439 protein-coding genes, 3 tRNA genes, 18 pseudogenes, 2 riboswitches and 6 other annotated features (2 of these 468 running past the window's edge) are annotated in these 461373 nt (G+C 37.0%); of the genes and pseudogenes, 342 read left to right on the top strand and 118 right to left on the bottom strand.

All coding sequences use genetic code 11. The features are described 5' to 3' along the window. The 4 genes from PYW42_RS01970 to PYW42_RS01985 form a co-directional block, all read right to left on the bottom strand. Positions 1-455, bottom strand: the 5' end (the start) of a protein-coding gene (locus tag PYW42_RS01970) for an FAD-dependent oxidoreductase (protein WP_002355383.1). 895 nt of this gene lie to the left of the window's left edge; only the first 455 of its 1350 coding nucleotides appear in the window; its start codon is at positions 453-455; its stop codon lies beyond the left edge, outside the window. 137 nt (positions 456-592) lie between these two features. After that, entirely contained in the window at positions 593-1216 is a 624-nt protein-coding gene (locus tag PYW42_RS01975) for a cysteine hydrolase family protein (RefSeq protein WP_002355386.1), read from the bottom strand. 26 nt (positions 1217-1242) lie between these two features. Beyond that, positions 1243-1407, bottom strand: coding sequence for a hypothetical protein (locus PYW42_RS01980; RefSeq protein ID WP_002384811.1), 165 nt, complete (start codon positions 1405-1407; stop codon positions 1243-1245). Positions 1408-1480: 73 nt separating this feature from the next. Continuing rightward, the gene (locus PYW42_RS01985; RefSeq protein WP_002355388.1) at positions 1481-2071 is read right to left on the bottom strand and encodes a TetR/AcrR family transcriptional regulator; all 591 of its coding nucleotides are present in this window, start codon (positions 2069-2071) and stop codon (positions 1481-1483) included. 339 nt (positions 2072-2410) lie between these two features. Here PYW42_RS01985 and PYW42_RS01990 point away from each other — a divergent pair, with 339 nt between their 5' ends. Continuing rightward, a complete protein-coding gene (locus tag PYW42_RS01990; RefSeq protein ID WP_042341262.1) occupies positions 2411-2671 on the top strand; it encodes a DUF3102 domain-containing protein in 261 nt (86 codons plus the stop codon). 149 nt (positions 2672-2820) lie between these two features. Continuing rightward, positions 2821-3699: pseudogene (locus PYW42_RS01995) on the top strand (ISL3 family transposase). A 115-nt stretch (positions 3700-3814) separates the two neighbouring features. Here PYW42_RS01995 and PYW42_RS02000 read toward each other — a convergent pair. Next, the gene (locus PYW42_RS02000) at positions 3815-4096 is read right to left on the bottom strand and encodes a hypothetical protein (protein ID WP_010708995.1); all 282 of its coding nucleotides are present in this window, start codon (positions 4094-4096) and stop codon (positions 3815-3817) included. 178 nt (positions 4097-4274) lie between these two features. On the opposite strand from PYW42_RS02000, the gene PYW42_RS02005 reads away from it, so the two are divergent. Next, entirely contained in the window at positions 4275-5216 is a 942-nt protein-coding gene (locus tag PYW42_RS02005; protein WP_002355392.1) for an alpha/beta fold hydrolase, read from the top strand. Between the two features lie 44 nt (positions 5217-5260). On the opposite strand, the gene PYW42_RS02010 is transcribed toward PYW42_RS02005, so the two are convergent. Continuing rightward, the gene (locus tag PYW42_RS02010) at positions 5261-6520 is read right to left on the bottom strand and encodes an IS256-like element ISLgar5 family transposase (RefSeq protein WP_010816089.1); all 1260 of its coding nucleotides are present in this window, start codon (positions 6518-6520) and stop codon (positions 5261-5263) included. A gap of 202 nt (positions 6521-6722) precedes the next feature. After that, positions 6723-7112, bottom strand: a pseudogene (locus PYW42_RS02015) (LexA family protein); the annotation flags it as partial. Between PYW42_RS02015 and PYW42_RS02020 the strand changes: the two are divergent. Beyond that, positions 7075-7311 (top strand): helix-turn-helix transcriptional regulator, encoded by a 237-nt coding sequence (locus tag PYW42_RS02020; RefSeq protein ID WP_002355395.1) that lies wholly within the window; start codon positions 7075-7077, stop codon positions 7309-7311. The pseudogene PYW42_RS02015 and the gene PYW42_RS02020 overlap by 38 nt on opposite strands. 418 nt (positions 7312-7729) lie before the next feature. Continuing rightward, positions 7730-9844 (top strand): ATP-dependent protease ClpL, encoded by a 2115-nt coding sequence (gene clpL / locus PYW42_RS02025; RefSeq protein ID WP_002355397.1) that lies wholly within the window; start codon positions 7730-7732, stop codon positions 9842-9844. Positions 9845-10024: 180 nt separating this feature from the next. On the opposite strand, the pseudogene PYW42_RS02030 reads toward clpL, so the two are convergent. From PYW42_RS02030 to PYW42_RS02040, 3 genes and pseudogenes are all read right to left on the bottom strand, one after another. Continuing rightward, positions 10025-11200: pseudogene (locus PYW42_RS02030) on the bottom strand (IS256 family transposase). Between the two features lie 160 nt (positions 11201-11360). Continuing rightward, complete coding sequence (locus PYW42_RS02035) at positions 11361-12320, bottom strand: IS30-like element IS6770 family transposase (protein WP_000221326.1); 960 nt, start codon at positions 12318-12320, stop codon at positions 11361-11363. A gap of 107 nt (positions 12321-12427) precedes the next feature. After that, entirely contained in the window at positions 12428-13156 is a 729-nt protein-coding gene (locus tag PYW42_RS02040) for a GntR family transcriptional regulator (protein WP_002355404.1), read from the bottom strand. Positions 13157-13332: 176 nt separating this feature from the next. Between PYW42_RS02040 and PYW42_RS02045 the strand changes: the two genes are divergently transcribed. The 7 genes and pseudogenes from PYW42_RS02045 to PYW42_RS02075 form a co-directional block, all read left to right on the top strand. Next, positions 13333-14259, top strand: coding sequence for a DUF7916 family protein (locus PYW42_RS02045; protein ID WP_002355406.1), 927 nt, complete (start codon positions 13333-13335; stop codon positions 14257-14259). A gap of 16 nt (positions 14260-14275) precedes the next feature. Next, complete coding sequence (locus PYW42_RS02050; RefSeq protein ID WP_002363033.1) at positions 14276-15559, top strand: PTS sugar transporter subunit IIC; 1284 nt, start codon at positions 14276-14278, stop codon at positions 15557-15559. Between the two features lie 191 nt (positions 15560-15750). Next, positions 15751-15873 (top strand): annotated as a pseudogene (locus PYW42_RS02055) (topoisomerase); the annotation flags it as partial. A gap of 74 nt (positions 15874-15947) precedes the next feature. Next, complete coding sequence (locus PYW42_RS02060; protein ID WP_002363034.1) at positions 15948-16844, top strand: ParA family protein; 897 nt, start codon at positions 15948-15950, stop codon at positions 16842-16844. 76 nt (positions 16845-16920) lie between these two features. Next, positions 16921-17130, top strand: coding sequence for a peptide-binding protein (locus PYW42_RS02065; protein ID WP_002363035.1), 210 nt, complete (start codon positions 16921-16923; stop codon positions 17128-17130). A gap of 16 nt (positions 17131-17146) precedes the next feature. Next, on the top strand, positions 17147-17419 hold the full coding sequence (locus tag PYW42_RS02070; protein WP_002326825.1) for an antitoxin: 273 nt from the start codon (positions 17147-17149) through the stop codon (positions 17417-17419). A gap of 1 nt (position 17420) precedes the next feature. Next, positions 17421-17720 (top strand): annotated as a pseudogene (locus PYW42_RS02075) (zeta toxin family protein); the annotation flags it as partial. An 88-nt stretch (positions 17721-17808) separates the two neighbouring features. Here the strand turns inward: PYW42_RS02075 and PYW42_RS02080 are convergent. The 3 genes from PYW42_RS02080 to PYW42_RS02090 are packed head-to-tail and all read right to left on the bottom strand — an operon-like array spanning position 17809 to position 19555. Then, entirely contained in the window at positions 17809-18237 is a 429-nt protein-coding gene (locus PYW42_RS02080; RefSeq protein ID WP_071623404.1) for a tyrosine-type recombinase/integrase, read from the bottom strand. A 45-nt stretch (positions 18238-18282) separates the two neighbouring features. Next, complete coding sequence (locus tag PYW42_RS02085) at positions 18283-18783, bottom strand: HAD family hydrolase (RefSeq protein WP_002363039.1); 501 nt, start codon at positions 18781-18783, stop codon at positions 18283-18285. Positions 18784-18787: 4 nt separating this feature from the next. Beyond that, positions 18788-19555 (bottom strand): DeoR/GlpR family DNA-binding transcription regulator, encoded by a 768-nt coding sequence (locus tag PYW42_RS02090; RefSeq protein WP_002355416.1) that lies wholly within the window; start codon positions 19553-19555, stop codon positions 18788-18790. 486 nt (positions 19556-20041) lie between these two features. On the opposite strand from PYW42_RS02090, the gene lacA reads away from it, so the two are divergent. The 10 genes and pseudogenes from lacA to PYW42_RS02140 all read left to right on the top strand — a co-directional run. Further along, complete coding sequence (gene lacA / locus PYW42_RS02095) at positions 20042-20467, top strand: galactose-6-phosphate isomerase subunit LacA (protein ID WP_002355418.1); 426 nt, start codon at positions 20042-20044, stop codon at positions 20465-20467. Positions 20468-20483: 16 nt separating this feature from the next. Continuing rightward, on the top strand, positions 20484-20999 hold the full coding sequence (gene lacB / locus PYW42_RS02100) for a galactose-6-phosphate isomerase subunit LacB (protein ID WP_002345825.1): 516 nt from the start codon (positions 20484-20486) through the stop codon (positions 20997-20999). 10 nt (positions 21000-21009) lie between these two features. Beyond that, entirely contained in the window at positions 21010-21942 is a 933-nt protein-coding gene (gene lacC, locus PYW42_RS02105) for a tagatose-6-phosphate kinase (protein ID WP_002363040.1), read from the top strand. A 2-nt stretch (positions 21943-21944) separates the two neighbouring features. Next, positions 21945-22925 carry a tagatose-bisphosphate aldolase gene (gene lacD, locus PYW42_RS02110; RefSeq protein WP_002355420.1) on the top strand — a complete coding sequence of 327 codons (981 nt, stop codon included), beginning with the start codon at positions 21945-21947 and terminating at the stop codon, positions 22923-22925. Positions 22926-22952: 27 nt separating this feature from the next. After that, positions 22953-23270 carry a PTS lactose/cellobiose transporter subunit IIA gene (locus PYW42_RS02115; RefSeq protein WP_002290550.1) on the top strand — a complete coding sequence of 106 codons (318 nt, stop codon included), beginning with the start codon at positions 22953-22955 and terminating at the stop codon, positions 23268-23270. Continuing rightward, positions 23270-24976 (top strand): lactose-specific PTS transporter subunit EIIC, encoded by a 1707-nt coding sequence (locus PYW42_RS02120; RefSeq protein WP_002343085.1) that lies wholly within the window; start codon positions 23270-23272, stop codon positions 24974-24976. Before PYW42_RS02115 ends, PYW42_RS02120 begins: the two co-directional genes overlap by 1 nt. Positions 24977-25122: 146 nt before the next feature. Then, positions 25123-26529 (top strand): 6-phospho-beta-galactosidase, encoded by a 1407-nt coding sequence (lacG, locus tag PYW42_RS02125; protein ID WP_002290548.1) that lies wholly within the window; start codon positions 25123-25125, stop codon positions 26527-26529. A 22-nt stretch (positions 26530-26551) separates the two neighbouring features. Further along, the gene (locus PYW42_RS02130) at positions 26552-26824 is read left to right on the top strand and encodes a DUF3884 family protein (RefSeq protein WP_002381203.1); all 273 of its coding nucleotides are present in this window, start codon (positions 26552-26554) and stop codon (positions 26822-26824) included. A gap of 20 nt (positions 26825-26844) precedes the next feature. Then, entirely contained in the window at positions 26845-27744 is a 900-nt protein-coding gene (locus tag PYW42_RS02135) for an aldose 1-epimerase family protein (protein WP_002355424.1), read from the top strand. A 385-nt stretch (positions 27745-28129) separates the two neighbouring features. Beyond that, positions 28130-28675 (top strand): annotated as a pseudogene (locus tag PYW42_RS02140) (zeta toxin family protein); the annotation flags it as partial. A 61-nt stretch (positions 28676-28736) separates the two neighbouring features. On the opposite strand, the gene PYW42_RS02145 reads toward PYW42_RS02140, so the two are convergent. Further along, entirely contained in the window at positions 28737-29006 is a 270-nt protein-coding gene (locus PYW42_RS02145) for a helix-turn-helix domain-containing protein (protein WP_350028757.1), read from the bottom strand. Further along, positions 28980-29323, bottom strand: a pseudogene (locus tag PYW42_RS02150) (recombinase family protein); the annotation flags it as partial. The pseudogene PYW42_RS02150 and the gene PYW42_RS02145, both read right to left, overlap by 27 nt. 182 nt (positions 29324-29505) lie before the next feature. Between PYW42_RS02150 and PYW42_RS14165 the strand changes: the two are divergent. From PYW42_RS14165 to PYW42_RS02225, 12 genes and pseudogenes are all read left to right on the top strand, one after another. Continuing rightward, positions 29506-32477 (top strand): annotated as a pseudogene (locus tag PYW42_RS14165) (Tn3 family transposase). 463 nt (positions 32478-32940) lie between these two features. Next, on the top strand, positions 32941-33915 hold the full coding sequence (gene bsh / locus PYW42_RS02170; RefSeq protein ID WP_002355428.1) for a choloylglycine hydrolase: 975 nt from the start codon (positions 32941-32943) through the stop codon (positions 33913-33915). A gap of 444 nt (positions 33916-34359) precedes the next feature. Beyond that, a complete protein-coding gene (locus PYW42_RS02175; RefSeq protein WP_002364917.1) occupies positions 34360-34665 on the top strand; it encodes a hypothetical protein in 306 nt (101 codons plus the stop codon). Continuing rightward, complete coding sequence (locus PYW42_RS02180; RefSeq protein ID WP_002363048.1) at positions 34659-35186, top strand: hypothetical protein; 528 nt, start codon at positions 34659-34661, stop codon at positions 35184-35186. Before PYW42_RS02175 ends, PYW42_RS02180 begins: the two co-directional genes overlap by 7 nt. A 251-nt stretch (positions 35187-35437) precedes the next feature. After that, positions 35438-35694: pseudogene (locus tag PYW42_RS02185) on the top strand (TfoX/Sxy family DNA transformation protein). Positions 35695-35780: 86 nt separating this feature from the next. Continuing rightward, positions 35781-36023, top strand: a complete 243-nt coding sequence (locus PYW42_RS02195; RefSeq protein ID WP_002363049.1) for a hypothetical protein — start codon at positions 35781-35783, stop codon at positions 36021-36023. A 382-nt stretch (positions 36024-36405) separates the two neighbouring features. Next, positions 36406-37272: a hypothetical protein gene (locus tag PYW42_RS02200; RefSeq protein ID WP_010711377.1), complete on the top strand. Its 867-nt coding sequence runs from the start codon at positions 36406-36408 to the stop codon at positions 37270-37272. Positions 37273-37410: 138 nt separating this feature from the next. Next, on the top strand, positions 37411-38007 hold the full coding sequence (locus PYW42_RS02205; RefSeq protein ID WP_010729897.1) for a recombinase family protein: 597 nt from the start codon (positions 37411-37413) through the stop codon (positions 38005-38007). Between the two features lie 16 nt (positions 38008-38023). Continuing rightward, positions 38024-38310 (top strand): annotated as a pseudogene (locus PYW42_RS02210) (hypothetical protein). Continuing rightward, positions 38304-38528, top strand: a complete 225-nt coding sequence (gene uvrC / locus PYW42_RS02215) for an ultraviolet resistance protein UvrA repressor UvrC (protein WP_002363053.1) — start codon at positions 38304-38306, stop codon at positions 38526-38528. The pseudogene PYW42_RS02210 and the gene uvrC overlap by 7 nt, the downstream one beginning before the upstream one ends. Before the next feature lie 59 nt (positions 38529-38587). Beyond that, positions 38588-38797 carry a hypothetical protein gene (locus tag PYW42_RS02220; RefSeq protein WP_002363054.1) on the top strand — a complete coding sequence of 70 codons (210 nt, stop codon included), beginning with the start codon at positions 38588-38590 and terminating at the stop codon, positions 38795-38797. A gap of 341 nt (positions 38798-39138) precedes the next feature. After that, positions 39139-39411, top strand: a complete 273-nt coding sequence (locus PYW42_RS02225; RefSeq protein WP_002363055.1) for a hypothetical protein — start codon at positions 39139-39141, stop codon at positions 39409-39411. 32 nt (positions 39412-39443) lie between these two features. On the opposite strand, the gene PYW42_RS02230 is transcribed toward PYW42_RS02225, so the two are convergent. Continuing rightward, positions 39444-39881: a hypothetical protein gene (locus PYW42_RS02230; RefSeq protein WP_010729899.1), complete on the bottom strand. Its 438-nt coding sequence runs from the start codon at positions 39879-39881 to the stop codon at positions 39444-39446. Positions 39882-40044: 163 nt separating this feature from the next. Here PYW42_RS02230 and PYW42_RS02235 point away from each other — a divergent pair, with 163 nt between their 5' ends. From PYW42_RS02235 to PYW42_RS02275, 9 genes are all read left to right on the top strand, one after another. Further along, complete coding sequence (locus PYW42_RS02235) at positions 40045-41004, top strand: IS30-like element IS6770 family transposase (protein WP_000221326.1); 960 nt, start codon at positions 40045-40047, stop codon at positions 41002-41004. Between the two features lie 490 nt (positions 41005-41494). Then, positions 41495-41812 (top strand): hypothetical protein, encoded by a 318-nt coding sequence (locus PYW42_RS02240; RefSeq protein ID WP_002411208.1) that lies wholly within the window; start codon positions 41495-41497, stop codon positions 41810-41812. A gap of 77 nt (positions 41813-41889) precedes the next feature. Then, positions 41890-42771 carry a S41 family peptidase gene (locus tag PYW42_RS02245; protein ID WP_002363057.1) on the top strand — a complete coding sequence of 294 codons (882 nt, stop codon included), beginning with the start codon at positions 41890-41892 and terminating at the stop codon, positions 42769-42771. 269 nt (positions 42772-43040) lie between these two features. Beyond that, positions 43041-43607 (top strand): alkaline shock response membrane anchor protein AmaP, encoded by a 567-nt coding sequence (amaP, locus tag PYW42_RS02250; RefSeq protein ID WP_010717288.1) that lies wholly within the window; start codon positions 43041-43043, stop codon positions 43605-43607. A 16-nt stretch (positions 43608-43623) separates the two neighbouring features. Continuing rightward, positions 43624-43815, top strand: coding sequence for a DUF2273 domain-containing protein (locus PYW42_RS02255; protein WP_002358517.1), 192 nt, complete (start codon positions 43624-43626; stop codon positions 43813-43815). 28 nt (positions 43816-43843) lie between these two features. After that, the gene (locus PYW42_RS02260; protein ID WP_002364907.1) at positions 43844-44380 is read left to right on the top strand and encodes an Asp23/Gls24 family envelope stress response protein; all 537 of its coding nucleotides are present in this window, start codon (positions 43844-43846) and stop codon (positions 44378-44380) included. A gap of 274 nt (positions 44381-44654) precedes the next feature. Next, on the top strand, positions 44655-49772 hold the full coding sequence (locus tag PYW42_RS02265) for a Rib/alpha-like domain-containing protein (protein ID WP_111997010.1): 5118 nt from the start codon (positions 44655-44657) through the stop codon (positions 49770-49772). 199 nt (positions 49773-49971) lie between these two features. Continuing rightward, positions 49972-51180, top strand: a complete 1209-nt coding sequence (locus tag PYW42_RS02270) for a YSIRK-targeted surface antigen transcriptional regulator (RefSeq protein WP_002411461.1) — start codon at positions 49972-49974, stop codon at positions 51178-51180. 129 nt (positions 51181-51309) lie between these two features. After that, positions 51310-51726, top strand: a complete 417-nt coding sequence (locus tag PYW42_RS02275) for a hypothetical protein (protein ID WP_002358522.1) — start codon at positions 51310-51312, stop codon at positions 51724-51726. Positions 51727-51861: 135 nt separating this feature from the next. Here the strand turns inward: PYW42_RS02275 and PYW42_RS02280 are convergent. After that, positions 51862-51963: pseudogene (locus PYW42_RS02280) on the bottom strand (IS30-like element ISEnfa364 family transposase); the annotation flags it as partial. Here PYW42_RS02280 and PYW42_RS02285 point away from each other — a divergent pair. Continuing rightward, positions 51951-52688: a hypothetical protein gene (locus PYW42_RS02285; RefSeq protein WP_002384835.1), complete on the top strand. Its 738-nt coding sequence runs from the start codon at positions 51951-51953 to the stop codon at positions 52686-52688. The pseudogene PYW42_RS02280 and the gene PYW42_RS02285 sit on opposite strands and share 13 nt — an antisense overlap. A gap of 45 nt (positions 52689-52733) precedes the next feature. Here PYW42_RS02285 and PYW42_RS02290 read toward each other — a convergent pair whose 3' ends face one another. Then, positions 52734-53225 carry a recombinase family protein gene (locus tag PYW42_RS02290; RefSeq protein WP_033591396.1) on the bottom strand — a complete coding sequence of 164 codons (492 nt, stop codon included), beginning with the start codon at positions 53223-53225 and terminating at the stop codon, positions 52734-52736. Between the two features lie 183 nt (positions 53226-53408). Between PYW42_RS02290 and PYW42_RS02295 the strand changes: the two are divergent. Continuing rightward, positions 53409-53845, top strand: a pseudogene (locus PYW42_RS02295) (recombinase family protein); the annotation flags it as partial. 88 nt (positions 53846-53933) lie between these two features. Here the strand turns inward: PYW42_RS02295 and PYW42_RS02300 are convergent. Then, positions 53934-54752 (bottom strand): MurR/RpiR family transcriptional regulator, encoded by an 819-nt coding sequence (locus PYW42_RS02300; protein ID WP_002363071.1) that lies wholly within the window; start codon positions 54750-54752, stop codon positions 53934-53936. Positions 54753-54907: 155 nt separating this feature from the next. Between PYW42_RS02300 and PYW42_RS02305 the strand changes: the two genes are divergently transcribed. The 3 genes from PYW42_RS02305 to PYW42_RS02315 are packed head-to-tail and all read left to right on the top strand — an operon-like array spanning position 54908 to position 57603. Next, positions 54908-55615 carry an N-acetylmannosamine-6-phosphate 2-epimerase gene (locus tag PYW42_RS02305; RefSeq protein ID WP_002363072.1) on the top strand — a complete coding sequence of 236 codons (708 nt, stop codon included), beginning with the start codon at positions 54908-54910 and terminating at the stop codon, positions 55613-55615. Next, positions 55608-57110: a PTS transporter subunit EIIC gene (locus PYW42_RS02310; RefSeq protein WP_002363073.1), complete on the top strand. Its 1503-nt coding sequence runs from the start codon at positions 55608-55610 to the stop codon at positions 57108-57110. Before PYW42_RS02305 ends, PYW42_RS02310 begins: the two co-directional genes overlap by 8 nt. Positions 57111-57120: 10 nt before the next feature. Beyond that, the gene (locus tag PYW42_RS02315; RefSeq protein ID WP_002358535.1) at positions 57121-57603 is read left to right on the top strand and encodes a PTS sugar transporter subunit IIA; all 483 of its coding nucleotides are present in this window, start codon (positions 57121-57123) and stop codon (positions 57601-57603) included. 632 nt (positions 57604-58235) lie between these two features. On the opposite strand, the gene PYW42_RS02320 is transcribed toward PYW42_RS02315, so the two are convergent. Both PYW42_RS02320 and PYW42_RS02325 read right to left on the bottom strand, forming a co-directional pair. Next, positions 58236-59000 (bottom strand): YibE/F family protein, encoded by a 765-nt coding sequence (locus PYW42_RS02320; RefSeq protein WP_002358536.1) that lies wholly within the window; start codon positions 58998-59000, stop codon positions 58236-58238. Further along, entirely contained in the window at positions 58987-60051 is a 1065-nt protein-coding gene (locus PYW42_RS02325) for a YibE/F family protein (protein ID WP_002363074.1), read from the bottom strand. The genes PYW42_RS02320 and PYW42_RS02325 overlap by 14 nt, the downstream gene beginning before the upstream one ends. Before the next feature lie 338 nt (positions 60052-60389). On the opposite strand from PYW42_RS02325, the gene rpmF reads away from it, so the two are divergent. From rpmF to PYW42_RS02350, 5 genes are all read left to right on the top strand, one after another. Continuing rightward, positions 60390-60563, top strand: a complete 174-nt coding sequence (gene rpmF, locus PYW42_RS02330) for a 50S ribosomal protein L32 (RefSeq protein WP_002411201.1) — start codon at positions 60390-60392, stop codon at positions 60561-60563. Between the two features lie 21 nt (positions 60564-60584). Beyond that, a complete protein-coding gene (locus PYW42_RS02335) occupies positions 60585-60962 on the top strand; it encodes a hypothetical protein (protein WP_002382844.1) in 378 nt (125 codons plus the stop codon). Positions 60963-61013: 51 nt separating this feature from the next. Beyond that, positions 61014-61418, top strand: a complete 405-nt coding sequence (locus PYW42_RS02340) for a NusG domain II-containing protein (RefSeq protein ID WP_002363076.1) — start codon at positions 61014-61016, stop codon at positions 61416-61418. 193 nt (positions 61419-61611) lie between these two features. Further along, a complete protein-coding gene (locus PYW42_RS02345) occupies positions 61612-62682 on the top strand; it encodes an ammonium transporter (protein ID WP_002363077.1) in 1071 nt (356 codons plus the stop codon). A gap of 102 nt (positions 62683-62784) precedes the next feature. Further along, entirely contained in the window at positions 62785-63918 is a 1134-nt protein-coding gene (locus PYW42_RS02350) for an NAD(P)/FAD-dependent oxidoreductase (RefSeq protein WP_010784140.1), read from the top strand. A 208-nt stretch (positions 63919-64126) separates the two neighbouring features. Here PYW42_RS02350 and PYW42_RS02355 read toward each other — a convergent pair whose 3' ends face one another. After that, the gene (locus PYW42_RS02355) at positions 64127-65086 is read right to left on the bottom strand and encodes an IS30-like element IS1062 family transposase (RefSeq protein WP_002364892.1); all 960 of its coding nucleotides are present in this window, start codon (positions 65084-65086) and stop codon (positions 64127-64129) included. Positions 65087-65275: 189 nt separating this feature from the next. On the opposite strand from PYW42_RS02355, the gene PYW42_RS02360 reads away from it, so the two are divergent. The 3 genes and pseudogenes from PYW42_RS02360 to PYW42_RS02370 all read left to right on the top strand — a co-directional run. Next, positions 65276-65740: a PTS sugar transporter subunit IIA gene (locus PYW42_RS02360; protein WP_002411203.1), complete on the top strand. Its 465-nt coding sequence runs from the start codon at positions 65276-65278 to the stop codon at positions 65738-65740. Further along, on the top strand, positions 65733-66029 hold the full coding sequence (locus PYW42_RS02365; RefSeq protein ID WP_002307675.1) for a PTS sugar transporter subunit IIB: 297 nt from the start codon (positions 65733-65735) through the stop codon (positions 66027-66029). The genes PYW42_RS02360 and PYW42_RS02365 overlap by 8 nt, the downstream gene beginning before the upstream one ends. 19 nt (positions 66030-66048) lie before the next feature. After that, positions 66049-66665, top strand: a pseudogene (locus PYW42_RS02370) (PTS transporter subunit IIC); the annotation flags it as partial. Here the strand turns inward: PYW42_RS02370 and PYW42_RS02375 are convergent. Then, a pseudogene (locus PYW42_RS02375) lies at positions 66659-67520 on the bottom strand (MATE family efflux transporter); the annotation flags it as partial. The pseudogenes PYW42_RS02370 and PYW42_RS02375 overlap by 7 nt on opposite strands. 281 nt (positions 67521-67801) lie before the next feature. Here PYW42_RS02375 and PYW42_RS02380 point away from each other — a divergent pair. The 4 genes from PYW42_RS02380 to PYW42_RS02395 all read left to right on the top strand — a co-directional run bounded on the left by PYW42_RS02380 (position 67802) and on the right by PYW42_RS02395 (position 70728). Next, positions 67802-68470: a 2,3-bisphosphoglycerate-dependent phosphoglycerate mutase gene (locus tag PYW42_RS02380; RefSeq protein ID WP_002334632.1), complete on the top strand. Its 669-nt coding sequence runs from the start codon at positions 67802-67804 to the stop codon at positions 68468-68470. A 102-nt stretch (positions 68471-68572) separates the two neighbouring features. Then, positions 68573-68839 (top strand): ACT domain-containing protein, encoded by a 267-nt coding sequence (locus tag PYW42_RS02385; RefSeq protein WP_002355434.1) that lies wholly within the window; start codon positions 68573-68575, stop codon positions 68837-68839. Between the two features lie 14 nt (positions 68840-68853). Next, positions 68854-70197 carry a PFL family protein gene (locus PYW42_RS02390; RefSeq protein WP_002384854.1) on the top strand — a complete coding sequence of 448 codons (1344 nt, stop codon included), beginning with the start codon at positions 68854-68856 and terminating at the stop codon, positions 70195-70197. Between the two features lie 18 nt (positions 70198-70215). Next, positions 70216-70728 (top strand): HAD hydrolase-like protein, encoded by a 513-nt coding sequence (locus PYW42_RS02395; protein WP_002411204.1) that lies wholly within the window; start codon positions 70216-70218, stop codon positions 70726-70728. A 370-nt stretch (positions 70729-71098) separates the two neighbouring features. On the opposite strand, the gene PYW42_RS02400 is transcribed toward PYW42_RS02395, so the two are convergent. Continuing rightward, complete coding sequence (locus PYW42_RS02400; protein ID WP_002331389.1) at positions 71099-71548, bottom strand: DIP1984 family protein; 450 nt, start codon at positions 71546-71548, stop codon at positions 71099-71101. Positions 71549-72038: 490 nt separating this feature from the next. On the opposite strand from PYW42_RS02400, the pseudogene PYW42_RS02405 reads away from it, so the two are divergent. After that, positions 72039-72920, top strand: a pseudogene (locus PYW42_RS02405) (ABC transporter substrate-binding protein); the annotation flags it as partial. Between the two features lie 8 nt (positions 72921-72928). On the opposite strand, the gene PYW42_RS02415 reads toward PYW42_RS02405, so the two are convergent. Beyond that, on the bottom strand, positions 72929-73888 hold the full coding sequence (locus tag PYW42_RS02415; protein WP_002392347.1) for an IS30-like element IS6770 family transposase: 960 nt from the start codon (positions 73886-73888) through the stop codon (positions 72929-72931). A gap of 672 nt (positions 73889-74560) precedes the next feature. On the opposite strand from PYW42_RS02415, the gene PYW42_RS02420 reads away from it, so the two are divergent. The 8 genes from PYW42_RS02420 to PYW42_RS02455 all read left to right on the top strand — a co-directional run bounded on the left by PYW42_RS02420 (position 74561) and on the right by PYW42_RS02455 (position 86092). Next, positions 74561-75436: an aldo/keto reductase gene (locus PYW42_RS02420; protein ID WP_002384874.1), complete on the top strand. Its 876-nt coding sequence runs from the start codon at positions 74561-74563 to the stop codon at positions 75434-75436. A 22-nt stretch (positions 75437-75458) separates the two neighbouring features. Beyond that, positions 75459-75941, top strand: coding sequence for a VOC family protein (locus PYW42_RS02425; protein ID WP_002355441.1), 483 nt, complete (start codon positions 75459-75461; stop codon positions 75939-75941). Between the two features lie 165 nt (positions 75942-76106). Continuing rightward, the gene (gene cls / locus PYW42_RS02430; protein ID WP_002361214.1) at positions 76107-77552 is read left to right on the top strand and encodes a cardiolipin synthase; all 1446 of its coding nucleotides are present in this window, start codon (positions 76107-76109) and stop codon (positions 77550-77552) included. Positions 77553-77843: 291 nt separating this feature from the next. Next, positions 77844-78058: a binding site (T-box leader), on the top strand. Between the two features lie 191 nt (positions 78059-78249). Further along, positions 78250-79506: a tyrosine--tRNA ligase gene (tyrS, locus tag PYW42_RS02435; RefSeq protein ID WP_002355444.1), complete on the top strand. Its 1257-nt coding sequence runs from the start codon at positions 78250-78252 to the stop codon at positions 79504-79506. A gap of 298 nt (positions 79507-79804) precedes the next feature. Beyond that, positions 79805-81667 carry a tyrosine decarboxylase gene (gene tdc / locus PYW42_RS02440; RefSeq protein WP_002355450.1) on the top strand — a complete coding sequence of 621 codons (1863 nt, stop codon included), beginning with the start codon at positions 79805-79807 and terminating at the stop codon, positions 81665-81667. 202 nt (positions 81668-81869) lie between these two features. Beyond that, a complete protein-coding gene (tyrP, locus tag PYW42_RS02445) occupies positions 81870-83288 on the top strand; it encodes a tyrosine-tyramine antiporter (RefSeq protein WP_002355453.1) in 1419 nt (472 codons plus the stop codon). A 124-nt stretch (positions 83289-83412) separates the two neighbouring features. Continuing rightward, positions 83413-84819, top strand: a complete 1407-nt coding sequence (nhaC, locus tag PYW42_RS02450; RefSeq protein WP_002363118.1) for a Na+/H+ antiporter NhaC — start codon at positions 83413-83415, stop codon at positions 84817-84819. Between the two features lie 355 nt (positions 84820-85174). Beyond that, positions 85175-86092: a hypothetical protein gene (locus PYW42_RS02455; protein ID WP_002379086.1), complete on the top strand. Its 918-nt coding sequence runs from the start codon at positions 85175-85177 to the stop codon at positions 86090-86092. Between the two features lie 51 nt (positions 86093-86143). On the opposite strand, the gene PYW42_RS02460 is transcribed toward PYW42_RS02455, so the two are convergent. The 3 genes from PYW42_RS02460 to PYW42_RS02470 all read right to left on the bottom strand — a co-directional run bounded on the left by PYW42_RS02460 (position 86144) and on the right by PYW42_RS02470 (position 88323). Further along, entirely contained in the window at positions 86144-86593 is a 450-nt protein-coding gene (locus tag PYW42_RS02460) for a YehR family lipoprotein (RefSeq protein WP_002355456.1), read from the bottom strand. Positions 86594-86731: 138 nt separating this feature from the next. Continuing rightward, positions 86732-87238 carry a phosphatidylglycerophosphatase A family protein gene (locus PYW42_RS02465; protein ID WP_002355457.1) on the bottom strand — a complete coding sequence of 169 codons (507 nt, stop codon included), beginning with the start codon at positions 87236-87238 and terminating at the stop codon, positions 86732-86734. A gap of 131 nt (positions 87239-87369) precedes the next feature. After that, positions 87370-88323 (bottom strand): L-lactate dehydrogenase, encoded by a 954-nt coding sequence (locus tag PYW42_RS02470; RefSeq protein WP_002358635.1) that lies wholly within the window; start codon positions 88321-88323, stop codon positions 87370-87372. A 167-nt stretch (positions 88324-88490) separates the two neighbouring features. On the opposite strand from PYW42_RS02470, the gene PYW42_RS02475 reads away from it, so the two are divergent. Beyond that, complete coding sequence (locus tag PYW42_RS02475; RefSeq protein WP_002364850.1) at positions 88491-88853, top strand: DUF4809 family protein; 363 nt, start codon at positions 88491-88493, stop codon at positions 88851-88853. 15 nt (positions 88854-88868) lie between these two features. Next, positions 88869-89279 carry a DUF4809 family protein gene (locus tag PYW42_RS02480; RefSeq protein WP_002367972.1) on the top strand — a complete coding sequence of 137 codons (411 nt, stop codon included), beginning with the start codon at positions 88869-88871 and terminating at the stop codon, positions 89277-89279. 46 nt (positions 89280-89325) lie between these two features. Here the strand turns inward: PYW42_RS02480 and PYW42_RS02485 are convergent, their stop codons facing one another. Continuing rightward, positions 89326-90153 carry a LysR family transcriptional regulator gene (locus tag PYW42_RS02485; RefSeq protein ID WP_002358639.1) on the bottom strand — a complete coding sequence of 276 codons (828 nt, stop codon included), beginning with the start codon at positions 90151-90153 and terminating at the stop codon, positions 89326-89328. A gap of 141 nt (positions 90154-90294) precedes the next feature. Here PYW42_RS02485 and PYW42_RS02490 point away from each other — a divergent pair, with 141 nt between their 5' ends. Then, the gene (locus PYW42_RS02490; RefSeq protein ID WP_002364849.1) at positions 90295-91263 is read left to right on the top strand and encodes a TDT family transporter; all 969 of its coding nucleotides are present in this window, start codon (positions 90295-90297) and stop codon (positions 91261-91263) included. Between the two features lie 22 nt (positions 91264-91285). Continuing rightward, on the top strand, positions 91286-92245 hold the full coding sequence (locus PYW42_RS02495; protein WP_002389617.1) for a GDP-mannose 4,6-dehydratase: 960 nt from the start codon (positions 91286-91288) through the stop codon (positions 92243-92245). Between the two features lie 13 nt (positions 92246-92258). Here the strand turns inward: PYW42_RS02495 and PYW42_RS02500 are convergent, their stop codons facing one another. Then, positions 92259-92606: a winged helix-turn-helix transcriptional regulator gene (locus tag PYW42_RS02500; RefSeq protein ID WP_002355464.1), complete on the bottom strand. Its 348-nt coding sequence runs from the start codon at positions 92604-92606 to the stop codon at positions 92259-92261. Positions 92607-92717: 111 nt separating this feature from the next. On the opposite strand from PYW42_RS02500, the gene PYW42_RS02505 reads away from it, so the two are divergent. Next, positions 92718-93335, top strand: a complete 618-nt coding sequence (locus PYW42_RS02505; protein WP_002355466.1) for a nitroreductase family protein — start codon at positions 92718-92720, stop codon at positions 93333-93335. A 186-nt stretch (positions 93336-93521) separates the two neighbouring features. Beyond that, on the top strand, positions 93522-94535 hold the full coding sequence (locus PYW42_RS02510) for a lipoate--protein ligase (protein ID WP_002389569.1): 1014 nt from the start codon (positions 93522-93524) through the stop codon (positions 94533-94535). Between the two features lie 70 nt (positions 94536-94605). Here PYW42_RS02510 and PYW42_RS02515 read toward each other — a convergent pair whose 3' ends face one another. Together PYW42_RS02515 and PYW42_RS02520 are read right to left on the bottom strand one after the other, a co-directional pair. Beyond that, entirely contained in the window at positions 94606-95460 is an 855-nt protein-coding gene (locus tag PYW42_RS02515) for a M48 family metallopeptidase (protein ID WP_002411173.1), read from the bottom strand. Between the two features lie 182 nt (positions 95461-95642). Continuing rightward, a complete protein-coding gene (locus tag PYW42_RS02520; protein ID WP_025189130.1) occupies positions 95643-95978 on the bottom strand; it encodes a hypothetical protein in 336 nt (111 codons plus the stop codon). Between the two features lie 114 nt (positions 95979-96092). Between PYW42_RS02520 and PYW42_RS02525 the strand changes: the two genes are divergently transcribed. The 8 genes from PYW42_RS02525 to PYW42_RS02560 all read left to right on the top strand — a co-directional run bounded on the left by PYW42_RS02525 (position 96093) and on the right by PYW42_RS02560 (position 103524). Then, a complete protein-coding gene (locus PYW42_RS02525; protein WP_002364844.1) occupies positions 96093-96377 on the top strand; it encodes a hypothetical protein in 285 nt (94 codons plus the stop codon). A gap of 4 nt (positions 96378-96381) precedes the next feature. Continuing rightward, positions 96382-97317: a LacI family DNA-binding transcriptional regulator gene (locus PYW42_RS02530; protein ID WP_002389685.1), complete on the top strand. Its 936-nt coding sequence runs from the start codon at positions 96382-96384 to the stop codon at positions 97315-97317. Positions 97318-97487: 170 nt separating this feature from the next. Beyond that, on the top strand, positions 97488-98084 hold the full coding sequence (locus PYW42_RS02535) for a nitroreductase family protein (RefSeq protein WP_010816092.1): 597 nt from the start codon (positions 97488-97490) through the stop codon (positions 98082-98084). Between the two features lie 42 nt (positions 98085-98126). Then, complete coding sequence (locus tag PYW42_RS02540) at positions 98127-98972, top strand: VOC family protein (protein WP_002389584.1); 846 nt, start codon at positions 98127-98129, stop codon at positions 98970-98972. Positions 98973-99102: 130 nt separating this feature from the next. After that, a complete protein-coding gene (locus PYW42_RS02545) occupies positions 99103-99864 on the top strand; it encodes a DeoR/GlpR family DNA-binding transcription regulator (RefSeq protein WP_002375902.1) in 762 nt (253 codons plus the stop codon). A 12-nt stretch (positions 99865-99876) separates the two neighbouring features. Next, positions 99877-101277 (top strand): M24 family metallopeptidase, encoded by a 1401-nt coding sequence (locus PYW42_RS02550; protein WP_002389549.1) that lies wholly within the window; start codon positions 99877-99879, stop codon positions 101275-101277. 87 nt (positions 101278-101364) lie between these two features. Beyond that, entirely contained in the window at positions 101365-102015 is a 651-nt protein-coding gene (locus PYW42_RS02555; protein WP_002355481.1) for a uracil-DNA glycosylase, read from the top strand. A 174-nt stretch (positions 102016-102189) separates the two neighbouring features. Then, positions 102190-103524 (top strand): MATE family efflux transporter, encoded by a 1335-nt coding sequence (locus PYW42_RS02560; RefSeq protein ID WP_010709008.1) that lies wholly within the window; start codon positions 102190-102192, stop codon positions 103522-103524. A 29-nt stretch (positions 103525-103553) separates the two neighbouring features. Here PYW42_RS02560 and PYW42_RS02565 read toward each other — a convergent pair whose 3' ends face one another. Then, positions 103554-105380 carry a M3 family oligoendopeptidase gene (locus PYW42_RS02565; RefSeq protein WP_002399760.1) on the bottom strand — a complete coding sequence of 609 codons (1827 nt, stop codon included), beginning with the start codon at positions 105378-105380 and terminating at the stop codon, positions 103554-103556. A gap of 127 nt (positions 105381-105507) precedes the next feature. Here PYW42_RS02565 and PYW42_RS02570 point away from each other — a divergent pair, with 127 nt between their 5' ends. From PYW42_RS02570 to PYW42_RS02580, 3 genes are all read left to right on the top strand, one after another. Next, positions 105508-106017: a VanZ family protein gene (locus tag PYW42_RS02570; protein WP_002366143.1), complete on the top strand. Its 510-nt coding sequence runs from the start codon at positions 105508-105510 to the stop codon at positions 106015-106017. Between the two features lie 130 nt (positions 106018-106147). Next, positions 106148-106876: a YebC/PmpR family DNA-binding transcriptional regulator gene (locus tag PYW42_RS02575; RefSeq protein ID WP_002389653.1), complete on the top strand. Its 729-nt coding sequence runs from the start codon at positions 106148-106150 to the stop codon at positions 106874-106876. A gap of 52 nt (positions 106877-106928) precedes the next feature. Next, positions 106929-107399, top strand: a complete 471-nt coding sequence (locus tag PYW42_RS02580) for a C-GCAxxG-C-C family protein (protein ID WP_002384891.1) — start codon at positions 106929-106931, stop codon at positions 107397-107399. Between the two features lie 75 nt (positions 107400-107474). On the opposite strand, the gene PYW42_RS02585 is transcribed toward PYW42_RS02580, so the two are convergent. Together PYW42_RS02585 and PYW42_RS02590 are read right to left on the bottom strand one after the other, a co-directional pair. After that, positions 107475-107648, bottom strand: a complete 174-nt coding sequence (locus PYW42_RS02585; RefSeq protein WP_002355495.1) for a hypothetical protein — start codon at positions 107646-107648, stop codon at positions 107475-107477. Positions 107649-107760: 112 nt separating this feature from the next. Further along, on the bottom strand, positions 107761-108735 hold the full coding sequence (locus PYW42_RS02590; RefSeq protein WP_002361234.1) for a ring-cleaving dioxygenase: 975 nt from the start codon (positions 108733-108735) through the stop codon (positions 107761-107763). A 30-nt stretch (positions 108736-108765) separates the two neighbouring features. Here PYW42_RS02590 and PYW42_RS02595 point away from each other — a divergent pair, with 30 nt between their 5' ends. Next, positions 108766-109338 carry an alpha/beta hydrolase gene (locus PYW42_RS02595; RefSeq protein ID WP_002358653.1) on the top strand — a complete coding sequence of 191 codons (573 nt, stop codon included), beginning with the start codon at positions 108766-108768 and terminating at the stop codon, positions 109336-109338. A gap of 141 nt (positions 109339-109479) precedes the next feature. Here the strand turns inward: PYW42_RS02595 and PYW42_RS02600 are convergent, their stop codons facing one another. Both PYW42_RS02600 and PYW42_RS02605 read right to left on the bottom strand, forming a co-directional pair. Beyond that, on the bottom strand, positions 109480-109902 hold the full coding sequence (locus tag PYW42_RS02600; protein ID WP_002364839.1) for a cytidine deaminase family protein: 423 nt from the start codon (positions 109900-109902) through the stop codon (positions 109480-109482). A gap of 128 nt (positions 109903-110030) precedes the next feature. Continuing rightward, complete coding sequence (locus PYW42_RS02605) at positions 110031-111551, bottom strand: UDP-N-acetylmuramoyl-L-alanyl-D-glutamate--L-lysine ligase (RefSeq protein WP_002389726.1); 1521 nt, start codon at positions 111549-111551, stop codon at positions 110031-110033. A gap of 203 nt (positions 111552-111754) precedes the next feature. Between PYW42_RS02605 and PYW42_RS02610 the strand changes: the two genes are divergently transcribed. The 4 genes from PYW42_RS02610 to PYW42_RS02625 all read left to right on the top strand — a co-directional run bounded on the left by PYW42_RS02610 (position 111755) and on the right by PYW42_RS02625 (position 116173). Next, a complete protein-coding gene (locus tag PYW42_RS02610) occupies positions 111755-113404 on the top strand; it encodes a putative polysaccharide biosynthesis protein (protein ID WP_002364837.1) in 1650 nt (549 codons plus the stop codon). Between the two features lie 108 nt (positions 113405-113512). Continuing rightward, positions 113513-114247: a pseudouridine synthase gene (locus PYW42_RS02615; protein ID WP_002381239.1), complete on the top strand. Its 735-nt coding sequence runs from the start codon at positions 113513-113515 to the stop codon at positions 114245-114247. Positions 114248-114380: 133 nt separating this feature from the next. Then, complete coding sequence (pepV, locus tag PYW42_RS02620) at positions 114381-115796, top strand: dipeptidase PepV (protein ID WP_002358655.1); 1416 nt, start codon at positions 114381-114383, stop codon at positions 115794-115796. 143 nt (positions 115797-115939) lie between these two features. Continuing rightward, entirely contained in the window at positions 115940-116173 is a 234-nt protein-coding gene (locus PYW42_RS02625; protein WP_002355504.1) for a hypothetical protein, read from the top strand. A gap of 181 nt (positions 116174-116354) precedes the next feature. On the opposite strand, the gene PYW42_RS02630 is transcribed toward PYW42_RS02625, so the two are convergent. Next, a complete protein-coding gene (locus PYW42_RS02630) occupies positions 116355-117374 on the bottom strand; it encodes an acyltransferase family protein (RefSeq protein WP_010816093.1) in 1020 nt (339 codons plus the stop codon). Between the two features lie 236 nt (positions 117375-117610). On the opposite strand from PYW42_RS02630, the gene PYW42_RS02635 reads away from it, so the two are divergent. The 5 genes from PYW42_RS02635 to PYW42_RS02655 all read left to right on the top strand — a co-directional run bounded on the left by PYW42_RS02635 (position 117611) and on the right by PYW42_RS02655 (position 122799). Beyond that, a complete protein-coding gene (locus tag PYW42_RS02635) occupies positions 117611-118564 on the top strand; it encodes an ABC transporter ATP-binding protein (RefSeq protein WP_002363150.1) in 954 nt (317 codons plus the stop codon). Next, complete coding sequence (locus PYW42_RS02640) at positions 118565-120082, top strand: ABC transporter permease/substrate-binding protein (protein ID WP_002355507.1); 1518 nt, start codon at positions 118565-118567, stop codon at positions 120080-120082. It abuts the gene before it with no gap. Between the two features lie 141 nt (positions 120083-120223). Then, positions 120224-120679: an arginine repressor gene (gene argR, locus PYW42_RS02645; RefSeq protein ID WP_002371463.1), complete on the top strand. Its 456-nt coding sequence runs from the start codon at positions 120224-120226 to the stop codon at positions 120677-120679. 33 nt (positions 120680-120712) lie between these two features. Beyond that, a complete protein-coding gene (locus PYW42_RS02650) occupies positions 120713-122221 on the top strand; it encodes a phosphohexomutase domain-containing protein (protein ID WP_002411177.1) in 1509 nt (502 codons plus the stop codon). A 23-nt stretch (positions 122222-122244) separates the two neighbouring features. Then, positions 122245-122799: a GNAT family N-acetyltransferase gene (locus PYW42_RS02655; protein ID WP_002389600.1), complete on the top strand. Its 555-nt coding sequence runs from the start codon at positions 122245-122247 to the stop codon at positions 122797-122799. A gap of 123 nt (positions 122800-122922) precedes the next feature. Here the strand turns inward: PYW42_RS02655 and PYW42_RS02660 are convergent, their stop codons facing one another. Then, on the bottom strand, positions 122923-123786 hold the full coding sequence (locus PYW42_RS02660; RefSeq protein ID WP_010707825.1) for an RluA family pseudouridine synthase: 864 nt from the start codon (positions 123784-123786) through the stop codon (positions 122923-122925). 342 nt (positions 123787-124128) lie between these two features. Between PYW42_RS02660 and PYW42_RS02665 the strand changes: the two genes are divergently transcribed. The 5 genes from PYW42_RS02665 (at position 124129) to PYW42_RS02685 (ending at position 131759) form a co-directional block, all read left to right on the top strand. Then, the gene (locus tag PYW42_RS02665) at positions 124129-126315 is read left to right on the top strand and encodes a PBP1A family penicillin-binding protein (protein ID WP_002355517.1); all 2187 of its coding nucleotides are present in this window, start codon (positions 124129-124131) and stop codon (positions 126313-126315) included. Positions 126316-126377: 62 nt separating this feature from the next. After that, positions 126378-126719, top strand: coding sequence for a YlbF/YmcA family competence regulator (locus PYW42_RS02670; RefSeq protein WP_002355518.1), 342 nt, complete (start codon positions 126378-126380; stop codon positions 126717-126719). A 155-nt stretch (positions 126720-126874) separates the two neighbouring features. Next, positions 126875-128110, top strand: coding sequence for a DNA repair exonuclease (locus PYW42_RS02675; RefSeq protein ID WP_002389594.1), 1236 nt, complete (start codon positions 126875-126877; stop codon positions 128108-128110). Further along, positions 128107-130818, top strand: a complete 2712-nt coding sequence (locus tag PYW42_RS02680) for an ATP-binding protein (RefSeq protein ID WP_002389605.1) — start codon at positions 128107-128109, stop codon at positions 130816-130818. Before PYW42_RS02675 ends, PYW42_RS02680 begins: the two co-directional genes overlap by 4 nt. After that, complete coding sequence (locus PYW42_RS02685) at positions 130815-131759, top strand: 3'-5' exoribonuclease YhaM family protein (RefSeq protein WP_002411179.1); 945 nt, start codon at positions 130815-130817, stop codon at positions 131757-131759. The genes PYW42_RS02680 and PYW42_RS02685 overlap by 4 nt, the downstream gene beginning before the upstream one ends. Before the next feature lie 39 nt (positions 131760-131798). Here the strand turns inward: PYW42_RS02685 and PYW42_RS02690 are convergent, their stop codons facing one another. The 3 genes from PYW42_RS02690 to PYW42_RS02700 all read right to left on the bottom strand — a co-directional run bounded on the left by PYW42_RS02690 (position 131799) and on the right by PYW42_RS02700 (position 133761). Then, on the bottom strand, positions 131799-132827 hold the full coding sequence (locus PYW42_RS02690; RefSeq protein WP_002355524.1) for a peptidylprolyl isomerase: 1029 nt from the start codon (positions 132825-132827) through the stop codon (positions 131799-131801). A gap of 163 nt (positions 132828-132990) precedes the next feature. Beyond that, the gene (locus PYW42_RS02695) at positions 132991-133335 is read right to left on the bottom strand and encodes a YtxH domain-containing protein (protein ID WP_002355526.1); all 345 of its coding nucleotides are present in this window, start codon (positions 133333-133335) and stop codon (positions 132991-132993) included. Further along, positions 133336-133761, bottom strand: coding sequence for an HIT family protein (locus PYW42_RS02700; protein WP_002355527.1), 426 nt, complete (start codon positions 133759-133761; stop codon positions 133336-133338). A gap of 215 nt (positions 133762-133976) precedes the next feature. On the opposite strand from PYW42_RS02700, the gene PYW42_RS02705 reads away from it, so the two are divergent. The 4 genes from PYW42_RS02705 (at position 133977) to trmB (ending at position 137552) form a co-directional block, all read left to right on the top strand. Beyond that, positions 133977-134714 carry an ABC transporter ATP-binding protein gene (locus tag PYW42_RS02705; protein WP_002363160.1) on the top strand — a complete coding sequence of 246 codons (738 nt, stop codon included), beginning with the start codon at positions 133977-133979 and terminating at the stop codon, positions 134712-134714. Position 134715: 1 nt separating this feature from the next. Continuing rightward, entirely contained in the window at positions 134716-135927 is a 1212-nt protein-coding gene (locus PYW42_RS02710) for an ABC transporter permease (RefSeq protein ID WP_002389662.1), read from the top strand. Between the two features lie 128 nt (positions 135928-136055). Then, on the top strand, positions 136056-136835 hold the full coding sequence (locus PYW42_RS02715; RefSeq protein WP_002355531.1) for a phosphotransferase family protein: 780 nt from the start codon (positions 136056-136058) through the stop codon (positions 136833-136835). Between the two features lie 72 nt (positions 136836-136907). Next, entirely contained in the window at positions 136908-137552 is a 645-nt protein-coding gene (gene trmB / locus PYW42_RS02720) for a tRNA (guanosine(46)-N7)-methyltransferase TrmB (protein WP_002355532.1), read from the top strand. Between the two features lie 59 nt (positions 137553-137611). On the opposite strand, the gene PYW42_RS02725 is transcribed toward trmB, so the two are convergent. Next, the gene (locus PYW42_RS02725; protein WP_002363162.1) at positions 137612-138358 is read right to left on the bottom strand and encodes a MurR/RpiR family transcriptional regulator; all 747 of its coding nucleotides are present in this window, start codon (positions 138356-138358) and stop codon (positions 137612-137614) included. 178 nt (positions 138359-138536) lie between these two features. Here PYW42_RS02725 and pfkB (PYW42_RS02730) point away from each other — a divergent pair, with 178 nt between their 5' ends. From pfkB (PYW42_RS02730) to bph, 5 genes are all read left to right on the top strand, one after another. Next, positions 138537-139463 (top strand): 1-phosphofructokinase, encoded by a 927-nt coding sequence (gene pfkB, locus PYW42_RS02730; RefSeq protein ID WP_002355534.1) that lies wholly within the window; start codon positions 138537-138539, stop codon positions 139461-139463. A gap of 4 nt (positions 139464-139467) precedes the next feature. Next, complete coding sequence (locus tag PYW42_RS02735; RefSeq protein WP_002355535.1) at positions 139468-140886, top strand: PTS fructose transporter subunit IIC; 1419 nt, start codon at positions 139468-139470, stop codon at positions 140884-140886. Positions 140887-140912: 26 nt separating this feature from the next. Next, the gene (locus tag PYW42_RS02740; RefSeq protein WP_002358680.1) at positions 140913-141374 is read left to right on the top strand and encodes a fructose PTS transporter subunit IIA; all 462 of its coding nucleotides are present in this window, start codon (positions 140913-140915) and stop codon (positions 141372-141374) included. Beyond that, entirely contained in the window at positions 141371-142348 is a 978-nt protein-coding gene (gene lacD / locus PYW42_RS02745) for a tagatose-bisphosphate aldolase (protein ID WP_002389709.1), read from the top strand. The genes PYW42_RS02740 and lacD (PYW42_RS02745) overlap by 4 nt, the downstream gene beginning before the upstream one ends. Positions 142349-142536: 188 nt before the next feature. Continuing rightward, on the top strand, positions 142537-143070 hold the full coding sequence (gene bph / locus PYW42_RS02750; protein WP_002355538.1) for a biofilm phosphatase Bph: 534 nt from the start codon (positions 142537-142539) through the stop codon (positions 143068-143070). A gap of 86 nt (positions 143071-143156) precedes the next feature. Here the strand turns inward: bph and PYW42_RS02755 are convergent, their stop codons facing one another. Beyond that, the gene (locus PYW42_RS02755; protein WP_002358682.1) at positions 143157-143588 is read right to left on the bottom strand and encodes a GNAT family N-acetyltransferase; all 432 of its coding nucleotides are present in this window, start codon (positions 143586-143588) and stop codon (positions 143157-143159) included. Between the two features lie 75 nt (positions 143589-143663). On the opposite strand from PYW42_RS02755, the gene PYW42_RS02760 reads away from it, so the two are divergent. The 6 genes from PYW42_RS02760 to PYW42_RS02785 all read left to right on the top strand — a co-directional run bounded on the left by PYW42_RS02760 (position 143664) and on the right by PYW42_RS02785 (position 150597). Further along, on the top strand, positions 143664-144878 hold the full coding sequence (locus PYW42_RS02760) for an AI-2E family transporter (RefSeq protein WP_002384914.1): 1215 nt from the start codon (positions 143664-143666) through the stop codon (positions 144876-144878). Positions 144879-145052: 174 nt separating this feature from the next. After that, complete coding sequence (locus PYW42_RS02765) at positions 145053-146432, top strand: hemolysin family protein (protein ID WP_002363168.1); 1380 nt, start codon at positions 145053-145055, stop codon at positions 146430-146432. Between the two features lie 173 nt (positions 146433-146605). Further along, positions 146606-148180, top strand: a complete 1575-nt coding sequence (locus PYW42_RS02770) for a peptide chain release factor 3 (protein ID WP_002355543.1) — start codon at positions 146606-146608, stop codon at positions 148178-148180. A 173-nt stretch (positions 148181-148353) separates the two neighbouring features. After that, positions 148354-148797, top strand: a complete 444-nt coding sequence (locus tag PYW42_RS02775; protein WP_002355544.1) for a DUF3290 domain-containing protein — start codon at positions 148354-148356, stop codon at positions 148795-148797. A gap of 15 nt (positions 148798-148812) precedes the next feature. Next, a complete protein-coding gene (locus PYW42_RS02780) occupies positions 148813-149460 on the top strand; it encodes a DUF421 domain-containing protein (RefSeq protein ID WP_002355545.1) in 648 nt (215 codons plus the stop codon). A 66-nt stretch (positions 149461-149526) separates the two neighbouring features. Beyond that, positions 149527-150597, top strand: a complete 1071-nt coding sequence (locus PYW42_RS02785) for a hypothetical protein (protein ID WP_002389651.1) — start codon at positions 149527-149529, stop codon at positions 150595-150597. A gap of 42 nt (positions 150598-150639) precedes the next feature. On the opposite strand, the gene PYW42_RS02790 is transcribed toward PYW42_RS02785, so the two are convergent. Then, entirely contained in the window at positions 150640-150954 is a 315-nt protein-coding gene (locus PYW42_RS02790) for a DUF1827 family protein (protein ID WP_002355547.1), read from the bottom strand. A gap of 194 nt (positions 150955-151148) precedes the next feature. Further along, a complete protein-coding gene (locus PYW42_RS02795) occupies positions 151149-153389 on the bottom strand; it encodes an ATP-dependent Clp protease ATP-binding subunit (protein WP_002386935.1) in 2241 nt (746 codons plus the stop codon). Between the two features lie 301 nt (positions 153390-153690). Here PYW42_RS02795 and PYW42_RS02800 point away from each other — a divergent pair, with 301 nt between their 5' ends. The 3 genes from PYW42_RS02800 to ptsP all read left to right on the top strand — a co-directional run bounded on the left by PYW42_RS02800 (position 153691) and on the right by ptsP (position 156046). Next, positions 153691-153882 (top strand): hypothetical protein, encoded by a 192-nt coding sequence (locus PYW42_RS02800; RefSeq protein ID WP_002366170.1) that lies wholly within the window; start codon positions 153691-153693, stop codon positions 153880-153882. Between the two features lie 170 nt (positions 153883-154052). Then, on the top strand, positions 154053-154319 hold the full coding sequence (locus tag PYW42_RS02805; protein WP_002355551.1) for a phosphocarrier protein HPr: 267 nt from the start codon (positions 154053-154055) through the stop codon (positions 154317-154319). Beyond that, the gene (gene ptsP, locus PYW42_RS02810; RefSeq protein ID WP_002361251.1) at positions 154319-156046 is read left to right on the top strand and encodes a phosphoenolpyruvate--protein phosphotransferase; all 1728 of its coding nucleotides are present in this window, start codon (positions 154319-154321) and stop codon (positions 156044-156046) included. Before PYW42_RS02805 ends, ptsP begins: the two co-directional genes overlap by 1 nt. 44 nt (positions 156047-156090) lie before the next feature. On the opposite strand, the gene PYW42_RS02815 is transcribed toward ptsP, so the two are convergent. From PYW42_RS02815 to PYW42_RS02825, 3 genes are read right to left on the bottom strand one after another with little or no spacing between them, the layout of a single operon-like run. Next, positions 156091-157170, bottom strand: coding sequence for a DUF916 and DUF3324 domain-containing protein (locus PYW42_RS02815; protein WP_002411027.1), 1080 nt, complete (start codon positions 157168-157170; stop codon positions 156091-156093). Between the two features lie 35 nt (positions 157171-157205). Further along, a complete protein-coding gene (locus tag PYW42_RS02820) occupies positions 157206-157943 on the bottom strand; it encodes a WxL domain-containing protein (RefSeq protein WP_002358689.1) in 738 nt (245 codons plus the stop codon). A gap of 54 nt (positions 157944-157997) precedes the next feature. Continuing rightward, a complete protein-coding gene (locus PYW42_RS02825; protein WP_002411029.1) occupies positions 157998-160373 on the bottom strand; it encodes a hypothetical protein in 2376 nt (791 codons plus the stop codon). Between the two features lie 263 nt (positions 160374-160636). Here PYW42_RS02825 and tig point away from each other — a divergent pair, with 263 nt between their 5' ends. Further along, positions 160637-161920 (top strand): trigger factor, encoded by a 1284-nt coding sequence (gene tig / locus PYW42_RS02830; protein WP_002355556.1) that lies wholly within the window; start codon positions 160637-160639, stop codon positions 161918-161920. 111 nt (positions 161921-162031) lie between these two features. Next, positions 162032-162694 (top strand): hypothetical protein, encoded by a 663-nt coding sequence (locus PYW42_RS02835; protein WP_002411030.1) that lies wholly within the window; start codon positions 162032-162034, stop codon positions 162692-162694. Positions 162695-162740: 46 nt separating this feature from the next. Here PYW42_RS02835 and PYW42_RS02840 read toward each other — a convergent pair whose 3' ends face one another. The 4 genes from PYW42_RS02840 to PYW42_RS02855 form a co-directional block, all read right to left on the bottom strand. Further along, positions 162741-164663 carry a PTS fructose transporter subunit IIABC gene (locus PYW42_RS02840; RefSeq protein ID WP_002389671.1) on the bottom strand — a complete coding sequence of 641 codons (1923 nt, stop codon included), beginning with the start codon at positions 164661-164663 and terminating at the stop codon, positions 162741-162743. A 23-nt stretch (positions 164664-164686) separates the two neighbouring features. Beyond that, positions 164687-165604: a 1-phosphofructokinase gene (gene pfkB / locus PYW42_RS02845; RefSeq protein ID WP_002355559.1), complete on the bottom strand. Its 918-nt coding sequence runs from the start codon at positions 165602-165604 to the stop codon at positions 164687-164689. Further along, on the bottom strand, positions 165601-166353 hold the full coding sequence (locus tag PYW42_RS02850) for a DeoR/GlpR family DNA-binding transcription regulator (RefSeq protein WP_002389626.1): 753 nt from the start codon (positions 166351-166353) through the stop codon (positions 165601-165603). The genes pfkB (PYW42_RS02845) and PYW42_RS02850 overlap by 4 nt, the downstream gene beginning before the upstream one ends. Before the next feature lie 135 nt (positions 166354-166488). Then, positions 166489-168048: a ClC family H(+)/Cl(-) exchange transporter gene (locus PYW42_RS02855; RefSeq protein ID WP_002389664.1), complete on the bottom strand. Its 1560-nt coding sequence runs from the start codon at positions 168046-168048 to the stop codon at positions 166489-166491. Between the two features lie 164 nt (positions 168049-168212). Here PYW42_RS02855 and pcrA point away from each other — a divergent pair, with 164 nt between their 5' ends. Together pcrA and ligA are read left to right on the top strand one after the other, a co-directional pair. Further along, a complete protein-coding gene (gene pcrA, locus PYW42_RS02860; RefSeq protein WP_002363179.1) occupies positions 168213-170471 on the top strand; it encodes a DNA helicase PcrA in 2259 nt (752 codons plus the stop codon). A 125-nt stretch (positions 170472-170596) separates the two neighbouring features. After that, on the top strand, positions 170597-172627 hold the full coding sequence (gene ligA, locus PYW42_RS02865; RefSeq protein ID WP_002389576.1) for an NAD-dependent DNA ligase LigA: 2031 nt from the start codon (positions 170597-170599) through the stop codon (positions 172625-172627). Here the strand turns inward: ligA and PYW42_RS14130 are convergent. Then, positions 172624-172839, bottom strand: coding sequence for a hypothetical protein (locus PYW42_RS14130; protein ID WP_002409587.1), 216 nt, complete (start codon positions 172837-172839; stop codon positions 172624-172626). The genes ligA and PYW42_RS14130 overlap by 4 nt on opposite strands. On the opposite strand from PYW42_RS14130, the gene PYW42_RS02870 reads away from it, so the two are divergent. The 8 genes from PYW42_RS02870 to PYW42_RS02905 all read left to right on the top strand — a co-directional run bounded on the left by PYW42_RS02870 (position 172805) and on the right by PYW42_RS02905 (position 179679). Further along, positions 172805-172891: a hypothetical protein gene (locus PYW42_RS02870; protein ID WP_306294811.1), complete on the top strand. Its 87-nt coding sequence runs from the start codon at positions 172805-172807 to the stop codon at positions 172889-172891. The two genes, PYW42_RS14130 and PYW42_RS02870, sit on opposite strands and share 35 nt — an antisense overlap. A 317-nt stretch (positions 172892-173208) precedes the next feature. Next, a complete protein-coding gene (gene gatC, locus PYW42_RS02875) occupies positions 173209-173514 on the top strand; it encodes an Asp-tRNA(Asn)/Glu-tRNA(Gln) amidotransferase subunit GatC (protein WP_002355569.1) in 306 nt (101 codons plus the stop codon). Beyond that, positions 173514-174983: an Asp-tRNA(Asn)/Glu-tRNA(Gln) amidotransferase subunit GatA gene (gene gatA, locus PYW42_RS02880; RefSeq protein WP_002368026.1), complete on the top strand. Its 1470-nt coding sequence runs from the start codon at positions 173514-173516 to the stop codon at positions 174981-174983. Before gatC ends, gatA begins: the two co-directional genes overlap by 1 nt. After that, positions 174983-176413 carry an Asp-tRNA(Asn)/Glu-tRNA(Gln) amidotransferase subunit GatB gene (gatB, locus tag PYW42_RS02885; protein ID WP_002358703.1) on the top strand — a complete coding sequence of 477 codons (1431 nt, stop codon included), beginning with the start codon at positions 174983-174985 and terminating at the stop codon, positions 176411-176413. Before gatA ends, gatB begins: the two co-directional genes overlap by 1 nt. 18 nt (positions 176414-176431) lie before the next feature. Next, positions 176432-177520: a diacylglycerol kinase gene (locus PYW42_RS02890; RefSeq protein ID WP_002355572.1), complete on the top strand. Its 1089-nt coding sequence runs from the start codon at positions 176432-176434 to the stop codon at positions 177518-177520. A 199-nt stretch (positions 177521-177719) separates the two neighbouring features. After that, entirely contained in the window at positions 177720-179093 is a 1374-nt protein-coding gene (gene rlmD, locus PYW42_RS02895) for a 23S rRNA (uracil(1939)-C(5))-methyltransferase RlmD (RefSeq protein WP_002389529.1), read from the top strand. Next, positions 179094-179222 carry a hypothetical protein gene (locus tag PYW42_RS02900; protein ID WP_002355577.1) on the top strand — a complete coding sequence of 43 codons (129 nt, stop codon included), beginning with the start codon at positions 179094-179096 and terminating at the stop codon, positions 179220-179222. Between the two features lie 139 nt (positions 179223-179361). Beyond that, the gene (locus tag PYW42_RS02905; RefSeq protein ID WP_002355583.1) at positions 179362-179679 is read left to right on the top strand and encodes a thioredoxin family protein; all 318 of its coding nucleotides are present in this window, start codon (positions 179362-179364) and stop codon (positions 179677-179679) included. Positions 179680-179721: 42 nt separating this feature from the next. On the opposite strand, the gene PYW42_RS02910 is transcribed toward PYW42_RS02905, so the two are convergent. Continuing rightward, positions 179722-180567, bottom strand: coding sequence for a helix-turn-helix domain-containing protein (locus tag PYW42_RS02910; RefSeq protein ID WP_002409589.1), 846 nt, complete (start codon positions 180565-180567; stop codon positions 179722-179724). A gap of 398 nt (positions 180568-180965) precedes the next feature. On the opposite strand from PYW42_RS02910, the gene ptcA reads away from it, so the two are divergent. From ptcA to PYW42_RS02955, 9 genes are all read left to right on the top strand, one after another. After that, the gene (gene ptcA, locus PYW42_RS02915; protein ID WP_010816094.1) at positions 180966-181985 is read left to right on the top strand and encodes a putrescine carbamoyltransferase; all 1020 of its coding nucleotides are present in this window, start codon (positions 180966-180968) and stop codon (positions 181983-181985) included. Positions 181986-182051: 66 nt separating this feature from the next. Next, complete coding sequence (locus PYW42_RS02920) at positions 182052-183428, top strand: APC family permease (protein ID WP_002355588.1); 1377 nt, start codon at positions 182052-182054, stop codon at positions 183426-183428. Further along, positions 183421-184518: an agmatine deiminase gene (gene aguA / locus PYW42_RS02925; RefSeq protein ID WP_002389693.1), complete on the top strand. Its 1098-nt coding sequence runs from the start codon at positions 183421-183423 to the stop codon at positions 184516-184518. Before PYW42_RS02920 ends, aguA begins: the two co-directional genes overlap by 8 nt. 11 nt (positions 184519-184529) lie before the next feature. Then, positions 184530-185459, top strand: coding sequence for a carbamate kinase (gene arcC, locus PYW42_RS02930; protein WP_002389597.1), 930 nt, complete (start codon positions 184530-184532; stop codon positions 185457-185459). A gap of 196 nt (positions 185460-185655) precedes the next feature. Continuing rightward, on the top strand, positions 185656-187242 hold the full coding sequence (locus PYW42_RS02935) for an amidase family protein (RefSeq protein ID WP_002409591.1): 1587 nt from the start codon (positions 185656-185658) through the stop codon (positions 187240-187242). A 554-nt stretch (positions 187243-187796) separates the two neighbouring features. Then, a complete protein-coding gene (pnuC, locus tag PYW42_RS02940) occupies positions 187797-188495 on the top strand; it encodes a nicotinamide riboside transporter PnuC (protein ID WP_002364798.1) in 699 nt (232 codons plus the stop codon). A gap of 8 nt (positions 188496-188503) precedes the next feature. Further along, positions 188504-189148 carry a deoxynucleoside kinase gene (locus PYW42_RS02945; RefSeq protein ID WP_002355594.1) on the top strand — a complete coding sequence of 215 codons (645 nt, stop codon included), beginning with the start codon at positions 188504-188506 and terminating at the stop codon, positions 189146-189148. A 349-nt stretch (positions 189149-189497) separates the two neighbouring features. Beyond that, complete coding sequence (locus PYW42_RS02950) at positions 189498-189929, top strand: hypothetical protein (RefSeq protein WP_002409592.1); 432 nt, start codon at positions 189498-189500, stop codon at positions 189927-189929. A gap of 112 nt (positions 189930-190041) precedes the next feature. After that, positions 190042-190428, top strand: a complete 387-nt coding sequence (locus PYW42_RS02955) for a DUF1149 family protein (protein ID WP_002358717.1) — start codon at positions 190042-190044, stop codon at positions 190426-190428. 46 nt (positions 190429-190474) lie between these two features. Here the strand turns inward: PYW42_RS02955 and PYW42_RS02960 are convergent, their stop codons facing one another. Then, on the bottom strand, positions 190475-190810 hold the full coding sequence (locus PYW42_RS02960) for a hypothetical protein (protein ID WP_002389613.1): 336 nt from the start codon (positions 190808-190810) through the stop codon (positions 190475-190477). A gap of 297 nt (positions 190811-191107) precedes the next feature. Between PYW42_RS02960 and PYW42_RS02965 the strand changes: the two genes are divergently transcribed. The 15 genes from PYW42_RS02965 (at position 191108) to PYW42_RS03035 (ending at position 207465) form a co-directional block, all read left to right on the top strand. Beyond that, positions 191108-192499, top strand: a complete 1392-nt coding sequence (locus PYW42_RS02965) for an L-cystine transporter (RefSeq protein WP_002355598.1) — start codon at positions 191108-191110, stop codon at positions 192497-192499. 132 nt (positions 192500-192631) lie between these two features. Beyond that, complete coding sequence (locus PYW42_RS02970; RefSeq protein ID WP_002358720.1) at positions 192632-193012, top strand: VOC family protein; 381 nt, start codon at positions 192632-192634, stop codon at positions 193010-193012. A gap of 152 nt (positions 193013-193164) precedes the next feature. Then, positions 193165-194331, top strand: coding sequence for a serine hydrolase domain-containing protein (locus PYW42_RS02975; RefSeq protein ID WP_002355600.1), 1167 nt, complete (start codon positions 193165-193167; stop codon positions 194329-194331). A 98-nt stretch (positions 194332-194429) separates the two neighbouring features. After that, on the top strand, positions 194430-195140 hold the full coding sequence (locus PYW42_RS02980; RefSeq protein ID WP_002355601.1) for a DUF1003 domain-containing protein: 711 nt from the start codon (positions 194430-194432) through the stop codon (positions 195138-195140). A gap of 361 nt (positions 195141-195501) precedes the next feature. Beyond that, positions 195502-196452, top strand: a complete 951-nt coding sequence (trhO, locus tag PYW42_RS02985) for an oxygen-dependent tRNA uridine(34) hydroxylase TrhO (RefSeq protein ID WP_002358723.1) — start codon at positions 195502-195504, stop codon at positions 196450-196452. Between the two features lie 178 nt (positions 196453-196630). Then, positions 196631-197014, top strand: coding sequence for an LPXTG cell wall anchor domain-containing protein (locus PYW42_RS02990; RefSeq protein WP_002355604.1), 384 nt, complete (start codon positions 196631-196633; stop codon positions 197012-197014). After that, entirely contained in the window at positions 197014-197745 is a 732-nt protein-coding gene (locus tag PYW42_RS02995) for a WxL domain-containing protein (RefSeq protein ID WP_002358725.1), read from the top strand. The genes PYW42_RS02990 and PYW42_RS02995 overlap by 1 nt, the downstream gene beginning before the upstream one ends. 16 nt (positions 197746-197761) lie before the next feature. Beyond that, positions 197762-198541, top strand: a complete 780-nt coding sequence (locus PYW42_RS03000; protein ID WP_002389729.1) for a WxL domain-containing protein — start codon at positions 197762-197764, stop codon at positions 198539-198541. A 19-nt stretch (positions 198542-198560) separates the two neighbouring features. Continuing rightward, entirely contained in the window at positions 198561-200660 is a 2100-nt protein-coding gene (locus PYW42_RS03005; protein WP_002389680.1) for a lectin-like domain-containing protein, read from the top strand. 22 nt (positions 200661-200682) lie between these two features. Then, positions 200683-201423, top strand: coding sequence for a WxL domain-containing protein (locus tag PYW42_RS03010; RefSeq protein ID WP_002355609.1), 741 nt, complete (start codon positions 200683-200685; stop codon positions 201421-201423). A gap of 75 nt (positions 201424-201498) precedes the next feature. Further along, complete coding sequence (locus PYW42_RS03015) at positions 201499-202593, top strand: DUF916 and DUF3324 domain-containing protein (protein ID WP_002361272.1); 1095 nt, start codon at positions 201499-201501, stop codon at positions 202591-202593. A gap of 201 nt (positions 202594-202794) precedes the next feature. Beyond that, a complete protein-coding gene (locus PYW42_RS03020; RefSeq protein WP_002381257.1) occupies positions 202795-203244 on the top strand; it encodes a hypothetical protein in 450 nt (149 codons plus the stop codon). A 3-nt stretch (positions 203245-203247) separates the two neighbouring features. Further along, positions 203248-204696, top strand: a complete 1449-nt coding sequence (locus PYW42_RS03025) for a helix-turn-helix domain-containing protein (protein WP_002386152.1) — start codon at positions 203248-203250, stop codon at positions 204694-204696. Between the two features lie 109 nt (positions 204697-204805). Continuing rightward, the gene (locus PYW42_RS03030) at positions 204806-206710 is read left to right on the top strand and encodes a heavy metal translocating P-type ATPase (RefSeq protein ID WP_002389705.1); all 1905 of its coding nucleotides are present in this window, start codon (positions 204806-204808) and stop codon (positions 206708-206710) included. Between the two features lie 35 nt (positions 206711-206745). Then, on the top strand, positions 206746-207465 hold the full coding sequence (locus tag PYW42_RS03035) for an MgtC/SapB family protein (RefSeq protein WP_002361276.1): 720 nt from the start codon (positions 206746-206748) through the stop codon (positions 207463-207465). A gap of 47 nt (positions 207466-207512) precedes the next feature. Here PYW42_RS03035 and PYW42_RS03040 read toward each other — a convergent pair whose 3' ends face one another. Continuing rightward, a complete protein-coding gene (locus tag PYW42_RS03040; protein WP_002355616.1) occupies positions 207513-208250 on the bottom strand; it encodes an amino acid ABC transporter ATP-binding protein in 738 nt (245 codons plus the stop codon). A 1-nt stretch (position 208251) separates the two neighbouring features. Next, entirely contained in the window at positions 208252-210420 is a 2169-nt protein-coding gene (locus PYW42_RS03045; RefSeq protein ID WP_002355617.1) for an amino acid ABC transporter substrate-binding protein/permease, read from the bottom strand. Positions 210421-210698: 278 nt separating this feature from the next. Between PYW42_RS03045 and uvrB the strand changes: the two genes are divergently transcribed. From uvrB to PYW42_RS03085, 8 genes are all read left to right on the top strand, one after another. Further along, positions 210699-212696: an excinuclease ABC subunit UvrB gene (gene uvrB, locus PYW42_RS03050; RefSeq protein ID WP_002389731.1), complete on the top strand. Its 1998-nt coding sequence runs from the start codon at positions 210699-210701 to the stop codon at positions 212694-212696. A 117-nt stretch (positions 212697-212813) separates the two neighbouring features. Further along, the gene (gene uvrA, locus PYW42_RS03055; protein ID WP_002361280.1) at positions 212814-215633 is read left to right on the top strand and encodes an excinuclease ABC subunit UvrA; all 2820 of its coding nucleotides are present in this window, start codon (positions 212814-212816) and stop codon (positions 215631-215633) included. A gap of 171 nt (positions 215634-215804) precedes the next feature. Further along, the gene (locus PYW42_RS03060) at positions 215805-216599 is read left to right on the top strand and encodes a YusW family protein (RefSeq protein WP_002389562.1); all 795 of its coding nucleotides are present in this window, start codon (positions 215805-215807) and stop codon (positions 216597-216599) included. 165 nt (positions 216600-216764) lie between these two features. Continuing rightward, positions 216765-217652: an RNase adapter RapZ gene (gene rapZ / locus PYW42_RS03065; RefSeq protein ID WP_002355625.1), complete on the top strand. Its 888-nt coding sequence runs from the start codon at positions 216765-216767 to the stop codon at positions 217650-217652. Then, a complete protein-coding gene (locus PYW42_RS03070) occupies positions 217652-218647 on the top strand; it encodes a gluconeogenesis factor YvcK family protein (RefSeq protein ID WP_002389640.1) in 996 nt (331 codons plus the stop codon). Before rapZ ends, PYW42_RS03070 begins: the two co-directional genes overlap by 1 nt. A 33-nt stretch (positions 218648-218680) precedes the next feature. Further along, positions 218681-219616: a DNA-binding protein WhiA gene (whiA, locus tag PYW42_RS03075; RefSeq protein ID WP_002358736.1), complete on the top strand. Its 936-nt coding sequence runs from the start codon at positions 218681-218683 to the stop codon at positions 219614-219616. 233 nt (positions 219617-219849) lie between these two features. Next, complete coding sequence (locus tag PYW42_RS03080; protein WP_002358737.1) at positions 219850-220773, top strand: DUF7916 family protein; 924 nt, start codon at positions 219850-219852, stop codon at positions 220771-220773. 113 nt (positions 220774-220886) lie between these two features. Further along, entirely contained in the window at positions 220887-221405 is a 519-nt protein-coding gene (locus PYW42_RS03085; RefSeq protein ID WP_002389615.1) for a DsbA family protein, read from the top strand. A gap of 44 nt (positions 221406-221449) precedes the next feature. Here PYW42_RS03085 and clpP read toward each other — a convergent pair whose 3' ends face one another. Continuing rightward, complete coding sequence (gene clpP, locus PYW42_RS03090; RefSeq protein ID WP_002355633.1) at positions 221450-222043, bottom strand: ATP-dependent Clp endopeptidase proteolytic subunit ClpP; 594 nt, start codon at positions 222041-222043, stop codon at positions 221450-221452. A gap of 195 nt (positions 222044-222238) precedes the next feature. Here clpP and PYW42_RS03095 point away from each other — a divergent pair, with 195 nt between their 5' ends. Next, positions 222239-222757: a hypothetical protein gene (locus tag PYW42_RS03095; protein ID WP_002355635.1), complete on the top strand. Its 519-nt coding sequence runs from the start codon at positions 222239-222241 to the stop codon at positions 222755-222757. Positions 222758-222776: 19 nt separating this feature from the next. On the opposite strand, the gene PYW42_RS03100 is transcribed toward PYW42_RS03095, so the two are convergent. Next, entirely contained in the window at positions 222777-223181 is a 405-nt protein-coding gene (locus tag PYW42_RS03100) for a DUF1622 domain-containing protein (RefSeq protein ID WP_002386155.1), read from the bottom strand. 464 nt (positions 223182-223645) lie between these two features. Here PYW42_RS03100 and PYW42_RS03105 point away from each other — a divergent pair, with 464 nt between their 5' ends. From PYW42_RS03105 to PYW42_RS03130, 6 genes are all read left to right on the top strand, one after another. Next, entirely contained in the window at positions 223646-225619 is a 1974-nt protein-coding gene (locus PYW42_RS03105) for an isopeptide-forming domain-containing fimbrial protein (protein WP_002388785.1), read from the top strand. Between the two features lie 24 nt (positions 225620-225643). Next, the gene (locus tag PYW42_RS03110) at positions 225644-226027 is read left to right on the top strand and encodes a bacteriocin (RefSeq protein WP_002388795.1); all 384 of its coding nucleotides are present in this window, start codon (positions 225644-225646) and stop codon (positions 226025-226027) included. Between the two features lie 173 nt (positions 226028-226200). Further along, the gene (locus PYW42_RS03115) at positions 226201-226710 is read left to right on the top strand and encodes an SA1002 family membrane protein (RefSeq protein ID WP_002388860.1); all 510 of its coding nucleotides are present in this window, start codon (positions 226201-226203) and stop codon (positions 226708-226710) included. Between the two features lie 29 nt (positions 226711-226739). Continuing rightward, complete coding sequence (locus tag PYW42_RS03120; RefSeq protein WP_010816095.1) at positions 226740-228527, top strand: glycerophosphoryl diester phosphodiesterase membrane domain-containing protein; 1788 nt, start codon at positions 226740-226742, stop codon at positions 228525-228527. Positions 228528-228552: 25 nt separating this feature from the next. After that, positions 228553-228960: an NUDIX hydrolase gene (locus PYW42_RS03125; RefSeq protein WP_002355645.1), complete on the top strand. Its 408-nt coding sequence runs from the start codon at positions 228553-228555 to the stop codon at positions 228958-228960. A gap of 233 nt (positions 228961-229193) precedes the next feature. Further along, a complete protein-coding gene (locus tag PYW42_RS03130) occupies positions 229194-229394 on the top strand; it encodes a cold-shock protein (RefSeq protein ID WP_002355647.1) in 201 nt (66 codons plus the stop codon). A gap of 655 nt (positions 229395-230049) precedes the next feature. Here PYW42_RS03130 and PYW42_RS03135 read toward each other — a convergent pair. Then, positions 230050-230121 (bottom strand) — tRNA-Arg (locus tag PYW42_RS03135). 58 nt (positions 230122-230179) lie between these two features. On the opposite strand from PYW42_RS03135, the gene rpoN reads away from it, so the two are divergent. The 5 genes from rpoN to PYW42_RS03160 all read left to right on the top strand — a co-directional run bounded on the left by rpoN (position 230180) and on the right by PYW42_RS03160 (position 237456). After that, entirely contained in the window at positions 230180-231511 is a 1332-nt protein-coding gene (gene rpoN / locus PYW42_RS03140; protein WP_002361288.1) for an RNA polymerase factor sigma-54, read from the top strand. Between the two features lie 200 nt (positions 231512-231711). After that, positions 231712-233589, top strand: a complete 1878-nt coding sequence (locus PYW42_RS03145) for an acyltransferase family protein (protein ID WP_002388972.1) — start codon at positions 231712-231714, stop codon at positions 233587-233589. A 122-nt stretch (positions 233590-233711) separates the two neighbouring features. Further along, a riboswitch (SMK box riboswitch) is annotated at positions 233712-233807 on the top strand. Continuing rightward, a complete protein-coding gene (gene metK, locus PYW42_RS03150) occupies positions 233805-234989 on the top strand; it encodes a methionine adenosyltransferase (protein ID WP_002388893.1) in 1185 nt (394 codons plus the stop codon). It overlaps the preceding riboswitch by 3 nt. 170 nt (positions 234990-235159) lie before the next feature. Next, positions 235160-236626 carry an MDR family MFS transporter gene (locus tag PYW42_RS03155; RefSeq protein ID WP_002364774.1) on the top strand — a complete coding sequence of 489 codons (1467 nt, stop codon included), beginning with the start codon at positions 235160-235162 and terminating at the stop codon, positions 236624-236626. A 38-nt stretch (positions 236627-236664) separates the two neighbouring features. Further along, positions 236665-237456, top strand: a complete 792-nt coding sequence (locus PYW42_RS03160) for an alpha/beta hydrolase (protein ID WP_002355660.1) — start codon at positions 236665-236667, stop codon at positions 237454-237456. Between the two features lie 80 nt (positions 237457-237536). Here the strand turns inward: PYW42_RS03160 and PYW42_RS03165 are convergent, their stop codons facing one another. Next, positions 237537-238199: a TetR/AcrR family transcriptional regulator gene (locus PYW42_RS03165; protein WP_002358755.1), complete on the bottom strand. Its 663-nt coding sequence runs from the start codon at positions 238197-238199 to the stop codon at positions 237537-237539. Positions 238200-238452: 253 nt separating this feature from the next. Between PYW42_RS03165 and erfC the strand changes: the two genes are divergently transcribed. The 5 genes from erfC to PYW42_RS03190 all read left to right on the top strand — a co-directional run bounded on the left by erfC (position 238453) and on the right by PYW42_RS03190 (position 244843). Beyond that, positions 238453-240168, top strand: coding sequence for a multidrug ABC transporter ATP-binding protein/permease ErfC (gene erfC, locus PYW42_RS03170; protein WP_002355662.1), 1716 nt, complete (start codon positions 238453-238455; stop codon positions 240166-240168). Beyond that, positions 240168-241937, top strand: coding sequence for a multidrug ABC transporter ATP-binding protein/permease ErfD (gene erfD, locus PYW42_RS03175; RefSeq protein ID WP_002355663.1), 1770 nt, complete (start codon positions 240168-240170; stop codon positions 241935-241937). The genes erfC and erfD overlap by 1 nt, the downstream gene beginning before the upstream one ends. A 409-nt stretch (positions 241938-242346) precedes the next feature. Continuing rightward, complete coding sequence (locus PYW42_RS03180) at positions 242347-242952, top strand: TetR/AcrR family transcriptional regulator (RefSeq protein WP_002388959.1); 606 nt, start codon at positions 242347-242349, stop codon at positions 242950-242952. A gap of 138 nt (positions 242953-243090) precedes the next feature. Then, complete coding sequence (locus PYW42_RS03185; RefSeq protein ID WP_002355665.1) at positions 243091-244170, top strand: ABC transporter permease; 1080 nt, start codon at positions 243091-243093, stop codon at positions 244168-244170. 4 nt (positions 244171-244174) lie between these two features. Continuing rightward, positions 244175-244843, top strand: a complete 669-nt coding sequence (locus tag PYW42_RS03190; RefSeq protein WP_002363221.1) for an ABC transporter ATP-binding protein — start codon at positions 244175-244177, stop codon at positions 244841-244843. 57 nt (positions 244844-244900) lie between these two features. Here PYW42_RS03190 and mnmM read toward each other — a convergent pair whose 3' ends face one another. The 5 genes from mnmM to PYW42_RS03215 form a co-directional block, all read right to left on the bottom strand. Next, positions 244901-245464, bottom strand: a complete 564-nt coding sequence (gene mnmM / locus PYW42_RS03195) for a tRNA 5-(aminomethyl)-2-thiouridylate-methyltransferase MnmM (protein WP_002368069.1) — start codon at positions 245462-245464, stop codon at positions 244901-244903. Further along, complete coding sequence (mnmL, locus tag PYW42_RS03200) at positions 245464-246432, bottom strand: tRNA modification radical SAM protein MnmL/YtqA (protein ID WP_010816096.1); 969 nt, start codon at positions 246430-246432, stop codon at positions 245464-245466. Before mnmL ends, mnmM begins: the two co-directional genes overlap by 1 nt. A 15-nt stretch (positions 246433-246447) precedes the next feature. After that, entirely contained in the window at positions 246448-247098 is a 651-nt protein-coding gene (locus PYW42_RS03205) for a phosphatase PAP2 family protein (protein WP_002355669.1), read from the bottom strand. 168 nt (positions 247099-247266) lie between these two features. Continuing rightward, complete coding sequence (locus PYW42_RS03210; protein ID WP_002388870.1) at positions 247267-248292, bottom strand: DUF4097 family beta strand repeat-containing protein; 1026 nt, start codon at positions 248290-248292, stop codon at positions 247267-247269. Beyond that, the gene (locus PYW42_RS03215; RefSeq protein WP_002388913.1) at positions 248292-248951 is read right to left on the bottom strand and encodes a DUF1700 domain-containing protein; all 660 of its coding nucleotides are present in this window, start codon (positions 248949-248951) and stop codon (positions 248292-248294) included. The genes PYW42_RS03210 and PYW42_RS03215 overlap by 1 nt, the downstream gene beginning before the upstream one ends. 315 nt (positions 248952-249266) lie before the next feature. On the opposite strand from PYW42_RS03215, the gene PYW42_RS03220 reads away from it, so the two are divergent. Continuing rightward, complete coding sequence (locus tag PYW42_RS03220) at positions 249267-251480, top strand: autolysin (protein WP_002388928.1); 2214 nt, start codon at positions 249267-249269, stop codon at positions 251478-251480. A 50-nt stretch (positions 251481-251530) separates the two neighbouring features. Next, positions 251531-251763: a binding site (T-box leader), on the top strand. 120 nt (positions 251764-251883) lie between these two features. Continuing rightward, positions 251884-254298, top strand: a complete 2415-nt coding sequence (gene leuS / locus PYW42_RS03225) for a leucine--tRNA ligase (protein WP_002364766.1) — start codon at positions 251884-251886, stop codon at positions 254296-254298. Positions 254299-254353: 55 nt separating this feature from the next. On the opposite strand, the gene PYW42_RS03230 is transcribed toward leuS, so the two are convergent. The 5 genes from PYW42_RS03230 to PYW42_RS03250 form a co-directional block, all read right to left on the bottom strand. Continuing rightward, positions 254354-254578, bottom strand: a complete 225-nt coding sequence (locus tag PYW42_RS03230) for a DUF3955 domain-containing protein (protein ID WP_002383054.1) — start codon at positions 254576-254578, stop codon at positions 254354-254356. A gap of 96 nt (positions 254579-254674) precedes the next feature. Next, on the bottom strand, positions 254675-255118 hold the full coding sequence (locus tag PYW42_RS03235) for a hypothetical protein (protein ID WP_002388800.1): 444 nt from the start codon (positions 255116-255118) through the stop codon (positions 254675-254677). Between the two features lie 175 nt (positions 255119-255293). Next, positions 255294-256127 (bottom strand): amino acid ABC transporter substrate-binding protein, encoded by an 834-nt coding sequence (locus PYW42_RS03240; RefSeq protein WP_002409607.1) that lies wholly within the window; start codon positions 256125-256127, stop codon positions 255294-255296. 10 nt (positions 256128-256137) lie between these two features. Then, positions 256138-256773 carry an amino acid ABC transporter ATP-binding protein gene (locus tag PYW42_RS03245; protein ID WP_002358764.1) on the bottom strand — a complete coding sequence of 212 codons (636 nt, stop codon included), beginning with the start codon at positions 256771-256773 and terminating at the stop codon, positions 256138-256140. Positions 256774-256785: 12 nt separating this feature from the next. After that, positions 256786-257430, bottom strand: coding sequence for an amino acid ABC transporter permease (locus PYW42_RS03250; RefSeq protein WP_002383057.1), 645 nt, complete (start codon positions 257428-257430; stop codon positions 256786-256788). Positions 257431-257483: 53 nt separating this feature from the next. After that, positions 257484-257726 (bottom strand) — a binding site (T-box leader). Positions 257727-257881: 155 nt separating this feature from the next. Next, positions 257882-258114 (bottom strand) — a binding site (T-box leader). Between the two features lie 147 nt (positions 258115-258261). On the opposite strand from PYW42_RS03250, the gene PYW42_RS03255 reads away from it, so the two are divergent. Together PYW42_RS03255 and PYW42_RS03260 are read left to right on the top strand one after the other, a co-directional pair. Continuing rightward, positions 258262-259893 carry a peptide ABC transporter substrate-binding protein gene (locus tag PYW42_RS03255; protein ID WP_002388924.1) on the top strand — a complete coding sequence of 544 codons (1632 nt, stop codon included), beginning with the start codon at positions 258262-258264 and terminating at the stop codon, positions 259891-259893. Positions 259894-259999: 106 nt separating this feature from the next. Then, positions 260000-260248, top strand: coding sequence for a GlsB/YeaQ/YmgE family stress response membrane protein (locus tag PYW42_RS03260; RefSeq protein WP_002355684.1), 249 nt, complete (start codon positions 260000-260002; stop codon positions 260246-260248). 65 nt (positions 260249-260313) lie between these two features. Here PYW42_RS03260 and PYW42_RS03265 read toward each other — a convergent pair whose 3' ends face one another. Then, positions 260314-260637, bottom strand: coding sequence for a DUF960 domain-containing protein (locus tag PYW42_RS03265; RefSeq protein WP_002355697.1), 324 nt, complete (start codon positions 260635-260637; stop codon positions 260314-260316). Between the two features lie 251 nt (positions 260638-260888). Further along, a complete protein-coding gene (locus PYW42_RS03270; protein WP_002358773.1) occupies positions 260889-261497 on the bottom strand; it encodes a 50S ribosomal protein L25/general stress protein Ctc in 609 nt (202 codons plus the stop codon). Between the two features lie 330 nt (positions 261498-261827). On the opposite strand from PYW42_RS03270, the gene PYW42_RS03275 reads away from it, so the two are divergent. Next, entirely contained in the window at positions 261828-262610 is a 783-nt protein-coding gene (locus PYW42_RS03275) for a 16S rRNA pseudouridine(516) synthase (protein WP_002358774.1), read from the top strand. Then, positions 262607-263287, top strand: coding sequence for a YjjG family noncanonical pyrimidine nucleotidase (locus tag PYW42_RS03280; RefSeq protein WP_002355700.1), 681 nt, complete (start codon positions 262607-262609; stop codon positions 263285-263287). Before PYW42_RS03275 ends, PYW42_RS03280 begins: the two co-directional genes overlap by 4 nt. A 34-nt stretch (positions 263288-263321) precedes the next feature. On the opposite strand, the gene PYW42_RS03285 is transcribed toward PYW42_RS03280, so the two are convergent. Continuing rightward, complete coding sequence (locus PYW42_RS03285; protein ID WP_002363227.1) at positions 263322-263777, bottom strand: GNAT family N-acetyltransferase; 456 nt, start codon at positions 263775-263777, stop codon at positions 263322-263324. Between the two features lie 174 nt (positions 263778-263951). On the opposite strand from PYW42_RS03285, the gene udk reads away from it, so the two are divergent. From udk to cshA, 21 genes are all read left to right on the top strand, one after another. Further along, positions 263952-264581: a uridine kinase gene (udk, locus tag PYW42_RS03290; RefSeq protein WP_002355702.1), complete on the top strand. Its 630-nt coding sequence runs from the start codon at positions 263952-263954 to the stop codon at positions 264579-264581. Between the two features lie 168 nt (positions 264582-264749). Next, the gene (locus PYW42_RS03295) at positions 264750-265091 is read left to right on the top strand and encodes a type II toxin-antitoxin system PemK/MazF family toxin (protein ID WP_002355703.1); all 342 of its coding nucleotides are present in this window, start codon (positions 264750-264752) and stop codon (positions 265089-265091) included. A gap of 101 nt (positions 265092-265192) precedes the next feature. Further along, on the top strand, positions 265193-266158 hold the full coding sequence (locus PYW42_RS03300) for a Gfo/Idh/MocA family protein (RefSeq protein WP_002388819.1): 966 nt from the start codon (positions 265193-265195) through the stop codon (positions 266156-266158). Positions 266159-266527: 369 nt separating this feature from the next. Beyond that, positions 266528-268447 carry a BglG family transcription antiterminator gene (locus tag PYW42_RS03305; protein ID WP_002388793.1) on the top strand — a complete coding sequence of 640 codons (1920 nt, stop codon included), beginning with the start codon at positions 266528-266530 and terminating at the stop codon, positions 268445-268447. Continuing rightward, complete coding sequence (locus PYW42_RS03310) at positions 268413-268736, top strand: PRD domain-containing protein (RefSeq protein ID WP_002386165.1); 324 nt, start codon at positions 268413-268415, stop codon at positions 268734-268736. Before PYW42_RS03305 ends, PYW42_RS03310 begins: the two co-directional genes overlap by 35 nt. Before the next feature lie 14 nt (positions 268737-268750). Next, positions 268751-269107 (top strand): glycine-rich SFCGS family protein, encoded by a 357-nt coding sequence (locus PYW42_RS03315; protein WP_002355707.1) that lies wholly within the window; start codon positions 268751-268753, stop codon positions 269105-269107. 30 nt (positions 269108-269137) lie between these two features. Beyond that, positions 269138-269494: a DUF4312 family protein gene (locus PYW42_RS03320; protein WP_002355708.1), complete on the top strand. Its 357-nt coding sequence runs from the start codon at positions 269138-269140 to the stop codon at positions 269492-269494. 15 nt (positions 269495-269509) lie between these two features. Then, positions 269510-270289 (top strand): DUF4311 domain-containing protein, encoded by a 780-nt coding sequence (locus tag PYW42_RS03325; RefSeq protein ID WP_002355709.1) that lies wholly within the window; start codon positions 269510-269512, stop codon positions 270287-270289. 19 nt (positions 270290-270308) lie between these two features. Further along, positions 270309-271004, top strand: coding sequence for a DUF4310 family protein (locus PYW42_RS03330; protein WP_002388896.1), 696 nt, complete (start codon positions 270309-270311; stop codon positions 271002-271004). A gap of 130 nt (positions 271005-271134) precedes the next feature. Next, positions 271135-272448 (top strand): PTS sugar transporter subunit IIC, encoded by a 1314-nt coding sequence (locus PYW42_RS03335; RefSeq protein ID WP_002358780.1) that lies wholly within the window; start codon positions 271135-271137, stop codon positions 272446-272448. A gap of 25 nt (positions 272449-272473) precedes the next feature. After that, complete coding sequence (locus tag PYW42_RS03340) at positions 272474-272773, top strand: hypothetical protein (protein WP_002409611.1); 300 nt, start codon at positions 272474-272476, stop codon at positions 272771-272773. 8 nt (positions 272774-272781) lie between these two features. Next, positions 272782-273870, top strand: a complete 1089-nt coding sequence (locus PYW42_RS03345) for a DUF871 domain-containing protein (protein ID WP_002388849.1) — start codon at positions 272782-272784, stop codon at positions 273868-273870. A gap of 8 nt (positions 273871-273878) precedes the next feature. Beyond that, positions 273879-274988, top strand: coding sequence for an amidohydrolase/deacetylase family metallohydrolase (locus PYW42_RS03350; RefSeq protein ID WP_002388962.1), 1110 nt, complete (start codon positions 273879-273881; stop codon positions 274986-274988). Beyond that, positions 274978-276084, top strand: coding sequence for a DgaE family pyridoxal phosphate-dependent ammonia lyase (locus PYW42_RS03355; protein ID WP_010816097.1), 1107 nt, complete (start codon positions 274978-274980; stop codon positions 276082-276084). Before PYW42_RS03350 ends, PYW42_RS03355 begins: the two co-directional genes overlap by 11 nt. A gap of 3 nt (positions 276085-276087) precedes the next feature. Next, positions 276088-276831 (top strand): 2-dehydro-3-deoxy-phosphogluconate aldolase, encoded by a 744-nt coding sequence (dagF, locus tag PYW42_RS03360; protein ID WP_002361094.1) that lies wholly within the window; start codon positions 276088-276090, stop codon positions 276829-276831. A gap of 9 nt (positions 276832-276840) precedes the next feature. Further along, positions 276841-277851 (top strand): sugar kinase, encoded by a 1011-nt coding sequence (locus PYW42_RS03365; RefSeq protein WP_002379155.1) that lies wholly within the window; start codon positions 276841-276843, stop codon positions 277849-277851. A 93-nt stretch (positions 277852-277944) separates the two neighbouring features. Beyond that, on the top strand, positions 277945-278973 hold the full coding sequence (locus PYW42_RS03370; protein ID WP_002363239.1) for a DNA topoisomerase IV subunit B family protein: 1029 nt from the start codon (positions 277945-277947) through the stop codon (positions 278971-278973). Continuing rightward, on the top strand, positions 278970-279416 hold the full coding sequence (locus tag PYW42_RS03375) for a YaiI/YqxD family protein (protein WP_002355720.1): 447 nt from the start codon (positions 278970-278972) through the stop codon (positions 279414-279416). The genes PYW42_RS03370 and PYW42_RS03375 overlap by 4 nt, the downstream gene beginning before the upstream one ends. Before the next feature lie 140 nt (positions 279417-279556). After that, a complete protein-coding gene (locus PYW42_RS03380; RefSeq protein WP_002355721.1) occupies positions 279557-280627 on the top strand; it encodes a D-alanine--D-alanine ligase in 1071 nt (356 codons plus the stop codon). A gap of 78 nt (positions 280628-280705) precedes the next feature. After that, a complete protein-coding gene (locus tag PYW42_RS03385) occupies positions 280706-282079 on the top strand; it encodes a UDP-N-acetylmuramoyl-tripeptide--D-alanyl-D-alanine ligase (protein ID WP_002366255.1) in 1374 nt (457 codons plus the stop codon). A gap of 302 nt (positions 282080-282381) precedes the next feature. After that, positions 282382-283929: a degradosome RNA helicase CshA gene (cshA, locus tag PYW42_RS03390; RefSeq protein WP_002355724.1), complete on the top strand. Its 1548-nt coding sequence runs from the start codon at positions 282382-282384 to the stop codon at positions 283927-283929. Between the two features lie 60 nt (positions 283930-283989). Here the strand turns inward: cshA and PYW42_RS14135 are convergent, their stop codons facing one another. After that, on the bottom strand, positions 283990-284256 hold the full coding sequence (locus PYW42_RS14135; RefSeq protein ID WP_002358791.1) for a hypothetical protein: 267 nt from the start codon (positions 284254-284256) through the stop codon (positions 283990-283992). Between the two features lie 304 nt (positions 284257-284560). On the opposite strand from PYW42_RS14135, the gene acpS reads away from it, so the two are divergent. The 7 genes from acpS (at position 284561) to lepB (ending at position 289900) form a co-directional block, all read left to right on the top strand. Continuing rightward, complete coding sequence (gene acpS / locus PYW42_RS03395; RefSeq protein WP_002355727.1) at positions 284561-284914, top strand: holo-ACP synthase; 354 nt, start codon at positions 284561-284563, stop codon at positions 284912-284914. A 29-nt stretch (positions 284915-284943) separates the two neighbouring features. Next, positions 284944-286059, top strand: coding sequence for an alanine racemase (gene alr, locus PYW42_RS03400; protein WP_002388905.1), 1116 nt, complete (start codon positions 284944-284946; stop codon positions 286057-286059). A gap of 15 nt (positions 286060-286074) precedes the next feature. Then, positions 286075-286452 carry a type II toxin-antitoxin system PemK/MazF family toxin gene (locus PYW42_RS03405; RefSeq protein WP_002355729.1) on the top strand — a complete coding sequence of 126 codons (378 nt, stop codon included), beginning with the start codon at positions 286075-286077 and terminating at the stop codon, positions 286450-286452. 318 nt (positions 286453-286770) lie between these two features. Continuing rightward, a complete protein-coding gene (locus PYW42_RS03410; protein WP_002388963.1) occupies positions 286771-287466 on the top strand; it encodes a hypothetical protein in 696 nt (231 codons plus the stop codon). Positions 287467-287490: 24 nt separating this feature from the next. Beyond that, positions 287491-288786 carry a coiled-coil domain-containing protein gene (locus tag PYW42_RS03415; RefSeq protein WP_002361325.1) on the top strand — a complete coding sequence of 432 codons (1296 nt, stop codon included), beginning with the start codon at positions 287491-287493 and terminating at the stop codon, positions 288784-288786. Beyond that, positions 288767-289093, top strand: a complete 327-nt coding sequence (locus tag PYW42_RS14140) for a hypothetical protein (protein ID WP_002364740.1) — start codon at positions 288767-288769, stop codon at positions 289091-289093. The genes PYW42_RS03415 and PYW42_RS14140 overlap by 20 nt, the downstream gene beginning before the upstream one ends. A gap of 57 nt (positions 289094-289150) precedes the next feature. Then, on the top strand, positions 289151-289900 hold the full coding sequence (gene lepB, locus PYW42_RS03420; RefSeq protein WP_002385011.1) for a signal peptidase I: 750 nt from the start codon (positions 289151-289153) through the stop codon (positions 289898-289900). 54 nt (positions 289901-289954) lie between these two features. Here lepB and PYW42_RS03425 read toward each other — a convergent pair whose 3' ends face one another. Then, a complete protein-coding gene (locus PYW42_RS03425) occupies positions 289955-291433 on the bottom strand; it encodes a helix-turn-helix domain-containing protein (protein WP_002388853.1) in 1479 nt (492 codons plus the stop codon). 173 nt (positions 291434-291606) lie between these two features. On the opposite strand from PYW42_RS03425, the gene PYW42_RS03430 reads away from it, so the two are divergent. From PYW42_RS03430 to PYW42_RS03450, 5 genes are all read left to right on the top strand, one after another. Next, a complete protein-coding gene (locus tag PYW42_RS03430; RefSeq protein WP_002355736.1) occupies positions 291607-292359 on the top strand; it encodes a tyrosine-protein phosphatase in 753 nt (250 codons plus the stop codon). 78 nt (positions 292360-292437) lie between these two features. Beyond that, positions 292438-292668, top strand: coding sequence for a hypothetical protein (locus tag PYW42_RS03435; RefSeq protein WP_002355737.1), 231 nt, complete (start codon positions 292438-292440; stop codon positions 292666-292668). A 120-nt stretch (positions 292669-292788) separates the two neighbouring features. Then, complete coding sequence (locus tag PYW42_RS03440; protein ID WP_010709019.1) at positions 292789-295494, top strand: YhgE/Pip domain-containing protein; 2706 nt, start codon at positions 292789-292791, stop codon at positions 295492-295494. 220 nt (positions 295495-295714) lie between these two features. After that, complete coding sequence (locus PYW42_RS03445) at positions 295715-296884, top strand: cation diffusion facilitator family transporter (RefSeq protein WP_002388960.1); 1170 nt, start codon at positions 295715-295717, stop codon at positions 296882-296884. A gap of 297 nt (positions 296885-297181) precedes the next feature. After that, a complete protein-coding gene (locus PYW42_RS03450; RefSeq protein ID WP_002379167.1) occupies positions 297182-299005 on the top strand; it encodes an APC family permease in 1824 nt (607 codons plus the stop codon). 34 nt (positions 299006-299039) lie between these two features. On the opposite strand, the gene PYW42_RS03455 is transcribed toward PYW42_RS03450, so the two are convergent. The 6 genes from PYW42_RS03455 to PYW42_RS03480 form a co-directional block, all read right to left on the bottom strand. Next, on the bottom strand, positions 299040-299504 hold the full coding sequence (locus PYW42_RS03455; RefSeq protein WP_002355741.1) for a GNAT family N-acetyltransferase: 465 nt from the start codon (positions 299502-299504) through the stop codon (positions 299040-299042). A 71-nt stretch (positions 299505-299575) separates the two neighbouring features. Next, entirely contained in the window at positions 299576-300238 is a 663-nt protein-coding gene (locus tag PYW42_RS03460) for an ABC transporter permease (RefSeq protein ID WP_002363261.1), read from the bottom strand. 3 nt (positions 300239-300241) lie between these two features. Beyond that, positions 300242-301162 carry an osmoprotectant ABC transporter substrate-binding protein gene (locus PYW42_RS03465; protein WP_002355743.1) on the bottom strand — a complete coding sequence of 307 codons (921 nt, stop codon included), beginning with the start codon at positions 301160-301162 and terminating at the stop codon, positions 300242-300244. A gap of 2 nt (positions 301163-301164) precedes the next feature. Beyond that, the gene (locus PYW42_RS03470; protein WP_002355744.1) at positions 301165-301800 is read right to left on the bottom strand and encodes an ABC transporter permease; all 636 of its coding nucleotides are present in this window, start codon (positions 301798-301800) and stop codon (positions 301165-301167) included. A 3-nt stretch (positions 301801-301803) separates the two neighbouring features. Further along, positions 301804-302997 (bottom strand): betaine/proline/choline family ABC transporter ATP-binding protein, encoded by a 1194-nt coding sequence (locus PYW42_RS03475; RefSeq protein WP_002396535.1) that lies wholly within the window; start codon positions 302995-302997, stop codon positions 301804-301806. A gap of 626 nt (positions 302998-303623) precedes the next feature. Further along, complete coding sequence (locus PYW42_RS03480) at positions 303624-304514, bottom strand: ring-cleaving dioxygenase (protein WP_002361334.1); 891 nt, start codon at positions 304512-304514, stop codon at positions 303624-303626. Between the two features lie 165 nt (positions 304515-304679). Between PYW42_RS03480 and queA the strand changes: the two genes are divergently transcribed. Then, positions 304680-305711 (top strand): tRNA preQ1(34) S-adenosylmethionine ribosyltransferase-isomerase QueA, encoded by a 1032-nt coding sequence (queA, locus tag PYW42_RS03485; protein ID WP_002388791.1) that lies wholly within the window; start codon positions 304680-304682, stop codon positions 305709-305711. A 345-nt stretch (positions 305712-306056) separates the two neighbouring features. On the opposite strand, the gene PYW42_RS03490 is transcribed toward queA, so the two are convergent. Then, complete coding sequence (locus PYW42_RS03490; protein WP_002355748.1) at positions 306057-306362, bottom strand: helix-turn-helix transcriptional regulator; 306 nt, start codon at positions 306360-306362, stop codon at positions 306057-306059. A gap of 811 nt (positions 306363-307173) precedes the next feature. Here PYW42_RS03490 and PYW42_RS03495 point away from each other — a divergent pair. Continuing rightward, complete coding sequence (locus PYW42_RS03495) at positions 307174-309819, top strand: calcium-translocating P-type ATPase, PMCA-type (RefSeq protein ID WP_002409319.1); 2646 nt, start codon at positions 307174-307176, stop codon at positions 309817-309819. 333 nt (positions 309820-310152) lie between these two features. Next, entirely contained in the window at positions 310153-312159 is a 2007-nt protein-coding gene (locus PYW42_RS03500; RefSeq protein ID WP_002388974.1) for a KUP/HAK/KT family potassium transporter, read from the top strand. Between the two features lie 69 nt (positions 312160-312228). Here the strand turns inward: PYW42_RS03500 and PYW42_RS03505 are convergent, their stop codons facing one another. Next, on the bottom strand, positions 312229-312927 hold the full coding sequence (locus PYW42_RS03505) for a helix-turn-helix domain-containing protein (protein WP_002388948.1): 699 nt from the start codon (positions 312925-312927) through the stop codon (positions 312229-312231). Between the two features lie 125 nt (positions 312928-313052). On the opposite strand from PYW42_RS03505, the gene PYW42_RS03510 reads away from it, so the two are divergent. From PYW42_RS03510 to PYW42_RS03585, 16 genes and pseudogenes are all read left to right on the top strand, one after another. After that, the gene (locus PYW42_RS03510) at positions 313053-315197 is read left to right on the top strand and encodes a heavy metal translocating P-type ATPase (protein ID WP_002409318.1); all 2145 of its coding nucleotides are present in this window, start codon (positions 313053-313055) and stop codon (positions 315195-315197) included. Between the two features lie 123 nt (positions 315198-315320). Continuing rightward, positions 315321-316744, top strand: a pseudogene (locus PYW42_RS03515) (helix-turn-helix domain-containing protein). 68 nt (positions 316745-316812) lie between these two features. Then, positions 316813-317724, top strand: a complete 912-nt coding sequence (locus PYW42_RS03520) for an aldo/keto reductase (protein ID WP_002355754.1) — start codon at positions 316813-316815, stop codon at positions 317722-317724. Between the two features lie 187 nt (positions 317725-317911). Continuing rightward, positions 317912-320560, top strand: coding sequence for a DNA polymerase I (polA, locus tag PYW42_RS03525; protein ID WP_002355755.1), 2649 nt, complete (start codon positions 317912-317914; stop codon positions 320558-320560). Positions 320561-320659: 99 nt separating this feature from the next. Further along, complete coding sequence (gene mutM / locus PYW42_RS03530; RefSeq protein WP_002355756.1) at positions 320660-321502, top strand: DNA-formamidopyrimidine glycosylase; 843 nt, start codon at positions 320660-320662, stop codon at positions 321500-321502. Then, entirely contained in the window at positions 321499-322098 is a 600-nt protein-coding gene (gene coaE, locus PYW42_RS03535) for a dephospho-CoA kinase (RefSeq protein WP_002358808.1), read from the top strand. The genes mutM and coaE overlap by 4 nt, the downstream gene beginning before the upstream one ends. Before the next feature lie 179 nt (positions 322099-322277). Further along, entirely contained in the window at positions 322278-322760 is a 483-nt protein-coding gene (gene nrdR, locus PYW42_RS03540) for a transcriptional regulator NrdR (RefSeq protein WP_002381296.1), read from the top strand. A gap of 15 nt (positions 322761-322775) precedes the next feature. Then, the gene (locus PYW42_RS03545; RefSeq protein ID WP_002388813.1) at positions 322776-324185 is read left to right on the top strand and encodes a replication initiation and membrane attachment family protein; all 1410 of its coding nucleotides are present in this window, start codon (positions 322776-322778) and stop codon (positions 324183-324185) included. Beyond that, complete coding sequence (gene dnaI, locus PYW42_RS03550) at positions 324185-325114, top strand: primosomal protein DnaI (RefSeq protein WP_002370731.1); 930 nt, start codon at positions 324185-324187, stop codon at positions 325112-325114. Before PYW42_RS03545 ends, dnaI begins: the two co-directional genes overlap by 1 nt. An 81-nt stretch (positions 325115-325195) precedes the next feature. Beyond that, positions 325196-326404 carry a hypothetical protein gene (locus tag PYW42_RS03555; protein WP_002411042.1) on the top strand — a complete coding sequence of 403 codons (1209 nt, stop codon included), beginning with the start codon at positions 325196-325198 and terminating at the stop codon, positions 326402-326404. 13 nt (positions 326405-326417) lie between these two features. After that, positions 326418-327938 carry a glycan biosynthesis hexose transferase WsfD gene (gene wsfD, locus PYW42_RS03560; RefSeq protein WP_002385037.1) on the top strand — a complete coding sequence of 507 codons (1521 nt, stop codon included), beginning with the start codon at positions 326418-326420 and terminating at the stop codon, positions 327936-327938. Next, the gene (locus PYW42_RS03565) at positions 327928-329511 is read left to right on the top strand and encodes a hypothetical protein (RefSeq protein ID WP_002388969.1); all 1584 of its coding nucleotides are present in this window, start codon (positions 327928-327930) and stop codon (positions 329509-329511) included. The genes wsfD and PYW42_RS03565 overlap by 11 nt, the downstream gene beginning before the upstream one ends. Then, complete coding sequence (locus PYW42_RS03570; protein ID WP_002355764.1) at positions 329508-330770, top strand: glycosyltransferase family 2 protein; 1263 nt, start codon at positions 329508-329510, stop codon at positions 330768-330770. The genes PYW42_RS03565 and PYW42_RS03570 overlap by 4 nt, the downstream gene beginning before the upstream one ends. A 14-nt stretch (positions 330771-330784) precedes the next feature. Beyond that, positions 330785-332851, top strand: coding sequence for a cellulose biosynthesis cyclic di-GMP-binding regulatory protein BcsB (locus tag PYW42_RS03575; RefSeq protein ID WP_002409316.1), 2067 nt, complete (start codon positions 330785-330787; stop codon positions 332849-332851). Continuing rightward, complete coding sequence (locus PYW42_RS03580; RefSeq protein ID WP_002385041.1) at positions 332841-333701, top strand: hypothetical protein; 861 nt, start codon at positions 332841-332843, stop codon at positions 333699-333701. The genes PYW42_RS03575 and PYW42_RS03580 overlap by 11 nt, the downstream gene beginning before the upstream one ends. A 15-nt stretch (positions 333702-333716) precedes the next feature. Continuing rightward, positions 333717-334028: a hypothetical protein gene (locus PYW42_RS03585; protein ID WP_002388877.1), complete on the top strand. Its 312-nt coding sequence runs from the start codon at positions 333717-333719 to the stop codon at positions 334026-334028. A 47-nt stretch (positions 334029-334075) separates the two neighbouring features. Here the strand turns inward: PYW42_RS03585 and PYW42_RS03590 are convergent, their stop codons facing one another. Genes PYW42_RS03590 through PYW42_RS03600 form a run of 3 tightly spaced genes read right to left on the bottom strand, consistent with a single transcriptional unit; the run spans position 334076 to position 337424 of the window. Beyond that, positions 334076-335230: a pyridoxal phosphate-dependent aminotransferase gene (locus tag PYW42_RS03590; RefSeq protein WP_002355768.1), complete on the bottom strand. Its 1155-nt coding sequence runs from the start codon at positions 335228-335230 to the stop codon at positions 334076-334078. Between the two features lie 15 nt (positions 335231-335245). Then, complete coding sequence (locus tag PYW42_RS03595) at positions 335246-335968, bottom strand: amino acid ABC transporter ATP-binding protein (protein ID WP_002361352.1); 723 nt, start codon at positions 335966-335968, stop codon at positions 335246-335248. Next, positions 335961-337424, bottom strand: a complete 1464-nt coding sequence (locus PYW42_RS03600) for an ABC transporter substrate-binding protein/permease (protein WP_002355770.1) — start codon at positions 337422-337424, stop codon at positions 335961-335963. Before PYW42_RS03600 ends, PYW42_RS03595 begins: the two co-directional genes overlap by 8 nt. A gap of 188 nt (positions 337425-337612) precedes the next feature. Between PYW42_RS03600 and PYW42_RS03605 the strand changes: the two genes are divergently transcribed. The 5 genes from PYW42_RS03605 to adhE all read left to right on the top strand — a co-directional run bounded on the left by PYW42_RS03605 (position 337613) and on the right by adhE (position 343937). Then, entirely contained in the window at positions 337613-338701 is a 1089-nt protein-coding gene (locus PYW42_RS03605; protein ID WP_002388790.1) for an iron-containing alcohol dehydrogenase family protein, read from the top strand. A 158-nt stretch (positions 338702-338859) separates the two neighbouring features. After that, entirely contained in the window at positions 338860-340005 is a 1146-nt protein-coding gene (gene tgt, locus PYW42_RS03610; RefSeq protein WP_002355772.1) for a tRNA guanosine(34) transglycosylase Tgt, read from the top strand. A 60-nt stretch (positions 340006-340065) separates the two neighbouring features. Then, positions 340066-340464: a preprotein translocase subunit YajC gene (gene yajC / locus PYW42_RS03615; protein ID WP_002383336.1), complete on the top strand. Its 399-nt coding sequence runs from the start codon at positions 340066-340068 to the stop codon at positions 340462-340464. 412 nt (positions 340465-340876) lie between these two features. Then, positions 340877-341182 carry a post-transcriptional regulator gene (locus PYW42_RS03620; RefSeq protein WP_002409315.1) on the top strand — a complete coding sequence of 102 codons (306 nt, stop codon included), beginning with the start codon at positions 340877-340879 and terminating at the stop codon, positions 341180-341182. 157 nt (positions 341183-341339) lie between these two features. Next, positions 341340-343937: a bifunctional acetaldehyde-CoA/alcohol dehydrogenase gene (adhE, locus tag PYW42_RS03625; protein WP_002388933.1), complete on the top strand. Its 2598-nt coding sequence runs from the start codon at positions 341340-341342 to the stop codon at positions 343935-343937. A 44-nt stretch (positions 343938-343981) separates the two neighbouring features. Here the strand turns inward: adhE and fni are convergent, their stop codons facing one another. The 6 genes from fni to PYW42_RS03655 form a co-directional block, all read right to left on the bottom strand. Then, positions 343982-345025, bottom strand: coding sequence for a type 2 isopentenyl-diphosphate Delta-isomerase (fni, locus tag PYW42_RS03630; RefSeq protein ID WP_002409314.1), 1044 nt, complete (start codon positions 345023-345025; stop codon positions 343982-343984). Then, complete coding sequence (locus PYW42_RS03635; protein WP_002355777.1) at positions 345009-346115, bottom strand: phosphomevalonate kinase; 1107 nt, start codon at positions 346113-346115, stop codon at positions 345009-345011. Before PYW42_RS03635 ends, fni begins: the two co-directional genes overlap by 17 nt. A gap of 2 nt (positions 346116-346117) precedes the next feature. Then, positions 346118-347113, bottom strand: a complete 996-nt coding sequence (gene mvaD / locus PYW42_RS03640; RefSeq protein WP_002355778.1) for a diphosphomevalonate decarboxylase — start codon at positions 347111-347113, stop codon at positions 346118-346120. Continuing rightward, the gene (gene mvk / locus PYW42_RS03645) at positions 347113-348057 is read right to left on the bottom strand and encodes a mevalonate kinase (protein ID WP_002355780.1); all 945 of its coding nucleotides are present in this window, start codon (positions 348055-348057) and stop codon (positions 347113-347115) included. The genes mvaD and mvk overlap by 1 nt, the downstream gene beginning before the upstream one ends. A 269-nt stretch (positions 348058-348326) precedes the next feature. Continuing rightward, positions 348327-348962, bottom strand: a complete 636-nt coding sequence (locus tag PYW42_RS03650) for a pentapeptide repeat-containing protein (RefSeq protein WP_002409313.1) — start codon at positions 348960-348962, stop codon at positions 348327-348329. Further along, on the bottom strand, positions 348959-350032 hold the full coding sequence (locus tag PYW42_RS03655; protein ID WP_002355782.1) for an FUSC family protein: 1074 nt from the start codon (positions 350030-350032) through the stop codon (positions 348959-348961). The genes PYW42_RS03650 and PYW42_RS03655 overlap by 4 nt, the downstream gene beginning before the upstream one ends. Positions 350033-350276: 244 nt before the next feature. On the opposite strand from PYW42_RS03655, the gene opp1A reads away from it, so the two are divergent. After that, on the top strand, positions 350277-351947 hold the full coding sequence (opp1A, locus tag PYW42_RS03660) for an oligopeptide ABC transporter substrate-binding protein Opp1A (RefSeq protein ID WP_002381303.1): 1671 nt from the start codon (positions 350277-350279) through the stop codon (positions 351945-351947). 78 nt (positions 351948-352025) lie between these two features. Here the strand turns inward: opp1A and PYW42_RS03665 are convergent, their stop codons facing one another. Beyond that, entirely contained in the window at positions 352026-352376 is a 351-nt protein-coding gene (locus PYW42_RS03665) for a DUF3899 domain-containing protein (protein WP_002355784.1), read from the bottom strand. Positions 352377-352466: 90 nt separating this feature from the next. Here PYW42_RS03665 and opp1B point away from each other — a divergent pair, with 90 nt between their 5' ends. The 8 genes from opp1B (at position 352467) to rplT (ending at position 359249) form a co-directional block, all read left to right on the top strand. Further along, entirely contained in the window at positions 352467-353408 is a 942-nt protein-coding gene (gene opp1B / locus PYW42_RS03670; protein WP_002388864.1) for an oligopeptide ABC transporter permease Opp1B, read from the top strand. Beyond that, positions 353408-354460 carry an oligopeptide ABC transporter permease Opp1C gene (gene opp1C, locus PYW42_RS03675; protein WP_002355787.1) on the top strand — a complete coding sequence of 351 codons (1053 nt, stop codon included), beginning with the start codon at positions 353408-353410 and terminating at the stop codon, positions 354458-354460. Before opp1B ends, opp1C begins: the two co-directional genes overlap by 1 nt. Before the next feature lie 9 nt (positions 354461-354469). Further along, the gene (opp1D, locus tag PYW42_RS03680; RefSeq protein WP_002355794.1) at positions 354470-355528 is read left to right on the top strand and encodes an oligopeptide ABC transporter ATP-binding protein Opp1D; all 1059 of its coding nucleotides are present in this window, start codon (positions 354470-354472) and stop codon (positions 355526-355528) included. Next, positions 355528-356484, top strand: coding sequence for an oligopeptide ABC transporter ATP-binding protein Opp1F (gene opp1F / locus PYW42_RS03685; RefSeq protein ID WP_002361357.1), 957 nt, complete (start codon positions 355528-355530; stop codon positions 356482-356484). Before opp1D ends, opp1F begins: the two co-directional genes overlap by 1 nt. 40 nt (positions 356485-356524) lie before the next feature. Further along, positions 356525-357595, top strand: a complete 1071-nt coding sequence (locus PYW42_RS03690) for an RNA-guided endonuclease TnpB family protein (protein WP_002388929.1) — start codon at positions 356525-356527, stop codon at positions 357593-357595. A 212-nt stretch (positions 357596-357807) separates the two neighbouring features. Continuing rightward, positions 357808-357939, top strand: a sequence feature (ribosomal protein L20 leader region). Positions 357940-357993: 54 nt separating this feature from the next. Next, on the top strand, positions 357994-358515 hold the full coding sequence (infC, locus tag PYW42_RS03695; protein WP_002355797.1) for a translation initiation factor IF-3: 522 nt from the start codon (positions 357994-357996) through the stop codon (positions 358513-358515). 113 nt (positions 358516-358628) lie between these two features. Beyond that, entirely contained in the window at positions 358629-358829 is a 201-nt protein-coding gene (rpmI, locus tag PYW42_RS03700) for a 50S ribosomal protein L35 (RefSeq protein WP_002355798.1), read from the top strand. A 60-nt stretch (positions 358830-358889) separates the two neighbouring features. Further along, positions 358890-359249 carry a 50S ribosomal protein L20 gene (gene rplT / locus PYW42_RS03705; RefSeq protein WP_002355799.1) on the top strand — a complete coding sequence of 120 codons (360 nt, stop codon included), beginning with the start codon at positions 358890-358892 and terminating at the stop codon, positions 359247-359249. 46 nt (positions 359250-359295) lie between these two features. Here the strand turns inward: rplT and PYW42_RS03710 are convergent, their stop codons facing one another. Further along, positions 359296-359676 (bottom strand): MmcQ/YjbR family DNA-binding protein, encoded by a 381-nt coding sequence (locus PYW42_RS03710; protein ID WP_002409311.1) that lies wholly within the window; start codon positions 359674-359676, stop codon positions 359296-359298. Between the two features lie 67 nt (positions 359677-359743). On the opposite strand from PYW42_RS03710, the gene PYW42_RS03715 reads away from it, so the two are divergent. The 3 genes from PYW42_RS03715 to PYW42_RS03725 all read left to right on the top strand — a co-directional run bounded on the left by PYW42_RS03715 (position 359744) and on the right by PYW42_RS03725 (position 361198). After that, a complete protein-coding gene (locus PYW42_RS03715; protein ID WP_002388939.1) occupies positions 359744-360103 on the top strand; it encodes a DUF1304 domain-containing protein in 360 nt (119 codons plus the stop codon). Between the two features lie 67 nt (positions 360104-360170). Continuing rightward, positions 360171-360665 carry a GNAT family N-acetyltransferase gene (locus PYW42_RS03720; RefSeq protein WP_002364710.1) on the top strand — a complete coding sequence of 165 codons (495 nt, stop codon included), beginning with the start codon at positions 360171-360173 and terminating at the stop codon, positions 360663-360665. Between the two features lie 17 nt (positions 360666-360682). Next, the gene (locus PYW42_RS03725) at positions 360683-361198 is read left to right on the top strand and encodes a GrpB family protein (RefSeq protein ID WP_002361365.1); all 516 of its coding nucleotides are present in this window, start codon (positions 360683-360685) and stop codon (positions 361196-361198) included. A gap of 15 nt (positions 361199-361213) precedes the next feature. Here PYW42_RS03725 and PYW42_RS03730 read toward each other — a convergent pair whose 3' ends face one another. Both PYW42_RS03730 and PYW42_RS03735 read right to left on the bottom strand, forming a co-directional pair. After that, positions 361214-362389 (bottom strand): SulP family inorganic anion transporter, encoded by a 1176-nt coding sequence (locus PYW42_RS03730; protein ID WP_002380126.1) that lies wholly within the window; start codon positions 362387-362389, stop codon positions 361214-361216. Positions 362390-362482: 93 nt separating this feature from the next. Beyond that, on the bottom strand, positions 362483-363511 hold the full coding sequence (locus tag PYW42_RS03735) for a YeiH family protein (RefSeq protein WP_002388801.1): 1029 nt from the start codon (positions 363509-363511) through the stop codon (positions 362483-362485). Positions 363512-363623: 112 nt separating this feature from the next. Between PYW42_RS03735 and PYW42_RS03740 the strand changes: the two genes are divergently transcribed. The 9 genes from PYW42_RS03740 (at position 363624) to PYW42_RS03780 (ending at position 372580) form a co-directional block, all read left to right on the top strand. Next, complete coding sequence (locus PYW42_RS03740) at positions 363624-364454, top strand: LysR family transcriptional regulator (RefSeq protein WP_002376106.1); 831 nt, start codon at positions 363624-363626, stop codon at positions 364452-364454. A gap of 64 nt (positions 364455-364518) precedes the next feature. Beyond that, positions 364519-365391 carry a VOC family protein gene (locus tag PYW42_RS03745; RefSeq protein ID WP_002355807.1) on the top strand — a complete coding sequence of 291 codons (873 nt, stop codon included), beginning with the start codon at positions 364519-364521 and terminating at the stop codon, positions 365389-365391. 273 nt (positions 365392-365664) lie between these two features. After that, positions 365665-365889, top strand: a complete 225-nt coding sequence (locus PYW42_RS03750) for a hypothetical protein (protein WP_002355808.1) — start codon at positions 365665-365667, stop codon at positions 365887-365889. An 88-nt stretch (positions 365890-365977) separates the two neighbouring features. Continuing rightward, complete coding sequence (sapR, locus tag PYW42_RS03755; protein WP_002358841.1) at positions 365978-366652, top strand: two-component system response regulator SapR; 675 nt, start codon at positions 365978-365980, stop codon at positions 366650-366652. Positions 366653-366665: 13 nt separating this feature from the next. After that, entirely contained in the window at positions 366666-367691 is a 1026-nt protein-coding gene (gene sapS / locus PYW42_RS03760) for a two-component system sensor histidine kinase SapS (protein ID WP_002388828.1), read from the top strand. 147 nt (positions 367692-367838) lie between these two features. Next, the gene (locus tag PYW42_RS03765; protein ID WP_002409310.1) at positions 367839-368702 is read left to right on the top strand and encodes a GRP family sugar transporter; all 864 of its coding nucleotides are present in this window, start codon (positions 367839-367841) and stop codon (positions 368700-368702) included. Between the two features lie 40 nt (positions 368703-368742). After that, positions 368743-370134 (top strand): amino acid permease, encoded by a 1392-nt coding sequence (locus tag PYW42_RS03770; RefSeq protein WP_002355812.1) that lies wholly within the window; start codon positions 368743-368745, stop codon positions 370132-370134. A gap of 187 nt (positions 370135-370321) precedes the next feature. Continuing rightward, a complete protein-coding gene (gene metG / locus PYW42_RS03775) occupies positions 370322-372331 on the top strand; it encodes a methionine--tRNA ligase (protein ID WP_002355813.1) in 2010 nt (669 codons plus the stop codon). Between the two features lie 99 nt (positions 372332-372430). Next, on the top strand, positions 372431-372580 hold the full coding sequence (locus PYW42_RS03780; RefSeq protein WP_002388946.1) for a hypothetical protein: 150 nt from the start codon (positions 372431-372433) through the stop codon (positions 372578-372580). Between the two features lie 129 nt (positions 372581-372709). Here PYW42_RS03780 and PYW42_RS03785 read toward each other — a convergent pair whose 3' ends face one another. Further along, positions 372710-373315, bottom strand: a complete 606-nt coding sequence (locus PYW42_RS03785; protein ID WP_002383359.1) for a hypothetical protein — start codon at positions 373313-373315, stop codon at positions 372710-372712. A gap of 120 nt (positions 373316-373435) precedes the next feature. Then, complete coding sequence (locus PYW42_RS03790) at positions 373436-375658, bottom strand: HelD family protein (protein WP_002409309.1); 2223 nt, start codon at positions 375656-375658, stop codon at positions 373436-373438. 134 nt (positions 375659-375792) lie between these two features. Between PYW42_RS03790 and PYW42_RS03795 the strand changes: the two genes are divergently transcribed. The 4 genes from PYW42_RS03795 to PYW42_RS03810 all read left to right on the top strand — a co-directional run bounded on the left by PYW42_RS03795 (position 375793) and on the right by PYW42_RS03810 (position 378795). Then, a complete protein-coding gene (locus PYW42_RS03795; protein WP_002358846.1) occupies positions 375793-376563 on the top strand; it encodes a TatD family hydrolase in 771 nt (256 codons plus the stop codon). Continuing rightward, positions 376560-377144 (top strand): ribonuclease M5, encoded by a 585-nt coding sequence (gene rnmV / locus PYW42_RS03800; RefSeq protein ID WP_002358848.1) that lies wholly within the window; start codon positions 376560-376562, stop codon positions 377142-377144. The genes PYW42_RS03795 and rnmV overlap by 4 nt, the downstream gene beginning before the upstream one ends. A gap of 18 nt (positions 377145-377162) precedes the next feature. Then, positions 377163-378050 carry a 16S rRNA (adenine(1518)-N(6)/adenine(1519)-N(6))-dimethyltransferase RsmA gene (rsmA, locus tag PYW42_RS03805; RefSeq protein ID WP_002358849.1) on the top strand — a complete coding sequence of 296 codons (888 nt, stop codon included), beginning with the start codon at positions 377163-377165 and terminating at the stop codon, positions 378048-378050. A 127-nt stretch (positions 378051-378177) separates the two neighbouring features. Further along, on the top strand, positions 378178-378795 hold the full coding sequence (locus tag PYW42_RS03810; RefSeq protein WP_002355821.1) for a hypothetical protein: 618 nt from the start codon (positions 378178-378180) through the stop codon (positions 378793-378795). Between the two features lie 49 nt (positions 378796-378844). Here the strand turns inward: PYW42_RS03810 and PYW42_RS03815 are convergent, their stop codons facing one another. Further along, positions 378845-379948: an ABC transporter ATP-binding protein gene (locus PYW42_RS03815; protein WP_002355822.1), complete on the bottom strand. Its 1104-nt coding sequence runs from the start codon at positions 379946-379948 to the stop codon at positions 378845-378847. Positions 379949-380133: 185 nt separating this feature from the next. On the opposite strand from PYW42_RS03815, the gene mgsA reads away from it, so the two are divergent. Both mgsA and PYW42_RS03825 read left to right on the top strand, forming a co-directional pair. Beyond that, positions 380134-380556 carry a methylglyoxal synthase gene (mgsA, locus tag PYW42_RS03820; protein WP_002355823.1) on the top strand — a complete coding sequence of 141 codons (423 nt, stop codon included), beginning with the start codon at positions 380134-380136 and terminating at the stop codon, positions 380554-380556. 66 nt (positions 380557-380622) lie between these two features. Further along, positions 380623-380790, top strand: a riboswitch (THF riboswitch). Between the two features lie 30 nt (positions 380791-380820). After that, entirely contained in the window at positions 380821-381369 is a 549-nt protein-coding gene (locus PYW42_RS03825) for a folate family ECF transporter S component (protein WP_002385065.1), read from the top strand. 51 nt (positions 381370-381420) lie between these two features. Here the strand turns inward: PYW42_RS03825 and PYW42_RS03830 are convergent, their stop codons facing one another. Together PYW42_RS03830 and PYW42_RS03835 are read right to left on the bottom strand one after the other, a co-directional pair. Next, the gene (locus tag PYW42_RS03830; RefSeq protein ID WP_002361379.1) at positions 381421-383187 is read right to left on the bottom strand and encodes an ABC transporter ATP-binding protein; all 1767 of its coding nucleotides are present in this window, start codon (positions 383185-383187) and stop codon (positions 381421-381423) included. Next, positions 383177-384904 (bottom strand): ABC transporter ATP-binding protein, encoded by a 1728-nt coding sequence (locus tag PYW42_RS03835; RefSeq protein ID WP_002364705.1) that lies wholly within the window; start codon positions 384902-384904, stop codon positions 383177-383179. The genes PYW42_RS03830 and PYW42_RS03835 overlap by 11 nt, the downstream gene beginning before the upstream one ends. A gap of 125 nt (positions 384905-385029) precedes the next feature. Between PYW42_RS03835 and PYW42_RS03840 the strand changes: the two genes are divergently transcribed. The 3 genes from PYW42_RS03840 (at position 385030) to PYW42_RS03850 (ending at position 387926) form a co-directional block, all read left to right on the top strand. After that, positions 385030-385797, top strand: coding sequence for a putative ABC transporter permease (locus PYW42_RS03840; protein ID WP_002388868.1), 768 nt, complete (start codon positions 385030-385032; stop codon positions 385795-385797). A 248-nt stretch (positions 385798-386045) separates the two neighbouring features. Further along, entirely contained in the window at positions 386046-387266 is a 1221-nt protein-coding gene (locus tag PYW42_RS03845) for a 3D domain-containing protein (RefSeq protein WP_002386187.1), read from the top strand. A 96-nt stretch (positions 387267-387362) separates the two neighbouring features. Continuing rightward, on the top strand, positions 387363-387926 hold the full coding sequence (locus PYW42_RS03850) for a GNAT family N-acetyltransferase (protein WP_002388935.1): 564 nt from the start codon (positions 387363-387365) through the stop codon (positions 387924-387926). A 45-nt stretch (positions 387927-387971) separates the two neighbouring features. On the opposite strand, the gene PYW42_RS03855 is transcribed toward PYW42_RS03850, so the two are convergent. Both PYW42_RS03855 and PYW42_RS03860 read right to left on the bottom strand, forming a co-directional pair. Further along, positions 387972-388496, bottom strand: a complete 525-nt coding sequence (locus tag PYW42_RS03855; protein WP_002355833.1) for an LURP-one-related/scramblase family protein — start codon at positions 388494-388496, stop codon at positions 387972-387974. 51 nt (positions 388497-388547) lie between these two features. Continuing rightward, positions 388548-389417, bottom strand: a complete 870-nt coding sequence (locus PYW42_RS03860) for a Cof-type HAD-IIB family hydrolase (protein ID WP_002383369.1) — start codon at positions 389415-389417, stop codon at positions 388548-388550. A 133-nt stretch (positions 389418-389550) separates the two neighbouring features. Between PYW42_RS03860 and PYW42_RS03865 the strand changes: the two genes are divergently transcribed. The 5 genes from PYW42_RS03865 (at position 389551) to PYW42_RS03885 (ending at position 392899) form a co-directional block, all read left to right on the top strand. Next, positions 389551-390231: a uracil-DNA glycosylase gene (locus PYW42_RS03865; protein WP_002363309.1), complete on the top strand. Its 681-nt coding sequence runs from the start codon at positions 389551-389553 to the stop codon at positions 390229-390231. 155 nt (positions 390232-390386) lie between these two features. Then, positions 390387-391370: a phosphate acetyltransferase gene (gene pta / locus PYW42_RS03870; RefSeq protein ID WP_002355836.1), complete on the top strand. Its 984-nt coding sequence runs from the start codon at positions 390387-390389 to the stop codon at positions 391368-391370. Between the two features lie 141 nt (positions 391371-391511). After that, entirely contained in the window at positions 391512-392006 is a 495-nt protein-coding gene (tsaE, locus tag PYW42_RS03875) for a tRNA (adenosine(37)-N6)-threonylcarbamoyltransferase complex ATPase subunit type 1 TsaE (RefSeq protein WP_002409305.1), read from the top strand. Next, entirely contained in the window at positions 391999-392520 is a 522-nt protein-coding gene (locus PYW42_RS03880; protein ID WP_002388894.1) for a GNAT family N-acetyltransferase, read from the top strand. Before tsaE ends, PYW42_RS03880 begins: the two co-directional genes overlap by 8 nt. Positions 392521-392689: 169 nt before the next feature. After that, the gene (locus PYW42_RS03885; RefSeq protein WP_002355840.1) at positions 392690-392899 is read left to right on the top strand and encodes a hypothetical protein; all 210 of its coding nucleotides are present in this window, start codon (positions 392690-392692) and stop codon (positions 392897-392899) included. 73 nt (positions 392900-392972) lie between these two features. Here PYW42_RS03885 and bopD read toward each other — a convergent pair whose 3' ends face one another. Genes bopD through PYW42_RS03905 form a run of 4 tightly spaced genes read right to left on the bottom strand, consistent with a single transcriptional unit; the run spans position 392973 to position 397959 of the window. Continuing rightward, on the bottom strand, positions 392973-393983 hold the full coding sequence (gene bopD, locus PYW42_RS03890; protein ID WP_010816099.1) for a LacI family transcriptional regulator BopD: 1011 nt from the start codon (positions 393981-393983) through the stop codon (positions 392973-392975). A 23-nt stretch (positions 393984-394006) separates the two neighbouring features. Beyond that, positions 394007-395014 carry an aldose epimerase family protein gene (locus PYW42_RS03895; protein WP_002388878.1) on the bottom strand — a complete coding sequence of 336 codons (1008 nt, stop codon included), beginning with the start codon at positions 395012-395014 and terminating at the stop codon, positions 394007-394009. Continuing rightward, positions 395004-395672 (bottom strand): beta-phosphoglucomutase, encoded by a 669-nt coding sequence (gene pgmB / locus PYW42_RS03900; RefSeq protein WP_002411188.1) that lies wholly within the window; start codon positions 395670-395672, stop codon positions 395004-395006. The genes PYW42_RS03895 and pgmB overlap by 11 nt, the downstream gene beginning before the upstream one ends. Then, positions 395665-397959 carry a glycoside hydrolase family 65 protein gene (locus tag PYW42_RS03905; RefSeq protein ID WP_002388931.1) on the bottom strand — a complete coding sequence of 765 codons (2295 nt, stop codon included), beginning with the start codon at positions 397957-397959 and terminating at the stop codon, positions 395665-395667. The genes pgmB and PYW42_RS03905 overlap by 8 nt, the downstream gene beginning before the upstream one ends. Positions 397960-398239: 280 nt before the next feature. Between PYW42_RS03905 and PYW42_RS03910 the strand changes: the two genes are divergently transcribed. Together PYW42_RS03910 and mapP are read left to right on the top strand one after the other, a co-directional pair. Next, positions 398240-400408 (top strand): PTS transporter subunit IIBC, encoded by a 2169-nt coding sequence (locus PYW42_RS03910; protein ID WP_002388966.1) that lies wholly within the window; start codon positions 398240-398242, stop codon positions 400406-400408. Between the two features lie 214 nt (positions 400409-400622). Then, positions 400623-401447 carry a maltose 6'-phosphate phosphatase gene (mapP, locus tag PYW42_RS03915; RefSeq protein WP_002370688.1) on the top strand — a complete coding sequence of 275 codons (825 nt, stop codon included), beginning with the start codon at positions 400623-400625 and terminating at the stop codon, positions 401445-401447. A gap of 59 nt (positions 401448-401506) precedes the next feature. On the opposite strand, the gene proC is transcribed toward mapP, so the two are convergent. Then, on the bottom strand, positions 401507-402322 hold the full coding sequence (gene proC / locus PYW42_RS03920) for a pyrroline-5-carboxylate reductase (RefSeq protein WP_002388904.1): 816 nt from the start codon (positions 402320-402322) through the stop codon (positions 401507-401509). Between the two features lie 126 nt (positions 402323-402448). On the opposite strand from proC, the gene PYW42_RS03925 reads away from it, so the two are divergent. The 12 genes and pseudogenes from PYW42_RS03925 (at position 402449) to PYW42_RS03980 (ending at position 408969) form a co-directional block, all read left to right on the top strand. Beyond that, positions 402449-403411, top strand: coding sequence for a helix-turn-helix domain-containing protein (locus tag PYW42_RS03925; protein WP_002388930.1), 963 nt, complete (start codon positions 402449-402451; stop codon positions 403409-403411). Continuing rightward, positions 403392-403691: a hypothetical protein gene (locus PYW42_RS03930; RefSeq protein ID WP_002358867.1), complete on the top strand. Its 300-nt coding sequence runs from the start codon at positions 403392-403394 to the stop codon at positions 403689-403691. Before PYW42_RS03925 ends, PYW42_RS03930 begins: the two co-directional genes overlap by 20 nt. Further along, the gene (locus tag PYW42_RS03935) at positions 403684-404043 is read left to right on the top strand and encodes a nucleotide pyrophosphohydrolase (protein WP_002409302.1); all 360 of its coding nucleotides are present in this window, start codon (positions 403684-403686) and stop codon (positions 404041-404043) included. Before PYW42_RS03930 ends, PYW42_RS03935 begins: the two co-directional genes overlap by 8 nt. Before the next feature lie 102 nt (positions 404044-404145). After that, positions 404146-404577, top strand: a complete 432-nt coding sequence (locus tag PYW42_RS03940) for a VOC family protein (RefSeq protein WP_002388862.1) — start codon at positions 404146-404148, stop codon at positions 404575-404577. Positions 404578-404883: 306 nt separating this feature from the next. Beyond that, positions 404884-405249: a hypothetical protein gene (locus PYW42_RS03945; RefSeq protein WP_002388829.1), complete on the top strand. Its 366-nt coding sequence runs from the start codon at positions 404884-404886 to the stop codon at positions 405247-405249. A gap of 12 nt (positions 405250-405261) precedes the next feature. Then, positions 405262-405474, top strand: coding sequence for a hypothetical protein (locus tag PYW42_RS03950; protein ID WP_002409301.1), 213 nt, complete (start codon positions 405262-405264; stop codon positions 405472-405474). Between the two features lie 288 nt (positions 405475-405762). Next, entirely contained in the window at positions 405763-406029 is a 267-nt protein-coding gene (locus PYW42_RS14170) for a hypothetical protein (protein ID WP_373466110.1), read from the top strand. Continuing rightward, positions 406026-406302, top strand: a pseudogene (locus PYW42_RS03960) (hypothetical protein); the annotation flags it as partial. The gene PYW42_RS14170 and the pseudogene PYW42_RS03960, both read left to right, overlap by 4 nt. Positions 406303-406373: 71 nt before the next feature. Further along, a pseudogene (locus PYW42_RS03965) lies at positions 406374-406788 on the top strand (hypothetical protein). A 1-nt stretch (position 406789) separates the two neighbouring features. After that, entirely contained in the window at positions 406790-408352 is a 1563-nt protein-coding gene (locus PYW42_RS03970; protein WP_002388965.1) for a cutinase family protein, read from the top strand. 19 nt (positions 408353-408371) lie between these two features. After that, positions 408372-408656 carry a hypothetical protein gene (locus PYW42_RS03975; protein WP_002388899.1) on the top strand — a complete coding sequence of 95 codons (285 nt, stop codon included), beginning with the start codon at positions 408372-408374 and terminating at the stop codon, positions 408654-408656. Positions 408657-408663: 7 nt separating this feature from the next. Further along, complete coding sequence (locus PYW42_RS03980; RefSeq protein ID WP_002388873.1) at positions 408664-408969, top strand: hypothetical protein; 306 nt, start codon at positions 408664-408666, stop codon at positions 408967-408969. Positions 408970-409017: 48 nt separating this feature from the next. Here the strand turns inward: PYW42_RS03980 and PYW42_RS03985 are convergent. After that, positions 409018-409091, bottom strand: a tRNA-Arg gene (locus PYW42_RS03985). Positions 409092-409263: 172 nt separating this feature from the next. Continuing rightward, positions 409264-409339: a sequence feature (ribosomal protein L21 leader region), on the top strand. A 19-nt stretch (positions 409340-409358) separates the two neighbouring features. Between PYW42_RS03985 and rplU the strand changes: the two genes are divergently transcribed. The 4 genes from rplU to psiE all read left to right on the top strand — a co-directional run bounded on the left by rplU (position 409359) and on the right by psiE (position 410996). Then, a complete protein-coding gene (gene rplU / locus PYW42_RS03990) occupies positions 409359-409667 on the top strand; it encodes a 50S ribosomal protein L21 (RefSeq protein WP_002355866.1) in 309 nt (102 codons plus the stop codon). Positions 409668-409699: 32 nt separating this feature from the next. Beyond that, positions 409700-410044 carry a ribosomal-processing cysteine protease Prp gene (locus PYW42_RS03995; RefSeq protein WP_002355867.1) on the top strand — a complete coding sequence of 115 codons (345 nt, stop codon included), beginning with the start codon at positions 409700-409702 and terminating at the stop codon, positions 410042-410044. A gap of 12 nt (positions 410045-410056) precedes the next feature. After that, positions 410057-410344 (top strand): 50S ribosomal protein L27, encoded by a 288-nt coding sequence (gene rpmA, locus PYW42_RS04000; RefSeq protein ID WP_002355868.1) that lies wholly within the window; start codon positions 410057-410059, stop codon positions 410342-410344. A gap of 199 nt (positions 410345-410543) precedes the next feature. Beyond that, on the top strand, positions 410544-410996 hold the full coding sequence (gene psiE, locus PYW42_RS04005; protein WP_002355869.1) for a phosphate-starvation-inducible protein PsiE: 453 nt from the start codon (positions 410544-410546) through the stop codon (positions 410994-410996). 70 nt (positions 410997-411066) lie between these two features. On the opposite strand, the gene PYW42_RS04010 is transcribed toward psiE, so the two are convergent. Next, entirely contained in the window at positions 411067-411882 is an 816-nt protein-coding gene (locus PYW42_RS04010) for a metallophosphoesterase (RefSeq protein WP_002388900.1), read from the bottom strand. Positions 411883-412053: 171 nt separating this feature from the next. Here PYW42_RS04010 and PYW42_RS04015 point away from each other — a divergent pair, with 171 nt between their 5' ends. The 13 genes from PYW42_RS04015 to recN all read left to right on the top strand — a co-directional run bounded on the left by PYW42_RS04015 (position 412054) and on the right by recN (position 422967). After that, on the top strand, positions 412054-413118 hold the full coding sequence (locus PYW42_RS04015; RefSeq protein WP_002391500.1) for a M24 family metallopeptidase: 1065 nt from the start codon (positions 412054-412056) through the stop codon (positions 413116-413118). Positions 413119-413131: 13 nt separating this feature from the next. After that, positions 413132-413452 (top strand): MazG nucleotide pyrophosphohydrolase domain-containing protein, encoded by a 321-nt coding sequence (locus PYW42_RS04020; RefSeq protein WP_002355872.1) that lies wholly within the window; start codon positions 413132-413134, stop codon positions 413450-413452. A gap of 332 nt (positions 413453-413784) precedes the next feature. Beyond that, complete coding sequence (locus PYW42_RS04025) at positions 413785-414216, top strand: Asp23/Gls24 family envelope stress response protein (protein WP_002355874.1); 432 nt, start codon at positions 413785-413787, stop codon at positions 414214-414216. Next, positions 414209-414661, top strand: a complete 453-nt coding sequence (gene nusB, locus PYW42_RS04030) for a transcription antitermination factor NusB (RefSeq protein WP_002355875.1) — start codon at positions 414209-414211, stop codon at positions 414659-414661. Before PYW42_RS04025 ends, nusB begins: the two co-directional genes overlap by 8 nt. 103 nt (positions 414662-414764) lie before the next feature. Next, complete coding sequence (locus PYW42_RS04035) at positions 414765-415610, top strand: bifunctional methylenetetrahydrofolate dehydrogenase/methenyltetrahydrofolate cyclohydrolase (RefSeq protein ID WP_002355876.1); 846 nt, start codon at positions 414765-414767, stop codon at positions 415608-415610. A 9-nt stretch (positions 415611-415619) separates the two neighbouring features. Next, entirely contained in the window at positions 415620-416966 is a 1347-nt protein-coding gene (gene xseA / locus PYW42_RS04040) for an exodeoxyribonuclease VII large subunit (protein WP_002355877.1), read from the top strand. Between the two features lies 1 nt (position 416967). Continuing rightward, a complete protein-coding gene (locus tag PYW42_RS04045) occupies positions 416968-417198 on the top strand; it encodes an exodeoxyribonuclease VII small subunit (RefSeq protein WP_002355878.1) in 231 nt (76 codons plus the stop codon). After that, on the top strand, positions 417198-418079 hold the full coding sequence (locus tag PYW42_RS04050) for a polyprenyl synthetase family protein (protein ID WP_002388850.1): 882 nt from the start codon (positions 417198-417200) through the stop codon (positions 418077-418079). The genes PYW42_RS04045 and PYW42_RS04050 overlap by 1 nt, the downstream gene beginning before the upstream one ends. Positions 418080-418092: 13 nt before the next feature. Further along, complete coding sequence (locus PYW42_RS04055) at positions 418093-418908, top strand: TlyA family rRNA (cytidine-2'-O)-methyltransferase (RefSeq protein ID WP_002364633.1); 816 nt, start codon at positions 418093-418095, stop codon at positions 418906-418908. 365 nt (positions 418909-419273) lie between these two features. Continuing rightward, entirely contained in the window at positions 419274-419831 is a 558-nt protein-coding gene (locus tag PYW42_RS04060; RefSeq protein ID WP_002361405.1) for a matrixin family metalloprotease, read from the top strand. Positions 419832-419894: 63 nt separating this feature from the next. Next, positions 419895-420695 (top strand): hypothetical protein, encoded by an 801-nt coding sequence (locus tag PYW42_RS04065; protein ID WP_002388835.1) that lies wholly within the window; start codon positions 419895-419897, stop codon positions 420693-420695. 131 nt (positions 420696-420826) lie between these two features. Next, entirely contained in the window at positions 420827-421276 is a 450-nt protein-coding gene (locus tag PYW42_RS04070; RefSeq protein WP_002358881.1) for an arginine repressor, read from the top strand. 17 nt (positions 421277-421293) lie between these two features. After that, on the top strand, positions 421294-422967 hold the full coding sequence (gene recN, locus PYW42_RS04075) for a DNA repair protein RecN (RefSeq protein WP_002388906.1): 1674 nt from the start codon (positions 421294-421296) through the stop codon (positions 422965-422967). A gap of 90 nt (positions 422968-423057) precedes the next feature. Here recN and PYW42_RS04080 read toward each other — a convergent pair whose 3' ends face one another. Together PYW42_RS04080 and PYW42_RS04085 are read right to left on the bottom strand one after the other, a co-directional pair. Beyond that, positions 423058-423168, bottom strand: coding sequence for a DUF4044 domain-containing protein (locus tag PYW42_RS04080; protein ID WP_002383399.1), 111 nt, complete (start codon positions 423166-423168; stop codon positions 423058-423060). 67 nt (positions 423169-423235) lie between these two features. Continuing rightward, on the bottom strand, positions 423236-424201 hold the full coding sequence (locus PYW42_RS04085; RefSeq protein ID WP_002411191.1) for a magnesium transporter CorA family protein: 966 nt from the start codon (positions 424199-424201) through the stop codon (positions 423236-423238). Between the two features lie 244 nt (positions 424202-424445). Between PYW42_RS04085 and PYW42_RS04090 the strand changes: the two genes are divergently transcribed. The 17 genes from PYW42_RS04090 to ileS all read left to right on the top strand — a co-directional run bounded on the left by PYW42_RS04090 (position 424446) and on the right by ileS (position 442940). Further along, complete coding sequence (locus tag PYW42_RS04090; protein WP_002383401.1) at positions 424446-424838, top strand: DUF3397 domain-containing protein; 393 nt, start codon at positions 424446-424448, stop codon at positions 424836-424838. Between the two features lie 233 nt (positions 424839-425071). Then, on the top strand, positions 425072-425557 hold the full coding sequence (mraZ, locus tag PYW42_RS04095) for a division/cell wall cluster transcriptional repressor MraZ (RefSeq protein WP_002383402.1): 486 nt from the start codon (positions 425072-425074) through the stop codon (positions 425555-425557). A gap of 14 nt (positions 425558-425571) precedes the next feature. Beyond that, positions 425572-426528, top strand: coding sequence for a 16S rRNA (cytosine(1402)-N(4))-methyltransferase RsmH (rsmH, locus tag PYW42_RS04100; protein ID WP_002355891.1), 957 nt, complete (start codon positions 425572-425574; stop codon positions 426526-426528). Positions 426529-426543: 15 nt separating this feature from the next. Continuing rightward, the gene (gene ftsL, locus PYW42_RS04105) at positions 426544-426951 is read left to right on the top strand and encodes a cell division protein FtsL (RefSeq protein WP_002388968.1); all 408 of its coding nucleotides are present in this window, start codon (positions 426544-426546) and stop codon (positions 426949-426951) included. Beyond that, positions 426951-429179, top strand: a complete 2229-nt coding sequence (locus PYW42_RS04110) for a penicillin-binding protein (RefSeq protein WP_002388856.1) — start codon at positions 426951-426953, stop codon at positions 429177-429179. The genes ftsL and PYW42_RS04110 overlap by 1 nt, the downstream gene beginning before the upstream one ends. Before the next feature lie 27 nt (positions 429180-429206). After that, positions 429207-430172, top strand: coding sequence for a phospho-N-acetylmuramoyl-pentapeptide-transferase (gene mraY / locus PYW42_RS04115; protein ID WP_002355894.1), 966 nt, complete (start codon positions 429207-429209; stop codon positions 430170-430172). Positions 430173-430194: 22 nt separating this feature from the next. Then, positions 430195-431565 carry a UDP-N-acetylmuramoyl-L-alanine--D-glutamate ligase gene (gene murD, locus PYW42_RS04120; protein ID WP_002373622.1) on the top strand — a complete coding sequence of 457 codons (1371 nt, stop codon included), beginning with the start codon at positions 430195-430197 and terminating at the stop codon, positions 431563-431565. A 4-nt stretch (positions 431566-431569) separates the two neighbouring features. Then, a complete protein-coding gene (gene murG / locus PYW42_RS04125) occupies positions 431570-432661 on the top strand; it encodes an undecaprenyldiphospho-muramoylpentapeptide beta-N-acetylglucosaminyltransferase (protein WP_002388880.1) in 1092 nt (363 codons plus the stop codon). 8 nt (positions 432662-432669) lie between these two features. Beyond that, a complete protein-coding gene (locus PYW42_RS04130) occupies positions 432670-433794 on the top strand; it encodes a cell division protein FtsQ/DivIB (RefSeq protein ID WP_002355897.1) in 1125 nt (374 codons plus the stop codon). A gap of 173 nt (positions 433795-433967) precedes the next feature. Then, positions 433968-435290 (top strand): cell division protein FtsA, encoded by a 1323-nt coding sequence (gene ftsA, locus PYW42_RS04135; RefSeq protein WP_002355898.1) that lies wholly within the window; start codon positions 433968-433970, stop codon positions 435288-435290. Positions 435291-435316: 26 nt separating this feature from the next. Next, the gene (gene ftsZ / locus PYW42_RS04140) at positions 435317-436549 is read left to right on the top strand and encodes a cell division protein FtsZ (RefSeq protein WP_002355899.1); all 1233 of its coding nucleotides are present in this window, start codon (positions 435317-435319) and stop codon (positions 436547-436549) included. A 16-nt stretch (positions 436550-436565) separates the two neighbouring features. Beyond that, a complete protein-coding gene (locus PYW42_RS04145; protein WP_002358890.1) occupies positions 436566-437243 on the top strand; it encodes a YggS family pyridoxal phosphate-dependent enzyme in 678 nt (225 codons plus the stop codon). A 13-nt stretch (positions 437244-437256) separates the two neighbouring features. Continuing rightward, positions 437257-437901, top strand: coding sequence for a cell division protein SepF (locus tag PYW42_RS04150; protein WP_010816100.1), 645 nt, complete (start codon positions 437257-437259; stop codon positions 437899-437901). Between the two features lie 28 nt (positions 437902-437929). Then, positions 437930-438187 carry a YggT family protein gene (locus PYW42_RS04155; protein WP_002355902.1) on the top strand — a complete coding sequence of 86 codons (258 nt, stop codon included), beginning with the start codon at positions 437930-437932 and terminating at the stop codon, positions 438185-438187. A gap of 26 nt (positions 438188-438213) precedes the next feature. Then, a complete protein-coding gene (locus tag PYW42_RS04160) occupies positions 438214-438996 on the top strand; it encodes a YlmH family RNA-binding protein (RefSeq protein WP_002388789.1) in 783 nt (260 codons plus the stop codon). Positions 438997-439147: 151 nt separating this feature from the next. Beyond that, complete coding sequence (gene divIVA, locus PYW42_RS04165; protein WP_002355904.1) at positions 439148-439849, top strand: cell division protein DivIVA; 702 nt, start codon at positions 439148-439150, stop codon at positions 439847-439849. Between the two features lie 310 nt (positions 439850-440159). After that, a complete protein-coding gene (ileS, locus tag PYW42_RS04170) occupies positions 440160-442940 on the top strand; it encodes an isoleucine--tRNA ligase (RefSeq protein WP_002387984.1) in 2781 nt (926 codons plus the stop codon). A 51-nt stretch (positions 442941-442991) separates the two neighbouring features. On the opposite strand, the gene zwf is transcribed toward ileS, so the two are convergent. The 3 genes from zwf to PYW42_RS04185 form a co-directional block, all read right to left on the bottom strand. Continuing rightward, entirely contained in the window at positions 442992-444515 is a 1524-nt protein-coding gene (zwf, locus tag PYW42_RS04175) for a glucose-6-phosphate dehydrogenase (protein ID WP_002355906.1), read from the bottom strand. Continuing rightward, the gene (gene efaR / locus PYW42_RS04180) at positions 444515-445183 is read right to left on the bottom strand and encodes a transcriptional regulator EfaR (RefSeq protein WP_002358896.1); all 669 of its coding nucleotides are present in this window, start codon (positions 445181-445183) and stop codon (positions 444515-444517) included. Before efaR ends, zwf begins: the two co-directional genes overlap by 1 nt. 172 nt (positions 445184-445355) lie before the next feature. Further along, entirely contained in the window at positions 445356-445724 is a 369-nt protein-coding gene (locus PYW42_RS04185) for a DUF4828 domain-containing protein (RefSeq protein WP_002355908.1), read from the bottom strand. A gap of 198 nt (positions 445725-445922) precedes the next feature. On the opposite strand from PYW42_RS04185, the gene sfsA reads away from it, so the two are divergent. The 16 genes from sfsA to PYW42_RS04265 all read left to right on the top strand — a co-directional run bounded on the left by sfsA (position 445923) and on the right by PYW42_RS04265 (position 460821). Beyond that, the gene (sfsA, locus tag PYW42_RS04190) at positions 445923-446654 is read left to right on the top strand and encodes a DNA/RNA nuclease SfsA (RefSeq protein WP_002388902.1); all 732 of its coding nucleotides are present in this window, start codon (positions 445923-445925) and stop codon (positions 446652-446654) included. Between the two features lie 105 nt (positions 446655-446759). After that, positions 446760-447758 carry a Gfo/Idh/MocA family protein gene (locus PYW42_RS04195; protein ID WP_002355910.1) on the top strand — a complete coding sequence of 333 codons (999 nt, stop codon included), beginning with the start codon at positions 446760-446762 and terminating at the stop codon, positions 447756-447758. A gap of 26 nt (positions 447759-447784) precedes the next feature. After that, complete coding sequence (locus PYW42_RS04200) at positions 447785-449086, top strand: DEAD/DEAH box helicase (RefSeq protein WP_002366395.1); 1302 nt, start codon at positions 447785-447787, stop codon at positions 449084-449086. Positions 449087-449130: 44 nt separating this feature from the next. Beyond that, the gene (locus PYW42_RS04205; protein ID WP_002355912.1) at positions 449131-451836 is read left to right on the top strand and encodes a sigma 54-interacting transcriptional regulator; all 2706 of its coding nucleotides are present in this window, start codon (positions 449131-449133) and stop codon (positions 451834-451836) included. 228 nt (positions 451837-452064) lie between these two features. Beyond that, positions 452065-452382: a PTS sugar transporter subunit IIB gene (locus PYW42_RS04210; RefSeq protein WP_002355913.1), complete on the top strand. Its 318-nt coding sequence runs from the start codon at positions 452065-452067 to the stop codon at positions 452380-452382. A gap of 141 nt (positions 452383-452523) precedes the next feature. After that, entirely contained in the window at positions 452524-453987 is a 1464-nt protein-coding gene (locus PYW42_RS04215) for a PTS sugar transporter subunit IIC (RefSeq protein WP_002364646.1), read from the top strand. Between the two features lie 43 nt (positions 453988-454030). Beyond that, the gene (locus PYW42_RS04220) at positions 454031-454249 is read left to right on the top strand and encodes a hypothetical protein (protein WP_002355915.1); all 219 of its coding nucleotides are present in this window, start codon (positions 454031-454033) and stop codon (positions 454247-454249) included. A gap of 13 nt (positions 454250-454262) precedes the next feature. Next, the gene (locus PYW42_RS04225; RefSeq protein ID WP_002355916.1) at positions 454263-454463 is read left to right on the top strand and encodes a DUF3188 domain-containing protein; all 201 of its coding nucleotides are present in this window, start codon (positions 454263-454265) and stop codon (positions 454461-454463) included. Then, on the top strand, positions 454463-454873 hold the full coding sequence (locus PYW42_RS04230; RefSeq protein ID WP_002355917.1) for a DUF3284 domain-containing protein: 411 nt from the start codon (positions 454463-454465) through the stop codon (positions 454871-454873). Before PYW42_RS04225 ends, PYW42_RS04230 begins: the two co-directional genes overlap by 1 nt. A 275-nt stretch (positions 454874-455148) precedes the next feature. After that, a complete protein-coding gene (locus tag PYW42_RS04235; RefSeq protein WP_002355918.1) occupies positions 455149-455475 on the top strand; it encodes a PTS sugar transporter subunit IIB in 327 nt (108 codons plus the stop codon). A 22-nt stretch (positions 455476-455497) separates the two neighbouring features. Then, positions 455498-455818: a PTS lactose/cellobiose transporter subunit IIA gene (locus PYW42_RS04240; protein ID WP_002355919.1), complete on the top strand. Its 321-nt coding sequence runs from the start codon at positions 455498-455500 to the stop codon at positions 455816-455818. 65 nt (positions 455819-455883) lie between these two features. Beyond that, the gene (locus tag PYW42_RS04245; RefSeq protein WP_002388817.1) at positions 455884-457161 is read left to right on the top strand and encodes a PTS sugar transporter subunit IIC; all 1278 of its coding nucleotides are present in this window, start codon (positions 455884-455886) and stop codon (positions 457159-457161) included. A gap of 83 nt (positions 457162-457244) precedes the next feature. Continuing rightward, positions 457245-458639 carry a glycoside hydrolase family 1 protein gene (locus tag PYW42_RS04250; RefSeq protein WP_002388834.1) on the top strand — a complete coding sequence of 465 codons (1395 nt, stop codon included), beginning with the start codon at positions 457245-457247 and terminating at the stop codon, positions 458637-458639. Between the two features lie 57 nt (positions 458640-458696). Further along, positions 458697-459890 (top strand): GNAT family N-acetyltransferase, encoded by a 1194-nt coding sequence (locus PYW42_RS04255; RefSeq protein WP_002378142.1) that lies wholly within the window; start codon positions 458697-458699, stop codon positions 459888-459890. A gap of 320 nt (positions 459891-460210) precedes the next feature. Next, positions 460211-460284 (top strand) — tRNA-Arg (locus PYW42_RS04260). A gap of 204 nt (positions 460285-460488) precedes the next feature. Continuing rightward, on the top strand, positions 460489-460821 hold the full coding sequence (locus PYW42_RS04265; RefSeq protein WP_002355924.1) for a putative quinol monooxygenase: 333 nt from the start codon (positions 460489-460491) through the stop codon (positions 460819-460821). Between the two features lie 113 nt (positions 460822-460934). On the opposite strand, the gene ppdK is transcribed toward PYW42_RS04265, so the two are convergent. Further along, positions 460935-461373, bottom strand: partial view of a pyruvate, phosphate dikinase gene (gene ppdK / locus PYW42_RS04270; protein ID WP_002409288.1) — the final stretch only. It continues 2207 nt past the right edge of the window; only the last 439 of its 2646 coding nucleotides appear in the window; its start codon lies off the right edge, out of view; the stop codon is at positions 460935-460937.

Raw genomic sequence — 461373 nt, forward strand, 5'->3', positions numbered from 1 at the left:
GAAGTCACAACATTTCTACTGTCCACAAGTCCGGGAATTGGTGGCAAGACAGGTGTCGCGCCAGTATTGATAAAGATACGTTCGCCAATTAGTTGTGCAATGACTTCACCCTCAGCATCCATCACTTCGATTTCGTGATCAGAGACAAATTTTGCTTTGCCATCAATAACTTCAGCTGTTGCTTCATCTGCAATCATGTGATAATTTTTTAGATTCAAATTACCTGTAAGCATCGCTTTTTTTTCTGCAGCTTCTGTGAATTTCAAACCTTTTTCACCGTTGACAATCAAAAATTTTGATGGAATACAGCCGATGTTGATACAAGTCCCACCATACATTCGAGGTGATTGTTCAATAACGACGACACTTTCTCCTTTTCCAGCAAGGAATTTGGCCAAGGTCTTTCCACCTTTACCAAAACCAACAACGATATTTTTTACGTCTATTTTTTTCATTTAAAAACCTCCAAATTTTAGTTTTGAACTAACTTATTATCCACGATAGATTTACCACAGCACCGAAGCTTTTAATTTTTTCAGTAGCTAGTTCATCAAATATTATTTTCATTTAATTTGCCTGTTTACCTATTGCTTCAAAGCTCTTCAAGAACTTTTGCTGTACTCATGGTGCGATCTGCAACAAATCCAAAATTTGTTATTGCTGCATCATAGGCTTCTTGACCAGGTGCTCCTGTTGCGTCAGCTGCAACGTGAACGTGAAAACCTGATTCTACAAGTTCACGCAAGTGTGAATCCACACAGAGATTTGCGTTCATTCCAGCCAAGATAACAGTATCAATGCCGTTTTTACGGAGTTGAAGCGCCAAGTCATTTGATTCGGGACCGAAGATTTTGTGGGGGCTTGTGATGATAGTATTTTCATCCAAGTAAGGTTTGAGTTCCTCCACGAAGTCTGCTCCTGAACCTTTCACTGTTTCTTGATACTGGTGTTCACGATGGAACATTTTATTATTCAACATCATTTGTTCGCCTTGACCACCAAATTTCCAGTTTTGATCATGGTCGTAAAAGTAATGTGGTGAAATAAAGATTTTATAGCCTTTTGCTTTAGCATGTTTGAAGAGTTCTGTAAGATTCTCAGTGGTATGATATTTTCTGAGGATATCTTTTGTTAGACCATAGCCTGCACCTTTTGGTTTGAGGAATTCGACTTGTGGGTCTGTAACGACGAATGCTGTATTTTTGTTATTGAACATTTTGTTCTCCTTTAAATATAAAATTTTTATGATAATTCTGTAATGAGTTGCTTAAGTATCCCCTTACCAAGAACGTCTATGAATGTTTGACAACTTTGCCATCTTTTTTGAACAATGGCAATGGGATATTCTCTCCGAATCGCATCGGCCTGCAAAATCTTGACTTTTTCTTTAGATTCAACTGCTGACATAAAGATTTACGTCGTATCACAGCAGTAGGCGGGGCAGAACCTGATCCGATAACTATCATATCCATTTTTTTCATTATTTTTCTCCCACTTTTTCAAAACTAGTTTTTAATAAATCAAAATTTGATTCCAGAACATTTAAATCTTGAGTCACTTTCAAGAGTAGAAGACTTCCTTGAATTTGAGCAATAATTGCATGTGCTGCAGGAAGATTTTGTTTCACCAGCAGTCCTGTTAAAGCTGATAGATTTTCCGCAATTTTTTTTTGTAAATCTGAAAATAGTTGTTCAAGAGGTTTTCTAAAATCCTCATCTAGGGCGGAAAGCTCAATAACGAGATTACCTACAGGACAGCCGTAGTATATTTTTTTTTGCGCATGATCACTGTAAATCCAATCCAGCATCTCTTTCAAGTTTGCCAGTGGACTTTCATCTCTCGATAGGATCCCATTTAGCAAATGTTTTTGCCAAATTTTAACATGATTATCGATGACTGCTAGGCTAGCTTCTTTTTTTGAATCAAAGTAATAATAGAATTGCCCTTTGCCTGTCGCAGTTTCATCTAAAATATCATTAATAGAAGTCCCTGTATAACCTTTTTTATATATAAGCTGTTCTGTAGCCGTCAATATCTTTTCTTTCGTATTTCTCAAGTTGTACACCTCCATATTTTTAGAAACAAATGGTTAGATTAGATTGTATCTAACAACATTGTTTTGTACCACTTGGTATAATTATATTAACATCTTTTTTTTAAAAATACAAACATTTTGTACCGAATAGTACAAAACATAACATTAACTGTGTCCTAGTATAAAAAATGATTTTGTTGTTGAACCTTATCATTTTGATAGATTTCAGTTCTTTGCATAGCATCAGAAGCAAAATTTAAAACTGTGCCCGGTTCTGTTGTAAAGTTTTCCAAAAAATCTATTTTAGTGTAAAATTGAGAAAAAAGACAGAGAGGACAGAGTAATGAATCATTTTAAAGGCAATAAATTTGGGAAATTGGTCGCAGGTTAAATCATGTTAAAGAAAATGATTTGGCACATGGTGATTTTATAAATTGGCTCAAAAAAATAAATATTGAAAGAACCGAAGCCCATAGATTTATGAAAGTTGCTAAGGAGCTTCCAAATGTTGACAATTGGCAACATTTAAGTAATAGAGCGCTATATACTTGTCCAATCGTTGGACAACAGTCAAATATGATAACGTTGTCAGATAATAGAAGTCGACTTCCAATTTGTGAACGTACACAAATTTAGTAACGTTTCGAAATATCCAAATGTTTGTACGTACCAACATATCAAAAATAGAATACATACTCTAATTTAAGATAACACCAATATCAACCGACGTCGGTTGATTCTTCGCAAAACGAAGAATCACAAATACAATTTTTTGAATCTCTTCCATGGGTGAAACCTTGGCGCCGGAGCGCCATTATTTGCCCTCACACCTTTGTATTGATGAATTTAAGTCGGTGAAAAATGTGAGCGACGCCATGAGCTTTATTTTTATGAACGCCGTGAACCATGAAGTGATTGATATTGTGGAAAACCGTCAACAGCACTATTTATCTGATTACTTTATGCGTTATTCATTGAACGCACGCCTGCGGGTAAAGACGGTCACGATGGATATGTATTCGCCCTATATCGGGCTGATTAAAGCCTGTTTCCCTAAAGCCGACATTATTATTGATCGCTTCCATATTGTCCAACATCTGAATCGGGCGCTCAATCACGTGCGCATCCAAACAATGAACAGTCTGCGCTATACACGCCCGCGCGATTATCGGAAACTGAAAAAGCAATGGAAATTGGTATTAAAAAACGAAGCAGATTTAAATTTTCATGATTTCTTTACCCATCGTCTCTACACCGGCATGGTGTCAGAGTATGTGATGGCCAATTACTTAGTCGAGTTGAGCCCATAGTTGAGGGACACTTACCAACTCGTCAACCAGCTGAAAGGCGCTCTGCGAACCCGTCGGTTCTCGTTATTTGAATCATTACTACAAGCATCTAAAAAACGCACCTATCCGCGCAAAATGCGAACGGTCCTGCAGACGCTTGAAAAATACATAAACCCGATTCAGAATGCCTTTAAATACACTCTCTCAAACGGTCCGATTGAAGGCGTCAACAATAAAGTGAAAAATATTAAACGCTCCGGTTACGGCTACCGAAATTTTTATCATCTAAGAAGTCGGGTCTTGATCAGTTTTACGCTAACCCGCGAAGCCATCACCGAAAAGCCGCTTTATTTTAAAGAAGATGCCGCTCATTAAATCGCTGGTTTTCTATAAAAAAACCTCCAATGGAGGAAGCCCATTACAACTAGGACTTAATTATAGAAAAAAGAGAATACAGTTGAACTGTATCCTCTTAAACTTCTTATCAACACTATTTGACAAAGAGCCCTTCCAGATTAAAATAATCCTGGATGGTTAGTTCTTTGTATTTTTCATTGGGCGACTCTGCCTCAGATTCGGAAAGATCTTCTTCGGTTGCTGTTTCTGAGTCAGAAGTGTCCGATGTGGATTTGGTAACTGCTGTCGTCTCATCAGGTGAATTTGTTTGGGGCGTTTCTTCAGCAGTTTCAGAACATCCGGCTAAGACAGCGACAGTTAAAAGAGAGATAAATATCATTTTAATTTTATATTGATTCTTTTCTTCGTTCAACATGACCACTCTTTTCAGTATCATATCAACGTTTGGACGTAATTTTAGCAGAAATATTTCCATCGAGTAAGTCAACGAAATACTTTTGACAGTGCTTACATTATAGATTATAATGTGTTTTGGCAATACATGATAAAGGGGATTTATACAACATTCTACAGTTTATAAGGAGGCTGTAAAAATGGCAATTCATGAAGTTGAATTTAAGTCGTTTAATGAGATCGAGACGGTAAAGGGATGGATTTATACTCCCATTCGCGAACCTATAGGGGTCGTTCAAATCGTTCATGGGTATGGTGAACATTCACGCCGATATCTCCATATGATTTTGACGTTGAATGAGGCCGGTTTTGTCGTGGCCGCCGATGACCATGTCGGACATGGAAAGACCGCTTATGATTCCGACAACTGGTCGAATTGGGGAGACAAAGGCTATATGACAATGGCCGAAGATGAACAAAAACTGCGCGAACTAATCAAGGAAGACTACGGTGACCTGCCCTATTTCATGTTTGGCCACAGCATGGGCTCTATGATTGCCCGACTATATGCGACGAAATATGGCGAAGAGCTGGACGGTTTAATCTTGTGCGGGACTTCAGAAATTTTCCCTGAGATGGAAAATATTGTCTCTGAATTAAAGGCTGAAATCGATGCAGGAAACGGCGAACAAGTGGACCCAGACTATCAAAATCGAATGTTTGAATGGATGACGGAGCGAATTGAAAATCCAAACACGCCAAACGACTGGATCAGTAAAGATCCGGACATTGTGGCGGACCACGCCAATGATCCGTTCAACAACTTCACCCCCGTCCCTAATATTCAATCACTTTATCAGTTTGCTCAAATGATTCAACAAATCCTGGGGACGGAATGGTCCGAGAAAGTCCCTACTGATATACCTATCTACAATATCGCCGGTGATGAAGATCCGGTCGGAAGATATGGCGAAGGCGTCTATGCGGTTTCTAATTGGCTGCTGGAAACGGGCCATCAAGTGAAAACAAAACTGTATTCAGGCTACCGCCATGAAATTCACAACCACCGCGAGATTCGCGATGAAGTCGTCGCAGGCATTATCGACTTTATAACGGAGCACGCCAGAGTAAAAGCTAATTAAATTCTCTAGTCGCTCTTTTCTTAATTAAAAACAGTTGGACGAGCTCAAGAATATGGCAGCTGCCATATTCTTGGCTCTCTGTCAAATAGTGTTGATGAGTTAACCGATGGAGAATTAGAAACAATCAGTTGGCTTAGCATTTGTTCAAGTTCGCCTTCGGCCTGTTGAAAGCCTTTATGACTGCGACCTAGGAATTTTTGGTTGTAAGTATCAAAAGACGAGACTAAGAAACGTTCCATCGACTCTTCGTTTTGGAACTGTTCCTTGCGGTGGCTGTATTTCTTGATTTGCTTATTAAAGGATTCAATCAAGTTCGTAGAATAAATACTCTTGCGTATGGCCAAGGGGAAATCATAGAAAGTGAGCAAGTGATCGTTCGAAAGAATCGATTCAACCACTTTTGGATAGCTGGTTTTCCATTTTTCCGCAAAAGCACCACGTGCTTCCAACGCCACCTCTTTAGATGAGGCTTGATACACCATTTTAAAATCATCACAGACTTCCTTACAATCATCGACACGCACTTTGTGACTGATATTACGGGAAACGTGTACACAACAATGTTGAAAACGAGCTTTGGGATAGAACCGACTAATCGCTCCTACCATCCCCTTTAAGCCATCCGTGATGAACAGGAGGACATTTTTCAAACCGCGCTCTTGAAGGTCCAATAAAATTTCCTCCCAAATCGTGATGGATTCAGTCGGTGCAATCGCATAGCTCAATACTTCCTTTGATCCGTCCGGGCGAATGCCAACTGCGATATGAATCGCTTCCTTGGCGACGGTTTTCCGCTTTAACGGAATATACGTTGCGTCCATATAAATAGCAGCATAACGGTCATGAAGCTCCCACCCTTTAAACGCCGTTACCTCTTCTGTAAATGATTTTGTTATATTGGACATGGTTTGGGGCGTGTAGTGATGCCCATACATTTTCTCAATCAAGTCTGCGATTTCCGACATGGTAATACCTTTTCGGAAGAGGTGAATGATGGTCTCCTCTAACGTGTCATTCGTCCGTCTATAAGCAGGAACAGTCTGTTGCTTGAACTCACCATTGCGGTCGCGCGGAATCTGGGGATGAAGTTCCCCATACTCGGTCTTGACCGTACGGTCATAGGAGCCGTTACGAGAATTACCCGTGTTAAAACCAATGCGATCATACTTTTCATAATCTAGGAAGGCCGTTAACTCCGTTTTGAGAAGCGTATTGACTGCTTTCTCCAAATGGACACGGAATAATTCATTCAAATCGCCTTTGTTCGCTAGAGTCTTTAGAATTTCTGTAGTAAAATCGTTCATAGGGAAGTCCTCTCTTCTGTGAATGTGTTGTGGTAACTCTATTCTACAGAAGGGACTTCCTTTTTTCTATTTACACAAAATATTTTACACTCTCCATGAAGCGGTTCATTTGATTTAAGTCATATAAATACAATGATAAATTTTTTAGATCAAATATATTATAAAATAAAGGAACAATAATAATTTTTTAGTTTACATAAAATATAGTTTTAACTCTTTTGAGAGTCGCTTCAGTGTCGCCGTTTACTATAACTGCTGCAATTTCTCCATCTTCCACAACTGGTTGTCTTCGAATCAACACTTAACTATCAGAAGGGATTGTAGGAACCATGCTATTACCTTTGGTTTTTAAATAAAAGACTTCACCAGTGGGCAAGTTTTCGTCTATCTCTTCTCTATATTCTTCAATATATTCTTCAGCTAAAATAGGATCTCCACAAGCAATTTCTCCCAAAACAGGAATCTATCTATATTTTTTAACAGGTATTAAATTTTTAGGTATCTCGCCATACCGCGAATCAATCGTAGACTTCAATATGCCAAAATAATCTGCTATGTCGTTAAAGGCAGCGCGCGCTAATGCTGGATTCACTAGCAAAGAAGCCGCTAAAACTGCTGATGTGCATTTTCAAACGTTGTCCAAATATGAAAAAGATAGTTCTGATATTCCATTTTCTCTTTTAAATGAGCTGTCTAATCTGTATCAAGTTCCTATTAACAATATTTTTTTGGGCGAAGAGTACGATTTAATCCGTATCATAAATAATAAAAGAAATGAGGTAATGAATTGAACGAAGTTTCAAAGGACGTTCTGGCAATCGAAGCCCACGAAAAAGCAAAGTCTTAGTCTGATACGCTTAACACTTCTTTACTATAGATTGCTCTAAGTGTAAACCGTCAGGCTTTTTTACTGTCTATATTTAACTAGCACCACGCGTATGAGTATTAGTCTCTTAAATTAAAATTGGTCTGGAAAGTAACTTGTCAATTCAAGGTCTTTATCAAGGGCTATTAAATAGGGAACCTTGTAGGGAAATCAATTCATTTTATGAAATTGATTTCTCTTTTGTTTAAACAAAATTATCCTAATTGATTCTGTAAGCACTTTACTTAGCGATACATAAAAATTGTGATATAATTCAGTTATAGTTTTAAAGGATATTATGGTCACTAAGTTAAACATATAAATTTTTATGGAGGTGTGGTAATATGGCAAATTTCTACGGAAATGATCCTTTTTTTAACAATGATATGGATGATGTTTTCAATCAATTATTTCGGCGCATGGATAATCAAAATTCGGAGCGTGCACGGTATTTGGTTAATGGACAATCGTTGACACCAGATGAGTTTGCTCAATACCGAGCAACTGGTAAGCTACCCCAAAATAATAAAACAATAGAAGTATCTAAAGATGGTAAACAGGCTGTTAAAAAAGGAGGGATTTTAGAAAAGTTAGGGACTAATTTGACGGAACAGGCTCGTGATGGCTTACTAGATCCAGTGATTGGACGTGAGAATGAGATTCAAGAAACTGCAGAAATTTTGAGTCGTAGAACGAAAAATAATGCAATCTTAGTTGGTGATGCCGGTGTAGGTAAAACTGCAGTCGTCGAAGGTCTGGCTCAAGCAATTGTGGCTGGTAAAGTTCCAGAAACGATTCAAGATAAAGAAATCTATTCGATTGATTTATCGTCTTTGGAAGCGGGAACTCAATATCGCGGTTCTTTTGAAGAAAATATTAAACAGCTGGTAGAGGAAGTTAAAGCAGCTGGTAATATTATTCTATTCTTCGATGAAATTCATCAGATTCTCGGCACAGGTGCCACTGGTGGTGAAGATGGTGGCAAAGGATTGGCTGATATCATTAAACCTGCTTTGTCACGTGGCGAGCTGAGTGTAATCGGGGCTACGACTCAAGATGAATATCGCAATACTATTTTGAAAAATGCGGCTTTGGCACGGCGATTCAATGATGTTGTGATTAATGAACCGACGGCCGCTGACACTTTACGTATATTACAAGGTGTTAAAGAGCTGTACGAAAAACATCATCATGTTGTATTACCAGATGATGTTTTGAAGGCGGCTGTGGATTATTCAATCCAATATATACCACAACGCACTTTGCCAGATAAAGCTATCGATTTGATCGACATGACTGCGGCTCATTTAGCGGCTAAAAATTCGCAAACTGATGTTGAGACATTGGATCAACGCCTTAAAAAATTAGAGGCAGCTAAGGAGGCCGCCATTAAAGCGGAGGACTTTACAAAAGCCGCTGATATCAAGAAGTCGATCGAGGAAACCAAGAAAAAAATTAAAGAAACGGATCAAAAAGAAAAAATCACTGCCACGATTGATGATGTGGCACAATCGGTTGAACGTTTAACTGGTATACCAGTTTCTGATATGGGCGCTAATGATATTGAGCGCTTGAAAAATCTTGATAAGCGTCTGAAAAGTAAGGTAATCGGTCAAGATGAAGCGGTTGAAATGGTAGCAAAAGCAATTCGGCGTAACCGTGCGGGCTTTTCAGAGGGTAATCAGCCGATTGGAAGTTTTCTGTTTGTGGGCCCAACTGGCGTAGGAAAGACTGAATTAGCTAAGCAATTAGCCTTAGATATGTTTGGAAATGAAAATGCGATTATTCGGCTAGATATGAGTGAATATGCTGATCGTACAGCTGTGTCGAAATTAATTGGGACCTCGGCTGGATACGTAGGCTATGAAGATAATGCTAATACTCTAACTGAACGGGTTCGGCGTAATCCATATTCCATTGTATTATTAGATGAAATTGAAAAGGCTGATCCACAAGTATTAACGTTACTGTTACAAGTGATGGATGATGGGCGCTTAACGGATGGACAAGGCAATGTCATTAATTTCAAAAATACGATTATTATTGCTACTTCTAATGCTGGCTTTGGTAATGAAGCATTAAGTGGTGACAAGCAACGAGATCAGTCATTAATGGATAAGTTAGCACCATTTTTCCGCCCAGAATTTCTGAACCGTTTTAATGGAATCGTGGAATTTTCACATCTGACTAAGCAAGACTTAAGTCAAATTGTTGAGTTGATGTTGGCGGATGTACAAAAAACTTTAGCCAAAAAATCCATCAAACTTGAGGTAACTAAAGCGGCCAAAGATTGGCTGATGGAACAAGGCTATGATGAAGCAATGGGTGCGCGGCCATTACGGCGAGTAATTGAACAACAAATTCGTGATAAGGTAACGGATTTTTACCTTGACCACTTAGATGTCAAAAACTTGAAGGCTGATTTAGTGGATGATGAGATTGTGATATCGGCAGCTTAGCTTAAATCAGTGTTCATAAATAACTTTATATAAGAGGAGATTTATTGGGAAGGAGATTGCTTGATAGATCTCCTTTTTTCGTTGATTTTCACCATTTGATATTAATCTATTGAGTAATATGGGTAGCGTCAAGAATCTTGTGTAAATGAAATGCCTCCGTACATATAATATGTAGTTAATTTAAATAAAGGATGATTCCAGGGTGTCCTGAAGTCCTTTGAATCCGCGATGGATTCGCTTCATGGACTTATCGTTGTAGACATTAAACTGAGAGACCAGGAATCGATCCAGTGAATTTTCCGTTGGAAATTGTTCTTTGTGGTTGGTGTTGCGTTTGAGATGCTTGTTAAAGTTCTCAATCAAGTTGGTTGAATACAATGAACCGCGAATAGCTGGTGGGAAATCCAGGAAAGTGAGCAGATTCGGCATTTTAAGCAGATTTTTGATTAACTTGGGATAGGTCTGATGCCAGTTGTTGGCGAAGTCATTCAATTTTAGTTCGGCTTCTTGCCGGTTAGTAGCCCGATGAACTTGTTTAAAGTCATTGATAACGGCCTTACGGTCTTTAACCCGAACCTTGTTTATCAGATTACGCCCAGCATGAACCAGGCACCGTTACCGTTTAGCCTTGGGGAAATGCCCACTTAAGCCCTCATCCAAGCTAACTAACCCATCGGCCACAAACAGCAGGACATCTTTGACACCTTGCTTGATCAAGGTTCCCAACAACTCAGTCCAGGTACCGGTCGATTCTGTCGGCGTCACTTGGTAGTTCAGCACTTCTTTCGTGCCATCTGGACGAATCCCAATCGCAATATGAACGGCTTCTTTTTGGACGGTATCCCGCTTTAACGGCAGGTAGGTAGCGTCTTAGAAAACGGATGCATATTGTGAAGCTAGCCGACGTTGTTGGAACGCTTGAACCTGTTCATCAACAGCTTTAGTCATGTTGGAAACCGTGGATTTGGAGTAGTGGGTACCGTACATTTTCTCAATAAGTTCCGCAATTTCAGCGGTGGTGATTCCCTTGGTATACAGCTGAATAACCGTCGTTTCCAGGCTATCACTGTGCCGACCGTAGGCTGGCAAGGTGTGATTTTCAAAGATGCCGTTGCGATCCCGCGGAATGGTTAAGTTAAGTTGCCCATACTTCGTATCAAATGAGCGCTCATAACTGCCGTTGCGGTTATTGCCGGTGTTAATCCCAGCATAGGAGTAACGTTCGTAGCCTAAAAAAGCTGCCAGTTTCGTTTGAAGCAGCTGGTTAATCGCAATTTCGAGGTGGTGCCGAAAAACTTCGTCTAAATCTTGTTTTTGAACTAGTGTAGCGATAATTTCTGTGGTAAGTTCATTCATGGGGAATGCCTCCTGTGATGTTTTCTGTGGTTACTAAATATCATAAGGGAAGGCATTCACTATTTCTATACAATTTAGAAATCTTTTTATGCGGTTACACAAGATATTTTACGCTCTCTTTTTTTATATAGTCTTAATTATTTCTTTAATTTATGATTTGTCAAATTAAGTTAGAATAAAATGCTTCTTGTACATAGCTCAAAAATATCTCAATTGGTGTTCTGTAATTCAATGATTTTCTTGGAATATGATTACGTTGATTGCTGACACTGGAAATAAATGTCTGATTCACTTCTCTAAAATCCATTGATTTCGGCAGTCCATTACGACGCAGAATCCCGTTAGAATTCTCGTTTAATGGGCGTTGAGAAGGTGTTCCAGGGTCCGCAAAATATATATCAATATCGTGTTGGTTACTAATGGCTTTCCAGTTAGAAAATTCTTTTCCACAGTCAAACGTAATAGATTTAAAGAAGTTTTTAGGGAAGCGAGAAAACCATTGATTAAGGGCGGTTTCAATATCTAATGCCTTACGGCCGTTGGGTTTAATCGTGATAATGACTTTAGATAATCTTTCAACTAAAGTAATGACGGCACTTTTATGATGAATGCCAACGATCGTATCACCTTCAAGGTGACCAAACTCAGAATTGAAATCAGGATAATTATCAGGTCGATCATGGATTGAGCGCTGATATTGTTGTTTTCCCCGTTTTTCCTGATGACCATTGGGTTTTCTTTTACCTTTCATCGGTAGTGTGTCAATATCAAATATCCCTTTAGAAAATAAACGATAAAGTGTTCTCATACCGCATGAAACAGGCCTTTCTTTTCGCCCGATAATGACGTCAGGCGTCCAACCAAGAGTGACTTTCTCTTTAATGTAATCTACTTCATGAGCAGGTAATTGAATGACTTTTCTACCACATTTTTTCTTATTTTCTTTATACTGGTGCCAATAATCAAGAGCAGTCTTGCCTTGCTTGAACTTATTGACTACATTATAAATAGTTTGTATAGCACGACCCATTCGGTTAGCGATTTCAACCGGTTTATTATGTTGAAGATAATATGATTCTATCATTGTCAGTTCGTCTATGGTAAGATGTTTGTAGGTCATTTATGGTTACACTCCTTTGTTTTCTTTCGTCGGAAATACAATTTGAGTGTACCATAAATGCCTTTTTATTTTTCTAACTTAATTTTACAATTCGCGTTATAAAAAAGCTAGTTTTCTTTTTGAATAAAATTTTGGTAAGAAAGTTTACTCGTTAAAATTTTTCTTTCAGAAATAATAATTAATTCGTTATTTGTATTGTAAAGAGACTTAGTTACAACTAAAGCTGCCTCATCTTTGCTTTGCAAAAGATCAATTTCATCAGGATTTAATCTACGAGCTTTGTATTTTTCTTCAACAATTTTTAAAGGGATATCAATCGTATTAATTAACTTATCTACCCCTTCTTCTTTTAACTTAGCTTCATTAATGAAATTAAAATACTGGTTTTTCAAAATAATGGTCTCTAATGCTACAGGTATATCTAACAACTTACGCAATACTTGAATTTTAATAATATTGTGTTCTTGTTGTAAACCCATTTTCTGTCTTAGGCTTAATTGTGCAGCCTCTTTCTTGAAAAAAATTAGTTCACTAGTTAATTCTTCTGAATTCATACCTTCATAATGCGCTCTGAAATCAAGGTCAAAAAAAGAATTAATTGTATTTTTTTTAATGGAAGAAACAAAAGACCCTTTTCCCTGAATACGATAAATATACCCTCTATTTTCCAACTCATTCATGGTTAAACGAACAGTAGTCCGACTAACTGAGTATTCTTCGCAGATTTCTTTTTCTGTAGGAAGTTTATCATTTGGGGACATATCATTTTGAATTTGTTCTAATAGTGTATTAACCAACTGAACGTAAAGTGGTAATTTATTTGTATTATCTAGCATAATATTCTCCTCAATTTGTTATAACATAATTATTATCTAGAAGAGTGTTATAGTCAAGGACTATTTAACAGGACTGTTAACGCTTTAAAAATAGTATTGACAATGTTAAGAAAACGGTTAAAATATAAATTAGATGTAGTGTTGTTATAACAAATTCGAAAGGTGAGGTTAAAAATATGAATCAGAAGAGACTATTAGATTTTTCAGCATCAGACTTTTTATCAGTAAGGCCCATGGAATTAAAACAAGCTATTTTGGCATCAGAAGGAAGAACAGTTATGGCGGAGAATGTTGCGAGCTCATCTAATTTCCTAGCTGGAGTAACCAATGCTGAACTAGAGCGAGCAGCAGGTGCAGATTTGATTTTATTTAACGCATTGGATTTATTTGATCCTCAAATAGTTGGTATTCCTGATAATATCGAAGAAAGTCCTGTTGAGTGGATAAAAAAAGCAATTGGTAGACCAATTGGTGTAAATTTGGAGCCAGTTGATATTAAAGCCAGTATGAATGAAGCGAGATCAGAAATCTCAATTGGTAGAATTGTATCTCCTAAAACATTAAAACAAGCAAATAAGTTAGGTTTTAACTTCATCTGTTTAACAGGTAATCCTGGAACGGGTGTAACGAATGATGCAATTAAACATGCGATTGAACTTTCAAGAGAACATTTTGATGGATTGATTATTGCTGGTAAAATGCACGGTGCAGGGGTAGATGAGCCAGTAATGAACTTAGAAATTGCGAAACAATTTGTAGAAACGGGTATTGATATGCTTTTAGTTCCAGCACCTTATACGGTTCCTTATTTTATGGAGCAAGATTTAAAAGAGATAGCCGATTACGTTAGATCGCATAATAAAGGGAAATCGATTGAGGATAAAGTTTTGCTGCTAACAGCAAATGGAACGAGTCAAGATTCTTCAGATAGTGATACGATTAAAAAAATTGCTCTAGCTTCTAAAGCTTGTGGAGCAGATATTCAACACATCGGAGATTCACTTAACGGTATTTGTTTACCTGAAAACATTTTTGCTCTTGGTCAAGCTATACGTGGATACCGTCATCAAATGGTCATGCTAGGCAAATCTAATTTAAGATAAAAGGAGATTTAAGATTATGATGGATAAAGTTCAAGTCTTTGCTGCGAAGATAAGTAATCAACGTCACTTAATTGCATTGCGTGACGGTATGGCAAGTGTCATGCCGTTAATCATTATTGGTTCGATATTCATGTTAATTGGTAACTTTCCGGTACCAGCTTTTACAGACTGGTTAGATAATATTGGTTTATTACAATTTTTTAATAAAGCATCAGATTCTACATTTGGTATGATCGGATTAGGAGTAACTTTTTCAATTGCTTATAACTTGGCAAAACGTTATAAGGTAGACGCGTTGTCTGCGGGATTAATAGCAATTTCTGCTTTTGTCATACTAACGCCTATTCTTCAATCAGAAGCAGGTAATGGCTTCCCAACAAAATATTTAGGAAGTTCTGGTTTATTTGTAGGGATCATTGTTTCTATTGTTTCGACAGAAATGTTCCAATGGTTTGTCAAACGAAATATAACAATTAAGATGCCAGATACTGTACCGCCAAACGTTAGTCGTGCTTTTACAGCAATTGTTCCAGGTTTCTTTATAATTTTGGCATGGTTCTTTATCTTAATTTTTCTTCATTACACTGGGATAGATGACATACACGCATTAATAGCTAATACAATTGCAAAACCACTTGGATTACTAACAAAAACTTTACCAGGCATTATATTTGTTATTTTTGTACAATGCTTCTTCTGGATGTTTGGGATTCATGGTGCTCAAGTTACCGGACCAATCATTGAGCCACTTTTATTACAAAATTCAGATGCAAATCGGATTGCATATCAAGCTGGCCAAGAACTTCCAAATATTATCACATATGAATTCTTATATAATTTTGTATTTACAGGGGGAGCAGGTTGTGTGATAGCTCTTGCCATACTGATTTTCTTATTCTCGAAAAGTAAGGAAAACAAAACTCTCGGTAAATTATCGATTGCTCCTGTTAGTTTCCAAGTTGCGGAGCCACTTCTATTTGGTTTTCCAACCATATTAAACTTTAAAATGGTTATTCCTTTTGTCACTGCACCAGTTGTTACAACTCTTATAACCTACTATGCTATGAAATTTGGAATTGTTTCCAAACCTATTGGCGCAGTTGTTCCTTGGACTACGCCGCCAATTATTTCAGGATTCTTAGCGACAGGTGGTAAACTAAGTGGAGCGCTCATTCAAATTGTTACAATTGCAGTTAACATGCTGATCTATTATCCATTCTTCAAACTAGATGATAATGAGAAATTGAAAGTTGAAAGAAGTTTGGCAGAACGTAATACTGCATCTTCTGATTTAAATTAATCCAATTTTATCAAAGAGGCTGGGACAAAAAAACCAGTAACTAAAAAAAGAAACCTTTATTACCACTTTTTATGTGAATAAAGGTTTCTTTTTTTATAGTTGGAAATTCTTCTTGTAATAACGAATAGTTCATTATCATTCGTCCCGTTCGCCCGTTTCTACCTGAGAATAGGTGTATTCTTTCAAACTAAGAATTACTGGAGGGAAAAGAAACTCTGGTAAAAGGAATCAAAAACAAAGAGAAAAAGCCCTACAATGCCGTTGTAAAAATTGGGGAAAAGGGATATATTGATTTTATATCTTTCTCAAAATAAACATAAAAGCCCTTTAAATAGGGCTTTTATATATTAATCACAAATCACTTGTGATAAGTGATTTGTGATTCTTAATGATACAATATTACTATACAAAAAAAGAATGGGGCGTAGTTATGGAGAAGGAAGAACTAAAAATACTTGAAGAATTAAGACGTATTTTAAACAGTAAAAATGAAGCAATTGTTATCTTAAACAATTATTTTAAAGGTGGTGTTGGAAAGTCAAAATTATCTACTATGTTTGCTTATTTGACAGATAAATTGAATTTAAAAGTTTTGATGATCGATAAGGACTTACAAGCAACATTGACAAAAGACTTAGCAAAAACATTTAAGGTAGAATTGCCACGTGTCAATTTTTATGAAGGCTTGAAAAATGGAAACTTGACTTCTTCTATTATTCATTTGACTGATAATTTAGACTTGATTCCTGGCACGTTTGATTTGATGTTATTACCAAAATTAACTCGCTCATGGACGTTTGAAAACGAAAGTAGATTGCTTGCTACTCTGTTAGCACCTTTAAAAAGTGACTATGATCTCATTATTATTGATACGGTACCAACGCCAAGCGTTTATACAAATAATGCAATCGTGGCGAGTGATTACGTTATGATCCCTTTACAAGCAGAAGAAGAAAGTACAAATAACATTCAAAACTATATTTCCTATTTGATTGATTTACAAGAACAATTTAACCCTGGACTAGATATGATCGGTTTTGTTCCTTATTTAGTTGATACGGACAGCGCAACGATAAAATCAAACCTGGAAGAACTGTACAAGCAACATAAAGAGGATAACTTGGTTTTCCAAAATATTATCAAGCGAAGTAATAAAGTAAGTACCTGGTCTAAAAACGGAATTACAGAACACAAAGGCTATGACAAAAAAGTTTTATCCATGTATGAGAACGTATTTTTTGAAATGGTTGAGCGAATCATTCAGTTAGAAAATAAAAAAGAATAGAATCACAAATCACTTGTGATTTGTGATTGTTGATGATGAAATAAGAATAAGAAGAAATAGAAAGAAGTGAGCGATTGTGGGAAACTTAGGCGCACAGAAAGCAAAACGAAATGATACGCCAATCAGCGCAAAAAAAGATATAATGGTGGATAAGACGGTTCGTGTTCGTGCTGACTTGCACCATATCATAAAAATCGAAACAGCAAAGAATGGCGGAAACGTAAAAGAAGTTATGGATCAAGACTTAGAAGAATATATACGGAAATATTTACCTGACAAACTTTAAAAGGAGTGAAAATGAAATGGCAGTTACGTATGAAAAAACATTTGAAATTGAAATCATTAATGAGTTATCGGCAAGTGTTTATAATCGGGTATTAAATTATGTTTTGAATCATGAACTAGATACTAAAAATACTCGTTTACTAGAAGTGAATCTTTTAAATCAATTAGAAGTGGCACAAGAAGTTGATTTATTTCAACAACCATTTGAAGAATTACAAGCTATTCATGAGTATTGGCGGTCAATGAATCAATATTCAAAACAAATTTTGACAAAAGAGAAAGTGGCTTAACATGGCGAATATTACTGACTTCACCGAAAAGCAATTTGAAGATCGTTTAGAAAAGAATGTTGAACGACTAACTAAAAATAGACTAGCGGTTGAATCGCCAACCGCTTTTTTACTTGGTGGACAACCAGGATCAGGGAAAACTAGTTTGCGATCGGCAATTTCCGAAGAAACACAAGGAAATGTTGTTATCATTGATAATGATACGTTCAAACAACAGCACCCAAATTTTGACGAATTAGTGAAACTCTATGAAAAAGACGTAGTAAAACATGCAACATCCTATTCTAATCAGCTGGTAAAGCTTAATTAGGTTATATAAGCTTGAAAATAAAGGGTTTGTCCAATATGGACAAGCCTTTTTCTTATGTTTTGCCACAGATTTGCCACACTTATTGTGTAAGAGTATCAAGGATAGGTATAATTTGATCCTTTGTTTTTTTAGTGATGTGCAAATAAATTTCTGTTACACGACTACCTCTAGAATGCCCTACACGGTCTTGAATTGCTTCTAGGGGTATTCCTTGCTCTGCTAAGAAACTAATATGCGTATGACGGAATATATGGGTCGTAATATGTTTATTAAAACTAAGTTTATTATCAATATCAATTCCTGCTCGTTTTGGATTACCTTTTCGATTTAATTTTCCATTTTCAGGTGAGTTGAGGAAATTGTTAAGGACACTATAATGAAGAGGTGTTCCATTATAGTCGGGTTTATGACGACTTTTGGAAGTAAAAATCCGTCCATTATCTTTATAATCAGGATTGAATCTTATATGTTGGTGATTTAACTCAATTTCCTCTTTAAGAATTTCTATAGCCCTTTTAGATAATTGGACATTTCGGTAACTTTGTAAGTTTTTTTACATTACCTTCATAGCTATTTTCTGCAGCTCCTCCGTGAGTGGACTACTAATGATGATATTTTGCTTTTCAAAATATTGATAGGCACCAATATTTTGGAGTTTTCGACTCTGTAAGTCAACAGGGCCATTAGTTAGAATACCTATTGGGATGCGGTTTTTATGTAGAGCCAGCAGTAGTTGATGTATCTCAGGAATCATCGTAATCTGATCGAGTTCATAGTCAGCTTGGAAGTCTAGAGCTTCTGTCCTAGAAATACTATCGATGCCAAATTCTTCCATAGTCTTCTGACAGCGAAAAATTCTAAGCTGCTCAATACTGATGAGTTTTTTCGTGTATTTAGGAAAAGCAACATCAGACCAATATCTGAAACGTTTGTAAATGTTATCTATTTGTTGGATATCAATCGTTGGAAAACATTTCTCAACGCTACGTTTAAAGGGGAGTTGCTGGTCATAAAGAGTGTCATCAAGGTCAAAAACAATATTTTTATAAGTCATAATTCTAGTCCGCTTTTAAAATAGTAGTGTACTGGCTAAATTCCTCTAAGTGTTGAGGGCTAATCTGGTTATCTGTAATGATGGTATCGAGTTGATCTAGATTATAGAAGTTAAAGAAATCGTATCGATCGAATTTAGTACTGTCTACTAATAAGAATTTTTCTACAGCATTGTTTAGGGCAAGTTGTTGAATCACACCTTCCTTGTCACTATATGTAGCAATAGAATTATGGGTAACAGCATTTGCACTAACAAAAGCTTTGGCAAATCTCATTGCTTTTAAATTTGTCGAAGCCATTGAACCTACAAAAGCTCCAGTTATTTCTCTATATTCACCGCCAAGAAGCAATAAATCAATGGTTTCGCTATCATTTAGAATCAAGAACACAGGGAGACTATTTGTAATGACACGAATTTTATAACCTTTACGACCTTTCAATTCTAATGCCAATTGTTCAAGTGTAGTTCCGGGTCCAATAAAAATAGTATCGCCATCTTTGATTAAAGAGCAGGCTTTTTTAGCAATGTCAATTTTTTCTTTTGTATTTAGACTTTTCTTCTCGATATGTGTCTTTTCAAGTGGCTTTTTAGAGGAAAGCAATTGTGCACCACCATGAATACGTGTTAAAAGTCCATCAGCTTCTAGAGCATCAAGGTCTCTACGGGCTGTCATATCGGAAATATCTAGTTCATCTATTATTTCTTTTATGGTTATGGTCCCATCAATCTTTAACATATCTAAAATTTTTTCTAATCGTCGTTTTTTGTTCATATGAAGACTCTTCTTTCATAAAGTGATTTTTTTCCAAAGATAATTCTCTTTTAATTGTATCATAAAAGACAATATTTTCAAGGTAAAACAAACAATTTCAAACAAAAACAAATGTTAGATGATGAAATAAGAACAGAGGGTTGACGTATATTAGCTTAGGTCAGATTTTGTATAAGACGAAAATAAAGTAGGATCTCTTAATCAGTAAGTTATAGAAAGTATAAGACTTTTGTAATACTTGAATAGATATTTCACGTCCATTTTGTGATGGATTAAATGAACAAAAATGAACAATAATTTAACGGTGTTATCTATTTTTAAAAAACAAACAAAAAAACAAAAAAATAAACAAAAAAGCGTTGCTTTTTGTTTGAATGTTTGATATTATATAAACAAAGAAATGATGAAAACGTTTTTTCGAACATTTTGCAAAATGTCTTCTACTTCTACGTAGCATTTCTTTCTAAAATTTAGGAGGTGGTCAAAATGGCTATTGTTGTTGGTGCAGATCTCAAAGGTACGAGATTAAAAGATATTGTGAAAAATTTTCTTGTAGAAGAAGGTTTTGAGGTAATTGATGTGACTAAGGACGGACAAGATTTTGTTGATGTTACCTTGGCAGTTGCCTCTGAAGTAAATAAAGATGAGCAAAACTTAGGTATTGTAATTGATGCTTATGGAGCTGGTTCATTCATGGTAGCAACTAAAATTAAAGGTATGGTTGCAGCAGAAGTTTCAGATGAACGCTCAGCTTATATGACACGTGGACATAACAATTCACGAATGATTACGGTTGGCGCTGAAATCGTCGGTGATGAGCTTGCTAAAAACATCGCTAAAGGTTTCGTCAATGGTAAATATGATGGCGGACGTCATCAAATCCGAGTAGATATGCTTAACAAGATGTGTTAAGAAAAGGAGTTATGGAATGAGAATCGCAATTGGATGTGACCACATTGTCACAGATGAAAAAATGGCAGTATCAGAATTCTTGAAATCAAAAGGGCATGAGGTCCTTGATTTCGGGACATATGACCACGCACGTACTCACTACCCTATCTATGGTAAAAAAGTCGGTGAAGCAGTAGTAAGTGGTCAAGCAGACTTGGGAGTATGTATCTGTGGTACAGGTGTCGGCATTAACAATGCAGTCAATAAAGTTCCAGGTGTTCGCTCAGCGTTGGTTCGTGATATGACATCAGCTATATATGCAAAAGAAGAGTTAAATGCGAATGTTATCGGTTTCGGTGGAATGATTACTGGTGGTCTTCTTATGAATGACATCATTGAAGCTTTCATTGAAGCTGAGTACAAACCAACAGAAGAAAATAAAAAATTGATTGCAAAAATCGAACACGTTGAAACACATAATGCACATCAAGCAGATGAAGATTTCTTTACAGAATTCCTTGAAAGATGGGACCGTGGTGACTACCACGATTAAGGTATAACAAATGATTCTGACAGTCACACTAAATCCTTCAGTAGACATCTCTTATCCTCTAGAAACATTGAAAATTGATACAGTGAATAGGGTGAAAGATGTTAGTAAGACAGCTGGTGGAAAAGGCTTAAATGTTACTAGAGTCTTGTATGAATCTGGTGATAAAGTTACTGCTACAGGTTTCTTAGGTGGTAAAATTGGTGAATTTATTGAAAGCGAATTAGAACAATCTCCTGTTAGTCCAGCTTTTTATAAAATCTCAGGAAACACTAGAAACTGTATTGCTATCTTACACGAGGGTAACCAAACAGAAATTTTGGAACAAGGACCAACAATTTCTCATGAAGAAGCAGAAGGATTTCTTGATCACTATAGCAATCTTATTAAACAATCAGAAGTTGTGACAATTTCAGGAAGTTTACCTTCAAGACTTCCCAACGATTATTATGAAAAACTTATCCAACTTGCTTCGGATGAAGGAGTAGCAGTCGTTTTGGATTGTTCAGGTGCACCTCTTGAAACAGTTCTAAAATCGTCGGCTAAACCTACTGCCATCAAACCTAATAATGAGGAACTTTCACAGTTGCTTGGAAAAGAAGTAACAAAAGATATTGAAGAACTCAAAGACGTTCTTAAAGAGTCACTTTTTAGTGGTATCGAATGGATAGTGGTCTCATTAGGTCGAAACGGTGCCTTTGCAAAACATGGTGATGTTTTCTATAAGGTAGATATTCCTGATATCCCAGTTGTTAATCCAGTCGGATCAGGAGACTCAACGGTAGCTGGTATTGCATCAGCTTTAAATAGTAAAAAAAGTGATGCTGACTTATTAAAACATGCGATGACATTGGGTATGTTAAATGCTCAAGAAACAATGACAGGGCATGTGAATATGACTAATTACGAAACACTAAACTCACAAATTGGAGTAAAAGAGGTATAAAAATGATACTTACAGAACAGAAACGCAAATCTTTGGAAAAAATTTCAGATAAAAACGGTGTTATCTCAGCTTTGGCATTTGACCAACGTGGTGCTTTGAAACGTTTGATGGCACAGTATCAAGATACAGAACCAACTGTAGCTCAAATGGAAGAACTAAAGGTTTTGGTTGCTGAGGAACTTACAAAATACGCTTCTTCAATGTTGCTTGACCCTGAATATGGACTTCCAGCAACAAAAGCATTGGATAAAGAAGCAGGTCTTCTTCTTGCCTATGAAAAAACAGGTTATGATACATCAAGTACAAAACGTTTGCCTGACTGCTTGGATGTTTGGTCTGCAAAACGTATCAAAGAGCAAGGCGCTGATGCCGTTAAGTTCTTGCTTTACTATGATGTAGACAGCTCAGATGAACTTAACCAACAAAAACAAGCTTATATTGAACGTGTTGGTTCTGAATGTGTCGCTGAAGATATTCCTTTCTTCTTGGAAATCCTTGCTTATGATGAAGAAATCTCAGATGCAGGTTCTGTTGAATATGCAAAAGTGAAACCTCGCAAAGTCATTGAAGCGATGAAAGTTTTCTCTGATCCACGCTTTAACATTGATGTTCTTAAAGTAGAAGTACCAGTTAACGTTAAATATGTCGAAGGTTTTGCTGATGGTGAAGTGGTTTACAGTAAAGCTGAAGCTGCTGACTTCTTTAAAGCACAAGAAGAAGCGACTAACCTTCCATACATCTACCTAAGTGCAGGTGTATCTGCTAAATTGTTCCAAGAAACATTGCAATTTGCTCACGACTCAGGTGCCAAGTTTAATGGTGTGCTTTGTGGACGTGCTACTTGGGCAGGATCTGTAGAACCTTACATCAAAGAAGGTGAAAAAGCAGCACGTGAATGGTTGCGTACTACTGGATTCGAAAATATTGATGAACTTAACAAAGTTCTTGTTAAAACAGCTAGTCCATGGACTGATAAAGTATAGTAAAAACATAAAACGGAGGATATTGTTATGAACAGAGAAGAGATGACTCTCTTAGGGTTTGAAATTGTTGCTTATGCTGGAGATGCTCGCTCTAAACTTTTAGAAGCGCTTAAAGCGGCTGAAAATGGTGATTTCGCTAAGGCAGATAGTCTTGTAGTAGAAGCAGGAAGCTGTATTGCAGAGGCTCACAATTCTCAGACAGCTATGTTGGCTCGAGAAGCTTCTGGGGAGGAACTTCCATACAGCGTTACCATGATGCATGGTCAGGACCACTTAATGACTACTGTCTTATTAAAAGATGTGATTCATCACCTCATCGAACTTTATAAAAGAGGAGCAAAATAATGCATAAACTCATTGAACTTATTGAGAAAGGGAAACCGTTCTTTGAGAAAATCTCTCGAAACATCTATCTTCGTGCTATTCGTGATGGATTTATCGCTGGTATGCCAGTCATCCTTTTCTCATCTATCTTTATCCTTATTGCCTATGTCCCAAATGCTTGGGGATTCCACTGGTCAAAAGACATTGAGACCTTCTTGATGACTCCTTATAGCTATTCGATGGGTATCCTAGCATTCTTTGTTGGTGGTACTACCGCTAAAGCTTTGACGGACTCAATGAACCGTGACCTACCTGCGACCAATCAGATTAACTTCTTATCTACGATGCTAGCGTCTATGGTAGGGTTCCTTTTGATGGCAGCTGAGCCTGCAAAAGAAGGAGGCTTCTTGACAGCCTTCACGGGAACAAAAGGTCTTTTGACAGCATTTATTGCAGCCTTTGTGACAGTTAATGTTTACAAGGTCTGTGTGAAAAATAATGTTACTATTCGTATGCCTGAAGAGGTTCCACCAAATATCTCTCAAGTATTTAAAGACTTGATTCCATTCACTGTATCGGTTGTTCTCCTTTATGGATTTGAACTCATTGTTAAGGGAACTCTTGGTGTAACCGTTGCAGAATCAATCGGTACCCTTCTTGCTCCTCTCTTCTCAGCTGCAGATGGTTACCTTGGAATTACACTTATCTTTGGTGCTTATGCCTTCTTCTGGTTTGTTGGTATCCACGGTCCTTCAATTGTCGAACCAGCAATCGCTGCTATCACTTATGCCAATATCGATGCCAACTTGCATCTTATCCAAGCTGGACAACATGCAGATAAAGTTATCACTTCTGGTACTCAAATGTTTATTGTTACCATGGGTGGAACAGGAGCTACATTGATTGTTCCATTCTTGTTCATGTGGATTTGTAAATCAGAACGTAACCGTGCCATCGGACGTGCCTCAGTTGTTCCAACATTCTTTGGGGTTAATGAGCCAATCTTATTTGGTGCACCAATCGTATTGAATCCGATTTTCTTTGTACCGTTCATTTTCGCTCCGATTGTCAACGTTTGGATCTTTAAATTCTTTGTTGACACATTGAACATGAACTCATTCTCTGCCAACCTTCCATGGGTTACTCCTGGTCCGTTGGGAATTGTACTCGGTACTAACTTCCAAGTTCTATCATTTATCTTAGCCGGACTCTTGGTAGTTGTTGATACTATCATTTATTACCCATTTGTTAAGGTATACGATGAACAAATTCTTGAAGAAGAACGTTCTGGTAAAACAAACGATGCTCTTAAAGAAAAAGTAGCTGCAAACTTCAATACTGCTAAAGCAGATGCCGTTCTTGGAAAAGCAGGCGTTGCTAAAGAAGATGTAGCAGCAAACAATAATATCACAAAAGAAACTAATGTCCTTGTTCTTTGTGCAGGTGGAGGTACAAGTGGCTTGCTTGCCAATGCCTTGAACAAAGCAGCAGCAGAATACAATGTTCCAGTCAAAGCGGCAGCGGGTGGTTATGGTGCTCACCGTGAAATGTTGCCAGAGTTTGACTTGGTTATCTTGGCTCCACAGGTCGCTTCAAACTTCGATGATATGAAGGCTGAAACAGATAAATTGGGCATTAAACTTGCAAAAACTGAAGGAGCTCAATATATCAAATTGACACGTGATGGACAAGGTGCTCTTGCATTTGTTCAACAACAGTTTGATTAATAAATTTGTAAAAGTTATTTGAGACGAGATTATTCTTTCAGTTCCTTATAATATTGTTAACCATATCATTGCATTTCATTTCATTTCATTGGTTTCCGGAACTCAGAATATTGTCTCAAATGCTTTTTTTGAAAGGATTTATAGTTATGACTAAAACACTTCCTAAAGATTTTATTTTTGGTGGTGCTACAGCTGCTTATCAAGCAGAAGGTGCGACTCACACGGATGGTAAAGGCCCAGTTGCATGGGATAAGTATCTTGAAGACAATTATTGGTACACAGCAGAGCCTGCAAGTGATTTTTACCATAAATATCCTGTTGATTTAGAATTAGCTGAAAAATATGGCGTTAATGGTATTCGTATTTCAATTGCCTGGTCTCGTATTTTCCCAACTGGCTATGGCGAAGTAAATGAAAAAGGTGTTGAATTCTACCATAATCTTTTTGCTGAGTGCCACAAACGTCATGTTGAGCCATTCGTGACTTTGCACCACTTTGACACACCAGAAGTTCTTCACTCAGATGGAGATTTCTTAAACCGCGAAAATATAGAACACTTTGTAGATTATGCCGCTTTCTGTTTTGAAGAGTTCCCAGAAGTAAACTACTGGACAACTTTCAATGAAATTGGCCCAATTGGAGATGGTCAATACTTGGTTGGTAAATTCCCTCCAGGCATTCAATATGATCTTGCCAAAGTCTTCCAATCACACCACAATATGATGGTTTCTCATGCACGTGCTGTGAAATTGTATAAAGATAAAGGTTATAAAGGCGAAATTGGTGTAGTACATGCGTTGCCAACCAAATACCCTTATGATCCAGAAAATCCAGCAGATGTTCGTGCCGCTGAGTTAGAAGATATCATCCATAACAAATTTATCTTGGATGCAACCTACCTTGGACACTATTCAGATAAAACGATGGAAGGGGTCAACCACATCCTAGCTGAAAATGGTGGAGAACTTGATCTTCGTGATGAAGACTTCCAAGCACTTGAAGCAGCTAAAGATTTGAACGATTTCCTTGGTATCAACTACTACATGAGTGATTGGATGCAAGCCTTTGATGGTGAGACTGAAATCATTCACAATGGTAAGGGTGAAAAAGGAAGTTCTAAGTACCAGATTAAAGGTGTTGGTCGCCGAATCGCACCAGATTATGTGCCTAGAACGGATTGGGACTGGATTATTTATCCTGAAGGCTTGTATGACCAAATCATGCGAGTGAAAAATGATTATCCAAACTACAAGAAGATTTACATCACTGAAAACGGTCTTGGATACAAAGATGAGTTTGTAGATAATACCGTTTATGATGATGGTCGTATTGATTACGTGAAGAAACACTTGGAAGTTTTATCAGACGCAATTGCGGATGGTGCAAATGTTAAAGGTTACTTCATCTGGTCACTTATGGATGTCTTCTCATGGTCAAACGGATACGAAAAACGTTATGGACTATTCTATGTAGACTTTGACACGCAAGAACGCTATCCTAAGAAATCAGCTCATTGGTATAAGAAAGTAGCAGAAACTCAAGTGATAGAGTAATATTACTTGAAAATGTAAAAAATTGTTATCCGATACTTTAGAAAAAGTACAACACTTATTTAGACCAAACTTTGAAAAGGTATATATTGTTAGTTTCGAAGATTGTCCTATGATTCCTGAGCTTGAAGCTAACCCGTTGCTAAAATGTGGTAAATGGTATGTTTCAACTGGAAAAGAGTGGATTTGCCATTCTGATTTAGAGTTATCAGCATTTGAATGGGAATTTTTACAATCACTCGATGTAGAAATACGTGAGACTATTCACTTCGAGGTAAATTATTTGCCTTTCCAATAATAAAAAGAAGGGAATTAGTTGTGACTATCGAATTAAAAAACGAGTATCTTACTGTTCAGTTTAAAACACTTGGTGGTCAACTGACTTCGATTAAAGACAAGGATGGGATAGAGTATCTCTGGCAAGCTGATCCAAATTATTGGAATGGACAGGCGCCTATTCTATTTCCTATCTGTGGTAGTTTACGAAATGATTGGGCTATTTATAGACCTCAAGAAAGACTCTTTTTTACAGGTCTTATTCGTAGACATGGTTTTGTTCGAAAAGAAGAATTTATTCTGGAAGAAGTCAATGATAATAGCGTGACCTTTAGTATTAAACCAAATGCTGAGATGCTTGATAATTACCTATATCAGTTTGAACTGAGAGTTGTTTATACCTTGAATGGTAAATCAATTAGAACCGAATTTCAGGTAACGAACTTGGAAATGGAAAAAACAATGCCTTACTTTATTGGAGCCCATCCAGCATTCAATTGTCCTTTAGTAGAAGGTGAAAACTATGAGGATTATTATATTGAATTTAGTGAGGTTGAGTCTTGCTCGATACCAAAGAGTTTTCCTGAGACAGGATTATTAGATTTGCAAGATCGGACACCTTTTTTGGAAAATCAAAAGATTCTCGATTTGGACTACTCACTTTTTTCCCATGATGCCATTACACTTGACCAGCTCAAGTCTCGTAGCGTAACGCTTCGGTCAAGGAAGTCTGGTAAAGGTCTTCGAGTAGATTTTGATGATTTTCCGAACTTGATTCTGTGGTCTACAACTAATAAAAGTCCATTCATTGCTTTGGAACCTTGGAGTGGTCTCTCCACTTCACTTGAAGAAGGTAATTTCTTAGAAGATAAAAGACAGGTAACGAAAATTTCACCTCAAGAAACTTCTAGAAAAATCTATGATATTACTATCCTTAATTAAAATTTGTTATTATTTGAGTCTTCAATAAGATTTGAATACTCTTACCTTGTGATGATAGATTGGTCTTCTCCGTGCCAGTCTTACATCGCAAGGTTTTTAAGTTTTTTGTGGGTCTATGTCAACTGTAGTGGGTGACGAAAAGCTAATATCTAAAGACAGTCTGGTAGTAAAAAAATAAGATTATTTACTACTTCTTGATTTAAAATAATAGTGGGGCCATTAATTTGTGGCAAATTTAATTTAATATTTTGCCTCAAATTAGCCACACTTTTTATAGAACTAAGAGGAAAAATGAAGTTTTCTTCCTATTAATATAGTTGTTTGAAATCTTAAATATAGCGTTTTACGATGTAATGGGAAGTATGGTGAATAAATCAACTATGTTCGTATGACAGAAGCACTTATTAGCCGTTTAAGCGATTAAGGCTATAATTTAGTGATTGAAGGAACAGGACGAACAACAGACGTTCCTATTCAAACAGCCACAATGCTTGAATCTAAAGGTTATGAAACAAAAATGTACGTCACGGCAGTACCGAAAATTGAATCATACTTAGGAACGATTGAACGATATGAAACTATGTATGCAGATGATCCAATGACAGCTAGGGCAACACCAAAACAAGCGCATGATATTGTTGTCAAAAACTTGCCGATCAACTTAGAAACCCTTCATAAAACGGGCTTATTTAGCGATATAAGGCTTTACAATAGAGAAGGAGTGAAACTCTATTCAAGCTTAGAAACGCCTTCCATTAGTCCGAAAGAGACCTTAGAAAGAAAATTAAATCGTAAAGTATCAGGGAAAGAAATTCAACCGACTTTGGAGAGAATAGAGCAAAAAATGGTTCAAAATCAACACCAAGAAACCCCTGAATTTAAAGCAATTCAACAAAAAATGGAAAGCTTGCAGCCACCTACACCACCAATACGGGGTCACTGGAACATCCATACAGAAAATAGCGGTAGAAAACCGAACAACTACTGGGCAATTAAGTTAGTTGTTCGGTTCTTTTGTTTAGCTTTCTCAATTTTAGTCGATTAATTTCACGATAAAAGGTTCCTGTAGATATCTGATTTGTTTCAATGATTTCTTTGACAGAATAATCGCCACTTTTGTACATTCGAACTGCAATATCTAGTTTCTCTTGTGGAATTTTAGGACGGCCAATCGCTACCCCTCTTTTTTTACTAGCTTCGATTCCTTTACGGACTCGATCAGCCAAAAGATTCCGTTCTAATTCTGCGATCACACTCATCATTTGTAACATGGCCTTCCCGTGGGTGTTGAAGTATTCATATTCTCTTTTAAAGAAACAAATTGAATTTGCTTTTGATCCAATTCCTGAATTAAGTTTAAAATGTCCAAAGTGTTCCTTCCAAGTCTAGAAATACTTTCTACTACAACAATGTCTCCTTTTCGAATCGTTTGAAGAAGCTGCTCAATTCCTGGGCGGTTTCTTTTTGTACCTGTATATTTTTCTTGAATAATCTTCTCTGCGCCAAAATTTTTTAACTGATCAATTTGACGACCTAAATTTTGATCGTCTTTTGATACACGAGCATAGCCAATAATCATTACAAGAACCTCCAGTTTTATTTCTTTTTTATTATGAAGAATGTTCTTTCTTTTGGCAATGGTTTATTATAAACTTTTTTATAATGAGTTTTTGAAAACTTAAAACATTGATAGACAAAGGAGTCAAAAACTAGAAATAAGATTCTAAAAAACTATAGTTTTTGGAAAGTTTGGAGGCTTAAATGAAAAAAGAAAAAATTTTTGGTACGTTTGTGGGTGCTCCTTCGGAAGAACAATTGCAATTATACTTCCAGTTAACTGATTTTGATAAAGAAATTATTAATGAAATGAGATTACCTTCTACTAAACTCGGGTTTGCTGTACAGCTAGGGACAGTACGATTTTTAGGAACTTTTTTTACTGATTTTTCAAAAATACCGTTAGAAGTAATAATATACCTGGCCAATCAATTATCTATTGATCCCCGTGAATTTGATTCTTATTCTAGAAAAATGACAATCAGTCAACATGCACAATTGATCAAAGAGCGCTATTCGTATAGAAATTTTCAAGACTCTGATTGCCAGAAATTTCTATATGATTGGCTTTTATCTCGTGCTTCACATACGACTGAAACAACTGAAATGCTCTCAGATATGCTATTGAAAAAATGTTTAGAAGAAAAAATATTACTTCCAGGTGTATCCATATTTTAACGTTTTATTTCCAAAATTGTTGAACAAGCAGAAGATCAATTGATGAAGCAACTCTCTCTTATACCTTCTGAAGAAGAGTCAGAGAAGTTATTAAATTTACTTAGTCTTATGGGTGTGCCTGTTCAAGGGGCATTCACTAAAATGGATATTTTACGAGCTCCTTTAATTGATGAAGGTAGGAAAGAAATCACTCGTGGTTTTCATCGATTAAAGGAATTCCAGCAGTTTCATACGAGTGAATGGGATTTCTCAACTATCCCTGAAGGAAAAGTAAAGCATTTAGCTACCTACGCTTTTAAAGCCAAATCAAGCCTTATTCAAAGAATGAGTATTCAGAAAAAATTAGCCCTTTTAGTTGCTTTTGTGTATGAGTATGAAAAGATTGCTACAGACGAATTGCTTACAGCTTTAATAAAATATTATGAGTCAATTTTTAGACGAGCAAAAAATAAAGAATCAAAAGAGCGTTTACGAACGTTAAAAGATTTGGATCGTGCAGCATTTACTCTATCTGAAATAGTTGAACTACTTTTAGACGATTCTATTGAAATTGATTGTCTGCGAAGCCGAGTGTTTGACCAATATCCAGCAGAGGATATTGTAAATGCGGTGTTTCAAGTAAAGAAACTTGTTAAAAATGAACAAGAACCTATTGCAATCGCAGAATTAATTCAATCCTATCGTAAAATTCGAAAGTTTATTGCCTTGATTATTGAAACATTAACAATAGAAAATGGACACTATGATGAAGATTGTATGGCAGTGTGGTGCTTAATTCAACGTAGAATCCCCAAACCAATCACCTTTAGACAATTTGAATCTGTTGAAAATCATATACCAAAGAAATGGGCTTATTATATTCACTATAACCCTAATGAAGTCAATCAAAGTATGCTTATTCTAGGTATTGAGTTACTAATCCAAAGCTTGAATAAACATGATATATTTGTACCTAAAAGTGAAAAGTTCATTGATCCAATGAGTTGTTTAATCAGCAAAGAGACGTGGGAACAGCAAAAAGAAAGTTTACTCTCTCAATTGGAATTACCTAGCTCTTCTGTTGAAGCAATAAAGCAATTAGAAGAAGATCTAAGTCTGTCATATAACGAAACAGTAAAAAATGGCCCCATTCTGAAATGGCTAGAATTGAAAAACAGGATAACAAAGATAAAATTATCGTGTCTAAACTCCGAAAAACACGTGAAAATAAGGAAGATAAGCAGTTCAAAAATCGCGTAAAAGCATTAATGCCCAAAATTGATCTTCCAGATTTATTATTGGAGGTAAATCAACAACTTGATTTAACCTCCTGTTTCCACCATATTAATGAATCGAATACGCGTATGGATCACTTAGATATTAGTGTTCTAGCAGTACTTTTAGCAGAAGCCTGTAATATTGGCTTTTCTCCAGTATCTAAAGAAGGAATCGAGAGTTTAAAATATGATCGGCTAATGTACGTCAATCACCAATATGTTCGATTGGATACACTGTCAGCAACAAATAAAAAAATTATTTCTGCATACAAAAAACTTCCTATTTCTCTTGTATGGGGAAATAATCAAATGGCTTCGGCCGACGGTATTCGTTATACCACACCACAACGTTCCCTATATTCTAGAAGTAATCCAAAATATTTTGGCCGCAGTCGTGGAGTCACATTTTACAACTTTGTTTCTGATCAATATATTGGCTTTCATGGAATGGTTGTTCCAGGAACATTGCGTGATTCTTTGTACTTATTGGATGGTTTTTTAAATCAAACAAGTGGCTTAGAACCAAAACAAATCATGACAGATACAGCCGGGTATAGTGATTTGGTATTTGGACTTTTTGGATTGTTAGGCTTCCAATTTAGCCCACGAATTGCAAACAATCACGGAACAAAACTTTGGCGAATAGACTTAACTGCAGACTATAAAATGTTAAATGAAGTTTCTCAAAACAAAATCAACACTACTCGAATAGAAAAAAACTGGGACGAAATACTTCGAGTAGCAGGTTCTTTAAAGTCAGGAAAAGTGAATGCGACAGAGTTAACAAAAGCACTTCAACGAAATGGTCAACCAACAGAGCTAGGGAAAACCATTATTGAATATGGAAAAGTATACAAAACAAAGCACCAATTGCGCTATATTTCTGATGAGATTTATGCAAGACAGATTTTAGAACAGCTGAATAAAGGAGAAGCAAGGCATACATTATGTCGCCACATATTTTATGGGAAAAAGGGCAAACTATATCAAACCTATATTGACGGAATGGAAGAGCAATTGACTGCTCTTAGTATTGTGACAAATGCAATTATTTATTGGAATACGCTCTATTTAGAAAGAGTAATTGACCAAATGCGTGTAGAAGGATTTGATTGTTCAGAAGAGAAAATCAATAAATTATCACCACTTCTCGTTGAGCATATTAACTTTGTTGGTAAATACTCTTTTCGATATGATCCTTCCTTGAAAAATGGACATTTGCGTCCTTTAAATACACAATAAAACTAAAATGTTCGTGTTTTAAATCCTAGCGCTATTTTCTGCACGAATGTTCCAGAAGAATATTTCTGAAGAGAAAAAGAAAAAAACAAGAAACGTTGATTTAACAGCATTTCTTGTTTTTTTTCATGTCTCACTACCGCTATTTTCTGTACGGATGTTCCAGTGACGCCATTTACTAAGTATGTAGTAGGTCATTTAAGTTGAGCATACTTTATTTGTATAAACTTTGAATATGATTAAAGTATTTAGGTTAGTAATTTTTATGTATCAACAGTTCCTGTTATAAAATAAAAATAGCTAGTTTTTTAGTTAATATATCTTTTTATGTCAGTTAGGAACTGTGATATTTAAATTGAATGTTCATATATTGTTTTAGCCATTTTGTGGATAGGTTAAATTTGATAAAAAAGAGTATTGGGTGTACTATTTTAGTGACTGAATTAGTATATAGGAGGAATTGATTATGTGTACAGCAATTACTTATGTATCAAAAGATCATTACTTTGGAAGGAATTTTGATTATGAAATTTCTTATAATGAGGTGGTTACTATTACGCCGAGAAATTATAAGTTTTCATTTCGAGAAGTTGGAAATTTAGATCATCATTTTGCAATAATTGGAATTGCTGCTGGGATTGCTGATTATCCGCTTTATTATGATGCAATAAATGAAAAAGGATTAGGAATGGCTGGATTAAACTTTTCAGGCTATGCAGATTATAAAAAAATTGAAGAAGGAAAAGAAAATGTTTCTCCATTTGAGTTTATTCCTTGGGTATTGGGCCAATGCTCTACTGTAGATGAAGCAAAAAAATTATTGAAGAATCTTAATTTAGTAAATATTAATTTTAGTGATGAACTTCCGTTATCCCCTCTCCATTGGCTGTTGGCTGATAAAGAGCAATCTATTGTGGTTGAAAGCACGAAAGAAGGCTTACGTGTATTTGATAATCCTGTAGGCGTATTAACAAATAACCCAACATTTGATTACCAATTATTTAATTTAAACAATTATCGTGTACTTTCAACTAGAACTCCAAAAAATAATTTTTCAGATCAAATAGAGTTAGATATTTATAGTAGAGGAATGGGTGGTATTGGGTTGCCAGGAGATTTATCATCAGTATCTAGATTTGTAAAAGCAACTTTTACTAAGTTAAATTCTGTATCAAGAAGTTCAGAATATGAAAGTATTAGCCAATTTTTTCATATTTTAAGTTCTGTCGAACAACAAAAAGGATTGTGTGATGTTGGTGATGAAAAATATGAGTATACGATTTATTCTTCATGTTGTAACCTGGAAAAGGGAATTTATTACTATCGTACGTATGACAATAGTCAAATTACTGCTGTGGATATGAATAAGGAAAATTTAGAGAAGGATAGCTTAATTGTTTATCCAATGGTGGAAACACAACAAATTAACTATGCTAATTAATTTGTTGTAATTCTTGTTTTTATAAGTATTTTCGAAATGATTTTAAATAAACGGGAATAATAGAAGAGTAGATTTAAGTTATTGATAACTACTAGGTAATTGATGATAAATTAAACAAATTAGATGCTTTAAGGAAAGATGACAAAAAAAGTACAGTATTACATGAAAAAGTGGATTTTTGAGAAAAAAAGGGTTTAACAATTAATATCAAAAACAACTATTCTTATAAAACGAATAGTTGTTTTTTTGTATTCATATTTTCTATAAAAAAATGAATAGTAAACGCTTGTAATTTTTTTAATAAGAAGGATAGCTTGTTATAAGAGTAACTACGATTGTCCGCATAATTTTTTTGAAGTGTAAAAAAAATATAGAGTTATAAATGTGATAGGTGTATTAGTATTTATTTAAAAGACTAAAAAATGTGAAGGAGTTTGAATCGAAATGAAAAAAGTATGTGCTATTTTAATGATTTCTGCGTCAGTTTTAGGAATGGTGCCCAGTAATGCACCAATTTTTACAGCAGAAATAAATTATGCGCATGAAAATGAATTACAAATGAATCCGTTTGTTATAGCGTTTATCGATAAAGTGAAGCAAAATTTAGTTTTAGATGATAATTATCATACAGTAAAATTAACTGAGGCTGCAACGGATGAGAAGATTCAAAAATTGTACGCAGAAGCTACAGCACTATTGGTAAAACAATCAAGTGTTTTATCGAGTGAAGAGAAACAAATTATTTGTTAAAGGCTATGAGGAATGAATTAAAGAAAGACCAAAATCAAGCGTATGAGGAAGAAAAAATTAAGTATTATCAACAGCAATTTAATGAATTGTTTAATGATTCGAATAATCAAATGTTAAAGGAGACAATTACTGGCTCCCAATTATTAACATTATTTGAAAGTTTTATTGAATATAAATCCGAACGTAGAAATCGGGACGAAAATATCATGAATCGTATTTCGAATTTATTTGAAATTCTAAATGGTGCTATTGTTCTTTGGTCAAATGAGTTGGAAAAGAAAGTTGATGATTTATTTTCAGTTAGGGAGGAAGCATTAAAAGAAACAGTTTCTCAATCAGACATTGAGCAATTGGCAAGTGATGCAGAAGAATTAGATAAGTTGGGTGTATCATATGCTTATGTAGAAAAAATTACACATAAAGTAAAATTGGTAGCAAAAGCTGTTAAATTTATTTATGAAATGCCGCAAGATACACTTGTTCGTGAAATTTCTATAGCATCTACTAAGCAAGAAGAATAATGAAAGTAATTTGTTTGGCTGTTTACATCATAAAAAATGTTATTTTATAAAAGAATTGCTAAAGCTTTGCAATAAAGAATCTATTGATATGATTAGTTTTTTCGTATTTTTTAAAAGAAAAGACTTTTGGAATCTCAACATTTGTTTTAAGTAGGGATCATGAATATAAGTAAATAAGAAAAAATAGTATTAACAAATTATACTGAATAAACAAAAGAAGTAGTAGTTCCATTAATGTCAGGAGAATTGAAATGAGTGATTTAATAAAATTACCGAATATAGGAGTAGTTTTAGAAAAGAAACTACTTTTAGCAGGAATTGAAAACCAAGAAAAGCTAAAAAAATCGGGAGTAAAGAAGCTTTTTTTCGTATACGATTGCAAAGTGACTCAGATGCATGTTTACATATGCTTTATGGGTTGGAAGGAGCAATAGAAGGTGTAAATGATATTTGTTTATCTCAAGAAACAAAAGAAGAATTGAAAGCATATTATAATTCATTAAAATAACTTTACATTATTCCTACTAAAAATAACTAACTAGTTTATATTAGAAGTTCTGTTTATTCAAACATTAAAGGAAGAAAAAGGTTTGTATGCAAATTTATGCTCATGAAAGAGGTAACCCTTATGGATGCACATATTTTATAAGTTTTCATGAAATAGAGTTAGTGATACTGTTAGTGTGGAAAGATAATTTTTTTACTTATAACAAGCAAGAAGTGGAAAATAATTTAAATAAGATGGCCGATGTAAGCACCTCAGCAAAAAGAACAATCTATCAATTCATTGAAAAGACTAATTCTTTGTTGTATCTATCCTATAAAGAATTACATTAGAATAACAAACCAAAAAGCAAGCCCGTAGCGAATAGGCTTGCTTTTTGTGTATCTGTACGTTTTAATATGGGATACTTTTAGTATGTTTTCGTTTCTATATATTTTTTCTATTGTAATAGATATCAAAAAATAAGAAGTAATTCATTGGAAAAGATATTTTGAGTAGTTAAATTATTTTTTTAGTTATGATAAACTATAGCTATAAAAAGTTTTAGAAAAAGAGCAAAAAAAAACACACATTTTTAACCAAAGGGGTTAACAAATGTATGTGATACAGAATCATAGTTTGTTGTCCAAAGGGGACAATCAAATTACACATTCAATATAACATGAATCTGTACATAATGCAATAGTCAAATATAGGATATTGAGGAGAATACTAGTGAAAGAAACAGTATCGGTTTTTATGGATGAAAGTGGCAAAAATAAAAATGAAATTAGTCTGATTGGAAGTGTGGTCGTCCCTAATAATTTTTATTGTTCAAAAAGTGTTATGGAGCTAAATGATAAACTAAAGAGAGAAGAAATAAGTTTCCATTTGACCGATTATAAAAAAAGTCAATTAAAAGATTATTTAAACTTATTTGATTTATTTGTTTCAAATGAAAATTTACTTCGATTCAATGTAGTAGCTTTTAAGCGTGGAAGATTTAGTAATCATATGTTGAAAGGAAAAATTGATGATATGGTATATTCAAAAATACCAGAGCGATCAATCTATGGATCATTGAGAGGGTACAGTTCATTTACTGAGGTTGAAGCAAATATCTATATTGAGTACGCAACAGATTATGAAAAAAGAGGTTTAGATAAGTTAATTAAGAATCAGCTTAATATTCATTCTTTGTATAGATACGATCATTTTAAAGTGGTTAAAGCAAAGCTAATATATAAAAATACTGAAATTGGATTAGAATTTACTGATGCTTGTTTAGGTGTTTTAAGGAATATAATTGAAAATAGAGATGTAAAGACAACAAGTAGTAGTAAAGTTAGTAGGACCTTAATTTACAAAAAGCAGTTGGTTTATGAACTTATTAATAGACATAGAAACTTTTTTGAGCATATTGATTTATTTGAATTAGACGATAAAGGATTACTTGAACGAATTGATATGCGTAAATATATAAATCTTTTCCAATCAAAATATCTAAAAGAGAAGGAGTTATATGGTGAGGTAGCAGAAGTATACGGAGATTCTAAATATCATGTGAAACGAAAACCAAGAAAAATTCCTTATAGACAATGAGGACAAATTTATCATAGTTATTGTTATTAAAAATGTGAGGTCAGAAACTTAAAAAGTTTTTGGCCTCTTTGCTTTTTCGTGCTATACTTGGAATTATCAAGTGTCAAAAACTTATGTTCAGAAAAGGTGAGGAAATTTTTGTCCATTTATGGTTATTCAAGAGTGAGTACTAGTAATCAAGATTACAAAACCCAGATTCAAAAACTAGAACGAGCTGGAGCAGAAAAAATCTTCAGTGAAAAATATACTGGAACAAAAAAAGAAGGAAGGAAAGAATTAGAAGAACTACTTTCTATTGTAAAAACTGGCGATAAAGTTTTAGTGACGAAAATTGATCGGTTGGCTAGAAGTATTGTTGATTTAAATTCAATTATCTCTTCTTTAAACAATTCAGGAGTGACTATCATCTTCTTAGATAATGCCCTAACCTTTGAGCCAAATAAAAGTGATTCTATGCAAACGTTAATGATGAATATGCTGGGTAGCTTTGCGCAATTTGAAAGAGATTTAATCGTGACGAGAACGCAAGAAGGGAAACAGTGGCATCGAGCGAACAATAAAAATTATCGAGAAGGACGTCCGAAAAGAGTACTAAATGATAAATACAAACATGCACTAGAGTTAATGGAAACAAACAGCATGCGAGAAGTGGAAAGGAAAACAGGTATTTCTTTATCTACTCTCAAACGAATCAAGAAACAAGCAAAGGAAGAACAGTTACTTAGTGAGAAATAATTCAGGAGTACTTATAATGGAAAATAGAGAGAAAATTATTCAGTTGTTCAAAAATCCTTTAGTAACAGGTTATGGGATTGAGATAATGTCAAACGGGCGACTTTATTCAGCAAACTTCCAAAGATATAAGAATCGAGTAAAGAAAGAAGAAAACCCATTGATATTTTTGAGAGCATGACAGCAAAGGTTGAGCAGTTATTTTTAGAATTAGCTGAAGAAGTCATACGAACGAACCCTAAAACAAAACAAGAATTCAAGGAAATGATTAAAGAATATAGTTATAAGGAGGATAACAAATGGTAGTTCGAAAAACATATGATCATTGGGGGATCGAAATCAGCACATGGAACAAAAGTAATATAGTTACTTTTATTGATTGTGACTGCGGGCAATTAGCTAAAAGAGAACTAGGAAAGTATAATCAGTTTAAATGTGATAGCTGCAATAAAGAATACAAATTGTATCAAGGCAACTATATCGCAATTGATGAAAAAATAAATGAAGTAGCTCAAAACGATTGAAAAAGTAAAAAGATTTTTAATTGTGTGCTTTCAATAATTTAAAAAAGGTGGAGAGTTTAATGAATTTTGGATATTTGAATTTTGGAACAAAAGACGCTGTTTTAGTGATCGCAATATTTATTATCTTAATTTTGACGGTACTGTTTCGTTGGTCAGCTTTAGAATTTGTCTTTTCTTCAGGTGCAGTAGGAATTGCTTTTTTTGCTGGAAATATGAAACAAGACAAAAGGATATCAGATAGGCAAAACAAAAAGATAGATAAGAGGTAAATGAAATAATAGCGAAAACGATGCACGACTCCAATAGGGATTTTAACTATTTCTTGAAGGTGTACCAGATAAAGAAGTTGAAGAAAAAAAGGTATTAACAGACGAGACGGACTCTTAAAAGGTATCGTCAGCATTACGGAGTTACTGCAGAAAAGAGAAAGAAGAAAAAATAAAGTAGAGAAAAATTCTACTCCATAAAAAAATACTTGTTTGATTCTGTATTACGTTAAACGACAAATTGTTATAATTTGATTAAAATATTAAATATGATATAATTTTTTATAATTTAGTCTGAATTACAATTAGTTGATTAGCATTATTTCTACAGAGGAGATGATAAAATGGGTATATTTACTAATTTTTCTGATTTTTTAGAAGAAAGAAGAAAAAAGAAACATGATAAAATAAGAAAAAAAGCTGAAGCTATGAAGCGTCAAGGTAAAAGCCCAGTAAAGAAGGGCTGGGGAACAATGGTCGATACTGGATCAGGTGGAATAAACAAAAACCCAATTGATAGAGTTTACGATATAGGACAACAACAGAAAAATTTATCTTCTAAAAGTGATGAAAAAAATAAATTTTCAGAATACCAAAAAATAAAGAAAAGAAGTTAAAAATCTTCTTTTCTTTATTTTTTGGAATTAAATTAATTATCTTGCTTGACTAATAAGTCTGTAGCTTTTAAAGATGATGGAATAGGATAAGGTCCTCCTTGAAGATAGAGAGTTCCTGCGTAGGTTCTCCAATTTCCTGGAGCATAGCCTGTAGAAATTAGTGTCAAATATCCGTGGGATCGACGCTCAACTGCTGTATTTTCGACTGAAACATAAATTGTTGCAGGCGGGTATCCAACGTACGAACGGTAAGTTGTGTAATACCAAGTGCTAGGAGCATATGCTGCACGTTGTTGGATAGCGTCGGTAGTAGATAAGTTAGACGATAATTGTTCATTTAAAACATCGTGTGCATAAGATTCTTGTGATGGAGTAACATTTGACTCTTGTGATTCTGCATTTGTCTGTTGGGAAAATCCGAATAGAATGATACTAGCAAGAAATAAAAATAAAACACTTTTAAATTTCATAATTAACTCCATTTTCTATAATTAAATGTTAATTAATATTTAATTATAAGTCAAGAATTTATAAAATCGCGAATTGTAAAATTAAGTTAGAAAAATAAAAAGGCATTTATGGTACACTCAAATTGTATTTCCGACGAAAGAAAACAAAGGAGTGTAACCATAAATGACCTACAAACATCTTACCATAGACGAACTGACAATGATAGAATCATATTATCTTCAACATAATAAACCGGTTGAAATCGCTAACCGAATGGGACGTGCTATACAAACTATTTATAATGTAGTCAATAAGTTCAAGCAAGGCAAGACTGCTCTTGATTATTGGCACCAGTATAAAGAAAATAAGAAAAAATGTGGTAGAAAAGTCATTCAATTACCTGCTCATGAAGTAGATTACATTAAAGAGAAAGTCACTCTTGGTTGGACGCCTGACGTCATTATCGGGCGAAAAGAAAGGCCTGTTTCATGCGGTATGAGAACACTTTATCGTTTATTTTCTAAAGGGATATTTGATATTGACACACTACCGATGAAAGGTAAAAGAAAACCCAATGGCCATCAGGAAAAACGGGGAAAACAACAATATCAGCGCTCAATCCATGATCGACCTGATAATTATCCTGATTTCAATTCTGAGTTTGGTCACCTTGAAGGTGATACGATCGTTGGCATTCATCATAAAAGTGCCGTCATTACTTTAGTTGAAAGATTATCTAAAGTCATTATCACGATTAAACCCAACGGCCGTAAGGCATTAGATATTGAAACCGCCCTTAATCAATGGTTTTCTCGCTTCCCTAAAAACTTCTTTAAATCTATTACGTTTGACTGTGGAAAAGAATTTTCTAACTGGAAAGCCATTAGTAACCAACACGATATTGATATATATTTTGCGGACCCTGGAACACCTTCTCAACGCCCATTAAACGAGAATTCTAACGGGATTCTGCGTCGTAATGGACTGCCGAAATCAATGGATTTTAGAGAAGTGAATCAGACATTTATTTCCAGTGTCAGCAATCAACGTAATCATATTCCAAGAAAATCATTGAATTACAGAACACCAATTGAGATATTTTTGAGCTATGTACAAGAAGCATTTTATTCTAACTTAATTTGACAAATCATATAATAAGAAAATGTATGGAATAAGATATAAGATGGTTGTGTCATTTTTAACTAAAGCAATCAAAGTTAGAAACTTAAAATAAAACTTGATTTAGGACTTTTGTATGATTTATTTTAGCTGTATTTATGATTTAATAAAACTAACTATTATTTCTTATTATAGTTGTCCTTTATGAAAGCGCTGTTTTTCGGTGTGCTTCGTCTATATTAACAACACTAATAAAAAGAGGATTTATTCAAAGTAAATAATAGGGAAAAAGTCGATAGAATAAGCAATAGTAATCGTTAAAAAAGGGAGATGCTAATATGGATATAACGGATAAAGAAAATTTTCAAAAACAGATGGATTTTTTGAAGAGACATAATTTTTACCAATATGTTTATCAATTTCGATGGCTATTTGTGTTTATACCAGTACTTGTTTTTTTGATCTTATTTTTATCGATTTTTCTTGGCTGATAATAGTAAAAGGCATATTATTAATGGGAATATTGATCAGTGAATATTATGTTATGTATCGTTTCTTTAAACCAATTGCTCTTGATGAAAAACAAGATTTCTCTAGTGTTCAGCTATTCCTTAACCTTTTTATATTTAATGCATTATTCATGTTTGTTATGCTAACAAACTTTCATCAAGTTTTTGTAGGAAAAGAATTTATTATTTTTGGTTCATTAATAGGCTCGTTGTTTTTTGGTAGTTTCATGGGTGGAATATTTACGATTTGCTTAAAGGAACAACTAAAAGAATACCAGAAGCTAATGAATCAATTTACAGATATAAAGAAAGAAGTACATTGATGAAAAATAGAATTAGTTAGAACAGCCATGTGTGGTGAAATATTGTAGTATATTACTTGTTAAGGACGATGAACAGGATGAGTATCAAAAAATATTTACTTTTTTATATTATTAGCACATGTGCCATTATTTTTGTTTCTCTTACTTTTTTCTTTTTACCTCTAAAATCGATTGATTCTAGGAGTTATGAAGTACTTCATACGATATCTCAATATGGAGTAATTACTAATAAAGATGAGTGGAGGAATATTTTAGAATTAACAAGATACGGTAGAAAAGTAACTAATGTGGATAATTTAAATACATTAGTATATGTTGTTAACAAACATAGTTCTGTAAAACAAATAAGTAGTGACAAAGATATGGATAATATGGAAACTCTTAAGTTACCAAGTATTTCAAAGTATGAGGATCTTACAATTATTAACATTCCAAGTGTCTATAGCAATGATGATAACTTCTCAATTAAATATGCATCAAAGTTGACAGATTTAATCGAATATACTTCTGGTAACATTGTTTTAAATTTATCAAATAATTATGGCGGTCTGAAAGAACCTATGATTATTGGTGCGAGTTCTTTAATTCCTAATGGAATGCTCTTTAGCAATATTAATAATAAAAAGGAAAAGTATCCTGTTTACTTAAAAAATGGTAAATTATTTGGTGGCATTCCAGGAACGATTAACGAACTGAATCTTTATAAATTATCATTACACAAAAAGAAACTAGGGAAAAAAGTTGCAGTTGTAATAAATAATAACACAGCAAGTGCCGCTGAGAGTTTACTTTTAGCGTTAAAGAATAATCCAAATGTAAAAGTTTTTGGTATGCCTTCTGCAGGATATACTTCGGTTAATTTAGGACGTTTTTTTACTAATCAAAATTCCGATAATTATTGGTGGTTTGTATATACTGTTGGCTATTATGAGACAATAAAGCCCATAAAGGGAAAATGATTGTTTAACAATCAACCTGTCCCGCCAGATTATTATGTAGATTTATCGATGTTAGATAGAAATACTCAAGATATTACACAATTTTCTAATACCAAGAAACTATTCAAAAAAATAAAAAATTGGATTAACTCTGATTGAGTTGAAGGTACATTAAAGTAAATGAATTCTTAATGTATAGTATAACTTGTAAGCATAAAATTTTTATAGGAGAAAGGCTTTTGCTAAAATTATATTGTGGTAAAAGTCACATGAAAGTGGGGGGAGAATCGATGACGAAAGGGAAAAAAATTTTGTTTAGTTTTATTTCTTTAGTTTTTGGAACTTTTTTATTTGCAGTATTTGTTCATTATCAGTTCATGTATTCATTACCTATTTATTTTATTAAGTTTGAAGAGTATCCTTTTATAGAGAATTACATTCAACTATATTTGTACTGGGGTAGTGTTATAGGTATGGTCTTTATCCTTTTATTTATTTTAGGGATTGTTTTAAGTCCAGCAGAAGTAACATCCGTGAAATTAAACGATGACAAAGGAATATTAGAAATCAAAAAAAGTGCTATTGTAGGAATTGTTCAGTCGCAATTAGATCAGTCCAATTTATTAAGGGATTCAAAAGTAAATGTAAAAATGTATAAGAAAAAGATAAAAGTACGTATTACAGGAAATACAAGTGACAATCTAGATATTATAAATCAAACGAATCAATTAGTAAAAAATATTGAGTTATATCTTAAAACTTTTATAGGATTAGATACTTCAATAAAAGCAGAAGTAGTTTTCAAAAATATATCTCGTTCAGGAAAGAGTAAGCAAAAACAAAAACGAGTGATTTAAAGAAAGAGGGGAGAATATGAAAGAATTGTTCCTAGAATATAAGTATCCAATTATTGGAGGACTAATAGGATTGGTATTAGCACTTTTCTTTTTCACTATTGGTTTTTTTAAAACAATTCTCTTATTAGTTATGGTTGGGATTGGTGTATTTATAGGGAGTTATATTAAAAATGAGGATTTATTTGGAAAATTTTTCCAAAATAAATAAAATAAAGAATATTTAGGAGTGGATACAAATGGAGAAAACAAAAGTAAGTGTAAAGGAAGAAACGAAGAAGGAAAATGTACAAGGAAAATTAACGTATGAAGATAAAGTGATTCAAAAAATTATTGGCATTTCTTTAGAAAAAGTAGAAGGATTGCTTACGGTTGATGGTGGATTTTTCTCAAATTTAGCTGGTAAGTTAGTGAATACCGATGATGTTACATCAGGTGTAGTGGTTGAAGTAGGAGAAAAACAGGTAGCAGTAGATTTAGATATTGTTGCAGAATATGGAAAAGATATTTATAAAATTTACAATGAAATGAAAGAAATTATTACAAAAGAAGTAAAAAATATGACTGGGTTAGAAGTTATTGAAGTAAATGTAAATGTTGTTGATATTAAGACAGAAGAACAACATGAAGAAGATTCCGTTAGTTTAAAAGATAAGGTTGGTGAGGCAACAGAATCAGTAAGTAATTTTGCCAGTGAGCAAACAGAGAAAGCAAAAGAGCTAGCTTCTAAAGGAAGTTCTAAAGCAAAAGAATTAACGGAATCTCGTGTTAAGTAATATAGAAAGAAAAATTTTTAATGAGAATAATTGAATAATAAAATAACTAAAAAATGTAGAGTAATAGTGAATCCAGAGGAGAAAATCCTCTGGATTTTTTTTACTTGATTTCTAGGGATGTTCCAGTGACCCCGTAAAGGTCGGTTTTTTTTATAATATTTTATTTTTGATATTTTTTTACAAATATTTGTGATATTTACAAGAATTCCTATTTTGTATTATTTATAATAAAAATGTAATTTTAAATTTAAATAAGGAAGGGAGCAAATTTAGTTTGTTTGGAAAAAACAATAAGCATATGATTTTAAAAAAAGGGAGAAAAAGAGTATTAAAGTATAGCATAAAAAAATTAAGTGTGGGTGTTGCATCAGTATTAGTTGGTGTAGGCCTTGTTTTTGGGGCAACTGGAATAGTTAATGCACAAATGGGTGAAGGAAGATTAGTAAATTATTCTGCTTCAGGAAATACGTTTCAAGAAAATCCGGGATATACGAAGAATTATAATTTCTCGGATTTACAATTCAACCCTAAAGCAATAACTGGTGATGTGTTACAAGGAAATACAATTGATTTTGAGGTTTATGGGAAACATAATATTGCAGCTTCAACTGCAAACTGGGAAATTCGTCTTCAATTAGATGAACGATTGGCCCAGTATGTTGAAAAAATTCAAGTTGATCCGAAGAAGGGCGTAGGAAATAGTAGACGAACTTTTGTAAGAATTAATGATTCGCTTGGCAGACCTACAAACATTTGGAAGGTTAATTACATTCGAGCAAATGATGGACTATTTGCTGGGGCAGAAACAACTGATACACAAACTGCTCCTAACGGTGTGATTACATTTGAAAAAAATTTAGATGAAATTTTTAAAGAAATTGGTGCAGATAATCTTAAAAGCGACCGTTTAATGTATCGTATCTATTTGGTAAGTCATCAAGATGACGATAAAATTGTACCTGGAATAGAAAGCGCTGGTTACTTTTTGACAGATCAAGATGATTTCTATAATAAGTTAGATGTATCCGAAAATAATTCTGATCAATTTAAGCATGGATCGGTAAATACTAAATATGAAGAAGCTAATATCCAAACAAAAGACGGTTCTGGGTCTACTGGTGCTAATGGAGCTATAATTTTAGATCATAAGTTAACGAAAGAAAAGAATTTTTCTTATTCAACTTCTGCAAAGGGAACGCCTTGGTATGCTAACTACAAAATCGATGAACGTTTAGTACCATATGTATCTGGAATACAAATGCATATGGTTCAGGCTGATAAAGTGGCATATAATGTTTCGTTTGAATCAGGAAAAAAAGTGGCTGATTTAGCGATTGAGCGACGTGAAGGTCATGAGAATTATGGTATGGGTTCAATCACTGACAATGATTTAACTAAACTTATTGATTTTGCTAATGCTAGTCCACGACCTATCGTTGTTAGATATGTTTTACAACTGACTAAACCTTTAGATGAAATCTTAGAAGAAATGAAAGCAGCGGATAAAATCGAAGAAAATGCGCCATTTGGTGAAGATTTCATCTTTGATTCTTGGTTGTCGGATACGAATAAAAAATTAATCCAGAATACTTATGGAACAGGTTATTATTATTTGCAAGATATTGATGGTGATGGAAACCCTGACGATAAAGAAGAGAGCGGAGACACGAATCCATATATCGGGAAACCTGAATTAGAAGAAGTATATGATGTTGACACAACAGTTAAGGGGAAAGTATTCATCCACGAGTTAGCGGGAACAGATCACAAAGCGCAACTTGTTGATAAAGAAGGTACTGTATTAGCAGAAAAAACTATCGCTCCAAATGAAAAAGATGGGGCTCCAATTTCAGATACTGTAGAATTTGAATTTACGGGTGTAGATTCAAGTAAACTAATCGCGAAAGATGAATTAAAAATCCAAATCGTTTCTCCAGGTTTTGATAAACCAGAAGAAGGTTCAACCGTTATTAAGGAATCACCAAAAGCGGTTGATAAACAAACCGTGGTAGTTGGATTTAAACCAGATGCTAAAGAATCAATTCGGAATAATAAAAACTTACCTGAAGATGCAGAGTATTCATGGAAAAAAGAGCCTGATACTTCTAACGTTACTGATAGTACGAAAGGTATTGTAACTGTTAAGATAGGAAATCGAACTTTCGACGTGGATGTAGAGTTTGCTGTAAAAGCTTCTCAAGCTATGGAAAATGATGCAACATACGTACCTATAACAACAACCCCAGAAACGACAATTCAAAGTGGTAAACCTACATTTGATAAACCAGATGTTCCTCTAGCTAACGATGCCTTTTCAATTTTAGATGTTTATAATAAGGACTTCGGCAATGCAAGTGTTGACGCAAATACTGGTATTGTTACATTCACTCCAGCTAAAGGTGTAGGAGAATCGGAGCCGATTACTGGAACAATTCCTATTAAAATTGTTTACCAAGATGGTTCTGTAGGCACGACCGATTTAGCAGTAACTGTAAGTAAAAATATTTATGAAAATCCAGGAGAAAACATTCCTGCAGGCTACCACAAAGTAACCTTCACCGCAGGAGAAGGAACAAGTATTGAAAGTGGAACAACAGTCTTTGCAGTGAAAGACGGCGTAAGCTTACCAGAAGATAAACTTCCGGTGTTGAAAGCAAAAGATGGTTATACAGATGCGAAATGGCCAGAAGAAGCAACGCAACCAATTAAAGCAGATGATACAGAATTTGTATCAAGTGCAACAAAATTGGATGATAAATCTGATGCTGACAAATATACTCCTGAAGGTCAAAAAGTGACTACAGAATTGAATAAAGAACCTGACGCATCTGAGGGAATTAAAAATAAGAAAGATTTACCAAAAGATGCTAAGTATACTTGGAAAGAAAAAGTAGATATTAGTACAGCTGGAAATAAAAAAGGTACGGTTGTAGTGACATATTCAGATGGATCATCTGATGAAGTTGAAGTAGATGTCACAGTAACAGACAATCGCTCTGACGCTGATAAATATGAGCCAACAGTAGAAGGTGAAAAAGTAGAAATCGGTGGTAAAGTAGATTTAACAGATAACGTTACTAACTTACCAACGTTACCACAAGGAACAACAATAACAGATGTTACTCCTGGTGGTACAATCGATACTAATACACCAGGTAATTACGAAGGTGTCATTGAAGTAACGTATCCAGATGGTACAAAAGATACAGTAAAAGTTCCAGTAGAAGTAACAGACAATCGCTCTGACGCCGATAAATATGAGCCAACAGTAGAAGGTGAAAAAGTAGAAATCGGTGGTAAAGTGGATTTAACAGATAACGTTACTAACTTACCAACGTTACCACAAGGAACAACAATAACAGATGTTACTCCTGGTGGTACAATCGATACTAATACACCAGGTAATTACGAAGGTGTCATTGAAGTAACGTATCCAGATGGTACAAAAGATACAGTAAAAGTTCCAGTAGAAGTAACAGACAATCGCTCTGACGCTGATAAATATGAGCCAACAGTAGAAGGTGAAAAAGTAGAAATCGGTGGTAAAGTGGATTTAACAGATAACGTTACTAACTTACCAACGTTACCACAAGGAACAACAGTAACAGATGTTACTCCTGGTGGTACAATCGATACTAATACACCAGGTAATTACGAAGGTGTCATTGAAGTAACGTATCCAGATGGTACAAAAGATACAGTAAAAGTTCCAGTAGAAGTAACAGACAATCGCTCTGATGCTGATAAATATACACCAATGGTAGAAGGTGAAAAAGTAGAAATCGGTGGTAAAGTAGATTTAACAGATAACGTTACTAACTTACCAACGTTACCACAAGGAACAACAGTAACAGATGTTACTCCTGGTGGTACAATCGATACTAATACACCAGGTAATTACGAAGGTGTCATTGAAGTAACGTATCCAGATGGTACAAAAGATACAGTAAAAGTTCCAGTAGAAGTAACAGACAATCGCTCTGACGCTGATAAATATGAGCCAACAGTAGAAGGTGAAAAAGTAGAAATCGGTGGTAAAGTGGATTTAACAGATAACGTTACTAACTTACCAACGTTACCACAAGGAACAACAATAACAGATGTTACTCCTGGTGGTACAATCGATACTAATACACCAGGTAATTACGAAGGTGTCATTGAAGTAACGTATCCAGATGGTACAAAAGATACAGTAAAAGTTCCAGTAGAAGTAACAGACAATCGCTCTGACGCTGATAAATATGAGCCAACAGTAGAAGGTGAAAAAGTAGAAATCGGTGGTAAAGTGGATTTAACAGATAACGTTACTAACTTACCAACGTTACCACAAGGAACAACAATAACAGATGTTACTCCTGGTGGTACAATCGATACTAATACACCAGGTAATTACGAAGGTGTCATTGAAGTAACGTATCCAGATGGTACAAAAGATACAGTAAAAGTTCCAGTAGAAGTAACAGACAATCGCTCTGACGCTGATAAATATGAGCCAACAGTAGAAGGTGAAAAAGTAGAAATCGGTGGTAAAGTGGATTTAACAGATAACGTTACTAACTTACCAACGTTACCACAAGGAACAACAATAACAGATGTTACTCCTGGTGGTACAATCGATACTAATGCACCAGGTAATTACGAAGGTGTCATTGAAGTAACGTATCCAGATGGTACAAAAGATACAGTAAAAGTTCCAGTAGAAGTAACAGACAATCGCTCTGACGCTGATAAATATACACCTAAAGGTCAAAAAGTAACTACTGAATTAAATAAAGAACCAGAAGCATCTGATGGAATTAAAAATAAATCGGATCTACCAAAAGGAACTATGTATGTTTGGAAAGAAAAAGTAGATGTGGGTATACCTGGAAATAAAAAAGCTACTGTTATAGTAATATATCCAGATGGATCTAAAGAAGAGGTAGAGGTTGTTATTTCTGTAGTAGATAAAAAAGCGCCGAATAAACCTCAAGTTGATCCTATTACAGATGTTGACAAAATTGTTACTGGTAAAACTGAACCAAATGCAGATGTAACAGTAACGTTACCTGATGGAAGTCAATACCATGGCACAGCTGATAAGAGTGGTTACTTTAAAGTTAACGTTCCTAAATTAGAGGCAGGGACAAAAGTAAAAGTAACTTCAACTGATGAATCTGGCAATACTAGTGAACCTACTGATGTAGTTGTTTCGTCAAATGAATTAAACGGTGGAAAAGGTAATGGAACAGACAGTAAGACTAACAACAATCAAGATAAAAAACAATTCTTGAAAACTTATCCTAAAACAGGAGAGGTTGATAGTAATATTTATACTATTGCTGGTGGTTTAATATTGTTAGGAACTTTAGGGTTATTAGGGTATGAAAAATGGAAAAAAGAGGATGAATAGAAGTTTAAATTATTAAATATTCTCTGAAAAGAGGAAGAAGTCTCTTCCTCTTTTTGTTTTATTGTTGTTTATTTAAATAATATTGTGGATTTTATTATTTTTTATTAAAATAATGTTGATATTAAAATGAGTAAATAATTACTAGATAATATTTATTTACTTATAGTAAAAGTTCATATTTAAGTAAAGGAGTTTTTTTTTGAATACGGATAAAGAAGTTTTATTAAAGTCATTACATGTATGCTTAGGGATACCTATATTAGTATTTAATGAAGATTACACTCTTGTAGAAGAATATAGATCTGATAGGACTATATCATTATTTTATGATTTCCCAACTTTTTTAAAAAAAGTAGTGAAAGACAAGCTTAAATTTGATTATATAACTGGTAATTATAATGAGTTGTTTTTATTGTACACATACAATAAAAAACTGTTTTTGTTTGGTCCATTCAGATGTAATACCATAGAAAAAGATAAATTCTATTCTATGGTTCAATATAAAAGTATAAAGCATTCTGATAAAGAATCCTTATATAAATTATTAAATAAATTACCATTATTTTCATTAGGGGATATTAGAGATATTCTTATCCTTATAAATTATTTTTTTACGGGAAAGATTGAAGACTTATTTCATAAGCCGTTACATGATTATGAGAAAAAATTTTCAGAAGATATCCAAATAGAACGGATAGATATGTTATTATCTCAAAATTATGATCCAGAAATTTATTTATTTTTATATGAAAATAAAATTTTAGAATATGTTGTAAATGGTAATGTACAAGAATTAAGTAATATGATATTTAAACTAAGTAATGGTGTTGTTCCTGTGGTTAGTGGGGATAACGTACGTTCTGAAAAGAATTATTCAATAGTTGTATTTGAGAAGTTAGCACAAGCAGCTATAAATATGGGAATGGACTTAATAAATGCATATCAGAGTCGAGATAGTTTTATAAGGAAAAATGAACTATGTATAAATTTAAAAGAAGTATTAAAAGTTAGAGATACTGCTATAGTATTTTATACCTCTGAAATAGGAAAAGCTAAAGTAAGGAATCTTTCTCCTCAGATATCATCAATTGTTCAGTACATTGGTCTAAATATGTATACAAAGATTACAGTAAGACAGATTGCTCAATATTTTTCAATGAGTGAAGCTAGGTTACGCACAGCTTTTAAAAAAGAATTGAACATTAGTATACATAATTATATTTTAAGAAGAAAAATTTCAGAAGCTAAAGTAATGTTAAAATCTAATTATCCTATTAATGATATTTCACTATTATTAGGTTTTTCAGATACGTCTCACTTCACTAAAGTTTTTAAAAAGATAACAGGGACGACTCCTAAAAAATATCAGATGTCAGTTGATTCTAAATTTACATTAAATTTAGACTAAAAAATGTTTTAGTACGAAACATTTTTTAAATAATTATCTAACTTTTGGAAATGAAATTAATTGTTTAGGTGTTTTATTTTACACTTAAAAGTTCATATCATTAATAGTTATAGAAAGGATAGAGATAATATGAAATTTTATTGGGAAATCAATCCAGAAGATTTATTAAAAAATGGTAATTATGAAAAAAATAATTTATCAGAATGTGCATATAATTTAATGATTATGTATAACAAGTATGCAGAAAAAGGGAAGAAATTACAACAGTCTATTAATTCAAAAAATTTCAAAAAGAATATAGAACAATTATTAGAAATAGAAGCTATTCTTTCTGAAATACAATTTTATTTAGAGGAGATAAATTTAGAATCTGCAGATACAAATAATGTTATTTCACAGATAGAAACTGAGTATTTAGTAGATTATTATTATAAAATTGGAAATGCAGATAAAGAGGGAAATTTTTTTGCTTCATTACTAAGAAATAAGGTATGTAAACAAAAACAACTAAGATTCGGTATTTTTCCAGAAAGAGTTATTATTTAAATGTTTTTAAATAATAACTATGGAGATAAATGGCAGAACGTTTGTTGCTTTTTTTAATTTCGAATTATCAATTAAGTACAACACTTTATCCTGTAAAAACTTCATACGATGTTTTTCATTTTAAGCACTTTTGTGGTCTAGTCTATGCATAAAGGATTGAATATAATTATCTGGAATTAAGATTATATCTTTCCCTTTTGGTAGGTACTCTCTTAATAATCTATTTGTATTTTCATTTAGTCAAAAACTGGGTAAAGGAGTCTACAAAGATAAACCTAAAAAATAATTTTGCACATATGCTTGATGACCTTCCTGGAGTAGCTGATAATGCTAAAAAAATATTGTTTGATATGAGATGTACTACTGTAATAGACGATTGTAATGTTCATTTACGAGATGTACTTAATTTATTAGAAGATGAAATGCACAGCTTTAGATTATCTTCTATTGAAGCTAATGATTTAGATAAACTATATGATACTTTTTATTACTATGGAAAAAAAGAACAATTAATAGAATTTCTGCTTGACCAGATGACTAATGCGATAAATTTTAAACAAGCTGATAAGGATTTTCTTATTTATTCATGGCTTGTAGAAAAACTTACTGAAGAACAAATATGCGAAATGCTCGCGAGAATTAATGAAAATACCCAATACCATTGGAATAACAACCTTAATTCATTTGTTGATGAGTTCGTTGCTTATTATAAAGAAACAAATGGAATTGATCTAAGAATAAATTATTTGGGAGCAATTTATACTAATTTAAAAATTCTCAGCGATGAATATACTCTCTCTATCTCAGATTACGAGCTTATTTTCAAATTTTTTGAGGATATAATAGAGAGTCATAGCGAAACAATATTTGATTTTCAGCGTAAATATAAAAAGGATATTGAAACAAATTTTGGTAATAGTTTGGAAAACTTTCCTAAACTGAATAAGTTATTATTCGAATAGATTTTGAAAAGCTTACAATAAATAAAAGTATTAATTTTTGTTACATCAATTAATCTCTAATTCATGAATTTCTTTTTTGATTCTATATATAGTTAGTCTCGTAATATTGTAATCTTTCGCAATCTTTATCCCTTGTGCTTGGCGTCTTTTAGATTCCGTACGTTCTTGCTCGGCAATCATGGCCAAAATCTGAATGATTAGGTCTTTGATAAATTTATCTAGGAGTGGATTTCCGATTGCTTCAGCCATGATTGGTAAACTGGTAATAATTAGCCGCACATTTTTCTTCTTTAGATAATTTACTGAATCGATAATCTCGTCATAATTACGTCCAAGTCGATCGATGGCCTCTACAATAAAAATATCTTGGTCTCTAACAAAATCTAGAGCTTTCTGAAAAATCGGTCGATGAGTAATAGTCGCTCCGGATTGTTTCTCGATGAAAATTTTTTCAGCACCAAACTTGTTCATTTCCTCAATTTGACGTTGTTCATTTTGATCGATTGATGAAACTCGAATATATGCAATTTTCCAAATTTTTACCTACTTTCTATAATTTTTAAAATACACCCTAATCATACATTCAAAAACCATATTTTTCAATGTTCTGTTGGTGTCTATTTAGGGGTCCTTAATTAGACAATCGCAACTATTTGATTTTCTTGTTTTTTAAATGCGTGATCAGGGTGTATGATAAAACTCTTGGAAAGAGGCAGAATTTTGAAAGTTGCATATGCAAGAGTTTCATCCATTGGCAAAACTTGGAACGGCAAATTCAAGAGTTAAAAAAATTAGGAGCGAAAAAAATATTTGTAGAGAAAAAATCTGGCGCAAGTATTGAACAACGACTAATTTTTACAGAAGCTATCTATTTTGTGAGAGAATCCGATATTTTTATGGTAGAAGCCATTGACCGATTAGGCAGAAATTACGATGAAATTATTTAGACGGTTAATTTATTGAAAAATAAAAATGTTCGACTCATAATTACAAGCCTTCCTATTATGGCTGAAGCGGTTGGTAATCCATTATTTGATCGTTTTATTAAAGATTTGATAGTCCAGATTTTGGCAATGATTGCGGAACAAGAAAGAACAGAATCTAAGCGACGACAAGAACAAGGAATTAAAATTGCAAAAATGAACGGTGTTTACCAATGGCTGTGAACTAGAATCCAAAATACGTACTACGTGAACAATGTGTAGTATGTATTTTGGTGTTTTCTTAATAACTAATTTTGAATAATCATTCAATTCTTTTATCAATAATTGAACGTAAGACTTTTTCTCTTAAATCCAATGAATTAATCTTGTTATTTTGTTCATATTCATGTACTAACAAATCACAAATATAAAGTTGTGAAATTTTTCCAGCTAAAGAACCACCATTTAAAAATTCTTCGATTGCTGTTTGTAAAACTAAATCTGCAGATTTTCCTATCGGTGAATGAATATAATTCGTTATAGCAAGTATTTTTGCTCCATTATTTTTTGCAATTTTTAATGAGTCATAAGTATCTTTTGTTTTTCCAGATAAAGAAAAGATAATAACTAAATCTCTATCTGTTAACAAAGAAGCAACTTGAGCTTGATAATGAGGATCTAATACAGCTTTAGCTTGTATTCCTACCCTCAAAAACATACTTTCCAAATCAAGACTAGTATTTCCACTAGATCCTACACCAAAAATATATAGGCTGCTTGCTTGATTAATAAGTTGGATTGCTTTTGTTAATTTTTCTTCATTAATTAAACAAGAAGTAGACTGAAGTACTTCAATCAAACTTTTAGCAACTTCATCGTGGTATTTACCACTAGATGGTTTTTCTTTTTTTTTGCTAAAATCTTCTTTAGCAATTTCAATTTTTAGATCAGAAAAACCAGAAAATCCAAGTTTTTGACAAAAGCGAATGATTGTTGCATCGCCAACATTCGCTTTTGTTTTAATATCATTCATAGTACTGTAAATAATAGATTCTCCAGAGTTAAGAATAAAATCAGCAACTTTTCGTTCCGATTTTGTTAATAAGGGATAATGTTCATTAATTAAATAAATGTAATTCATAAAATCTCCTCTAGAATGTAATTTTTGTTTATTATACACTATAAAAATTAAAAAACTCCAAAATTCTCCATTTTTCTTGACAACAATGTAAGCGGATGCTAAACTTTTTTTGGAGTAAAAATCCTAAAAAATATAAAAATGGAGGTTTGTGGAGTTTGGACAAAGCAAAATTCTTAGAAGCAATCTCAGGTGGTTTAATTGTTTCGTGTCAGGCGCTACCTGGTGAACCATTTTATACAGAGGAAGGAGGTTTAATGTCATATTTTGCATTAGCGGCTAAAAATGCTGGAGCTGTTGGCATACGTGCAAATTCCGTTCGAGATATTAAGGAAATCAAAGAGAAAGTTTCTTTACCGATTATTGGCATAATAAAAAGAGATTATCCTCCTGAAGAGCCATTTATTACAGCAACTATGAGAGAAGTAGATGAATTAGTTGCAATTGGTGTGGAGGTAATTGCTTTGGACTGTACTTTACGTAAACGTCATGACGGATTATCTATTAATACTTTTATAGAAAAAGTAAAGAAAAAGTATCCTCAACAACTATTAATGGCTGATATTTCTACTTTTGAGGAAGGAAAGAATGCTTATCAAGCTGGTGTGGATTTTGTTGGTACAACCTTAAGTGGCTATACAAAGGAGAGCAAAAAACAAAATGGCCCAGATATGAAATTAATTAAACAATTAGTACAAGAAAATATTTGTGTTATTGCTGAAGGGAAAATTCATACACCTGAACAAGCAAGACAAATTAAAAAGCTGGGTGTTGCAGGAATTGTCGTTGGTGGTGCAATTACACGACCACAAGAAATTACTAAAAGATTTGTCGATGCATTGAATAAGGAGGAAAAAGATGTTTAAGAAGTTTTCACAATTAGGTCGCGCATTTATGTTACCGATTGCAATCTTACCAGTAGCAGGTTTACTTTTAGGTCTTGGTGGTGCTTTAACAAATGAAAGTGCAATGAATGCGTATCCAATTTTAGAACAGCCATGGATCCATACAGTATTAAGTATTATGAGTTATGCAGGAAATGCTGTCTTTACTAATTTAGCATTGATTTTTGCTATAGGTATTGCTGTAGGGTTAGCAAATGGGGATAAAGGAACAGCAGGTCTAGCCGGTGGAGTATCTTACTTAGTGTATACAGCAACGATCAGCGGATTTCTTGCGTTATTTTCTGCTAAAGATGCAACTCTTGATACTGGTGTTGTTGGATCTATTGTAATTGGCGGAACTGTTGCATTTCTACACAATCGATATCGGAAAATTGAACTACCGCAATTTTTGGGTTTTTTCGGCGGATCGCGTTTTATTCCAATCATTTCTAGTTTAGCGGCAATTATTATCGGTTCTTTCTTTTATTTAATTTGGCCACCAATTCAAAATGGATTAGCAGTAGTTGGAGAACATATTGCACAAATGGGAAGTCTAGGTACTTTTTTGTATGGATTTTTACTTCGTTTGACTGGCGCAGTAGGATTACATCATACTATTTATCCACTTTTTTGGTATACGTCTTTAGGAGGTACAGAAAGTGTAGCTGGAGTTACTGTTTCTGGTGCACAAAATATTTTCTTTGCGCAACTAGCTGATCCAAACCATACAGGACTATTTACTTATGGTACTCGTTTCTTTGCAGGTAGATTCGCGACAATGATGTTTGGTTTACCAGCCGCTTGTTATGCTATGTATCGTGCTATACCTAAACAAAATCGTAAAAAGAATGGTGGACTTTATTTTAGTGGTGGCTTGACTTCATTTTTAACAGGGATTACTGAACCAGTTGAATATATGTTTTTATTTGTAGCACCATGGTTATATATAATTCATGCATTCTTAGATGGTCTATCTTTTTATTTTGCTGATATTTTAAATATCCGAGTAGGAAATTCATTTTCTGGTGGATTAATTGATTTCTTATTATTTGGTGTACTCCAAGGAAACGATAAGACAAATTGGCTGAAATTAATTCCTTTCGGAATTGCTTGGGCAATTGTTTATTTCTGCGTATTTACTTTCTTCATTAAGAAATTTAAAGTAGCTATTCCTGGAATGGGAGAAGAGTTGCCAACGACTACTGAAAATAAATTAAATAAAAAAACATCATTAAATGATGAAGCTCAAATAATCATTAAAGCTCTTGGTAGTAAAACCAATATTGAATCCGTTGAAGCTTGTGCTACTCGTTTACGTGTAGCTGTTGTAGATGGCCGAATGGTTGACAAAGAAACTATTAAACAACTAGGTGCTACTGCTGTTTTTGAAGTGAATGGTGGTATTCAGGCAGTTTTTGGCGGTAAAGCTGATTTACTTAGTCAAGAAATTAATCAAATTTTAGAAATTGAGAATTAGGAGATATCTTATGTTTAATCTATTTAAAAATAAAAAACAAGAAGGAATTTCCATTACTGCTCCTTGTTCAGGGAGGATTATTCCTATTTCAGAAGTAAATGATCCAATATTTTCAAAAAAAGTACTTGGAGAAGGATTTGCAGTTGTTCCCGAAGGTAACAAAATATATGCTCCTTTGACTGGACGAATTGAAGCTGTTTTTCCAACAAAGCATGCAATTAGTATAAAAAGCGATGCAGATATTGAGTATTTAATTCATATTGGTATAGATACAGTTGAATTGGAGGGTAAACCTTTTTCAATTTTTGTTAATGCAGGAGAGAAGGTTACTACCGAAACATTATTAGCCGAAGTTGATTTTGATCAAATTAAACAAGCAGGAAAAGATCCATCTGTCATAGTTGTTTTTACTAAACCTGAACAAGTTAATGAAGTCATCTTAAATAGTTATACAACTATATATGGTGATTCATGTGGTAAAATTATACTTTGACGTAGAGTTAAGTATGTTATCGGATTAAATTTAAATGAATAAAAGGTGATTATAGACTGTGAGTTATAGAATTTAAGTAAATTATATTAACAAAACACCCTACTATTATATAAATCAGTAGGGTGTTTTCTACTTATCGGAACTTTAGTATATTCAAAAATATTAACACAAGAAAATCTGTTTTTGATTTTCTTGTGTTAGAATATGCAATTTTAACTTTTACTATTTTGTGATAATTTTGAATAAATCAATTAGGAATAGAAGTAAAAAATATAAATTAAGAATTATACTATTACAATAAAAGTTTAAACTTACTGTATCAGTATGCACAATTGATTTTTACTGAAAAGTCATAGTTAAGTTACTGTGAATTTTGTTGAGTATATTACATAGAATAACAGATAAATTAGTTGTGGATTCTTTTATTTAAGTATTTGGAAAAGAGCGGACTGGATTAGAGGGTGTTTTTTCACACTAATCAAGACTTACATAACAAATGGATTTAATTATTTCAATAACCAATAAATCAAAACGAAACTTGGCTGCAATTTTGTTCAATATAAGTGAACGGTTAATTGTATAAAAATACCAAATATATTTCTATAAAAGGTATTCGGCCTAGCTTTTAGGTTTCAATACAAAGTGTGGAATCTTTTTTTTAATATCCAGCTACCTAGTAAACAGGACAAAGGTAAAATTAAAATTCCTGCACAACCAGTTAAAATACTTACTAATAGTTCCCCTACAAAAATTTTAGAATTAATTAATTCTAAAAATGAATAGTTTAAATCCTGTAAGTAAATTACTAATGCAAAATTAGATGCTATAAAAGCAAATAAGAGAGTGTATATAGTCGAATTTAATACCTCAATTACTACGTTAAAACTAGAATTAAATAGTTCTTTAAAAGTTAAATCTGGGTTCTTCGTATATATTTCGTAAGTAGAACTACAAATAGCCATACTTCCGTCAATAACGGCACCAGAAAAACTAATTAAAATAATTGAGACGTTTAGTTCAGAAAAAGGGATATCAACATTTAAATCAAAATTAGCTAATTCAATTAATTCTTCAGAAGAAAATCCTTGTGTCTTAAGAGCAGTGATTAATGGTAGTGACACAATAGTAAAAGTAACTAAAAAAAATATAACACAGATAAAAGCCAATTTTGTTTTAGCATTACGTCCATTTATCCAATAAAGAATTACTATCGTCATTAGTAAAAAAGATACAAAGGTTACCAAATATACAGAAATATGAAGCGATATAGCTATTAGATAGCCAATAAAAATGACTATATTCAAAAATAATCCTGAAATAAAGTAGAAAGAATTATTTTTAAATATGATAATTGAAATAAAGATAAAAATAATGACTAATAAACTAATTACATTCATCTGTTTTCCCCTTCTTTTTTAATTTTTTAAATAAAAGAAAAAATAGAAATGAACTTGGGATAGTGAACAAGATGGCAAGTCCTCCACATAAAACTCTCATTATTTCCAATGAAAGATGCATTTTGAATGTCTCAACAAAATCCCATCCATTAGCTAAATAGAAAATAAAAAAAGGCGTTGCACTACTAAGATAGGCAAATAACAAAACATTAATCATCGAAGTAGTGGTATCTGAAGCGATATTCTTTCCTGATTCTATTAATTCTTTTGTATTTATCTCAGGAGTATGTCTTACAAGTTCATCTAAACTTGAAATTATAACAACAACATTGTCTAGTGCTGCTCCAATTCCTCCTAACATTAAGCTGGCAAGAAAAACAGTTCGATAAGGTCTAGTTAAAAATTGTATTTCTTCATAGCGCAGTCCTTGATCGTTTAATAATTTCATAGTAATTGTGGTAATAAAATAAGATAGAAAAACACTAAATATTGTTGCTAAAACCTTCCTTAAATCAATTTTTTTTAGTCCGTAGAGAGTACCAGTTGATATAATAATAGCAATTATTGTATAGATTGATATTAGCAATAGTAAGTTTATGGATCTGTTTCGCTGATTTATCCAAAGCAAGAAAAAAAGAAAGATTATATTGAATAAAATACCAACTAAAGAAAAAAATCCTTTTTTTCCAGCGATACCTAAGACTAATGAAATAAAACTAACTACTAAAATAAAAGTATAGCCATCTCTTTTTAGAGAAATAAATTCCCACTTTTTAGTGGAATTATCTAATAATATTTGATTATTTTTATTAAATACTGGATTGGTACTTTCATTTCCATTAAATTTTACTTTTACAACAACAGTTTTTTTTGTATTATTTACTAGTTTAACTGTTAGTAATTGTTCGCTGTCAATTATTTTTACTGATTTTACAATACCAACAGGTGTAGTATAAAAGTAACCGCTAAATCTTTGAATTAATAGACCACTAAAAATAATTACCAACAAGCTAAATAATGTAAATTTAAATTTTTTCATATAGTCCCTCATTTCTCTGTATGATTAATTAAAAAGTATATCTTTGGTTTTATCAAAATCAGTTTAAAGGATACCATAAATTTATAAAAAATATATGGTATGATTATCCATTTTTTGTTAAAAGTAATCAATAATATCTTAAAATTAATAAATTGTGCTATATGCTAGACTAATTTATTATAGAAAGGTTATTGACAAATTAGACACAGCTTGATAGTATAAAGCGAACAAAACGTAATCATTACGATTTGTTCGCTTTATCTGTAATATTTCGCTATAAATAGTTTCAAATAGTATAGTTTGAATGCTCAAGTATTTCAGCAACTTTTATAACACAGGAGGTAATAAATATGGCTGTACCAGCGAGAAGAACATCGAAAACAAAAAAAAGATTGCGTCGAACACATGAAAAATTAAAATCACCTGCAATTTCGTTTGATGAGAATCTTGGTGATTATCGTAAAAGTCATCATGTATCTTTAAAAGGCTATTATGGTGGAAAAAAAGTGATGGATAAAAAATAGGAGGTAATAGTATTGAAGAAAATGAATATTATTTATCCACCACTTGTGGAACAGAGCTTTCAATTTTATCAAGATTATGAACAAGAAAGATATGATAAGTCTGAATTATACAGAATAATGGTTATGAAGAATATTATTAATGAAAATGGCACTCCAACAGAAGAGGCTCTTAAAAAAGGATTAGTTAAAGACTTTTATGAAGAATATGATTTATCTTTTGAAGAATTTTTAAAATTGTACCCGTTTTTTAATAATTATGATCCTGATTATTTCCAGAAAATAGATGGGTTTTGGGAAGTTCCCGTTTGTTTAAAAGAAGAATTAATATTATTACTGAATGATAAAGATTGTGCCTATGATGTACGGATTCAAATTCAACAATTTCTTGAAGAAAGGTGAGTAAAGACAAGATGTTCAGAAACAAATGGAAAAACAGTTCACTAATTAAAAATGTGTAAAAAGGGTCTGATGAAAAAAGGAGACATAATAGTTATTATCTTTTTAATAGCTATCTCTTTTTCTCCATATTTTATTTTTTTTCATAATAATCCATTTCTCCCTAAAAGTTTTGACGACGTTAAATATGCTGTGGTCAAGATAGATGGGAAAGAGATTGAGCGTATAAATTTAGATAATCCAAAAGAATTTATCAAAACGTTTTATCCATCAAAAGGGCAATATAATACTATAGAAGTTAAAAATGGACACGTCCGTGTAAAAAAAGATAATAGTCCAGATCAAATTGCGGTGAAAACAGGATGGATATCAGAACCAGGGCAAACTAGTATCTGTATTCCTCACAGATTCATTTTAGAAATTGTTCAACAATATTCTAAGGATTATTATATTTACTAAAATCATTTTTTGGCATACATGCTAAAAAATGATTTTTTGTAAATATTTTATTGCATTAATATCAATATAGTTTAGTTTTATTTGGAAGAATGTAATAACAAATATGAGATGGGAGTGTCCTTATTAAATAACATTCATAAATGTTATATTTTAAGTGAAAGTAATGATTTACAGTTAATTAAATGGAGGTTTTATGAATAACCTATTTATTTTTGTTTGCTTTTGTTTTATGTGGTTAATGATTTTTGGAGTAATTTTATACTATGTTGGTCTAGTTAATCACAGATATATACATCATACTTTAATTTTGGGTTTAGTAACTATTATTTCTGGTACTCTATGTTGGTTATTTGTAGGATACTCATTAAGTTTTTTTGGAAATATTCAATATAGTATCTTTTATAGCCCCTTAGCTTCTAGTGAAATTGTTTCTATACTGATACAATTACTTTTTTGCTTATATTCTGTAATTATGATAATTGGTTCAGTATTAGAAAGAGGTAATTGGAAATATATTGTGTTGTTTGTTCCTTTGTGGATTGTATTTGTTTATGCACCTGTTTGCTTTTCGTTATGGGGACATGGAAATTGGCTAGGGAAAATAGGAGTACTGGATTATTCTGGCGGACTAGTAGTCCATACTACTGCTGGAATTGGAAGTCTTGTTTTGGCAATAACATCACCAATACGTTTAAAGAATTCATTAATATTTAAATCACAAGAAATGATAGCTTTTGTAGGAATGCTATTTATTACCTTAGGATGGTTCGGATTTAATATGGCACCTTCTGGAAAAATCGGTGAAGAATCCATTCAAATTTGGTTAAATACACTTATTTCAATTTTAGGCGGTAGCATCAGCTGGCCTTTTACCCAATGGATTTTAATAAAAAAAGTATCTATCTATTCTATAATGAATGGAATAATCGGCGGATTAGTAGGTAGTACTTGCTCGGTTGGATATATATCTCCTGCAATTAGTTTATTAATTTCGGTAATTGTATGTACCCTTTGTCCAATTGTTATTCACATAATGCATCTACGCATAGCAAACTTTGATGACGCTGCAGATTCTTTTGGGATGAATGCAGTGGGTGGAATTGCAGGATCGATTTTAACTGGTGTCATGGCAGAAAAAGGGGACTTTTTTCTTCAATTATTTGGGACTTTTTTAATCAGTATTTGGAGCCTTAGTTTAAGTCTTTTGATTCATTATTTATTGAAAAAAATGGTAAATGATTGTGATTCTCAATGTATTAGATAAAAAAATTAAAATTATTCCTAGTGTTTATGAATATCAAAATAATAGTCAATAATAACACTCAGGAAGAGATTTGGAGACTTTAAATTTTAGTGGAGGTAAATAATGGAAAATAAAGAAGTTATAATTATTGGAGCAGGTGCTGCTGGCGTAGGTATGGGGGTTGCTTTAAAAGATTTTGGCATAAATAATTTTGCTATTTTAGAGAGAAAGCAGGTAGGTAATAGTTTTATTAAATGGCCTGAGGAAACAAGATTTATCACTCCTTCTTTTACAAGTAATGGATTTGGGATGCCTGATTTAAATGCAATAGCAATTGATACATCTCCTTCATATACTTTAGGTAAGGAACGTTTATCTGGAAAAGATTATGCTAAATACCTACAATTAGTTTCAGAAGAATATAAGTTACCTATTAAGACAAATTGTAAAGTTCAATCTATTAAAAAAGAAAAAACTGGTTATTTGCTTGAAACAACAAAAGGAATTATTCATGCAGAATATATAATTTTTGCGATGGGAGAGTTCTCTTTTCCGAATAAATCTAGTATTAAAGGTGCTTATAATAATAGTTTACATTATGGCGAGATTAATTCTTGGATTGAAATTAAAGGGGATAAGCAGACAATTATCGGAGGAAATGAGAGTGCGATTGATGCAGCTATTGAATTAGCTAAATTAGGTAAACGAGTTACAATTTATACAGATACTTTGGGGTTAAATATAAGAGATGCTGACCCGAGCAAAAGGTTAGCACCACGCACAAGACAGAGATTTTTTGATTTACGTGTAAACAAAAAAAAATTAGATAGTATTAAAATATACACAACTATCAAAGTTAAAAAAATTGAAAAAAAGTCTACTAGTTATATATTGATTACAGAAAATGGGAAATCATTACCTGTAGAAAATATACCAATTCTTTGTACAGGTTTTAAAAATGGCACAAAATCTATTACTGCATCATTGTTTAAGTATAAGGAAAATGGAGAGGTTCTTTTAAATGATTTTGATGAATCGACAATAGCTAAAAATATTTTCTTAACCGGTCCAAATGTACGTAAAGGCAATACCATTTTTTGTTATATATATAAATTTCGCCAACGTTTTGCCGTAATCGCTAATGAAATTGCCCGACGAAAACATATTACTATTGACGAAAAAAAATTGTCATACTATAAAAATCAATCTTTTTATTTAGATGGTTGCTCTGGGTGTGAAGTAAGATGTAGTTGTTGACAAATAAGTAATTGTTATAACTTATTTTATAAATTAAAAGATTTTTAAATAATTTAAGTAATACTAATCAATGAAATTTGAATTTTGAAATAGTTATTTATTTTCATTTTAAATACGTCTTTTAATTAACATTAACCTATGATTGACTATAATAAAAAATAGGCTCTCTTTGTATAGAAAGTCTATTAAATTTTAATAATATTAATTGTCAAATTAAGTTAGACAATTCCTCTTTGCATATGTGACTCAAGAATACTTCTATTGGTGTTTTATAGTTTAATGATTTTCGAGGGATATTATTTCTTTTCGATGCAATAGATTGGATAAAAGATTCATCAACTTCGTTGAAGTCCATTTGCTTTGGTAAACCATCTTTACGTAATAAACCATTAGAGTTTTCATTTAAACCTCTTTGTGATGGTGTACCAGGATCTGCAAAATAGATATCAATATCATTGATATTACTGATTGATTTCCAATTTGAAAGTTCCTTTCCACAATCAAAAGTCATTGATTTGAATAGATGCTTAGGTACAGATTGCATCCATTGGTTCAAACGATTTTCAATATCTATAGCTCGTCTGCCTTCTGGCTGAAGAGTGATGATTACTTTAGATAATCGCTCAACGAGGGTAATAACAGCACTTTTGTGCTTTTTACCTACAATAGTATCCCCTTCAAGGTGGCCAAATTCTTGATTGAATTTAGAATAATCATTTCCTCTGTCACGAAGTGATCGACGAAAAGATTGTTTTCCCCGAGTTTCTTTGTGTCCGTTGGCTTTACGTTTTCCTTTCATAGGTAGGTGAGTCACTTCAAATACGCCTTGTTTAAACATACGATAAAGTGTACGCATAGAACAAGAAATAGAAAACTCTGCACGGCCAACAATCACATCAGGTGTCCAACCTTGAACAACCCTCTTTTGAATATATTCTGTTTGTTCATCTGATAAGACAATAGGACGTCTGCCACAGCGAGTTTTATTCTTCTTGTATTGATTGAAATAATCTAGAGCATTGTGCCCTGTTTTGAAAAATTGGTAAACTTTATGAATCGTTTGTCTAGATCTATTCAATAGTACTGCGGTTTTGGCTACAGATTGATGATTATTATAATACGCCTCTATCATTGCAAGTTCATTTGATGTAAGATGGGTATAGGTCATTTGTCTTCACTCCTTATAATTCTTTTGCGGGAACTATCTTGAGTGTAGCACAAATGACTTTTTTATTTGTCTAGCTTAATTTTACAATCGGCGCTATAAAAAAGTGAACCCAGTTTATATTGTCAAGTAAGGCAGAGTAACTTATAGTATAGACGTGCATAAGTAATAAATGAAATAGAGGCGAAATAAGTGTTAAGTAAAGTAATCAAAGATGAATATATTCAACTAGATGTTCAGGCAAATAACTTTGAAGAAGCAATAAGAAAAGCTTTGCAACCTTTCTTAGAAGCAGATGTAGTAATTGAAAAATATGTCGAAACAATTTTGAAGATTTACGAAGAGACCGGTCCATATATCGTTATTACTGAAAATATTGCTTTACCTCATGCAACGGTGGAAAGTGGAGCAAAAGATGTAGCTATTGGATTTATGCGATTGAAGACCCCAGTTACTTCAGGTCATCGCACCAATGATCCAGTTAAATATCTTTTTTCATTAAGCGCCAAGAATAACCAAGCGCATATTGAATTGCTATCAGAATTGGCAAATTTATTAGGAAATCCAGATTTTCTAAAATTTATCAAAGTCGTTTCATCTAGAGAAGAATTTAAAAACTATATTGAAAAAGCAGAAGGAGAGAATAAACATGAATAGTCATAAAGCTTTAGTAGCTTGCCGTGCAGGAGTAGGATCAAGTTTGATGCTAAAGATCAAAGTCAATGAAGTTGTTAAAGAAAATAACTTTCCGTTAGAAGTAGAACATTCATCTTTAGATGGTGTGCCAGGTTTTCAAGGAGATATGATCATTACTTTGCCTGATGTAGCGAATGAATTAATAGAAAAAAATTTACCACAGAAGATTGTTGGCATTGCGAATATTGTGGATAAGAATGAAATTAAGATAAAACTTGAAGAAGCATTTATTGAGTTAGAAAAACAGTAGTTAGAAAGGAAGGCTGAAAATGGATTTTATTATTAGCTTCTTAAGTACGCCCGCAGTACTATTAGGGCTTGTGGCTATGATAGGCTTATTAGCACAAAAAAAGTCTGGAACAGAAGTCTTGACTGGAACCTCTAAGACAATTATTGGCTTTTTGATCTTTAATGCAGGTGGCACGATCATGACAGGGGCTTTGCAGAACTTCAATACGTTGTTCCAAACCGGATTTCTTATCAAGGGAGTGCTTCTCCTGAAGCAGCGACAGCATTAGCGCAGACAGAATTTGCGTTTGTTACGAGTAGTACGCTGATTTTGGGATTTATCATGAACTTAGTAATTGCTAGGATTACTCCTTTCAAAAATATCTTTTTTACGACTGGTCATAGTTTGTTCTTTGCGTGTGTGTTATCTTTGATTTTGAAAGCGCATAACTTCTCGGATGTAGCCGCAATTATCGTTGGTGGATTATTACTTGGCTTCTTCTCCGCAGCATTGCCTCAATTATGTCAGCCCTTCATGCGTAAGATTACAGGAAGTGATGCAACTGCTATTGGCCATTTTAATATGGTTGGCTATGCACTGTCTGGTTATATTGGCAAGCTATTTAGTAAATATAAAGACCGCACAACCGAAGACATCATTGGCTGAGTGGCAAATTGGTCGATCCTTCCCGCGGCAGCTTGAGCCGCTACGACATCTGTTCCCAAACTATTTAGAGCAGACTGCAATACCACCGCTCCAATAGCGATGATGGATGATTGGAAAGCCATAGGCAAGCCCGCATTCAAATGAGTGAAAATAGTGTCTTTATCTATTTTGAAATCACTTTTAGAGACTTGCAGCAACGGGATTTTCCGTTTGATATAGATGACACACATCAAACTTGCGGAAATTTGCGCGATAACTGTCGCATACCCAGCCCCAGCGATCCCCATGTGGAAATTGATAATAAACACCAAATCCAAAATCACATTGATGATCACAGCGAAAATCAAAAGGAACAAAGGTGTTCGGCTATCTCCTAGCGCTCGAATCATATTTGAAAGAAGATTGAACGCCATTGAGGCAAACATACCGCCTAAGATCACGCAGATAAATTCCTGTGCTTGTTGGATAATATCCGGCGGTGTCTGCATCAGCAATAATAACGGACGTAAAAATACTAAACTCAAAACAGTCAAAATAGCAGTTACTGTGAAACTAATTATAATAGCAACAGCAAAACTTTTCTTTACACCGCGAAAATCCTGAGCGCCGAAACGTTGCGCCGTGATGATAGATAATCCAGCGGTCAAACCTTGAGCAAAACCAATGATCAAAAATGTGATACTTCCTGTCGCGCCGACTGCTGCCAATGCCTCTTTACCGATCGTTTGCCCAACAATGATCATATCTACTATATTATAGAACTGTTGGAAAATATTCCCCACGAGTAATGGAATGGTAAATAAAAAAAATCAACTTTGCTGGGGTGCCTATAGTTAGGTCTCTCATGATAACTCCTCAATTTTTTTCAGAATATTTGCAAATTACATATTATCATAGTTTAATAGAACCACAAATAGCTGATTTATACAAAAAATACAGCAAAAAAAGAGCAATTTGTTAATGCTTACAAAAAAGATGCTTGATAGCATAAACTCAGTTCTTTAGATTTTTTAAAATCAATTGGTACAGCTTTAAGAAAATTTTATGAAAAAGATGAAAAAGATGTCAACTGCAAATGACATTTCTCAAAGAAACTGGGATAATAAAGGAAGAGAGGTGGAAGACATATGGATGTAGTACTGATGCGGCACGGGGAAAGTGAAGCAAATTTTGAAAATTATTGGACGGGATGGCTGGATGTTTCTCTGACAGAAAAAGGACAGGAACAGGCTCGTAAGGCAGGGGAAAAAATCAAAAACGCGCAGATCGAGTTTGACGCTGCATTTACGTCAGTATTGAAGCGGGCATCATTGACTTGCCAGATCATCTTAGAAGAAAGCGATCAGTTATGGATACCGACATTTAAAACCTGGCGTCTGAACGAGCGGCATTATGGCGCTTTAGTAGGGAAAAATAAGGATGAAATGGCACGAGAATTCGGGGCAGATCAAGTCAAACGCTGGCGTCGAGATTATTATGAAATGCCTCCATTAGTAGAAGAAAACCATTTTGATCGCCGTTACGCACAATTGGCAGATCAAGACATTCCTCATGGAGAAAATCTGCAAATGACGGTCCAGCGGGTCGCGCCATTATGGCAAGACGAGATCGCGCCGCTGTTGGGTTCGGGTAAGAATGTTTTGATTACCGGACATGGCAACAGTCTGCGGGCACTGGTGAAATATTTGGAGGATGTACCGGAAGACCAAATGGATACCATTGATATTCCCAATGCGCAGCCGATCCACTACCGCTTTGATAAGAACTTGCAGATCGTCAATAAATCGATCCTCTAAAGACGAATATTGGCTGAAGGAAATAGCCCTTTGTTTCAGAATTTTTCATAAAACTATCATAAATTATGGTATACTATTGAAAGAATTGGAGGAATAAGAATAATGAAAGCTATTTTAACGGTGGTCGGGAAGGACAAGGTTGGGATCATTGCCGGTGTCAGCCAGAAGTTGGCAGAATTGAATATCAATATTCTAGATGTATCTCAAACGATCATGGAAGATTATTTTACCATGATGATGATGTTGCAAATGCAACCAGAGGCTGATTTAGAAGCGATCAAGCAAGCATTGAGTCAAGTTGAAAACACGTTGAGCGTCAAAATCAGCATTCAAAATGAAGAGATCTTCAATGCGATGCATAAACTATAATTCGGAGGGAAATGATGGAAACAAAACAAATTCTTGAAACGATCCGGATGGTAGAAGAAGAAAATCTTGATATCCGGACGATCACAATGGGTATTTCATTGTTGGACTGTATCGATGCCAGCACAGAAAAGACTTGTCAAAATATCTATAATAAAATCACCAGCAAAGCGAAAAATCTTGTAAAAGTCGGTGACGAGATCGCCAGTGAATTTGGGATCCCCATCATCAACAAGCGGATCTCGGTAACGCCGATCGCAATCGTTGCTTCCGCAAGCGGCGGGCAAGACTGTGTTGCTTTTGCGCGAGTTTTGGACAAAGCCGCAAAAGCGGTGGGGATCAATTTTATCGGCGGGTATAGCGCATTAGTTGAAAAAGGCTATCAAGGAGCGGACCTGTCCTTGATCCAATCGATTCCGGAAGCCTTGGCAGAAACAGAATTTGTCTGTTCTTCTGTCAATATTGGTTCGACACGGGCAGGGATCAATATGGACGCTGTCAAATTGATGGGTGAAACCATCAAACAAACCGCCGAAGCTTCAGATATGGGCTGTGCGAAGTTGGTAGTCTTTGCGAATGCGGTGGAAGACAATCCTTTCATGGCGGGAGCATTCCACGGGGTCGGTGAAGCAGATTGCGAGATCAATGTCGGTGTCAGCGGACCGGGCGTAGTAAAACGCGCTCTGGAAAAGGTCAAAGGCGAATCTTTCGATGTGGTTGCTGAAACAGTTAAGAAGACGGCATTTAAAATCACGCGGATGGGACAATTAGTCGGTCAAATCGCTTCTGAGCGATTGCACGTACCCTTTGGTATTGTGGATCTGTCATTAGCTCCTACTCCGGCAGTTGGTGATAGTGTCGCGTTGATCTTGGAAGAAATGGGCTTGGAAGCTGTCGGCACACACGGTACAACGGCCGCACTGGCTTTATTGAACGATGCTGTGAAAAAAGGCGGCGTGATGGCCTGCAACCATGTGGGAGGCTTATCAGGCGCATTCATCCCGGTTTCTGAAGATGCAGGTATGATCAAAGCCGTAGAAGAAGGCTATCTGAATCTGGAGAAATTAGAAGCGATGACCGCCATTTGTTCAGTGGGTCTGGACATGATCGCGATCCCAGGAGATATACCAGCGGAGACGATTGCGGCGATGATCGCTGATGAAGCTGCGATCGGTGTCATCAATCATAAAACAACGGCGGTGCGGATCATCCCCGCTAAAGATAAAAAAGTCGGCGATTCTGTCGAATTCGGCGGTTTGCTGGGGACTGCTCCAGTCATGCGGACGAATTCGGCGAAATCGACGGACTTTATCCAACGAGGCGGGCGGATCCCGGCACCAATCCATTCATTTAAAAATTAGGAAGATAGTGAGAAAATAATGTTTGATTCATATATATGGGATTTTGACGGGACGTTGTTCGATACGTATCCGATCATGCTTGACAGCATGATGAAAGCTTTAGAAGATCGGCAAGTAGTTGCTGATCCAAAAGCTGTTTATCGATTATTGAAAGAAAAATCTTCAAAAGCATTGATTGAAAAATATCATTTGGACTTTCGAGAATTCTCAGATGATTTCCATCAATACGAAACGCTTGATACACGTCAACCTGTCACATTTGATCATGTGTATGACACATTGACGCAATTGAAACAACAAGGATCTAAACATTATATCTTGACTCATCGTACGATCGCTTCGACTCGCGAATTGTTAGTAAAAGAAGGAATGTTAGAATTTTTTGAAGAAAACGCAAGGCGCCTGGCACTCATCTTCCTTCCTCCCTACAGCCCTCAGTTGAACCTAATGGAAGGCGTTTGGAAGTGGCTCAAGGAATCGGTCATCTTGACCACGTCCAGAAAATCAAACAGTCGGTCCGCGGTTTCTTAGCTGATGTAAACGAGCGTCCCCTTGAGGTGATTGACCGACTGTGCGTGCGGATGTAAAGTATTTAATTCAACCTATATAGCTAAACGATCAAAGATTCCTTGATCTGGTTTCCTATGTTGGAAACGGATCAGGGGGTCTTTTGCTTTTGAAAGAGGTCTTGTTGAAAAAAACCTCTGTTTACCTTTTGAGTAACAAAAGATAAACAGAGGCACCCACCTTGTCAAACCAGCACGTGGTCGTTAATTGAAAAATATAAGTTGTACGCTTGTAACTGAACAGCAGTCATTAAACTGGTCCCTGCCAGACCCCATTGGTGTACATATAAGCCTGTACCTGCTTTGTGCTCGCTTTTGACTCCCACCCAGCTGTTTTATAAATCAACAAGCCAATTTGTTTGTTGAATCTGCCCGTCTAATTCACGTAAGGCTTTTGCGGTTTGATTCAAACGGTCGGTGATTTGCTTGGTATCGATCGTTCGGATCATACGAATCTCATTACGTCCCATCCGTGGAGCAACCTTGGCTGCTTCCAATGTTGCCGTTAGCATCGCATGCGAACGCCTTAAAGCTTCCCGTTTCTCTAATGCAGCAGCAATCGTTTCTTGTTCACCGATTTTGGCGACCGCATTTCGCTGATTGATTGCAATGACCAACTGGGCAAATTCTTGGTTTGTTGTTTCATAATCCAGCAGTAAGTCGTCGATGCTGCGGTCTAACGTATCGCCTTCTTGGATCACGGCACTACTGGCAATCTCTTCTCGTAACAGAGTGAGTTTGGATTCAAGATCTCTTCGTAGTAATAATGCTTCAGCAAGTTTCATTGATTTCATCCTTTCGAGCAAGGTTTCTTTTCTTTATCTTAGAAAAAAAACACTAAGCTAGCAAGTATTTGCCCTCCAAAAAGTCTCGAAGCCATTATTGAAAAGATTGAAAATTCTAAAAACTGTTTGACTAGAAAAACGAGGAATAGTATACTTTTATCAATTCAGTAGAATATAGGACATCGATGAGAAGAGTAGCTTTGATGACTGTTTAAAGAGAACCCGAGTTGGTGAGAAAGGGGACAGAACGCTAAGTGAAGATGAGCTCAGAGTCTTTTAACTGGTTTACGCTGGTTAGACGGAACGCAGCCATTATCCTGCCGAGTATGCATACGTACTGATGAGGTGTTATTTGTAAAAATGACACGAAAAAGGGTGGTAACACGAAGTCTTCGTCCTTTTGTTGATCAATGATGATCAGCAAAGGGACGAGAATTTTTTTATTTGATCAAGCTTGCAACTCGCAAGTGAAAAGGAAAGAGGAGAGTAAATGAAAAAGGGTTTGGTTGTTGTAGGAATTTTAAGTTTTTTGTTAGCAGGATGTAGCACGACTGGATCGTCCGCAAAGGAGACAGATCCAGAAGTTCAAGAGATTTCAGTCAGCTTACCGGCAGAGTTGACAACATTAGATACGACGCAAACAACGGATAAAGTTACGTTTACCGTTATCCAGCATCTTTTTGAAGGGTCGTATCGTTTTGATGAAAAGAGTCAGCCAGTTCCCGGTTTGGCGGAGGAAGCAGTCATCAGTGAAGATGGCAAGACATATACCTTTAAACTAAAGGAAGAAGCCAAATGGAGTGATGGGCAGCAAGTGCAAGCAGCAGATTTTGCTTATGCTTGGAAGAAACTGGTCGATCCTAAAACCATGGGGCCTAATGCGTATCTTTTAGACAATGTCGTCAACAGTCAAGATATTCGCGAAGGGAAAGCAGACATTGCGACGATTGGCTTAGAAACACCGGATGAAAAGACCTTTGTCGTCCATTTGGAACAGCTGCAACCTTCTTTTTTATCGGTGGTGTCGATTGGCTGGTTAGCGCCTCAAAGACAGTCTTATGTTGAAGAAAAAGGGACGGCATATGGGAAAACAAGTGAAGACTTGCTCTATACGGGACCTTTCATTCTGAAAGACTGGCAACAGACCGGTGCAGAATAGATGCTTGCCAAAAATCCTGAGTATTACGATCAAGCGGTAGTTAAGTTGGATAAAATCAAAGGTTCCACGATCAAAGAGGAGAATACTGGAATCCAGTTGTTTGAAAGCGGGGAGTTGGATCTGCAAAAAATCAGCGGACTCTATGTGCAACAGTACCAAAATAATGACTCCTTAGTCACTCAAAAGGATATTGCCAACTATTTTTTAGATTTTATGATTTGTCAAATTAAGTTAGAATAAAATGCTTCTTGTACATAGCTCAAAAATATCTCAATTGGTGTTCTGTAATTCAATGATTTTCTTGGAATATGATTACGTTGATTGCTGACACTGGAAATAAATGTCTGATTCACTTCTCTAAAATCCATTGATTTCGGCAGTCCATTATGACGCAGAATCCCGTTAGAATTCTCGTTTAATGGGCGTTGAGAAGGTGTTCCAGGGTCCGCAAAATATATATCAATATCGTGTTGGTTACTAATGGCTTTCCAGTTAGAAAATTCTTTTCCACAGTCAAACGTAATAGATTTAAAGAAGTTTTTAGGGAAGCGAGAAAACCATTGATTAAGGGCGGTTTCAATATCTAATGCCTTACGGCCGTTGGGTTTAATCGTGATAATGACTTTAGATAATCTTTCAACTAAAGTAATGACGGCACTTTTATGATGAATGCCAACGATCGTATCACCTTCAAGGTGACCAAACTCAGAATTGAAATCAGGATAATTATCAGGTCGATCATGGATTGAGCGCTGATATTGTTGTTTTCCCCGTTTTTCCTGATGGCCATTGGGTTTTCTTTTACCTTTCATCGGTAGTGTGTCAATATCAAATATCCCTTTAGAAAATAAACGATAAAGTGTTCTCATACCGCATGAAACAGGCCTTTCTTTTCGCCCGATAATGACGTCAGGCGTCCAACCAAGAGTGACTTTCTCTTTAATGTAATCTACTTCATGAGCAGGTAATTGAATGACTTTTCTACCACATTTTTTCTTATTTTCTTTATACTGGTGCCAATAATCAAGAGCAGTCTTGCCTTGCTTGAACTTATTGACTACATTATAAATAGTTTGTATAGCACGACCCATTCGGTTAGCGATTTCAACCGGTTTATTATGTTGAAGATAATATGATTCTATCATTGTCAGTTCGTCTATGGTAAGATGTTTGTAGGTCATTTATGGTTACACTCCTTTGTTTTCTTTCGTCGGAAATACAATTTGAGTGTACCATAAATGCCTTTTTATTTTTCTAACTTAATTTTACAATTCGCGTTCTATAAAAAATGTCGACATTATTAAGTTATCGACATGATTTTGTTATATTTAAGATAAATTAGTCAAAATTTTTGCCAATATTTTTTCCAAATTTTTCTTTATTTTTTTCTTTCCTTACCTTTTTCAATTAATATCATTTGGTGTTAATATATCTCTGATAATACAAAAAAACATTGACCTATCATAAGATAAAGAGTGATAGTTTAATACTAAAAGAGGTATATTAATTTTATTTAAAAATTGACATTAATGACTCTTAATCAGAGGGTCTAGGGTTCGAATCCCTATGCCCCCATTGGGTGCCAAACCCACGAGAACGGTATTCTGTCGGCGTCTTAGGACGTTTCGAAGACGGAGTACGCGTTCTCTTTTTTTACATAAAATGTCGTGTGTCGTGAGAGATACACTAGTTAAATCGGTTAAAGAATGCTACGCTTAGAAGAGCGAGAAAGTACGTTATATAAAAAAAGTTAAAAATTTTTCAGGCTAAAAAAGCGAATTTACCAAAAAGCGCACTTTTTGGTTCCTATGAAACGAAAAAGTACGTACTATACAGCATGTACGGCACGGTATATGATGATATCAGAAAACGTTAAAGGAGCGAATCAAATGATTACATCACTAGCAGATACAGTAACATTAAACAACGGCACTAAAATTCCAGGAATGGGTCTCGGGGTATTCCAAATACCAGATGAAGAGACAGCAAAAGTGGTCGAAGAAGGGATTATCAATGGTTATCGTTTAATCGATACAGCGCAAATCTATGGCAATGAATCTGGCACAGGAGCAGGAATTAAAGCAGGCTTAGCGGCAACTGGTTTGAACCGTGAGGACTTATTTGTTACTTCGAAAGTTTGGAACGCACATATTTCCTATGATGAAACAATTCAAGCTTTCAATGATAGTTTGGAACGTTTAGGTTTAGATTATTTAGATTTGTATTTAATTCATTGGCCAGGAAATAATTCTTACAAAGAATCATGGCAAGCTTTAGAAACTTTATACGCCGAAGGAAAAGTGAAAGCAATTGGTGTCAGCAACTTCCAAGTTCATCATTTAGAAGATTTACTTTCTTATGCAAAAGTTGTTCCGGTAATTAACCAAGTGGAACTACATCCAAAATTGGATCAAAAAGAAGTGCGTGATTTCTGTGAAAAACATGATATCAAAGTCCAAGCTTGGTCACCATTGATGCAAGGTCAATTATTATCGAACGAAACCATTTTGGCGATTGCTGAGAACCATAATAAATCAGCAGCCCAAGTGATTTTACGTTGGGATATTCAACAAGATATCTTATTAGCCGTGAAATCTGTCCACAAAGAACGGATGATTAGCAATGCAGCGGTCTTTGATTTTGAACTAAGTGCAGAAGAAATGGCACAAATTAACCAATTGAATGAATCGTTACGTGTGGGACCAGATCCAGACACGTTTGATTTCTAAAAATTAACTAGGAGGAGATACAATGAGTGAAGCAGTTAAAGGTTTTTCAGTAGTCAACCACGTGGGGATTACAGTCAGTAATTTGGATGAATCAGTGAAGTTTTATGAAGCATTAACAGGAACAAAAATCGCAAATCGTGATGAAATTGGTGGAAAACGGATGGCCCAAACACAAGGGTTAGATGATACATTAATCAAGTATGCCAATGTGCATCTAGAAAACATCAATATTGATTTATTAGAATATGTTAAACCAAAATCAGAAAAAGCTTCTTATTCCAACGAACAAATTAGTGCAATGCATATGTGTTTCGAAGTGGAAGATATTGATGCAGCTGTTGCACGTTTAAGAGCGATTGGCGTAGAACCTGATGGAGAGCCGATTACATTCCAAGAAGAAGATGGCTTGAAGAGCGGTTTTGGTACAGGGGTTGCTTACTTTACCGATCCAGATGGTACAAATTTAGAATTGATTGCTCCTAAAGGTCCATTTACACGAAATTAAGTTAAAAGACTTTCAAACAAACATCAAAAAGACCCCCTCATTCTAGTATCACTAACTAGAATGGGGGCTCTTTTTATTTTTTGAGACAGAAGTCGCTAAAGAAAAGATATTCCAAATCCGTAATTGATGGTATACTAAAACGTAACAAATAAAGGAGGAAGACAATTGATTCTTAGCGTCTTAACAGTTATTTATTTTATTAATGCAATTATTGCGGGAATTACCATTTTGTTAAAACCTCGAGATGTAGCAGCAATTTGGGCATGGCTACTCGTACTGATTGCTCTACCCGTTTTTGGTTTTTTCTTATATTTATTCTTTGGTCGCGGTTTAACCGACAAAAAGAAATTTTATTTGCAACAAAGTGATTTGCGGGAATTAGAGAATTTTCAGAATTTCCAAGAAGAAAGTTTTGAACTTTATAGTCAAAAGATGCCGACGGAGGAGCAACAACAGTTTACAGACTTTTTTTCCTCGTTAAATAGGATGCCTCTGACTAAGAAAAATGATGTTGAAATTTTTACGGATGGTACGGAAAAATTCAATGCGTTGATGGCGGATATAAAAAAAGCTCAGCACTCTATTCATATTGAATATTATGCCTTTGTAACGGATCATATCGGTACCAAAATTTTGAACTTATTAGAAGAAAAGGCGGCTGAAGGGGTTGAAGTGCGGTTGCTTTACGATGCCTTTGGCTCAAAGGGCACCAAGGTTCATCATTTGAATGAATTGAAAAAAAACGGTGGTTTTGTCCAAACGTTTATTACTTCTCAAAAAGCACTTTTGAAGTTTCGTTTGAATTATCATGATCACCGGAAAATTGTTGTTATTGACGGAAAAGTAGGCTACATTGGCGGCTTTAATGTTGCCGATCAATATGCTGGAACGACTAAAAAGTTTGGCTATTGGCGGGATACGCATTTACGGATTCAAGGGCCAGCAGCCTCATTACTGCAAATGCGTTTTTTAATGGATTGGAACGTCTCTTCCCCCGAGAAAAATCGTGTGGCGTATCAATTGGATTATTTCTTTAAACTTGAAGCATTGGTGCCAGAGGCAAATACATCCATTCAGATGATTGCCAGTGGTCCTAACAGTGACCGTGAACAAATTAAATTGGCCTTTATTAAATTGATTACTTCTGCCAAGAAAAGAGTCTGGATTCAAACGCCGTATTTAGTTCCTGATGATAGTGTCTTGGCTGCTTTAAAGGTTGCTGCGGCTTCAGGAGTAGATGTTAAAATTATGATTCCAGATAAGCCCGACCATCCGTTTATTTATCGAGCAACACAGTATTACGGCCGCTTATTGATGAAAGAAAATATTGAAATTTTAATTTATAACGGTGGTTTCTTACATGCGAAAACAATGATTATGGATGATGAAGTCTGCACAGTTGGTTCAGCCAATCAAGATATCCGAAGTTACAAATTAAACTTTGAAGCAAATGCTGTGTTATATGATAAAAAAATCATTGATCAATTAGAAGCAATTTTTTTAGAAGATCGAAAAAAATGTACAACAATGACTCCAGAAGTTGTTCGCGACATGTCAAAATGGTTGATTTTTAAACAACAAATTTCACGATTATTTTCACCAATTCTTTAAAACTGTTTTTCACAAAATGACGAACTTCTGATCCGAAGTTCGTCATTTTTCTTCGGGAATTTTATAAAAGTATAGAAAATCACAAAAAAAGTCAAAAAATTTTTAAAGAATATTTTTTAAATTTTTTCGTTATTTTTTTATCTGTAGTTGCTGTTAAAACAAATAAATATTATTTTGAATTCGTTATTTTATTTTTGTGAAAAAGGGACATCTTTTATAAAAGTAAAAAAAATTAAGCAAAGAGTGTTGACAAAAAAAACGAAAAGGAATATGCTACATGTACAAGTTAAATACAAAGCAATGACAGAAAAGCAGTAGAGAAATAACCACTGTTACAGAAAGCTAGTGGCGCTGGAAACTAGTACACGTTATTTATCGAATTACATTCTTGAGCTTCTGCCTACAGGGCACGGGTAACAGCGTTATTTGTTAAGAGGTATATAGTATTTTAAATAAATTAAACTATGTATAAATTTGGGTGGTACCACGAGAAATTCGTCCCTAAGTCGTTTTGACGGCTTAGGGATTTTTTGTATTCTTTTTTTGAATACGTGGCAGACCAAAGAAAATTTCGTGAACCCGTGTATACATAGAAATAAACACGGAATATCGTGTAAAAACAAGTGTGTTAATCGTTTGTTTCGTTAAATGAACGATTTCCTATAAAGAGATAATTATAAATATGGAGGGTGATAACATGAATATCATTGACGAGCTAGCATGGCGTGATGCAATCAATCAACAAACAAACGAAGAAGGACTAAGAGAACTTACAGAAAATACGAGCATTTCGCTATATTGCGGTGTCGATCCAACTGGAGATAGCATGCATATTGGACATTTAATTCCTTTTATGATGATGAAACGATTCCAATTAGCAGGTCATCACCCATACATTTTAATTGGTGGCGGAACTGGAACTATTGGTGACCCAAGTGGACGAACAACTGAACGTGTTTTACAAACGATGGAAGCTGTGCAACATAATGTGGACAGTCTTTCAAACCAAATGAAAAAATTATTTGGTAAAGATGCTGAGGTAACAATGGTGAACAACTACGATTGGTTATCAGAACTATCTTTATTAGATTTTTTAAGAGATTACGGGAAAAACTTTAATGTCAACACGATGTTGGCAAAAGACATTGTCGCTAGTCGTTTAGAAAGTGGCATTTCCTTTACAGAATTCACATACCAAATTCTTCAATCAATTGACTTTTACACATTGCATAAAAAACATAATATTCAATTGCAAATTGGTGGCGCTGATCAATGGGGCAATATCACTGCAGGATTAGATTTGATTCGTAAAAAAGAAGGACCAGAAGCCAAAGTATTCGGGTTAACCATTCCTTTAATGCTAAAAGCAGATGGTACAAAATTTGGGAAAACAGCGGGTGGCGCTATCTGGTTAGATCCTAAGAAAACCTCACCATTTGAATTCTACCAATTCTGGTTAAACCAAGATGATCGTGATGTCATCAAATACTTGAAATTCTTTACTTTCTTAGATAAAGAAGAAATCGATGCGTTAGCTGAAAAAGTTGAAAAAGAACCAGGTAAACGTGAAGCACAAAGACGCTTAGCTGAAGAAGTGACACGATTTGTTCACGATGATGCAGCATTAGAAGAAGCGCAAAAAATTTCAGAAGCTCTTTTCTCAGGCAATATTAAAGACTTAACGATTGAGGAAATCGAGCAAGGGTTAGAACATGTGCCAACTGTTGAAATTACCAAAGATGCTAAAAACATCGTAGATTGGTTAGTTGACACAGAAATCGAACCATCAAAACGTCAAGCTCGCGAAGATGTGAGCGGAGGAGCTATAAGTATTAACGGTGACCGAGTTACCGATTTAGATTTTGCAGTCGATCCAACACAACATTTCGATGGAAAATTCGTTGTTGTACGGAAAGGGAAGAAAAATTACTTTTTAGCAAAAGTAATGGATTAGAAATTGATAATAATTTCACGAAGAGAAGACGTGTGATTATTTGATCAAAGTTAAAATTCTATTTCTCCTTACAGGTAGTGGTGAAACCGTTAATACACCTAATAAGAGTGGGATTGTACACACAATCCCACTCTTATTTTTTTATATAATGGTTCTGACAAGACACCTTGTGAAAAAATTATAAAATTAAAGAGCTATGATAACCATTGTTATTTTTCTTCTTTACACTTTAGCCGTTTGGGTGTAAGTTGTGAATGCAAAATCTAATTCATTAAAATTTGTAAGGAGGAATTTTCGTATGAAAAACGAAAAATTAGCAAAAGGCGAAATGAACCTTAATGCACTATTCATTGGGGACAAAGCCGAAAACGGACAATTATATAAAGACTTGTTGATCGACTTAGTAGATGAACATTTAGGATGGCGTCAAAACTACATGCCACAAGACATGCCAGTTATCTCTTCTCAAGAACGCACATCTGAAAGCTACGAAAAAACTGTCAACCATATGAAAGATGTATTGAATGAAATTTCTTCTCGCATGCGTACACATTCAGTTCCATGGCATACAGCAGGTAGATATTGGGGACATATGAACTCAGAAACATTAATGCCTTCTCTATTAGCTTACAACTTTGCAATGCTATGGAACGGGAACAACGTTGCCTATGAATCTTCTCCAGCAACTTCTCAAATGGAAGAAGAAGTAGGACATGAATTTGCTCACTTAATGAGCTACAAAAATGGTTGGGGACACATCGTTGCTGATGGTTCTTTAGCTAACTTAGAAGGCTTATGGTATGCCCGTAACATTAAATCATTACCATTTGCTATGAAAGAAGTAAAACCAGAATTAGTTGCTGGCAAATCAGATTGGGAACTATTGAACATGCCAACAAAAGAAATTATGGACTTATTAGAATCAGCTGAAGATGAAATTGATGAAATCAAAGCTCATTCAGCTCGTTCAGGTAAACATTTACAAGCAATCGGTAAATGGTTAGTCCCACAAACTAAACACTATTCTTGGTTAAAAGCTGCTGATATTATCGGTATCGGTTTAGATCAAGTTATCCCAGTACCAGTTGACCATAACTACCGTATGGATATCAACGAATTAGAAAAAATCGTTCGTGGCTTAGCAGAAGAACAAATTCCAGTGCTAGGTGTTGTCGGTGTAGTTGGTTCTACTGAAGAAGGTGCCGTTGACTCAATCGATAAAATTATTGCTTTACGCGATGAATTAATGAAAGACGGTATTTACTATTATGTACACGTTGATGCTGCTTATGGTGGTTATGGACGTGCCATCTTCTTAGACGAAGACAACAACTTCATCCCTTACGAAGATTTACAAGATGTTCACGAAGAATACGGTGTCTTCAAAGAGAAAAAAGAACACATTTCAAGAGAAGTGTATGATGCATATAAAGCAATCGAATTAGCAGAATCAGTAACAATTGACCCTCATAAAATGGGTTATATCCCTTATTCAGCTGGTGGTATCGTTATCCAAGATATCCGTATGCGCGACGTTATTTCTTACTTCGCAACTTACGTATTTGAAAAAGGTGCCGATATTCCTGCGTTACTAGGTGCTTATATCCTTGAAGGTTCAAAAGCTGGTGCAACAGCTGCTTCTGTATGGGCTGCACATCACGTTTTACCTTTAAACGTTGCAGGTTATGGTAAATTAATTGGTGCTTCAATTGAAGGATCACATCATTTCTATAACTTCTTGAATGATTTAACATTCAAAGTTGGCGACAAAGAAATCGAAGTCCACACATTAACTCATCCAGACTTCAACATGGTTGACTATGTGTTTAAAGAAAAAGGCAACGATGATTTAGTAGCAATGAACAAATTAAACCATGATGTATATGACTATGCATCATACGTTAAAGGAAATATTTACAACAACGAATTCATTACTTCACATACTGACTTTGCTATTCCAGATTATGGCAACAGCCCATTAAAATTTGTAAACAGCTTAGGATTTAGTGACGAAGAATGGAACCGTGCAGGTAAAGTAACTGTGTTACGTGCTGCTGTAATGACTCCATACATGAACGATAAAGAAGAATTTGATGTTTACGCTCCTAAGATTCAAGCTGCTTTACAAGAAAAATTAGAACAAATTTACGACGTAAAATAATTGAATCTTAAACGGAAAAAAGAAATGGTAACCGAACGAGGGAACGTTCTTCTGGTTGATTTATTCAAGAGAGAAATCAACCAGACGGCTAACCTCTTAACCAATTCTTTGTCTGGGTAAGAGGCAGTCGAATGACTGTTTTACTCAGCGTATAACAGTCATTCATGCTCCTTATCCAAAATCTTATAAGGAGTGTACAAAATTGGATAAACAACAAGTTAAAAAAATTGAATTAGGTACTTTTATCGGTTTAACAATGGCATTGTGTGCAACTGTACGTAGTATCCCAACACTTGCTGCTGTTGGTTGGACATTAATTTCTTACACAATTTTCGCGGTCTTATTCTTTGCTGGTCCAATCGCATTGATATCTGGTGAATTATCTACGATGCTTCCTCAAGAAGGTGGCCCTCAACTTTGGGTTAAAACTGCCTTAGGTAGCAAATGGGGTTTTGTTGTCGCTTGGTTACTATGGGTGCAAATGTTCCCAGGAATGGTAATGGTTGCTTCTACATTAGGCCCTTTGCTAGGTAATACATTTGGTAATGTTCACTTAGGTGAAAATCATTGGTTCGTATTAGGTTGTATCTTAGTGATTTACTGGATTATTACAATCTTGAACTTGAAATTTGACATGGCGAAAGTTGGCGGAAATATTGGTGTTTGGCTAGGTGTTTACATCCCAGTATTAGTTATGTTTGTTTTAGGTCTTCTTTCAATGATTAAAGTAGGCTTAACACCTGGCGGCTATTTAGGTGCCTTCTCTTGGTCAAAAGTTTTACCAAACTTAGAAAATATGGACACATTTAAATATCTAGCAGGGATTGCGTTTATCTTTGTTGGGATTGAAATGTCTTCTGTTTATATTCCTCGTTTGAAAGATGCAACAAAAAATTATACAAAAGGCGTTTTCATTTCATTAATTGGTTTAGTTTTATTAAACGTTATTAATGCAATGTTTGTTGCTAATATTGTTCCAAATGGCAAAATGGAATTGTCTAACATTACACAACCAATTTTGCTTTATTGTGACGTTTTAGGTTTACCAACAATTATTGGTAATATCTTTAGTTTCATGGTCTTCTTAGGTGTGTTATTACAATTATCTGCTTGGGTTACTGGACCATCAAAAACAATTATTCAAGTTGCTCGTGATGGCTTATTGCCACCAAAATTTGGCTTCCATCGCGAAAATAAATATGGCGTTTCTCGTAACGTTGTGTTAACACAATCTGTGGTTATCTCATTATTCGCATTACTTTATGGGGTAATGGATGATGTCAACGCTGTATTCTTAACTTTAACAAATGCAACAACAATTATTTATAGTATTGTGTATGTATTGATTGCGATTTCCCTAATTAAATTACGTAAATCTCAACCAGATACACTACGTCCTTACCGAATTGGTAAAAAAGGTAATGGCTTAGCTTATTTAGTGGCAGCAATGTTAATTTTTAGTGTTATCATTGTTATTTTCGCCACATTAGGTACAACAACCGTGACTGATGCAGTCTTAGTTGCATTAATCACTATTGTTATGTTTGTGATTCCGTTAATCATTAATCGCTTTAAAAAAGCAAGTTGGGCAACGGAAGTAAAAGAAGATTTAGGTGAATAAAAAGGCTAGCAATTATTTTGCTGAGTGCCTCTTCACCTGATGACTATAGTAAATTGTCGTTTGGAAACTGAAGCAAGTTCGATTATTGCTTCAGTTTTCGCTTTCCATAAAAGGAGGTTTTCATATGAAATCAACGAAACCCACTGTTTCGTTCGCTGAAAGTTTAGGCATTTTGATTGCCTTGTTAGCGATTCTCGGGTACTTAATTATTGGTCAAAAATTAACCCCTCACATACCGATTCTTTTTGTATTCATGTTGTTGTTGCTTTATGGCAAATGGAAAGGATTTTCTTGGGATGAGATCCACGAAGGCATTGTGGAAGGGATTAAACCAGGGATCATTCCGATTATTATTTTCTTGTTGATAGGTGTCTTAGTTGCTACTTGGATCTTGTCTGGGACGATTCCAACAATTATGGTCTATGGTTTTAAAATTATCTCAGTGAAGTTCTTCTTACCAACCGTTTTTGTGGTCTGCGCACTAGTTGGTGTGACGGTAGGGAGCTCCTTTACGACTGTTTCAACTATGGGGATTGCCTTTCTAGGTATTGGACATATTCTTGGATTCGACAATGCGATGACAGCTGGCGCAGTTGTTTCAGGTGCCTTTTTAGGGAACAATATTTCACCGTTATCTGATACAACAAACTTAGCTGCTGGAATTGGTGGCGTGAACCTTTTTGAACATATACTAAACATGATGTACACTGTTATTCCGGCGTTTATTATTTCGATTGTCGGCTATATCTTCTTGGGGCATCAATCTGGTTCGGCGGATTTACAATCGGTTGATGCAATGGTCCAAACGTTACATCAAGGATTCTGGATTTCACCGATTACATTGTTGCCAGTAGCGGTTTTATTCTTATTCGCTTGGAAAAAGGTACCGGCTATTCCAACGTTACTAGTCGGCTCTACAGTGGCGGTCATCTTAGCTTTTATAAATGATCATCACCTAAGTTTAGCGAAAGTTTCTACCATCTTAATGAGTGGTTATGTGGCAGATACAGGGGATCAAAGTATTGATACACTTTTATCTCGTGGTGGGATTGAAAGCATGTTAGGTTCTGCTGCGTTGATTATTTTGGCATTAGGTTTGGGCGGTTTGTTGATTAAGTTTAACATCGTGGCTACTTTAATTGATAAAATTAAAGGCTATGTGAATAATCCAGCCAAATTAATCGCTTTAACTGCCTTAAGTTCTGTGGGAATTAACTTACTAGTTGGCGAACAATATTTGTCAATTATTTTACCAGGGGAAACATTTAAATCCTCATTTACTCGTTTAGGTATTGATAAAAAATATTTAACTCGTACTTTGGCAGATGCTGGGGCGGCAGTCAACTCGTTAATTCCTTGGGGAGTTAGTGGTACCTTCATTATGGGAACGTTAAAAGTTGGTGCACTAGAATACTTACCGTATGCCTTTTTCCCATTGCTTTGCCCTATTATCACTGTCATTTTGGGGATATTCTTAAAAAAACAACAAGGGGAAAACAAAAAAGCACCAGGGACTAACGTTGAATTGTGAGTTTTTTCAGATAATTAAACAATTGGTTACGATTGAACCTCAGTGTATCTACTGATTGGTTCAATCGTTTTTTCGTCACAGATTTTTTACAATTCTTCATATAATCTTTGAAGCTCCTTAAAGGCAATTTAATTATTCTAAGTTATGATACAAAGGATCAATCAAATAGGTGGATGAACGTGGTGTTAAACTCATAGAGACTAACAGTAGTTTATTCTTGCTCAATGTTGAGGTGTAGGTTCGAATCCTACCGTCCACTTTTGTTATTTAAACCAACTTAGAACGAAACACAAACAAGTGACGGATACACATGATTAAGGTACAATAAGGGTAGGGAAAACAAGGAGGAATTCTTATGAAAAAGATAGGGCTTATTTCTAGTGCTTTTCTTTTAACCCTTGCTTTAGCAGCATGCGGCGGCGGAAAAAGTACAGAAAATACGGATAGTCGTTCCAGTGCTGCGGAAAGTACCACAGTCGAGAGTACAAAAGCATCTGCTACAAAAGAATCAAGTAGCAAAGCAGCAACAAAATCTAGTGATGCGAAACCGTCAGGAACAACAACAGCTGATTCGAAAGCAACAGCTTCTTCTACGAAGGAAGCGGCAAATAATGGCTCAGCAGAGAAGCAATCACCAGCGAAAAATGCGAATCCAGATGACCAAGCCAACCAAGTGCTTAACCAGCTAGCAAACATGTTTCCTAGTCAAGGCTTACCGCAGGCAATTTTAACGAGTCAAACGAATAACTTTTTAACTGCAGCGACAACATCACAAGCGGATCAAAACAATTTCCGTGTTTTATATTATGCAGAAAAAGAAGCGATTCCAGTGAATGATGCACGTGTTAATCAGTTAACGCCAATTAGTTCTTTTGAGAAAAAAACATATGGCTCTGATGCCGAAGCAAAAAATGCAGTGAACCAAATCATTGACAATGGCGGTCAACCAGTAGATTTAGGTTACAATATTACTGGGTATAAACAAGGGGCGGCAGGTTCTAGTTACTTATCTTGGCAAGAAGGCAATTGGAGTTTAGTCGTACGGGCCTCAAATATCAATGGTGAATCGCCTGATGATTTAGCGAAAAATGTTGTTAATATTTTGGAACAAGAAACGTTGCCAGCACCGAATACCGTTGGTCAAATCACACTGAACGTGGCAGGAACCACTGACTATAATCGCAACTCAGTAGTTTGGCAAGCCGGTACAGTCGTTTACTCTGTCCATCATTTTGACCCAATTCAGGCAGTGAAGATGGCAACATCGATTTAAATAATCAAAAGAAAGCGTGCAACAATGCCCATTGTCGCACGCTTTCTTTTATTATTTTTGTTCTGTATAACCTTGTGACTCCACCAATTCTTGGCTTTTCTTCATGCTAATTCCCTTAGAAGAATCTCCATCAATCTGGATACCATCCACTTTTTTTGCTTTATCATAATCAAGTTTTTCATAATTAATCGTCAATTTTTCGATGGCTTGTTTGTCCTCATAGGTCAGTTTGTAATCAAGCCCTTTGATGTCCTCATATTGTTTAGAAACGGGTTCCAACGCTGTTTTTGCCTCTTCTTTTGTAATCCCCAATTTGTCATAAGAAACAATGTTTTTAGCCGTTTGCGTTAAGACTTTATCTCCTTGGTACGTATAGGTTAAGGTGGAATCAATCCCATCTTGTGGCGAACCTACAAAGGTTTTTGTCTCTATTTTTGAACCGCAACTTGCAAGAAAGAATACCCCAATAAAAATTAAAAATACGCGTAAAAACTTTTTCATTTCTAGATAACCTCCTTTAGCTGTTTATTCTTAACTGTAACATAACACGGCAAATAATTACTGTTAAGTAGAAAGCTTGTGAGAAGTCCAGCAAATAAAAAACTTGCCTCTTCTCATAAAAATGAAGAGGCAAGTTTTTTATTTAGTAATATCACTTAAATCTGGTTGTGAGTGGGCCAACCGACTGGCAGCCGCAGCCGCAATTGCGCCCACGATATCATCCAAGAATGTGTGGACATGTTCGCCATCATGCGCATTTAACTCTTTTAAAATGCCTGGTTTTACCTTGTCGATATACCCATAGTTCGTAAAACCGATAGATCCATAAACATTTACAATGGAGAGCGCCATAATTTCATCAATGCCATAAAGCCCTTCATCTTCCGTTAAAATTTCTTGTAACGGTGAGAGTAGCTTGTTTTCTTCTGCCAGAATATCCAGTTGGACACCTGTAATAATCGCGTTGTGTACTTCACGCTTTGTTAACACGGCATCAACACTTTCTAAACAAGTATCTAATGTTAAATTGTCAATATAATCTTTTTGTAAAAATAACACAAGTTCAGCTAAATCATTCATTGTTACGCCACGTTCTTGCAATAAACGACGTGCGCTATTTTCTAACGTATCTCCTTGGATTACCATTTTTTGTCCTCCTAATTTCTGCTTTAGTTGAAGTTCTTCTTTCATGGTACCAAAAAGAACGATAAAGGGGAATTAGAATCTATTTTGGTAGAGAATAATTTAGTTGAAGTGTTATTTTTAGTTGAAAATTACTAAGCGTTCGGTTGTAACGATGCCATCACTTGTTTTAATTGTGTCACTGATTTTTGGAAGAGTTCTTTTTCAGCGGCATTCAGATTCAATTCAATAATGTCAGTCACACCTTGATTGCCAACGACTGCAGGAATCCCTGTAAATACATCTTGTTGCCCATATTGCCCATCTAAGTAAGCTGAGACAGGTAAAATAGCTTGTTCATTATTTAAAATGGCTTTAACAATGCGTGCAGTACTCATACCAATCCCATAATAGGTCGCTTGTTTGCGATCGATAATTTCATAAGCTGTATTTTTCACTTTATCAGAAATGATTGGTAAATCGTCACTAGTTAAGCGCTCTGTCGTATCCACAATTTCTAAAATAGGTTTGGTACCAATCATGGTATGAGACCAGACAGCCACTTCAGAATCCCCGTGTTCGCCAATAATATAGCCGTGAACATTGCGTGGATCAATCGCTAAACGTTGAGACAGTTCTTTGCGGAAACGAGTTGTGTCCAAAGTTGTACCAGTTCCAATTACTCTTGAAACAGGTAAACCAGAAGCTTGCCAAGCCACATAAGTCAGTACATCGACAGGATTTGAGGCAATCACTAAAATTCCATCAAAACCAGATTTCATGATATTGTTAACAATTGTTTTCATAATTTCTGCATTGATTGAAACCAAATCTAGACGACTTTGCCCAGGTTTTTGATTAGCACCAGCTGTAATCACGACGATATCGGCATCTTGGCAGTCTTGATAGTCGCCAGCCCAGACGTTTACATTTTCTTGACCCCAAGACACACCATCTAATAAGTCAATTGCTTCGCCTTCAGATTTGGCTTTGTCAATATCAACTAAGATTAATTCATTCGCAATCCCTTGGTTGATCATGGAATAGGCGATACTTGTGCCAACAAAACCAGTACCAATAATTGCGACTTTTTTGTTAAATACTTTCATCGTTCATCTCTTCTTTCTGTAATATTTCTTTCTTAGTGAATTATATCACGAACTTTTTAGGTGTGGTTATACCAATCTGTAATAGTCTTTATTAACAATTTAAATAAGGGAAGCGTGCTTTTTTTGTTATGATAAGAGTAGGAAAATAGAGGAGATAAGGAGGCAAAATGACAACGACAACAGTGTATTATGCAAGCAATAATGAAAAACAGCCGAACCGTTTTCAACTAGTTATCGGTAGCTGTAGCTATGAACTTCCAAAAATAGAAATCTACGAAATTCTGGAATGTATCGCTTTAGCATATGGCTATCAAAAAGAACCATTCATTGAAGAACAAACAGAATGTTTTGTTAAAGGCAACCGTTGTATACATGTTTCCCAACAAGCGACGACGTTGACTTTTGTTGTGAATGATCTGCGTTTAGTAATGGAAAAACAATGCCGAAATCACGAAGAAGTCTTTCAAGAAGTCAATCATATTTTATTGAATATTTTTGAGGAGACCCCTTGTGTTTTTCTCGAAAAGTAGGAAAGAAGGATTAAGATGAAACAGGTGAAAATAACAACTACCTCAGACTTGATTAATGGCGGCTGCAATGCCTGTCCGAATGTGAAGTGTACGAATTATCTTGTTCATGTAGAAGATGAAACAATTGCGTTAGAAACGCTAACCGTTGCAGATTTAGTAACTTTATTAGCACTCAAAGAAGGGTTTCGTCAAAAATTAGTTATGGAAATGTTCGAAGAATATACGATGTTTGAAAGGGAAACTCATCAAGTTGTATTTAAGGAAGAGGAGACGAGAATTCTTTTTCAATCAAAAAAACAGACCATTCAAAGCACTCTTTTGTGTAAAGAGCCACAACAAGTGTTCCAAGAAACCCAGCAAATTTTACACCAACTATTTGAGTTAGAACCTTTTGAATTTGAATTGGTAGAGGAAACTGATAAATAAAAAACAGGAGAACGATTTAGCGAAAGCTAAGTCGTTTTCCTGTTTTTTAGGTTTGTCGTTCACGAATTTTTTCAACGATTCGGTTATAAACTTCAGAGAAGGAAGTATTGGCATGGTGATCGGTCTGGACAATGAAAATTTTTCGAGAAGCAAAGGACTGATCAATTGGTTGCCAAGGGATCTCATCGGAAATAGATAATCGAGAAACAATTGATTGCCCAATGTTATTTTTTAGCAATTGTAACAGGACTTCGTTGTTGTTTAATTCGATAATTGGTAAGTTGATGCTGTGTTCGTTGAGATAAAGCTCATTGAAAAAACGTAAGCCAGAGTTCTTTTCTCTTAAGAGCCAAAATTTTGAAGCGGCATCTCCTGCTAGAACTAGTTGATCTTCATAAACAATTTCTTTGTGTAGATTTTTGGTTTCAATGGGTTTTTCAATTAGTCCAATGTGGGCATGATTATTTTGAACCATATCCACGACTTCGTTTGAATTCATCAGTTGAATCGAAAAGTTGATGAGTGGAAAAGCGGTAACCAAACTCTCCATAATATCTGGCAGTAAATAAATAGCAACTGTATTTGAAGAGGCTATAATGCAGTCTTCTTTAAAATTCTCTTTTTCTGCAGCTTGCGCAAAAGAAGTAGTTAAGCTTTCAATAATCGAGAGCATTTTTGGATATAAAAAATCAGCTTCTTTGGTAGGAATAACCGATTGTTTTCCATTACGATAGAACAGCTTGATCGAAAAGTGTTGCTCTAATTTCTTGATTTGCAAAGAAACAGTTGGCTGAGAAATATACAATTGTTTGGCCGCCGCACTAAAATTTTTGGTTTCATACACAGCAATAAATGTTTTGATCCATTCGAACATAAAATCGCCTCTTTCTATTTACTATCTTAATAGTTGGTATTGCAAATATTTATTTTACAAATATAAATATTTCATTTAGTATAATAACATACTTTTGATTAATATCAATAATAATAAATAAAGACGGAGTGTGACTACATAATGGTAGAAAGTGCGAAAAAATTCTTGCGGAAAGTCCCGATTCCCATTTGCGGACTAATTTTAGGGATGGTTTCTTTGGGGAATTTACTTTATTCCTTGGGATATGCAACAATTGGGACCATTTATTGTGTACTTGGCAGTCTCTTAATGATTTTAGTTATTTTAAAAATTATTTTTACAATGAAACATGCATTAAGCACCTTAGATGATCCAATTATTGCTTCGGTATCACCAACATTTACAATGGCTTTAATGGTTATCTGTGTTTTCTTAGATCGGATATTTACCAATGCTGTTTGGATTAACGTGTTGTGGATTGGCGCAGTGATTTTACATTTTATTTTAATGATTTATTTTGTAGCGGTGCATATTTTTCCAACAAAAATCGAACTGGAACATATTTATCCAAGCTGGTTTATTACGTTTGTCGGCATTGGCGTTATTCCTAATACTTCTCAATTGTTTATCAATGAGTTGGGAAAAATTGTTTTTTGGGTAGCGTTGTTCTTTTATTTACTCTTGTTACCAATTTTAATCAAGAGAATTACGAAGTCGAAAGAAATGCCTGAATCGACCATTCCTTTATTGACGATTATGACAGCGCCAGGTTCGTTATGTTTAGCTGGCTATATTTCAATGGGTGGTCATTTGTATATGCCATTAGTTGTTTTCTTGCTAATTTTATCTCAATGTATTTATGGGATTGTAGTAGTGAATCTATATAAAATTATGCAAGTGACATTCTATCCAAGTTATGCTGCCTTTACATTCCCATTAGTAATTTCTGCGACAGCATTAGTCAAAGTTAAACCTTTATTTGCAGAAAAGGTAGGCCTAACGAGTCTGTTAAATATTTTGTCTACTTTTGAACTTTTATTAGCTGTGGCTATTGTAAGTTATGTGTTCATTCGATATTGCATTTTTTTATTCCAAAGAGAAAATAACACGAAAAAAGTGGAATTAAATTAAAAAAAAGAGAGGAAACAAAGAGGTGAAGAAACTATTAATTACTGGAGGAGCTGGCTTTATTGGTTCTAATTTGGCTAATTTTTATAGTCAACAGTATCAAGTTTTTGTGATTGATGATTTGTCCATGGGGCGAGTGTCAAATTTGCAACAAACTGAGCAGTTGGTTTTTATTAAAGGAAGTGTGACGGATCAGCAATTATTGGACGAAGTACTTTCAAAGCATTCGTTTGAGTATATCTTTCATCTTGCGGCCGTGGCAAGCGTGGCAAGTTCTGTGGCACAGCCTCTAGAGACCCACGAGGTCAATTTTTTAAGTGTATTGAAAATACTGGAATCAATAAAAAAATATCAAAAAGAGCTCAAACGTTTTGTTTTTGCTTCGTCGGCAGCCGTTTACGGTGCAGAGCCAACGTTGCCTAAAAGAGAAACTTCGGTGATTTGCCCTTTGAGTCCCTATGCTATTGATAAGTTTGCTGCTGAACGTTATGTTCTCAATGAATACCATTTACATGGGGTACCCACGAGTGCAGTTCGCTTCTTTAACGTCTATGGTCCCAATCAAAATCCTGCTTCACCCTATTCTGGTGTCCTGTCCATTTTGATGGATCGTTATATCCAATTAGAGCAAGGGCAAGCGAGCCAATTTCAAATATTTGGAGACGGTCAGCAAACACGTGACTTTATCTACATTGAGGATGTCCTAACTGCATTAAATTTAGTAGCAACCAAAAGTGAAGCGTTGGGACATGTTTATAATGTGGGTACCGAAGTTGCCATTTCCCTTAATCAATTAATTGAAGAAATGAACCAATTAGTGGGACTTTCTTTGCCAGTTTCTTATCAAAAGGAACGAGATGGCGATATAAAATATTCTCTTTCAGATAGTTCTGCTTTGAAAGGCTTAGGTTTTTCGCCCGTTTATTCAATTCAAGAAGGACTTCAAAAATATCTTAAGTTTACCCATAATACCCAAAATAGATAAAAAAAGACGAGACTTATTTGTTAAGTCTCGCCTTTTTTTGTGCAAATGTTTCGCCCCAATGGCAAAGTGAAGAGAGGGCATCGTAAAGAGCATATCCTTCCGGAGTGAGCGTATATTCCACACGCGGGGGTAGTTCGTTAAAGGATTCTCGATGGACTAGGCCATCTTTTTCCATTTCTCTCAAGCGATCTGTCAGGACGCGCTGAGTGATTCCGTCGAGCGCACGCATCAATTCACCGTTGCGCTTGGTTCCTTGGAATAATTCATCCATTAATGATAATTTCCATTTGCCGTTAATGGTGGAAAGGGCTAAGTTGATACTGGTTTGTTTATCAGTTGTCATAGTTTCTCCTTGTGACACGTAATGGTTACTTTTTTCTTCCTAGGTGAATAAAAAGTGCGTACTTTTTTTCTCCATCATAGTGAGTAATAATAACTATGTCAAGTAAGGCAAGAGGAAGGAAGAAGAAATATGATGTATCAAGATGTTGTTCGCAGCCGCCGCTCAGTTCGGGATTTTATGCCAGATGTTGAGATTCCTAAAGAGGAATTAATGGCCATAATTGAGGAAGCGATGTTCGCGCCAAATAGTACCAATTTAAATTCATGGCGTTTTTTAATTGTCACAGAAAAAGAACAAAAAGAGGCCCTTTACGAAGTTTCGATGCAACAACCAGCAGTTAAAGGGGCAGCGGCGGTGATTATTTTATTAGGTGATTTGACTGCTTATACAGTGGCCAATGCAGATGAAATCAGTGCTAAAGCTGTCGCACAAGGAACGATGACGGAAGAAATTCGTCAAGGAATTAATGAAAATGTTTCTTGGTACTATGATGTTAGCGAAGAACAAAAAAGAGAGTGGCTAATGTTAGACCAAGGCTTAGTTGCGATGCAGCTGATGCTTTCTGCAAAAGATCGAGGCTATGATACTGTGGCGATGTCTGGTTTTGAAACAGAAGCTGTTCGCAAGTTATTTAATATTGAGGATCATTTAGTGAACGGACTGATTATTCCGATTGGCAAAGCTCAAACACCCGGCTTTGAAACAGTCCGACGAGATGTTTCAGAAGTAGTAACTTGGTTAGATTAAAAAGCTAAACAGTTCTGTAACTGCTGTTTATTAGATTTTGAGCGTGGAACAAACATCCAAAGTGATTGTTGTCCCACGTTCTTTTTTTGTTGATCATCCTCTTTTGAGAATGGCCAGAGAAGACGTTTAGTGAACCAATTTTGAAAGAAAGTGATACACTAGAAGAAAAAGAAGTGGGGCGACCTTATGCGTTATGTCATAATGCAGTCACGAGATATTCGTGAAAATTTAGCAACGGAAGATTATCTATTAAACACTCTCTCTTTTGAAGAGCCCTTAGTGTTGTTTTATATTCAGGAACCCTGTGTTATTTTAGGCCGAAATCAAAATGCTTATGAAGAAATTGACTTAGCTTATGCTAGAGAGAAGGGAATCGTTATTACTCGCCGTTTATCGGGCGGTGGTGCTGTTTATGATGATCTCGGGAATGTCAGCTTTAGTTTTGTTGTTCAGGAAGGACATCAAGCTTTTGGGGATTTTAAAGCGTTCACTAAACCAATTATTGAAGCATTACATAAAATGGGCGCAACGGGGGCCGAGATTAGCGGTCGCAATGATTTATTAATTGATGGGAAAAAATTTTCTGGCAATGCCATGTATACAAAAAAGGGGAAGATGTATACTCATGGTACCTTGATGTATGATGTTGATTTGGCAGAAGTTCAACGTGTCTTAACTGTTTCTAAGAAAAAAATTGAATCAAAAGGGACAAAATCTGTTCGGGGACGCGTAACCAATTTACGGCCGTACTTAGACGAAAAATATCAACAATTAACCATCGAGGAATTTCGCAATCGTTTACTGATGGAGCTCTTTGATGTCGAATCTCTAACTGAAATTGCGGAGAAAGAATATGTCCTAACCAAAGCAGATCAGCAGGAAATTAGGAAATTGGTCGCTGAAGTGTATGGCAATGAAGCTTGGATTTTTGGTGAAGCGCCTAAATTTACGATCAAAAAAGAAGAAAAGTTTAAAGGCGGCATTGTGGATGCACGTTTGACTGTTGAAAAAGGTAAAATAATTGAGTTAACGATTTATGGTGATTACTTTGCCAAAAAAGAAACAGCGGAAATCGTTGCAGCTTTATTAGGTGTGGACTATCAGTATTCATCAATTTGGCAAGCATTAGCAGCGTTTAACTTTGAAGACTACTTTGTAAATATCACCAAAGAAGAATTTGTTCATTTATTGGTGGATTAATAAACGTGCTGGGACAAAAGTTAAAGAATCTTTTGTCCCAGCACGTTTATTTAATGATGGTTGGCTCTTGCTAGAAAAATTTTCCATGAACTTCCCAATTGCCAGTATCTTTGGCTTTTTTCAATGTTTGCATTCGACGGAAGCCAACAGGATGATCGGATAAGAAGTTACTCAATTTAAGCCAGATGGTATCATCATGTAAATCAATACTGTGAAAGTATTCTTCTAAATCCACACGACTGCCCATATATTTTCCTGAAAATAAATAAATCATGCTTAAAGCACCTTCTTCTGCGTAGTATAAACCTGCGCGATCAGCGGTATATTCTTGCGTTCTTGTAAAACTTTTATCTAACGCAACTGGTTTCAAAATAATGGATAACATTAGCCGCCATAAATTAGTGTGCCCACATTTATGGTGTCCTAGCTCGTGTGCCAAAATAAAGCGAATCAGCGAAAAATCGCCTGTATTGTACGCGATGTCCAACAAATCACTGTGAATGACAACATAGCGTCTGTGTAAAGAGCATTTTGCCGCAAAAGCGTTTAAGACACCATTCCCGTTGATTAAATAAAGACGTGGCATCCTTAATTTTTTAGTGCCAAAGCCCATTTCTTTTGCCAAATCAATATACAAGGAATAAATTTCTGGTAACTGATTTTCTGTAATTTCCACTCCGTTAGAAGCAGTATCCATGTACATATAACGAATGGTAAAAAAAGCAATGACTGGCGCAATTGGCGCAATTAAGACAATTAATAACCAGTCAGGAATCGGCAAATCACTCAATATCAATAAAGCGACTAACCCCAATGCTAAAAACAATAAAACAAAACCAATGATAATCATTGGTAATTCAAAACGATAACGTAACTTAGCAACAGAAATTTCTTTCTTTTTTTCCTGCGGTTGACACATAAACATTCCTCCCCAAACATTTCCCAAACACTTTTTCAAATAAAATGACTTATCTGTTACTTCTAATATACCATTGGTTAATCGATAATGACAATGGTGGGAACTTGAATAAAGGTAATTATATCAAGTGATTAATGAAAGGGACTCGTTGTACGCGGGAAATTGGTCTATCTTGATTAAATAAAATTTTAATAATCTAACTGTTTTAGACATAATAAAGTAGTTTCTGGAGTTAATTTTTTAATAACATACAAACGCAAAATCGCATGTTCAATTTTTTGTTCTTCTGGCGATAGCGCCGAATTTATATAGGATAACTTCTCGATTAAATAGGTTAAAAATGAGCCAGCGCCTTGGCTGACCACTAAAAAGCCCATTTCTTCCGTTTCGGTTAATTGTTGTTTTTTTAAGTGGTAAATTTCTTGTGCAAGTGCCCCCGAGATAATGATTTCATCTGTTTGCTTGTTCAAATTTGTTAGTAAGTCGCTTTTTGTTGCTACTGTAACAGTTTCCATTGCACTCATCCTTTGCTTTTATATGATACATCTAGTATAACATGGTCTCACTTTTTTTATTTTTCCTCTTGCTCTGGTACGCGTTTCATAAGGTAAGCTATGTGTATCAAAATATTGGAGGGCATGAAAATGAATGTTATAGTGGAGATAAGCGATAGACTTGGTATGGATTACTATTTTGTCTCGGTGACTACGACGGCCAAAAGTCTGCAGTTAAATAGTCCCAAAAAATACTATAAGATTTGGCATCAAGAAATTCCGTACCATCAGATAACGGAGTGGCACTTGACACAGCAGGAGGATATTCAGGAAATTTCTTTTGCTTGGCAGGAGACCTTTTATCGTTTTGTTGATTACGGGACAGGGATTGTGCCTTATTTAACTCAATTTTGTAAAGTAATGGGGTGAAAGTATGACAACAATTCGAGAAATTGCGCGCCTTTCAGGATCTTCAGTCACGACTGTTTCGCGTGTGATTAATCATCATCCGTATGTTTCTGAAGAAAAACGACTGAAAATCCAAGCAATTATCGATGAGTTGGGCTATAAGCCCAATATATTAGCGAGAAATCTTAGCTTTGGGAAAAGTAATACATTAGGTGTCATGGTTCCTTATACGAATCAACCTTATTTTGATGCTATTTTAAGTGGGATTATCCACCAAGCATTTCAGCAAGGGATGATGGTCAGTTTATTACCAACGGATTATGATAAAGAAGTTGAAAAAAGTTACTTGGAAAAAATGGCCACGGGTGCGTTTGATGGCATGATTGTTTTGTCAAAGGCAAATCCTTTAAGTGTGTTTGCTCCGTATAAAGAGCAAGTTGTTTTTTGTGAAAAAATAGAAGACCCTAGTTATGCTAGTATCTATATCGATCGTTTAACCGTTTATCGGCGGGTTTTCCAAGCGTTGAAACAACAAGGATGTAGTGAAGTGGCAATTACGATTAACCGTGCACCAGAAAAAAGTACAAGCGCATGCTATTTAGTTGACGCATATCAGGAAATTTATGGAGTGATTCCTGAAAATCGGTTATTTAAGGACTGTTTAACCTATGAAGATGGGTGTGAAGTAGGACGTCACTGTGGGCAAGATCCAACGCTCCAAGCGGTTGTGACCAACGGTGATGAAATTGCCGCAGGGATTCAAGCCGTTATTGAAAGACCACTCTTTTTAGTGGGACAGGAGCAAACTTTATTAAGTGAAATTTTAAATTTTTCAACAATCTGTCATCCATTAATGGAGTTAGGGGAAAAAGCCACACATTTATTTCAAGAAAAACGGCCGAAAACGATTCAATTGACTTCTACATTTATTAATCGACAACCAGATTTTTCTTTTTCTTAGAAAAAAGCTGGTTGTTTTTTCTTTGGTAGAATAAGGTTTTTCACTAAAAAATAAAAAAACTTACAAAAAGTAAGACAAAAAGCTTTACTTACTTTTAGTAAGGTAGTATAGTAAGCATGTAAACAAAATTAAATGAATTTACTGAGGAAATTCGAAAGGATGAACATATTATGTCAAAATTTACTGGAATGATGAAAAACCGTCGTTCAATCTATGCTTTAGGAGAAAACTTACCAATTTCAAAAGAAGAAGTAACTGCTTTAGTAAAAGAAGTTGTTAGAGAAAGTCCAACAGCTTTTAACTCTCAAACACAACGTGTTGTGTTCTTATTCGGCGATGCTCACAAAAAATTATGGGCAATGACTGAAGACGCCTTAAAACCATTAACTCCAGCAGAAGCATTTCCAAACACACAAGCTAAATTACAAGGTTTTGCAGCTGGTGCGGGCACAATTTTATTCTTTGAAGATACAGATATCGTGAAAAACTTACAAGATAGCTTCCCATTATATGCGGATAACTTCCCTGTTTGGTCTGAACAAGCAACTGGTTTAACACAAGCGAACGTTTGGACTGCCTTAGCGCAAGAAAATATCGGCGCAAACCTACAACACTACAATCCAGTTATTGACGAAGCGGTTGCTGCAGAATGGTCAATTCCTGCAAACTGGAATTTACGTGCACAAATGGTCATTGGTTCCATTGAAGCGCCAGCTGGCGAAAAAGAATACATGGAAGATAGTGCTCGTTTTAAAGAATTCAACTAAATCATTGCTTTAGTAAAACGAAGAGGAAAGGAGTGAAAGCAAATGGTTCAAGCATTACCAAGTAATATTGGGATTCAACAAGTCACTTTGAAAGTGGCTGATTTAGATAAAATGGTAAACTTTTATACGAAAACAATTGGCTTAAAACTTTTAAAACAAGGAGAGGGACGTGCTTGGCTAGCGCCACAAGGCACCAACGATGCAATTCTTGTCTTAAAAGAACTAACAGCTGGGGAAGAAAGTCAGGGTACCACTGGCTTGTACCATATTGCTTTCCTGCTACCAACCCGCAAAGATTTAGGCAATATGTTGCTGTGGCTTTTGCAGGAAAATGTGCAAATTGGCGCAGCAGATCATGGCTATAGTGAAGCCCTTTACTTAAGTGATCCAGAAAATAATGGCATCGAAATTTATTGGGATAAACCAGAAGAAGTCTGGGATATTCGTCCAAATGGTGAAATTATCGGTGTGACAGAAGAATTAGACGGTGATAGTTTAGCTGCAGAAGCTGACGGTCACTGGCTAGGAATTTCCGAAGGTTCTAAAATTGGGCACATTCATTTGAAAGTGGCCGATTTAGATACCACTGAAACGTTCTATAAAAATTTAGGGTTTGGCTTAAAGTCTAACTTTGGTCAACAAGCGAAGTTTTTTGCAGCGGGTCAGTACCATCATCATATTGGGACAAATACATGGAGCGGCAAACAGCTGCCAACGATTCAAGAAAATCAATTTGGCTTAGAAAATTACACCTTCCGTTTACCAACTGCGGCAGATTTAGAGATCGTCCAAGCCAATGCGGAAGAAGCAAAGTTACATTTTATTGCCAAAGATCATTTACTTGCGTTAGAAGATCCTAGCGGCATGATTATTCAATTTACCTATTAAAACCACTCTCAAACTAGCCCTTCGTTAGAAAATGAAGGACTAGTTTTTTTGTCTTTTTTTTGCATTGTTTTGCATTTGTTTGCAAAATGATGCAAAAGGTGCTATCTTTACTTAGAAGAGGTGAGGAAGCATGTTGATTGAAGAACGTTTAGCCAAGATTCAAAAAATAGTGAATGAACAAAAAAGTATTTCCATGGAAGCGTTAGCGGAGCAAGTCTCCGTTTCAAAAGATACTATTCGGCGAGATTTAATTCGTTTAGAAAAGGAAGGACATTTAAAGAGAACGCACGGTGGCGCTATCTCAGTTCAGTCTGAAGCAACTATTTACGATTATGCTCAACGAATAATGAAGCATCCAGAGAAAAAACAAGCGATTGCCCAAAAAGTTTGGGCAAATATTCCCAAACAAGCGTCCATTTTTTTTGATTCATCAACCACGGTGGAAGCAGCTATTCGAGCGATGGAAAATAGTCCGATTCACGCGATCACGAACTCTCTCAGTCATGCGCTACTTCTAGCGCAAATGGATCAGACAAAAATTACAGTATTACCTGGGCAACTGCATAAACAACAACTCTTTTTGTTTGGGGCAGAAACAGTCGCTAAGGTTGGGGAATTTGCCCCCGACTATACATTATTAGGTGTGTTTGCGTTATCTGAACAAGGATTATTTATTCACACAGAAGAAGAAGGTCAAGTCAAACGGCGAATGATTCAACAAGGCAAACAAGTCATTGCCTTAGCAGACCAAACGAAATTAAACAAAACGGGTTTATTTAAAATTTGCGAATTAACAGAAATTGATTGTTTAGTGACAGATACACGACCTGATGAAAAATTCTGTGAGCAATTAGCGCAAGCAGGCGTAACGTTGATTGTCGCAGATGAATAATGGAGGATAATAATGAAGCGAAAAATTAATTATACACATATTGCTGAACCTACTGTTTTTGAGAATGTTTTTCCAACGTATTTGACGAATGAAACGATGATGGCGCGTAAGCAGAAAGTATTACAACGAATGGAAACAGAAAAATTCGATCAATTGGTCTTCTATGCAGACAAAGAGCATGGCAGTAATTTTGAATACTTAACTGGCTTTATTCCGAGGTTTGAAGAAGGACTCCTTGTGTTAAATAAGGATGGTGCGACGACACTTATTTTAGGCAATGAAAATTTAAAACTGTGCCAACATGCCCGCATCTCAGCCGATTTAATTCATTATCCAGCTTTTTCGCTACCTAATCAACCAATGGCTGGGGAACAAAAGTTGTCGCAGATTTTTGAAACGCTTCTCGATGAAACTGCTCAAAAAATAGGTATCGTTGGTTGGAAAATGTTTACGACACAACAGCAAGAACCCGCTACGATGTTTGATGTGCCACATTTTATTGTCGAAGCACTGAAAAAAGCGCTGCCGAAAGAAGCTCGTTTACTAAATGGGACCCACTTATTGATTGGAGCAAAGGGGGCCCGCACAACAAATAATGCCAACGAATTGGCGCACTATGAATATGGGGCGAATTTGGCTTCTCGCAGTATGTTAAAGGCCTTAAATGCAATTGAAGTAGGACAGCGTGAAACGGACATTGGGGCTTTGTTAAATGATGAAGGTCAAACGCCGACGGTAGTAACCATTGCGGCAACTGGTCAACGTTTTGAATATGCAAACATGTATCCGACTGCCAAAGAAATTCAGTTAGGTGATGCCTTATCATTAACTACAGGCTACAAAGGCGGCTTGTCTAGCCGAACAGGTTTTGTTATTGAAAACGAGCAGCAATTGCCAGAAGCGCAACGTGATTATTTAGAGCGCGTAGCAAAACCCTATTTTCAAGCTGTCGTTCACTGGCTTGAAACCATTCGAATCGGACTGTTAGGGCGAGAAATGTACCAAGCGATTGAAGAACAGTTACCAAAAGAAATCTATCACTGGCATTTGAATCCTGGGCATTTAGTTTCGGATGATGAATGGATGTCGTCGCCTATTTATCCAGATTCAGCCATTCGCTTGGAAAGTGGCATGCTCTTTCAAGTGGATATTATTCCTTCTGTACCTGGTTATACAGGGGTGAGTGCAGAAGAATGTGTGGCTTTGGCTGATGAAACATTGCAAAAAGAGATTCAGCAAACTTATCCAGACATGTGGCAACGGATTGCGACACGCAAAGCCTATTTAAAAGAGACATTGAAGATTGACTTACCAACGGAGGTTTTACCAATGTCTAATTTAGTTGGTTACTTACGGCCTTTTTATTTAGCTAAAGACAAAGCTTTGTGTGTAGAAAAACCAGCGCTTAAATGAATAGGCTCCTTTTTTTGAGTTTCTTTTGGGCCTTATTTATAATCAATATAGCGAAGGAAGAACACCAGAAGAGAGGCGTGATGGTAAATGCACTATCCTGAACATCTGAAAAAAGCAGTTTTAGCTAAAGCGAAAGACTTACCATTAGAAGGTTTTGTGGAAGGTCAAGGCCCGCAACAGCCAAAAGTGATGCTGATTGGGGAAGCCCCTGGAAAAGAAGAAATTAAAGAAAACGTACCATTTATAGGGCGTTCAGGTCAATTGTTGATGGAACAATTACAACAAGTTGGCTTAAGTCGTGAAACGGTGTATATCACCAGTGCGGTTAGGAGTCGACCTTTTTCTGTAAAAACGAAGCAGATTGCAAAAACGGGAGAAAGAGTAACCAAATTTCCTAATCGAACGCCAACCAAAGAAGAAATCAAAATTTTTGCGCCTTTGCTTGATTGGGAAATCGCTGTTTGCCAACCTGAACTAATTTTGACACTGGGGAATATTGGGTTGCAACGACTTTTAGGACCAAAGCCAACAATCACTGCAGTGCACGGAACGGTCATTCAGTCGCCCATTCAAACATTTGATGAGCAATCACAAAATTATCATTGGACGCAGAAAACCTATCAAATCATTCCACTCTTCCATCCAGCGGCTGTCTTTTATAATTATCGTTTAAAAGAAGTCGTGAAAGAAGATTGGCAAGTGGTTCAAAAACAACTGCAACTGCTTAAGAAAGTTTAAAATGAGAAAAATAAAAGGATGGTTGTTTTTTCGAAGAGAGAATGCTACCCTAGAAGTATCAATAAATAGACAGATTATTTAATCGCTGGGTTGAATAATTGAAGGATTCTGATTTTTGCGTAAGCCTTGAAGCAAAAAGAATGAGTCCTTTTTTTGTTAGAAGGAGATTTGGGTATGGAGCAAACACAGCAAAACCATTTTACTGCGTTGTTTTATAAAAATGTTCTGTTAGGAATTTTAAGTATGGCGGCGCAATCAATTTTTATTTTGGCGGACACATTTTTCATTGCAAATGGGATCGGCACCGAGGCGTTGGCGGGGCTTAACATTGTCTTACCACTCGTTAATATTATTAATGGATTAGGTTGGATGTTTGGCGTTGGCGGCGCTACGTTGTTTTCGACCACGGTTGCGCAAAAAGAAATCAAAAAAGCCAATCAGTATTTTAGTTTAACGATTGGGTTAGTTTTCGTTATAGGGAGTCTCTTTACTTTAGTGAGCTTGATTTTTTCCGATCAAATTATTCGGGGGCTTCAGGGGACCGGTGTCTTGTTTGGTTTGGCAAAGGAATATTATATGATTTACCTTAGCTGTTCATTATTATTTATTTTTAACAATTGCCTGATTACTTTTTTAAGAAATGACCATAATCCTCGTTTGGCAACGATTGCTTTTGTCAGTGGGGGAATTGTCAACATTATTTTGGATTATGTCTTTATTTATCAATTTGGGTGGGGTATGGCAGGTGCGGCCATTGCAACGGTGATGTCACCGTTAACAAGCTTAATCCTGATTACGTTGCATAAGTGGTCGCCGCAACGAGTTTTACGTTTTGAAAAGTTTAAAGTGAAATTTCAGGATGTTCGAGAAATTATGTCGATTGGTTTTTCCTCCTTTTTAAATGAATTTTCTTCGGCCTTTGTCATGTTTTTATTTAATATTGTTTTGTTAAACTTAGTTGGTCATGTGGCGATTTCAGCTTATGCGATTGTTGCCAACCTCAATATTATTGTGATTGCCATTTTTACAGGGATTGGGCAAGGGGCGCAATCATTACTCAGCCGATACTATGGTTTAGGGGAAACGAAGGTGTTGCGTAAATTTGTTAAACTTAGCTTTATTACGTACTTGGTCGCCGGCTTCCTGTTCTTTTTAATCAGTCAAGTGTTTACGGGACAAATTATTGAGGTCTTTAATAGCGAAGGAAACGATCAGTTGGCGCAAATTGCTAGGACAGCCATCCGCTTATATGCGATTTCCTTCTTGTTTACAGGATTGAATTTTATGGGGATTTATTACTTTTCGGCAGTTCGTAAACCGAAAATGGCGCTAATGATTTCCTCTTTGCGTGGGTTCTTTTTAATTGTGCCAGTTTTATTTATTTTGGTGAAATTACTAGGATTAACCGGTGTTTGGTTAGCCATGCCCGTAGTTGAATTTGTTACGTTTGGACTAATGCTTGTGGGCTATCTGGCGTATCGAAACTATTTGAAAAAAGAGAAGCAGTAACCTGATGTTGGTTACTGCTTCTTTTTTGCTTAGTTTACATAGTTTTCAGTTAAAGTCATGAATTGTTCCACATCTTTTAGGACTTGATCAATGCCGGCTTGCCAGAAATCAGGTTTTGTTAAGTCAACATTTAAATGTTTTTTCGCTAATTCTTCGCTTGTCATCGAAGCAGTGTCTCTTAATAACGCAATGTATTGGTCTTCAAAAGAACTGCCTTGTTGATTGGCATACGCATAGATACCCATGCTGAATAGATAGCCAAAAGTATATGGGAAATTATAGAAAGGCACATCATCAATAAAGAAGTGCAATTTGCTCGCCCAGAAATGAGGATGATAACTGCCAAGACTATCTTTGTAGCTTTCTTTTTGCGCCGCTAACATTAATTCAGTAATATCTTCTTCCGCTACTAAACCTTTTTGGCGCGCTTGATAAAAATTATTTTCAAAGATAAAACGCGCATGAATGTTCATAAACATGGCAATGGCATTTTGCATTTTTGTGTCTAAAAGGTTAATCTTTTCAACATCTGATTTGGCCTCTTTTAAGGTGGCGTCAGCAACAATCAATTCTGCAAAGGTACTAGCCGTTTCTGCTACGTTCATGGCATACTCTCGATTCAATGAAGGTAAATCCCACATCACGCTACTATGGAAAGCGTGACCTAATTCATGGGCTAAAGTAGCTACTTCGTTGATTGAATTGCCAAAGGTCATGAAAATACGCGACTCTTGTGTTTCAGGTAATTCTGTACAATAACCCCCAGGACGTTTGCCTGGACGATCTTCAGCTTCAATCCAACTTTTTTCAAAAGCCATCTGGGCAAAATCAGCCATTTTTGGACTGAATTTACGGAAATTTTCTAAAATAAAGGCAGCGGCTTGATCAAAGGAATACGTTTTTTCTTCTAAATCACCTAAAATAATTGGTGCATCTTGGTCTTGCCAATCCATTTTTTCTTTGCCGAATAATTGCGCTTTGCGCGTTAGAAAGTCGACGAATGGTTGTTTATTTTTTTGGATAGTTTCCCACATAACCGTTAATGTTTCTTGACTCATTCGATTATAGTTTAAGGGATTTTCTAAATAATCTGTAGTGCCATGCAATTTGTAATCAGATAAACGGAACCCATCCAAGTGATTTAGGGTGTCTGCTAAAATTGAAGCTTTGCCACTCCAAGCTTTCTCCCAGGCTGTAAACAAACGTTGACGAACCTCTTTGTCAGGATCTCCCATCATGCGGTTAAAGGCTTGGCCTGCAGATAGTTCTGTCACAGAGCCATCTTTTTCTTCGAAAGGAATCACAATGGAAGCAACAATCGTATCGTAATGTGTACTCCAAGCATTTAACCCATCTAGAGAAAGCGTATTGATGATATTTTCTTCTTGTTCGGAAAGCAGTTTTTTTCCATCACGGCGTAATTCATTTAAGCGAAAAGCCATTGTTTTGAACGGTTCTTCGGCTAACAGGGCTTGCCAATGTTCTGCTGAAATCTCGGTGATTTTTTTAGTAAAAATGGTTTCAGCTAATTGAATCGCTGGCAACAGATTGTATAAATCGCCTGATAAAATTTTGGCCTTGGTATCATTAGTATTAGCAGAAATTAAAGCAGTTAAAAAACTATTACATTGTGAAAAGCCATTTGAGATTTTCCCTTGTAACGTTAAGATTTCAGCAAATTGTTCTTTGCCTTGGGCACTTTCTGGTGTCCATTCTGTGATTAATTGATGGTACTCTTTTGTCTGTTCGGTTAATTGAGTCATTCGTTGGCTAAGTTCTTTGGACTCGCTCCCATTGGGGAAAATACTGTCTAAATCCCATGTAATAGAATAGGTCATATCCAATCCTTCTTTCATTTTTTTCTTTTCAGTATATCATAAGACCTAAGAGAAGTTGTTTCTTTTTCCCTCGAAACCGACTATAATAAAAAAGAATTTTCCGTGGCAGGCACGGGGCAACTTGAAACCAAGAAAAGAGGATTATATGAAAAATTATTTGAAAGATAGTAATTTATATTTAGTCATTGCGTTTGTAATTATGGCCATTTTATTTTTCAGTTCATCACAGACGTATGAACAGCAATCACAAGTTGGTCTTTTAGATAAACTTCTGAGCAGTCATCCTTTTGAAGAACAATTAAAAAATATTTCTTTTCAATATGCTGGCAGTGAAGTGAGCATTCAAGCTAGTGGTTATAGTAAATTTGTTGAATTTTTTATTCGTAAGGGAGCCCATTTTGGTACGTATTTTCTATTAGGTGGTAGTTGGTTTATTGGATTAGTGCCAAGAATCAAAGGTCTGTTTTTAACAGCTGTTGTTTCCTGGCTAGCTGCTACTGGCTATGCAGGTTTAGATGAATTTCATCAAATGATCACAGGCGGAAGGACCCCTCTTTTTCAAGATGTTATGTTGGATGCCATGGGTGCTTTGACAGCCATCGTTATTTGTTTGGTGGTTCATGGTTTGAAGAAAAATAAAAAAAGAAGACGCTAATTTAGAAGAGCTTCGTTTATTCGTCAGAAAGATGGATAAGCGAGGGTCTTTTTTTGGTAGCGCTTGTTCCTAACTGAAAAGAAGAGTAGAATAAAGGAGAATAGTAACGAAAAGTCAGGAGGAATCAAGGATGTCAGGACACAGCAAATGGAGCAACATTCAAGGGCGTAAAAATGCGCAAGATGCCAAACGTGGGAAAATTTTCCAAAAAGTTTCAAGGGAAATCTATATGGCGGCAAAAGCAGGTGGCCCTGACCCCGCAATGAATCCTGCTTTACGTTTAGCAGTCGATAAAGCTAAGTCAGCCAATATGCCCAATGATAATATTGCGCGCGCCATAAAAAAAGCCAGTAGTGCTGGTGAAGGGGAACATTATGACGAGGTAACTTATGAAGGATACGGGCCAGGTGGCGTGGCAGTTTTAGTTCATGCACTAACAGATAACCGCAACCGAACGGCCACCAATGTTCGCGTCGCGTTTACTCGAAATGGTGGCTCTTTAGGTGAAACGGGTTCGGTGAATTATATGTTTGATCGTAAAGGCTATATTGTCATTAAGAGAGAAGATCATGCAATTGAGGAAGACGACATGCTAGAAGTCGTTTTGGAAGCAGGCGGCGAGGATTTAGAAACATCACCAGAAGTATTTGAAATTTACACAGCACCAGAAGATTTTACAGCGGTTCGCGATGCTTTAGAACAAGCAGGTTATTCATTAGCACAAGCTGAATTAACAATGGTTCCGCAAACCTTACTAACCTTGAACGATGAACAAAAAGCGCAATTAGAGAGCTTGGTTGACAAGTTAGAAGACGATGATGATGTGTCAGAAGTATTTACCTCTGCAGAAAATCTATAAAATAAAGGGATGCTTGGCATCCTTTTATTCATAAAATGAAAGCGGATACAGAATGGAGGGCATTTTGAAAAAGAGAATTTGTTTACAAGCAATCAGAGAAGAAGCGGAAGCCTATTATCGTAACGGTGATTTTTATTGCTCGGAAGCGATTGTGGCGACCATTCGGCAACACTTCGATGCGGAGATTCCCATTGAAGCTGTGGCCATGGCTTCTGGGTTTCCTGTAGGTGTTGGAGGAGCGAAGTGTATTTGTGGTGCTCTTTCAGGCGGGGTTATGTGTCTGGGCTACTTTTTTGGTCGGACAGAAGCCAAAGGAGAACAAGTAAATAAAACGATGGCTTTAGCCAACGAATTGCATCAAAGTTTTCGACAAAAGCATCGAGTGGTTTGCTGCAGTATTTTGACAAGTAAAATGACGATGGGTTCACCTGAGCATATGGAACAATGCATTGGCTTTACTGGAGAAATCGCTGAAACAACCGCAAAAATTATTGCACGAGAACTTGCTTACGAATTAGTCTAGTAAAAAATGAGAGAGGAGCAACCAGATTCATTCACCTGAATCTGGTTGCTCCTCTCTCATTTAATACGTAATCAATTAACCAAGTACTTTTTCATAAGCTTCCACTTGAGATAAGACACGTTGGAGCTGTAATTCATTTTCAATATAGTTGATTGAATTACCTAAATCTTCTTGGCGGTTTGTTTCTAAACGATCGACTTCTTTTTTTGCTTCGTTCAATAAGTGTAGAACTTCTTCCTTAGATAACATGTACTCACCTCCTTGCGCAGTTCATCTACTATTAGTGTACTCCTTTTTTTCAAAAAAGGGCAATAATAGGATATTAAAAAACAAAAATAGCGGTTAGAACCGCTATTTTTGTTTACTCATGGCGTTGTTGTGCTAAAATCGCTTCGATTCGTTCTCTTTGATCTGCCAAAAAGTGAGGCAAATAAAGGGGGATTTCATCAAAGTTTGAACTTTGATTTTCATAGGCTTCGGCATCTAGCAGGCCTTTTTGTGTGGCTACTTCAAATAACAAGTGGTTCGGTTCTCTAAAATACAATGATTTGAAAAATTCGCGGTCTTTAATTCCTGAGTTTGTAAAATTCTTTTCCTCTAACAGGCTATCAACTTGCGTTAATTCTTGCGTATCTTCCACCCCAAAGGCGACGTGATGAACGCCACCAATTCCTTCAATGGCAAGCGGATTGGTACGGTCATCAATGATGTGCACCTCTTGATAAAACTGTGGATGATGATTTTCCAGAACGGTTACTTCATGCGCAGTTTCAAAAAAAGGTACTGTTTCTTTTTCATGCCAATGTAAATAATCCACTAAAGGTTGTTTAGTAGCTGCGGCATATTGGACGCGTAATTGAATTGCATCAATGCCTAAAATTGCATGTTCTACTGGAATTTCAGCATGTTCAGCTGGAAAATAATCTTCCGCATTTTCAAATTCACGTAACGGAACAAGCGCCATTTGCGTATTATCGGGCGCTTCAAAACGCAAAATTGGGTGTTGGTTAAATGTTTCCACACCATAGTGGCAGATACCCGCTTGCTCAAGACGTTCTGCCCAAAAATCCAAAGAGGCGCGCGTTGGTACTTTTAAAATAGTTCGTTCAATCGTATTTGTTCCAAAGGATTGATCTTGGCCATCATTCAATTCAAAAAAAGTTAATTCGGTACCTGTTCGTTGCTCATTATCTGAGAAAAACAAGTGATACATGGTGTGGTCATCTTGGTTGATCGTTTTCATTAGTAATTTTAATCCCAGTGTATTATGATAGAAGTCAAATGTAGGCTTTATCAATCGATTTAAAATAGAGATGTGATGAATTTGTGCATACATAGTAAAATTCCTTTCTTGGAGGTTTATTAAATGAAACAATTTTTTCAAAAAGGGTCGAAACCTAATCAATTAGTTGTCGCTTTCCATGGTACTGGTGGCAATGAATATCAATTATTAACGACCATCGCAACCCTTTATCCAGAAGCGAGTGTTCTAAGTTACTTAGGGACAGAAGGTGTAGGCGAACAGCGACGCTTTTTTGCGCCATTAGTCAATGGAGCATTACCTCGTGCTAACTTTGATGAGCGAGTGACGGCGTTTCTAGAAGAAGTTTGGCAACCGCAAAAGTTATACGATGAAGTTATTTTTATAGGGTACTCTAACGGTGCCAATTTTATTTTAGGCCTGTTAGAAAAGAACCCGACTATTGCTAACACTGTTATTTTACTGCATCCAAGCAATTTAGGCTATCAATATGTATCTGGTGAGTTTGCGACAAAAGTGATTGTCACAACAGGGGCTCAGGATGAGTTGAGTATTCCGGGACAAGTTCTTTCTTTAGCTAATCAATTAAAGAAACATTTTCCAGTCGACTTTTTACTAGTGGATGGCGGTCATGGCTTATCAGAAGAAGAAGTAACGAAAATAAAAGAAGTTCTTTAAAAAACAAGCTGCAACCTTTGCTGATAAGTGGTTGCAGCTTGTTTTTTTCTTGTGTGTAACTAAAAATGAATGCCAGTAATTGATAATAGAGAGGACTACAAAATTAACATCTTATTATCTTGAAATAGCTAATTTTATTCTTTAGTCATTAGTATAACGTGACCAACCCCACCACTTAGGCATTAACTCTTTTAACCGAACTATTTCTCGTTTTTGATAATCAACTAAGATTTCTGTATCAGCATTTTTAGGAGAAAGCTGGAGCAATAATTCTCTACAAGCACCACAAGGCATACCAGAAATTCCATTAGGAACATCGTCCCGAAAAGTAATAATTCGTTTAATCACTGTCTGTCCACTATCGGCATACATATTCAAAGCGGCAACTCGTTCTGCACATAAATCTAGAACACCACAACAGCTTTCAAAACAAAAGCCGGTAAATAATTGTCCATCTTCTGCCTCTAGGGCACAGACGACATGGTGTGTGTAAATAAATGGTGTTACTTCTTGAGGATGGTATTCTTTCTTTGCGTATTCATACATTTTTTTCCAAATATCCATGAATAAATTCTCCTTTATTTTTAGTTAGAATTATTATAGCAAATGTTCACACACAAAGAATAAAAAATAGAAGCATAAGAATGGATCATACTGAGATAGTAAGTGATAATCCTTATGCTTCTAAAAAATTATTTGTCAATAATCATTTTCGCAAGGGCAAAGTCTCCTGCGTAAGGTTCATCTACGCCGTTTACTTTTTGATAAAGGTCGGCGCCTTTACCAGCTAAGACAATCGCATCATCAGCCGTTGTGCTTAAAGATAATGCGTGAGCAATTGCTTCGCCACGATCTAAAACGGTGTAAACAGGCATTTCTTTGGTAATATGGGCTTGGATTTCTTGGCAAATTTTTGCTGGATCTTCACTGGCTGGGTCATCGGTTGTTAGGACTGCAACATCAGCCAATTCAGAAAGAACCCTACCAAAGTCTTTGCGGCGAGAAATCGCTTTGTCTCCCGTGCTACCGACAAGAACAATTAAGCGGCCGTCAGGATGTTCTTCACGGACAAAGGTTAAAAGATTCTTCAAACTGTCATAGTTATGAGCGTAATCAACATAGACGGTTGCACCGTTGGTATTCGTTAAAGATTCCATCCGGCCAGGGACGGTGGTTGCTGCGATCCCTTGTTGACACTCTTCTTTTGAAGCTCCCACAAGGACACTAGCGATCGCCGCACTTAACGCATTACCTTTGTTAAAATCACCACCTAAACGAAGGTGATAAGAGCCGGCCAATCCTAACGCATCTGCAGGACTTGCAACGATAAAACGTAAGGAATCATCTGAAGAAACAGCGAATGAATAGTCAACTTCTGGAGCTGGCTGACTGCCATAGACAATGGCAGGGACTTTTTGCTGTTGTGCGGTTTCTTTAAGTAATGGAAAATAATCAGCTTCGTGATTCAACACAATGACTTTAGAATGTGTAATCAATTGACGTTTGCAATAAAAGTAATCGTCAAAGGTTGGATGTTCAATTGGACTGATATGGTCGGGGGTAATGTTTAAAAAAATGCCGACATCAAAAAATAACTTGTAGACACGATTAGTTTTGTAGGCTTGGGAAGAAACTTCCATAATAAAATGAGTCATCCCGTTAGCAACAGCGGTTGCCATCATTCGATACAAGTCCAAAGATTCGGGTGTAGTCAAGGCAGATTTAAAGAATGTTTTGCCATCTAATGTCGAATTCATGGTAGAAAGCAAGGCTGTTTTTTGTTGTGTAGCAACATCTAAAATATATTTGGTGAAATAAGCCGCTGTTGTTTTACCTTTGGTTCCAGTAAAGCCAATCAGTTTTAATTTATTTTGTGGATAATCATAAAAAGCCATGCTTAACACAGCCATTGCTTTTTTAATGTCAGTCACGATAATTCCTAGTTGTGCTGGAACCTCATAAGGCACCTCAGAAACATAGATTTCTAGGCCGTCTTTTACAGCATTTTCTAAATAGATTTCTTTAAAGTTTAATCCTTTACAAAAAAAGAGTGTTTCTGCTGTTACGTCTCTCGAATCGTAAGAAAGAGCCGTTACTTCTCGTTGACCTAACGTGTCGGAAAGGGTCAAGTGCCAGCCTTCTGGTGAAATAAATTCTTTTAATAAATCTTCTTTTTCTAAGCAATCGCGAATTGCGAATAATGAAATCGTCACTTTTTTTGCCTCCAAACGTTTCAACGAAATTTCAAAACTGATGTCATTATAGCATTATTTTTCTTTTAAAAAAACCATCTCGTTAGCGTGAGAAAATCCATGAGAAATGTTAAAATAGGATAATTCTTCGAGAAAGTCGTTGCATATCCCAAGATGAACAATTAAAATAAAGAAAGCATACTCAAAGAATATTGGAGGACAAAATGATCAATCAACCAAATTCAGTTGATCAACCAATCCTGACGAACCAAGAAAAAATGGTCAAAGGCTCAGCTTGGATGACAGCTAGTAATATTATCTCCCGCATGTTAGGGGCGATTTACATCATCCCCTGGTACGCTTGGATGGGCGAGCACGGAAACGAAGCGAACAGTTTGTTTTCAATGGGGTATACGATTTATGCCTTATTCCTAATGATCTCTACCGCCGGAATTCCAGGTGCGATTGCCAAGCAGACCTCGCATTATAATTCATTGAACGAATATAAAATTAGTCGACAGCTTTTTTATCGTGCCTTACAACTAATGGGTGGCTTAGGTGTGGTTTTTGCTATTGTGATGTATTTGGCATCTCCGGCATTAGCAGCTTTGTCTGGCGGAGGTCCTGAATTAGTTCCAACAATGCGTTCATTAAGTTTAGCCGTTTTAGTTTTCCCAAGCATGAGTGTCATTCGCGGTTATTTCCAAGGAAATCAAGAAATGATGCCCTTTGCTTTATCACAAATTGTTGAACAAGTAGCACGAGTTTTTTACATGTTATTAACTGCTTTTATTATCATGAAAGTCTTTGAAGGTAATTACGTTACAGCGGTGACCCAAGCCACTTTTGCGGCATTTATTGGGATGCTCGCAAGTTTTGCGGTTTTAGGTTATTACATGTACAAACAAAAACCATTATTTGATTATTTAGAAGAACACAGCGCCAATGAACATGAAATTGCTCCAAAAGAGTTATTGATTGAAACTTTTAAAGAGGCGATTCCTTTTATCGTAGTTGGCTCAGGAGTGACTGTCTTTAAACTTGTCGATCAGTTTACTTTCTCAAACTTTATGCGTTTGTTTACGGATTATTCAGATACCCAATTACGAGAGCTTTTCGGTATTTTTAATGCCAATCCGGACAAATTAACCATGATTGTCGTGGCTTTAGCAACTTCGATTTCGGCTACTGGATTACCGTTGATTACAGAAGCGGTCACCTTAAAAAATCACCGTGAGTTAGCGCGTTTGATTAGTAATAATTTACAACTTTTTGTGTTTGTAATGTTGCCAGCAACGTTTGGTATGATTGTTTTAGCGCAACCACTATACACTGTTTTTTACATGCCAGATGCTTTAGGCACTTCTTTATTAGTGCAAGCTTGTTATGCTAGTTTATTCTTGGGCTTGTATATGTTAGTGTCAAATATGTTAATGGGGATGTATGAAAATCGTGACGCAATGCGTTATTTAGGAATTGGTTTAGCAGTGAAATTAATCGTGCAATTCCCCGCAATCCGTTTATTTGAAGTTTACGGTCCGTTATTAGCAACGATGATTGGCTTTACGGTTTCTTGCGTATTGATTCTAAGAAGAATTCGTCAAGTGACACGTTTTAATTACAAATTAACCTTACGGCGAACATTGTTAATGTTCTGTATTACAGTCATCATGATGATTATCGCTTTGATTTTCCGTCAGTTCTTGTATCTATTTTTAGATCCAACTAGACGTTTCCAAGCCTTCATTATCGTTGTAATTGTGGCTGCTGCAGGAGGCGCTTTTTATGGCTATTCGGTCTTGAAGATTCGCTTAGCTGATCGTTTATTAGGGAAAAATGCCGCAAAATTACGTGCAAAATTCAATATTAAATAATAGCTGATTGAACTCCTTTCAGCAGATTCTCTTAAGAGACAAGGCTTGAGACATCGATCGATTCGATTTATGTCCCAAGCTATTTTTTTAAAGGAAAGAGGAATGACGATGCGTTTAGATAAATTTTTAGCCGATGTTGGTATCGGTAGTCGTAAAGAAATCAAACAATTGTTAAAGAAAAAAGTCGTTACGGTGAATGGTGACGTCGTAAAAGAAGCCAAAACACAAGTAAATGAAGAAACAGATCAAATTGCCTTGATGGGAGAAATTCTTACGTATCAGAAATTCTTTTATTACATGTTGCATAAACCACAAGGTGTCATTTCTGCGACGGAAGATCAGCGAGATGAAACGGTAATTGACTTGTTAACTGATCAGGATTACCGTGCCGACTTGTTCCCAGTTGGTCGCTTGGATAAAGATACTGAAGGCTTGCTTCTATTAACAAATGATGGCCAGTTAGCGCATCAATTATTATCACCCAAAAAGCATGTGGATAAAGAATATTTAGCTGAAGTTGAGGGACTTGTGACAGCGGAAGATTGTCAACTGTTTGCGCAAGGATTTGCCTTGAAAGATGGAGAAATAGTTAAACCAAGTCGTTTAGTCATTGAGACGATCAATGAGGAAGAAGGGACTTCCGTAGTCCGTTTAGTGATTCAAGAGGGGAAATTCCATCAAGTCAAACGGATGTTAGCCACTGTAGGCAAACCTGTGACGTATTTAAAACGATTACGAATGGGCGAACTATGGTTGGATGAAACGTTAGAACTAGGGGGATATCGGCCCTTAACAGAAGCCGAATTGCAACAACTACAACCTAAACAATCATACCTCAATTAAAATAAACAAAAACCCAGCCCTTTCTGCGGAAAAGATAAAAATTTTCTCGAAAAATAGTGTCGGGTTTCTTTCTTTTTCTGCATAAAATGGTATGATTGACTATGTAGAACTTTATGAATAGGAGTGACAACAAATGACAATTGATTGGACAAAAGAAGTCGAAGCACGTAAAGACGACTTATTAGAAGATTTACAAAACTTATTACGGATCAACAGTGAACGTGATGATGCACAAGCAACACCTGAAGCGCCCTTTGGACCTGGACCAGTTGCTGGCTTAAAACACATGTTAGCGTATGGTGAACGTGATGGCTTTACGGTGAAAAATGTCGACAATTACGCTGGACACATTGAATATGGTGAAGGCGACGAAACGTTAGGGATTTTTGGTCATATGGACGTTGTTCCTGCTGGTGATGGTTGGGAAACAGATCCTTATGAACCAGTCATTAAAGATGGCAAAATTTATGCACGTGGTGCAAGCGATGATAAAGGCCCAAGTATGGCTGCTTATTACGCAATGAAAATTATCAAAGAATTAGGCTTACCCGTGTCTAAAAAAATCCGTTTCGTAGTAGGAAGTGACGAAGAAAGCGGCTGGGGCGATATGGATTACTATTTCCAACATGAAGAAGCGCCAGACTTTGGTTTCTCACCAGATGCTGAGTTCCCAATTATTAATGGGGAAAAAGGAAATGTGACGATTCGTTTAACTTTCCGAGGCGGTAACGGTGCTGATTATAAATTAGAAAGCTTCAAATCTGGCTTACGTGAAAACATGGTTCCGGGAACAGCAGATGCTGTTGTAACGGCTGCTTCAGCAGACGAAGCGGCTTCACTAGCTGCTAGCTTTGAAACATTCATCAAACAAGAAGCAAAAATTTCAGGTAACGCAGAACTTTCAGATAAAACAGTGACTTTTCATGTAGTTGGTAAAGGTGCTCACGGTGCTAGCCCACAATCTGGAATTAACGCAGCGACTTTCTTGGCAACTTTCTTAAATGATTACAGCTTTGCAGAAGGCGCATACAGCTTTATTAATACCATTGCTGAATTTATCCATGAAGATTTTTATGGCGAAAAATTAGGTGTGGCTTTTGAAGACGAAAAAATGGGTAAATTGACAATGAACGCTGGGATTGTTAACTTTGATCCAGAAAATCCTGAAAATAGCTTAGTAACATTAAACTTCCGCTATCCAAAAGGAACTTCAGCAGAAGAATTACAAGCAAAAGTTCAAGCAACAGTCGGTGAAACGGTCACTGCAACACAAGGAGATCGCAACCAAGAACCGCATTATGTACCAGTTGATGATCCATTGGTGGCAACGTTACTACAAGTTTACGAAGACCATACAGGCGAAAAAGGCCAAGAACAAATCATTGGTGGCGGTACTTATGGCCGCTTATTAAAACGTGGTGTTGCCTATGGCGCAATGTTCCCTGGCTACACAGACACAATGCACCAAGCCAACGAATTTATGGAATTAGATGACTTATTCCGAGCAGCTGCTATTTATGCAGATGCGATTTATCGTTTAGCGAAGTAAAGTAAAAAAGCTGTTTTCGATTTTCGAAAACAGCTTTTTTTGCAATTTTTGCCTTTTAAAAACCCAAAATCAGAACCGTCAATTTACTGAAAATTTCTTGCAAATCAAAGGATCCCACGATACGATAAATAGGAGAAAAGGCAATGAGTGAAACACTTATTGTTAACTATTTAATCAAAGGACGTGTGAAAATGAACGTAGAAGAATTAGTTCAAAAAGCAAAAGATTTAATTGGAGAAGGTAACGTGGAACATGCGCAACAATTCATTGAAGAACATAAAGATGAATTAGGCGAACACTATCATAAAATTACAGCGATGTTAGCTGATACAACGACCGATGGTTTGTTTGATAAAATTAAAGGATTGTTTCAATAGTTGGAAAAAATCTGAGATAAAAGTGGAGGCTGAGACAAAAGTGTTTAGCTCCAAAAACCAAGTAGGTACGATGATTTCATCTGTTCATGCTTCACAGTGAAACATTGCAACTCTCGCCGTTTAACAGTTTTTGAGCGTGGAGCAAAAATCCAAAGTGATTTTTGTCCCACGCTCTTCTTTTTTATTTAACTTTTAACCATTGTTTTGGCAACACATACGCAATTGGATTAAAAAGATAATCCGCTCCCCGTTTCACCACAGGCATATTCGTAATAGCTAAAATGAAGAGGGCTAAGAAGAAGAGCGCCAAGATTCGGAAAGTAAACCATTCTTTAAAGAGTGTGTCTAATTGCAAACCACTTTCCAACAGAATAATTAAGGGCATATGCAAGAGATAAGGGTAGAGGGTATCTTTTCCGAGGGCGCTTAAAGGTAACTTTCGTTTCGGCAATAATGCAAACCAAGAAAGAGACACCAATGCTGCAGAAACGTAAAAGAACAGCTGAATGAAACTACTGTATTCAAAGGCCGGACTAATTTCAGCGTAGGAAGCCCAACCAGTTAAGAAGCCCCAAAATTTCGTTGCCAATGACCATTGACTATTTACAAATAAAAAGGAGCTTAAAATTACGCCTATCGCTGCCCATTTGACTTTGCGATGATCTAAAAAGGTTTGTAGCTTTTGAATATCCATTAAGTAGCCACAATAGAAGAAAGGGAAGAAGCCCAGAGTCCGTCCTAAAGACAAGAAACCTTCCACAGGTAAATAGCCTGAGGCGCAGCCGATAACAATGATGATGGGCAACATGATTTTCGGCTGAACGCGCTGAAGAAAGATGGTAATTAAGTAGAAACTTGCTAAGGAAAGTAAGTACCAAGGAACGCCCGTTTCGTTCAGTAAATCAAAATTCATTTTATTTGCAAAGGCGAAATTAGCAAGTGTAATCAACAACTTCGCTAAGAGATAAAGCCAAACAAAGGAAAGTAAGCGTAGATATTTTCGTTGTTTAATGGCATGTTTACTAAAGAGTCCAGAGACAAAAATAAAGGCCGGCATATGGAATGAATAGATCCAAAAGTTGATCGTTTCCATGAGTCGTGAAGGAGAAGCTTCACGATCTAAAATATGCCCAAAAATCACTAAGAAAATTAAAAAAAGTTTCACGTTGTCCCATTTATAAATTCGCTTGTCGTTTTCCATAACGATCACTCCTTTTAGTAGAAAACAGTTCACTTTTGTTTAAGGCAGAAGAGGACAATTTTTCCATTCATTGAGTAGATAATTGTAGATACGAACCGGCAGCCGTTAAATGAGCCCCCACATACTTGCGCTTAAAACAAAAAATTAGGCAGGATGTTAGTCTTAAATTATACTGAAAGAGTGACGATCCTCCAAAGATTTTGTTTATTAAGAAGTGAAAGATGCGGTGAAAATAAATGATAAAATTTCAAAATGTTTCAAAAGTATATCAAGAAAATGCTGTTTTGTCCGATGTGAATTTAACAATCCAACAAGGCGAATTTTTTGTATTAGTAGGGCCGAGTGGTAGTGGAAAAACGACGACTTTGAAAATGATTAATCGGCTCATTGAGCCAACGACAGGTGAAGTGGCTCTCAATGAGCAAGCGGTAACCAACTACCCTTTACGTGAATTACGACTAAAAATTGGCTATGTTCTTCAGCAAATTGCCTTATTTCCTAACTTAACCGTGGCGGAAAATATTGAGTTGATTCCTGAAATGAAAAAATGGCCCAAAGAGCAACGCAGAGAGCGAACCATTGAACTATTGAAAAAAGTTCAGCTGGATCCTGAGGAATATCTGCATCGTAAGCCAGCAGCGCTTTCAGGAGGCGAACAACAACGTATCGGGATTTTACGCGCCATTGCAGCCGAACCAGAAGTGATTTTAATGGATGAACCTTTTAGCGCGCTAGATCCGATTTCAAGACATCATCTTCAACGTTTGGTGAAAGAACTTCATCAGGAATTAGCGAGTACCATTGTTTTTGTGACCCATGATATGAATGAAGCTTTACTGTTAGGAGAGCGCATCTGTATTATGGACGCTGGCAAAATTATTCAAGTCGATACGCCAGAAGCCATTCAAAAACATCCGAAAAATAATTTTGTCGGTCAATTTTTCAAACAATCTTCGCCAGAACTAGCGAACTATTGTGGCGCTGACTTGACTGCATTTTTAGAAGCCGCAGATGAGACGATTGAGCCAGTGCCGACTGTTTTCATGGAAACCAATTTAAAAGAGATTGTCCAACTCATTAATGCGCAAGAGAAAGCAAATTTAGTAGAAAAACAACAAGTTTTAGGGTGTATCACCTCAAAAACGATTACTCGTTTTATGGAACAACTGTTGGAAAGCGAGGGACAGTAGATGCAAGCACTGATTGAAACTTTTTTCGCTCGAAAAGAAGAATATCTGCAAGCGTTAATCGAGCATATGCAATTGTCCTTTATTTCGTTATTATTCGCTGCATTGATTGCAATTCCTTTAGCCATTTATTTAACGAGTCATCGTAAGTTAGCGGAAAGTCTGTTACAAGTGACTGGGATTTTCCAAACCATCCCTTCTTTAGCCTTGCTAGGCTTACTGATTCCGTTAATTGGTATTGGTCGACCACCGGCAATTGTTGCGCTAGTGATTTATGCCTTATTCCCAATTTTACAAAACACCTATACTGGTTTGACGGAAATTGATCCTTCGTTAGAAGAAGCCGCAGAAGCATTTGGGATGAGTAAAAAAGAAAAACTGTTTAAGTTTGAGTTACAAATGGCATTACCATTTATTATTTCTGGGATTCGAACGGCTACCGTTTTAATTATTGGTACGGCCACGTTGGCGGCGTTAATTGGAGCAGGCGGTTTAGGGACCTTCATTTTATTAGGAATTGATCGAAATAATTTATCGTTGATTTTTATTGGAGCTCTTTCATCAGCTGCACTAGCAGTCTTATTTAATTATGGAATTCATTGGTTGGAAAAAGCGAATGGACGGCGACTAATCATTGGCGGTACTATTTTAGGCCTTTTGTTAGGTGGTTCATTTTTCTGGAATCAACAAACTTCTTCAAAGGAAAAACAGCTAACAATTGCTGGCAAATTAGGAGCGGAACCAGATATTATTATTAATATGTATAAAGCCTTAATTGAAGAAAATAGCGACATTCAGGTGACGTTAAAGCCAAACTTTGGCAAGACTACTTTTTTATATAATGCCTTGAAATCAGATGAAATCGATCTTTATCCGGAATTTACAGGAACAGTGATCGAAACCTTTTTAAAAAATCCTCCTCAGCTAGACAATCAACCTCAAGTAGTCTATGAAGCGGCACGCGCTGGCTTGAAAAAACAAGAAAACCTTACTTTGTTGAAACCGATGCGCTATGAAAATACGTATGCCGTCGCAGTTAAACGCTCATTTGCAAAAGCGCATCAATTAAAAACGATTAGTGATTTACAGAAAATTAGCAATCAGTTGAAAGCAGGTTTTACGTTAGAATTTATTGATCGGCAAGATGGTTATAAGGGATTACAAGAAAAATATCATTTAAATCTGAATGTCCAATCGATGGAACCAGCATTACGCTACCAGGCGATTAATAATGGTGAGGTAAATGTGATTGATGCCTATTCAACGGATAGTGAATTGAGACAATACGATTTAGTAACGTTAGAAGATGATCAAGCGCTATTTCCGCCTTATCAAGGAGCACCACTTATTAAAACAGCAACGTTGGAAAAATATCCAGAATTAGCAGAAATATTGAATAAATTGGCAGGAAAAATTAGCGAAGAAGAAATGAGTGAAATGAATTATCAAGTCAATGTGGAAGGGCAAGATCCTAGCATAGTGGCGAAAGACTATTTAAAAGAAAAGAATCTTCTTAAATAAGTATTTTTTACTGAAAAAGACTGGTATATAAACATTTATCCAGTCTTTTTCAGATAAATAAAGAGTTTAATGTGAAAAGTACCTGTATTTTTACTCATTTTTGGATATAATAAAAGAAATGAATGGAGAGGAGTGGTCTATATGAAAAAAGCAGAACGTCAACGTTTGATTAAACAATTAATTATGCAACAAGAAATTGAAACACAAGATGAATTAATCACTCGTTTGGAAGAAATTGGCGTCCGAGCCACTCAAGCGACTGTTTCAAGAGATATCCGTGAAATGAGTATTGTTAAAACACATGGTGCAGATGGTCGTGTCAAATATGCAATTTTTTCTCAAGCACAAGGCACAAGCAGTGAAGAGAAATTACGAGAATCAGTAAAAGATTCAGTTGTTCGAATGGAGCGAGTACAATTTATTGTCATCTTGCATACAGAGATGGGAAATGCCGATGTGGTGAGTAACTTTTTAGATGAAGTAGCTTATCCAGAAGTGGCTGGTACAGTGGCTGGTGCGGATACAATTATTGTGATTACACGTTCAGAAGAGGATGCGGAACACTTTATCGAACGCATCGAAAATATGATTTTTTAAAATTGAAAGCATCAATAGAAGGGAGTTTTTTTCTTGGCAGAATTGAAAGCGCTACAAAATGGTTCGGATATTCGGGGAATTGCTTTGGATACGGAAGAGCAAACTGCAACATTAACCGCAACAGCAGTAGCCGAGATTGCGGTGGGCGTGGTTCGTTGGTTACAGGATAAAAAACAGCTGCCACGAAAGGCACAACAGCGCCTGACAATTGCAATCGGACATGATAGTCGTCTAACGGCGGAGCCGATTAAGCAAGCATTAGTAGATACGTTTCTTTCATTAGGTATTCAGGTGATTGACGTTGGTTTAGCTACGACGCCTGCTATGTTTATGGCTACTCAATTTCCAACGCTTCAATGTGATGCAGCGATTATGATTACAGCTAGCCATTTGCCTTATTACTTTAATGGCTTGAAGTTCTTCACAGCAGAAGGTGGAGCAGAGAAAGAAGATATTCGGTATATTTTATCTCATACTGATCCGCTGACGGCCAATGAAAATGGCACACTGATGAAGCAAGAGTTACTGCCAATTTATGCGGAGCATTTGGTGGCAAAAATTCGCCAAGGAATTCATTCGCCAGAAGAGAAACCTTTACATGGCTTTCGAATTATCGTTGATGCGGGTAATGGGGCTGGGGGCTTCTTTGCGGAGCAGGTTCTTCAAGTTTTGGGCGCTGATACGACGGGATCACAGTTTTTAGAACCAGATGGGCATTTTCCTAATCATGTACCTAATCCAGATAATTCTGAAGCAATGAAAAGTATTCAAACAGCTGTTTTAGCTAATCAGGCAGATTTGGGCATTATTTTTGATACAGATGTAGATCGTTCGGCTGTGGTGGACCAATCAGGTGAGGTACTAAACCGAAATAATTTAATTGCTGTTTTAGCGGCAATTGTTTTAAAAGAAGCGCCTGGTAGTTATATTGTGACAAATTCGCCAACCTCAAGTCATTTAAAAACATTTATTGAAGAAAAAGGCGGCCAACAGATTCGTTATATTTCTGGTTACCGAAATGTCATTAATAAAATGATTGAATTGAATCATGGGGGCTTTCAGACACCGTTAGCCATTGAAACCAGTGGTCATGCAGCGTTTCAAGAAAACTACAATCTGGATGATGGTGCATATGTCGTGGCAAAAATTTTAATGTTGTTACCAGAATTGAAACAAAACAATCAAACGTTAGGTGATCTGATTGCTACATTGAAGCAACCGGCAGAAACCAACGAATTTCGCTTCAAAATTACTGCGGAGGATGTTACTTGTTATGGGCAACAAGTCTTGCGAGACTTTGAATTGTTTGTAGAAAGTCAAGCAGACTTTGCTGTGGACCATGAAAACCAAGAAGGTGTTCGGGGAAACGTGTCTGGTCAATATGGCAGTGGTTGGTTTTTGCTACGCTTAAGTCTGCATGAACCGTTGCTTGTTCTTCAGGTAGAGAATGACCAAAGCGATAAAAATGCGTGTGTCATCGAAAAAATTGCCACTTTTTTACAAAAATATGAGGAAATAGATAGTCAGCAAATAGAAAAATAATCTAGGAAATTAAAGGTGTTCTTATGGAAAATGTCTTAAAAGGAAAACACATTGGCTTTTCTCATTTTAGAGAAGAATATATCGAACATATTGCAAAACAGCAATGGGATAATGAATTGCTTCGGCATTTGAGCTGGGATGCTTTACATCCGTGGGGGCTTGAAGAATGGAAAGATTTCACGATTAATAAAGGAGAAGATGATCGATTTCTATTTGCTATTTTAGAAAATACGACAGAGAAATTTATTGGTTGGGTCTCGTTGTCTGATGTACAGTTGAAAAATAGAGGGGCCAATTTAGGGATTGCTATTTTACAAAAAGAGCAACGAGGTCAAGGATATGGCTTTGAGGCGGTGTCTTTAATTTGTAAATTTGCTTTTTATGAATTGGGCTTGCACAAAATCAGATTAGCTGTCAATAGTAACAATCAAAAAGCGATTCATGGTTATGAAAAAGTAGGCTTCAAAAAAGAAGGAATTGATAGAGAAGCGTTATTTCAAGATGGCCAATGGCTGGATATCTACAATTACGGAATTTTACAAAAAGAGTGGCTACAAATGATTAAGGCTGAGAGTTAGCTCAGGAACTGTTTAACACCAAGACACTGAGCAAACGCAGATATGCCGTTCTCAGCAGTGAATGTGAGGTAAAATAAAAAAACAGAAGAAATCGGCGGTTACCGTCCGATTTCTTCTGTTTTTTTACCATAGGCCAGGCGCTGCAGTCACAACGATTTGTTTTTTTGTAAACGGATGGAGTAAATGAAGTTGTGAAGCATGGAGCATTAAACGAGCTGCCTGCGATTTTGGGTTGTATAACGGATCACCAATAATTGGATGCCCTTCGCTAGCTAAATGGACCCGAATTTGGTGCGTCCGACCTGTTTCTAAAACACAGGTAACTGCGGTTTGATTGTTAGAAAGAACTTGGACCACTTGGACATGTGTAATCGCTGAATTCCCTTTTTGAGGATCAATCCGTCGTTTCCGGCGATCATGTCGATCACGACCGATCGGCTGATTGATTGTCTGCTCTTTTTGGTTAAAGTGACCAGCCACAATCGCTTGATATTGGCGGTAAATTTGTTTTGTTTCTAATAAACGCCCTAAAATAGGTAAGACAAAAGGATTTTTAGCAAAGACAATCGCACCACTGGTTTCTTTATCTAATCGATGAACGACATAAGGGACCTGATTTTTCTCAGCTAAATAGGCAGCAACATGATTTAACAAGGTGTTTGTTTCCTGTGGCTGATTTGGATGGGTTTTAATGCCATAAGGTTTATTTACAATCATTAAATGTTCATCTTCATATAAAACCTTCACATGCGTTGCTTCCCCCAAATGAATAGTGGGACGTACATAATCGGTTTCTTCAAACGTTAAGGTGACACAATCGCCAGCTTGGACTGGAAAATGAAAAGCAGCTGTTTCTCCGTTGATTTTGACATTTTTTCGCGTGCGTAAAAAATGGCGCACTTTTCGAGGGACTAGCCACTCATTTTCTAATAGTTCTTTTACAGTCATTGTTGAAAAATTTTCAGGTAATCGCATTGAATATTCCACCAAATCCCACCTTTCACTGATTCGCTATTTAGTGTAACAAAGCTGCTCAAAAGGTCAAGTCAGAACGGAAAAAAAGCTGAAATTTGTTAGAAAGGCAGTTCCTTGAGAGATTCTTAAACAAATTTACATAAAAAACGAAGAAAAGCATGATAGAATAGAGGCTAAATAAAGACTCGTTTCTAAGCGTAAGCAATTATTTACCTCTAGTGAAGGCCATATTTCCTTTGCTACAGCGAAAAGATCATTGAAATTGTTTTTCAAGAATTTTTCATGCTTTAGACCTAGGTCGTACCCACAAGAATATGGTAGACTTAGCCAAGAAACGTAAACAGAGGGAGTACTATGGACAATCTTAAACAATTTTTTAGTAAAGTCGGTGTCGGATTACGTCATTTTTGGACGTGGATAAAGCCTTATTTAATACAATTCCATCAAGCCAGAAAGCGGATTTGGAAAAAGTATCAAATCAATAAAATTTTCTTGTTAATTGGTTTGGTAGTCGCTTTAGGTGCCAGTATTTATTTATTTTACTTAGCCAAGTCCGCAAACGTTGAGACCCTAAAATCGGGGCTAAGTGAATCAACGCGCGTTTATGATGAGTCAGGAGAGGAAGTCGGAAAGTTATTCGGGCAAAAAGGAACTTTTGTGGAACTGGATAATATTTCTCCTTATATTCAAGATGCGGTTATTTCAACTGAAGATCGCGGGTTTTATCAACATAAAGGGTATTCCATCAAAGGGATTGCCCGTGCGGTTGTTGGAAAATTGACCTTCGGGAAAATCGGTGGCGGTGGTGGCGGAAGTACAATTACGCAGCAATTAGCCAAAAATGCTTACTTAACGCAAGAGCAAACGTTAGATAGGAAAGCCAGAGAATTATTCTTAGCGATTGAAATCGAAAAGAAATATTCGAAAAAAGATATCTTGGCAATGTATTTAAATAATTCTTATTTTGGTAATGGTGTCTGGGGCGTGCAAGATGCAGCTCGTAAATACTTTGGCGTGGATGCGTCCCAAGTTACAGTGGGGGAAGCCGCAACGCTAGCGGGCATGTTAAAAGGGCCAGGAATTTATAACCCAATTGATTACATTGACAATGCCACAGCGCGACGGAATACCGTTTTACAACTAATGGTCGACAATAAAAAACTATCTCAAGAAGAAGCCAATCAAGAAGCGAGTGTTAACTTAGCGAGTCTATTAAATGACACCTATGTTGGCGACGAAAATAGTTACAAATATCCATATTATTTTGATGCGGTAATTGATGAAGCAGTCAATCGTTATAAATTTAAAGAAGAAGATATTTTAAATAAGGGCTACAAGATTTACACTTCTTTAAATCAAAAATATCAAGATGCGATGGATGCAACTTATAAAAATGATGCACTATTTCCACCCAATGCAGAAGATGGTGCCATGGTTCAGAGTGGTTCTGTAGCCATTGATCCGAAAACCGGCGGCGTGCAAGCACTGGTGGGCGGTCGAGGGGAACATGTTTATCGAGGCTTTAACTTTGCAACGCAAACAAAACGTTCACCAGGCTCGTCCTTAAAACCAATTTCTGTCTATACACCAGCTTTAGAGGCTGGCTATAAACCAGACTCTGTTTTAGAAGATAAACCACAAGATTACTATCCAGCGCAAAACTATAGCCGCACTTACAGTGGAGAAGTTCCTATGTATCAAGCCTTAGGAGAAAGCTTAAATTTACCAGCGGTGTGGTTATTACATCAAATTGGTTTAGATAAAGGCTATGAAAAAACAGAGAAATTTGGCATTCCGTTATCAGAAAAAGATCGATATTATGGTTTAGCACTTGGGGGATTACAAACGGGTGTTTCGCCACTAACTATGGCGGGAGCTTATAGTGCCTTTGCCAATGAAGGCTATAAAACTGAAACGCATTTAATTACAAAAATCGTCGACTCAACTGGCGCAATTGTAGTTGATAATACTAAAGTCAAGAAAGAACAAGTCATTACCAAAGATGTTGCAGACGGGATTACAAGTATGTTACTAGGGGTCTTTAGTTCTGGGAGCGGGGTCAACGCACAACCAGCAGGCTACGTAATGGCTGGTAAAACAGGTACGACAGAAACCAACTTCGATAGTAGTAAAACGAACGATCAGTGGGTGATTGGTTATACACCAGAAGTTGTCATTGCTACTTGGTTAGGCTTCCAAGAAACCAGTAAAACCCATTATTTGGAAGGTAGTAGCGCCACATATGCCTCTCAGGTGTTCAACAGTCAAGCCAGTGGCATCTTGCCACAAGTCAAACAAGCACAATTTCCTGTCGCGGATGCTTATGCCACAGGTGGGAAAGTTGTTGATAGCAACGATAGTTTAACCGGTGGTGCCAATTCTAATTGGCGGGATAACTTAAAAGACTTTGGAAACTCTGTTCAAGATGGCGCTAGCAATTTCGGAGATACATTGAATGAAGTTGGGGGACAAATTAAAGACGGCGCGAAAAAAGTCAAAGACAAGATTGAAGGAATTTTCGGAGGCTTATTAGGAAATTAGTTGGGAAAACCTAAGAGAAATGGTACAATAAAGATGAAACTATTGAGAAAAGAGGGATTCCATTGAGTAACATTTATGATACAGCCAATCAGATTGAACGTGAACTACGTGAGTTAGACGAATTTAAAGCATTACAAGCAGCGTATGAAGAAGTAAAAGCAGACGAAGCAGCTTACACATTGTTTAAAGAATTCCAAGGATTCCAACAAGGACTTCAAGAAAAACAAATGCGCGGTGAAGAATTCACGGATGAAGATGCTGAAAAAGCACAAAGCATTGCAACGAAAGTGCAAGAAACAGCAGTTATCAACGAATTAATGCAAAAAGAACAAGCGTTTAGCTTAGTTGTCAATGATTTAAACCGAATTATCATGACTCCTGTGCGTGATATGTATAACGATTAATTTACGTAATTGAACTCTGACAAGTTGTCTATAAGACAATTTGTCAGAGTTTTTCTTTTACTGAAAATAAAAAAACGAACAAATTTTCGTATGTTTTTACTGACCAAGCTGGCAGAAAATGATATGATAAAGGGAGGAGAAAAGGAGGGGAAACGATGAAACTATTGCATACAGCTGATTTACACATGGATCGGTCTTTTGAAGGGTTAACTGGGATCCCGACAGCCTTAGCGAAGCGCTTAAGAGAAGCTAATCAACAATTGTTAATGAATATCGTAACAGTTGCCATTCGAGAAACGGTGGACTTGGTTATTTTTGCAGGAGATACGTTTCATCAAAGTCAGACCTCTATTTCAATGCAAGCCCAATTGATGGCTGCATTAGAACAGTTGAAACAAGCAGAAATCCCTGTGATTCTAACATTTGGGAATCATGATTACTATAAAAAAGACCGCTATTGGTTTTCTTTTCCAGACAATGTTTTTTTATTTGAAAAAGAAATGGTTGAGACACTGTATTTTGAAACGAAAGCGGGCGAACAAGTGGCTGTTTCGGGGTTTAGTTATGAGCATCCCTGGATTGATGAAAATAAAGCACTAGAATTTCCTATCAAACAAGCAGATTCTGACATTCATATTGGGATTTATCATGGAGACACCAGTCGGAAAGCGCAACAAAATTATGCTCCGTTTACATGGAAGGATTTAAAAGCCACTGGCTATAATTATTGGGCATTGGGCCACATTCATCAGCCGCAAATTGTTAGTGAACAACCGCTAATTGTTTATCCTGGAACACCTCAAGGACACACGAAAAAAGAACAGTCTTTACAAGGGGTTGCAGTGGTCACACTTTCCCAAAATCAAGCGACTGTTCAATTTGAAAAAGTCGCAGAAATAGATTGGACGAATGAAGAAGTATCTCTTGCGCAATGCCGTGACACCCAAAGCATTTTGTCTTATCTTGAAACCAGTTTGCTGACGAAGTGGCATGCGCATCAGCAACAGCAATTGATGGCGTTGACACTGAAAGAAACGCAACATTTGGATGTGACCGTGGTGCAAGCCATTGTCAATGGTGAACTATTAAGCTACTTACAGCAGCAGCTTTTACAAAAAACGCAAGGTGATTTTTTTGTTTATCGCCTAATATTGCAAGCAGAGGAACCAACGAAAGAACCGATCTATTTAGCCGCTAGTCCCAACTTATTAACGGCATTAGAAAAAACATACTTAGATCCAGTTATTTTTGAAGATACCACCAAGGAATTGTTACGTTATCCAGAATTTGCTGGAATTTTTTCAATGGATGAGCAGTGGCGATTAGAGAGCTTGCGCCTAGCACATGAGCAAATTAATGAAGACTTTACTATTCAGGAGGACCCACTATGAAATTACTTGCAGTAGAGATTGTGGGCTTTGGAAAATGGCAACAACAGAAAATTACATTTGAATCTGGTAATCAATTGCTGTACGGCGCAAATGAAGTTGGCAAGTCCACATTGTATCAATTCATTCAAGCAATGCTGTTTGGTTTTCCCACAAAGGGTAAAAGAAAACGCGATTACGCACCTAAAAATGGTGGTTCGTATGGTGGTCGTTTGTGGTTGGCACATCCTGTGTTTGGGGAAGTTCAAGTCGAGCGTTTTAAAGAAAAAAATAAAGGGCAAGCAATCATTTATTATCAACAACAAATGGGGGATGAAAAAACCTTACAGCAAATGTTACATCCGCTAACGAAAAAGTTATTTCAAGAGGTTTTTACTTTCCAACAAGAACAATTAATTACGAGTGACAAGTTGACAGAAGAGGAACTGCAAACATCCTTGTTAGCCATTGGTGTTTCTGGTAGTCAACAACTTTTGATTTACCGAAATGCGTACTTTAAAGAAGCACAAAAAATCTTTAAAGGTAAAGGACAGCAGCCATTACTCAATCAGAAGTTGGCGGCTTATCAAGAACTAAAAGAGCAAATTCAAGAGAAAGAAGCGCAGCAACAAACTTTTCAACAATTAGAAGAAACGATTCGCGAAACAGAACAACGGCGAGTGACACTGCAACAGCAATTAAAAGGAACGCAACAGGGCTTGTTACAGGTTGCGGAACAGCAACGTCACTTTCCCTTGTACGAAGAATGGCAGTCGCTACCTGAAGAAACAGAGAACGTTGTTTTTGTAAAAGAAGACCAAGTTCAATTAGAAGAAACCTTTCAAGAATATATGTACCTAGATAAAGAACGACAACGTTTGACCAAAGAGTTATCTCTTCAGTCAGAAGCGCTCGATGTTCCAGAAGGCTATGCTTTTTACCTAGAACAAGAAGCATTGATTCAACAATTGTTGAATCAACGCTATGATATGCAACAATTGATGACGGAATCGGAATGGATGACCCAAACCTTTGAGCAAAATCGTCAAGAAATGGTCCTTTTAGAGAACGAATGGTCATGGTCGCCTGAACGACCACCACAGCTTTTTTATGACAACGAAACCGTTCAAAAGTGGCGCCAACAACAAGTTGCGTATACGCAAGCTCTTCAAAAAGGACAAGAACAGAAAGCATTCTTGGCTTCTCAAATTGAAAATCTGGAAGACCAGTTAACGGATTTTGAAAAAGCGCATGCCGCATTTTTTGGTGAAGCGACGCGTGCCCAAAAAGCGCAGAAAACAAGTCAACCACTTTGGTTATTGCTAGGAAGTATCCTTGCATTACTCGGTTTCTTTTTGCCAAGCCCTTTAAAATGGGGCCTAGTTCTCGTGGGAGTTAGTTTTATCGCGAAAGAAGTGCTTAGCTACGCTACTAGAAAAGAAGCTTCCTCTGATGAAGTGAAAGAAGAGTGGCAGACGAAACTTTCGCAACTAGATTATTTAAATGAACAGTTCCAACAAGCGCTGAATCAAGAACGTGAGGCACAACTGCAAGTGGAACAACTTGAACAAGCAGTAGCGGAGCAAGCCCAAGTCCATCAATTAGGAAAAATGAATCAAATTGATACTTTAATGAATCAGCGGGAATTGATTACGCGCTATTTATTGCTTGTTCAAACAAATGAAGAACTCATGAGTCAATTGAAGGAAAATCAACAAAAACGCCAAGTATTTGAAGAACAAGTCGTCCCATTGATGACGCATTTACCCTTGCAAGGAAAGAGCCTTTCCGAAAAGTTACACTTTTTAGAAGGATTTGCTGAAGAAATGGAGAAGGTTCGCTTTTCTCAAGAGTATCAAGCAGATGGCTATCTCAAACAGCAGTTACGAGAGTTGAAAACTAAACAGCAAGAAGCATTAACACGAATTCAGCCTTTACTAATTCGTTATCGGATTCTATCAATCGCTGATGTTCCAAGTAGGATTCAACAGCTGACCACTCAGCAAGCTCAAGTTGGTCGTGGGCAAGAATTAGCGACACAATTAGGCAATCTGTTTCCAGAAGCGGTAACAGAAGCAACGTTAAAAGACCGTTCTTTACAACTGGCGCAGCAACAAGCACTGGAAGAAAGTCAGTTAAATAAAATACAAGAACAGTATCAAGCGTTGATTTATGAAAAACAACAATTAATGACGGATGGTACCTTAGATGAGTTGTATCAACGACAAGCAATTTTAAAAGCGGAAATCAAAGAACTAGCTCAACGTTGGTCTGGGTATCAACTAGCGGGACAACTGTTAATGGACCTATTAACAGAGCTTTCGGAACAACAATTGCCCAGCTTATTACAGTATGCATCAAGCTACTTTGCACTTTTAACAAATCAGCGTTATCAATCAATCCAAGTAGCCGAAGGTCAACTAGTTGCGGTGACGAAAGAACAAGAAATGTTTTATTTACATGAATTATCAACTGGCACTAAAGATCAATTGATGATGGCTGTTCGTTTTGCCTTTTTAGCAGTCCAAGGCGAGCAACTGATTTGTCCAATTATCATTGATGATGGCTGGTTACACTATGATCATCAAAGAAAAGCCCAATTAGCTGAATTATTTACTAAATTTGGTCAAAAACAGCAAGTCATTTGTTTTTCTTCTGACCAAGAAATGGTAAGCTATTATCAGGACTTACAACAAAGAGTAATTGCGTTAGAAGGAGGAAGCGTCAAGTGAAAAAATTACGTGAATTAACAGTAGAAGAACTTTTTGAATCATTTGTTCTAATTAAAAATGCCGATGTACGTGTAGCTAAAAATGGGAAAAAGTTTATTGCCTTTACCTTTCAAGACACATCTGGCACGATTGACGGAAAATATTGGGACGCCTCTGAGGATGAAATTACACGGTTTACTGCGGGAAACGTTGTTTTACTGAATGGGAAACGAGAAGTTTATCAAAATAAACCCCAAGTAAAAATTTTACACATGCGTTTAGCGACAGCAGAGGAACCAAGCCAGCCAAGTTTATATATGGAACGAGCGCCTTTGAAAAAAGAAGAGATGGTCGAGGAAATCAATCAAGTGATTTTTGAGATTACCAATGCTTATTGGAATCGTATTGTGCGCTATCTCATGACGAAATACCAACAAGAATTTTATGAATTTCCTGCAGCCAAACGGAACCATCATGCTTTTGCGAATGGCTTAGCTTACCACACTGTCTCAATGTTGCGCCTAGGCAAAGCAATTGCTAAGGAATATCCTGAAATTAACACGTCACTATTATACGCGGGGATTATTTTACATGACTTAGGAAAAGTTTTAGAGTTATCTGGCGCTATTACGACAGAATATACGGTGGCAGGGAACTTAATTGGTCATTTAGTTTTGGTGGATGAGGAAATTACCAAGGCGTGTTTGGCTTTGAAAATTGATGATCGAGAAGAAGACGTTGTCGTTCTTCGGCACATGGTCTTAGCCCACCATGGATTGTTGGAATATGGCTCACCTGTGCGACCAAGAATTATGGAAGCGGAAATCTTACATCAAATTGATACCATGGATGCGTCCATTCAAATGATGCTAGGGGCAATTCGTCAAACACAGCCTGGGGAGTATACGGAACGAATCTTTGGTTTAGATAACCGCAGTTTCTATGTTCCAAAAGATAAATAAAAAAAGGGAGTGGTCAATCGACCACTCTCTTTTTTATGCTTATTTAGAAGAAGATTCTGTTGTTTTGCTTGAAGAATCTGTTGCTTTTTCAGAGTCGCTTGTTTTGGTATCGCTTGTTTTAGAATCACTTGATTTTGATTCTTTTTTCTCTGAAGAAGCGCTTGAAGATTCAGTTTGCATGTAGCCTGCTAAAGCGTTCTTGAAGGCATCATCTTTAATTTTCACATTGGCCGCTTTTAATTCGTCACTAATGACTTTCGAAACAAATGTTTGATCGGCTAATTTTGTTTCTTCAGCAATTTTCTTGATCTCTTTTTCATAAGGTTTCATGTCATTGCCTTTTGCTTTGTTTTTCGTCATTTTCACTACATAGTAGGTTGTTTGGTAGGTTTGCATATTTGTTGCAGCAATTGGTTCTGACACTTCGCCATCTTTTAATTTGAAGGCAGCTTCTTTAACTTCGGCAGGAACAGTTGTTGCTTGTGAATCAAATTTAATTTTACCGCCATCTTTTTTCGTAGCAGCATCTGTTGATTTTTCTTTAGCAATTTTTGTGAAATCGCCGCCGTCAGTGATTTCTTTCTTGACAGCTTTGGCATCATCTTCTGAAGCAACTTGGATAATTTGTGCTTCTACTTCTGGATGGAAACTTGCCCAAGCTGTTTTTAAGTCTTCATCTGTAATTTTTAAGTGGGCTTTTAGACCTGCATCATAGGCTGCTCTTTGTTTTAACTGTTTCTTGAATGTTTTTTCAGTTAAACCAGCTTGTTTTAATGCATCAGAGAACTTTCCACCTTGTGCTTCTACTTGTTCTTTGGCTTCGTCAAAGTTTTTTTGAATATCTTTGTCAGTTACTTTGTCGCCATATTTTTCTTCAAAGACTTTATAAATAACCATTTGGCTAAACGCTTGTTGGCTAGTGCTTTGTTCTTTAATTTGGTTATAAAAATCATCAACAGTAATTGTTGAACCTTTCATTGTTGCGATATCTTTTGAACCGCTTGAACACGCTGCTAAACTAAAAACGGCCATTGCGCCCGCTGCAGCTAAGATTAGTTTTTTCTTCATTCTCTTATGCACTCCTGTTTTTTTTAGTTTTATTTCTGTTATAACTATACCATACCTTATTTTGAAAAAGAAAGAGTCTCAGGCATAGTTTCAAACAAAATTCGTATTTACGTCACACTTTTTATTTTTTTAATAACAAAAGAAATAATTAACATAAAAGACTTTACTTTTGCTTGTTGGTTTGTGTGTCAGGTAATTCAGCCGTGATTTTAGCAATTTGTTCTTTAATTTGAGCAATCCGAGGTTCCGCTTGGAATTTGAAATCAGTGATTTCTTGTTGCAGGTCTTTTGAAAATTCAGTTGCCAGTGGAACGTTTTCTTCGACAACTGCCAAATTTCGTTGCACCTGATCCCAGTCATTCGTGACTTGATTTTTCAGTGAACGATAGTCCTCTAGCTCATTGATTAAATGTTGGCGTGTTTCTTTCCCGCTTCTTGGAGCAGCCAACAAGCCGCCAATGGTACCAGCAGCTGCACCAAAAAAGAGACCTTTAATAAATTTTTTCATTTAGTTCACCTGCTTTGCAATGGTCTCAGCAATTTCTTGCATCGCTTCGGCGGAATAGTCCTCTTGATGGTTGCCAAAATGAATAGAGAAATCATCTTCTTTTGAATAACGGGGAATCAAATGAACGTGGGAATGGAAAACGGATTGATAAGCCACTTCCTTATTGTTATTTAAAATGTTTAATCCTTCCATTTCTGGAAAAGCTTTTTCTAATGCTCGTGCTACTTTAGGAATACGAGCAAAGACGTCGCTTGCTAAAACGTCATTATATTCAAAAATATCAGCAACGTGTTGTTTTGGAATCATTAAGGTATGCCCTTTGGTCACTTGTGTAATGTCTAAAAACGCGTAGACTTTCTCGTCTTCATAGACTTTATAACTTGGGATTTCGCCGTTGATAATTTTACAAAAAATACAATCATTCATGAAAAATTCCTCTTTTCTCTAGGTTCTTTCCTTTACTTTACCACAAGTTGATTTCTCTGTGGATGAAAAAGTACGTGAGTTCGCTAAAAAGTTCGTTTCATTTCGTGTATAATAAGAGAAAGAAAAAAATCCATTTAATTAAGGGAGTAATTTTTGAATTCTTGGTTCGCTTAGGGTTTAATAATGGTAGAGAGAATAGGTTGGAGGCAAAAGAAATGAGCTTAACAATTGAACATTTAACAGGAGGTTACGGCCATATTCCTGTCTTAAAAGATATTAATTTTGACGTCAAGTCTGGTGAAATGGTTGGTTTAATCGGCTTGAATGGTGCGGGGAAAAGTACCACCATCAAAAATATTATTGGGTTACTTACGCCGCAAAAAGGCAAAATTATGATTGACGGGGAAACATTGCAACAAGCCCCTGAAGAATATCGTAAAAAAATCGGGTATATTCCGGAAACACCTTCTTTATATGAAGAATTAACATTGAAAGAGCATATCGAAGTAACGGCCTTGGCTTATGATATTCCATTAGAAGAAGCGTTCAAACGAGCAGAACCATTACTAAAAACGTTCCGTTTAGACAATAAATTGGAATGGTTTCCTGCTAATTTTTCAAAAGGCATGAAACAAAAAGTTATGGTACTTTGTGCATTCTTAATTGAACCGAGTTTATATATTATTGATGAACCTTTTCTAGGCTTAGATCCTTTAGCAATTCATGCTTTATTAGAATTAATGGATACGATGCGTAAGCAAGGGGCAGCGATTTTAATGTCCACGCATATTTTAGCAACAGCTGAAAAATATTGTGATCGCTTTGTGGTGCTACACGAAGGGAAATTACGGGCAAACGGTACAATGGCTGAATTACGTGCAGAATTTAATTTACCAGAGTCTTCTTTAGATGATATTTATCTTGCCTTGACGAAGGAAGAAAAGGTGGGGTAACATGGGCGAAATTTTTAGTCAACGTTTGTCACGGCATTTCAAAAAAATGTCCAAGTACTTGCGCTATATTTTAAATGATCATTTTGTTTTAGTCTGTATGTTTTTATTAGGCGGATTAGGTCTGTACTATTCCCAGTTGTTAAAAGAATTACCTCGTGATTTTGTTTGGGGCAGACCGTTAATTCTATTGGGCTGGCTGCTACTCATTCAAGTTGGTAAGTTGGCTACTTTGACAGAAGAGCCAGACAAGGTGTTTTTATTACCAAAAGAAAAACAATTCGCTGCTTATCTGAAACGAGCGCTGCGCTACTCTTTACTTTTACCGATTGTGGTCAGCTTTCTAGGAAGTGGCCTATTGATGCCGTTGATTGTAGTCACAACAGGTTGGTCGTTTCAAACCTTCTTTTTATTTTTGGTCATGCTAGTTTGTATGATTTATACACATCTTAGTTTACAAAGCTATGGGCTCTATCATCTTTCGTCAACCACTTACCGTAGTTGGTGGTTTGTTTGGTTGATCAGTAGTCTCTTGATTATGACGGGAGCTATTTACTGGACGCCTTGGGTTGGTGTGATTGGTGGCATCATTCTGGCCGTTTGTTTATCGAGTATTTGGCAAAATAAGATGAAAAAGAGTTTCTTGGATTGGGAAAAAATGATCCAAAAAGAACAAAACAGAATGCATAGAATTTATAAATTCATTCAGCTGTTTACAGATATTCCTGAAGTGAGTAGTACAGTGAAACGCCGTAAATACTTAGATCCTCTCCTCGGAGTAGTCAAAAAAACATCTGAGAACACGTATGCTTACTTATTCATTCGGAGCTTTTTACGAGGTAGCGAATATAGCGGCTTATTGTTTCGTTTGATTTTGGTTGGTGGCGTGCTACTCTTCTTTTTACAAGAATTCTGGATTGCGTTGGTAGTTGCTTTATTGTTTGTCTATTTAATCGGGTTCCAGTTGATTCCCATGTACACGCAATTTGATTATATGGTGATGACACAGCTATATCCAATTTCAATAGAAAAAAAACAAGCAGCGATTCGCCGGTTAATTAGCGGCGCATTATCTGTTGCGGCCATTATTTTTGGTGGGATTGTCTGCCTTCGTTTAGGCAGTTTGCAAAATAGCTTGATCATTCTGGGTGCTTTAATTGTAGAAGTTGTGATTTTCACTAAAATGTATGTTCCAATGCGCTTGAATAAGTTATAAAGATGAGAAAACCCAGCAAAATTTACAAAAGAACCACATAGAAGCTTGACGAAGCAAGGTTTGGCGACTAAAATGGTAATTGCTGTAAAAATTGCAATAAAATTGTGTTGAGATAGGAGATAATTTCCATGGAATTTCAGTTGGATAAAGACTGGCGTCTGCAGCCGATAAAGGGCGCAACTGGTCAAACATACATGGGAATAAAAGAAACCGAGAAAGTGTTCATTAAACGAAACACTTCTCCACTTCTTGCAGCATTGTCTAAAGAAGGGTTAGCCCCGAAGATGATTTGGACAAAGCGGACAGCGAATGGCGACGTACTAACAGCCCAAGAATGGCTGGAAGGACGTTTGTTACATGCGGACGAAATTGGCAAACGCAATGACGTGATTGACGTGTTATACCAATTGCATCATTCCAATTTGCTGAAAGACATGTTGAAAAAAATTGGTGGCGAAGTTTGTACCCCGCTAACAATGTTGAAAGAGTATAAGCGTCAACTACCTAAAGAATTAAAACGAAACAGTTATTTAAAAGAAGTAATCACTTATTTATATAATCATTTACCAGAATATCCAGAAACTAGTTATGTAGCTGTCCACGGCGATGTGAATCATCGGAATTGGTTAGTCTCGAATAATTATCTCTATTTAGTAGATTGGGATTCTGTGATGGTCGCGGACCCAGCGGTAGATTTAGGAATGATTTTGAGTCATTATGTCCCTCGTTCCGGTTGGAATCAATGGTTACTATCTTATGGTTTAATCCCGAATGAAAGTACGGTTCAACGAATTTATTGGTATGGTTTATTTAGCTTTTTACAAGAGATTGTTCGTCATCACCAAGAGGGCGAAAGAAGAGCAATGACTGCAGAAATTTTACAATTAAAACGAATGTTTAGTAGTTAAACTAATTCATTTAACATCCACACAGGCTGGCGAATTTCACCAGTCTGTTTTTAAAAGAAAGGAATTTTAAAGATGCGTGTAAGAAATAGACCCGGAGCAGCAGAATATATGGCAAAATATCCACAATATGTGGTAGAAGGTCCTGAAAAATGGCAAGGGAAATGGCAAGAACGTTTTGGCAATAATCATCCCATCCACATTGAAATTGGTTCAGGTAAAGGTCGTTTTATTTATGAAATGGCTAAAGCACATCCTGAAATTAATTATATTGGTATCGATATGCAATTAAGTATTTTATCGATTGCATTAGATAAGCTAGTGGCCGAGCCGTTACCTAATCTACAGTTATTGCGAGTAGACGGCGAAGCATTAACAGAATATTTTGCTGAAAATGAAGTAGATTTAATCTATTTAAATTTTTCAGATCCTTGGCCAAAGAAAAAACATGAAAAACGTCGTTTAACGTATAAAAACTTTTTAGCGACAGATGAAATTATCTTAAAACCAAATGGAGAAATTCATTTTAAAACGGATAATCAAGGGCTCTTCGAATACTCATTAAGTAGCTTTTCTAAATATGGCATGATTATTGAACGTGTGTGGCTAGATTTGCATAATAGCGAGTTTGAAGGCAACATTATGACAGAATACGAAGAAAAATTTTCTAGTCGTGGTCAACGAATTTATCGAGTAGAAGCACGTTTTGTTGCAAAATAAAAAAAAGCATTCCTTTATTTTAAGTGGAGGAATGCTTGTTTTTTATTATTTAAGAAAGCCTAAGTTGTCGTTCTTAAAGCATAGGCGTCCAATAAAATTCTTGCCAGAATGGATAGTGGTAACCGTGAACGCACTTCATAATCGGGGAAAAAGGAGCCTTCTGATTTGAAGCCTACGAACGGAATTTCAATGTATTTCATTAAACTAGAGTGTTTGCTTGCAGTTAAAAGGATAGTCCCAATTTCTGAGTCGTAACAGTTTTTACCAGCGACAACTAATTCTTGGGTTTCTCCGTTTAAAGAAACAAAAAGAGCCACATCTTTTTTTGATAACTTTTTACTAATATTTTTAATAATTTCTGGGTCCGTATGCAGTTCACAGTATTTGCCAGCCAATTGAAACTTAACCATCATTTCCTGAGCAATTAATTCTGAAAAACCTCTAGCAAAGATAATAATCCGTCGAGAAGCCTTGATTTTTTGGATCGCATCTTCGATATTACCAATTTCAATCATGTTAATCGTGCGAGTTACTTCTTCTTCATTCTTTAAAATGGCCGTCCGAATTCCTCGGTCTACTTTTTCTAATGCTGAAAAATTTATATTTTGGTTTTCTTTATCTTTCAAGTGATGCTTGAAGGATGTGAAACCTTCATAGCCTTTCTTTTTCATGGTTCTTACAATCGTCGCAGTTGATACGTTGGCTCGTTCGCTTAATTTTACAATGGAATAATCAGGGATTTCTAAAATATGTGTTTCGATAAAATGCCAGAGATATTGCTCTGACTCACTCAATTTTTGTTCCATAATGGCCAGCCCTTCTTTCTTTCACTAAAAAAACATTTATAAGCCTATTTTTAATGAAAAAAAATAAAAAAGCTAGAGAAATTATGAAATTGTAAATGTTTTCTATATTTTTGCGAAAGAATGAAAACCTTTACATGGTATTTTGAGACATAATAAAGAGGAGAAAGGAGGAACTACAGTGACTATTTATACATGTACATTAAATTTAGCCATTGATTTATTTATCGAAACAGAAGAGCTAGTTCCTTTTGTCGTGAATCGCACGAAGGAAGATGATATTCAAGCAAACGGGAAAGGAGTCAATGTTTCCCTAATTTTAAAGATGTTAGGGATTGATAATACCGCTTTGGGAGTCAAAGCTGGTTTCACTGGGAACTATGTCGAGGATTATTTAAAAGAAAAAGAGATAACCACTGATTTTATCGAAGTCGCTGGCACAACGAGAATCAATGTGTTTACAAAAGTTACCCAAGATCAAAAGGAATACAAATTAGTCAATAAAGGACCAAAATTATCTGAAGAACATGTACAACGTTTTTTGAAAAAAATTTCAGAGTTACGTAAAGGGGATTATTTGTGCGTATCAGGAAGTTTACCACAAGGGGTTTCGCCAAGTATTTTGATTGAAATTAGCCGAATTTGTTTTGAAAAACAGGTGTTCTTAATCTTAGACAGTAGTTATGAAGAAATTTTAGATTGTTTGCCTTATCAACCATTTTTATTGAAACCAAATGAAGAAGAACTTCAAGAGTGGTTTCATACAGAAGTGCAGACTAAGGATGATTACATTTTTTACGGACAAGAATTACTGAAGCGGGGAGCCAAAAATATTTTACTTTCTTTAGGTAGTGAAGGGGCTTTATTTATGAACAATGAAAAGGTTCTTTCAGGTAATTCACCAACTGGAATGGTTGTAAATACAGCTTGTTCAGGGGATGCAATGTTAGGTACCTTTTTAGCTGGCTGGCATCAAGGACTTTCATTGGAAAAAAATTTAAAAAGAAGTATTGCAGCAGGTAGTTCAACAGCATTTCGCAAAGGATTGACAGATTTTTCAGATGTTCAGGAGTTAGAGCAACAAATAAAGATTCAAGAGGAGGAATAAACAGATGGCTACGTATCAATTAATAGCTGCTACAGGTTGTCCGACGGGAATAGCGCACACGTATATGGCACAGGAGGCATTGGAACAAGCTGCGAAACGTAAAGGTATTACGATTAAGGTTGAAACACATGGTCAGATTGGTATAGAAAACGAGTTAACACCTGCAGAAATCCAAGGAGCGGAGGCAGTCATTATTGCCGCCGACAAAGACGTTCAAGCAGAACGTTTTGCTGGGAAACGAATTATTGATGTCCCTGTCAGTGTGGGGATTAAAGAAGCAGATCGCTTAATTGAAGAAGCGCTCGCAGGAAAAGGATCGATTGCGGCCGAAAACCAAGCAGTGGATGAACTTGAACAGGAAACACAAATTTCTTCAGGAAATGTTGGACATAGTATTTATAAAAACTTAATGAATGGCGTCTCTCACATGTTGCCGTTTGTAGTAGCAGGCGGCGTTTTAATTGCTCTTTCTTTTGCTATTTGGGGTATTTATTCATTTGATCCAGAAAGTAGTCAGTATAATGCTACCGCTGCTATGTTAAAAAGTATTGGTGATGCCTCAATGGGCATGATGGTGCCAATCTTATCTGCGTATATCGCAGAGGGGATTGCCAAACGACCTGGTTTGGTTGTGGGCTTTGTCGGTGGTTTGATTGCTAACACTGGTGGTACTGGCTTTTTAGGAGGGATATTATCTGGTTTCCTTGCTGGGTATTTCATTCTTTTATTACAAAGAGTATTTAAAGGTTTGCCTAAATCATTAGATGGTTTAAAAGCAATTTTCCTTTATCCAGTCATTGGCGTTGCAGTTATTGGTATCACTATGTCTTTACTAGCAGATCCGATGAAAGCTGTTAACGAAGGAATGATGAGCTTTTTAGCTAGTTTCCAAAACTCCAGTCCGTTGGTTTTAGGAATTATTGTGGGTTGTATGTGTGCCTTTGATATGGGAGGTCCAGTTAATAAAGCGGCCTATGTTACTGGGACGGCACTCTTAGCTCAAGGAAATACTTCTTTTATGGCAGGAGTTTCTGCTGCCTGCATAGCGCCACCTTTAATTACAGGCTTTGCTACATTATTCTTTGGAAAATACTTTGACACAAATGAACGCAATGCGGGCCTAGTGAACTTTATTTTAGGCTCCACACATATTACAGAAGGCGCTATTCCGTTTGCGGCAAAAGACCCATTGAAGGTTTTACCAATTATGATGCTCGGATCTTCAATTGCGGCAGTCTTAACGTATATGTTTGGGGTACAAGTGCCAGCACCTCATGGAGGCTTTCTTGTTTTACCAGTTGTTACTCACGCTGTTCAATGGGTTCTGGCAATTTTAGCTGGTTCATTGGTAGGCGGTTTATTGCTAGGTTTTGTACAAAAAAGTAGAATCGCCAAACAAGAGCAATCGTTATCAAAAAAATGAAATAACAGGAATTAGGAGTGGATGGAATGGCTTTTATTAAAGAAAATCATATTTTTTTAAATCAACAGTTACAAACGCAAGAGGATGTTTTTCACTTTTTAGCAAAAAAATCAACAGAATTGGAAGTTGCTCAGGACGCACAGGAAGTTTTCGATAAACTGAACGAGCGAGAACAAGAAGGAACAACGGGGATGATGAATGGATTTGCGATACCTCATGCAAAAGCAGCAACGATTCAACAAGCGGCCATTATCATCGTTACCTTGGACCAAGGTGTTGAGTGGCAGAGCCTTGACAACCAATTAACGGAGTTTGTGATTGCGCTGTTTATTCCAGATGCCGAAGCTGGCACGACACATTTGAAATTACTCTCTTCCGTTGCGCGCCTCCTATTAAGAGAAGAAGTTACTTCTGGACTGAAACAAGCAAGTTCGCCAGCTGAAATTGCTACGTTACTAAATAATCAATTAGGAGAGGGAACAGAATGAAAAAAATTAGTGAACAAAAACGTAAACATTTAGAAAATCTGGTAGATGATCAAGGGATTATTGGAGCACTAGCCATTGATCAACGTGGGGCCTTAAAACGCATGATGGGAAAATACAAAGAGGTGACTGCGCAAGAAATCAGTGACTTTAAAGTATTAGTATCTCGTTGCTTAACACCAGAGACTTCAGCAATTTTGTTGGATCCAGAATATGGCCTAGCTGCTGCTGAAAATCGAGCACAGACTTCAGGTTTGTTACTTGCGTATGAAAAAACGGGCTACGATGCTTCGACACCAGGACGGTTACCCGATAGTCTTGATGTTTGGTCGATTAAGCGTTTAAAAGAAGCGGGCGCAGACGCGTGTAAATTTTTACTTTATTACGATGTTGACGAAAGTGAAGCAATCAATGAACGAAAGAAAGCTTATATAGAACGGATTGGTTCAGAGTGTTTAGCCGAAGAAATTCCATTCTTTTTAGAAATTGTCTCTTATGATGCAAACAATTCGGATAGTGCTTCAAAAGAATACGCTAAAGTAAAACCGCACAAAGTAATTGAAGCGATGAAAGAATTTTCAAAGGATCGCTATAATGTTGATGTTTTAAAAGTAGAAGTCCCTGTGAATATGAATTTTGTAGAAGGTTTTGGCACTGAAAGTCTTTATAGCCAAGATGAAGCGCAGGCCTTTTTCAACATGCAAAGTGAAGCAACACAACTTCCATTTATTTTCTTGAGTGCAGGGGTTAGTGCTGCGATGTTTCAGGAAACATTGAAATTTGCAAAAAAAGCAGGTTCCTCGTTTAATGGAGTCTTATGTGGTCGCGCAACTTGGGCAGACGGCGTGCTTCCATTTGTTCAACAAGGTTCTGAAGCAGCCGTTGCGTGGCTTGAAACAACTGGTAAAACAAATGTTGAAGAATTGAATCAGGTTTTAAGAGAGAGCGCAGTATCAGTCTTTGAAAAAATACAGTAATTAAGCTGAAAATATTTACTGAATTTAAACTATTTGGTCATCTGAATTAAATTTTTTCAGAAATCGTCTTCTTTAAGTGAACTCAATGTACGCAAACTCAAAAGATATGATATAATTATTTCGATATCGATGTATGAACACCCAAAAAGTAACATTGCTTTACTTTATTTGGGGAAAGTTGGGGTATTATGGGAATTCCTAAAGAAGGCGAGTTTGTAACCATTCAGAGTTATAAACATGACGGACATTTACATCGAACGTGGCGTGATACGATGGTACTAAAAACGAGCGAGTATTCTTTAATTGGTGTGAACGATCACACGTTAGTAACGGAATCCGACGGACGTCGGTGGGTGACTCGTGAACCAGCCATTGTTTATTTTCACAAGAAATATTGGTTCAATATAATAGCAATGATTAGAGAAAAGGGGGTTTCGTATTACTGCAATCTGGCTTCGCCATATGTTTTAGATGACGAAGCGTTGAAGTATATTGATTATGATTTAGATATCAAGGTTTTTCCAGATGGTGAAAAACGTTTACTAGACGTTGATGAATATGAATTTCATAGCAAACTAATGGATTATCCAGAAGATATTGACTTCATTTTAAAAGAAAATGTCAAGACTTTAGTGGATTGGATTAATAACGAAAAAGGCCCCTTCTCGCCCGAGTATGTAGATATCTGGTATCAACGTTATCAACAGCTATCAAAAAAATAGCCGATGTAAACAGCCCACAAAAGGAGCTTGGAGCATTAGCCAAATGGCTAATGCTCCAAGCTCTAAATTTTCCGATTTAATTGGTGTTATAGTTCTTTATTCATTTCGTAGTGTTCAATGCCAGCATCCATAAAAGGTGCTCCTGTTTTTTGATAACCTAAACGTTCATAGAAGCCTACAGCGGTGACTTGTGCTCCTAGAGTAATCTTGTGGTAGCCTTGTTCTTTGGCAAAATTTTCCGCCGCTTCCATAATCACTCGTCCATAGTCGGCGCCACGGTAAGCTTTTTCAACGGCCATTCGTTGTAATTTCATAACGCCATTTTCTAGTGGAAGCAAGCGACAAGTTGCGACAGCTACATGATCCGTGTACAAAACAAAGTGAATACAACGTGCTTCATATTCATCGATTTCCATCTCTTCTGGTACCCCTTGTTCCGCTACGAATACGCGTTGACGAAGCCGGACAGCATCTAAATAAAGATCACTCATGGTATCTTTTGTTTGAGCTACATGCATAGAAAAACCCCCAAGTTCAGAATCTGTTTCTATTTTATTATACCACGAAAAAGTTCTAGCAATGAAGTATTCTCAATGACTGAGGGGGGAAGGTGTGATAAAATAAAACAGCAACAATTGAATAAAAATAAAGGAGGAGCCGCTGTGATTAATCGATTTAAAGAATCGAAATTATTTTTCTGGTCAGTTGAATTACTTGTCGTGGCCATGCTATTATTTATTGCTTCGAAAATTAATTTCTTATTTGCACCGATTGGGACATTCTTTTCAACGTTGTTTGCCCCAGTCTTAGTAGCAGGCTTTTTGTATTATTTACTAAATCCTGTGGTCAATCTACTAATGAAGACGAAAATGAAACGAATTTATGCCGTCTTACTGGTATTTTTATTACTAATCATCGCATTAGTTCTGATCTTATTAACAATTATCCCTAAGTTGGCAGATCAGCTAGCTAGTTTAGCATCAAGTATGCCGGATTTCTTTAAACAAGTGGAGACCTGGATTTATGAGATTGCGGAGTTACCTATTTTTAAACAAATTGATTTAACAAGCTATATTGAAAAAATGGATATTTCTTATGCAAATATTATCCAACAATTTTTAAGTAGTTTATCAAGTAGCTTAGGTTCAATCGTATCAACGGTGGCGTCAACCACCATTGTTTTGGTCACTGCGCCATTTATTTTATTTTATATGTTAAAAGATGGAGATAAGCTAGTACCAGCGATTCAACGTTTTTTACCTGAGAAAAGAAAAGATGATATCGTGGATCTTTTAGGACAATTGAACCAAACCTTATCCAGTTATATTAGTGGGCAAGCGATTGAATGTTTATTTGTCGGTACATTTACGATTATTGGGTATTCATTGCTTGGCGTTCGTTATGCCTTTTTATTTGGTGTCATTGCCGGCTTTACGAATTTGATTCCCTATCTAGGCCCTTATCTAGGATTAGCGCCTGCTGTCTTAGTGACCATCTTTAATGAACCCGTCAAAGCAGCCTTATGTTGTTTAGTAGTGCTAGTGGTTCAACAATTGGACGGAAATATTATTTATCCAAACGTTATCGGAAAATCTCTAAAAATCCATCCATTAACGATTATTTTAATTTTATTGGTAGCAGGAAATTTAGCAGGTTTGCTAGGTATTTTCCTCGGTGTTCCATTTTACGCAATCTGCCGGACCATTATCTACTATGTTATTGATATGGTCAAAGCGGGTCGTAGTGAAAAAGTTACCAATGCTGTTCTTTTAGGGAATGAAACAAATACGAAAGAAAATAACGGTTAATGATTGAATCCGCTAATCTTTCGTGCTATGATTTTATGGATTAGGATAGAAAATAACCTGTCATAATACTGATTGTGTCTGTTTCTAAGCCTAACCATAAAAAGAGGAAGAACGTTAAAAGAGTACGAAAGTACAGCCTCGGAATTATCAACAATTAAGGAGAGAGAGAACATTATGAATAATGCTGACCCTGAGAGTCAGTCGCTAATTGCGCAACTTCTATTATTAGTCGTGTTGACGTTTATCAATGCCTTTTTGGCAGCGGCGGAAATTGCAGTCGTATCTGTTAACAAGAATCGTGTGGAACAAAAAGCGGAAGACGGCGACGCAAAAGCTCAAAAATTGCTTAAGGTATTGCAAGACCCCAATAACTTTTTATCCACAATCCAAGTAGGGATTACTTTGGTTAATATCCTATCTGGTGCTTCATTAGCAGAGACTTTATCTAGTCGTTTGGCCCCTGTATTAGGTGGCGGCGCCGCAGCTAAGAGTCTTGCCAGTATCATTATCTTAGCATTGTTAACGTACGTTTCTATTGTATTTGGTGAATTATACCCTAAACGAATTGCTATGAATAAATCAGAAGAAGTCGCTCAATTGACTTCTGGTGCAGTCCGCTTTTTAGGAGTTATCGCGCGTCCCTTCGTTTGGTTGCTATCGGCTTCGACCGATTTATTATCCAAAATCACACCAATGACTTTCGATGATGCCGATTCGAAGATGACACGAGATGAAATGCGCTACATGCTTGAAACAGAAGGTGTTTTGGAAAACGAAGAACTAGAAATGCTACAAGGTGTCTTTTCATTAGATACAAAAGTGGCACGAGAAGTAATGGTTCCTCGGACAGACGCATTCATGGTTGACATCCAAGATGATGTCCAAGAAAACATCAATTTAATTTTAGGAGAAAATTATTCTCGGATTCCTGTTTATAGTGAAGACAAAGATAAAATTGTTGGTATTTTACATACCAAAACGTTACTAAAAGCTGCACGTAATTTAGGCTTTGAAAACATTGAATTAGGCGCGATTATCCAAGAACCATTATTTGTCCCAGAAACCATTTTTATTGATGATTTACTTTATGAGTTAAAACGAACACAAAACCAAATGGCGATTTTACTAGATGAATATGGCGGTGTTGTCGGTTTAGCAACACTAGAAGATTTACTAGAAGAAATCGTTGGTGAAATTGACGATGAAACAGATGAAGTAGAAAATTTATATACACAAGTGGCTGACAATGAATATTTGGTTCAAGGACGCATGTTAATTGACGAATTTAATGAAGTATTTGAAACAGATTTACACATGAGCGATGTTGATACAATGGCAGGTTACTTAATTACAGCATTAGGAACCATTCCTGATGAAGGGGAAAAACCTTCTTTTGAAGTGGGCAATATTAAGTTAACTGCTGAAGAAATGGAAGGCACACGTTTGCTAGTCTTACGCGTTCATTTCTACGATGAAGAAACTGTCGATGAAGAACCAGAAGAAAATCGTCGTTTTTTCCGTAAAGAAATGGAAGATGACGAACCAAGACGTTAAAAATAACCTGTGACATCAGTCGTTTTGACTAATGTCGCAGGTTTTCCTTTTAAAAAACAGCCAACAGCAGCTCTTTATTCTCAAGGCTTGACATGATATACTAGCAAAGGTTAATCAAAAATTATGCTGAAGAAAATAAATAAATAAACATCACAAGTGATAAGGAGATTTTTATGACGATCAATCAAAAAGAAGCAGTCGATAGTCGCCGTACGTTTGCGATTATTTCCCATCCGGATGCTGGGAAAACAACGATTACTGAACAATTATTATTATTTGGGGGCGCCATCCGCCAAGCTGGAACAGTCAAAGGGAAAAAAACAGGGAACTTTGCCAAATCTGACTGGATGGAAATTGAAAAACAACGGGGAATTTCGGTAACGAGTTCTGTGATGCAATTTGACTATCAAGACAAACGGATTAATATCTTGGACACCCCAGGGCATGAGGATTTCTCAGAGGATACGTATCGGACCTTAATGGCCGTGGATAGTGCTGTGATGGTTATTGACAGTGCCAAAGGGATTGAAGCACAAACGAAAAAACTTTTCCAAGTTGTTAAAAAACGTGGTATTCCAATTTTTACTTTTATTAACAAATTGGACCGTGACGGACGGGAACCATTGGAACTTTTAGAAGAATTGGAAGAACTATTGGATATTGAATCTTATCCAATGAACTGGCCAATTGGTATGGGAAAAGGCCTAGAAGGTCTATACGATATTTATAATGAACGTGTGGAATTATATCGTCCAGAAAATAATGGCGGGGAGCGTTTTATTCCTTTAAAAGATGGCGATATCCCAAGCGATTTACCATTGCACAATAACAGCGTTTATCAACAAGTGTTGGAAGATGTTGAGTTATTGGTAGAAGCAGGCGATGAATTTAGCGAGGAAAAAATCGCTCGTGGTGATCAAACGCCAGTCTTCTTCGGTTCTGCTTTGACAAACTTTGGGGTTCAAACATTTTTAGAAACCTTCTTACAATTTGCGCCTGCGCCACATGCGCATAAAACAGAAGAAGGTGGCGAAGTAAGTCCTTATGAAAAAGAATTTTCAGGCTTTGTCTTTAAAATTCAAGCGAATATGAACCCAGCCCATCGTGATCGAATTGCCTTTGTTCGAATTTGTTCAGGTGTTTTTGAAAGAGGCATGGACGTGACCTTAGGTAGAACAGGTAAAAAAGTCAAATTAAGTAACGTGACACAATTTATGGCGGATGCCCGCGAAAACGTCACAGAAGCTGTTGCAGGCGATATTATCGGTGTGTACGACACAGGAAATTACCAAATTGGCGATACTTTGTATGAAGGGAAAATGAATGTTCAATACGAAGAGTTGCCGTCATTTACCCCTGAATTATTCATGAAAGTGACTGCCAAAAACGTAATGAAACAAAAATCTTTCCATAAAGGAATTTACCAACTGGTTCAAGAAGGAGCCATTCAATTATATAAAACATATTTAACAGAAGAATATATCATTGGCGCCGTAGGTCAATTGCAGTTTGAAGTTTTCCAATACCGAATGTCCAATGAATACAATGCTGAAGTAGTAATGACGCCAATGGGTTCTAAAATTGCCCGCTGGATTAATCCAGAAGATTTAGATGAACGCATGAGCTCTAGCCGAAACATTTTGGCACGGGACCGTTTCGACCAACCATTGTTCTTATTTGAAAACCAATTTGCGGAACGCTGGTTTGCAGATAAATATCCAGATGTTGAACTGAAAAGTTTGATGTAAAATTAATTTGTAATCAATCAGTAGCTGAATCTTTAGAAGATTGAAGCTCGGCGCAATCATTCTCAAGATGATTGCGCTGAGCTTTTCTTGTTATAAGGTATTAAAGCAGGCGTGATTGTTTTTTTGAGATAGAATACTTACTATAACGAACCTATCAAGGAGTGGACAAGAACATGAATTTTTATGGCATCGAGTATTTAAAAAGCCAATCTAATTTAAATGATTACTTAAAGTATTTTTTTATTTTTGCTTTGTTAATCGGGCTAGTCATTGTGTTTAGTTTTTATGTGCGACATCAAATTCAAACGAAATATCGTGAATTAAGTATTATTATTTTTTTATCATTATTATTTGTTTTAGGGGTTCAATATTCCAATTATCAACTGAACCAAAATCAGCATTCACAATCTTCACAAATGGTACATTTTGTCGAACAAGTGGCACAGGAAAAAAAGGTTTCTCCAGAAAAAGTTTATGTCAATGGTACACAATTGGCTGACGGAACCATAGTTAAAATTGACGAAGTCTTTTATAAAATGAGTTTAAGTACGGATCAGCAGTCTTATACATTACAAGAAACGTATTTATTAACACCAACGATTGAAATCATAAAGTAAAGTGAGGGAAATTTAATGCAGTTTTATAGTCCAATTATTATTAAATTTGCTTTAGGTATTATTTGTTTAATTGTCCAAATTAATTTGATGGGAAAAGGCAATTTGGCGCCCACATCGGCTATGGACCAAGTGCAAAACTATGTATTGGGGGGCATTATTGGTGGTGTTATTTATAATGATTCAATTACGGTGCTCCAATTTGTATTAGTGTTAATTTTGTGGACATTATTAGTCTTAATTTTAAAATTTGCAAAAGAACACAATCGCTATGTGAAGCAAATTGTGGATGGTAAACCCATTACTTTAATCAAGGATGGACAGGTTGTGGTGAAGGAATGTTTGAAAAATGGTATTTCTGCAAATGATCTAATGTTTAAATTACGAGCAAATGGTATTTATGAAGTCCAGCTTGTTAAACGGGCGGTTTTAGAACAAAATGGTCAATTAACAATCGTCGAATATGGCGATGAAAGTATTCGTTATCCGATTATTGTGGACGGTCAAGCCAACATGGATGTCCTAGAGTTAATCAAAAAAGATGAGCACTGGCTATTAACGCAAATCCAAGAACAAGGATTCCAAAGATTACAGGAAATCTATTTAGGTGAGTATTTATCTGGACAGTTAAGTTTATCGCCGTATGAAGAAAAAACGATTTCTTAGCTATACTTTTCATTCTACTTATATTAAAATTAAATGGTAATTCAATGAGTTTTAAAAGGAGGAAAAATGAAAACTAAAAAGATAGTTGTCGGGTTATTTTGTTCAATGATTATTTTAATGGGGTGCCAACCAGATCAACGAACTGAAAAAATGAAAGAAAGTACTGAATCAGAAGCAGTCCAAGTAACGAGTGGTGCCTCGGCAGCTACTAATGCCACTTCTGTAAAGCAGGAGGAGCAGACAAACACGAATGATCAACCGAAGGAGAGTGCTGCCAAAGTGAGTTATGAGCGTAATGGACATACCTTTGAAGTTGATGCTGTTTCTGGCGCTACAGTAGAAGCTAATAATGGACAATCAGGAATTAGTCCAGAAGAAAAAGCCCAGAAGATGTATTGGTCAGGTCGTCCAGAAATCGGAGAAGTTCAAGGGGATTATTATCATCATGAAGTCGTGTTTGATGGCGGCTATACGGCTTTAATTGATGTCGTTGTTAAGGATCAACAAATTCAGTTAGTGGAATTTGATGAACGTGGACCTAAAAACTATTATTCTGAAGAATGGGCAGGAGTGACAAAACGTTTATCCGGCTATGCAAATTTTCAAGCGAACAACGCCCGAACTGATCAATCGTTAGTGACCGTTGTTAATACGATGACTTTTCTAGAAAATCAAATGGTTGCTGAAAATCGCCTAGATGGCGCATTCCAGACAGCCAAAGGTCAATCCAATAGCGCTAATAATGGCTATCTTCCTGCTGCTAGGGCTTTAGCCAAGGAAATCAAAGAACCTTCAAAAGAACATTATACAAGTCTAACAGAAGATTTTGGGAAGGGGATTTCTGGACGTTTAACTGTTATTACGTTAAAAGATTCAGGGAAAATAACCGATCTTCGTTATGATGAATATTTTGCAGATACAGAAGAAGAGATTAAAGACGCAAAACTGAAGGCTTATTCTCGCCAATCAAAATATTTTTCTAAAGATTATGCTCAAAAATCGGGGGAAAATTTCAAAAAAGAAGTAGATGACTTAAGAAAAAAAGCAATCGAGGAAAATAAATTAGTCAGTCCGACAAATGAGGAAGCCTGGTCGGAAAATTATCAAAGGCTTGTAAAAAAAATAACGTCACAATAAATTAAAAAAACTGCCAAAGTGGGGAAACTTCGGCAGTTTTTTTTAGTTTTCCATGAGGGAAACTTTTAATGGAACAGACACTTCGGTCACATGGTTTAACTCAATGATAGAAATTTCATCTGGGTCATAAGCCTCTTTAGGTAATCGTTTTAACAGTTTTGCTAAAATTTCTTTTACTTCTGTCGGACGAATGCGACGATTTTTATTCATAATCAGAACTTCCACATGGTGAGCTGCTTCTGAATAGACAGCGGTCGTGTTTCCTGCTGAGTAGACTTTTACAAAGTAAGCATCCGTGTTTTCCAATTGTTTATTTACTAATTGTTTGTAGCTATTGGTCACATTCACTAATTTCATTTTATCACCTCATTATAGTTGTGTGCTGCAAAAGAGCGTTTCCAATTATGTACAGGAGTTCCAGATTGAATTTTTTCTATGAGGAACAAGTATACGAATATCTTTCTTCTATTATAGTTTTTTTTGATGAAAATAAAAAGTGAAAAGCATAAAAAAATCCGCACGCATTGTTATTAATGCGTGCGGATTTTTGATTATTCTGCTTGGTCAGATGTTGAAGTTTCTGTTTTAGTCACTTCTTGTGCGCCAGTTACGATAATTTTACCTTCGTTATCTAACGCTGCGACTAATTGATGATTTTCAGGATGATCTAGATAGTATTCAGCAATGCCGTCTTCAATTTGTTCTTGAATTGTTCGACGTAAAGGACGAGCGCCCATTGCAGGATCATAACCTAAATCAACGAGTTTCTCTTTGACTTCTGTTGGAACCTCAATGTGTAATTTTTGTTTAGCTAATAAGCCATTTACTTCTTCTAACATCAAGCTAACAATGTTCATCAGGTTTTCTTTGCTTAATGCTTTGAATTCGATAATACCATCGAAACGGTTAAGGAATTCGGGGGTGAAGAAGTTGTTCAATTGACCTAAAACGGATTTAGTCACACCTTCACGGGCAGCACCGAAGCCAACGTTGGCTTCCACAGCTCCTGTTCCAGCATTACTTGTCATGATAATGATGGTGTCTTTAAAGCTGACTGTACGACCTTGTGCATCTGTTAAACGACCATCGTCGAGAATTTGTAAAAACATGTGTAAAACATCAGGATGCGCTTTTTCAATTTCATCCAATAAAATTAAACTATAAGGATTACGACGGACTTTTTCTGTGAGTTGTCCAGCTTCGTCATACCCAACATAGCCTGGAGGAGAACCAATCAGTTTAGAAACACTGTGTTTTTCCATATACTCACTCATATCAAAACGAACCATCGAATCTTCTGAACCGAATAGCTCAAAAGCTAATTGTTTTGCTAATTCTGTTTTACCAACGCCTGTTGGCCCTACAAATAAGAAGGAACCAATTGGGCGGTTTTGTTTGCCTAGGCCTACACGATTGCGACGAATCGCTTTAGCTACTTTATCGACGGCATCATCTTGTCCGACAACATGAGCTTTTAAGTCAACAGCTAAATTTTTCAATTGGGTTTGTTCTTTTTCTTTTAAGTCACCGACAGGAATGCCAGTTTTTTGTTCCACAATGGCTTCAATATCTTTTTCAGTGATGACGGGTGTTTCTTCATCGCTGATTTGTTTTTCTTTCATTGCTTGTAATTTATTGATTTGATCACGATAATAAGCCGCTTTTTCAAAATCTTCTTCTGCGGAAGCTTGTTGTTTTTGTTGTTCCGCTTCTGCTAATTTTTTATCAATTGTTTTTGGATCGACGAGTTGGATAGTTAGATTCATTTTTGAACCAGATTCATCTAACAAGTCAATCGCTTTATCTGGTAAAAAGCGATCTTGAATGTAACGATTGGATAAGTTTGCTGCTGCGTTAATCGCTTCATCTGTATATTTAACATGATGATAATCTTCATAACGTTTTTGCAAACCATGTAAAATCGTTATGGTTTCGGCAACGGTTGGCTCATCTACTTGGACTGGTTGCATCCGACGTTCTAAGGCAGCATCTTTTTCAATAATACGGTACTCATTTAAAGTTGTGGCACCGACTAATTGTAATTCACCACGTGCTAAGGCTGGTTTTAAAATATTGCCAGCATCCATGTTGCCATCACCAGCAGCACCAGCACCCACAATTTCATGGACTTCATCAATAAATAAAATGACATTTTCAGCTTCAGTGATTTCTTCAATCAATTTTTGCATCCGTTCTTCAAATTGTCCGCGAATACCAGTTCCTTGAACAAGTGAAACCACATCTAAACGAATGACTTCTTTGTCCAATAATTTTTGGGGCACATCGCCATCGACAATTTTTTGGGCTAAACCTTCGACAACGGCTGTTTTACCAACACCTGGTTCACCGATTAAAACGGGGTTGTTTTTTGTACGGCGATTTAAGATTTCAATGACACGCTTAATTTCTTGGTCACGTCCTACCACAGGATCGATATCTCCTTGGCGTGCCGCTTCGGTGATGTTAATCCCATACTCGCCTAGTAAACCTTGACCAGCGCCAGCGCCTCCGCGAGGGGGTTGACCTCCATTACCACCATCACCAAATTGAGTGGGTGGTGTTTGTTGTTCATAAGGATTACCTTGTTGCATTTGGCGAGAAAGAGAACGATATAAATCGTCTAAACTCCCAAAGCCAAAAGGGTCTTGTCCCATATTTTGAGGGGAATTATTTGCTTGATTTTTTAATTTTTGATAGCAGCTTTGGCAATAGTCCAGTTGTTTTCTTTGACCATTCACATTTGCATATAAATGAATTGTTGCTTCATTTTGTTGACAATTTTGACAAATCATTGAATGAAACACATCCTTTCAAAATAACTGAGGCCAGAAAAATAGCTGTTTGCTCTATTATTTCTAGTAAACAGACCATTTTTCCTCAAACCAGCCAAGTACTAGATAGCAAGAATAAATTCTGTCTATAAAATCACTTGACCATTTTTGACCTTTGAGGTTATTATAGCATTTTTTGTAAGAGAATCAAGTAAAAGACCTTGTTTAAAAAAAGGCAAAGATTCGATTTTTTTACAGACAATTGCGCCATTTTCAAGTAAACTATAAGAGTTGATATTTAAGAGAAAGAGTGGTGAAATCAATGGCTGAAAATCCTTTTGTAGAAAAAATTGCTTCATTAAAAGCTGGAGAAATCTCTGAATTAATCGTGGAGCAAAATGAATTTTTCCAATTTCGTGATGCTTGGATTTCTTTGCCTGACCGCGCGGAAATTGTTGGAGAAGCGGGGTTAAATGGACGAATCATTTATCGTTACCAAAAAGAGGAAGAATAGTCAGTGCAAAACATCACGAAATTTAAGCAAAAAGTGTTGTGTAAGATAGAAAAAAATGGTAATCTTAGAAACTGAAAGGGTCTTTTTTCGAGTAGACGTTTGATTTTAGCGTATCAAGAAAGGAAAACCCTAACATAAAAATTTTTTATTTACGAAGGAGACCGATTTATATGGAAAAGAAAGAATTTCACATTGTAGCAGAAACAGGAATTCACGCACGTCCAGCTACTTTATTAGTACAAACTGCAAGCAAATTTAACTCAGATATTAACTTAGAATACAAAGGTAAATCTGTTAACTTAAAATCAATCATGGGCGTTATGTCTTTAGGCGTTGGTCAAGGTTCTGACGTAACAATCACTGTTGATGGTGCTGACGAAGCTGAAGGAATGGCAGCAATCGTTGAAACATTACAAAAAGAAGGATTGGCTGAATAATGTCTGAGATGCTAAAAGGGATTGCCGCAAGTGATGGCGTTGCTGTTGCTAAAGCTTACCTGCTAGTTCAACCTGACTTGTCTTTCAACAAAACTTCCGTAGAAGATACTGATGCAGAAGCAACTCGCTTAGACGATGCTTTAGCAAAATCTACTGAAGAGTTGCAAGCAATTCGCGACAAAGCAGCTCAAAGCCTTGGTGAAGCAGAAGCGCAAGTTTTCGATGCTCATTTAATGGTTTTATCTGACCCAGAAATGGTTGGTCAAATCAAACAAAATATCCAAGACAACAAAGTCAATGCAGAAGCTGCCTTGAAAGAAGTTACGGATATGTATATTGGTATGTTTGAAGCAATGGACGACAATGCTTACATGCAAGAGCGTGCAGCAGATATTCGTGACGTTGCCAAACGTATCTTAGCACATTTATTAGGTGTGACTCTTCCAAATCCTTCAATGATTAACGAAGAAGTAATCGTGGTTGCCCATGACTTAACACCTAGTGATACTGCACAATTAGACCGTACGTATGTTAAAGCCTTTGTTACAGACATCGGCGGACGTACTTCTCACTCAGCAATCATGGCTCGTTCGTTAGAAATCCCTGCAATCGTTGGTACAAAAGAAATTACTGACAAAGTAAAAGCAGGCGATATTTTAGCAGTGAACGGAATCATTGGGGATGTTATTATTGACCCAACAGATGCTGAAAAATCTGAATTTGAAGCAGAAGCAAAAGCTTATGCAGATCAAAAAGCAGAATGGGATAAACTAAAAAATGCAGAAACAGTGACAGCTGACGGCAAACATGTTGAGTTAGCTGCAAACATTGGTACACCAAAAGATTTAGAAGGCGTACACAAAAACGGCGGCGAAGCTGTTGGTTTATATCGTACAGAATTCTTATACATGGATTCATCTGACTTTCCAACTGAAGAGGACCAATACCAAGCGTATAAAGCAGTTCTTGAAGGAATGGAAGGAAAACCAGTTGTGGTTCGTACAATGGATATTGGTGGGGACAAAGAGCTTCCTTACCTAACATTACCACACGAAATGAACCCATTCTTAGGTTACCGTGCATTACGTATTAGCTTATCAGAACTAGGTGACGGCATGTTCCGTACACAAATGCGTGCATTATTACGTGCGTCTGTTCATGGTAACTTACGTATCATGTTCCCAATGGTTGCTACTTTGAAAGAATTTAGAGCAGCGAAAGCAATCTTTGAAGACGAAAAACAAAAATTAGTCAACGAAGGTGTTGAAGTTTCAAACGATATCCAAGTAGGTATTATGATTGAAATTCCAGCAGCTGCCGTATTAGCTGATAAATTTGCCAAAGAAGTAGACTTCTTTAGTGTTGGAACCAACGACTTAATCCAATACACAATGGCGGCAGACCGTATGAACGAACGCGTTTCTTACTTATACCAACCATACAACCCATCAATCTTACGTTTAATTAAAAATGTAATTGATGCAGCACACGCTGAAGGTAAATGGGCTGGTATGTGTGGTGAAATGGCGGGCGATCAAACAGCTGTTCCATTACTATTGGGTATGGGCTTAGATGAGTTCTCAATGAGTGCTACATCTATCCTTAAAACACGTAGCTTGATGAAACGTCTAGACACAACTAAAATGGCTGAACTTGCTGACCGCGCATTAAAAGAATGCGACACGATGGAAGAAGTCGTTGCATTAGTTGAAGAATATACAAAATAATTAAGTGATTATGAAAGCACATCGACAATTGTCGATGTGCTTTTTTATTGTTGCGCTTCGCGTATTTTTTTCTTGAAATAATAAATCGTGCTTCCCAAAATGAATAGAAAAACCAGCGTGATGCTAGTCACCAGTTTCCAAGGGAAATTGGTGTGTTTTTCAGGTGGGAGGTTGACGGCGGTAGCATTGTATTTTTTAGCTTCTTTTTCTTGGATGACTAAGTGTTTTTCCCACGAATAGTCTTGATAGCCATCGTTTGCTTTGATTTTTACAGTATAATTTCCAGGAACAAAAGGTTGTTCCTTTAAGTCAATCCGATAATTAAAATTTGTATTAGGGGCCATTGTTAACGACTCTTGGTGATTTTCGTAGCGAGGTTTAGCTTCTTTTTCATAATATAAAGAGGCATCGACTTGTAATTTTTTAATCATAGCCGCTTGTTTGTTTTGGAGATTCATTAATACGCGGTTACGACCGTTAGCTTGATCGGTTTTTACTTCATTTAAAGATAATTCTGGCTGAACAGGTTCATCTGTTTCACTAAGTAAGACGCCGACTACATAAGAAAAACGATTATTGATGGCCACACCGTTTTCTGAGTGAGCAGGTTGTTCATCTGACTTTTGTTCAAAGTAAAGTCCTCCTAAAACATACCCATTAAATGGTTTTTCCGGTAAAATAAGCTGACATTCAACAGTCTTGGTTGAGTGTTTAGGTAGTTGGATTTCTTTTGGTAATTGCGCAATCTCATTAAAAGTAAAAGGTGCAGATGGATCTTTTTTTGTTTCAGCATGAGAATAATCTGCCAAGCCATTATCATTAGTAATCGCTGCATTGGCTGAAGCTAGCACGGTAATGTCGTTGGCTGTTTGATTCGTTAGTTCGATTTGTAGATTTTGTGTTTGGTTTGGAGCGACACGTAAATCAAAATAACTTGTTTCTTTGGTTCGTTGATTGTCGGGTAAAATGGCTTTTACAGAAAAAGTCATTTCGCTTGCTTCTACAGAATAAGAGCCAATAAAAAATAAAAAAATGATGACGCTAATAGCATGGAGCCATTTAAAAAGCTGCTGATTCATAGTGTGCACTCCTTTTTGACAATTTTTTATAACAAGGTATTGCATGAAGTTGTTTCATGCAATACCTTGGTTGTTTTCTTTTAAAGTGGTGTATCATCCAAAATCCAAGTAAGCGTTGTTTTATATTGTTTAGCTGCAACTTTTTTCGTTGTCGCAGGAACAGTTAATTGAATGCCTTGAGCAGCGGTCGCTCCGCTACCAAAAGCTAATGTCCAAGTGCCCATTCCTGTTGAAAGAGCGGCAGTCGCCACAGGAGAAGTGGCGGCACCAGTTGGATCCAAGGTTACTGGGACCGTTAATGGCGCCAAAGAAAGTAACTGTGTTGAATTGGGTGTTGCTGCTAAAAAGGTCAAGGATGCATTATCCAAAACAGCGGGTGTTGAATCACTTGTAGCAAATTGCGCACTCTGTTTAACTGATAATTTCCAGCCAAGATTTAGACCACGTTTGTCAGTTACTTGAACATAGTTTGGCACGCTAATTAAATCGCCAGTACTATTTTGTACTTGGTCCAGTTGTGCCGAATAGATTGCTGTTCCGGCTTGAATTTGTTTTGATCCAAAATGGATATTTGAAACATAGTCAATACTGAGGGGTCCGGCTGTACCAGGTTGATGAGGATCAGCAGGATTAGGTGTCACAGGCTGAGAAGGGTTCGTCGGATTGACAGGTGGCGTGACAGTATTATCAAGAGCAAACGTAATATCAGCGTTGGATTGAATAGAAGCGACTTGGGCTGCTTCAACTTTTGGACTATTTAAAAGCATAAGAGGCGTAGCAACGAACAAAATGCTTGAAATGCGCACGATCTTTTTCATTTTTTATTCCTTCTTTCTTGTTTATTTTTAACTTTTAAAAAAGCTAAATCCTAATTAGAGGGGTGTATCAGAAAGAATCCATTGTAATTCGGCAGTGTAAGATTCTTTGACCGTTAAGTTAAGGTCAGGAGCAACGCTTAAAAAAAGTCCATTTTGTTGGTTCCAAGGAATTTCTACATTGTTATCGTCCGTTGCGGTGTATTGATAAACTTCGGTTGCTAAAGAGGAGATAGGAAAATCACTGCCATTTTTTCGATAAATGAAAGCTTGCTGGATCGTTTTATTTGTAGAAGTTGAATGCATGGGCTGACTCTCTCTTACCAACAAATGCCATGGTGTTTTTGCAACACGACCATCGGCAATGAGGAAAGGAGCGCTAATGGTCGATGGTGAGTAGAGGGTTCGTTTGCTGGGAAAAGGTAAATTTTTAAAGGAAACTGTAGTTGGCATCTGCACAAAACGGAGGGTACCGTTTTTGATAGGTAAAGACTGTTCCTTAGTGATTGGCGTAATTGGCGTTCCGCCACCATCATTGCCAGTAACCGTGCTAGAAAATAAAAGAAATTGGTTTATCCATTCTTCTGTAACCGTTGCTGTATATTGTAAGGTGAATTGTGTATTGGCTTCCGTAAAATTATCTGCTGGCAGCGAATTGTGATAACTCCAATACGGCAAACCAGTGGAACTATCAGTTAAAAGTTGAAGCCCAGCTATTGGCGTACTTAAACCTGCTGCTGATTGTTTTGTTAATGTAGCAGCTGAAAGTTGGGACAGTCCTTTAGGCACCGTTGCTCGTAATTGCTGATTCATCCACGTTGCTGGTTGATTGGTTAAACGTGTGGTTAACGTAAAACGAATGATTTGACCACTTACGACAGAGTTTGCAGCTTCCCAGAGCCCTTGTGCATTTTTCCGCTCAATGATTTGCGTGACCGTTAGTTGAGGCACAGAATAAGCAACTGTTTGAGAAACAGTAGAACTGGTTAGCAAAGGCAGGCCAGTGCGATTGCTGAGCCCTTGGACCCACAAGCTGACCGTTTCTCCTCCTTGGAAAGTGGGTAAATTAGCAAATTGAAAATGGCCATTGGAATCTAAGGACGTTGTGTAAATAGAACCACCATTTATTTGTACTTTAACTTGATAGGTTCCGTTAGATACTTGAGAAGCTTTACCTGAAAGTTGAGTTGAGCCGGCATTGGCGACTACGTTTGTGACTGGTTGGATTGACCAATTGACACTTTGGTCAGCTGAGGGGCTGCTTTGAATATAGTCGGTTGACGTTTTGGAACGAGCAAAGACAATTGTAGAGAGCGTGTCGCCATATTCTAATGGTGAAGCTAACGATGTCGAGAAATTTCCGGCTGCATCGACAGAAATCCCTTTCACCACAATGGGGGTAGTGGTGCCATCATGGCGGTTCAAGGTTAATTGAACAGAGTAGTTATAGTTTGGGTCTTGTACTTGTTGAATGGTCCCTGTTACAGTAGTGTCCAGATGATTTGGTTGAGTTAGTTTGGCTGGTGTGACTTGAGGAACGGGGTAATTACCTAAACTAAGTTGAGCTTTGCTAATTACGCCTGTTTTTGTATTGTTCCCAATAATAATATTAATTGCACCTAATCCAGTGCCGACATCTGTAAAGGTTCCTCGAATCGGATAGTCTTTGCCGTTAAGAGCAGGAGGGATTGAAATTCCTCGTTTATAAAGTGCACCCACATCAAACGAAATGGCGGCAGACCATTTGGTTCCGGGAAGTAACACCAAGGTGCTACTTGGAAAAGTCAGATAAACAGAATGATAAGTGCTACTATAAGAGAGGCTGACGCCGTTAGTTGAACTGTGAATATCTTGAGTGGCTGTTCCTGGATAACTGACAGTCCCTGTTAAAAGAGTCAGAAAATCTTGTTGCTTTAGAGTGTCGTTATCTAACTGGCTTGAAATTTCTGTAGGAAGTTGAATAGCAATAATCGGTCGATCATTAATTGCTAAGCCGATAAGTGTCACACTGTATTCATACGAAAGTGTGATAATATCTTGGTTATACGTTCCCGTGCTTAAGGTACTTTTTAAGGTGCTATTACCAACAGAAACACTAGCTGGCGTAGGTGCCATAGGTTCATCGTTTTCAGAGGAAGCATGGGTTTGCTCGGTTTCTTGTTCCACGATATCGGTTGCTTGAGTTGTTTGTTGTTCTGTTGAAACTGAAGTAAATGTTTCACTAAAAGTAGAGGCGTGAGTTGTAGGGTTCAGTGTTTCAGAATGAGCTATCAAAGGTTGAGTCAGCGATAAAAAAAGCCATGATATGATGCAAGAAAAGATTCCCCATACGAACTTATTCAAAACCATCCTCTCCTTTTTTGATATTATATGTATAATGACTAAAATATATAATGCGTAAATATTGAGTACATACATTCTATAATGGGCCATTCATAAAGTAAAGCGATTACATCCGATGGTTAACAAGATATTTTGTTCACAATCTTTTAGTGTTTTAAGAAGGAAATTTCTCGAAATTCTATGCTTTTTTAATCCGAAAAAATTAAAAAACTGATAGTTTGCTAAAAATCGAGTCTTTCTTTCACTTCTTAGCACTTAAAATATTTACATTTTCCTAGGGATAGTGTACTATTTAAAGGTATGCATAAATAAAGTTTGATGTATAAAATTAAATGTTATTCGGAGGGAAACAAATGTCTGCGAAATGGGAAAAAAAAGGCACTAATGATGGTGTATTAACTTTTTCAATCGAACAAGCAGTAATCGAAAAAGGATTAACGCAAGCGTTCAATAAAGTGAAAAAAAACTTAAACGTACCTGGTTTCCGTAAAGGAAAAGTATCACGTACTGTTTTTAACCGTATGTATGGAGAAGAAGCGTTATACGAAGATGCGTTAAACGCTGTTTTACCAGAAGCATATGAAGCGGCTGTATTAGAAGCAGGAATTGAACCAGTAGCACAACCAAAAATTGATGTTGAAAGCATGAATAAAGGGGAAGACTGGGTTATCACTGCTGAAGTAACTGTAAAACCTGAAGTAAAATTAGGCGAATACAAAAACTTAACAGTGTCTAAACAAGACCGTGAAGTAACAGATGAAGACGTGGAAGCACGTTTGAAACGCGAACAAGAATCTCAAGCTGAATTAGTAATCAAAGAAGATGCCGCTGCTGAAAATGGCGACACTGTAGTTATCGACTTTGAAGGCTTCTTAGGCGACGAAGCATTTGAAGGCGGCAAAGGCGAAAATTACTCATTAGAATTAGGTTCTAATTCATTTATTCCAGGCTTTGAAGACCAATTAGTTGGCAAAAAAGCTGGCGAAGAAGTAGAAGTAAACGTTACTTTCCCTGAAGATTACCAAGCAGAAGATTTAGCTGGTAAAGAAGCAGTTTTCAAAGTAACTGTTCATGAAGTAAAAGCAAAAGAATTACCAGAATTGGATGATGAATTTGCAAAAGACGTTGACGATTCAGTAGAATCATTAGACGAATTAAAAGAAAAATTCCGTAAAGAATTGACAGAAGCAAAAGAAGCAGCAGCTGAAGAAGCAAAAGACGAAGAAGCAATTCGTTTAGCTGTTGAAAATGCTGAAATCGTTGAATTACCACACGTAATGGTTCACGACGAAGTTCACCGTTCAATGGATGAATTCTTAAACAACATGCAACGCCAAGGAATTTCTCCTGAAATGTACTACCAATTAACTGGTTCTACAGAAGAAGATTTACACAAACAATTTGAAGGCGAAGCAGAAACACGCACAAAAACAAACTTAGTGATTGAAGCAGTTGCCAAAGCTGAAAACATCGAAGTAACACAAGAAGACATCGATGCTGAAGTGAAAGATTTAGCAGAACAATACAACATGCCTGAAGCGCAAGTACGTAAAGTATTAAACAACGACATGTTAGAACACGATATTCGTATGAAACGTGCTGTTGAAACAATTACTGAAACAGCTGTTGAAAAATAAACATTTTTAATAAGCTCTTCATTCGATAGAGTTTTCTAAAACTGTAGATGGAAGGTGTCTTTCATCTACAGTTTTTTTCATATAAAATAACTTTTGAAAGGGTGTGTTAAAATGGATAAAAATTATTCGAAAATTAAATATGGATTAGTGGTGTTTGGCATCTTATGCTTGACGTACAATCTCTGGGAATTTTTTACGGCTAAGTATTCAACAAAACAAGGTGTGACGTTTGTTATCGAATGTTTACTTGGAATTGGTCTAATCTTTTTACCGGATCTTGTCAATAAATTTTTAAAAATTATTATGCCACCGACTATCGTTTATTTTTACTGGTTTTTCTTATTTATTTCAGTATTCCTAGGAACCTCGTTGCATATGATCTCAATCATTTCGTTCTGGGATAAAATTTTACACTTTGTTAGTCCGATGCTGTTAACTGCTGTGGGTTATGGTATTGCTGCTTTCCTATTGAAGAAAACGAAGTACGCCGATGTTTCCCCGTGGTTATTTTTATTATTTGGGTTTGCATTTGCAGGGCTTTGTGGCGTCTTCTGGGAATTCTGGGAATTTATCTGCGATTCATTAGGGAACATGAACTTACAACGCTATAATATGTCCAACGGCCAACCATTTATTGGGCGTGCTGCTTTAATGGATACGATGGGGGATTTATTTACCAATACCCTTGGGGCCTTTGTGATGGGCGTGTACACGTATATCAGAAGCAAAGGAAATCCTAAGTATTTAGAAAATTATGCGATAAAGAGAAAATAATAAAAAAGCGATTCAACCATGGTTGAATCGCTTTTTTGCTGTTTTTTTAAGCAGGTACTTCGACAGGTTTTTTCAAAAGTCCGTAGACAATTCCTGAAATAATCGCCCCAATTAAGATGAACAATAGATATAGTAATGGATTACTTAATAGGAAGACGACGAAGATTCCTCCATGTGGTGCCAATAATTTGATACCAAACGCACCAACCAACGCACCAGTAAAGGCAGAACCTACCACCAAACTTGGAATCACACGTAATGGGTCAGCTGCTGCAAAAGGAATTGCCCCTTCAGTGACAAAAGAAAGTCCCATTACAATATTGGTTAAGCCGGCATCTTGTTGATCTTTTGTAAATTTATTTTTAAATAAACGAGTTGCTACGAAAATTGCTAATGGAGGAACCATTCCGCCAGCCATTACAGAAGCCATGACCACGCTGCCACCTTCTGCAACAGTACTTGCTAGCGTAGCTGTACCGAAAACATAAGCAGCTTTGTTAACTGGTCCACCTAAGTCGATGGCCATCATACCAGCTAATAAGGCACCAAGTAAAGCAGCATTTGTGCCATCTAAGCCAAGTAGGAAATGATTTAACGCATCATTAATTGCTTTCATCGGGATGTTAATGACTAACATTAATAGGCCCGTAATAATCAAACCAAAAACTGGATAGAATAAAATGGTTTTAATTCCATCTAATGATTTTGGCAAGCCTTTGAAGACTTTACGTAAAAGAACCACTACATAACCAGCTAAGAAACCACCGATTAGGGCCCCAAGGAACCCAGCGCCTCCAGCGTTTGCTAACGCACCAGCGGCGAAACCAGCAACTAAGCCTGGACGATCCCCAATACTAGAAGCAATAAAACCAGCTAAGACAGGTAACATAAAGCCAAATGCTGCGCCACCAATTTGGTTAAACCAGCTAGCTACGTCATTGTAATTCCCTAAATTGGCTAATTGATCTTGAGGAACCCCGATAAATTGATCAATCATAAAGGAAAGAGCAATGGCAATTCCGCCACCAATAACGAAAGGTAACATATGAGAAACACCATTCATTAAATCTTTATAGATACGAGAACCGATTGAACCTTCCGCTGAATCCTCTTGGTCGCTTGCAGCCGAGTCACTGCCATGGAAAGTAGGAGCTTCACCACTAATGGCTAAGTTAATTAGTTCTTCGGTTTTACGAATTCCATCACTGACGGGACGATTGACTAATTTTTTGCCATCAAAACGATTCATTTCTACTTTTTTATCGGCTGCGACAATCACGCCATCAGCACGAGCAATATCTTCAGCAGTTAAACGATTTTTAATTCCTTCTGAACCGTTTGTTTCTACTTTAATGTCTACGCCCATTTCTTTTGCTTTTTTCTTCAGCGCATCTTCGGCCATGTAAGTATGAGCAATTCCTGTAGGACAAGCAGTCACAGCAATAATATATTTACGATTGCTTTCTGGTGCTGGCGTTGTTTGTTCTTGTTCTGCTTTTTCTTCCGCTTCTTTTTGATCTTCTGCTGCTTGGAAAAGAGCTTGTACTGCTTCTGGAGTTTCCGCTTCTTTCAATTTACCAACAAATTCTGGATCGATAAGTAATCGAGAAAGGGCCGCAAGCGCTTGGAGATGTGTATCATTGGCGCCTTCTGGAGCAGCAATCATGAAGAATAGATAAGTAGGTTGTCCATCTAGTGCTTCATAATCAACACCTTTTTTACTTTTAGCGAAAAGAACTGTCGGTTCTTTTACGGCACTGTTTTTTGCGTGAGGCATAGCGATGCCGTCGCCTAAACCAGTCGATGTTTGTGCTTCGCGTTTTAAAATTCCTTCTTTGTAAGTGTCAATGTCAGAGATGCGGCCACCATCGTATAATTTTTGGACCATTTCATCAATCGCGCCTTTTTTATCAGTAGCTTGTAAATCCATAATCATGACATCTTTTATTAATAAATCATTAATGTTCACTCTATTTTCCTCCCTTAGTGGATTTATTCTGAAATTTTTTCAATTGTTACTTCGTGAATAAGTTCTTGGATAAAATCTTCTGAGGCTAAATCATCAGAAAAAGCAGTCGCGCTACCGCAAGCGACACCCCATTTGAAAGCCTCTAAAGGATCTTGTGTTTTTGAAAAGTTGCCAATAAAACCAGCAATCATTGAGTCGCCAGCGCCGACAGAATTTTTCAGTGGACGTTCTAAAACGTTGGAACGATAAACACCTTCTGTTGTGAAAAGTAATGCACCATCACCAGCCATTGAGATAATTACGTGTTGCGCTCCTTCTTCTAGTAACCGATGTCCATAAGGTAAAATATCTTCAACACTTGTAAAGGTTGTATGATATAATTCTGCCAACTCATGATTATTTGGCTTGACCAATAAAGGCTTTTGTGACAAAGCGTTCATTAAATCTTCACCTGTCGTATCAATAACAAATTCTGCGCCTTTTTCCTTCACAATTTGGATTAATTCTTCGTAAAATCCTTTGCGTAGAGAAGCAGGTGTACTTCCTGAAAGAACAACAATATCACCAGCCTGAACACGACTAACTGCTTGTTTTAGTTCTTGAATTTCTTCGTTTGTTAGAGCAGGTCCTAAGCCGTTAATTTCTGTTTCAGTATCTGATTTCAATTTAATGTTGATTCGTGTATCAGCAGACACGGGAGTGAAATTCGTTTGGATTTCTTCTTTTTTCAACCAATCGGCAATGAATGAGCCTGTAAAACCACCTAAAAAACCTAAGGCAGTGGATTCTGTCTCCATACGTTTTAAGATACGTGAAACGTTGATTCCTTTGCCGCCAGGTAATTTAAAATCATTCGTCATCCGATTTAAATCACCAATTTGTAGATGATCGACATGAACGATAAAGTCGATAGAAGGGTTTAAAGTCACTGTGTAAATCATTTGTTTGCCTCCATTAAAATAGTTTTTTGCTGGAATCCTTGAAGCGATTCAGCAGGGCAGTAGTCAGTTAGTAAAGTAACTGACTCTAATTCTTCCACTTTGGTAAACGTTACTTCATTAAATTTTGTATGATCCAGTAAAACATAGGCTGTTTCTGCTTGATGAATAGCCAAGGCTTTTAGCGCTGCTTCTTCGGGATCAGGCGTCGTTAAACCAAACTCTAAATGTGCGCCGTTAGTTCCTAAAAAAGCTTTGTTAAAACGAAAATGTTGTAGCTGTTCCATACTAGTGGCACCAATGATTGCTTTAGTGGAGAGCTTCAAAGTACCACCAAGCATAATAGTGGGAATTTCCATATCGCTAAGTTTTGCAGCGTGATGCACGGAATTCGTCACTACATGGATTTGTTTCCCAACTAAAAAAGGGATCATTTCTAACGTGGTTGAACCAGCATCTAAATAGATCATATCGCCATCTTGTACACAACTAGCTGCTAAAGAAGCAATCTTTTGCTTTTCGTGCGTGTTTTTGATTGATTTTTCGGTCATGTTTTGTTCAAAGCCTAAATTAAGAATACGCTTAGCTCCGCCGTGAATGCGTTCTAACAAATTGGCGTCTTCTAATTCTTGTAAATCGCGGCGGATTGTGGATTCTGAAGCATTGAATAAGTTAGCAAGTTCTTGTGATTTGACGACTGATTTTTGATCTAACAATTGTAAAATTTTTTGATGTCGTTCTTCCGTAAGCATTTTCATCCCTCATTTCATGGATATAATAGCACAAATGAAAACGCTAATCAATCTAAAACGGTCAAAAACATTCAAAAAAATTAAAAAACAGTCATAAAAAAAGAAAGCTGCTGAACCTGAGTTCAGCAGCTTTCTTTAATTCACTAAATCATTCGGTAAAGTTTTTTGATAAATCTCTTTTTTGACTTGGTAAGCGAGTTTTTCATCGGTCAAAATAATGAGCACATCGCCAACATGCATAACAGTATCACCATGTGTTAAAATTTCCGATTCACCACGCCGAATGGAAGTGAGCAACATTTGTTTAGGCCAGACAAAATCACGTACCATCGTATCATCTAAGGAACTTTCTGCAGTGATAGGTAATTCGATAATCGTTTTGTGGCCACGAATATTACTTACTTTAGAAGGAACCAAACGTTCTAATAAGCTTTCATAAATTGGCTTACCGCCAAGACTATCGATGGTAATATAACTAACTAAAGCGACAACCCCTAAAGACATTAAATGAGAAAAATTGCCGACCATTTCTGTTACTAAAATAATCGCTGTTAACGGTGCTTTACCAATCGCAGTAAAATAACCAGCCATGGAAAAAATTAAAAAGTTTTTCACAAAAATTGGATCCATCCCTACGTATTGGACAAGTAGACTACCATACAATGTTCCGATAATGGCACCTAAAGTTAGAATAGGCAAGAAAATACCACCAGGGAGATTCGAACCGTAAGAAACCATTGAAAAAACAAAACGTAAAACCAGTAAGCCGACTAAAGCCCAAATCGTGGCCGGTTGATTGCCTAAAGCTAAAACAATTTGATTCCCACCGCCAAGTAAATGTGGAAAGAAATAACCAATCGGTAAAATCAAAATAAAAGGAACAAAACCATAATAATTAGAAGAAAGGCCTTTGATTTTTCCATATACTTTTGGTAAGGACAACAATGTTTTTTGATATATCCAACCTAATAATCCTAGCAAAACGCCCAGCAGGACTAATGTCCAATAGTACTCTAAAGGCAAAGATTTAACCGGACCAATATAAAGAACTGGTTGCAATCCGAAGAAATGCAAAGAAACAAAGTTAGCGGAAATGGCCGCAGAAAAAGAGGTTAACCAAACTAAAGGTGAAAAGGAATGGTGAACCTCTTCTAGAACAAATAAAAGTCCTGCGATTGGTGCATTAAAAGCGGCGGCTAAACCAGCACTGGCACCACTACTGATTAAAATTTTTTCTTCAGACTTGGTGCTTTGCCGCCATTGACTATAGCCTTGTCCAACCACTGCACCTAGTTGAATTGAAGGACCTTCACGTCCCAAAAATAGCCCAGGACTAATCGCTAAGATCCCACCGATAAATTTTTTCCAAAGCACTGGAAACCAGTGAATTTCTAATTGACCTTGAAGTTGTCCTTCCACTTGGGGAATGCCACTGCCTTTAATTGCTGGTTCGCTTTTGATCAGTCGTCCTAATAAATAAGCAAGCACGAGAGAAAATAAGAACCAAGGAATCATCCAAAAGGGTTTTTCGTGAAACGTTTGATACAGATGCACGACTTGTTCGCCAATTTTTTCAATGCCTAAGCGAAATAAGCTGACAACGAAGCCGACCAGGATTCCGACGACGATACCTTTAAGGATAAAGCCGATTCGGGTACCATCTAATTGTTTAATTTCATGTACATCATTATTCATTTCAATTTTAGCCTCCATCACTACTTACTAATGTACTGCGGTTTGACTTGATTTACAAGAAAATTTCATATAAAAAGAAAAAGATTTTTTGTTCTTTTCTAAAGAACTTCAAAGGGATTTTTGGTATACTGTATAAGATTGAAAAAAGAGAGAGGACGTTTAATATGACACAAAAACATGCCTTGGTTCAGGGAATGAATCCTCGACAAGAAGAAGCCGTTTTGCATACAGAAGGACCACTGTTAGTCATGGCTGGTGCTGGTAGTGGAAAAACGCGGGTTTTAACACACCGAATTGCCTATCTAATTGAGGAAAAAGAAGTAAATCCATGGAATATTTTGGCGATTACGTTTACCAATAAAGCTGCTAAAGAAATGAAAGAGCGTGTAAATAAATTACTGGAAACGGGTGGCGAAGATGTATGGGTCTCCACTTTTCACTCCATGTGTGTAAGAATTTTACGTCGTGATGTGGATCAGATTGGTTACAACCGTAATTTTACAATTATTGACCCATCGGAACAAAAAACATTAATGAAACGCATCTTAAACGACTTAAATATTGATTCAAAAAAATATGATCCTCGCTCAATTTTAGGTACGATTAGCAATGCCAAAAATGAATTACAAACGCCTGAAAAAGTTGCTGAAATGCAAGGTTCCTTATATGAAGAAATTGTCGCAAAATGCTATGAAGCCTATCAAAAAGAATTACGCAAAAACCAATGTATGGATTTTGATGATTTGATTATGAATACGATTCGTTTATTCAATGAACAACCAGATACGTTGGCGTTCTACCAAAATAAATTTCACTATATTCATGTGGATGAATACCAAGATACCAATCATGCACAATATACCTTAGTCAATTTATTGGCTGCACGTTTCAAAAATCTGTGTGTCGTAGGTGATGCCGACCAAAGTATCTATGGTTGGCGCGGGGCGGATATGCAAAATATCTTGGATTTTGAAAAAGATTATCCAGATGCCAGTGTAATTTTGCTAGAACAAAATTATCGGTCCACCAAAAACATTTTGGCGGCTGCGAATGATGTCATCAAAAATAACCGTAACCGCCGCGAGAAAGAACTGTGGACAGAAAATATAGACGGTGAAAAAATTGTCTATTATCGCGGGGACACAGAACGGGATGAAACACAATTTATTGTGAGCCAAATCCAAAAAGAAATGCGGGAAAATGACCGAATTTATGGTGATTTTGCGGTATTATATCGGACCAATGCCCAATCCCGTGTAGTGGAAGAAATGCTCTTGAAATCTAATATTCCGTATACCATGGTGGGCGGACATAAATTCTACGACCGTAAAGAAATTAAAGATATTTTGGCTTATTTAAGTTTGATTGCCAATCCAGATGATTCGATCAGCTTTGAACGAATTGTCAATGAACCAAAACGAGGAATCGGTAAAAGTTCAATTGAAAAATTACGGCTATTTGCGGATACGCATGGTTGGGCTTTGCTGGAAGCTGCCCAAAATGTTGATTTGGCAAATATTTCAGGAAAAGCGGGTAAAGAGCTTGGTAATTTTGGCATGATGATTCAAGACTTAACGAAAACAGTGCCCTATTTAACGATTACAGAATTGGTGAAAGAAACTTTACAACGTAGTGGTTATCGGGAAGCTTTGATGGCGCAAAATAATTTAGAGTCTCAAGCTCGCTTAGAAAACTTAGACGAATTTTTATCTGTGACACAAGAATTTGATAAACGTTTTGAAGCGCAAAATAACGACGATCCAAATGGCGAAGAAACAAAATTGGCGGATTTCTTAACAGATTTAGCCTTGGTTTCTGATTTAGATAATTTAGAAGAGAGCTCTTCACAAGTAACCTTAATGACGTTGCATGCGGCCAAAGGGCTGGAATTTCCAGTGGTCTTTTTAATGGGCTTAGAAGAAGGGGTTTTCCCATTATCACGTGCCATGCTAGAAGAAAGTGAACTGGAAGAAGAACGGCGCTTGGCTTATGTTGGTATCACACGAGCGGAAGAAGCCTTGTTCTTAACGAATGCTTATTCGAGAACATTATATGGTCGCACGCAATATAATCGACCAAGTCGCTTTTTAGAAGAAATTGAGGCGGAGCGTTTAATGAAACAAGGGGCGGCAGCCAATTTACAGAAAGCTCCAGCGCGCACCTTTGATCCTAAAGTATTTAAGCCCAGCGCAAGTAAACCAGCTTATACACAGCCAGCTACAAAATCAGTTAGCAACAAAGTGGCAAGTGGTGGCGAAAAAGTTTCTTGGCAAGCAGGTGATAAGGTCCAACATAAAGCATGGGGCGTTGGTACAGTCGTTCGTGTAGGCGGTTCGGCCAAAGACTTAGAGTTGGACATTGCTTTCCCTGAAAAAGGCATAAAACGGTTGTTAGCGGCATTTGCACCAATTGAAAAAATTTAACATGCAAAATAGGTCAGCGATTTAATGAGAAATCATCATTAGATAAATTCTTTTTATTTTCTATCTTAGTGTAAATGTGTTAAAAAGACGATAAGAGCATTACACTTATGAGGAGGAGTTCTACGATGGAACAACAACCATTAACATTAACGGCGGCGACAACTCGTGCGCAAGAATTAAGAAAACAACTCAATCAATATTCCCATGAATATTATGTCAAAGATCAACCATCCGTAGAAGATTATGTTTACGATCGTTTGTATAAAGAGTTAGTCGATATTGAAACGGAGTTTCCTGATTTAATCACGCCAGATTCGCCGACACAACGTGTAGGTGGCAAAGTTTTATCTGGTTTTGAAAAAGCTCCGCATGACATTCCAATGTATAGTTTAAATGATGGGTTTAGCAAGGAAGACATTTTTGCTTTTGATGAACGTGTTCGTAAGGCGATTGGTAAACCCGTTGCTTACTGTTGTGAGTTAAAAATTGATGGGTTAGCAATTTCATTACGTTATGAAAACGGGGTGTTTGTACGCGGAGCAACACGAGGCGATGGAACGGTTGGTGAAAACATTACAGAGAACTTACGAACGGTTCGCTCTGTGCCAATGCGTTTAACGGAGCCCATTTCAGTGGAAGTTCGTGGCGAGTGCTACATGCCTAAACAATCCTTTGTCGCATTGAATGAAGAACGTGAAGAAAATGGCCAAGATATTTTTGCCAATCCTCGGAATGCAGCGGCGGGAAGCTTGCGCCAATTAGATACAAAAATTGTGGCGAAACGGAACTTAAATACGTTTTTATACACAGTTGCTGACTTTGGGCCAATGAAAGCGAAGACGCAGTTTGAGGCATTAGAAGAGCTTTCTGCAATTGGTTTTAGAACCAATCCCGAACGGCAATTATGTCAGTCAATTGATGAAGTCTGGTCCTACATTGAAGAATACCATGAAAAGCGGAGCACTTTGCCATACGAAATCGATGGAATTGTGATTAAAGTGAACGAATTTGCGTTGCAAGATGAATTAGGTTTCACTGTCAAAGCACCTCGCTGGGCGATTGCCTACAAATTTCCACCAGAAGAAGCAGAAACAGTAGTGGAAGATATTGAATGGACAATTGGGCGCACGGGGGTGGTCACTCCTACTGCAGTCATGGCTCCTGTACGAGTCGCGGGAACCACGGTTAGTCGGGCAAGTTTGCATAATGCAGATTTTATTCAAATGAAAGATATCCGTTTAAATGATCATGTTATTATTTACAAAGCCGGCGATATTATCCCAGAAGTAGCGCAAGTCCTAGTTGAAAAACGTGCAGCCGATAGTCAGCCTTATGAAATGCCGACACATTGTCCAATTTGTCATAGTGAGTTGGTGCATTTAGATGAGGAAGTGGCGTTACGTTGTATTAATCCAAAATGCCCTGCGCAAATTAAAGAAGGGCTGAATCACTTTGTCTCACGAAATGCAATGAACATTGATGGCTTGGGGCCAAGAGTGTTAGCACAAATGTATGACAAAGGATTAGTGAAAGACGTAGCGGATCTGTATTTCTTAACAGAAGAACAATTAATGACTTTGGATAAAATCAAAGAAAAATCAGCAAACAACATTTATACTGCCATTCAAGGGAGTAAAGAAAACTCTGTCGAACGTTTGATTTTTGGCTTAGGGATTCGCCATGTGGGTGCGAAAGCGGCGAAAATTTTAGCGGAGCATTTTGGTGATTTACCAACCTTAAGTCGTGCAACTGCGGAAGAAATTGTGGCTTTGGATTCAATTGGCGAAACAATCGCAGACAGCGTTGTGACGTATTTTGAAAATGAGGAAGTTCATGAATTAATGGCTGAACTAGAAAAAGCCCAAGTGAACTTGACATATAAAGGTCTCCGGACAGAACAATTAGCAGAAGTGGAGTCACCTTTCAAAGACAAAACAGTTGTTTTAACAGGAAAATTAACGCAGTACACTCGCGAAGAAGCCAAAGAAAAAATTGAAAATCTTGGTGGAAAAGTTACAGGGAGCGTTTCGAAAAAAACTGACATTGTGGTTGCTGGCGAAGATGCTGGCAGTAAATTAACCAAAGCTGAAAGCTTAGGCGTGACCGTTTGGAATGAACAAGAAATGGTCGATGCGTTAGATGCAAGTCATTTTTAAGAAGAAAAATTAACGTTGTCAGATTTTATGTAGTAATTTGATGGTATACTTATTTTAGTCATAAAAGTTATATGAACGAGGACTTTCTGAGTTGAGAAAGGAGGTTGATGCTTATGCGCAATTCTTCTTACTTTAACGAAAGGAGCAATGTTGTTGTCCGTTGAAGCAGCGCTAGGACTGATGATTAGTTTTGCAATACTTGTTGTGACCATTATCTTCGGTATCTTAGCGCTTGTCTTAGACAACAAAAATAACCGTTCATAAGCTTTGAGGAGCTGAACGGTTAAGCGTTTGAAATAAAACCAATAACTCAGTAAGCCGCTAGTTCTTATAACTAGTAGTGGCTATTAGAGAGGTATGTTCCTGCATATCTCTCTTTTCATTTTCATAATAACATATTTCCGTCATTTTTGCGAGCGACAAATTATCAATGAAATTCAAGGTTTCATCTAAAATATCCGACCATTTTATGGTAGAATAGGAACAGAGTGAACAGCTGTGCTAAGCTGTTTAAAGAAATACAATCCAATTGATTAATCTGAAAATGAAAATTTCAGTAAATGATAGAAAGAAGGGTATCTATGGCAATTACAGAAGAACAAGTCAAACATGTCGCTAAATTATCAAAATTATCTTTCTCCGAAGAAGAATTAGCGGACTTTACCAATCAACTAGATAAAATTATTGATATGGTGGAATTACTAGAAGAAGTAGATACAACAGGGGTTCCTTTTACTTCAAATGTGAATGAATCAATCAATGTCATGCGTGAAGACGTAGCGACACCAGGAATGGACCGTAAAGAATTAATGCGGAATGTTCCGGAATCAGAGAATGGTTACATTAAAGTGCCTGCAATTATGGATAACGGGGAGGCAGGAGCCTAATGGAAAAATTATACGACAAATCGTTAACAGAGTTACATGATTTATTGGTTTCAAAAGAAATCACAGCAGTTGATTTAACCGAAGAAACATTAAATCGTATTCAAGATACAGAAGAACAACTAGGTTCTTTTATCACAGTTAGTGAAGAAAAAGCAATGGCATTAGCCAAAGCGATTGACTTAAAAGGCATCACTGAAAGTAATCCATTAGCTGGGATTCCAATTGGGATTAAAGACAACATTGTCACAAAAGATATTTTAACAACAGCTGGCTCAAAAATGTTACACAATTTTGACCCAATTTATGATGCGACCGTGATGGATAAAGTCTATCAAGCGGATATGATTCCTGTCGGAAAATTGAACATGGATGAATTTGCCATGGGCGGAAGTACGGAAACGTCTTACTTTAAGAAAACAAAAAATGCTTGGGATCAAACCAAAGTTCCTGGCGGTTCTTCTGGTGGTTCAGCTTCTGCTGTCGCAGCCGGACAAGTCCCAGTTTCTTTAGGGAGCGATACAGGTGGCAGTATCCGCCAACCAGCCGCATTCAACGGTATTGTGGGCTTGAAACCAACATATGGACGTGTGTCTCGTTTTGGTTTGATTGCTTTTGCTTCAAGTTTAGACCAAATTGGTCCATTGACACGAAACGTTAAAGACAATGCCTTAGCTTTAAATGCAATTAGTGGTTATGACGAAAAAGACGGCACTTCTGCAGGCGTTTCTGTTCCTGATTTTACGGCAGATTTAACTGGCGACATCAAAGGCATGAAAATTGCTTTACCAAAAGAATACTTAGGTGAAGGGGTACAACCTGATGTTCGTGAAGCGGTATTAAAAGCAGCAGAAACATTTAAATCTTTAGGCGCAACGGTGGAAGAAGTTAGTTTGCCACATTCTAAATACGGCGTAGCGGTTTATTATATTATTGCCTCTTCAGAAGCAAGTTCAAACTTACAACGCTTTGATGGTATTCGTTATGGTTACCGTTCCGAAAATGTCCAAAATCTAGAAGATGTCTATGTTAATTCACGTTCTGAAGGTTTCGGAACAGAAGTTAAACGTCGGATTATGTTAGGAACCTTCTCTTTAAGTGCTGGTTATTATGATGCGCACTTTAAAAAGGCTGGTCAAGTCCGTACACTAATCAAACAAGATTTTGAGAATGTCTTTGCGGATTATGACTTAATCATTGGCCCATCCACACCAACAGTTGCCTTTGGTCTAGGGGAAAACATCAATGATCCAATCACAATGTATATGAATGATATTTTAACCATTCCTGTCAACTTAGCTGGGTTACCAGGCATGTCCATTCCAGCAGGCTTCTCAGAAGGCTTGCCAGTTGGTTTACAAATTATTGGAAAACATTTTGACGAACATACAATGTATAAAGCAGCCTATGCTTTTGAACAAGCGACAGATTTCCATACGAAAAAACCAGTCATTTTAGGGGGGAACGATTAATGAACTTTGAAACTGTCATTGGATTAGAAGTCCACGTAGAATTGAAAACCAACTCTAAAATTTTCTCCTCTGCGCCAGCGCATTTCGGAGCAGAACCAAACAGCAACACAAATGTGGTTGACTGGAGTTACCCAGGTGTTTTGCCTGTCATGAATAAAGGTGCCTTAGAATTTGGCATGAAAGCAGCACTTGCCTTGAACTGTGAAATTTCAAAAGAAACACATTTTGACCGTAAAAACTATTTTTACCCAGATAACCCGAAAGCATACCAAATTTCTCAATTTGATCAACCAATCGGACATGATGGTTGGATTGAAATTGAAGTCGAAGGCAAAAAGAAAAAAATCCGGATTGAACGGGTGCATTTAGAAGAAGATGCTGGGAAAAATATTCACGGCACAGATGGCTATTCTTATGTAGACTTGAATCGTCAAGGCACGCCTTTAATTGAAATCGTTTCTGAAGCAGACATGCGTTCACCAGAAGAAGCGTATGCTTACTTAGAAGCGTTGCGTTCAATTATCCAATTTACAGAAGTTTCTGATGTGAAAATGGAAGAAGGTTCTATGCGTTGTGATGCCAATATTTCTTTACGTCCGTATGGTCAAGAAGAATTTGGTACTAAAGCGGAATTAAAGAACTTGAACTCTATGAACTTTGTAAAAAAAGGTTTAGCTTATGAAGAAAAACGCCAAGCCAAAGTCCTATTATCTGGTGGCGAAATTCAACAAGAAACACGCCGCTTTGATGAAGCAACTAGTACAACGTTGCTTATGCGTGTTAAAGAAGGCTCAAGTGACTACCGTTACTTCCCAGAGCCAGATGTTCCTCGTTTTTCAATTGATGATGAATGGATTGAAAAAGTTCGCGCTAGTTTGCCAGAAATGCCAGCCTCACGTCGTGCCCGTTATATCAGTGAATTAGGTTTACCTGAATACGACGCAATGGTCTTGACTTTAACGAAAGAAATGTCAGATTTCTTTGAAGCAACTTTAGCAAACGGTGCAGATGCGAAACAAGCATCAAACTGGTTAATGGGCGAAGTTTCTGCTTACTTAAACAGTGAAAAAGTTGAATTAGCCGATACTAAACTAACACCAGAAAATCTAGCGGGTATGATTACTTTGATTAACGATGGCACAATCAGCTCGAAAATTGCGAAGAAAGTGTTCAAAGAGTTAATTGAAAACGGTGGAGACGCTAAAGAAGTTGTCGAAGCAAAAGGTTTGGTTCAATTATCTGATCCAGCGCAATTATTACCAATGATTAACGAAGTTTTAGACAACAACCAACAATCAATTGATGACTTTAAAAACGGAAAAGACCGTGCAGTTGGTTTCCTTGTTGGACAAATTATGAAAGCAACTCGTGGACAAGCAAACCCAGGTGTGGTTAACAAGTTATTGCAAGAAGAGCTTTCAAAACGATAAGAAAGTAGCAGGCAAACCATGAAAAAAGCTAGAGTGATTTATAATCCAACGTCAGGAAAAGAGTTAATCAAAAAGAACTTAGCCGATATTTTATCTATTTTAGAAGAATGTGGTTATGAAGCCAGTGCATTTGCGACCACACCAGAAGAAAATTCAGCACGCAATGAAGCACATCGTGCTGCGCGTGCAGGATTTGATTTACTAGTAGCAGCAGGTGGAGATGGGACCATTAATGAAGTCGTGAATGGGATTGCTCCGTTGAAGCGGCGCCCTAAAATGGCTATTATTCCTGCTGGAACGACGAATGACTATGCACGGGCATTGAAGATTCCTCGTGATAATATCGTTAAGGCAGCAGAAGTGATTAAAAAAAATCAAACTGTCAAAATGGATATTGGCCAAGCCGGCAAAAATTACTTTATCAATATTGCGGCGGGTGGTCATTTAACGGAACTGACGTATGAAGTTCCATCAGAGTTGAAAAGCATTTTTGGTTACTTAGCGTACTTAGCCAAAGGAGCCGAAATGTTGCCACGAGTGAAGCCGATTAAAATGCGCATGACGTATGATGAAGGTGTGTACGAAGGCAATGCATCAATGTTTTTCCTAGGGCTGACTAACTCGGTGGGTGGTTTTGAGCAAATCGTACCAGATGCTAAATTAGACGATGGTAAGTTTTCATTAATCATTGTAAAAACAGCCAATATTTTTGAGATTCTTCATTTAGTTGCGTTAATGTTAAATGGTGGAAAGCATGTTGAAGATCATCGACTAATCTATACAAAGACCAGCTATTTACATGCAGAAACGTTAGAAAAGAACAATAAAATGATGATTAATTTAGATGGTGAATATGGAGGCGATGCTCCAATGACCTTTAAAAATATGCATCAACACATTGAAATTTTTGCAAATGGTGATGCACTGCCGTCCAATGCGATTATGGGTTCTGTCTTAACTGGTAGCGATGAGATTGTCGTAGAATCAGAAGACGAAGAGGAAGAAGCATATAACGAAGCCAGCAAAGAATTTGTCAAAGAAGTTGAACGACTAACAGACGAAGATATTGATGGCGATGGAAAGATTGCTGAAAAAGAAAAGCACTAAGTAGTCCGTGAATAGCTAATGAAAGATTTAGTTGATAAGATCTTTCATTGGCTATTTTTTGACTAAGGGAAAGGGTCTTATTCTTTTATTTACCTAAAAAGCTCAAACGGAATTGCTAAATCTCCATGAAAATTCGTTGTTGCTTTTCTTAGGTATTTTCATTAGAATGAGTGAAGTGTATAAAAAGAAGGAGCGACTTATGAAAAATTATCCAGTAAAGAAAAATGACGTCATTGAAGTAGAAATCATTGACTTGACGCATGAAGGTTTAGGCGTGGCAAAAGTGGACCATTATCCATTGTTTATTGAAAATGCCTTACCAGGTGAAAAACTTGAAATCAAAGTCTTAAAAACAGGAAAAAGTTTTGGTTATGGGAAAGTATTGACTGTCCTAAAAAGCAGTGAACAGCGTGTGCCCGTGAAAGATGAAAACTTTACAAAAGTCGGGATTAGTCCGTTGCAACATTTAGCGTACGGCGCCCAACTATCATTTAAAACGCAACAAGTCGAAAATGTTATGCAACGTGTCGCTAAATTGCCAGAAGTCCCTGTTTTACCAACAATTGGGATGAACGATCCGTGGCATTACCGGAACAAAGCACAAATTCCCGTGCGTAAAATTGACAACCAACTACAAACAGGTTTTTTCCGGAAAAATAGCCATGATTTAATTCCGATGGAACATTTCTATATTCAAGACCCAGAAATTGATGCAGCAATTGTTAAAATCCGTGACATTATGCGTAAATATAGCGTAAAACCTTATAACGAATCTGATAATTCAGGGAACTTACGCCATATTGTCGTTCGTCGTGGCTACCATACTGGGGAGATGATGGTTGTTCTAATTACGAGAACACCGAAATTATTCCCAATTAGTAAAATTGTGCCAGATATTTTGGAAGCTATTCCGGAAGTAGTCAGCATTGTACAAAATGTAAATCCAAAACGAACCAATGTCATTTTTGGCGACGAAACCATCTTATTACATGGGTCTGAAAAAATTACAGATACTATTTTTGATTTGAAATTTGAAATTTCCGCGCGTTCATTTTATCAAGTAAATCCACAACAAACAGAAGTGATGTATCAAAAAGTTAAAGAGTATGCGGCTTTAACAGGCAATGAAATTGTGGTGGATGCCTATTGCGGGATTGGGACGATTGGCTTAAATTTAGCCCAAGATGCAAAGCAAGTTTACGGTATTGAAGTAATTGAAGAAGCGGTCAAAGATGCAGAAAATAATGCTAAATTAAACAACATTGAGAATGCCACTTTCACGGCTGGTTTAGCGGAAGAATTATTGCCAAAATTAGTTGAAAATGGCTTGCAACCAGATGTTGTGGTGGTGGATCCACCACGGAAAGGGTTAGATGGTCAATTAGTAAACACATTAATTGAAACGCAACCTGAACGAATTGTTTATGTCAGCTGTAATCCAGCCACACTCGCTCGCGACATTGCATTATTAACAGAAGGTGGCTATGAAGCAAAAGAAATTCAACCAGTGGATAATTTCCCACAAACGACCCACATTGAATCTGTCACGTTATTAACAAAGGCGGTGGATTAAATGAATGAAAAAGAAAAAATGTTAGAATTAATTAAAAAGAAACAAGGTGGTGGCCGTTCTAAAAAAATGGAAACTCCCAAAAATGATCGTAAAAACATGCGCAAAGGGCCTAAAATTTTTAATAAATAAGCGGTTATCAGTAAAAAGTTGCCGCCCATTAATGAAATGGGCGACAACTTTTTTGTTAAAGCATTCCTAGCCAAACAAATAAGTTGTTATTTTGCTAGTAAATCTGTTATTTTAGACAAAAGACAAGGAGGGCTATTCAGTGGAATATGTAACAACATTAGAAGAATTAGAAGAAAAAATTACAGACAATCGTCTACAAGCCGTCTTTTTGACAGCAAAAAATTGTAGTGTTTGTACAGTTGATAAACCGATTGTCGAAAAAATTGCAACAAAATATGAATTTCCTACATACATTGCAGAAGCTGATAAAAGTCCAGAAATAATTGGACAATTAAATGCTTTTTCTGCACCGACCATTATCTTATACTATGAAGGAAAAGAAATTCATCGCCAAGCTAAAATTATTAACTTTCAAGAAATTGAAAAGAGAGTTCGACAAGTACAAGAAAATAGTTAATCAAAAAGGAAGCCACCGATCACGGAGAGGCTTCCTTTTTAATTATCTCGCTAAATGTTCAGTTTGTTGTTGAGAAAAAAGTTGATAACTGACAAAAACTTCTGCTCTTTTGTTTACTTCTAATTTAACGAAAATATTGTGGATATGTGTTTTTACTGTCCCGATTGATAGGAATAGTTCGTTGGCTATATCTTGATTTGTTTTGCACTCTAAAAGTAACGAAAGCACTTCTCGTTCTCGCTGCGTTAATTGATAGGCATCACAAAAAGGCGCCAAAAGTACGGGTTCATCTGATTGATTTTCTTCCAATTTAGCAGCGTCTTTTTCAAGAACCGACAGAGTAAAATCACGATTACAGAAGTAGATAATGGCGATCGAGAGAATGATTGTATAAATATCTTCAGAAACGTTTCGGTTGTTAATTTTAAAGACAATATCAGAATATTGGTCAATGTTAAAAATAACGAAGGTATCTTCCAAAAGAATCGCCACACCGAAACCAATGCTTAGCCAACCAATAAAACGAAGATATTTTTTCGCAAGGGCTGATAAAGGATCTATTCGTAGTTGATAGAGCGCATAGCATCCAAGGTAAATTAAAAATAGCTGATTGGGTAAATAGTACAACCAAACTTTTAAGGCGGAATTTTGTGAAAATGGAATAGCTAGCATCCATAAACCAATTAAAAATAACCAGACAAATTGATAATTTTTAAAAGGACGACCACTAATAGTATTGATAATAGCCAGATAGGCAAAATTACAACAAATAAAAATGATGGTCTTTAAAAAAGGTGCGGTCATAAAGGTCTGATTATATTCGTTTGCAAACGAATTAATGAACTCAGTCATATAAACAATCACATTGTCACAAATAAAAATAACCATTAAAAAGAGAAGCAATAAAAAAATCGGTTGTTTATTTTTCAAGTAAAGATTTAAGGTAAAGGTTGAAGTAAACGAATATAAAATAATCAACAAGATGTTATAAATAAAAACAAATGTCACGATTGGAAACCCCTTTCATCTTTTATTTTAAGTGAATGATTTTTCAAAATAATTATACCATTTTCAAATCTATGATTGGTCAGAAATTAGAGAGAAATCCGCCTAAACTTTTATAAACCCCTGGTGTACCAACGGTTTATAACCATAAATAAACTTTTTTTACTGAAAAATCACGCCAAAAAAGAAAGCGTTTTCTAACTTTTGGCGGATAGTAAACTCTTCGCTAAACTTGGTAAAGTCAATGTGTAAACAAAAACAACTTTTAGGAGGAACACATCATGAAAAGAGATTACGTTACAACAGAAACATATACGAAAGAGGAAATGCACTACTTAGTCGATTTATCATTAAAAATTAAAGAAGCGATTAAAAATGGGTATTATCCGCAACTGTTAAAAAACAAATCTTTAGGAATGATTTTCCAACAATCTTCAACTCGAACACGAGTATCTTTTGAAACTGCAATGGAACAATTAGGTGGACATGGCGAATATTTAGCACCTGGTCAAATTCAATTAGGGGGACATGAAACGATTGAAGATACCAGCCGTGTATTGTCACGTTTAGTAGATATTTTGATGGCTCGTGTGGAACGTCACCATAGTATTGTTGATTTAGCTAATTGTGCTACCATCCCAGTCATTAACGGTATGTCTGATTACAATCATCCAACCCAAGAATTAGGTGATTTGTGTACCATGGTTGAGCATTTACCAGAAGGCAAAAAATTAGAAGATTGTAAAGTTATCTTTGTCGGAGATGCAACACAAGTTTGTTTTTCTTTAGGATTAATCACAACAAAAATGGGCATGAATTTTGTTCACTTCGGTCCAGAAGGTTTCCAATTAAATGAAGAGCATCAAGCGAAATTAGCAAAAAATTGTGAAGTTTCAGGCGGTAGCTTTTTGGTCACAGATGATGCAAGTTCTGTTGAAGGCGCTGATTTCTTGTACACGGATGTTTGGTATGGCTTGTACGAAGCGGAATTATCTGAAGAAGAACGTATGAAGGTTTTCTATCCAAAATATCAAGTGAATCAAGAAATGATGGATCGGGCAGGTGCCAATTGTAAATTCATGCACTGTTTACCAGCAACACGTGGGGAAGAAGTAACTGATGAAGTAATTGACGGTAAAAATTCTATTTGTTTCGATGAAGCAGAAAACCGTTTAACATCTATTCGTGGCTTATTAGTATATCTTATGAATGATTATGAAGCAAAAAATCCTTATGATTTAATCAAGCAAGCAGAAGCGAAAAAAGAACTAGAAGTTTTCTTAGACACTCAAAGCATTTAACGGCCAACTGTCCACTGATTGAAAAAATGAATCAGTGGACAGTTTATAAAGAGAGGAAGAGTCTTCATGGAGGGGAAAAAGAAATTTAGTTTAACGAGTGCCATTTTATCAGTCATCTGTGTGGTTTTCGTTGCTGAAGCAGCGGCGCCTGTTGCTGCAATTGGTAATTCTCAGTTTTTTTGGTGGATTTTCTTATTAATTGCATTCCTATTGCCATATGGGTTAATTTCATCAGAATTAGGAACAACTTATATTGGTGAAGGGGGCATCTATGATTGGGTGACCAAAGCATATGGTCATCGTTGGGGTGCCAGAGTTTCTTGGTATTATTGGATTAATTATCCATTGTGGCTAGCTTCATTAGCCGTTATGACGCCAGAACTATTAACGACAATTACAGGTATTAAGTTTTCAACACCGATGATGATTATTGTTGAATTAATTTTTACTTGGATTGTGGTTTGGATTAGTTTTTATCCAGTCAGCGACAGTATCTGGATTCTAAATGGAGCTGCCGTAATCAAGATGGTTTTAGCAGTCTTAATTGGTGGGCTAGGATTGTATGTAGCCTTGACGAAAGGTGTTGCCAATGAATTTACCTTGAAATCAATGCTGCCAACGTTTGACTTAAGGAGTTTATCTTTTATTTCTGTAATCATTTTTAATTTGTTAGGGTTTGAAGTCATCTGTACGTTTGCAGATGATATGGAAAATCCTAAGAAGCAAATTCCACAAGCTATTGTAGCAGCGGGGTTAGTCATTGCGGCCATTTATATTTTTTCAGCCTTTGGAATTGGGGTAGCGATTCCCACCGATCAAATTAGTACCGGCAGTGGTATGATGGATAGCTTTAAACTATTGACAGGCTCGACAGAAGGTTGGTTCATTATGTTGATGGCTTTCCTATTCCTTCTTACGTTGTTCGGCAACATGATTTCTTGGTCATTAGGAGTCAATAATACAGCTTGTTATGCTGCTGAGAATGGTGACATGCCTAAATTTTTTGAAAAACGTAGTAAGAAAAATGACATGCCAATTGGGGCTGCTTTGATGAATGGCATTGTGGCATCGGTGGTCATTGTATTAGCACCAATTTTACCTAATCAAGATTTATTCTGGGCCTTTTTCTCCTTGAATGTCGTCCTATTCTTGTTATCGTATATCCCAGTTTTCCCAGCTTTTTATAAGCTTAGAAAAATTGATCCCGATACACCACGTCCGTTTAAAGTTAACGGAAAACCAGGATTTTTAAAAGTTTTAGTGGTTTTGCCAATGATTATGATTATTATTTCACTGATTTTCACAGCAGTGCCTTTAGATTTTAGTCCCGCAGCATTAAATGAAAAATTACCAATCACAATTGGGGCAATCATTTTTATTCTGTTTGGTGAAGTAATTATTTACGTGAAAAAAATTAAGAAGGGAACGAAAGAAAATGGCTAAACGAATTGTAGGAAGTACCCCTAAACAAGATGGCTTTAGAATGCCAGGAGAATTTGAACCACAAGAGAAAGTTTGGATGATTTGGCCAGAAAGACCGGATAATTGGCGCGATGGTGGTAAACCTGTCCAAGAAGCTTTTACTAATGTGGCCAAAGCAATTAGTCAATTTACACCGATGAATGTGGTGGTTTCTCAACAACAATTTCAAAATTGCCGTCGCCAATTACCGCCAGAAATTACGGTTTATGAAATGTCAAACAATGATGCCTGGGTCCGTGATTGTGGACCATCATTTGTCATTAACGACCATGGAGAAATCCGTGGTGTGGATTGGACATTCAATGCTTGGGGGGGATTAGTAGATGGTTTATATTTCCCTTGGGACCAAGACGATTTGGTTGCACAAAAAATTTGTGAAATTGAGCATGTAGATTCTTATCGTACAGATGATTTTGTTTTAGAAGGCGGTTCATTCCACGTAGATGGACAAGGAACAGTCTTGACTACAGAAATGTGCTTATTAAGTGAAGGTCGAAATCCACAACTTTCAAAAGAAGCAATCGAACAAAAATTATGCGACTATTTAAATGTTGAAAAAGTTCTTTGGCTAGGTGATGGAATTGACCCAGAAGAAACTAATGGTCACGTGGATGATGTAGCTTGTTTTATTGCACCTAGTGAAGTGGCTTGTATTTACACCGAAGATCAAAATAGCCCATTTTATGAAGCGGCACAAGATGCGTATCAACGTTTGCTTAAAATGACTGATGCTAAAGGACGCCAATTAAAAGTCCACAAATTATGCTGTCCTGTCAAAAATGTAACCATTAAAGGCTCCTTCAAAATTGATTTCGTGGAAGGAACCATGCCACGAGAAGAAGGCGATATTTGTATCGCATCCTATATGAACTTTTTAATTACAAATGATGGCGTGATTGTGCCACAGTATGGTGATGAAAATGATTGTTTGGCTTTAGAGCAAGTTCAAACAATGTTCCCAGATAAAAAAATTGTCGGCGTTAATACGGTAGAAGTTGTTTATGGGGGCGGCAATATTCACTGTATCACACAACAAGAACCAAAGCGCTAGGAGGGAAACAGATGTCAAAAATAGTGATTGCATTAGGTGGAAATGCGTTAGGAAATTCTTCGAAAGAACAATTGGCAAAAGCACAAACCGCTGCAAAATCCATTGTTGATTTAATTGAACAAGGCCATCAAGTGGTGATTGCTCATGGCAACGGGCCACAAGTTGGCAAAATTCGCTTAGCTTTTGAGGAAACGAGTCAATCTCCAGAAGATGTCGTGCCGTTTCCTGAATGCACAGCAATGAGCCAAGGCTATATTGGCTATCATTTACAACAAGCAATTGATGAAGAACTAGTAGCCAGAAATTTAGGGGAACAACCAGTTGTTACGTTAATTACACAAGTCGTGGTGGATCCAAAAGACCCAGCGTTTACAAAACCAACAAAACCAATTGGTGGTTATTATGACGAAGAAACAGCCAAACAGTTGATGGCGGAAACTGGGAACGTCTATCAAGAAGATGCGGGTCGAGGCTGGCGACGGGTAGTTCCTTCACCAAAACCAATTGATATTTACGAAAAAGTTAGCTTGCGAACACTTGTTGATGCAGAACAGATCGTAATTGCTTGTGGTGGTGGCGGGGTTCCTATTGCCTATGATGGTCCAGTCTATCATGGTGTAGATGCAGTCATTGATAAAGACTTTGCGGCAGCAAAAATGGCTGAACTCATTGAAGCAGATGTTTTTGTGGTATTAACTGCAGTGGAACATGTTTTTGTTAACTTTGGTCAAGCAAATCAACAAGCTTTGACCGATGTTACGGTTACGGCAATGCAACAATATATAGAAGAAAATCAATTTGCGCCAGGTAGTATGTTACCTAAGGTGGAAGCGGCCATCAGTTTTGCAGAAAGTAAACCAAACCGCCAGTCGATTATCGGGCTTTTAGAATTAGCTTCGGAAGCAATCAAAGGAGAAAGTGGTACACGAATTACACAATAAATTCTCAGTATTTAACTTTCACAAAAGACTAAAACAAACGCATTTAGCGGACTATCTTAATCGTTAGAGAGTAGGACATCGGTCGTTTTGACGGATGTCCTACTCTCTATTTTGTCTTTTTAACGAACAAAACTGTTAGTTGTCATGCAAAAATAAACATAGTAAGATAATCTTTAAATGGTATAGGAGGATAAAAATGTCTAAATTTTTAAAAGTAATCGGAATAATTGCTGTTTTGTTAGTCATAATAGGCGCTGCAGCTTATTGGTTTATACTCAAAAAGTTCACTCCTGAGGCAGAAACCCCAGCAATGTACAATCAAGAGAGAATCGTTAAAACGATTGAAGACCAATTAAAAGAAACAGATGTACAAAAAGCTCGTACCAAAGCACCGTTGATTATTGAAAAAAATATCACTGAATTACAGCAAGCGATTGCCGACGGAGCATTGACCTATGAAGAACTTACGGCGTTTTATTTGGACCGTATTTTACAGTTCGATCAAATAGATAATGGCATGAACAGCATCTCTGAAATCAATCCGCAAGCAATTAAGGAAGCCAAGGCATTTGACCAGCAAGCCTCTCAAACACCGAAGAAGCCTTTGTATGGTATTCCTGTGACTTTGAAAGAAAATATAAATACGACCAACATGATTTCGAGTGCAGGAGCGTATGCCTTACGCACGTTCAAGCCTAAGGAAGATGCGGAAGTAGTTAAGAAGTTAACAGAGGCGCAAACTTTGATTTTAGGAAAAGTAAACTTATCTGAACTAGCGAATTATATGTCAATGAAAGCACCAAGTGGCTATAGTTCCAAACATGGACAAACACTTAATCCTTATGGGCCACTCAAAATAACACCTTCAGGTTCAAGTTCTGGGAGTGCGGCTAGTGTGACGATGAATATCGGCGCCTTCTCTTTAGGCACTGAGACGATGGGATCGATTGTTTCCCCCGCTTCTCATCAATCAGTGGTTGGTTTTAAACCGACCCACAGTTCAGTAAGTGGCGAAGGTGTTTTGCCATTGGCACCGTCATTAGATACAGTTGGCCCGATTGCCCGAAGTGTCGTTGATGTTGCGCAAGGCTATAATGCGTTTAAGAAAGACACGGTTCCGAGCATTGATTCAACGAAATTTACTAAAAATAACTTACAAGGTCAACGCATTGGGTTGCTAGAAATGCCAAGTGCTGAAGAAGAATTTGCGACTGCTAAAAAGGCCATCCAAAAAGCTGGAGCAGAAGTGATTCCGTTAACACCAGACATGGAAGGGATTGATGGCGGGAAAGTTATTTCCAATGAATTTAAGTTTGCATTGGAAGAATTTGCGAAACGTTATGACTTACCATTTAAAACACTGGAGGAACTAATTGCGTATAATCAACAAGATAAAAAGGTTCGTGCCAAGTATGGGCAAGATTTATTAGAAGCAGATGTTAAAAAGAAACAACCAGATAAAGAAATCATTCAAACAACCATTAAAAAAGCACAGCAAACGTTTGATGCGTTGCTAAAAAAACAACAATTAGACGGATATGCCTTTATTGATTCTGAAGGTACGGGTTTAAGTGCTGTGGCAGGATATCCTGAATTGACTGTTCCTTTGGCGAAAAACAGTGAAGGACAACCTTATGGGCTGACTTTTACACAAACTGCCAATAAAGAGCAAACGTTATTTAAGCAAGCTTACAGCTTTGAACAAAGTACAAAAGGACGGATAGTACTTTCAGACAACGAGCTGTTGGCAAACAGTAAAAAAATAAATAGAGATGAGCAGTAAAGGGAAACTAGGAATGGCGAAACATCCGTATCAAACCTAATAAAGATAATCGACCTACAAATGAAAGGAATTGTTTGTAGGTCGATTATTTAGGTGAGTCGTTTTTTTTGCTTTTTTAGGCGAATGTTTTCATGTAATAAGTTAATAAGTGGCCAGATTCGAGAAATAAGGCCATCAATTTTTAAGCATTTCAATAAAAAGAGTGAACGATGGCTGTGTTTGAAGTATAAATATGTGCGGTTGCTTCCGCTTTCACAACATTAATTTGGAGCGCTACCGTCGTAAAGGGTTCTGCTGCAGGAATTATTAGATGGAAACAAATCCATGAATACATAGAAGATTAAAACAAGATGAAGAAAATATTGTGGCAATAAAGGATATCAGAAAGCTTGCGTAATAACTATATGTAGTGTTTTGATATTTTTCGAATCAATATATAGTATTAAAATCTTCTTTTTATTCCGAAATCTGATTGACTTGTTTTTTAAAACGGAGTACTCTTATTGAGACGTCAACAGAGAAAAGTTTGGTTTTAGGAAGGTCGGAAATTTGTCGTGAATAAGAATTTTTTGGTGAATGATTTTAAAGGTTGGGAAACGAGAAGTTACTTGTTTTTAGCTTTGATGGTGGGGGTACAGTTGGTTGCGTTCGCTATCAATCCATCGAATTGGATTACGTTAGTAGGTGGTTTAGCCGGCATCATTTGTGTGAATTTAATTGCCCAAGGAAAAGTCAGCAATTACATTTTTGGGTTAATCAGTGCAGTGATTATTGGCTATTTTGGGTTAGTGACACGGGTATATGCGGAAGTTCTTTTACAAAGCTTCTATATTATTATGGACATTACAGGGCTTTATGCTTGGCTTCGGGCTAGCGAGGATGGCTCGGGTCAAGTAACCGAAGTAAAAGTTTTAAAAGGTATTCAGTGGTTGTATGCCTTTTTCACGTGGCTGCTCATTGGCGTAGCTGCATATATTTTGTTAGGCTTTGTAAATGATGCGCAACAAACATTAGATGCAATCACGTTCAGTGTTTCAGCGACAGGGATGTTATTGATGATTAAACGTTATCAATCGCAATTCGTGTTTTGGCTACTAGGAAATATTTTTTCAATTTTGTTATGGTTCCGAGCAGGGACGCACGCTGGTGGTGATTATGCGATATTTGTTATGTATTGTATGTATACTTTTAACTCAATTTTTGGTATGTTTAATTGGTTGAAGATAAAAAATAAAATGGAAAAAAATAGGTAGGGAGTTCGATGGCAGTGATTGTTTTAGCAGGTACGATTGGCGCTGGTAAATCTAGTTTAACAGCTTTAATTGCAAACCGTTTAGGTTCAGAAGCCTTTTACGAATCAGTTGATGATAATGAGGTATTACCTTTATTTTATGCGGAACCGGAAAAGTACGCATTTTTATTACAAATTTATTTTTTAAATAAACGTTTTGATAGTATTAAACAAGCATTAACGCATGAAAATAATGTATTGGATCGCTCGATTTATGAAGATTCATTACTTTTTCATTTAAATGCAGATTTAGGTCGTGCCAACGAAACAGAGGTCAAAGTGTACGATGACTTATTACAAAACATGCTCCAAGAATTGCCTTATGCTGCGCATAAAAAAAGACCTGATTTGTTAGTTCACATTCGTATTTCATTTCCCAAAATGTTGGAACGCATCAAAAAACGTGGCCGTCCTTATGAACAAATTGAGACAGATCCAACGTTGTATGATTACTATCAAATGTTGAACGAGCGTTATGATCAATGGTACGAAGACTATGATGAAAGTCCTAAAATTCAAATTGATGGCGATAAATATGATTTTGTCGAAGATCCTGAAGCGTGTCAATATGTCTTGGCGTTAATTGAGAAGAAAATTGAAGAATTAGAAAGATAAATAAAAAGAAGCAAGTCCGGACTTGCTTCTTTTTGACTTAAAATGTGGATAGATAGGCTAAAGTTGCTACTAAATAAAGGAGTGTAGTGCTAAATTATAGAATCGGATTTTAACCTTCCCCTAAGTTAAAATCGGATAATCTATCCATCGACAGTTTAAGTTTGTATAAAATAGCGGTAGCTATTATCAACGAAGTCATTCATCGGTTGACCTGACTTCTCTAGAAGTATACCATCGAAAATAACCAACAGTTGTTCAAAATTTGGACTTAGTAAGTGTAAATTTTGATTGAAAGTTTCTGTAAATCAATCATTTATTCAAAAAATAATGCTCGAAAGAAGGAAGATAAATGGGCCAAATTTGGTTTGAACGCATTCTACGTTGGCGCAAAAAAGCGCAACGATTTTTACAAGGACGTTATGCCCGGTTCGATGAATTGAATCGAACGCTGTTGCTAACAAGTGTCGTGCTGGCGCTCATCAATATTTTTACTGGCTATCTTTGGGTTCGGTTATTGATTTTAATCACAGTAGCCTACGTGTGTTATCGCTTTTTTTCAAAACATATTCACCCGCGATTGAATGAAAATCAACGGTTTATTCTTCGAAAACAACGCCTAATGCAAAAGGTTCATGCTTTTCGCAAGCGACACCTGACTCAGAAAGGATATCGTTATTTTAAATGTCCAAAATGTCAGCAGTCATTACGTGCGCCGAAAGGACGAGGAACAATCAAAGTCACTTGTTCAAACTGCCAAAATCAATTTATCAAAAAAGTCTGACCTTCTGTGTTTTTTGGTCTAGGCAACTTTCGGACTTGTGGTATACTTGAGAAAAGAAACCATTGGATATTCTAAAAGGGGAATATCTTGTTAAAAAAGGAGAGAAAAAACAATGGAAATTAAACGCCAACAAGAAATTGTTGAAGCGTATCACTATGATATGCGAGTACCTGATTCAGAAGTAGAGACAGATTTACGTGTCAGTTTTTCACCAATTGAAGTAGAAGAAGAAAATTATCCAGAAAATAGCTCAGCACTTGTTGCTCGCTTAGAATTTCGAATTGTCTTTGACGAATTTGTTTTATCAGGGGCGATTAGCCAAATTAATCACATTATTGATCGTAAAATTGAAAAACAAGAAGATATTTCGCAAGAAGAAGTCGATGAACTTGTGCGTCCTTTATTTAGCATCGTCGAACGTTTATCTTATGAAGTAACTGAAATTGCTCTGGATCGTCCAGGTGTTCAATTGAATTTTCAACAATCAGAAGAAGCTTAAACTTTAAAAACAGCGTTTGTAACGGATTCCGTTACAAACGCTGTTTTTATTCTTGTGAAGATTTAGCAACCAAAGCTTTTTTAAACTGTTCATAATTTTTTGTAGCGATATCCACATAAGTAATCGGCTGACCAACTTTGGTGATTTTTTCGGGAAGATAGGGAGCGAGCATTTCATTGTACAAAATGAACGCAGCTTCTGGTACTTCCTCTGAAAGAACATCATAACTGATAAAGTCAATTTCATAGGTTGGTTGAAAAAAGGCTTTGATGTTTTGCTGCTCTTTATTTGAAAAGAGCCAAGGACCTCCATTTGCAGGGCTCCCAACATACAACATTGCTCCATCACGGTTGACAGAAAGGATCCAACAAATTTTTTGCATACGCTTACACCTCCTAGAACTAAGTATACCATGTCAGCTTAAAAGAAAGAGGACAAAAAACAAATTATTTTTACAGTGACTAGTAAAACAATGGTTGGTGATAGTTTTAAACTATCGCAACGGTTATTTTCTATCAAAAAGTAAGCAAATTATCCCACTATTTGCTATAAAATAAGGTACAATAGAACTATCACTGGAAACAGTTTGCTGTTTTCAGGGTATTTACTGGAGAGTGAGTACCGGGAACCTTTACTTCCTTTGATGTACTTGTCATTAAAAACATAGGGAGGAACTAAAATGACAACATTCATCACTGTATTAGTGATCCTTGCATTTATTGCTGTGTTATTCGGTTTCTACCAAATGCAAAAAAAACATTTAAAATTCTCAACACGTGTCTTTTCAGCATTGGGCGTGGGGATTGTTTTAGGTGCAATTATTCAATTTGCTTTTGGTACAGACAGTAAAATTACTACGCAATCAATGGAATGGATCGGGATTGTAGGTAATGGTTATGTAGCGTTTCTACAAATGCTCGTAATTCCGTTAGTATTTGTATCTATTGTAGGTGCATTTACAAAAATGAAAGAATCCAATAAATTAGGAAAAATTAGCTTTAATGTGTTAGCCACCTTACTAGGAACAACAGCAGTAGCTGCCTTGGTGGGGATTGGAACAACCTTAGCGTTTGGTCTTCAAGGGGCAAAATTCACGCAAGGTGCTGCAGAAACGTCAAGAATTGCCGAGTTAGCGACGCGTCAAGATGCGATTCAAGATTTGACGATTCCCCAACAAATCGTTTCATTTATTCCTAAAAATGTCTTTGCTGACTTTGCGGGAACACGACCAATGAGTACCATTGGGGTGGTAATCTTTGCTGCGTTTGTTGGTGTCGCTTATTTAGGCGTTCGTCGTAAAGCGCCAAAAGAAGCTGAATTTTTTGCAAATTTAATTGATAGTTTATATAAAATTACCATGCGAATTGTTACCTTAGTTTTACGCTTGACCCCTTATGGCGTGTTAGCGTTAATGATTAATGTTGTAGCAACAAGTGATTTTGTTGCGATTATTAACTTAGGTAAATTTGTGTTGGCATCGTATGTGGCCTTAATCATTGTTTTTGCCATTCACATGTTGATTTTAATTACTTTAAAAGTCAACCCAGTTACGTATCTAAAAAAAGTTTTTCCAGTCTTGAGCTTTGCTTTTACTTCTCGTTCAAGTGCAGGAGCTTTACCATTAAATATTGAAACACAAACCAAAGCATTAGGTGTCGATGATGCCACAGCAAACTTTGCTGGTAGTTTCGGTTTATCTATTGGACAAAATGGTTGTGCCGGCGTTTATCCAGCTATGTTAGCAACCATCGTTGCACCAACTGTTGGAATTGATGTCTTTAGTTTACAATTTATTTTAATGTTAGTAGCAGTTGTCACAATCAGTTCATTTGGCGTAGCCGGTGTCGGCGGCGGAGCAACCTTTGCTTCTCTAATCGTTTTAGGCGCAATGAACTTACCAGTTGCAATTGTTGGTTTAGTAATTTCGGTTGAACCACTTATTGACATGGCGCGGACAGCTGTTAACGTTAACGATAGTATGGTTGCAGGTGTGTTAACAAGTGCTCGTATTCATGAGTTAGATCGTGATGTCTTAAATGATCGCGACGTTGTCTTAGATGCAAATATCTAAATCAATAAAACGAAAAGTGTTTGAGCAATGTCTTGCTCAAACACTTTTTTTGGATTTTAAGCGAAAGTGCAGTAATTATTTAAAAGAACGTATATAATAAGTTGTTAATTAAATTCAAAAGGACGTGAAGGAATGTTTTCAAACCAAGTAAAGATTATGTTATATGTGAATAATGTTGAGGAATCTAGTCAATTTTGGCAAACGTTTGGCTTTGTTGAAAAGGAAAGAGAGGAAGTTGACGGCACATTGGTGGTAGAAATTGCACCAAGTGAATCAGCAGAAGCGATTATTGTTTTATATGATTTGGCCTTTATTCAAAAACATTCACCAGAAGTGGCGGGGAATACCCCTTCTTTAATGTTTGCTAGCGATGATATCATTGGTCTCTATAAAAAAATGCAAGAGGCTGGGGTTACTGTCGGTGAAATGGTTCAATTGCCAACAGGCTTAGTTTTTAATTTTGCAGATAACGATGATAATTACTTTGCTGTGATGGGGCAAGAAAGTAAATAAAAAACAGCTTGGCACCAGAATCTAGATTGATTCTGGTGCCAAGCTGTTTTTTATAAAAGTTGAAAGTTTTATAAATTTTACTAAAATCTGTAATTTTCATGAAAATATAGCGTATGATAATGCTGTTAATAGAATAGGCGGAGGTAAGCGGTATGCGTAAACGACATGCAAAGAAAAGACATGGAGGAGTGAATTGGCTTTTTATAGTGTGTTTGTTGGTGGTGATTGGTGGTAGTGGTTATTTAATAAAAACGTTCTTTTTCACTAGAGATTCACAAGTTAGTCAAGAATCGAAAGTGGTCTTGGAAGAAGATCGCCGAAGTGATAATTATGCGAATTTAACGAAAGAAATAGTTGCACCAGATAGTGGCGAACTTGATCAAAAAATTCAAGAAACAAATTATATTGGTTCGGCTTTGATCATTAAAGATGATCAGGTTTTAGTAAATAAAGGATATGGCTTTGCCAATTTTGAAAAGCAACAAGCCAACACGCCAAACACAAGGTTTCAGATTGGCTCAATTCAAAAATCTTTTACCACAACCTTGATCTTAAAAGCGATTGAAGAAGGTAAACTTACATTAGATACAAAACTCGCTACGTTTTATCCGCAAATTCAAGGTGCTGAGGATATTACGATTAGCGATATGTTGAATATGACAAGCGGTTTAAAGTTATCAGCAATGCCTAATAATATCGTTACCGATGAAGAAATTATTCAATTTGTTAAACAAAATACCATTCAAGTCAATAAAGGCAAATACAATTATTCCCCAGTAAATTTTGTCCTTTTAGCAGGAATGTTAGAGAAAATGTATCAACGTACCTATCAAGAATTATTTAATAATCTTTATCACAAAACGGCTGGTTTAAAGAATTTTGGCTTCTATGAAACCTTATTGGAACAACCCAATAATTCAACAAGTTATAAATGGACAGAAGACAATTCGTATAATCAAGTGCTCTCAATTCCCGCAGCTAGTTTTGCCCATGAATTTGGGACTGGGAATGTGGATATGACGACAGGTGATTTGTATTGGTACTTACATCAATTAATGAGTGGACACTTAGTTTCCACCGCACTTTTGCAAAAATTATGGACGTCTTCTCAGCAAAGTTCTTATCATGGCGGCATCTATGTTCATGATAATTATTTACGCTTACACGGCGTTGAAGCGGGTCAACAAGCCCTGGTTTTATTTTCAAAAGATATGAAAACCGGGGTCATATTGCTAACTAATTGTGTGAATCCAGCGAAATACAAAGAATTAATTGGTTCGTTGTTCCATGATGTAACCAATTTAACTGTTAAATTTTAAAGCAGAAGCAACAACGATCACTCCAAAGCCTTTTTAGGTTTCTTCTGAGAGACTTTATATTAAAATAAAGGGAAGAACGATCAAAGGGAGTGACGAAGATGAAGCAATCAAAAAATAAACAAGTTGTTATTGGTGAATCAACGAAAAAAAACATTTATCTTCAAGATATAGAACAGGAAACGCAAGCTTTTATTCTCCAAAACAATCCACAATTGACAGCTGAATCGATGATTACATTGGCGGAGTTACTTAATTATCGTTTGGATTACATGAAACAATTGGTCGCAAATGATTCTGAAAAAATCCAACAACTGAATGAATTGGTGGTTCAACATATCAAAGAAGATAAGCTGATTTCCAATAATATGAATGAAAAGATGGAAAAGAAATTAACCTTTGGCCAACGAGCAGCGGATACCATTGCTAAATTTGGCGGTAGCTGGGTGTTTATTGGCTTCTTTTGCTTCGTGTTGATTGCTTGGATCGTGATTAACTCTACCACTTTATTGGGACAACCATTTGACAAATATCCTTATATTTTGCTAAATCTCGCCTTATCTTGTTTAGCAGCTATCCAAGCACCGATTATTATGATGAGTCAAAACAGACAAGAAGCCCGTGACAGAGAACAAGCGAATAATGATTATAAAATTAACTTAAAAGCAGAAGTAGAAATTAATTTATTACATGAGAAAATGGATTATATTATCAATAATCAACTAGAAAATTTGGTAAAAATCCAAAATATTCAAATTGAACTTTTAGGTGAATTGCAAGAACAACTCGCCGCGACTTCTGAAAAGGAGTAGTATATAGAAGAGGTCGGGACAGAACCGTTTAGCTCCGAGAAATAAGAAGAAATTTCCGAAAATTGCTCTTTAATTTTTGGAGACCAAGTAGGTACGATGATTTCATCTGTTCATGCTTCACAGTGAAACATCGCAACTCTTAGAGCTGTAGCTCTTTTGAAGGCTGTACTGTGACGAGACGCATGTCGAGAAAACACCTTAGAAGTTGTTGAGATCGGAGCAACGCGTAGTGTTGGTTCTGTTCCCGCCGTTTATCAGGTTTTTTTTATTGTGTGTAAATACACAAGCAAAATAATCGCTTTCCCTTTTTTATTCACCGTCTAATTGGATAGAATGACTTTATACAAAAGGGGAAAACAAGATGAAATACCAAGTATTACTTTATTACAAATATACAACAATTGAAGATCCAGAAGCTTTTGCGAAAGAGCATCTAGCTTTTTGCAAATCATTAAATTTAAAAGGCCGTATTTTAGTAGCGACAGAAGGGATTAACGGAACGTTATCTGGTACTGTCGAAGAAACAGAAAAGTACATGGAAGCAATGCAAGCAGATGAGCGCTTTAAGGATACATTCTTTAAAATTGATCCAGCAGAAGAAATGGCCTTCCGCAAAATGTTTGTTCGCCCACGTTCTGAATTAGTGGCGTTGAACTTAGAAGAAGACGTTGATCCATTAGAAACGACGGGGAAATATTTGGAACCTGCAGAATTTAAAGAAGCCTTACTAGACGAAGACACTGTTGTAATCGATGCTCGTAACGATTATGAATATGATTTAGGTCATTTCCGTGGTGCCGTGCGCCCAGATATCCGTAGCTTCCGTGAGTTACCACAATGGATTCGCGAGAACAAAGAACAATTTATGGATAAAAAAATTGTTACCTATTGTACTGGCGGGATTCGCTGTGAAAAATTTTCTGGCTGGTTATTAAAAGAAGGCTTTGAAGATGTTGCTCAATTGCATGGTGGTATTGCCAACTATGGAAAAAACCCAGAAACACGTGGCGAACTTTGGGATGGCAAAATGTATGTCTTTGATGACCGAATCAGTGTCGAAATTAATCACGTTGATAAAAAAGTTATTGGGAAAGACTGGTTTGATGGAACACCTTGCGAACGCTACATTAACTGTGCAAACCCAGAATGTAATCGTCAAATCTTAACTTCAGAAGAAAATGAACATAAACATTTAGGTGGCTGCTCATTAGAATGTAGCCAGCATCCTGCCAACCGTTATGTAAAAAAATATAATTTAACAGAAGCAGAAGTTGCTGAACGTTTAGCTTTGTTAGAAGCGGTTGAAGTATAAAAATAATAAAAAAATAAACAAAAAAACTTCGAAAATTATTTTTTGAAGTTTTTTTGTTTATTTTTTTGTCTTTAAAAGTGTTGATTTTAAAGCTTTCTTAGCTAAAACCATTTTATTTTTTAAAAGCGTCTGAAAAAAATAAAAAAATCTAATAAATATTTCTTTTATATAATGTTTATTGGCTGGGCCAGTCAATGTTGAAAATGGGGAAGGAGGAATTCAGATGAAAATCATAAAAAGGTTTAGTTTGGTATGTTTAGGGCTATTGATCATTGGGTTGCAAACAAAAAGCGTTATGGCTGAAGAAAATAATTATGAATCAAATGGTCAAGCGAGCTTCTATGGTACCTACGTTTATGAGAATGAAAAAGAGTCAAATGACGTAGCGTATACCCAACAATCAGAAGAACAGGGAAGAAACAATTTAGCTGCTTCTGGACAAGCAGTTTTACCTAAAACAGGCGAGTCTGAAAATCCGCTGTATTCCTTGATAGGAGTTAGTTTGTTGGGGGTAGTCATTTATTTAATTAATAAAATGAAACGAGAGAAGGAGCTTATTTAATGAAAAAAACTGTTTTACTTACATCGGCAACCATACTTTTAGGCGTAGGATTTCAAGCAATAAACGCATCAGCAGCAGAAACTTTTCCAAAAGAATACAATACGGAAGGCACAATTACTTTTGAAGCAGGCGATAACGAAATCACACCGCCTGTTGATCCAGAAAATCCCGATCCTACTGATCCAGTAGACCCAATTGATCCTCCGGGGCCAGGAACGGGTGGTGCCTTATCAATTGATTATGGGTCAAAATTTAAATTTGGCACACAAAAGATTTCAACGGCAGATCAAACGTATTATGCTGCGCCAGATGAAATGAAAGATGGTTCAAAAAAACCAACCTATGTACAAGTAACTGATAAAAGAGGAACGTTAGCAGGATGGAAACTAACGCTTTCCCAACCTGAACAATTTAAAACAGCTACTGGAGAGGAACTAGTCGGCGCTCAATTAACGTTTACAAAGGCAGAAGCTGCCTCAATGGTGGATGAAAAATATAAACCTTCTGAAGTCAGTAGTACTATTTCCTTAACACCTGGTGTAAATAATAATCTAGCGATGAACGCTAAAAAAGAAACAGGGGTTGGGACTTGGGTTTATCGCTTTGGTTCAAATGAAGCAACAAATAAAGAAGCTGTCCAACTATTCGTTCCCGGAAAATCTGTAAAGCTTGCACAACAATATTCAACGAAGTTAGTTTGGGCATTAGAAGATACGCCCGCTAATAATTAAATAAAGGAGAAAAGCAATGAAAAAACAATTCACAGGAATCGTTCTATGCAGTACATTTGCAGTTGCTGGTTGGTCCTTACAAGCGAAGGCAGAAGAGCCAAAAGAGTATCGTTCGAATGGTTTAGTAGAATTTATTCCGAACGTAGATCCGACAGAGCCAGTTGATCCAGAAAATCCCGATCCAGAAAAGCCAGTCAAACCAATTGATCCGACAGACCCAGAAGGTCCCAATCCTGGTACCCAAGGACCGCTGTCTATTGATTATGCTTCAAGTTTTGACTTTGGGAAAAATCGTATTTCGAATAAAGACCAAGTATATTTTGCAAGAGCACAGCAATATCAAGAAAATCAAAAAGAAACACCAAATTTTGTGCAAATTTCTGATAATAGAGGAACCAATAGTGGTTGGTCTTTAAGGGTTACGCAAAAGGAGCAATTTAAAGCAACAAAGGCGACTTTAAATAGTCAGTTGACAGGTGCGCAAATTTCTTTAGCTAACCCGACTGTTAATAGTAATGCGCAAAATGTTGTGAAACCAGAGGCAACAAATAAGATTGCCCTTGTTCCAGGAACTGCATCGCTAGTGGCAGCTGCGAAGCAAGGAACCGGTGCAGGAACTTGGGCTACTTATTGGGGCAAAGTAGAAGTGGTTGCAGAACGCGATGAAACCAATACGGTACACAATGTTAATGTTACAAAAGATGTCGCGCTATCAGTACCAGGGTCAACTCCTAAAGATGCCGTGAAATATCAAACAAAATTATTGTGGACGTTGACGGCTGTACCAGGAATTTAAAAAGTAGAGGTGAAGAGAGATGCGAAACAAACAAAGCCTAGTCTTTTTGGCAAGTAGTTTATTCTTACTACTCCTTGCGCCTATTACTAGCGAAGCGATTAGTAATCCTTCGACAAATATCAACGAAGTCAATCGGGAAATAGTGGAGGAATCGGCCAATGATCAGGCAACTAGCGCTCCTTCTCACTCGGAAACATTAGAGCAAGAACCTTCCCTAGAAACGACAACAACAACCGATAATCATCCAGCAGAAACAGACCAATCAACGGCTACTTTAGAACCTAGCGAACAACAAAAGGATGACGATAACAGTGCAACGGAATCGGCGATAGTTGAACCACAGCCGCGCATGTTGGCTGCGCCATACGCTACTTCATTGCCTGATGATCCTAATATCATTCCAATCGACAAGGTATTTCAAGAGCCAATTGGAAATGCAACAAGTATTTTAGAAGGTGGGAAGTTATTACAACTAAACCCAGCTGTTAAATCACAAAAAGGAGCTATTTGGTCAAAAAAACCAATCAGTTTATTGTCGGATTTTACCTTTAAAAGTTATTTGTATTTAGGAAACGAGTATGCAAATGCTGGTGATGGTATGACCTTTACCTTAACGAATGATCCTAGAATGTCCACAACGCCTCAAGAAGTCATTGGTTCACCTGGGATGGGAATCGGTGCATACTCCACGAAAGCTGGTCAACCTTATGTTAGAAATGCCTTATCGATTGAGTTTGATACCTATAAAAATACTGGTAGTTCCAACCGAATGGACCGAGAAATTTCACAAGATAAGGGAAATGGACATTTAGCTTTTGTCACTCCGAAAGCTAATAACAACAGCTATACAGGGGAGCATTCAGGCGTCACTGTTGCGCCAACCTATCTATCTAATGGAACCTGGCGCATGTTGACTGTTCGTTGGAATGCCGCAACCAAAGCATTAACATATGATTTAGAAGGTGTGGGCACGAATACGTATGTAGTTTCAGATTTAAATGCACAATTTGGCGCAACAACGGTTTATTGGGGCTTTACATCATCCACAGGTGGCAAATACCAAGAGAATGCTTTAGCAATGACACAAATTCCTACCAACGTTACGTCACAAGCAGCCCTTAGCGTGAATGGTCAGGAATTTAGCTCAGCTGTTGAAGCAGTGAAAAATGATCAGGTGAGACTACGGAATACGTTGAATATTGACAATGACTTTATCGAAGATCGTCAACCGCAAGTAAGCATTGACTTACCTGATGAATTAGCATATGAAGAAAATTCATTAATGATTGATGGTAAAAAGGTAGCAGCCAAAGATCTGACACAAACAGGGAATCACTTAACAATTGCTTTAAATGACTACCTAGTCTTAAAGAAGGACATGATTATTGAATTAAAAACAACCCTTCAAGATAATACGCCCGAAAAAGTTTTAACTATGAACTTTGACTATTATGAAGAAGGAACCTTACTGCAAAAGTCAAATAATGTAACGATTACTATTCCTAAACCAACAGAAAAAACAGTAACCGTTTTTTATAAAGACGCGGAAGGTAAAGATATTGCTCCACCTAAAAGTGTAACAGGGAAAATTGGTGCACCCTATCAAGAAAAACCCCTAGATATTTCTGGCTATGTTTTTACAAAAGACTCAGGCAATGCGGAAGGAACAATGACAGAGGAAACAAAAGATATTTATTTTTACTATCGTTTAGGGGAACTATATTTTAAAGAGACACCAAAACAGATTACTTTTGGTACGGAAAAGATACGTAATCAACCACTAATTAAACTTGGGCATCCCACCGAAGGACTCAAAGTCGTGGATGAACGTAACGCAAATAATTGGCGCCTGCAACTAAAGCAAACGCAACCGTTAACAAATGATTCAATTGTAATGCCAGATGTTTTTTCTTTCGTTTCAACTGCTGGAAGCTCTCAGATTACAAATGAGGCAATTACGCTTTTAGAAAGTAATCAGAAAGGTGAAACAGATTTAACAGCATTACTTGATGAATCAAAACAACAAGGAATTCAAATCAATGTTCCTGTAGCTTATCAAAGAGTTGGAACATTTAAAGCTCGTTTATCTTGGGCGTTAGAAGACGTACCAGGAAATTAAAGAAAAGAATGGAGAAAAGAAAATGAAAAAAGTAACAACAGTATGTTTATCCACATTTATTTTAGGGAGCTTAGGCATGACTTCTCAAGCCTTTGCAGAAGATGGCGGTAGTTATACATCTAATGGTATCGTAGAATTTACACCAAGTGAAGAGCCAACTAATCCGGTTGACCCAACGGATCCAACTAATCCAGTTGATCCTATTGATCCAACAGATCCTGAAGGTCCTAATCCAGGAACAAACGGTCCGTTGTCAATTGATTATGCGTCAAGTCTAGACTTCGGTGTTCAAAAAATCACGTCGAAGGATCAGACTTATTTTGCTGCTACCCAAAAATACAAGACGGTAGGCGCAACCGATGAAGTCAAAGAAGGGCCTAACTATGTCCAAGTAACAGATAACCGTGGAACCGAAGCTGGCTGGTCATTAAAAGTGAAACAAGAAGGACAATTTAAATCAACTTCTGGTAAAGAATTGACTGGGGCAGCTATCACGTTTAAAAACGGAAATGTAGTGACTGCTTCAGATTCAGGCAAACCAACAGGCCCAGCCACAATCACGCTAAATTCAGATGGTAGTCAATCAGATGTAATGAGTGCAGCGAAAGGAAACGGTGCAGGAACTTATTTATTTGATTGGGGAACAGATGCAACTACAGCCGCTAAAAGTATTGAGTTAACTGTTCCAGGTTCTACAACCAAATACGCTGAAAAATACGCCACAAAATTAACATGGACGTTGACAGACGCTCCAGGAAATTAAACGAGTTTTAAAAAGAAGAATAGCGGGGAACATAGTTACCTGCTATTCACTACATATAGAAAAGGAGTAAATAATTTGAACAGAAAAAAACAACGATTTCTTTTTTTTCCGATACTACTAATTCTTTTAGCGTTAGTACCTAGCAATGGTTTTGCCAGTGAATTTAATTTTGCGGTTACGCCTATTCCATCAGAAAAACAAGTAGATAAAGAAAAAACTTACTTTGATTTATTACTAGCACCAAATGAAGAAACTGAGTTGAAAGTGAACTTGCGCAATGATACAGATAAAGAAGTAAAGGTAGGTATTTCCATCAATAGTGCCATTACCAATTCAAATGTAATCGTGGAGTATGGTGAAAATAAGGGGAAAAAAGATCAAAGTTTAGCGTTTGATATAAAAGACTACGTTCAATACCCTAGCTCAGTTCGTTTAAAACCGAAAAGTGAACAAACGGTTTCTATTAACGTCAAAATGCCTAATACACCCTTTGATGGAGTGTTAGCTAGTGGTATCACTTTTAAAGAAGAAACGTCGGATGAAGGCAAACGCCAAGACGATAAGAGTCAGGGGTTATCCATTAAAAATGAATATTCGTATGTCGTTGCATTATTGATGCAACAAAACAAAAAAAAGGTTGAGCCGAATTTACTTTTGAAAAAAGTCTCACCAGGACAGATTAATGCTAGAAATGTGATTTTAGTCAATCTACAAAATGATCAAAAAACATATATTAACCAAGTTGCCTTTTCGGCAGAGATTACCAAAAAGGGACATGAAGAAGTTTTATATAAAGAGGAAAAAGCAAACATGCAAATTGCACCAAATACCAATTTTTCTGTTCCCATTGCGCTAAAAGGGCAACCACTTAAGCCAGGAGATTATCATTTGTCTATGACCGTTGTTGGGAATAAAGATGCTGCAGGCTCATTTAAAAAATCAATAAACAATGAATCGATATCTTTTAGAAATCAATGGCAATTTGAAAAAGACTTTACAATTAATGGTGAAGTTGCCAAAGAATTAAATGAAAAAGATGTCACCTTAAAAGAAAATCATTCGAATTTATATTTGATGATTGGCTTACTACTATTATTGATAGTGATTTTAATCATTGCCTGGTTGATTTGGCGAAAAAAGAAACAGGAAAAAAACGAAAGAGAAATATAAAGAGTAGTTAATTTTTGATTTGATCATCGGCAACGTTTTTGTTTGTTTTTACTTATCAAACATGCAGTTTATTCAACAAACCTAACTCAAAAAAAGAAATAATAAGAAGGAGTATTGTTAAATATCGTCTGATACCACTTTACTAGTTATATTTTTTGTTTTGTTATGTAGCTAAAGTATTTGGCAATATATGTGAGAAAAATGGATAAATACAAACATTTACTATTATGGAGTACATTGTTACTCTCGTTTTTTCAAGTAACCAATGTGCAAGCAGCAGAAGAACGGAATCCAATTTATAATCCGACCAATCCAACAGAAGAAATTTATCCGATTGAGAATACTGGCACACCAGAAAAAATGGAAGAAACAAATGAAAGTACTATTACTAGCGAAACGCAAGCGGAAGAAAGTAGCGAAGACGTTAGTAAAAAAGAAGTGACAACCAATAATCCAAAAACAAATGAAGAAAGGCCTTCTTCCAAGAAAAGTCAGCATCAAGTATTTTTCACGGATGAATTATTTGATGCTAGCCATATCACCATTGTACCAAATAGCACAGGCGGTGCTGGAACGGAGGGGCAAAACACTTTTTACTTGAATTTCATACGGGAATTAGTAGGAACGGCTATTTATGGGAGAAAGAACTGATAAATGATGAATTATGAAATTTTTTTAAATAAAGAAGATCAACGAAGTTATTCCTTGCTAAGGCATTTAGAAGAAAGTCCCACGCTATCAGGTACTTTTATTGCACTTCGCGAAGAATTATCAATGTCGAATTTTTTAGTCAAAAAAACATTAGAAAAATTAAAAGCAGATATTGACAATCTAAAGTTAAGCGACAGCTTAACTTTAGTCGTTTCTGATGTAGATGTTACACTTGAAATTGATGGAAACTATTCAAGTAAACTTTTGCTCACGAAATACTTAACAGAATCGCTCTCTTTTAAATTAGTGTTGTCTTACTTTAGAGGAAATTATAGTTTGACAAAGTTTGCTGAATGTAATCATGTCAGCACCTCTGTGGCGTATAGTACCTTACAGCGGCTAAAAAAAGCCTTAAAGGAGTATCAGATCTATTTTAGTAAGCGGGAAATTGTCGGCAATCAAAAAGCAATTTCATTTTTTTTGTATAAATTGTTCACGCTTTCCAATCAACCAATTTCCGAACTATATTCGGTAAAAGTTTATAATGAAGCGAAACGTGTATTACAGTCTGTTGAGTTAAACTATACTTTCACCACCTATGAGCGACGCAATTTTTTCCATTATTTAGCTATTATGATTAACAACGAAGGACGTGCGGTGGAAGGGATCGATACGCGTGCACTGAATACATTTTCAGAGGAACTAATAAAAAAATCGCAATTGGCATGGGCATTGGCTTCAAAATCATTAACGTATACGATTGTTTTTTTCTTGTATTTGCATGGCAAACTAGAGAAAAAATATGTCATTCACGAAGATCCTACGATTGAAAGTCTAACTCGTGTTTTCATTGGAAGTTTTGAAAAAGCATTTAATTGTTTAGAGGAGTCAACAAGGAATACTCTAGAAGAAGGGTTAGCAATTATTCATTTCAATGTTATTTACTTTCCGATTAATATGTTTGACGATTTTGAAATGGATTTACAGTTTTTTAAGCAAACATATCCGGAATTTTATTTTTATTTAATTGAATATATTCGTTGGTTAACAGCAAAACATAAAAAAATTGCGAAAGCCAATCACTGTTTGTTTTTTAACTATCTATTGTTGCTAATTAATCATGTTCCGGTTCATTTAATTGCAGAGCCAGCCAAGGTCCTAATTGATTTTTCTTATGGAAAAGAGTATAACCAATTCATCAAAAAAAATTTATCCGTCTATGTGAATTTAAATGTAGAAATTATTGACCCGTTATCAGATACCTTACCAGATGTGGTGATTACCAATTTAAATAACTTGTATCAAGAAGAACAGAGTAAAGTTATGGTTTGGCTGGATCCACCTCGTTCGATTGATTGGGTCAATTTAACGCAATCATTACTGACTATTCAAGAAGAAAAATATCAACAACAAAAAGAATCGACAAAGACAAGCGGTGATCCTATCGAATAGAATCATCGCTTGTCTTTGTGTTTAAGTCTTTACAAAACCACCCAAGTGTTTTATAATATGAATATACATTCATATGAATAGAAAAACATTAATGAGGAGGCGCATAACAATGTCAAAACAAACAGGTGCACACACACATGAAGAAAAAGGTAAAAATGTTCCAGTTATTCTCTTTTTTACAGGATTGGCTCTTTTCTTTATCGGTTTATTTTTAGGGAACATGCTCTTAGTGAAAAATATTCTTTTCTCGTTAGCTGCTATTTTAGCTGGTTATCATATTATTGGGGAAGGCTTTGGAGATACGTATCGGGATACGAAAAACAATCGAAAATTTTCGCCTAATATTCATTTGTTAATGACCTTAGCTGCAGTTGGTTCAGCATTAATGGGAAGTTTTGAAGAATCAGCATTGTTGATTTTGATTTTTGCGGCGGCGCATTTCCTTGAAGATTATGCTCAAGGCAAAAGCCAACGTGAAATTACAAAACTATTAAATTTAAATCCAACAGAAGCTCGCCTGATAAGAGATGACGGCTCAATTCAAACTGTGTCAGTTGAACAATTGAAGATTGGCGACCGCGTGCAAGTCCTCAATGGTGCGCAAATTCCGACAGATGGCGTCGTGATTGAAGGAAGTACCGCTGTGGATGAATCATCTATTAATGGGGAAAGTATTCCCAAAGAAAAAAATAGTGGGGACCCAGTTTTTGGTAGTACTATGAACGGTTCAGGCACAATTGTTGTTGAAGTAACGAAAGATAGTTCAGAAACAGTTTTTGCAAAAATCGTACAGCTCGTGAACCAATCACAAGAAAATCAATCAGAAATTGCAAGCAAAATTAAACGATTTGAACCAAAATATGTCACACTAGTTTTAGCAGTTTTTCCACTAATTGTTTTAGGTGGCGCATTACTTTTCCAATTGACTTGGGCTGAAAGTTTTTACAGAGGCTTGGTCTTCTTAATTGCTGCCTCACCTTGTGCACTAGCAGCGAGTGCCGTTCCGGCAACTTTATCAGGAATTTCCAATTTAGCAAAACAAGGCGTTTTGTTTAAAGGTGGCTCATTCTTATCAAATTTAGCTGAAGTGAAAGCACTCGCTTTTGATAAAACAGGCACGCTAACAAAAGGCAAACCTGAGGTAACAGATTATCTTTTTGTTGATGGCTTAGAAGATCGCCAAGACGAATTAGTAGCTGTTTTAACAAATATGGAGAAAAAATCCAATCATCCATTGGCGACGGCGATTGTTAATCGCTTTGAAGTAGAAACAACGGCTTTAAATTTAGAAGTAGAAAATATTGTTGGGGTGGGTTTAGTAACGACCATTGCAGACACAACTTTTAGAATTGGTAAACCATCTAGTTTCGAACAAGTGCCAACAATCATTGAGAAGCAAACAACGAAATTAGCGAGTGAAGGCAAAACGGTAGTGTACTTTGCCGAAAATGAACAAGTGATTGGTTTAGTGGCATTGATGGATGTTCCTAATGAAGAAGCAATGAACGCCATTCACTATTTCAAGTCACAGAATATTGAAACAACAATGATTACAGGAGATGCAAAACTTACGGGTGAAGCAGTTGGCCGCTTAGTAGGCGTGGATCAAGTTTATGCTAATGTTTTGCCTGAGGAAAAATCAGCGATTGTTGATCAATTAAAACGCGAAGTAGGAATGACAGGGATGGTTGGTGATGGCATTAATGATGCACCGGCTTTAGTGAATGCTGATATCGGAGTGGCAATGGGGGATGGTACAGACATTGCTATCGATGTTGCAGACGTGGTAGTGATGAAAAATGATCTTTCTAAATTAGGCTATGCTCATCGTGTCTCAAAACGCTTGAATAAAATTGTGCAGCAAAATATTATTTTTTCAATGTTAGTGGTAGCAACGTTGATTATCTTGAACTTTTTAGGTATTGCGAATATCGCATTTAGCGTACTTATTCATGAAGGAAGTACCTTAGTGGTCATTTTTAATGGCTTGCGTTTATTAGTTAATACAAAATAAGTCAAATAGTCACTTGCAAGAAAGGAGAGAAAGCGATGAATTCTTTAAAAATGATTGAACTTTCTCTCACCGACGTTGTCATTCGGATGGCTCTAGCCGTGGTTTTTGGAGCTTTGATTGGGTTAGAAAGAAGTATTAAAAGAAAAGGCTTCGGTATCAGTAGTAATGCCATTTTATGTTTGGCCTCTTGTACGATTTCCATTTTACAGATTCAATCGGTGGATATTTTAGTCGATGTGGTGAAACAAAATAGCGCCTTGGCGTCCATTATTTCTATGGATATTACACGATATGGCGCCCAAGTGATTAGTGGTGTAGGCTTTCTCGGTGCGGGGATTATCGTTTTTAGAGAAAGGAAAGTCTCTGGGTTAACGACAGCAGTAATGATGTGGAATGTTACTATTATTGGTTTAGTCATTGGGATGGGCTTTTTAACCATTGCATTTATCAATCTCGTGGCAACTTTGCTAGTATTAGCTCTGGCCCATTTTAAACGAAAGACTCCTTTAAAACGATTGCAGCTTATCGTAAAAATGAAGGAACCTATGATTAAAGAAAGCCGACTGCATGAACAACTTCAAGCTTCTTTAGAAAAAGGGGAGCGCTTAGTAGAATTGACTTTGGAATCCGAACAAGAGGCAGTGACAGCAAAGATTTCTTATGTAGGCAAAGAAGATTTCTGGCATTCCAACTTGCACCATCTCTTGAAAGAAAAAGGGCACGTTCAATCTGTCTCTGTCACGGAAACAATTTAACCATAAAATAAAGCACTTGGGCGCTAGCGCGCGCCAAGTGCTTTTGTTTAAATATTTAATACTTTATCTAAGAAATCTTTTGTTCGAGGGTTTTGAGGATTTTCAAAGACTTGCTCTGGCGAACCATCTTCTAGGAAGTTACCGCCATCAATGAACATTACTCGATTAGCCACTTCTTTTGCAAAGCCCATTTCGTGAGTAACGATGACCATTGTCATTCCTTGTTTTGCTAAATCTTTCATTACACCAAGAACATCGCCAACCATTTCTGGATCAAGAGCTGATGTTGGCTCATCGAAAAGCATAATATCAGGATTCATCGCTAACGCACGTGCAATTGCGACACGTTGTTTTTGACCACCAGATAAAGAATCTGGATAGGCATCTTTTTTATCTGCCAACCCAACACGTTCTAAAAGTTCTAACGCTTTTTTCTCCGCTTCGTCTTTTGATAAGCGACCTAAATCGGTTGGTGCTAAAACAATATTTTCTAAAATAGATAAATGTGGAAACAAATTGAAATGTTGGAAAACCATGCCGATATGTTGACGGACTTGGTTGATGTCCGTATTTTTATCTGTCAAGTTCGCACCATCAATAATAATGTCTCCGCTAGAAGCTTCTTCTAATTGATTCAAGCAACGTAAAAAAGTACTTTTACCAGAACCAGAAGGACCGATGACGCAGACTACGTCGCCTTCGTTAATAGAAACATTAATGTCGTTTAAGACCGTGTTGTCACCATATTTTTTTACTAAATGTTCAACTAAGATTTTTTCAGTCATATTAGTTCACCTTCTTTTCAAGGTTTTTCGCTAATTTAGTTAAGCTAGTAATTAAAATTAAGTAGATTAACGCAATAACGAAGTAAACCATTGTACTTTGTAATGTCCGAGCAACAATAATTTTTCCTGTTTGTAGTAGTTCGATTAAGCCAATTGCTGAAAGGATAGTTGTATCTTTCAATGAAATAACAAATTGGTTAATGAATGAAGGAATCATAATGCGAATCGCTTGTGGTAAAATAATTTTTTGCATTGTCCGATTATAGGAAAGACCTAAACTTCTTGAAGCTTCCATTTGGCCAACTGGAACAGCTTTGATTCCGCCGCGCACAATTTCAGAAATATAGGCACTGGCATTTAAAGTTAATGTGATAATCCCAGCAATGAAGACCGGGATATTAAAGCCAAGCACACCAGGTAATCCGAAATAGATGAAGAACGCTAAGACCATTAAAGGAATTCCGCGAATTAAATCAACATAAATGGTTGAAAGTACACGTAATGCTTTGATTGGTGAAACGCTGAATAATCCGAAAATAACGCCGACAATTAAAGCAAGTACGAAGGAAATCAACGTTAATAGAATCGTCATCCATAAACCGTGTAACAATTGTTTCCAGTTGTTTTGCATGAAGCCAACAAACGTAGATTCGTCAGCTGTTTCTTCTTTGGCTTCGTTGCCATCTTTCACGTAAGTGCCGATAATTTTATCGTATTCACCTGTACGTTTCATTTCTTTTAAGCCTTCGTTAAACATTTCAAGTAGTTCAGGATTTTGCCCTTTTTTGACAGCAAAACCGTAAGAACCACCTTTTTCACGAGGAATTGGTGTCGCTAGTGGTTGATTTTGCGCAACCCCATAGCCAATGACAGGATAATCATCCATCATGGCATCAACTTCGCCAATTTCTAATGCACTGTATAATGCATCAGTTGTGTCTAAATACTTAATTGAGTAATCATATTTCTTTTTATTTTTTTCTAAGAAATCAGCACTTTCAGTACCAATTTTTACGCCGACTTTTTTGCCTTTTAAATCATCATACGATTTAATTTTGTCATTGCCTTTTTTGACCGCAATTTGAATGCCGCTATCAAAGTAAGGAACAGAGAAGTCGAAGGCTTTTTTACGATCATCCGTAATCGTCATGCCTGCAACCATCCCATCTGCTTGACCAGATTCAACAGCTTGGACAGCAGAACTAAAACCAATAAATTTAAATTCAACAGTAAAACCTTGCAATTCAGCTGCACGTTTGACTAAATCTACATCAATTCCGACATAATCACCTTGGGCATTTTGAAACTCAAACGGAGCAAACGTAGAATCACTAGCAATCACATATTTCTCTTTTTTAGGAGTGATTTTTTTCATCTGTTCGCCAGCGTCTTGTGTGTTTGTTTCATCACCTGTCGCTAAGTAGTTGTTTAAAATTTTATCATAAGTACCATTGTCTTTAAGATTTTTCAAACCAGCGTTGAACTTTTTGATTAATTCAGGGTTTTGACCTTTTTTCACTGCGAAACCATAAGAACTGCCTGTTTCTTTATCGCCAACTAATTGTAATTTTTGGCCATTTTTCACTGCGTAGCCCAATACAGGATAATCATCAACGATTGCATCCGCTTCGCCGTTTTCTAAGGCTTTATAAAGACCCGTTGCATCGTCAAAATTTTTGATGGTGTAGTCATATTTCTCTTTATTTTTTTCAAGGAAGTTGGCACTTTCAGTTCCAACTTTAGCCGCAACCGTTTTGCCTTTTAAATCATCATATGATTTAATTTTGTCGTTTCCTTTTTTAACCGCTAATTGTAAACCGCTATCGAAGTATGGATCTGAAAAATCAAAGGATTTTTTTCGCTCATCCGTAATACTCATTCCAGCAATCATGCCATCAATTTGTTTAGATTGAATCGCTTGGACTGCACTATCGAAGCCTAATGGTTTTAAATCCACTTCAAAACCTTGATCTTTGGCAATCGCATCTAATAAATCAACGTCAATACCAATGTATTTTCCTTTTGAGTCTTGGAATTCAAAAGGGGCGAATGTTAAATCCGTTCCAATTGTATATTTCTTTCCTTCCGCATGTGCTGAAGTGCCACTAATGAATGTTAGCAGAGTTACCATCATCACAAAGAAAGAAAGTAAAAAGTGTTTCCTTTTCATAAAATACCTCCTAGTTTTGCATATTGAACAATTATATAGTAAGAAATAGGAAGCTGACAAGTATTTGAACGCTAAAAAGAGAAAAAAACTCTAATTTCCTTACATTGCATGTTATAAAATGTGACATAGAAATTAAGAACAAAAGATTAAGATCAGTTGAAGTCCGAAACAGCAAAAGTGGCGAAAATATGTTCGGTATGTTAAACTAATAAGTGGACATTCTGCCAGAATGGGCCGATAATTTAAGAGAAATTAGACACTTTGAGGGGGAGTTATAAATGATCGAAAGAGAAACTTCCAATACCTTTCATTTGGCTTCTAAATATGAGCCTGCCGGAGATCAGCCAGCCGCTATTGCTGAACTAGTTGACGGTGTCAAAGGTGGAGAAAAAGCTCAAATTTTACTTGGAGCGACCGGAACAGGTAAAACATTTACAATCTCTAATGTGATTCAAGAAGTGAACAAACCAACATTAGTGATTGCACATAATAAAACACTAGCTGGACAATTATACGGGGAATTTAAAGAATTTTTCCCAGATAATGCGGTCGAGTATTTTGTCAGTTACTATGATTATTATCAACCAGAAGCATATGTACCCTCAAGTGATACATATATTGAAAAAGATTCCAGTATTAATGATGAAATTGATAAACTACGCCATTCAGCGACAAGTTCTTTATTGGAACGAAACGATGTCATCGTGGTAGCATCAGTTTCTTGTATTTTTGGTTTAGGGGATCCGCGGGAATACAGTCAACAAGTTGTTTCATTACGTGTGGGAATGGAAATGGATCGTAATGAGTTACTAAAAAGCTTAGTCGATATTCAATTCGAACGAAATGATATTGATTTTCAACGGGGGCGTTTTCGTGTCCGCGGTGATGTGGTTGAGATATTCCCAGCTTCACGGGATGAGCATGCGCTACGTGTTGAATTTTTCGGAGACGAAATTGATCGAATTCGTGAAGTAGATGCGTTAACTGGTGAAATTGTCGGCGAAACAGAGCATGTCGCTATTTTTCCGGCAACACACTTCGTGACGAACGAAGAACATATGGAACACGCCATTTCGCAGATCCAAGAAGAATTAGAGGCACGTTTGAAAGTGCTTCGCAGTGAAAACAAATTATTGGAAGCCCAACGTTTGGAACAGCGAACTAACTATGATATTGAGATGATGAGAGAGATGGGCTATACGTCAGGGATTGAGAATTACTCTCGACATATGGACGGTCGCCAAGAGGGAGAGCCGCCGTATACGCTGTTGGACTTTTTCCCAGATGACTTCTTACTTGTAATCGATGAGTCTCATGTAACAATGCCGCAAATTAGAGGAATGTATAATGGCGACCGAGCACGGAAACAAATGTTAGTGGACTATGGTTTCCGTTTACCAAGTGCACTTGATAACCGACCGCTTCGTTTAGAAGAATTTGAACAACATGTAAACCAAATTGTTTATGTATCGGCAACACCAGGCCCTTATGAAATGGAACAAACAGAGACTGTTGTTCAACAAATCATTCGACCAACAGGTTTACTAGATCCAGAAGTAGAAATCCGCCCAATTATGGGTCAAATTGATGACTTGGTGGGCGAAATTAATGAACGGATCGAAAAAGATCAGCGGGTGTTTGTCACAACCTTAACGAAGAAAATGGCCGAAGATTTAACCGACTATTTCAAAGAATTAGGCTTAAAAGTTAAATATTTGCATAGTGATATAAAAACACTGGAAAGAACGGAGATTATTCGCGATTTACGATTAGGCGAATTTGATATTCTAATTGGTATTAACTTATTACGTGAAGGAATCGATGTGCCAGAAGTTTCCTTAATTGCGATTCTAGATGCGGATAAAGAAGGCTTCTTACGTAGTGAACGCTCGTTAGTGCAAACGATGGGACGGGCTGCCCGGAACGCTGAAGGAAAAGTCATTATGTATGCAGATAAAATCACCGATTCGATGCAACGAGCTATGGATGAAACGGCACGACGTCGGGCAATCCAAGAAGCATATAATGAAGAACATGGTATTGAACCAAAAACAATTATTAAAGAAATTCGTGATTTGATTTCTATTTCCAAAACAGCTGATAAAGATGAAACAGTGGTTCAATTGGATAAATCATATGAAGATTTATCAAGACAAGAAAAAGCTGATTTATTACTGAAACTTGAAAGAGAAATGAAAGATGCGGCCAAAGCGTTAGACTTCGAAACTGCAGCCACATTACGAGATACCATTCTTGAATTGAAAGCTGCCAAATAAGTCAACCAACGGATTAAGTAAAAGATACGATGAACCATCGTATCTTTTACTAATCTTTTCTCTATAGAATGACTTGAAATGATTTGACGTAAGAGATTTAGTAAAAGGAGAACATATATGGCAAATGATAAAATTGTGATTCATGGTGCACGCGCCCATAACTTAAAAAATATTGATGTCACGATTCCTCGTGACAAAATGGTTGTTGTAACTGGACTATCTGGTTCTGGCAAAAGTTCATTAGCGTTTGATACGCTTTACGCAGAAGGGCAACGACGTTATGTAGAGAGTCTCTCTGCTTATGCGCGACAATTTTTGGGACAGATGGATAAACCAGATGTTGACAGCATCGATGGTTTAAGTCCAGCTATTTCAATTGATCAAAAGACGACAAGTAAAAACCCACGCTCAACGGTGGGGACGGTCACAGAAATCAATGATTATTTACGATTGTTATTTGCTCGGGTAGGTCATCCAATTTGTCCTAACGATCATATTGAAATTACCAGTCAGTCTGTTGAACAGATGGTTGATAAAGTCTTAGAGCTACCAGAGCGAACAAAAATTCAAATTTTGGCCCCTGTTGTGGTCAAGAAAAAAGGCCAACATAAAAAAGTGTTTGAAATGATCCAACGTGAAGGGTATGTCAGAATGCGGGTGGATGGTGAAACCTATGATGTTAGTGAGGCACCAGAACTTGAAAAAAATAAAAAACATGATATTGCGATTGTGATTGACCGTATCGTTGTGAAAGAAGGCATTCGCTCTCGCTTGTTTGATTCGTTTGAAGCGGCTTTGCGTTTAGCTGAAGGTTACGCAATTGTTGATGTGATTGGTCAAGAAGAAATGTTGTTTAGTGAACATTATGCTTGTCCTTATTGTGGGTTCACAGTCGGTGAATTGGAACCGCGCTTGTTTTCATTTAATGCACCATTTGGCGCTTGTCCCGATTGTGATGGTTTAGGTGTTAAATTAGAAGTGGACAAAGACTTAGTGATTCCAGATCCCACTAAAACCTTGAGAGAAGGAGCCATTGTTCCGTGGAACCCTATTAGTTCCCAATATTATCCACAAATGTTGGAACAAGCAGCCACCAGTTTTGGGATTGATATGGATACGCCGTTTGAAGAATTACCTGCAGACCAACAAGAAATTATTTTAAATGGTTCTGGCGAGAAAAACTTTCATTTTCATTATGAAAATGACTTTGGTGGTGTTCGTGATGTGGAAGTGCCATTTGAAGGGATTTTAAAAAATATTAAACGACGCTATCATGAAACAAATAGCGATTTTACACGAGATCAAATGCGGTTATACATGACAGAATTGACTTGTCGAAGCTGTCAAGGGTATCGTTTGAATCCGCAAGCTTTAGCTGTAAAAATCAATGGCACGCACATTGGTGAAGTCAGTGAATTAGCAATAAAAAATGCGGTCCAATTTTTTGAAGGTGTGTCTTTATCTGAACAAGAAACAACGATTGCTCGGCCAATTTTAAAAGAAGTCGAAGATCGGTTAACCTTCTTAAAAAATGTCGGGTTAGATTACTTAACCTTAAGTCGAGCTGCTGGTACACTTTCTGGTGGAGAAGCACAAAGAATTCGCTTAGCAACACAAATTGGATCAAACTTATCAGGCGTCCTTTACATTTTAGATGAACCATCAATTGGTTTGCATCAACGAGATAACGACCGCTTGATTGACTCATTGAAAAAAATGCGGGACTTAGGCAATACATTAATTGTGGTGGAACATGATGAAGATACAATGATGGCTTCGGATTACTTGATTGATGTGGGACCTGGCGCTGGACATCTGGGCGGTGAAATTGTAGCCGCTGGTACGCCGGAAGAGGTTGCTAAAAATCCGCATTCATTGACCGGTCAATATCTTTCTGGGAAAAAAGTGATTCCTGTACCAAAAGAACGTCGCAAAGGTAATGGCAAAGCGATCAAAGTCACTGGTGCCAGTGAAAATAATTTAAAAAATGTCAGTGTTGAATTTCCGCTAGGTGAATTTGTTGCTGTCACAGGTGTTTCAGGTTCAGGGAAAAGTACTTTAGTCAATCAAATTTTGAAAAAAGCACTGGCCCAAAAATTAAATCGTAATTCCAATAAACCTGGGAAACACAAAAGTATCACTGGTTATGAAGCCATTGAAAAGATTGTTGACATTGATCAAAGTCCAATTGGTCGAACACCAAGAAGTAATCCAGCGACTTATACTAGTGTTTTTGATGACATTCGCGATTTGTTTGCCCAAACAAATGAAGCCAAGGTTCGTGGCTATAAAAAAGGCCGCTTTAGTTTTAACGTCAAAGGTGGCCGTTGTGAAGCTTGTCGCGGGGATGGTATCATCAAAATTGAAATGCACTTTTTACCTGACGTCTATGTGCCTTGCGAAGTTTGTCATGGCAAACGTTATAATTCTGAGACGTTAGAAGTTCATTATAAAGGCAAAAACATTTCTGATATTTTAGATATGACGGTGGAAGATGCCGTAGAATTTTTCAAACATATCCCTAAAATTCATCGTAAATTGCAAACAATTGTGGATGTAGGCTTAGGCTATGTGACATTGGGGCAGCCAGCAACTACTTTATCTGGTGGAGAAGCACAGCGGATGAAGCTAGCGAGTGAACTTCATAAAAATTCTAATGGGAAAAACTTTTATATTCTGGATGAACCAACAACCGGCTTGCATACCGATGATATTGCGCGATTGCTTCTAGTATTAGAGCGTTTAGTGGAAGCGGGCAATACCGTTTTAGTGATTGAACATAACTTGGATGTCATCAAATCTGCGGATCATGTGATTGATCTAGGGCCAGAAGGTGGCGACGGTGGTGGGACGATCGTGGCGACAGGAACACCAGAAGAAGTTGCTAAAGTCAAAGACAGTTACACAGGATATTATTTAAAACGTGTTCTGAAATAAACATTAATGATTAGATAAAGAACCTTGTTTTTATGGGAAACAAGGTTCTTTTATTATAAAATAACAAATATTTTTTAACAAAAATTAAAAATAAATGTTGACTTAATGTGTAATTAAAAGATATACTATGTTTGTTAACAAAATAACAATGAACACGAAGGGAAGTCTTAAATGAAAAACAAAAAAATAACAACAAGTTTATTAACAGCAGGAATGGTCTTAGCTATCGGAATCACACCTTTTGTACATAGTAACACAATGGAAGCAGCGACCTTAATTTCACAATCAGACCATGAAAAAGTAATGAGCTTTACCAAGAAAGACTTAAAAGAAGCAACGGGCATTCAATTGGAGCCGGCGACAGTACAAGCCGTTCATCAGGAATTAAAGCAACAAATCACCTGGGAAACATTAGGCTATTCCACAATTGATGCGCAAAATATTGCGACACGTTTTACACAAAATACATATCAGGCTCTGGGGATTTTAACAGATATCGCCAACCATTCAGACCTTCAATTGAAAGTCATTACCATTAATAATCCATATCTAGCAACAGCTAAAATTGGTACCTTTAAGTGGGAAACCGTAACTCCTGAAGTTGGTGGGGACCATGAAACAGCAGACAATGAACTAACCACACCAACACCGACTGTTGCCAGTCTTCAAGAGATTGACGTAGAAATCGAATACGACGAAAATGAAATTGAGTTCACCTATGAAATAAAATCGAACGGAACAATTGAAGCAACGTATGAAGATGAATCTGCTGATTTAGAATTAGAAGGTAAGGCAGCACAAGACAAAATCATGACTCTTTTAGATGGATTGTCAATCAAAACAGCTACAAATGAACAAATTAAAGAACACATTACGAAAAAGTTATCCGTGAATGAACAAGTAAAAAAAATTGAGTTTGAAGCTAATTTTACTGATAAAACAGAAATTGAGTTTGTATTAAAATAACACACAGTTATACAATATAATTCAGCAATTAAAACAGCGTTGACAAAAATGTCAATGCTGTTTTTCTATGAAAGAATAGAAATCTTTATAAGAATGATTGAAAAGCTTTCTTTGATACGCCCGGGGTGTTATAATATAGTGATGCAAGTGAAGGGAGTGTTGAATATGCCAGAAAATTTACAACTGGTTATTATTACAGGAATGAGTGGCGCTGGAAAAACAGTCGCTGTTCAAAGCTTTGAAGACATGGGCTATTTCTGTATCGACAATTTACCACCAAGCTTAATCCCAAAATTTTGGGAATTAATTAAAGAATCTGGAAAAGTTACCAAGATTGCGTTAGTGATCGATTTACGTTCACGGACCTTCTTTAGAGAAATTCAGGATATGTTAGTCGAACTTGAAAATACTAATTTTATTGATACAACGATTTTATTTTTAGATGCCACCGATGAAGAGTTGGTTTCTCGTTATAAAGAGACACGGCGTGCGCATCCAATGGCGATGGATGGTTTAGTGACAGAAGGTATTCGTAAAGAACGTGCAATGCTGGAAGAAATCAAGGCGGATGCTCAGTTGGTTATTGATACCACGGACTTGTCCCCTCGTCAATTGCGGGAACGTTTGAATAAAGAACTAGCAACGAGAGAGACACACGAATTTCGAGTGGAAATGGTGTCCTTCGGCTTTAAATATGGGTTGCCGATTGATGCAGATATCGTTATGGATGTTCGCTTTTTACCTAATCCCCATTATATTGATGAACTACGGCCGTTAACTGGAATGGATCAACCTGTTTATGATTATGTGATGGGCTTCCCAGAAACAGATGAATTTTATACCAAATTTATCGATTTACTGCGAACAGTCTTACCTGGATATAAAAAAGAAGGTAAAAGTAGCGTCACCATTGCAATTGGCTGTACTGGCGGACAACATCGCTCTGTCGCATTGACAGAACGTGTTGGCGCTGAATTAAAAGAGGAAGATTACCATGTAAATATTACCCACCGCGACCGCTTAAAAAGAAAAGAAACGGTTAATCGCTCTTAATGAAAACCTATCGAATTCGTAAACCGAAGATCGTGGTTGTTGGTGGTGGAACAGGCTTGCCAGTAATTTTAAAAAGTTTAAGAAATCAAAGTGTTGATATTACTGCCGTCGTAACGGTCGCTGATGATGGCGGTAGTAGTGGCGAGCTTCGTTCCTCTATTAATAACATGACACCTCCGGGAGATTTAAGAAATGTTTTAGTGGCATTGTCAGATATGCCACAATTATATGAAGATATTTTTCAATATCGTTTTGATAAATCAGATAGTCATTTTGCCAATCATGCAATCGGTAATTTAATCATTGCTGCTGTCTCAGAAATGAGGGGAAGTACGTATGAAGCGATTCAATTGCTTTCAAAAATGATGCATGTTGATGGACGGATTTATCCATCATCAGAACGGCCATTAACGTTACATGCCGTATTTAAAGATGGCTCAGTGGCGGTGGGAGAATCAAAAATTGCACTGGATCGCAAGACGATTGACCATGTGTTTGTAACAAATACACACGGAGAAGAACAGCCAAGAGCTGCGCGTAAAGTCGTCAAAGCAATTGAAGAAGCAGACATGGTCGTGTTAGGGCCAGGGAGTCTTTTTACAAGTATTTTGCCTAATTTAGTTATTACAGAAATTGGTGAAGCCATCAAACAAACGGCAGCGGAAGTAGTCTATATTTGTAACATCATGACCCAAAAAGGGGAAACGGAACATTTTACGGATACCGATCATGTTCGTGTCTTAAACGAGCATCTACAAGCGCAGTTTGTTGATACAGTGCTGGTTAACACAGAAAAAGTACCAGAAAATTACATGGATCCTGAAATTTATGATGAATATTTAGTTCAAGTGAAGCATGATTTTCAAGGATTACGTGAAGAAGGTTGCCGAGTCATTTCGACAGACTTTTTAGAATTAAGAGATGGCGGAGTTTTTCATGATGGGGAAAAAGTTGTTGAAGAACTTTTCCGTATCGTATTTGGAACGAAATATTAATTAATCAAAAGAATCAAGAGAGGAGGAGCTTAGATGTCTTTTGCCTCGGATGTCAAAAAAGAGTTAACTGGTTTAGAAGTCCATCGAGAACACGCGAAAGCAGAATTAGCAGCATTAATTCGGATGAACGGCTCGCTTAGCTTAGTTAATCAACAGTTTGTCTTGAATGTACAAACGGAAAATGCTGCAATTGCTCGTCGAATGTATTCATTGCTGAAAGATCATTACCATGCACAAGCAGAATTATTAGTTCGTAAAAAAATGAAACTAAAGAAAAATAATGTTTACATTGTGCGTCTAAAACAAGATACACAAAAAATTCTAGCTGATTTGGATATTATGGATGGGGTCGTTTTTAATGGCAATGTGTCAAATGAAATCATGGGTAACGCGCAAAAAATGCGTTCCTATTTACGCGGGGCCTTTATGGCTTCTGGCTCAGTTAATAATCCGGAAACAAGTCGCTATCATTTAGAAATTTTTTCAATTTATGAAGAACACAATAATGATATTTGTAAGATGTTGAATTACTATGACTTAAACGCTCGAACATTGGGACGCCGAAATGGGTATATTTGTTATTTAAAAGGTGCTGAAAAAATTGCCGACTTTTTAACATTAATTGGTGCCACGAACTCTATGTTGAAATTTGAAGATGTCCGGATTGTCCGTGATATGCGGAATTCAGTAAATCGTTTAGTGAATTGCGAAACAGCGAATTTAAATAAAACCATTGATGCGGCTTCAAAACAAATTGAAAATATTCAATTTATTGAAAGTACAGTAGGGCTGACGTCATTACCGGAGAAACTTCAGGAAATCGCAGAATTACGGTTAGAGTATCCGGAAGTTAGTCTCAAAGAACTAGGGGAAATGATTCCTTCAGGAGCTATTTCTAAGTCAGGTATTAATCATCGTATTCGAAAAATTAATGAATTTGCAGAAAAATTACGAGAAAAAAGTGCGTAACTTTTCTGCTCCAGAAGTGAAGAATAACATTTCCGTTTGAAGTGCTATCCTTCACTTTTTCTTTAAGCGTGTAAAAAAAATTAAAGTGTGTAAAAAGTGTGTAGCACTGAAATGTAGTGTTGACCTGTGGTTTAAAGAAACGACGTTGGCACGAATGTTGCATGTAATAAAATGCAAGCGATTACTTATTGCTGTTTTTAACTAAAACATTAAAAACTATTGGAGGGGTCAAAATGGTTCAACGATTAATTAGTGCAAATGCATCAGAAATCAAACGGATGTCAAAAGAAGAGCTGTTTCAGAGTATTAAAGCGAGCGAAGGGCGCGTAATTTTATCGGAAAATGTGGTAGTTCATCCATCCGTAGCAGGTGATATCACTTGTGCGGAAATGTCAAAAGCATATGGCGCAGACATGATTTTATTGAATGTTTTCGATGTTAATCAACCGATTGTAGTAGCCGCTTATGAAGGGCAATATACTGCGGAAACATGTGTCCCTAATGATGAGGTTGTTCATCGTTTGAAAGAACTAGTCGGTTTACCGATTGGCATGAATGTCGAACCTGTTGATGAAAATTTAGACTTAGCTTCAACGAGAGTTTCGATTGAACCAGGTAGAAAAGCATCAGCAGCTACTTTCAAAAAAGCCAATGAACTGGGTTTGGATTTTATCTTATTGACAGGTAATCCAGGAACTGGCGTGACCAACGACTTGATTGCTAAGAACGTGGCCTTAGCCAAAAAACATTTTGATGGCATCATTATTGCCGGAAAAATGCACAGTTCAGGCGTAGATGAACCAGTGGTCAGTTTAAAATCAGCTGAACAATTTATTGAAGCGGGCGCTGATATTGTCTTAGTCCCAGCAGTCGGCACGGTTTGGGGCATCGATGATCAACAAGTCAAAGAAGTTGTGGATTTTGCACATTCAAAAGGAAAATTAGTTATGAGTGCCATTGGAACTTCACAAGAAAGTGCTCAACCTGAAGTTATCCAAGCAATCGGCATTAGAAATAAAATTTTAGGCGTAGATATTCAACATATTGGCGATGCCAATATGGGCTTAGTTGGTATTGAAAATATTAAAGAGCTTTCTGATGCGATACGTGGGAAAAGACATACTGTTGCTAGAATGGCTCGTTCGATTAATCGTTAAAAAAGTGAACAGAGGCACGAATTCAGAAAATTTGAATTCGTGTCTTATGATTTTTTTATTGAAAAACGGTATACTAAAAGAGAAATAAAGGTTTGAAAGGATGAGGTTTTTTTATGGATATTTCAGTAATTGATGCAACAAAAGTTAACGCAGAAACAGGGCTTCACATTGGTGAGAGCAATGCCCCTGTCAAAATGATAGAATTTATCAATGTTCGCTGTCCTTATTGCAGAAAATGGTTTGAAGAGTCTGAGGAACTGTTAGCACAATCTGTCAAAAGTGGTAAAGTTGAACGTATCATTAAGTTGTTTGATAAAGAAAAAGAAAGTTTACAACGCGGCAATGTGATGCATCACTACATTGACTATTCAGCGCCTGAACAAGCACTGTCAGCATTGCATAAAATGTTTGCTACGCAAGATGAATGGGGAAACTTAACCTTAGAAGAAGTAGCGACGTATGCTGAAAAAAATCTGGGCTTAAAAGAACAAAAAGATGCAACGCTTGTTTCCGCAGTGATTGCTGAAGCCAATGCGGCTCACATTCAATTTGTACCAACGATCATCATTGGTGAGCATATCTTTGACGAAAGTGTCACTGAAGAAGAATTACGAGGATACATTGAAAAATAAAAAAATGGAAACAGCGACTGTCGCTGTTTCCATTTTTTTTATTTTTAATTTAAGGCGCTACTATTTTCCATTACTTCATCGATTAAACCATATTCTTTTGCTTGTTCGGCAGTCATATAGTTATCACGATCGGTATCACGTTCAATCACTTCAATTGGTTGGCCAGTTCGTTCAGCTAAAATTGAATTTAAACGTTGACGAGTGTCTAAAATGTGACGAGCAGCAATTTCAATTTCTGTTGCTTGCCCTTGAGCGCCACCAAGTGGTTGGTGAATCATGATTTCCGCATTTGGTAAAGCGAAACGTTTGCCTTTTTGACCAGCTGTTAATAAGAAGCTACCCATTGAAGCCGCCATTCCTAATACGATCGTTTGGACATCCGCTTTAACGAAATTCATGGTATCGAAAATCGCTAAACCTGCAGAAACGCTGCCACCAGGAGAGTTAATGTACAAGTAAATGTCTTTTTCTGAATCTTGGGCATCTAAGAATAATAACTGTGCAATCACTGAGTTTGCCACATTATCATCGATAGGGCCGCTTAGCATAATGATGCGGTCTTTTAATAAACGAGAGTAAATGTCATAAGCACGTTCACCGCGAGATGATTGTTCAATAACTGTTGGAATTAAATTCATAAGTAAATCCTCCTATATAAAGAAACTTTTAAAGTCATTCTATCACAAAGCACTTTGAATGCCTATGAAAAGTATACCTCTTTGGTCAATAAAGGTCAACGAAGTCGCTTGAAAAATTTTGTGTCATTTTTTATCCGAAACTTTTGGATTATGTTATACTAAAATGGAAAATTAGAAAAGAGCGAGGGGAAAAATATGTTTGTTTTTATCGCCGGAATGGTCGGTGTAATCGTCGGTGCGCTAATAGTCACAGCAAGTGCCGCCTTACATTCATCTTACAAAGAGCGAAAAGAAGTACGTTATCGTGAACTAGAACATTTGGTTAAAGAAATTGAATCATTGAATTTATTAAATAAAAAAGTCAAAGAAATTTTACAAAAGCGTGAATTATATATAGACAGATCAATTGAATACTTATCGATGGATGATTGTTTCATCAGCATCGATGATTTTATTTATTTGGAATCATTTTCTGCTCAAAATAATTTTTACTTACCGACGTACTTAATTGAAGAATTTTTCAAAAAAATTGCGCATCGTAAAGTCATTTTGACGGCCAGCGAAGTTGCTGAAATGGGTGGTCACACCTATAAAGGCGGCCGTGTTATTTTGGAAAATTTTTCAGACGAGATTTTAGCAATTATTGAAGATAAAAAACGTAAAATGCAGCGTTTGTCTAACGAACCACTTCATTATTTTAAAGCGATTAAATAAAAAAGAACCAGCGTACCCGCTAATTTTTTTGGGTATCTGGTTCTTTTTCTTGTTGTTCCATATCGGTCATAGTGTCTTCAATTTCTTTATGTAAGAAATAAGAAATAACTGTACGGATGATCACCAAGGTTGCCAATTTCAAAATATCTTGAAAAGTTGGTTTGACAATGGATTCAATAATATCAGCAGCAATTAAAATTTCTAAACTTAACAGAATGTAGCTACCAAGGAAGTTTTTGATGAACGTATTCATTTTGGTTAAGGTAAAGCGGCTTTGATTTTGTCGTTCACTTTTAATGAAATCTTTTCCTGCTAAACAAACACCCCAAACTAAAACAATAATCGAAAAAACATTCAGTCCTAAAATACATAGCTCAAAAAGTGGGGTTAAAAGCGTCATTAACTGATGGGGCCACTCATTCATCGTATTCACTCCTACCAAAAAGCCTTTTCTTTAACTATAACGAAACGGCTGACTAACGTCAAATATTGTTGAAATAAACAGGCTAAACTATTCAGCTTATAGAACAAAACTAAGAAAATTATGAATAGCATCTAACAATTAAGTAAAAGGACTGTAAAGGTTCTTTTACTTTTTTTTTGTAAAAAAAGAGTCTTAAAAGGAATCAAGTAGCAAAAAGTAAGTGAAAACCAACTTTGTCAGTGGATAGTCTTTTCATTAATTTTTAAAAGACAAATTTTACGTTTTCAAGAGCCGAATACTGCCAAGTTTTAGCCTTTAAAGGTGATAGAATCAGAAATTGAGTAAGAGATGTGTCACAAAAGCAAGGAGACACATCGACTTGATGAAAGATTTAAGGAGCTGTAGTTGAAGTAAAGAGAAGCAAGTGTCCCAAACACTAGCGAAAGAAAATAGGGAGGATTAAAATGTTTAAGAAAGCAACGAAATTATTATCGACAATGGTGATTGTCGCTGGAACAGTTGTGGGAAATTTCAGTCCCACATTGGCTTTAGCCGAAGGAGTGGTTAAAGCAGGAGATACAGAAGGAATGACCAATACGGTGAAAGTGAAAGATGACAGTCTAGCTGATTGTAAACGGATATTGGAAGGACAAGCTGCTTTCCCAGTTCAAGCGGGTGAAACGGAACCGGTTGATTTAGTGGTTGTTGAAGATGCCAGTGGTAGTTTTTCAGATAATTTTCCACATGTAAGACAAGCGATTGATGAAGTGGTTCAAGGTTTATCTGATCAAGACCGCGTGATGCTGGCTTCGTATCGCGGCGGAAAACAATTTATGTTTCCTGATGGAAAGACAAAAATTAATTCAGCTGATTATGATATGAATGTGCGCGTCAATACGCAATTGACTTATGATAAAAGCCAATTTGTCTCTGGTTTTGGAGACGTTCGGACGTATGGTGGTACGCCAACCGCCCCAGGATTGAAACTCGCTTTAGATACGTACAATCAAACACACGGAGATTTAACGAATCGAAAAACGTATTTCCTATTAGTGACAGATGGGGTCGCTAATACACGTTTAGATGGTTACTTGCATAAAACCAATACCAATGATTCAATCAATGAATATCCAGATCCAAGACATCCTCTTCAAGTCTCAGTGGAATATAGTAATGACTACCAAGGTGCAGCAGCAGAAGTTTTAGCGTTAAACCAAGAAATTACTAACCAAGGCTATGAAATGATTAATGCGTATTGGGAAAGTGTTGAATCTTTAAGTTCAGTGAATTCATACTTTGATAAATATAAAACAGAAGTGGGTCCTTTTGTAAAACAAGAGTTGCAACAAGGGTCTAGCACACCAGAAGATTTTATTACAAGCCAATCTATTGATGATTTTACAACCCAATTAAAACAAATTGTCAAAGATCGTCTGGCGCAATCGACACCAGCAACAGCTTCATTAACGATTGCCAATCAATTTGATATTCAATCGGCGACCGCTACGGACGATGCTGGAAATGATGTGCCTGTTCAAATTAACGGACAAACCATTTCAGCAACTAGTACAGAAGGTTACGTAGGAAACATCACGATTCACTACGAAGTCAAAGAAAATACAGCGATTGATGCAGCAACCCTTGTAAGTAGTGGGACAATGAATCAAGGGACAATTGCTAAGGAATTTCCAGAAGCGACGATTCCTAAAAATGACAATGCGCATGCGTGTGACGTGACGCCAGAAGATCCAACGATTACAAAAGATATCGAAAATCAAGAGCACTTAGATTTAACCAATCGTGAAGATAGTTTCGATTGGCATGTCAAAACAGCCTTTGGTAACGAAACAAGTACTTGGCAACAAGCCAGTTTAGTAGATGATATTAACCAATTATTAGATATCCAAAAAGTCGTTGTCACAGATGAAAATGGTAAAGATGTTACAGCCAACGGCATAGTAACACAAGAAAATAACAAAGTAACTTTTGAAATGAACAAACAAGCAGACAGCTACTCATACTTAGCTGGACATACGTACACAATGACTATTACCACTAAAATTAAAGACGGCGCAACCGATGAAGAATTAGCACCTTATATTGAACAAGGCGGGATTCCCAACCAAGCGGACTTAAACTTTGGCAACGAAGGGGACGTGTTGCATTCCAACAAACCAACTGTAACACCGCCTGCACCAACGCCAGAAGATCCAAAAAAACCTGAACCTAAACAACCGCTAAAACCGAAAAAACCGTTGACGCCTACAAATCATCAAGCACCAACGAACCCAGTCAATTTTGGAAAATCAGCAAGTAAAGGAATTCATTTACCAATGACTAATACAACAGTAAATCCACTTTACATGATCGCAGGTTTAATTGTCCTTATAGTGGCTATTAGCTTTGGCATAACAAAAAATAAAAAAAGAAAAAATTAGACAAACTAAAAAGGAAGAAAAAACATGAATAAAAAAATTGCGTTCAGTCTGTTAATTTTGTTACTTAGTTTGTTGGTAGGTTTTACATTTATTCCGCATAAAAAGGAATTAAGTTTCAATGAGTATCAAGAAAAAAAGCACTCTGGCGAAACATTTTATGTTGTTTTAAAAAAGAAAAACTGTTCAGATTGTCAGGATTTCGAGAAACTATTGCAAGCACCTAAACAGGTTTACTATGTAGAATTAACCAACAAAGAGACCATGAAGGAATGGTCAACATTTATCCGAGAAAATAAAGTTTTACATGTGCCATCTATGTTTAAAATAGATAACGGCCATCTCAAGAAAATTGATGGAGAAGGAGATGCGAATCAATTATTCGCAAACTATCAAAAAATAACGAAGTAAAAAGAATAAAAAGACAAGCCAAGTTTCCTAAATAAAGGAAACTTGGCTTGTCTTTTTTCTAGTAATAGTCGTTTATTAAATAACATGTGAAATGTTTTACAAATACATTTTAGTTTGATAAAATAAACGCGAACATATGAATTTTTTTTCATTTGTTTTGGGAGGAGGAACGAATGATTGAATTGATTTTACTTTTGTCGGTGATTCTTTTAGGTTTATTGATTGGAAATAAAAGAGTTGATAAGTGGCTTTTTCTTAAGGCATTACTTTTGTTGTCTGTTATGCTAAGTGTGAGCATCTTAATTTCGGTAGCTATGTATTTATTATTAACAATAGGCGTTGCAAACGTAATAGGGCAGCGGTTAGAGTCGTTATTTCTTTTAGGGATAGTCGTTATCATCAGTACGAGTCTTTTGTTATATTTTTTATTGAATTTAACGACGAAAAAAATTGTTTTACCCATCGCTTTAATGAAAATAATTGAATATTATATTCAATGGGTATTGATTTATGTTACTATTTATCAAGTGATTTTTGATCAGTTTATTGTTTCTTCAGAAGTAAAAAATACGTTACAAGGGACTATTGATGAGCCAGTCGCAATCATTATTGTTATTTTGCCATCATTTATTTCAATTTGGATTGCCGTTGTTTTATTTAGGATTCGTATGGAAGAACTTTAGTCAGATACTTTTAGAATGGAGGAGTTTGTATGTCTGCTTGGCAAACATTTAAAAATGGAACAAGGCAATTTTTTAAAGACATCTTGCAGTACTTATGGTTATTTTTTACTTTAAATGTCTTATTATTATTGGTGGGTGGGGCTTTTAGTTGGGCTACTTCCAACGCACTAAAAACTCAAGGTATTCCTTATCTTTCGTTTAATAACCTGAATTTACTGTTAGAAAAGCCGCTTGCTCTGGTGTTATTAATTCTCTTGTTGTTACTTTTTTTAGGTGCAGTTTTTTATCAGTTTACCTTTTTATTATTAGGGATTTTTCAAATACGGCAAGACCATCATTTTCATTTTAAAGGAGTTACCAAGGCATCTTTTAAGGTTCTTAAAAAGCAAGGTGCCCGTTCGTGGTTATTCTTTTTCGGTTATTTTGTTGTCATTGTCCCTTTTGGTAACCTGATTTTCCAAAGTAATCTATTGACGAAATTTGTGATTCCAGATTTTATTGTTGAATTTTTGTCCCAACGAATTCCTTACTTGGTGGGGCTACTGGCTTTTGGGTTATTAGTCTGGTATTTAGCTATTCGTTTCATTTACACGCTTCCATTAATGATTTTGGAAAGAAAAAAAGCGGGCGAGGCAGTTAAGGCTAGTTGGTCAATGACAAACAAACGATTATGGTTCATTATTCGTAATATTGCATTTGTGACGATCGCGGTATTTGTTTCAACGTATGTTATTTATGTGTTACTTTATCTTCTACAGTTGAAGTTAGATACCTTGAGCGATACCATTAGCTTGCTAGTTGGTATTTTAAATTTAACGGTTGTCCAATTTTTACAGTTTGTCTCTAATGCTTGGCTTTCAGTATTACTGATTAATTTCTTATATACACAATTAAATGTTCAAGCAGAAACGACGACAAAAGTTGCCTTTGACAAAGAAACGAAACGTAATAAATTAGTGACTATCGGAATGGGCCTAGGACTATTCACCATTTTTGGCGGCTATATAATTTTCAACGCTGTTTACTTAACAGGGCTATTAGAATCAAAACCTTTGATTATTTCGCATCGAGGGGTCACCAATAGTAATGGCGTGCAAAATACTATTCCTGCTATGGAAAGAACCATTAAATTTAAACCAGATTATATTGAAATTGATGTTCAAGAAACCAAAGACCATCAATTTGTTGTGATGCATGATGCAAACCTTCAAGAACTCGCCGGCGTTGATGGCACGCCGCAAGAATTTACGTTGGCTGAATTAACAAAAATGACCGTTAAAGAAAATGGCCAAGAAGCACCAATTGCCAGTTTTGATGATTATTTAGCGAAAGCAAACCAAGCCAAACAAAAATTACTAGTAGAAATTAAAACGTCTAAACAAGATAGTCAAGGTGCGCTATCTAACTTTATTGAAAAATATGAACGTCCTTTGATAAAGAATAACCATCAGGTTCAATCTCTCGACTACAATGTGATCAAAGCGTTTAAAAAAGCCAAATCAAAAGTAAAAGTTAGTTTTATTTTGCCCTATAATTTCACTTTTCCAGAAACACAAGCTGATTTGTATACAATGGAAGCTACCACGTTGAACGATACCTTCATTTTAAAAGCTGACCAACAGAAAAAAGCAGTTTATGCTTGGACAGTTAATGACTCAGAGGTATTAAGTAAAATGCTCTTTATGGATGTCGCTAGAGTGATTACCGATGATTTGGAGTTAGTCAATGAAGAAGTCAATGACTTTGAAAAAAATCCATCGTATGCGGATCGTATTTTGCATTATATTTTTATGCTACCAAGTGTGGCTTCTCAATAAAAAATGAAGAAAAGGGTTAAACGAAATGAAAAAAGAATTTTCGCGAGTACTTCTTAAAAATCAATCTGATGAAATTCTTATCTTAAAAGATCGGCCAGACACATGGAATTTCCCTGGCGGAAAACAAGAACTTGGTGAATCAGCGCTGGAATGTGCGATTCGTGAAATGAAAGAAGAGTTAGCAGTGGAAATTACTGAACTTGAAGAAATTTTTACTGGACCACTTGTTTTTGATTCAATCGTTTGGCAAGGACATTTTTATTTTGCCAAACAAGCCCAAGGAAAAGTTACCCTGAACGAACCAAATAAAATTAAAGGCGTACAATTTATTAAGCGGTTTGAGGAAGTAAATTTTTCACCAGGATTAGCTCCGCTATTTGATTATTTGGCGTGTAGCGATTATTTAAAGTTAAACAAAACTAACTGGAAATAGAAAGAATAGGAGTGTCTTTTGCTAGGGCTTTGTCAAGCGCATCTTTGATTATTTTAGAAAGTCCAAGGAAAAGTCGTGGGCATTGTTTATTCCTAATAAATGTGTTATAGTAATTAAGTAATCAATTTTGATAAGTAATTTGAGTTATATATTTAAAAACTATACTTCTCCTTTTGCCACTCAACATTTTTTGCAATAACTTGCATATTTTTATGCACTAGGAGGAAATATATATGAACAACGGTACAGTAAAATGGTTTAACGCAGACAAAGGTTTTGGATTTATTACAGGTGAAGATGGCAATGATGTATTTGCACATTTTTCAGCTATTCAATCAGATGGATTTAAAACTTTAGACGAAGGCCAAGCAGTAACTTTTGATACTGAAGAAGGTCCACGCGGCTTACAAGCAACGAACATCGTAAAAGCTTAATAATGAATGAAAACGGACCACGTGTTGGTCCGTTTTTTTGATAGCTGTTGTCTGATCTCGCCATTAATTACATAGCAAAACAAAGCAGAGGCCATTTAAAGGAGGAGAATCTGAAGACGACCTTAATTGAGCTGTTACTTGTAAGTGGATTATTTTGGCTAGTAATCATAATTGGTATGATTGCTGGTAGTATATTTCTAATTAAGTATTTTAGAGGTCGGAGCTGAACAGTTCTGTTCCCGCCAATTATCAGGTTTTAAGCCTGGGACAAAAATCCAAAGTGATTTTTGCCCCAGGTTCTTTATTTAATTAGGGTATCAAGTTTTAGGTAAAATAATTAACAAATTAAAAGCAATTTACTATATAATCAGAAAGGGATCTTTAAGAGAGAAGCAGGTGTTTGCTTGTCGTAATACTTTGTTTAGCAGATAGAAAAAGGAAACGTTATGCGTTACAATAGGAACGGAGGAATTTTAACCTTATTGGATTTGTAGCTGAAGCAGAACAAATGTTGTCGCGTTAAGTGCGATTGAGCTTGCCACAAGCAACATTTGAAAAAACTACGGATAGAAAAATCATTCCTAAACATGAAAAAACACTCTTTAGATGAATAAAGAGTGTCCAGAAACGTTGATAAATCAACATATTTAAATAACGCGCCCTGAGGGAATCGAACCCCCGTCTCAAGAACCGGAATCTTACGTGATATCCACTACACTAAGGGCGCGGCACGAATACTAGTTTAGCTGATATTGACAAAAATTACAAGAGGGAGGACGAAAATAATGAAATTTGAGCAACGAATGTCCCAACAACAAAAACAAGTCCAGAAGTTGGCCATGACTCAACAGCTTCAACAATCTATTCAAATTTTACAATTTAATACGGAAGAACTCGCTGCCTTTGTTGAAGCGAAAGCACTAGAGAATCCATTAATTGATTTACAAGTAGACACGCAGTACACCACAGATTTTCCGATAACTAGTCGTTCTTACACCAACCAAGACGAAGAAAATAATTATATGAATCAAATTCCAGACTATCATTTATCATTATTTGAGTCTTTAATTGATCAAATTCATTTGAATTACCGCGATACATACTTGCGAACATTGGTATTGTTTTTAGTAGAATATATAGACGTGAATGGTTATTTAACGATTTCATTAGAAGAAGCGGCAGAGAAAACCGAAGCAAGCGCCATTCAAATGCTAGATGCATTAACTTTGTTACAACAGCTAGATCCAGCAGGTGTGGGGGCTCGCAATTTACAAGAATGTTTGATGCTACAAACAGAACGAGACGATACCGCGCCTAATTTAGCGTATATTTTATTGGAGGAAGAATTTGATGCCTTAGTGAGTCGTAAATGGGGCCCGTTAGCTAAAAAATTCGGAATTGAATTAGCAGAAATTCAATTGATCTTTGATTATATACAAACGTTATCGCCAGCGCCAGGGAATATTTTTGATGCGACCGAGGAATTGTATATTCGACCAGATTTAACTGTCCGAATCAAGGAAGATCGAATAGTGGTGATTTCCAACAAAGCTGGTCGACCGACATTAAATTTTCAAGAAAATTATTTCAAACGAATGCAAGAGACTGACGACAAAGAAGTCCAAGAATATATTAAGGATAAGAAAAACGAATTTGAATGGTTAGAGCGCGCAGTGAATCAGCGGGGGGATACAATTTTACGTGTAGGGCAAGAAATTGTGCGCCGTCAAGAAGCCTTCTTTTTAGAAGCAGATCGGCCATTAAAACCAATGACTTTAAAAGAAATTGCGGATGCTTTGTCTATTCATGAATCGACAGTTAGTCGTGCGGTCAATGGAAAATATCTAGAAACCACGTTTGGCGTCTTTGAATTGCGCTCATTCTTCTCCACAAGTATTCTTTCATCAGAAGAAGATGGCGAGGATGTCTCAACAACGATGGTTAAAAAGCAACTACAAAAATTAATTGATCAAGAAGTAAAAAGTAAACCGTTATCTGATCAAAAATTAGTCGAGCGATTAAAAGATTCAGGCATGGAAATATCCCGACGAACGGTGGCAAAATATCGTGAAGCCCTAGGGATTCCATCTTCATCTAAACGAAAACGATATGAGTAAACAACCAAAGCTTATGAGTGATTTTCATAAGCTTTGGTTGTTTTTTTGTGTTTTAAAAAATGTTGGTTTTTTGAATTGTAAAAAAACCCTAAAGGAGGCAAAGTTTGCTTGCCATTTCCTAGGAAAAAACGTATATTAAAGTTACTTGCTTCTTTAAATAAAGGAAAAGAATAATTTTATAGAAAAGTTGGAAAGCACAAATGAATCAGACAGCAAATAGCAAGAAAAAACGCTATATTACAGGTTTTGATGGCATTCGGACGATCGCTGTAATTGGCGTGATTTTGTATCACCTTTTTCCCCAAGTCATGCGAGGTGGCTACTTAGGTGTTCCGATTTTCTTTGTTGTTTCAGGTTATCTTATTAACGACTTGTTGCGGCAAGAATGGGCAGAAAATCAGACCATTGATTTAAAAGGATTTTATGTGCGAAGGATGAAACGGCTGTATCCAGCATTAATTGTGATGCTTTTAAGTGCAGTTAGTTATATTACACTCTTTCAGCAGGATTTATTAAACAATATTCGCAGCGTTGTCGCTAGTAGTGTTTTTTATTACAACAACTGGTGGCAAATTTTTAAAGGGTTTTCTTATTTTGATGGATTTGCGACACAATCGCCATTTGTACATATTTGGTCATTGGCAGTTGAAGCGCAAAATTATTTAATTTGGCCATTACTTTTTATTCTTCTGGAACGCTTTGTTCGTAAGCGCGGTCGAATTTTCAGTTTAGTTTTAATCGGCGCCTTAATTTCGGTGACGCTGATGGCCGTTTTATATGTTCCTGGCGCAGATCCTACACGTGTCTATTATGGAACAGACACACGTGTTTTTTCTATTTTACTAGGTAGTGCATTGGCGTATGTTTGGCCAAGCACACGTTTGAAAGAAGAAATTCCAGAAGCCTCTAAAAAAATCTTAAATGGCGCTGGTTTAAGTGCCTTAGTTCTTTTAGTGTTAGCCTTTTTAACATTATCAGATCATACAAATTTTGTTTATTACGGCGGCATGTTTTTAATTAGTTTGGCAGCCACTGTCTTAGTGGCCGTCACTGCACATCCAGGGGCAGATATGAATCGTTGGTTAACGAATCCGGTCTTTACGTGGATAGGTAAACGGAGTTATGGCATTTACTTGTATCAATTCCCAATCATGATTTTTTATGAGGCCAAAATTAAGACCTTATCGGACCATGTTTTTCTACATTCATTGGTTGAAATAGCATTAATTTTAGTCGTGAGCGAATTGTCTTATCGTTTTATCGAACATCCACTGACACGATTGTCTTATAAGGATGTCTGGACTCAATTCACTGAGTTCTTACGGAAACCGTGGGACCTTCGTGAAAAAGGGACAATGGCCTTTATGACAGTGATTAGCGTGATTGCAGTATTCGGTTTAATTGTGGCTCCAGCAAACGCTAAAAGTGCGCAACAAGAGCAACTAGAAAAAAATATTGCGAAAAATCAGCAAAAAATTGAAGAACGTAAAAAAGAAGTCCAAGAAAGTGGCACGAAAAATAGTAGCACGTCCACAGAAAGTAGTACAAAACCGAGTGAAAGCCAAGACGTTCTACCCACACAACTCACACCAGAGCAAGTAAAAAAAGCGCAGAATTTAGAAATCACAACTATTGGTGATTCTGTTATTCTAGATGGTGCTAGCGGGTTACAAGATATTTTCCCTAAAATGATTATCGATGGAGAAGTGGGCCGTCAATTGTATAGTAGCATTTCACTAATTGGTGAACTAGACAAAAAGAAAATGCTTAAAAATACTGTTTTAGTGAGTTTAGGTACGAATGGTCCTTTTACAGAGGCACAATTTGATGAATTTATGAAAGCGTTAGGTAATCGAAAAGTTTATTGGATTAATGTTCGCGTCCCAACTAGAAGATGGCAAAATCAAGTGAATAGTTTACTTAGTCAAATGGACAAAAAATACGATAACTTAACGGTCATTGACTGGTTTAATTATAGTAACGCCCATGATGATTGGTTTTATGATGACCGAGTTCATCCAAATGTGGCAGGTGGCGAGCAATACACACACTTTATCGCGGAGAAAATTTTACAGTAGCAAGAAACTTCCAGCTCAGATGAAAGGGGCTGGAAGTTTTTTGTTATAGGAAAAGCAAATATAGGTAATTTAATGATTTTCTTGAAAACCTAAGCTTTTTTTTTAGATATCTGGTATACTGTTTTTGTTACAAGTTCCCGAAAGGATTTAGCAAGTAATTGTCGTTACTTACTAAAGATGCCTTGTAACCGAAACTATTTAGGGGGAATAACATTATGACAGAAAGACATTTATTTACATCAGAATCCGTTTCAGAAGGACATCCAGATAAGGTAGCTGACCAAGTCAGTGATGCAATTTTAGATGCGATTTTGGAGAAAGATCCGATGGCCCGCGTGGCATGTGAAACATCCGTAACAACTGGTTTAGTCCTAGTATTTGGAGAAATTTCTACAATAGCTTATGTAGATATCCAAAAAATTGTTCGTCAAACTGTGAAAGATATTGGTTATACACGAGCAAAATATGGATTTGATGGAGAGACTGTCGCAGTTCTTGTAGCAATCGATGAGCAATCACCTGATATCGCTCAAGGGGTTGACGCAGCCTTAGAAGTGCGTGATCAAGATGAAAAAGACGATATTGGCGCTGGTGACCAAGGCTTAATGTTTGGTTTTGCTGTTGACGAAACACCGGAATTAATGCCATTACCGATCGCGTTAAGTCATCGTTTGGTTCGCCGTTTAGCAGAATTGCGGAAGGAAAAAGTCTTACCTTACTTACGTCCTGATGCAAAATCTCAAGTAACAGTGGAATATGATGATCAAGGTCAACCACAACGTGTGGATACGATCGTCATCAGTACACAACATGATGATGAAACAACCTTAGAACAAATCGAAAAAGATATTAAAGAACAAGTAATCAATGAGGTGATTCCTCATGAACTTTTAGATGATGAAACAAAATACTTTATCAACCCAACTGGTCGCTTTGTAATCGGTGGCCCTCAAGGAGATGCCGGCTTAACTGGTCGTAAAATTATCGTTGATACTTATGGCGGTTATGCTCGTCATGGCGGCGGTGCTTTTTCTGGAAAAGATGCAACCAAAGTTGACCGCTCTGCTAGTTATGCTGCGCGTTATATCGCGAAAAACATTGTTGCTGCTGGTTTGGCGAAAAAAGTAGAAGTCCAATTAGCTTATGCAATTGGTGTGGCGCAACCAGTGTCTATTTCTATTAATACGTTTGGTACGAGTGATCTTCCAGAAAGTAAATTAATCGAAGCAGTTCGTAAAAACTTTGATTTACGTCCAGCAGGCATTATTGAAATGCTAGATTTACGTCGCCCAATTTATAAACAAACTGCGGCTTATGGTCATTTTGGTCGAACAGATATTGATTTACCTTGGGAACAAACAGATAAAGTTGAAGCGTTAAAAGCTAGTTTAGCTGAATAATTAAATAAAAAAAACAAGAAGTCAGCCAAGTATTGGCTGACTTCTTGTTTTTTTTTGCAATAATTTTTTTATGAAAAAGCATTTTTTTAAGACAATTTGTTCTTTTTTGTATAGAATAGCTATGGAGCAATTTAGAAAATTGACAATTGAATAGAAAAGGATGTGAACAAATGGCAAAAGAAACAAATGTTAAATTAGTCACGGTGAGTGTTTTTGTGGCAACATTTATGACAGCCATTGAAGGGACCATTGTGTCTACTGCGATGCCAACGATTGTCGGCTCGTTACATGGCATGGAAATTATGAACTGGGTATTTTCAATTTATTTATTAACGAATGCGATGTTAACACCGATTTATGGGAAACTTGCGGATAAAATTGGTCGTAAACCTGTCTTCATGATTGGCATTATCATTTTTATTTTGGGCTCCTCGTTGTGTGGCTTTGCTCAAGATATGTTGACTTTAATTATTGCCCGCGCAATTCAAGGTGTGGGTGCAGGCGCAATTTTACCAGTTGCGTTAACGATTATTGCCGATATGTATTCATTGGACAAGCGAGCGAAAATTTTAGGTTTAAACAGTGCCGCCTGGGGAATTGCTAGTATTTTTGGTCCGTTAGCAGGTGGTTTTATTGTAGATACAGTCGGTTGGCATTGGATTTTCTTCATTAATGTTCCTATTGGACTTGTTTTATTGGGCTTGATTAGTATTTTCTTAGTTGAACCAAAGCGGGAACGGACCAAGATGCCAATGGATATTTTGGGCAGCGTTACTTTGATGGCAGTGCTGCTAACGTTATTGCTAGGTTTTCAAATGATTAGCGATAATGGTTTTACATTAGTAACATTTGGTTGTTTGAGTTTGAGTGTGCTCTTTTTTGTAGCATTTGTGATGATAGAAAAACGCGCGCAAGACCCAGTGATTGATTTGCATTTATTTAATCAACCAACGTTTGTTTTAGTAAATCTTATTGCAGCGCTTATTAGCGGTTTCTTAATGGGGATTGATGTCTACATTCCGATGTGGATGCAAGGTGTCTTAGGAAAAAGTGCAGGAATTGGTGGCTTAGTTTTAGCGCCTATGTCGTTACTTTGGATGGCTGGATCATTTATAGCAAGTAGTTTTATGGAAAAATATGCTATGAAAAAAGTCTTAACGATTGGGTTATCGATTCTATTAGTCGGGGCCATCTTTTTAGTGGTAATGCCAATGGCCGTTCCGTTTTGGCTTTTCTTTGTAGTGTCTTCTGTCTTAGGAGTTGGTTTTGGGATTACTATCACAACGACTACGGTGACAGCACAAAGTACAGTGGAGCCTGAAAAAATGGGGGTTGCAACATCGTTTAATACGTTGGTGCGTACAATTGGGCAGACTGTGATGGTGTCAATTTTTGGTGTGATTTTAAATGCAGGAATGTTTGCGAAATTGGAAGCGAGCGCGTTAAACGTCGATGCAGATGTCATGAATCAATTAGTGAATCCACATACTGCAAATTTAATTCCAGCTGCGTTGTTAAAACCATTACGCGGTATCCTCTATGCAGGTCTGCATAATGTTTACTTAGTCGGTGCGGGCTTAGTTGTTGTCGCTCTTTTGTTAAATATTTTCGCAAAAGCGCAACGAGCGAAGGTTTAGTGGTACACTAATAGAAAGAGTATTGGAGGGAAAAGTAGATGGCCTTTTTACAAGCAAATATTTATTCAAATGTATTGGAAATGGAAGTGAATGTGAACGTAATTTTACCACAAGAAACGGTAAAAAAAGTGGGCACAAGTACCCAAGCAGCATTAACAGATATTCCCGTGTTGTATTTATTACATGGGATGGGAGGGAATCACAGTGTCTGGGCTCGCAGAACCTCTATTGAGCGGTATGTCGCTGATTTGGGGATTGCTGTCATTATGCCGTCCACGGATTTAGCTTGGTATACGGACACACAATACGATATGAACTATTGGACGTTTATCTCAGAAGAATTACCGAAAATTTGTCATCAACTCTTTCCACAGTTAAGTACAAAACGAGAAAAAACCTTTGCCGCTGGTTTGTCAATGGGTGGTTATGGCGCCTTGAAATTAGGATTAGCGAAACCAGAATCTTTTGCAGCCGTTGCTTCTTTGTCTGGGGCAGTCAGTTTATCATCCACTAGTTTTGGGGAATTATTAAAAGTCCGTAAGCGAAGCTATTGGGAAGGTATTTTTGGCCCGTTAGATCAAATTGAAGGTTCCATTCACGATCCGCTGTATTTATTACAACAATTAGTAGAAAGCCAAACAGAAATGCCCCAATTTTACCTTTGTTGTGGGGAGCAAGATATGTTACTTTCTGCCAATCAACAGATGGCTCAAGCGTTGGAACAGGCACAGGCAAGTTACACTTTTGAAACTGGACCAGGAGAACATGACTGGGTGTTCTGGGATGAATGGATTCAAAAAGCCTTGGCTTGGCTACCGATACCAAAATAGAGAAAGTAGTTTTCGCTATTTATTTTAAAGGTTAACCCTTGGTCCGTCAGTCGAAATGACTGACGGACCAAGGGCTTTTTTTATTTAGATGAAGATGTGTTGTCTGCTTGCAACCCATCTAAGTAGGTTTTAACGGCTTGAATAAAGGCGGATTTTTGGTGGATGGAGTGTCGAAATTGAATGCTTTCCTCCATGTACGTTAACTCATTGTCGGAGACATATTGTTTCATGTGCAGCACTTGTTCTTTTAAATAGTCATCTCCGTTCAATACTTGCGAAACGAGCTGTTTTTCCTCCGTTGCGTCCATAATCATCCCAAATAAAAGATGTTGTAAAGACGTTACTGCTAAATGAGTCATTTCTGGTGAAAAACCTGCTTCTCTTAAAATGCCCATCATTTGATTCAAATGGCGTAATCGTTGGGGATAGGCAGGGACGGTTTGGATTTCGATAGCTACGGCACAGGGAAATTGTTGATAGAGATCATAATAGTTTTCCATGAAGGCTAGTAAGTCAGAATACCATTCACCACATAATGCAGGTTCTTGAAAGTGCTCTTCAATCGCTTCAGCCATACTTTGAAGTAAGGCTTGCTTATTTTTAAAATACCAATAAATTGCGGGCGCCTGTACACCAAGCTGTTTGGCGACTTTACGCATAGAAAGTTGTTCTAAAGTGGGACTTTTTTCTAACAAAGAAAATGCGGCTGCAATAATCGTGTCTTTTGATAATTTCGGTTCCATGATTTTAGCTCCTATTAAACGTTATCTTCGTAAGTTTATCAAAAAGAAGGTACACTTTATGATAGGAAAAACTTGTGAAAAATTAACTTGTTCGCTTGTATTTTACCACTAAAAATGGTAAATTATGAATCGGTCTTATTTTACAGTGTTAAATTGGTGAAGTCAATGAGCAAATTGATTTTTTTGTAATGGGGAAGAATTCGCAGACCAACACTGAAGAAGCAGGGAACTATTTTAAGAAAGTAGGGATAAGATGGACCTTATTATTCAACACGCCAAAAAATACAAAGGCTCGGTAGTTATTGCCTTGTTGGCGGTGATCGTAATGGTTGTCTCAGCACTTTGGCAACCAAAATTGTTACAACAAGTGTTGGAAGCAATTATGAATGACGATAGCGACAAAATGAAAAACTTAGGGATTCAATTAATTGCCATTGCAGGATTAGGACTCGTTGCAGGGGTTATTAATACAATTTTTTCTGCCAAAGTTGCCCAAGGTGTCAGTGCTGACATTCGTGAAGCAACTTTCCGCAAAATCCAAACCTTTTCATTTGGCAATATCGAAAAATTTTCAGCAGGTAACTTAGTTGTTCGTTTAACAAATGACGTTACTCAAATTCAAAATGTCATTATGATTGCGTTGCAGACACTTTTTAGAATTCCTTTTTTATTTATCGGGAGTTTTATTTTAGCGATGCTAACCTTGCCACAACTATGGTGGGTGATTGTTGCACTTGTCATCGCAGTTATTTTGATTTCTATGCTGTCCTTTTCGCAAATGGGCAAGCATTTCATGATTATTCAAAACTTGATTGATAAGATTAATGGTATTGCAAAAGAAAATTTGTTAGGCATTCGTGTCGTCAAATCATTTGTTCAAGAAAAAAATCAACTGTCACGTTTTACAAAAGTGAGTGAAGAATTAACCACCCATAACTTAATCGTAGGTAGCTTATTTGCTGTGATGATTCCAGCGTTTATGTTGGTTGCGAACTTAGCCGTTGTAGGCTCGATTTTCTTTGTGAGTAACTTAGTCAAGGATGATCCAACTTTAATCGGTGGTGTCGCTTCCTTTATGAACTATTTAATGCAAATCATGATGGCGATTATTATCGGCGGAATGATGATGATGATGACTTCTCGTGCCGCTGTTTCCATTAAGCGGATTAAAGAAGTGATGGAAACAGAACCAGATGTTACCTACAAAAAAGTCCCAGAACAAGAGTTAATTGGTAGTGTTGAGTTTGATCACGTATCTTTCCGTTATCCTGGGGATGAAGAAGATACCTTGAAAGACATCTCTTTCTCTATTCAGCCAGGTGAAATGATTGGGATTGTGGGCGCAACTGGCGCTGGTAAATCTACATTGGCACAATTAATTCCACGTTTGTTTGATCCGACAGAAGGAAAGATTGAAGTTGGTGGTGTCGATTTACGAGAAGTGAACGAACACAGTTTACGAAAAACAGTTTCCTTTGTGTTGCAAAAAGCAATCCTGTTCTCTGGAACGATTGCGCAAAATCTACGCCATGGTAAACGTGACGCTTCTGAAGCGGACATGGAACGGGCTTCAGGCATCGCCCAAGCCAAGGAATTTATTGAAAAATTAGCAGAAGGTTATGATGCACCCGTCGAAGAACGGAGTAATAACTTTTCTGGTGGACAAAAACAACGGTTATCAATTACAAGAGGTGTGATTGGTGAACCTAAAATTTTGATTTTAGATGATAGCACCAGCGCGTTGGATGCTCGTTCGGAGCGGTTAGTCCGAGAAGCGTTGGATAAAGAGTTAAAAGAGACTACCACGATCGTTATTGCCCAAAAAATTTCTTCTGTTGTCCATGCAGATCGTATTTTAGTATTGGATAATGGACGTTTAGTCGGGGAAGGCACGCATGAAGAATTAGCAGCTACGAACCCCGTGTATCAAGAAATTTACGAAACTCAAAAAGGAAAGGAGGAAGCTTAATGACTGATTTAATAAAAGCTAGTAAATTTTTCTATCATTATTTAAAACGTTACAAAGTTTCTTTCCTCTTTATTTTCTTAGCAATTTTCGCAGCGACTTATTTACAAGTCAAAGCGCCGCAATTCGTTGGGGAAGCTATTCAGGAATTAGCGAAATATGCGGTTAATGTGATGCAAGGAAAAGACGATAAAAGTGCGTTCGTTTCTGTCATTTGGAAACTACTCATTTTTTATGTCTTAACTAGTGCCGCTAGTTTCATTTATAGTATTCTCTTTACACAAGTCGTGGGGAAATCGACAAACCGCATGCGGATTGGTTTGTTTAATAAATTAGAAAAATTGACGATTCGTTTCTTTGATTCTCATCAAGATGGTGAAATTTTAAGTCGTTTTACTAGTGATTTAGACAACATCCAAAACAGTTTAAACCAAGCGTTGCTACAAGTATTAACCAATATTGCCTTATTGGTTGGTGTCTTAATCATGATGTTCCGTCAAAATGTGGAACTAGCATGGGCCACAATTGCTTCTACGCCGATTGCGATTTTAATTGCGGTCTTTGTGATTAGCAAGGCGCGCAAATATGTCGATTTACAGCAAGATGAAGTGGGTAAATTAAATGGCTATATGGATGAAAAAATTAGTGGGCAACGTGTGATTATCACTAATGGCTTACAAGAAGAAACCATTGACGGCTTTTTAGAGCAAAATGAAAAAGTTCGTGCAGCTACGTATAAAGGTCAAGTGTATTCAGGATTACTTTTCCCAATGATGCAAGGAATGTCATTAGTCAATACGGCGATTGTTATTTTCTTTGGTGGTTGGTTAGCAATCAATGGCTCTGTTGATCGTGCCGCTGCGCTAGGTTTAGTCGTTATGTTTGTCCAATATTCCCAACAATATTATCAACCATTAATGCAAATTTCTTCAGGTTATAGCATGATTCAATTAGCTGTTACAGGCGCTCGTCGTTTAAATGAGATGTTTGATGAACCAGATGAAATTCGTCCCGAAAATGGCGGAAAATTAGAAGAGATTAACAAAGCTGTGGCTTTAAATCATGTTGTTTTTGGCTATAATCCAGAAACGCCTGTGTTGAAAGATGTTTCTATTCATGTGGATAAAGGTGAAATGGTCGCTTTAGTCGGACCGACAGGCTCAGGAAAAACAACGATTATGAATTTAATGAATCGCTTTTATGATGTGAATGAAGGCGCCGTGACGTTTGATGGTGTGGACATTCGTGAAATGGATTTAGATAGCTTGCGTTCACATGTAGGCATTGTTTTGCAAGAGTCCGTTCTATTTTCAGGAACAATTCGTGAGAATATTGCTTTTGGTAAGCCAGAGGCCACGGATGAAGAAATTGTTCAAGCAGCGAAACAAGCGAATATCCATGAATTTATTGTAAATCTTGAGCAAGGCTACGATACTGAGATTACGGAAGAGAATAACCTTTTCAGTACGGGGCAAAAGCAATTAGTAAGTATTGCACGAACGATTATTACCAATCCAGAATTATTAATTTTGGATGAAGCAACAAGTAATGTTGATACAGTAACAGAAGCTAAAATCCAAAAAGCGATGGACGAAGCAATTAAAGGGCGCACCAGTTTTGTGATTGCCCATCGTTTGAAAACGATTCTAAATGCGGATCGGATTATTGTTTTACGAGACGGTGAAGTCATTGAAGAAGGCAACCACCATGAACTAGTTGAACAAGATGGATTCTATGCGGAACTTTATAAAAATCAATTTGTTTTTGAATAAGTTGAAAAAGAAGCAAAATGAGTCATTCTCATTTGCTTCTTTTTTTGCTATGCTAAATAGAAAAAGGAGAAATGTCAATGGAAAAAATGAGGAATGTACGGCAATTACGGCGCACGTTTTTGGTGCTAAATACTTTATTTGTACTGAGTGTATTCAGAGAGAATCGATGGACAAAATCGGCACTACTTTTTTGGTTGTTGGCTAATAGTTTTTTATATGGACTGCAGTGGTTGATTTATTTTGGGGGCGAAAAAGGCTGGCTGACACATCTGCAGCGGTGGTATTATTGCGCGGTTCTTCTCCAAATAGTAGGCACATTAATTGTATATTTTTCGTTTTTTGTATAAAGGTCTCTCGTTTCTTGCCGGAGAATATGCTAAAATAAAAAGCAGCAGGGGGCGAGAAAACCATGGAAAAGCCAAATAAACGCAAAGCTGATTTAGAACGTACACGGCAAATTATTTTGTCTGTCGCTTCTGAATTATTCATGACAAAGGGGTTCAAAAATACCTCCACTCGTGAAATTGCTTTAAAAGCGAACATTACCCAACCGAATCTCTATCACCATTTTAAAAATAAAAAAGAACTGTATTTAGCTGTGATTGAAGAATTAACGTCCCGTGTTAAGGAAGAATTAGTCCCAATTGTTTCTGGAAATGCATCAGTAGAAGAAAAACTTTATCAATTAATCAAAGTTTTGTTAGATGAACATCCGACCAATCTTTTCTTAATGTTGAACGACATGTTTCAAGAAATGGGCCCTGATTATAATCGTACGCTGTATCAAATTTTCAAAAAAACCTATATCAATAATATTGCGGCTATTTTTGAAAGTGAACCTGAAACCAATTGCTTACAAGAGGGCATCAGTGTAGATGATGCAACTCGGTTTATTTTATATAACGTTAGTGCATTATTAAGTATTGAAAAAACGTACCAGCGAAAAACAGTGGATGACGATGTCAAAAAATTTATTCAATTTATGTTACATGGCGTTTTGAAAAGTCACAAATAAAAAATAGAGAAGCCCTGTTGAAAAACAGACTTCTCTATTTTTTTGTGAAATTCACTTATCAATCGATAAATAATTATTGATTTATCGATTGATAAGTGATATAGTTTATTTCGAAAAGAAGAAAGAGGTGAACCATTCATGTTTTTAGGATTTAATGAAATGAAGTATTCAAAAGGACGGTACGTCCTTGTAGTCTTAGTAATGGTCTTGATTGCTTGGTTAATTTTTATTTTGTCAGGTTTAGCGAACGGTTTAGCTCAAGGAAATCGTTTAGCCGTAGATCAATGGCAAGCGAATCAAGTGGTTTTATCAAAAGAGGCCAATAGTAATTTAAATGTATCAGTGTTAGATGAAAACGTGAAAGAGACGATTTCAGGAGGCAAAATTGCACCGATTGGTCAACAGTCGTTAGCCATCCGCCCAGCAGATGATAAAAAGGCTGAATTAACGAATGTTAGCTTATTTGGGATTGAAAAAGAAAGTTTTTTAATGCCAAAAGTGATTGAAGGAAACGCATTTACTGATAAAAATCAAGTGATTGCTTCAGAAACATTGAAAAATCAAGGATTTAAAATTGGCGACAAATTAACTGCAGGAAAATATGATGAGCAATTAGAAATTGTCGGCTTTATTTCTAAAAGTAGCTATAACATTGTGCCAGTTATTTACACTTCTCTGGATACTTGGCGGTCAATTAAATATGGTGACAATCCAGCAATGGCCAAAATGGTTAATGGTTTTATTGTTCGCAGCAAGGATAACGCGGAAGTTAAAACGACTAATAAAGACAGCCAAGTTCTTTCAATTTCAGATTTTATTGAAAAACTGCCAGGATACAGCGCTCAAAACTTGACCTTGGATGGCATGATTTATTTCTTGATTGTGATTGCAGCGTTCATTATCGGTATTTTTATCTTTGTGATGACTTTACAGAAAACAGCAATGTTCGGTGTCTTAAAAGTTCAAGGGGTGCCGACTAGTTTCTTAGCAAAGGCAGTCATGCTACAAACCGCTTTATTGGCTGTTCTAGGAGTGGCGATTGGTCTTGCTTTAACGGGAATTACCGTGCTCTTTTTACCAGAAGCGATGCCTTATGCAACTAATGGACCACGCATGATTTTGTTTAGTGTACTATTGATTTTATCTGCATTAATTGGCGGGGCATTTTCAATTCGAACGATTGCTAAAATTGATCCGTTAATCGCGATTGGAGGTTAGAGACATGGCAAATGTTTTAGAAATGAAAAATATTTATAAAAAATATGGTGAAAAACATACAGAAGTGATCGCGTTAAAAGAATTATCTTTTGCGGTTCAGCCAGGTGAATTTGTCGCAGTAATTGGTCCTTCTGGTTCTGGTAAAAGTACCTTTTTAACGATTGCAGCTGGTTTACAGGCACCGACAAGTGGCGAAGTCATTGTTGGCGGGCAATCACTAAATAAGTTAACGAAAAAACAACGTTTGGCGCAACGTTTTCAAAAAATCGGCTTTATTTTACAAAGCTCTAATTTGGTGCCATTTTTAACAGTGGAAGATCAATTTCACTTAATTGAAAAAGTTGATAAGTCACGTAAAAATAGTGAATTAAAAGAGCAATTGTTAGAGACGTTGGGTTTAAAAGAATTACGAAATAGTTATCCTCGTGATCTCTCTGGTGGGGAAAGACAACGGGTAGCCATTGCGTGTGCATTGTATCATGAGCCAGACGTAATTTTGGCAGATGAACCAACGGCTAGTTTAGATACAGAAAAGGCGTTTGATGTTGTCCAATTACTAGCGAAAGAGGCCAAAGAGAAAGATAAAGGGATTATCATGGTGACACATGATGAGCGTTTGTTGAAATACTGTGATCGAGTGGTTCGTATTCGTGATGGTGAATTGACAGAGTAACAAAACAAATAAAAGAGAACATGATCGGATTGCTGGAAACAATCCGACCATGTTCTCTTATTTCTTTTCAATACAGAAAAGAACAGGTGGCTGATTTTTTTGATTGATAAACTCATAACGTAAGACACTGTAAACATCTTGTGGTAAGGCTTGCGTGTAATTAGTGACCAAATCAAGTTCCTCTGAACCACCTTCGTGGCCATAATAAACGACTAAAATAATGCGACTTCCTTTTACCAAATGAGGCAGTAACCCATCTAACGCCTGTTTAGTCGTAGTGGGTTTTGTAATAATTTCCTTATTACTTTTAGGTAAATAGCCTAAGTTAAAAATAGCGGCAGTGATTTCTGTTTCTTCATCTAGGACAGCATGAAGATGTTCATGTCCTAATGGAAATAACGTAGTTTGTGGGAGTAAATTAAGTTCTGTTAACTTTTGTTCTGTATTGATCAACGCTTCTTTTTGGATATCAAAGGCGAAAACTTCACCAGAAGGGCCAACCAGCTCTGCTAAGAATGCTGTATCATGACCATTTCCCATTGTTGCATCAATGACGAAGTCGCCAGGTTCCACCACTTCTTTTAAAAGTTGGTGACTAAAATGTAGGGCTGTTTGTAGCATTAATTGAAAACTTCCTTTCCTGAAATGACAGTATATTTTCCTTGATAACTGTTGCGGCGTTTCATTTCCGCATCAATCGCATTGAGGACTTCCCATTTTTTCAAGCTCCACATCGGTCCGATAATTGTTTCAAAGGGAGCATCGCCTGTCAAGCGATGAATAACAATTTCGGGTGGAATCATTTCTAACTGATCACAAATCACTGAAACATAGGCTTCTTTGCTCATCAATTGTAAGCGTCCTTCATTATAATCCCGCATCATTTTGGTATTTGTCATTAAATGAAGTAAGTGCAGTTTAATCCCTTGGATATCTGAATCCTGAATAGTTCGCCGCACATTTTCGCGCATCATAGCGGGGGTTTCACCAGGTAGCCCGTTAATTAAATGTGTACAGACCCGAATCCCGTGTTTCCGTAATTTAGCCACGCCATCTAGATATGTTTGATAATCATGAGCGCGATTAATGGCAGCGCTAGTTTCCTCAAATGTGGTTTGCAAACCTAACTCTACCCATAAATAAAAGCGTTCATTTAATTCGGCTAAATAGTTCACTACCTCATCAGGCAAACAATCAGGACGGGTACCAATGGATAAACCAACGACGCCTTTTTCATTGACTACTTGTTCAAACCGATGACGAATAACGTCAACGGGCGCATGTGTATTGGTGAAATTTTGGAAGTAAACAATGTATTGATCGACAGTTGGCCATTTTTGATGCATCAATTGGATTTCTTTTTGAAATTGAAGCGGCAGGGGATCGCTAGGTGCAACAATCATGTCGCCTGAGCCAGAAACACTACAGAACGTACAACCACCTTTGGCAACCGTCCCATCAAGATTGGGGCAATCAAAGCCACCATCAATTGGCACTTTAAAAATCTTTTCACCAAACTGTTGACGAAGTGCATAGTTCCAAGTGTGATAGCGTTTATTTGGATCATCTGAATAAGGAAAAATTTGCATAATCAAGACTTCTTTCTAGCGTTGTTTGCTTTGAAATCGCCAAACAAAGCGTTTTTCTAAATAAATAGGGTAACTTAATAACAACCAAGCTAAACCAAGACAAAAACCACCTAAGATATCGCTAGGGAAATGGACACCTAAATAGATTCGACTAACTCCAATCATGAAAATCCCAATACCTAGTAAAATTTGCACACAAAGGCGGACCGTTTTATTTTTAATGAAAATTGGCAGAATCAATAAAATTGTGCCGTAGAACAAGGTACTTCCTACAGCATGTCCGCTAGGAAAACTATACGTATGTTCAGTTACTAAATGCTCCAAAGTAGGACGTTGGCGCATAAAGAATAATTTTAATAAAGAATTACCTACGCCAGCAATTAAGGCAGTATTAATAAAGAGCCATAATGCTTCAGCATAATATTTCCAAACAATAAACAGAGCAATGACAACGATTGCTAAGATGATAATCGTCAATGAATTGGCAAATTTGGTGTACCAAATAAAAAAGTTATTTAGCTGTGGAAAAGGACGACGAACAAAAGAAGTAATCGTTTGATCAAAGCCTTTGAGCCAGGTTGGATAAAAACGAACAACATAGCCTAAAAACATAAATACTAAAAGAAAACAACTACCTGCAAATTGATAATAAAGTTTGTTTTTCATAAAAAATCCTTTCAAAATTTAATCGCAACAATCCGTATTATACCATCAAAAGAGTAAAAAATTAAAAGATAATTTCATTGCCTGATTTGGAGGGGATACAGATATTAAGAAAGTTCTGGCACCACAATCTCTCATTGTGGTGCCAGAACTTTTTTAAATGGTGCATGGTTATTGATTATCATCATCAGGAGTATCAACGGTAATATCGCCGAATTCGCTAGAAAGGTTAAACTCTGTATCCGCACGACCATTCTTATAAGATGTTCGCTCTTTGTTTAAAAGTTGAACATCGCCTAATTTTGATTCACCTTTGATTGAAATGTTACGCAAAATTTCTCCAGAATTTACATAAATATCTCCATGGACAAGAGCGACAGTTAATTTTTTAGGCACAGCAGGCATGTCTAAAGAAAAATCACCATTTTCACTTGAAAAGTTAGCTTCTCCTTTGAAATCATAGACGCTAATATCGCCATCTGTCGTTGTTGCTTGGATGTTTCCGCGAGTATTTTGCACTCGAATATCACCAGAAATAGTCGTATTTTTGATTTCATCGAAATAGGCTGAATCCAACGTTATATCGCCGTCAGTGGTTTCAACTGTTGCTGTTTTAGCGGAAGTATCCGCTGAAAGGTAGATACCATCTGAAGAGTTAAGCGTCATTTTTTTGGCTTTAACACCCGATAGACTAACATAAGAATTTGGTAGATTAGTTGTTAATTCGTCTACGTTAAAAGCATTCAATGAAACTGGTGAATGGGTTGAGCCATCAATTACTAACTTTTTCACATTATTAGGAATCTGGACACTCACGTTCGGTGTGAAGTCACTAAAAATACCAATATTAAAGAATGACAACTCGGGTTGGTTTTGTGTACGAGTGGTATTGATGGTTGCTGTTATTTTATTTTTTTCTTCTTTGACATCTAAGGTGCCTTCAGCTTTTGAATAAAAGGCATTATTCGGTGATCGTAATCCCATTTTGTTACTATCAGTTTTATAAATGGTATAAGGTCCTTTGCCTTTTAAGGATAAGTGAAGTTCTTCGCCTGCTTGTTTATTTTTTAGTGTATAACTTTCTTTTAGCGGCGTGACTGATTTTTCCGCTTGTTTGTAAAAATAGACGGCGCCAGATCCACCAATTAGCATCGCTAAGACAGCAATGGATAAGAGAATCCCTGTTGTTTTTTTCATTAGATATCACCTCGTAAAACAGCAATGTTCCATTGGAAATAACGCTTAAAGACATGTGCTGAAAATTTTAAAATTGGTAGAAACAGTAACCAACCAATGATTGATGCACCAAATAAAAAGAGACTCATAGATAATTGGAAAAAGGAAGCGGCATTTGCCTGGGTAATAACACTATAAATACCATAAATTGGTGAAAATAAAGTTGCAGCTCCGGCAATGCCACAACCGACGTATATTAAGGCAATCCCTAAAATAACCCAAAACATGAAGAAAAAATTTAAACAGAAAATACCAAGCACTTGGAAAAATCGGGTTAGCGGCCGATGCTGTGGTCGTTGATAGTATGGAGAATCATTATCATAGTAAAATTCAGATTCTTCTTCATAGGGATGATCATAAGCAGGTGTAGCCGCTGGAATTTCTTGCCAGCCATTATTTTCAATTTTTCGTTCCGTCAATTCAATGCCTTGTTCTTTTAAAATTTCTTCTGCGATAACCCGTGGTTTCCCCAATGATTTTGCCACTTGTTCTTCTGTTTCGCCTTCCGCAACACGAGCATCAAATAACGCCTTGTATTTCGCAAGAATAATAGCTTGATCTTTTGGATTTAATGCTTTTAAATAAATTTTCAGCTCAATAATAAAATGTTCTTTATTCATTCCGCTCCCTCTTTCTACACGATTCATTTCTCATCTTAAACTATAATTTCTTTTTGGGCGAATAACAAGAGGAATTAAAAAAATCAGACTAAGGTAAAGAAGCATCTACAACTAAAGTCGCAGTTTTTTCCGAGTAGTAACAAGAGAGTATATCCGTGTTAAAAAACATTACTTCTTTACAATCTAGTTACAGTAATATGAAATTTTGTTGAAGTGTTTTTAATTCGCCAGAAAAAAAGGTATACTTGTTATAATAACAAAACTAAAAAATTACATTTACATATAAGTTAAAAAAGGAAAGTTGGGGACGTATCAATGAAGAAAGAATCAATGTCACGTATCGAAAGAAGGAAAGCACAACAAAGAAAGAAAACGCCAGTACAATGGAAGAAGAGCACTACTTTATTCAGCTCGGCGTTAATTGTTTCATCTGTAGGAACGCCCGTTGCGTTACTACCAGTGACTGCTGAGGCAACAGAAGAGCAGCCAACAAATGCGGAAGTTGCCCAAGCACCTACTACGGAAACTGGCTTAGTAGAGACACCAACAACAGAAACTACGCCAGGAACTACGGAACAACCGACAACGGATTCGTCAACAACGACTGAATCGACAACTGAATCATCAAAAGAAACACCAACAACACCAAGTACCGAGCAACCAACAGTTGATTCAACTACACCTGTGGAATCAGGAACGACTGATTCTTCAGTAGCAGAAATCGCGCCAGTAGCTCCTTCAACAACCGAGTCCGAAGCAGCGCCTGCGGTTACACCAGATGATGAAGTAAAAGTACCCGAAGCTAGAGTAGCTTCTGCGCAAACTTTTTCAGCGTTATCACCGACGCAAAGTCCTTCAGAATTTATTGCCGAGTTAGCTCGTTGTGCACAACCTATTGCGCAAGCCAATGATTTATATGCATCAGTGATGATGGCTCAAGCAATCGTTGAAAGTGGTTGGGGAGCAAGTACGCTATCTAAGGCACCAAACTATAACTTATTTGGGATTAAAGGCAGCTACAATGGACAATCTGTCTATATGGATACATGGGAATATTTAAACGGCAAATGGTTAGTGAAAAAAGAACCTTTCCGTAAATATCCTTCTTACATGGAATCATTCCAAGATAATGCGCACGTGCTAAAAACAACTTCTTTCCAAGCGGGCGTTTACTATTATGCTGGGGCTTGGAAAAGCAATACAAGCTCGTACCGCGATGCAACTGCTTGGTTAACAGGTCGTTATGCGACAGATCCTAGCTACAATGCTAAATTAAATAATGTCATTACCGCATATAACTTAACTCAATATGATACACCATCTTCTGGTGGAAATACTGGGGGCGGAATAGTTAATCCAGGAACAGGCGGCTCGAACAATCAATCAGGAACGAACACGTACTATACTGTAAAATCAGGAGATACCTTGAATAAAATTGCCGCGCAATATGGTGTGAGCGTTGCTAATTTACGCTCATGGAACGGCATCTCTGGCGATTTAATTTTCGTTGGTCAAAAACTTATCGTGAAAAAAGGTGCTTCAGGTAACACTGGTGGCTCAGGCAGCGGTGGTTCTAACAATAATCAATCAGGAACGAACACGTACTATACTGTAAAATCAGGGGATACCTTGAATAAAATTGCCGCCCAATATGGCGTGAGCGTTGCTAATTTACGCTCATGGAATGGCATCTCTGGCGATTTAATTTTCGTTGGTCAAAAACTCATCGTGAAAAAAGGTGCTTCAGGTAACACTGGTGGCTCAAACAACGGTGGCTCTAACAATAATCAATCAGGAACGAATACGTACTACACAATTAAATCAGGCGATACCTTGAACAAAATTGCCGCCCAATATGGCGTGAGTGTTGCTAATTTACGCTCATGGAATGGCATTTCTGGCGATTTAATCTTCGCTGGTCAAAAAATTATTGTGAAAAAAGGTACTTCAGGTAACACCGGTGGCTCAAGCAACGGTAGTTCTAACAATAATCAATCAGGAACGAATACGTACTACACGATTAAATCAGGCGATACCTTGAACAAAATTTCTGCACAATTCGGTGTTAGTGTGGCTAACTTACAAGCCTGGAATAACATCAGCGGTAGTTTGATTTTTGCTGGTCAAAAGATTATCGTGAAAAAAGGCGCCAACTCAGGTTCAACGAATACGAACAAGCCTACGAATAATGGTGGCGGTGCGACAACATCCTACACGATTAAATCAGGTGATACGCTGAATAAAATTTCTGCACAGTTTGGCGTGAGTGTTGCTAATCTACGTTCATGGAACGGGATCAAAGGCGATTTAATTTTTGCTGGTCAAACAATCATCGTGAAAAAAGGCGCTTCTGCAGGTGGCAATGCTTCTTCAACAAATAGTGCATCAGGCAAACGCCATACAGTTAAAAGCGGTGATTCACTTTGGGGCTTATCAATGCAATACGGAATCAGCATCCAAAAAATCAAACAATTAAATGGCTTAAGCGGGGATACAATTTATATTGGTCAAACTTTAAAAGTTGGTTAATTTAAGATTGAAAAAAATAGCTATCTTTGGTAACATGAGTCTTATAATAGAAAAAAACAATGAGAAGGAATAGTAGAAAGAACCATGTGATAGAGAGCGTATGGCTGGTGGAAATACGTACAGAAGCTTTTGAACTCGCCTTTAAGTTACTTTTTTGAACAAACCAAGTAGGAAAAGTCGGTGACGATCGTTAAGACGTTTGAGGTTAAGGTGACGGTGAATAACCGTTTCTTTGACGAATTTAGGTGGTACCACGTTGCATTTGTATGTTCACGTCCTATAGGAATTTTTCCTATAGGACTTTTTTTTATCACTAAGTAGCTAGTTTAAGTCAGAATAGTGACAATGGCTGCAGGTGGCAAATTTTAAGAATGAAAAATTTTATATTACTAGGAGGAATAACATGAGCTACAATCACAAAGAGATTGAGAAAAAATGGCAAAAATATTGGGCTAAGAACAATTGTTTCAATACATTGGACGACCCAAATAAAGAAAAATTTTATGCACTAGATATGTTTCCCTATCCATCTGGACAAGGCTTACACGTAGGTCACCCGGAAGGCTATACAGCAACCGATATTCTTTCACGTATGAAACGTGCGCAAGGCTATAATGTGTTGCATCCAATGGGCTGGGATGCGTTTGGTTTGCCAGCAGAACAATATGCGTTAGACACAGGAAATGACCCAGCTGAATTTACTAAGAAAAATATCGAAACATTCCGTCGCCAAATTAATTCATTAGGATTCAGCTATGATTGGAATCGCGAAATTAATACCACTGATCCCGAATATTACAAATGGACACAATGGATATTTACAAAATTATATGAAAAAGGGTTAGCTTATGAAGCAGAAGTTGCGGTTAACTGGGTACCTGAACTAGGAACTGTTATTTCAAATGAAGAAGTCATTGATGGAAAAAGTGAACGTGGCGGTTATGATGTGGTTCGCCGACCAATGCGTCAATGGATGCTGAAAATTACTGCTTATGCAGATCGCTTATTAGAAGATTTAGAGCTTGTTGATTGGCCAGAAAGTATTAAAGATATGCAACGAAATTGGATTGGACGTTCTGAAGGAGCCAATGTGACCTTTAAAGTCGCTGGCACAGAAGAAAGTTTCACGGTGTTTACAACCCGTCCTGATACCTTGTTTGGTGCAACCTATACTGTTCTAGCTCCTGAACTAGAACTAGTGAAAAAAATTACGACACCTGAACAAACAGCAGCTGTAGAAGCATATATTGAAGAAACCTCAAAAAAATCTGATTTAAATAGAACGGATTTAGCAAAAGAAAAAACAGGTGTTTTCACAGGTGCGTATGCGATAAATCCAGTTAATGGCCAAGAAATTCCAATTTGGATTGGCGATTATGTTTTAGCAAGCTATGGCACAGGCGCAATCATGGCGGTCCCAGCGCATGATGAACGGGATTACGAATTTGCGAAAACATTTGGCATTGATATCCTACCAGTAATCGCAGGTGGCGACATTACAACAGAAGCCTATACAGGGGATGGACCGCATATCAATTCTGATTTCTTAAATGGATTAAACAAAGCAGAAGCCATCGCTAAAATGAATGAGTGGCTAGAAGAAAATCACGTAGGGAAAAAAGAAGTATCTTATCGTTTACGTGACTGGTTATTCTCTCGTCAACGCTACTGGGGTGAACCAATTCCTGTGATCCATTGGGAAGATGGAACAACCACAACGGTTCCTGAATCTGAGTTACCTCTACGTTTACCAGTAACATCGGATATTCGCCCAAGTGGAACTGGGGAATCGCCATTAGCAAACATTGATGAATGGGTCAATGTCGTCGACCCTGAAACTGGTATGAAGGGAAAACGTGAAACGAATACTATGCCACAATGGGCTGGAAGCTCTTGGTATTACTTACGATTCATTGATCCTCATAATAAAAATGAAATTGCTGATTTTGAAAAATTAAAACGTTGGTTACCAGTTGATATCTATATTGGTGGTGCCGAACATGCGGTGCTGCATTTACTTTATGCTCGTTTTTGGCATAAATTCTTATATGATATTGGTGTGGTTCCTACCAAAGAACCTTTCCAAAAATTATACAACCAAGGTATGATTTTAGGAGAAAACAACGAAAAAATGTCTAAATCACGTGGCAATGTTGTAAATCCCGATGATGTGGTGGCTAAATATGGTGCGGATACATTACGTCTTTATGAAATGTTCATGGGCCCGTTAGATGCTTCCATTGCTTGGAATGAAAATGGCTTAGAAGGAAGTCGTAAATTCTTAGATCGCGTTTGGCGTCTGATTGTTGATGAAGAAGGCAAAATGCGTGACCGAATTACCACAATTAATGATGGCCGTTTAACGAAAGTTTATCACCAAACGGTTAAAAAAGTGACAGAAGATATGGCAAACTTGCACTTTAATACAGCGATTTCTCAATTAATGGTTTTTGTGAATGAAGCCAATAAAGTGGATGCCTTACCTTATGAATATGTGGAAGGATTTGTCCAATTACTTGCGCCAATCGCGCCACATATTGGTGAAGAACTATGGCAAATTTTAGGTAACGAGGAAAGTTTAACTTATGTCCCTTGGCCAACCTATGATGAAGCAGCCTTAGTAGAAGATGAAGTGGAAGTAGTTTTCCAAGTGAACGGAAAATTACGTGGCAAACAAAATGTCGCTCGTGGGTTAAGCAAAGAAGAATTAGAACAAATTGCAATGAACCATGAAGCTGTTAAAGAATTTATTGAAGGAAAAACAGTGCGCAAAGTGATTGCTGTTCCAGATAAATTAGTAAATATTGTTGCAAATTAAGTTTACATGTTTTTATTAAAAAAAGAGCCGGACGTGTCAAAACGTCTGGCTCTTTTTAAGGTTGTTTTGTTTTACCTTTTTGATTCATATGTTCTTTACATGTGATTGTTATAACCGAAAGCAAGGCGATGAAGAGAAAAAAGTAACCAAGCGGCGTACAGAAAAAGGCGGGTTCTTTTAAAAGTCCATCGCTAGATAATGTTGATCCAACTAAAATAGAGATCATAAATAATAAAAGACTAATCAAGCCAAGAAATAAGCTAATACGATATTTTTTCAACTTCAGTTCCTCCTTTAATGAACTATCACTAAGATAAATCAAAAAGGTTAACTTTTTTTTAGGCAACTGTTAAAACTTAGATAAGAAATCTATTTTCTAAGTTTGTCGTTGTTGGTAATTGGTTAAGATCATACGTGAAAAGGGACCGACAATCAGCAATTGATAAGGAAGGGCAACAATAAAGTTCAGGCCCCAAGCTTGGAAATACGCACTTAGTGACAACGTCTGGCCTTCCATTAATAAGCCAAATAAAGACATACAAGTCACCATGCCGATAATCATGAGACTCGAAATGGTCAGAATAAGTAATAGCCGTTTTTCTTTATTAAAGGGTAAAGAAAAAGCGATTTTCTTAGCTAAGACACCAACGATGAAAACGTCTAAAATAAAAGCAACGATAAATCCAGGAAGCAAACCTTTTGATAAGGCGTACAATGAAAATTCTCCATGCAATAATAAATTATAGGTGCTCATTCCGAAAACCATCAGAAAGCACATTAACGTAGTAAAAAGCATTACTTCTTTTTTATTAGTAGGCATTTTTTTCTCCTTTCATTTATTGAGAGTAATGATTGTTCTAGGCAGAAAAGGACAAATTCTCTCGACTTTTACTAGTGTAGCAAAAATAAAAGTTCTTCATAAGTTAGAATTTGCTAAGAATTTGATTCAAATAAAAAGGTGTACTAAGTCAGCAGTACACCTTTTTATTCGTTATTTAGTTTATTTTTGTGTTATTTGTAACGTCCTCTCCAAACCATTTTTGAGAAATTTTACTAAGGGTGCCATCTTTTCGTAACGTTTCAAAGGCAGTATTGATTTTTTGGACTAATTGATTGTCTGATTTGCGGACGCCCACAGCAAAATCTTCATTGTCATAGCCGACATGAGAAATAGTATAGTTTTTTAAATTATCTTCGTGGGAAAGATAGTAGTTGGCGTAGACGCGATCGATTAGGAGCCCATCAATTCGGCCAGATTTTAAATCTAAGAAAGCTTCATTAAAGCCGTCATATAAAATAGGCGTTTGGTCTTTAACAAATTTTTTCAAAACGTCAGGCTGACTTTCGAAGCCATCATAGCCAGAAGAGCCGTTTTGAACCCCTAAAATTTTGCCTTGCATGTCGCTCGCTGTTGCAATGTTTTTTACTTTTAAAGAAACAAGTACTTGATCGTTCGTCATGTAAGGTTGTGTGAATTGAACTTTTTCGGCCCGCTCGCTCGTTTTAGTGTAGCCGTTCCAAATAAGATCAATGGTTTGATTTTGTAATTCTGTTTCTTTCATAGACCAATCAATCGGTTGGAAGTCAACGGAAATGCCATAAAGTTTAAAAACCGCTTTGGCTAAGTCGACATCAAAGCCGACAATTTTGCCTGATTTATCTTGAAAACCCATGGGCACAAAGGAGTCATCTAAGCCAATAATAATCCGTTTTTCTTCGTTAATCCGTGTCCATTGATCTTCGTTGCTTTTTCTTTTACCACAACCTGCAAATAGGAGTAAACTACAACAGATAACCAGCAAGGCTAAAGAATATTTCTTTTTCATCATAAACTCCTTTCTATTGGACGGGGGCAACCGTCAAAAGATTGTCTGCAATTTTTTCAGCGAAAGCCATATCGTGGGTCACGACAATCTGTGTCATGCCTTGTTTCCGTAAATCTAAAATAACTTCTTCCACTTGTTGGCGTAAAGCTGGATCTAGCGCGCTCGTTGGTTCATCGTACCCAAGAACTTTTGGCTTCATTGCTAAGGCACGAGCAAGTGCAACTCGTTGTTTTTGTCCACCGGAAAGTTGGTACGGATAGAGTTTTTCTTTACCAGCCAAGCCCAATTTTTCCAGTAACTCTAAAGCTTCTTGCTGACTTTTTGCTTTTTCTTCTTTTAGTACTAATGTAGGTGCTAAGGTAATATTTTCTAAAACTGATAAGTGAGGGAAAAGTTGGAAGTCCTGGAAAACGACCCCAACCACTTGATCGGCATTGTCCATTTCAGCAGGATTGAAAGGAACACCATCCAACAAAAGCTCACCAGAATCAATGGTTTCTAAACCAGCCAAACAACGAAGTAAAGTGGTTTTTCCGCCGCCTGAAGGACCAACAATCGTTAAAATTTTACCATCTGGAATTTCTAAATTTAAGTGATCAATAATGGTCCGGTTGTCAAAATGTTTGGTTAAATTTTTAATAGTTAACATGGTAGAGTCCTCCTATTTATAATATTGATAGAATTTTTCAATTTTCTTAGAAGCAACAGTCAAAATTGCCGTAAAGAGTAAATAAATCACTCCCACTAAAGCTAATGGCACTAATGTAACATCGCGGCTCATCGCAATTTTACCAGCACGCAAAAGATCGCCTAAGCCAAGAACATAAATAAGAGAAGTATCCTTGACCAAATTGATAATTTCATTTCCTACGGAAGGCAGCACGATTTTAACAACTTGTGGCAAAATAATCCGCGTGACTGTTTGAAAACGTGTTAAACGTAAAACCTTAGCAGCTTCATATTGACCTTGGGGAATTGCTTGAATCCCCCCGCGAAAAATTTCAGCAAAGTACGCAGCATAATTTAAAATAAATGCGAATAAGGCTGCATCGTAACGTTCAAAGACAATACCAATTAATGGTAAGCCGTAAAAAACAAAAATTAATTGTAACAATAGCGGAGTGCCGCGCATTAACCAAATGTAGAGGTTAATTAAGTAACGTAAAGGTTTAAACGAACTTTGTAAAATAAAGGCAATGATAATCCCCAGTGGAATCGAGCCAAGGAGCGTAAAGAAAAAGACTTTCAGTGTCATGCCAGCTCCGCTAACTAAAGCAGGTAAAATTTCTAAAATATAATCCATCATTTTTTCCTCCAACAATTTTTATTAAAAAACAAAAAAGCCTCTTGGCTGTGAGCCAAGAGGACGAATCGCATTCGTGGTGCCACCTCAATTTACTTATCTTTCACAAGATAAGCCTTATGTAGTTGCGTTGACAACTACTCTCTGTTAACGATAGAGTCACCGGTTTTTCTTACTAAAGGATTCAGAAAAACATCTTTTAGGTGTGAGTAAAGAAGAATCCATCTTTTTCTTTCAGCCAATGAAAAAGTCTCTGTAAAGGAAGAGCTAAATTACTATGTCCTAAGCCTTGATTATAAGTATGAAATTGTTCGAACGGAACAGAAAACCTGTTGCTTTTCTAGCTTATCCCATTAAGCATATAGAAAAGAGGACAACAGACTTGAGCAGTTGAGGCACTCTCTAAGGTTGAAAAGCGCATCTAAAAAAACAAAAAAGTCCTTTGGCTGAATAGCCAAAGGACGAATAATCAATTATCGTGGTTCCACCTTAGTTTATTCATGTTTCGCAACACGAACCTTATGAAGTTCATAACTTCGCCTGTTAACGAGTGGTCCCGGACTTTCCTACTAAGGGTTCAAAAAGTCAACTCCCAGATGTGGTTCGCTGTTTCTTTACGTCTTTTTCCACCAACCAAAGACTCTCTTCACTAAAGGAAACAGTTACTCTTCTGTTCTCTGTTTTTCAATACTGTACCACCAGAAAAAATATCTGTCAACTCTTATTCTTAAAAAAATAATTTTCTTTCAAAAAGTAAGTGCTGAAAAAGGACAAATGTATGGAAAATCATGTAAAATGTAGGTAAGTTGTTTGAACAGAAGGAGGAGTTTTGGTATGAAACAGAAAAAGTGGTTAATCGGACTTGTTGCACTGGGCTTGGTTTTAGCAGCATGTGGAAGTGGCGGTTCGAAAACGACCTCGAATGAAGCAGCTACACAGAAAATTAACGTCGCATCTGGTGGTGAACTCTCGACATTAGACAGCGCTCATTATACAGATGTCTATAGTTCCGATATGATTGGTCAAGTAGTTGAAGGCTTGTATCGACAAGATAAAAACGGAGATCCTGAGCTAGCTATGGCGAAAGCAGAGCCACAAGTTAGTGAAGACGGGTTAGTCTATACATTCAAGTTACGAGAGGCAAAATGGACAAACGGGGATCCAGTTAAAGCAGGGGATTTTGTAGTTGCGTTTAGAAACGTGGTCGATCCAGCATACGGTTCAAGTAGCAGTAATCAAATGGATATTTTTAAAAATGGGCGTGCGGTGCGGGAAGGACAAGCCACGATGGAAGAATTTGGTGTCAAAGCAATCGATGACCAGACACTAGAACTAACATTGGAAAATTCAATTCCTTATTTAGCCCAAGTCTTAGTTGGAACACCTTTTATGCCTAAAAACGAAGCCTTTGCCAAAGAAAAAGGTACTGCCTATGGGACTTCTGCAGATAATTTTGTTGGCAATGGACCGTTTGTAATTTCAGGCTGGGATGGCAATTCCGAAACTTGGAAATTGAAGAAGAATGATCATTATTGGGATAAAGAACACGTAAAATTGAATGAAATTGATGTTCAAGTAGTGAAAGAAATTGGCACAGGAGCCAATCTTTTTGATAATGGTGATTTAGATTACACTGTTTTAGCAGATACTTATGCACTTCAGTATAAAGAGTCAAAACAAGCGCATTTTGTTCCTAAAGCCATGGTGGGTTATTTAAGCCCAAATCATCGCCGTGAAATTACCGGCAACGAACATGTTCGAAAAGCTTTTTTACAAGCGATTGACAAAGAAACTTTTGCAAAAGAAATTTTAGGAGATGGCTCGACAGCTTTAAATGGTTTTGTACCAGCTAATTTTGCAAAAAATCCAGATACAGGTGAAGATTTCCGCAAAGAAAATGGTGATTTATTGCCATATAATATTAAAGAAGCCCAAGCTAACTGGAACAAAGCGAAAGAAGAGTTGGGCAAAGATAAAATTGAATTGGAACTAATCTCAGCGGACTCAGCGATTGCCAAGAAAACCATTGAATTTGTTCAAGGGCAATTGCAACAAAATTTACCAGGTTTAACAATCAAATTAAAATCATTGCCTTTGCAAAATCGTTTGGATTTACAAACAGCAGGTAATTACGATTTAGCCTTTGGAACATGGACACCTGACTATGCTGATCCCTTTAATTTTTTAGAATTTTATGACTCAAAAAGTGGCTTAAATACTTCTGGTTATAACGATTCAGCGTATGATGCGGGTCTCCAAAAAGTTAGAAAAGATTACGCTAATGAACCTGAAAAACGCTGGAATGAATTACTAAGTTTAGAAAAAACATTAATTGAAAAAGATGCCGGTGTTTTACCATTATTCCAAGGAGCCATTGGTTACTTGAAATCAGATCGCTTACAAGGCTTGCAAGTATTTTCTTTTGGCCGCACAGTATCCTATCGTTTAGCTTATGTAGAAGAATAAATTGACTTCTGAAAAGTCCTATCTTTTGAAAAAGTCTGCTTTCTGTTTTATCCTTAAAGTAGGAAAATTAACTAAAAAAATCAACTATGAAAGGTAGGTTTTTCAAATGTTTAGCTTTCTATGGGCATTAATTGTCGGAGGAATTATTGGCGCAATTGCTGGCGCAATTTTAGGAAAAGACGTGCCTGGTGGCATTATTGGAAATATTATCGTGGGCTTTTTAGGAAGTTGGGTAGCATCACTCTTGTTGCCTTCTTTAGGACCAGTCATCGGCGGGTTTCCAATTATCTCAGCGTTGCTAGGAGCGATTATCTGTATCGCTATTTACTCTTTTATTGTAAACCGCAAGGCGTAAAATTTTAAAATTAAAAAATACCACCGAGTGTTTCTTTCGGTGGTATTTTTGTTTGTTGAAATTATTTAAGATTCTAACATTTCTGCAGGTAATAAAATCGTTTCACGATGGCCATCATCAAAAGCAAAAATTCGCGACGGATATGCCGTAGAATAACTAAATGGTAAGTCGATGGCCATTTCTACTGAACTATTTTCTTGAGAAAAATGGACAGTCACCTTGCCATTATTGTTCAACAAATCAAAGTGAAGTAAGTCGTTTAAAGGGATAACCCCTTTTAGATTTAAGTCAATAATCAACCAAATACTATCAATTAAGCCACTAGGTAAGCTAGAAACAACACCTAATGAAGCATAGCGGCTACGGTCACTATCAAAACGTTCAAACATATGGATGACCTCCTTTTTGTTTACTTACTTTTAGTATACTGCAAATTTTAAAAAAAGAAATTGTTTCGTTTGAAAATATTGCGTAGATTAGCAAAAATTTAATATTCCTCTGTAGCTTCCTAGCTCTGCAGGTGTCATCATTTATGTGAAGAAATCAAGTCATGCAGTAAAAAGAAAATGGGACGTACGTTGTTTCAACGTACGTCCCATTTCTAAAACTTACGAGAATCAGCTGAACAAAAGTGTACTCTTTATTCGGCTAATTCTGGTTCAGTCGTTTCAGCAGCTGTTCCTTCTTCTTCTTCAGGAGCAGTTTGTGCTTCAACAATAGCAACTAGTTGTTCTTCTGGATCAGTTAAAATTTCATAGTCTTTGTGTTCAGGTAAATCAGCGATTGTAAGAGCATCACCAATTTCTAAGTTTGTAATATCTACTTCAATTGATTCTGGCAATTTATCTGGTGTGGCTGCCACTAAAACAGTGTACAAGTTTTGAGCTAAGGTACCCCCAGCTTTCACACCCGCAGATTCACCAATTAATTGAACTTCTGCTTCGACTTCTGTTGTTTCTTTCATATTTACAGATAAGAATTCAACATGAAGCATTTGACCAGTAAAGGTATCTAATTGTGCTTTTGACATTAATGTGTTGATGTTTTTCCCATCAACTGTCATTTTAATAACGGTGTTAGCACCATGTTCGCGTAAAATTTTTGATAAGTCTTTTTCTTCAAAATAGATTGGTGTACTTTCAATTTGGTAACCGTAAACAATGGCAGGTACTTTCCCTTCGTGACGTAGCTGATTTCTTAGTGAACGTGGACGGATAGCTCTTTCTTTAACTTCTAATTGTACTGACATAACCTAATTCCTCCTTGAAATAATGAGTGATTTGGTTAAACTCAGAAACAAAACATAATGGAAAAAAGAAACTCTTTTTTCAGTTGTTCTTGTCTAGAAAAATGCTAACAATAATCAAAAAATCCCCACAAATATTGCCAGGCAACACTCATGGGAATGGTTCATTGTTATCGTTGTTCTCTCCCAGGTCATTACGCTGTTTTTGAGAAACCTTTATTTACTTTACTTATCAACCGTAACACTTATATTTTTATACGTCAAGGAATTACCTTTTTCTACTTTTCATCTTTAACGGATTCCACTATACTAATACCAGAATGGAGCGGAACAATGCGATTAGATAAATTACTAGAAGAACTTCAGTTTGGATCACGCAAAACGGTGAAACGAATAATCAGAGGCAAGCAGGTCACTGTGGATGGCATCGTGACATTAAATGAAAGCCAAAATGTCGATGCGCAATTACAAATGATTAAAGTAAAAGGACAATTAATTTCGCATAAGACACATGTGTACTATATGTTGAATAAGCCAAAAGGTGTGGTTAGCGCTGTCTCAGATGCATCTAAAAAAACAGTTATTGATTTGATTGCGCCACAAGACAGACGCCCTGGTCTTTATCCAGTGGGCAGACTCGATGGCGATACAGAAGGGTTACTTCTATTAACAGATAATGGACAATTAGGGTATCAATTAATTCGGCCAAATAAAGAAGTAGCGAAATGTTATGAAGTGAAAGTCAATGGTTTGGTCTCTGCAGAAGATTGTGCTAAATTTAAAGATGGGATTGTTTTGCAAGGAGGCATTCAATGTAAGCCAGCAAAAATAACTGTTCTTGCAGCGACTGAAACGGAGAGTCATGTTTTCCTGACTATTCAAGAAGGAAAATTTCACCAAGTGAAAAAAATGTTTTTATCCGTGGGAAAAAAAGTGACTGCTTTAAAACGCCAAACTATGGGGCCGTTGCGGCTAGATCCGCAATTACCTTTAGGTGCTTATCGTTCATTAACAAGAGAAGAGTTACAATTGCTATTGCCTTATTTTTTTATTGAAAAACAACAAACAAGCAAAGCGTTACCGAGTAATTTGAAAAGAGAAGAGGAACGGAAATGAAAACATTGCTTTTTGATGTTGATGATACATTGTTAGATTTTAAATTGGCTGAAAAGAAGGCTCTTCATGCCTTGTTTGAAGAAGAAAATGTACCATTTACATCTGAAGTCGAGTCAACATACCACCGAATTAATCAAGGATTATGGCGTTCATTTGAAGAAGGGAAAATAACAAAAGATGTTCTCCTTGATACACGGTTTGGTTTATTGTTTGACGCGTTTAATCGAGAAGTTGATAGCGTTAAAATGGGAGAAAACTACCGAGAATATTTAAGCCAAGGACATGACTTGCTTGGCAATAGTCAACGTATTTTGGAAAAATTAGCACCCCATTATGATTTATATATTGTGACAAACGGAGTGGCAAAAACACAGTATCGTCGATTGGAAGATTCGAAATTAATGCCTTATTTTAAAGATATTTTTGTTTCAGAAGAAGTGGGTTATCAAAAACCGATGAAAGAGTATTTTGATTTTGTTTTTGAACGGATTCCTAATTTTAGTAGAGAAAAAACAATGATTATTGGCGATTCTTTGCATTCAGATATTCAAGGAGGCCAACAAGCGAAAATTCAAACTGTTTGGCTCAATCCGACCTCCGCTCCAGCAACACCAACAATTCAACCCAATTATACGATTCAACAGCTAGATGAGTTGTTACCAATTCTTGGGCATTAAAAAACAACATTTCCTGTACAGGAAATGTTGTTTTTTAACTTAAATGTAACCGTAAGCGAACCATATCTTTTAAAGGCAAGCCATTTTCCATAATGGGCTCATCATAATGATGGATAAAAAAATCTGGTTCAATATGTGTCATTCGAAAACCGACTTTTTGGTAGAGATATAGCTGTTGAAAGCCTGTGCTCCCAGTCCCAATCTCCAAGTAATCATACTTTTCTTTTTTGGCAAAATCAATGGCAAAATGTAATAACTCTTGTCCGATGCCCCGCCCTCGGCTTTCTTCTGAGACAGCGATGTTTACGATTTCCAATGTCCGTGGGTGAGTCGGCAACAGGACTAAAATTCCTTGAAGTTCTTCAGTCTGATAGTCAAAGCAAATGCCGCGGGTAATGTAATCTGCCACCATTTTTTTTGAGGGATCTGCCTCATAAAGAAGAGCGTAATGCGCAGTTGTAAGAGCTTCTTTTTTGACTTTTTTAATCATAGGTAGGATTCTCCTTTTATTGATAAGTATACTGTAATTGAAAGAAGTGTGGGCAGATTTTTCATAAGAAGATAAAAATCACATGAAAAGTCTTGGAAAAGGTCTGGCATTCTTCAGAGTTTTCATTATAATAGTAAAAGACAATGAAGTTTTTGAAAAGAAAGAGGTTTATACATGAAAGATAGTCAGCCAATTATCATTGGTGTTACTGGCGGATCAGGAAGCGGAAAAACCAGTGTTAGCCGTGCGATTTTTAATAATTTTCCCGATCATTCAATTATGATGTTAGAACAGGATTCTTATTATAAAGATCAGAGCCATTTGAGTTTTGAAGAACGTTTAAATACCAATTATGATCATCCTTTTGCGTTTGATACAGATTTATTGATTCAACATGTTGAACAACTGTTAAATTATCAAGCCATTGAAAAGCCAGTTTATGACTACGTTGCGCATACAAGAAGTACAGAAACGGTGATCCAAGAACCGAAAGAAGTAATTATTCTTGAAGGGATTTTAATTTTAGAAGATCGCCGCTTAAGGGATTTAATGGATATTAAAGTGTATGTGGATACAGATGATGACATCCGTATTATTCGTCGAATCAAGCGTGATATGGAAGAACGTGGCCGTACTTTGGATTCTGTGATTGAACAATATTTGACAGTCGTCAAGCCCATGTATCACCAATTTATTGAACCTACGAAACGTTATGCAGATATCATTGTGCCAGAAGGTGGCGAAAACCACGTCGCTATTGATTTAATTAATACAAAAGTGGATAGTATTTTAACAAAAATGTAATAGTCAGCTTAAATAGCCGTCTCTATATCAGAGTCGACTGTTTAAGCTTTTTTTGACTTTTAAAGGGTGGTTTTATCAAATATTTTAAGGGATAGCTAAAAAGTTGAAAATATTGCAAGAAACAATATGCTATAATTTTTTAAAGGAAAAGGAGGGAAGGGAATCTGAATGATAAAAAGAGGTGAGGTTTTTTATGCGAATCTCTCACCAGTTGTTGGTTCTGAACAAGGTGGGATTCGACCTGTCCTGATTATTCAAAATAACAAAGGTAACTTATTTAGTCCAACGTTGATTGTTGCACCGATTACCCGTAACGTAAGCAAGCGGCTGCAACCAACGCAAGTCCTCATCGAAATTCCCCATAACGAGTGCAGGACGCCATCACTTATTTTGTTAGAACAAATTCGAACATTGGATAAAGAACGAATGCTACACAAGGTTTGTCAACTTTCTCGTGAAGAGATGGAACAGGTCAATCAAGCTTTAAAAGTTAGCGTTGGTATCCGTTAATTTACATATAAAGAAATCGTTTTGGGGAAACGGTTTCTTTTTTTGTTGAAATGGTTTCCAAATATTCGTTTTTCTCGTATAGTGAAAGAGGAGGCGATCACATGGATAAAATTCGTTATGGAATTATGAGTACTGCCCAAATTGTCCCAAGATTTGTATCAGGGCTTCGAGAAAGCGCGCAAGCTGAAGTGCGCGGGATTGCATCAAGGCGTTTAGAGAATGCTCAAAAAATGTCTAAAGAATTAGCGATTCCGGTGGCTTATGGCAGTTATGAAGAGTTATGTAAGGATGAAACAATTGATATTATTTATATTCCCACCTACAATCAAGGACATTACTCAGCAGCTAAGCTTGCGTTATCACAAGGAAAACCCGTCCTACTGGAAAAACCATTTACATTAAATGCTGCTGAAGCAGAAGAACTCTTCGCAATCGCACAGGAGCAAGGAGTTTTTCTAATGGAAGCTCAGAAGTCTGTCTTTTTACCAATTACCCAAAAAGTAAAGGCGACAATTCAAGAAGGGAGATTGGGAGAGATTTTATGGGTTCAGTCAGTTACTGCCTATCCCAATGTGGATCATATTCCCTGGTTTTACTCGAGAGAAGCGGGTGGTGGAGCGCTTCATGGCTCAGGAAGTTATCCATTACAATACTTACAATACGTATTAGGGAAAGAGATTCAAGCGGTTACGGGAACCGCAACATATCAGCAAGGAGCGACGGATAGTCAATGTAATTTAGCTTTGAAATTTGCTGAAGGGACGCTGGGCAATATTTTTATTAATGTTGGTTTAAAGATACCTAGTGAAATGACCATTTGTGGTACAAAAGGGCAAATCGTTATTCCTAATTTCTGGAAAACAGATTGTGCTTATTATACAGATGCTCAAGGCAACACTGTCAAATGGTCTGAACAATTTACTAGTGAATTTACGTATGAAATCAATCATGTGAATCAATGTTTACAAGACAAAAAGTTAACTAGCCCCGTAATGACGAAAGAATTAACGATAGCAACCGTTAAAATTGTTGAAAGTTTTTATCAAGAATGGTTCGATAACGAATAATTATCATCACTTGCTATCCAAACTATTCTGTGTTAAAGTGTGTTTTATGCGACGAGTTGACTCAATCAGATAGCTTCGGCTATTCCGTTTTGACGGCTAGTGATTGTCAAACACAACGACACCAGATAGTACGGCTATCAGTTACCGGATTTGTAACGTGTCGGACAGAATACTTTTGTGGAGAAGGTTTCTGTCTATTTATGCAAATAAATAGTGTGGTATCCCTTAACAGTAGTAACTGTTAAGGGATTTTTTTGTATGAAAAGAGAAGTGTTGCACTTTTATAAGTGCAACTTTTTTGTGTTGTGGAACAGATAAAATAACGCTATAGTTTTAAGTGTAAAGGGAAAAGAAAAGAGGTGACAAGGCATGACCGTGTTGTTGTCCAAAAGAGCGATAAATATTTTATTGATGCTTTTGGATTTGGAAGGGAGTATTACCACGCAAGAATTAGCTGAGAACTTTACTGTCAGCGTTCGAACAATTAAGTATGATTTAGAAGATATTCGTGCTTGGTTTGAACAGCACGATGAGACACTTTATTCAAAACGAAATAAGGGAATCTGGCTAGATTTACCTGACTCTAAACGCTTACTGTTAAAAAATGAAATTATCGATGTCGATCGATTTGAAACCTATCCTGATCAAAAAAGACGAGTCAATGTATTGATTTTTCAGTTATTGTCAGTCAAAGGGTACTTAACGGCACAGCAGCTAGCAGATGAATTATTAGTGAGTCGAAACACAATTGTCAGTGATTTGGAACAGGTCGAACGGTTGCTGCAAGCATATGATTTAACCTTAATTCGCCAAGCACGGCAAGGGTTTACAATCAGTGGTGAAGAAAGCAATGTACGCTTACTGATGGAATTTATCACTCAAAAAGAACTTACAGAATACGATATTTACCAAATTATGAACTATGTGACAAAGACAAAAGGGGCTGAAAAAATCCCTAAAATTAAATTTGGGTCAGGGACATTGTTTCAAGGTTGTTATCGTAGTGCATTGAAAAAAATGCGAAATTTAATTAATCCACTCGATCAAAATCAATTTGATTATGCCGAAATATTATCTATTACGTTGAGAGTGGCAATTGCCGCAGCACGTATGCAGATGGCACATACAATTGGGACTTACCGAGTATTATCGCAAAAAACACGCTTTGAACAACGGAACGAAGTACCACTTTTACTTTTACAAGAGGTGTTTGAACGGTATGACTTGCCTTTATTAGCGGATGAATATTTTTATATTTATAGTGATTTATTCGGAACCCATCAACGGCAAGATATGGTTCAATTAACAAAGCAAGTGATTGAAAGCGTTTCAAAAGAGCTGAATTATCCTTTTGTAAATGATCGCCAATTATTTACGAACTTGTTTGCACACCTGTCCTTACGTTTTACAAAGAAACATTTATTTATTAATGAATACAATCCGTTTTCTGAAGAAATCAAAGGAAAACACCCAGCGTTGTTTTTAGCTATTCAAAGTGCCTGTAAACAATTAATTCAACGTTCTGTTTTGTTAGTCAACGATTCTTTCTGCGCATATATTGCGTTGCATTTTTTGGCAGCTCAGGAACGACAACAGCAGGAAGCTAAAGTTGTTAGGATTGTGTATGTTTGCTCGACGGGCTTAGGTGTGACCAGTTTAATTGAACAAAAAATTTTAGAGGAAGTACCAAACGTTGAACTCGCAGGATTTGCTTCTGTTTTAAATGCAACTGAAGTGATTCAAGCAGAAAAGCCCGATTTGGTATTGAGTATTTTCCCAATTGAAGAAATGACATACCCATTTATTAAAGTTAGTCCATTGTTGACGGACACAGACTTAAGTTTGATTCGGGAAGAGGTCGATAAAATTTTATTAGGGAAACGTCAAGGAAAAGGTACCGCTCGCTCCACGAAATCTGATGTAATTGAAAAAAATGAACGGATACAAAGCCAAGATTTATTAGTAAAAGCGTATATTATTTATGAAGAGTTAAAACGAATGTTTCAAACAAAGTTACTGAGCGAATATCAAGAAGCCTTTTTACTTCACGTTTTATTAATGACACATCGGATTACGTTTAATAAACAATACGAAGAGATTCCTTGTAATAGAGAAGTATCTCATGAAAGGCAAGAAGAAATTCGGCAAATTGAATGTTTATTTGCTAAAAATGAGTTACCTGTCAATCATGCTGAAATTTCAGCATTACTTAATTATTTAGAACAACCAAAGGAGGAAGAGGATGGAACTAGCAATGGAAGCACAGGAGATCATTCGACAAAGTGCTGAACCAGAAAAGCTACAATCGATTATCAAACAAACCAGTGCGCGATTAGCAGAAGCACAAATTGAACCAACGGAATTACAGTGGACGATTTTGATTAACCATCTCAATGAGATGCTGAATCGTTCAAGAGAAGGAACGACATTAGCTGGTGTTGATCGGACGTTATTTACGGAACTAACACCAGAAACGTTGAAAATTGCACAAGAAACAACAGAAGCAATTGGTCAGTTATCAGAAGATGAATGGTATGTTTTAGCTGTTCATTTTGAAGTTGCTAAACAAAACAATTAATAGGAGGAAAAGTTATGATTACAGTAGTTATCGCAGATCGTTTAGGAAAAGGACAAAATGTTGCAAAAGGAGTGGAGCAAGCCGGTGGTCGCGCGGTTGTTGTTCCAGGAATGGGCGCTGATATGCGTTTAGGAGATGTGATGCAACAAGAAAAGGCTGATTTAGGCATTTCTTTCTGTGGCAGTGGTGGTGCAGGGGCGTTAACGGCTGCTACTAAATACGGGTATCCCGAAAGACATGGCATGCGATCAATCGAAGAAGGGGTAACAGCAATTAACGATGGGAAAACTGTTCTTGGATTTGGTTTTATGGATCAGGAAGAACTTGGTAAACGAGTAACTGAAGCATTTATTAAGAAACACGGAGCATAGAAAGTAGTAACTTAGAAAGGAGCGGTAATTATGGATGCCACAAAACGGTCAACACAAACCGTGATTGTTTCTGGAAAAGGTAATAAGAAGAATGAAGCTTTTGCAAGTGCATTGAATGATGTTTCAAAAAAAGTATTAAAAGAAACAACAGAGGTCCTCATCCGGATTGAACCGAAAGAAGTAACTATTCGTCAGGCAAAAGAACAAGTTTATACAGAAAAATTTCTGTTCTTCTTCTTTCCTAGAAAGAGAGTGATTTATCATGTCGAACTAGCTGTAGAAGTGGAAATCCAAGCCATTGCAGTCGAAGAAGTTGATTTTTTAACGGAAACAATTAAAGAACCGAACGCAGTAGTAGTTCCGTTTCTTTCAAAAAGAGGCGTATAAAGGGAGGAAGAAGGAATGGAATTTGTAATCATTTTGCTGAAGTCATTGCTTATTGGTGGTTTACTAGGTTTTGCAGCTGGCGCAGGCGCTGCTCGGATGTTTCATGCACCACAAACGCAAGGGTTAGGGGCATTTAGAACATTAGGGGAAATGAACGCGGCACAAGGAGATCCAGCATCACACTTTTCTTTTGGTTTAGGTTTTTTCTTTAATGCTTGGGCTTCGGCCGTGGGAGCAGGGGCCTTTACACAAGATGTGACCCACCGGATTGTGCCTAACTGGGCTGCAGCAATTTTATTGGTAAAGGATAAAGATGTCACTAAAACGATGCATAATCCCAAAAAAATGGGGATTGTCGGGGCCTTTGTAGGAATGGCGACTGTGGCTTTCTTAAATAGTACAGCTGCAGCAATTCCAGAATCGCTACAAGTAACAGCAGTTGCGGTGTTGGTACCTGCAGCAACGATTTTAATCAATACTGTGATGCCCGTTTTATTCTGGCTAGCGGCTTTAGATGCAGGAAAACGGACGGGTTTCTGGGGAACATTGTTTGGCGGATTATCTCAATTAGTCATGGGCAATGCTGTCCCAGGAGTTGTATTAGGGATCTTAATCGGTAAAGGTGTCGATGATTTAGGGTGGACCCGAATGACACGCGGCATGCTTGGTGCCATTATCTTATTATTTATTTTAAGTGGCTTCTTCCGAGGGTTCGACTTAGAAATGATCGAAAGTTTCCGCTTGTCTATTCCTCAATGGTTAAATAATTTACACAATGTCTTCACCGTTAAATAGAAAAAAGGAGGTCTCATAGATGGAACAGCAAGAAAAAAATGAATGGGCACAACAAGAACAAGAAATTCAAGAAGGTTTAAAAGGCAAAAGTTTTTGGTATGCTGATTGGGGCTTTCCGATTTTAGTCGGGATTATGTCAGCGGCAATTTTTGCAGGAACACATATGTATGTAGTTTATGGTGTGGGCGCCTTTAATGAAGTTTCAATTGTTGCGATGCTAAAAGCTGGTTTAGATGGTGGTTCTTATGGCGCTGCCGCAGCATTTGGTGCAAGTTTCCTGTTTGCACGAATTTTAGAAGGTTCTTTAATCGGGATTTTAGATTTAGGTGGCTCAATTTTAACGGGGATCGGGATTGGCGTACCTGCAATTTTCCTCAGCATGGGTATTAAAGCACCTGTAGAAAACTTTGGCTTAGCACTTTTAACAGGTGCGCTACTAGGGTTAGCAGTTGGTGGCGTAATTGTGTTGATTCGGAAATTTACTATCAATCAAGGAAATTCCACTTTTGGTGCGGATGTGATGATGGGGGCTGGTAATGCCTCAGGACGTTTCTTAGGCCCGTTAATTATTTTGAGTGCGGCGGGTGCTTCGATTCCTATTGGGATTGGTGCCACATTAGGCGCTTTAGGTTTTTACATTTGGAAAAAACCAATCGCTGGGGGCGCAATTTTAGGCGCAATGATTTTTGGTGCAATATTCCCGGTTTCTTTATAATCAGAAAAAGCCTTTTGTTTTGCACTTTCTCTGTCATGAATAAGAATAAGCGTTTACATTATAATGTTACTATGTTATTATAAATGCGAAATAATTATTATTTTTATTAGTTGAACGGAGGAATTAACAAATGAATGGTTTTGTACAGTGGATGGAAGTTAAGTTAATGCCGATTGCGAATAAATTTGGTTCGCAACGCCATATGACAGCGATTAGAAAAGGATTAATTGCAACGATGCCTTTAACAATTGTGGGCTCATTCTTTACAATTTTTCAAAATATTCCAATTGAGGCATACACAAAATTGATTGAACCTTATCAAGCAATTTTAGATATTCCTTCCCGCTATACGATGGGGTTACTTGCACTTTATGCAACATTTGGGATTGCTTCATCATTGGCCAAAAGTTATAAGCTTGACTCTTTGACGTGCGGAATTTTAGCATTAATGGCCTTTTTAGTAACAGCGGCACCACCAACACGTGTCTTTGAAGATGTTGACAACGTCATTACAGCAGGGCGCTATATTAATTTAGCAAATTTAGGTTCAGCTTCTTTATTTGGTGCGATTGTAACAGCGCTGTTATCTGTTGAAATTTATCGCTTCTTTATTGAAAAAGATATTATGATTAAGATGCCAGATGGCGTACCGCCTGAAGTGTCAAATTCATTTATTGCGTTAATTCCAGGAGCAGTTATTCTTTTATTATTCTGGGTTATTCGCCACGTAATTGGTTTTGATTTGAATGGTTTCTTGAGTACGTTATTAATGCCACTTAAAGGTATCCTTGCTGGTAACAGTTTATTTGGCGGCTTACTAACAGTCTTCTTAATCTGTTTCTTCTGGGTTTTAGGGATTCATGGTCCAGCGATTATGGGCCCAGTTATTCGTCCTTTCTGGGATATGTCGATTGCAGAAAACCTTGAAGCTTTTACCAATGGTGCAAACGTTCATCAGTTACCTAATATTTTTACAGAACAGTTTTTACAATGGTTTATCTGGATTGGTGGCGCTGGAACTACGCTTTCTTTAGTTGTTTTAATGATGTTTTCTAAATCAACGTATCTGAAAAGTCTTGGCCGTTTATCGTTCTTACCAGGCTTGTTTAATATTAATGAACCAGTTATTTTCGGAACGCCGATCGTAATGAATCCTATTTTAGGTATTCCGTTTATCGTGGCACCGTTAATTACCACAACGTTATCTTATTTCTTAACAGTCGCTAATATAATTCCGATGATGGCTGCACGCTTAGCGTTTGCAATTCCAGCACCAATTGCTGCTTGGATGAGTACCAATTGGAGTTTCTCGGCCGCAGTATTAGTGATTGTTAACTTCTTAATTACAATGGCTATCTACTATCCATTTTTCAAAGTTTATGAAAAACAACAATTGGATAAAGAAGCAGAAGAATTAGCAGCTGAACAAGCAGCGAAAAATTAAAAAATGTTAGGGCGGGTGTTCTGATATGAATATCCTGCCCCTTCTAAGTCAGAGAAGAAAGTCAGGAGCGTATAAGATGATTATTTGGTTCATTTTCTTTTTTATCGTTAGTCAAATTATTATAGAAAAAGGGCAGTTGCCTACTGTTGTTTATCAACTTAGTTTAGTAAAGACATTGGTTTTTACGGCAGTTTGTATTACTCTTTCCATGATAATTGGCGGATTTCTAAATCAACCAGTATTGCTCGTTGGCTCTACAACAATCCTGTGTAGCTCGGTGATTGCTTGGAAATTTCGAAATAAATTTGAAAATAGCGGAGTGTGAGAACGAAGATGAAAAGAGCATTAGGTGTATCAGTTTATCCAGATCATAGTGATATCAATCAAGATAAAGCGTATTTAAAAAAAGCCAGCGAATGTGGGTTTACTCGAATTTTTATGAGTATGTTAGAAGTGACCGATGGCAAAGAAGCGGTTCAGAAAAAATTTAAAGAATTAATTAGTTATGCGAAAAATTTAGGATTTGAAACAATTTTAGATGTCGTTCCAAGTATCTTTGATGAATTGGAAATTTCATATGATGATTTGACTTTTTTCAGCGAATTAGGAGCTGATGGGATTCGATTGGATACAGGGTTTGATGGAAATAAAGAAGCCATGTTGACGTTTAATCCATTCGGCGTGGCTATTGAGCTGAATATGAGTAATGATGTTGCTTATCTTGATAACATTTTGACGTATGAAGCGAATCGACCTTTCTTATATGGTTGTCATAACTTTTATCCACAAGCGGCAACTGCATTGCCGTATGATTTCTTTGAAAAATGTAGCATCCGCTTTAAAAAGGAAGGTATTCGGACAGCTGCTTTTATTTCATCACAGGTAGGTGAAATTGGTCCTTGGGATGTGAATGATGGGCTACCTACTTTAGAAATGCATAGACAGTTGCCAGTCACTGTTCAAGCTAAACATTTATTTGCAACAAATTTAATTGATGATGTTGTTATTGGAAATGCTTATGCTTCCAACGAAGAATTAGAAGCATTGGGTCAGTTGAATCGTTATCAAACAGAATTGACCATTGTTTTTGAAGAAGCGACTTCTGAAATTGAAAAAGAAATCGTAACAAAAAATCAACATTTTCGCCGTGGAGATATCACTCAGCAGATGATTCGTTCCACAGAAGTGCGTAAAAAATATAAAAATGAAGCTAATCCCCCACATGATAATCAAGCAATGCTACAACCTGGAGATGTTGTTGTGGGAAATGATGCATTTGGAAAATACAAAAATGAATTACAAGTCGTTTTAGAACCACATCAAGACTCACGCAAAAATCGAGTAGGGCGTATTATAGAAGAAGAACTTGTATTATTAGAATTCATTAAGCCTTGGACAAAATTTAGATTTATAGAAAAGTAGGGAAGAATATGGACTACGATTTACTTATAAAAAATGGACAGACAGTAGATGGTATGCCTGTTGAAATTGCAATTAAAGAGAAAAAAATAGCTGCTGTTGCAGCAACTATTTCAGGTTCTGCAAAGGAAACTATCCACTTAGAACCAGGTACTTATGTATCCGCAGGCTGGATAGATGATCACGTTCATTGTTTTGAAAAAATGGCTCTTTATTATGATTATCCAGATGAAATTGGGGTCAAAAAGGGTGTTACGACAGTGATTGATGCTGGGACAACAGGTGCTGAAAACATTCATGAATTTTATGACTTAGCGCAGCAAGCAAAAACAAATGTTTTTGGATTAGTCAATATTTCTAAATGGGGCATCGTTGCTCAGGACGAACTCGCAGATTTAAGTAAAGTACAAGCGAGTTTAGTCAAAAAAGCGATTCAAGAATTACCAGATTTTGTTGTAGGGATTAAAGCCCGTATGAGTAGGACCGTTATTGGCGATAACGGCATTACGCCTTTAGAATTGGCCAAACAGATTCAGCAAGAGAACCAAGAAATTCCCTTAATGGTTCACATTGGATCAGCACCGCCTCATTTAGATGAAATTTTAACCTTGATGGAAAAAGGGGATGTCCTAACCCATTGTTTTAATGGGAAAGAAAATGGTATCTTAGACCAAGCAACGGATAGAATAAAAGATTTCGCTTGGCAAGCGTACAACAAAGGGGTCGTATTTGATATCGGGCATGGTACGGATAGTTTCAATTTTCACGTAGCTGAAACAGCGTTGCGCGAGGGAATGAAAGCTGCATCAATTAGCACAGATATCTACATCCGTAACCGAGAAAATGGTCCTGTTTATGATTTAGCCACAACGATGGAAAAACTCCGTGTGGTCGGCTATGATTGGCCAGAAATTATTGAAAAGGTAACCAAGGCTCCTGCTGAGAATTTCCATTTAGCTCAAAAAGGCACGTTGGAAATAGGTAAAGATGCTGATTTAACGATTTTCACGATTCAAGCAGAAGAAAAAACATTGACTGATTCTAATGGATTGACACGAGTAGCCAAAGAGCAAATTCGCCCAATCAAAACAATTATTGGAGGACAAATCTATGACAATTAGTTACGAAAAATTCCACTTAAAAGAAGTCATTAATGCTTCTGGGAAAATGACCATTCTAGGTGTCTCCAAAGTTTCGGAGGCAGTCCTCGCGGCTCAACGATTCGGCGGCGAACATTTCTTTGAAATGAGTGAACTTAGTGTGCAAACAGGGGCCTTTTTAGCCAACTTGTTGAAGGTAGAAGATGCCCAAATCGTTTCCTCGGCTTCGGCGGGGATTGCCCAATCGGTGGCTGCCTTGATTGGAAAAGGCAGCTTGTACCACGCGTATCATCCCTATTCAGAAAAGATCGAACAACGGGAGATTGTTTTACCTAAAGGGCACAACGTGGACTACGGTACGCCTGTAGAAGTCATGGTAGCGCAAGGCGGCGGCCAAGTGGTGGAAGCTGGCTACGCCAACATGTGCAGTCCAGAACACGTGGAAATGATGATTTCCGAAAAAACAGCGGCCATTCTATACATCAAAAGCCATCATACCGTGCAAAAAAGTATGCTGACGGTGGCCGAAGCGGCCAAAGTGGCGCAACGCCACAAGGTGCCGCTAATTGTTGACGCGGCAGCAGAAGAAGATCTTTTCAAATACACTGAAGCAGGCGCTGATTTGGTGATTTACAGCGGCGCCAAAGCCATCGAAGGGCCAAGTGCCGGTTTAGTGGTCGGGAAAAAAGAATACATTGACTGGGTGCGCCTACAAGGCAAAGGCATTGGTCGAGCAATGAAAATTGGCAAAGACAATATCCTAGGCTTTACGCAAGCAGTGGAAGAATACTTGGCGCATGGCAGTGAATCAGAGGCTTCGATGCAAGAACGCTTAAAACCGTTTGTTGAAGCCATCAACAACCTGTCAGATTTAACCGCTAAAATCGTCCAAGATGGCGCCGGACGAGACATTTATCGCGCCAGTGTCAAAGTGGACGGCAGAAAAACCGCCAAGGAAGTCATCCAAGCGTTAAAAGCAGAAAGTCCAGCTATTTATACGCGAGAATATCAAGCCAACAATGGCATCATTGAGTTTGACATTCGTTCTGTCAATCAAGAAGAAATGAACAAAATCGTGCAACGATTACAAGAAATTATGGACACAAAGGAGAAATAAGCCATGTCATTAAAACCTAATTATTTAGAAGAACGCATTTGTTTAAACGTCTTAGCCAATTCAGTAGAAAATGCCCAAGCCTGTTATGAAGCAGCAGAAGGGCATGTTGTGTTAGGCGTCCTTTCAAAAAACTATGAAACCGATGAAGCAGCCATTGACGATATGAAAAAATACCAAGCAGCAACCAACAACGCTTTATCTGTCGGCTTGGGGGCTGGCGATCCTAATCAAAGTCAAATGGTGGCTCGCTTATCAGAAGTTCTACAACCGCAACACGTGAACCAAGTCTTCACAGGTGTCGGCGCTTCGCGGGCCTTACTTCGTCAAGACGAAACAGTAATTAATGGCTTGGTTTCACCCACAGGCAAAGTTGGCTATGTTAACATTGCGACAGGTCCGTTAAGCTCGGGTGCGCCAGCGGCGGAAGTACCTATCGAAACCGCCATCAAATTGTTGAAAGACATGGGAGGCAGTTCCATTAAATATTTCCCGATGAAAGGCTTGGCTCACAAAGAAGAATACCAAGCAGTAGCAGCAGCTTGTGCCAAGTATGACTTTTATTTAGAGCCAACAGGGGGCATTGATTTAGAAAACTTTGAAGAAATTGTTCAAATTGCGGTGGATGCCGGCGTTAAAAAAATCATTCCTCATGTCTACAGCTCAATTATCGATCAAGAAACAGGGGACACTAGAACAGAAGACGTGAAAACGTTACTAACCATGATGAAAAACACATTGAATAAGTAGGTGGCAAAGATGAAAATTGCTGCGTTTGGTGAAGTCATGCTTCGTTTCACTCCGCCAGAGTATCTAATGTTAGAACAAACAGAGCAGTTAAGAATGAACTTTGTAGGGACTGGCGTAAATCTCTTAGCAAATTTGGCTCATTTTCAACTAGAAACAGCATTGATTACGAAATTACCTGCCAATCGTCTTGGTGAAGCTGGCAAAGCAGCGCTAAGAAAGTTAGGAATTTCAGATCAATGGGTAGGAGAAAAGGGCGATCATATTGGTAGTTTTTTTGCAGAAATGGGTTATGGAATCCGCCCCACACAAGTAACTTATCAAAATCGCCATCAGAGTGCTTTTGGCATCAGCGAGGCGAAGGACTACGATTTTGAGGCCTTTTTAGCGGAAGTAGATATGGTGCATATTTGTGGTATTTCGTTAAGTTTAACTGAAAAAACTCGTGATGCTGCTTTGATACTTGCTCAAAAGGCGCATGCCTATCAAAAGAAAGTTTGTTTTGACTTTAATTATCGACCTAGTTTGAATACAGCAAATAGCGCACTCTTTATGCGTCAACAGTACGAACGCATTTTACCTTATTGTGATATTGTTTTTGGCAGTCGTCGTGATTTGGTCGAGCTATTAGGTTTCATTCCGCGAGAAGATTTAGAAGGTGAGGCACAAGAAACTGAACTGATTCAGCGCTTCATGTCTCAATACAATTTGGAATGGTTTGCTGGGACAACGAGAAGTCATTCCCAAAATCAAAACTACTTAAGTGGGTATTTATATACCCAAAATGAGTACCAACAGAGTGAAAAAAGACCGCTTCTTAATCTTGATCGAATTGGTGCTGGTGATGCTTATGCGGCGGGGATTTTATATGGCTATAGCCAAAATTGGTCGTTAGAAAAGGCGGTTACCTTTGCCACAGTCAATGGGGTCCTTGCACATACGATTCAAGGAGATATTCCTTTGACAACGGTCAAACAAGTGAATCACGTTCTTGAGCATCCGAATATTGATTTAATTCGTTAAAGAAGAAAACCAGAAGAAAAGTCGTGTGTGGCTTTTCTTCTGGTCTTTTTTTCATTATAATTAAAAGAAACAGATTGCAAAGGAGGCAGCAGGATGAGTGTTGCACATCTTTTAACAGTTTTAGAAAACGATGAATTTATTGAACGGATTCAAAAACGACCAGAAGCGTTCATTGGAACGACTGGCTTAGTCGGCTTAGAGAATTTACTTGTTCAGACAATTAACGGTTTATTAGAGTTTTTCATTGAAAAGAATCAAGGGAAAATTGCAATACAGTTATCGCGTCAACAAATCTCTTTTCAGGTATCTTCCACACGACCGCTTGTTTTTGAACAAAAGCAAGTCGATTTAGAACCACCTTTTCTGTATTTATCTGTTTTACAAGCCTTCTCAAAACAAGTAGGAATCAGTATCGATCAAGAAAAACAGCGGACTATTTTTATTTACCATCAAGGGCAATTGAAAAAACGATTATTATTACCTATTGAAGAAACCCAGGAACGAATTGAAGTCTTGTTTTGGCCAGATACGCAAATTTTTGGTACAGAATCGCTTTCTTATATGCGTGTTTTACAACAATGTCAACAGATTGCCATGTTGAATCCAGGCTTAAAGATTCTCTTAACACAAGAAGAGGAACAAAAAAATCTTTGTTATTACCCTAAAGGTTTAAGTAATTATTTATTTGAAAAAGATAACCCATTAACTAGAAAAGCCGCACCGATTATTCAAGCCAAGCAAACAGAATTGGCCCTTGTTCAATTTATTTTGAGTAAAAATCATGCACCGCAAGTGCAAAAAACATTTGTTAATGGGCATTATCCTAGTCTTGGTGGAACCCACTATGAGGGTTTTCTTGATGGCGTAGTGGCCGCCTTTAATCAATTTTTAGAGGAGCAACATTACTCATTATCTGTGACAGCAGATAGTTTTTTAGCAGAATTTGATTTTGTTTTAGCCATTACGATACCAAAGCCCCGCTACACGGATGCAACGAAAACCATTTTAAGAAATACAGAGTTATATGAAGTGGTTAAAGAAGTCGTTTTTGACGAATTACAACACTACTTTCAACGTCATCCCAAATGGTTAGAGCAAGGAAGAATCGAGGGAAATGAATGAAAATTTTTGTCGATGGCGATGGTTCACCTGTGAAAGAGACGGTTATTGAAGTCGCTGTAGAGAAAGCTTTGGATGTGGTGATTGTTACTAGTGTAGATCATTATTCCTTAAAAGATTATCCAGAAAATGTCTCTTTTGTGTATGTTGATAAAGGAGCGGATGCTGCTGATTTTAAAATTGTGCAGTTAATAAAAAAAGGGGATCTTTTAATTACACAAGATTATGGCTTAGCTTCCTTGGTTTTGCCAAAAGGAGTGTCGGTTTTACATCAACTGGGTTATCAATATACGAAAGAAAATATTGATGGCTTGTTAGAACAACGCTATTTTAGTGGCCAAATTCGGCGAAAAGGTGGCCGAACGAAAGGACCTAAACCTTTTACAGACCAAGATAGAACAACGTTTAAACAAGCCCTTATTGAGCTGGTGAAACGGAGTCTTTAGCAAGGAAAAGGCAAGCAAAGAATTTTTCCTTCACTAAATTTGCTTCTATTATGAAACTGGGTTTTATGCTAAAATAAGTAAGGATAATTTGAAAAATAATTTTTTCTAAAAGACAGGAAAGAAACTAGGAGGACAAGCATTTGAAGATTATTTTGTTGTATGGCGGCAGAAGTGAAGAGCACGATGTGTCTGTTTTGTCTGCATATTCCGTTTTAAATGCAATCTATTATAAATATTATCAAGTACAGTTAGTCTTTATTAGTAAAGACGGTCAATGGGTAAAAGGCCCTCTCTTATCTGAACGACCACAAAATAAAGAAGTTTTACATTTAACTTGGGCACAAACACCTGAAGAAACAGGCGAATTTTCAGGAAAACGAATCAGTCCTTCGGAAATTTATGAAGAAGAAGCGATTGTTTTCCCTGTTTTACATGGGCCAAATGGTGAAGATGGAACAATTCAAGGATTCATGGAAACCATTAATATGCCTTATGTAGGCGCAGGTGTCTTAGCTAGTGCTAACGCAATGGACAAAATCATGACGAAATATCTTTTACAAACTGTTGGCATTCCACAAGTACCATTCGTGCCAGTTTTAAGAAGTGACTGGAAAGGAAATCCAAAAGAAGTCTTTGAAAAATGTGAAGGTTCTTTAATTTATCCGGTCTTTGTTAAACCTGCCAATATGGGTTCTAGTGTCGGAATTAGCAAAGCGGAAAATCGTGAAGAATTGCAAGAAGCATTGGAAGAAGCTTTCCGTTATGATGCCCGAGCAATTGTTGAACAAGGGATTGAAGCACGTGAAATTGAAGTAGCCATTTTAGGAAATGAAGATGTCCGTACGACTTTACCTGGTGAAGTGGTGAAAGATGTCGCTTTCTATGATTATGATGCAAAATACATCAATAACACGATTGAAATGCAAATCCCAGCGCATGTTCCAGAAGAAGTAGCTCATCAAGCGCAAGAATACGCTAAAAAAGCGTATATTATGTTAGATGGAAGTGGCTTAAGTCGCTGTGATTTCTTCTTAACAAGCAAAAACGAATTATTCCTGAATGAATTGAACACCATGCCTGGTTTTACTGACTTTAGTATGTATCCTTTACTGTGGGAAAATATGGGCTTGAAATACAGTGATTTAATTGAGGAACTGATTCAGTTAGCTTTGAATCGTTTTAAACAACGCCAAGAATTTTATAATAACTAAGAAGAAAAAATCACACAAGACTGGGACATGACAAGACTTTGGCATGTCCCAGTCCCTGTGTCAGAGGAGCAAAACATAATGAAATTAACCTTCTGGGAAGTAGCGCAAGCGGTTGAAGCCAGTAATGATTGGCAACAATGGCCTGATTTTCCTTTAACAGGCATTGAATTTGATAGTCGTAAAATTGTGAAAGGAAATCTCTTTGTTCCTTTACAAGGTGAAAATGATGGTCATCGTTTTATTGAGAGTGCCATGGCTAATGGCTGTCAGGCCGCTTTTTGGGGACAGGATTTAGTCGATGCGCCGCAACAATTGCCTGTTTTGCATGTTACTGATCCACTGGTTGCTATGCAAAAATTAGCTACCTATTATTTAAATAAAATGCAACCGAATGTCATCGCTGTGACTGGCAGTAATGGAAAAACTACCACTAAAGATTTGATTGCTGCTGTGTTATCTGAAAAGTTTGTGACTTACAAAACGCAAGGCAATTACAATAATCAAATTGGCTTACCCTATACTATTTTACACATGCCTGATGAAACAGAAAAACTGATTTTAGAAATGGGCATGGATCATGCTCAGGAAATTTCTTTCCTTTCCAATCTGGCTCAGCCAGAAGTTGCTGCCATCACAATGATTGGCGAAGCCCATGTGGAAAATTTAGGCTCACGAGCAGGCATTGCACAAGCAAAAATGGAAATCGTAGATGGTTTAGCCAAAGACGGTAGTTTATTTGTGCCAAGCGATGAACCTTTGCTAGAACCATTGGTGGAAAAAGTCACGCAACAAGTGATTACTTTTGGTTTTAGCCAGGAAAGTCAACTTCAAGGAATCGTCACAAATGAAGCCAAAGAGCAAACCTCATTCAAAATCAGTGATACACAAATGACGTTTACGATTCCAGTGCCAGGAACCTATAATGTCACCAATGCATTAATCGCAATTGGTATTGGTCGGTATTTCCAATTAACGGATAGTGAGATTCAAAAAGGGTTGGCTACAGCGGAACTAACAAAGAATCGGACAGAATGGCTGAAAGCAGCGAATGGTGCCGAAATTTTAAGTGACGTGTACAATGCCAATCCGACAGCTATGGGTCTTGTTCTGGACAGTTTTAGCAAAATGTCCAAAGTAGGAAAACGAATTGCTGTTTTAGGAGACATGCTGGAATTAGGTCCTGATTCTGCTAGCATGCATCAAGCAATGGCGCAGCATTTAGCCCCAGATGCGATTGAAGAAGTCTTTTTATATGGTTCTGAAATGGCTTATTTAGCTGATAAATTGCAAGAAACCTATGCACCAGCTAACATTCATTCTTTTAAAAAAGAAGAAAAAAATGAGTTGATTGAAGCTGTCAAAAAAGTCTTACAGCCAGAAGATATGGTGGTTTTAAAGGGAAGTAACGGGATGGGACTTCGTGAAGTCATCGATGCACTTTTGGAAAAGTAAATAAGTTTCATAAAACTTGCTGAAAATAGGATTCTATGATAGAATGACCTATTGCCGGAAGATGACGAGAAAAATTGAATCGTAGTAAATAAAATAGATCTATTTCTATGTTTAATAATAAATGTGAAGCTGAACGACCACGTTTGGCTTTTCTAATGCCATAAGGTGAATTTTTCGGTGAAATCAGGAAAGAAGAAATAGTTGGCACACTATAATGGATTTCTTTTTAACAACTGAAAGTGAAGACACCTGAAACTAGGAAGAAATCGTTCTTTCCGAAACAAAATCTAGGAGGATATCATTTGAAATTTAAAGAACTTGGTTTAGCGCCAGAATTATTATCAGCGGTAGAACGCGCAGGCTTCGAGGAAGCAACCCCTATTCAATCAGAAACAATTCCGTTAGCGTTAGCAGGAAAAGACGTAATCGGACAAGCACAAACAGGAACAGGGAAAACCGCTGCTTTTGGCTTACCAATGCTTAACAAAATTGACGCAGACAACCGCGTTATTCAAGGATTAGTCATTGCACCAACCCGTGAGTTGGCTATCCAAACACAAGAAGAGTTATTCCGTTTAGGCCGCGATAAAAAGATTCGCGTCCAAGCCGTTTACGGTGGGGCTGATATCGGTCGCCAAATCCGTGGACTAAAAGATCGTCCACATATCGTTGTAGGTACACCAGGACGTTTACTAGACCATATTAACCGTCGTACCTTGAAATTAGAAACTGTTGAAACATTAGTTTTAGACGAAGCAGATGAAATGTTAAACATGGGCTTCTTGGAAGACATTGAAAAAATCATCTCACAAGTGCCAGAACAACGTCAAACACTTCTATTTTCAGCAACTATGCCGCCAGCAATCAAGAATATTGGCGTGAAATTCATGAAACAACCAGAACATGTGAAGATTAAAGCCAAAGAAATGACGGCTGATTTAATTGATCAATATTATGTACGTTCAAAAGACTTTGAAAAATTTGACATTATGACACGTTTACTAGACGTGCAAACCCCAGAATTGACCATTGTCTTTGGTCGGACAAAACGCCGTGTTGATGAACTTGCCCGCGGGTTAGAAGCGCGTGGTTACAAAGCAGAAGGCATCCATGGCGACCTATCACAACAAAAACGGATGAGCGTTTTACGTTCATTCAAAAATGGTAACTTAGATATCTTAGTGGCAACAGATGTAGCAGCACGTGGGTTAGATATTTCAGGTGTCACCCATGTCTATAACTACGATATTCCACAAGATCCAGAAAGTTATGTTCACCGTATTGGTCGGACAGGTCGTGCTGGTAAAGGTGGTATGTCTGTGACGTTTGTAACACCAAACGAAATGGGTTACTTACATGTCATCGAAAACCTAACGAAAAAACGGATGACACCATTACGTCCACCAACCGAAAAAGAAGCATTTAAAGGACAATTAAGTGCAGCTGTTGAAACCATCGAAAGTGATCTAGAAGAAAATGGTTTAGACAAATATCTAGAATCTGCTGAAGCGTTATTAGAAAAATATTCAGCGACAGACTTAGCTGCGTTATTATTAAAAACAGTAGCGAAAGATCCAGCAGATGCGGTTCCTGTAAAAATTACCCCAGAACGACCATTGCCTTCAAATAAAAAAGGCTTTAACAAAAATGGCCGTGGTGGTGGCGGTGGGAACAACCGTAATCGCAACCGTGGTGGCAATGGTAAAGGTGGCAGCTATCGTGGCAACAAAAACCATAAAGATGGCGACCGTAATTACAAAAATAGCGACCGCAAAAATAAAGATCAACGTGGCGGCAAACGTCATAACGATAAAAAACGTGGTTTCGTCATTCGCGAAAACGCCAAATAATCAAAAGAGCGAGTGTTCCGTCTATGAACGGAACACTCGCTCTTTTTTGGTAGATAATCGTTAAATAGAAAAACTTAAAAAAAGTAAAAAAGGCATCAAAATGATATAGAAAAAGAAAAACGCCAAAATTATCCAAGTTTTCAACGGGGAAGTTAGATTGAAGAGTTTCATTTTTTGTTGTAGCAAATGAATGGTTACGATCCAAACCAGTTGCAAGAGAAAAAATAGGCTGGGATTTTTAAAGAAGATTGGAAATATGTAGAGCAACAAAGTAAAAATAAATAGGGCGCAACGAAGTAACTTTTTTTGCCGAGAAGTTAAAGTCATACATTTTTCTCCTTTTTCTTTTTATTCTCCCATAAGTAGCCAAAATTTTATATAAAATATCAGAACATCCGCTTAGTTTCCTGATTTTTTTCCGATACTTCTTAGTTGTTGTCTTACTTTTATAAAAATTCAGAAAAATTTTATAAAAATGTAAATAGGAAGAAAACGTATGGTACTTCAATTTGTGTGAGGATCTTGTAAAACATTCTTTATTTTTTTAGCGAATCAGTGGAAAAATTTTGAAATTTTGTTAAAATGAAAGGTAATTCGGAGTAACTATATTAAATAGGAAGTAAGGCGGAAAATGATAAAGGGAATTGGTATTGACGCAGTAGAATTAAGTCGGATAAAACCGATTGTTGAAAAACAAGGATCATTTATTCAACGGGTTTTAACACCTAACGAATTGACCCTTTTTGAAAAGTTATCTACAAAACGTCAAATAGAATTTTTAGCTGGTCGTTTTGCTTGTAAAGAAGCGTTCTCTAAAGCATGGGGCACAGGGATTGGTAAAGTTGGTTTACAAGATATTGAGGTGCTGACTGAAAAAACAGGTGCACCATACGTAGCAAACTCGCCCCATAATGGTAAAGTGTTTGTCTCGATTACGCACACAGATACTATGGCGATTGCACAAATTGTTTTAGAAAGCGAATAATAGAAGCAACGAAGAAAGAAGGATGTACAATGGTCGTTGGATGGCATCGTCCTACACGGTTACATATCGATACGCAAGCAATTACTGAAAATGTCCAAAAGGAATGTCAACGTTTGCCAGAAGGAACCGCTTTATTTGCGGTTGTAAAAGCGAACGGCTATGGGCATGGCGCCGTAGAATCCGCTAAAGCGGCGAAAAAAGGTGGCGCGACAGGTTTTTGTGTCGCCTTATTGGATGAAGCAATTGAATTGAGAGAAGCAGGTGTTCAGGACCCCATTTTAATTTTGAGTGTGGTAGACTTAGCTTATGTGCCTTTGTTGATTCAATATGATTTGTCTGTAACGGTAGCTACACAAGAATGGTTAGAAGCTACTCTTCAACAACTAACGCCTGAGAGTAACACGCCATTACGTGTTCACTTAAAAGTCGATACTGGCATGGGACGGATTGGCTTTTTAACCCCGGAAGAGACTAAGCAAGCAGTGCGGTTTGTTCAATCCCACAAAGAATTTTTATGGGAAGGGATTTTTACTCATTTTTCAACAGCTGATGAAATCGATACAAGCTATTTTGAAAAACAAGCAGGGCGTTTTAAGGCTGTTCTAGCAGTTTTAGAAGAGTTACCACGGTATGTCCATGTTAGCAATAGTGCGACAGCGTTATGGCATCCTGATGTGCCAGGAAACATGATTCGCTATGGAGTAGCCATGTATGGATTGAACCCTTCAGGTAATAAGCTGGCCCCAAGCTATGCGTTAAAGCCGGCCTTACGGTTGACCAGTGAACTTATCCATGTAAAACGCTTAGCGGCTGGTGAAGGGATTGGCTATGGCGAAACCTACGTAACTGAAGCTGAAGAATGGATTGGGACAGTGCCAATCGGCTATGCAGATGGCTGGTTGCGTCATCTCCAAGGATTTACAGTGCTCGTGAATGGTAAGCGTTGCGAAATCGTCGGACGAGTGTGTATGGATCAATGTATGATTCGTTTAGCAGAAGAAGTTCCTGTCGGCTCAGTCGTTACATTAGTTGGAAAAGATGGCAATGAAGAAAATACGTTACAAATGGTAGCCGAAAAATTAGAAACCATTCATTATGAAGTTGCATGTACTTTCTCACAAAGAATCCCCAGAGAATATAACTAGATAGGAGGTTCCGCTATGGTCAAACGCGGAGATATTTATTTTGCAGACCTTTCCCCAGTAGTGGGCTCGGAACAAGGTGGCGTCAGACCTGTCCTTGTTGTCCAAAATAACTTAGGTAATCATTTTAGCCCAACGATTATCGTTGCGGCGATCACAGCCAAAATGGCAAAGCCAAAATTGCCAACACATATCGGGATTAATTCTGATGAAACAGGCATTGAAAAAGATTCAGTGATTCTTTTAGAGCAGATTCGAACAATCGATAAGGGTCGCTTGAAAGAAAAAGTTTGTCATTTGAGACTTGATATTATGGAAGAAGTTGATCGTGCCTTAGGCATCAGTGTTGGACTTAGTAGCGATTCAGCCCCAGCAAAAGCAAATTCAGCTACATAAAGAACGATAGCTACTATGAAATCAACAAAGACTAATTGGATTTTTTAAAAAGCGACTGATCTAGTTCGGTTCGCTAAACATAGTTTGAGTAAAAGCGAGAGAGATGGCCAAGTGGCATCTCTCTTTTTTTGTTTTATATTTTAAAAATTAAAATATAAATATAAAATATAAAATTTTATCATCGTATTTTAAATAAAGTTGTTGGCAAGGCTCAAACGGAATGTTACAATCAATACTATATAGAGTTTTTAAAGAGCGTAACAGGTGATTTTACAAGTTTTGATTGTCGAGCGATGACATAAAGGAGATTATATTTGTATGATGATTGTTGTACTTTTAATGAGTAGTTGCTTATTTTTATTTGTAAGCTATCAATTGTATTTGCGATTACTTGTCGAAAAACTGGATTCAGAGGACCGGACATTAAAGAGGAAAATAAATTTCTATAAGTATCAGAAAAATAGTCGTTTAATGATTTATTTATTGTTTAGTGTTTGTCTACTTAGCGTATTATTGTTAGGAATTGTTTATACATATTATCAATTAAATCAACGAAATATCCGCATGGAACAGCGGATCGAGCTTTTGGCACAGGGCCAAGCTACTCAAGGTGACAAAATAAAAAAACAAGCGATTAAAAAAACAGCCTTAAACCAGTTTCCCTGGAAGCAAGCTGTTTCGACAGAATCGGCCGCTGTCTTGACTAATTATGAATTACAATTAGCGCGTGAATGGCGTCCTTACTTCGGAGAGACGAGTATCACAATAATTAGAAGTGAAAAAACACAAACCTTGACACTGTCTGTTTTTTCAGTTGGCTTAAGTTACCATGAATTTCAAACAGGCCAAGACAATATTGTAGCACTTATTGCAGCGTTGAATTCAGTCAAAGAAATCACCATGATTGATTTTAATTTTACTTATCGAGATCAAGAGCAAACCCTTGTCAAATCCATTGATACGTATGCTCGTGAGACGTTGGAAACAAATTTGGAGCCTGTCGTGATTAGTTAAAAGGACGAGAGAAAGGACATATATATGACAAAAAGACGTTTAATCAAAAAAATTAAAGATATTTCGGATGATACGCTTGAAAAAGAAGTCTTTTTTCAGCCAGGATTCGAACCAGAAAAAATAATTAGCGGAATCAAACCGGAACAACAGGAAAAAGAAATGGCGACGTTAAGAGAAAGGCTCGCCTACTATCAGAAAAAAGAAACAGCCTTTAAAAAACTTCAAGAAGAAAATGAGCAATTAAAGAACCAACAAGAAACGGAAAAACAAGCATTAGAAGAAAAAAATCAGGCATTACTTGAAACACTAAATCAAAAGGAACATGAAATTTTTGAATTGGAAGAGCAACTGGAAACGAACAGTGAAACCACGACAGAGGCTACCACTCTTCAAACAAATCTGCAAAATGCAGAAAAACAATTAACCACTGTACATAATCAAATGGAACGTTTAGAAAGTGAATTAACGCAGCAAGTGGCAGAATTAGAAAAAGAATCGGCTGAACAGCAACAACATATCCAGACATTACACAACCAGTTAGCAGAAGAAAAAGGAAAGTTGGAGAAAAAAGGAGATATTACAGGAATGGAAAAGCAAGTAGAAACGTTAACGACAGAATTAGAAGAAAGCACAACGACTCAACAAGCATTGCAGGAACAAATTGAAAAACTAACTGTACAATTACAAAAAGTAGAAGCCGAAAAACAAACCTTACAAGAGGCTGCCCAACAAGAAGTGATTGTGAAACAACGCATGGAGGAGTTAAAGAATGAGCTTCAAAATAGTTTACAGCAAAAAAATGAAGCAGAAGTAAAACTAGGTCGACTACAAGGTGTCAATGACAAACATCTTGCTGAAAAGCAAGTTTACGAAGGGGAATTAGCTGCTCTAAGAAAAGAAGTAGAGGCCAAAGAAGACAGTTTAGAACAAGTTCAAAAAGAATTGAAGACACTACAAGCCGTTTCAAAAAATATTGAACCGAGTAGTGAGCAGTTAACAGAACTGCTACGCGCAAAACAGCAAATTAACGATTTATTAATGAAAAATCAGCAATTACAAGAAGAGGCTTTAAAATCGCAACAAGAAATTGGCGAAGTGATGGTTTCTGCCAAAAAAGAAGCCAATCGGATTGTTAATGAAGCGAAAGTAGAAGCAAAACACCTAATCAATTCCGCAGAATTAGAAATGTTAAATATTGGTAACCGAGCGAAAAGTATTTCGAATGAAGTCGAAGCATCAAAAGTAGAAGTACTTGAGATTTATCGCGAATTAGAGGAACGCTTAACTAAACTGACACGTCTTGAACAAGATAACTATTAATAAAATGGTCAGTAAAAAGTTAACGGGAGCAAGGAAACTACATTGTCTTGGGGTCCTTTTTTTAGCTGTTACATTAAGTAGCTCCGCAGAAAGATTACAGGCTGCTGCTGTCTCAAAGGAAGAGCAGTCGCTAAGGCAACCGCTTATCAGGAAAAACATAGTAACAGAGAAGAGCGAATATCTTGTAGAAGCAAATCAAAGTATTTGGGAGCTGGCACAAGATGCGCAGAAACCATTGAATCAGTTTATGAAGGAAAACCAGTTACGTAGTAGTTATATAAAAAAAGGAACGCAATTAGTTAAATAGAAAAAAGGAGCAAGAAAGGAAAAGTTTATTTAAGAAGCTTTTCCTTTTAAGAAAACGATGGAAGAATGGATAAAGCCCGTTATGCGAACAATTCGCCACATTAAGCGCGCCTTCTTGAAGCAAAAGTTGCCTGCGACATATCAGCTAAAAAAGCAAAAGGCTAACACAGCAATGGAATATTTGCTTGAGCAAACAGATAACCATCAATCAATAAGAGGACCGAAAAGAAAAATGACCGCTGAAGAGATTAAAAAAAAGCGGCAAGCCTACCAAAAGAAACAACGCGTCCAAGTCGTTAAATTTTTTATGCCAGCTATTCTTTTCGCCATTTTTGTGTTCTTTTTTGTGTTAAAGACATCTAGCTACCCAATTGCTGGGCAATCCATGAAGCCGACACTTAACGCAGGGGAACGAGTCTTAGTACAACGGACGAAGCAAGTAGCAAGGTACGATGTGATTGCATTTAAAGCACCGCTAGCTAGCAAAGGTACGTACGTCAAGCGAATCATCGGGGTTCCTGGTGATCGAATTTGGGTAAACGAGGGAAAACTTTATCTTTCAGAAGAACCTATAGCAAGCGATAATGAGGCACTGCCTGAGAATGCCAGTCGTTTTGACTTATCAGAAGAAGCGGCAGCCCAACTTCGCCTGTTTCAGAAGATTCCAGCTGGTCATTACTTTGTCTTAGGGGACAATCGTACGCATTCAAGTGATAGTCGTACGTTCGGCTTTGTCGAGATACAAGCGATTGAAGGAATCGTGGTGTTTAAAATGGCGCCGTTTAAGGAAATAGGGAAAGTAAAATAAAAAGCTTAAGTCTGCCATCTAAGAGTAGGGCACTTAAGCTTTTCTTTTTAGAGATTATTTGCCCAATAACAATTGAATGATTTTTTCAATTGATTGTAGGTCGTAACGATTACTAATATCCGAAAAAATATAGTAATGGTCATACTGGGCAACGAGCTGTTCATTATTGGTATTCATTAAAAGCAAATCATAATGGTTTTCTGCGTTGTAAGGCTCAATTTTCAGCGGATATTTTCCAGCGATACTCTGTTGTATTTTTTGTGCTACCAACTCGCTATAAGCACTGCTCAGTGAGTGATAAACACCAATCGTTATTTTTTTTTCATTTAATTCAGCAATGTGATTCAAAATAAGTGTATAATTAATTTCAGTAAATTGATTTTGGTACTTAGAAGCAGTGGCTTTTGTGGCAAAGTTCGTTGTAGCGATCTCCACTAATTCGTAAACTTCACTTTCGCTAAAAGGATGACGTAAGACTTTCAAAAGTGACTGAATTGTCCAATAATCAAAGGGTAAAATAAATCCTGAAAAATAATAGAGTTGCGCATGTAATTGGAAAAGTAAATTTTCAATATAAAGTAGCCGAATAGGCAGCACGTAATGGGATAAATAACCACGTGCTTTAAGGTACGTTAAAATGACCCGGTTCATTTCGTTAAGATACGTTTTTTCAATTCGTTGTTGTTTTGCTAAACGAAAGGCGAAAGCAGCATTCGCAGAATAGTTATGCATGGAACAAAAAAAGTCATAAAACATATAGGCTTCATTGATTGTATATGGACGGTAGATTCTTTTCATATATGTATGTATAGATAAATTAATTTCTTCAAATAAAGGTCGATCGAGTTGGACATCATGTGGACTAATCGTTGGCAGGGGTTCTAAAACCATGCGACGAAAAGAAATTTTCATCCAAAGTTTAATTTGGAGAATTTCTGTATGGTCAAAGGTAATTCTGGGGATTTCTTGTAGTATCTCGATTAATCCTAGGTATTGATTGGCCAGTTCTTTTTCTAAATCTGTTTTTTCTTCAAAGATAAACCAGAAAAAATTAAAAAAGAAAAAGCGAATTTGTTTTTCTTCGCCGACAAGTTTTCCTCGTTTGATACGTAAATTAAACTCATTGAGTAAGTCATTTAATTCAACAATTTTTCGATAATAGGTAGCAGAGCTAATGGCATAATTCTGTTGGAAATACCCGCCATTTATTTCATTTTTATGGAAGAGTTGCTGGACCATGTGAAACTTAATAGATTTATCTAAGAACAACATGATCATTGCTTTCATGGAAAAGGTAGGCGCTTTATTTAGATATAGAGTGTCACCTAATACTGTTAAGGTGAGGTTTTCTTGAAGTTGCTCTTCTTTCAAAAATTGCTCTAAAAAAGAAAGATACTCATTCAATGTTGGTAAACTAATATTGAAAAAATCTACTAATTCATTTCGTGTCGCTCGGCCTTTATTATTATATAGGAACAATAAAATATCATTCATATAATCATAAGGCTTTTCTAAAAAATCTCGTTTTAGCATCGTTACTCACCTCTCTTTTAAGAATACTGTATCTATGATAAAATGGCAATAAACAACTGATAAAAAGATTGTTTTTTGAGGTGTTTTTTATTATCGTTGAGAAAAAGAAATAAAAAGAAAAAACAAAGTATTTAAATGACAACAAAATAATTAAAATGAAGGAGCGATAGAACATGAACAGCGTGGTGAACTTTAGAGATATTGGAGGATTTCCAACGCAACAAGGCACAGTTGTCAAGACAGGACATTTTTTTCGGAGTGGTGAACTCGTCAATGTTGCACAAGCGGATCAACAGAAACTGGTAGAGGACTATCAAATTAAACGAATCTATGATTTTAGAAGTGCAGCGGAAACGCAAGAACGACCAGATGATTCAATTCAAGGAACCAACTATCTACATATAGATATTTTGGCCGATATTCAGGCGCAGACTGCTTCATTAGAAGGAATGCTTAAAACGGTTGGTTCACCCGATGAAGCAATGGACATGGCTTATAAAGAAATGGTTCTTTCCAATTCGGGGCGCAAAGGTTACCAAACATTTTTTGAAAACTTTTTAAGTTATCCACAGGAAGCTATTTTATTTCATTGTTTCGCAGGAAAAGATCGAACAGGAATCGGCGCAGCCTTGATATTAAGTGCTTTAGGTGTGGAACATTCTTATATTTTAGAAGATTATTTAAAGACGAACGAGCAAAGAAAAACCGCTAACGAGCAAATTATTGCGCAATATCAAGCAAATGGAACGCCTCCAGCAGAAATTCAACAATTAGAAACGCTGCTTTATGTGAAAAAAGAGTACTTAGCGACCGCTTTACAGGCGATTGAAAAAGAATTTGGTTCGGTAGAGGGCTATTTAAAAGAGGGACTCGGCTTACCTTTATCCGCCAAAAAAGACATGCTAAGTCTGTACACAAAATCATAGATCCTAAAAAAAGGACTATCCTTTCTAAAAAAGAAGTTTTATAATAGAAAAGAATCTGTTTGTAAGGAGGGATAGGGAATGAAAGAAGGACAAGAACAATTCTTAACGTTCATACTAGATCGAACAAAAGAAGATAAAAAAGAAAAAATGCAAGCGCTACTTGCAGAAATGTTTGAACGCCAACAAACAGGCAAATTAGATAAAATGTACTTGATGACAAAAGCACCAAAACTTTTGGCTTATTTAAAACCAGAAGCCATTGATGAAGTTAAACAAGTCGTTTCGGAATTTTCTAAAAATATGAAATAAACAAACTTAGCTTGAACTTACGACATTTTAAAAATGTGTCGTAACATTCAAGCTTTTGTTTGTTATTCTCTTGTATTTTATGCTAAAGTTATTCAGGCACAAAAAAAAGCAGGTGATTTTATGAAACATATAAAAAATACATGGGAACTATTTATTTTAGATTGGAAAAGAATTTTTAAAAACCCAGTAGCAACATTTTTGATTGTTGCCTTAATGATTATTCCATCATTATATGCATGGTTTAACATTAAAGCACTATGGGATCCGTATTCAAATACAGGAGAGTTACCAATAGCGGTCTATAGTGATGACCAAACAGCAACTTTTCAAGATAAATCGGTCAATATTGGTGATGAAGTCTTGAAAAACTTGAAGAAAAACAAGCAATTAGGTTGGCGTTTTGTTGATTCGAAAAAGGAATTAGACAAAGGGGTCCAATCAGGAAAATATTTTGCCGGGATTTATTTACCTAAAGATTTTTCCAAAGATTTGCTAAGTTTTACTTCTGGTGATATCAATAAACCTAAAATTGAATACTCAATTAACGAAAAAATTAATGCAATTGCACCGAAAATTACGTCAAAAGGCGCTTCTTCCATTCAGTCACAAATTTCGGAAGAATTCATTAAAACGGCAAGTAGTACGTTAATCAAAACATTCAATGATATTGGCTATGATATTGATAAAAACATGGTCAGCATTCAAAAAGTTAAGAGCATGATTTTAGATACAGATGCCAACATTGGAACCATTGATACGTATGCAAAACAAGTCACAGACTTACATGGTAAGATGCCTGAGCTAAAAGAAAAATTAGCGAAAGCCAACGATGCGATGAAATATTTACCTGAAGTTGATGCTTTAGGAGAGAAGATTGTTGAGCTAAATGGCAAAATGCCAAGCATCAAAGAACAAGCTAGTGTTATTTTGACGTTACAAGAAAAAATTCCAGAAATTCAAAACGCTGGCCGACAAATTGCTATGATTGATGAAGACTTTGCCTCTGTGGAACAAACAATGAGCGAAGGAATCCAAGAAGCAAAACAAGGTTTAGAAATCATTCAACAAGTTCAAACGGCGTTACCAGATATTCGTAAACTAGGTGATCAAGCCAATGATTTAGGGAATGTCACATTAGATGGCGCCAATAAATTGCAAGAGGCGTTACCAAGCATTACGAATAGCGTTGAAGTGACTTTGAAATCTATCCAGCAAGTTGCTACAACAACAACTTCCGTAGTCGCTACTATTCGTCAAGCGTTAGATGATGGACAGTTAACGCCAGAAAAAAAACAACATATTAATGAAGTAGTACAAGATTTCACAACTAATATCCAACGGCAACAGCAAGCAATTAGTAATCTTATAGAATTTATGCAAAAGATTCAAGAAAATGCCGGTAATCATGACTTAGATGAGACTATTCGTCAACTTACTAATTTAAGTACTTTATTAGGAGATTTTAGTAATCGATTAAATGAACTAAATAACTATGTACAGAATAATGATTTACAAAGTGCAAAGAAATTGCTAGACGAAATTGATGCAGCAGCGCAAAAAATTGCTGGGATAGCTGGAGCAATTAAAGCAGATGAAATTAGTAACACTGTTAATACAGTCACAAGTAAATTAATTGCTACAATCCAAAACGCTCAAGGTCAACTAAACAAAGCGCAACAAATTGACTTTGAAGGTTTATTGAGCTCAACAAGTCAAACGGTCACTAATGCGATTTCTTTATTAGAAAAATATCAAGCCGAAATGCCGGCAATTAAACAAGAAATTCATGATGCGAATACGATGTTGAATGGCAATATGGAAACCATTGTCAATGGCATTAATCGTGGTGCTGATTTGTATAAAAACGATTTACCAGTCATTCAAGACAAAGTCAGCAAAGCGGCAGCCTTTATGCAAAATGACTATCCAGGTATCCGAAAAGATTTAACGAATACCTTGAAAACAGTCAATGAGAAAATGCCAGATGTTGAAGCGGCCTTAGACAAAGCCAACGAGCTGATTATTAATGATTGGCCAAATATCAAAACAGGATTACACAAAGCAGCGAATGCAATCCGTAAAGGTGAAAAAGAAGTTGATTTAGGTGAAATTCTTAAATTACTAAAATTAGATGCCAATAAAGAAAGTGACTTCTTTACACAACCAGTTGAAGTCAAAGAACATGCTGTTTATCCGATTGCTAATAATGGTTCGGCAAGTACGCCATTCTATACAGCTTTGTGTTTATGGGTTGGTGCTGTATTATTCTCAAGTGTTGCGACAACGGATGTTTATCTTGAAGGAAAAGATAAAAAACGCTTTTCTAAACGGGAACAATTTTCAGCACGGATGTTTACTTTCATTGTCATGGGGATTGGTCAAGCACTGATTGTAACCTTAGGTAATTACTTTGCGTTAGGCGTAGATGTTCGTAATCCAGCGTATAGCGTCTGGTTTGCGGTATTGATTGCCATTACGTTTATGATAATGGTTTATGTGCTCGTTGCTCTCTTTGGCAATGTAGGGAAAGGAATTGCGATAATAATCTTGGTACTATCCATCTCTGGTGGGGGCGGGAACTACCCAATTCAAGTCTCAGGTAAATTCTTCCAAATGATTAATCCGTTCTTGCCGTTTACGCATGCCGTGAACTTGCTAAGGGAATCAGCAGGAGGCATTTACTGGCCAAATGCTTGGTTTGCAATTTGGATTATGGTGGGGATTTCAGTCGTCTTTAGTATTGGCGGTGCAATTCTTTATCCACATCTGGAACACAGATCGAAAAAATTTGCGGCTTTAGCACAAAAGAGCCATTTATTCCATTAAAAAACAAAAAGCTGAAAACGTCTCTAGCGTTTTCGGCTTTTTGTTTTTCTTTATTTTCAAGGCAACCCTAACAAAGAAGTTTTGGGGGCTCTTGCTTTTGACTTTTTGGCAATGCTAAATAATAAAATCTCCCTCAGAAAGTGAGGTTTTTTGTGTACAAATGTATAAAAAGGTTTTATAGTATTTTTTTAAGAAATAAAAAGTGGGTAGGGGTTGTAAAATGATTCAAGCATTGCTTCAACGATATGAGAAAAAAATTGAACGTCGTAAATTGGAAAAACGAACAGCATTCGGTGCTTTTGCCGGGCGGATTGGGCTTGTTTCTAATTTATTTTTATTCGTTAGTAAATTTATGATTGGCTTGCTTTCAGGTAGTGTTTCAATCATGGCAGATGCCATTAATAGCTTGTCCGATACTATTTCTTCAGTTTTAACATTAGTCGGTTTTTATATTGCTGGTAAGCCAGCGGATAAAGAACATCCCTATGGCCATGAACGTTTTGAATATATTAGTGGAATGCTTGTATCATTAGTGATTACGTTTATTGGGTTTGAGTTTCTAACGACCTCCGTGGATCGCATCCTGCATCCAGAATCAATCAAGGTGACACCCATTTTATTTGCTGTTTTAGCTTTATCAATTGGGATTAAAATTTGGCAAGGGCTGTTTTACAAAAAAGTATCAGCAAAAATTGATTCTCAAGCATTAGTTGCTTCTGCTAAGGATAGCTTTAATGATGTTTATACTACATTAGCTGTTTTGATTTCTGCATTTATTGAAGGCGTCACTGGTTTGCGAATTGATGGATATATTGGTTTTTTAATTGCTGCATATATTATTTATAGTGGGCTGCAGTTAATTCGCAAATTTATTAATGAGTTGATGGGCATGCGTCCGAGCCAAACAGAAATTGATGAAATGAAGAATGTCTTATCAAAAATGGAAACAATTGTAGGGTATCACGATTTACTGATTCATAATTATGGTCCCAACCAAACGTTTGCGTCTGTTCACATTGAAATTGATGATCGCTGGGATTTAAATAAAGCCCATCAGACAATCGATGCGATTGAAGCGAAGTTTAAAGAAGAGTTGGATGTTAATCTTGTTTGTCATATTGATCCAGTGAATTTGTATGACCCAACACAACAATTTGTTCATCAAACAATCAAAAAGATTATTCGTTCTTTTGATGCGTCTTTAAAAGTCCATGATATCCGCTTAGTTACCCATGGCGAAGAACCGAAGATTTTGTTCGACTTGGTTTTACCTACAGAATCAAAATTATCTGAATTTGAACTGGGTGTGGAAATTCAACGGCAAGTTTATGAAAAAATTGGTCGTTATAAAGTGGAAATTACCTTCGATCATACGTACTTGTTACAATAAAAGGGAATAATTAACTAAGTTTTTAAGCGAGAGCCAAAAGGTCAAATAGACTTTTAGCTCTCGCTTTTTTGTTTAGAGAATGCAAATCCTTTTGTTATCTGGATTCTCTTGATAAGATAAAGGAAGCGGGGGACTTTAAATGAGTGTCTGATTAAAAAAAGATGGTGATTTTTTTATCTTTTTCAGTAACAAAAATCAATTGACTTTTCATTGTGAGAAGCGTAGCATATGGATTTGTTTGATAAAAAATAATGAAAAAAGTGAGCGGGTCACTCTAGAGAAAAGGAGTAGAAAAAAATGGCGGATTTAAAACGACTGTTCATTGGGAAACCATTGAAATCAGCCGAAAATGATGAACATAAATTAAGCAGATTTGCAGCGCTTGCGTTGTTATCTTCTGATGCACTTTCATCCATTGCGTATGGTACAGAACAAATAGTGGTGGTTCTGGTTACTTTGTCGGCGGCTGCGATTTGGTATTCATTACCAATTGCTGCATTTGTTATTATTTTACTTATTTCTTTAACATTGTCGTACCGACAAATTATTCATGCGTATCCGCATGGCGGCGGCGCATACGTTGTTAGTAGTGAAAACCTCGGCAGAAATGCCGGTTTATTGGCTGGTGGTTCGTTGTTAGTCGATTATATGCTAACAGTAGCCGTTTCAGTTTCAGCGGGCGCAGAGGCAATTATATCGGCGATTCCGGCGTTATATGGTCATCAAGTAGCAATTTCTATTGGGATTGTGATATTGATTACCTTAATGAACTTGAGAGGCCTGCGAGAATCTGCTTCGTTCTTAATGTTGCCAGTGTATAGTTTTATCGCAATTATTACATTACTGATTGTTGTTGGGCTATTTAAAATTGTGACTGGCGCACAGCCATTGAATGCGACAGCTTTACCAGGAGCCGTGGTTCCAGGAATTTCTATTGCCTTAGTTTTACGGGCGTTTTCATCTGGTTCTTCTTCCTTAACAGGGGTTGAAGCAATCAGTAATGCAGTGCCATTCTTTAAGAAACCACGAGCAAAAAATGCTGCTGGGACGTTAGCGTTAATGGCAACGATTTTAGGGTTCTTCTTCGTGGGGATTACATTTATTAACTATTGGTATGGGATTGTGCCCAAAGAAGAAGTGACAGTTCTTTCACAAATTGGGAAAGCGGTCTTTGGTCAAAATATTTTATATTATTTATTACAGTTTGCTACAGCCTTAATTTTAGCGGTTGCTGCTAACACAGGATTCTCAGCCTTTCCAGTTTTGGCTTATAACTTAGCCAAAGATAAGTTTATGCCGCATATGTATATGGATCGTGGCGACCGTTTGGGCTATTCAAATGGTATTTTAACTTTAGCTGCTGGTTCCATTGTTTTATTATTGATTTTCCAAGGTTCCACAGAACGTTTAATCCCATTGTATTCAATTGGTGTGTTTATTCCGTTTGCTTTGTCTCAATCGGGGATGGTTGTAAAATGGCGAAAAGAAACTAAAAATTGGTTGCCAAAATCAATTGCTAATATTGTCGGCGCCTTTATCTCTTTCGCGATTATCGCCATTTTGTTTATTTATCGATTAGGGGATATCTGGCCGTTCTTTATTATTATGCCGGTGTTGATTTATGCATTTTATCGGGTCAATACTCACTATAAAAATGTGGCGGAACAGCTACGTTTAGAAGATGGGGCACAGTTGCATGAGTTTGACGGGAATACAGTTATTGTTTTAGTAGGGAACGTAACCAAGGCAAATGTCGGCGCCTTGAACTATGCGCGTTCCATTGGTGATTATGTTGTTGCCATGCATGTCTCAATGGATGAAAACGTTGAGAAGGAAAAAGAAATTCAGGAAGAGTTTAAAAAACACTTCCCAGACGTTCGTCTATCAATTGTCCATTCTTCGTATCGTTCACTGCAAAACCCTATCTTACGTTATGTTGATTTGGTTAGTAAAAATGCCACGAAGCATAACTACAGTACAACAGTTTTAGTACCACAATTTGTACCAAATAAACGTTGGCAAAATATTTTGCATAACCAAACAAGTTTACGCTTGCGGATTCGTTTAGCGTGGCGGGAAAATATTATTGTGGCTACCTATAGTTATCACTTGAAAAAATAAAAAAAAGTCTGCCATCTTTTGATGGCAGATTTTTTTATTGACGTAATTGTTTTTGATAAATTCTAGCGCAAGACTGCTCTTCGGTGGTTACCATTGTCAAAAATTCCCAGTCATATCTTTCATAAAAAGTAGTATGGTCTGTAAGCAGATAAAGCTTTTTAAATCCAGAATTAGCAAGAAAATCACCAACTGTTGTTAAAAGAATTCCTGCTAAGCCTTGGTGACGAAATGTTGGTTCGACATACAATGCACAAAGGTTTGGCGTAAGGTCTGCACGATTGTGGAAGTCATTATCAATTACGCCCACGCCTGCAACGATGTCCTGCTGTTTATTCAAGCAGACCCACCAATGTGGTACGTGGTTTTCGCTAGTTAGCATTTCCTGCATACTTCCTTGATACGCTTCAGCGGGGATTTGCCACTTTTGGCTAAACCATTGAGCAGCTGACGGAATTAAGTGTGGTTGTTGGTTTAAATCGATAATAGTATAGTTAGACATTATTGATCTCCTAGATAAAAGAACAGATCCCATTGAAAAGAAACAATGTTGGATCTGCTCTGTATTTTTTATTAATTGGAATGTTTGCTAGCTGGGTCTAAACGCCGTTCAATAATCCCTAGAACCCAATCTGTGATAATCGCCATAAAGGCCGTTGGTAAGGCACCGACTAAAATGATAGAAGCACCATCTGTGGCATTGGTTCCACGAATAATAATATCCCCTAAACCACCAGCTCCAACGAAAGCACCAATCGCAGTAATCCCGATTGCGACGACTAACGCATTTCGAATACCTGCCATGATTACTGAAACAGATAAAGGTAACTCGACCATATAAAGAAGTTGTACTTTTGTCATACCCATTCCTTTACCAACATCTAAAATATTGCGATCCACTTGAATCATGCCAGTGTACGTATTCTTGATGATTGGTAGGAGAGAATAAAGGAAGACCGTTACAACCACCGTGTTGACGCCTAAGCCCATTCCCAACATTAAAATCGAAAGCATTGCCAAAGCTGGTACTGTTTGGATAATGTTCGCTAAACGGATAATCCAGTTGGCTAAGCTACGTTTACGTGAAATCATAATCCCAATAGGAATCCCGACAATTGCAGCAAAGATTACGCCATAAATCGAAATTAAAAAGTGACGTAAAAATTGTTGAAAGACGTAGCCGCCATTTTGTTGGAAATAGTAGATAAATTGTTGGAATAAATTCATATTATTCATCTGTTACTCCCCCTCAAAATAGTTATTTTCTTTTAAGAAACGTTCGGCTACGACAGCAGGTTCAATTAAATCATTATCTGCTTGATAGTTCAATTCTTGCATTTTTTTGGTAGAAATTTTACCATCTAAGCGATTTAAGACATCTTTAATTTCCGGCGTTTCTTTTAATAATTTGTCACTAACCACAGGAGCGGCATCATAAGGCGGGAAGAAGCGCTTGTCATCTTTTAACATGACTAAATCGTAACTACCAATCCGGCCATCTGTTGAGTAACCTAAGATGACGTCCATTTTTCCAGCGTTGACTGCATCGTACACCAAGCCAATTTGCATTGGTAAAATAGATTTAAATTGGAAGTTGTATTCCTTTTTAAAGCCTTCATAACCGTCGCCTTCACGTGTGATCCACGCAGTATCGACACCAGCAACTAATTTGTCTGCGACTTTCCCTAAATCACTGACTGTTTTTAAATTGTATTTCTCAGCCGTTTCTTTTGTAACTAAGAATACATAAGTATTTTCAAATCCATATGAAGGGAACCAAGTTTGTTGATAACGTTTTTCAAATTCTGATTGAACTAGGTTAAACGCTTTTTTAGGGTCTTTTTCCGCTGGTAAACCAAGCGTAGTAGTCACGTCAGTACCAGTATAACGAGCTGCAGAAATTGAGGCATCTCCGTTTAACATTGCTTGGTGATTGATGGTAGTAGTGGCTAAGTTGTTAATCACATTTGTTTTTTTATCTGTGTAATGCTCAACCATATCCGCTACAATGCTCCCTAAAATCTGCGCTTCTGAAGTAATCCCACCTGTAATGGCGACAGTGTTATCATCAGAAGTTGAAGCGAGACCAGGTAAAGAACAACCTGCCAATAAAAGTAAACTGCTTAAGAAGAGTAAGCTTAACTTGAGTTTCTTTTTCATCATTATTCGCCCTCCCTTAAAGCTTTTGGCGTTAAACGATTTTCTAATAATCCAAGAAGAACATCTGCTAAAAGCGCTAAAATAGTTACCGGAATAGTCCCGCCAAAGATTAATTCTGGCTGATAGTTATTTAATCCACTGAAAATCATATCACCAAGACCACCTGCACCAATATAAGAAGCCAGTGTAGCCCAAGCAATGACATAGACAGCAGCTAAACGAATGCCGGCCATAATTGTTGGCATGGCAATGGGTAATTCAACACTAAAAATAGACTGTAAATTGGTCATGCCCATGCCTTTAGCAACATCTCGGTAATTTTCATCGACATTTTTCATTCCGATATACGTGTTTCTTAAAATAGGTAGAAGGGAATAGATGAATAGCGCGATAATAGCGGGTGTTTTGCCGACACCAAAAATTGGAATCATCAAAGCTAATAAAGCCAACGAAGGAACCGTTTGTAAGGCACTTGTTAAACCAATGACAATATTGGCTACTTTGGGCAAACGTGTTAACCAAACGCCAACGGGCACAGCGATAGCGACCCCTAATAAAAGTGCAAAGAATGAAATATAAATATGTTCAATACTTTTTGAAATCATTTCTGATCCATATTCTTGAAAGAAGCTACTCATTGCTTACGCCTCCTCTTTATCAGTTTCGGACTCGCTTTGTTTTGCTTCTACAGCTTCACTAATCGTTGTTTCATCGCCCCAGATAACATCATAAACAATGTCAACAAGGGAAGCACGTGTTAAGATGCCCACCACTCGTTTTTGTTCATCAACGACTGGCACATATTTTAAGCCGCGTTTTAAGATTCTTTGTAAAGCATCACGTAAAAGAGCGGTTTTTTGAACAAAGAAGACATCTTTATTCAAGATATCACCAACACTAGAAGCTTTGCCACGTTGCTGATCTAATGTTTCAACATCGATAAAGCCTTTAAGCACATTGGAATTATCAACAACTAATAAGGTATCAACCCGTTTTTCACGCATCAATTTAATCGCTTCTTGTAAAGATTTTTCCGGCGTGATAGTAATAGCTGAATTTAACATGACTTCATCCACTGTGGTGAAATCAGGTTTGGCTTGTAATAGGCGATCTTCTCCGATGAGTTCTTCTACAAATTCATTGGCTGGATGACGTAAAATATTATCTGGTGTGTCAAATTGAATTACTTTGCCTTCGCTCATAATGGCAATTTTATTTGCTAATTTCAACGCTTCATCCATATCATGGGTAACAAAGACAATAGTTTTTCCTAAACGTTCTTGCAAATCTTTCACTAAATCTTGTAATGAATCACGGGTGATAGGATCTAAAGCACCAAAAGGTTCATCCATTAGAATAATATCTTGATTGGCAGCTAAAGCCCGCACAACGCCGATTCTTTGTTGTTGTCCCCCAGAAAGTTCATTGGGATAGCGGTCCAACATTTCTCGTGGTAACTCAACCAAATCAATCATTTTTTCGGCTATCTTGTTGCGTTCTTCCACAGGTACTTTTAATAATTTAGGCACTAAAACGATATTTTCACGAATGGTCATGTGAGGCATCAAGCCGATATTTTGAATGACATAGCCAATTTGGCGACGTAGCTCTACAGGATTGATTTTTTGAATATCTTGGCCATCAATTAAAATTTTTCCTTTTGAAGGGTCAGTCATGCGGTTAAGCATCCGCATTGATGTTGTTTTTCCACTACCACTTGTTCCGATGAAGCAGATAAATTCACCTTTATCGAAAGACAAATTAATGTCATCAACGGCGACTTTTCCGCCTTTATAAAATTTTGATACATGCTGAAATTCTATCAACTTACTCACCTCAACTAAATATTTTGAAAATGTATCTTATTACTAGTATGCTATAAAAATGCGATTTCGACAAATGTAATCTATTTTTAATGGGAAAAAGAAGGCGGTAAAATTTTTTTAATTCGTTCTAAAAAAAAGAAAAGATAACTATTGTTTAGTAAAAGTTATCTGAACGAAACAAGATGTTAAAAAGAGTATTCTGAGAAGGAAGAAAAGCCGCTATAACAAAGAAAAGTGTACTTTGTAGCAAGTTGACGGGAGCTGAGTTTTTCATTAGAATGGAAAGAGAACAAGGGAATAAAATAAAAAAAGGCGCTTCATGATTTAGCGGCAACTAAATCACGAAGCCTTGAATAGTCACCTGTGCAAGTGGACCATCAAGTTGCCCGTTCAATCAATGGAAACCATTGATCACTTTTATTTTACTGAATTTTTGAAAAAATTACCAGTTTTTTTAAGAAGTAAGAAGTGGAAGAACGAAGGATGCTTTTTATGGAATGTGCAATGACGTTCAGAAAAATCTGAAGGTCATTTTTTATTCTCTTGTTCAAACATTCAAACATAGGGGAAGAGAGACGGACGTAATTTTGTCACCGATTATTACGTCCGTCTTCCGTTGTTTTCTAAAGCGTTGGTTACATGTCTTTGTAGAGGTTGGCTTCAATTGCAGTCCGTTTTGGTTCTAAAAAAGGCGGTAAAGCCAACGTTTCCCCTAAATGCTCTAGAGGCTCATCCAATGTAAAGCCAGGAGCCAAAGTAGCAAATTCAACCCGATTCCCGCCTGGTTCACGAATGTATAAACTTTTAAAATATCCACGACTTACATACATTTCAATTTCCCAGCCTTGTGCTAAAGCGCGCGTGTGTAGTTCTTGTAATGCTTCATCATCAGCCACAGAAAAAGCAATATGATCCATACTGCCACGCCCCATTCGGCTTGTTTTATCCGACGTTGTTTGATGAACAGAAAAGCTTTCCGTCTCACTTAAAATAATCGTATTGCCAACTGCTTGCCAACCAAGAAATGTTTCAAAAAAGGCCAAGGTTTTTTCAGAATCTGGCACATGAAATTCAGTAGAGGCCAAACCGATAATTTGAACCGCTGCTGGAATGTCGTTAGAAACAACGAGTGTTTCTTTTAATGGATTTTCAGGAACTTCTGTCAGGATAATATGCGTATCATCTGGATCACTGAAATGTAGGCTCTTTTCTTTTTTGTTAAATGGAATTTTATTTTCTGTTAAACGTTGTTCCCAAAAGGAAAGGCTATTTTGGGGGATTTTTAAGCCAATCGTGGCTAAATAATTTTTTTCTTCATAGCGGTTGCCTAATAAGGGCACGATAAAAAAAGTTACTAAGCTTCCCGGTGTGCCTTGATAATCGCCATAAAAATAATGAGGCATGCGATTGTTGTCTTGATTTACGGTATTTTTGACAAAGCGTAAGCCTAACAATTTTGTATAGAATGATTGGTTTTCTTGACCATGACGCGCTAATAGTGAAACATGATGAAATTGAGCATGCATTTTGAGTTCCTCCTCTAAATAACTATGTATACTTACTTAAAGTAAGTATAATGCTTCTGACATTTTTTGACAACTATTTAGTTTGATTCAGAAGGCTGACATAGCCAGAAACAAGAAAAAGTGTTAGAATAACCAAGATAAAAACTAGTAGAAAGAGTGACGGAAATGCTAAGTACAGAAGATTTTGATTTTGATTTACCAGAAGAATTAATTGCTCAAACCCCACTAAAAGATCGCGCTAGTTCACGATTATTAGTTGTAAATAAAGAAACAGGGGACACGGAGGATAAACATTTCCATGATATTCTTGATGAATTACAGCCTGGGGATGCATTAGTCATGAATAACACACGGGTACTGCCGGCCCGTTTATATGGAGAAAAACCTGAAACAGGCGGTCATTTGGAAGTTTTACTTTTAACAAATACAGAAGGCGATACATGGGAAACCTTGATTAAACCCGCGAAACGTGCAAAAGTCGGCACGGAAATTCAATTTGGCGATGGTCGCCTAAAAGCGGTGGTTAAAGAAGAGTTGGAACATGGTGGTCGAATCATTGAATTTAAATATGATGGTATTTTCTTAGAAATTTTAGAATCGTTAGGAGAAATGCCATTGCCGCCATATATCAAAGAACGTCTAGATGACCCAGATCGTTATCAAACGGTTTATGCTGAAGAAAATGGTTCAGCTGCAGCACCAACAGCGGGTTTGCATTTTACAAAAGAACTATTAGAAGAGATCAAAGCAAAAGGTGTTCATCTCGTTTATTTAACTTTACATGTCGGTTTAGGAACATTCCGTCCCGTGAGCGTTGATAATATAGAAGAACATCATATGCATAGCGAATTCTATCGTTTAACTGAAGAAGCGGCTAAGCAACTAAATGAAGTACGCCAAGCAGGCGGTCGGATTGTTGCGGTTGGAACAACTTCTATTCGTACGTTGGAAACAATTGGCACAAAATTTAATGGTGAAATCCAGGCTGACAGTGGCTGGACCGATATTTTTATCACACCAGGGTATCAATTTAAAGTCGTAGAGGCTTTTTCAACGAACTTCCATTTACCAAAATCTACGTTAGTGATGCTTGTGAGTGCCTTTGCAGGAAAAGACTTAACATTGGCTGCTTACCAACATGCAATTGAGGAAAAATATCGTTTCTTTAGTTTTGGCGATGCAATGTTTATTAAATAAGCGACACTTTGTGAGCAGAATACTTGGGATTGAAACAAAAATATATTATGATAAACACGTGATTTTTGGAATCACAGTAAAGGTGTGCTTTATTTTTTCTTCCCCTGTAAATAATAAAGTTAGAAACCAAAACGCTACTAGGACGAAAATGCTTAGTAGACAATCTTAGAATAAAAAGAACAGCGCAACCACGGTTGCGCCGTTCTTTTTTTTATGTAAGAAAAGATTAATTATTGAAACAACAATACGAAGAAGTGCTTTCTTCGTATTGCCGGTACTAAGTTGTACCTCGGCAACTCCAAGTACAATCAGAAAAATTGTCTTGTTAAGTACAGCTTATACTGTTTAGGCTTCTTGTTCTACATCGTCATTCAGTGTTTCTTTGAAGGTGAACACATCATCAATGGTTACGCCAAAGACGTTCGCGATGTCATGCGCAAGAAGTAATGAAGGATTGTACTTGTTTCGTTCCAGTTGAATAATTGTTTGTCGAGAGACACCGACTCGATTGGCCAAATCTTGCTGGGTCATACGAGCCATAGCACGATAAACATGAATTGAACTTTCAAACGAAGATTTTTTCTTTTTTCGCATAGCATTCCCTCCTTTAAAAGAAGATAAAATAGAATGTGCACCTTGAATATAACACATATGATTATTTGATACAAATATATTTTATTGCCTAAAAGAAAAAACCGAGCTTAAATTTAAGCTCGGCCTTGTTAACGGGAAGACATCAATTGGTTGAATGAGTGTTTACATTTCGCGATACATGTAAAGCAAAAGGTGAACGTGATGTGGTGAAACTAAAACCTTGTTTTCATACAGTTTCGACGCTTGGATGGTGGATAACTTGCGTTAGGTGATAACAGATAGGGTAAATGCTTTATAGAAACTCCATCCTTCTATAACCTTTCCCTATTTTCCGATACGAGTTATCACTAACAATTACTCTACACGTATTGTTTACAGGTGAATCTTGCAATTCTAACAACTTTGAGTTTACCGATTTTTATCTACTGAGAAAATCTTCAACCAATTGATTTGCATGTCCTCCTTACACTTAAAGAATAGCACTATTTGGAAGCGTTTGCAAGTTATAACTCTTATTAATAAGATTAAATATAATATTTTTCTGGTTATTTTATAACATGTAAAATAAATAATTGTGCGAACTAAATAACATTGTATTTTTTGTTGAATATATAGAAATAAACTATTTTTTTATCAGACAAAATGAAAAAAATGTCCATTGCTTTTTGGCTGAATTCGTTTCCTTTTTCATAAAATTCCCATAATCAAATAGAAACATTGCTGTAGCAACAACGAAAATACCAGTTTTTTCTGGATATATGAGAGAACGCTAAGCCAAAGATGAAAAAAGTTGCGTGTTCAAAAAAAATCATGTTATATTTAATAGAGACACTATTATATAGGAAGAAAAAATTAGAGGGGGAATAGGATGGAAGCTTACAAGCAATCTGTCGATACTGTCACAAAAGAAGTTTCAGTCAATACTGAAACTGGTTTAACACAACAAGAGGCCCAACAACGGCTGAAAGAAAATGGCCGCAATCAATTTGAAGAGGCTAAGAAGGATTCTGTGTTAAAGAAATTTATTCACAGTTTATCTGATTTTACAACGATTATTTTATTAGTTGCTGCGGCAATTTCGTTTTATACAGCAATCGTAACAGAACATGGCGAATATTTTGAAGGAATCTTAATTATTGCAATTGTGATTATCAATGCTGTTTTGGCCATTGTTCAAGAAGGAAATGCTGAAAAATCTCTGGCGGCTTTACAAGACATGAACAAGCAAAGTAGTGCAGTCTTACGAGATGGCAAGGTAATCGAAGTCGATGCTGAAGAACTAGTAGTAGGAGATGTTCTAGTTCTTGAAGCTGGTTCAATGATTACAGCCGATGCACGACTTATTCAAGCTTCTCAAATGCGCGTAGAAGAGTCAGCACTAACAGGTGAAAGTGAACCTGTTGAAAAAGATCCTACATACGTGGGGCATGACGATGATGGCTTAGGAGATCAAATAAATATGATTTTCAAAGGCTGTACCGTTGTGAATGGCCGCGGACGAGCAGTAGTAACTGCAACAGGAATGAATACGGAAATGGGTAAAATTGCTGGGTTACTGAATAACAGCGATCAGCAAAAAACACCATTACAAAAACGCTTGAATCAATTAGGCAAACGTATTAGTTTGTTAGCCTTAGGGGCTGCAGCAATTGTTTTCATTATTGGTGAACTGCAAGGAGAACCGCTTCTTGAAATGTTTATGACAGCCGTTTCCTTAGCGGTGGCAGCTGTACCAGAAACACTAACCGTGATTGTAACATTAACCTTAGCATATGGTGTTCAAAAAATGGCTAAGAAACATGCGATTATTCGTCGATTGCCAGCAGTAGAAACGCTAGGAACTGCGAATGTTATCTGTTCTGATAAGACAGGAACACTGACACAAAATAAAATGCGCGTCCGCCGAGTATGGCATCGTGGTGATGAAGTAACGGATACGGAAGATGCCATGACCGATGAAGCCATGGAAGTACTGAAAATGGCTGCTTTATGTACAGATGTCATTGTGGAAAAAGAAGGCGATGAATTAACTGTTACAGGGAATCCGACAGAAGCGGCAATTGTTCGTGCTGTCGAAGAAAATTATCATACTAAAGAAGAACTTGAAGAAAAATATCCTCGTATTGGTGAAATTCCCTTTGATTCAGAACGAAAAATGATGACTACGGTCCATCAATGGGGGAAAAAGTACATCTCAATTACTAAAGGAGCCTTTGATGTGTTACTACCTCGTTTTGGTTTCGGAGATGTCGATCAAGCGGCTATTGTTAATGATCGTTTCGGAAAACGAGCGTTACGAGTTATTGCTGTCGGTTATGCCGTATATGATGAACCACCCAAGGAAATTACATCAGAGGCTTTAGAAAAAAAACTTCGCTTGTTAGGCTTAATTGGCATGATTGATCCACCACGTCCAGAAAGTAAGGGCGCCATTGCTCGTGCGAAAAAAGCTGGAATTAAAACAGTCATGATTACTGGTGATCACGTGGTAACAGCCAGTGCAATTGCTAAAGAATTAGGAATTTTAAAAGATAAAAGTGAAGCCTTATCTGGTTCAGAACTGAAAAAAATGAGTGATGAAGAATTAGATAAACGTGTTAAAGATTTATCCGTTTATGCACGTGTAACCCCTGAAGATAAAATTCGAATTGTTCAATCATGGCAACGTTCTGGCGCTGTTGTAGCAATGACCGGAGATGGCGTGAATGATGCGCCAGCCTTGAAAGCTAGTGATGTCGGTTGCGCAATGGGGATTACTGGAACAGATGTGGCCCAAGGCGCTTCAGATATGATTTTGACGGACGATAACTTTGCAACTATTGTTGATGCGGTTGCGCAAGGACGTGCCGTGTACCGAAATATTCGTAAAGCCATTAACTTCTTGTTAAGCTGTAATATTTCTGAGATTTTTATTGTTTTAATTGCCATGTTACTTGGTTGGGGTGCGCCATTTACTGCAGTTCAACTGTTGTTTGTTAACGTTGTCGCAGATGGGTTACCTGGTTTTGCATTAGGAAAAGAACCAGCGGAAAAAGGAATTATGGATGAGGCACCAATCCCTAAAAACGAAGGGATTTTTGCACGAGGCTTATGGCAAAAGATTGGGATTAATGCAGCAGTGTTCACAGTCATTACTTTGTTTGGTTTTTACCTAGGTGCCTTTGTACCAGGTGTTTCAGCCTATGTTTCAAACAGCTATGAAGTTGGACAAACAGTGGCATTTTTAATCTTAGCTTATTCCTCTATCTTACATGTCTTTAATGTTCGTAGTGCGAACTCTGTTTTCCGTGTAAAATTATCAAGCAACAAGTCGCTCTTTGAAATGGTCGTTTTAGCATTACTAATTACCACAACCATTGCTTTATTACCATTCACACAAGAACTATTTGGATTAGTGCATATTAGTTTAAATCATTGGATGTTAGCAATTTTCCTATCCTTTGTGCCAATTTTCGTCAATGAAATGATTAAGTTCCATTTCTCTGAAGTTGAAGAGGAAGAAGAAGTGATTTAAATTTAACAGGAATAAAAGGAGCTACTTTTGTTCAGGGAATTATCTTAATAGTTAGCAAGTGGGGCAGCAGTCGTTTCGACTGCTGCCCCACTTATTTTTGATTTTCCTTTTTTCAAAATAGGTGGGTTTCTTATCTAAGATGAACATTCTCTAATAAAAAGACTTGCTAAACGATTTAAAACGTATTATAGTGAGTAGCATCGTTAGTCAAAAAGCGCTTTTTGACTAATGAAAAAGATATATAAAACGTTATATAATAAAGAGTTTTAAAAGTTTTTATGGAGCTGTTGGTTAAACTAAACGAAGTCATTTCTTTTGTAGGAGGAAAGTATTGTGTTACACAAAGCAGAGGGGTTTGATCGTCGGAAATTTACGATGGCAGGGATCTTAGTTGCCATGGGCGTTGTCTATGGAGATATTGGAACGAGCCCTTTATATGTAATGAAAGCCATTGTAGGAGATAATGGTGGCTTGGCACGGGTTTCTGAATCGTTTATTTTAGGTTCGGTCTCATTAATTTTTTGGACATTGACTATCTTAACCACGATTAAATATGTTGTTATTGCTTTAAATGCTGATAACCATGGAGAAGGTGGGATTTTCTCTCTTTATACATTGGTTCGTAAAAAAAGTAAGTATTTGATTATTCCCGCAATGATTGGCGGCGCCGCTTTACTGGCTGATGGCGTTTTGACCCCAGCTGTGACAGTGACGACAGCGATTGAAGGCTTACGGGGGATTCCGGCATTTTTTGAACATTTTGGCAATGACCAAACGATTATAGTGGTTATTACGTTGACGATTATTTTAATTCTTTTTTCTGTTCAACGATTTGGAACAGAATTGGTCGGGAAAGCTTTTGGGCCGATTATGTTCTTGTGGTTCACTTTTTTAGGCATCATTGGTTTAATGAATTTTAGCCAAGATTGGACGGTTATTCGTGCATTAAATCCATATTATGCTTTGCAATTACTAGTCAGTCCAGAAAATAAGTTAGGTCTATTTATTTTAGGGAATATTTTCTTGGCTACAACTGGTGCTGAAGCTTTATATTCTGATTTAGGGCATGTAGGAAAAATGAATATCCGCATTAGCTGGCCGTATATTAAGATTTGTTTGATTCTTAATTATTTAGGGCAAGCTGCGTGGTTGTTAACGGTCAAAGAAAACCCTGAAATGCAGGCATTAGCTGAAATTAACCCATTTTTCCAAATGATTCCACGAGGTATTCTCGTATTTGGCGTTGTTTTTGCAACAATCGCCGCAGTGATTGCTTCGCAAGCGTTAATATCAGGTTCGTATACTTTAGTTTCTGAAGCGATTAAATTGAAGTTATTACCAAGACTTAAAATTATTTATCCTGGGAGCAATATCGGTCAAATGTATATTCCAGCGGTAAATTTAATTTTGTGGCTAGCTTGTTCAGCAATCGTGCTGGCTTTTAGAACATCGACACACATGGAAGCTGCGTATGGTCTATCGATTACGATTACGATGTTAATGACAACCATTTTATTGTTGTTTTATCTTTTGGATAAAATTCCAGCTTGGTCTGCGTATCTAATTTCCTTGTTCTTTGCTGCCATTGAAGTTGTCTTTTTCTTTTCAAGTGCTGCGAAGTTTTTCCATGGTGGATATGTTGCTGTGGGAATGGCAGTCTTCTTGTTATGCATCATGATTATTTGGGAACGCGGCAACGAGATTAAGGAAGCGACGGCGGAACAAGTGTCGTTGGAAAAATATGTACCACAACTTAAAGCTTTGAAAGAAGATACATCTGTACCTATGTATCAAACCAACGTGGTCTTTTTAACCTCCGATCGAGTGGACGGCGAAATTAATCGTAATATTATTTATTCGATTTTGGACAAACAGCCAAAACGAGCGAATGTTTATTGGTTTGTTAATGTTCAGGTAACAGATGAACCCTTTACTCAAGAGTATTCTGTTGATATGTTAGGGACTGATTTTATTGTGCAAGTTCAGCTATATTTAGGCTTCCATATTTCTCAAGAAGTGAATGTATATTTAAGACAAATTGTTCATGACTTGATGAAAACAGGCCGCTTGCCAAAACAGCCACAACGTTATTCATTAACGCCAGGAAGAGAAGTTGGCGATTTCCAATTTGTATTAATTCAAGAAGAATTATCTAACGTTTCTGAACTGAAAAAATGGGATCGACAAATTATGCAGGCAAAATTAGCTATCAAAAACTTAACTACCTCTCCTGAAAGTTGGTTTGGCTTGGAATACAGTGAAGTCAAATATGAATCCGTTCCTTTAATCATTGGCCCACAACGGAAAACGCACTTAGTCGAACGAAAGAATCGTTCATAAATAGAAGAAATTTAACTAAAAGATTGAGCCTAAGTCCTTGAGATACATGGCTCAATCTTTTTTGTAGAATCAGAGTAAATACTGTAATTCCACAAAGAATTCATTTAAAAGCGTTTGGTCTTTAAAGGAATTCATCCGCTTAAAGATGGCCAGTAAGACTTCTTTTTGAGGTTCAGTTAATTGATCTACTTTTAACAAAGGAAGAAAAGCGATAATCAGAGAATAATCCAATTCTGGATTTTGAGAATGTGTAAATAATTCATGGAGTTCTGACAAAATAAACGGATGATAATAAGATTGGTCAGACTGTTCTTCTGCAGTTGTTGGTTCATAAATAGAAATACTCTCTTGGGAATGAGAGGGGGCTTCTACTGTTAACGGAAAAGCATAAAAGGACTGCTGTAACTTTTGCGCTTGAATCATAATTTTTAAGGAATCGTGATAGGATAGCTGTTCTTCAGATAAACGTCCCATCAACTGAGTAAAAAAAGGTGGTTTTAGCAGTTGTTTATTTTGAAAATTTTCTTTTATTAGCTGGCGCACAAATCGATCAAAATTACCATAAAGTAGCCAATCTACTGTTGTGTCACAGGCTTTAGCGATTTTTTTTAAGTATCGTTTATTTGGTAAATTCAAACCTAATTCCCAGTTACTAATTGTACTTCCACTAGATAAACCAATTTTATTGGCTAAATAACGTAAAGTGTACTTCTTCTTTTTTCGAGCTTCACGCATGCGCGCCCCGACTTGCTTTGTAGTAATTTTCATTGAAACACTCCTTTTGGAATAAATATGAGGATAAGGTGTTCTTAAAATATACATACGCAAAATTCAGCTCTTTTTTTTTCTAAACTAAAAAAAGTAATTATTTCTAACAATTTTCATCTTGTGCTATGCTTAAGATGAAAATACTTAAGAAGAGAAGGGATCATATGTCAGCAAAACATAATCATGAACAACATCAGGAAAAACAGCCAACAATGTCCCACGATAAAATGAATCACATGAATCATGACATGGCGCATGAACAAATGGCTATGTCACACCAACATGAAGGAATGAAGGGAATGGATCATTCAATGCATATGGGGAATTTTAAACAAAAATTCTGGCTGTCATTGATTTTAGCTATTCCGATTATTGTTCTTTCACCAATGATGGGTTTTCAATTACCTTTTCAATTTACTTTTCCAGGTTCTGATTGGTTGGTCTTAATTTTAGCAACTGTGCTATTTTTTTATGGTGGACAACCATTTTTAAGTGGCGCTAAAATGGAATTACAGCAAAAGAGTCCAGCAATGATGACGTTAATTGCGATGGGGATTTCGGTATCATATTTTTACAGCTTATATGCGTTTTACATGAATCATTTTACGAATCAGGCCCACGTGATGGACTTTTTCTGGGAATTAGCCACTCTGATTGTTATTATGCTTTTAGGCCATTGGATTGAAATGAATGCTATTTCTAATGCTGGTGATGCCTTGAAAAAAATGGCTGAACTGTTACCTGACACAGTCAAGCGAATGACTGAACATGGGGAAGAAGAAATTCCTTTGCAAGATGTCCAAGAAGGCGATCGCTTGATTGTTCGTTCGGGAGATAAAATTCCGACAGATGGTAAAATTTTGAAAGGAAGCACAACAGTCGACGAATCGATGGTTACAGGGGAATCAAAAACAGTAGAAAAAAACATTGGTGACTCCGTGATTGGTGGAGCTGTCAATGGCAACGGAATGATTGAAATTTCGGTAACTGGCACGGGTGAAAATAGTTACCTGTCAAAAGTTATGGAGATGGTTAAACAAGCGCAATCGGAAAAATCAAAACTAGAATCCATTTCAGACCGTGTAGCCAAGTGGTTATTCTATATTGCCTTATTCGTAGGTGTGTTAGCATTTATCGGTTGGTTACTCGTAACGAAAGATTTGTCTCTAGCATTTGAACGAATGGTTACAGTTTTTATTATTGCCTGTCCCCATGCGTTAGGCTTAGCAATTCCTTTAGTGATTGCTAGAAGTACCTCCATTGCTGCTAAAAATGGCTTACTTTTAAAAAATCGGAATGCATTAGAACAAGCCAATAAGGTTGAATATGTGTTGCTGGATAAAACTGGAACTTTAACAGAAGGACAATTTACAGTTACTGGCTTAGAATTAATGAGTAAGCAGTTTACTAGAGAAGAAGCACTTAAATATATTGGGGCATTGGAAAAAAATGCAAATCATCCGTTGGCAATTGGGATCATGAACTATTTAAATAAACAAGCCGTTCAACCTTATGAAGCCCATAATCTGCAAGCTTTATCAGGCGTAGGACTGGTTGCTACTGTTCAAAACCAAGAAGTCAAAATAGTCAATGAAAAAGAAGTTGCACGGTTACAGTTAACCTTCGATGAAACAATTAAAACAAACTATCAGGAGCAAGGAAATACCTTGAGTTATTTAATCATCGCTGGTCAATTAGTCGCACTGCTTGCTTTAGGAGATAAAGTCAAACCAGAAGCTAAAACATTTATTGCAGAGTTACAAGCGCAAGGAATTACGCCAGTCATGTTAACAGGGGATAATCAAACAGCCGCCAGTGCAGTTGCTAATTATTTAGGAATGAAGGAATACTACGCAGAGCTCTTACCAGAAGATAAAGAAAAAATTGTGCAACAATATCTTACTGAGGGACATCAGGTCATGATGGTAGGAGACGGTATTAATGATGCACCAAGTTTAGCCCGTGCTTCAATCGGCATTGCGATAGGCGCTGGTACAGATGTAGCGATTGATTCGGCAGATGTTGTACTGACGGATAGTGATCCTAAAGATATTTTAAGGTTCTTAGATTTAGCCAAACAAACACGACGTAAAATGATCCAAAATCTTTGGTGGGGAGCTGGGTACAATATTGTCGCCATTCCTTTAGCGGCTGGGGTCCTTGCACCACTTGGGATTGTTTTAAATCCAGCTGTAGGTGCTGTGTTGATGTCATTAAGTACAATTATTGTAGCAGCAAATGCTATGACACTGCATATTTCAAAAAAATAATTCGATATAATTGTAGAGAGCGGAAAGTAATCAATACTTTTTGTTCTCTATTTTTTTCTTCTTAAAAAAATTTTTGCCTTATTTGACGTATTCTTATAACAAGGGAGTGAAAGGGGACGATATATGGATTTCAAGGAATTATTGTCTTTTGAACATAAAAATATGTTGGAATTGTTGGATTTACTGCAACAAGAGCAGACATTTTCTGTTTTGATGGCTGCAGAAAAACTAAAGGTGAGCGACAAAACCATCCATTGTTACATTCAACGTTTTGAAAAAAAGCAGGAAACGTTTAAGATAGAAGGGCTTTGTAAGATTTATACAACGACCAAAGGAATTGTAAAATATCGTGAATTATGCGTTTGTGGCTTGGCTCGATTTAGACAAAAATTTTGTTATTTTATTCCCGAATTTTATATTTTACGTTGTCTAATTGAAGAGCGAATCAATTATGCGCAATTGACCCAGGTATTGGGATTACAGGAATCAACTCTTCGGAAGAAACTTTCTAATATTCGACGTTGGCTAGTTAATTTTGATATTATTGTACGTCAAAAACATTACGATTTAACTGGCAATGAATGGCAAATTCGACAGTTAATCCTTTGTTTTTATTTGTTTTTTCAAGAAAGCTGTCTAGAAGAAAACAGAGAAATGACTCGGAAAATCATTACCTTTTTTGAGTTGGATTTAAATGTAGCACAACAGAATCATCTTAGTTGGCTAATTTATATTTGGGAGAGACGATACCGAGGCGGGCATGAAATTTCAGTGCCAAATGCTAATTTATTTCAACAAACAAGTGCTTTTTTTATTTATTTCGTGTGGAAGTGTTGAGCACTTCTTTTATGTCTCTTAAAGAACAAAAAGCGTTATTTGTGATTCTTGAAGCACATTTTGGTGGTTGTTTTGGCAAGAGAGCGCGAAAGTATTTTATTCATGAGCAAATGAAAATAGAAAGTTTATGCTTAAAAACAGCTATTTTTATTATGAAAGAAATTAGGAGAAATTTTACACAACATCATTTTAATTATCAAGAAATTCATTTATGTCGATTTTTAAGTACGCATATGAATAGTTTATTAGACGGACAAGCATGGTTGCCAGCTCATAAACAGGAACAAACACTCGCTGCTCGTTATCAACAAACCTGGCACAGATTACAGAAACTAATTAGGCTTTTAAAGCGCCTATATCCAGTCTTTACTTCAGTAAAAGAACGGGAATTGACGAGTTGCTATTTTTATCACATCCTAGATTTATTTAACCCGATTTTATATGAAAAAAAATATATTATTTGCCTATTGACGGACTTTCCTCCAGAAAAGGAACAAGCGTTGGGACAATCTATAAAAAGCTATTTCAGTGAAAAAAAGAATATTACAATTATTCATGGAAAACCAACGTATCAACTTCACCAAGCACATCTCTTAATTGTCAATCATTTGTTTCAGATGAACGTAGCGCTTTCTTCTGAGACAGTTGTTTATTTGCCAGAGGAATTATCTCCTGCTTTTTTTGAAAAAGTCGAAGCGAATCTATCGTAAGAAGTCCAAATTTGTCTAAATAGTGTTAAAATGAAGAAGTAAGAGGAATGGATGAGGAGGATATTAAAATGAAACAACTACAATTTGGTACAAGTGACGAAACAGTTTCTTCGGTTATCTTAGGATGTATGCGCTTAAATGGTGCTGAAAATCCTCAACAGGTAATTGAAACTGCTTATGATCATGGCATTACATTTTTTGATCACGCCGACATTTATGGTGGCGGCGACTGCGAAACCATTTTTGGTAAGGCCTTAAAAGAAAGTACCATTCGTCGTGAAGATATTTTTATACAAACGAAATGTGGGATTCGTCAGGGCTTTTTTGACTTTTCAAAAGCACATATTTTAGAAGCGGTCGAAGGGAGTTTACAGCGTTTAGGTGTAGATTCAGTCGATGCATTATTGTTGCATCGTCCAGATACTTTAGTGGAACCAGAAGAAGTAGCTGAAGCTTTTCATTTATTAGAAAAACAAGGGAAAGTTCGCTATTTTGGTGTAAGTAACCAAACGCCAGGACAAATTGAACTTTTAAAAACAGCTGTTAAACAGCCATTATTAGCCAATCAATTACAATTTGGCATCAAGCATACTGGCATGGTGGATCAAGGCTTACAAACAAATATGGAAATATCAGGAAGCATTGATTATGATCATGGTATTTTAGATTATTCACGGTTGAAACAAATGACTATTCAAGCATGGTCACCGTACCAATATGGTTATTTTGAAGGTGTCTTTATTGGAAATGAAAAATTCCCTGAGTTAAATCAAAAATTAAGCGAATTGGCTGAAAAATATCAAACAACGCCAACTGGTTTAGCCAGCAGCTGGATTCTGCGCCACCCTGCTAATATGCAAGTCATCGCAGGAAGTATGAATCTTGGTAGAATTGAAGAAATTGCTAAAGCAGCAGACATTGTGATTAGTCGCGAAGATTGGTACGATATTTATCGTGCAGCGGGAAATGTTTTGCCGTAAAAAGATTCTCATACTTGTGAAGATCCAGCGTGTATTGCTGATTGATTTTGGTATTTGATATAGTTGTCACTAAGGAACTATGTCAAATACCTTTTTCTTTCATTCGGCAATCTCCGTCTACTGCAAATTCTGTAGTTTTTTGTTAAAATAGAAAGGAAACTAGTTTGCTAAAGATGAGGGGAAAAAAATGACCAAAAAAAAATTATTACTCGTTGATGGAAACAGTGTAGCCTTTCGTGCATTTTTTGCGCTACATAACTCATTAGAACGATTCAAAAATAAGAACGGCTTGCATACAAATGCTATTTATGCGTTTAACAATATGTTTGAAAATGTAATGCAAAAAGAAATGCCTACTCATGTTTTAGTCGCTTTTGATGCAGGGAAAACCACATTCAGAACAGAATTTTATTCAGAATATAAAGCCGGACGTTCAAAAACACCGGGGGAATTTAAAGAACAAATGCCGTATATTCGTGAACTTTTAGAAGGTTTAGGTGTAAAATATTATGAACTACCTAACTATGAAGCGGATGATATTATTGGTACATTAGCCAACAAAGTTGATAAAGATGAATTTGATGTTGTTGTGTTATCAGGGGACCGAGATTTGACACAATTAGCGACGGACACTGTCAAAGTAGATATCACTGTTAAAGGAGTTAGCGATATTGAATCATATACGCCTGAGCATATTGCTGAAAAATATGATGGGTTAACGCCTAAGCAAATTATTGATATGAAAGGGTTGGCTGGCGACACGTCGGATAACATTCCAGGTGTAACGAAAATCGGTGAGAAAACCGCGATTAAGCTGTTAAAACAATATGGCTCAGTTGAAGGGGTTTATGAGAATATCGATGAAATGAAAAAAAGCAAAATGAAAGAAAACTTGATTAATGATAAAGAGCAAGCCTTTCTTTCTAAACGTTTAGCGACAATTGAAGTCAATGCACCAGTCGAAGTCAATGTGGAAGACTTGGCATATGAAGGGAAAAACTTAGAAAAATTGGTTCCTTTTTATAAAGAAATGGACTTTAAACAATTTTTAGCTAAGTTGGACATTACAGAAGAACCTGTTGAAATGGAAGATATTTTATTTGAAGTAGTCGAAGATCAGTTAACCAATGAAATGTTTACAGACGATATGGCTCTTTATGTTGAGATGATGGAAGATAACTATCATACGTCACCGATTGTCGGCCTTGCTTGGGGCAACAACAAGAAGATTTATACCACGAATAATTTAGCTGTTTTTGAAAGTCAGCCATTTATCGATTGGTTGATGGATGAGACACGTAAAAAAAATGTCTATGATGCAAAACGGACGTACGTTGCACTAAATCGCTATGTAGGAAAAATGACAGGGATTGCCTTTGATGTTTTATTGGCTGCTTATTTACTTGATACCAATGACAATAACGCTGATATTGAAGGTGTAGCACAACATTACGGATATGATGCGATTCAATCTGATGAAGCTATTTATGGAAAAGGGGCCAAAAAAGGCTTGCCAGAGGACGAAGAAGTTTTCTTTGGTCATTTAGCACGTAAGATTAAAGCAATTCAATTTTTAACAAGCAAATTAGATAGCGAATTAACAGAAAAGAATCAAGCTGATTTATTCTATAAAATGGAATTACCACTTTCTCGTATTTTAGGCGATATGGAAATAACTGGTATCCGTGTTGATGCCACGCGCTTAAAAGAAATGCAAGTAGAATTTTCAGAACGTCTGAAAGAAATCGAAGAAAAAATCTATGCAGAAGCTGGCGAAGAATTTAATTTGAATTCACCTAAACAATTAGGCGTTATTTTATTTGAAAAAATGGGCTTACCTGTGATCAAAAAGACGAAAACTGGCTATTCAACAGCGGTAGATGTTTTAGAACAACTAAAAGAACAAGCACCAATTGTGGCCGATATTTTAACTTATCGTCAAATTGCCAAAATTCAATCGACCTATGTTGAAGGACTCTTAAAAGTAATTCAGCCAGATAATAAAATTCATACTCGGTATGTACAAACACTGACCCAAACAGGACGATTAAGCTCAGTAGATCCCAATTTACAAAACATTCCTATCCGTTTAGAAGAAGGCCGAAAAATTAGAGAAGCCTTCGTACCAAGAGAGGATAATTGGTTGATTTTCTCTTCTGATTACTCTCAAATTGAGTTACGTGTGCTCGCGCATATTTCTAATGATGAGCATTTAAAAGAAGCGTTTGTGGAAGGACAAGATATCCATGCCAGCACTGCAATGCGAGTTTTCGGTGTTGAAAAAGCAGAAGATGTCACACCTAACATGCGTCGTCAAGCTAAAGCGGTGAATTTTGGAATTGTCTATGGTATCAGTGATTATGGCTTGTCTCAAAACTTAGGCATTACTAGAAAACAAGCGCAACAATATATTGATACCTATTTTGAAAAATATCCAGGCGTGAAACAGTACATGGAAGAGATTGTCCGCGATGCCAAAGACAAAGGCTATGTGGAAACATTGTATCATCGCCGTCGTTATTTAAGTGATATTAATTCAAGAAACTTTAATCTACGTTCGTTCGCTGAACGTACAGCGATTAATACACCGATTCAGGGAAGTGCCGCAGATATTTTAAAAATTGCGATGATTGAAATGGCGCGTCGTTTAAAAGAAGAAAAATTACAAGCAACAATGTTATTACAAGTGCACGATGAATTAGTTTTTGAAGTACCAGAATCAGAATTAGAACAATTAAATCAACTCGTCAAAGAAGTGATGGAGCACGCAGTTTCCTTACATGTGCCACTTATCACCGATAGCAGTTGGGGAAAAACATGGTATGAAGCAAAATAATAGCTTACCCATTAAGAACGATGAATAAAATAAGGATAAGTAGGATCTGGACGTTGATATCTAAGCGTTCAGACCTCTTTATATAAAGGAGCAAAAATAATGCCAGAATTACCAGAAGTAGAAACAGTGCGAAAAGGACTTGAAAAACTTGTTGTAGGAAAAACCATTCAAGAAGTCATTGTTTTTTGGCCAAGAATTATTGAATCACCGGAAGTTGATGTATTTCAAGGTCAATTAGCTGGTCAAACGATTGAAGGAATTGAGCGAAGAGGAAAATTTCTGATTTTTAAATTGTCTGATAATGATATGATTTCTCACTTACGGATGGAAGGAAAATATGAGTTTCATCAGGCTGATGATGAAATTGCCAAACATACCCATGTAATGTTTACTTTTACAGATGGCACGCAATTACGTTATTTAGATGTACGGAAATTTGGGCGTATGACATTGGTTCCTAAGAATCAAGGTCATCAATATAAAGGGATTTTAGCTTTGGGGCCAGAGCCAACACCAGACGTTTTCCAATTAGCTACTTTTCAACAAGGCTTGAAAAAGCATCATAAAGCAATTAAGCCATTGCTGTTAGATCAAAAGCTAGTGACGGGTTTGGGGAATATTTATGTAGATGAAGCACTTTGGCAAGCGCAAATCCATCCAGAACAACCAGCAGATTCCTTAAAACCTGCGGAAGTTGCTACGTTGTATCAAGCAATCATTGACGTCTTGGCACGCGCTGTTGAAGCAGGTGGAACCACCATCCGCACCTATCTAAACGCGTTAGGAGAAGCAGGGACTTTTCAAGTAGCGTTGAATGTCTACGGGCAAACAGGCTTACCTTGCAATCGTTGTGGTACGCCAATTGTTAAAACAAAAGTGGCACAACGTGGTACGCATTATTGTCCACAATGCCAACAATTGAAAGGTCGTCGATTGAAATGACAAAAGTTTTAGGCATTACAGGAGGGATTGCGACAGGTAAAAGTACGGTTGTTGCTCTTTTTAAAAAAGCGGGTTATCCAATTGTTGACGGCGACATTATCGCCCGCGAAATTGTTGCAAAAGGGCAACCAGCCTTAGCCGCAATCGTTGAAACTTTCGGACCAGAAATAGTATTAACAACTGGTGAATTGGATCGGAAAAAATTAGGACAATTAATTTTCGCTAGTCCTCAAAAAAGAGAGCTGTTAAATGAAACGCTGAAACCTTTTTTAAGAAAAGAAATTTTACGTCAAATTGAAGAAGCTAAAAAGAAAGCCTCCCTGGTTATTGTTGATATTCCTCTGCTTTATGAAGCTCATTATGAGGCGATCATGGATCAAGTTGCTGTGGTATATGTACCAGAAAAGATTCAAAAAGAGCGTCTGATGGCCCGAAACCAATTAACAGAAGAAGAAGCGCAACAACGAATTGCTAGCCAATGGCCGATTGAAATGAAAAAAGAACGAGCAGATATCGTTTTTGATAATCAAGGAACTAGAGAAGAAACGGAACAACAAGTGAAGAAGTGGCTAGAGGAACAAACTGGAAAGAAGTGAATATTTTTTAAATGGCGTAAAATGTTTTGAAAATTTCAGAAAAAACAGTGAAAGTCTTTGTTTTTATTAAAGAATGGCAAAGATTCAACTAAGAACCAGTTCTAAAGACCTAGTAATAGCGCAATTTCATGTTATAATATAGGCAACAAAAATTATACAGAATAGAAGAGGTGAACGTTATGCGTTGTCCAAGATGTCATCATAATAATTCCCGTGTTATTGATAGCCGTCAAGCAGATGATGGACGTGCAATTCGCCGTCGTCGTGAATGTGAAAATTGCAGTTATCGGTTCACTACATTTGAAAGAATTGAAGCGGCGCCATTACTTGTAATCAAGAAAAATGGGGATCGTGAAGAATTTAATCGTGATAAAATTTTGCGTGGGCTCATTCGCTCTGCGGAAAAAAGACCCGTTGCTATGGAACAAATGGTTCAAATTGTTGATAATGTTGAAAATCGAGTGCGTAGTTTAGGGGAAAATGAAGTCTCTACAACGCTTATCGGTGAATATGTGATGGAAGATTTAGTCAATCTAGATGAAATTGCCTACATCCGCTTTGCGAGTGTTTATCGACAATTCAAAGATATGAGCGTGTTTTTGAAAGAGTTACAGGACATTGTCGACAAAGCAAAATCTTCTTCTCCTGACTCAGAAAATTAAAAAGGAGGTCTTTCTTTGAAAGGAAATCGGCAAAGAATCCAACCAAAAAATATTTTTCAAGCGGTTATTGATTCACCGCTTTCTGATCAAGAGAAAGAGGTTTTAACCTTTTTATATCAACCAATTGTCGGCGCCAATGCGTTTAGTTTATATTGGCTTTTGTTATCTGAAACAACAGACTCAGAGGAGAATGGCTCGCTGTTTCATGCAGATTTAATTAGTTTGCTGGACTTGAGTTGTCAACAATTAGAAGAAGCTTGCTACAAATTAGAAGGCATTGGGTTGCTAGAAACGTATAAAAAAACAGATCGGGAATTAGGAGATTGTTATTTATATTATTTAAAAGCACCTGAAACAGCCGCTCGTTTTTTTAAAGATGAAGTGTTAGCTTTAGTGTTATTTAATCGGGTTGGACAACGGAAATTTGATCAATTAGTGCAAAAGTTCCAACCGCATCCTACTAAAACAGAGGGCTATCAAAATGTTTCCGCTAGCTTTAAAGAGGTTTATGCCTTTAAAGAAGAACAAATTGTTTCCGAAGCGAACCGATTGACAACGATTCAAGAAACTTTTTCTCAACAAGAAAAATCGAAGAAAATTTCTGTATCAACGGATTCTTTTGATTGGCACTATTTTGTGGAAGGTTTGCACCGTTTAGGTTTACAACTGCCTGAAGATGAGGCTAGTTTTCAAGAAGAAGTCTATGTTTTTCATCAATTATATGGCATCAATGAGTTAGATATGGTAGACTTTGCTTCGAAATCATTTGACTATTATACAAGTCGAATTTTGCCTAAGGAATTAGTGCGAACGATTCATCAAGCGTTTGATCCTGATAAAAAACCACAACCAACAAACGTAGTGACAAACAAGCAAGCACAATTGACGGTGGAAGAGCAACAAACGTATCGATATAACGCATTAAAAATGAATGGTTTTTCTGAACTAGATATTCAAATGATTATGGATAGTGAAAAGAATCCGCCTATTCAATATTTAGAAGCTTTAAAAAATAGTCGAGGCGGCTATACGACACCACAAGAACGTTCATTAGTGAAATATTTGATTGCTAAATCAGGCTTACCGACTAGTGTGATTAATATTTTGATTAACTATGTTTACAACATTCAACAACAACCGACTTTAAAAGCGGAGTATGTGAATCGAATTGCGAATGAATGGGGACAAAGTGGCATTCATTCACCAGAAAAAGCAATTGAACATGTCAGAGAATTGGCAAAACAAAGCCAAACCAAACAAAAACAGCGACAACAAAATTATTCAGGGAAATGCCAAACTGTTCGACAAGAGCGATTGCCAGAATGGGCAGATCAGCCAAACGATGAAACAAAACTTTCCCCAGAAGAACAAGCCGAGTTAGATCGACAAATTCAAGAATTTTTAAACCAAGGAGGTGACCAATGATGGAAGACGTAGGAAAAGAAATGTCAAAAATTATCCAGAAGCGTGACATCAATGAACGATATGAAGAGCTGGTTAACGAAGTATTGAAAGATCAAGATGTTCAAGCCTTTATACAAGCAAACCGAGAGCGTTTAACCGATGAAGATATTCGTAAAAGTTATGCTAAGCTGTATGAATTTGTTCAAGAAAAAAAGAAATTTCAAGTAAACGATCCGGCAATGATTGCCCCCGGCTATGAGCCAAGATTAATGTTGAATTTTCATTACATTGATGTAACGTATGTCCCAACGGCTGATTTAATCGCCCGTCAGAAGGAAGAAGAAATTCGTAATCGAGTAAGGGCAATGGACATGCCAAAAGATGTCCGAGAAGCAAATTTACGAGATTTCGATCCATCTTCTCAAGGTCGAGCCAAAGCGTTAGCAGAAGCAATGCAATTTTTAAGAGAATATCCTGCGACACCAAAAGAATTTCATAAAGGGCTCTATTTACAAGGCCCCTTCGGTGTAGGAAAATCTTTCTTATTAGGTGCGATGGCTAATGCTTTAGCAGAACGTGGATTTACTACGACAATTGTTCATTTTCCAACATTTACAGTAGAAATGAAGCAAGCCATTGGTCGCGATCAAGTTGGTGAAAAGCTCGATGCAGTAAAAAAATCCCCTATATTAATGATTGATGACATTGGTGCGGAATCCATGACTAGTTGGATTCGTGACGACGTTTTAAGCGTAATCTTGCAATACCGAATGCAAGAACAATTAGTTACTTTTTTCTCTTCCAATCTAGATTTAAAAGCTTTAGAAGAGCATTTAACCGTGACGCAACGAGGAGAACAAGAGCCGCTAAAAGCCAGACGAATTATGGAACGTGTGCGTTATCTGTCAAAAGAGATTACGATGACAGGAAATGATCGACGAAACGGTTAAAGCAATCCTTTTATTTTTATGGATTGCTTTTTTTCTTGCGCTTGAAGAGGTAGCGTAAGTTTCGCAAAAACAAGTACTTTTGTGTACACTGACAATAAAGAAGTGAGGAAAAGAGGCGTAACAATGAAGAGAAAACTTTGGATTTTTATTGGGGTATTCGTGGTGCTTCTGGGAGGATATTTTCTTTTGTTTAGAGAAAAATCCTATAAAGTAGAGGTGGAAAAAGTGAATCCAAAAATTCAACGCTTAATGTCGACAGACAAACAACATTTTTTAACAAAACATGAATTTCACACAAAAGAAACCGCTAAACGCAAAGATTTGTTGAAGTTTTTTATTGAAACCCGGCTCAAAACAGACGGCGGTTTTTTAACCAATTATTTACCAGATGCTGAACGCAAAGATGTCGCCACAGGACATGAGTTGCTAAGTGAGTCTTCGGGTCTATATTTGCGTAATTTAGCTTTTGATACGCAGGGACGTTTTGATAATTTTTACAAGCAGACGAAAGACACCTTTTACGACGGCGTCCAATTTAGTTACCGAATTGACGAGCAAGGCAATAAGTACAATGTCAATGCCTCGATTGATGATTTACGGATCATTCGTTCATTAATTGAAGCAGGGGGGCATTTTAAAACAGATCAGTACGATCAAGAAATTAAAAAATTAGGCAAGAGTTTTATGAAAACCTCTATGAAAGATAATATTCTAATTGATTTTTACGATAGTAAATCAAAACAACAGTCTTCAGAAACTTCTTTGTTTTATATTGACTTAATTACGCTGGGTTATCTATACAAAGAATTTGGGATTTCAGCAGACTACTTGCAGTATCATTACCAATTAATAGATGATGGCTATATTTCTGATGATTTACCTCTTTATCAAACGGAGTTTAATCATCAAACAAATAAATACGAAAACAACGGAACACTTAATATTATTGAATCTTTATTAACGATTGTCCATTTAAGTGAAGTGGGTATGGCGAAGCAGACTAGTATTGATTTTGTGCGAAAACAAGTTCAGCAAGGAACGCTTTTTAACTCGTATGATTTAAATGGATCGCCCGTGGATAAAAATCAATCTGCAGCTAGTTATGCGATAGCGGCTTTAATTGGTGTTGCCGAAAATGACAAAGAGTTGTATCGTGCGGCAATTACAGTACTTAATAATTTTCAAATTATGGATTCAAGCAGTCCGATTTATGGAGGATTTGGTGATAAAGTTACGAAACAAGTCTATTCCTATAATAACTTAATGGCTCTTTTGGCCTATGATTTCTAGATGAGGTGAAAGCATGGAAAAGATCAAAAAATACATGAACTCGGCTTTTGAATGGTTGAGTCGTTATATTTCTCCAAGTCTTTTGGCCGTTTTAGGGATTGGGTTAGTGACAAGCATTTTGTTATTTGTTTATCCGATTAATGGCTTGGGAGATAATGGCGAGTATTTTCGTGTGTTAAATTCAAATAGTCTTTATCGTGTCAATGGTGATAGCTACGACAATGTGGCCTATTTTGTTAAGGACTTTTCAATTATGCGTTATTTTAATGAAACAACGACGCACTTTGTTTCCACTCAACAATTTTTCATCACCATTGCCATTTGGCTTAATAAACTTTTTTATAGTCAAACACTTTTCGATATTCGTTTCTTAGGTTTCGTTTATCTTAGTTGTTTTTTAGTGTCAATTTATATTCTGGTACGAGGCTTAACCGAAGGAGTATCTTTGAAAAAAAGTTATCTTATCTCCTTGTTGGTTATTTTCATCTTGGGGGATACCTCCTATACGATTTATTTTAATTCCTTTTATACAGAAGCGACGAGTTTTTTACTTTCTGTGAGTGTCTTAGCATTTTCAGTCTATTTTTATCGGGTGACGAAACCAAGAACTTGGCTCAGAAGAATAGTTTTAGTTATCTTGGCACAAGCAGTAGTACTTTTAATAGGAACAACACGCCAAGAATATTTGCTGATTATTGGCGTAATTATTGCTGGATTAGGATTTTTTGTCTACTTGTCACAACGTTACCAACGATTGTCAATGACGGCCTTTTTAATTGCGTTGATTGGTTTTACAACGTTAGCGGCTTTTATCGTTCCTAACGATATCTATGAACGTGATGTCTACCACAGTATGACGCGCGGTGTAATGAAGGATAGTAAGGTTCCAGATAAACGGATGTCAGAGGGCGGAATCAACCCGCAATATGGGTTGCAAAAGGGACGTTCCTACTTTGAAGAATACAGTCCTGTGTCACCAACTTCTGAACAAATGAAAAAAGATTTTTTTGATAAAACGAGTTTTGGATGGGTGTTATTGAATTATTTAAATTATCCATCTGAATTATGGCAAGGACTGAATTCAGCGGTCCCAAATGTTTACTTAGTAAAGCCTAATAATGTGGGGAATTTTGAGAAAACGACGGGGCGTGCACCGCTGGAACAATCTAAATTTTTTATGGTGTATAACCGTATTAAAGCCAGTTTTTTCCCTAAAAACTTTGCTTTCTATCTATTATTAGGCGTGATTCTGTTTGGTTTATATGGCGTTGGTTTATACAGAGGACTCAAGAGAAACGAACCCAGATTAGTTTTTCGCTTCTTTTTAATGACAGGGATTTATCTAAATTTATTAGTTGTTTTCATTTCAACAATTATTATTGATGGGGATAGTGACTTAGTACGTCATTTGTTTTTAGTCTCAGTATTTTTAGATTTTCTCTTGTTACAAATTGTTTCTGATGTTATTGGTAAACGAATGTGGCAAGATACAACACCACAAGTCATTGGGGAGGTAGAGGGAATTGAAAAATAAACAATATCTTATTGGCTGGGTGTGTTTCTTACTCTTTTTCGTTTTTTGTGGCTTTGCCAAACCGGCGCTGGCTGCACCAAGTAAACATGTCTTACTTGTCTATGACAGCTTGAATATTGCTGGGAAAAAAGAAAATGATGTGGATGCTTTACAACGAGTGTTGACGAGTTTTGGAGTAGAAGTTCAGAGTGTGGCGGTGTCAGACTATGTGCCTGGCGAATTGCTAAATGATGGCTATGACAGTTTGATTTCTATGGTGAATTGGCCTGAACAAGCCGGCGTTATTGCCTCTGATTTTCTAGCAGATCGAGTTCATTTTAAAGGCAAACAATTACACATTGGTCGAAACATGCGTGACGATGAAAAACAATATTTTAGCGGTACGTGGAAAGAATTAAGTCATCGTCAATATCGGTTAGAAGATGAAAAAAACCGCTTTTCTCAAGTATTGCCTTTTCAAGATCAATCAGTTGTGCTGGAAAATACGCAAGGTCAGACGGTTGGCCGATTAAAAACACAAGAATTAGCACCAGAAGAATATCCATTTGGTGTAATTGAGAATGGGCATGCTTTTCTACCAATGTTTGAACGCAAAGGCGCTGTTTTTTTAGAAAGCTTAGACGTGATTAGTCAATGGCTGGAAAGTGAAAAAATGTCACGGCCGTTTTTGACGATTTCTGATTTTAACCCGTTAAGAGATATGTCCGTCGCAACCTATTTGCAAGAAGAATTAGTTAAAACCACGTATCCTTATATTTTATCCAGTACGAGCGTTTCACAAAACAATACGATTTTACCTTATAAACTATTTACGAATGCGTTACGTGCGTTTGCTTCGACGGGGGTTATTTTCTTAGAAACACCGGTCGTTAACAATGTTGATTTAAATGACCAACGTGCTTTGAAACAATTGATGGAGCAGCAGATTAGTTTATTGGTCGACAGACATGTCTATCCAGTAGGCATTTCTGCTCCAGGATACTGGAATCAAGACCTTCAATATCAAGAGGATGGTCTAGCAATTAGTGATACAGTGATTCTAAGAGAAAATCCGCCGATTGAACGCGTTTTTTATCGGAACCAAACGGGAGAATCAATCACTTATAAGAATGCTTTGTTTGATTTACCGTATGATTATTTATCGGGGATTGAATGGACGGATAAAGATAATCCGAATGACTATCGATTTCCAATGCCGACCACCATTAGTTTTTCATTTCCAAATTCTAAAAAAGAAGTGGATCATCTAATTCAAGAAGTCAAGGAAGCACCAATAGTGTTTAGTGTTTCAGAAGCGGATCAACATTTCACTGTTCAAACACAAACGCAGAAAATCGAATTTCGGAATAATCGGTTCTTCTTAAACAATCAAATTGTCAATGGTTTGGCTGATACAGGGGTCTCAACAGTTGAAAAACAACGATTTACAGGGTTATTTTCATTCTTTTTTAGCATCACAAATAATATTTTAGTTGGCGTTGTTACACTAACTTTAATCATCCTGATTATTTTGTTTATGATTGGACGAAAGAATTATCGGTCGAAATATATTAATAAGGAGGAAGACAAATGACCATTGCTGACATTGTAATGTTAACAGCAACTATCATTATTTGGAGTCTACTAATTGTAAATATTCTCTTAGTTATTTTTGGCTATGTTTATTATTTAAAAACAGATCCTGTCGCACCACCACCTGTAGAGGACGAAGACGCGCCGTTTGTTTCAATTATGGTGCCGGCCCATAATGAAGGAATTGTCATTGTGCGGACAGTTGAAGCGTTATTGAATTTTAATTATCCGCAAGATCGCTATGAAATTATTGTGATTAATGACAACTCAAGTGATAATAGTGCTGAGCTTTTAGCGAATGTCCAAAAAAAGGCGGTTAATCGAAATTTGCAGATTATTAATACAGACAATATAACAGGTGGGAAAGGTAAGTCTAATGCCTTAAACATTGGTTTCAAGCAAGCCAAGGGGGACGTGATTGCCATTTATGATGCGGACAATACACCTGAACCGAATGCACTCCGTTATTTAGTTGGAGAGTTAATCGCTAGTGAGGAATACGGCGCGGTTATTGGTAAATTTAGAACGAGAAATCGCAATGCAAGCTTGTTGACACGCTTTATTAATATCGAGACACTGGCCTTTCAATGGATGGCACAAGCCGGTCGTTTTCAATTATTTAAGTTATGCACGATTCCTGGCACAAATTTCATTGTTCGTCGTAGTATTATTGAAGCCATTGGCGGCTGGGATGACAAAGCGTTAGCCGAAGATACAGAAATCAGTTTCCGCATCTATATGATGGGCTATAAAATTAAGTTTCAACCAAAAGCAGTGACGTGGGAGCAAGAGCCACAAACTTTGTCAGTTTGGTTCCGGCAACGGACGCGATGGGTCAAAGGCAATATTTATGTCATTGTTAAAAATGCTAAATTATTGTTTAATCCTAAAGCGAGTCGGATCCGTTTTGATATCTTATATTTCTTGTCCATTTATTTTCTCTTAATGACATCGCTCGTTTTGTCAGACATCATGTTAGTTTTATCAATGTCTGGTTACTTAACAACGACCCTGCAAGGATTTAGCAATTCCTTGTGGTTGTTAGCGATTTTGTTATTTATTTTCAGTACTTTTGTCAGTATTACAACCGAAAAAGGCGAAATGACTTTAGAGAATATCTTAATTATTGCCTTGATGTATATTACATACAGTCAGATGTGGCTAGTAGTCGCCGCTTATGGCATGGTGATGTATATTAAAGAAAATGTTTTTCATAAACAAACACAAACAAAATGGTACAAAACTGAACGATTTAAATAAGGAGGAAACGTGCAATGAAACAAAAAACAGTCACTTTAATAGGAGTGTTCTTTCTGGCAATTCTGATTGGTGTCGCAAGTCCGACCGTATACGCCGAAAACAAAGAACAAGACAACCATACCTTTACACAACCTTTTCAAAATAAAACAATCTCTTTAACAGGTACTTCTGTCCGTAGCACCATGTATTTTACAAAAATTGATTATTGGGACGTAAAAAAAGCATCATTCAATATGACTTACCAAATCACACAATTAAAAAATAATCAGACCTCAGATTTAACTGTGGCAGTTAATGGTGTGAAGTTTTATTCTTGGCGTCCTGAAAATACGACTGGTATTCAACAAAAGACGATTGAAATCCCTTTGGAACTGATTAAAGAGACAAATACATTGACTGTTGAAGGCCAAATTATTAATCAGGCAGGAAACGACATGTATAATTTAATTGAAACTCCAGCAAATTGGTTAACGATGTATGAAGGATCTAACGTAAACTTCCAATACGATTTACAATTACCAGAGAATACAATTCATTCTTTTTATAATCATTTTGTGGGAGCAGACACGATTGCAAATAAACACAGTGTTATTTTGACACCAGAAAATGCATCGGAAAAAGAATTAGCTGCAGCGACCCATGCGTTAGCTGGTGCTGCTCGTTTGATTACTACCTCAGAAGAATTGTTGCCAATGGCTTCTTTGAACAAAGAACAGTCAGCACCCTATCAGTTGATTATTGCCAGCTATGATAAATTACCAGATCAGTATAAAAGTCAAATTGATAGCAAACGCGTGGAGGACCAGGCTGTCTTAAAATTTTTCAATCAACCAGATAAGCATGTTTTAGTAGCTACTTCTAAAGATGAGGACTTACTTGTTCGTGCGGGACGTTATTTAGCCAATTATGAATTAATGACCCAAACAGATAAAGAAGAGACAACAGTTGATGAGAATACCGATACGTTTAGTTCAACTTTAGAATTTGATGGAAATTATCCATTAACCTCAACGGGGGACAAACTAGAAGGGGCCTATCACCAAGAACAAACGTACTTTGTCAATTTACCAGTGGATCGAAACAATGCCAATGGAAGTCGCGTGCATTTACATTTTAAATACGCTGAAAACTTAGATTTTGATTCTTCTTTAGTGACGGTCTATGCCAATGATAAACCAATTGGCAGCAAGAAATTAACCGCTGCTCGTGCGAACGGTGATGAATTAAATCTCGAATTTCCAAAGAACTTAGAAATTGCTGATAGTTTTGTTTTAAAAGTTGCTTTTGATTTGAATGTTAAATCACCAGAAGTTTTGCGAAATGGTCAGACTCCATGGGCCTTTATTGAAAATAATTCGAATGTGTTTATTCAAACAGAAGAACTGAATGACATATTATTTAACAACTATCCGAACATTTTTATCAGAAGCCGTTCTTTTGCTGATTTAGCGATTTTATTACCAGAAAAAATGGACGATAACTATTTTAAAGTGTTGACCAATTTATTTAACTTAATTGGTAATTATGCCGAAAGTAATGTCGGTGAGATTACGTATTATAAAAAAGCGCCTAAAAATGCGGCATTAGAAAATCATAACTTGATTATTTTTGGTACGCCTAAGGATAATCCGATGATTCGTAAGTTAAACGATCAGTTGTATTTCCATTATGATAAGGACTTCACACGTTTTGTTTCAAACGAGAAACTGAGTATCGAAAAAGATTATGGTAAACAAATCGGTACGGCGCAGTTAATGTTTTCTCCATATAATGCGAAAGCCGCGGCGTTAATCTTAACAGGAGCTAAATCACAAGGTGTCTTTTTAGCCTCTACACAAGTGAATACAGAGAAGAATACTTCTATGTACAAAGGAGATGCCATTGTGGTCGATTCGAACTATCGTCGCTATGATTATCGTTTCAAAAAACGTGTAAGCAACGTTAGCAACGAATCATTAGGTAAACGAATTGTCAATAATCATAAATTAATGATTTATCTATTTGTCTTCTTAATTGGTATGACTATTATTGGATTAAGTGCGTTCTTCATCGTGAAGAAGAATTTGAAAGGTGGGGAATAGAGTGAATCAAAAACGAGTGACCTTACTTTTGGATTTAACTTTGTTGGTAGGAATTGTTTTGGTTGTCGGCACAACCATCTTTATGGCCTTAGGAACGAATGATTTCTTTGTGGACTTAAGTTGTCTATTAATTTCAGTTATCTTAATTATCGTTACCTATTTTGTAGGAATTACAGCGGGGTTAACATTTTCGCTTATATTTATTTTTCTACAATTGACCTATGTTGTATATCAGTATGTCTATCATGATTTGTTTAGCTATGGCTCATTATTTTGGCTAATCATGCCGCCGCTCTACTGTTTAACAATCTATGCAGTGACTTATCAAATTCGTACGATTGAAGAAGAAAATATTCGCTTACGTAAAGAAACTTCACGGTTAAATGCGTTAGATGCAGTAACTAATTTAAGAACAGCAAAAATGTACGAGGAAGGATTCGATTTATTTTCTGACATTTCTACACGTTATGAAGCGCCGTTATATTTGGTCGTGATCCGAGTGGCCTATTGGGAAAGTATTCGTAACTTATTAAGTCCTGAACAAAAAAATGAATTGCTACAAATCGTGACAGCGGCGATTAAAGAGACAACGGATGATCGCTTCTTACCATACTTTATCGACGGCACACCGCCGACTTGGGCGTTATTAATTTTCCGCGATGGGGATGACGGATACACTACTAGAAAAGAATTCAAACAACAAGCTCAAGAGAAATTTGCCCATTCTGAAACCTTAAGGAATATTACTTTGACATTACAAGTTTCCTATACCAAATATGATCCTGCCGAATTTAACAACGCTTCAGAATTTTTAGGGGATGGAATTAATTCTCTTCAATATGATGTTTAAAAAGGAGGCAAACAAATGACTGAAAAACTTGCTGTTTTTACAGGGAATTTAGCAGAGGCTGGTGTATTAAATGAGACGCAGCCATTGTCAATGCGATTACATTTAGAAAATATCCAAGCAGAAAGTAATCCAGAATCTATTGTGCCCTTATTTTCTCATGGGGTAATTTTAAACATACTTGTTGAACAGTTAGAGGAAAGTATCCCACTGTCTCACTTGAAAAAAGGGACCAAAGTCCGTTTCACAGTCGTGGGCTTGCCGCCGATGACTATGTCAATTCCACCGCATGTTGGTGGGCAAGCGATTGAATTGATAGAAGAAATCTAAAAAGCTTCTGCATTAGCTATGATTATTAGCTAATGCAGAAGCTTTTTTTATTCAAAGGTCATTCTTTCAATTCGATCGAACGCTTCCTTTAATAAATCTAAATTTTGTGTTGCGGCTAAACGAATGTACTCATCGCCCGTTGTTTCACCAAATGCTTTTCCAGGAATCACTAATACCTGTGTCTCTTTTAAAAGCTTTTCCACAAAAGGGACGGAAGTTAGTCCAGTTTTTTGAATATTAATGAAGGCGTAAATACTTCCTTTGACTGGATGAAGCGAAAGGAAAGGGATCTTTGCTACTCGTTGGGCCACATACTCTAAACGTGTTTGGAACACTTCAACGATTGGGTCTACAAATTCGTCAAAATGTTGTAACGCATAGATTCCTGCTTGCTGTGACAACGTAGGCGCAGAATACGTAACGCCTTCATTAATTAATTTGGCTACTTCGTTAATATAGTCTGGGGCAATCATATAACCAATACGCCAACCAGTCATTGCAAAGGCTTTTGAAAAGCTACCAAAAGTGATAGTATTTTCTGGAGCAAACGTAGCCATGGGAGTAAACGTTTCTTGGAAACAAAAGGCTTCATAAACTTCATCTGAAAGAATGTATAAGTTGTGTTCAATCGCTACCTGTGCAATTTCTCTGAAAGTTTCTTCAGAGAAAACAGCGCCTGTCGGGTTATTCGGTGAATTAAGAATAATCGCTTTGGTTTTAGGCGTGATTTTTTCTTTCAAAAGAGCTACATCAATTTGGAAACCATCTTCTTCATAGGTTGGCAAAAAGACCGGAACGCCATCTGCTAAAAGAACTTGGTCTTTATAAGGAGAGAAATAAGGTTCATGAATAATCACTTCATCTCCAGGATTTAGAATCACTTGTAAGGCAAGGTACATTCCGTGCAGAGCGCCAACTGTGGCCCGGACTTGATTCGGTTGAAAAGATAATTGATAATGTGACTGATAAAACTGAATGACCGCCTCAATGAATGCCTCGCTACCATCAGAAGCGGTATATTTTGTATGCCCATTTTTGGCATCGTTAGCTGCTTGTTCGATAATCCGCTCATCGGTAATTAAGTCAGGGTCACCAATCGATAAATCGATTAAATTTGGGGTCTTTTTCGCCAATGTTGCAATATCCATGAGTAAATTTTCAGTAGGTTGTTGGTAACGTGTTGCGATATTCTTGCGATCCATACCAGGTGCTCCTTTTTATAAAACTTTTCTTAGAAAATCTTGTGTTCTTGGGTTTTGTGGCGCATCAAAAATTTCTTCAGGTGTGCCTTCTTCTTGAATGATTCCTGCATCCATAAAAATGACACGGTCCGCAACTTCTTTTGCGAAGCCCATTTCGTGGGTAACCACTACCATTGTCATCCCTTCAATAGCTAAATTTTTCATAACGGATAGCACTTCGCCCACCATTTCAGGGTCTAAGGCAGAAGTTGGTTCATCGAACAGCATCACGTCAGGGCGCATGGCTAAAGCACGAGCAATCGCTACCCGTTGTTGTTGCCCACCAGAAAGTTGAGAGGGATAATTTTCTTTTTTATCTGATAAACCAACTTGTTCCAGTAAAGAAAGAGCATGTTCTGTGGCTTCAGAAGCGGCTTCTTTTTTTACTTTAACAGGACTAATCGTTAAGTTTTCCAAGACATTTTTATGCGGGAAAAGATTGAAATTTTGGAATACCATTCCCATTTTTTGACGAAGTTGATCAATGTTGGTATTTTTATCTAATAAATTTTTTCCTTCAAATTCAACGCTGCCACCAGTTGGTGTTTCTAATAAGTTCAAGCAACGTAAAAAAGTACTTTTACCACTACCAGAAGGGCCAATAATTACGACAACTTCACCAGCTTCAATTTCTAAGTCAATTCCTTTAAGTACTTCATTTTTTCCAAATGTTTTCTGTAAGTTTTTAATGTTAATCACTAGTACTCATTCTCCTTTCAGCAACACCTAATAGACGCGAGATAGTAAAGGTTAGGACGAAATAAATCAACGATACAATTAAGTAAGGTAGGAAGGGTTTAAAACTTGCTCCTTGAACGTTGCCAGCTTGGAAAATTAGTTCTGAAACACCAATGACTGAAACAACGGAAGATTCTTTAATTACTGTAACAAATTCATTGCCTAACGCTGGTAAAATATTTTTAATAGCTTGTGGGAAAATGATGTATCGCATTGCTTGGTTTTGATTCATTCCCAAAGAACGAGCAGCTTCCAATTGTCCTTTATTAACTGCCTGAATACCAGCACGAATAATTTCTGCTACATATGCACCACTGTTTAAAGAAAGAGCAATACAACCAGCTGCTACTTTTGATAAGTCTAAACCAAGAACGCCTGTCCCGAAATAGACAATAAAAATTTGAACAAGCAAAGGAGTGCCACGAACATATTCAATATAAGCAATGGCAATGCCACGTAAAATTTTGGAATTGGCTAACTTCATTAAGGCAAGTAATGCCCCTAAAATGGCACCAAACAAAACACCAATGAAAGCTAGGAAAATGGTATAGCCCGCACCGTTAAGGTAGAACTTTCCATACTTTTGTAAAAAGCTTTGATCTTTTTGGAACATTAATTGATTGGCTTCTTTTTTATAACCGTCCATTAATTTTTGATCATTAATTTGTTTAATAGAGGCATTTACTTTCTCCGTCAAAACAGGCGCATCTTTAGGAAAAGCAACGGCAGTATCTTTTGAGCCTTTTTCAAAGGTAACATCAGCAAAAGCTAAATCCTCATTTTGAGAAACATAGGCTTCGCCAACCGGTTCTTCCATAACGACTGCATCTAATTTATTATTTTTTAGATTCATAATTAAATCTGGAATTTTTTGAAGAGAAGTAGGGACAGCACCGGTTAATTCGGTTTTAATTAATTCTTCTTGTGTCGTTTGCTTTTGGGCACCTGCACGAACGCCTTCGAAATCTTTAGTGGAATGAAATTTATCTTTGTCTTCTTTCCGAACAATGACTCTTTGTTGAACGTTCATATATGGTTGAGAAAAAGCTACTTCTTTTAATCGTTCAGGCGTTGGCGACATGCCAGAGATGACCATGTCAATCTTGCCAGTTTTTAAGGCCCCTAACAGAGCATCGAAGCCTAGTTCTTCGATTTTTAATTTAACGCCTAAATCGTCGGCAATTTTTTGAGCAATAGAAATATCAAAACCGACAATTTTATCTTCACCATCTACTTTTGCATGAAATTCATAAGGGGCATAGTCTGCGGATAAGCCGACAACTAGTTCTCCCTTTTGGATGATTTTGTCATAGACTGGATCGTTTTCGGCTGCAAAAGTTTCTTTAATAGGTAATAATGAGAGCAACAAGAATAAAATTGGTAAAATCGTCTGTAGCCATTTTTTACATTTGGTCATTTGCGTAAACTCCTTTTTGTATTATTTTTATAAATATTCAAAAAAAGCGAATAAATGTATAAAAATTTATTGTGTTATGATGTGGTTTATCATATCATAGAATATGTAAAAGGAAAAGTAGTAGAGTTGAAAAAATACAACTTTTTCAAAAAAATTTTCAAAAGTCAAAAATGAAGGGGATTTTCAAGATGGAACAATCATTAATTGTGAGAGGGACACCACAAGAGTATCTTTGCGAAATTGGTTCGTGGGAATTATTAGAAGGACAACTATTATGCAGAAATATTCATCGTGTATTCATTTTACACGGGACTGAGTCATGGCAAGCGGCAAAACCGTATTTTCCGACGTTTCAAAAAGTAACAGCTGTTTTTGAAAACTATGGAGGTGTTTGTACAGATCAACGTGTGCAAGAGTTAGAAGCGCAAGTGCTGGACAATCATTTAGAGGCCATCGTCGCTGTTGGTGGAGGAAAAGTGGCCGACTTGGGCAAAGCCTTAGCACACAAAATGGCGTTACCGGTAATTATTTTACCCACTTTAGCAGCTACTTGTGCACCGTGCACGCCATTGAGCGTAATGTATCGAGAAGATGGAGCAATGGAACGGTATGACGTTTTTCCGCAAGCAAACGCTTTGGTGTTGGTAGAACCAAGAGTGTTATTGCATTCGCCTCGGTCCTTAATGGTGGCAGGTATTGGGGATACATTAGCTAAATGGTACGAAGCAGATGCGATTATTTCGCAGTTAGATGTCCAAGTGTTACCTATTCAAGTTTCTCATTTTGCCGCGGAAAAATGTCGCGATATTTTGTTAAATGAAAGTATCAATGCTTTAAAAGCGATGGAAGAGCAGCAATTAAATCAATCGTTTATTGATGTCATCGAAACGAATTTAATTATTGGTGGAATGGTGGGTGGCTTTGGCGATGATTATGGTCGGACAGCAGGTGCCCATTCCATTCATGATGCACTAACTTTGCTGCCAGCTAGCCATCGACAATTACATGGAAACAAAGTGGCGTATGGTGTGTTTGTTCAATTAGCTATTGAAGAGAAATGGCAAGAAATCGCTGAATTGATTCCTTTCTATCACCAACTAGGTTTGCCTATTTCTTTAAAAGAAATGGACATGGACTTAACTGAAGCCGAGTATCAAGAAGTGGCAGAACGTGCTTGTATAGAAGGCGAAACGATTCATTATATGAAACAAAAAATTACCCCTGAAATTGTGAAAACAGCGATGCAAGATTTAGAAAAATATACAGCGACAAAATAAGTGCCAAACAGCAACTAGTTCATTTGAAATATTTGAACTAGTTGCTGTTTTTTAAGGATCCTTTTTTGAAGAAAGAAACCTTGAGAAATCCTTGCAAATTCAATAAAAAAAAAGTATGATGATGGGAGGACAAATTATAGTAGAAAGTAGGGAAATGAATGACGGAACCAGCCATTCGTTATCGTTTAATCAAAAAAGATAAACACACAGGTGCGCGTTTAGGTGAATTAATTACTCCTCACGGCACATTTCCAACACCAATGTTTATGCCGGTAGGTACACTTGCGACAGTTAAAACAATGTCACCAGAAGAATTAAAAGAAATGGGTGCCGGTGTTATTTTAAGTAATACTTACCATTTATGGTTACGCCCAGGTGAAGATTTAGTCGAAGAAGCAGGCGGTTTACACAAATTTATGAACTGGGATCAACCTATTTTAACTGATTCAGGTGGCTTCCAAGTCTTCTCATTAAGTGATATGCGGAAAATCGAAGAAGAAGGTGTGCATTTTAGAAATCATTTAAATGGTTCAAAAATGTTCCTTTCTCCAGAAAAAGCGATCAATATTCAAAATAAATTAGGATCAGATATTATGATGAGCTTTGATGAATGTCCACCATTTGATGAAAGCTATGAGTATGTCAAACGCTCGATTGAACGGACTTCTCGTTGGGCTGAGCGTGGCTTAAAAGCCCATGCGAATCCTGATAGACAGGGATTATTCGGTATTGTTCAAGGTGCGGGATTTGAAGATTTACGTCGTCAAAGTGCTAAAGATTTAGTGAGTATGGATTTTCCTGGCTATTCGATTGGTGGCTTATCTGTTGGTGAGTCTAAGGAAGAAATGAACCGAGTCTTAGACTTTACGACACCGTTAATTCCTGAAAATAAACCACGTTACTTAATGGGTGTGGGTGCCCCTGATTCATTAATTGATGGAGTGATTCGTGGGATTGACATGTTTGATTGTGTGCTACCAACACGTATTGCGCGCAATGGTACTTGTATGACTTCACAAGGTCGCTTGGTTGTTAAAAATGCCCAATATGCAAGAGATTTTCGTCCGCTTGATGAAAAATGTGATTGTTATGTTTGTCGTAATTATACGCGGGCCTATATTCGTCATTTGATTAAATGTGATGAAACATTCGGAATCCGTTTAACATCGTATCATAATTTATACTTCTTGTTAGACTTAATGAAAAATGTCCGTCAAGCAATTATGGACGACAATTTATTAGAATTCCGACAAGCGTTTTTTGAAGAATATGGCTTTAATAAAGCGAATGCAAAAAGTTTCTAAAAATTAGAGGAAAAAACTAGTTCTTCAAGCGTTTTTTTGATACAGTTAGTAGTGTGAATAATGCAGAGTGAGGTGAAACAAATGGGTGGCGGATTTACAATGATTTTTACATTAGTCCTTTTAGGAGGAATGATGTTTTTCATGACACGTTCTCAAAAGAAACAACAGCAAGAACGTCAAAAACAACTAAACGCAATGAAAACTGGCGATAGTGTTGTCACAATTGGTGGTTTACATGGTGTTTTAAGTGAAATCAACGAAAAAACAGTTTTAATCGATTGCGAAGGTATTGTCTTAGAATTTGACCGTGCAGCAATTCGAACTGTAACACCTGGAACTGCCGTTACAAATGATTCAGCAGTAACTAGTGTACCAGTCACAGAAGTTGAAGAGACAGTCACAGAAGAAGTAACTGAAGTTCCTGAAACATCAGATCCTTCAAAAGAAAAGAAAGACTAAACGAATCAACTGATTCATTTAATGGTTAAAGAGAGCGGAACAGGCTTTTCAAAGGCGAAACTGTGACCAGTAGTCACACGAGAAAGCCAATAAGAAGAGATAATTCCTATTCCGCTCGTGTCGTTTATCTTAAAATGTAGGACTAGGAAGGAGCCTGGGACAAAAATCACTTTGGATTTTTGTCCCAGGCTTAAAAATTGATAAACGGCGGGAACAGAAGCAACTCCTTCGGAAATAAGCCAAAATTCTCCCAAAATTAAAGAACAATTTTCGGAAATTTCTTCTTATTTCTCGGAGTTAAACACTTCTGTCCCGACCTTGTCCTGAGTCCTTTTTAACTATTAAGTTTACAAAAAAGGTTCCTTTTTATAGTGTTGGGAGATAGTTAAAAAGTGAGCAATCTTTCGCTTGGTTGGAAGGAGAAGAGCCCATGACAATGGAAAAATTAAGTTGGTTACAACAAAAAATGCTCAATAAAAGTATTAAAAAGAAGTGCCAAAATTTTCGTGAACTAGGTTATTCTTCCATCAACGAAGAAGATTTATTGACTTATTTACTCACCTATCGTTGGAAAAAACAAACCCATTTATCTGTCAAAGACTGTCGCAAAGACATTCAGAAGGTTAAGCCGAATGAATTTTTTGACTATCAACAATTATTGGCACAGACATCAAAAAATCCTTTAAGGGACTGGCATGATATTGAAGACTTATTCTAGAAAAAAGAATAGGTCTTTTTTTTGAGATAAAAAAAAATTATAAATAGTTGTGAAAAATATCACAAAAACTATTTACAAGATTCGTTTTATGTTGTATGATGTGAATGTGAAATAGTTAACAAAGTTTTTTTAAAATGAAACTCTTAGGAGGATGAACATGGTTAAAACAGTAAAAAAAGAAAAGACAGAAACGGTTGATGTTTCATCAATGATTGATGAATTAGCAACAAAAGCGAATGTCGCTTTAAAAGCAATGGAAGATTTTACACAAGAACAAGTAGATCACATTGTCCATCAAATGGCGATGGCGGCGTTAGACCAACATATGCCTTTAGCAAAAATGGCTGTCGAAGAAACTGGCCGTGGAATCTATGAAGATAAAGCAATCAAAAATATGTATGCATCTGAATACATTTGGAATAATATTAAACATGATAAAACAGTGGGTGTAATTAACAAAGACGAACAAACCGGTTTAATGGAAATTGCTGAGCCAGTTGGCGTGGTATGTGGGGTCACACCAACAACAAACCCAACGTCAACAACTATTTTTAAATCACTAATCGCCTTAAAAACAAGAAATCCAATTGTTTTTGCTTTCCATCCTAGCGCACAAAAATGTTCGGCCGAAGCGGCACGTATTGTACGGGATGCGGCGATTGCAGCAGGTGCACCAGAAAATTGTATTCAATGGATTGAACAACCATCGATTGATGCAACATCTGCTTTGATGAATCATCCAGGGATTGCCATTGTTTTAGCAACTGGTGGCGCAGGCATGGTAAAATCTGCATACTCAACAGGTAAACCAGCACTAGGCGTTGGTCCTGGGAACGTACCAGCTTATATTGAAAAAACGGCTAAAGTAAAACGTGCGGTTAATGATTTAATTGTTTCAAAATCATTTGATAATGGAATGATTTGTGCTTCTGAGCAAGCGGTCATTGTGGATAAAGAAATTTATGCTTCTGTCAAAGCTGAGTTTGAAGCACATAACGTTTACTTCGTGAAACCGAATGAATTACAAAAACTAGAAGATGCAGTGATGAATGAAGGCAAATACGCAGTAAATCCAGCGATTGTCGGTAACTCTGCAGAAAAAATTGCTGAATTAGCAGGAATTAGCGTACCAAAAGGCACAAAAATTTTAGTCGCTGAATTAGAAGGTGCAGGTCCAGAATATCCATTATCAAGAGAAAAATTATCGCCAGTTTTAGCAATGATGAAATCAAACAATGCAGAGCATGCTTTTGAACTATGTGAAGCGATGTTAAACTTAGGTGGTTTAGGACATACAGCAGTAATTCATACAGAAGATGAAGAGTTACAAGTTGCTTTTGGTTTACGTATGAAAGCTTGTCGTATTTTAGTGAATACTCCATCAGCAGAAGGTGGTATTGGTAACATTTATAACGAAATGATTCCATCCTTAACACTTGGTTGTGGTTCATACGGGAAAAACTCTGTTTCTAAAAACGTATCAGCCATTAACTTAATTAATATTAAAACGGTAGCGAAACGGAGAAATAATATGCAATGGTTTAAATTACCTCCAAAAATTTTCTTTGAAAAAAATTCTTTACAATATCTACAAAAAATGGAAAATGTTGAACGTGTCATGTTAGTTTGTGACCCAGGTATGGTTCAATTTGGCTATGCAGATATCGTACGTAAAGAGCTACAAAAACGTAAAAATGATGTGAAAATCGAAGTATTTTCTGATGTTGAACCAAACCCATCAACAAATACTGTTTATGCAGGTACCAAAATGATGGTTGATTTCCAACCAGATACAGTGATTGCCTTGGGTGGCGGTTCTGCAATGGACGCGGCGAAAGGCATGTGGATGTTCTATGAACACCCAGATACAGAGTTCTTTGGTGCAAAACAAAAATTCTTAGATATCCGCAAACGGACATATAAAATTGCCAAACCAGAAAAAACACAATTTGTTTGTATCCCAACTACTTCAGGAACTGGTTCAGAAGTTACACCATTTGCCGTTATTACTGATAGTGAAACACACGTGAAATATCCGTTAGCAGACTATGCGTTAACACCAGATGTAGCGATTGTTGATCCACAGTTCGTAATGTCTGTGCCAGCTTCAGTCACTGCAGATACAGGTATGGATGTTTTAACACATGCTATTGAATCTTATGTTTCCGTGATGGCTTCAGATTACACACGTGGTTTAAGTTTACAAGCAATCAAGTTAGTTTTCGATCATTTAGAAAATTCAGTGAAACGTCCAGATATGGAATCTCGCGAAAAAATGCATAATGCATCAACCATGGCAGGGATGGCATTTGCCAATGCATTCTTAGGTATTTGTCACTCTATTGCTCATAAAATTGGTGGGGAATATGGCATTCCACATGGTCGTACAAATGCGATTTTATTACCACATATTATTCGTTACAATGCGAAAGATCCATCAAAACACGCAATGTTCCCTAAATATGATTACTTCCGCGCCGATACTGATTATGCAGACATTGCAAAATTCTTAGGCTTAAAAGGAAATACTACCGCAGAATTAGTAGAAGCTTTAGCAACAGCAGTAGCAGACTTAGGTAAATCAGTCGGAATTGACATGAACTTGAAAGCCCAAGGTGTCTCACAAGAAACATTAGACACAACGGTTGATCGTATGGCAGAACTTGCATATGAAGACCAATGTACAACTGCAAATCCGAAAGAACCATTAATTAGTGAACTAAAACAAATTATCTTAGATGCTTATGTAGGATAAAAGAACTCAAATAAAGAGACCAGAACATTAATGTTCTGGTCTCTTTAACGTTTTGCGAAAACAGTGCTGTCGATACCACGGTTATGACACCAATTAACTAAAACTGGATCGAGGACAAGTGCGGTACTCGTCAATTCTTCTGTCGTCTTTTTTCCTAAAAGAGTATAAAGCATTTTCACTTCTTCTTGCCATTGCTGTACAAGGGCTAAGGTATTTTCTAAACCATTTTTACTCATAAGGGAAGCTAAGATAGTCCCAGCAACTCCCATGCTTTTGGCACCTAAAGCGAGTCCTTTGACAATATCAAGAGAGTTACGCACACCGCCAGAGCCGAGAATAGTTAGTTTCTTTTGCCAATTTTGTGATTCCAGAAGAGAGATGACCGTTGATTGCCCCCAATCATCTAAGAAAGAAAGTTCTCGTTTCTTCCGCCGGGCATTTTCAATTTGTGTAAAACTCGTTCCGCCTTGGCCGCTCACATCCGCTGCTTGAACGCCGATAGAGGTAAGTTTTTCTAAGGTTTCTTGGCTCATGCCAAAGCCAACCTCTTTGACAATGACAGGCACTTCTACGGCCTGTACGATAGCTTCAATCTTGGTTAGCCAATTAGTGAAATCACGATCTCCTTCAGGCATGACCAATTCTTGGGGCACATTTACATGGATTTGTAAGGCATTCGCTTGAAATAAATCAAGCGCTCGCTTTGCTTCTTCCACACCCAAGCCTGCACCAATATTGGCAAAAATGAGTCCATCTGGGTTTTCTTTTCGCATAATTTGATACGTATCCGCTAAACTAGCATCTTTTAACGCTGCCGAGACAGATCCTGTCGCAACTAAAAGGCCAGTTTCTTTGGCAATAATGCCTAATTGCTGATTAATTTCTTTTGCACGCTGGCTACCACCTGTCATTGCATTGACATAAAAAGGTTGGGGAAGCTGAAAAGAAAGAAACGAAGTGGAAATATCCACTTCGTTAACAGCGGATTCAGCAAACGATTGGTGAACAAAACGCACACGATCAAAGTCATTACTTTTTTTTTTGTGGAACGCTTTAGCTAATGATAGATGTTCATCTTTTCGATTCATGCTTCTCCTTACACTCCTTTTGACCATAGGTATAGACGTGAAGTGGCAGTGGGGTAATTCCGTCTTTTTCCCAAGCAGTCATTAATGGTAAAATCCCGGATTTTTGGCGGAAAATTACAATCCCACAATCGCCCCCGCCAGCGCCAGAAGATTTCGCAGCTCCTGTATAAGATTCAGCCAAATCACAAAGATTTTTCAAGGCTTCTGTTTCGATTACCACACCAGTCAGTGAAGATAATTCGGCGAGCAATTGGCGATTTTTAGTAATTTGTTTTTGAATAACAGAAATTTTTCCTGTGTTAAAGCCATTAATCATTGTTTCGACACAAAGCCGACTTTTCATTAAGAACTGCTCATAAGCCGCTTGTTTTTCTTCTTTTGATTGATGGACTCGATCAACTAAGTCTGAAGTGGACGCAGGACTACCTGTCCAACCAATTAGTAAACGTAGTTGTTTCGGTACTTTTAACGGAAAAATCATTAATTCAGGCCAGTCCATTGCTAACAAATCAGTTAATGTTTCAGTGGCTACTTTTTGATTGACCCAATCATGATCGAAGGTTGAAAAGGCAATCCAGCCCCCGTAACAGCTGGCGGCGATATCTCCGCAAGAACCATTTCCTTGAACGGCTAAGTGAGCTAATGCTGATAATTTGAAAATTTCCTCATTTTCCAAACCTAAGTCATAAAAAATATTCAAGGCTTTGACAGTTCCAACGGTTACTGCACCGCTTGAACCAAGACCATATTTTCGTCCATTTGAACTATCTAATTCACTCGTCACTTTTAAATGATAAAATGACAATTCTTTGTTTTGCTCTTGCGCATATTTTTCAGTTAGATGAATCGCCGCTAGAACATAATGAAAGGGATTTTCGCGAATATCTAATACAAGCTCACCATTTCGGCGTGTCCAGCGAATAGGTAACGAGCTGTATTGTGCAGATTGAATACTGCCTTCATCTGTTGTTTCTTCGACAGTTACAGTTACGAATTGATCCACAGCAACGATAATGGCAGGGTGGCCAGGTTCAACAACGGCATATTCTCCTGCAATAAATAACTTTCCTGGCGTAGTAACTTCAATCATGCTTATTTATCCATTCCTTTCGTTTCAAACAATTCAATTCCGGGACCAGCAAAAGCTGGGACTAACTGCTCTTTTGAAAAATGTTCACTTAAAAATGTTTTTAATGCTTCTAAGTTTTTCTTTTCGACTAAGACCTTGACATTCGGACCTGCATCCATTGTAAAGTAACAAGGAATTCCTTTGGCCCGTGCTTGGCGAACTAAAGCCATCGCTTGTAAACTGCCTGGGGACCAGTAAGTAAATGGAGGGACAGCACCTAAGGTTGTTCCATGCATCCTTAACCCATTGGCTTCAATGATTTCTCCTAAACGAGGGAAGTCTTTTGTTTTAATTGCTTCATGAACTTGGGATAAATCTTTTTCCACATTGTCCAACCAACCTTGATAAAAGCTAGAAGTTTCTACTGTTCGTTTCATTCCATCACGGCTGGAAACATCTTTTTCGCCATCGTTAATTAAGATAAAGAGCATGGCCAATTCGTTTTCCCAATTATTGGCTGGAATATTTTCAGCAAACGAAGTTTCATCAGAGTGGCCTTTGTTCCATTGAGCAAAACCACCAAAAATGCTGCGACAAGCAGAACCTGAACCACGTCGCGCTAAACGTGATAAGTCTTTTGCTGAAAGATTTAATCCTAAGGCTACGTTACAGGCCCCTGCTAAAGCAGCTAGACCACTCGCTGAAGAAGCCAAACCAGCTGCAGTAGGCACAAAATTTTGACTTTCCACTTTTGCAAACCAAGTACAATCGGCTTGTTGACGAACAAGGTTCAAAAATTCTTTGACTTTTTTTGTTTGTTTTTCGTTTTGCAAGATACCATCTAAAATAAATACATCTTCTGAATAATGGGCATCAAATGTCACAGTTGTTTCTGTGTAAAAGGCATCTAATGTTAATGATAAACTACTATTCATTGGTAAAATGTATTCTTCATTGGCTTTTCCCCAATATTTAATCAGAGCAATATTTGTATGCGCTCGTGCTTTTCCTGAAAGCATTACTTTTTCACCTCTAATGATTGAATCCATGTAGCAACAGCTCCATTTTCTTCTAAAGTCTGTGCAATGGTTTGTGCGGTCTTTTTATTATCTGTTAAGGCAATCATACAGCCACCGCGACCGCCGCCGGTTAATTTTGCTCCTAGAGCGCCATGTTCTAGAGAGAGAGCCACTAGTCGATCCAGCATATCGTTGCTGACGGTTAATTGCTGGAGTTGCTCTTGCGCTAACGTCATTAGCTGACCTAATTTTTGTTTATCATCTTGTAAAATTGCCTGCTTCGCTTCTTTAGTAAAAGAACCTAATTGTTTCATTGTTTCAGCGATTGCTGTGGGATTATTTTGAGCTAGCTGCGCAATGTCTTTCACTGCTTCACGTGTTTGACCTTTAATTCCCGTATCAGCTACTACTAAGTAGGCATTAGATAAATTCATCGAGAAATGTGTGGGCGGAAATCCTCTAGTAAAAAATAAGGGATCAGCGCCGCTTGTTGCTGCGGCATCGATACCACTAGGATTGCCATGAGCAATTTTCTCACTTAAGGAAACAAGCTCAAACAATTCTTGATATGTATAAGCGTAATCAAAATAATCAAAAAGGCTTCGAACGATGGCCACAGCGGTTGCTGCGCTTGAGCCCATTCCTCGTTCAGCGGGAATCGTACTTGTTAAGGTCAAAGTGCCTTTAAATGTATCTTCCTTTAAAAAATGTAAGGTTTGCTGAACAACTTCCTTGATATTTGCTAGCTCTTGGGGCACGTCTTCTAGCAATCCTGTAAAATATGCACAATCAATCTGCATAGTTTTTGCTGGGGTAAAGACGGCTGTGATTTCTGTCGCTTGAAAAGGAAAGGCGATTGCTGGTTCGCCGTAAACAACGGCGTGTTCCCCCATTAAAATAATTTTTCCCGTCGCTTGACCGAGGCCTTGTTTTTTTATATTCATTCACTGACATTCCTTTTGAGTAGAATCGAGTATAGGACAAAAGACGTTCTTGGATTAGAAGAACGTTTGTCATAATCTCTTCATGATTTATAGGAAATGATTCCAAAAGTTTCTCTTGTTCCAAAAAAAGAGATTGCTTAACCTAAGATAGTTTACCTAAAAATAAGGCACAAGTAAAATGGTTCCGTTGGTTTTTCCAAAAAATTAATAACAATTTAATAAGAAAGAACCGACAGAACCAGTTATTCGGCTATTTTTTTAAAATTTTCTTAGGTAATCACCAAACCAAGGGCACTTGCCAAATAAATGGCTTGTTCAGGGGTGACTTTAAGACCTGATAAATAGTTTGGTGAGAAAGTCAAGCGTTCAAAGGTGTTTTGGGAAAAATCCAATCCTTTTAAAGAAGTATTTAGCCAATTACTTTCGGTTAAATCGCAAGCTTCTAGCAGGAGTTTCTTCCAGGTGACCTCGAAAAATTCACTTTCGACTAAACGAGTCTGATTAAAGTGAACAAGATTAAAATTTGCAAAACGAAAAGAAGCATAATCGGCTTTGCAATCTTCAAATAGACAATCTTTTAAATAGCTATCTGCAAAATTCGTTCCTGTCAAATTGCAACGAAGGAAAGTCACTCGATGAAAACTGCCAGACAGCCATTCGACGTTAGAAAAATCGCAAGCTTCAAAACGCACATTACTACAATCAAAAGAAGCAAACTGGCCATTTGCTAATGAAAGATGATCGAAAACAGCATCCCGAAAGACTAAGTTACGAACTTCTTGATTCGATAAATCAATCTGCTGATACAAATGATTTTCTAAGATTGCCTCATCTTCTAATTGACAGTTCGCTAATAGAGGAAGTTGTTCTGGCAGATTTGGTGGCAAGGGATAAGTTATTTTCATAAAACGCCTCTTTCTTCTTGTTGATTTTCAAAGGTTTCATCAATTGAGTAGGCCCGATTATAGAAACGTAGCGCAGTTGTGAAAACATAAGCGCCGGCAAAACCAAGTAAACTACCTAACACAATCCCGACTAATCGATAGTTTAAAAGATTACTAATGACTTGCTGTCGTGCAAGATTTGATAATAATAAGGACATCGGGGTAATAAAAAAGCTGGCAATCGCATAGTTTCTGTTAATGAATCCTTCAAAAGCTGCATATAGAATACTAATGATACCGATTGTTTGTAAAGGTGTAAAGGGAATCATTAATAAAATTGCAGAAAGCAACAAACCAAGACTCGTACCTAGAATCCGTTGCACATTTCGCTGCATCACAGAATGTAAATTTTCCCCTTGTAAAATGGCTGCGCAAGTAAACGTCATCCAATAAGCGTTGACTAAATGAAGCGATTGACTTAAATAAGCCGCTAAAAATAAAATGGCCGCATAATGCAAAGCATCTAATAAAGAAGCGGGATCGATATAAAGTCGTTCTTGAAGAGACATCCGTTTTTGAAAAACGTAGGGGCGCTTGTCGATGAAATGAAGCACAATGCCCATGATAATGCCGGTCACTACTCCTAAAAGAACAAAACTGGCCATGATAGGAATCTTATGTAAAGGAAAATTGTTGCTTGTTCCCATTGCGGTTGACATGATAACTAACAAAGCACCAGGCTTCTCAATGCCATACAATCTAAAAAGTAAGCGTGCAAGAAAAGCGACGATGGCAATTGTAATGGGAATCAACCAAGGTACATGGTGACTTAGCATTCCTAAGCTGTTGCCCAGAACAATAAAAAAGCCAACAATATTCAGTCTGCGCAATAATTGGGGCAAAGGAAGCGGCTGATAATAAATAAACGTATAAATGCCCATCGAGCCAAAGGTCCCAATGAGTAAATTATTGGAAAAATAACCAATTAATAATGGAATTGCCATACAAATTGCGACACCAACTAACCGAAATAATTCGTCATTTGCTTTATCAATAGCAAACAAATCCTTTAAAAACGTAGAATTTTTCATATTTTGTCACTCCTTTACTTCCTAATTTACCATAATGTTTAGAAAACTGACAAAAGAATTGCAATAAAAGACAGGAAGAAAAAGAGTGGTTTCTGATAGGAAGAGAAGAAAAATTAAAAAAAGTTAACATTTTGACTTGCAATTTTAATATGAAAAATGTAAGATATATTCCATAGCAATAAATAATTATTAAATTCTGATTTTTCAGAAAATACAGATTGTATTATTTTAAGGAGGCAACACTATGAAATTGAAAAAGTCATTAACATTCGGTGTGATTACATTATTTAGCGTAACAACTTTAGCGGCTTGTGGAGGCGGCGGAACGTCAGATAGCTCAAGCGCGTCTGGTGGCGGTAAGGCAAGTGGCGAACAAGTTTTACGTGTCACAGAACAACAAGAAATGCCAACAGCTGATTTATCACTAGCAACAGACAGAATTAGTTTTATTGCATTAAATAATGTATATGAAGGAATTTATCGTTTAGACAAAGATAACAAAGTCCAACCTGCAGGTGCAGCGGAAAAAGCAGAAGTTTCTGAAGATGGACTAACATACAAAATTAAATTAAATAAAGATGCAAAATGGTCAGACGGTAAACCAGTGACTGCTAATGACTATGTTTACGGATGGCAACGAACAGTTGATCCAGCGACAGCTTCTGAATATGCTTATCTGTATGCCTCTGTAAAAAATGGTGATGCCATTGCTAAAGGGGAAAAAGATAAATCAGAATTAGGAATTAAAGCAGTCAGTGATACAGAATTAGAAATCACTTTAGAAAAAGCAACACCATACTTTGATTACTTATTAGCTTTCCCATCGTTCTTCCCACAACGTCAAGATATTGTGGAAAAATATGGTAAAAATTATGCATCAAACAGCGAAAGTGCTGTCTACAATGGTCCATTCGTCTTAGACGGCTTTGATGGTCCTGGTACAGATACAAAATGGTCATTCAAGAAAAACGATCAATATTGGGATAAAGACACAGTGAAACTGGACTCAGTAGATGTGAATGTCGTGAAAGAATCACCAACCGCGTTGAACTTGTTCCAAGATGGACAAACAGACGATGTCGTTCTTTCTGGTGAATTAGCCCAACAAATGGCCAATGACCCAGCTTTTGTTAGTCAAAAAGAAGCATCAACACAATATATGGAACTAAATCAACGTGATGAAAAATCACCATTTAGAAATGCGAACTTACGTAAAGCAATTTCTTACTCAATCGACCGTAAAGCGTTAGTTGAATCCATCTTAGGGGATGGTTCTATCGAGCCAAACGGTTTAGTACCAGCAGATATGGCAAAAGACCCAAGTGGCGGCAAAGACTTTGCTAAAGAAGCAGGTAGTCAAATTGAATATGATACGAAAAAAGCTAAAGAATACTGGGAAAAAGCGAAAAAAGAATTGGGGATTTCAACCTTAACAATGGATATTCTTTCTTCAGATGCAGATTCTTCTAAGAAAACAGTTGAATTTGTTCAAGGGTCAATTCAAGATGCTTTAGATGGTGTGAAGGTAACGGTTAGTCCGGTTCCATTCTCTGTTCGTTTAGATCGTTCAAACAAAGGCGACTTTGATGCAGTAATCGGTGGTTGGAGTGCTGACTATGCTGATCCAAGTAGTTTCTTAGACTTATTTGCTTCAGATAACTCATATAACCGTGGACGTTATAACAATCCAGAGTTTGACAAGTTCGTGAAAGCTGCAAGTAGTGCAGATGCGACAGATCCTGAAAAACGTTGGGATGATATGTTAAATGCAGAGAAAACGATTATGGGAGACATGGGTGTGGTACCATTATTCCAAAAATCAGAAGCGCATTTACGTGCTGAAAAAGTCAAAGATGTCGCAGTTCATCCTGCTGGCGCAACGTATGACTACAAATGGGCATACATTTCAGAATAACCTGACAAAAGATCGATAGCAAACAAAAAAGGACCTTTGCCATGGAATAAAAGGCAACGGTCCTCTTGCTATCTTGTCTTAGACCAAGTAAAATAGTAGAAAGCCTAAAGACAGAATCAGTAAGATGCCCCCAGTTTTTAGCCAGAAAGAGCGATGTGCATCGCCAATGACTGAAAGCGGGATAAACTCTTTCGGTTCATTTTTCTTTTTAAAACGAAACGCGTTTTTCATTGAGCGCTGAAAGTTATCGAAAAAGCCAGAGGACATAATCCATAAAGCAATGCCGATAATTAAAAAGAAAAGCGAAACGATAAAGAAGGTATCTGATAATGAGGAGGTAGTGATAGGTTCTTTACTTATTAATAAGTAAAGAAAAATGCCGATACTGGAAATAACGGCTGTAATAATTGGCCATTTAAAAGTTTTCATGTGTTCACCCTATCTATTATTGTGGTCTATCTAGTCATTACTTTAACGAAAATAACTGAGGAAGTCAAAAAAATCTCGGAGGTGTCATTATTGAATAGTTTTGGAAAATATTTTCTTAAACGGATCTTTTTCATGATTATCACTTTGTGGTTAATCGCAACGATTACGTTTTTCTTAATGCAATTATTACCAGGTACGCCTTATACCAACCAAGAAAAACTTAGTCCAGAAACAATCGCTATGTTGAATAAACAATCTGGCTTAGATAAACCAGTGATTGTTCAATACGGAATTTACTTAAAGAACCTGGTTACAGGGAACTTTGGTATTTCATTCCAATTTAAAAACCAACCTGTTGCTAAGTTATTAGCTGGTCGAATTGGACCATCCCTTCAACTGGGAGGACAAGCGATTATCTTTGGTACGTTAGTCGGTATTTTATTGGGGATTATCGCAGCGATGCGTCAAAATACTTGGGTAGATACGTTGGCAACATTGTTAGCCATTTTAGGTCGTTCTATTCCAAACTTTGTTTTCGCGGTATTATTACAATACATTTTTGCAATGAAATTAAGAATCTTACCAATTGCTATGTGGAATGGTTTTGCATACACAATCTTGCCAACTATTGCCTTGGCAATGAGTCCAATGGCCGATTCGGCTAGGTTTATTCGAACCGAGATGGTAGAGGTCTTGCATAGTGATTATGTCGAATTAGCCAAAGCAAAAGGCTTGAGTCGCTGGCAAGTTGCATTCCGCCACGGGTTAAGAAACAGTTTAATTCCATTGATTACCTTATTAGGACCTTTAGCCGTTGGTTTAATGACAGGTTCTTTAGTAGTAGAAAATATTTTTGCCATCCCTGGAATTGGGGAACAGTTTGTAAAATCAATTATGACAAACGACTATCCAACAATTATGGCAGTAACTATTTTGTATTCAACAATGTTAGTTGTTGTAATTCTGATTGTTGACTTACTTTATGGTTTAATTGATCCAAGAATTCGCGTATCAGGAGGTGCAAAAGGCTAATGGAAACAGTCAATAAAAATAATCTACCACAAGCGATTAAAGATATTCCGGCAGATGAGTTTCAGCCTCTAAACACTTCAACTCTAAAAGAAAGAGAGCGTATTGCCACACCGTCTTTAAGTTTCTTACAAGACTCATGGCGTCGTTTGAAAAAGAATAAAGCTGCAGTTATCTCAATGAGTTTCTTAGCAGTTATTATCTTTATCTCTATTATTACCATTTGGGTTTCACCACATAACCCAACGAAACAAAATGTTTCTTACATTAACTTACCACCACGAATTCCTGGCTTGGAAAGCGTGAATGGTTTAAATGGTAAAACAACAGTTGCTGGTCAATTAGTTGATAAATATGCACAAGCAAACGTTCCAGATAACGTAAACTTTTATCTAGGAACAGATGGTTTAGGTCGTGATGTCCTAAGTCGTTTATTTATGGGAACACGTATTTCCTTATTAATTGCGTTTATCGCGGCGATTCTAGATATTACGATTGGGGTAACGTATGGACTGATTTCCGGATTAGTCGGCGGTCGTGTCGATACAGTAATGCAACGTATTTTAGAAGTTCTTTCTGGTATTCCTAACTTAGTTGTTATGATCTTGATGCTAACAGTCTTTGATCCAGGGATTGTTTCGATTGTTTTGGCCATGGTTATTACAAACTGGATATCAATGGCCAGGATTGTGCGAGCCCAGACCATGAAACTAAAAGACCAAGAGTTTGTCATGGCAGCAGAAACATTGGGCGAATCTCGTTGGAAAATTGCTATTAAACATATTTTACCGAATATCTCAAGTGTTATTATTGTCCAAATGATGTTCAGTATCCCATCGGCAATTTTCTTTGAAGCGTTCCTAAGTTTTATTGGGTTAGGCTTACGTCCACCAACCGCATCTTTAGGAACCTTGTTAAACGAAGGATACAAAACTTTCCGTTTCCTTCCATATTTAATGTGGATTCCAGCGGCAACACTTTCAGTTATCATGATTTGTTTCAACTTGTTAGCTGATGGTTTACGTGACGCATTTGATCCTAAGATGAAAGAGTAAGAGTGGTGAATGACTATGGAAAAAGTATTAGAAGTTAAAGACTTAAGAATCTCCTTTGATACGTTTGCAGGTAAAGTCAACGCCATTCGTGGTGTGAGTTTTGATCTTTATAAAGGTGAAACGTTAGCCATCGTAGGTGAATCAGGGAGTGGTAAATCTGTTACAACTCGCAGTATTATGCGTTTGTTGAGCAGTAATGCCAATATTGATAACGGGGAAATTTTGTTTAAAGGGCAAGATATTGTTCATAAAACAGAAAAACAAATGCAAGCCATTCGTGGTAAAGAAATCGCAATGATTTTCCAAGATCCGATGACTTCATTAGACCCAACGATGCCAATTGGCAAACAAGTGGCGGAATCATTAATCAAACATAATAAAGTCTCAAAAAAAGAAGGCTTAGCGCAAGCATTAGAATTACTAAAATTAGTGGGCATTCCTAATGCTGAAAAACGTTTGAAAAACTATCCGCACCAATTTTCTGGTGGGCAACGTCAACGGATTGTCATTGCAATTGCTTTAATTTGTTATCCCGAAGTTCTAATTGCAGATGAACCAACTACAGCGTTGGATGTAACCATCCAAGCACAAATTTTAGAGTTATTAAAAGATTTACAAGAAAAAATTAGCACTTCGATTATTTTCATTACCCATGATTTAGGGGTAGTAGCGAACGTGGCTGACCGTGTCGCTGTCATGTACGGTGGACGTCTGGTTGAAGTGGGAACAGCAGAAGAAATTTTCTATAATCCACAACATCCATATACTTGGGGACTTTTAGGGTCAATGCCAACGATGGAAGGAACAGAAGACAAACTTTATGCGATTCCAGGTTCACCTCCAGATTTATTAGATCCACCAACTGGAGATGCCTTCTATCCACGGAATGAGTTTGCTTTAAAAATTGATACAGAAAAAGAACCACCTTATTTTGAAGTATCACCGACACACAAAGCAGCAACGTGGTTATTAGCACCACAAGCACCAAAAGTTACGCCTCCAGCAGAGATTGTTCGTCGTTGGGCAATTTATGCAGAGCGTCAAAAAAATCCAGGAGGTAGTAATTAATGGCAGAAGAGAAAAAAGTCCTATTAGAAGTCACTGGTTTGAAACAGTATTTCAATGTTGGTCGTAAAGACGAAGTAAAAGCCATTGATGACATTAGTTTTCATATTTTTGAAGGCGAAACCTTTGGATTAGTTGGCGAATCAGGAAGTGGAAAATCAACAACTGGTCGCAGTGTCATTCGTTTATATGATCCAACTGCTGGTGAAATTCTTTTCGATGGAAAAGACATTAGCAAAATTAAATCAAAAGCGGACATGCAAGCATTCCGTCGCGATGTTCAAATGATCTTCCAAGATCCATATGCTTCATTGAATCCAAGAATGAAAGTCAATGATATTATTGCTGAAGGAATCGATGTCAATGGATTAGCTAAAACACCAAAAGAGCGGGAAGAAAAAGTCAATGAACTTTTAAAAACGGTGGGATTAAATCCAAGTCACAGTACGCGTTATCCTCATGAGTTTTCTGGTGGGCAACGTCAACGGATCGGGATTGCTCGTGCTTTAGCGGTTAATCCACGTTTCATTATCTGTGATGAGCCAATTTCGGCTTTGGATGTGTCGATTCAAGCCCAAGTAGTAAACTTATTACAAGATTTACAAAAAGAACAAGGCTTAACTTACTTGTTTATCGCACATGACTTATCGATGGTAAAACATATCAGTGACCGAATTGGCGTAATGCACAGTGGGAAATTATTGGAAATGGGCACAAGTGATGATGTCTATAATTTCGGCGTTCATCCTTATACAGAAAGTTTACTTTCTGCGATTCCATTACCAGATCCAGACTATGAACGCACACGTAAACGGATCGTTTACCAGCCTGCAGCGGCAGATGGAAAAGATCGTGAGCTCCGTGAAATTCTCAATGGACACTATGTTTATTGTGCTGAAGACGAAGTTGCAATGTACCGTGAAAAAATTGAAGAGAAGAAAAGAAAAGCTGGTTTATAACCAGCTTCTTTTCTAACTATCTTGGTAGGGTGGTTATGAGATGAAGGCTCTGAAAGCTTATAAATACAGACTTTATCCAACCTCAAAACAAGAACAGTTTATTCAAAAAACATTTTCTTGTGTTCGCTTGGTGTATAATTTAATGTTACAAGACCGGATTGATATCTACAAAGAGATGCGAAAAAATCCTCAACAAACGTTTAAAATGCCAACGCCAGCTAAATATAAGAAACAATACCCTGTCCTCAGAGAAGTTGATAGTTTAGCCTTGGCAAATGCACAAGTTTATTTGGATCGAGCCTTTAAAAATTTTTATCGGGAAAAAGGGATGGGCTTTCCAAAAAAGAAAAAGAAAGAAACGGTGCATTCCTACACTACGAACAATCAACATGGCACGGTCAAAATTTTGGATAATCGTTATTTGAAAGTACCTAAATTGAAATCTTTAATTAAAATGAAGGTACACCGCCAACCGCTGGGGGAGATAAAATCTGTAACTATTTCTATGAGTGCGAGTCACAATTATTATGTTTCCATTTTGTGTGAAGCGCCGATTGAAACGAAAACAAAGCAACAAAAAATGGTGGGAATTTGTAGCAGTAGGGAAAAATTTGCGCTGCTTTCGAATGGTGAAAGCTTCGAAAAAAGCTATTGTTCAAAGCATTTAAAGCAAAAACTACGTCAAGAAGAACGAAAATTAAACAAGCGTAAAATGATTGCTTTGGAAAAAGGTGTCGATCTTTCACAAGCAAAAAATTATCAAAAACAAAAAATAAAAGTCGCAAAAATTCGCGAAAAAATAGCCAACCAACGAACGGATATTTTAAACAAAATTACAACGGAATTGGTTTCAAGTTACGATGTTATTTGTATTGAAAAAGCCCATCACAGTAATGAGCGGCCGCCAAAACATGATCGTTCTGAACTGGCTTGGTCTTTATTTTTAGCTAAACTGTTGTATAAAGCACAATGGTATGGCAAAGAACTCATTTGTATTGAGTCAGAGGAGATAGAAACAGAGTTGTCTTTTTCTGAAAGTACAGAAAATTCAGAGTATCTTAGAAGCCAAAAAATCTTAGAACGTGGCTTGTCTAAACGAGAAACCTTATAAATAGAAGAACTGTAGGGACTACAGGGATCGCCTAGGGGATAGAAAATGTACACCATGTGTTGAACCATTTGTTTCTAGGAAGTCACATTGGGACAGTCCACTAATTATTAATGATCAAAATACGAGTTCAAACGAATCTAGTGCTAGATTCGTTTTTTTTGAGGAAATATATTGACAACTAGGATAAACTAAGGTAAACTAGTGAAGTTGAGAAATGAAAGCAGAAGCACCCGCTTCTCGCCTTAGTTGAGTATATCGCTGGGCTAGATAAAGTATTCCTTATTTTTTTAAGTAAGGCAGACTGTTGGCGGGTTCTGGATAGGAACCTGTTTTTTTATTGCATTTAGCAAACAAAGCAGACTTCCGTTAGGATTTTCTCTTAAAAATTTTGGAGGTGAATGACCATAGCAAAGGATATGATGGTTAACGACGGCATTCGTGCACGCGAGTTACGTTTGATCGGACAAGATGGTGAACAATTAGGTGTAAAAACCAAAGCAGAAGCATTACAAATCGCTGAATCTGCAAACTTGGATTTAGTACTTGTAGCGCCAGGAGCGAAACCACCAGTTGCGCGAATTATGGATTATGGAAAATTCCGTTTCGAACAACAAAAGAAAGAGCGTGAAGCTCGCAAGAAACAAAAAGTGATCAACGTCAAAGAAGTTCGTTTAAGTCCAACAATTGACGTAAATGACTTCAATACAAAACTTCGTAATGCGCGTAAGTTCTTAGAAAAAGGAGACAAAGTGAAAGCTTCTATCCGTTTCAAAGGCCGTGCCATTACCCATAAAGAGATTGGTCAGAAAGTTCTTGATCGCTTAGCTGAAGAAACTGCGGACATCGCCACAGTGGAACAAAAAGCGAAAATGGACGGACGCAGCATGTTTCTAACGCTGGCACCGAAAAACGACAAGTAAACGAAGAGACCGAGCATTCGGACTTTTGGTAATTTCTACAAGAAGGATATTCGACAGTTGTGACTGTTAGAGTCTTTCACTTGAAGCAAAGATTTTGAGGAGGAAAATTAGTCATGCCAAAACAAAAAACACACCGCGGATTAGCAAAACGTGTAAAACGTACTGGTGGAGGCGGCTTAAAACGTGGCCGTGCCTTTACATCTCACCGTTTCCACGGTAAAACTAAAAAACAACGCCGTCAATTGCGTAAAGCAAGCATGGTTGCAAAAGGCGATTACAAACGTATCCGCCAACAATTAGCAAGAATGAAATAAAACAACTCGGTGACTTTTAGATTACCGTCAAGAGAAACAAGATATTAGGAGGAATTCAACATGGCACGTGTTAAAGGTGGAACAGTAACCCGTAAACGTCGTAAAAAAGTCCTTAAGTTAGCGAAAGGCTACTACGGATCAAAACATACTTTATTTAAATCAGCAAAAGAACAAGTAATGAACTCTTATTACTATGCATTCAGAGACCGTCGTCAAAAGAAACGTGACTTCCGTAAATTATGGATTGCACGTATCAACGCGGCAGCTCGCATGAATGGCTTAAGCTATTCTAAATTAATGCACGGTTTGAAATTGGCAGAGATTGATATCAACCGCAAAATGTTAGCTGACTTAGCCGTTAACGATGCAGCAGCATTTACAGCGTTAGCTGAACAAGCAAAAGACGCTTTAAGCAAATAAGCTTAAATAATCTTTCACACCCTACTCCTTGAGTAGGGTGCTTTTTTTAATAACTCCGTTGGTAACTTTCATCTATAAATGAAAAAATTTGTGAGAGCGGAATTTCTTCAGAAAGACTTAACCAATGCTCTTTATTCATATGATAGGCAGGAAAATAGCCAGGTTGGTTCTTTAATAAGGCAATCAATTCAGGCGCAAGTTTAACGGTCAAAATAGTGAGCTGCTTATTCTCGGTAGCGCCGAGCAGTTGTGCATCCAGTGGCATAATTAAAGCAAACCATTTCGCATTTCTAGGATGACGAAAGACGAGATAGTCTGGATGTTTTTTAAAAGGAAAATCGGGCGTTATCTGATAACGTTCTTGGATATAGGCGCTAATAGTTTCTTGAAAAGTCATAGGTTTCTTCCTTTCGTTAAGGCTAGGCATATCTATTTACATCATAGCAAAAATTACATAAAATTACTTGGTTCAAAGGAATGGGAGGAGGGAGCAGATGACATTAATTTCAACAATTTTAGTAACCTTGGTGGCTGTAGAATTTTTCTACATTATGTATTTAGAAACGATTGTACCAACATCTGAGTCAACAAGCCGTGTTTTTAAGATGGATAAGCAAGAGTTACAAAGAAAATCAGTGACTACATTGTTTAAAAATCAAGGAATCTATAATGGACTAATCGGTGCAGGACTTATTTATAGTGTCTATTTTGCGCAAGCAACGATGGAGATGACAAAATTTTTATTGATTTATATTATTTTAGTGGCGGCGTACGGTAGCTTAACTAGTGATAAAAAAATCATTTTAACACAAGGCGGTTTAGCTATCGTGGCTTTGCTTAGTTTACTCGTTTAGCCATCAGAGTTAATAGAGAGAGACAGTCAAATCGACAGAAAAAACACGGTTGATTTGACTATTTTTTATGGAATTGAGAGAGACAAAATGTGGTATACTTTGTTTATTAGATAGGGAGGAATTAAAAATGCTGAACCAAAAAGAAGTAAAAAAAAACGATTATCCTCAATTAATTTCTCTATGGCGTTCTTCAGTAGAAGCTACCCATTTGTTTTTGAGTCAGGCAGATATTGATAAAATCGAAGTGGTTTTACCTGATTATTTTCAACAAGTTCAATTAAGTATGTGGTTAAATGAAGAACAGAAATGTGTGGGCTTTAGTGGAACAAATCAACAAACGTTGGAAATGTTATTTATTGACCCAGTCTATTTTCGTAAAGGCTATGGTGGAGAAATTATCAAAAAGTTAATAGAGCAAGAATCAATTATCTTTGTTGATGCCAATAAACAAAATGAAGGGGCTGTGAAGTTCTATCAATCTCAAGGGTTTCAAGTAATTGGTGAATCAAAGGAAGATCCTCAAGGAAATCCGTTTCCTATTTTACATATGAAACGGATATAGAAAAGAGGGAAGAAATCATGCGGGTAATCGTTACTGAATACCAACCAGCCTGGGTGGAACAGTTTGAAGAAGAAGCCCAAGCGTTGAAACAGATTCTAAAGGAAAATTGTCTTAAAGTTGAACATATCGGTAGCACATCTGTGCCTAATTTAGCAGCCAAACCAATTATTGATTTTTTGGTCATTGTTGAAGAAATTGAAAAAGTAGACCTGTTACAAGGGGAATTTGAAAGAATCGGTTATGAATATATGGGGGAATTTGGGCTATCAGGACGTCGTTATTTACGAAAAGGCCCGATAAAAAGAACACATCATGTGCATATTTATCAGTTTGACAATACGCAAGAAATTTTGCGCCATCTTGCTTTTCGAAATTATTTACGAGAAAATCCGGCAATTGCTACAACCTATGGTACATTAAAAAAGCAATTGGCCCAAGCACACCCCGATAGCATTGATAAATATATGGATGGCAAAGATGCGTTCATTAAGAAAATAGAAAAAGAAGCGTTGAAGAAATATTGGGAAAAATAAAAAAAGTTGCTAAAGCTAGCAACTTTTTTTTGGTTCTTTTTTGAAAAAATGATAAAGAAGACCACTTAAAAGAACACCTAGAATAATTCCAATCGCTAAATTATGCGTATAGACGATCACACCCACTGTCACGAGTAAAATAACAATTTCAGTAATTTCAAAAGTTCGGAAAAGCTGCAAACTTTCCCAATCAAAGGTGTCGACTGCCACTGTCATCATGATCCCAATCAATGCAGCTGTAGGAATGGCTACCATCACGGATTTAAAAACAAAAATGAATAGAAGGAGGGTAATACCTGAAATCAAAGTAGAAAGCCGTTTTCGTCCCCCTGATTTAACATTAATGACCGCTTGCCCGATCATCGCACAGCCAGCTTGGCCACCAAAAAAGCCGGTAATTATATTAGCGAATCCTTGCGCCTTAACTTCTCGTTGGCTATCACTTTGGCTCGCTGTCATTTTGTCCACAATGGGGATCGTCAATAAAGATTCAATTAACCCGACCATTGCTAAGGCAACAGAACTAGGTAAAATAATCCACAACGTTTCTAAGTTGACGGGTACATTAGGCCAACGGATCGCTGGATGAAACTGACTCATTTCACCAAGATCACCTACCGTTTGCAAATGACCTTTTAAAAAATAGGACAGGATAGTCATGAATAAAATAACAATTAAAGCAGGAGGCACAATTGTAATAAACTTAGGTAATAGATAAATAAGTAAGATACTACAGATAATCATACCGTAGGACCACAGTGTTTGATGGGGCAATTGTTGTACTTGCGCCATGAAAATTAAAATGGCTAACGCATTGACGAATCCGTACATCACTGTCTTGGGAATAAAGCGCATCAATTTGTGGATACCTAAATAACCTAAAATAAATTGTAGAAAGCCTGTTAAAATAGTCGCAGCAAGCATGTATGACAAACCATGTGCTTGAATTAAGCCTGCAAGGACTAAGGCCATTGAGCCAGCAGACGCCGAAACCATTGCCGGACGGCCGCCCGTAAAAGTAATCACAAGTAAAGTAACAGCTGAAGCAAACACTGCAGAAAGCGGGTGAACACCAGCAATAATCGCAAACCCGATTACTTCTGGTAAAATGGCGACAGAAGAAACGAGACCGGCAAAGAGATCATTTCGTTCATTGCCTAACCATTCGCTTTTTTTAATACTAAATAACATCGAAAAACTCCTTTAAGTTAATAAAACCTTATTCATAATAGCATGAATAAGCTGAAATAAAAAAGTTTGACGTGTTAACGTCAAACTTTTTTATTAGAACTGTAACAGTGCCAACAACAAAATGGCTAGGACGACTTGAACAGTTCCTACTGATAAACCATAGATTAAGAAACGTTTGCCTTCTTGGAAAAACTTTTTAAAATCGAGTCGTAACCCGATTGCTGCCAAGGCAGTAATTTCAAACCAAGAACTAAAGAAATGAGCAGTCTCACTGATCACGACGGGGAAATGAATCAAACTATTAAAGACACAGGCAATGAAAAAGCCAACTACATACCAAGGTAGGGCGCTGCTTTTTTTGGTGACTTTTACCAACTCAGCTTCTGATTCTGCCGTCTTACTTTGCTTGAAACGTCCAAATAAATAGACAACTGCTACGAGTAGGACAATCCGCATAATTTTAAAGAGCATCGCAAGTTGAACTGCGTTCTCATTGACCATATTGGCACTGGCGACAACCTGACCAACTGATTGTAAAGTCCCTCCGATTAGTGCGCTACGAGCCAACAAATTGGTACCATAGATAATCCCACTTAAAATGGGTAAGGTCAACATTAAAACGGTTCCTAATAAGTTTACTAAAGTAATGATTTGGCCTTTTTCTTCCTCATCTGCTTGAATTGCTGGAGCAATCGAAGCAATGGCAGAGGATCCACAAACGGCATTACCACCAGCCATCAATAAAGACATATTATCAGAAAAAGCCAGTTTTTTACCGATCAAATAGGCAAAAATAATGGTCAGCGACATTTGAATGAGAATAAATGCGACACCTTGTAAGCCAATTTGGGCAATCGTTTGAAAGGTCACGGTGGTTCCCAATAAAACAACAGAAAATTCTAGTAATTTACTTTCGGCTACTTTGGTTCCGCGATTTAAATTGGCACCGCGAACAAAGGTATTTCCCAAAAAGATTCCTAGTAAAATAGCTATCGTTGCGGCGCCTAAGCTAGGTAACCAGATGGCAAAAAACTTGCTAAGGCAGGCGACAAGGAAAGCTGTTAGCAAGCCGGGAAGAATTTGTAATAAAGATTGGATATAATCATTTTCTGAATTTTTCATTGAAAAAATCTCTCTTTCATGTTCATTACTTCCAGTATAACGAAATTTTTTACATTTGAGAAATAAATAGTTAAAATAATATTTATAATAGAAAGTTATCGAAAGGATACCTATGTTTAAATTATTAAAGACTTTTCAAATTGTGTATGAGCAAATGAACTTTTCCAAAGCAGCTACCTGCCTATATATATCACAACCAGCCGTTTCTAATCAAATCAAACAATTAGAAGAAGAATTAGGCTGTTCATTGTTTTTAAGAAATGGTCGACAAGATGTAGTCCCTACTAGGCAAGCGGAAGTCTTGTATAATCGTTTGCTAAATTTAGCTGATGATTGGCAAGAAACATTAACAGCTCTTCATCAGGCGAGATTACCTAAAGAAACTTGCCGAATTGCTGCGTCTAATACTTTTGCAGTTTATTATTTGCCGCAACTGATGCAGCATTTACAGACACAGTATGCAACGATCAATTTTGTTTTAGAAATGAACAATTCAGAAGAAGTAGTGGAAAAAGTTGAAAAACATCAAGTTGATTTTGGCTTTATCGAAAAACCATTAATTACGAAAGGAGCAACTCGTGAAGAAATTATTCAGGATCAATTGGTTTTAGCTGGGGACCCTGCCAATCAGAATTGGTTGGTACGTGAAAAGGATTCTGGGGTCTTTCATTATACCCAACAGTATTTAGAAGAAAGTAATCAAAGCCCAACACTCATGACGGTTAAAAACAATGAAATGATTGTTAAAATGTTGGAATTGGGCATGGGGCAATCGTTGCTTTCAAGAAAGGCGATTACTGAAAAAATTCCGTTCCAAACGTTAGGTGAAAAGTATTGGCGTTCCTTTTATTTTTTGACACGGGGACATTTAAAATCCTCCTTGCTTCAAGAAGTAAAACAAGCAATTTATCGATTCTATCAGAAGGAAATGAATAAATACTAAAACGTTCTCTTTGTTTATTTATCAATCTTTGACTACACTAAAGAAAACGAAGGAGGGAACCACAATGCCTAAATTTTCACCATGTTTATGGTTTGACACACAAGCGGAAGAAGCTGCTAACTTCTATACAACAATCTTTGAAAAAGGTGCGATTCTAAGTAAAACGAACTACGTTAATGAGGAGCACCAACCTCAAGGAACATCATTAATGACCATTGAATTTACCTTGGCGAACCAAACAATCATTGGTTTAAATGGCGGACCAGAATTTTCCTTTACACCAGCTAGTTCATTTTTTGTTGAATGTAAAACGTTATCACAAACAGAAACGTTGTGGAAAAATTTAACAGCAGACGGACAGATTTTGATGCCTTTTGGGGAATATCCTTTTAGTCCTTTATATGGTTGGGTAGTGGACAAATTTGGTGTCTCTTGGCAAGTGTCTTTTTCAGGAAAAGAACAAACAATTGTACCAACCTTTATGTTTGCTAATGAAAAATATGGCGAAGCAGCCAAAGCTCTATCAGAATGGTTGGCGATTTTCGGTCCAGGCGAAATAATTGAAAAAGTTGAATATGAAGATGGGAACATTGCGCAAGCACTTTTCACATTACAGGAGCAACCGTTTCGAGTAATGGATGCACGAGATAAACATGATTTTGATTTTACCATGGCCTTCTCCATTTATATTGATTGTGAAAATCAGGAGGAAATAGATCGACTATGGCAACAAGTGACTGCTAAAGGGAAAGAATGGCCGTGTGGCTGGATGGAAGATCAATTTGGGGTCAGTTGGCAAACAGGCAATCCTGAACTGAAACGTTATTTATCTGACTCAAATCCAGCTAGAGCAAATGAAGTGACCAAAAAATTGTACCAAATGAAAAAAATAGATTTAAACCAGTTAAAAGAAGTGTATGACAAATATAATCATTAGAAAAACTGAGGTTGTCTGATCGACTACACTTCGTTACGTTGGTATCAATTCCAATACATGGAACATACTAGAGTTGAAGGGCTTGTCTTTTAAGGACCAAGACCTTCAACTCTTAAAAAAGGCTCGATTCTTGCGAGTTCCAAAGAGGCTACTTCTATTTTGTTGTTTACTTAATGGTTAGGACTCTGCCGATTTTTTTATAAGATTATGCTATAATTAAGAGTAGTAAATTATTGAAGGAAAAATGAAAAGTCCAAAATAGGAAGTGGTAAAATGATTGAGTTAATTGTGTTGTTAACAGTTTTTACTTATGGAACGAACTTTGTTTTATATCTTATTTTGAAAAATAAAAAGTCCATGCCAATTGTCGAAAAAGCTTCTATTGTATTAGGAATTAATATGTCTGTGTTATTATTAGATGGTATTTTTGCTTTCGTTGGCAAATTCATCATGTTATCAGAATGGGAATTATTAGCGCCTATTTTTGAAATAGTGTAAAAATCATCATAAAGTCCTATATCCAAAAAGAATGAAGTTTGTTAGGATAAGAAAGATGAAAATTTAGAAATAAAAGAGGTGGGATTGCATGGCTAAAATCATGATTGTCGAAGATGAAACAACCATTCGAGAATTAATTAGCGAGGAATTACAAAAATGGCAATTTGAAACGATTGGAACAACCGATTTTAATGATGTATTGGATGATTTTCAAGAGGAGAATCCCCAATTAGTCTTGATGGATATTAATTTACCTGTTTACGATGGGTACTATTGGTGTCAAAAAATTCGTGAAGTTTCTAAAGTACCAATTATTTTTATTTCGAGTCGTAGTACCAATATGGATATGATTATGGCGATGAACATGGGCGCGGATGATTTTGTTACAAAACCGTTCCAGATAGATGTTTTAATTGCTAAAATCAATGCTTTGTTGCGCCGCTCTTATAACTATTCCGATACGGATAGTGAAGTGCTTTCACATAATGGCATTACTTTAAATGTGGACAATGGACGAATGGAAATCAGAGGCGAAATGATCGATTTAAGTAAAAATGAATACCGATTACTGTATCTTTTAATGAAAAAGCACGGAAAAATTTTAACACGTGAAAAACTATTGCGCGCTTTATGGGACGATGAACGTTTTGTGGATGACAATACGTTGACGGTAAATATCAATCGTTTACGAAAAAAAATTGAGCAAGCAGGCATTGCTGGCTATATTGAAACCAAAGTGGGCGTCGGTTATATGGTGCCCTAGATAGGAGTAGACAATGACCATTCTAAAGTATTTAAAAGATCGCTGGTTATTACTAATTGGTTGGTTATTTTTTCTGTTCTTAACTTGTTTTATTTTATGGTTGGCTCCTAATGTCCGCTTAGATTGGACAGTGGTTGGCTATATCTTTTTACTGCAAAGTGTTTTTTTATCGCTATTTTTAACAATTGATTATTATTTAAAACGTAAGTGGTGGCTTTCGTTGGCAACGGAAAAAGAGCCGCCTTCTTTACAAGAATATTTGAATACAGCAGAAAAAGAAGAAGAACTACTTGTCCAAACGTATATTAACGGTTTATTGCAAGAGCACCAACAAACCATGCAGCAAGCAATTAACAACCAACAGGACCAAAAAGATTACATTGACTCTTGGGTTCATGAAATCAAAGTCCCCCTAACGGCTATCACGTTACTGGTACAATCTGTCGAAGATGATATTCCAGAGAAAAAATATTATCTATTGGAAAATGAGTTAGGTAAAATTGATGAATATGTCGAGCAAGTCCTATATTATGCTAGACTGGACAGCTTTTCTCGAGATTATTTACTCCAAGAATATTCTTTAAAAGAAATTGTGCAATCTGTTGTTCGTACGCAAGCAAATTATTTTATCCAAAAAAGATTGCAATTCTCAATTGAAGGGGAAGATGAAGCGGTTTTAACCGACCGAAAATGGGTCATTTTTATTTTCCGCCAATTATTAAGTAATGCAGTCAAGTATACGCCAGAAGGCGGCACGATTACGGTCCTAATTTCCAAAAATAAACAAGGTATTTATTTATCTTTAAAAGATTCTGGGATTGGCATTCCGACACAAGATCAACGACGCATTTTCGATAAAGGATTTACTGGTGAAAACGGGCGAAAAAGCGAACAGCATTCGACTGGTCTTGGCCTGTATTTGGCCCATAGCTTAGCGAAAAAGTTAGGTCATGATTTAACAGTCGAATCGACAGAAGGGCAAGGTACGACGATGACATTGTTTTTCCCTTCCCTCAGTTATTATAATGAAGTGAAATAAAAAGTAGGTCTATCAGCAAATTAAAGAGGTGATAGGCCTTTTTTTATTTATTAAAACTTTCTTGCTAACTTCTCTTACTCTTCTTAGTTGTTTAGAAAACGTTTTTATTGTTAGAATGAAATGAAATAAATTTGTTAGGAGAATATTATGAGTTTACTTATCGCTTTAGTGCCCATGATTGCGTGGGGCAGTATTGGTTTAGTCAGCGGTAAAATTGGTGGAAGCGCCAATCAACAAACGTTAGGTATGACAATCGGCGCATTACTATTTTCAATTGTTGTCTTTTTTGTCATCCAGCCTACGTTGACGACAGCCACATTAATTGTTGGATTTATATCTGGTTTATTCTGGAGTTTGGGACAGAATAAACAATTTCATAGCATGAAATATATGGGCGTTTCAGTTGGCTTACCAATTTCAACTGGGATGCAGTTAGTTGTTAATACCGTTGCAGGGGCTGTTTTTTTCCATGAATGGACAAAAACAAAAGACTTTGTTGTGGGCTTTATCGCTTTGGCCTTTTTAGTTTTTGGGGTGTATTTAACAGCTCGACAAGATGATGACAGTCAACCGAAAACCTCAAACAGTATGTTAGATTTTAATAAAGGGATTCGGGCCTTGATTTTCTCAACAGTTGGGTATGGCGTCTATACCATCATTATTAATGCCACTGGTTTAGATCCGTGGGGAATTATTTTGCCACAAAGTATTGGTATGTTAGTGGGGGCTAGTTTCTTTGCCTTCAAAAAAGTCAAAGTTGATCGTTTTGTTTGGATGAATATGACGACGGGTCTGCTTTGGGGCTTAGGAAATATTTGTATGTTATTAACAATGCGTGAAATTGGCTTAGCTATTAGCTTCTCTTTATCACAAATGGGGATTATTATTTCGACTCTTGGGGGCATCTTCCTTTTAGGCGAAAGAAAATCAAAAAAAGAAATGTTTTATGTTATTTTTGGTTGCATTTTTGTTATTCTAGGTGGTATTCTTTTAGGGTATATGAAAGCGTAAATAGTTTATTTACGCTTATTTTTTTTACGGGGGTAAACACATGTCTATTTTCAGAAAAAAAGAAATCACTGTGCCTGTCAATGACAGTGGTGGGATGAAAAAAAATCTTAAGACGATGGACTTAATTTTTCTAGGAATTGGGGCTGTAGTAGGAACAGGGATTTTTGTTGTGACAGGTGTCGCAGCGGAACGCTATGCAGGTCCAGGGCTCGTCTTATCATTTCTGGTAGCAGCAGCCGCGATTATTTTATCTGGTTTATGCTATGCAGAATTTGCATCACGTATTCCGGTCATTGGTGGGCCGTATGCCTACATGTATGTGGTCTTTGGAGAAATTGTGGCTTGGATGACTGGTTGGATGATTATTTGTGAGTTTTTCTTGGCGGTTTCATCCGTTGCTTCAGGTTGGTCAGGCTATGTCCATGGCTTTTTGGATAGCTTAGGTTTTTCTTTGCCGCAAGCGTTAAGTGGCGCTTATAATCCAACAAATGGTACATATATTGATTTGATTGCCATGTTGGTCGTTGTAGCCGTAACTTTTTGGGTATCTTTAGAAGCGAAAACAGCGTTACGTTTAAATAACTTAATGGTTTTCGTGAAGTTTGGGATTATTTTATTATTTGTTCTCGTGGGAATCTTTTATGTGAAACCAACGAACTGGCAACCATTTATTCCTTATGGTTTTTCAGGCGTTTTCAGTGGTGCTGCTTTAGTTTTCTTTGCCTTTCTAGGGTTTGATGCGGTCAGCATGGCCGCGGAGGAAGTGAAGAATCCGAAAAAAGATATTCCAAAAGGGATTATTGGTTCCATTATTATTTCAACATTGTTATATATTGTTGTTACGTTAGTTTTAACTGGGATTGTTCCATTTACGGATTTAGGGGTCAAGGATCCGGTGGCTTTTGCGATGCGCTTCATTAATCATGGCGCAATCGCGACAATCATTTCAGTTGGTGCTATTTTAACCTTATTAACAGTGACGATTGCGATGATGTACAGTTTAGCCCGTGTGATTTATGCGATTAGTAAAGATGGATTATTGCCGCAGTTTATGAGCAAAATCGATGAGAAGCGGCACACACCTAAGAATGCAACCTATGTAGCTGGATTTTTAGCAATGGTTTTTGCTGGGATTGTTCCAATGGAGATGTTGGCTGAACTTACAAATATCGTGACACTCTTTTATCTGATGTTTCTCGCTTTAGGAATTATCAAATTACGGACAATGAAAGGAGAACCGCAAGCAGGTGAATTTAAAGTACCACTTGTGCCGGTTCTACCATTAATTTCAATCGTGGTTTGCGCGGCTTTGATGTTCCAATTGTCTTTAGCTACTTGGCAAGTATTTGGCATAGCCGTAGTGATTGGTTTGGCTATTTATTTCTTTTATGGACGACACCATAGTATCGTTCGTTTCGAGACAAAAGAATAAAAATGAACGAAAAAAGAGAGGAATACTTGTCAAATAGACAGGTGTTTCTCTCTTTTCTTTCTGGCATTTTCTTCATTTTCAAGAGAAAACCGACAAGAAATATAGTTTAATAATGTCTAATTATGGTATACTGTTTAGGAGTAAATCCTGAGGGTTTAGGAAAATGACTAAAGGAGGTTTTTTCTGTATGTCACAGAAAGAAACATTTTATATTACCACCCCAATTTATTACCCAAGTGGGAAGTTACATATTGGGAATTCATATACAACAATCGCCTGCGATGCAATGGCCCGTTACAAGCGTTTAATGGGTTTTGATGTATTTTATTTAACAGGTGTGGATGAACATGGCCAAAAAATTGAAAAAAAAGCTGCTGAGTTGAATGTGACACCAAAAGAGTACGTTGATAAAATGGCAGCAGATGTTCAAAAATTATGGAAAACATTAGATATCAGCTATGATAAATTTATTCGGACAACGGATGATTATCACATGGCAGCCGTGCAACAAATTTTTGACCGTTTAGTAGAACAAGGAGATATCTACCTTGGAGAATATGAAGGTTGGTATTCAGTTTCTGATGAAGAATTTTTCACTGAAACACAATTAGCTGAAGTATATCGTGACGATGAAGGCAATGTCATTGGTGGGAAAGCACCAAGTGGTCACGAAGTCGAATTAGTTAAAGAAGAATCCTATTTCTTCCGCATGAGTAAATATGCGGATCGCTTGGTACAATATTACGAAGAACATCCAGAATTTATTCAACCAGAATCTCGTAAAAATGAGATGCTAAATAACTTTATCAAACCAGGATTAGAAGATTTAGCCGTTTCAAGAACGACTTTCTCTTGGGGAATTCCATTAAAAAATGATCCAAAACATGTGGTTTACGTATGGATTGATGCGTTATCAAACTATATTACAGCACTAGGTTATGGTTCAGAAGATGATTCATTATTCCAAAAATATTGGCCTGCGAACGTGCAAATGGTTGGGAAAGAAATCGTGCGTTTCCATACGATTTATTGGCCAATTATGTTAATGGCCTTGGATTTACCATTACCGAAAAAAGTCTTTGGACATGGTTGGTTATTGATGAAAGACGGAAAAATGTCTAAATCTAAAGGAAATGTTGTTTACCCTGAAATGTTAGTAGAACGCTACGGTCTAGATGCGTTACGTTATTATTTATTACGAGCAATTCCATTTGGTAGTGATGGCGTCTTTACACCAGAAGATTTCGTTTCTCGCTTAAATTATGATTTAGCTAATGACTTAGGAAACTTGTTGAATCGAACAATTGCGATGATTAATAAATATTGTGATGGCAAAGTACCAGCCTATGCTTCAAAAGTTACCCCATTTGATAGTGAACTATCGACAACTGCGGCGAATGTTATTGGAAAATATCATGAAGCAATGGAAAAAATGGAATTTAATACGGCCATTGCAGAAATCTGGACGCTAGTTTCTCGTGCAAATAAATATATTGATGAAACAGCGCCTTGGGTATTGGCTAAAGAAGAAGAGAAACGCAATGAATTAGAAAGTGTCATGATCCATTTAGCGGAAAGCTTACGAATTGTGGCAATCTTATTGCAACCAGTCATGACAGAAACACCAGGGAAAATTTTCGAACAATTAGGCTTAGATCCAGAAACAATGAACATGGAAAATATTCATTTTGGTGAGTTTCCAACAGATGTAACAGTAACAAGTAAAGGAACACCTATTTTCCCACGTTTAGAAATTGAAACAGAAGTAACGTATATTCAAAAGAAAATGTCCCAAAGCGAAAGTGCTACAGAAGAGGATATTAAATGGAATCCAGAAGAAACAACGTTGGTTTCAACGAAAGAAAAACAAATTAAGTACGATGATTTCGATAAAGTGGAATTAAAAGTTGCCGAAGTTATTGACTGTAAAAAAGTCAAAGGAGCAGATAAATTATTGCAATTTCGTTTAGATGCTGGAGATGAAAACCATCGTCAAATTCTTTCAGGTATTGCTGAATTTTATCCAGATCCAGCTGCGCTAATTGGCAAAAAAGTAGTCATTGTGGCTAACTTAAAACCAAGAAAAATGCGTGGTCAAATTAGCCAAGGAATGATTCTTTCAGCTGAATCACCAGAAGGGAAACTTCAAATTGTTGAAGCACCAAAAGAAATGCCAAATGGTGCAGGAATCGCATAAAAGCATAAGTGGTAAAGATAAAAGGTGAATTGTAACCTTTTATCTTTACTACTTTTTTTGTATACTAGAAGAAAAGTGATTTGATGTGGGGGAAGTTTGATGGCTTATCATACTTATGAATTTTTAAAAAGACGTAAAAATGATCCAAAATGGAGAAAGGCCTATACATCTGCTAGGAATAAACGTATTATTGGTACTTTAGTTACGATAAATATAATTATTTGGGGCTTTGTTTTGTGGAAAAAATAGAAAGTGGCGATATAGAAGTAAATAATATTATCGACGTCCTAAAATCGAAAATCAACGAATTTTTAAATTAAAAGAATCGAAGAAAAGCCTAGAAAAAATCATTTGCGATTTTTCCTAGGCTTTTCTATGTTAGAGTTTCACTTTTTTAGGTATTCGTTTTTTACCAAAACGGCCTTTCGTTAGGCGACTTGGTAAAATGATCAGTAAGAGTGAAAAAGGGACACTGATAATTTGCCACGTGAGTAAACGGCCTAAGCTATTATTTTTATAAAGCCACTCTAATATAAAATGCAGCCCTAAAATACTTAACAAAGCCAAGCCTGTCAGGAAATAAGGCGTTGATACCCAGTCGGTCGTTTTCAAGAGACTAAAACCTAAAGGAATTAGATAAAAGTAAGCACTTGTTAAAGTAATACGCCAACTTTTCATAACAGTGCCTAAATTAATTATAAAAAAAAGTAAAGATAGGACTAAAGCAAAAGGTGGAAACAAAGCCACTAACGCCGAATAGATGGTTCCCCAGACGAGCATTAAGGGACCTTTAACAATAGCGGCAATAAGTGTAAACAAGCCAATTAGGAGTAACTGCTGTGTCAGTGAGCCAAAGGTTAGCAAGCCAAATAAAATAAGCAGTAGCCAGTGCCAAATGGTTTGGTTTTGTTGTTTTCGCTCAATAGTTACATTTTTTTGGATAGAGGTTTTTAAAAAATTTTCTAAATCAGGTGATTGTTTCACCTTCTCACGCTCCTCTCAACTTAAGAGACAACAAACGAGTAGGTCTGCTAATTAAAAAGCAGTGCCTACTCGTCTATTATAAGTGGTTTTTCTAAAAATAAAATCCGCCTTAAGTCTCAGTTACTGGGCTGCCAAGTAAGGTGTAAACCGTTCAGAAAGTGTGCCGGTATAAGGTAAAACGACCCGTTTCATTCCACGAGAAATAGCAGTATACAGGATTCTTTTATCTCGTTTATTGTCGGAATAACGATTAACATTTGGGTTATGAAGAATTACATTATCAAATTCTAGACCTTTTGCCATATCAATTGATAAAACTTGCAGTGACGGATGTTCTTCTAATGAAAGAGAAGCACTAAGTTCTTTTGTTAATTGTTCTTTTTCTGCAAATGTTTTAGTAATAATGGCGGTGCTTTCTTTCGGATCAAAAGTTGCAATGGAAGTGACGATTGCTTTAAGATAGTCAGACGCAGAGTCACAAGGAATAAATGTCGGCTTTTCTCCATCATGCCGGATGGGCACAATGGTTAATTGCTCTGGTTGAGTGCCTAATGTTTGGAAGAGTCGTGTAATTTCTTTACTTGAACGGTAACTGTTTAATAATTGATACGTTCCAACAGAACGGCTGGTTTCGTTAACCAATAAATCATGAGCTTCAGAAAATTCAATGGCTGTATTAAAAATGGCTTGATTTTCATCACCAGCTAAAGTAAAACTAGCTTTAGGGAAAAGTGTCAGCAGTAATAATAATTGGGCTTCTGTATAATCTTGGACTTCATCGACTAGGATAAAAGCCATTTGCTGGTTGGCGAGATTTTCAATAAATGCATGTTTCACCAAAATAAGGGCCACAATTTCATCGGCTGTGAAAACAGCTGTCTCTTTTTGATACGATTTTTCAGTGAATAAAGAATAAAACGTTTCAAAAAAGGCCCATTGATCTAGCCAAGCATCATTTTTAATAGCGGCAGTGATAGAGCGATATTTTTTCTTCAAACGTTTTAAAGCAAAATCAGCCAGATGTTTTTCATTATCTTCGGTAATCACTGTGCCAAAATAACGAACTTGTTCAGCTTCTGTTAAATCTTGGAATTGATCCAACATTTTTTTAGAATGGGCTTGTTTTAATAAGTACCGTGTCCAAAGACTGGTTAATTTTTCTTTTGTGGCTGAAATTCGTTGGCGAATACTCAAGTCAGCTGGTGTTTCTTGATAAAGTTTAAAAATTGTTTCTGAAGTAAATAAGGTCTGCTTTTTAAAAGTTAAAGGACGGAAAAAATGTGGCTGCACAACTGCTTTTTCAGGATTGCTTAAAAGAAACGTTGCAAATTCTTTTGAACGAATAACGTGCTCTTGCTCCGTTGCCTCAGAGCGAGTAATGCGTTCGAAATAGTCCGTTTCTTCTTCCATTGGCCATGCTTCTTTGGTAGTGAAGCGCAAAAATTGTAAAAGAGTCAAATTCAAGGGATTTCGTTCGCCTAAATTCGGTAAAACTTGAGAAATATAATCAATAAATGTTGAATTTGGTGAAAGTAATAAAATATTATCCGCTGTAATTTCTGCTCGATGTTGATAAAGTAAATAAGCAATCCGTTGCATAATCGCAGACGTTTTCCCACTACCAGCAATCCCGTTGACTAGTAGGAGTGGCTGCGTTTCGTCACGAATTATTTGATTTTGTTCTTGTTGGATGGTTGTCGTAATGTCCTTCATATAAGGAGAAGCATCTTCTTCTAAAGAATGCAATAACACATCATCTTGAATCGCAATGGTTGTGTCAAAATAGTTGATTAATTGATCTTTTTCAATAATTAACTGTCTTTTCAAATCAAGTTGTACAGGAATGGTTTGTTGATGTGCCGTGTAGGCTGTTTTCCCTAAAACATTGTCATAAAATAACGAAGCAATCGGTGAGCGCCAATCGTGAATGCGCGTTTCTTCTTCTAAAGAAGTAAAATCGTTTACGCCAATATAAAAGTTTTCTGGCTCTTCAGGGCTGTCTTCAAAAGTCACGCCAATTTTGCCAAAATAAGGAACTTGTAATAGGCGTTTCACTTTGTCTAAATTTTTAGCCGTTGCTTCATTTTTTAAGTTCCACTGATCAATTTCACGGTTCTTCATTTCCAACATGGCAAACGTTTCTAGATTATCGGCATAACTATCAAAATTCAGCTTAGAATCGCGACCAAATTCCTCTAGCATATGTTTGCCATCTTTCATTGTGTTCGCCAATTGCTCTTCGTAAACTTTTTTAGCCGCTTGCAGCTCATGACAAACCGTTGTTAAATGCTGTTGTTCATAAATTTTTTCATCGGTCATGGAGATTCCTCCTTTTAATAACATGACTGAATAGTATACGTTACTTTTAGCATAAATGCAAGCGCTGTTTATGAGGAAATGGCGAATCTTGTCGCCTAGTCATTCAGATTTTTCAAGAAATATGATAAAGTAGAGAGGAGATAAAGGAGGCAATCATAATGATTTTTGATACACATACACATTTGAATGCAGAACAATTTAATGATGATATTCCAGAAACGATTGCACATGCCCAAGAATTGGGTGTTACAGAGATGGCCGTGGTCGGTTTTGATGAACCAACGATTGAAAAATCTCTTTTACTTAGTCAGGAATATGCCAATATTTATAGTATCATTGGTTGGCATCCAACAGAAGCGGGTAGCTATACGCCAGAGGTTGAACGACGATTACAAGAACAATTAACGTTGCCAAAAATTGTAGCATTAGGTGAAATCGGTCTTGATTATTACTGGATGGAGGATCCTAAAGAGGTGCAAGAAAAAGTCTTTCGCCGTCAAATTGCGATTGCTCGGGAAATGAATTTACCGTTTAGTGTGCATACGAGAGAGGCATTAGAAGATACCTATCGAATTTTAAAAGATGAAAAAATTTCAGATATTGGTGGAATCATGCATAGTTTCAGTGGTGATGCCGAGTGGATGAAGAAATTTTTAGATTTAGGTCTGCATATTTCTTTTAGTGGAGTCGTAACGTTTAAAAAGGCGTTGGATGTTCAAGAAGCGGCGATGGCGGTACCACTTGAACGAATGTTGGTGGAAACAGATGCACCCTATTTAGCCCCTGTTCCTTATCGTGGTAAACGGAATGAACCCGGCTATACACGATACGTAGTGGAAAAAATTGCTGAATTACGACAACTAACCTTTGAAGAAGTGGCAGAACAAACGAGAGTCAACGCTCATCGCTTGTTTCGGATAGATAAATGAAAGAAAAAATGAAAGTTGCAGAAATCATTGTCGTTGAAGGAAAAGACGACACACGCCGCATTCAAGAGGTAGTTGCAGCGGATACGATTGAAACGATTGGCTCTGCTATCAATGATGAAATTTTGACACAAATTGAACACGCACAAGAAACGAGAGGCGTGATTATTTTTACAGATCCAGACTATTCGGGCGAAAAAATTCGTAAAACAATAATGGAAGTCGTTCCTGATGCAAAGCATGCTTTTTTATCAAGAAAAGTTGCAGTGCCTAAAAAAAATGGCGGTAGCCTAGGGGTTGAACATGCTAGTGATGAAGCAATTATTGAAGCCTTAAAAAAAGTCGTAACACCTGTTCAAGCTGATGAAGACTATCAAGAAATTCCTAGACAAACACTGGTTGAATATGGTTTAATAGCGGGAGCAAATGCAAAAAAATACCGTGAATTATTAGGAGATGACCTAAGAATTGGCTATACAAATAGCAAACAGTTAGTCAAACGGTTAAGCATGTTTCGGATTACAGAAGCAGAATTGAAAGAAAGCATGACACGTATTTTAAAAGAACTTGCAAACGAAGAATAACTACATGGAGGAACAAGCGTGACGGACTATAAAGAAATTGCCACACCATCCAGAACCAAAGAAATACTAAAAAAACATGGATTTTCATTTAAAAAGAGTTTAGGTCAAAATTTTTTGACAGAGCCTAATATTTTAAGAAAAATTGTAGAAACAGCGGGAATCAATCAGCAGACAAATGTTGTCGAAGTCGGGCCTGGAATTGGTGCATTAACAGAGCAATTAGCGATGAACGCAGCACAAGTTGTGGCTTTTGAGATTGATGATCGCTTGATTCCTGTCTTAGCGGATACCTTAAGTCGCTATGATAATGTAACAGTGGTGCATCAAGATGTTTTAAAAGCTGATTTGGTCGAGACAACCAACCAAGTTTTTCAAGAGAAGTATCCGATTAAAGTGGTAGCGAACCTACCTTACTATATTACTACGCCAATTATGATGCATTTTTTAGAATCTTCTTTAGATGTAGCTGAAATGGTTGTGATGATGCAAAAAGAGGTCGCTGATCGAATTGCTGCTAAACCAGGAACGAAAGCTTATGGCTCATTATCAATTGCTGTCCAATATTTTATGGAAGCAAGTGTCGCCTTTATTGTGCCAAAAACGGTTTTTGTGCCGCAGCCCAATGTTGACTCGGCGATTATTAAATTGACGCGCCGTGCTACACCAGCAGTGACAGTGACCAATGAAAAAGAATTTTTCAAATTAACCAAAGCAAGTTTCCAATTAAGACGTAAAACATTGTGGAATAACTTAACGCATTTTTATGGGAAAGATGAACAAACGGTGGCTTGGCTAAAAGAAAGCCTGGCTGAAGCAGAAATCGATCCTTCTAGACGTGGTGAAACATTGTCTTTAGAAGAATTTGCTCGTTTAAGTAATGCTTTAGAAAAAAATAAACCAGTATAAAAAAGAACTTTCTGTTATTTATGAGAAATAACAGAAAGTTCTTTTATGTGTCTTGACACATTGCGGCTGTTCAGCTACACTTGAGAAAAACAAAAAGGTGTCATGACACCTTTAGGAGGCAGTTTTAATGAAAACAAACTCAGTAAAACGTTTAACAATTTCAGCACTTTTAATTGCAATGGGGATTATCATTCCAATGGTTATGCCAAGAATTACCATTGGTCCAGCCAGTTTTACGTTAGCAAGTCACGTCCCAGTTTTTATTGCCATGTTTATTTCTCCAGTGGTGGCAATTGCGGTTAGTCTAGGAACAGGTTTTGGTTTTTTCTTATCCGCAACACCGATTATTGCTTTGCGGGCCTTATCTCATTTGATTTTTGCAGTCATTGGCGCAGTGATTTTACAAAAGCATCCAGAAATTTTAATCAATAAAGAGGGGAAATTCACTTTATTAAATGGGAAATTACAGTTGTTTAACGTGGGAATTGGAGTGATTCATTCCGCTGCCGAGCTAGTGGTTGTTTCTGTATTTTACACAATGGGCAACTTGCCAGGAACCTATTATACAGCTGGCTTCATGTATTCTATTTTTCTTTTGATGGGCGTTGGTGGATTAATTCATAGTTTGGTGGATTTCAGTATTGCCTACTTTTTAGCAAGTACCTTAAGTAAACATGTAGATATTCCAACTTTTACAGAAGCGAAACAACCCAAAGTGATAAAGAAGAAGGTTAAATTAGCATAAAGAGAAACAATCGAGGCATCCGTCATTGTGACGGATGCCTCGAGATTTTTTATTTAATGACTTCTTCTGTTTGAGGGTCGAAGAAATGTCCTTTGTTAATATCAAAAGCTAAGTCAATCATTTCACCAGGATGGTGGAAGTCACGAGCATCTACTTTTGAGATAAACTCTGTATCACCAATTTTTGTATAAAGCATGGATTCAGCCCCTAATAATTCAGAAACAACGACTTCAGATTTAATCACTGCATCTTTCATTGCCGTTAAAGCCACTTGTTCGCTATGAATATCTTCTGGACGAATACCGAAAATTAATTCTTTGCCTTCATAACCATGTTCAACAAGCTCTTTGTTTCTTCCTTCAGGAATTGCTAGTTTTAAGCCATGTTGGTTAGAAATAACCCCATTGTTTAAGGTAACTTTGAAGAAATTCATGGCAGGTGAGCCGATGAACCCAGCTACGAACATATTTTTAGGTGTATTGTAAACTTCTTTTGGTGAACCAATTTGTTGAATAAAGCCATCTTTCATAATTACGATTCGGTCAGCCATGGTCATCGCTTCGGTTTGGTCATGTGTCACATAAATTGTCGTAGTTTCTAAACGTTGGTGTAGTTTAGCGATTTCAGCACGCATGGCTACACGTAATTTTGCATCCAAGTTTGATAAAGGTTCATCCATTAAAAAGACTTTGGCATCACGGACAATTGCCCGGCCAAGTGCAACACGTTGGCGTTGTCCACCAGAAAGCGCCGCAGGTTTACGCTGTAAGTACTCTGTTAAGCCCAGAATATCCGCAGCATTTTCCACCCGTTTTTTAATTTCAGCTTTATCATATTTTCTTAGTTTTAAACCAAAGGCCATGTTATCAAAAACAGTCATATGCGGGTAAAGCGCATAGTTTTGGAAAACCATGGCAATATCACGATCTTTCGGTGCAACGTCATTCATGACTTTGTCCCCAATTGATAATTCACCTTCAGTAATATCTTCTAAGCCAGCAATCATGCGCAATGTTGTTGATTTACCGCAACCAGAAGGTCCGACAAAGACGATAAATTCACGGTCTGTAATTTCTAAGTTAAAATCTGTAACAGAATAATGTTCTGCATTGTCATATTTTTTATAAACATTTCTAAGCGCCATTTCCACCATTTGATACGTCACTCTTTTCTTTTTGATTTGTTAATCATAGTTTAAATGAAAACGCTATCTTTCGGCAAGGGAGAGTTGCACAAGAAAAAGAAGACTTTTTCGTCAAGGTGACAAAGGACAAACACTCTCAGCGGATTTATCGCTAAACTTTTGTTATAATATAACAAAGACAGGAGTTGGATAACATGAAAATCGCTTTAATCGCTCATGATCGTAAAAAAACATTAATGATCAAACTAGCAACCGCTTATAAACATATTTTAGAAAAACATGAATTGTATGCAACGGGAACGACAGGCATGAAAGTGATGGAAGCAACTGGCTTACCCGTGCATTGCTTTAAATCGGGGCCATTAGGTGGGGATCAACAGATTGGCGCAATGATATCAGAAGACAACATTGATTTAGTTATTTTTTTAAGAGATCCTCTTTCCGCGCAACCGCATGAACCAGACGTGACGGCTTTGATTCGTCTAAGTGATGTCTATGAAATTCCTTTAGCGACCAATATCGGCAGTGCTGAAATTCTTTTGAGAGGTGTCGAGGCGGGGTTTGCGGACTTCCGTGAGGTTATCCATGAAGGGGATCGTCGACCGTTAGCTTTTTAGAGAACCTTAATGGTTATTTTGACTATTTTGTGGTATATTTTATGAGGACTTTTGTCCAAATAAAATAACAGAGTAGGAGACAAAGCGTTAAGTGCTAAAAGGATGGGATGTTGCCTTTTGGACGAAGAACATAAACAGTGTGTTGCTAGAAAGCAAAGGTTCTTACTTTGCTTATCATCAGAACAACACGTTCAGCTTTTTAATGTTCGCGGTTTTGTTTTCGCATTCGCTGCATGGTTCGTCATGTAGCAGCTCTTAGAGGAGATGCTAAAAATGACAAAGAAAAAATTTGGCACAAAATCCATTGCGTTAATGGGCGTACTCATTGCGGTGGTCGTTGTCTTTTCACGCTTTTTTGCGTATGAAACAACGTTTTTAAAAATCAGTTTCACGTTTATTCCAGAATCATTGATTGGGATGATTTTCGGACCTTTTTGGGCTGGAATCGGCACGGCGGTGGCTGATGTGGTAGGAATGTTGCTTTTTCCAAAGGCAGGCTATTTTCCTGGGTTTACTTTAAATGCCTTTTTGGCTGGTGCTATTTATGGTTATTTCTATTATAAGAAAGAAATGACATGGCAACGAGTGATTTTGGCGACATTGTTGGTCACCGTTTTAATTAATATCATTTTAACTCCTTTGTGGTTAAGTTTAATGTATGGCGTCAATCTAGCAAATTTTGCTTGGTGGGTGCCACGCTTAATTAAAACAGTTATTTTCTTTCCTATTCAAGTAATTGCCACTTATTATTTAGGCAATAAAATTCCCTTTAAACGTTTATTTGGAAAGCCATTATCTGAATTAGATCAATAAATTTAAAATTAAAAGAGTCACTTTTCATCATCCCAGAAAAGTGACTCTTTTTTATTGTGCTTTTTGATTAAACTGTGCTTCGTAAAGGTCACGATAATAACCCTGTTCTTTTTGCAATAATTCGTCATGGGTGCCAATTTCAACTACTTGACCATTGTCCATAACTAGAATTTTTTCAGCACTTTTGATTGTTGCTAAGCGATGGGCAATAACAAAACTGGTCCGGCCAGTCATCATTTGTAAAAAAGCATCCTGAATTTTTTGCTCGGTCAATGTATCAACTGAACTGGTCGCTTCATCTAAAATAAGCATCGGCGGATTACTAATCATCGTGCGTGCAATGGTCATTAATTGTCGTTGTCCTTCAGAAATTTTAACGCCTTGGGAACCAATCTCGGTATCTAGTCCTTGAGGTAAACGCATGACGAAATCAAAAATATGGGCTTTTTTCATGGCTTCTATAATTTCTTCGTCAGAGGCTTCAGGATTTCCGTACGTTAAATTTTCCCGAATGGAGCTATCGAATAGCCAAGTATCTTGGAGAACCATACCAAAACTTTTTCGTAAGCTGTCCCGAGTAATTTGAGTAATGTCGTGAGTATCAACCGTAATTTGACCATGGTCGACCTCGTAAAAGCGCATTAACAAATTCACTAATGTTGATTTACCCGCACCGGTTCGCCCAACAATGGCAATTGTTTCTCCTGGTTCAGCAATTAAATTAAAGTTTTCGATTAAAGGTCGCGTCGGCGTGTAAGAAAAATCAACGTCTTTAAATTCAACACGGCCTCGCGCTTCTTTCAAAACAATTGCGTTCGGGGCATCAGGACGTTCAACTGGTTGATCCATCATATCAAAAGTACGTTCCAATCCAGCTAAGGCTGCTTGGATTTGGTTGGTGATTCCTGAGAGTTCAATAAAAGGTTTAGAAAACTGACTAGAGTAAATGGTGAAACTGGAAATAACACCAACTGTGACTAAAGGATTGCCACTTAAAACTAACAAGCCACCGACTAATCCAATCGATAAGTAAGATAAATGGTCGATAAATCGAGAAAGTGGGTTGGTTAAGGAGGAAGAAAACTGAGCCTTCTGTCCTTTTTCATACAACGTTTGATTCAATGCTTCAAATGTTTCTTGTGTAGCTTGTTCTTGTTGAAAGGCTTTAACAATTTTTTGGTTGCCAACCATTTCTGAAACGAAGCCGGAAATTTCACCAACAATCGTTTGTTGTGCAGCAAAGTTTTTTTGTGAAGCTTTTGCAACAAGCCAGTTTACAATAAAAATAATCGGCGTACTGATAAGAACCACTAATGTGAGCAGGGGACTTAGCCGAATCATAAAGAGCAAAGCAACAACGACGGTGGCCATGCCAGAAAATAATTGGTTGAAGACAGCCGAGCAAGCCATTGAAATATTGTCAATATCGTTGGTAAAGCGACTGACGATATTTCCGTGTGATGTTTGGTCATAATAACTTAACGGTAATTGATTTAAATGGGCAAAGGCGTCTTTTCTCAGCTGTGTGGTCGATAAATAAGACACGCGATTACCGAGACGTTGAATCAGCCATTGACTTAGAACGGTTACGAGTAAAATCCCTGCTAATAAACCTAAAATTTTGATGAGTTGCGCAGCATTGACTTGTCCTTTACCAACCATTGTATCAACGGATTTACCTATATAATAAGTCATGAGGACAGTCGAAAAACCACTGAGAATTCCTAGGATTAAGGCGCCAATAATTTCTTTTGGATAGCGTAGTAAATACGGCTTAAAACGTGAGAAGGCACCAAAATGAATTTTTTTAGTTTGCATGGGTATCCTCCTCCTGTGACGCAACGATTTCTTGATACTCTTTAGAAGAAGTAAGTAATTCTTCGTGGGTGCCAAGGCCAGCGACTTTTCCACTATCTAGGACTAAAATTTGATTCGCCGTAGCAATCGAACTCACGCGTTGTGAAATTAAAATAACGGTTGTCTCTGCTCGTTCTTTTTGTAAAGCACGGCGCAGATTCAAATCTGTTTGATAGTCGAGGGCACTCAAGGAATCATCTAAAATAAGTAAATGCGGTTTCCTAATCAAGGCACGGGCAATGGTCAACCGTTGTCTTTGTCCACCAGAAAAGTTTTTTCCGCCTTCGTTAACAGGCGTGTCTAACCCTTGGTCTAATTGTTCAACAAATTCTTTACATTGGGCGATAGCTAATGCTTCCCAACAGTCTTCATCAGTTGCATTTGGTTTGCCCCATTGTAAGTTTTCTCGAATAGTCCCTGTAAATAAGACGGCAGTTTGTGGAACACTTGCAACTTGTTGGCGTAAAGTAAAGAGCGGCCAATCGCGCACATTTACACCATTAATAAAAAGGTTTCCTGCACTCACATCATAAAATCTGGGAATGAGTTGGGTTAAGGTACTTTTCCCGCTGCCGGTAGGTCCTGTGATGCCGAGAATTGAGCCTTTAGGAATCGTAAAATTGATATTTTCCAAAGCCAAACCGGCCTCTGGTTCATAGCGAAAATCTACATGGTCAAAGGTAATATCACCAAATTGTGGCGATGTTTTTGCTGATTCTGGTGTATCTGTTAACTGGCTTTCTACAGTTAAAACCTCATTGACACGGTTTGCGGAAGCGGCGGCTCGCGTAAAAATTACCACGAGATTAGAAGCAACAATTAAAGCGAGCATCATTTGATTCATATAATTGATCAATGCTAAAACTTCCCCTTGTTGCAAGGAACCAAAAGAAACTTTTAAGCCACTAAAATAAAGTAAAAATAAAATTCCAACATTCATAATCAAAGTGGTTAAAGGTGTTAATAAAGCAGAAACATTCGATACACGAATGTAAATATCGCCTAAATCATCTGAAGCTTTATCAACATGTCGTTGCTCTGTTTCCTTTCTAGCAAACGCACGGATCACACGGACACCGCTTAAGTTTTGACTAATTTGACGGTTTAACCGATCCAAATATTCTTGGACTTTTTGATATAAAGGCACAGTCACTTTAATGATAATAAAGAGAATAAGGCTAAAAATTGGTAAAAGTAATAGGAAAAGAAAGCCCATCTGCACATCAATGTAAAAAGCCATGACCACAGAACCAATACTTAAAAAAGGTGTCCGAATGACCAACCGAATAAACATCGCTAAAGCCAATTGAAGCTGGTTGATATCGTTTGTGATCCGAGTGATGAGGGTATCTGTACCAAAACTATTTAATTCTTTGTGTGAAAGCTGATTAATTTTCTTCATTAATTGATTTCTTAGCTCCGTCCCAAAACCTTGCGAAGCGACTGAAGCATAATATTGACAAATCATGACAAAAAATAAACCAACTAACGACATAACAAGCATCCAGAGGGCCATTTCTATGACAGTCTGTCGGTCGTTTTGACGAATACCGACATCGACTAAGTGAGCCATGAATAAGGGCAAGACTAACTCGAAACAAGCTTCTAAAAATTTGAAGACTGGACCGAGGATAATTTGTTTTCGATAATTTTTTGCGTATTTCAATAAACCAAACATAAGATTCCTCCCTTTGCTGCTCTCATTGTAGCCTAATCTTTCAATGAAAGAAAGTTGTTCGCTACATTTTCTCAACTTCTGTTAAAATAGAAGAAAAGCGCAAAGAAGTGGAGTGTGACAGAAACGTGGAAAAAATGAGTCAGGTTATTTTGTTATTTTTTATTTATTCCTTTATCGGCTGGTTATGGGAAACGGTGTATTGTTCATTAAAAGCTAAAAAATTTGTTTATCGAGGATTTTTGGTAGGGCCCTATTGTCCTATTTATGGATTTGGGGTCTTAAGCGTTCTCTATTTTGTGGAACCCTTTGAAAACAATCTCTTGGTATTGTATGTCGGATCGGCTGTTTTAGTGACGATTTTAGAATATGTCACTAGTTATGGCTTGGAAAAACTGTTCCATGCCTCTTGGTGGGATTATCATGATGTACCTTTTAATTTAAACGGTCGCGTGGCTTTACCGGTTTCTCTTTTTTGGGGATTGGGTTGTGTCTTGATTGTCAAAGTTATTCAACCAGAAATCGCCAAAGTTGTCAGTTTTTTACAAGCAACCTTTGGCAACTACTTAGCACTTTGCATAGTGATTGTAATGGGGCTTGACTTAATTTATACGTTGCTGAACATGCAAGGTTTCAAAAAACTTATTACCGAGATGGGCCAAACGTTGGAAACGAACCAACAAGAATTTAAGCAACGGTTGAACACAAAAATGGAAATAGCTACAGCTGATTGGCAGAAGTTAAAAGAACGAACCAAAAAAGAGTATTTCCAAAATCGGTTAAATTTCCAACAACGTCGTTTTATTAACAATTACCCAAAACTAACTTTAAAAAACATTAAAAATTCCAAAGAAGTTCGGCATCTCTTAGAAGATTTGAAGAAAAAGGGCCAATAATTAACAAAAAATATTACAAAATATTTCAATAAATGGTCTAATGGGATAAAAAAAAGAAAAATCGTCAAAAGCTAGTTTTTAAGGCGTCTTAAGAAATTCTTAAAGAATTGAGATAGAAATGGACTAATGAATAAACGCAGGATAAAAAAAGAGTTGCATTTAAATTGTAACAAATTGTAACATGATTGAAATAAAACAAGCCCTCCTGACTAGTATAATGAGTAGGTGTTTTAGATAAGTTAGGAAAGGTGTTGGATTTAGTGAAGGTTAAAAAGTTGATACCATTTTTAACAACAATGATGCTTATCAATTTTGGACTTCCAGTCGCTGCGGCAGCAGAATCACTTGATTCGTTGCAAGAAAAAGAAGCGCAAGCGAAACAATCTGGGGAGTTAATTAGTAAAGAAATCAATTCAGCCTTAGACGATGTAAATGCTAAATATGCGGAAATCGAACGTTTAAAAACGCAAATTTCGAAAGCGGAAGATACGTTGAAAACTTCGAAAGAGGAAATAGAAAAAACAGAAAAAAATATTTCTCGTCGTAAAGAAGCTGTTGGCGATCGTATGAAGGATATTCAATTAAATGGCGACCAACGTACTTGGCAAGCCTTATTAGATGCAGAAAATTTATCAGATTTCTTTAATCGGGCCTACGCCATGACCGTTTTACAAAACTTTGAACGGGAAAAGATTGAAAGCTTAACTAGCGAAAAAGAAAAGTTAGCTGCATTACAAGAAAAAGTTGAAAATACGCAAACAACTTTAAAACAAAATGAAGAGAAATTACAAGTTGAAGCTTCTTCAATGAATAATAAAGTCTCTGAGTTAAAAGAAAAAATGGCGAATAATGAAGAATTATTGGCTCAAATTTCGACAGACAAACAGAAAGAGCAACAACGCTTAGTCAGCGAAAAAGCAGCAGCTGAGGCACAGAAAAAACGTGCGGCAGAAACTGCCAAAGCAGAAGCAGCGAAGAAACAAGCAGCTGCCGACAAACAAGCGCAAGCAGATGCGGCGGCTAAACTAGAAGCCGAAGCTGCTGAAGAGTCAAGCAGTCAAGCATCAAGCTCTTCAACAAGTACGGAAAGCAGTAGCACTGAATCTTCAAGTTCAGCTAGTTCATCCGAATCGTCATCAACGACAGAATCATCGACAGGCGAATCATCAACACCAGGAACTGGCTCTGGTCGTGTGCTTCAGATGGAATCAACTGCTTATTCTTGGCGCGAAGCTGGTGCAAGTAATCTAAGTGCTACTGGTATTGACTTAAGTAAAGAAAGCAATGTAGTTGCAGTCGATCCAAGTGTAATTCCTCTAGGTTCATTAGTGAAAGTCTCTGGTTATGGCTTTGCTATTGCTGGGGATACAGGTGGCGCTATTCAAGGAAATATTATTGATGTTCATTTTGATTCAGTAGACCAATGCCGTCTTTGGGGACGACGTCAGGTTACAGTAGAAATTCAATAATAAATTTGTTATACTAAAGACAAGATAAAAGGAATTGGCTAAGTCAGTAATGATAGTAGCCAGTTCTTTTTTAGTTAAATGTAAAGGAGAATTACAATGATTCGCTCGGCAACAAAAGAAGACGGTAAAGCGATTGCTCGGCTGGTCTTAGTTATTTTAAAAGATATGGAGTTACCAATTTTAGAAGAAGTCTCAGAAGAACAAATGATTGACCTATTAGCAGAGGCAACGGCGTATCCAACCTATCGCTATGGCTATCAACGAATTTTAGTTTATGAACATGCAGGTGAAGTTGCAGGGATTGCTGTCGGCTATCCTGCAGAAGATGAAAAGATTATTGATGAACCTTTAAGAGAAGTCTTTAAAAAACATGGCTTAGCAGAAGATGTTCGGCTATTTATTGAAGAAGAAACCTTGCCTAATGAATGGTATTTAGACACGATCTCTGTGGATGAACGTTTCCGTGGAATGGGAATTGGTTCTAAGTTATTAGATGCTTTACCTGAAGTAGCCAAAGCTAGCGGGAAGCAAGCCTTGGGTCTAAATGTTGATTTTGACAATCCAGGGGCGAGAAAGTTATACGCAAGTAAAGGCTTTAAAGATGTCACAACAATGACTATTAGTGGTCACTTATACAATCATATGCAAAAAGAAGTGTAAAAATAACGAAGCTAAAGTCAATCACTTTAGCTTCGTTATTTTTCATTAATCCGTTAAAGGATCAAAATCTAATCCAAAATCATCGGAAGTTTTTTGTTTTTTCTTATTATATAACCAGTAGTCAAGGACAGCTGCTATACAGATGCACAACGGTGCGTCCTCATCATTGGCAACAGTTAAAACAAAATAGTCGCCTGTACAAAGCATGGTTTTATCCATTGACATGATTTTTTTATGGACTTGATAAATTGAATATTGGTGCGCTTTGATATCACCAACAACTGCCCAGTGAAGGCCTTGAACATAATAGAAATCAGCATTCAAATTGAACAGTTTTCGTAGAGTACCCACTTTTTCAAAACGCTGATATAACTCAAATCGTGTACCAAAAGTCCAAGAAACTTGTTTAATACTGGCTAAAATTTCTCCGTTCATTGCATATAAAGAAAGCGCATCTCCTCGTGTGCCCCAGCGCCCCACCAATAGAAAAAGTGAACGGCCTGCTTGGTCTTTCACGATGGTTCGCGTAACTTTTCCTAACTGTTGTTCTTGAATAAAAAATTCAGACACGACACGATCTCCTTTCTATATATAAATGAGTGCTGTAACTGGTAGTGCTTATTACAAATCTTCTCTTATTGCACGCAGGATGGCTTCGCCAACACCATTTTCTAAATTAGTGGCTGTTTCATATTTAGCATATTCTTTTAATTCCAGTTCGGCGTTGCCCATTGCAAAACTTACCCCAGCCCATTGAATCATGCTGACGTCATTTAAATTATCACCAATAGTCATGACTTGTTCAGCGGGAATCCCACGTTCTTTAGCGACGCGCGCAACCGCAATCCCTTTTTGTGCTAGGCGGTGGTTAATTTCAATATTATTAAGCGCAGAAGAGGTAACAACCAAATCATCTAGTTCTTCTACTTCCATCCCAGCAGGACCTAATACTTTCGGCCCATCCATACTGAAGCCAATAATTTTAAGGACTTCAATCGAATCATCTTTTAAAATGTCGTCTAAACGATCGACATAGGTAATATGCAATAAAGATAGGTGTGCTGAAGCCATGGCAATCGCCACTTTATAAGTTAAATGGGGCATGGATTCTGCAATATGAGCGGCAAAGTTTTCAATTCTTTTTTCTTGATGTTCAGAAAAAATACCTTTATTTGTAGAGATTTCATAGTAAACATTGTGTTGACTCAAAATAGTTAGTACTTCTGTTACTGTTTCTTTTTCGATCCCAGCCGTGAAAAGTGAGTGTCCATCTTTGTCAAACACTTGGGCGCCGTTTAAAGTAATCATGGCGCAGTCAATTCCAGCTTCTTCTAACGCGGGTTTCGCTTCGGTATATGCGCGGCCAGTAGCAACCATAAATTCGATTCCTAAACGTTCCGCTTCGCGAATTGCTGAAGCGTTATCATTTGTGATGCTCATTTTTGCATCTAAAAGTGTTCCATCCATATCTGAAGCAATTAATTTAATCATCGATTCTCTACACCTCATTATCTATTTAAAGCTTACCTATAGTTTACCACGTTTTTCCAAGAGAAAGTACCCAGAAATTTCTTGTCAGGTTTGGAGAAATTCGTTATGCTTAGAGAGCGAAGGAGTGAGCATTATGAAAGAAATTATTCACAATAGTTGGCAAACCGTTTTATCTGCTGAATTTGAAAAACCGTATTATCAAGAATTGCGGGAATTTTTGAAAAAAGAATATCAGACACAAACGATTTATCCAGATATGTATCATTTATTTTCAGCGTTAGAACTAACCCCTTTTGAAGAAGTAAAAGTAGTAATTTTGGGACAAGACCCATATCATGGACCCAATCAAGCACACGGACTAAGTTTCTCTGTCCAGCCAGGTGTGAAAGTGCCGCCATCTCTTGCGAATATTTACAAAGAATTACAAGCTGATTTAGGGTACCAACCCGTCAACCATGGCTTTTTAGAAAGCTGGGCCAAACAAGGCGTGTTATTATTAAATACTGTGTTGACCGTTCGGGCAGGTCAAGCCTATTCCCATCGAGGTAAAGGGTGGGAGCAACTGACAGATGTCATTATCGAAAAGTTGAATGAGCGTGAAAAACCTGTTGTTTTCATTTTATGGGGACGTCCTGCTCAAGAAAAAATTAAAATGATTGATACGACTCGGCATGTGATTATCAAATCGCCACACCCAAGTCCATTGTCAGCACATCGTGGTTTTTTTGGCTCACGTCCGTTTTCTCAAGCGAATGCCGCTCTAGAACGTTTAGGGGAAACGCCGATTGATTGGCAACTTCCTGAAACAGTGTAGTGTAACAGTGTATGCTGTTATAGTGTAGAAGAGTTAGTTTGTGAAAAGTTTATCGGATTATTGGTTTTTTTGACTAATACAGCTAGAAAAAACTGTTATTTTCTTTGAGAATAGTGTATGATGGATTTTGTAAATATAAAACTGGAGGGTTTATCGTGGAATTATTCGATAGCTTAAAATTTAAAGTCGTACGCCGTAATATCAAAATTGTTTTCCCTGAAGCAACAGATCCTAGAATATTAGGTGCTGCTGCCCGCTTAAAATCTGATGAATTAGTAGAACCAATCTTAATTGGTGATCCAACAGATATCGCAAATGCTGCTATGGCTCGTGGAATCAACACATCAAACTTTATTATTATCAACCCCAATGATTATGAAAAATGGGATGAAATGGTCGAAGCATTTGTTGAACGCCGTAATGGAAAAGCTACTAAAGAAGATGCTGAAAAAATCTTAAAAGATGTCAACTATTTCGGTACTATGTTAACTTACATGGGTATTGCTGATGGTATGGTTAGTGGTGCTATCCACTCAACAGGTGATACAGTTCGTCCTGCGTTACAAATTATTAAAACAAAACCAGGCGTGAGCCGTACAAGTGGTGCTTTCTTAATGATTCGTGGTCGTGACCAAGAAAGATATTTATTCTCAGACTGCGCGATTAACGTGAACCCAACTGCACAAGAATTAGCTGAAATTGCTGTTGATAGTGCCAAAACAGCTGAATTATTTGACATTGAACCTAAAGTTTCATTGTTAAGTTTTTCAACAAAAGGTTCTGCAAAAGCACCAGAAGTAACAAAAGTTGCTGAGGCTACAAAAATTGCGCAAGAATTAGCACCTGAATATGCGATTGATGGTGAATTACAATTTGATGCTTCTTATGTATCTTCTGTCGCACAATTAAAAGCGCCCAACTCAAAAGTTGCTGGAGAAGCAACAGTCTTTGTATTCCCAGATTTACAATCAGGAAACATTGGCTACAAAATTGCTCAACGTTTAGGTAACTTTGAAGCAATTGGCCCAATCTTACAAGGATTGAACAAACCAGTTTCTGATTTATCACGTGGTGCAAACGAAGAAGATGTTTATAAATTATCAATCATTACAGCTGCTCAAACATTAATGAACGACTAATTAACTATGTCGAAGCATGATAAATAAGCAAAGTAGAAGTTGAGGTTCCCAGGACACTTGGGCCTCAACTTTATTTTTTTGAAGCTGCCACTAGTCAACTTATTGAATTTTCGGTATACTTTCATACATAGATTCTTGCAGATGGGAGGCAAAAAAATGAATATTGTCCTGAACAATCCATTGGAAACAGAAGCAATTGCTAAAATCATTGGACAAAAGGCACAAGCTGGTGATGTAATTGTCCTGACTGGTGATTTAGGGGCCGGTAAGACGACAATGACGAAAGGGATTGCTTTAGGATTAGGCATTTCCCAAATGATTAAAAGTCCCACCTATACGATTATCCGAGAATATCCACAAGGACGACTTCCGTTATACCATATGGATGTCTATCGTGTTGAAGAGGGTGCGGATGAATTAGGGTTAGATGAGTATTTTGAAGGAGATGGGCTATCCGTTGTAGAATGGGGCAGCTTGATTGAAGAAGAATTGCCAGAAGATTATTTAGAAATTATTTTAAATAAAGATTCTCAAGAAGCTGACAAGAGAGTTCTTGAATTCCGCGGAACTGGTCCATTGGCAGAAGAAAGAATAGCAGAGATTCTGAAAACGTGGGAGGCTCGCGAATATGTCTGAACAAACATTTTCTATTCGAGAAGCAGTGCCTACTGATGCGGATCAATTACTATCTGTGATGTCAAAAATTGGGAGTGAAACGCCCTATTTGGTAATGGATGAGCGAGGAATGGCCATGTCGACAACAGAATTGGCTGAAAATCTAGCAACACTCTATGAATCGCCAAATAATGTTTTATTGGTGGCATTAGCGGGAGAAGCGATCATTGGGACCGCATCTGTGTCTGCTTCTTCTAAAAAGCGGATGGAGCATATTGGTGAAATCGGCATTAGTATTTTAAAACAGTACTGGGGCTATGGACTGGGCAGTATCCTGATGGAAGAACTTATTCGCTGGGCGCATGAAAGTCATGTTATTCGTCGCTTGGAATTAACGGTACAGGATCGTAATCAACGAGCGATTCATGTCTATAAAAAATTAGGGTTTGAAACAGAGGCAATTATGCCTCGGGGCGCCAAAACAGACCAAGGTGAATTTTTAGATGTTCATTTAATGCGTTTGCTGATTGATTAATTATTGGTTAATAATTTTAATTTCTTAAATAATCGAACGATAATTGCATGAAAAAACAAAATTTTCGCAATTATCGTTTGTTTCATATTTATTTTTCTGATATTTTTGTTATAATTATAGAAGAATTTAACGAAAAAATGAAAATTTATTTTGGGAAGGAATGTAAGAAATGGCGAAGGCAACGAAAATGAATGTTAACTATCGAGAGTCGATCTTGGATCGTGCGTATCGTTTAGAGCTAATAAAAAAAGATGAGTATGCAAAACATCAAGAAAAATTATCATTATTAAATGAAAAATTGTCTGACGGGGAACCAGCTCAATTTGATGCAAAAGAAGAAACGTTTTGGAAAAAAATTTCGCAAAAAGTTATTTTATAAAAGTAATACATACGAATAAGAGCGTACACATAGAAAGAAGCGTAAGCAGTGTTAAACTGCTTACGCTTCTTTTTTAATGAACAGGAATAACTGTTTCACGCTTAATTAATTTGTGAGGAATAACGAGACGGACACCATTTGTCAATTCTTCGTGGATTAATTCATATAATTTTTTCATCGCCATTCGACCTAATTCTGACGTGTCGATGTCAATGCTTGTTAGATAAGAATGTGTCAATGTTGAAAAGATTGAGTTGTTAAAACTAATAATGGATAACGTTTCAGGAACTTGATAACCATAGATTTGCGCAAGTTGCATCGTCCGCAAAGCAAAGATATCATCAATCACCACCAACGCCGTGGCATTATTTTGATGAAGAATGTCATCAAAAGCCATGTAATCTTCAGGTTTTTCTAACGCAACGCTTGGTAAAACAGTTAATCCTTGCATCATCATTGCTTTTTGATAACCAAAGTAACGTTCAAAGTACAAACTTTCATGCGTTGTATTGGTCACAAATAAAATATTTTTATGGCCGTTTTCAATTAAAAATTCCGTCGCTTGTTTCCCTAATAATTGATTATCATTATCCACGTAAACTATTTCCGTTTCATGTTGGTAAGGTTGACCAATTAAAGTAAAGGGAATGTTGTTTTCATATAAGTAATCAATGACGGGGTCCTTACTATCTGAATACACAAGAATAAAACCGTCCACTTGCTTTTGAAGATGCATTCTTTTAACGTTTTCCAATAGTACATCAAAGCTTTTGGCAGTTGCAATAGCAGTAGTCATATCATAAAGACGGGCTTCCTCGTTGATGGCTTCCATAATTTCTAAATAAAATGGATTCCCTAACCGTTCTTTCGAATCTAAAGGAGGTAAAATTACGCCAATGGCACTTGAAATTCGTTTACCCAAATTCCGTGCCGTCATATTTGGCACATAGCCTAAGTCATCCATGACTTTTCGCACTTTCTTTTTTGTCGATTCAGAAATACTTGGATGATCGTTAATGACACGCGAAACGGTTGAAGTTGCAACCCCCGCTTTCTTAGCGACATCTTTTACTGTAATTGCCATTTTTGCCACGCCTTTCTTAGTGATTATAGAAGGTTAAATTGATAAACCGTTTGGTAGGTTTGCTTTTTATTAGCTGGTAATAAAATAGAGCCCCACTGAGGATGATGAACAATGTCTGGATACTCTTGTGGTTCAATTGCTAAGCCATAGTTTGAATGCATCGCTTGTCCATTAATAGAAAAAGGAGCCTCAAAACCAGTCGTAGAAAATAATACCATACTTTGGTTCGTTGTTGCTATCGTCATTTTTCTTCCAGAAGTAGGTTCTTGTAAGCATAATTGTGGCTGTCTTAAGTCAGAGCCAACTAAGGAGAAAACATCATCTAACCCGGTTGGATAGCGTTGGAGGATTGTTTCGATAGGTGTCAGTTCATTAAAACGTATGGATAGTTCAGAAGCTGGTAAAATCCGTCCAGTAGGCAGCTTATTATCGTCTAATTCTAACATACCTTGACAGTTCAAAGATAGCAAATGTGACAGAATGTCTAACTTTCCATCGCCAGATAAATTAAAGTAGGCGTGGTTTGTAGGATTAAAAAGTGTTTCCTGTTTACTCCGTCCAGTACTGATCATTCGTAAATGATTATCCTCTAGCTGATAAGTGATGGTGGCCTCAATTGGTCCAGGATAGCCAGAAATGGTGTCGGTTAAATGAAAAGCAACGCCAATGATATCCTTTTTTTCAAAGGGCTCGACTGTCCAATATTGAAAAGACCACCCCTTTGAGCCACCATGGATATGATGACCGTCGCTATTTTGTTCTAATATTCCATTTTGCCAATGGCCATTACGAATACGTCCAGCAACTGGTCCAACAGTGGCGCCAAAAAAGCTTTGATCCTTTAATACATCTTGATACGAATCATACGATAAAAGGATATTTTCCCAATGATTATTTTTGTTTGGCATCAAAAGTTGATGGAGGCGCGCGCCATAATTGAGAAGAACGACTTCTAAAAAGTCGTTCTTCAAAGTAATTTTTTTTAAGTTTGTGCTTGGAATATCGGTTACGGTGATACGATTATCCTTCATGATCAAGCCACACTTTTTTTAAGTAATCAAACGTTAAAGCGCTCGTCTCTGGCACGATGGGCAACCCTTCGCCTAACTCTTCTTTGCGGCCAACGCCAACAGGTTGCGCTCCGCTAGCAAGAATCGCTTGAATCCCAGCTTTGGCATCTTCAATGCCAAGACATTCTGCTGGTGTCAAATCAATTTCTTTCGCAGCTAAAATGAAAATATCTGGAGCGGGTTTACCTGCCTGGACGTCTGCTGGATTAGCAATGGCATCAAAAAGGGGCGTCAATTGCATTTTTTCTAAAAGAAAAGGCCCATTTTTACTTGCAGAAGCCAAGGCGATTTTAATATTGGCCGCACGTAATTCCGTTAATAAAGAAAAAATTCCTGGGTAGACATCTTCAGGCGTAATCGCTTGGATCATTTCCAAGTAATAATCGTTTTTCCGTTGCGCTAACTGGGCAAATTCTTCAGAAGAAAACGTGCCTTCTTTTTTTCCGTATTTTAACAGTAACTGCAGAGAATCTTCACGGCTTACACCTTTCAATTGTTCGTTGAAAACACGGTCAATGGAAATTCCAATTTCGTTCCCTAATTTTTTCCAAGCGTGGTAATGAAATTCTGCTGTATCAGTAATAACACCATCTAAATCAAACAAAACGCCTTTAAACATGAACTTCTTCCTTTCTGATCGGTAAAACTAATCGATCTTTTAATGTGTATTTTTGATCGTAAACAGTTAATGGAATTGCAGGGCCGTCGAGTAAAGTGAAGGCCACTTGGTCTGCTGAAACTTCAACAAATAGTAAACGATTCCGATAATTAATGTGGAATGAGTAGGCTGTCCAAGTCGCTGGTAAAAAGGGTGCAAATTTTAGTTGTTGATGGTCCGTTTTCATTTGGGCAAAACCTTGCACAATCGCTAGCCAACTACCAGTCATTGAGGTAATGTGTAAGCCATCTTCTGTATCATTATTGTAATTATCTAAGTCAAGGCGCGCTGTTCGTTGATACATTTCCACTGCTTTTTCTTCCATGCCTAATTCAGCAGCTAACACAGCATGAATGCTTGGTGAAAGGGAAGATTCATGGACAGTCATTGGTTCGTAAAAGTTAAAGTTCCGGCGTTTTTCTTCTAAAGAAAAGGCGTCATTGAAGAAATAAATTCCTTGAAGAACATCGGCTTGTTTAATGAAACAAGACCGCAAAATTTTATCCCATGACCAATGTTGATTTAAAGGCAGCTCACTAAGTGGTAAATCAGAAACAGGCATTAAATCTTTATCTAAGAAAGTGTCATGTTGTACAAAAATGCCTAATTCGTTATCCACTGGGAAGTACATATTTTCTACAATGTCTGCCCATTTAGCTAATTCGTCGTCTGCAATTTTGAGCGTTGTTTCTTCTTGGAATTTTAAATAAGACTCACGGGTGTAACGTAGAACCCACGCAGCGATGGTATTGGTATACCAGTTATTATTGATATTATTTTCATATTCATTTGGCCCCGTTACGCCATGAATCATATATTGTTTATGACGTTGGGAGAAGTGGACCCGATCTGCCCAAAAACGAGCGATTGCTACAAGTACTTCTAGACCAGCATCTTTTAGATAATCTTCATCTCCTGTATAGTTGACATAATTATAAATCGCATAAGCAATCGCACCATTTCTGTGAATCTCTTCAAAAGTGATTTCCCACTCATTATGACATTCGACACCAGTAAAAGTAACCATTGGGTAAAGCGCACCCTTTAACCCTTGTTGTTGGGCATTATGAATGGCTTGAGGCAATTGATTGTGGCGATATTTCAGTAGATTTTTAGTAACTTCGGGCTTAGCCAACGCCAAGTAAAGTGGGACAGCGTATGCTTCAGTATCCCAATATGTGGCACCACCATATTTTTCGCCAGTAAAGCCTTTTGGTCCGATATTTAAACGATCGTCTTCACCATAGTAGGTTGAGAAAAGTTGGAAAAGATTAAAACGAATGCCTTGTTGGGCTTCGTCATCTCCTTCAATAACAACATCAGCTAATTGCCAACGTTTTGCCCAAGCGGCAGCTTGCCCAGCTTTTGCTTCAGGGTACAAGGTAGTCATTTCTGCAAATAATTTGTTTACTCGTGTGATTTGTTGCGTTTCTGGCACATCACGACTGGTAACGACAAGCACTTCTTTTGTGATAGCGGTCGTTTCGCCTTCGTTTAAAGACACCGTCAATTCTGCGGTTAAAGCCAAGGGCTGTTGTGTATATGTAGGCACAACAGAGGCTCCATCGATGAAATGGCGCATGCCTGCAGTCACTGTAAAACGCTCTATTTCAAAGTTGTTAGGAATGGTCTTAGTTGTAACAAAGCCAAGTGTTTCTTGTGTTTCAATAGCTCTTTCTTCCCAAAAATGTTCTTCATAATTGCTGTCTTCATTTTGAACATCGCCATCCAATTTTGAGTGAAGAGTGATTGTGCCTGTACCTTCCAGCATTTCAATTGTTAAGTGGATGTAAGCTGCTTCTTTTTTTTCTAAGCTTAAAAAACGTTCAAAAGAGAAGCGCACTTTGTTCTTCGGTGTTTGGATGGTGAATTGCCGAGAAAGAACCCCGTTTTGCATGTCTAATTCTAAAGAAAAATCTTCGTAAGGTGTAGTGGCTAGATCAATTGTTTGTCCATCAATTTGTAAGTCCATTGCGATGAAATTAATTGCGTTAATCACTTTACCAAAATATTCAGGATAACCATTTTTCCACCAACCAACACGTGTTTTGTCTGGATACCAAACACCGGCTAAATAGGTTCCTTGATGGTGGTCGCCAGAATAGTGTTCTTCAAAATTTCCCCGCATCCCCATATAGCCATTGCCAATGCTCGTTAATGATTCTTGTAAACGTAAATTTTCTTTATCTAAGTGTGTAGTACGGATTTTCCAAGGATCAATTTGGAATAAACGTTTGATTTGTTTCATGAGAATCCCCCTCAGTGATTTTATTGATAGGTCTATCATAAACGCAACCGATTGCATTAGTCAATAGTCAATGCTTAAAAAGTGTAATCTTATGAATAAAAGCTGAAACAAAGGTAGGATAGAAGGAGCTTTATTTGCTTTATTAAAAGACAAAATAAAAAAGGATTAAGTAGTAGGGAGTTGTTTTCCACAATATTTTTGAAATTAAAGCATTTACAAAAAGGAAACAGGAGTATATAATGGCAACATAACGAAACCGATTGCGTAAGGAGTGGCAGGAATGAAAAAAATGTTTAGTTTTGAGTTTTGGCAAAAATTCGGGAAAGCTTTAATGGTCGTTGTGGCAGTAATGCCCGCAGCGGGTTTAATGATTAGTATTGGGAAATCGCTTCCTTTAATCGATCCTAATTTAGGCTTGTTAGTAACAACAGGCGGAGTTCTAGAGAGTATCGGTTGGGCAATTATTGGCAACTTACATTTACTATTTGCGTTAGCAATAGGTGGCAGTTGGGCCAAAGATCGTGCAGGTGGAGCATTTGCAGCGGGGATTTCTTTTGTTTTAATCAACCGTATTACTGGAGCCATTTTTGGTGTAACAAATGAAATGTTGGCAGATGAACAAGCTTTCACGCATACCTTATTTGGCACCAAGATTATGGTGAAGGGATTCTTTACAAGTGTCTTAGAAGCCCCGGCATTAAATATGGGTGTCTTTGTAGGGATTATTGCTGGTTTTGTCGGTGCGATGGCTTACAACAAGTATTACAATTATCGGAAATTACCAGATGCGCTATCATTTTTTAATGGTAAACGGTTTGTCCCATTTGTCGTTATTTTGTGGTCAACAATTGTCTCAATTGTATTAGCACTTATTTGGCCAAATATTCAAGCGGGAATTAATAATTTTGGGTTATGGATTGCGCAATCTCAAGACAGTGCACCTATTTTAGCGCCATTCTTATATGGAACGTTGGAACGTTTGTTATTACCTTTTGGGTTACATCATATGTTGACGATTCCAATCAACTATACACAATTAGGTGGAACGTATGAAATTTTATCTGGCGCACAAGCTGGAACCCAAGTCTTTGGTCAAGATCCTTTATGGTTGGCTTGGGCAACAGACTTAGTGAATCTTAAAGGCGCTGGTGATATGAGCAAGTATCAGTTTGTCTTAGAAAATTGGACACCAGCTCGATTCAAAGTAGGCCAAATGATTGGTTCTTCAGGGATTTTAATGGGGATGGCTTTGGCGATGTATCGTAATGTCGATGCAGATAAAAAAGCTAAATATAAATCAATGTATTTTTCTGCTGCTTTAGCTGTTTTCTTAACTGGTGTGACAGAGCCGCTAGAATTCATGTTTATGTTTGCTGCAATGCCGCTTTATGTGATTTATGCCGTGATCCAAGGTGCTGCTTTTGCAATGGCTGATATTTTACCATTGCGTGTGCATTCGTTTGGAAATATTGAATTGTTAACAAGAACACCGCTAGCAATAAAAGCTGGTTTAGGTGGCGATTTAATCAATTTTGTTTTAATGGTCATCATTTTTGGTGTTGTCACTTATTTCTTAGCCAATTTCTTAATTAAAAAATTTAATTACGCAACACCTGGAAGAAATGGAAACTATGACAATGATAACGGCGAAGAAATCGCATCTGGCGCGGCTGGTTCAGGCGTCGTCGATCAGCAAATCGCGCAAATTGTCTACTTACTTGGTGGTAAACAAAATATCAAAGAAGTTGATGCGTGTATGACACGCTTACGTGTCAGTGTAAAGGATCGAGAAAAAGTCGGTTCGGAAGAGGCGTGGAAACGGGCAGGCGCAATGGGCTTGATTGTGAAAGATAATGGCGTTCAAGCCGTTTATGGACCAAAAGCTGATGTTTTAAAATCCGATATTGAAGATTTACTAGCTTCCGGCGTTGACATTCCAGAACCAGTTATAGCAGAAAGTACAGCAGGAGTGCCAACAACGAATTTCTTAGGTAAGAAAAAAGATTTCGTGGCTGTAGCGACAGGGGAAGTTATTCCAATGGCGCAAGTCAATGATCCTGTCTTTTCACAAAAAATGATGGGGGATGGATTTGCAGTTAAGCCTCTAGAAGGAGAGGTGGTGGCACCAATTTCGGGGAAAGTTCTAAGTGTTTTCCCAAGCAAACATGCGATTGGGCTACAAACAGAAGAAGGTATCGAAGTACTTGTCCATATGGGAATTGATACAGTTGAAATGGCAACACCTGCTTTTGAATCTTTTGTTAAAGAAGGACAATCATTGAAAGCTGGGACGAAACTAGCTAAAATGAACTTGGATGTGATTGAACAAGCTGGCAAAGAAACAACGATTATTGTCGCTTTTACAAACAGCGACAAAGTGGAACAAGTAGTTATTAATCAACTAGGAACCACCACTGCGGGAACTGTGATCGGACAGATTGAAATTTAAATGATTAGGTATGAGGTCGGGACAGAACCGTTTAACTCCGAGAAATAAGAAGGAATTTCCGGAAATTGCTTTTTAATTTTTGGATAATTTTGGCTTATTTCCGAAGGAGTTGGTTCTGTTCCCGCCGTTTATCAGGTTTTGCGCGTGAAGCAAAAATCCAAAGTGATTTTTGTCCCACTCACAGACCTAATAACATGTAAGAGAAGGGGAAAAGATGAATCTTTTAACAATCAATACTCATAGCTGGTTAGAAGAAGAACCATTAAAAAAATTAGAGGAGATTGCCAAGGTGATTTTATCTTCTGAAAGTGAAATAATTGCCTTACAAGAAGTGAATCAGAAAGTCGCTTCCAAGAAAGTGCCGTTAGAACAGTTAACTACTTTTTGTCCCATAGCGACCCAAACGCCGATCCATGAAGATAATTTTGCATATCTAATCGTTCAATATCTAGCTGAAAAAGGCCAACACTATTATTGGAGTTGGGAAATGAGCCACATTGGTTATGCTATTTATGAAGAAGGGAACGCACTACTTTCGAAATGTCCGTTGACTAGTGAAGCTCTCCTTATTTCAGAAAGCCAAGAACCAACGAATTATCGAACAAGAAAAATCTTAGTAGCGGAGACAGAGAGTTCAAAAGGTACGCTTACTGTTGTCTCTGGTCACTTTTCTTGGTGGGAAACACCCTGTACAGGTTTTGCCTATGAATGGCTACAATTAGAGAAATACTTAGCGACGGGGCAACAACCGTTAGTCATTTTAGGCGATTTAAACAACCCAGCTGGTACAACTGGCTATCAATTAGTGGAAAATAGTTACTTGCCGATTCAAGATGCATTTGTTGTAGCGGAAGAGACAAGCGGTGAAGCGACAGTAGAGAAAAAAATAGATGGCTGGGAAGAAAATGAAGCAGCCTTGCGGATTGACTACGCATTTGTTCCAAAACAGTGGCACGTACGAAAATATGAAGTAATTTTTGATGGTAGGAAAACACCGATAGTCAGTGATCATTTTGGCTTACTCATTCAACTAAAATAAGAAAAAGCGCTGAATTTTCAGCGCTTTTTCTTATTTACTCGCTCATGTAACTATTCCTCTTAGTTTTGTTTGGCTAATTCTTGATCCCGAAGGATGGTGGCCTCAATCCCTTTGATGACTGTTGAAATAAACGCATTGTTTTCTAATTCGACAATCCCAGCAACCGTGGTTCCACCAGGAGAACTGACCTGGTCGATTAAAGTCCAAGGATTCTCTGTACTATTTGCCAAAGTTTGAGCGCTGCCTAGTACAGCTTGTGTGGCAATTTCTAAGGCTAACTCTTTGTTCATACCATTTTTAACGGCTGCTCGGGCAATCGAATCAATAAATAAGAAAGCATACGCAGGAGTGCTACCTGCAATAGCAGTAAAAATCGAAAAATACTGTTCCTCTAATTCCCAGGCTTGGCCAACTGCTCGAAACAACGATAAAACAGTCTGGATGTCTTCAGGGGATGCAAAAGCGTTACCACAGACAGCTGCTGCACCCGCGCCAATCAACGCATTCATATTGGGCATCACACGAACAAGACGAAGCGGTTGGGTAGTCTCAAACAGTTGATACAATTCTGCAATAGTCGTACCTGCTGCAATGGAAACAATTAACGGTTGCTTGTCTAAAATTGCTTCTTTTGCTTCAAGTAAAGCCGCTTGAACGAATTGCGGTTTCACCGCTAAAATAACTAAGTCAGCTACTGTAATAGCTTCTTGAGGCGAAGCAACCGCGTGTGCACCAATTTCTTGTGCAAAAGCGGCGGTTTTTTCGACTTGAATATCATAAAAATAAAGGTTTTCTGCGGCAATAAATTGCTTTTTTAGCGCACCTTTGGCAATAGCGGATGCCATATTTCCAGCACCGATAAAACTAATTTTCATAAAAAATTCCTCCTAAAAACTGTTGAATCTCTTTTTTCGTGTTACCATGTATCTAGTATAGAAGGAAACGCCAAAGAAAAAAATAGAGGGAGTAAAGTAAAAAGTGTTGGATTATGAGGTGATTAATTGGCAAGCAAAGAAGAGCAATATGTAGCATTTTATCAGTTTTTAGAGACCTTAGATTGTTATTTAACCACTACCAATGCTCTTGAGAATGAAGTAGCGCAATTTAAGGAAAATCCGCATCGAGAAATTGCGGGCTTTATGTTGGCATCTTCGGAAACAATTGACGTTCCGAAAGGATTTATTCGGATGCTCTATTGTTTAGAGCAAGATGGCAATGCTTATTTGGATCAACAAAGGTGTTCGTTTTCGGCTGGCCAAGTCATGATTGTCAATGAGGCCACCTCGGTTAGCTATCAGGGGCAAGGAATGTCTATGATTATATTTTATTTTAAAAAGCACTATTTTCTTGATACGCTCTTAAATCAGCTGGCGGAAGAACCAGTCATGTATCGTTTTTTTACAGAAATTGCTAGCAGTGAATTTGAAAACATTCCTCGATATTTCGTTTTTGCCAGCCAGCCAAATTCGGATGTTCACGTCTATTCGCTATTATTACTGAAACAAATTGTGAAAATGGCCTATTTTAATAATAAAGTGACCAAAGCGGCCTTTGTTTTGCTAGTGGTGGAACTAGGTCAACTGCCTAGAGAAGCTTTAAAGATGCAAGATAATTATTTGTCGAATCATCAACGTGTTGAGGTGATTTTAGCGTATATTGAGCAACAGATTGCGCATGTCACTTTAGCAGAAGTCGCCGCTAAATTTCATTTTCATCCGAATTACTTATCGAATTTTTTAAAAGACAAAACAAACAAAACGTTTACGGAAATTGTCTTAGCCTACCGAATCCAATTGGCGAAAAACTACTTGAAGCAAACAGATTTATCGATTCAAACGATTGTTGAACGAATCGGCTATCAAGACAAAGCCTTTTTTTATAAACGTTTTAAAGAAGAAATGGGCATGACCCCAAAACAATATCGACAGAAAGAGGGAATGGCAGATGTACGAAGAAGTCTTTGAAGAATTTCAGTTAACTGTAGTAGAATTACCAATCGAATTCGTTGATGATTTGCCTGTCTATCGCGGACACTTAAAAGAATTAACGTTTCTTTCAGCGGAAGCCTCTTCACGAAAAAAACTTTACCAACAGCTTTTACAGGCTTATTTGTTGTATAGAGAAGAGAATCAAGCAGTTGTTGAAGAGGAAGAAATAACCTCCTCATTATTGTCTACAGAACAGTTATTAAAATACTATGATGGTGAAACGTTCGATGGGTTTCAGTTGCCATCAAATGAATAAGAAAGCAGGGGAACAGATGGATACAATGGCAAAAATTAATCAATTTCGTGATGAAAGAAATTGGCGCCCCCACCATAATGAAAAAGATTTGGCGCTCTCAATTTGTTTAGAAGCAGCAGAATTGTTAGAACTTTTTCAATGGAAAACAGCAGAAGAAGGCATCAAACAAGAAGAACGAATCAAAGAAGAATTGGCTGATGTTCTCATTTACTCCTACATGATGGCTGATAATTTAGGGTTTGATTTGGACGAAATTATCGAAGAAAAGTTGAAGAAAAATGCGTTGAAATATCCAGTGCCAGAAAAACAAGTGTTGAAACAAATGAATCGAAGAACTTCTAAAAAAGAATAACGAAGTGGAAAATAGCCAGTATTAAGAAATTCTGAAGGGTTTGCGGAAAACAGAAATAAAAAGTAGTTTTCTGCTGCAAAAAATTTTAAGGAGGAACAATCAATGATTACAGGCACAGAAATTGATTTTATTGTTAGTGATAGTTTAAAGGCATTAGCTTTATATAAAGAAATCTTTGAGGTTCATGTAGTTGAAGCGACAAAGTATCCTGTTGGAAGGAATGAAGTAGTGTTTAACTTATATGATACTCGGTTCCATATGTTAGATGCTAATGAAGAATTTGGTTTAAAAGCACCAGATTCAGAACATCCCAATACAATTTGGTTCAATATCACGGTAGCAGATATTGTGCAAACTCATAAAAAAGCCTTAGCAAATAAGTGCATTGAGATGCAACCAGTTACAGAAATGATGGAAGGAGCTATTCAAAATTCGTTATTTGTTGATCCATTTGGTTACATGTGGATGGTACATCAAATTAACCAAGAACTAAATTTTGAAGAGCGAACAGAAATTTTAGAAAAAGAAGTGTAGTAAGGAGTGGTGCTCAGAGATGAGTACCACTTTTTTTATTTTACAATAGAAGTAAAATACCAATGATCCTGTGGTGATCAACAAGACAGTAAAAAATTGGAGATAGAAAGTTAGTGTGTCATAGAAATACAGCAATATTCTCTAATAATTACTCTAACGTTAAAAAAATTGAGAAAATGCCAGATTGATTTTTGATAAACTGTAAACAAAGAAAAACAGGCTGTAAAAATCTTGATAAATCAATGGAATAAAAGGAGAAAGCGAAAGATTAATTCTTGTATGTAGATACAAAGGGAGACTAAATGAATGAAAAACAAAAAGCGGATAAAATTTGGTATCTTAATCGCAACAATAATAGCAATAGCCATAATCGGCACGATTGGAGTGAAAAAAATGAACGAACCAACAGAAAAAGAAAGACAAATTGCTTTTTTGGAAAAGCATGAAGAGGAAATGACGGAGTATATTAAACAATCAGAGTTAGATAAAGTGGCCAGTGTTGAGTACCTTTGGAATACGGTTAAATCAGATAAAGGCATGGCATTTACAAAAGAATTTTTAACAATTAAAACCAATATTTATGACGGAAGAAATATAAAAATAAATGGTTTTTGGATTAATATTTTTGTAGACAATGTGAGAGATCCTAAGAAAATTAGTAACATAAATTAAAGGAGAATATATATGAGTGATTTAGTAAATTATTATAATGTTTATGCCAATTTATCCCAAGCTTCGTATAAAGGGCGACCTCAGTCTAAATCGTTAGCTAAACTTGACGATAATCAATTGAAAGAAATGGAGATAAAAAATATGCTACATTCTATTTTCCCAACGCCAAAGACGCCCACGGAAATGACGTCAGTACTGTCTACCTCCAACCAGACAACACTGTAAAAACAATCAAAGAAAAAAATGGGTATGTAGGGAAACGGTTTATAAAAAAGGATTATCAACATAGGAAAAGTCAATCAAAAACAATCAAAATAGAAAAAATCACATAGCAACTCTTCCCCATACATATTAAGGAGGTGAAAAATTGAAAAATAAAAAGCGGATAAAATTTGGTATATTAATCGCAATAATAATAGCAATAGCTATAATCAGCACGATTGGAGTGAAAAAATGAACGAACCAACAGAAAAAGAAAAACAAATTGCTTTTTTGAAAGAGCATGAAGAAGAGATGACGAGTTTTATTAAAGAAAATAGTAGTCAGGATAAAGTGGTCAAATATTATTGGAATACAGTAGAAAAACGAAAAAGTATGGCATTCTCTAAAGAGAATCTTACAATTAAATTTGACTTAATTGATGTTAATAAGACAGAGAAAGATAATTATTATAATGCAGGGAACACATTAGTAATTGACACAGATACTACAAAATTAGATGAGATTAACAGTCTTTGGACGGTACATGATATTGATGAAAGTAGAGGGGAATCTGAATGACTGAGCTGAAAATCAATTATAATATTTATGTAGACCTTTCAAAAAGTTCTTATACTGATAGAAAGAACAGTTTTTCATATAATGAATTGAAGGATTGGAAAAAAGATAGATATGATTCTAATCAATCAGTTCCATTCACCTTCCCCAACGCCAAAGACGCCCACGGAAATGACGCCAGTACTGTCTACCTCCAACCCGACAACACTGTAAAAAAAAATCAAAGAAAAAAACTGGGTAGGTAGGGAAACGGTTTATAAAAAAGGGTTATTAACATAGGAAAAGTCAATCAAAATAGAAAAAATCACATAATAACTCTTCCCCATACATATTAAGGAGGTGAAAAAGTGAAAAATAAAAAGCAAATAAAATTCGGTGTGTTAATCGCAACAATAATAGCAATAGCCATAATCGGAACGATTGGAGTGAAAAAAAATGAACGAACCAACAGAAAAAGAAAGACAAATTGCTTTTTTGAAAGAGCATGAAGAAGAAATGACGGAGTATGTAAAACAGCAAAATGAAAAGATTGCTAAAGTTGCATTTTGTTGGGAATCGTTAGAAAAAGAGTCAGTGGGAAATGGTCTTCCGCAAGGAGCAGGAGATATTCTATCTATCCGAATACAAATTATTGATAATAATAACAATAAAATAAATTCATTTGGACTTGCAATAAAACCAAATAATTGGAATGAGCCTACTAAAATAAAAGAACTGTATACGATTAATGCTGACTACGATTACTATACAGAAGGAGGATAATATGGCAGACTTAGAAAAATATAGTAATTTATACGCGGATTTAGCGCAGGCAACTTATAATGGCAGATCCATACAATTTCCGTATAGTGCAAAGAAATGGAATGATAAACAATTAGATAAGTACCGAAATAAAGAGGCTGTTCCATTCACCTTCCCCAACGCCAAAGACGCCCACGGAAATGACGCCAGTACTGTCTATCTCCAACCCGACAACACTATAAAAACAATCAAAGAAAAAAACTGGGTAGGCAGGGAAAAGGTTTATAAAAAAGGGTTATTAACAGATGAGAAAGCTGGCTATAATTCTTATTATGTAACAGATACGCCGACCTTGAGTCCAAAAACGCAGCATACATATTTTGCCACTCGCGGTAGTGACGGCGTTTCAATGGACGTGAAAAAAGGTTGGTCAGGGAATAATTTGAATGACTGGGTCAATAATAATGGTTCCTTTACGTTATTTAATGCCTATTTGCCTCAAGCAAAATTAGCCAATGAAGCCATGCATCAAAAGATAATGGAGATGAGTGCTAAAGCCCCTAATGCGACTATGTCGATTACAGGTCATTCTTTAGGAACCATGATTTCTATTCAAGCGGTGGCCAATCTCCCCCAAGCAGATCTCGCTAAAATTGATAAAGTAGTATTGTTTCAAGGGCCTGATGCGCGAGAAAGCATTAATAAAATGTCTCAACAAGCTCAGGAAAATATTCAACAATTAGAAGAACAAGGGAAAATCGATTATTATGTGAATGCGTTTGATATTGTCTCCATGTTGAATCGAAATAAAAAAGGGGTAGATGAAATTGGTCGGGTGCATTATCTATTACCGAAAACGTTCACCACTACTTTTGATCTGACGGACAAATACGGTTCTAGTCATGATTTTGGTCAGTATCAATTAAATCCTGATGGTACGCCCAAAGAAGCCAATCTAAAGGAACATGGCTATATTTTTGCGGCAGGAGTAAAAGTTTCCAAACTTATTGATAAATATTTAGGGAAAATCATGGATGCTTCAGGTGAATCATTAGCTAAAAACAGTCTCCAATTTTTGTTAAGTCTGCTATCTGAAGAAAATCGCCAGAAAATCATCAAAGAATATGAAAAAATCATTCACGAAGCAGAAATTGCCAGCCAATGGCAAGGGAAAGTGAGTCGTATTCAGAAAAGTTTAGCCAGTGCTTCAGGTAGTCAAAAGATTGAATTACGTAGTGAATTAGCAGAACTAGTTGCAAAACAAGCGCAGCAAGCTGGAAAAGAATACGAACTACTTGTGAAAAATATCCTCCAAGAAGCAGAAGATGAAGTCCAGACAGTTTCAAAGGAAATTCGTGAAAGTGCAATGAATATCCGACAGTATCTATCCTATGCAGAAGTCCAAGCAATGATTGCTCCTTACGAAAAAAGTCGTCTTTGGGATAGCGCTGAAGCAACAAATACTAGCAACCAAGCCAAGCAATACAAGCAAAAATTAACTGATTTTAGCGGAAAATTAACAACTGTTGCTAAAAATATTCAAGCATACGATCAACAAGCAAGAAGTAGTTTATTTCAAAAATAATAAATGAAAGGGTTTTCTTATGGATGAAAGAGAATTTCAAGAAAAATTAGAAGTAGAACAAAAAGCTCGTGAACGAGTAGCAATCCAGACAGTAATTACTGCTAAAAAAACACGAATTACTACAACCAAACAAAACACAACCGCAAGTTTGAAAGAACTTTCAGAAGCCATGTTTCAACAAACAAATAGTGCCCTACCTAATGCCTTGAACGGAGCTTTGCAGGGGAAAAGTGCAAAATCAGCAGAAAAATTTTTAAAAGGAAGCCAGAGACCAAATTTAAAAACACCTGTCAAGGGAGAGTGACCGACAAATGGATGAACAGCGAAGAAAACGGCAATATTTAGAAGAACAATATTATGAAGAAAAAAATAAAATTCACCGCCAACAAGAAGTGCTGAGTAATCAATTAGTAAACTTTAGAAGAGAAACTGGACAATTGGTAGATAAAGTCAATTATTTAACGAAAAATGATCAATGGCACAAACAGCAATTTTACCATGCAATGGAACAAAGTGATCATCTGATACGTCAAGAAGGAAATCGTTATAGACAACAATTAGAGGAAAAAGAACGTGAATGGACGAGGACATATCGAAAAGAACTGGATAAACTCTAAAAAAACAGCGTCACCCCTAAAGGTAACGCTGTCTTTGTCAGTCTGTTACGTCACAGGAGGGATTCGAACCCCCGACCGTCCGCTTAGAAGGCGGATGCTCTATCCTGCTGAGCTACTATGACAATAGTTGTAACACAACAAAGCTAATTATAATGGAAGTAGTGTTAGAAAGTCAATCGGAAATTTAAATAACAGAAGAAGTTTTTTTGGAGAGAGAAAGTGAAGAAAATAGAGAGTTTATATTGACGAGGTTTTCTGGTTCTGTTATTATAGTTAGTGTTGTAATTGTGGTCTCCACAGCTACAACCGCACAGAACAAGTTTTTAAGCATGAGTAATCATCACTTGGGATGGCGAGTCTAAGTCTAGAAGAAGGAGGTGCTGTATAGCATGTACGCAATTATCAAAACTGGTGGTAAACAAGTGAAAGTTGAAGTAGGTCAAGCAATCTACGTTGAAAAATTAAACGTTGAGGCTGGCGAGAAAGTTGTTTTTGACGAAGTTATCTTAGTAGGTGGCGAATCTACAAAAGTTGGTGCGCCAACTGTTGCAGGCGCAACTGTTGAAGGAACTGTTGAAAAACACGGCAAACAAAAGAAAGTCGTGACTTTCCAATACAAACCTAAAAAACACTCTCACCGTAAACAAGGTCACCGTCAACCGTATACAAAAGTTATGATCGAAGCAATCAACGCTTAATCTCTCTTGTTGACAGGAAAGAAGGCCTATCAATGATTAAAGGTTCTTTTAAACGAACAGGCTCCGGCCGAATCGTTTCATTCGAATTAACCGGGCATGCTGAAGCAGGTCCTTATGGCAGCGATGTGGTTTGCGCGGCAGTTTCTGCCTTAGCAATTAGCACAGTCAATGGGATTGATGCCTTAGCAGGTTTTGAACCGATTGTGGAAGTTGATGATGTAGAAGGTGGCTACCTTTATGTCGAGATGTTAACAACTGTCAATCAGGAACAAAAAAATATTGCCCAAATTCTATTAGAAAATCTTTTATTAGGTTTACAATCAATAGAGAACGAAAATACTGAATTTATTCAAATAAAAACAATCACTGAGAAATAGGAGGTGCAGACTATGTTATTGACTATGAATTTACAATTATTTGCCCATAAAAAAGGTGGCGGTTCTACATCAAACGGCCGTGACTCTGAATCTAAACGATTAGGCGCTAAAAGTGCTGATGGCCAAACAGTTACAGGTGGTTCAATTTTATACCGTCAACGCGGAACTAAAATTTATCCAGGTGTGAACGTTGGAATCGGTGGCGATGACACGTTATTTGCAAAAGTTGACGGTGTGGTACGTTTCGAACGTAAAGGCCGCGACAAAAAACAAGTATCAGTTTATCCAGTAGCTAACTAATACGATTAAAAAGCTGAATCTCCGGATTCAGCTTTTTTTGTCTTGCATAAAGGGTTAGCCGGAAAATAAAGAAACATCTCAAAATAAAAAAAATCTCACATTGGGTTTAACTGCTTGTCTGACAAGGTTAATTGATGATATATTTAATGTAATAACAAGCATGTTATAAAATAATTGAGTCAAAAGAAAGAAGGGTATTATGCAGAAGAATTTTAGTGTAGTAAAGAAGTACGTGAATTTGATTTTGGATATTGTATTAGGGATTTTAGGAGTTTTCTTATTAGTATTTATGGCTAGTTATTTAGTTGACCTCGCTACATATCTCATGAAGCCAATGACGCCGGATAATTTTTCAGTTATCATGCAAGAAATTATTTCATTCTTTATGTTATTTGAGTTTATTATGATGATTCTTCGCTATATTCAAGAAGGACACCATATTCCGATTCGTTATTTGATTTTAATTTGTTTAACCGCAATTTTACGTCAATTAATGGTTGCACATGGCGATGGCTTGCAGACCTTATTGTTATCTTTATCAATTCTTTTACTAGTGGTTGTGCTATTTATTCTCGGGTTAAATGGCAGCAAATTTTATACGCTAGGAAAAGCGAAAGTAGAAGAAGATCACGAGCAAGATTTTCATCATTAATCGAACATAATCAAAGACCGTCCAACGTGAGAATTTTTCTCTAACGTGGGGCGGTCTTTTTAATGCATAGTTAAATAGTTAACTCAATCAGTTCAATTGTTGGTAAGACACCAAAGCGTGCGCTGATTTTAGTGGTTCCGATTCCTGGGTGAACAATTAGCGGCGTTTCATCTTCTAAATGATAAAGCCCATGTGTATATTTTTTAGCAAGCTGATTTTTGTAAGTGAAAAAAGGCAAGCGAATCTGTCCGCCGTGACTATGTCCTGCTAAAATGAGGTCAATGTTTTTGTTGACTGCTGAGTCTGCGACATCTGGCTCATGGGTTAGTAGCAGAGTGGGCGTTCCAGTAGGGCGGTTGACTAAAGCTGCAGCTAAGTCGGTTTGTCCATATAACGAATCTTCTAAACCAGCGACGTACAAGGAGATACGGTGTGAGACAGGCAGTAATTTGCCCGTGTTTTTTAGTACGGTAAAGTCGGCAGCTTCTAAGATTGTTTCGTAAAAATTGGTATCTAAGCCGCTATACTCGTGGTTGCCATAAATAGCGAATTTGCCATAAGGGGCGTTAATTTTACGGAAAAGTTGACTCACTTCATCCTGAATTTCGATACCGAAACGGGCATAATCATCAAATAAGTCTCCTGTAAAAACGACTATGTCTGGTTGTAATGTATTTGTTTTTTCAACAATCTGTTTTAAGGCTTTCACAGAATAATTCTTTTTTAAATGAATATCAGAGAGTTGAACAATCCGTAAGGTTTTCCCTGATTCTGTTACTTTAATTTGATTTTTGTGTATGACTAAGCAGTTAGGTTCAATAAAAAAACTATAGCTTAAAATGCCGATAATAATGAAAAATAGTGCCAGAAATAAATAAACGGTCATAATTTCCTCCTTGAAGTCGCTAAATTAGTTTACTACAAAAGTGTTAAGCAAAAAATAAGGAAAGGTAAAATTTTCAGTAAACTTTCTCGATGAAGTTTTTTGGTGATTCATGCTTTTCTGAAGTAAATTTGCTATAATGAAAAATGAGAAAAAAGAAAGAAGGTCGAACCAATGATGGCAAGAGTCGAAAAGCTACGGGAGTTAATGAAAGAAAATAATTTACAAGGATTTTTAGTGACAAGTCCGTATAATTTACGTTATTTAACCAATTTTACTGGGACAACAGGCTTGGCAATGATTACATTAGATAAAGCTTTTTTTGTAACGGATTTTCGTTATACGGAACAAGCTGCGGAACAAGCAACTGGTTTTACTATCGTTAAAAACACAGGACATATTTTTGACGAAGTAGCAGATTTAGCTGAACGTTTGCAATTAGATAATTTAGCTTTTGAAGAAACGCAAGTTAGTTTCGCTGATTATAGCTTATTGGAAGAAATTTTACCATGTGAATTAGTTCCTGTAATGGGTTTGATTGAAGAATTAAGAGAAGTGAAAGATGAAGAAGAAGTAGCGATTATTGAAAAAGCGTGTGCCATCGCGGATCAAGGATTTGCCTTTGTCTTAGAGATGATTAAACCTGGAATGACAGAGATTGAAGTGGCTAATCAATTAGATTTCTTCATGCGTTCAAAAGGAGCCAGTGGTGTTTCTTTTGAGACAATTGTGGCCAGCGGTCTACGTTCAGCGATGCCACATGGCGTTGCTAGCCATAAAGTCATCGAAAAAGGTGAGTTAATCACTTTAGATTTCGGTTGTTATTATGAAGGCTATGTTTCTGATATGACACGGACATTCGCTATTGGTAGTATTCAGCCAAAACTAAAAGAAATTTATGATATTGTTTTAGAAGCACAATTAAAAGTGTTAGCAGAAGCTAAACCTGGGTTGACGGGCATTCAATTAGATGCGATTGCACGGGATCATATTGCTTCCTATGGCTATGGTGATGCGTTTGGCCACAGTACTGGTCATGGCATTGGATTAGAAATTCATGAAGGACCAAATGTTTCATTCCGAGCAGATAAACAGTTTGTACCAGGGAATGTGATTACGGACGAACCTGGAATTTATTTGCCAGGAATTGGTGGTGTGCGTATTGAGGACGATTTATTGATTACTGCTGAAGGTAATCGTGTATTAACACATGCGCCAAAAGAATTAATCATTTTATAAAGGTTGGGAGAACATGGATATCCAAGAGTATCAGCGGTTTATTAGCGCGTTTTATAAAAAACGTAACTGGTATCAATATGATCCGTTTATTCGTTCCAACTTTTTAACAGAAGAAGTCGGCGAAGTTTGTCGGGCCATTCGGACAATTGAAATTGGCCGTGATCGACCGGATGAAACAGTTTTGGCGGATGAAGAGAATCTGGAAAATTTAACGGAAGAGTTAGGCGATGTGTTGGATAATTTATTTATTTTAGCCGATAAATATGACATCTCTTTAGAAATGATTATGCAAAAGCATCGGACGAAACTAATGGAACGTTATCCTGAAGAATAAAGATGTAAAAATAAGAAAGCCAAAATTACTTGGTCTTTCTTATTTTTACGTCTAAAGGCTTGAATTAGAAATTTATGACAAGAAATTATCTGTTCTTTTAGTCAGAACTTAGCTTTTCTGGTAGCGAAATAGGCTAATTAATGATAAACTAAGAACGAGTATTGATAAGCAAAATTTGGACGTTCTTTCACAACTAACTGAAGAAACCAGTGTTGTTTTAATTTTTAAGAATCATCCGTTGCTTAAAAGAGAATCCTTAAGAGACTTAGTGATTCATCAAATAAATCGTTTATTTAACGATTTTGTGCGTAATAGATAAGGAGGACAACCAAATGTCAGAAGAAAAAAATCTTGTAATCAATGCAAACGATTCTTTAGGAGAAATCGTGATCGCTCCTGAAGTCATTGAAGTAATTATCGGAATCGCTGCTTCAAAAGTAGAGGGCGTTTATGGGATGCGTGGCACGTTCGCCAATAATGTGAATGAATTATTAGGCCGTGCAGCACACGGCAAAGGTGTATATTTACGAACAGAAGAAGAAGGCTTAAAAGTCGATATCTATTGTTACTTGAACTACGGTGTTTCTGTGCCAAAAGTTGCATTAGAAATGCAAGACCGTGTGAAACAACAAGTCTTATTTATGACAGATATTGATTTAGTTGAAGTGAATATTCATGTTGTAGCGGTAGTACCTGAAAAAATCCCTCAACCAGACTTAAATGAATTATTCCCAGAAGATGAAGATGGAGAAGAGAATGAGTAAAACAGAATTAACCCGTCACGAGATTCGTGAAAAAGCGCTCCAAGCCCTTTTTCCTTTAGATTTTAATGCTGATTTAACCAAACAAGATGCCATTGATTATGCATTGGCTTATGATAATCGGGAAATCGTCAGTGAAGATGGCGAAGACCTAGTCCCTACGTATTTAGATTTACTTGTCGGCGGTGTGTGTAGCCGCAAAGCAGAACTAGACGAAGTGATTACGAACCATTTAGGTAATAACTGGTCTATGCAACGCTTAGCAAAAATAGATATTGTTATTTTACGTTTAGCTATTTTTGAAATGCTATACGTTTCAGATGTGCCAAACATTGTGGCATTAAATGAAGCCGTTGAGTTAAGTAAAAAATACAGCGACGACCGTTCACGTAAATTTGTTAATGGTGTGTTATCAAATGTAATGAAAGAAATTGATTCAGAGGCGTAAGCTCTGAATCTTTTTTTACTATCTAACTGGTGTTAAGATACTGGGTTATATGCTAAAATAAATACTATTAAAGAAGTAAAGAAACAATAGAGGGAGCGAAGGAATGAGTACAGTAATTAACGGTCGTGAATTAGCAGATCAAATGCAAGCAGAGATTCAAAAAGATGTAGAAAAGATGACACAACAAGGCATCCAACCAGGATTAGTTGTTTTATTAGTTGGGGAAAATCCTGCCAGCCAAACGTATGTGAGAAATAAAGAACGTGCAGCAGCCAAAATTGGCATTCTGTCAAAGGTCGAAAAACTACCAGAAACTATTTCAGAAGAAGAATTATTGGCTGAGATTGACAAATATAATCAAGATTCACGCTTTCATGGCATTCTTGTACAACTACCTTTGCCAAAACATATTGATGAAGAAAAGATTTTATTAGCGATTGATCCCAAAAAAGATGTAGATGGGTTCCATCCAATGAATTTAGGCCGTTTGTTTGTAGGCAAACCTGAAATGATTCCTTGCACGCCGTATGGAATTATGAAGATGTTTGAAGCTTATGATATTGATTTAACAGGTAAACGTGCGGTGGTTATTGGTCGAAGTAATATTGTTGGCAAGCCAATGGCACAATTATTGTTAATGAAAAATGCGACCGTGACGATTGCCCATTCTAAAACTGAACATTTAGCAGAAGTTGCAAAAGAAGCGGATATCTTAGTTGTAGCAATTGGACGCGGGCATTTTGTCACCAAAGAGTTCGTGAAACCAGGTGCGGTAGTGATTGATGTGGGTATGAATCGCAATCAAGAAGGAAAACTGATTGGTGATGTAGCATTCGATGAAGTTTCTGAAATTGCAAGCTATATCACGCCGGTTCCCAAAGGTGTTGGCCCAATGACGATTACCATGTTAATGTATCAAACAGTCGAGGCAGCAAAAAAACAAAAGTAAGGTGAAAAAATGACGCAACAGTATTTAACAGTAACAGCCTTAACGAAGTATTTAAAACGTAAATTTGATGCAGACCCTTACTTAGGACGTGTCTATTTAACAGGTGAAATTTCGAACTTTCGCTTCCGAGCGAACGCGCATCAGTACTTCAGTTTAAAAGATGATCATGCGAAGATTTCTGCAATTATGTTTAAATCAGCCTTTCAAAAATTGAAGTTTCAACCAAAAGAAGGCATGAAAGTCATGGTGGTGGGGCGGATTTCGCTTTATGAAAACAGCGGCTCCTATCAAATTTATATTGAACATATGGAACCAGATGGTGTAGGTGCACTTTATCAAGCATTGGCAGAATTAAGAGAAAAACTAGGAAAAGAAGGACTTTTTGAAGGGCCTAAACAACAGTTGCCTCGTTATCCCAAACGAATCGCTGTGGTTACAAGTCCTAGTGGTGCTGTTATTCGGGATATCATTACGACAGTCAAAAGACGGTATCCGATTGCACAACTGGTCCTTTTTCCAACCTTGGTCCAAGGCGAGCAGGCGGCGGATGACATTGTGCGGAACATTCAGCGAGCCGATGCGCAAGGCGATTTTGATACGATGATCATCGGCCGTGGCGGTGGTTCAATCGAGGATTTATGGCCATTTAATGAAGAAAAAGTGGCTCGGGCCATTCATGCTGCCACCACACCGATTATTTCATCGGTTGGTCACGAAACAGATGTGACAATTGCCGATATGGTAGCAGATGTTCGTGCAGCAACGCCAACGGCAGCAGCGGAACTAGCGGTACCAGTTTTAAATGAAGAACTATTAAGAATTAGTGAACGGCGTAGTCGTTTAGAACAAAGCTTTTTATATCTCTTACAACAACGAACAGAACGTTTCCAACGACTACAAAATTCTTATGTGTTTAAGCAACCTGAGCGGCTTTATGAAGGTCAAACGATTAAATTAGATCGAATGACGCAACGTCTTTTCCAAGCAATGACAACGATTCATCACCAAAAACAACGTCAAGCCCAAGGAATTATCGCTCAATTGCAACAACAGACACCAAAGGGACAATTAAGAGAAAGTCAGCAACAATTGGCATTTTTACAACGAAACTTGCAAACACAAATGACACAATTGTTCCTAAACAAACAAAAGCAATTCACGTCTGCTGTTCAACAATTAGACTTACTCAGCCCACTCAAAATTATGGGTCGAGGATATAGTTATACTACAAAAGAGGACCGTGTCGTTAAAACTGTTACCGAGTTACAGCCAGCAGATCAATTAACGATTCATTATGCTGACGGTACAGTTCAAGCAAACGTCGAAACAATAACAGCGAAAAAAGAGGAGTTTTAACATGCCAGCAAAAGAAAAAACGTTTGAAGAATCATTAAATGCCTTAGAAGAAATCGTTCAGCGCTTAGAACGAGGAGATGTTCCTTTGGAAGAAGCCTTAGCTGCCTTTCAAGAGGGCATGGCATTAAGTAAACAATGTCAAGATACATTGGAAAAAGCGGAAAAAACTTTAACGAAAATGATGACAGAAAACAATGAAGAAATTGTTTTTGAAGAGAGCGAGGAAGCGTAATGACGAATTTTAGTCAACAGCATTTACCGTTGGTTGAAAAAGTCATGGTCGATTTTATCGCAGAATATACTGAAAATGAGCGTTTGAAAGAAGCAATGCTCTACTCAATACACGCAGGTGGCAAACGATTACGCCCGCTATTAGTGTTAACAACAGTGGCCGCTTTTCAAAAAGAGATGGAAACACAAGACTATCAAGTGGCTGCCTCTTTAGAGATGATTCATACGTATTCATTAATTCATGATGATTTACCAGCAATGGACGATGATGATTTACGTCGTGGCAAACCAACCAATCACAAAGTGTTTGGTGAAGCGACTGCCATTTTAGCAGGGGACGGCTTATTAACAGGCGCATTTCAGTTACTTTCTTTGAGCCAATTAGGCTTAAGTGAAAAAGTTTTACTGATGCAACAACTGGCAAAGGCAGCGGGGAATCAAGGCATGGTTGCCGGCCAAATGGGTGATATTGAAGGAGAAAAGGTCAGCTTGACTTTAGAAGAGTTAGCGGCTGTTCATGAAAAGAAAACCGGAGCGCTAATTGAATTCGCCTTAATTGCTGGGGGCGTATTAGCCAATCAAACAGAAGAAGTCATTGGTTTACTGACACTGTTTGCGCATCACTATGGCTTGGCTTTTCAAATTCGTGATGACTTATTAGATGCCACAAGTACAGAAGCAGATTTAGGTAAAAAAGTAGGCCGAGATGAAGCGTTGAATAAAAGTACGTATCCAGCTCTTCTAGGGATTGCTGGCGCGAAAGATGCGCTAACACATCAATTAGCAGAAGGCAGCGCTGTTTTAGAAAAAATCAAAGCAAATGTTCCCAACTTTTCAGAAGAACATTTAGCAAACTTGTTAACTCAGTTACAATTGAGATAGAAAGAAGGCACTTATGAAAAAAGAACGCGTCGATGTCTTGGCGTTTAATCAAGGACTATTTGAAACACGAGAAAAAGCCAAACGCAGCGTGATGGCTGGTTTGGTTTACAATGATAAAAATGAACGTTTAGATAAACCAGGGGAAAAAATTTCTGTGGAGACACCCTTACATACTAAGGGCCAAGTAATGCCTTATGTTTCTCGTGGGGGCTTAAAACTAGAGAAGGCACTAAATGTTTTTGCAATCAACGTTCAAGGCAAAACAATGTTAGATATTGGTTCCTCCACAGGTGGTTTTACCGATGTTGCTTTACAAAATGGGGCTCGTTTGAGTTACGCTTTAGATGTTGGCTATAACCAACTAGCATGGAAAATTCGGCAAGATGAACGCGTGGTGGTAATGGAACGTACCAATTTTCGCTATAGTAAACCTGAAGATTTCACTGAAGGGGTGCCGGATATTGCAACGATTGATGTTTCCTTTATTTCATTACGCTTAATTTTGCCACCTCTTCATGATATTTTGAAAAAAGGCGGTAGTGTGGTGGCGTTAATTAAGCCACAATTCGAAGCTGGCAAAGAGTTTGTTGGGAAAAAAGGAATCGTGCGTGATCCAGAAACCCATCAAATGGTTGTGGAGGAAATTACACGCTTTGCCATGAATAACGGTTATGATGTGAAAAACTTAGATTTTTCACCAATCACTGGTGGCGAAGGAAACATTGAATTTTTGGCACATTTAGTTTCTGTTGAAGGGGAAGGATCCTATCAAGCGCCAGAATCCATTGAAGAAGTTGTCGCGCATGCGCATCAAAAATTAGCGGAATGATGAGAAAGGCAGCAAATTTTGTAGACTAAGCAATTAAATAAAAAGGGATCTGAGACAGTCATTAGAAGTATAGCTGTCTCAGGTCCTTTTTTTATTTTATAAATGAATTGGTGAGACATTTAATAATGATAAAAAGGAATTTAAATAAAAATAATCGTTGAAATAGACTTATTGGCTCTTGTTTTATTGTGAGAAAATAACATTTTTAAAACTAATATTTTTAAATAATAATTAAAAAAACATTATCGATATTATTTAATTTAATTTTAATTTAATGATGTGTTTTTTTAATGTTAAACTAAGGATAGTTCTGATCAGACAAACTATTTTAGTAAGACCAAGTAATTGAATAGAGAGGTAAAAAAATGAAAAAAATGAAGTTATTAATTTCTGGTTTTTTTGTAGCAATCGTTTTGGGTACTAGTGTTGATACATTTGCAGCCTCTAGGTTTCCTGGCGTATTATCGAGAGGAATTAATGGAATTAGTTATTGGCTAGGACCAACCGCAACATTTGGTAATACCGATACAGCGATTAGAAATTGGATGTATACTCCGTGGGGGAATCCTTTGTATATTTATAAACAAGGAAATAACTATGGGACATCAATTGATTTTTATTCAACAAAGTTAAATCCGGGAATAGGTGGGGTTACAGATTTTTTTGATGGCAGAGATAGGATGATTGCAACTGGGATGCGAGAAGCTCCGCGAATAAACTACTACTATGCTAAAATTAATTATAATACTATGTATTCACGGGCTTCATCGATGAAGAATGGGACTATTGCTAGACATGAAATTGGGCATGCGCTCGGGATTGCACATTCAAATGGCATTATGATACGTTCTGTAAGTACTAATACAAATCTTGCTGTTGATAAAGCGAATAATGATATCTTAGCAAGAATATATGGGTGGTGAAAAAATGAAAAAAATCCCATAGTATTTTTGTTAACGCTTTCTTTATTGGCGTGCGCTTTCTTAATGATTAATTTCGTTAAAGAGAACGAGAAGAAACAAGTTGCTGCTGAAAAAATAACAACAACTTCCACTTCATTAAAGAAAAAAGCTTTGAAAAATAGTATTGATTCTTCAGAAAGAAAATATTATTCATATCTTGATGAAATTGACCAAAGTAAAGTTATTAATCAATCCGGTGGATCGCAACGACTGTTAATGTATAATCCTGAAATCCCAAAAGATATCCAATCTTTGTCAACAAATATTGTTATTGGCAAAGTTCTTTCTTTAGATAAAGCAGACGCGCCTGCTAATGATCCTAGTAGTCCCTATAATGGAGAAATCTATCCATGGACATTTGGGAAAATCCAAGTACTAAAAAATATTCAAGGCGAATTAGCATCTACGATTGAATTTGCGCGACCAGGTGGCATTATGGAAGAAGGGCGAATGTTTTTAAATGATGCGAAAGAAAATGTTGATAAATTGAATCGTGGGCGTGCAACAAGACGAATGGCGCCAATTCAGCAAAGTCGTCAGCTTGTTGAAATACTACAGTATGAAGGAGATTTTTATTTAGAAGCTGGTGAGACCTATTTGTTTTATGTTTATTGGGATAAGGAATGGAATAAGGGGTTAATAATGGGCTATCAATACGGTTCTTTACGTTTAGAAGACGAGCAGCAACCTGCTGAAGAATTAACCCAAAGGAATCGCCGAGCGATTGGCAAAACGTGGAATGTTGTCAATGAATCAACCAAAGAAACGACTAATTTAACTACCTATTTAAAAGATGAATTAGGAATTGAACTTCCAGCAGAATAGAAGTAGAGAATAACAAAAAGTCAGCGGAGCTTCCCTTGCTTTTTGTTATTCTTTTCTTTGTTTAGTCTTTTAAAATGCATAAAAATAAGCTATGATGAGGGCAAGAGTAAACTGAAAAGGAGAGCGGCGCCATGAGAAAGCAAGATAGACACCGTTTAATTACACGTTTATTGACTGAAAAAAATATTCAAAAGCAAGAAGATTTTGTCAACTACTTACAAGAAAAGGGCGTAGCTGTAACACAAGCAACAATTTCTCGCGACATTAAAGATATGAAACTGATCAAAGTTCCTTCTGCAGAAGGGGGTTATCGATATAGCCTTCCATTAGAAACACAAGCTAATACGAGTGCTAAACTTGCAAAGCTTTTAAAAGATGCCTTTGTAGCTGCAGAACAAATGGAAAAATATGTCGTATTACGAACCATTCCTGGCAATGCGGCGGCGTGTGGTAGTTTAATCGAAAAGAATTACCAAGAGAAACTTTTTGCCGTCATCAACGATGATGATAGTGTTCTCATGATTGCACGAACTGAGGAAGCAGCAGAAAAACTTCATAAAGAGCTGTTAAGCTATCTATAAAGAATGAGGTGAACAAGATGTTACAAGAACTTTCCGTGAAAAATTTTGCGATTATCTCTTCGTTACAATTAGAGTTTCAAATGGGTATGACCGTTTTAACGGGAGAAACGGGTGCGGGGAAATCCATCATTATTGATGCAATGGGATTACTCACAGGCGGACGCGGCTCCAGTGACTATATTCGTCAAGGAGCAAATAAATGCACCTTAGAAGGACTTTTTTCAATGCCGAAAAGTCAAGAATTAAAGAAATTATTAGAAGAATTAGGTATTGAAACAGAAGAAGATTCTTTAGTGATTCAACGAGATATTTCCGCTTCTGGTAAAAATGTTTGCCGTGTCAACGGACGGATTGTCAACATTACTAATTTAAAAAGAATTGGGGAATATTTAGTAGATATTCATGGCCAAAACGAACATCAAGAATTGATGCAAAGTGAACGCCATATTGATATGTTAGATGAATTTGGTGGGAAAAAACTTTTAGCAGTCAAAGAAAAATATACACAGGCGTATCAAGAGTATCGCGCACTCGAAGCCAAAGTCAGAAAGCGACAAAAAAATGAAAAAGAATTTGCCCAAAGAATGGACATGCTTCATTTTCAAAGTGATGAAATTGCTAGTGCACAGTTAGTGGCTGGTGAAGAAGAACAATTGCTAGAAGAACGCAATAAACTGAACAATTTTCAAAAGATTGCTGATGCACTGACGATTAGTTATGCCGCGCTAAATGGTGAAGACGATAGTAGTTTGGATAAAATCGGAACAAGTATGAATGAACTCGCTTCGATTGAATCCCTTGATCCAGAATATAAATCATTGTCAGATACTGTTCAAAATGCTTACTACTTACTACAAGAAGCTAGTGGAGATCTTTCTAGGCTGATTGATGGCTTAGAACTAGACGAAGGTCGCTTGAATGAAGTAGAAAATCGTTTGGAATTAATCCGTCAAATGAAACGTAAATATGGCGATTCAATCGAAACGATTTTATCTTACTATGAAGAAATCACCAAAGAGTTAGCAGAGGCTGATTTTTTGGAAGGTGGTACAGGTGACTTAGAAGCGTTGCTTGCAGAGAAACAACAAGCCGCTCATCAACAAGCGTTAGTTTTACGAAAAGAACGAAAGCGCCTAGCCAAAGAGCTTGAACAACAAATTTTAACCGAATTAAAAGAACTATATTTGGAGCGAACTGAATTTGAAGTCCGCTTTACAGAACTTGAGCATTTACAAGAAAATGGCTTAGACGGAGTAGAATTTTATATTACTACTAACCCAGGGGAACCATTAAAACCGTTAGTTCGGGTGGCTTCTGGCGGAGAACTTTCGCGAGTGATGCTAGCTATGAAAACAATCTTTTCTCAAACGCAAGGGATCACTAGTATTGTTTTTGATGAAGTGGATACAGGAGTTAGTGGCCGAGTAGCACAGGCGATTGCCGATAAAATTTATCAAATTTCAGAAAATTCGCAGGTGTTGTGTATCACGCACTTGCCACAAGTGGCGGCCGTTGCCGATGAACATTATTTTATTGAAAAAGAAATTGTGGCGGGTCGGACAGAAACAAGCGTCCGAATTTTATCTGAAAAAGAGCGAGTAAACGAAATTGCGCGTATGCTCGCAGGAAGTGAAATTACGAAATTAACCATTGAACATGCACAAGAGCTGTTGGCGATGGCGAAAAAATAGCCGCTCTATTTGAGCAAGTAAAAAAACAGCCCCTTCTATCAATTGAAGGGGCTGTTTTTTTACTTTTAATGTGTGAAAAAGTTCTCCAGTTTAAAGACTAAGAATCGCTGTTAAAACAGTTGAACCTACAATTGCGATCAGCATTAGCCAAACCACGACTTTCGTGATTTTTGAAAAGCGACTTTGTTCTTTGTCGTTCATAAATGACACGTCCTTTTTAATTTCTGCTAATAGTGTACAACCTTTTCCTGAAAACAGCAACCTAAAGTTATAAGAGATTCTTTTTCTTTAAAATTCGAATACTAATTATGCAGATTAAGGTAGTGATGGCAAAAATAATCCAAAAGGAATATTCATGCTCTGCAAAAGGGAGTTTCACATTCATGCCGTAAATTCCTCCGATGATGGTTGGAATGGTCAGGACAATTGTTAAGGATGTTAAAATTTTCATGACATTATTTAAGTTATTTGAAACGATTGCTGAAAAAGTATTACTAATGTTATCAACTAATTTTAGTTGTATTTTAGTCGTATTCAGTCCTTGTTCTAGTTCAATCAGAATATCCCTTAAAAATGGCAAATGTTTTTCTGGATGATTAAAAATTTCAGCGCTATATAAACGTTTTAATACTTTTAAATTATCCGTTAAAGCTGCTTCGAAATAAACTAGACTTTTTTGAATGTCCATTATCTGATACAATTGACTATTTTCTGTGGCTACTTGGAGCTCTCCTTCAAGTTTGTTGGTTTGTTGGATAAGTGCTTGTAAGTTTTTATTGAAGGAAAGGGCCATCTTCCATGAAAGGGCTAAAATTAAGGCCTTCTCAATAGAAAGATATTGATGGGTGAACGCCTCTTTTTGAATTCCATGAACGATGTCGTTAGGCCCATTGCTAACAGTAATTAGTTTGTTATCGACGGTTGCGATTAAAGCAATTGGCACCGTTTCTACTTGCAGATAGCCACTAGGACTGATACTAGCTTTGGGATAACGAAATAAAAGTAACGTAGGCGTTTGTAATTTTTCGTGGCGGAAACCTTCCACTCGAGCATTTTCTTCATCATCTAAAACGCCGGTAAGATAATCTGTTGGTAAGTGGTATTGATTGACGAGACGCTCGATTTCTTCTTCTGTAGGAGATTCTACCGAAATCCAACTTAGGGCTTCATCGTCTGGTGAACAAGGTTCAAAATAGTCATTTTTCAATAATAAATAATTAATCAAAAGATTCACCCCGAATCAACATTTTTTGTTCTAAATCCATTATAATAGAAGTATGACACAATACGAGAAGAAAAGCTTATAAAAAACATTCAAAAATAAGTGGCCGCGATAGGTGAGGCCTCGTTTTGAAAATGGTTTGATAAGTAATCCGTTTTTTATATGAAAAAGCAAGCAAAAAGGGCTTTTAGCACATATATTTAAACGAAATGAAACATCTGTGTAACGTTGATGAAGTATAGTTATAGCAGGTGGAATGAAAGGATTTGTTGAGAGAATGGTGTCGTTTTCGGCAATAATGTTATTTTGGTATATTTTTCCGGTAATTGTGCTCTTTGCGTGCAATTTTCTCGTGTCCACTTTTTCCCTAACGGAACGTTGGAAAATAAAAGCACCGGATTTGGCCATTCCGTTTTTATTCATAGGGATCCATGAGTTATCCAAAGATAGTTATGATGAATCGATTATGCCGTATTTTGTGATTTCTATTTTGTTATTAGGAGTCGCTGTTGCCCTGTTTCAAGCTTATTATTATGGAGAGATTTTATATAGACGATATTTCAAGATGTTTTGGCGGTTGACGTTTTTACTAACGTTTGTGTTGTATGTGTTGCTTATCTTGCTAAATATCAGTCATTATCTACTGTAATAAAGCGTGGAGACAATAGGGGAAATACGCTGTGGGAAAATGTCCCCCACAACTCCCCACTCCGTGGGGTTTTTTTGTTATTTGTGGGGTTATTTTATAAAAAACATAGTAAAAACCTTGTTATAATAACATTATTTGTTGGGTGATGCTTGTTACATAAAACCCTGTAAATATTACAGAAATTTTAAATAACAGTTAAAAAATAGAAGTTTTTAGATTTATAGTGGTAGAAAGTGGTGGGATGTGGTAGACTTGTTCTATCAAGTGGAAAAGCGGGTGTATTGGCTATGCTTATGGGTGAATACCAACATAATATCGATGCCAAAGGCCGCCTAATCGTTCCATCAAAGTTTCGTGAGGAACTTGGTGAAAAATTTGTGGTAACGAGAGGGATGGATGGCTGTTTATTTGGTTATCCTTTAAATGAATGGTCACAACTTGAAGCAAAACTTCAAGAAATGCCCTTAGCTAAGAAAGATGCACGTACCTTTGTACGATTCTTTTATTCCGCTGCAACAGAATGTGAGATTGATAAGCAAGGTCGTATCAATATTCCAGCGAATTTACGAACACATGCCAGTTTAGAAAAAGGCTGTGTTGTTATCGGCGTCTCTAACCGAATTGAAATTTGGAGTGACGAACGTTGGCATGCATTCTCTGATGAAGCTGAAGAAAACTTTGATGAATTAGCAGAAACAATGATTGATTTTGGATTTTAGGAATGAGGCAAATGATGACTGAAGAATTTCGCCATTACACCGTTCTTTTAAAAGAAACAGTGGATGGATTACAAGTGAAGCCGGATGGCGTATACGTAGATTGCACACTCGGTGGTGCCGGACATAGTGAATACTTACTGACACAATTGAATGAGCACGGTCATTTATATGCCTTTGATCAAGACCAAAAAGCGTTGGCACATGCTAAGACTCGTTTGCAGAAATATGTAGACAAAGGTCAAGTGACCTTCATCAAATCAAATTTTAGAAATATTAAAGAAGAATTGGCAGAACACGGGGTGTTCCATGTTGATGGGATTCTATACGATTTAGGTGTTTCTTCACCACAATTAGATGAAGCAGAACGTGGTTTTAGCTATCATCAAGACGCGCCCTTAGATATGCGCATGGATCAAGACGCACCCTTGACGGCTCGCGAAGTGGTGAATACGTATAGCTATAGTGAGTTAGTAAAAATTTTCTTTCGTTATGGGGAAGAGAAATTTTCGAAACAGATTGCTCGAGAAATTGAACGTGTTCGTGAAAAGCAACCAATTGAAACAACAGGTGAACTCGTTGAGATTATTAAGACGGCGATTCCAGCTCCAGCAAGACGCAAAGGTGGACATCCTGCAAAACGAATTTTCCAAGCAATTCGCATTGCCGTTAATGATGAATTAGGGGCAGTTGAAGAGTCGCTAGAACAAGCAATTGATTTGCTAGCGAAAAATGGCAGAATCAGTGTGATTACGTTCCATTCGTTAGAAGATCGTATTGTTAAAACAATGTTTAAAGAATACAGTACGGTACAAGATTTGCCACCAGGCATTCCAGTGGTACCAGAAGAATTTCAACCAGAATTAAAAGTAATTACCAGAAAACCAATTTTACCAAGTGACAGTGAGTTATCTGAGAATAATCGTTCACGAAGTGCGAAGTTACGCATTGCCGAAAAAATAAAATCTAGATAGAGAGAGGGGTAGACAATGGCTGAATTGAAGAAAGTAAATGATTTCCATTATGAAGCACCAGAAATGGATCAGCCAACTGTGGCAACAGAGCAAGACAGAAAAATGCAAGAGGAAACACTACCTGTCCCCACTATATTACCCAAAAAGAAACTAAAAAATGTCTCTTTACTAGAAAAATTAATCGGTGTTGTATTAGTTTGTGCAACGATTGGTATTGCAATTGCGACAATTCAAGTAAGAACGACAATTGTCCAAACCATGAACGATATTACAGAAACACAAGCAGTCATTAAAGAAAAGGAAGATAACGCTTTGAAATTGGAACAAGAAAGAAGCGAACTTTCTAAATCAGATCGAATCAAAGATGTCGCTAAAAAACAAGGACTAGAAAATAACGGCGACAATGTTAGGACTGTTAAATAATGAGTAAAAGACATAAATTTAAACAATTCATGAAAAAGAAAAACTTAAATCCGATGAACAATCGTAAAAAAGTAGGCATCATTTTATTCGCTACGAGTATTGGATTGTTCTTTTTATTTGCCTTTAGAACGACATACATTGTGGCAACAGGCAAAGTAGCCGGTGTATCACTAAAGGAAAAAACAGCTTCTCTATATGAAGGAAGCCAAGTGGTAAAAGCTAAGCGAGGATCAATTTTAGATCGATATGGTAATCCAATTGCAGAAGATGCTACTTCCTATTCGTTATATGTCGTATTATCAAAAAAATATACGGGACAAAATAATGAAAAGCTATATGCGGAGAAAAAAGACTTCGATGATATTGCTGAAATTTTAGCGAAATATACCAAACTAGACAAAAAAACAGCATTGAAATACTTGAATAATGGGATCCATGAAGATGGGTCAACACAATATCAAGTGGAATTTGGTACGGGTGGTCAAAACATCACCTTGGAAACACGCCAAAAAATTGAAGCAGATTTGAAAAAGAAAAAAATTTCAGGTGTTTATTTCAATGAACATCCAGCCAGATTATATCCCAATGGTCAGTTTGCTTCTCACTTTATTGGCTATACAAAAGCAGCCAATCCAGATGATGATAAAGAAGGCTTAGTAGGCGCAATGGGACTAGAACAGACCTATAATGATATTTTAAGTGGAACCGATGGCCGTGTGTATTTTGAAAAAGATATTTATGGCAATGCCTTACCAGGAACTGTGGCGGAAGAGAAAAAAGCAGTGGATGGTCAAGATATTTACACGACGCTAGATAGTCGCTTGCAAAATACCTTAGAAGATTTAATGACGCAAGTTAATGAAAAATATGAACCAGTTTCTATGACTGCCATGTTAATGGAAGCAAAAACAGGCGAAATTGTTGCCATGTCTCAACGGCCAACATTTAATCCTGAAACGAAACAAGGGTTAGACGATAATGGCACGTGGCAGAACCTATTAGTTGAAAGTCCTTATGAACCAGGCTCAACAATCAAATTATTTACAACAGCTGCTTCTATGGAACAAGGACAGTTTAATCCTAATGAATTATTCAATCGTGTTGGTGGAATTCAGGTTGGGGATGTAACTGTGAATGACCATGACTACACTCGGTTGAACGGCAAAGAATATTTGAATTATCGTCAAGCCATTTCTTGGTCTAGTAATATTGGTATGGTAAAACTAGAACAAAAAATGGGTGATGAAAAATGGATGGAATATTTGAAAAAATTTGGTTTTGGTACGAGCACGCATTCAGGTTTAAGTGGTGAATCTGCTGGTAAATTGCCAGGAACAAACTTTGTAGATAGAGCAATGTCGGCATTTGGTCAAGCAATTACGGTTACTAATTTCCAAATGATGAAAGGTTTCTCAGCTATTGCAAATGACGGTTCAATGTTGCAACCTCATTACATCAGCAAAATTGTTGACAAAAATACAGGAAAAGAAACGATTACGGAACCACAAATCGTAGGAACCCCAATCAAAGCGCAAACAGCTCAACAGATTCGTACGTACATGATTGATACCGTTGAAGACCCAACTTATGGGATTGCGTATGATATTTATAAAGTACCAGGCTATCATGTTGCTGCCAAAACAGGAACTGCCCAGATTTCAGATGGTAAAGGGTACGTTGATGGAGCAAGTCAAGTCTTGTCTTCTGTAGTGGAAATGGTCCCAGCGGATAATCCTGAATATGTTTTGTATATTACACTTAGACAAGCAAAATCAGGTTCGCCTTCAGAAGCAATGGCGGCAATTGCAAACCCATTAATGAAATTAGCGTTAGACATTAAAGAGACAGATCCGGAAACAACGAAAGTAGCTTCTGATAAAGTCACAGTTGCTGATTATAAAAACATGACACCAGCGGAAGCGTTGGCCAATGCCAAAGTGAACGGGGTGGATCCTGTGATTATCGGTGATGGTGAAAAAATCAAGAAACAATCAACGCCGGCTGGTCAAACATTAATGCCTAATCAGAAATTGATTTTGATCACAAATGGAACGAACTATATGCCTGATTTAACCGGCTGGTCGAAGAGCGATGTTACCAAGTTTGGCGATCTATTAGGTTTGACTGTCGAGTTTAAAGGTGAAGGCTATGTGACGAAACAAAGTATCGCTGCTGAAACTGAAATTACGGAGAAAAAATTAACCGTGACTTTAGAAGGCACAGAATAATAACGTAGAATAATTAGGAGAGATAACATGGAGTGGACACAGATTTTTATTCCCATAGTGGTGAGTTTTGCCATTACAGTGAGCGTAATGCCACTATTCATTGGCTATTTTCAAATGAAAAAACAAGGGCAGGTTACTCGTGAAGATGGCCCGACTTGGCATAGCGTGAAAACAGGTACCCCTACAATGGGGGGAGTCGTTTTCCTTGTAGCCAGCTTGATTACTTCATTAGCAATGGGGTTGTTTTTCCACCAATTTACGCCGTCTCTACTAATTATTCTATTTATTTTAGTATTATACGGTTTGCTAGGTTATTTAGATGATTTCATTAAAGTCTTTAAAAAACGGAACATGGGCTTGAATTCTCGTCAAAAATTAATTGGTCAAATTTTTGGTGGGTTGGTTTTCTACTTTGTTTATCGAAGTGAAGGCTTTTCAGACACCTTAGATTTGTTTGGAGTAGCAGAAGTTCCGTTAGGTATTTTTTATGGCGTGTTTATTATTTTTTGGTTAGTCGGTTTTTCTAATGCCGTGAATTTGACAGATGGGATTGATGGCTTAGTTGCTGGTTTAGGAACAATTTCATTTGGTACTTATGCAATTATTGCCTGGAAACAACAACAATTTGATGTTGTGATTATCTGCCTAAGTGTGATTGGTGGGCTGATTGGCTTTTTCCCTTATAATAGAAAACCAGCAAAAATCTTCATGGGTGATGTTGGTTCATTAGCATTAGGTGGATTGTTAGCAGCAATTTCAATTATTTTGCATCAAGAATGGACGCTACTTTTAATTGGACTTGTCTACGTTTGTGAAACAGCAAGTGTTATTTTACAAGTTGCTTCATTTAAATTATTTGGTCGACGGATTTTTAAAATGTCACCAATTCATCACCATTTTGAAATGTGTGGTTGGTCTGAATGGAAAATTGATTTTGTCTTTTGGTCTGTCGGTTTAATCTGTTCAGGAATCACATTATGGATTCTTTTCTAATCTATCAAAGGGGAAATTGACAATGAAAAAAATAACAACCTATCAAAACAAAAAAGTGTTGGTTTTAGGACTAGCTAAAAGTGGTGTCAGCGCAGCGAAACTCTTACATGAGTTAGGTGCGCTCGTTACCGTTAATGACGCAAAACAATTTGATCAAAACCCTGACGCCCAAGATTTATTAACCTTGGGTATTCGTGTTGTTACAGGGGGGCATCCAATTGAATTGTTGGATGAAGAATTTGAACTAATTGTTAAAAATCCTGGCATTCCTTATACAAACCCACTTGTGGCAGAAGCACTAACTCGGAAAATTCCTATCATAACTGAGGTGGAATTAGCAGGTCAAATTGCCGAATGTCCAATTGTCGGCATTACGGGCACCAATGGCAAAACAACCACGACCACGATGATTGGTTTACTGCTAAACGCTGACAGAACGGCTGGTGAGGCACGTTTGGCGGGAAATATTGGTTTTCCAGCGAGTACGGTGGCTCAAGAAGCAACAGCCAAGGATGATCTTGTGATGGAACTTTCTAGTTTTCAGTTAATGGGAATTGAGACGTTTCACCCACAAATTGCAGTAATTACAAATATTTTTGAGGCACACTTGGATTATCATGGTTCGCGGAAAGAATATGTTGCTGCAAAATGGGCCATTCAAAAAAACATGACCGCAGATGACACCTTGATTTTAAATTGGAATCAAGTAGAGCTTCAAACGTTAGCTAAAACCACAGCTGCCAACGTATTGCCTTTTTCAACGAAAGAAGCAGTAGAAGGGGCTTATCTTTTAGATGGGAAATTATATTTCAATGAAGAATATATTATGCCCGCCGATGAGCTAGGGATTCCTGGCAGTCACAATATTGAAAATGCACTCGCAGCGATTTGTGTAGCTAAATTAAAAAATGTATCGAATGCTCAGATTAGACAAACTTTGACAAACTTTTCAGGCGTTCCCCATCGAACGCAATTTGTTGGCGAAGTTCAGCAAAGACGTTTTTATAACGATTCAAAAGCAACCAATATTTTAGCTACAGAGATGGCGTTAAGTGGGTTTGACAACCAAAAGCTACTTTTACTTGCAGGTGGCTTGGATCGCGGTAACTCATTTGATGAATTGGTTCCTGCTCTGCTGGGACTCAAAGCAATTGTTTTATTTGGAGAAACCAAAGAAAAATTGGCGGAAGCTGCTAAAAAAGCGAACATTGAAACAATTTTATTTGCTGAAAATGTTCAAACGGCGGTTACCATTGCCTTTGATTATTCGGAAAAAGATGATACTATTTTACTATCACCTGCTTGCGCAAGTTGGGATCAATACCCGAATTTCGAAGTACGCGGGGAAGCCTTTATGCAAGCTGTTCAACAATTAAAAGAAAGTGAAATGTGAGAAAATGAAGATACTAGTAACTGGTGGTGGCACAGGTGGGCATATCTATCCTGCGTTATCCTTCGTCGAACACGTCAAAAAAGAAGCACCTGCAACAGAATTCTTGTATGTGGGAACAGAAAATGGTCTAGAAAGTCAAATTGTGCCAAAGGCGAAAATTCCATTTAAAACGATTAAAATTCAAGGATTCAGGCGTTCGCTAAGTCCTCAAAATTTTAAAACAATGTATTTATTTTTAACAAGCATTAATAAAGCAAAAAAAATTATTCGTGAATTTCAACCAGATGTGGTCATTGGTACAGGCGGTTATGTTTCTGGTGCAGTGGTTTATGCGGCCCACCAATTAAAAATACCGACAATTATTCATGAACAAAATAGTATCCCTGGAATGACAAATAAATTTTTAAGTCGTTATGTAGATAAAATTGCGATTTGTTTTCCGGATGTCGCTAGTTTTTTCCCGAAAGAAAAAACAATTTTGACAGGGAACCCGCGGGGACAAGAAGTCGTAACGGTGGAAAAGTCAGCTATTTTATCAGAGTTTGGCTTAGATCCAGCAAAGAAAACGGTGGTTTTATTTGGCGGAAGTCGTGGCGCCTTGAAAATCAATCAAGCGTTTGAACAGGCCTTTCCTTTGTTTGAAGAGAGAGAGTATCAAGTTTTATACGCTTCAGGAGAAAGATATTATCAGGAACTTCAAGAAAGTCTAAAGCTTTCTGAAAAGAAATTGACAAACATAAGTGTGCAACCGTATATTGATAAAATGGTTGAAGTGATGGCTAATACCGATTTAATGGTGGGACGTGCAGGAGCAACCTCAATTGCGGAGTTCACCGCATTAGGATTACCAGCAATTTTAATTCCGAGTCCTTACGTCACGAATGATCATCAAACGAAAAACGCGCAAAGCTTAGTAAAAGTTGGTGCTGTTGAAATGATTCCAGATGCAGAATTGACCGGCGCTCGTTTAGTTGCGGCAATTGATGATATTTTATTAAACAATGAAAAAAGACAACAGATGGCAACGGCGTCCAAAGGGGAAGGCATCCCAGATGCAAGTGATCGTTTGTATCAAGTTGTGAAAACGTTAGTCTGAGATAGGAGGTGTGGAAGATTAGTAACGAGAACGATATATTCAAAAAAAGAAAACCATTACCTCCAAAAAAATCGGAAGAGTCTCAACCTGAACTGACACCTTGGCAAAAACAAAACCAAGAATATTTGAAGAAGCAAGCGGAAGAAGCTGCTTCAAAAGGTGAAAACGAACAAGCAGAAGTCACCATCACTTTACAAGAACAAAGTCAAGAAGAGCCTCAACAACATCTTCCACAAGAAACAGTGGAAGAAGAGGAGCATTTTGCAGATCGTTTACCGAACGTTAAGAAAACACGGAACAAGCGCTTATATAGGCGTTTAGCCTTTATTTTAACTTGTTTAGGGACAGCCATTTTAGTGGCATTGTATTTTGTTTCGCCTCTTAGTCGATTGAGTGAAGTAACAGTTTCAGGTAACAAAAGTGTGGAGAGCCAAGCGATTATTCAGCAGTCAAAACTTGAAACGGGCAGTGGCTTATGGGAGCAGTATTCAAATAGAAATTATTTTTCTGCAAATATTCAGAAAAAGTTTCCAATTATAAAAAAGGCGAACATTAAGTTAAATGGTATTAATTCATTTAAAATTGATATTCAAGAGTATCAAATTGTCGCTCTTGCTGCGACTAAAGGCGGCTATCATCCGATTTTAGAGAATGGTAAAACTTTGGCGGAAACCACCAAAGCTGCTGAAAGTGGCAAACCAATTTTTGAGAATTTCAAAGAGGATAAATTAATCCCTGAATTAATGGCCTCTTACAACAAATTACCTCAAGAAATTAAACAAGGAATTTCAGAAATTAAATATGCACCATCAAAAACCAATAAAGACTTGATTAATGTCTATATGAATGATGGAAATCGAGTGATTGTTAATATTTCTGATTTAAGTGAAAAAATGGCTTATTATTCACAAGTAGCCGAGCAAATGGACAAACCTGGAATCGTTGATATGGAAGTCGGCATTTTTTCTTATCCGTATGAAAAAGAAAGTGAAGAAACGGGCAGTGAAGTTTCCGAAGATTCAGCGGTTGAAAATCAAGAAGTTGTGGACCCAAATGCAGGCGCAGCAACGGATGAAGCGAATAATGGTACGCCGACAAATGGAGAAAATCAAGAAGTGCAACAAGCAGAATAAGTTTTTTACAAAAATGTTTCAAAAATTAACGAACAAATTCGTATAATCTGCTTTCTAAAACCCCCATTTTTATGGTAAAATTGGAAGAAGTGAATAATACTAAAAAAGAGATAGTTAAACGGACGCCTTTGTCCGCTTAGATATTGGAATTAATAGGAGGAGGAATTCCGTTCATGGCAAAAACAGGAATGTATGTAGGCCTCGATATTGGTACAACTTCTGTCAAAGTAGTTGTCGCTGAATATATTGAAGGTCAAATGAACATCATCGGCGTTGGAAATGCAAAATCAGACGGTTTGAATCGAGGGATTGTCGTCGATATTGATCAAACAGTTCAAGCAATCCAACGGGCCGTTCGACAAGCCGAAGAAAAAGCCGGCATTCAAATTAAAAGCGTAAATGTTGGATTACCAGCGAATTTATTAGAAGTAGAAAGCTGTCAAGGAATGATAGCTGTTAGCAGTGAATCAAAAGAAATTACAGATGAGGATGTGCGCAACGTCGCATCTGCAGCTTTGGTTCGTTCAACTCCTCCTGAACGTCAAATTGTTGCAATCTTACCGCAAGACTTTACCGTCGACGGCTTTGAAGGCATCAAAGACCCACGTGGAATGCTTGGCGTTCGCATGGAGATGTTTGGCGTTGTCTATACTGGACCAAAAACAATCATCCATAACATCCGTAAATGTGTTGAAAAAGCTGGCTTAGGAATTAACGAATTAGTGATTACACCGCTTGCTTTAACAGAAACAATTTTAACAGATGGCGAAAAAGACTTTGGAACAATTGTCATTGATATGGGTGGCGGTCAAACAACGACATCTGTTATCCACGACAAACAATTGAAATTTACTCATGTTAACCAAGAAGGCGGCGAGTTCATCACGAAAGATATCTCAATCGTATTGAATACTTCTTTTAACAACGCCGAAGCCTTAAAAATTAATTATGGGGATGCTTATCCAGAAAGAACTTCAGCAAACGAAGAGTTTCCTGTTGATGTTATCGGTAAGTCAGAGCCTGTAAGAGTGGACGAACGTTACCTTTCAGAAATTATTGAAGCGCGTGTGGAACAAATTTTGAGAAAATCAAAAGAAGTTCTGGATGAAATTGATGCGTTTGAATTACCTGGAGGCGTTGTGTTAACTGGTGGCGCCGCTAGTATGCCAGGTATTGTCGATTTGGCGCAAGAGATTTTTGAAGCCAACGTAAAACTATACGTACCAAATCACATGGGCTTACGTAACCCAGTCTTTGCTAATGTCATTAGCATTGTGGAATATTCAGCGCAACTAAACGATATTTATCACATTGCCAAATATGCAATCCCTGGTGAAAAATCGAAACCAGCACAATCAGTCGCTGTCCAACAAGAAGTTCGCTATGACACATATGCTGAACAGCCTCAAGAAGAATACGAAGAATTCAACGAACGTGAGTCTGGTGAAAAAGTGACAGGCAAAATCAAAGACTTCTTCTCGAACATTTTCGACTAATCACACAAACAGGAGGATACGATATCATGGAATTTTCATTAGACAATAACATTAACAACGGTGCAGTCATTAAAGTTATCGGTGTAGGTGGCGGCGGCGGAAACGCTGTAAACCGTATGATCGAAGAAAACGTTAAAGGCGTGGAATTTATCACAGCCAATACAGACGTTCAAGCATTAAAACATTCAAAAGCAGAAACAGTGATTCAATTAGGCCCTAAATACACTCGTGGTTTAGGTGCTGGTTCACAACCTGAAGTTGGCCAAAAAGCTGCAGAAGAAAGTGAACAAGTGATTTCAGAATCATTACAAGGCGCGGATATGATTTTCATTACTGCTGGTATGGGTGGCGGAACTGGTACAGGTGCTGCCCCAGTAGTTGCAAAAATCGCTAAAGAATTAGGCGCTTTAACAGTTGGTGTAGTAACTCGTCCATTTAGTTTTGAAGGTCCAAAACGTGGTCGTTTTGCCGCTGAAGGAATTGCCTTATTAAAAGAAAACGTTGATACACTACTAATTATCTCAAACAACCGCTTATTAGAAGTCGTTGACAAGAAAACGCCAATGCTTGAAGCATTTAGAGAAGCTGATAATGTATTGCGTCAAGGTGTTCAAGGGATTTCAGATTTAATCACTGCGCCAGGTTACGTAAACTTGGACTTTGCTGACGTGAAAACAGTGATGGAAAACCAAGGAACAGCTTTAATGGGAATTGGTGTAGCGAGCGGCGAAGAACGCGTAATTGAAGCAACGAAAAAAGCTATTTCTTCACCATTGTTAGAAACATCAATCGATGGTGCGGAACAAGTCTTATTAAACATTACTGGTGGCTTAGATATGACCTTGTTTGAAGCGCAAGATGCTTCAGATATCGTTACAAATGCTGCTTCAGGTGATGTGAACATCATCCTAGGTACATCAATCAACGAAGATTTAGGCGACGAAATTCGTGTAACAGTAATCGCTACAGGTATTGATGAATCAAAAAAGGATAGAAAACCGCACCGTCAAACAAGACAAGCGGTTCAACCAATGCAACAAACAACTCAATCTGTGGAAATGGATCAACCAAAATCACAAGAAGAAGCAAGTGCTTTTGGCGATTGGGATATTCGCAGAGAACAAAATACACGTCCAAAAGTTGATGAATCTTCATTAGAACAAGTAGACAAAAAAGAATTTGACACATTCCACCGTGAAGAACCAAATCACAATGATGACGAATTAAGTACGCCACCATTTTTCCGCAGAAAACGATAAGGAGCATCGATTAGAAATGATAGCTGAAAACTTAACAAATATTAATAATCAACTTCAGCTAGCATGCAAAAGCTCACAGCGCTCTGTTGCTGATGTGACAATGATTGGCGTCACTAAATCAGTAGGAATTGAGGAAGCAGCAGAGCTTGTTCAGCTTGGTGTCCAGAATTTAGCTGAAAACCGAGTAGATAAGTTACTAGAAAAGAAAGCTGGATTGGAAAAATTTAATGATATTCAGTGGCATTTAATTGGTAATTTACAACGTAGGAAGGTAAAATTAATTATTAATGAGATAGATTATTTTCATGCATTAGATAGTCTGAGTCTAGCCAAAGAAATTCAAAAAAGAGCAACGAAAGTTATTCGTTGTTTTGTTGAAGTGAATATAACTGGGGAAGAAAGCAAGCACGGCTTTCGTAAAGAAGACGTCTTACCTTTCATTCAAGAACTTGCTGATTTGGACAAAATTCAAATCGTCGGTCTAATGACTATGGCACCTTTTGGGGCAAGTGAAGAAGTATTACATGCAACATTTAGAGAATTAAAAGAGCTGCAAATGACCGTAAATGAGAAACATTTATCTTTTGCTCCTTGTACAGAACTTAGCATGGGAATGAGTAACGATTTCCCAATCGCAGTTGAAGAAGGTGCAACTTTTATACGAATCGGAACAGCGTTATTCAGAGATGCGTAAAGGAGAGGAATTTATGTCAATTTTTAACAGGGATGCGTTATCGAGCTTTTTTGGCTTATCTGGCGAAGAAGATGATTATTATGATAACTACGAAGAATATGAAGAGCGCAAAGCAGTTAATGAACCACCGCGTCGTGCAGCTCGGCCTAAACCACAACGCCCTGTTCAACAACAGGAAAGTTACAGTCAGCCAGCTTATACACAACAAAGTGAGCCTGTAGTTGAAAAACCTTCTGCACGCTATCGTTCTGCTGAAGCGCATCAAGAAAGAGACACACAACAAGCTGCTTACACAGAGAATAAAGTGGTTTCTATGCGTAGTTCTAATCAATCAGCGACTACGAATACAAGACGAGCACAAGAAAGCACCGCCAATGCAAAAACACATAAAATTACTATTATTGAACCACGTGTGTATTCAGAAGCAATGAGCATTGCGAAACATTTATTTGCTGAAGAAGCTGTGCTAGTTAATTTTACATTAGTAGAAGAAGACCAAGCACGACGCATCGTTGATTTCTTAACTGGTACTGTGTATGCTTTAGACGGAGATATTCAGCGCGTTGGCAATGAAATCTTCTTATGCACACCAGCGAATATGGAAGTTGATAGTGCGACAGCACAATCTTTAGCCAACAAACAATTCTTTGATTTCTAAGCCTTAGGGAGGTGTTATTATCGCAACACTGATTACTCTATTATACAAAGGCGTTCAAATCTATTCAGGATTACTAGTGATTTACGCGCTACTTTCATGGTTTCCAGGAGCATATGATTCTGCTTTCGGGCGTTTGCTCTCTAGAATTTGTGAACCATACTTAAGTTTGTTTGACCGTTTGAATTTAAGGATTGGAATGGTTGGATTTAACGTAATGGTAGGGATTATTGTCCTTAACCTAGCAGCGGGTGGCTTAGCAGTCATTTTACGAGCTATTGTTTATTAATAACTTTTAGAAAGGATGATTTATCTATGAACGCAAATGTGTATCAACATTTCCGCAAAGATGAACATCCTTTTATTGACACTGTCGGGGATTGGCTAGAGCAAGTGGAGATGCAATACGCGCCTTATTTGACAGACTTTCTTGATCCTAGACAGGCGTATATTTTGGAAACGTTGATTCGACAAAACAGTGATTTATCGTTTACTTTTTATGGTAGTTATGAGCAAGCAGAACGAAAACGCTGCTTGATTTATCCAGCGTATTACATGCCAGAAGAGACAGATTTTGGTGTTGTATTATTTGAAATTATTTATCCATCTAAATTTGCGACATTATCTCATGGGAAAATTTTAGGCACCTTGATGAATGTTGGGGTTCGTAGGGAAGCCTTTGGAGATATTATTTCCGATGGTGATAAGTGGCAGGTTTTTATAGCACAAGAAGTAGCTGGCTTCGTTGTTAACCAAGTCGACAAAATTGGTAAAATTACTGTTCGCTTAGAAGAGCGGGATTATACACAAATTTTGATACCGAAGGATGGTTGGCAAGAAGAGCGAACGACTATGAGCTCTTTGCGGCTGGATAGTGTGATTTCCGCCGTATTTAATATTTCAAGGCAGCGATCAAAACAATTGATCGAATCTGGTAAAGTAAAAGTCAATTGGACAGAAACGACACGACCAGATTTTGCTTTAGACTTATTAGATATTGTTTCGATACGAGGATTTGGGCGCCTTCAGATTCAAGAATTAGAAGGAAAAACAAAGAAAGAAAAATTTCGTGTCCTCTTAGGGGTATTGAGAAAATAATCTCGAACTTTTGTTTAAGAAAACCATTTTGGCTGTTCATTCAGACGAAGTTGTGTATAATAAAAAAAGTAAGATATTTGCTATTTCAGGATTAGTATGAGAATGTGTTCATAAGGGGTTTTACAAAAATAATCCAAAGAGGTGAAGGAATATGGCATTAACTCCATTAGATATTCAAAACAAAGACTTCTCAACAAAAATGAGAGGCTATAACCAAGACGATGTAGATGACTTTTTAGATCAAGTCACACGTGATTATGAAGATGCATTACAAAAAAATCGTGAACTTGAGAAATCATTAAAACACGCAGAAGAAAAATTACAATACTTCAATGAATTAAAAGATGCATTGAACCAATCAATTATTGTTGCACAAGATACCGCTGATAAAGTGAAATCAAGTGCCAATAAAGAATCAGAAATGATTATCACTTCGGCAGATAACCAAGCCAAAGAAACCTTGGTAGAAGCTGAACGTAAATCAAATGCAATGATTGCAGATGCTGAAGCGAAATCAACACAAATCTTAGCAGAAGCAATTGAACGTGCCCGTCAATTAGCTGGGGAAACAGAAGACTTGAAGAAGAAAACACGTGTCTTCCATCAACGCTTAAGCTTAATGCTTGAAACTCAATTAGAGCAAGTGAAGAGTGAAGAGTGGGAAGAGATTTTAAAGCCTTTTTCTAGTTATGTCGGAGACAAACATACAGCAGTTAAGGAAATTCTTGATGAACAAGACCTTGACAACGAAAATGAAACTGTTGTAAACTCTGAAGAGAACACAGATGCTGTAGTAGAAAAAAAGCCTGTAATTGAAGTCACTGAAGAAACAATTGAAGAAGAATCAAAATAGATAGAACAGAACGTTTAATGTTTATTCTTAGCAGCGAGTCAATGATAGTGAAAGTTTGACAGACACTGGCATTAAACAGATCCTCTATCCTAGATGCAGTTCTGAACACTTGAGTAGGAACTGCCGGATAATTACCGTTATCAATTTCAGAGAAAGTAGGGGCAACTCTACTTTGAATTTGGGTGGTAACACGAGTACTTCGTCCCTTGGGATGGAGTACTCTTTTTTTATCTACTTTTATCAGCTATCGTTCATCTTTAGTATGAACTAACACAATTAAATCGATAAAATGAAAGCGAGGCAAATGCATATGAAAATGAAAGAAACATTGCAATTAGGAAAAACAGCTTTTCCAATGCGTGGGAACTTGCCAAACCGTGAAGCAGAATGGCAAAAAGACTGGGAAGAAAAAGGCTTATATGAACAACGTCAAAAATTAAACGAAGGAAAACCAACCTTTGTTTTACATGATGGCCCTCCGTATGCAAACGGAAATATTCATTTAGGACATTCTTTGAATAAAATCAGTAAAGATATTATTATTCGTTCAAAATCAATGTCTGGTTTCCGTTCTCCTTATGTGCCTGGTTGGGATACTCATGGTTTACCAATTGAGCAAGTGTTAACCAATAAAGGGGTTAAACGTAAAGAAATGACTGTCGCTGAGTATCGCGAAAAATGTAAAGAGTATGCCTTATCACAAGTCGACAAACAACGTAACGATTTTAAACGTTTAGGTGTGTCAGGCGATTGGGAACATCCATATATTACGTTAGATCCAGAGTATGAAGCAGCAGAAATTCGTGTTTTTGGTAAGATGGCAGAAAAAGGCTATATTTATAAAGGCTTAAAACCAATTTATTGGTCTCCTTCAAGTGAATCTTCTTTAGCAGAAGCAGAAATTGAATACAAAGATGTAAAATCACCTTCTATTTACGTAGCTTTTAATGTGGCCGATGGTAAAGGTCTTTTAGATAACGAGACAGCCTTCGTCATCTGGACGACAACCCCTTGGACATTACCAGCCAACTTAGGTATTTCAGTTAATCCTGATTTTACGTATGTTGAAGTGAAGGCAGACGGTCGTAAATTTGTAATTGCTAAAGATTTATTAGCAACAGTTAAAGAAGCGGTTGGTTGGGAAGAAGTAGAAGTCTTGCGAGAATTTTCTGGTGAAAAATTAGATCGTATGACAGCTCAACATCCATTCTATGATCGAACATCACTTGTTATGCTAGGCGACCACGTGACGCTAGATGCTGGGACTGGCTTAGTTCATACCGCACCAGGGCATGGTGAAGATGACTATATCGTTAGCCGTAAATATGATTTACCTGTTATTTCTCCTGTTGACAGCCGTGGGGTCTTTACAGATGAAGCACCTGGTTTTGAAGGAATTTTCTATGACAAAGCGAATCCAATGATTACTGAGTTATTAGAAGAAAAAGGCGCGTTATTAAAATTAGATTTCTTTACGCATAGTTATCCACATGACTGGCGTACCAAAAAACCAGTTATCTATCGTGCAACGCCACAATGGTTTGCTTCAATCTCTAAATTCCGTCAAGATATTTTAGATGAAGTTGAGAAAGTTGACTGGCTAATTCCTTGGGGAAAAACACGTTTATATAATATGATTCGTGACCGTGGTGATTGGGTAATCTCTCGCCAAAGAGCGTGGGGTGTACCATTACCGATCTTCTATGCTGAAAACGGGGAAGCCATCATTACGCCAGAAACAATTGAACATGTAGCGAATTTATTTGCAGAACATGGATCAAATATCTGGTTTATGCGTGAAGCAAAAGAGTTACTACCAGCCGGCTTTACACATCCAGGTTCACCAAATGGCGAGTTTACCAAAGAAACAGATATCATGGACGTTTGGTTTGACTCAGGTTCTTCACATGAAGGAGTTTTACGAGAAAGAGAAGAGTTAACTTTCCCAGCAGATATGTATTTAGAAGGTTCTGACCAATATCGTGGTTGGTTTAACTCAAGTATTACAACAAGTGTTGCTATCAATGGGGTAGCGCCTTATAAATCAATCATTTCTCAAGGGATGGTTCTCGATGGCGAAGGCCGTAAGATGAGTAAATCGTTAGGCAATACTATCTTACCTGAAAAAGTTATCAATCAAATGGGGGCAGATATCTTACGCTTGTGGGTAAGTAGTGTTGACGCGGAAGCCGATGTGCGTGTCTCAATGGATATCTTAAACCAAGTATCTGAAGTGTACCGGAAAATCCGTAATACTATGCGTTTCTTGTTAGCGAATACGAGTGATTTTAATCCAGCTGAGCATACTGTAGCTTATGCTGATTTACGTTCTGTAGATAAATACATGACGGTTCGTTTAAATCAAGTCATTCAAGAAATCCGTGAAAATGGTTATGAAAAATATAATTTCATGCATATTTATCGGACAGTTATGAACTTCTTAACTGTAGATTTATCTTCTTTCTATTTAGACTTTGCGAAAGATGTCGTTTATATTGAAGCTGAAAACGATTATCAACGTCGTTGTATGCAGACTGTTTTCTATCAAACATTGGTTTCATTAACAAAACTATTGACACCAATTATTCCACATACAGCGGAAGAAATTTGGAGTTTCTTACAAGAAGAAGAAGAGTATGTGCAATTAGCTGAATTCCCAGGTTACGAAACGTTTACTAATGAAGAAGAATTGATGGATACATGGGCAGCCTTTATGGATTTCCGTGACAATGTCTTAAAAGCGTTGGAAGAAGCTCGTCATTCTAAATTAATCGGTAAATCGTTAGAAGCCAAAGTGACCGTTTATCCAAATGAACAAATTCGTCAATTAATGACAGCTGTTGATGCAGATATTGCTCAATTACTAATTGTTTCCGACTTTGAAGTATCAAAAGAAGTAGCACCTAGTGAAGCTGTTCAATTTGAAGACATGGCTATTTTAGTTGAAAAAGCAGAAGGCGAAACGTGTGACCGTTGTCGTTCCGTTCGTCAAGATGTCGGCTCAGATGAAAAATTACCAACACTTTGTGGCCGTTGTGCACACATTGTTGAAGAAAATTATCCAGAAGCGGTTGCTGAAGGATTCGAATAAACAAGAAAAAAGATCCGCTAGTCGTTAACTAGCGGATCTTTTTTGGCTTATTTATTGATCAAGTTGACCGCGGTCACGGTACCAGTTATCTGGTTGCCATTCCCAAGTAAAGCCATCTTTTTCTAATAAGTCGAAGGCAGCTTGCGGGCCCATTGTGCCAGCGGCATAATTAGGGAAAGAAACGTCTGTTTTATCCCAAGCATGTCGAATAATGTCAACAATGCGCCAAGATTGGGCAACTTCGTCCCAATGAGAGAAGTTTGTACTATCGCCATTTAGGCAGTCTAATAGAAGTTTTTCATATGCTTCTGGACTATTTTCAGTCATTTCAGCACTTTGACGGAAATCAAGTTTCACTGGAGTTGTATTAAACCCTTGACCGATTTCTTTTCCATTTAAGGTTAATGAAAATCCTTCAGTTGGTTGGATATAGATAGTTAAAACATTCGGTGGTAAATCGGTTTTATCGCATTCTTCACACGTATCATCTTTGAAGACATTAATAGGTACTTGTTTAAAGACGATGTTAATGCGTGTGCCTTTTTCAGTTAATCGTTTACCTGTGCGAACATAGAAAGGGACGCCAGACCAACGGAAATTATCAATTAAAAATTTACCAGCAACAAAAGTTTCAGTGGATGAAGTTTCTGCCACATTCGGTTCATCACGATAGGCTGCAAATGTTTGATCAGCTAGCTGACCTTCGCCGTATTGTCCACGCACGAAATTTTGAAGGGCTTCTTCTTCAGAATAAAGGCGGATGGCACGTAAAGCTTTTACTTTTTCAGTCCGAATTTCTTTTTCAGAAAAGGCAACAGGAGGCTCCATAGAAAGCAATGCAACGACTTGTAAAATATGATTTTGAACCATATCTTTTAGTGCGCCACTGTGGTCATAATAGCCGCCACGATCCTCGACACCTAAGCTTTCAGCGAAGGTGATTTGGACATTATCAATGTAACGATTGTTCCATTGTGATTCAAAAATATTATTGGCAAAACGAATGGCTGAAATATTTTGGATCATTTCTTTGCCTAAGTAATGGTCAATTCGGAAAATATCTTGTTCAGGAAATGCAGCACGAATTTCTTCATTTAATTCGTAGGCAGATTCATAATCAGAACCAAATGGCTTTTCGATAATTAGACGATCAAAGCCTTCTTCCGAAATAATATGTTGTGATTTCAAGTGATTAACAATGGTTCCAAAGAATTGAGGGGCCATAGCTAAATAGTAAACATGATTGCCTTCTAAGTGGTATTGTTCATTTAGGCGATCAGATAATTCTTTTAAGGTATTATAATGTTCCGTATCATTCACATTATGTGATTGGTAATAGAAATGACTAGAAAATTCAGTTGCCTCTTCGGCCGTGGGATTTAAGTCTTGAATGGTTTCACGAACGATTTCACGATAGTATTCGTCTGTCCATTCCCGACGTGCGGTACCAATCACCGCAAAACGCTCAGCTAATAATCCTTTTTTATATAAGCGGAACAGGGAAGGATACAATTTGCGTTTGGCAAGATCACCTGTCCCCCCGAAAATAGTAAATAATGCTACTTTTTCATTCATTAGTTTTCCTCACTTTCTCTAATCAACGGCTCAACAAAAATTGTGTTTGCTGCTTTAAAGCTGACGGATAGCTCTTTGTTTTCATTATAAATGGTGATCGGTCCTTCATATGCAGCAATTTCTTTAATCGTATATTCTTCTTGAATATTTAAATCAATGGAAACTAAATAATCCAGTAATTCTTTTTCGTCTAAGACACGTGCAATCCGAATTTTTGTGCCAACAGGGTAGTCTGTTAACGTTTGGCGTTTCTCCTCATGAATGGGTTGATTATCTTCGGGAATAACACCACCGTGTGGACAAAATTCTGGATGATTTAAATAATCCGCTAAACGGTTCACAAGCGTCTGTGAAGTAACATGTTCTAAAACTTCTGCCTCTTCGTGCACATCATTCCAAGTGTAATTTAAGTGCTCTACTAAAAAGACTTCCCAGATTCGGTGTTTGCGAATTAACGTACTCGCTTTTTTTAAGCCTTTTTCAGTTAATTGTACCCCTTGATAAGGAGAATGCTCAACCAAATCTTCTTTTACTAACTTTGAAATCATCTCACTAACCGAAGCTGCCGAAACATCGAGTCCAGAAACAATTTGTTTATTATTCACTTTAACTTCGTCGCCACCTAATTCAAAAATTAATTTTAAATAGTCTTCGCGATTTGGTGTCATAGGGGCTCATCCTTTCAAAAAAACATCATCCTAAGTTTATCAGAAAAAGGCGCATTTGACTATTTAATAATATTCAAGTTGTAAGAAAACTTTCTGAATGCTTTTGCAAGGGATGTAAAAAAAATAAATCACCCACCGCACATACTTCATTTTATGTGTCGTGGGTGATTTATTAATTGTAAATAGCCCGTTCTAGTGTGTAGGTTTCGTCGTCGGCTTCATCGTAAAGCGTCGCAGGGACACCATTTTCACATTGAATGATTAAATGGTAACCTAACTTGTCTAAGATAACTAAGCGTTTAGGGGTTAATTCAACAAGCAAGGCATGCGTTTGTTTGCCATCAATGAAAACATTGAAAGATGAGGTGATTTCTAAGGTGTGTTGCGTGGCTTTCTTCACGTCCACAAACCACCAATGCCCAGTATAGTTGTGTTGAAGCTCCTGTGGGGAAGGGAGCTGTTTATTTTTTTTCCAGAGGATAGAGCCTGCTAATCCAGTAAGTAAAGATGCACCAACCAAGAAAGTCCAATGTTTTTTCAAAGAAATTCCTCCTAACCTTCATTTTCATTTATTCGTCTTCGTTACCTTTATTATATAGAACTTGTCTAAAATATTCGACTAAATCGCTGAGAATTGACAAATATTTAATGATTGACACAAGATAGTAAAATTGTTGGTTTTGGTCTATACTTTTCCTTGTTTTTTTATGGTATAGTGTGTAAGAAAGGAAGTCTGTGTATGAAGTACCCGAATGTCCAACTTGCTTATTTTATCGAACGACCCAATCGGTTTATTGCACACTGTCGTTTAATGGAAACGAATGAAGAAGTAATCACACATGTCAAAAATACTGGCAGAGGGAAAGAAGTTTTTTTACCAGGTGCTGTTGTGGCGCTTAGTTATCAACCATCGCCTAAAAGAAAAACAGATTACGATTTGATTGCAGTAAAAAAAGGTTCTTTTTGGATTAATATTGATAGCCAAGTACCGAATACATTAGTCAATGAAGCGTTAAAAAATGGTCAAATTGTGCTTCCTAGTTTAGTTGGTACGATCCAAACTGTTAAACGTGAGCAACGATTTGCACATTCAAAATTTGATTTTCTAGTGGAAACGGATGCAGACGAACAAGCTTTTGTCGAAGTGAAAGGCATGACTTTAGAAAATAAAGGCATCGGTGCTTTTCCTGACGCGCCAACACTTCGTGGCTTGAAGCATGTCACTGAACTAATGGCTGCAACTAAAGCGGGTTACCGCTGTTACGTTTTGTTTGTGGTCCAATTTGAAGAAATTAAGCAAGCAACGATTCACCAAGAGATGCAACCTGCCTTTGCTGAAAATCTGGGTGCTGCAATTGATCAAGGTGTGCAAGTCCTTGCTTACAATTGCCACGTAACACCAGCAACGATTGAACTTAAGTCACAGGTAACCTTTGATTTATTACAGGCATTTGATGATCCTAATAAATAACTTGAAGAACTCCTAGCGCTTTAAGGCAGGGTAATTACGTGACTTTTGTACGAGAGATTACTATTATAAAGAGAGTAAATAAACAAAAAATGGAGGTTTTTGATTATGATACATTTAGGCGTAATTGGTACCAATTGGATTAGTCATCAATTTGTTGCAGCAGCTTTAGAAACGGGTGCGTACGATTTAACGGCTGTTTATTCTCGGAAACTAGCAACGGCACAAGAATTTGGTTCTCGCTATGGGGATGTGGAATATGCAATTGATTTAGAGACGTTTTTTGGTATTGCACATATGGATACGGTTTATATTGCCTCACCAAATTCATTACATTTTGAACAAGCGAAACAAGCAATTTTAGCGAAAAAAAATGTAATTGTTGAAAAACCAGCTTTTTCAACACCTGATGAGATGGCAGAAATTATTGAATTAGCGAATAAAAATCGTGTGTATTTCTTTGAAGCGGCCCGTAATATTCATGAGCAAAGTTTCCAAAAAATTGCTGAATTATTGCCATTAAAAAACCAAATTTTAGGTGCGAATTTTACGTATATGAAATATTCTTCTCGCTATGATCAAGTATTAGAAGGCAAAGAGCCAAATATTTTTTCTCCTCATTTTTCTGGGGGAGCCTTAGCAGATTTAGGCGTTTATTTAGTTTATGCAGCCTTGGGCTGGTTTGGCGTACCAAACGAAAGCCATTATTTTGCTAGTAAAATTGCGACAGGTGTCGATGGCTTAGGAACAATTATTTTACGATATGATCAGTTTGACGTGACGTTAAACACTGGGAAAATTAGTGATTCTTTTGCGCCATCCGAAATTTACTTTGAAAACGGGACCTTGATTTTAGATAGTGTCAATGCTATTTCTTCGGCTGAGTACCATGATCGCGCACATGAAGAACGTGATGTCTTAGATATTCAAGTAGCCGATAATCCAATGATTGAAGAAGCCCGTGATTTTGCAGCAGTTTTAAATAACCCAACAGATAAGTATTGGGGCACCAAGTATGAAGAATGGGTTGAGCTTGCTCGAAATGTCAATAAAGTAGTCACTGATTTACGTCATAGTGCCGGCATTATTTTTGATGCTGATAAATAAGAATTAAGCGATAGGAAAGGAACAATATGAGATTTTTAGAACAACTTCCAGAGGCTTGGCAAGAACAGTGGCAAGCTTCTGGCTTTAACGAACCATCAACAATTCAAGAAAAAAGTTTTACGCCCCTTCGCGAAGGAGAAAATGTTTTAGGAATTTCGCCGACAGGAACTGGAAAAACACTTGCTTACATGCTGCCTTTACTATTAACTGTTGAAAAAGGACAGGGAAATCAATTGTTGATTATTGCTCCGTCTCAAGAATTAGCTATGCAAATTGCTGAAGTTGCTCGGACTTGGGCTAAGCCACTTCAATTAACGGTTCAAACGTTAATCGGCGGGGCAAATGTTTCACGCCAGATTGACAAGTTAAAAAAACGTCCCGAAGTGTTAATCGGAACACCAGGTCGAATTTTAGAGTTAATGAAGAATAAAAAAGTCAAAGCTCAGTTGTTAAAAACAATCGTAATGGATGAAGTTGATCAACTTTTCCAAGAGGAAGAGCTAAGTTTAACCAAGCAAATTTTGACACACACACCAACCGAATACCAACTTGTTTTTTATTCAGCGACTGCTGATCGTGTCGTGAATCAAGCGCAATCTTTAAGCCAAAAATTACAGGTGATTGATGTGACGGAAGAAGATACTTCAGCAGGCCAAGTCGCCCACTACTTTATTCGGTTAGCACCAAGAAAAAAAGCTGATTACTTACGTCGTTTGGCCCATACAGAAGCATTCAGAAGCATGGTCTTTTTCAATCAAGTTGCTGATTTAGGTGCAGCAGAAGAAAAATTAGTTTATGAGAATGTGCCAGCTATTGGTCTGGCTTCAGATCAAAGTAAACAGTTGCGTAAATTGGCGATCGATCAATTTAAAGCAGAACGAGTGAAGTTGTTATTAACCACGGATATTGCGGCACGGGGCTTAGATTTCACAGGGGTCCCTTACGTCGTAAACGTAGATGTTCCTTTAACCGAAGAGAGCTATATTCATCGTTCTGGTCGCGTTGGCCGGATGGGTGCACAAGGGGCAGTGATTACGTTTATCAACGATGGCACCAAAAGGGATTATCAACGTTTGATGAAACAATTGGCCATTCCTTATCAGGAAATCTTTTTATATGATGGTGCACTTCATGAGCAGCCAAAAGCCAAAGATGAACTAGAAAAAAAGAACGTAGCCAAAGATACGTATTCAGAAAAAAAGAGTACGAAAGAAAGAAAACCAGAAACAGTAAATTCTGTTGTCAAAGAACCACAAGAAACACGCAAAAAGAAGAAAAACAAAAAGAAAAACACGAAAAACAAAGGAGCTCGTAAAGCGAAGAAATAACGCTTTACGAGCTTCAAGCAGAACGTTGTATCGAGGAGGATTCCATGAAATCTCGGAAGGAAGAAATCTTAGCGTTACTTCAAAAAAATGAAACTGGCTTAACGGCAGGAGCGGTAGCAGAACAGTTAATGATTGATCGCAGTAATGCCAGCCGTTATTTAAATGAATTATTCAAAGAAAAGAAAATTACTAGAAGTACTGGACGTCCTGTTATCTATTCAGTGCCAACAATCAATGAAGGAGAACAAGTCCATGTAGATGAGTCCACCTCTGTTAGTTTTGACACATTAGTAGGTGCCAATGATTCTTTAAAAGTGAGTATTCAGCAGGCCAAGGCGGCTATTTTATATCCACCAAGAGGTTTGCATACGATTATTTTTGGGAAAACAGGAACAGGGAAATCTCTTTTTGCTGAATGTATGTACCGTTTTGCAATTGATTCAAAAACCTTAGATGAAGATGCCCCTTTTGTCTCTTTTAATTGTGCTGATTATGCACAAAACCCACAATTATTATTTGGTCATATCTTTGGCGTAAAAAAAGGCGCCTATACTGGTGCGAATGAAGATAGTCCAGGCTTAATGGCAAAAGCAGATGGCGGGATTCTCTTTTTAGATGAAATTCATCGCTTACCGCCAGAAGGTCAAGAAATGCTCTTTACGTTTATTGATAAAGGCGTGTACCGTCCATTAGGAGAAAGTGGCCAAACCTATGAAGCCTCTGTTCAAATTATTGGTGCGACAACGGAATCCTCAGAAAACTTTTTAACCACTTTTAATCGGCGGATTCCGATGTCGATTACATTACCATCTTTAGATGCACGGACGCTAGATGAGCGTTATGCCATCATTTCGTTATTTATTCAGCAAGAGGCAACACGTTTGGGCCAACAAATTGATATCGAACGCGAAGCAGTTTTGGCGTTCATGTTATACGATGCAGAAGGAAATATTGGTCAGGTGAAGCGGGACTTAAAATTAGTTTGTGCTAAGTCATTTCTTTATTATCGGACGCACAATTTAGAACATTTGGTTATCCGTAAACGGGATTTGTCGTTACCTGTCCAAAAAGGATTATTAAAAATTAAAGAAGTGCCTGAGCGCTTGGATCAATTTGTCGACAGTAAAAGTAATTATTTATCTTTCCAGCCAGGCACCAACAAAATTGTTTGGTCGCAAGATCCAGCTAGAGACATGCAAGTTTACAATGAAATCGAAGAAAAAGTCGCTGACTTGTCTGAAGCTGACTTAGAAAATGTTGATTTAGAAGAATTGATTTCTAAAGATATGAATGCGTATTTTAAAAATTATGTCGAAGAATTAACCCAACATTCTTTACATAAGGAGTTATTACCAGAAGCTATTTGGGACTTAACGAATCGTCTTTATGATATCGCAGAAGAGCGTTTGGAACACACGTACAACGAAACTGCGCGCTTTGCCTTTGCGCTTCATTTACAAAGTACGATTGAACGTGTCAAAGAAGGTCATGTGATTGTCCATCCTGATTTAAATAATGTCCGTAAAAACATGAAAAAAGAATTTCAAGTAGCCTTAGATTTATCTTCTATTATTGAAGAAGAGAACAACATAGAGATTCCTTTCGATGAAATTGGCTTTATTAGTATGTTTTTATCTATTAATGTCGGTAAAGAAGAAAGAACTCCAGAAAATAATGTTGGTGTGTTCGTCTTAATGCATGGGGATTCTACTGCCTCAAGTATGTTGAAAACCGCCCAAGAACTTTTAGGAACATCAATCGGAACAGCGATGAATATGCCGTTAACGATGGAAGTTCAAACAATGTATGAACAATTACGAAACCAAGTAATTACGCAAAAAGAATCGTTAAATAATGGGATTTTATTACTGACGGATATGGGTTCATTAAATTCGTTTGGAAATATGTTGTTTGAAGAAACAGGTATCCGAACAAAGGCGATTACAATGACGAGCACAATGATTGTCTTAGAAGCTATTCGAATGGCAAGCGTGGGACGAAGTTTAGAGGACATTTACCAAAATATTCAACTTTCTTTTGAAAGCGTTGTGAGAGAACAATTTCGCTCTAGTCTGCAAAAACGTCAAAACGTAAAAAAAGCAGTAATCGTGACGTGCTTTACAGGAGAAGGGGTCGCCGCAAAACTATACCAACGAATCTTACCAGTTATTGATGAAACAAAAGTGGAACTGATTCAAATGCAATTTATTGAACGAGAAACGTTTAAAAAGCATATCGACAACTTGATGGAAGAATATGAAATTAAGGCCATTGCGGGAACTGTGGATGTTGAATATCAAAATATTCCCTTCTTTTCCGTCTATGATATTTTTGATGATGAAAAATTAAATGTATTGAAACGGATTGCTAGTGATGAAGTGGCGATTGATACAATTGTTCATTCCCTAAGTGGCGTTATTACTTCTGTGGACTCCTTACAAAAATTAATTCTCATGTTACAAAAAACAGTTCATCAAATACAAACAGACATGCATATTATTGTTGAACCAGGGGTGGATGCCGGAATCATGATTCATTTGGCTTTTCTGGTAGATGCTTTAATTAAAGGAGAAGAAGCAAGAACTTTTCCAAACTTAGCGGAATATGTTAAAACACATCGTTTAGAAATCGATGTCGTACGCACGAATTTTATGTTAATTGAACGGGCGTATCGTGTGACGATCCCGGAAGCAGAAGTTGCGCATGTTACCCAAATGTTTTTAGAAAATGAAATTAAAAGTAAACAATAATAAATAAAAAAACATCAAGAAATGAGAAAACGCTCTCTTTTTTCTTGATGTTTTCTTTTTGTAAGTTACACACAATTTCATGTGTGTAAGCGTTTTCTTTTAGTGTGTGCACGCTTTTTTCGATGACAAAAGCTGTTATATCAGTATTTTAATGAGGAAAAAACTTGGCACAATTATTGCTATAAATAAAGTGTATAACGTCATAACTTTTAAGGAGATGAAGAAAAAATGGCAAAAAAAACAATTATGTTAGTTTGTTCCGCAGGAATGAGCACAAGTTTATTAGTAACAAAAATGCAAAAAGCAGCAGAAGATCGTGGCATGGAAGCAGACATCTTTGCAGTATCGGCTTCTGAAGCAGATACAAACTTGGAAAATAAAGAGGTGAATGTTTTACTTTTAGGTCCACAAGTTCGTTTCATGAAAGGGCAATTTGAACAAAAATTACAACCAAAAGGGATTCCTTTAGATGTAATTAACATGGCAGATTATGGCATGATGAATGGCGAAAAAGTTTTAGATCAAGCAATCTCATTAATGGGATAAGGAATTAAAACGTTTAGGAAAAGTGAATAGCAAATAAGGATAGTGCATGTTACCAAAGGTTTTGTTTTGTACGCTCGATTCATTCGTTTAATGAGGCTACTGCCTTTTTAATAAATATAAATGGATACAGGAGGAATAAAAATGAACGGATTAATGGCATGGATGGAAAAATATATCTTACCAACTGCCGCAAAAATTGGTGCACAGAAACATCTGGTGGCACTAAGGGATGCTTTTATTGGTACATTACCTGCGACAATGGCTGGATCAGTCGCCGTAATGATTAACGCAATTATTCGAGATCTTCCCCAAGAGTTTGTCTCAACTTATGCGGCAAGTTTGGAAGCAGACAAAGGTATTTTTGCAGTATTGAATGTCATCATTGGGATTAATGGTTTTGTTTGGAATGGTACATTGGCTATCGCTGGTTTGATTTTCGCTTTTTCTTGGGGCTATAACTTAGCGAAAGCATACAATGTGAATGAGCTAGCTGGTGGGATTGTCAGTTTAGCTACCTTAATTTCAGGTGTTGCTTTTGCACCAAATAACACAGCTGAATTAGCTGTAAAAGTACCAGAAAAGATTGCCAACGCAATTAATGGGGCAGAAATTGGTGCGTCAATTGCTAATAATCAATTGACTGTCAATCCATGGGGTTGGTTAAATCTCAACCATCTAAATGGTAACGCTTTCTTTACAGTGATGATTATGGGCGCTTTATCAACCATTATTTTTTGTAAATTAATGCAAGCGGATTTAACAATAAAAATGCCTGATTCTGTTCCGCCAGCAGTTTCAAAAGCGTTTGCGGCAATTTTACCAGCAACAATCGCGTTGTATGTCGTAGCGATTATTAACTTTACGGTGTCAAAACTTTCAGGCGGTCAATTATTAATTGACTTAATTCAAAAATATATCGCGGAACCGTTCCTTGGGTTATCACAAGGACTAGGCGCTGTGTTAATCGTAACGGTTTTTGTTCAAATTTTCTGGTTCTTTGGTATTCATGGGCCAAACGTTTTGGCACCAGTTCTTGAAGGAATTTGGGGACAAGCACAATTAATCAATATTGATATTTTCCAAAAAGGTTATGAAGGAAAAACAGGAACAGCTGCGGTTTTAGCCGCTATTGACGACGGTAAAGCCTACATGTGGGTCCGTGGTTCGTTTGATGCTTTTGCTTGGTTTGGTGGTTCAGGCGGTACAATTGTCCTAATTATTGCAATCTTGTTATTCTCCAAACGAGCAGATTATTTAACAGTCGGTAAATTATCATTAGGACCTGGAATCTTTAATATCAATGAACCGATTATGTTTGGTTTACCAGTTGTTCTTAATCCAATTATGTTTATTCCATTTGTAATTGCGCCATTAGTTGCTACTACAATTGGCTGGGTTGCAACGTATCTTGGGCTAGTCGCCCCAGTTTCTCAACAAGTCGCATGGGTGACACCGCCGTTGCTATTATCTTTCTTAGCGACAGGTGCCGACTGGCGCGCACCAATCGTAGCGTTGGTATGTATGGTAGTCACTTTCTTGATTTGGACACCGTTTGTTATCGCTGCTAACAAAATGGATCCTGCATTAGGCGAAAGTGAGCAATAGGCAATAAAAACAGCAATTACTTGTATAGAAAGGAGCGAGCGGCATGATTTCGATTGCAAGTGCAATGAAGCAAGAGGAAATTATTACTTTATTAGAGGCATATCAAGGGGAAAATGAAACATTTACTTTTAAAGAAAAGAATGGTATTAAGTTATTTTTTGAAGTTGAAGGAGATCCTGAAACTGCTGCACAAGTTGCAAAACAGCTGATTAAGGAACAACCTTGGGGTGGCGTTTTATACTTCCAAGCAACGGTAGTCTAAAAAGATAGGATGGATGAAAATGATTAGAAATGGATTATTTTTATGTAGTATTGGCTTCTTGATTGTTTTGTATTCGTTGAATCCCAGCTCCTTAAACTATGATTTATTAAGTCTGACAACGGGGATTTTTTTCATTGGACTTGGTGGTTACCTGTTTTTTAAAGGAAAAAAAGTTGCTGAAGAAGAGGCGACAAAGGATGAGGTGAAACGGTAATGGAAATTACGAAAACATTAACTATTTCAGCAGATGAATTTTACACGCAATTAATGAATTCTGTTATTTTTGATATCCGTAAGCAAACAGGCAAAACTCTTACAAGAAAGCAGTTGCGTAAGTTTGAATATATCAAAGAATATAGTAAAAATAGTCGCGCGAAAATAGTTATTGAAGAAGCTGTAGAAAATAAGACCTATCAATTTCGAACATCCACAACTAAAAATGATTTCTCGGTGCGGTATGAGCTCCAGCCAATTGATGAAAAAAGCTGTGAACTGCGTTATACAGAAACAATGGTTTCTTATGGGGCGTTACAAAAACTGAATGATGCAGTATTAGGTATCTTTTTAAGTTATTTTAAAAAGAAACAGTTTTATAAAATGCTTAAAATGATGGAAACTGCTTAAAGGGAAAAAGCGGCTTTTGTCCAGTTGATTCTCTTCAGCTTTAGAAAGTGAGCGATGAGTCGTTTCGACTTATCGCTCACTTTCTTTTGTTGCCCTATTATTTTGGAAACGCACACAAAAAAGCTGTGTGTAATCGTTTTATTTTTAGTGTGTACACGCTTTCTATATCAAGAAACGTTGTCATATCAAGGTTTTTGATGTGTTAAAACTTGGCACACTTCTTGCTTATATAAAGGTGTAAAGCAAAACAAAGAGAATTTAGGAGATGAAGGAAAATGGCAAAAAAAACAATTATGTTAGTTTGTTCCGCAGGAATGAGCACAAGTTTATTAGTAACAAAAATGCAAAAAGCAGCAGAAGATCGTGGCATGGAAGCAGACATCTTTGCAGTATCGGCTTCTGAAGCAGATACAAACTTGGAAAATAAAGAGGTAAATGTTTTATTATTAGGCCCACAAGTTCGTTTCATGAAAGGACAATTTGAACAAAAATTACAACCAAAAGGGATTCCTTTAGATGTAATTAACATGGCGGACTATGGCATGATGAATGGCGAAAAAGTTTTAGATCAAGCAATTTCATTAATGGGATCATCAAACTAGAGCAGAAAATGGGGTAGAGGTAATGGACGGACAACAGAACTTAGAAGCAATCATGGGTTTAATCATGTATGGCGGAAATGCTAAAAGCGATGCAATGGAAGCGATTGCCGCAGCAAAATCGGGGGATTTTGAATTAGCAGACAAAAAAATTGCAGATGCAGAAGAATCACTTGTACATGCACATCATTCGCAAACAGGAATGTTAACAGAAGAAGCAAAAGGCAATAACATGCAAGTAACATTGTTAACAGTGCACAGTCAAGATCATTTAATGACTGCGATTGCATTTACAGATTTAGCAAAAGAAATTATCGATCTTTATCGCCGTATTGATAACGAGTAATCTCGTTGTCAATGCGTCTTATAAGAAAAACGCGCTTGAGAAAGCGTTAATTAGGAGGAATAACAATGGACGGATTTGTTCAATGGATGGAGAAACACTTTATGCCGAAAGCGTCAGTTATCGCAGCGCAACGGCACTTGGTAGCAATTCGTGACGCGTTTGTCGTAACGATGCCATTAATGATTTTAGGGGCTTTGGCGGTATTAATTAATAATATTCCAATTCCAGGATATGAGGACTTTTTAAACAAAATTTTCCCAATGATGTATAACGATGCACCAATTTGGAAAAGCTTTGGTGGTAACATTTGGAACGGTACATTCGCAATCTTTGCCGTTTTAGTAGCCTTTTTAGTAGCACACAATTTAGTTAAATCTTATGGAAAAGACGGCATTGCAGCCGGTACAGTTTCTGTAGCTTCATTCTTCGCAGTTGGCGGCTTAGAAGGCATGGGCGCAACTGGATTATTTATTGCTTTGATTATTGCACTTATTTCAGGAGAACTATTCCAACGTTTATCTGGCAATCCTAAATTAGTTATCAAAATGCCTGATGGTGTACCACCAGCAGTAGCAAAATCATTTGCGGCATTATTACCAGCAATGATTACAATCAGTTTATTTAGTTTAATTACATCAATTCTATTTGCTTTAGGAATTGACAATATCGTTATTTCATTCTATGAAGCAGTTCAACAACCATTTATGGGACTTGCAAACAGCTACCCATCAGCATTATTGTTAGCTTTCATTACACCATTCTTATGGTTCTTTGGTTTACATGGTGCCAACATGGTTGACCCATTAATGCAAACAATCAACGTACCAGCGATTGATGCGAACATTAAAGCTTTAGAAGCAGGTAAAGCAATTCCTTATATTGTAAACAAACCTTTCTTTGATTCATTTGTAAACTTAGGTGGAACAGGGGCAACATTAGGTCTGTTAATTGCTATCTTTATCGTTGGTCGTCGTAACAAACCATACAAAGTCATTACAAACTTAAGTTTAGCACCAGGACTATTTAATATTAATGAACCAGTCATGTTCGGTTTACCAATTGTTTTAAACCCAATCATGTTTATCCCATTCATTTTAGTCCCAATAGTTCTTGTAACTGTTGCGTATGTGGCGACAGCAACTGGTTTAGTACCAGCTGCAACCTTTATGCCACCTTGGGTAACACCACCAATTATTGGCGGATTTTTAGCAACGAAGAGTATCGCCGGCGGAGTTTTAGCAGCTGTTAACTTATTGATTTCTATTTTGATCTACATGCCTTTCGTAAAAGTAGCAACAGATCAATACTTGAAACAAGAAGCAGCCGCAGAAGCAGCTGAGTAAAAAATCGAAGGATTGAATCGTCCGGACTCTTACGGAGGGTTCAATCCTTTTTTTAATGATTAAATCGTAAAGGAGCAAACAACATGAAATATCAATTTCCAGAAAATTTTTGGTGGGGTTCTGCAGCCAGCGGTCCTCAAACAGAAGGCGTTTTTGAAGGTGATGGTAAAGGTCAAAATATTTGGGATTTTTGGTATCAAGAAGCGCCAGAAAAATTTTTTCAACAAGTCGGTCCAGATAAGACCTCACAATTTTATAAAAAATACCAAGAAGATATTCAGTTAATGAAAGAAACGGGACATAACTCTTTTCGAACATCCATTCAATGGAGCCGTTTAATTCCAGATCCTACAACAGGAAAAGTCAATCAAACAGCAGTTGATTTTTATAATCAAGTGATTGATGATTTATTAGAACACGGGATTGAGCCCTTTATGAACTTGTATCATTTTGATATGCCGATGGTACTTCAAGAAAAAGGCGGTTGGGAAAGCCGTGAAGTGGTTGATTTGTATGTTGACTTTGCCAAAACCTGTTTTGAATTGTTTGGCGATCGCGTGAAAAAATGGTTTACGCACAATGAACCAATTGTACCAGTTGAAGGTGGTTATCTCTATGGCTGGCATTATCCTGATAAAGTGAATCTAAAAGAAGGGATTCAAGTACTCTATCATGAAGCTTTAGCTAGTGCCAAAGCGATTGCCGTCTATCATTCTATGAACTTATCAGGTGAAATTGGCATTATTTTAAACTTAACGCCGACTTATCCTCGTGATGAGCACAACGAAGCCGATGTAAATGCGGCTAAATTTGTCGATGGTTTCTTTAACCGTTCGTTTTTAGACCCGGCTGTTAAAGGTCATTTTCCAGAAGATATGGTTGCTTGGGCGAAAGCAAATGACTTATTGCCAGAAACAACGCCAGAAGATTTAGCAATAATTGCTGAAAATACTGTGGACTTATTAGGAGTAAACTACTATCAACCACGTCGGGCCAAAGCAAAAGAAACACCTGTTGAAACACGACCAGAAGGCTTACTTCCAGAAGATTTTTATGATGTCTACGATATGCCTGGCAAAAAAATGAATCCTTACCGTGGCTGGGAAATCTACGAAAAAGGTATTTATGATACATTAATGAATTTAAAAGAAAATTATGACAACATTCACTGCTACATTTCAGAAAATGGCATGGGCGTAGAAGGAGAAGAACGCTTTGTCAATGAACAAGGAGTCATTGAAGATGATTATCGGATTGAATTCGTGCAAGATCACTTGAAATGGGTGCACCAAGCGATTCAAGAAGGTAGTAATGTTCAAGGATATCATATGTGGACGTGTATGGATAACTGGTCTTGGCTCAATGCCTATAAAAATCGTTATGGCTTCATCGCTGTGGATTTAGATGATGATGCGAAACGGACCATTAAGAAAAGCGGTCGTTGGTTCAAAGAAATGACAGCAAATAACGGCTTTTAGAAAGAGAACTGTTTCTGTGATAAAATGAATTGATACAATGTGCGAGGAGGAAAGAAAATGACAACTAAAAGAGTCAAAAAAATGGGCAAAGAAGAAATGAAAGAGATGTTTGATCTTGTCATCTATGCTTTTAATCAGGAACCCACGGCTGAACGCCAAGAACGTTTTGAAAAATTGTTGTCACATACGCAAAGCTATGGCTTCCTAATTGATGAGCAATTAACAAGTCAAGTGATGGCGACACCTTTTCAAGTGAATTTCCATGGTGTCCGCTATCCCATGGCTGGAATTGGCTATGTGGCTTCTTATCCAGAATATCGTGGTGAAGGCGGCATCTCTGCTATTATGAAAGAAATGTTGGCTGATTTAGCGAAACAAAAGGTTGCCCTTTCTTACTTAGCACCGTTTTCATATCCATTTTATCGTCAATATGGCTATGAACAAACATTTGAACAAGCGGAGTATACAATTAAAACGGAAGATTGGCCACGTGTTAAACGAGTTCCGGGTACCATTAAACGAGTTTCTTGGGCTGACGGTAAAGAGGTCATTAAAGACGTATACCTTGAAAATCAAAGAGCGCACTCTGGTGGTGTGATCCGTGAAACTTGGTGGCTGGATTATACGCTGAATCGTGCAAGTAAACCAAATAATCAAGCGATTTATTATTCGTCAGAAGGGAAAGCAGAAGGCTATGTGATTTATCGGATAGCTGCTGGCACCTTTGAAATCGTAGAATGGAACTATTTAACTAATACAGCTTTTAAAGCTTTAGCTGGGTTTATTGGCTCACATAGTGGTTCCGTTCAATCGTTCCATTGGATTAATGGTTTTGCTGGAAAAGATTTAAATGATTTAATGCCAACGCCAGCAGCTTCTGTAAAAATTTTACCTTACATGATGGCACGAATCGTTGAGTTACAAACATTTCTGGAAAAGTATCCATTTCAATCAGGAGAAAAAGAAACGTATTCTTTAGAGATTGAAGATTCCTATGGGCCATGGAATGAAGGTATTTGGACAATCACAATTGACGAACAAGGAAAAGCGACAGTGACTAAAGGTGCTGTGGAAAAAGAAGGGACTGCTGCTTTGAAAGCAGATATCCAAACGTGGACGCAACTATTCTTGGGCTATCGTTCAGCAGAGACGTTATCTTTTTATGAACGCTTGCAAGGAGACGCAACGACAGTTCAACGTTTAGGCCAACGTTTAGTCAAAGGTATGCCAATTTTAGAAGATTATTTTTAAAAGTGTGTTTATTCGCAAAAAATGACAGAACCTACTATAATAAAAATGTAAAAAGAATTATTTTAGAAAGGTGATGGGGACAATGGCGAAAACGAAACAAGAAAAAGTTGCACGCAATAATAAAATTGGGCAATATATAGCTATTGCGACAGGACTTTATTATTTAGGAAAAATGATTCTTGATCGGCGGCAAAAAAAATAATAGATAAAAGAACGACGTGTTTCACTGAAAGAAAGTATCTCGCATAATTGTTTATGCGGGATACTTTCTTTTTGTCTATTGACAGATGTAGTGAAGACTTCTAAAATTAAAACAGATTGTTCTCGTAGCTCAGTAGGATAGAGCAACCGCCTCCTAAGCGGTAGGTCGCTGGTTCAATTCCAGTCGGGAACGTAAAAAGCACCTTTCAAATGTTGATTTGATAGGTGTTTTGTTTTATTTGTGCCAAAAATGTGCCAAAAATTTTAGAATTCTATTTTTCTTTACAAAACAGAATTGCTATATTATAGTGATTTCGAACACAGAAAAACACAGTAAAATGCTGAATAACCTTAGTTGGGAATGTAAAAAGGCAAGTAAATTTAAGGGGGAAGACAGATGGCGATTACTATAAATATTTATTATAGTGGGACAAATGGAGGTGCAAGAGAATTTGCCAAAGAAATGATTGCCAGCGGAATTGTAGAGGCGATTCGTGCAGAAAAAGGGAATAGTCGCTATGAATACTTTTTTCCAATGGACGATGAAGAGACAGTTCTGCTGATTGATAGTTGGACAGATCAGGAAGCATTAGACAAACACCACGCTTCTCCAATGATGACCCGTATTACGGAACTTAGAGAAAAATATGATTTGCATATGAAAGTAGAAAGATATGTATCAGATGTAACAGACCCCTTGACAAAAGATGCTGCGTTTATAAGAAAATAACCAGAGTGCAATCATTGATCTTAAAATTTAGTGCTAGGAACATCAGCCGTTTCGACTGATGTTCCTAGCACTTTTTATCTTGTAAGGATGAATCATTTGTTACACACGTTAAATTAAAGAAGGACCATTTGTTCTTCAGTCACAGCCGGTTCGGTTAAAATTTTGGCTTGGGCAGCTGCGAGTTTCGCAATAGGTACCCGATAAGGTGAGCAAGAGATGTAGTTTAGGCCAAGTGTTTGGAAAAACGTGATGGATTGCGGATCACCACCGACTTCTCCACATACGCCAATACTCATGTTTGGTTTAGTGCGACGCGCTTTCTCTACAGCTAATTGAATCAGTTGACCAACACCTGTTTGATCTAGTGATTGAAACGGATCTTGGGTAATGATTTTCTTTTCCCGATACGTATTAATGAATTTACCGATATCATCACGAGAAAAACCATAGGTCATTTGTGTTAAATCATTTGTTCCAAAGCTGAAAAAGTCTGCTTCTTCTGCTAACTGATCCGCAATCAGACAAGCTCTAGGTAGTTCAATCATTGTCCCG

Source organism: Enterococcus faecalis (assembly GCF_029024925.1).
GTDB classification, from domain to species: Bacteria; Bacillota; Bacilli; order Lactobacillales; family Enterococcaceae; genus Enterococcus; species Enterococcus faecalis.

Bases quoted from the DNA above. Each gene is read 5' to 3' on its own strand.
- PYW42_RS02300 (WP_002363071.1), bottom strand. From the start codon at position 54,752: ATGAATTACATTTATTTAATTAATGAACATTATCCCTTATTAACAAAA.
- PYW42_RS02145 (WP_350028757.1), bottom strand. From the start codon at position 29,006: ATGATGAGTGTGATCGCAGAATTAGAACGGAATCTTTTGGCTGATCGA.
- PYW42_RS02920 (WP_002355588.1), top strand. From the start codon at position 182,052: ATGGAGGGGAAAAAGAAATTTAGTTTAACGAGTGCCATTTTATCAGTC.
- argR (WP_002371463.1), top strand. From the start codon at position 120,224: ATGAAAAAAGCAGAACGTCAACGTTTGATTAAACAATTAATTATGCAA.
- rplU (WP_002355866.1), top strand. From the start codon at position 409,359: ATGTACGCAATTATCAAAACTGGTGGTAAACAAGTGAAAGTTGAAGTA.
- PYW42_RS02635 (WP_002363150.1), top strand. From the start codon at position 117,611: ATGATAAAATTTCAAAATGTTTCAAAAGTATATCAAGAAAATGCTGTT.
- PYW42_RS03470 (WP_002355744.1), bottom strand. From the start codon at position 301,800: ATGAGTAGCTTCTTTCAAGAATATGGATCAGAAATGATTTCAAAAAGT.
- PYW42_RS02470 (WP_002358635.1), bottom strand. From the start codon at position 88,323: ATGAAAGTATTTAACAAAAAAGTCGCAATTATTGGTACTGGTTTTGTT.
- PYW42_RS03250 (WP_002383057.1), bottom strand. From the start codon at position 257,430: ATGATGGATTATATTTTAGAAATTTTACCTGCTTTAGTTAGCGGAGCT.
- whiA (WP_002358736.1), top strand. From the start codon at position 218,681: ATGTCTTTTGCCTCGGATGTCAAAAAAGAGTTAACTGGTTTAGAAGTC.
- ftsL (WP_002388968.1), top strand. From the start codon at position 426,544: ATGGCTGAATTGAAGAAAGTAAATGATTTCCATTATGAAGCACCAGAA.
- PYW42_RS04060 (WP_002361405.1), top strand. From the start codon at position 419,274: ATGAAAAAAATGAAGTTATTAATTTCTGGTTTTTTTGTAGCAATCGTT.
- PYW42_RS02060 (WP_002363034.1), top strand. From the start codon at position 15,948: ATGATACAATATTACTATACAAAAAAAGAATGGGGCGTAGTTATGGAG.
- PYW42_RS04035 (WP_002355876.1), top strand. From the start codon at position 414,765: ATGAGTACAGTAATTAACGGTCGTGAATTAGCAGATCAAATGCAAGCA.
- PYW42_RS04020 (WP_002355872.1), top strand. From the start codon at position 413,132: ATGGATATCCAAGAGTATCAGCGGTTTATTAGCGCGTTTTATAAAAAA.
- PYW42_RS04050 (WP_002388850.1), top strand. From the start codon at position 417,198: ATGACGAATTTTAGTCAACAGCATTTACCGTTGGTTGAAAAAGTCATG.
- PYW42_RS03325 (WP_002355709.1), top strand. From the start codon at position 269,510: ATGGAATTTGTAATCATTTTGCTGAAGTCATTGCTTATTGGTGGTTTA.
- lacG (WP_002290548.1), top strand. From the start codon at position 25,123: ATGACTAAAACACTTCCTAAAGATTTTATTTTTGGTGGTGCTACAGCT.
- PYW42_RS03885 (WP_002355840.1), top strand. From the start codon at position 392,690: ATGGCGAAGGCAACGAAAATGAATGTTAACTATCGAGAGTCGATCTTG.
- PYW42_RS03275 (WP_002358774.1), top strand. From the start codon at position 261,828: ATGCGATTAGATAAATTACTAGAAGAACTTCAGTTTGGATCACGCAAA.
- PYW42_RS03605 (WP_002388790.1), top strand. From the start codon at position 337,613: ATGGAACAATCATTAATTGTGAGAGGGACACCACAAGAGTATCTTTGC.
- PYW42_RS02245 (WP_002363057.1), top strand. From the start codon at position 41,890: ATGAGTATCAAAAAATATTTACTTTTTTATATTATTAGCACATGTGCC.
- PYW42_RS02790 (WP_002355547.1), bottom strand. From the start codon at position 150,954: ATGAAATTAGTGAATGTGACCAATAGCTACAAACAATTAGTAAATAAA.
- PYW42_RS02610 (WP_002364837.1), top strand. From the start codon at position 111,755: ATGATCAATCAACCAAATTCAGTTGATCAACCAATCCTGACGAACCAA.
- PYW42_RS02615 (WP_002381239.1), top strand. From the start codon at position 113,513: ATGCGTTTAGATAAATTTTTAGCCGATGTTGGTATCGGTAGTCGTAAA.
- mvaD (WP_002355778.1), bottom strand. From the start codon at position 347,113: ATGCTTTCAGGAAAAGCACGAGCGCATACAAATATTGCTCTGATTAAA.
- PYW42_RS02020 (WP_002355395.1), top strand. From the start codon at position 7,075: ATGTCGTTAAAGGCAGCGCGCGCTAATGCTGGATTCACTAGCAAAGAA.
- PYW42_RS02965 (WP_002355598.1), top strand. From the start codon at position 191,108: ATGACAACATTCATCACTGTATTAGTGATCCTTGCATTTATTGCTGTG.
- PYW42_RS04080 (WP_002383399.1), bottom strand. From the start codon at position 423,168: ATGAACGACAAAGAACAAAGTCGCTTTTCAAAAATCACGAAAGTCGTG.
- PYW42_RS03245 (WP_002358764.1), bottom strand. From the start codon at position 256,773: ATGTTAACTATTAAAAATTTAACCAAACATTTTGACAACCGGACCATT.
- rlmD (WP_002389529.1), top strand. From the start codon at position 177,720: ATGAAAAATTATCCAGTAAAGAAAAATGACGTCATTGAAGTAGAAATC.
- PYW42_RS04070 (WP_002358881.1), top strand. From the start codon at position 420,827: ATGAGAAAGCAAGATAGACACCGTTTAATTACACGTTTATTGACTGAA.
- PYW42_RS03665 (WP_002355784.1), bottom strand. From the start codon at position 352,376: ATGAAAACTTTTAAATGGCCAATTATTACAGCCGTTATTTCCAGTATC.
- PYW42_RS02705 (WP_002363160.1), top strand. From the start codon at position 133,977: ATGAGCTTAACAATTGAACATTTAACAGGAGGTTACGGCCATATTCCT.
- rpmA (WP_002355868.1), top strand. From the start codon at position 410,057: ATGTTATTGACTATGAATTTACAATTATTTGCCCATAAAAAAGGTGGC.
- PYW42_RS02120 (WP_002343085.1), top strand. From the start codon at position 23,270: ATGCATAAACTCATTGAACTTATTGAGAAAGGGAAACCGTTCTTTGAG.
- PYW42_RS02340 (WP_002363076.1), top strand. From the start codon at position 61,014: ATGTGTAAAAAGGGTCTGATGAAAAAAGGAGACATAATAGTTATTATC.
- PYW42_RS02520 (WP_025189130.1), bottom strand. From the start codon at position 95,978: ATGAGTGCAATGGAAACTGTTACAGTAGCAACAAAAAGCGACTTACTA.
- PYW42_RS02475 (WP_002364850.1), top strand. From the start codon at position 88,491: ATGACAACGACAACAGTGTATTATGCAAGCAATAATGAAAAACAGCCG.
- PYW42_RS03045 (WP_002355617.1), bottom strand. From the start codon at position 210,420: ATGAAAAGGAAACACTTTTTACTTTCTTTCTTTGTGATGATGGTAACT.
- rplT (WP_002355799.1), top strand. From the start codon at position 358,890: ATGGCACGTGTTAAAGGTGGAACAGTAACCCGTAAACGTCGTAAAAAA.
- PYW42_RS04210 (WP_002355913.1), top strand. From the start codon at position 452,065: ATGGCAAAAAAAACAATTATGTTAGTTTGTTCCGCAGGAATGAGCACA.
- PYW42_RS04025 (WP_002355874.1), top strand. From the start codon at position 413,785: ATGTCAGAAGAAAAAAATCTTGTAATCAATGCAAACGATTCTTTAGGA.
- PYW42_RS03940 (WP_002388862.1), top strand. From the start codon at position 404,146: ATGATTACAGGCACAGAAATTGATTTTATTGTTAGTGATAGTTTAAAG.
- PYW42_RS03105 (WP_002388785.1), top strand. From the start codon at position 223,646: ATGTTTAAGAAAGCAACGAAATTATTATCGACAATGGTGATTGTCGCT.
- PYW42_RS02240 (WP_002411208.1), top strand. From the start codon at position 41,495: ATGGGAATATTGATCAGTGAATATTATGTTATGTATCGTTTCTTTAAA.
- PYW42_RS02785 (WP_002389651.1), top strand. From the start codon at position 149,527: ATGAAAACTAAAAAGATAGTTGTCGGGTTATTTTGTTCAATGATTATT.
- PYW42_RS03190 (WP_002363221.1), top strand. From the start codon at position 244,175: ATGGCAAATGTTTTAGAAATGAAAAATATTTATAAAAAATATGGTGAA.
- PYW42_RS03350 (WP_002388962.1), top strand. From the start codon at position 273,879: ATGGACTACGATTTACTTATAAAAAATGGACAGACAGTAGATGGTATG.
- pcrA (WP_002363179.1), top strand. From the start codon at position 168,213: ATGACACAAAAACATGCCTTGGTTCAGGGAATGAATCCTCGACAAGAA.
- PYW42_RS03270 (WP_002358773.1), bottom strand. From the start codon at position 261,497: ATGTCAGTACAATTAGAAGTTAAAGAAAGAGCTATCCGTCCACGTTCA.
- PYW42_RS03740 (WP_002376106.1), top strand. From the start codon at position 363,624: ATGTTTAAATTATTAAAGACTTTTCAAATTGTGTATGAGCAAATGAAC.
- PYW42_RS02175 (WP_002364917.1), top strand. From the start codon at position 34,360: ATGAAAAAAGTATGTGCTATTTTAATGATTTCTGCGTCAGTTTTAGGA.
- PYW42_RS03995 (WP_002355867.1), top strand. From the start codon at position 409,700: ATGATTAAAGGTTCTTTTAAACGAACAGGCTCCGGCCGAATCGTTTCA.
- PYW42_RS04145 (WP_002358890.1), top strand. From the start codon at position 436,566: ATGATAGCTGAAAACTTAACAAATATTAATAATCAACTTCAGCTAGCA.
- PYW42_RS03790 (WP_002409309.1), bottom strand. From the start codon at position 375,658: ATGTTATTAAAAGGAGGAATCTCCATGACCGATGAAAAAATTTATGAA.
- PYW42_RS03415 (WP_002361325.1), top strand. From the start codon at position 287,491: ATGACAAAAAGACGTTTAATCAAAAAAATTAAAGATATTTCGGATGAT.
- PYW42_RS02665 (WP_002355517.1), top strand. From the start codon at position 124,129: ATGGACAATCTTAAACAATTTTTTAGTAAAGTCGGTGTCGGATTACGT.
- trmB (WP_002355532.1), top strand. From the start codon at position 136,908: ATGCGTGTAAGAAATAGACCCGGAGCAGCAGAATATATGGCAAAATAT.
- PYW42_RS02420 (WP_002384874.1), top strand. From the start codon at position 74,561: ATGATGATATCAGAAAACGTTAAAGGAGCGAATCAAATGATTACATCA.
- PYW42_RS03430 (WP_002355736.1), top strand. From the start codon at position 291,607: ATGAACAGCGTGGTGAACTTTAGAGATATTGGAGGATTTCCAACGCAA.
- PYW42_RS03220 (WP_002388928.1), top strand. From the start codon at position 249,267: ATGAAGAAAGAATCAATGTCACGTATCGAAAGAAGGAAAGCACAACAA.
- PYW42_RS02715 (WP_002355531.1), top strand. From the start codon at position 136,056: ATGGAATTTCAGTTGGATAAAGACTGGCGTCTGCAGCCGATAAAGGGC.
- rpmI (WP_002355798.1), top strand. From the start codon at position 358,629: ATGCCAAAACAAAAAACACACCGCGGATTAGCAAAACGTGTAAAACGT.
- mvk (WP_002355780.1), bottom strand. From the start codon at position 348,057: ATGAATATAAAAAAACAAGGCCTCGGTCAAGCGACGGGAAAAATTATT.
- rsmH (WP_002355891.1), top strand. From the start codon at position 425,572: ATGACTGAAGAATTTCGCCATTACACCGTTCTTTTAAAAGAAACAGTG.
- lacD (WP_002389709.1), top strand. From the start codon at position 141,371: ATGAAAAAAATTAGTGAACAAAAACGTAAACATTTAGAAAATCTGGTA.
- opp1F (WP_002361357.1), top strand. From the start codon at position 355,528: ATGGCAGAAGAGAAAAAAGTCCTATTAGAAGTCACTGGTTTGAAACAG.
- PYW42_RS02530 (WP_002389685.1), top strand. From the start codon at position 96,382: ATGACAACAATTCGAGAAATTGCGCGCCTTTCAGGATCTTCAGTCACG.
- PYW42_RS02535 (WP_010816092.1), top strand. From the start codon at position 97,488: ATGTCAAAATTTACTGGAATGATGAAAAACCGTCGTTCAATCTATGCT.
- opp1C (WP_002355787.1), top strand. From the start codon at position 353,408: ATGGAAACAGTCAATAAAAATAATCTACCACAAGCGATTAAAGATATT.
- gatA (WP_002368026.1), top strand. From the start codon at position 173,514: ATGGAAAAATTATACGACAAATCGTTAACAGAGTTACATGATTTATTG.
- PYW42_RS02700 (WP_002355527.1), bottom strand. From the start codon at position 133,761: ATGAATGATTGTATTTTTTGTAAAATTATCAACGGCGAAATCCCAAGT.
- PYW42_RS02040 (WP_002355404.1), bottom strand. From the start codon at position 13,156: ATGCTAGATAATACAAATAAATTACCACTTTACGTTCAGTTGGTTAAT.
- PYW42_RS02525 (WP_002364844.1), top strand. From the start codon at position 96,093: ATGAAAATGAATGTTATAGTGGAGATAAGCGATAGACTTGGTATGGAT.
- PYW42_RS03950 (WP_002409301.1), top strand. From the start codon at position 405,262: ATGAGTGATTTAGTAAATTATTATAATGTTTATGCCAATTTATCCCAA.
- PYW42_RS03005 (WP_002389680.1), top strand. From the start codon at position 198,561: ATGCGAAACAAACAAAGCCTAGTCTTTTTGGCAAGTAGTTTATTCTTA.
- xseA (WP_002355877.1), top strand. From the start codon at position 415,620: ATGACGCAACAGTATTTAACAGTAACAGCCTTAACGAAGTATTTAAAA.
- PYW42_RS03865 (WP_002363309.1), top strand. From the start codon at position 389,551: ATGAAAGAAATTATTCACAATAGTTGGCAAACCGTTTTATCTGCTGAA.
- PYW42_RS02910 (WP_002409589.1), bottom strand. From the start codon at position 180,567: ATGGTTATTTTTATTTGTGACAATGTGATTGTTTATATGACTGAGTTC.
- PYW42_RS02975 (WP_002355600.1), top strand. From the start codon at position 193,165: ATGCGTAAACGACATGCAAAGAAAAGACATGGAGGAGTGAATTGGCTT.
- lacC (WP_002363040.1), top strand. From the start codon at position 21,010: ATGATTCTGACAGTCACACTAAATCCTTCAGTAGACATCTCTTATCCT.
- PYW42_RS02505 (WP_002355466.1), top strand. From the start codon at position 92,718: ATGATGTATCAAGATGTTGTTCGCAGCCGCCGCTCAGTTCGGGATTTT.
- PYW42_RS03060 (WP_002389562.1), top strand. From the start codon at position 215,805: ATGAAAAACAAAAAAATAACAACAAGTTTATTAACAGCAGGAATGGTC.
- PYW42_RS02555 (WP_002355481.1), top strand. From the start codon at position 101,365: ATGCACTATCCTGAACATCTGAAAAAAGCAGTTTTAGCTAAAGCGAAA.
- PYW42_RS02690 (WP_002355524.1), bottom strand. From the start codon at position 132,827: ATGAAGAAAAAACTAATCTTAGCTGCAGCGGGCGCAATGGCCGTTTTT.
- opp1D (WP_002355794.1), top strand. From the start codon at position 354,470: ATGACTATGGAAAAAGTATTAGAAGTTAAAGACTTAAGAATCTCCTTT.
- PYW42_RS01975 (WP_002355386.1), bottom strand. From the start codon at position 1,216: ATGTTCAATAACAAAAATACAGCATTCGTCGTTACAGACCCACAAGTC.
- ileS (WP_002387984.1), top strand. From the start codon at position 440,160: ATGAAAATGAAAGAAACATTGCAATTAGGAAAAACAGCTTTTCCAATG.
- PYW42_RS02835 (WP_002411030.1), top strand. From the start codon at position 162,032: ATGGATAAAAATTATTCGAAAATTAAATATGGATTAGTGGTGTTTGGC.
- mnmM (WP_002368069.1), bottom strand. From the start codon at position 245,464: ATGCTACAAACAGCCCTACATTTTAGTCACCAACTTTTAAAAGAAGTG.
- PYW42_RS02595 (WP_002358653.1), top strand. From the start codon at position 108,766: ATGAAACAATTTTTTCAAAAAGGGTCGAAACCTAATCAATTAGTTGTC.
- PYW42_RS02395 (WP_002411204.1), top strand. From the start codon at position 70,216: ATGTTTGATTCATATATATGGGATTTTGACGGGACGTTGTTCGATACG.
- PYW42_RS02000 (WP_010708995.1), bottom strand. From the start codon at position 4,096: ATGTTGAACGAAGAAAAGAATCAATATAAAATTAAAATGATATTTATC.
- PYW42_RS03185 (WP_002355665.1), top strand. From the start codon at position 243,091: ATGTTTTTAGGATTTAATGAAATGAAGTATTCAAAAGGACGGTACGTC.
- PYW42_RS03100 (WP_002386155.1), bottom strand. From the start codon at position 223,181: ATGAATGAGTGGCCCCATCAGTTAATGACGCTTTTAACCCCACTTTTT.
- tsaE (WP_002409305.1), top strand. From the start codon at position 391,512: ATGGGAGGCAAAAAAATGAATATTGTCCTGAACAATCCATTGGAAACA.
- PYW42_RS03215 (WP_002388913.1), bottom strand. From the start codon at position 248,951: ATGAATAAAGAACATTTTATTATTGAGCTGAAAATTTATTTAAAAGCA.
- PYW42_RS02230 (WP_010729899.1), bottom strand. From the start codon at position 39,881: ATGAAATTTAAAAGTGTTTTATTTTTATTTCTTGCTAGTATCATTCTA.
- PYW42_RS03095 (WP_002355635.1), top strand. From the start codon at position 222,239: ATGTTTGTTTTTATCGCCGGAATGGTCGGTGTAATCGTCGGTGCGCTA.
- PYW42_RS03320 (WP_002355708.1), top strand. From the start codon at position 269,138: ATGGATGCCACAAAACGGTCAACACAAACCGTGATTGTTTCTGGAAAA.
- PYW42_RS02325 (WP_002363074.1), bottom strand. From the start codon at position 60,051: ATGAGGGACTATATGAAAAAATTTAAATTTACATTATTTAGCTTGTTG.
- PYW42_RS03155 (WP_002364774.1), top strand. From the start codon at position 235,160: ATGGCAAAAGAAACAAATGTTAAATTAGTCACGGTGAGTGTTTTTGTG.
- PYW42_RS02390 (WP_002384854.1), top strand. From the start codon at position 68,854: ATGGAAACAAAACAAATTCTTGAAACGATCCGGATGGTAGAAGAAGAA.
- PYW42_RS03255 (WP_002388924.1), top strand. From the start codon at position 258,262: ATGAAACAGAAAAAGTGGTTAATCGGACTTGTTGCACTGGGCTTGGTT.
- PYW42_RS02460 (WP_002355456.1), bottom strand. From the start codon at position 86,593: ATGAAAAAGTTTTTACGCGTATTTTTAATTTTTATTGGGGTATTCTTT.
- PYW42_RS03010 (WP_002355609.1), top strand. From the start codon at position 200,683: ATGAAAAAAGTAACAACAGTATGTTTATCCACATTTATTTTAGGGAGC.
- PYW42_RS02485 (WP_002358639.1), bottom strand. From the start codon at position 90,153: ATGTTCGAATGGATCAAAACATTTATTGCTGTGTATGAAACCAAAAAT.
- PYW42_RS02775 (WP_002355544.1), top strand. From the start codon at position 148,354: ATGAATTTTTATGGCATCGAGTATTTAAAAAGCCAATCTAATTTAAAT.
- PYW42_RS03315 (WP_002355707.1), top strand. From the start codon at position 268,751: ATGATTACAGTAGTTATCGCAGATCGTTTAGGAAAAGGACAAAATGTT.
- PYW42_RS03600 (WP_002355770.1), bottom strand. From the start codon at position 337,424: ATGACCAAATGTAAAAAATGGCTACAGACGATTTTACCAATTTTATTC.
- bopD (WP_010816099.1), bottom strand. From the start codon at position 393,983: ATGGCAATTACAGTAAAAGATGTCGCTAAGAAAGCGGGGGTTGCAACT.
- PYW42_RS02765 (WP_002363168.1), top strand. From the start codon at position 145,053: ATGAATAATGCTGACCCTGAGAGTCAGTCGCTAATTGCGCAACTTCTA.
- PYW42_RS03000 (WP_002389729.1), top strand. From the start codon at position 197,762: ATGAAAAAACAATTCACAGGAATCGTTCTATGCAGTACATTTGCAGTT.
- PYW42_RS02760 (WP_002384914.1), top strand. From the start codon at position 143,664: ATGACTGAGGGGGGAAGGTGTGATAAAATAAAACAGCAACAATTGAAT.
- PYW42_RS02680 (WP_002389605.1), top strand. From the start codon at position 128,107: ATGAAATTACTTGCAGTAGAGATTGTGGGCTTTGGAAAATGGCAACAA.
- lacD (WP_002355420.1), top strand. From the start codon at position 21,945: ATGATACTTACAGAACAGAAACGCAAATCTTTGGAAAAAATTTCAGAT.
- PYW42_RS02815 (WP_002411027.1), bottom strand. From the start codon at position 157,170: ATGCAATACCTTGTTATAAAAAATTGTCAAAAAGGAGTGCACACTATG.
- PYW42_RS02195 (WP_002363049.1), top strand. From the start codon at position 35,781: ATGCAAATTTATGCTCATGAAAGAGGTAACCCTTATGGATGCACATAT.
- PYW42_RS04015 (WP_002391500.1), top strand. From the start codon at position 412,054: ATGATGGCAAGAGTCGAAAAGCTACGGGAGTTAATGAAAGAAAATAAT.
- PYW42_RS02515 (WP_002411173.1), bottom strand. From the start codon at position 95,460: ATGTTTATGTGTCAACCGCAGGAAAAAAAGAAAGAAATTTCTGTTGCT.
- PYW42_RS03585 (WP_002388877.1), top strand. From the start codon at position 333,717: ATGACTGAAAAACTTGCTGTTTTTACAGGGAATTTAGCAGAGGCTGGT.
- rpmF (WP_002411201.1), top strand. From the start codon at position 60,390: ATGGCTGTACCAGCGAGAAGAACATCGAAAACAAAAAAAAGATTGCGT.
- PYW42_RS03070 (WP_002389640.1), top strand. From the start codon at position 217,652: ATGAAAACCTATCGAATTCGTAAACCGAAGATCGTGGTTGTTGGTGGT.
- PYW42_RS02510 (WP_002389569.1), top strand. From the start codon at position 93,522: ATGCGTTATGTCATAATGCAGTCACGAGATATTCGTGAAAATTTAGCA.
- PYW42_RS03260 (WP_002355684.1), top strand. From the start codon at position 260,000: ATGTTTAGCTTTCTATGGGCATTAATTGTCGGAGGAATTATTGGCGCA.
- PYW42_RS03455 (WP_002355741.1), bottom strand. From the start codon at position 299,504: ATGTCTAACTATACTATTATCGATTTAAACCAACAACCACACTTAATT.
- PYW42_RS03410 (WP_002388963.1), top strand. From the start codon at position 286,771: ATGATGATTGTTGTACTTTTAATGAGTAGTTGCTTATTTTTATTTGTA.
- nusB (WP_002355875.1), top strand. From the start codon at position 414,209: ATGAGTAAAACAGAATTAACCCGTCACGAGATTCGTGAAAAAGCGCTC.
- PYW42_RS04010 (WP_002388900.1), bottom strand. From the start codon at position 411,882: ATGACCGTTTATTTATTTCTGGCACTATTTTTCATTATTATCGGCATT.
- PYW42_RS03375 (WP_002355720.1), top strand. From the start codon at position 278,970: ATGAAAATTTTTGTCGATGGCGATGGTTCACCTGTGAAAGAGACGGTT.
- metK (WP_002388893.1), top strand. From the start codon at position 233,805: ATGACAGAAAGACATTTATTTACATCAGAATCCGTTTCAGAAGGACAT.
- PYW42_RS03575 (WP_002409316.1), top strand. From the start codon at position 330,785: ATGAAACAAAAAACAGTCACTTTAATAGGAGTGTTCTTTCTGGCAATT.
- PYW42_RS02805 (WP_002355551.1), top strand. From the start codon at position 154,053: ATGGAAAAGAAAGAATTTCACATTGTAGCAGAAACAGGAATTCACGCA.
- PYW42_RS03020 (WP_002381257.1), top strand. From the start codon at position 202,795: ATGGATAAATACAAACATTTACTATTATGGAGTACATTGTTACTCTCG.
- PYW42_RS03480 (WP_002361334.1), bottom strand. From the start codon at position 304,514: ATGCATGCTCAATTTCATCATGTTTCACTATTAGCGCGTCATGGTCAA.
- gatC (WP_002355569.1), top strand. From the start codon at position 173,209: ATGGCAATTACAGAAGAACAAGTCAAACATGTCGCTAAATTATCAAAA.
- opp1A (WP_002381303.1), top strand. From the start codon at position 350,277: ATGAAATTGAAAAAGTCATTAACATTCGGTGTGATTACATTATTTAGC.
- sfsA (WP_002388902.1), top strand. From the start codon at position 445,923: ATGAAGTACCCGAATGTCCAACTTGCTTATTTTATCGAACGACCCAAT.
- PYW42_RS02005 (WP_002355392.1), top strand. From the start codon at position 4,275: ATGGCAATTCATGAAGTTGAATTTAAGTCGTTTAATGAGATCGAGACG.
- sapS (WP_002388828.1), top strand. From the start codon at position 366,666: ATGACCATTCTAAAGTATTTAAAAGATCGCTGGTTATTACTAATTGGT.
- metG (WP_002355813.1), top strand. From the start codon at position 370,322: ATGTCACAGAAAGAAACATTTTATATTACCACCCCAATTTATTACCCA.
- PYW42_RS03895 (WP_002388878.1), bottom strand. From the start codon at position 395,014: ATGAAGGATAATCGTATCACCGTAACCGATATTCCAAGCACAAACTTA.
- PYW42_RS03980 (WP_002388873.1), top strand. From the start codon at position 408,664: ATGGATGAACAGCGAAGAAAACGGCAATATTTAGAAGAACAATATTAT.
- nhaC (WP_002363118.1), top strand. From the start codon at position 83,413: ATGAAATCAACGAAACCCACTGTTTCGTTCGCTGAAAGTTTAGGCATT.
- PYW42_RS02780 (WP_002355545.1), top strand. From the start codon at position 148,813: ATGCAGTTTTATAGTCCAATTATTATTAAATTTGCTTTAGGTATTATT.
- uvrB (WP_002389731.1), top strand. From the start codon at position 210,699: ATGATCGAAAGAGAAACTTCCAATACCTTTCATTTGGCTTCTAAATAT.
- PYW42_RS02580 (WP_002384891.1), top strand. From the start codon at position 106,929: ATGGAGGGCATTTTGAAAAAGAGAATTTGTTTACAAGCAATCAGAGAA.
- PYW42_RS03795 (WP_002358846.1), top strand. From the start codon at position 375,793: ATGATTTTTGATACACATACACATTTGAATGCAGAACAATTTAATGAT.
- PYW42_RS02315 (WP_002358535.1), top strand. From the start codon at position 57,121: ATGTTTAATCTATTTAAAAATAAAAAACAAGAAGGAATTTCCATTACT.
- PYW42_RS03165 (WP_002358755.1), bottom strand. From the start codon at position 238,199: ATGGAACCGAAATTATCAAAAGACACGATTATTGCAGCCGCATTTTCT.
- PYW42_RS02380 (WP_002334632.1), top strand. From the start codon at position 67,802: ATGGATGTAGTACTGATGCGGCACGGGGAAAGTGAAGCAAATTTTGAA.
- PYW42_RS03945 (WP_002388829.1), top strand. From the start codon at position 404,884: ATGAAAAACAAAAAGCGGATAAAATTTGGTATCTTAATCGCAACAATA.
- PYW42_RS03650 (WP_002409313.1), bottom strand. From the start codon at position 348,962: ATGAAAATAACTTATCCCTTGCCACCAAATCTGCCAGAACAACTTCCT.
- PYW42_RS02345 (WP_002363077.1), top strand. From the start codon at position 61,612: ATGAATAACCTATTTATTTTTGTTTGCTTTTGTTTTATGTGGTTAATG.
- PYW42_RS03815 (WP_002355822.1), bottom strand. From the start codon at position 379,948: ATGGTGGAAATGGCGCTTAGAAATGTTTATAAAAAATATGACAATGCA.
- PYW42_RS01980 (WP_002384811.1), bottom strand. From the start codon at position 1,407: ATGTCAGCAGTTGAATCTAAAGAAAAAGTCAAGATTTTGCAGGCCGAT.
- wsfD (WP_002385037.1), top strand. From the start codon at position 326,418: ATGGAAAAGATCAAAAAATACATGAACTCGGCTTTTGAATGGTTGAGT.
- PYW42_RS02570 (WP_002366143.1), top strand. From the start codon at position 105,508: ATGAAAAATTATTTGAAAGATAGTAATTTATATTTAGTCATTGCGTTT.
- erfD (WP_002355663.1), top strand. From the start codon at position 240,168: ATGACTGATTTAATAAAAGCTAGTAAATTTTTCTATCATTATTTAAAA.
- PYW42_RS02890 (WP_002355572.1), top strand. From the start codon at position 176,432: ATGAAAAAAGCTAGAGTGATTTATAATCCAACGTCAGGAAAAGAGTTA.
- PYW42_RS02740 (WP_002358680.1), top strand. From the start codon at position 140,913: ATGGCTTTTATTAAAGAAAATCATATTTTTTTAAATCAACAGTTACAA.
- PYW42_RS03240 (WP_002409607.1), bottom strand. From the start codon at position 256,127: ATGATGAAAAAGAAATATTCTTTAGCCTTGCTGGTTATCTGTTGTAGT.
- PYW42_RS04220 (WP_002355915.1), top strand. From the start codon at position 454,031: ATGATTTCGATTGCAAGTGCAATGAAGCAAGAGGAAATTATTACTTTA.
- tig (WP_002355556.1), top strand. From the start codon at position 160,637: ATGTCTGCGAAATGGGAAAAAAAAGGCACTAATGATGGTGTATTAACT.
- PYW42_RS04055 (WP_002364633.1), top strand. From the start codon at position 418,093: ATGAAAAAAGAACGCGTCGATGTCTTGGCGTTTAATCAAGGACTATTT.
- murD (WP_002373622.1), top strand. From the start codon at position 430,195: ATGAAAAAAATAACAACCTATCAAAACAAAAAAGTGTTGGTTTTAGGA.
- PYW42_RS04065 (WP_002388835.1), top strand. From the start codon at position 419,895: ATGATTAATTTCGTTAAAGAGAACGAGAAGAAACAAGTTGCTGCTGAA.
- lepB (WP_002385011.1), top strand. From the start codon at position 289,151: ATGGAAGAATGGATAAAGCCCGTTATGCGAACAATTCGCCACATTAAG.
- PYW42_RS02655 (WP_002389600.1), top strand. From the start codon at position 122,245: ATGGAAAATGTCTTAAAAGGAAAACACATTGGCTTTTCTCATTTTAGA.
- PYW42_RS02625 (WP_002355504.1), top strand. From the start codon at position 115,940: ATGAGTGAAACACTTATTGTTAACTATTTAATCAAAGGACGTGTGAAA.
- PYW42_RS02600 (WP_002364839.1), bottom strand. From the start codon at position 109,902: ATGGATATTTGGAAAAAAATGTATGAATACGCAAAGAAAGAATACCAT.
- ptsP (WP_002361251.1), top strand. From the start codon at position 154,319: ATGTCTGAGATGCTAAAAGGGATTGCCGCAAGTGATGGCGTTGCTGTT.
- PYW42_RS03450 (WP_002379167.1), top strand. From the start codon at position 297,182: ATGGCGGATTTAAAACGACTGTTCATTGGGAAACCATTGAAATCAGCC.
- PYW42_RS02955 (WP_002358717.1), top strand. From the start codon at position 190,042: ATGGAAATTAAACGCCAACAAGAAATTGTTGAAGCGTATCACTATGAT.
- sapR (WP_002358841.1), top strand. From the start codon at position 365,978: ATGGCTAAAATCATGATTGTCGAAGATGAAACAACCATTCGAGAATTA.
- PYW42_RS03590 (WP_002355768.1), bottom strand. From the start codon at position 335,230: ATGGATCGCAAGAATATCGCAACACGTTACCAACAACCTACTGAAAAT.
- lacB (WP_002345825.1), top strand. From the start codon at position 20,484: ATGAGAATCGCAATTGGATGTGACCACATTGTCACAGATGAAAAAATG.
- PYW42_RS02995 (WP_002358725.1), top strand. From the start codon at position 197,014: ATGAAAAAAACTGTTTTACTTACATCGGCAACCATACTTTTAGGCGTA.
- PYW42_RS03040 (WP_002355616.1), bottom strand. From the start codon at position 208,250: ATGACTGAAAAAATCTTAGTTGAACATTTAGTAAAAAAATATGGTGAC.
- PYW42_RS02970 (WP_002358720.1), top strand. From the start codon at position 192,632: ATGTTTTCAAACCAAGTAAAGATTATGTTATATGTGAATAATGTTGAG.
- PYW42_RS01985 (WP_002355388.1), bottom strand. From the start codon at position 2,071: ATGGAGGTGTACAACTTGAGAAATACGAAAGAAAAGATATTGACGGCT.
- PYW42_RS03425 (WP_002388853.1), bottom strand. From the start codon at position 291,433: ATGCTAAAACGAGATTTTTTAGAAAAGCCTTATGATTATATGAATGAT.
- dagF (WP_002361094.1), top strand. From the start codon at position 276,088: ATGTCATTAAAACCTAATTATTTAGAAGAACGCATTTGTTTAAACGTC.
- PYW42_RS03355 (WP_010816097.1), top strand. From the start codon at position 274,978: ATGACAATTAGTTACGAAAAATTCCACTTAAAAGAAGTCATTAATGCT.
- PYW42_RS03720 (WP_002364710.1), top strand. From the start codon at position 360,171: ATGGAATTGAGAGAGACAAAATGTGGTATACTTTGTTTATTAGATAGG.
- ftsA (WP_002355898.1), top strand. From the start codon at position 433,968: ATGGCAAAAACAGGAATGTATGTAGGCCTCGATATTGGTACAACTTCT.
- PYW42_RS03460 (WP_002363261.1), bottom strand. From the start codon at position 300,238: ATGAATAATATGAATTTATTCCAACAATTTATCTACTATTTCCAACAA.
- nrdR (WP_002381296.1), top strand. From the start codon at position 322,278: ATGCGTTGTCCAAGATGTCATCATAATAATTCCCGTGTTATTGATAGC.
- PYW42_RS02480 (WP_002367972.1), top strand. From the start codon at position 88,869: ATGAAACAGGTGAAAATAACAACTACCTCAGACTTGATTAATGGCGGC.
- tdc (WP_002355450.1), top strand. From the start codon at position 79,805: ATGAAAAACGAAAAATTAGCAAAAGGCGAAATGAACCTTAATGCACTA.
- PYW42_RS03300 (WP_002388819.1), top strand. From the start codon at position 265,193: ATGGATAAAATTCGTTATGGAATTATGAGTACTGCCCAAATTGTCCCA.
- PYW42_RS02400 (WP_002331389.1), bottom strand. From the start codon at position 71,548: ATGAAACTTGCTGAAGCATTATTACTACGAAGAGATCTTGAATCCAAA.
- PYW42_RS02550 (WP_002389549.1), top strand. From the start codon at position 99,877: ATGAAGCGAAAAATTAATTATACACATATTGCTGAACCTACTGTTTTT.
- erfC (WP_002355662.1), top strand. From the start codon at position 238,453: ATGGACCTTATTATTCAACACGCCAAAAAATACAAAGGCTCGGTAGTT.
- acpS (WP_002355727.1), top strand. From the start codon at position 284,561: ATGATAAAGGGAATTGGTATTGACGCAGTAGAATTAAGTCGGATAAAA.
- PYW42_RS02675 (WP_002389594.1), top strand. From the start codon at position 126,875: ATGAAACTATTGCATACAGCTGATTTACACATGGATCGGTCTTTTGAA.
- PYW42_RS03880 (WP_002388894.1), top strand. From the start codon at position 391,999: ATGTCTGAACAAACATTTTCTATTCGAGAAGCAGTGCCTACTGATGCG.
- PYW42_RS02725 (WP_002363162.1), bottom strand. From the start codon at position 138,358: ATGGAACAAAAATTGAGTGAGTCAGAGCAATATCTCTGGCATTTTATC.
- PYW42_RS02710 (WP_002389662.1), top strand. From the start codon at position 134,716: ATGGGCGAAATTTTTAGTCAACGTTTGTCACGGCATTTCAAAAAAATG.
- PYW42_RS02945 (WP_002355594.1), top strand. From the start codon at position 188,504: ATGGCAGTGATTGTTTTAGCAGGTACGATTGGCGCTGGTAAATCTAGT.
- PYW42_RS02310 (WP_002363073.1), top strand. From the start codon at position 55,608: ATGTTTAAGAAGTTTTCACAATTAGGTCGCGCATTTATGTTACCGATT.
- PYW42_RS02795 (WP_002386935.1), bottom strand. From the start codon at position 153,389: ATGATTTGTCAAAATTGTCAACAAAATGAAGCAACAATTCATTTATAT.
- PYW42_RS02070 (WP_002326825.1), top strand. From the start codon at position 17,147: ATGGCAGTTACGTATGAAAAAACATTTGAAATTGAAATCATTAATGAG.
- polA (WP_002355755.1), top strand. From the start codon at position 317,912: ATGACCAAAAAAAAATTATTACTCGTTGATGGAAACAGTGTAGCCTTT.
- PYW42_RS03745 (WP_002355807.1), top strand. From the start codon at position 364,519: ATGCCTAAATTTTCACCATGTTTATGGTTTGACACACAAGCGGAAGAA.
- PYW42_RS03080 (WP_002358737.1), top strand. From the start codon at position 219,850: ATGGTTCAACGATTAATTAGTGCAAATGCATCAGAAATCAAACGGATG.
- PYW42_RS02350 (WP_010784140.1), top strand. From the start codon at position 62,785: ATGGAAAATAAAGAAGTTATAATTATTGGAGCAGGTGCTGCTGGCGTA.
- PYW42_RS03110 (WP_002388795.1), top strand. From the start codon at position 225,644: ATGAATAAAAAAATTGCGTTCAGTCTGTTAATTTTGTTACTTAGTTTG.
- PYW42_RS02820 (WP_002358689.1), bottom strand. From the start codon at position 157,943: ATGAAAAAGATCGTGCGCATTTCAAGCATTTTGTTCGTTGCTACGCCT.
- PYW42_RS03910 (WP_002388966.1), top strand. From the start codon at position 398,240: ATGAAAAAAATGTTTAGTTTTGAGTTTTGGCAAAAATTCGGGAAAGCT.
- PYW42_RS03730 (WP_002380126.1), bottom strand. From the start codon at position 362,389: ATGTTATTTAGTATTAAAAAAAGCGAATGGTTAGGCAATGAACGAAAT.
- trhO (WP_002358723.1), top strand. From the start codon at position 195,502: ATGAAATACCAAGTATTACTTTATTACAAATATACAACAATTGAAGAT.
- PYW42_RS03690 (WP_002388929.1), top strand. From the start codon at position 356,525: ATGAAGGCTCTGAAAGCTTATAAATACAGACTTTATCCAACCTCAAAA.
- PYW42_RS03770 (WP_002355812.1), top strand. From the start codon at position 368,743: ATGTCTATTTTCAGAAAAAAAGAAATCACTGTGCCTGTCAATGACAGT.
- PYW42_RS03440 (WP_010709019.1), top strand. From the start codon at position 292,789: ATGAAACATATAAAAAATACATGGGAACTATTTATTTTAGATTGGAAA.
- PYW42_RS03210 (WP_002388870.1), bottom strand. From the start codon at position 248,292: ATGAAAAAAACAACAGGGATTCTCTTATCCATTGCTGTCTTAGCGATG.
- PYW42_RS03305 (WP_002388793.1), top strand. From the start codon at position 266,528: ATGACCGTGTTGTTGTCCAAAAGAGCGATAAATATTTTATTGATGCTT.
- PYW42_RS02425 (WP_002355441.1), top strand. From the start codon at position 75,459: ATGAGTGAAGCAGTTAAAGGTTTTTCAGTAGTCAACCACGTGGGGATT.
- PYW42_RS03830 (WP_002361379.1), bottom strand. From the start codon at position 383,187: ATGCAAACTAAAAAAATTCATTTTGGTGCCTTCTCACGTTTTAAGCCG.
- PYW42_RS02935 (WP_002409591.1), top strand. From the start codon at position 185,656: ATGTCTAAATTTTTAAAAGTAATCGGAATAATTGCTGTTTTGTTAGTC.
- PYW42_RS03370 (WP_002363239.1), top strand. From the start codon at position 277,945: ATGAGTGTTGCACATCTTTTAACAGTTTTAGAAAACGATGAATTTATT.
- PYW42_RS02090 (WP_002355416.1), bottom strand. From the start codon at position 19,555: ATGAACAAAAAACGACGATTAGAAAAAATTTTAGATATGTTAAAGATT.
- rpoN (WP_002361288.1), top strand. From the start codon at position 230,180: ATGAAATTTGAGCAACGAATGTCCCAACAACAAAAACAAGTCCAGAAG.
- PYW42_RS02640 (WP_002355507.1), top strand. From the start codon at position 118,565: ATGCAAGCACTGATTGAAACTTTTTTCGCTCGAAAAGAAGAATATCTG.
- PYW42_RS03120 (WP_010816095.1), top strand. From the start codon at position 226,740: ATGTCTGCTTGGCAAACATTTAAAAATGGAACAAGGCAATTTTTTAAA.
- PYW42_RS02255 (WP_002358517.1), top strand. From the start codon at position 43,624: ATGAAAGAATTGTTCCTAGAATATAAGTATCCAATTATTGGAGGACTA.
- PYW42_RS04205 (WP_002355912.1), top strand. From the start codon at position 449,131: ATGAAATCTCGGAAGGAAGAAATCTTAGCGTTACTTCAAAAAAATGAA.
- pfkB (WP_002355559.1), bottom strand. From the start codon at position 165,604: ATGATTTACACAGTGACTTTAAACCCTTCTATCGACTTTATCGTTCAT.
- PYW42_RS03025 (WP_002386152.1), top strand. From the start codon at position 203,248: ATGATGAATTATGAAATTTTTTTAAATAAAGAAGATCAACGAAGTTAT.
- PYW42_RS03345 (WP_002388849.1), top strand. From the start codon at position 272,782: ATGAAAAGAGCATTAGGTGTATCAGTTTATCCAGATCATAGTGATATC.
- PYW42_RS02735 (WP_002355535.1), top strand. From the start codon at position 139,468: ATGGCTACGTATCAATTAATAGCTGCTACAGGTTGTCCGACGGGAATA.
- PYW42_RS03975 (WP_002388899.1), top strand. From the start codon at position 408,372: ATGGATGAAAGAGAATTTCAAGAAAAATTAGAAGTAGAACAAAAAGCT.
- bph (WP_002355538.1), top strand. From the start codon at position 142,537: ATGGGAATTCCTAAAGAAGGCGAGTTTGTAACCATTCAGAGTTATAAA.
- PYW42_RS03850 (WP_002388935.1), top strand. From the start codon at position 387,363: ATGATTCGCTCGGCAACAAAAGAAGACGGTAAAGCGATTGCTCGGCTG.
- efaR (WP_002358896.1), bottom strand. From the start codon at position 445,183: ATGACACCAAATCGCGAAGACTATTTAAAATTAATTTTTGAATTAGGT.
- PYW42_RS03520 (WP_002355754.1), top strand. From the start codon at position 316,813: ATGAAACAACTACAATTTGGTACAAGTGACGAAACAGTTTCTTCGGTT.
- PYW42_RS04265 (WP_002355924.1), top strand. From the start codon at position 460,489: ATGGCGATTACTATAAATATTTATTATAGTGGGACAAATGGAGGTGCA.
- leuS (WP_002364766.1), top strand. From the start codon at position 251,884: ATGAGCTACAATCACAAAGAGATTGAGAAAAAATGGCAAAAATATTGG.
- ptcA (WP_010816094.1), top strand. From the start codon at position 180,966: ATGAAAAGAGATTACGTTACAACAGAAACATATACGAAAGAGGAAATG.
- PYW42_RS02755 (WP_002358682.1), bottom strand. From the start codon at position 143,588: ATGCATGTAGCTCAAACAAAAGATACCATGAGTGATCTTTATTTAGAT.
- PYW42_RS14170 (WP_373466110.1), top strand. From the start codon at position 405,763: ATGACGAGTTTTATTAAAGAAAATAGTAGTCAGGATAAAGTGGTCAAA.
- PYW42_RS02770 (WP_002355543.1), top strand. From the start codon at position 146,606: ATGACGATCAATCAAAAAGAAGCAGTCGATAGTCGCCGTACGTTTGCG.
- queA (WP_002388791.1), top strand. From the start codon at position 304,680: ATGCTAAGTACAGAAGATTTTGATTTTGATTTACCAGAAGAATTAATT.
- fni (WP_002409314.1), bottom strand. From the start codon at position 345,025: ATGAATCGAAAAGATGAACATCTATCATTAGCTAAAGCGTTCCACAAA.
- murG (WP_002388880.1), top strand. From the start codon at position 431,570: ATGAAGATACTAGTAACTGGTGGTGGCACAGGTGGGCATATCTATCCT.
- PYW42_RS03505 (WP_002388948.1), bottom strand. From the start codon at position 312,927: ATGAAAATTACTACAAAGCAAGTCGGGGCGCGCATGCGTGAAGCTCGA.
- uvrA (WP_002361280.1), top strand. From the start codon at position 212,814: ATGGCAAATGATAAAATTGTGATTCATGGTGCACGCGCCCATAACTTA.
- alr (WP_002388905.1), top strand. From the start codon at position 284,944: ATGGTCGTTGGATGGCATCGTCCTACACGGTTACATATCGATACGCAA.
- PYW42_RS04240 (WP_002355919.1), top strand. From the start codon at position 455,498: ATGGACGGACAACAGAACTTAGAAGCAATCATGGGTTTAATCATGTAT.
- PYW42_RS02585 (WP_002355495.1), bottom strand. From the start codon at position 107,648: ATGTTATCTAAGGAAGAAGTTCTACACTTATTGAACGAAGCAAAAAAA.
- mnmL (WP_010816096.1), bottom strand. From the start codon at position 246,432: ATGCAAATTTTTCCTTATTCAGATGATCCAAATAAACGCTATCACACT.
- PYW42_RS03280 (WP_002355700.1), top strand. From the start codon at position 262,607: ATGAAAACATTGCTTTTTGATGTTGATGATACATTGTTAGATTTTAAA.
- PYW42_RS02800 (WP_002366170.1), top strand. From the start codon at position 153,691: ATGGCTGAAAATCCTTTTGTAGAAAAAATTGCTTCATTAAAAGCTGGA.
- zwf (WP_002355906.1), bottom strand. From the start codon at position 444,515: ATGAATGAAAAAGTAGCATTATTTACTATTTTCGGGGGGACAGGTGAT.
- PYW42_RS02695 (WP_002355526.1), bottom strand. From the start codon at position 133,335: ATGAAAAAATTTATTAAAGGTCTCTTTTTTGGTGCAGCTGCTGGTACC.
- coaE (WP_002358808.1), top strand. From the start codon at position 321,499: ATGACAAAAGTTTTAGGCATTACAGGAGGGATTGCGACAGGTAAAAGT.
- PYW42_RS04200 (WP_002366395.1), top strand. From the start codon at position 447,785: ATGAGATTTTTAGAACAACTTCCAGAGGCTTGGCAAGAACAGTGGCAA.
- PYW42_RS03735 (WP_002388801.1), bottom strand. From the start codon at position 363,511: ATGAAAAATTCAGAAAATGATTATATCCAATCTTTATTACAAATTCTT.
- proC (WP_002388904.1), bottom strand. From the start codon at position 402,322: ATGAAAATTAGTTTTATCGGTGCTGGAAATATGGCATCCGCTATTGCC.
- aguA (WP_002389693.1), top strand. From the start codon at position 183,421: ATGGCTAAACGAATTGTAGGAAGTACCCCTAAACAAGATGGCTTTAGA.
- PYW42_RS03715 (WP_002388939.1), top strand. From the start codon at position 359,744: ATGACATTAATTTCAACAATTTTAGTAACCTTGGTGGCTGTAGAATTT.
- PYW42_RS03635 (WP_002355777.1), bottom strand. From the start codon at position 346,115: ATGATTGAAGTTACTACGCCAGGAAAGTTATTTATTGCAGGAGAATAT.
- PYW42_RS02855 (WP_002389664.1), bottom strand. From the start codon at position 168,048: ATGAATAATGATGTACATGAAATTAAACAATTAGATGGTACCCGAATC.
- PYW42_RS03825 (WP_002385065.1), top strand. From the start codon at position 380,821: ATGCTAAAAATGACAAAGAAAAAATTTGGCACAAAATCCATTGCGTTA.
- PYW42_RS03085 (WP_002389615.1), top strand. From the start codon at position 220,887: ATGGATATTTCAGTAATTGATGCAACAAAAGTTAACGCAGAAACAGGG.
- PYW42_RS04090 (WP_002383401.1), top strand. From the start codon at position 424,446: ATGAAAGGATTTGTTGAGAGAATGGTGTCGTTTTCGGCAATAATGTTA.
- clpL (WP_002355397.1), top strand. From the start codon at position 7,730: ATGGCAAATTTCTACGGAAATGATCCTTTTTTTAACAATGATATGGAT.
- tgt (WP_002355772.1), top strand. From the start codon at position 338,860: ATGACGGAACCAGCCATTCGTTATCGTTTAATCAAAAAAGATAAACAC.
- ftsZ (WP_002355899.1), top strand. From the start codon at position 435,317: ATGGAATTTTCATTAGACAATAACATTAACAACGGTGCAGTCATTAAA.
- PYW42_RS03435 (WP_002355737.1), top strand. From the start codon at position 292,438: ATGAAAGAAGGACAAGAACAATTCTTAACGTTCATACTAGATCGAACA.
- PYW42_RS03265 (WP_002355697.1), bottom strand. From the start codon at position 260,637: ATGTTTGAACGTTTTGATAGTGACCGTAGCCGCTATGCTTCATTAGGT.
- PYW42_RS02565 (WP_002399760.1), bottom strand. From the start codon at position 105,380: ATGAAAGAAGGATTGGATATGACCTATTCTATTACATGGGATTTAGAC.
- dnaI (WP_002370731.1), top strand. From the start codon at position 324,185: ATGGAAGACGTAGGAAAAGAAATGTCAAAAATTATCCAGAAGCGTGAC.
- PYW42_RS03445 (WP_002388960.1), top strand. From the start codon at position 295,715: ATGATTCAAGCATTGCTTCAACGATATGAGAAAAAAATTGAACGTCGT.
- PYW42_RS03835 (WP_002364705.1), bottom strand. From the start codon at position 384,904: ATGTTTGGTTTATTGAAATACGCAAAAAATTATCGAAAACAAATTATC.
- yajC (WP_002383336.1), top strand. From the start codon at position 340,066: ATGCAGAGTGAGGTGAAACAAATGGGTGGCGGATTTACAATGATTTTT.
- PYW42_RS03030 (WP_002389705.1), top strand. From the start codon at position 204,806: ATGTCAAAACAAACAGGTGCACACACACATGAAGAAAAAGGTAAAAAT.
- PYW42_RS03145 (WP_002388972.1), top strand. From the start codon at position 231,712: ATGAATCAGACAGCAAATAGCAAGAAAAAACGCTATATTACAGGTTTT.
- PYW42_RS02455 (WP_002379086.1), top strand. From the start codon at position 85,175: ATGAAAAAGATAGGGCTTATTTCTAGTGCTTTTCTTTTAACCCTTGCT.
- lacA (WP_002355418.1), top strand. From the start codon at position 20,042: ATGGCTATTGTTGTTGGTGCAGATCTCAAAGGTACGAGATTAAAAGAT.
- PYW42_RS02260 (WP_002364907.1), top strand. From the start codon at position 43,844: ATGGAGAAAACAAAAGTAAGTGTAAAGGAAGAAACGAAGAAGGAAAAT.
- PYW42_RS04160 (WP_002388789.1), top strand. From the start codon at position 438,214: ATGAACGCAAATGTGTATCAACATTTCCGCAAAGATGAACATCCTTTT.
- PYW42_RS02590 (WP_002361234.1), bottom strand. From the start codon at position 108,735: ATGTATGCACAAATTCATCACATCTCTATTTTAAATCGATTGATAAAG.
- PYW42_RS04230 (WP_002355917.1), top strand. From the start codon at position 454,463: ATGGAAATTACGAAAACATTAACTATTTCAGCAGATGAATTTTACACG.
- PYW42_RS02085 (WP_002363039.1), bottom strand. From the start codon at position 18,783: ATGACTTATAAAAATATTGTTTTTGACCTTGATGACACTCTTTATGAC.
- PYW42_RS04225 (WP_002355916.1), top strand. From the start codon at position 454,263: ATGAAAATGATTAGAAATGGATTATTTTTATGTAGTATTGGCTTCTTG.
- PYW42_RS02575 (WP_002389653.1), top strand. From the start codon at position 106,148: ATGTCAGGACACAGCAAATGGAGCAACATTCAAGGGCGTAAAAATGCG.
- arcC (WP_002389597.1), top strand. From the start codon at position 184,530: ATGTCAAAAATAGTGATTGCATTAGGTGGAAATGCGTTAGGAAATTCT.
- PYW42_RS02960 (WP_002389613.1), bottom strand. From the start codon at position 190,810: ATGCAAAAAATTTGTTGGATCCTTTCTGTCAACCGTGATGGAGCAATG.
- psiE (WP_002355869.1), top strand. From the start codon at position 410,544: ATGCAGAAGAATTTTAGTGTAGTAAAGAAGTACGTGAATTTGATTTTG.
- udk (WP_002355702.1), top strand. From the start codon at position 263,952: ATGAAAGATAGTCAGCCAATTATCATTGGTGTTACTGGCGGATCAGGA.
- PYW42_RS04110 (WP_002388856.1), top strand. From the start codon at position 426,951: ATGAGTAAAAGACATAAATTTAAACAATTCATGAAAAAGAAAAACTTA.
- PYW42_RS04255 (WP_002378142.1), top strand. From the start codon at position 458,697: ATGACAACTAAAAGAGTCAAAAAAATGGGCAAAGAAGAAATGAAAGAG.
- rnmV (WP_002358848.1), top strand. From the start codon at position 376,560: ATGAAAGAAAAAATGAAAGTTGCAGAAATCATTGTCGTTGAAGGAAAA.
- PYW42_RS03115 (WP_002388860.1), top strand. From the start codon at position 226,201: ATGATTGAATTGATTTTACTTTTGTCGGTGATTCTTTTAGGTTTATTG.
- PYW42_RS03385 (WP_002366255.1), top strand. From the start codon at position 280,706: ATGAAATTAACCTTCTGGGAAGTAGCGCAAGCGGTTGAAGCCAGTAAT.
- PYW42_RS02560 (WP_010709008.1), top strand. From the start codon at position 102,190: ATGGAGCAAACACAGCAAAACCATTTTACTGCGTTGTTTTATAAAAAT.
- PYW42_RS03930 (WP_002358867.1), top strand. From the start codon at position 403,392: ATGTACGAAGAAGTCTTTGAAGAATTTCAGTTAACTGTAGTAGAATTA.
- PYW42_RS02365 (WP_002307675.1), top strand. From the start codon at position 65,733: ATGAATAGTCATAAAGCTTTAGTAGCTTGCCGTGCAGGAGTAGGATCA.
- mgsA (WP_002355823.1), top strand. From the start codon at position 380,134: ATGAAAATCGCTTTAATCGCTCATGATCGTAAAAAAACATTAATGATC.
- PYW42_RS02980 (WP_002355601.1), top strand. From the start codon at position 194,430: ATGAAGCAATCAAAAAATAAACAAGTTGTTATTGGTGAATCAACGAAA.
- PYW42_RS03655 (WP_002355782.1), bottom strand. From the start codon at position 350,032: ATGAAAAATTCTACGTTTTTAAAGGATTTGTTTGCTATTGATAAAGCA.
- PYW42_RS02355 (WP_002364892.1), bottom strand. From the start codon at position 65,086: ATGACCTATACCCATCTTACATCAAATGAACTTGCAATGATAGAGGCG.
- PYW42_RS03725 (WP_002361365.1), top strand. From the start codon at position 360,683: ATGCGGGTAATCGTTACTGAATACCAACCAGCCTGGGTGGAACAGTTT.
- PYW42_RS02115 (WP_002290550.1), top strand. From the start codon at position 22,953: ATGAACAGAGAAGAGATGACTCTCTTAGGGTTTGAAATTGTTGCTTAT.
- PYW42_RS04235 (WP_002355918.1), top strand. From the start codon at position 455,149: ATGGCAAAAAAAACAATTATGTTAGTTTGTTCCGCAGGAATGAGCACA.
- PYW42_RS02950 (WP_002409592.1), top strand. From the start codon at position 189,498: ATGGGCCAAATTTGGTTTGAACGCATTCTACGTTGGCGCAAAAAAGCG.
- mapP (WP_002370688.1), top strand. From the start codon at position 400,623: ATGAATCTTTTAACAATCAATACTCATAGCTGGTTAGAAGAAGAACCA.
- tyrS (WP_002355444.1), top strand. From the start codon at position 78,250: ATGAATATCATTGACGAGCTAGCATGGCGTGATGCAATCAATCAACAA.
- uvrC (WP_002363053.1), top strand. From the start codon at position 38,304: ATGGTAGTTCGAAAAACATATGATCATTGGGGGATCGAAATCAGCACA.
- PYW42_RS03335 (WP_002358780.1), top strand. From the start codon at position 271,135: ATGAATGGTTTTGTACAGTGGATGGAAGTTAAGTTAATGCCGATTGCG.
- divIVA (WP_002355904.1), top strand. From the start codon at position 439,148: ATGGCATTAACTCCATTAGATATTCAAAACAAAGACTTCTCAACAAAA.
- adhE (WP_002388933.1), top strand. From the start codon at position 341,340: ATGGTTAAAACAGTAAAAAAAGAAAAGACAGAAACGGTTGATGTTTCA.
- PYW42_RS03465 (WP_002355743.1), bottom strand. From the start codon at position 301,162: ATGAAAAAGAAACTCAAGTTAAGCTTACTCTTCTTAAGCAGTTTACTT.
- gatB (WP_002358703.1), top strand. From the start codon at position 174,983: ATGAACTTTGAAACTGTCATTGGATTAGAAGTCCACGTAGAATTGAAA.
- ligA (WP_002389576.1), top strand. From the start codon at position 170,597: ATGGAACAACAACCATTAACATTAACGGCGGCGACAACTCGTGCGCAA.
- PYW42_RS04245 (WP_002388817.1), top strand. From the start codon at position 455,884: ATGGACGGATTTGTTCAATGGATGGAGAAACACTTTATGCCGAAAGCG.
- PYW42_RS03130 (WP_002355647.1), top strand. From the start codon at position 229,194: ATGAACAACGGTACAGTAAAATGGTTTAACGCAGACAAAGGTTTTGGA.
- PYW42_RS03035 (WP_002361276.1), top strand. From the start codon at position 206,746: ATGAATTCTTTAAAAATGATTGAACTTTCTCTCACCGACGTTGTCATT.
- PYW42_RS02900 (WP_002355577.1), top strand. From the start codon at position 179,094: ATGAATGAAAAAGAAAAAATGTTAGAATTAATTAAAAAGAAACAAGGT.
- rapZ (WP_002355625.1), top strand. From the start codon at position 216,765: ATGCCAGAAAATTTACAACTGGTTATTATTACAGGAATGAGTGGCGCT.
- PYW42_RS03310 (WP_002386165.1), top strand. From the start codon at position 268,413: ATGGAAGCACAGGAGATCATTCGACAAAGTGCTGAACCAGAAAAGCTA.
- PYW42_RS02335 (WP_002382844.1), top strand. From the start codon at position 60,585: ATGAATATTATTTATCCACCACTTGTGGAACAGAGCTTTCAATTTTAT.
- clpP (WP_002355633.1), bottom strand. From the start codon at position 222,043: ATGAATTTAATTCCAACAGTTATTGAACAATCATCTCGCGGTGAACGT.
- bsh (WP_002355428.1), top strand. From the start codon at position 32,941: ATGTGTACAGCAATTACTTATGTATCAAAAGATCATTACTTTGGAAGG.
- PYW42_RS04215 (WP_002364646.1), top strand. From the start codon at position 452,524: ATGAACGGATTAATGGCATGGATGGAAAAATATATCTTACCAACTGCC.
- PYW42_RS03935 (WP_002409302.1), top strand. From the start codon at position 403,684: ATGAATAAGAAAGCAGGGGAACAGATGGATACAATGGCAAAAATTAAT.
- PYW42_RS02010 (WP_010816089.1), bottom strand. From the start codon at position 6,520: ATGAACGATTTTACTACAGAAATTCTAAAGACTCTAGCGAACAAAGGC.
- PYW42_RS02035 (WP_000221326.1), bottom strand. From the start codon at position 12,320: ATGACCTACAAACATCTTACCATAGACGAACTGACAATGATAGAATCA.
- PYW42_RS03860 (WP_002383369.1), bottom strand. From the start codon at position 389,417: ATGATTAAATTAATTGCTTCAGATATGGATGGAACACTTTTAGATGCA.
- PYW42_RS02220 (WP_002363054.1), top strand. From the start codon at position 38,588: ATGAATTTTGGATATTTGAATTTTGGAACAAAAGACGCTGTTTTAGTG.
- PYW42_RS03905 (WP_002388931.1), bottom strand. From the start codon at position 397,959: ATGAAACAAATCAAACGTTTATTCCAAATTGATCCTTGGAAAATCCGT.
- PYW42_RS03510 (WP_002409318.1), top strand. From the start codon at position 313,053: ATGCTTAAGATGAAAATACTTAAGAAGAGAAGGGATCATATGTCAGCA.
- infC (WP_002355797.1), top strand. From the start codon at position 357,994: ATGACCATAGCAAAGGATATGATGGTTAACGACGGCATTCGTGCACGC.
- PYW42_RS04150 (WP_010816100.1), top strand. From the start codon at position 437,257: ATGTCAATTTTTAACAGGGATGCGTTATCGAGCTTTTTTGGCTTATCT.
- PYW42_RS03810 (WP_002355821.1), top strand. From the start codon at position 378,178: ATGAAAACAAACTCAGTAAAACGTTTAACAATTTCAGCACTTTTAATT.
- pepV (WP_002358655.1), top strand. From the start codon at position 114,381: ATGACAATTGATTGGACAAAAGAAGTCGAAGCACGTAAAGACGACTTA.
- PYW42_RS03495 (WP_002409319.1), top strand. From the start codon at position 307,174: ATGGAAGCTTACAAGCAATCTGTCGATACTGTCACAAAAGAAGTTTCA.
- PYW42_RS02045 (WP_002355406.1), top strand. From the start codon at position 13,333: ATGAATCAGAAGAGACTATTAGATTTTTCAGCATCAGACTTTTTATCA.
- PYW42_RS02275 (WP_002358522.1), top strand. From the start codon at position 51,310: ATGAAATTTTATTGGGAAATCAATCCAGAAGATTTATTAAAAAATGGT.
- pgmB (WP_002411188.1), bottom strand. From the start codon at position 395,672: ATGTTTAAAGGCGTTTTGTTTGATTTAGATGGTGTTATTACTGATACA.
- PYW42_RS03750 (WP_002355808.1), top strand. From the start codon at position 365,665: ATGATTGAGTTAATTGTGTTGTTAACAGTTTTTACTTATGGAACGAAC.
- PYW42_RS03970 (WP_002388965.1), top strand. From the start codon at position 406,790: ATGGCAGACTTAGAAAAATATAGTAATTTATACGCGGATTTAGCGCAG.
- PYW42_RS03235 (WP_002388800.1), bottom strand. From the start codon at position 255,118: ATGCCTACTAATAAAAAAGAAGTAATGCTTTTTACTACGTTAATGTGC.
- PYW42_RS02630 (WP_010816093.1), bottom strand. From the start codon at position 117,374: ATGGAAAACGACAAGCGAATTTATAAATGGGACAACGTGAAACTTTTT.
- PYW42_RS02050 (WP_002363033.1), top strand. From the start codon at position 14,276: ATGATGGATAAAGTTCAAGTCTTTGCTGCGAAGATAAGTAATCAACGT.
- PYW42_RS02490 (WP_002364849.1), top strand. From the start codon at position 90,295: ATGGTAGAAAGTGCGAAAAAATTCTTGCGGAAAGTCCCGATTCCCATT.
- PYW42_RS02545 (WP_002375902.1), top strand. From the start codon at position 99,103: ATGTTGATTGAAGAACGTTTAGCCAAGATTCAAAAAATAGTGAATGAA.
- PYW42_RS02320 (WP_002358536.1), bottom strand. From the start codon at position 59,000: ATGAATGTAATTAGTTTATTAGTCATTATTTTTATCTTTATTTCAATT.
- PYW42_RS03780 (WP_002388946.1), top strand. From the start codon at position 372,431: ATGGCTTATCATACTTATGAATTTTTAAAAAGACGTAAAAATGATCCA.
- PYW42_RS03570 (WP_002355764.1), top strand. From the start codon at position 329,508: ATGACCATTGCTGACATTGTAATGTTAACAGCAACTATCATTATTTGG.
- PYW42_RS03295 (WP_002355703.1), top strand. From the start codon at position 264,750: ATGATAAAAAGAGGTGAGGTTTTTTATGCGAATCTCTCACCAGTTGTT.
- amaP (WP_010717288.1), top strand. From the start codon at position 43,041: ATGACGAAAGGGAAAAAAATTTTGTTTAGTTTTATTTCTTTAGTTTTT.
- PYW42_RS03765 (WP_002409310.1), top strand. From the start codon at position 367,839: ATGAGTTTACTTATCGCTTTAGTGCCCATGATTGCGTGGGGCAGTATT.
- PYW42_RS02825 (WP_002411029.1), bottom strand. From the start codon at position 160,373: ATGGCCCATTATAGAATGTATGTACTCAATATTTACGCATTATATATT.
- recN (WP_002388906.1), top strand. From the start codon at position 421,294: ATGTTACAAGAACTTTCCGTGAAAAATTTTGCGATTATCTCTTCGTTA.
- PYW42_RS03490 (WP_002355748.1), bottom strand. From the start codon at position 306,362: ATGTGTTATATTCAAGGTGCACATTCTATTTTATCTTCTTTTAAAGGA.
- PYW42_RS04045 (WP_002355878.1), top strand. From the start codon at position 416,968: ATGCCAGCAAAAGAAAAAACGTTTGAAGAATCATTAAATGCCTTAGAA.
- PYW42_RS03160 (WP_002355660.1), top strand. From the start codon at position 236,665: ATGGCCTTTTTACAAGCAAATATTTATTCAAATGTATTGGAAATGGAA.
- PYW42_RS02465 (WP_002355457.1), bottom strand. From the start codon at position 87,238: ATGGTAATCCAAGGAGATACGTTAGAAAATAGCGCACGTCGTTTATTG.
- PYW42_RS02235 (WP_000221326.1), top strand. From the start codon at position 40,045: ATGACCTACAAACATCTTACCATAGACGAACTGACAATGATAGAATCA.
- PYW42_RS03340 (WP_002409611.1), top strand. From the start codon at position 272,474: ATGAATATCCTGCCCCTTCTAAGTCAGAGAAGAAAGTCAGGAGCGTAT.
- PYW42_RS02225 (WP_002363055.1), top strand. From the start codon at position 39,139: ATGGGTATATTTACTAATTTTTCTGATTTTTTAGAAGAAAGAAGAAAA.
- PYW42_RS04195 (WP_002355910.1), top strand. From the start codon at position 446,760: ATGATACATTTAGGCGTAATTGGTACCAATTGGATTAGTCATCAATTT.
- PYW42_RS03205 (WP_002355669.1), bottom strand. From the start codon at position 247,098: ATGAAAAACAAACTTTATTATCAATTTGCAGGTAGTTGTTTTCTTTTA.
- PYW42_RS03365 (WP_002379155.1), top strand. From the start codon at position 276,841: ATGAAAATTGCTGCGTTTGGTGAAGTCATGCTTCGTTTCACTCCGCCA.
- PYW42_RS02540 (WP_002389584.1), top strand. From the start codon at position 98,127: ATGGTTCAAGCATTACCAAGTAATATTGGGATTCAACAAGTCACTTTG.
- PYW42_RS03285 (WP_002363227.1), bottom strand. From the start codon at position 263,777: ATGATTAAAAAAGTCAAAAAAGAAGCTCTTACAACTGCGCATTACGCT.
- PYW42_RS02415 (WP_002392347.1), bottom strand. From the start codon at position 73,888: ATGACCTACAAACATCTTACCATAGACGAACTGACAATGATAGAATCA.
- PYW42_RS03125 (WP_002355645.1), top strand. From the start codon at position 228,553: ATGAAAAAAGAATTTTCGCGAGTACTTCTTAAAAATCAATCTGATGAA.
- PYW42_RS14135 (WP_002358791.1), bottom strand. From the start codon at position 284,256: ATGACTTTAACTTCTCGGCAAAAAAAGTTACTTCGTTGCGCCCTATTT.
- PYW42_RS03710 (WP_002409311.1), bottom strand. From the start codon at position 359,676: ATGCCTAGCCTTAACGAAAGGAAGAAACCTATGACTTTTCAAGAAACT.
- PYW42_RS02385 (WP_002355434.1), top strand. From the start codon at position 68,573: ATGAAAGCTATTTTAACGGTGGTCGGGAAGGACAAGGTTGGGATCATT.
- PYW42_RS03180 (WP_002388959.1), top strand. From the start codon at position 242,347: ATGGAAAAGCCAAATAAACGCAAAGCTGATTTAGAACGTACACGGCAA.
- mraY (WP_002355894.1), top strand. From the start codon at position 429,207: ATGGAGTGGACACAGATTTTTATTCCCATAGTGGTGAGTTTTGCCATT.
- PYW42_RS02850 (WP_002389626.1), bottom strand. From the start codon at position 166,353: ATGCTTACGGAAGAACGACATCAAAAAATTTTACAATTGTTAGATCAA.
- PYW42_RS14130 (WP_002409587.1), bottom strand. From the start codon at position 172,839: ATGGTCACAACAAGTATTGCAAAACTAATCATCAGTCCTAGCGCTGCT.
- mutM (WP_002355756.1), top strand. From the start codon at position 320,660: ATGCCAGAATTACCAGAAGTAGAAACAGTGCGAAAAGGACTTGAAAAA.
- PYW42_RS04250 (WP_002388834.1), top strand. From the start codon at position 457,245: ATGAAATATCAATTTCCAGAAAATTTTTGGTGGGGTTCTGCAGCCAGC.
- PYW42_RS03405 (WP_002355729.1), top strand. From the start codon at position 286,075: ATGGTCAAACGCGGAGATATTTATTTTGCAGACCTTTCCCCAGTAGTG.
- PYW42_RS03330 (WP_002388896.1), top strand. From the start codon at position 270,309: ATGGAACAGCAAGAAAAAAATGAATGGGCACAACAAGAACAAGAAATT.